At 65.5% G+C, this 461,373-nt stretch carries 396 protein-coding genes, 1 tRNA gene and 4 pseudogenes (2 of these 401 only partly in view); 171 read left to right on the top strand and 230 right to left on the bottom strand.

Going from position 1 to position 461,373, the window contains the following annotated elements; translation table 11 throughout:
• Window positions 1-13, top strand: partial view of a hypothetical protein gene (locus tag ABW18_RS22720; protein WP_152930059.1) — the 3' end only. It extends 170 nt beyond the left edge of the window; only the last 13 of its 183 coding nucleotides appear in the window; the start codon falls outside the window, past its left edge; the stop codon is at window positions 11-13.
• Between the two features lie 132 nt (window positions 14-145).
• Window positions 146-1,675: an HNH endonuclease signature motif containing protein gene (locus ABW18_RS11075; protein ID WP_049699079.1), complete on the top strand. Its 1,530-nt coding sequence runs from the start codon at window positions 146-148 to the stop codon at window positions 1,673-1,675.
• 92 nt (window positions 1,676-1,767) lie between these two features.
• On the opposite strand, the gene ABW18_RS11070 is transcribed toward ABW18_RS11075, so the two are convergent.
• The 3 genes from ABW18_RS11070 to ABW18_RS11060 all read right to left on the bottom strand — a co-directional run bounded on the left by ABW18_RS11070 (window position 1,768) and on the right by ABW18_RS11060 (window position 6,443).
• A tRNA-Met gene (locus tag ABW18_RS11070) sits at window positions 1,768-1,841 on the bottom strand.
• A gap of 132 nt (window positions 1,842-1,973) precedes the next feature.
• Window positions 1,974-3,224: an MCE family protein gene (locus ABW18_RS11065; protein ID WP_049698985.1), complete on the bottom strand. Its 1,251-nt coding sequence runs from the start codon at window positions 3,222-3,224 to the stop codon at window positions 1,974-1,976.
• Window positions 3,225-3,467: 243 nt separating this feature from the next.
• A complete protein-coding gene (locus tag ABW18_RS11060) occupies window positions 3,468-6,443 on the bottom strand; it encodes a UPF0182 family protein (RefSeq protein ID WP_049698984.1) in 2,976 nt (991 codons plus the stop codon).
• Window positions 6,444-6,656: 213 nt separating this feature from the next.
• Here ABW18_RS11060 and ABW18_RS11055 point away from each other — a divergent pair, with 213 nt between their 5' ends.
• Window positions 6,657-7,271: a PPA1309 family protein gene (locus ABW18_RS11055; RefSeq protein ID WP_049698983.1), complete on the top strand. Its 615-nt coding sequence runs from the start codon at window positions 6,657-6,659 to the stop codon at window positions 7,269-7,271.
• A gap of 26 nt (window positions 7,272-7,297) precedes the next feature.
• On the opposite strand, the gene ABW18_RS11050 is transcribed toward ABW18_RS11055, so the two are convergent.
• Entirely contained in the window at window positions 7,298-8,335 is a 1,038-nt protein-coding gene (locus ABW18_RS11050; RefSeq protein ID WP_049699078.1) for a YlbL family protein, read from the bottom strand.
• Window positions 8,336-8,515: 180 nt separating this feature from the next.
• Between ABW18_RS11050 and ABW18_RS11045 the strand changes: the two genes are divergently transcribed.
• The 4 genes from ABW18_RS11045 to ABW18_RS23160 all read left to right on the top strand — a co-directional run bounded on the left by ABW18_RS11045 (window position 8,516) and on the right by ABW18_RS23160 (window position 14,060).
• The gene (locus ABW18_RS11045) at window positions 8,516-9,982 is read left to right on the top strand and encodes a zinc-dependent metalloprotease (protein ID WP_049699077.1); all 1,467 of its coding nucleotides are present in this window, start codon (window positions 8,516-8,518) and stop codon (window positions 9,980-9,982) included.
• A 100-nt stretch (window positions 9,983-10,082) separates the two neighbouring features.
• Window positions 10,083-11,033, top strand: a complete 951-nt coding sequence (locus tag ABW18_RS11040; protein WP_049698982.1) for a hypothetical protein — start codon at window positions 10,083-10,085, stop codon at window positions 11,031-11,033.
• A 65-nt stretch (window positions 11,034-11,098) separates the two neighbouring features.
• On the top strand, window positions 11,099-12,415 hold the full coding sequence (locus ABW18_RS11035) for an ABC1 kinase family protein (protein ID WP_049698981.1): 1,317 nt from the start codon (window positions 11,099-11,101) through the stop codon (window positions 12,413-12,415).
• A 97-nt stretch (window positions 12,416-12,512) separates the two neighbouring features.
• Window positions 12,513-14,060 (top strand): HNH endonuclease signature motif containing protein, encoded by a 1,548-nt coding sequence (locus ABW18_RS23160; protein WP_235434347.1) that lies wholly within the window; start codon window positions 12,513-12,515, stop codon window positions 14,058-14,060.
• A gap of 388 nt (window positions 14,061-14,448) precedes the next feature.
• Here the strand turns inward: ABW18_RS23160 and ABW18_RS11025 are convergent, their stop codons facing one another.
• The 3 genes from ABW18_RS11025 to ABW18_RS11015 form a co-directional block, all read right to left on the bottom strand.
• Window positions 14,449-14,772 carry a WhiB family transcriptional regulator gene (locus ABW18_RS11025; RefSeq protein WP_049699075.1) on the bottom strand — a complete coding sequence of 108 codons (324 nt, stop codon included), beginning with the start codon at window positions 14,770-14,772 and terminating at the stop codon, window positions 14,449-14,451.
• 172 nt (window positions 14,773-14,944) lie between these two features.
• Window positions 14,945-15,232, bottom strand: a complete 288-nt coding sequence (locus ABW18_RS11020; protein ID WP_049698980.1) for a hypothetical protein — start codon at window positions 15,230-15,232, stop codon at window positions 14,945-14,947.
• A gap of 118 nt (window positions 15,233-15,350) precedes the next feature.
• A complete protein-coding gene (locus ABW18_RS11015) occupies window positions 15,351-17,471 on the bottom strand; it encodes an ATP-dependent DNA helicase UvrD2 (protein WP_049699074.1) in 2,121 nt (706 codons plus the stop codon).
• A gap of 266 nt (window positions 17,472-17,737) precedes the next feature.
• Between ABW18_RS11015 and ABW18_RS11010 the strand changes: the two genes are divergently transcribed.
• Complete coding sequence (locus ABW18_RS11010) at window positions 17,738-18,004, top strand: mycoredoxin (RefSeq protein WP_049698979.1); 267 nt, start codon at window positions 17,738-17,740, stop codon at window positions 18,002-18,004.
• Window positions 18,005-18,015: 11 nt separating this feature from the next.
• On the opposite strand, the gene nudC is transcribed toward ABW18_RS11010, so the two are convergent.
• The 4 genes from nudC to ABW18_RS10990 are packed head-to-tail and all read right to left on the bottom strand — an operon-like array spanning window position 18,016 to window position 26,973.
• On the bottom strand, window positions 18,016-18,954 hold the full coding sequence (gene nudC, locus ABW18_RS11005; RefSeq protein WP_049698978.1) for an NAD(+) diphosphatase: 939 nt from the start codon (window positions 18,952-18,954) through the stop codon (window positions 18,016-18,018).
• Window positions 18,955-18,988: 34 nt separating this feature from the next.
• A complete protein-coding gene (locus tag ABW18_RS11000) occupies window positions 18,989-20,059 on the bottom strand; it encodes a potassium channel family protein (protein WP_049698977.1) in 1,071 nt (356 codons plus the stop codon).
• Between the two features lie 55 nt (window positions 20,060-20,114).
• On the bottom strand, window positions 20,115-23,576 hold the full coding sequence (locus ABW18_RS10995) for an ATP-dependent DNA helicase (protein ID WP_049698976.1): 3,462 nt from the start codon (window positions 23,574-23,576) through the stop codon (window positions 20,115-20,117).
• Window positions 23,569-26,973, bottom strand: a complete 3,405-nt coding sequence (locus ABW18_RS10990) for an ATP-dependent helicase (protein ID WP_049698975.1) — start codon at window positions 26,971-26,973, stop codon at window positions 23,569-23,571. Before ABW18_RS10990 ends, ABW18_RS10995 begins: the two co-directional genes overlap by 8 nt.
• 197 nt (window positions 26,974-27,170) lie before the next feature.
• Here ABW18_RS10990 and ABW18_RS10985 point away from each other — a divergent pair, with 197 nt between their 5' ends.
• Both ABW18_RS10985 and ABW18_RS10980 read left to right on the top strand, forming a co-directional pair.
• On the top strand, window positions 27,171-27,950 hold the full coding sequence (locus tag ABW18_RS10985; RefSeq protein ID WP_049698974.1) for an alpha/beta fold hydrolase: 780 nt from the start codon (window positions 27,171-27,173) through the stop codon (window positions 27,948-27,950).
• A gap of 7 nt (window positions 27,951-27,957) precedes the next feature.
• Entirely contained in the window at window positions 27,958-28,263 is a 306-nt protein-coding gene (locus ABW18_RS10980) for an MGMT family protein (RefSeq protein WP_049698973.1), read from the top strand.
• 25 nt (window positions 28,264-28,288) lie between these two features.
• Here ABW18_RS10980 and ABW18_RS10975 read toward each other — a convergent pair whose 3' ends face one another.
• The 3 genes from ABW18_RS10975 to ABW18_RS10965 all read right to left on the bottom strand — a co-directional run bounded on the left by ABW18_RS10975 (window position 28,289) and on the right by ABW18_RS10965 (window position 31,529).
• Window positions 28,289-29,143, bottom strand: a complete 855-nt coding sequence (locus ABW18_RS10975; protein WP_049698972.1) for a TIGR02569 family protein — start codon at window positions 29,141-29,143, stop codon at window positions 28,289-28,291.
• Between the two features lie 78 nt (window positions 29,144-29,221).
• The gene (moeZ, locus tag ABW18_RS10970) at window positions 29,222-30,394 is read right to left on the bottom strand and encodes an adenylyltransferase/sulfurtransferase MoeZ (protein WP_049698971.1); all 1,173 of its coding nucleotides are present in this window, start codon (window positions 30,392-30,394) and stop codon (window positions 29,222-29,224) included.
• A 103-nt stretch (window positions 30,395-30,497) separates the two neighbouring features.
• Window positions 30,498-31,529, bottom strand: a complete 1,032-nt coding sequence (locus ABW18_RS10965; RefSeq protein WP_414651998.1) for a DUF3152 domain-containing protein — start codon at window positions 31,527-31,529, stop codon at window positions 30,498-30,500.
• Window positions 31,530-31,853: 324 nt separating this feature from the next.
• Between ABW18_RS10965 and ABW18_RS10960 the strand changes: the two genes are divergently transcribed.
• Window positions 31,854-32,549 carry an HTH-type transcriptional activator FasR gene (locus tag ABW18_RS10960; protein ID WP_049698969.1) on the top strand — a complete coding sequence of 232 codons (696 nt, stop codon included), beginning with the start codon at window positions 31,854-31,856 and terminating at the stop codon, window positions 32,547-32,549.
• Window positions 32,550-32,614: 65 nt separating this feature from the next.
• On the opposite strand, the gene ABW18_RS10955 is transcribed toward ABW18_RS10960, so the two are convergent.
• Together ABW18_RS10955 and ABW18_RS10950 are read right to left on the bottom strand one after the other, a co-directional pair.
• The gene (locus ABW18_RS10955; RefSeq protein ID WP_049698968.1) at window positions 32,615-32,845 is read right to left on the bottom strand and encodes a DUF3107 domain-containing protein; all 231 of its coding nucleotides are present in this window, start codon (window positions 32,843-32,845) and stop codon (window positions 32,615-32,617) included.
• A 236-nt stretch (window positions 32,846-33,081) separates the two neighbouring features.
• Entirely contained in the window at window positions 33,082-33,813 is a 732-nt protein-coding gene (locus ABW18_RS10950; protein ID WP_049699073.1) for a ferritin-like fold-containing protein, read from the bottom strand.
• Window positions 33,814-34,159: 346 nt separating this feature from the next.
• Between ABW18_RS10950 and ABW18_RS10945 the strand changes: the two genes are divergently transcribed.
• Together ABW18_RS10945 and ABW18_RS10940 are read left to right on the top strand one after the other, a co-directional pair.
• Window positions 34,160-35,779 carry a DEAD/DEAH box helicase gene (locus ABW18_RS10945; protein WP_049698967.1) on the top strand — a complete coding sequence of 540 codons (1,620 nt, stop codon included), beginning with the start codon at window positions 34,160-34,162 and terminating at the stop codon, window positions 35,777-35,779.
• A gap of 38 nt (window positions 35,780-35,817) precedes the next feature.
• A complete protein-coding gene (locus tag ABW18_RS10940) occupies window positions 35,818-37,119 on the top strand; it encodes an Rv3212 family protein (protein ID WP_049698966.1) in 1,302 nt (433 codons plus the stop codon).
• A gap of 21 nt (window positions 37,120-37,140) precedes the next feature.
• On the opposite strand, the gene ABW18_RS10935 is transcribed toward ABW18_RS10940, so the two are convergent.
• On the bottom strand, window positions 37,141-37,932 hold the full coding sequence (locus ABW18_RS10935) for a ParA family protein (RefSeq protein WP_049698965.1): 792 nt from the start codon (window positions 37,930-37,932) through the stop codon (window positions 37,141-37,143).
• Between the two features lie 139 nt (window positions 37,933-38,071).
• Window positions 38,072-38,554 carry a hypothetical protein gene (locus ABW18_RS10930; protein WP_053117445.1) on the bottom strand — a complete coding sequence of 161 codons (483 nt, stop codon included), beginning with the start codon at window positions 38,552-38,554 and terminating at the stop codon, window positions 38,072-38,074.
• Window positions 38,555-38,639: 85 nt separating this feature from the next.
• Here ABW18_RS10930 and ABW18_RS10925 point away from each other — a divergent pair, with 85 nt between their 5' ends.
• Both ABW18_RS10925 and ABW18_RS10920 read left to right on the top strand, forming a co-directional pair.
• A complete protein-coding gene (locus tag ABW18_RS10925) occupies window positions 38,640-39,563 on the top strand; it encodes a diacylglycerol/lipid kinase family protein (protein WP_049699072.1) in 924 nt (307 codons plus the stop codon).
• A 466-nt stretch (window positions 39,564-40,029) separates the two neighbouring features.
• A complete protein-coding gene (locus ABW18_RS10920) occupies window positions 40,030-40,284 on the top strand; it encodes a WhiB family transcriptional regulator (RefSeq protein ID WP_005170735.1) in 255 nt (84 codons plus the stop codon).
• 91 nt (window positions 40,285-40,375) lie between these two features.
• Here ABW18_RS10920 and ABW18_RS10915 read toward each other — a convergent pair whose 3' ends face one another.
• The 5 genes from ABW18_RS10915 to ABW18_RS10900 form a co-directional block, all read right to left on the bottom strand.
• Window positions 40,376-41,926, bottom strand: a complete 1,551-nt coding sequence (locus tag ABW18_RS10915) for a sensor histidine kinase (protein WP_049698963.1) — start codon at window positions 41,924-41,926, stop codon at window positions 40,376-40,378.
• Between the two features lie 16 nt (window positions 41,927-41,942).
• A complete protein-coding gene (locus tag ABW18_RS10910) occupies window positions 41,943-42,158 on the bottom strand; it encodes a biotin/lipoyl-binding carrier protein (protein WP_049698962.1) in 216 nt (71 codons plus the stop codon).
• A gap of 147 nt (window positions 42,159-42,305) precedes the next feature.
• On the bottom strand, window positions 42,306-42,380 hold the full coding sequence (locus tag ABW18_RS23475; protein WP_109239415.1) for a 50S ribosomal protein bL37: 75 nt from the start codon (window positions 42,378-42,380) through the stop codon (window positions 42,306-42,308).
• Window positions 42,381-42,485: 105 nt separating this feature from the next.
• Window positions 42,486-42,809 (bottom strand): mycothiol system anti-sigma-R factor, encoded by a 324-nt coding sequence (gene rsrA, locus ABW18_RS10905; protein WP_049698961.1) that lies wholly within the window; start codon window positions 42,807-42,809, stop codon window positions 42,486-42,488.
• Window positions 42,806-43,561: a sigma-70 family RNA polymerase sigma factor gene (locus tag ABW18_RS10900; RefSeq protein WP_231894367.1), complete on the bottom strand. Its 756-nt coding sequence runs from the start codon at window positions 43,559-43,561 to the stop codon at window positions 42,806-42,808. Before ABW18_RS10900 ends, rsrA begins: the two co-directional genes overlap by 4 nt.
• A 369-nt stretch (window positions 43,562-43,930) precedes the next feature.
• Between ABW18_RS10900 and ybaK the strand changes: the two genes are divergently transcribed.
• Together ybaK and ABW18_RS10890 are read left to right on the top strand one after the other, a co-directional pair.
• Entirely contained in the window at window positions 43,931-44,422 is a 492-nt protein-coding gene (gene ybaK / locus ABW18_RS10895) for a Cys-tRNA(Pro) deacylase (RefSeq protein WP_049698959.1), read from the top strand.
• 84 nt (window positions 44,423-44,506) lie between these two features.
• Window positions 44,507-45,274: an SOS response-associated peptidase gene (locus tag ABW18_RS10890; RefSeq protein ID WP_049699071.1), complete on the top strand. Its 768-nt coding sequence runs from the start codon at window positions 44,507-44,509 to the stop codon at window positions 45,272-45,274.
• 15 nt (window positions 45,275-45,289) lie between these two features.
• On the opposite strand, the gene ABW18_RS10885 is transcribed toward ABW18_RS10890, so the two are convergent.
• On the bottom strand, window positions 45,290-46,291 hold the full coding sequence (locus ABW18_RS10885; RefSeq protein ID WP_049698958.1) for a zinc-binding alcohol dehydrogenase family protein: 1,002 nt from the start codon (window positions 46,289-46,291) through the stop codon (window positions 45,290-45,292).
• A gap of 40 nt (window positions 46,292-46,331) precedes the next feature.
• On the opposite strand from ABW18_RS10885, the gene ABW18_RS10880 reads away from it, so the two are divergent.
• Window positions 46,332-47,003 (top strand): DUF1345 domain-containing protein, encoded by a 672-nt coding sequence (locus tag ABW18_RS10880; RefSeq protein WP_049698957.1) that lies wholly within the window; start codon window positions 46,332-46,334, stop codon window positions 47,001-47,003.
• A 33-nt stretch (window positions 47,004-47,036) separates the two neighbouring features.
• Here the strand turns inward: ABW18_RS10880 and ABW18_RS10875 are convergent, their stop codons facing one another.
• Window positions 47,037-48,518 carry a flavin-containing monooxygenase gene (locus tag ABW18_RS10875; protein WP_049699070.1) on the bottom strand — a complete coding sequence of 494 codons (1,482 nt, stop codon included), beginning with the start codon at window positions 48,516-48,518 and terminating at the stop codon, window positions 47,037-47,039.
• A gap of 99 nt (window positions 48,519-48,617) precedes the next feature.
• Entirely contained in the window at window positions 48,618-49,856 is a 1,239-nt protein-coding gene (locus tag ABW18_RS10870; protein WP_049699069.1) for an ATP-grasp domain-containing protein, read from the bottom strand.
• Between the two features lie 176 nt (window positions 49,857-50,032).
• Here ABW18_RS10870 and ABW18_RS10865 point away from each other — a divergent pair, with 176 nt between their 5' ends.
• On the top strand, window positions 50,033-51,328 hold the full coding sequence (locus ABW18_RS10865; RefSeq protein WP_082938136.1) for an MFS transporter: 1,296 nt from the start codon (window positions 50,033-50,035) through the stop codon (window positions 51,326-51,328).
• 45 nt (window positions 51,329-51,373) lie between these two features.
• Here ABW18_RS10865 and malQ read toward each other — a convergent pair whose 3' ends face one another.
• Entirely contained in the window at window positions 51,374-53,539 is a 2,166-nt protein-coding gene (malQ, locus tag ABW18_RS10860) for a 4-alpha-glucanotransferase (RefSeq protein WP_049698956.1), read from the bottom strand.
• A gap of 114 nt (window positions 53,540-53,653) precedes the next feature.
• Between malQ and ABW18_RS10855 the strand changes: the two genes are divergently transcribed.
• Window positions 53,654-54,271 (top strand): cysteine hydrolase family protein, encoded by a 618-nt coding sequence (locus tag ABW18_RS10855; RefSeq protein WP_049698955.1) that lies wholly within the window; start codon window positions 53,654-53,656, stop codon window positions 54,269-54,271.
• Window positions 54,272-54,306: 35 nt separating this feature from the next.
• On the opposite strand, the gene ABW18_RS10850 is transcribed toward ABW18_RS10855, so the two are convergent.
• The 4 genes from ABW18_RS10850 to ABW18_RS10835 all read right to left on the bottom strand — a co-directional run bounded on the left by ABW18_RS10850 (window position 54,307) and on the right by ABW18_RS10835 (window position 59,068).
• Window positions 54,307-55,671, bottom strand: a complete 1,365-nt coding sequence (locus ABW18_RS10850) for an MFS transporter (RefSeq protein WP_049698954.1) — start codon at window positions 55,669-55,671, stop codon at window positions 54,307-54,309.
• An 86-nt stretch (window positions 55,672-55,757) separates the two neighbouring features.
• Window positions 55,758-56,786 (bottom strand): esterase/lipase family protein, encoded by a 1,029-nt coding sequence (locus tag ABW18_RS10845; RefSeq protein WP_049699067.1) that lies wholly within the window; start codon window positions 56,784-56,786, stop codon window positions 55,758-55,760.
• 211 nt (window positions 56,787-56,997) lie between these two features.
• A complete protein-coding gene (locus ABW18_RS10840) occupies window positions 56,998-58,404 on the bottom strand; it encodes an FAD-binding oxidoreductase (RefSeq protein WP_049698953.1) in 1,407 nt (468 codons plus the stop codon).
• A gap of 7 nt (window positions 58,405-58,411) precedes the next feature.
• Entirely contained in the window at window positions 58,412-59,068 is a 657-nt protein-coding gene (locus tag ABW18_RS10835) for an SDR family oxidoreductase (RefSeq protein ID WP_049699066.1), read from the bottom strand.
• A 260-nt stretch (window positions 59,069-59,328) separates the two neighbouring features.
• Between ABW18_RS10835 and ABW18_RS10830 the strand changes: the two genes are divergently transcribed.
• Window positions 59,329-59,805: a MarR family winged helix-turn-helix transcriptional regulator gene (locus ABW18_RS10830; protein WP_152930056.1), complete on the top strand. Its 477-nt coding sequence runs from the start codon at window positions 59,329-59,331 to the stop codon at window positions 59,803-59,805.
• 77 nt (window positions 59,806-59,882) lie between these two features.
• A complete protein-coding gene (locus ABW18_RS10825) occupies window positions 59,883-61,718 on the top strand; it encodes an MFS transporter (RefSeq protein ID WP_049698952.1) in 1,836 nt (611 codons plus the stop codon).
• A gap of 510 nt (window positions 61,719-62,228) precedes the next feature.
• Here ABW18_RS10825 and ABW18_RS10815 read toward each other — a convergent pair.
• The 5 genes from ABW18_RS10815 to ABW18_RS10795 all read right to left on the bottom strand — a co-directional run bounded on the left by ABW18_RS10815 (window position 62,229) and on the right by ABW18_RS10795 (window position 64,836).
• Window positions 62,229-62,519 carry a hypothetical protein gene (locus ABW18_RS10815; protein WP_049698950.1) on the bottom strand — a complete coding sequence of 97 codons (291 nt, stop codon included), beginning with the start codon at window positions 62,517-62,519 and terminating at the stop codon, window positions 62,229-62,231.
• Window positions 62,520-62,599: 80 nt separating this feature from the next.
• Complete coding sequence (locus ABW18_RS10810; RefSeq protein WP_049698949.1) at window positions 62,600-63,496, bottom strand: hypothetical protein; 897 nt, start codon at window positions 63,494-63,496, stop codon at window positions 62,600-62,602.
• A gap of 134 nt (window positions 63,497-63,630) precedes the next feature.
• A complete protein-coding gene (locus ABW18_RS10805) occupies window positions 63,631-63,873 on the bottom strand; it encodes a hypothetical protein (protein WP_049698948.1) in 243 nt (80 codons plus the stop codon).
• Window positions 63,874-63,935: 62 nt separating this feature from the next.
• Entirely contained in the window at window positions 63,936-64,394 is a 459-nt protein-coding gene (locus ABW18_RS10800; protein WP_049698947.1) for a nitrogenase component 1 family protein, read from the bottom strand.
• Window positions 64,395-64,506: 112 nt separating this feature from the next.
• Window positions 64,507-64,836: a hypothetical protein gene (locus ABW18_RS10795; protein WP_049699064.1), complete on the bottom strand. Its 330-nt coding sequence runs from the start codon at window positions 64,834-64,836 to the stop codon at window positions 64,507-64,509.
• A 130-nt stretch (window positions 64,837-64,966) separates the two neighbouring features.
• On the opposite strand from ABW18_RS10795, the gene ABW18_RS10790 reads away from it, so the two are divergent.
• The 5 genes from ABW18_RS10790 (at window position 64,967) to ABW18_RS10770 (ending at window position 70,285) form a co-directional block, all read left to right on the top strand.
• Window positions 64,967-65,440, top strand: a complete 474-nt coding sequence (locus ABW18_RS10790) for an NUDIX hydrolase (protein WP_049698946.1) — start codon at window positions 64,967-64,969, stop codon at window positions 65,438-65,440.
• 183 nt (window positions 65,441-65,623) lie between these two features.
• Window positions 65,624-66,658: an NADP-dependent oxidoreductase gene (locus tag ABW18_RS10785; protein WP_049698945.1), complete on the top strand. Its 1,035-nt coding sequence runs from the start codon at window positions 65,624-65,626 to the stop codon at window positions 66,656-66,658.
• Between the two features lie 128 nt (window positions 66,659-66,786).
• Window positions 66,787-67,617, top strand: coding sequence for an aldo/keto reductase (locus tag ABW18_RS10780; protein WP_049698944.1), 831 nt, complete (start codon window positions 66,787-66,789; stop codon window positions 67,615-67,617).
• Window positions 67,618-67,907: 290 nt separating this feature from the next.
• Window positions 67,908-69,098: an aminotransferase class I/II-fold pyridoxal phosphate-dependent enzyme gene (locus ABW18_RS10775; protein ID WP_049698943.1), complete on the top strand. Its 1,191-nt coding sequence runs from the start codon at window positions 67,908-67,910 to the stop codon at window positions 69,096-69,098.
• The gene (locus ABW18_RS10770; RefSeq protein ID WP_049698942.1) at window positions 69,095-70,285 is read left to right on the top strand and encodes a serine hydrolase domain-containing protein; all 1,191 of its coding nucleotides are present in this window, start codon (window positions 69,095-69,097) and stop codon (window positions 70,283-70,285) included. Before ABW18_RS10775 ends, ABW18_RS10770 begins: the two co-directional genes overlap by 4 nt.
• Window positions 70,286-70,385: 100 nt before the next feature.
• On the opposite strand, the gene ABW18_RS10765 is transcribed toward ABW18_RS10770, so the two are convergent.
• On the bottom strand, window positions 70,386-71,456 hold the full coding sequence (locus ABW18_RS10765; protein WP_049698941.1) for a hypothetical protein: 1,071 nt from the start codon (window positions 71,454-71,456) through the stop codon (window positions 70,386-70,388).
• 566 nt (window positions 71,457-72,022) lie between these two features.
• Here ABW18_RS10765 and ABW18_RS10760 point away from each other — a divergent pair.
• The 9 genes from ABW18_RS10760 to ABW18_RS10720 all read left to right on the top strand — a co-directional run bounded on the left by ABW18_RS10760 (window position 72,023) and on the right by ABW18_RS10720 (window position 83,217).
• Window positions 72,023-73,660: an aromatic/alkene/methane monooxygenase hydroxylase/oxygenase subunit alpha gene (locus tag ABW18_RS10760; RefSeq protein ID WP_049698940.1), complete on the top strand. Its 1,638-nt coding sequence runs from the start codon at window positions 72,023-72,025 to the stop codon at window positions 73,658-73,660.
• Between the two features lie 185 nt (window positions 73,661-73,845).
• A complete protein-coding gene (locus tag ABW18_RS10755) occupies window positions 73,846-74,889 on the top strand; it encodes a 2Fe-2S iron-sulfur cluster-binding protein (protein ID WP_049698939.1) in 1,044 nt (347 codons plus the stop codon).
• Window positions 74,890-74,936: 47 nt separating this feature from the next.
• A complete protein-coding gene (locus tag ABW18_RS10750) occupies window positions 74,937-76,043 on the top strand; it encodes an aromatic/alkene monooxygenase hydroxylase subunit beta (protein ID WP_049698938.1) in 1,107 nt (368 codons plus the stop codon).
• A gap of 5 nt (window positions 76,044-76,048) precedes the next feature.
• Window positions 76,049-76,387 (top strand): propane 2-monooxygenase effector subunit MimD, encoded by a 339-nt coding sequence (gene mimD / locus ABW18_RS10745; RefSeq protein ID WP_200903249.1) that lies wholly within the window; start codon window positions 76,049-76,051, stop codon window positions 76,385-76,387.
• Between the two features lie 161 nt (window positions 76,388-76,548).
• Window positions 76,549-77,610, top strand: a complete 1,062-nt coding sequence (locus tag ABW18_RS10740) for an amidohydrolase family protein (RefSeq protein ID WP_049698936.1) — start codon at window positions 76,549-76,551, stop codon at window positions 77,608-77,610.
• Window positions 77,607-78,419, top strand: coding sequence for a metal-sulfur cluster assembly factor (locus ABW18_RS10735; RefSeq protein WP_049698935.1), 813 nt, complete (start codon window positions 77,607-77,609; stop codon window positions 78,417-78,419). The genes ABW18_RS10740 and ABW18_RS10735 overlap by 4 nt, the downstream gene beginning before the upstream one ends.
• Window positions 78,416-79,441 carry an NAD(P)-dependent alcohol dehydrogenase gene (locus tag ABW18_RS10730; protein WP_049698934.1) on the top strand — a complete coding sequence of 342 codons (1,026 nt, stop codon included), beginning with the start codon at window positions 78,416-78,418 and terminating at the stop codon, window positions 79,439-79,441. Before ABW18_RS10735 ends, ABW18_RS10730 begins: the two co-directional genes overlap by 4 nt.
• A 158-nt stretch (window positions 79,442-79,599) precedes the next feature.
• Window positions 79,600-81,249 carry a chaperonin GroEL gene (gene groL, locus ABW18_RS10725; RefSeq protein ID WP_049698933.1) on the top strand — a complete coding sequence of 550 codons (1,650 nt, stop codon included), beginning with the start codon at window positions 79,600-79,602 and terminating at the stop codon, window positions 81,247-81,249.
• Between the two features lie 186 nt (window positions 81,250-81,435).
• Window positions 81,436-83,217: a sigma-54-dependent Fis family transcriptional regulator gene (locus ABW18_RS10720; protein WP_049698932.1), complete on the top strand. Its 1,782-nt coding sequence runs from the start codon at window positions 81,436-81,438 to the stop codon at window positions 83,215-83,217.
• A gap of 12 nt (window positions 83,218-83,229) precedes the next feature.
• Here the strand turns inward: ABW18_RS10720 and ABW18_RS10715 are convergent, their stop codons facing one another.
• The 3 genes from ABW18_RS10715 to ABW18_RS10705 are packed head-to-tail and all read right to left on the bottom strand — an operon-like array spanning window position 83,230 to window position 84,583.
• Window positions 83,230-83,676, bottom strand: a complete 447-nt coding sequence (locus tag ABW18_RS10715) for an SRPBCC family protein (protein ID WP_049698931.1) — start codon at window positions 83,674-83,676, stop codon at window positions 83,230-83,232.
• Window positions 83,676-84,107, bottom strand: a complete 432-nt coding sequence (locus tag ABW18_RS22385) for an ArsR/SmtB family transcription factor (RefSeq protein ID WP_083444365.1) — start codon at window positions 84,105-84,107, stop codon at window positions 83,676-83,678. Before ABW18_RS22385 ends, ABW18_RS10715 begins: the two co-directional genes overlap by 1 nt.
• Entirely contained in the window at window positions 84,104-84,583 is a 480-nt protein-coding gene (locus ABW18_RS10705; protein ID WP_049698929.1) for an SRPBCC domain-containing protein, read from the bottom strand. The genes ABW18_RS22385 and ABW18_RS10705 overlap by 4 nt, the downstream gene beginning before the upstream one ends.
• Before the next feature lie 191 nt (window positions 84,584-84,774).
• Between ABW18_RS10705 and ABW18_RS10700 the strand changes: the two genes are divergently transcribed.
• The 6 genes from ABW18_RS10700 (at window position 84,775) to ABW18_RS10675 (ending at window position 90,779) form a co-directional block, all read left to right on the top strand.
• Window positions 84,775-85,431, top strand: a complete 657-nt coding sequence (locus tag ABW18_RS10700; protein WP_049698928.1) for a class II aldolase/adducin family protein — start codon at window positions 84,775-84,777, stop codon at window positions 85,429-85,431.
• A 123-nt stretch (window positions 85,432-85,554) separates the two neighbouring features.
• Entirely contained in the window at window positions 85,555-86,901 is a 1,347-nt protein-coding gene (locus ABW18_RS10695) for a flavin-containing monooxygenase (protein ID WP_049698927.1), read from the top strand.
• 63 nt (window positions 86,902-86,964) lie between these two features.
• Entirely contained in the window at window positions 86,965-87,417 is a 453-nt protein-coding gene (locus ABW18_RS10690) for a RidA family protein (RefSeq protein ID WP_049698926.1), read from the top strand.
• A complete protein-coding gene (locus tag ABW18_RS10685; RefSeq protein WP_049698925.1) occupies window positions 87,414-88,088 on the top strand; it encodes a DUF1028 domain-containing protein in 675 nt (224 codons plus the stop codon). The genes ABW18_RS10690 and ABW18_RS10685 overlap by 4 nt, the downstream gene beginning before the upstream one ends.
• A 50-nt stretch (window positions 88,089-88,138) precedes the next feature.
• Window positions 88,139-89,299 (top strand): M20 family metallopeptidase, encoded by a 1,161-nt coding sequence (locus ABW18_RS10680; protein ID WP_049699063.1) that lies wholly within the window; start codon window positions 88,139-88,141, stop codon window positions 89,297-89,299.
• Complete coding sequence (locus ABW18_RS10675; RefSeq protein ID WP_049698924.1) at window positions 89,289-90,779, top strand: aspartate ammonia-lyase; 1,491 nt, start codon at window positions 89,289-89,291, stop codon at window positions 90,777-90,779. Before ABW18_RS10680 ends, ABW18_RS10675 begins: the two co-directional genes overlap by 11 nt.
• On the opposite strand, the gene ABW18_RS10670 is transcribed toward ABW18_RS10675, so the two are convergent.
• Window positions 90,715-91,332: a TetR/AcrR family transcriptional regulator gene (locus ABW18_RS10670; protein ID WP_049698923.1), complete on the bottom strand. Its 618-nt coding sequence runs from the start codon at window positions 91,330-91,332 to the stop codon at window positions 90,715-90,717. The two genes, ABW18_RS10675 and ABW18_RS10670, sit on opposite strands and share 65 nt — an antisense overlap.
• 271 nt (window positions 91,333-91,603) lie before the next feature.
• Here ABW18_RS10670 and ABW18_RS10665 point away from each other — a divergent pair, with 271 nt between their 5' ends.
• Together ABW18_RS10665 and ABW18_RS10660 are read left to right on the top strand one after the other, a co-directional pair.
• Window positions 91,604-93,706 (top strand): oxidoreductase, encoded by a 2,103-nt coding sequence (locus tag ABW18_RS10665; protein ID WP_049698922.1) that lies wholly within the window; start codon window positions 91,604-91,606, stop codon window positions 93,704-93,706.
• 26 nt (window positions 93,707-93,732) lie between these two features.
• Entirely contained in the window at window positions 93,733-95,427 is a 1,695-nt protein-coding gene (locus ABW18_RS10660) for an amidohydrolase (protein ID WP_049698921.1), read from the top strand.
• On the opposite strand, the gene ABW18_RS10655 is transcribed toward ABW18_RS10660, so the two are convergent.
• Window positions 95,421-96,332: a LysR family transcriptional regulator gene (locus ABW18_RS10655; RefSeq protein WP_049698920.1), complete on the bottom strand. Its 912-nt coding sequence runs from the start codon at window positions 96,330-96,332 to the stop codon at window positions 95,421-95,423. The two genes, ABW18_RS10660 and ABW18_RS10655, sit on opposite strands and share 7 nt — an antisense overlap.
• Before the next feature lie 138 nt (window positions 96,333-96,470).
• Here ABW18_RS10655 and ABW18_RS10650 point away from each other — a divergent pair, with 138 nt between their 5' ends.
• The gene (locus ABW18_RS10650) at window positions 96,471-98,006 is read left to right on the top strand and encodes an APC family permease (RefSeq protein ID WP_083444364.1); all 1,536 of its coding nucleotides are present in this window, start codon (window positions 96,471-96,473) and stop codon (window positions 98,004-98,006) included.
• Here ABW18_RS10650 and ABW18_RS10645 read toward each other — a convergent pair.
• On the bottom strand, window positions 97,987-99,573 hold the full coding sequence (locus tag ABW18_RS10645; protein WP_049698919.1) for a GMC family oxidoreductase: 1,587 nt from the start codon (window positions 99,571-99,573) through the stop codon (window positions 97,987-97,989). The two genes, ABW18_RS10650 and ABW18_RS10645, sit on opposite strands and share 20 nt — an antisense overlap.
• Window positions 99,570-100,991 carry a purine-cytosine permease family protein gene (locus ABW18_RS10640; protein WP_049699061.1) on the bottom strand — a complete coding sequence of 474 codons (1,422 nt, stop codon included), beginning with the start codon at window positions 100,989-100,991 and terminating at the stop codon, window positions 99,570-99,572. The genes ABW18_RS10645 and ABW18_RS10640 overlap by 4 nt, the downstream gene beginning before the upstream one ends.
• A 325-nt stretch (window positions 100,992-101,316) precedes the next feature.
• On the opposite strand from ABW18_RS10640, the gene ABW18_RS10635 reads away from it, so the two are divergent.
• Window positions 101,317-102,813, top strand: coding sequence for an aldehyde dehydrogenase family protein (locus ABW18_RS10635; RefSeq protein WP_049698918.1), 1,497 nt, complete (start codon window positions 101,317-101,319; stop codon window positions 102,811-102,813).
• A 129-nt stretch (window positions 102,814-102,942) separates the two neighbouring features.
• On the opposite strand, the gene ABW18_RS10630 is transcribed toward ABW18_RS10635, so the two are convergent.
• Window positions 102,943-103,530 carry a TetR/AcrR family transcriptional regulator gene (locus ABW18_RS10630; protein ID WP_049698917.1) on the bottom strand — a complete coding sequence of 196 codons (588 nt, stop codon included), beginning with the start codon at window positions 103,528-103,530 and terminating at the stop codon, window positions 102,943-102,945.
• A gap of 187 nt (window positions 103,531-103,717) precedes the next feature.
• Here ABW18_RS10630 and ABW18_RS10625 point away from each other — a divergent pair, with 187 nt between their 5' ends.
• Both ABW18_RS10625 and ABW18_RS10620 read left to right on the top strand, forming a co-directional pair.
• Window positions 103,718-105,535 (top strand): acyl-CoA dehydrogenase, encoded by a 1,818-nt coding sequence (locus tag ABW18_RS10625; protein WP_049698916.1) that lies wholly within the window; start codon window positions 103,718-103,720, stop codon window positions 105,533-105,535.
• Between the two features lie 41 nt (window positions 105,536-105,576).
• On the top strand, window positions 105,577-106,338 hold the full coding sequence (locus tag ABW18_RS10620; protein ID WP_049698915.1) for an SDR family NAD(P)-dependent oxidoreductase: 762 nt from the start codon (window positions 105,577-105,579) through the stop codon (window positions 106,336-106,338).
• 81 nt (window positions 106,339-106,419) lie between these two features.
• Here the strand turns inward: ABW18_RS10620 and ABW18_RS10615 are convergent, their stop codons facing one another.
• Window positions 106,420-107,214 (bottom strand): class I SAM-dependent methyltransferase, encoded by a 795-nt coding sequence (locus ABW18_RS10615; RefSeq protein WP_049698914.1) that lies wholly within the window; start codon window positions 107,212-107,214, stop codon window positions 106,420-106,422.
• 84 nt (window positions 107,215-107,298) lie between these two features.
• Window positions 107,299-107,777 (bottom strand): annotated as a pseudogene (locus ABW18_RS10610) (NUDIX hydrolase).
• Between the two features lie 117 nt (window positions 107,778-107,894).
• Here ABW18_RS10610 and ABW18_RS10605 point away from each other — a divergent pair.
• Window positions 107,895-109,584: pseudogene (locus ABW18_RS10605) on the top strand (nucleobase:cation symporter-2 family protein).
• A 36-nt stretch (window positions 109,585-109,620) separates the two neighbouring features.
• Here the strand turns inward: ABW18_RS10605 and ABW18_RS10600 are convergent.
• Complete coding sequence (locus tag ABW18_RS10600) at window positions 109,621-109,959, bottom strand: DUF2200 domain-containing protein (RefSeq protein ID WP_049698913.1); 339 nt, start codon at window positions 109,957-109,959, stop codon at window positions 109,621-109,623.
• A gap of 68 nt (window positions 109,960-110,027) precedes the next feature.
• Between ABW18_RS10600 and ABW18_RS10595 the strand changes: the two genes are divergently transcribed.
• The 4 genes from ABW18_RS10595 to rsgA all read left to right on the top strand — a co-directional run bounded on the left by ABW18_RS10595 (window position 110,028) and on the right by rsgA (window position 113,164).
• Complete coding sequence (locus ABW18_RS10595) at window positions 110,028-110,264, top strand: hypothetical protein (RefSeq protein ID WP_049698912.1); 237 nt, start codon at window positions 110,028-110,030, stop codon at window positions 110,262-110,264.
• A 104-nt stretch (window positions 110,265-110,368) separates the two neighbouring features.
• Complete coding sequence (locus ABW18_RS10590; protein WP_049698911.1) at window positions 110,369-110,755, top strand: VOC family protein; 387 nt, start codon at window positions 110,369-110,371, stop codon at window positions 110,753-110,755.
• 44 nt (window positions 110,756-110,799) lie between these two features.
• Entirely contained in the window at window positions 110,800-112,065 is a 1,266-nt protein-coding gene (gene aroA, locus ABW18_RS10585; RefSeq protein WP_049698910.1) for a 3-phosphoshikimate 1-carboxyvinyltransferase, read from the top strand.
• A gap of 49 nt (window positions 112,066-112,114) precedes the next feature.
• Window positions 112,115-113,164: a ribosome small subunit-dependent GTPase A gene (rsgA, locus tag ABW18_RS10580; protein ID WP_049699060.1), complete on the top strand. Its 1,050-nt coding sequence runs from the start codon at window positions 112,115-112,117 to the stop codon at window positions 113,162-113,164.
• A 105-nt stretch (window positions 113,165-113,269) separates the two neighbouring features.
• Here rsgA and ABW18_RS10575 read toward each other — a convergent pair whose 3' ends face one another.
• Window positions 113,270-113,485 (bottom strand): TOBE domain-containing protein, encoded by a 216-nt coding sequence (locus ABW18_RS10575; RefSeq protein WP_005202233.1) that lies wholly within the window; start codon window positions 113,483-113,485, stop codon window positions 113,270-113,272.
• A 52-nt stretch (window positions 113,486-113,537) separates the two neighbouring features.
• Window positions 113,538-114,431 carry a LysR family transcriptional regulator gene (locus tag ABW18_RS10570; protein WP_049698909.1) on the bottom strand — a complete coding sequence of 298 codons (894 nt, stop codon included), beginning with the start codon at window positions 114,429-114,431 and terminating at the stop codon, window positions 113,538-113,540.
• Window positions 114,432-114,544: 113 nt separating this feature from the next.
• Between ABW18_RS10570 and ABW18_RS10565 the strand changes: the two genes are divergently transcribed.
• Window positions 114,545-115,888 carry an MFS transporter gene (locus ABW18_RS10565; RefSeq protein ID WP_231894358.1) on the top strand — a complete coding sequence of 448 codons (1,344 nt, stop codon included), beginning with the start codon at window positions 114,545-114,547 and terminating at the stop codon, window positions 115,886-115,888.
• On the opposite strand, the gene ABW18_RS10560 is transcribed toward ABW18_RS10565, so the two are convergent.
• The 10 genes from ABW18_RS10560 to hpf all read right to left on the bottom strand — a co-directional run bounded on the left by ABW18_RS10560 (window position 115,885) and on the right by hpf (window position 129,344).
• A complete protein-coding gene (locus ABW18_RS10560) occupies window positions 115,885-117,099 on the bottom strand; it encodes a fatty acid desaturase family protein (RefSeq protein ID WP_049698908.1) in 1,215 nt (404 codons plus the stop codon). The genes ABW18_RS10565 and ABW18_RS10560 overlap by 4 nt on opposite strands.
• A 90-nt stretch (window positions 117,100-117,189) precedes the next feature.
• Window positions 117,190-118,521, bottom strand: coding sequence for a fatty acid desaturase family protein (locus ABW18_RS10555; RefSeq protein ID WP_049698907.1), 1,332 nt, complete (start codon window positions 118,519-118,521; stop codon window positions 117,190-117,192).
• Window positions 118,522-118,680: 159 nt separating this feature from the next.
• The gene (locus ABW18_RS10550) at window positions 118,681-120,156 is read right to left on the bottom strand and encodes an NAD(P)-binding protein (protein WP_049698906.1); all 1,476 of its coding nucleotides are present in this window, start codon (window positions 120,154-120,156) and stop codon (window positions 118,681-118,683) included.
• A gap of 103 nt (window positions 120,157-120,259) precedes the next feature.
• Window positions 120,260-121,372, bottom strand: a complete 1,113-nt coding sequence (locus ABW18_RS10545) for a GNAT family N-acetyltransferase (protein WP_049698905.1) — start codon at window positions 121,370-121,372, stop codon at window positions 120,260-120,262.
• A gap of 134 nt (window positions 121,373-121,506) precedes the next feature.
• The gene (locus ABW18_RS10540) at window positions 121,507-122,631 is read right to left on the bottom strand and encodes a ferredoxin reductase (protein ID WP_049699058.1); all 1,125 of its coding nucleotides are present in this window, start codon (window positions 122,629-122,631) and stop codon (window positions 121,507-121,509) included.
• A gap of 133 nt (window positions 122,632-122,764) precedes the next feature.
• Entirely contained in the window at window positions 122,765-123,331 is a 567-nt protein-coding gene (locus ABW18_RS10535; protein WP_049698904.1) for a DUF6912 family protein, read from the bottom strand.
• 55 nt (window positions 123,332-123,386) lie between these two features.
• Window positions 123,387-124,856, bottom strand: a complete 1,470-nt coding sequence (locus tag ABW18_RS10530; protein ID WP_049698903.1) for a wax ester/triacylglycerol synthase family O-acyltransferase — start codon at window positions 124,854-124,856, stop codon at window positions 123,387-123,389.
• Between the two features lie 85 nt (window positions 124,857-124,941).
• On the bottom strand, window positions 124,942-125,427 hold the full coding sequence (locus ABW18_RS10525; protein WP_235434346.1) for an Rv3235 family protein: 486 nt from the start codon (window positions 125,425-125,427) through the stop codon (window positions 124,942-124,944).
• Between the two features lie 153 nt (window positions 125,428-125,580).
• Window positions 125,581-128,442, bottom strand: a complete 2,862-nt coding sequence (gene secA, locus ABW18_RS10520) for a preprotein translocase subunit SecA (protein WP_049698901.1) — start codon at window positions 128,440-128,442, stop codon at window positions 125,581-125,583.
• Between the two features lie 134 nt (window positions 128,443-128,576).
• Complete coding sequence (gene hpf / locus ABW18_RS10515; RefSeq protein WP_049698900.1) at window positions 128,577-129,344, bottom strand: ribosome hibernation-promoting factor, HPF/YfiA family; 768 nt, start codon at window positions 129,342-129,344, stop codon at window positions 128,577-128,579.
• A gap of 430 nt (window positions 129,345-129,774) precedes the next feature.
• Here hpf and ABW18_RS10510 point away from each other — a divergent pair, with 430 nt between their 5' ends.
• The gene (locus tag ABW18_RS10510) at window positions 129,775-130,470 is read left to right on the top strand and encodes a ComF family protein (RefSeq protein WP_049698899.1); all 696 of its coding nucleotides are present in this window, start codon (window positions 129,775-129,777) and stop codon (window positions 130,468-130,470) included.
• A gap of 13 nt (window positions 130,471-130,483) precedes the next feature.
• On the opposite strand, the gene lpqB is transcribed toward ABW18_RS10510, so the two are convergent.
• The 3 genes from lpqB to mtrA are packed head-to-tail and all read right to left on the bottom strand — an operon-like array spanning window position 130,484 to window position 134,693.
• Window positions 130,484-132,184, bottom strand: coding sequence for an MtrAB system accessory lipoprotein LpqB (gene lpqB / locus ABW18_RS10505; protein WP_053117440.1), 1,701 nt, complete (start codon window positions 132,182-132,184; stop codon window positions 130,484-130,486).
• A 59-nt stretch (window positions 132,185-132,243) separates the two neighbouring features.
• On the bottom strand, window positions 132,244-134,019 hold the full coding sequence (mtrB, locus tag ABW18_RS10500; RefSeq protein ID WP_049698898.1) for an MtrAB system histidine kinase MtrB: 1,776 nt from the start codon (window positions 134,017-134,019) through the stop codon (window positions 132,244-132,246).
• Window positions 134,016-134,693 carry an MtrAB system response regulator MtrA gene (gene mtrA / locus ABW18_RS10495; protein WP_005170551.1) on the bottom strand — a complete coding sequence of 226 codons (678 nt, stop codon included), beginning with the start codon at window positions 134,691-134,693 and terminating at the stop codon, window positions 134,016-134,018. Before mtrA ends, mtrB begins: the two co-directional genes overlap by 4 nt.
• A gap of 96 nt (window positions 134,694-134,789) precedes the next feature.
• Between mtrA and ABW18_RS10490 the strand changes: the two genes are divergently transcribed.
• Entirely contained in the window at window positions 134,790-135,440 is a 651-nt protein-coding gene (locus tag ABW18_RS10490) for a dTMP kinase (protein ID WP_049699055.1), read from the top strand.
• Between the two features lie 82 nt (window positions 135,441-135,522).
• Window positions 135,523-136,320, top strand: a complete 798-nt coding sequence (locus ABW18_RS10485) for a hypothetical protein (RefSeq protein WP_049698897.1) — start codon at window positions 135,523-135,525, stop codon at window positions 136,318-136,320.
• 120 nt (window positions 136,321-136,440) lie between these two features.
• On the opposite strand, the gene ahcY is transcribed toward ABW18_RS10485, so the two are convergent.
• The 13 genes from ahcY to ABW18_RS10420 form a co-directional block, all read right to left on the bottom strand.
• Window positions 136,441-137,913, bottom strand: a complete 1,473-nt coding sequence (gene ahcY, locus ABW18_RS10480; RefSeq protein WP_049698896.1) for an adenosylhomocysteinase — start codon at window positions 137,911-137,913, stop codon at window positions 136,441-136,443.
• A 227-nt stretch (window positions 137,914-138,140) separates the two neighbouring features.
• On the bottom strand, window positions 138,141-139,646 hold the full coding sequence (locus tag ABW18_RS10475; protein ID WP_049698895.1) for an APC family permease: 1,506 nt from the start codon (window positions 139,644-139,646) through the stop codon (window positions 138,141-138,143).
• A 185-nt stretch (window positions 139,647-139,831) separates the two neighbouring features.
• On the bottom strand, window positions 139,832-140,788 hold the full coding sequence (locus ABW18_RS10470; protein ID WP_049698894.1) for a cation diffusion facilitator family transporter: 957 nt from the start codon (window positions 140,786-140,788) through the stop codon (window positions 139,832-139,834).
• A 208-nt stretch (window positions 140,789-140,996) separates the two neighbouring features.
• Entirely contained in the window at window positions 140,997-141,293 is a 297-nt protein-coding gene (locus ABW18_RS10465; RefSeq protein ID WP_049698893.1) for a WXG100 family type VII secretion target, read from the bottom strand.
• Window positions 141,294-141,395: 102 nt separating this feature from the next.
• A complete protein-coding gene (locus tag ABW18_RS10460; protein WP_049698892.1) occupies window positions 141,396-141,725 on the bottom strand; it encodes a WXG100 family type VII secretion target in 330 nt (109 codons plus the stop codon).
• 125 nt (window positions 141,726-141,850) lie between these two features.
• Window positions 141,851-142,696 (bottom strand): ESX secretion-associated protein EspG, encoded by an 846-nt coding sequence (locus ABW18_RS10455; protein WP_049698891.1) that lies wholly within the window; start codon window positions 142,694-142,696, stop codon window positions 141,851-141,853.
• Window positions 142,693-143,754 carry a PPE domain-containing protein gene (locus ABW18_RS10450; RefSeq protein ID WP_049698890.1) on the bottom strand — a complete coding sequence of 354 codons (1,062 nt, stop codon included), beginning with the start codon at window positions 143,752-143,754 and terminating at the stop codon, window positions 142,693-142,695. The genes ABW18_RS10455 and ABW18_RS10450 overlap by 4 nt, the downstream gene beginning before the upstream one ends.
• 99 nt (window positions 143,755-143,853) lie before the next feature.
• Window positions 143,854-144,159 carry a PE family protein gene (locus tag ABW18_RS10445; RefSeq protein ID WP_049698889.1) on the bottom strand — a complete coding sequence of 102 codons (306 nt, stop codon included), beginning with the start codon at window positions 144,157-144,159 and terminating at the stop codon, window positions 143,854-143,856.
• A gap of 62 nt (window positions 144,160-144,221) precedes the next feature.
• Window positions 144,222-145,649 carry a hypothetical protein gene (locus tag ABW18_RS10440; protein WP_235434345.1) on the bottom strand — a complete coding sequence of 476 codons (1,428 nt, stop codon included), beginning with the start codon at window positions 145,647-145,649 and terminating at the stop codon, window positions 144,222-144,224.
• Window positions 145,646-145,954: a type VII secretion target gene (locus ABW18_RS10435; RefSeq protein ID WP_049698888.1), complete on the bottom strand. Its 309-nt coding sequence runs from the start codon at window positions 145,952-145,954 to the stop codon at window positions 145,646-145,648. The genes ABW18_RS10440 and ABW18_RS10435 overlap by 4 nt, the downstream gene beginning before the upstream one ends.
• A 132-nt stretch (window positions 145,955-146,086) precedes the next feature.
• Window positions 146,087-146,401, bottom strand: a complete 315-nt coding sequence (locus tag ABW18_RS10430) for a YbaB/EbfC family nucleoid-associated protein (protein WP_082938142.1) — start codon at window positions 146,399-146,401, stop codon at window positions 146,087-146,089.
• 10 nt (window positions 146,402-146,411) lie between these two features.
• Window positions 146,412-146,864, bottom strand: coding sequence for a hypothetical protein (locus tag ABW18_RS10425; RefSeq protein ID WP_197494628.1), 453 nt, complete (start codon window positions 146,862-146,864; stop codon window positions 146,412-146,414).
• A 303-nt stretch (window positions 146,865-147,167) separates the two neighbouring features.
• Window positions 147,168-147,998, bottom strand: coding sequence for a DedA family protein (locus ABW18_RS10420; RefSeq protein ID WP_414651976.1), 831 nt, complete (start codon window positions 147,996-147,998; stop codon window positions 147,168-147,170).
• Window positions 147,999-148,272: 274 nt separating this feature from the next.
• Here ABW18_RS10420 and ABW18_RS10415 point away from each other — a divergent pair, with 274 nt between their 5' ends.
• The 3 genes from ABW18_RS10415 (at window position 148,273) to ABW18_RS10405 (ending at window position 150,483) form a co-directional block, all read left to right on the top strand.
• Window positions 148,273-149,283: an alpha/beta fold hydrolase gene (locus ABW18_RS10415; protein ID WP_231894362.1), complete on the top strand. Its 1,011-nt coding sequence runs from the start codon at window positions 148,273-148,275 to the stop codon at window positions 149,281-149,283.
• An 82-nt stretch (window positions 149,284-149,365) separates the two neighbouring features.
• Entirely contained in the window at window positions 149,366-149,941 is a 576-nt protein-coding gene (locus ABW18_RS10410) for a TM2 domain-containing protein (protein WP_049698886.1), read from the top strand.
• A 41-nt stretch (window positions 149,942-149,982) separates the two neighbouring features.
• Window positions 149,983-150,483: a hypothetical protein gene (locus ABW18_RS10405; protein ID WP_049698885.1), complete on the top strand. Its 501-nt coding sequence runs from the start codon at window positions 149,983-149,985 to the stop codon at window positions 150,481-150,483.
• A 67-nt stretch (window positions 150,484-150,550) separates the two neighbouring features.
• Here the strand turns inward: ABW18_RS10405 and truA are convergent, their stop codons facing one another.
• The 8 genes from truA to infA all read right to left on the bottom strand — a co-directional run bounded on the left by truA (window position 150,551) and on the right by infA (window position 155,359).
• Window positions 150,551-151,435, bottom strand: coding sequence for a tRNA pseudouridine(38-40) synthase TruA (gene truA / locus ABW18_RS10400; RefSeq protein ID WP_049698884.1), 885 nt, complete (start codon window positions 151,433-151,435; stop codon window positions 150,551-150,553).
• A gap of 24 nt (window positions 151,436-151,459) precedes the next feature.
• The gene (gene rplQ / locus ABW18_RS10395; protein ID WP_005207983.1) at window positions 151,460-152,068 is read right to left on the bottom strand and encodes a 50S ribosomal protein L17; all 609 of its coding nucleotides are present in this window, start codon (window positions 152,066-152,068) and stop codon (window positions 151,460-151,462) included.
• A gap of 60 nt (window positions 152,069-152,128) precedes the next feature.
• The gene (locus ABW18_RS10390; protein WP_005207982.1) at window positions 152,129-153,181 is read right to left on the bottom strand and encodes a DNA-directed RNA polymerase subunit alpha; all 1,053 of its coding nucleotides are present in this window, start codon (window positions 153,179-153,181) and stop codon (window positions 152,129-152,131) included.
• A 75-nt stretch (window positions 153,182-153,256) separates the two neighbouring features.
• On the bottom strand, window positions 153,257-153,862 hold the full coding sequence (gene rpsD, locus ABW18_RS10385) for a 30S ribosomal protein S4 (protein WP_005207981.1): 606 nt from the start codon (window positions 153,860-153,862) through the stop codon (window positions 153,257-153,259).
• A gap of 24 nt (window positions 153,863-153,886) precedes the next feature.
• The gene (gene rpsK, locus ABW18_RS10380) at window positions 153,887-154,294 is read right to left on the bottom strand and encodes a 30S ribosomal protein S11 (protein WP_005207980.1); all 408 of its coding nucleotides are present in this window, start codon (window positions 154,292-154,294) and stop codon (window positions 153,887-153,889) included.
• A complete protein-coding gene (rpsM, locus tag ABW18_RS10375) occupies window positions 154,294-154,662 on the bottom strand; it encodes a 30S ribosomal protein S13 (RefSeq protein ID WP_005207979.1) in 369 nt (122 codons plus the stop codon). Before rpsM ends, rpsK begins: the two co-directional genes overlap by 1 nt.
• A 274-nt stretch (window positions 154,663-154,936) precedes the next feature.
• On the bottom strand, window positions 154,937-155,050 hold the full coding sequence (rpmJ, locus tag ABW18_RS22380; protein WP_005207978.1) for a 50S ribosomal protein L36: 114 nt from the start codon (window positions 155,048-155,050) through the stop codon (window positions 154,937-154,939).
• A gap of 87 nt (window positions 155,051-155,137) precedes the next feature.
• Window positions 155,138-155,359, bottom strand: a complete 222-nt coding sequence (gene infA / locus ABW18_RS10370) for a translation initiation factor IF-1 (protein WP_005170487.1) — start codon at window positions 155,357-155,359, stop codon at window positions 155,138-155,140.
• Window positions 155,360-155,738: 379 nt separating this feature from the next.
• Between infA and ABW18_RS10365 the strand changes: the two genes are divergently transcribed.
• From ABW18_RS10365 to ABW18_RS10355, 3 genes are all read left to right on the top strand, one after another.
• Window positions 155,739-157,070, top strand: coding sequence for an inorganic phosphate transporter (locus ABW18_RS10365; protein WP_049698883.1), 1,332 nt, complete (start codon window positions 155,739-155,741; stop codon window positions 157,068-157,070).
• Between the two features lie 37 nt (window positions 157,071-157,107).
• Window positions 157,108-157,452 (top strand): iron chaperone, encoded by a 345-nt coding sequence (locus ABW18_RS10360; RefSeq protein ID WP_049698882.1) that lies wholly within the window; start codon window positions 157,108-157,110, stop codon window positions 157,450-157,452.
• 87 nt (window positions 157,453-157,539) lie between these two features.
• Window positions 157,540-157,935: a phage holin family protein gene (locus ABW18_RS10355; RefSeq protein ID WP_049698881.1), complete on the top strand. Its 396-nt coding sequence runs from the start codon at window positions 157,540-157,542 to the stop codon at window positions 157,933-157,935.
• A 68-nt stretch (window positions 157,936-158,003) separates the two neighbouring features.
• Here the strand turns inward: ABW18_RS10355 and ABW18_RS10350 are convergent, their stop codons facing one another.
• On the bottom strand, window positions 158,004-158,861 hold the full coding sequence (locus tag ABW18_RS10350; RefSeq protein ID WP_049699050.1) for an LLM class F420-dependent oxidoreductase: 858 nt from the start codon (window positions 158,859-158,861) through the stop codon (window positions 158,004-158,006).
• A gap of 129 nt (window positions 158,862-158,990) precedes the next feature.
• Here ABW18_RS10350 and dtd point away from each other — a divergent pair, with 129 nt between their 5' ends.
• The 4 genes from dtd to ABW18_RS10335 are packed head-to-tail and all read left to right on the top strand — an operon-like array spanning window position 158,991 to window position 161,585.
• Entirely contained in the window at window positions 158,991-159,440 is a 450-nt protein-coding gene (gene dtd, locus ABW18_RS10345; RefSeq protein WP_049699049.1) for a D-aminoacyl-tRNA deacylase, read from the top strand.
• Window positions 159,441-159,493: 53 nt separating this feature from the next.
• On the top strand, window positions 159,494-160,378 hold the full coding sequence (fdhD, locus tag ABW18_RS10340; RefSeq protein ID WP_049698880.1) for a formate dehydrogenase accessory sulfurtransferase FdhD: 885 nt from the start codon (window positions 159,494-159,496) through the stop codon (window positions 160,376-160,378).
• A complete protein-coding gene (locus ABW18_RS22375; protein ID WP_064870713.1) occupies window positions 160,378-160,551 on the top strand; it encodes a DUF1059 domain-containing protein in 174 nt (57 codons plus the stop codon). Before fdhD ends, ABW18_RS22375 begins: the two co-directional genes overlap by 1 nt.
• Complete coding sequence (locus ABW18_RS10335; RefSeq protein ID WP_231894363.1) at window positions 160,548-161,585, top strand: EAL domain-containing protein; 1,038 nt, start codon at window positions 160,548-160,550, stop codon at window positions 161,583-161,585. The genes ABW18_RS22375 and ABW18_RS10335 overlap by 4 nt, the downstream gene beginning before the upstream one ends.
• A gap of 123 nt (window positions 161,586-161,708) precedes the next feature.
• Here ABW18_RS10335 and ABW18_RS10330 read toward each other — a convergent pair whose 3' ends face one another.
• From ABW18_RS10330 to ABW18_RS10265, 14 genes are all read right to left on the bottom strand, one after another.
• The gene (locus ABW18_RS10330) at window positions 161,709-162,776 is read right to left on the bottom strand and encodes an ABC transporter ATP-binding protein (protein WP_049698879.1); all 1,068 of its coding nucleotides are present in this window, start codon (window positions 162,774-162,776) and stop codon (window positions 161,709-161,711) included.
• Between the two features lie 69 nt (window positions 162,777-162,845).
• Window positions 162,846-164,162, bottom strand: a complete 1,317-nt coding sequence (locus ABW18_RS10325; RefSeq protein ID WP_049698878.1) for an ABC transporter substrate-binding protein — start codon at window positions 164,160-164,162, stop codon at window positions 162,846-162,848.
• Window positions 164,163-164,497: 335 nt separating this feature from the next.
• Entirely contained in the window at window positions 164,498-165,418 is a 921-nt protein-coding gene (locus ABW18_RS10320; RefSeq protein ID WP_152930055.1) for a carbohydrate ABC transporter permease, read from the bottom strand.
• Window positions 165,415-166,329, bottom strand: a complete 915-nt coding sequence (locus tag ABW18_RS10315) for a carbohydrate ABC transporter permease (protein WP_197494630.1) — start codon at window positions 166,327-166,329, stop codon at window positions 165,415-165,417. The genes ABW18_RS10320 and ABW18_RS10315 overlap by 4 nt, the downstream gene beginning before the upstream one ends.
• Before the next feature lie 223 nt (window positions 166,330-166,552).
• Entirely contained in the window at window positions 166,553-167,347 is a 795-nt protein-coding gene (gene map / locus ABW18_RS10310) for a type I methionyl aminopeptidase (protein WP_049698877.1), read from the bottom strand.
• A gap of 14 nt (window positions 167,348-167,361) precedes the next feature.
• A complete protein-coding gene (locus ABW18_RS10305; RefSeq protein ID WP_049698876.1) occupies window positions 167,362-167,916 on the bottom strand; it encodes an adenylate kinase in 555 nt (184 codons plus the stop codon).
• Complete coding sequence (gene secY / locus ABW18_RS10300; RefSeq protein ID WP_049698875.1) at window positions 167,913-169,232, bottom strand: preprotein translocase subunit SecY; 1,320 nt, start codon at window positions 169,230-169,232, stop codon at window positions 167,913-167,915. The genes ABW18_RS10305 and secY overlap by 4 nt, the downstream gene beginning before the upstream one ends.
• Before the next feature lie 300 nt (window positions 169,233-169,532).
• Window positions 169,533-169,973, bottom strand: a complete 441-nt coding sequence (gene rplO / locus ABW18_RS10295) for a 50S ribosomal protein L15 (protein ID WP_049698874.1) — start codon at window positions 169,971-169,973, stop codon at window positions 169,533-169,535.
• Between the two features lie 5 nt (window positions 169,974-169,978).
• On the bottom strand, window positions 169,979-170,158 hold the full coding sequence (gene rpmD, locus ABW18_RS10290; RefSeq protein WP_005208385.1) for a 50S ribosomal protein L30: 180 nt from the start codon (window positions 170,156-170,158) through the stop codon (window positions 169,979-169,981).
• Window positions 170,159-170,161: 3 nt separating this feature from the next.
• Window positions 170,162-170,803 carry a 30S ribosomal protein S5 gene (gene rpsE / locus ABW18_RS10285; protein WP_005170418.1) on the bottom strand — a complete coding sequence of 214 codons (642 nt, stop codon included), beginning with the start codon at window positions 170,801-170,803 and terminating at the stop codon, window positions 170,162-170,164.
• 49 nt (window positions 170,804-170,852) lie between these two features.
• Window positions 170,853-171,257 (bottom strand): 50S ribosomal protein L18, encoded by a 405-nt coding sequence (rplR, locus tag ABW18_RS10280; RefSeq protein ID WP_049698873.1) that lies wholly within the window; start codon window positions 171,255-171,257, stop codon window positions 170,853-170,855.
• Between the two features lie 3 nt (window positions 171,258-171,260).
• A complete protein-coding gene (rplF, locus tag ABW18_RS10275) occupies window positions 171,261-171,797 on the bottom strand; it encodes a 50S ribosomal protein L6 (RefSeq protein WP_005208387.1) in 537 nt (178 codons plus the stop codon).
• Window positions 171,798-171,812: 15 nt separating this feature from the next.
• Window positions 171,813-172,211, bottom strand: a complete 399-nt coding sequence (rpsH, locus tag ABW18_RS10270) for a 30S ribosomal protein S8 (protein ID WP_005170410.1) — start codon at window positions 172,209-172,211, stop codon at window positions 171,813-171,815.
• A gap of 260 nt (window positions 172,212-172,471) precedes the next feature.
• Entirely contained in the window at window positions 172,472-173,863 is a 1,392-nt protein-coding gene (locus tag ABW18_RS10265) for an MFS transporter (protein ID WP_160318049.1), read from the bottom strand.
• Window positions 173,864-173,984: 121 nt separating this feature from the next.
• Between ABW18_RS10265 and ABW18_RS22710 the strand changes: the two genes are divergently transcribed.
• The 6 genes from ABW18_RS22710 (at window position 173,985) to ABW18_RS10235 (ending at window position 181,172) form a co-directional block, all read left to right on the top strand.
• Entirely contained in the window at window positions 173,985-174,929 is a 945-nt protein-coding gene (locus ABW18_RS22710) for a LysR family transcriptional regulator (protein ID WP_049698871.1), read from the top strand.
• 31 nt (window positions 174,930-174,960) lie between these two features.
• A complete protein-coding gene (locus tag ABW18_RS10255) occupies window positions 174,961-175,710 on the top strand; it encodes a DUF2127 domain-containing protein (RefSeq protein WP_049698870.1) in 750 nt (249 codons plus the stop codon).
• Between the two features lie 80 nt (window positions 175,711-175,790).
• Entirely contained in the window at window positions 175,791-176,873 is a 1,083-nt protein-coding gene (locus ABW18_RS10250; RefSeq protein WP_049698869.1) for a DUF559 domain-containing protein, read from the top strand.
• Complete coding sequence (locus ABW18_RS10245) at window positions 176,855-177,508, top strand: MarR family transcriptional regulator (protein WP_049698868.1); 654 nt, start codon at window positions 176,855-176,857, stop codon at window positions 177,506-177,508. Before ABW18_RS10250 ends, ABW18_RS10245 begins: the two co-directional genes overlap by 19 nt.
• Window positions 177,508-180,759 (top strand): helicase HerA domain-containing protein, encoded by a 3,252-nt coding sequence (locus ABW18_RS10240; RefSeq protein WP_049698867.1) that lies wholly within the window; start codon window positions 177,508-177,510, stop codon window positions 180,757-180,759. Before ABW18_RS10245 ends, ABW18_RS10240 begins: the two co-directional genes overlap by 1 nt.
• 83 nt (window positions 180,760-180,842) lie before the next feature.
• Window positions 180,843-181,172 carry a cupin domain-containing protein gene (locus ABW18_RS10235; protein ID WP_049698866.1) on the top strand — a complete coding sequence of 110 codons (330 nt, stop codon included), beginning with the start codon at window positions 180,843-180,845 and terminating at the stop codon, window positions 181,170-181,172.
• On the opposite strand, the gene ABW18_RS10230 is transcribed toward ABW18_RS10235, so the two are convergent.
• Window positions 181,153-182,334, bottom strand: coding sequence for a tellurite resistance/C4-dicarboxylate transporter family protein (locus ABW18_RS10230; RefSeq protein WP_083444361.1), 1,182 nt, complete (start codon window positions 182,332-182,334; stop codon window positions 181,153-181,155). The two genes, ABW18_RS10235 and ABW18_RS10230, sit on opposite strands and share 20 nt — an antisense overlap.
• A 140-nt stretch (window positions 182,335-182,474) precedes the next feature.
• Between ABW18_RS10230 and ABW18_RS10225 the strand changes: the two genes are divergently transcribed.
• The 5 genes from ABW18_RS10225 to ABW18_RS10205 are packed head-to-tail and all read left to right on the top strand — an operon-like array spanning window position 182,475 to window position 190,432.
• On the top strand, window positions 182,475-186,182 hold the full coding sequence (locus ABW18_RS10225) for a nitrate reductase subunit alpha (protein ID WP_049698864.1): 3,708 nt from the start codon (window positions 182,475-182,477) through the stop codon (window positions 186,180-186,182).
• Window positions 186,182-187,873, top strand: a complete 1,692-nt coding sequence (gene narH / locus ABW18_RS10220; protein ID WP_049698863.1) for a nitrate reductase subunit beta — start codon at window positions 186,182-186,184, stop codon at window positions 187,871-187,873. Before ABW18_RS10225 ends, narH begins: the two co-directional genes overlap by 1 nt.
• On the top strand, window positions 187,870-188,532 hold the full coding sequence (narJ, locus tag ABW18_RS10215) for a nitrate reductase molybdenum cofactor assembly chaperone (protein ID WP_049698862.1): 663 nt from the start codon (window positions 187,870-187,872) through the stop codon (window positions 188,530-188,532). The genes narH and narJ overlap by 4 nt, the downstream gene beginning before the upstream one ends.
• On the top strand, window positions 188,532-189,281 hold the full coding sequence (gene narI / locus ABW18_RS10210; RefSeq protein WP_049698861.1) for a respiratory nitrate reductase subunit gamma: 750 nt from the start codon (window positions 188,532-188,534) through the stop codon (window positions 189,279-189,281). Before narJ ends, narI begins: the two co-directional genes overlap by 1 nt.
• A 56-nt stretch (window positions 189,282-189,337) precedes the next feature.
• Window positions 189,338-190,432: an esterase/lipase family protein gene (locus tag ABW18_RS10205; protein ID WP_049698860.1), complete on the top strand. Its 1,095-nt coding sequence runs from the start codon at window positions 189,338-189,340 to the stop codon at window positions 190,430-190,432.
• An 84-nt stretch (window positions 190,433-190,516) separates the two neighbouring features.
• Here ABW18_RS10205 and ABW18_RS10200 read toward each other — a convergent pair whose 3' ends face one another.
• Window positions 190,517-191,326 (bottom strand): DUF8020 domain-containing protein, encoded by an 810-nt coding sequence (locus ABW18_RS10200; RefSeq protein ID WP_152930053.1) that lies wholly within the window; start codon window positions 191,324-191,326, stop codon window positions 190,517-190,519.
• A gap of 525 nt (window positions 191,327-191,851) precedes the next feature.
• On the opposite strand from ABW18_RS10200, the gene ABW18_RS22250 reads away from it, so the two are divergent.
• The 5 genes from ABW18_RS22250 (at window position 191,852) to ABW18_RS10175 (ending at window position 196,172) form a co-directional block, all read left to right on the top strand.
• Entirely contained in the window at window positions 191,852-192,406 is a 555-nt protein-coding gene (locus ABW18_RS22250) for an alternate-type signal peptide domain-containing protein (RefSeq protein WP_053117434.1), read from the top strand.
• Window positions 192,407-192,567: 161 nt separating this feature from the next.
• Entirely contained in the window at window positions 192,568-193,215 is a 648-nt protein-coding gene (locus tag ABW18_RS10190; RefSeq protein WP_049698858.1) for a signal peptidase I, read from the top strand.
• Between the two features lie 17 nt (window positions 193,216-193,232).
• Window positions 193,233-193,793 carry a hypothetical protein gene (locus tag ABW18_RS10185; protein ID WP_152930052.1) on the top strand — a complete coding sequence of 187 codons (561 nt, stop codon included), beginning with the start codon at window positions 193,233-193,235 and terminating at the stop codon, window positions 193,791-193,793.
• The gene (locus ABW18_RS10180) at window positions 193,790-194,437 is read left to right on the top strand and encodes a SipW-dependent-type signal peptide-containing protein (protein ID WP_152930051.1); all 648 of its coding nucleotides are present in this window, start codon (window positions 193,790-193,792) and stop codon (window positions 194,435-194,437) included. The genes ABW18_RS10185 and ABW18_RS10180 overlap by 4 nt, the downstream gene beginning before the upstream one ends.
• A 1-nt stretch (window position 194,438) precedes the next feature.
• Window positions 194,439-196,172, top strand: a complete 1,734-nt coding sequence (locus ABW18_RS10175; RefSeq protein ID WP_049698855.1) for a signal peptidase I — start codon at window positions 194,439-194,441, stop codon at window positions 196,170-196,172.
• 98 nt (window positions 196,173-196,270) lie between these two features.
• On the opposite strand, the gene ABW18_RS10170 is transcribed toward ABW18_RS10175, so the two are convergent.
• The 6 genes from ABW18_RS10170 to ABW18_RS10145 all read right to left on the bottom strand — a co-directional run bounded on the left by ABW18_RS10170 (window position 196,271) and on the right by ABW18_RS10145 (window position 200,152).
• Complete coding sequence (locus ABW18_RS10170; protein WP_049698854.1) at window positions 196,271-197,935, bottom strand: alpha-keto acid decarboxylase family protein; 1,665 nt, start codon at window positions 197,933-197,935, stop codon at window positions 196,271-196,273.
• A 338-nt stretch (window positions 197,936-198,273) separates the two neighbouring features.
• Window positions 198,274-198,459 (bottom strand): type Z 30S ribosomal protein S14, encoded by a 186-nt coding sequence (locus ABW18_RS10165; protein WP_005170384.1) that lies wholly within the window; start codon window positions 198,457-198,459, stop codon window positions 198,274-198,276.
• Entirely contained in the window at window positions 198,459-199,037 is a 579-nt protein-coding gene (gene rplE, locus ABW18_RS10160; protein ID WP_005208408.1) for a 50S ribosomal protein L5, read from the bottom strand. The genes ABW18_RS10165 and rplE overlap by 1 nt, the downstream gene beginning before the upstream one ends.
• Before the next feature lies 1 nt (window position 199,038).
• The gene (gene rplX / locus ABW18_RS10155; RefSeq protein ID WP_005208409.1) at window positions 199,039-199,356 is read right to left on the bottom strand and encodes a 50S ribosomal protein L24; all 318 of its coding nucleotides are present in this window, start codon (window positions 199,354-199,356) and stop codon (window positions 199,039-199,041) included.
• Between the two features lies 1 nt (window position 199,357).
• On the bottom strand, window positions 199,358-199,726 hold the full coding sequence (gene rplN / locus ABW18_RS10150; protein ID WP_005208410.1) for a 50S ribosomal protein L14: 369 nt from the start codon (window positions 199,724-199,726) through the stop codon (window positions 199,358-199,360).
• A 147-nt stretch (window positions 199,727-199,873) separates the two neighbouring features.
• Window positions 199,874-200,152: a hypothetical protein gene (locus tag ABW18_RS10145; RefSeq protein ID WP_049698853.1), complete on the bottom strand. Its 279-nt coding sequence runs from the start codon at window positions 200,150-200,152 to the stop codon at window positions 199,874-199,876.
• A 16-nt stretch (window positions 200,153-200,168) separates the two neighbouring features.
• On the opposite strand from ABW18_RS10145, the gene ABW18_RS10140 reads away from it, so the two are divergent.
• From ABW18_RS10140 to ABW18_RS10110, 7 genes are all read left to right on the top strand, one after another.
• Complete coding sequence (locus ABW18_RS10140) at window positions 200,169-213,890, top strand: non-ribosomal peptide synthetase (RefSeq protein WP_049698852.1); 13,722 nt, start codon at window positions 200,169-200,171, stop codon at window positions 213,888-213,890.
• 13 nt (window positions 213,891-213,903) lie between these two features.
• Window positions 213,904-214,149 carry an MbtH family protein gene (locus tag ABW18_RS10135; protein ID WP_049698851.1) on the top strand — a complete coding sequence of 82 codons (246 nt, stop codon included), beginning with the start codon at window positions 213,904-213,906 and terminating at the stop codon, window positions 214,147-214,149.
• Window positions 214,142-215,239, top strand: coding sequence for an ATP-binding cassette domain-containing protein (locus ABW18_RS10130; RefSeq protein WP_049698850.1), 1,098 nt, complete (start codon window positions 214,142-214,144; stop codon window positions 215,237-215,239). The genes ABW18_RS10135 and ABW18_RS10130 overlap by 8 nt, the downstream gene beginning before the upstream one ends.
• Window positions 215,229-216,011, top strand: coding sequence for an ABC transporter permease (locus tag ABW18_RS10125; protein WP_049698849.1), 783 nt, complete (start codon window positions 215,229-215,231; stop codon window positions 216,009-216,011). The genes ABW18_RS10130 and ABW18_RS10125 overlap by 11 nt, the downstream gene beginning before the upstream one ends.
• A gap of 47 nt (window positions 216,012-216,058) precedes the next feature.
• Window positions 216,059-216,718 carry a sigma-70 family RNA polymerase sigma factor gene (locus ABW18_RS10120; RefSeq protein WP_197494632.1) on the top strand — a complete coding sequence of 220 codons (660 nt, stop codon included), beginning with the start codon at window positions 216,059-216,061 and terminating at the stop codon, window positions 216,716-216,718.
• Entirely contained in the window at window positions 216,711-217,553 is an 843-nt protein-coding gene (locus ABW18_RS10115; RefSeq protein ID WP_049699045.1) for an anti-sigma factor, read from the top strand. The genes ABW18_RS10120 and ABW18_RS10115 overlap by 8 nt, the downstream gene beginning before the upstream one ends.
• Window positions 217,554-217,627: 74 nt before the next feature.
• Window positions 217,628-218,620: an alpha/beta hydrolase gene (locus tag ABW18_RS10110; RefSeq protein ID WP_049699044.1), complete on the top strand. Its 993-nt coding sequence runs from the start codon at window positions 217,628-217,630 to the stop codon at window positions 218,618-218,620.
• Window positions 218,621-218,623: 3 nt separating this feature from the next.
• Here ABW18_RS10110 and ABW18_RS10105 read toward each other — a convergent pair whose 3' ends face one another.
• On the bottom strand, window positions 218,624-219,004 hold the full coding sequence (locus ABW18_RS10105) for a LuxR C-terminal-related transcriptional regulator (protein WP_231894365.1): 381 nt from the start codon (window positions 219,002-219,004) through the stop codon (window positions 218,624-218,626).
• A 291-nt stretch (window positions 219,005-219,295) separates the two neighbouring features.
• On the opposite strand from ABW18_RS10105, the gene ABW18_RS10100 reads away from it, so the two are divergent.
• Together ABW18_RS10100 and ABW18_RS10095 are read left to right on the top strand one after the other, a co-directional pair.
• Window positions 219,296-220,042, top strand: coding sequence for an acetoacetate decarboxylase family protein (locus ABW18_RS10100; protein ID WP_049698846.1), 747 nt, complete (start codon window positions 219,296-219,298; stop codon window positions 220,040-220,042).
• A 123-nt stretch (window positions 220,043-220,165) separates the two neighbouring features.
• Window positions 220,166-221,179: a pirin family protein gene (locus ABW18_RS10095; RefSeq protein WP_049698845.1), complete on the top strand. Its 1,014-nt coding sequence runs from the start codon at window positions 220,166-220,168 to the stop codon at window positions 221,177-221,179.
• Window positions 221,180-221,208: 29 nt separating this feature from the next.
• Here ABW18_RS10095 and ABW18_RS10090 read toward each other — a convergent pair whose 3' ends face one another.
• Together ABW18_RS10090 and ABW18_RS10085 are read right to left on the bottom strand one after the other, a co-directional pair.
• Window positions 221,209-221,874, bottom strand: coding sequence for an FMN reductase (locus ABW18_RS10090; protein ID WP_049698844.1), 666 nt, complete (start codon window positions 221,872-221,874; stop codon window positions 221,209-221,211).
• Window positions 221,871-222,980 carry an LLM class flavin-dependent oxidoreductase gene (locus ABW18_RS10085; RefSeq protein ID WP_049698843.1) on the bottom strand — a complete coding sequence of 370 codons (1,110 nt, stop codon included), beginning with the start codon at window positions 222,978-222,980 and terminating at the stop codon, window positions 221,871-221,873. Before ABW18_RS10085 ends, ABW18_RS10090 begins: the two co-directional genes overlap by 4 nt.
• A gap of 146 nt (window positions 222,981-223,126) precedes the next feature.
• Here ABW18_RS10085 and ABW18_RS10080 point away from each other — a divergent pair, with 146 nt between their 5' ends.
• Complete coding sequence (locus ABW18_RS10080; protein ID WP_049698842.1) at window positions 223,127-223,633, top strand: MTB12 C-terminal domain-containing protein; 507 nt, start codon at window positions 223,127-223,129, stop codon at window positions 223,631-223,633.
• 122 nt (window positions 223,634-223,755) lie between these two features.
• Window positions 223,756-224,388, top strand: coding sequence for a DUF4190 domain-containing protein (locus tag ABW18_RS10075; protein ID WP_049698841.1), 633 nt, complete (start codon window positions 223,756-223,758; stop codon window positions 224,386-224,388).
• 63 nt (window positions 224,389-224,451) lie between these two features.
• Here the strand turns inward: ABW18_RS10075 and ABW18_RS10070 are convergent, their stop codons facing one another.
• From ABW18_RS10070 to ABW18_RS10055, 4 genes are all read right to left on the bottom strand, one after another.
• On the bottom strand, window positions 224,452-224,805 hold the full coding sequence (locus tag ABW18_RS10070) for a hypothetical protein (RefSeq protein WP_231894366.1): 354 nt from the start codon (window positions 224,803-224,805) through the stop codon (window positions 224,452-224,454).
• 254 nt (window positions 224,806-225,059) lie between these two features.
• Window positions 225,060-225,272 carry an MbtH family protein gene (locus ABW18_RS10065; protein WP_049698840.1) on the bottom strand — a complete coding sequence of 71 codons (213 nt, stop codon included), beginning with the start codon at window positions 225,270-225,272 and terminating at the stop codon, window positions 225,060-225,062.
• Window positions 225,269-250,273, bottom strand: coding sequence for a non-ribosomal peptide synthase/polyketide synthase (locus ABW18_RS10060; RefSeq protein ID WP_053117430.1), 25,005 nt, complete (start codon window positions 250,271-250,273; stop codon window positions 225,269-225,271). Before ABW18_RS10060 ends, ABW18_RS10065 begins: the two co-directional genes overlap by 4 nt.
• Before the next feature lie 21 nt (window positions 250,274-250,294).
• Window positions 250,295-258,301, bottom strand: coding sequence for a non-ribosomal peptide synthetase (locus ABW18_RS10055; RefSeq protein ID WP_049698839.1), 8,007 nt, complete (start codon window positions 258,299-258,301; stop codon window positions 250,295-250,297).
• Window positions 258,302-258,735: 434 nt separating this feature from the next.
• Between ABW18_RS10055 and ABW18_RS10050 the strand changes: the two genes are divergently transcribed.
• The 4 genes from ABW18_RS10050 to ABW18_RS10035 all read left to right on the top strand — a co-directional run bounded on the left by ABW18_RS10050 (window position 258,736) and on the right by ABW18_RS10035 (window position 261,878).
• Window positions 258,736-259,821: a daunorubicin/doxorubicin resistance ABC transporter ATP-binding protein DrrA gene (locus ABW18_RS10050; RefSeq protein WP_049698838.1), complete on the top strand. Its 1,086-nt coding sequence runs from the start codon at window positions 258,736-258,738 to the stop codon at window positions 259,819-259,821.
• A complete protein-coding gene (locus ABW18_RS10045; protein ID WP_049698837.1) occupies window positions 259,818-260,645 on the top strand; it encodes an ABC transporter permease in 828 nt (275 codons plus the stop codon). The genes ABW18_RS10050 and ABW18_RS10045 overlap by 4 nt, the downstream gene beginning before the upstream one ends.
• Window positions 260,642-261,457, top strand: a complete 816-nt coding sequence (locus ABW18_RS10040; protein WP_049698836.1) for an ABC transporter permease — start codon at window positions 260,642-260,644, stop codon at window positions 261,455-261,457. Before ABW18_RS10045 ends, ABW18_RS10040 begins: the two co-directional genes overlap by 4 nt.
• A gap of 64 nt (window positions 261,458-261,521) precedes the next feature.
• Complete coding sequence (locus ABW18_RS10035; RefSeq protein WP_049698835.1) at window positions 261,522-261,878, top strand: GNAT family N-acetyltransferase; 357 nt, start codon at window positions 261,522-261,524, stop codon at window positions 261,876-261,878.
• Window positions 261,879-262,155: 277 nt separating this feature from the next.
• Here the strand turns inward: ABW18_RS10035 and rpsQ are convergent, their stop codons facing one another.
• The 11 genes from rpsQ to rpsJ are packed head-to-tail and all read right to left on the bottom strand — an operon-like array spanning window position 262,156 to window position 267,462.
• The gene (gene rpsQ / locus ABW18_RS10030; RefSeq protein WP_005203958.1) at window positions 262,156-262,446 is read right to left on the bottom strand and encodes a 30S ribosomal protein S17; all 291 of its coding nucleotides are present in this window, start codon (window positions 262,444-262,446) and stop codon (window positions 262,156-262,158) included.
• Complete coding sequence (gene rpmC / locus ABW18_RS10025; protein ID WP_005203954.1) at window positions 262,443-262,676, bottom strand: 50S ribosomal protein L29; 234 nt, start codon at window positions 262,674-262,676, stop codon at window positions 262,443-262,445. Before rpmC ends, rpsQ begins: the two co-directional genes overlap by 4 nt.
• Window positions 262,676-263,092 carry a 50S ribosomal protein L16 gene (gene rplP, locus ABW18_RS10020; protein ID WP_005203950.1) on the bottom strand — a complete coding sequence of 139 codons (417 nt, stop codon included), beginning with the start codon at window positions 263,090-263,092 and terminating at the stop codon, window positions 262,676-262,678. Before rplP ends, rpmC begins: the two co-directional genes overlap by 1 nt.
• 3 nt (window positions 263,093-263,095) lie before the next feature.
• The gene (gene rpsC, locus ABW18_RS10015) at window positions 263,096-263,908 is read right to left on the bottom strand and encodes a 30S ribosomal protein S3 (protein ID WP_005203947.1); all 813 of its coding nucleotides are present in this window, start codon (window positions 263,906-263,908) and stop codon (window positions 263,096-263,098) included.
• A 2-nt stretch (window positions 263,909-263,910) separates the two neighbouring features.
• Window positions 263,911-264,321 (bottom strand): 50S ribosomal protein L22, encoded by a 411-nt coding sequence (rplV, locus tag ABW18_RS10010; RefSeq protein ID WP_005170314.1) that lies wholly within the window; start codon window positions 264,319-264,321, stop codon window positions 263,911-263,913.
• A complete protein-coding gene (gene rpsS / locus ABW18_RS10005; RefSeq protein ID WP_005203946.1) occupies window positions 264,321-264,602 on the bottom strand; it encodes a 30S ribosomal protein S19 in 282 nt (93 codons plus the stop codon). The genes rplV and rpsS overlap by 1 nt, the downstream gene beginning before the upstream one ends.
• A gap of 20 nt (window positions 264,603-264,622) precedes the next feature.
• Window positions 264,623-265,459 carry a 50S ribosomal protein L2 gene (rplB, locus tag ABW18_RS10000; protein WP_049698834.1) on the bottom strand — a complete coding sequence of 279 codons (837 nt, stop codon included), beginning with the start codon at window positions 265,457-265,459 and terminating at the stop codon, window positions 264,623-264,625.
• A 29-nt stretch (window positions 265,460-265,488) separates the two neighbouring features.
• A complete protein-coding gene (gene rplW, locus ABW18_RS09995; protein WP_005203935.1) occupies window positions 265,489-265,794 on the bottom strand; it encodes a 50S ribosomal protein L23 in 306 nt (101 codons plus the stop codon).
• 2 nt (window positions 265,795-265,796) lie between these two features.
• Window positions 265,797-266,483, bottom strand: a complete 687-nt coding sequence (rplD, locus tag ABW18_RS09990; RefSeq protein WP_005203933.1) for a 50S ribosomal protein L4 — start codon at window positions 266,481-266,483, stop codon at window positions 265,797-265,799.
• Window positions 266,480-267,136, bottom strand: coding sequence for a 50S ribosomal protein L3 (gene rplC, locus ABW18_RS09985; protein WP_049698833.1), 657 nt, complete (start codon window positions 267,134-267,136; stop codon window positions 266,480-266,482). Before rplC ends, rplD begins: the two co-directional genes overlap by 4 nt.
• A 20-nt stretch (window positions 267,137-267,156) precedes the next feature.
• Window positions 267,157-267,462, bottom strand: coding sequence for a 30S ribosomal protein S10 (rpsJ, locus tag ABW18_RS09980; protein WP_003938093.1), 306 nt, complete (start codon window positions 267,460-267,462; stop codon window positions 267,157-267,159).
• A gap of 425 nt (window positions 267,463-267,887) precedes the next feature.
• Between rpsJ and ABW18_RS09975 the strand changes: the two genes are divergently transcribed.
• Window positions 267,888-268,352: a GNAT family N-acetyltransferase gene (locus ABW18_RS09975; protein ID WP_049698832.1), complete on the top strand. Its 465-nt coding sequence runs from the start codon at window positions 267,888-267,890 to the stop codon at window positions 268,350-268,352.
• A 54-nt stretch (window positions 268,353-268,406) separates the two neighbouring features.
• Here the strand turns inward: ABW18_RS09975 and ABW18_RS09970 are convergent, their stop codons facing one another.
• Genes ABW18_RS09970 through ABW18_RS09960 form a run of 3 tightly spaced genes read right to left on the bottom strand, consistent with a single transcriptional unit; the run spans window position 268,407 to window position 270,699 of the window.
• Window positions 268,407-268,835: a tautomerase family protein gene (locus tag ABW18_RS09970; protein WP_049698831.1), complete on the bottom strand. Its 429-nt coding sequence runs from the start codon at window positions 268,833-268,835 to the stop codon at window positions 268,407-268,409.
• A gap of 35 nt (window positions 268,836-268,870) precedes the next feature.
• On the bottom strand, window positions 268,871-269,947 hold the full coding sequence (locus ABW18_RS09965; protein ID WP_197494451.1) for an aldo/keto reductase: 1,077 nt from the start codon (window positions 269,945-269,947) through the stop codon (window positions 268,871-268,873).
• A gap of 44 nt (window positions 269,948-269,991) precedes the next feature.
• Window positions 269,992-270,699, bottom strand: coding sequence for an alpha/beta fold hydrolase (locus ABW18_RS09960; protein WP_049698830.1), 708 nt, complete (start codon window positions 270,697-270,699; stop codon window positions 269,992-269,994).
• A gap of 121 nt (window positions 270,700-270,820) precedes the next feature.
• Here ABW18_RS09960 and ABW18_RS09955 point away from each other — a divergent pair, with 121 nt between their 5' ends.
• From ABW18_RS09955 to ABW18_RS09940, 4 genes are all read left to right on the top strand, one after another.
• A complete protein-coding gene (locus tag ABW18_RS09955) occupies window positions 270,821-271,405 on the top strand; it encodes a TetR/AcrR family transcriptional regulator (protein WP_049699040.1) in 585 nt (194 codons plus the stop codon).
• A gap of 161 nt (window positions 271,406-271,566) precedes the next feature.
• Window positions 271,567-272,346, top strand: coding sequence for a succinate dehydrogenase cytochrome b subunit (locus ABW18_RS09950; protein WP_049698829.1), 780 nt, complete (start codon window positions 271,567-271,569; stop codon window positions 272,344-272,346).
• 2 nt (window positions 272,347-272,348) lie between these two features.
• On the top strand, window positions 272,349-274,334 hold the full coding sequence (locus ABW18_RS09945; protein ID WP_049698828.1) for a fumarate reductase/succinate dehydrogenase flavoprotein subunit: 1,986 nt from the start codon (window positions 272,349-272,351) through the stop codon (window positions 274,332-274,334).
• Window positions 274,335-274,358: 24 nt separating this feature from the next.
• Window positions 274,359-275,108, top strand: coding sequence for a succinate dehydrogenase/fumarate reductase iron-sulfur subunit (locus tag ABW18_RS09940; protein WP_049698827.1), 750 nt, complete (start codon window positions 274,359-274,361; stop codon window positions 275,106-275,108).
• 3 nt (window positions 275,109-275,111) lie between these two features.
• Here ABW18_RS09940 and ABW18_RS09935 read toward each other — a convergent pair whose 3' ends face one another.
• Entirely contained in the window at window positions 275,112-276,674 is a 1,563-nt protein-coding gene (locus ABW18_RS09935) for an anion permease (protein WP_049698826.1), read from the bottom strand.
• Between the two features lie 36 nt (window positions 276,675-276,710).
• On the opposite strand from ABW18_RS09935, the gene ABW18_RS09930 reads away from it, so the two are divergent.
• From ABW18_RS09930 to ABW18_RS09915, 4 genes are all read left to right on the top strand, one after another.
• On the top strand, window positions 276,711-277,232 hold the full coding sequence (locus tag ABW18_RS09930) for a hotdog fold domain-containing protein (RefSeq protein ID WP_049698825.1): 522 nt from the start codon (window positions 276,711-276,713) through the stop codon (window positions 277,230-277,232).
• A gap of 79 nt (window positions 277,233-277,311) precedes the next feature.
• Window positions 277,312-279,114, top strand: a complete 1,803-nt coding sequence (locus ABW18_RS09925) for an N-acetylglutaminylglutamine amidotransferase (protein WP_049698824.1) — start codon at window positions 277,312-277,314, stop codon at window positions 279,112-279,114.
• A complete protein-coding gene (locus ABW18_RS09920; protein ID WP_152930050.1) occupies window positions 279,111-281,159 on the top strand; it encodes a S9 family peptidase in 2,049 nt (682 codons plus the stop codon). The genes ABW18_RS09925 and ABW18_RS09920 overlap by 4 nt, the downstream gene beginning before the upstream one ends.
• Window positions 281,152-281,862 (top strand): GntR family transcriptional regulator, encoded by a 711-nt coding sequence (locus ABW18_RS09915; RefSeq protein WP_197494452.1) that lies wholly within the window; start codon window positions 281,152-281,154, stop codon window positions 281,860-281,862. Before ABW18_RS09920 ends, ABW18_RS09915 begins: the two co-directional genes overlap by 8 nt.
• On the opposite strand, the gene ABW18_RS09910 is transcribed toward ABW18_RS09915, so the two are convergent.
• Entirely contained in the window at window positions 281,833-282,465 is a 633-nt protein-coding gene (locus ABW18_RS09910; protein ID WP_049698823.1) for a DUF1097 domain-containing protein, read from the bottom strand. The genes ABW18_RS09915 and ABW18_RS09910 overlap by 30 nt on opposite strands.
• On the bottom strand, window positions 282,458-283,714 hold the full coding sequence (locus tag ABW18_RS09905; RefSeq protein WP_049698822.1) for an amidohydrolase family protein: 1,257 nt from the start codon (window positions 283,712-283,714) through the stop codon (window positions 282,458-282,460). Before ABW18_RS09905 ends, ABW18_RS09910 begins: the two co-directional genes overlap by 8 nt.
• A 155-nt stretch (window positions 283,715-283,869) precedes the next feature.
• Here ABW18_RS09905 and ABW18_RS09900 point away from each other — a divergent pair, with 155 nt between their 5' ends.
• The 10 genes from ABW18_RS09900 (at window position 283,870) to ABW18_RS09855 (ending at window position 295,244) form a co-directional block, all read left to right on the top strand.
• Window positions 283,870-284,541 carry a FadR/GntR family transcriptional regulator gene (locus ABW18_RS09900; RefSeq protein WP_049698821.1) on the top strand — a complete coding sequence of 224 codons (672 nt, stop codon included), beginning with the start codon at window positions 283,870-283,872 and terminating at the stop codon, window positions 284,539-284,541.
• Window positions 284,538-285,677, top strand: coding sequence for an acetamidase/formamidase family protein (locus ABW18_RS09895; RefSeq protein WP_231894072.1), 1,140 nt, complete (start codon window positions 284,538-284,540; stop codon window positions 285,675-285,677). Before ABW18_RS09900 ends, ABW18_RS09895 begins: the two co-directional genes overlap by 4 nt.
• Window positions 285,674-287,137, top strand: a complete 1,464-nt coding sequence (locus ABW18_RS09890; protein WP_049698820.1) for an amidase family protein — start codon at window positions 285,674-285,676, stop codon at window positions 287,135-287,137. The genes ABW18_RS09895 and ABW18_RS09890 overlap by 4 nt, the downstream gene beginning before the upstream one ends.
• A complete protein-coding gene (locus tag ABW18_RS09885) occupies window positions 287,131-287,859 on the top strand; it encodes a DUF1275 family protein (protein ID WP_049698819.1) in 729 nt (242 codons plus the stop codon). Before ABW18_RS09890 ends, ABW18_RS09885 begins: the two co-directional genes overlap by 7 nt.
• A 127-nt stretch (window positions 287,860-287,986) precedes the next feature.
• Window positions 287,987-289,645 carry an NCS1 family nucleobase:cation symporter-1 gene (locus tag ABW18_RS09880; RefSeq protein ID WP_049698818.1) on the top strand — a complete coding sequence of 553 codons (1,659 nt, stop codon included), beginning with the start codon at window positions 287,987-287,989 and terminating at the stop codon, window positions 289,643-289,645.
• A 120-nt stretch (window positions 289,646-289,765) separates the two neighbouring features.
• Window positions 289,766-290,494: an aspartate/glutamate racemase family protein gene (locus tag ABW18_RS09875; RefSeq protein ID WP_049698817.1), complete on the top strand. Its 729-nt coding sequence runs from the start codon at window positions 289,766-289,768 to the stop codon at window positions 290,492-290,494.
• Window positions 290,495-290,518: 24 nt separating this feature from the next.
• Window positions 290,519-291,103 (top strand): RNA polymerase sigma factor SigC, encoded by a 585-nt coding sequence (sigC, locus tag ABW18_RS09870; RefSeq protein ID WP_049698816.1) that lies wholly within the window; start codon window positions 290,519-290,521, stop codon window positions 291,101-291,103.
• Between the two features lie 169 nt (window positions 291,104-291,272).
• On the top strand, window positions 291,273-292,010 hold the full coding sequence (locus ABW18_RS09865) for a DsbA family protein (RefSeq protein ID WP_049698815.1): 738 nt from the start codon (window positions 291,273-291,275) through the stop codon (window positions 292,008-292,010).
• A 40-nt stretch (window positions 292,011-292,050) separates the two neighbouring features.
• Complete coding sequence (locus tag ABW18_RS09860) at window positions 292,051-292,758, top strand: vitamin K epoxide reductase family protein (RefSeq protein WP_049698814.1); 708 nt, start codon at window positions 292,051-292,053, stop codon at window positions 292,756-292,758.
• Between the two features lie 230 nt (window positions 292,759-292,988).
• On the top strand, window positions 292,989-295,244 hold the full coding sequence (locus ABW18_RS09855) for a heavy metal translocating P-type ATPase (protein WP_420841302.1): 2,256 nt from the start codon (window positions 292,989-292,991) through the stop codon (window positions 295,242-295,244).
• A 22-nt stretch (window positions 295,245-295,266) separates the two neighbouring features.
• Here the strand turns inward: ABW18_RS09855 and ABW18_RS09850 are convergent, their stop codons facing one another.
• From ABW18_RS09850 to mftE, 7 genes are all read right to left on the bottom strand, one after another.
• Window positions 295,267-295,839 carry a zf-HC2 domain-containing protein gene (locus ABW18_RS09850; protein ID WP_049698813.1) on the bottom strand — a complete coding sequence of 191 codons (573 nt, stop codon included), beginning with the start codon at window positions 295,837-295,839 and terminating at the stop codon, window positions 295,267-295,269.
• A 66-nt stretch (window positions 295,840-295,905) separates the two neighbouring features.
• Window positions 295,906-297,966: a cytochrome c oxidase assembly protein gene (locus tag ABW18_RS09845; RefSeq protein WP_049698812.1), complete on the bottom strand. Its 2,061-nt coding sequence runs from the start codon at window positions 297,964-297,966 to the stop codon at window positions 295,906-295,908.
• A gap of 166 nt (window positions 297,967-298,132) precedes the next feature.
• Window positions 298,133-299,380 (bottom strand): CynX/NimT family MFS transporter, encoded by a 1,248-nt coding sequence (locus tag ABW18_RS09840; protein ID WP_083444359.1) that lies wholly within the window; start codon window positions 299,378-299,380, stop codon window positions 298,133-298,135.
• Window positions 299,377-300,054, bottom strand: a complete 678-nt coding sequence (locus ABW18_RS09835) for a FadR/GntR family transcriptional regulator (RefSeq protein ID WP_049699034.1) — start codon at window positions 300,052-300,054, stop codon at window positions 299,377-299,379. Before ABW18_RS09835 ends, ABW18_RS09840 begins: the two co-directional genes overlap by 4 nt.
• A 30-nt stretch (window positions 300,055-300,084) precedes the next feature.
• Complete coding sequence (mftG, locus tag ABW18_RS09830; RefSeq protein WP_235434344.1) at window positions 300,085-301,392, bottom strand: mycofactocin system GMC family oxidoreductase MftG; 1,308 nt, start codon at window positions 301,390-301,392, stop codon at window positions 300,085-300,087.
• 22 nt (window positions 301,393-301,414) lie between these two features.
• Window positions 301,415-302,863, bottom strand: coding sequence for a mycofactocin biosynthesis glycosyltransferase MftF (mftF, locus tag ABW18_RS09825; protein WP_049699032.1), 1,449 nt, complete (start codon window positions 302,861-302,863; stop codon window positions 301,415-301,417).
• On the bottom strand, window positions 302,860-303,570 hold the full coding sequence (mftE, locus tag ABW18_RS09820; protein WP_049698811.1) for a mycofactocin biosynthesis peptidyl-dipeptidase MftE: 711 nt from the start codon (window positions 303,568-303,570) through the stop codon (window positions 302,860-302,862). The genes mftF and mftE overlap by 4 nt, the downstream gene beginning before the upstream one ends.
• 242 nt (window positions 303,571-303,812) lie before the next feature.
• Between mftE and ABW18_RS09815 the strand changes: the two genes are divergently transcribed.
• Both ABW18_RS09815 and ABW18_RS09810 read left to right on the top strand, forming a co-directional pair.
• Entirely contained in the window at window positions 303,813-304,988 is a 1,176-nt protein-coding gene (locus ABW18_RS09815) for a CaiB/BaiF CoA transferase family protein (RefSeq protein WP_049698810.1), read from the top strand.
• 52 nt (window positions 304,989-305,040) lie between these two features.
• Window positions 305,041-305,856: a mycofactocin-coupled SDR family oxidoreductase gene (locus tag ABW18_RS09810; protein WP_005203891.1), complete on the top strand. Its 816-nt coding sequence runs from the start codon at window positions 305,041-305,043 to the stop codon at window positions 305,854-305,856.
• Window positions 305,857-306,153: 297 nt separating this feature from the next.
• Here ABW18_RS09810 and mftD read toward each other — a convergent pair whose 3' ends face one another.
• The 4 genes and pseudogenes from mftD to mftA form a co-directional block, all read right to left on the bottom strand.
• Window positions 306,154-307,356, bottom strand: coding sequence for a pre-mycofactocin synthase MftD (mftD, locus tag ABW18_RS09805; RefSeq protein WP_005203889.1), 1,203 nt, complete (start codon window positions 307,354-307,356; stop codon window positions 306,154-306,156).
• A gap of 90 nt (window positions 307,357-307,446) precedes the next feature.
• Window positions 307,447-308,727 carry a mycofactocin radical SAM maturase gene (gene mftC / locus ABW18_RS09800; protein ID WP_049698809.1) on the bottom strand — a complete coding sequence of 427 codons (1,281 nt, stop codon included), beginning with the start codon at window positions 308,725-308,727 and terminating at the stop codon, window positions 307,447-307,449.
• Window positions 308,728-308,825: 98 nt separating this feature from the next.
• On the bottom strand, window positions 308,826-309,164 hold the full coding sequence (mftB, locus tag ABW18_RS09795; RefSeq protein ID WP_049698808.1) for a mycofactocin biosynthesis chaperone MftB: 339 nt from the start codon (window positions 309,162-309,164) through the stop codon (window positions 308,826-308,828).
• A pseudogene (gene mftA, locus ABW18_RS23155) lies at window positions 309,164-309,238 on the bottom strand (mycofactocin precursor MftA); the annotation flags it as partial. The pseudogene mftA and the gene mftB, both read right to left, overlap by 1 nt.
• Window positions 309,239-309,408: 170 nt before the next feature.
• Here mftA and mftR point away from each other — a divergent pair.
• The 5 genes from mftR (at window position 309,409) to ABW18_RS09770 (ending at window position 314,301) form a co-directional block, all read left to right on the top strand.
• Window positions 309,409-310,047, top strand: coding sequence for a mycofactocin system transcriptional regulator (mftR, locus tag ABW18_RS09790; protein WP_049698807.1), 639 nt, complete (start codon window positions 309,409-309,411; stop codon window positions 310,045-310,047).
• Window positions 310,048-310,197: 150 nt separating this feature from the next.
• Window positions 310,198-311,352: a lipase family protein gene (locus tag ABW18_RS09785; protein ID WP_049698806.1), complete on the top strand. Its 1,155-nt coding sequence runs from the start codon at window positions 310,198-310,200 to the stop codon at window positions 311,350-311,352.
• Window positions 311,353-311,499: 147 nt separating this feature from the next.
• Window positions 311,500-312,555 carry a ferredoxin--NADP reductase gene (locus tag ABW18_RS09780; RefSeq protein ID WP_049698805.1) on the top strand — a complete coding sequence of 352 codons (1,056 nt, stop codon included), beginning with the start codon at window positions 311,500-311,502 and terminating at the stop codon, window positions 312,553-312,555.
• A 1-nt stretch (window position 312,556) separates the two neighbouring features.
• Window positions 312,557-312,949 (top strand): DoxX family protein, encoded by a 393-nt coding sequence (locus tag ABW18_RS09775; RefSeq protein ID WP_049698804.1) that lies wholly within the window; start codon window positions 312,557-312,559, stop codon window positions 312,947-312,949.
• A complete protein-coding gene (locus ABW18_RS09770) occupies window positions 312,946-314,301 on the top strand; it encodes a chloride channel protein (RefSeq protein WP_049698803.1) in 1,356 nt (451 codons plus the stop codon). The genes ABW18_RS09775 and ABW18_RS09770 overlap by 4 nt, the downstream gene beginning before the upstream one ends.
• Window positions 314,302-314,404: 103 nt before the next feature.
• Here ABW18_RS09770 and ABW18_RS09765 read toward each other — a convergent pair whose 3' ends face one another.
• The 11 genes from ABW18_RS09765 to ABW18_RS09715 all read right to left on the bottom strand — a co-directional run bounded on the left by ABW18_RS09765 (window position 314,405) and on the right by ABW18_RS09715 (window position 326,836).
• Window positions 314,405-315,145: a DNA alkylation repair protein gene (locus ABW18_RS09765; RefSeq protein ID WP_049698802.1), complete on the bottom strand. Its 741-nt coding sequence runs from the start codon at window positions 315,143-315,145 to the stop codon at window positions 314,405-314,407.
• Window positions 315,142-316,353, bottom strand: coding sequence for an NAD(P)/FAD-dependent oxidoreductase (locus ABW18_RS09760; RefSeq protein ID WP_049698801.1), 1,212 nt, complete (start codon window positions 316,351-316,353; stop codon window positions 315,142-315,144). Before ABW18_RS09760 ends, ABW18_RS09765 begins: the two co-directional genes overlap by 4 nt.
• Window positions 316,354-316,437: 84 nt before the next feature.
• A complete protein-coding gene (locus ABW18_RS09755) occupies window positions 316,438-317,001 on the bottom strand; it encodes a hypothetical protein (RefSeq protein ID WP_083444358.1) in 564 nt (187 codons plus the stop codon).
• Window positions 316,998-317,648: a hypothetical protein gene (locus ABW18_RS09750; protein ID WP_053117427.1), complete on the bottom strand. Its 651-nt coding sequence runs from the start codon at window positions 317,646-317,648 to the stop codon at window positions 316,998-317,000. The genes ABW18_RS09755 and ABW18_RS09750 overlap by 4 nt, the downstream gene beginning before the upstream one ends.
• A complete protein-coding gene (locus tag ABW18_RS09745; protein WP_235434343.1) occupies window positions 317,645-318,031 on the bottom strand; it encodes a hypothetical protein in 387 nt (128 codons plus the stop codon). Before ABW18_RS09745 ends, ABW18_RS09750 begins: the two co-directional genes overlap by 4 nt.
• Before the next feature lie 230 nt (window positions 318,032-318,261).
• Window positions 318,262-318,894 (bottom strand): hypothetical protein, encoded by a 633-nt coding sequence (locus ABW18_RS09740; protein WP_083444357.1) that lies wholly within the window; start codon window positions 318,892-318,894, stop codon window positions 318,262-318,264.
• A gap of 119 nt (window positions 318,895-319,013) precedes the next feature.
• Window positions 319,014-319,682 carry a TetR/AcrR family transcriptional regulator gene (locus ABW18_RS09735; RefSeq protein ID WP_200903244.1) on the bottom strand — a complete coding sequence of 223 codons (669 nt, stop codon included), beginning with the start codon at window positions 319,680-319,682 and terminating at the stop codon, window positions 319,014-319,016.
• A complete protein-coding gene (locus tag ABW18_RS09730) occupies window positions 319,679-321,013 on the bottom strand; it encodes a cytochrome P450 (protein ID WP_049698798.1) in 1,335 nt (444 codons plus the stop codon). Before ABW18_RS09730 ends, ABW18_RS09735 begins: the two co-directional genes overlap by 4 nt.
• 141 nt (window positions 321,014-321,154) lie before the next feature.
• Window positions 321,155-322,171, bottom strand: coding sequence for an o-succinylbenzoate synthase (locus ABW18_RS09725; protein WP_049699028.1), 1,017 nt, complete (start codon window positions 322,169-322,171; stop codon window positions 321,155-321,157).
• A 26-nt stretch (window positions 322,172-322,197) separates the two neighbouring features.
• The gene (locus ABW18_RS09720) at window positions 322,198-323,001 is read right to left on the bottom strand and encodes an alpha/beta fold hydrolase (RefSeq protein WP_414652000.1); all 804 of its coding nucleotides are present in this window, start codon (window positions 322,999-323,001) and stop codon (window positions 322,198-322,200) included.
• A gap of 49 nt (window positions 323,002-323,050) precedes the next feature.
• On the bottom strand, window positions 323,051-326,836 hold the full coding sequence (locus ABW18_RS09715; protein ID WP_049698797.1) for an nSTAND1 domain-containing NTPase: 3,786 nt from the start codon (window positions 326,834-326,836) through the stop codon (window positions 323,051-323,053).
• Window positions 326,837-327,025: 189 nt separating this feature from the next.
• Here ABW18_RS09715 and ABW18_RS09710 point away from each other — a divergent pair, with 189 nt between their 5' ends.
• Window positions 327,026-327,331, top strand: a complete 306-nt coding sequence (locus ABW18_RS09710) for a LuxR C-terminal-related transcriptional regulator (protein ID WP_049698796.1) — start codon at window positions 327,026-327,028, stop codon at window positions 327,329-327,331.
• 320 nt (window positions 327,332-327,651) lie between these two features.
• Here ABW18_RS09710 and ABW18_RS09705 read toward each other — a convergent pair whose 3' ends face one another.
• Window positions 327,652-328,590, bottom strand: a complete 939-nt coding sequence (locus ABW18_RS09705) for an alpha/beta hydrolase (RefSeq protein ID WP_049698795.1) — start codon at window positions 328,588-328,590, stop codon at window positions 327,652-327,654.
• A 354-nt stretch (window positions 328,591-328,944) separates the two neighbouring features.
• On the opposite strand from ABW18_RS09705, the gene ABW18_RS09700 reads away from it, so the two are divergent.
• From ABW18_RS09700 to ABW18_RS09680, 4 genes are all read left to right on the top strand, one after another.
• Window positions 328,945-329,856 (top strand): CDP-diacylglycerol diphosphatase, encoded by a 912-nt coding sequence (locus ABW18_RS09700; protein ID WP_235434342.1) that lies wholly within the window; start codon window positions 328,945-328,947, stop codon window positions 329,854-329,856.
• Window positions 329,857-330,318: 462 nt separating this feature from the next.
• The gene (locus ABW18_RS09690) at window positions 330,319-331,212 is read left to right on the top strand and encodes a TIGR04222 domain-containing membrane protein (protein ID WP_160318047.1); all 894 of its coding nucleotides are present in this window, start codon (window positions 330,319-330,321) and stop codon (window positions 331,210-331,212) included.
• A gap of 66 nt (window positions 331,213-331,278) precedes the next feature.
• Window positions 331,279-332,130 (top strand): MbnB/TglH/ChrH family RiPP precursor modification enzyme, encoded by an 852-nt coding sequence (locus ABW18_RS09685; protein WP_049698792.1) that lies wholly within the window; start codon window positions 331,279-331,281, stop codon window positions 332,128-332,130.
• Complete coding sequence (locus ABW18_RS09680; RefSeq protein ID WP_235434341.1) at window positions 332,127-332,510, top strand: SCO6045 C-terminal-like domain-containing protein; 384 nt, start codon at window positions 332,127-332,129, stop codon at window positions 332,508-332,510. Before ABW18_RS09685 ends, ABW18_RS09680 begins: the two co-directional genes overlap by 4 nt.
• A 72-nt stretch (window positions 332,511-332,582) precedes the next feature.
• Here the strand turns inward: ABW18_RS09680 and tuf are convergent, their stop codons facing one another.
• From tuf to ABW18_RS09645, 7 genes are all read right to left on the bottom strand, one after another.
• Window positions 332,583-333,773, bottom strand: coding sequence for an elongation factor Tu (gene tuf, locus ABW18_RS09675; protein ID WP_049698791.1), 1,191 nt, complete (start codon window positions 333,771-333,773; stop codon window positions 332,583-332,585).
• Between the two features lie 196 nt (window positions 333,774-333,969).
• On the bottom strand, window positions 333,970-336,075 hold the full coding sequence (gene fusA, locus ABW18_RS09670) for an elongation factor G (RefSeq protein ID WP_049698790.1): 2,106 nt from the start codon (window positions 336,073-336,075) through the stop codon (window positions 333,970-333,972).
• 137 nt (window positions 336,076-336,212) lie between these two features.
• Entirely contained in the window at window positions 336,213-336,683 is a 471-nt protein-coding gene (gene rpsG, locus ABW18_RS09665) for a 30S ribosomal protein S7 (protein WP_005170081.1), read from the bottom strand.
• Window positions 336,684-336,689: 6 nt separating this feature from the next.
• The gene (gene rpsL, locus ABW18_RS09660; RefSeq protein ID WP_005170078.1) at window positions 336,690-337,061 is read right to left on the bottom strand and encodes a 30S ribosomal protein S12; all 372 of its coding nucleotides are present in this window, start codon (window positions 337,059-337,061) and stop codon (window positions 336,690-336,692) included.
• A 480-nt stretch (window positions 337,062-337,541) separates the two neighbouring features.
• Window positions 337,542-338,180 (bottom strand): hypothetical protein, encoded by a 639-nt coding sequence (locus tag ABW18_RS09655; protein WP_049698789.1) that lies wholly within the window; start codon window positions 338,178-338,180, stop codon window positions 337,542-337,544.
• A gap of 230 nt (window positions 338,181-338,410) precedes the next feature.
• Window positions 338,411-339,301, bottom strand: a complete 891-nt coding sequence (locus ABW18_RS09650) for an exodeoxyribonuclease III (RefSeq protein ID WP_049698788.1) — start codon at window positions 339,299-339,301, stop codon at window positions 338,411-338,413.
• 43 nt (window positions 339,302-339,344) lie between these two features.
• The gene (locus ABW18_RS09645; RefSeq protein WP_083444355.1) at window positions 339,345-340,766 is read right to left on the bottom strand and encodes a carboxylesterase family protein; all 1,422 of its coding nucleotides are present in this window, start codon (window positions 340,764-340,766) and stop codon (window positions 339,345-339,347) included.
• Between the two features lie 103 nt (window positions 340,767-340,869).
• Between ABW18_RS09645 and ABW18_RS09640 the strand changes: the two genes are divergently transcribed.
• The 7 genes from ABW18_RS09640 (at window position 340,870) to ABW18_RS09610 (ending at window position 348,970) form a co-directional block, all read left to right on the top strand.
• Window positions 340,870-342,525 (top strand): sigma-54-dependent Fis family transcriptional regulator, encoded by a 1,656-nt coding sequence (locus tag ABW18_RS09640; RefSeq protein WP_049698787.1) that lies wholly within the window; start codon window positions 340,870-340,872, stop codon window positions 342,523-342,525.
• A gap of 55 nt (window positions 342,526-342,580) precedes the next feature.
• Complete coding sequence (locus ABW18_RS09635) at window positions 342,581-343,228, top strand: TetR/AcrR family transcriptional regulator (protein WP_049698786.1); 648 nt, start codon at window positions 342,581-342,583, stop codon at window positions 343,226-343,228.
• 175 nt (window positions 343,229-343,403) lie between these two features.
• Window positions 343,404-344,900 (top strand): aldehyde dehydrogenase family protein, encoded by a 1,497-nt coding sequence (locus tag ABW18_RS09630; protein ID WP_049698785.1) that lies wholly within the window; start codon window positions 343,404-343,406, stop codon window positions 344,898-344,900.
• 43 nt (window positions 344,901-344,943) lie between these two features.
• Complete coding sequence (locus tag ABW18_RS09625) at window positions 344,944-346,056, top strand: NDMA-dependent alcohol dehydrogenase (RefSeq protein WP_049698784.1); 1,113 nt, start codon at window positions 344,944-344,946, stop codon at window positions 346,054-346,056.
• A gap of 134 nt (window positions 346,057-346,190) precedes the next feature.
• Complete coding sequence (locus tag ABW18_RS09620; protein ID WP_049698783.1) at window positions 346,191-347,333, top strand: AI-2E family transporter; 1,143 nt, start codon at window positions 346,191-346,193, stop codon at window positions 347,331-347,333.
• A gap of 44 nt (window positions 347,334-347,377) precedes the next feature.
• Window positions 347,378-348,175, top strand: a complete 798-nt coding sequence (locus ABW18_RS09615; RefSeq protein ID WP_049698782.1) for a hypothetical protein — start codon at window positions 347,378-347,380, stop codon at window positions 348,173-348,175.
• A gap of 18 nt (window positions 348,176-348,193) precedes the next feature.
• Window positions 348,194-348,970, top strand: coding sequence for an alpha/beta fold hydrolase (locus ABW18_RS09610; RefSeq protein WP_049698781.1), 777 nt, complete (start codon window positions 348,194-348,196; stop codon window positions 348,968-348,970).
• Between the two features lie 102 nt (window positions 348,971-349,072).
• On the opposite strand, the gene ABW18_RS09605 is transcribed toward ABW18_RS09610, so the two are convergent.
• Window positions 349,073-350,485, bottom strand: coding sequence for an MFS transporter (locus ABW18_RS09605; RefSeq protein ID WP_049698780.1), 1,413 nt, complete (start codon window positions 350,483-350,485; stop codon window positions 349,073-349,075).
• A 119-nt stretch (window positions 350,486-350,604) separates the two neighbouring features.
• Between ABW18_RS09605 and ABW18_RS09600 the strand changes: the two genes are divergently transcribed.
• A complete protein-coding gene (locus tag ABW18_RS09600; protein ID WP_049698779.1) occupies window positions 350,605-351,264 on the top strand; it encodes a TetR/AcrR family transcriptional regulator in 660 nt (219 codons plus the stop codon).
• On the opposite strand, the gene ABW18_RS09595 is transcribed toward ABW18_RS09600, so the two are convergent.
• Complete coding sequence (locus ABW18_RS09595; protein WP_049698778.1) at window positions 351,261-351,563, bottom strand: Dabb family protein; 303 nt, start codon at window positions 351,561-351,563, stop codon at window positions 351,261-351,263. The genes ABW18_RS09600 and ABW18_RS09595 overlap by 4 nt on opposite strands.
• Window positions 351,564-351,624: 61 nt before the next feature.
• On the opposite strand from ABW18_RS09595, the gene ABW18_RS09590 reads away from it, so the two are divergent.
• A complete protein-coding gene (locus tag ABW18_RS09590; protein ID WP_231894191.1) occupies window positions 351,625-352,251 on the top strand; it encodes a Pr6Pr family membrane protein in 627 nt (208 codons plus the stop codon).
• Between the two features lie 2 nt (window positions 352,252-352,253).
• Here the strand turns inward: ABW18_RS09590 and ABW18_RS09585 are convergent, their stop codons facing one another.
• The 8 genes from ABW18_RS09585 to ABW18_RS09550 all read right to left on the bottom strand — a co-directional run bounded on the left by ABW18_RS09585 (window position 352,254) and on the right by ABW18_RS09550 (window position 362,408).
• The gene (locus ABW18_RS09585) at window positions 352,254-352,883 is read right to left on the bottom strand and encodes a TetR/AcrR family transcriptional regulator (protein WP_049698776.1); all 630 of its coding nucleotides are present in this window, start codon (window positions 352,881-352,883) and stop codon (window positions 352,254-352,256) included.
• Window positions 352,880-353,710: an enoyl-CoA hydratase family protein gene (locus ABW18_RS09580; protein WP_049698775.1), complete on the bottom strand. Its 831-nt coding sequence runs from the start codon at window positions 353,708-353,710 to the stop codon at window positions 352,880-352,882. The genes ABW18_RS09585 and ABW18_RS09580 overlap by 4 nt, the downstream gene beginning before the upstream one ends.
• Before the next feature lie 71 nt (window positions 353,711-353,781).
• Entirely contained in the window at window positions 353,782-354,939 is a 1,158-nt protein-coding gene (locus ABW18_RS09575; RefSeq protein WP_005206603.1) for an acyl-CoA dehydrogenase family protein, read from the bottom strand.
• Entirely contained in the window at window positions 354,936-356,981 is a 2,046-nt protein-coding gene (locus ABW18_RS09570; RefSeq protein WP_049698774.1) for an acetyl/propionyl/methylcrotonyl-CoA carboxylase subunit alpha, read from the bottom strand. Before ABW18_RS09570 ends, ABW18_RS09575 begins: the two co-directional genes overlap by 4 nt.
• Window positions 356,982-356,989: 8 nt before the next feature.
• Window positions 356,990-358,588, bottom strand: coding sequence for an acyl-CoA carboxylase subunit beta (locus ABW18_RS09565; RefSeq protein ID WP_049698773.1), 1,599 nt, complete (start codon window positions 358,586-358,588; stop codon window positions 356,990-356,992).
• Entirely contained in the window at window positions 358,585-359,760 is a 1,176-nt protein-coding gene (locus ABW18_RS09560) for an acyl-CoA dehydrogenase family protein (RefSeq protein WP_049698772.1), read from the bottom strand. Before ABW18_RS09560 ends, ABW18_RS09565 begins: the two co-directional genes overlap by 4 nt.
• Before the next feature lie 3 nt (window positions 359,761-359,763).
• The gene (locus ABW18_RS09555) at window positions 359,764-361,548 is read right to left on the bottom strand and encodes an acyclic terpene utilization AtuA family protein (RefSeq protein ID WP_049698771.1); all 1,785 of its coding nucleotides are present in this window, start codon (window positions 361,546-361,548) and stop codon (window positions 359,764-359,766) included.
• A 53-nt stretch (window positions 361,549-361,601) separates the two neighbouring features.
• Window positions 361,602-362,408 carry a TIGR03084 family metal-binding protein gene (locus tag ABW18_RS09550; protein WP_049698770.1) on the bottom strand — a complete coding sequence of 269 codons (807 nt, stop codon included), beginning with the start codon at window positions 362,406-362,408 and terminating at the stop codon, window positions 361,602-361,604.
• A 107-nt stretch (window positions 362,409-362,515) separates the two neighbouring features.
• Here ABW18_RS09550 and ABW18_RS09545 point away from each other — a divergent pair, with 107 nt between their 5' ends.
• Window positions 362,516-363,163, top strand: a complete 648-nt coding sequence (locus ABW18_RS09545; RefSeq protein WP_049698769.1) for a pentapeptide repeat-containing protein — start codon at window positions 362,516-362,518, stop codon at window positions 363,161-363,163.
• Between the two features lie 7 nt (window positions 363,164-363,170).
• Here ABW18_RS09545 and ABW18_RS09540 read toward each other — a convergent pair whose 3' ends face one another.
• Both ABW18_RS09540 and car read right to left on the bottom strand, forming a co-directional pair.
• Window positions 363,171-364,100: a PaaI family thioesterase gene (locus ABW18_RS09540; protein WP_049698768.1), complete on the bottom strand. Its 930-nt coding sequence runs from the start codon at window positions 364,098-364,100 to the stop codon at window positions 363,171-363,173.
• Between the two features lie 69 nt (window positions 364,101-364,169).
• The gene (gene car, locus ABW18_RS09535; RefSeq protein WP_049698767.1) at window positions 364,170-367,616 is read right to left on the bottom strand and encodes a carboxylic acid reductase; all 3,447 of its coding nucleotides are present in this window, start codon (window positions 367,614-367,616) and stop codon (window positions 364,170-364,172) included.
• Window positions 367,617-368,019: 403 nt separating this feature from the next.
• Between car and ABW18_RS23150 the strand changes: the two genes are divergently transcribed.
• From ABW18_RS23150 to ABW18_RS09510, 5 genes are all read left to right on the top strand, one after another.
• On the top strand, window positions 368,020-368,505 hold the full coding sequence (locus ABW18_RS23150) for a hypothetical protein (RefSeq protein WP_235434340.1): 486 nt from the start codon (window positions 368,020-368,022) through the stop codon (window positions 368,503-368,505).
• A gap of 88 nt (window positions 368,506-368,593) precedes the next feature.
• A complete protein-coding gene (gene fadD1, locus ABW18_RS09525; RefSeq protein ID WP_049698765.1) occupies window positions 368,594-370,183 on the top strand; it encodes a fatty-acid--CoA ligase FadD1 in 1,590 nt (529 codons plus the stop codon).
• A 19-nt stretch (window positions 370,184-370,202) separates the two neighbouring features.
• A complete protein-coding gene (locus ABW18_RS09520) occupies window positions 370,203-371,309 on the top strand; it encodes a TIGR03857 family LLM class F420-dependent oxidoreductase (protein ID WP_049699023.1) in 1,107 nt (368 codons plus the stop codon).
• A complete protein-coding gene (locus tag ABW18_RS09515) occupies window positions 371,306-372,397 on the top strand; it encodes a phosphotransferase family protein (protein WP_049698764.1) in 1,092 nt (363 codons plus the stop codon). Before ABW18_RS09520 ends, ABW18_RS09515 begins: the two co-directional genes overlap by 4 nt.
• A complete protein-coding gene (locus tag ABW18_RS09510) occupies window positions 372,394-373,419 on the top strand; it encodes an NAD-dependent epimerase/dehydratase family protein (protein WP_049698763.1) in 1,026 nt (341 codons plus the stop codon). The genes ABW18_RS09515 and ABW18_RS09510 overlap by 4 nt, the downstream gene beginning before the upstream one ends.
• A gap of 24 nt (window positions 373,420-373,443) precedes the next feature.
• Here ABW18_RS09510 and ABW18_RS09505 read toward each other — a convergent pair whose 3' ends face one another.
• Entirely contained in the window at window positions 373,444-374,058 is a 615-nt protein-coding gene (locus tag ABW18_RS09505) for a TetR/AcrR family transcriptional regulator (RefSeq protein WP_049698762.1), read from the bottom strand.
• Between the two features lie 212 nt (window positions 374,059-374,270).
• On the opposite strand from ABW18_RS09505, the gene pgfA reads away from it, so the two are divergent.
• The gene (pgfA, locus tag ABW18_RS09500; protein WP_049698761.1) at window positions 374,271-375,341 is read left to right on the top strand and encodes a cell envelope lipid trafficking protein PgfA; all 1,071 of its coding nucleotides are present in this window, start codon (window positions 374,271-374,273) and stop codon (window positions 375,339-375,341) included.
• A gap of 75 nt (window positions 375,342-375,416) precedes the next feature.
• Here the strand turns inward: pgfA and ABW18_RS09495 are convergent, their stop codons facing one another.
• The 8 genes from ABW18_RS09495 to ABW18_RS09460 all read right to left on the bottom strand — a co-directional run bounded on the left by ABW18_RS09495 (window position 375,417) and on the right by ABW18_RS09460 (window position 382,547).
• Window positions 375,417-376,304: an SDR family NAD(P)-dependent oxidoreductase gene (locus ABW18_RS09495; RefSeq protein ID WP_049698760.1), complete on the bottom strand. Its 888-nt coding sequence runs from the start codon at window positions 376,302-376,304 to the stop codon at window positions 375,417-375,419.
• 28 nt (window positions 376,305-376,332) lie between these two features.
• The gene (locus ABW18_RS09490; protein ID WP_049699022.1) at window positions 376,333-377,598 is read right to left on the bottom strand and encodes a hypothetical protein; all 1,266 of its coding nucleotides are present in this window, start codon (window positions 377,596-377,598) and stop codon (window positions 376,333-376,335) included.
• Between the two features lie 8 nt (window positions 377,599-377,606).
• Complete coding sequence (locus ABW18_RS09485) at window positions 377,607-378,149, bottom strand: Cif family virulence factor (protein WP_049698759.1); 543 nt, start codon at window positions 378,147-378,149, stop codon at window positions 377,607-377,609.
• A 96-nt stretch (window positions 378,150-378,245) separates the two neighbouring features.
• The gene (locus tag ABW18_RS09480; protein WP_049698758.1) at window positions 378,246-378,446 is read right to left on the bottom strand and encodes a ferredoxin; all 201 of its coding nucleotides are present in this window, start codon (window positions 378,444-378,446) and stop codon (window positions 378,246-378,248) included.
• A 9-nt stretch (window positions 378,447-378,455) separates the two neighbouring features.
• Window positions 378,456-379,817, bottom strand: a complete 1,362-nt coding sequence (locus tag ABW18_RS09475) for a cytochrome P450 (protein ID WP_049698757.1) — start codon at window positions 379,815-379,817, stop codon at window positions 378,456-378,458.
• Complete coding sequence (locus tag ABW18_RS09470; RefSeq protein ID WP_049698756.1) at window positions 379,814-380,644, bottom strand: SDR family oxidoreductase; 831 nt, start codon at window positions 380,642-380,644, stop codon at window positions 379,814-379,816. The genes ABW18_RS09475 and ABW18_RS09470 overlap by 4 nt, the downstream gene beginning before the upstream one ends.
• Complete coding sequence (locus tag ABW18_RS09465) at window positions 380,644-381,882, bottom strand: cytochrome P450 (RefSeq protein WP_049698755.1); 1,239 nt, start codon at window positions 381,880-381,882, stop codon at window positions 380,644-380,646. The genes ABW18_RS09470 and ABW18_RS09465 overlap by 1 nt, the downstream gene beginning before the upstream one ends.
• Before the next feature lie 77 nt (window positions 381,883-381,959).
• Window positions 381,960-382,547 carry a TetR/AcrR family transcriptional regulator gene (locus ABW18_RS09460; RefSeq protein ID WP_049698754.1) on the bottom strand — a complete coding sequence of 196 codons (588 nt, stop codon included), beginning with the start codon at window positions 382,545-382,547 and terminating at the stop codon, window positions 381,960-381,962.
• Between the two features lie 81 nt (window positions 382,548-382,628).
• Here ABW18_RS09460 and ABW18_RS09455 point away from each other — a divergent pair, with 81 nt between their 5' ends.
• The 7 genes from ABW18_RS09455 (at window position 382,629) to ABW18_RS09425 (ending at window position 389,345) form a co-directional block, all read left to right on the top strand.
• Window positions 382,629-384,095, top strand: coding sequence for an aldehyde dehydrogenase (locus ABW18_RS09455; RefSeq protein ID WP_049698753.1), 1,467 nt, complete (start codon window positions 382,629-382,631; stop codon window positions 384,093-384,095).
• Window positions 384,096-384,306: 211 nt separating this feature from the next.
• Window positions 384,307-385,044: an SDR family oxidoreductase gene (locus ABW18_RS09450; protein ID WP_049698752.1), complete on the top strand. Its 738-nt coding sequence runs from the start codon at window positions 384,307-384,309 to the stop codon at window positions 385,042-385,044.
• Entirely contained in the window at window positions 385,041-385,910 is an 870-nt protein-coding gene (locus tag ABW18_RS09445; protein WP_049698751.1) for an NAD(P)-dependent oxidoreductase, read from the top strand. The genes ABW18_RS09450 and ABW18_RS09445 overlap by 4 nt, the downstream gene beginning before the upstream one ends.
• Window positions 385,907-386,311 carry a carboxymuconolactone decarboxylase family protein gene (locus ABW18_RS09440; RefSeq protein WP_049698750.1) on the top strand — a complete coding sequence of 135 codons (405 nt, stop codon included), beginning with the start codon at window positions 385,907-385,909 and terminating at the stop codon, window positions 386,309-386,311. The genes ABW18_RS09445 and ABW18_RS09440 overlap by 4 nt, the downstream gene beginning before the upstream one ends.
• A 9-nt stretch (window positions 386,312-386,320) precedes the next feature.
• Window positions 386,321-387,694 (top strand): alpha/beta hydrolase domain-containing protein, encoded by a 1,374-nt coding sequence (locus ABW18_RS09435; protein WP_049698749.1) that lies wholly within the window; start codon window positions 386,321-386,323, stop codon window positions 387,692-387,694.
• 46 nt (window positions 387,695-387,740) lie between these two features.
• Window positions 387,741-388,361: a PaaI family thioesterase gene (locus tag ABW18_RS09430; RefSeq protein ID WP_049698748.1), complete on the top strand. Its 621-nt coding sequence runs from the start codon at window positions 387,741-387,743 to the stop codon at window positions 388,359-388,361.
• 33 nt (window positions 388,362-388,394) lie between these two features.
• Window positions 388,395-389,345 (top strand): amidohydrolase family protein, encoded by a 951-nt coding sequence (locus tag ABW18_RS09425; RefSeq protein ID WP_049698747.1) that lies wholly within the window; start codon window positions 388,395-388,397, stop codon window positions 389,343-389,345.
• 14 nt (window positions 389,346-389,359) lie between these two features.
• On the opposite strand, the gene ABW18_RS09420 is transcribed toward ABW18_RS09425, so the two are convergent.
• Complete coding sequence (locus ABW18_RS09420; RefSeq protein WP_049698746.1) at window positions 389,360-389,635, bottom strand: DUF2277 domain-containing protein; 276 nt, start codon at window positions 389,633-389,635, stop codon at window positions 389,360-389,362.
• A 21-nt stretch (window positions 389,636-389,656) separates the two neighbouring features.
• Between ABW18_RS09420 and ABW18_RS22890 the strand changes: the two genes are divergently transcribed.
• Window positions 389,657-389,824, top strand: a complete 168-nt coding sequence (locus ABW18_RS22890; protein ID WP_160318044.1) for a hypothetical protein — start codon at window positions 389,657-389,659, stop codon at window positions 389,822-389,824.
• A gap of 103 nt (window positions 389,825-389,927) precedes the next feature.
• On the opposite strand, the gene ABW18_RS09415 is transcribed toward ABW18_RS22890, so the two are convergent.
• Complete coding sequence (locus ABW18_RS09415) at window positions 389,928-390,896, bottom strand: NADPH:quinone oxidoreductase family protein (protein WP_049698745.1); 969 nt, start codon at window positions 390,894-390,896, stop codon at window positions 389,928-389,930.
• 49 nt (window positions 390,897-390,945) lie between these two features.
• On the opposite strand from ABW18_RS09415, the gene ABW18_RS09410 reads away from it, so the two are divergent.
• Both ABW18_RS09410 and ABW18_RS09405 read left to right on the top strand, forming a co-directional pair.
• Window positions 390,946-391,641, top strand: a complete 696-nt coding sequence (locus ABW18_RS09410; protein ID WP_049698744.1) for a class I SAM-dependent methyltransferase — start codon at window positions 390,946-390,948, stop codon at window positions 391,639-391,641.
• On the top strand, window positions 391,641-393,167 hold the full coding sequence (locus ABW18_RS09405; RefSeq protein ID WP_049698743.1) for an acetyl-CoA acetyltransferase: 1,527 nt from the start codon (window positions 391,641-391,643) through the stop codon (window positions 393,165-393,167). Before ABW18_RS09410 ends, ABW18_RS09405 begins: the two co-directional genes overlap by 1 nt.
• Here ABW18_RS09405 and ABW18_RS09400 read toward each other — a convergent pair.
• Together ABW18_RS09400 and ABW18_RS09395 are read right to left on the bottom strand one after the other, a co-directional pair.
• Window positions 393,164-394,123 (bottom strand): alpha/beta hydrolase, encoded by a 960-nt coding sequence (locus tag ABW18_RS09400; protein WP_049698742.1) that lies wholly within the window; start codon window positions 394,121-394,123, stop codon window positions 393,164-393,166. The two genes, ABW18_RS09405 and ABW18_RS09400, sit on opposite strands and share 4 nt — an antisense overlap.
• Window positions 394,120-395,559 carry a flavin-containing monooxygenase gene (locus tag ABW18_RS09395; protein ID WP_049698741.1) on the bottom strand — a complete coding sequence of 480 codons (1,440 nt, stop codon included), beginning with the start codon at window positions 395,557-395,559 and terminating at the stop codon, window positions 394,120-394,122. The genes ABW18_RS09400 and ABW18_RS09395 overlap by 4 nt, the downstream gene beginning before the upstream one ends.
• A gap of 192 nt (window positions 395,560-395,751) precedes the next feature.
• On the opposite strand from ABW18_RS09395, the gene ABW18_RS09390 reads away from it, so the two are divergent.
• From ABW18_RS09390 to ABW18_RS09380, 3 genes are all read left to right on the top strand, one after another.
• Window positions 395,752-396,597 carry an SDR family oxidoreductase gene (locus ABW18_RS09390; protein ID WP_049698740.1) on the top strand — a complete coding sequence of 282 codons (846 nt, stop codon included), beginning with the start codon at window positions 395,752-395,754 and terminating at the stop codon, window positions 396,595-396,597.
• 90 nt (window positions 396,598-396,687) lie between these two features.
• Window positions 396,688-397,254 (top strand): TetR/AcrR family transcriptional regulator, encoded by a 567-nt coding sequence (locus ABW18_RS09385; RefSeq protein WP_049699021.1) that lies wholly within the window; start codon window positions 396,688-396,690, stop codon window positions 397,252-397,254.
• Window positions 397,255-397,311: 57 nt separating this feature from the next.
• Window positions 397,312-397,890 (top strand): peroxidase-related enzyme, encoded by a 579-nt coding sequence (locus ABW18_RS09380; protein ID WP_049698739.1) that lies wholly within the window; start codon window positions 397,312-397,314, stop codon window positions 397,888-397,890.
• 489 nt (window positions 397,891-398,379) lie between these two features.
• Here ABW18_RS09380 and ABW18_RS09375 read toward each other — a convergent pair whose 3' ends face one another.
• The 5 genes from ABW18_RS09375 to ABW18_RS09355 form a co-directional block, all read right to left on the bottom strand.
• Window positions 398,380-399,240, bottom strand: coding sequence for an LLM class F420-dependent oxidoreductase (locus ABW18_RS09375; protein WP_049698738.1), 861 nt, complete (start codon window positions 399,238-399,240; stop codon window positions 398,380-398,382).
• Window positions 399,241-399,314: 74 nt separating this feature from the next.
• Entirely contained in the window at window positions 399,315-400,352 is a 1,038-nt protein-coding gene (locus ABW18_RS09370) for a prenyltransferase (protein WP_049698737.1), read from the bottom strand.
• 37 nt (window positions 400,353-400,389) lie between these two features.
• Entirely contained in the window at window positions 400,390-401,115 is a 726-nt protein-coding gene (locus ABW18_RS09365; protein ID WP_049698736.1) for a class I SAM-dependent methyltransferase, read from the bottom strand.
• Window positions 401,102-402,412 (bottom strand): glycosyltransferase family 4 protein, encoded by a 1,311-nt coding sequence (locus ABW18_RS09360; protein ID WP_049699020.1) that lies wholly within the window; start codon window positions 402,410-402,412, stop codon window positions 401,102-401,104. The genes ABW18_RS09365 and ABW18_RS09360 overlap by 14 nt, the downstream gene beginning before the upstream one ends.
• Before the next feature lie 103 nt (window positions 402,413-402,515).
• Complete coding sequence (locus tag ABW18_RS09355) at window positions 402,516-404,201, bottom strand: FAD-dependent oxidoreductase (protein ID WP_049698735.1); 1,686 nt, start codon at window positions 404,199-404,201, stop codon at window positions 402,516-402,518.
• Window positions 404,202-404,336: 135 nt separating this feature from the next.
• Here ABW18_RS09355 and ABW18_RS09350 point away from each other — a divergent pair, with 135 nt between their 5' ends.
• Window positions 404,337-405,257, top strand: coding sequence for an acyl-[acyl-carrier-protein] thioesterase (locus tag ABW18_RS09350; protein WP_235434339.1), 921 nt, complete (start codon window positions 404,337-404,339; stop codon window positions 405,255-405,257).
• On the opposite strand, the gene ABW18_RS09345 is transcribed toward ABW18_RS09350, so the two are convergent.
• The 12 genes and pseudogenes from ABW18_RS09345 to ABW18_RS09290 form a co-directional block, all read right to left on the bottom strand.
• Window positions 405,243-405,599: a VOC family protein gene (locus ABW18_RS09345; protein WP_049698733.1), complete on the bottom strand. Its 357-nt coding sequence runs from the start codon at window positions 405,597-405,599 to the stop codon at window positions 405,243-405,245. The genes ABW18_RS09350 and ABW18_RS09345 overlap by 15 nt on opposite strands.
• Window positions 405,600-405,653: 54 nt before the next feature.
• Complete coding sequence (locus ABW18_RS09340; protein ID WP_200903243.1) at window positions 405,654-406,598, bottom strand: SMP-30/gluconolactonase/LRE family protein; 945 nt, start codon at window positions 406,596-406,598, stop codon at window positions 405,654-405,656.
• A gap of 64 nt (window positions 406,599-406,662) precedes the next feature.
• Complete coding sequence (locus ABW18_RS09335; protein WP_049698731.1) at window positions 406,663-407,217, bottom strand: DUF3558 domain-containing protein; 555 nt, start codon at window positions 407,215-407,217, stop codon at window positions 406,663-406,665.
• Window positions 407,214-408,110: a DUF3558 family protein gene (locus tag ABW18_RS09330; protein ID WP_049699019.1), complete on the bottom strand. Its 897-nt coding sequence runs from the start codon at window positions 408,108-408,110 to the stop codon at window positions 407,214-407,216. Before ABW18_RS09330 ends, ABW18_RS09335 begins: the two co-directional genes overlap by 4 nt.
• Window positions 408,111-408,180: 70 nt before the next feature.
• Window positions 408,181-408,375: a hypothetical protein gene (locus ABW18_RS09325; RefSeq protein WP_049698730.1), complete on the bottom strand. Its 195-nt coding sequence runs from the start codon at window positions 408,373-408,375 to the stop codon at window positions 408,181-408,183.
• A gap of 152 nt (window positions 408,376-408,527) precedes the next feature.
• Entirely contained in the window at window positions 408,528-408,755 is a 228-nt protein-coding gene (locus tag ABW18_RS09320; protein ID WP_049698729.1) for a hypothetical protein, read from the bottom strand.
• A gap of 66 nt (window positions 408,756-408,821) precedes the next feature.
• Window positions 408,822-410,429 (bottom strand): prolipoprotein diacylglyceryl transferase, encoded by a 1,608-nt coding sequence (locus ABW18_RS09315; RefSeq protein ID WP_053117424.1) that lies wholly within the window; start codon window positions 410,427-410,429, stop codon window positions 408,822-408,824.
• A gap of 103 nt (window positions 410,430-410,532) precedes the next feature.
• On the bottom strand, window positions 410,533-412,212 hold the full coding sequence (gene atzF / locus ABW18_RS09310; protein WP_049698728.1) for an allophanate hydrolase: 1,680 nt from the start codon (window positions 412,210-412,212) through the stop codon (window positions 410,533-410,535).
• Complete coding sequence (locus ABW18_RS09305; protein WP_049698727.1) at window positions 412,209-414,263, bottom strand: 5-oxoprolinase/urea amidolyase family protein; 2,055 nt, start codon at window positions 414,261-414,263, stop codon at window positions 412,209-412,211. The genes atzF and ABW18_RS09305 overlap by 4 nt, the downstream gene beginning before the upstream one ends.
• A gap of 26 nt (window positions 414,264-414,289) precedes the next feature.
• Window positions 414,290-414,958 (bottom strand): urea amidolyase associated protein UAAP2, encoded by a 669-nt coding sequence (locus ABW18_RS09300; RefSeq protein WP_049698726.1) that lies wholly within the window; start codon window positions 414,956-414,958, stop codon window positions 414,290-414,292.
• A gap of 231 nt (window positions 414,959-415,189) precedes the next feature.
• On the bottom strand, window positions 415,190-416,041 hold the full coding sequence (locus ABW18_RS09295) for an urea amidolyase associated protein UAAP1 (protein ID WP_049699017.1): 852 nt from the start codon (window positions 416,039-416,041) through the stop codon (window positions 415,190-415,192).
• Window positions 416,042-416,175: 134 nt separating this feature from the next.
• Window positions 416,176-417,740, bottom strand: a pseudogene (locus ABW18_RS09290) (amino acid permease).
• Between the two features lie 261 nt (window positions 417,741-418,001).
• Here ABW18_RS09290 and ABW18_RS09285 point away from each other — a divergent pair.
• Both ABW18_RS09285 and ABW18_RS09280 read left to right on the top strand, forming a co-directional pair.
• Window positions 418,002-418,649: a TetR/AcrR family transcriptional regulator gene (locus tag ABW18_RS09285; RefSeq protein WP_049698725.1), complete on the top strand. Its 648-nt coding sequence runs from the start codon at window positions 418,002-418,004 to the stop codon at window positions 418,647-418,649.
• Window positions 418,650-418,738: 89 nt separating this feature from the next.
• Entirely contained in the window at window positions 418,739-419,242 is a 504-nt protein-coding gene (locus ABW18_RS09280; protein ID WP_049698724.1) for a MarR family transcriptional regulator, read from the top strand.
• A gap of 89 nt (window positions 419,243-419,331) precedes the next feature.
• Here ABW18_RS09280 and ABW18_RS22700 read toward each other — a convergent pair whose 3' ends face one another.
• From ABW18_RS22700 to ABW18_RS09260, 4 genes are all read right to left on the bottom strand, one after another.
• On the bottom strand, window positions 419,332-419,664 hold the full coding sequence (locus ABW18_RS22700; RefSeq protein ID WP_372495492.1) for an endonuclease domain-containing protein: 333 nt from the start codon (window positions 419,662-419,664) through the stop codon (window positions 419,332-419,334).
• Between the two features lie 464 nt (window positions 419,665-420,128).
• Window positions 420,129-420,998: a 3-hydroxyisobutyrate dehydrogenase gene (mmsB, locus tag ABW18_RS09270; protein ID WP_049698723.1), complete on the bottom strand. Its 870-nt coding sequence runs from the start codon at window positions 420,996-420,998 to the stop codon at window positions 420,129-420,131.
• Between the two features lie 46 nt (window positions 420,999-421,044).
• Entirely contained in the window at window positions 421,045-422,223 is a 1,179-nt protein-coding gene (locus ABW18_RS09265; RefSeq protein WP_049698722.1) for an acyl-CoA dehydrogenase family protein, read from the bottom strand.
• A 5-nt stretch (window positions 422,224-422,228) separates the two neighbouring features.
• Window positions 422,229-423,764: a CoA-acylating methylmalonate-semialdehyde dehydrogenase gene (locus ABW18_RS09260; protein ID WP_049698721.1), complete on the bottom strand. Its 1,536-nt coding sequence runs from the start codon at window positions 423,762-423,764 to the stop codon at window positions 422,229-422,231.
• A 263-nt stretch (window positions 423,765-424,027) separates the two neighbouring features.
• Here ABW18_RS09260 and ABW18_RS09255 point away from each other — a divergent pair, with 263 nt between their 5' ends.
• Entirely contained in the window at window positions 424,028-424,486 is a 459-nt protein-coding gene (locus ABW18_RS09255) for a flavodoxin domain-containing protein (protein WP_049698720.1), read from the top strand.
• A gap of 33 nt (window positions 424,487-424,519) precedes the next feature.
• Here the strand turns inward: ABW18_RS09255 and ABW18_RS09250 are convergent, their stop codons facing one another.
• The gene (locus ABW18_RS09250) at window positions 424,520-425,389 is read right to left on the bottom strand and encodes a DMT family transporter (RefSeq protein ID WP_064866711.1); all 870 of its coding nucleotides are present in this window, start codon (window positions 425,387-425,389) and stop codon (window positions 424,520-424,522) included.
• Between the two features lie 61 nt (window positions 425,390-425,450).
• Between ABW18_RS09250 and ABW18_RS09245 the strand changes: the two genes are divergently transcribed.
• From ABW18_RS09245 to ABW18_RS09230, 4 genes are all read left to right on the top strand, one after another.
• Window positions 425,451-425,801, top strand: a complete 351-nt coding sequence (locus ABW18_RS09245) for a hypothetical protein (protein WP_049698718.1) — start codon at window positions 425,451-425,453, stop codon at window positions 425,799-425,801.
• Window positions 425,798-426,298 (top strand): SixA phosphatase family protein, encoded by a 501-nt coding sequence (locus tag ABW18_RS09240; RefSeq protein WP_049698717.1) that lies wholly within the window; start codon window positions 425,798-425,800, stop codon window positions 426,296-426,298. Before ABW18_RS09245 ends, ABW18_RS09240 begins: the two co-directional genes overlap by 4 nt.
• A gap of 108 nt (window positions 426,299-426,406) precedes the next feature.
• Window positions 426,407-426,769 carry an ArsR/SmtB family transcription factor gene (locus tag ABW18_RS09235; RefSeq protein WP_049698716.1) on the top strand — a complete coding sequence of 121 codons (363 nt, stop codon included), beginning with the start codon at window positions 426,407-426,409 and terminating at the stop codon, window positions 426,767-426,769.
• Between the two features lie 65 nt (window positions 426,770-426,834).
• The gene (locus ABW18_RS09230) at window positions 426,835-428,475 is read left to right on the top strand and encodes a SulP family inorganic anion transporter (protein ID WP_049698715.1); all 1,641 of its coding nucleotides are present in this window, start codon (window positions 426,835-426,837) and stop codon (window positions 428,473-428,475) included.
• Here the strand turns inward: ABW18_RS09230 and ABW18_RS09225 are convergent.
• The 5 genes from ABW18_RS09225 to ABW18_RS09205 all read right to left on the bottom strand — a co-directional run bounded on the left by ABW18_RS09225 (window position 428,472) and on the right by ABW18_RS09205 (window position 434,316).
• The gene (locus ABW18_RS09225) at window positions 428,472-429,440 is read right to left on the bottom strand and encodes an esterase/lipase family protein (RefSeq protein ID WP_049698714.1); all 969 of its coding nucleotides are present in this window, start codon (window positions 429,438-429,440) and stop codon (window positions 428,472-428,474) included. The genes ABW18_RS09230 and ABW18_RS09225 overlap by 4 nt on opposite strands.
• The gene (locus ABW18_RS09220) at window positions 429,440-430,630 is read right to left on the bottom strand and encodes a DNA polymerase IV (protein WP_049698713.1); all 1,191 of its coding nucleotides are present in this window, start codon (window positions 430,628-430,630) and stop codon (window positions 429,440-429,442) included. Before ABW18_RS09220 ends, ABW18_RS09225 begins: the two co-directional genes overlap by 1 nt.
• A gap of 54 nt (window positions 430,631-430,684) precedes the next feature.
• Window positions 430,685-431,452: a hypothetical protein gene (locus tag ABW18_RS09215; RefSeq protein WP_235434338.1), complete on the bottom strand. Its 768-nt coding sequence runs from the start codon at window positions 431,450-431,452 to the stop codon at window positions 430,685-430,687.
• Window positions 431,453-431,809: 357 nt separating this feature from the next.
• A complete protein-coding gene (locus ABW18_RS09210) occupies window positions 431,810-432,607 on the bottom strand; it encodes a carbon-nitrogen hydrolase family protein (RefSeq protein WP_049699015.1) in 798 nt (265 codons plus the stop codon).
• Between the two features lie 47 nt (window positions 432,608-432,654).
• Window positions 432,655-434,316 (bottom strand): flavin monoamine oxidase family protein, encoded by a 1,662-nt coding sequence (locus ABW18_RS09205; RefSeq protein WP_049698711.1) that lies wholly within the window; start codon window positions 434,314-434,316, stop codon window positions 432,655-432,657.
• A gap of 243 nt (window positions 434,317-434,559) precedes the next feature.
• Here ABW18_RS09205 and ABW18_RS09200 point away from each other — a divergent pair, with 243 nt between their 5' ends.
• Window positions 434,560-436,083, top strand: coding sequence for a PepSY-associated TM helix domain-containing protein (locus tag ABW18_RS09200; protein ID WP_049698710.1), 1,524 nt, complete (start codon window positions 434,560-434,562; stop codon window positions 436,081-436,083).
• A complete protein-coding gene (locus ABW18_RS09195) occupies window positions 436,080-436,826 on the top strand; it encodes a DUF5134 domain-containing protein (protein ID WP_049698709.1) in 747 nt (248 codons plus the stop codon). Before ABW18_RS09200 ends, ABW18_RS09195 begins: the two co-directional genes overlap by 4 nt.
• On the opposite strand, the gene ABW18_RS09190 is transcribed toward ABW18_RS09195, so the two are convergent.
• From ABW18_RS09190 to ABW18_RS09145, 10 genes are read right to left on the bottom strand one after another with little or no spacing between them, the layout of a single operon-like run.
• Window positions 436,804-437,388: a hypothetical protein gene (locus ABW18_RS09190; protein ID WP_152930049.1), complete on the bottom strand. Its 585-nt coding sequence runs from the start codon at window positions 437,386-437,388 to the stop codon at window positions 436,804-436,806. The two genes, ABW18_RS09195 and ABW18_RS09190, sit on opposite strands and share 23 nt — an antisense overlap.
• Window positions 437,385-438,275, bottom strand: coding sequence for a hypothetical protein (locus ABW18_RS09185; protein ID WP_049698708.1), 891 nt, complete (start codon window positions 438,273-438,275; stop codon window positions 437,385-437,387). Before ABW18_RS09185 ends, ABW18_RS09190 begins: the two co-directional genes overlap by 4 nt.
• Window positions 438,276-438,302: 27 nt before the next feature.
• On the bottom strand, window positions 438,303-439,262 hold the full coding sequence (locus ABW18_RS09180; RefSeq protein ID WP_049698707.1) for an MlaD family protein: 960 nt from the start codon (window positions 439,260-439,262) through the stop codon (window positions 438,303-438,305).
• Window positions 439,259-440,245 carry an MlaD family protein gene (locus ABW18_RS09175; RefSeq protein ID WP_235434337.1) on the bottom strand — a complete coding sequence of 329 codons (987 nt, stop codon included), beginning with the start codon at window positions 440,243-440,245 and terminating at the stop codon, window positions 439,259-439,261. The genes ABW18_RS09180 and ABW18_RS09175 overlap by 4 nt, the downstream gene beginning before the upstream one ends.
• Before the next feature lie 41 nt (window positions 440,246-440,286).
• Window positions 440,287-441,411 (bottom strand): MlaD family protein, encoded by a 1,125-nt coding sequence (locus ABW18_RS09170; protein WP_049698705.1) that lies wholly within the window; start codon window positions 441,409-441,411, stop codon window positions 440,287-440,289.
• Entirely contained in the window at window positions 441,405-442,421 is a 1,017-nt protein-coding gene (locus ABW18_RS09165) for an MlaD family protein (protein ID WP_049698704.1), read from the bottom strand. The genes ABW18_RS09170 and ABW18_RS09165 overlap by 7 nt, the downstream gene beginning before the upstream one ends.
• Entirely contained in the window at window positions 442,409-443,467 is a 1,059-nt protein-coding gene (locus tag ABW18_RS09160) for an MlaD family protein (protein ID WP_049698703.1), read from the bottom strand. Before ABW18_RS09160 ends, ABW18_RS09165 begins: the two co-directional genes overlap by 13 nt.
• Window positions 443,464-444,486, bottom strand: coding sequence for an MlaD family protein (locus ABW18_RS09155; protein ID WP_049698702.1), 1,023 nt, complete (start codon window positions 444,484-444,486; stop codon window positions 443,464-443,466). Before ABW18_RS09155 ends, ABW18_RS09160 begins: the two co-directional genes overlap by 4 nt.
• Window positions 444,483-445,346 carry an MlaE family ABC transporter permease gene (locus tag ABW18_RS09150; protein ID WP_049698701.1) on the bottom strand — a complete coding sequence of 288 codons (864 nt, stop codon included), beginning with the start codon at window positions 445,344-445,346 and terminating at the stop codon, window positions 444,483-444,485. The genes ABW18_RS09155 and ABW18_RS09150 overlap by 4 nt, the downstream gene beginning before the upstream one ends.
• A gap of 17 nt (window positions 445,347-445,363) precedes the next feature.
• A complete protein-coding gene (locus ABW18_RS09145; RefSeq protein WP_049698700.1) occupies window positions 445,364-446,143 on the bottom strand; it encodes an ABC transporter permease in 780 nt (259 codons plus the stop codon).
• 236 nt (window positions 446,144-446,379) lie between these two features.
• Here ABW18_RS09145 and ABW18_RS09140 point away from each other — a divergent pair, with 236 nt between their 5' ends.
• The 3 genes from ABW18_RS09140 to ABW18_RS09130 are packed head-to-tail and all read left to right on the top strand — an operon-like array spanning window position 446,380 to window position 447,724.
• The gene (locus ABW18_RS09140) at window positions 446,380-447,033 is read left to right on the top strand and encodes a TetR/AcrR family transcriptional regulator (protein WP_235434336.1); all 654 of its coding nucleotides are present in this window, start codon (window positions 446,380-446,382) and stop codon (window positions 447,031-447,033) included.
• 25 nt (window positions 447,034-447,058) lie between these two features.
• On the top strand, window positions 447,059-447,340 hold the full coding sequence (locus ABW18_RS09135) for a hypothetical protein (RefSeq protein ID WP_049698698.1): 282 nt from the start codon (window positions 447,059-447,061) through the stop codon (window positions 447,338-447,340).
• A gap of 12 nt (window positions 447,341-447,352) precedes the next feature.
• Entirely contained in the window at window positions 447,353-447,724 is a 372-nt protein-coding gene (locus ABW18_RS09130; protein ID WP_049698697.1) for a VOC family protein, read from the top strand.
• Between the two features lie 194 nt (window positions 447,725-447,918).
• Here ABW18_RS09130 and ABW18_RS09125 read toward each other — a convergent pair whose 3' ends face one another.
• The 7 genes from ABW18_RS09125 to ABW18_RS09095 all read right to left on the bottom strand — a co-directional run.
• The gene (locus ABW18_RS09125) at window positions 447,919-451,875 is read right to left on the bottom strand and encodes a DNA-directed RNA polymerase subunit beta' (RefSeq protein ID WP_049698696.1); all 3,957 of its coding nucleotides are present in this window, start codon (window positions 451,873-451,875) and stop codon (window positions 447,919-447,921) included.
• A 79-nt stretch (window positions 451,876-451,954) separates the two neighbouring features.
• The gene (gene rpoB / locus ABW18_RS09120; RefSeq protein WP_049699013.1) at window positions 451,955-455,452 is read right to left on the bottom strand and encodes a DNA-directed RNA polymerase subunit beta; all 3,498 of its coding nucleotides are present in this window, start codon (window positions 455,450-455,452) and stop codon (window positions 451,955-451,957) included.
• A gap of 459 nt (window positions 455,453-455,911) precedes the next feature.
• Complete coding sequence (locus tag ABW18_RS09115) at window positions 455,912-456,949, bottom strand: hypothetical protein (RefSeq protein WP_049698695.1); 1,038 nt, start codon at window positions 456,947-456,949, stop codon at window positions 455,912-455,914.
• A complete protein-coding gene (locus ABW18_RS09110) occupies window positions 456,949-457,581 on the bottom strand; it encodes a hypothetical protein (protein WP_049698694.1) in 633 nt (210 codons plus the stop codon). The genes ABW18_RS09115 and ABW18_RS09110 overlap by 1 nt, the downstream gene beginning before the upstream one ends.
• Before the next feature lie 81 nt (window positions 457,582-457,662).
• Complete coding sequence (locus ABW18_RS09105; protein ID WP_049698693.1) at window positions 457,663-458,940, bottom strand: MCE family protein; 1,278 nt, start codon at window positions 458,938-458,940, stop codon at window positions 457,663-457,665.
• Complete coding sequence (locus tag ABW18_RS09100) at window positions 458,941-460,275, bottom strand: MCE family protein (protein ID WP_049698692.1); 1,335 nt, start codon at window positions 460,273-460,275, stop codon at window positions 458,941-458,943. It abuts the gene before it with no gap.
• A protein-coding gene (locus ABW18_RS09095; protein ID WP_049698691.1) for an MCE family protein crosses the window boundary here: on the bottom strand, window positions 460,275-461,373 show its 3' portion. 218 nt of this gene lie beyond the right edge of the window; only the last 1,099 of its 1,317 coding nucleotides appear in the window; the start codon falls outside the window, past its right edge; it ends in the stop codon at window positions 460,275-460,277. The genes ABW18_RS09100 and ABW18_RS09095 overlap by 1 nt, the downstream gene beginning before the upstream one ends.

Here is a 461,373-nt window from a genome sequence, read left to right as displayed (position 1 = left end):
GGTGACCGGCTAGTGGGGCGCGAGGTGCGCCGAAAAAGTTGTCCACAGATCCCTCTTGCCCGACCGCCGCCGTGCCGGTTTTGTCGGTACCCCTTCGTACACTTGTGCCCATAAGTTCGATCGCCGCGGAGGGGAGGTGATTCAGATGTCCAGTGTGTTGACGTTCACCGATCCGGATGCCGACGTCGCCACGATCAGATCCATGTCGCGAGAGGAGCTCACCGAGACCGGCCGGGAGTTGTTGCGCGAGTCCCGCAAGCACGAGGCCCGGACGGTCCTGGCGGGCGCGGCACTGGCTGAGCGGGTGTATCGCGAGCACCTCGCCGGTCGGTCCGAGACCAGTGTGTGGGGTTCGGTGATCGAGCATGCCGAGAAACTCGGGCGAGCCGAAGTCTCTTTGCAATTCGGTGTCTCTCGAAGCAAGGCCGGGAGTTGGGTGGCGTTGGCGGATCTCCTCGAGAAATTCCCGCTCATCCGCGCCGCCTATCTGAACGGCGACTACTCCACCAACCGGATCTCGATCATGGCGCGCGCCGCCCAACGTGGTGGAGACATCGATCCCGACTACATCGAGGGTGATGACTCGGAGATGTCGTTCGAAGAGATCGTCTTGGACTACGGTTCCCGCGCCACCACCGACCCAGTGCTGTCCCAACAGCTCGACGCCGCGTTGATTTCGATGAGCCCCGACAGTGTCACCGAGGAACGCGACACCATTTCCGAGTTGGTGGGTGACGTCACCATCACCGCAGAGGTGGCGGGCCACTCCAACCTGGATGCGGTCATCCCCGCCCACTATGGGGTGTTCCTCAAATCGCAGATCGACACGCTGATCGATGAACGCACCTGCCGCAAAGATCCCCGTCGGCTCGGGCCACTGCGGGTGATCGCGCTCGGGGAGATCACCGGCGTACCGGGAGCGCACCTCACCTGCGACTGCGGCCTCGACACCTGCCCAGCACGGGTCGCCCTGCTGACCGAGCCCGCCGACGCCGAGGACGCGCAAGCATGCGAAGCCCTGCTGCCCGCACCCGCCGAAGCAGTGGAGCCGGTCGCCGAACCCGGGGTTCCCGACCCGACCAATCCAGCTACCCCGACCGAGGTGCCGGTCCCGTTCGGACGAGCCCTGGTGATGCCCGATGCACCCGTGTTGACAGTGCTCATAGACCCCGACGGTGTGCTTGTACCCCGGTTACAGGGATACGGGCCGATCGATCCCACTTATGCGACCACCCTCGCCGATGTGGCGAAGACCATTCACTACCCCGAATCCGCACGTGCCGCCGGACCACTCATCCCGCAGATCTCCGACCGACCCCAAGCACCACCCGCCGATCCGACCGGCCACGGTTCTCACACCGTGCCACCACCTGGGGCATTGACCTATGCACCCAGCGCCACGTTGCGCGCCGAGGTGCTCGCCAATGACGCCTGGTGCCGATACCCGCTCTGCGGCATGCCCTCCTACCTGTGCGACCTCGACCATTGGCGACCCTTCAACCACACCGACCCCGAGGCCGGCGGCTGGACGGCACTCGACGACCTCATCCCACTGTGCCGGGCCGATCACCAGCGGAAACATCTTGGAGAGTGGGTACCGACGCTCCACACCGACCGCAGGGTGGAATGGCGTAGTCGGCGCAGCGGCCAGGTGATCGTCACCTATCCGCGGTGACATGGTTTCGCGATGGGAGAGAACCCAAATGGCACAAATGAATCCGGCCCCACCGAGACGATTTGCGTCGTCCCGGCGGGGCCGGTTCCTAGTAGCGGGGACAGGATTTGAACCTGCGACCTCTGGGTTATGAGCCCAGCGAGCTACCGAGCTGCTCCACCCCGCGTTGGTGAACACCACGTTACAGGTGCGTTCGGCGCAGATGCAAATCCATTGCGCCACCCCTTCTGACCTGCGGCGATGCGTCCAAAAGTGGCTTCGGCGAGCGTCGTGGTGACCGACGACACATTTGCCCGCATCACCCCGCCGACCGCACGCCCATCAGACCCGCGAGTTGCTGCGCGAGCGGGTTCAGATTCAGCTTGTCGGGGTCCTTCTTCGGCGTCGAGTCCCACGGCTGCGGGGTGTCGGGGTTGGCGGTCGAGACTCGTTGTGCGCCACGGACGGCCGTCGGGTTACCGAAGGGCACGGTGCAGCGCGCCTCGGTGTTGAACGGGAACTCGTCGTAATTGATGTCGAAAGTCGGCTTCTCACGTCGAACACGCGCGAGCATCGCGTCGGTCGACTCGTAGCCCTGCGTGCACGCCGGCGGGTTATTGGTCTCCAGGACGACGCCGAAGTGGATCTGACCGTCGCCCGGCGCCGTCGTATGCCCCTGCGCCGACAGCAGACTGAGCATCGCGAAGGCGTTTCCGATGTTGTAGCCCGCGGGCTCGATGGTGCGCGCAACCTCGGAGAGTTGCCCGACCACCTTGCCGATGTCGCCACCGTTGCGCTGGATGAGTGTGGAGATCTGCGTGGCCGATGTCGTGCCCGTCGTCAGCAGCCTGCGCAGATCGGGATCCGACGACGCGAGCGTCGCGGTGATTAGATCAAGGCTGCGCGACCACGCCAGGATCTGATCCGACTGCGCCGCTTGCGTCGCGAGCACCGAGTCTGCCGAATTGATCAGCGAGATCACCTGCGGCAGTGAGTCAACCCCGGCGCGCGAGAGCTTCCCCAGCGAGTCGACGAGCCGTGTGAGGTTATCCGCCTGCCCGTTGAACGCCGCGCCGAGCTGGGTGATCACGGTGTGCAGATCGTCGATCGGAATCGACGAGGTGAAGTCGAGCGCCGACGACACGACGTCTTCGATCGGCGGCGGGACGGAAGTCTTGGTGATGACCGATCCGTCGTGCAGGAATGGTCCGGACCCCGACTGCGGTCGCAGATCGACATACTGCTCACCGATAGCCGACCGATTCGCCACCACGGCAACCGAATTCGCGGGAATGTCCGGCCCGGAGGATTCGAGGATCAGCGGCACGGTGACCCCGTCCGACCTGAGCGCCAGTGTGCCGACACGACCGACCGGCACGCCCATATAGGTGACCTCGGCGTTGGTGAAGATGCCGCCGGACTCCGGTAGATGAGCGTCGACCGTGTAGATCCCCACGCCGACAACACGATTGAGATGCACGTAGCGAATGCCCGCGTAGATCGACACCACAAGCCCGGCGATGATCAGCACAGCGATCTGGATTCGAGCGAGCCGACTCAGCGGTGGCATTTTCCCCGACCTCCCCAACGAACAATCGGCACCCGGCGAATCGAGCACTCGCGATTGTCACATTAGCCATCGGCATCGACGATGCTTGCATCGTGAAGGACCGATGTGATGGTCCCGTGAACCACGGCTTTCAGTGCGCCAGAGCACATTTGGGCGCACGATGAGACCGGCAAGACAGGACCCACAACGACTCTCGGCGTCGGACCGCTATGGTCCGACGCCGAGAATCATCGTTGCTCGAGGTCAGTTACCCGCGGGCAGTGACTCGTACTGCTGCACAGCCTTGTTCAGCCGGTCGAGTGCCTCGCCGTAGGCGGTGAAGTCGCCCTTGGTCTGCGCATCCTTGAGCTGGCCGAGTGCAGCACCGATCTCCTTCACCGCGGCCTCACGCTGAGGTGACGAAGGCCCCTGCTGGGTCGGTTGTGTCGGCTGCGCGATCGGCTGTTGGCCATCGTTGCCGACATCGACCGGCCCGTTCTCGGGTGTCGTCGCCTGGGCGGGCGAGATGCCCACCTGCTTGAGCGCCTCGGCCACCGTCGCCGCGTAGCCCACGCGGGCCTCGTCGCTGGCCGCGTTGAAGTAGACCAGCACGCGGTAGAGCTTCGGTATCGCGGAGTCGTCGGTCTTCGACTGCGTGTACATCGGCTCCATGTAGAGCACGCCGTTCTGTCCCACCGGAAGGGTGAGCAGATTGCCGTAGGTGACCTTGGTGGTGTCCTCGACCTGTTTTCGGTCGGATGCCACGGGTCCGGCGCTCTTCATGTTTTCTTGTGCCTGCTGCGGTCCGACGGTCTGCTTGGTCGTCGGCAGCGTCTTGACGGTGATCTTGCCGTAGTCGTCGGGGTCCGACGACGCCGTCATGTACGCCGAGAGGAATCGGCTGTTGAAGCCGTTCATCACGGTCGTCAACTGGAACTCGGCCTGCGGCCCACGCGGCGAGGCCGCGGTGAAGTAGTACGGCGGCTGGCTCAGGCCCTGCTGGGTCGCGTCATCCTTTGTCGGGTCGTTCGGGATCGACCAGAAGTCGTTGCTGCGGAAGAACGTTCCCGGGTCCGACACGTGGTAGCGCGACAACAGCGCACGCTGGATCTTGAACAGATCCTCGGGATAGCGCACGTGCTGCTTGAGGTCTTCCTGCTTGTCGAAGTCGCTGCGCGGCTTGACCGTTCCGGGGAAGACCTTCATCCAGGTCTTGAGTACCGGGTCATTCTGGTCGACCTCGTACAGGGTCACCTTGCCGGTGTACGCGTCGACGGTCGCTTTCACCGAGTTGCGCACGTACGACACCTGCTTGTTGACCTGCGTCCTGCCGGTCTGTCCGCGGTTGAGCTCCTGGGCGTCGGTCGTCGCATCCTGCAGCGACGTCTTCTGCGCGTACGGGTACGTCGCAAGGGTGGTGTAGCCGTCGACGATCCACTTGATCGACCCGTCGGCCATCACCGACGGATACGTCTTGGAATCCACGGTCAGCCACGGTGCGACCTTCTTGACGCGGTCGCGGGGGTCACGGTTGTAGATGATCTTCGAGTTGGAGTTGATCGCGTTCGACAGCAGGATGTTGCGTTCGGTGTACTTGACCGAATAGAGGATCCGGTTGAACCAGTTGCCAAGTGAGACACCCGAATCGGCACTGTAGGTGTAGTTCTTGCCGTCGAGGTCGTACTCGCGGTCGCCTTCTGTGGAGCCGACGATCGCGTAGTCGGGATCAACCTTGGCGATCAGCTCGCCGAAGTAGATGCGCGGCTGACTCACCTTGATCGGAGCATTGGCCTTGTAGTCTTCTGTCTGGTAATTCTCCAGGTCGCTCACCGCGAACACCGGCAGGCCACCACGGTCACTCTCGGCATCCGACGACGCTTCGTCGACGGTGTTCGCCTGCGCGGCAATGAATCCGTTGCCGTGTGTGAAGACGGTGTGCTTGTTGATCCAGTTCTGCTGGTTGGCGTCGAACTTGCTGGGATCGAGTTCGCGTGCGGCGACGATGAAATCGCGCTGCTGACCGTCGACGGTGTAGCGGTCGACGGCGAGCTGCGTCGGGAATCCGTAGAAGTTCTTGAGTTTTTGACGCTGGGTGAATGCGGGCTCGATCACGTTGGGATCGAGGACGCGGATGTTCGACAGCGTTGCGCTGTCATTGTTGACCGCGACAGGATCGGCCGGTTGTTGTGTCCAATTGCGTTGATATTCGACGTTGGTGCCGTCGACGAGGCCGTACGCCTGTTTCGTCGCATCCATATTGCGTTGGATGTATTCGAGTTCTTTCTGGGCCGCGTTCGGCTTGACCGAGAACTGCTCCATTGCCAGCGGCCAACCGACGCCCATGACGAGCGCGGTGAACAACATCAGCACGGTCGCGAGCGCAGGGACACGCAGATCGCGCATCACCGCACCCGCGAAGAATGCGACGGCACAGATGATCGCGACGACCATGAGGATCAGTTTCGACGGCAACACCGCGTTGATGTCGGTGTAGCTCGCGCCGGTGAAGATCTCCTGCTTGCGCTGACTCGACAACAGCGAATATCGATCGAACCAATACGACACCGCCTTGAGCACCAAGAAGGTTCCCGCGAGGACGGCCAACTGAATACGCGCGGCGTTGGTGATCGAGTTGCCTCCGCCACCGAGACGAATGCCGCCGAAGAGGTAGTGGGTGATCAGGCTGGCGAAGAAGGAGATCACCACGACCACGAACAGGATGTTGAGCACGAACCGATAGAACGGGAGGTCGAAGGCGTAGAACCCGACGTCGAGACCGAACTGTGCGTCGCGTTGCCCGAACTCGGTTCCGTGCAGGAAGGTCTGCACCGTGGCCCACGACCCCTGCGCGACGAGCGCGAAGATCAGTCCGATGAGGATCGGCGGGATGATCGCGTACCAGCGGATGTGGCCCATGATCGAGGCCCGGTACCGGGCCAGTGGGTCATTCGGACCGCTCGCGGGCACGAAAACCGGACGCGACCGATAAGCCAGCGCAACGGCTCCGAAGATCAGACCGCCGGCGAGGACGCCGACGATCAGGAAAAGCGCGATGCGTGTCCAGACGATCGTGGAGAACACCTCGGTGTATCCGACGTCGGACATCCACAGCCAGTCGGTGATGATGCTGACGAGCCGTGGCCCCACCAACAACACCACGAGGATGGCGACACCCACCCCGATGGCAATCTTGCTTCTGCGCGACAGTGTCGGCATGCCCGCCGGCCCGCGTACGCCCACTAACCCACTCTCCCAGTGCCATCGTTCTCGGTGCGATCGTTGTTCTCAGCGCGATCATTGCAGGGCGTACCCGGTTCGGTCATTTCGGACATCTCCGGGGCTGCCGCACCTCACAGCGCGATCGTGGCATTCACTGTACTGTCCTCGCGCGGGCGCCATCGGATCCCATGGTCCCGGTACGTCTTAGTGGCACACGAGGCAGTATTGACAGCCATGACCGACGAGCACACCGACCGCGGCCAGTTCTCCCCCGACGATCTCGGTCGCGCACTGCACGACATACTCGATCACGTCGAACTCGGCGGGTGGGGTCAACCGCCGCAGTTGTTCGCTCTGGTGCCGACGAGTCTGATCGCCGAGCAGAATCCCGGCCTGGTCGACGAGGACGACGATTCCGCGCTGAGTCCCGTAGCGCAGGAGCCACTCGAGGTCTCCGCGGGCGACGAACCGTACGCACAGCTCGAAGAGTTCTTGGCGACGGCGACGTGGAGCCCGCCGGTGGAAGGCGTGGCGCTGGTTCTGGAGATCGTCGTGTTGCCTCCGGATGCCGAAGGCGACCTCGACTCCGCATTCGAACCACTCCTCGCCGATCCCGCCGCGAGCGAGTCCGCAGCGCGCGCCGCGGCCCGCAAACATCCGTCGGCCCGCACGGCACGCCTGGCCGTTGGCGCTCTGCGCGGTGGAAAAACGCTGTCGCTGATGCGGTTACAGCCCGCCCCCGACGACGATCCCGATGCGCCGATGGAATTGCTCACGCATCCAGAATTGGCGTCGACGCTGCAGTCGGCGTTGGCTGCCACGCTCGACGACCGCGAGGCGCAGGGGTAGAACTCAGCAGCCTGGTCAGCGCCGGATCAGCAGTGGGGTGCGTCCTTGCCCGCGCGTACGTCGTCGAGTGCCGAGAGCGCGGAGTCGAGTGAGTTGACCTTGACCAGTTGCAAGCCGTCGGGAGCGTCGGACTTGGCTTCTTTGCAGTTGCGTTCCGGCACCAGGAATACGGTGGCTCCTGCTTCACGGGCGGCGAGGGTCTTGTGTGTGATCCCGCCGATGGGGCCAACTGTGCCGTCGTCGGTGATCGTCCCGGTGCCTGCGATGAACTTGCCGCCGGTCAGCTCGCCGGGCGAGAGGCGATCGATCACCGCGAGTGTCAGCATCAGACCCGCTGACGGTCCGCCGATGTCGCCGACGTTGTAGGAGATCTTCAGGTTGGGGTCAGCGTTGACCACATCCGGGGTGAGTCCGATGTAGGCGACGTCGTTGTCGTCGGGGCGAGCGGCGGCGGTGACCGTGACGGTTTGTTTGGTGCCTGCGCGATCGATCTCGATCGGGATCTGTGCACCCGGCTTCTGCTTACGTACGGCCGACTGCACGTCCTCCGAGGTCGAGACCGCTGCCCCGCCGACCGACAGGATCTGATCGCCCTGCCGCAGCACCTTCGACGACGGTCCGTCTGCGGCGACGGAGTCGACGATCAGCTTGGTCGGACGGTCGAGGTGGCGCAGCGCTGCTGCCGTCGCGGTGCTCTCCGACCCGGTCATCTGCTGCTGGTTCTGTTCCTGAACCTGCTGCGTGGTCTGGTCGGGCGGGAAGATCTGCTCACGGGGCTGCACGGTGTAGCGGCCCGAGACCCACAGACGGATCGAGTCGAACAGGGTGAGGCCGTCGCTGACCGACACCGTCGTGAGATTGAGGTTTCCGTCCGTCGGGTCGACGGGGGTACCGGTGATGTCGACGACGGGCTTGTCGTCGAGCTTGCCCAGCGTGTTGACGGTCGGACCTGGTCCGAGGGCGACGAAGGGCACCTGCACCGTTGTGCCGACGACGATGAGAATGAGTAGGAGCAGCGTCGTCACTGCGATGGTGGCGATTCGGCGGGAATGCTGCCGCACCATCGTTGCGGGACCTGTCATTCCGCCCACCATAATCGACGCCACGAGCGGGATATGCAGGCAGGCGTGAGCGGGCGCGCTTGAGTCGATGTCGCGCAGCGTCGAAGATCATTGAGCGAACTACGCTCAAGGCGAACGGCTCGCAGGTCACCCATGGTCGACTCGGACGGTACCGTGGAACCCATGAGTGATTTGCCCTTCGGTTTCTCCCCGTCCGGCGACGGTGACGACAACAACCGCGACAAGAACCGCGACGACAAGGGCAGTGGTGCGTCCGGCGGCGCCTCTGGTGGCGGCGAGTCCGCACAGAATCCGTTCGGCTTCGCGCTCGGCGGTGAGTCCCTCGACCCTGCGGCACTCGGCCAGGTGTTCAGCCAGCTCGGGAGCATGCTCAGCGGGATGGGTTCCGGGACCTTCGGATTCGGCGGTCAGGGCAAGGGGTCGGGGCCGGTCAACTACGACCTCGCGTCGAACCTCGCCCGCCAGCAGATCGGGAACTTCACCCCAGTCCTGGAGCGGGAGACGAACGCCGTCACCGACGCTGTGCGTCTCGCCGACGTCTGGCTCGACGACGCGACCACACTTCCCAGTGGCGTCAGCAAGTCTGTCGCGTGGACGCCGGTGCAGTGGCTCGAAGAGACCATGCCGACGTGGAAGCGCCTCTGCGATCCCGTCGCCCAACAGCTTTCGCGAACCTGGGAGCAGAATTTGCCTCCCGAGGCAGCGCAATTCGCTGGTCCGATGATGGGCATGCTGACCCAGATGAGCGGCATGGCCTTCGGCACCCAGCTCGGTCAGGGACTCGGCCAACTCGCCAAGGAGGTTCTCACCTCCACCGATATCGGTCTGCCCCTTGCACCCGAGGGTGAGGCCGTGCTGCTCCCCGAGGCGATCGCGGCGTTCGCCGAAGGACTCGAGCAGCCGGCACAGGAGATCGTCGTCTTTCTCGCCGCACGTGAGGCCGCACATCTGCGCCTCTTCACGCATGTGCCGTGGCTGCGCCAGCGTCTGTTCGCGACGGTCGAGGAGTACGCGCGTGGCATCACCGTCGATTTCAGCGGCATCACCGACCTCACCGCGAACATCGATCCGGCACAGCTGTTCTCCGATCCGTCGAAGCTCGAGGAGCTGATGAGTTCGTCGGCGTCGTTCGAGCCGACAACAACTCCCGAGCAGAAGGCTGCGCTGAGCAGGCTTGAGACTCTGCTCGCCCTCGTCGAGGGCTGGGTGGAACAGGTTGTGTCACAAGCACTTTCTGATCGAATCCCGAGCACGGCCGCGCTCACCGAGACCATGCGTCGACGTCGCGCGTCCGGCGGTCCCGCCGAGCAGACGTTCGCGACGCTCGTCGGACTCGAGCTGCGTCCCCGCAAGGTGCGCGAGGCGTCGGCCCTGTGGCGCCAACTCGCCGAGGCCAGCGACATCAACAATCGCGACGGCGTCTGGGCGCATCCCGATCTGATGCCCGACGCCGACGACCTCGACAATCCCGCGGGCTTCATCGACCGGGTCATCGGCGGCGACGTGGGCGGCATCGACGAGGCGATCGCCGAACTGGAACGCACGCTCGCCGAGGAGGCAGCGAAAGACTCCGGCGACGAGCCCGAGTCCGGGTCCGGCGATGACAAAAAGGACGACGGCAACGCCTGACGTGCTCGACATCTGTGCATGAAGGCCGGCGCGCTGCGTCGGCTGTGGATAACGTCGCGCTGCTCGGCACGCGCACGGATTCTGCTGGCAGAGTTGCCGCATGGCGCGACGTGCACGTGAACTGCTGACATCGACGGCGGCCGCCCCTCAGTCGATTGCAGCTGACTCGGATGAGTCTCTGCCGGTTGTCATTCCGGGCACCGTCGTGGTGATCCGACCGGGAAATCGGCTGCAGATCGGTAGTGGCCCCGACAGCGGCATCGTGGTCGAACTCGACCGCGAGGTGTCGGCGCGGCAGCTCGCCAACCTACTCGTGAAGCTCGAGAATCCACAGCGAATGTCCGACGTCGCGACCGATCTCGCCGCGACAGGCCTGACGCCCGACGACCTGTCCACCCTGCTCGAACATCTGGTCGCGGCGGGCCGTGCGTTGCAGGGACTCGCGGCGTCGCCTCGGCGTATCGACGACCGGCTGCGTTGTATCCGCGTCCACGGCTCGGGGCCGTTGGGCTCGCATCTCGCGACGTCCCTGGCCGACTCGGGTTTCTCCGTCACGCGGTCGAGCGGACGGCCGTCGCCCGAGCATCCGGTGTCGGGGTGGCCGACGGATCTAGTGGTGCTCACCGACTACCTCGTGCACGACACGATGCTCGTCTCCGGACTCATGGACGCGGGACGGCCCCATCTGCAGGTGCGGATGCGTGACGGGGTCGGGATCGTCGGACCGCTGGTGCTGCCGGGACTCACGAGCTGCCTGTCGTGCATCGACCTACATCGCGCTGACCGTGATCCCGAGTGGCCGATCGTCGCGGCGCAGTTGGTGCGGGTCGCCGGTCACGGCCGGCCCGCCACGGTTCGGGCGACCGCCGCCCTCGCCCATGAGCACATCGAGCAACTGTCCGTGGCGATCTGCGCACCCCTGGGCGCGCGACCACCCGAGCTGTTCGGGCGCACCGTCGAACTTCATTCCGAGCCGACGACGAGGATCGTCACCAAAACATGGGTTCCGCATCCGTTGTGCCGGTGCCAATACGACGTCGCCGCCGGGTGATGGGGCCTGATGGCTGAGGCCGATCCTCAGGTCGGTCCTCTATCCTGTGATGGGGAAAGGACACCATGACCGACATCACACGCGGGCAGCATCGTCGCAACGCACGGTTGGCGACGCTACCCATCGGTATGGCAGGTCGAGCGGCCGCTGGCTTCGGCAAACGGATGGTCGGAAAAGACAAGGACGAGGTCAACCAGGAGCTCCTGGAGAAGGCCGCCGATCAGTTGTTCTCGGTGCTCGGTGAGCTCAAGGGCGGCGCGATGAAGGTCGGCCAGGCCATGTCGATCATGGAGGCCGCGATCCCCGACGAGTTCGGCGAACCCTTCCGTGAAGCGCTCACCAAACTGCAGGCCGAGGCTCCCCCGCTACCCGCGACGAAGGTCCACAAGGTTCTCGACCAGCAACTCGGCACGAAGTGGCGTCAGCGTTTCCGCGAATTCTCCGACGAGCCCGCGGCGTCGGCGAGCATCGGTCAGGTCCACAAGGGCGTCTGGTCCGATGGCCGCGAAGTGGCCGTCAAGGTGCAGTATCCCGGCGCCGACCACGCGTTGAAGGCCGACCTCAAGACGCTGTCGAGGATGTCGGGACTGCTGCAGAAACTCTCGCCCGGGACCGACGTCAAAGCAATGATGGACGAACTCATCGACCGCACCGAGGCCGAACTCGACTATCTCGGCGAGGCCGACAACCAGCGAGCCTTCGCGAAGGCATTCGACGGCGACTCCGATTTCGTCATCCCGAAGGTCATCGCGAGCGCGCCCAAGGTGGTCGTGTCGGAGTGGCTCGACGGCACACCACTGTCGAAGATCATCACCTCCGGCGATCAGGCCACCCGCAACGAGGCCGCCGCACGCATGGCGACGTTCGAGGTGAGCTCACCGTTCCGCGTCGGACTCCTGCACGGCGACCCGCATCCGGGCAACTTCTTCATTACCGACGACGGTCGCTTCGGTGTTCTCGACTTCGGCGCCGTCGGCCACTACCCCAACGGGCTACCTCCCGAAACCGGCCCCATCCTGCGGCTCGCTCGTGACAAGCAGTACGACGAACTGACCGAAGAGATGATCAAGGCAGGCTTCATCCTGCGGTCCCGCGCCGACCGGGTGAGCCCCACCGACATCGAGGCATACCTGAAGCCTTACGTCGACCCGCTCTACACCGAGTCATTCCACTTCACCCGTAAGTGGCTCCAACGCGCCGCGGGCAAGGCAACCGACGTGCGCGGCGACGTGTACAAGACGTCGCGAAACCTCAACGTGCCCAAGCAGTATGTGATGGTGTTCCGTGTCCTCGCGGGCTGCGTCGGCATCGCCTCGCAACTCGACGCCGAGGCCCCCTACCGGGCGATCATGGAGAAGTGGGTGCCGGGGCTCGCCGACTGAGTTTTCCGCGTGTCCGAATTGTCGTACCCACCCTGTAGCGTTGTTGTCAGATCGAACACACAAGCGATCACCGACATACCGGCGCAAAGGGGGGGCCATGACCGACATCATCGACGACCACGCCCCGACCTCACCGTTCCCTCACTCGCCGCTCTCGTTCACTCCCGCCGACATCGACACCATCGGTCACCTGTCCGGCGTCGAACTCAACGAGGTCGCCCGCACCACCCAACGCCTCGCACGCCAGGCCGAAGCACGCACCGCGCTCCTGGCCTACCGCATCGGCGAATCGATTGCCGACGACATGCTCGTCGTCGCCGCCACCCGACCGCACACACATCACGCCGTCGACAAAGCCGCGATCGCCGAAATCTCGTTACAGCTCGGCATCTCCCGATCACTGGCGCGCCGCTACGCCATCCTCGGCGCCCACCTCACCGACCTCCCCAACACCGCCACCGCATTCCTCGACGGCCGCATCCGGTTGTCCCGCATCGAAATCGTCGCCGACCAACTGTCGGTGCTCGACTCGTCGCTGCGGGCGAATGCCGAACCCCTCGCCCTCGAACTCGCCCGACGCACCTCCGCCGACTCCACCCTGCGAGATCAACTCTCCGAACTCGTGATCGCCCTCGACCCCGACGCCGCCGCGGACGCCCGCCACGACTTCGCCGACCGCAACCAAAACATCCACATCCGACCCGACACACACGGACACGTCACCCTCGACGGCTGCCTACCCGCCGAACAAGGCCTCCACCTCGCCCAGCGCATCTCCACACTCATCGACGAACGACTCTGTTCTGACGACCCACGCCCACAAGGCCGACGCCGCGTCGCCGCCCTCGCCGAAATCCAAGGCCTCCCCGGCGCCCACCTCACCTGCCACTGCGGCAATCCCGACTGCCCCGCCACACCACGTAACCCCGAAACACCATGCGACACAGCACCGTTCGACGAGGCCGACGTCGAAGTGGCCGCTGACAGCGCGACGTGCGAAGAGCAACCTGCCGAAGAGCCGACAGCCGAGCCCGCACAGCAGACGGCATTGGAGGTGCTCATCGATCCCGCCGGTGTCGAGGTTCCACGGCTCGTCGGCTTCGGAACAATCGACCCCGCCCACGCCGCCGAACTCGCGGCAGGCGTCATCGCACGGACCGTCGTGTTTCCCGACCTCACAACACTCACCACCACAGGGCCGCCGAGTCTCCCAGCGAACCTCACCTCGCCAGGGCTCAACCTCGCCGCGATGGCATCCAACCTCGCCTCATGGGGGCTGCCCGACAATCCCGCACCTCCCGCCGACCCCACCGGACACGGCGGCTACCCAGCCCCACCACCATGGGCGCTGCGATACCGACCACCCGACTGGCTACGCAAACAAGTCATTGCCCTGCACGGAGTATGCCGATACCCCGAATGCGGCAAACCCGCAGAACACACCGAACTCGACCACCTGGTCAAGTTCAACCACACCGACCCCCACGCCGGTGGCTGGACCGTGCTGTTCAACCTCGTCCCCCTCTGCAGACCCGACCACCAACGCAAACACCTCGGCTTCTGGACACCCACCATGCACACCGACCTCTCCATCACCTGGACCAGCACCCGCACCGGCGAAACCATCACCACATACCCCCGCTGACCACCTAGCCGCAGTGCATCGTCTTGTCGCATGAGCCCGATCCGTATGCCAGCCCGATCCGTATGACAGTCTGGGCCCATTTCCGGGGTCAACGTCATACAGATCACCGGACGCTCGAGCAGCACCCCGACACTGCACGCCGGCGACGTCTGTGTGCCGGTCGATCCGGCGACGTTGGCCGAACGACTGAACGCAGCGGGCTTCACCGACGTCGAGGTCGAGACGAACGAGTGGGCGGTTCGCTTTCGCGCGCGTCCCTAACTGTGACGATCCCTGACGGTGACCCACGCACCAGGTCGCAGGTCGCCCAGAACGCAACGCGGCCCCCGCCATCTGCGACGTCGTCTGTCGCATGAGGCGGGGGCCGCGTGGGTCGTGTCCGTCCATGTCAGGCCGCGGTCTTGCGCGGGCGGCCGCGGGGGCGCTTGCGCGCGATCACGGCACCACGCTCGAAGATCTCGCCGCCCCAGACACCCCAGGGCTCGGCACGATCAAGCGCGGCCTGCAGGCACTGCGCCCGCAGGGGGCAGTCGGCGCACATCGCCTTGGCGCGCTCGAGGTCACGAGGGTCTTCGGCGAACCACAGGTCGGCGTCGGCTTCCTGACACGGAAGGGTCGATGCACTCACTGCCGGTGAGGCACTCAGCGCGTTCCCGGCAGCGACCTCGCAGTCCGCCGAGATACAGGACTCCAGAACACATTCGACGGTCATCTGGTACTCCACATCTGTTCGAGGTTGGTCATCGTCTGTGGCGATGGCCCTCGGCCTCGACGTGATGGGAGTCGCCGATCCACTGGTGTGGTGGTTCGGTGATCCGTCACGAGAAAGGCCACGGGTCGCCTTGTGCGATTCACCCGTGGCCGTTGTGGCTGTCGAAACCCTCCTACGTGGAGAGGTCCCGAGTCAGTACGGGGAACCGCTGCATCGCTCGCTTCGCTGCGGCAGTGCTCGCTACCGGTGCTGCCGGTAGGAAACCGGTGGCACCGAGACACGGTGCGGGCTGCAGGTCTGCAGCACGCCAGGCGTGGTCACTGACGGCACATGCGCGCGGCGCATCATGCGTGATGCGATGAGCATCGGGCATCGCTGCGATCGGTTCGAAGAACACAGCAGATGCCGCGTCGTCGACGATCGTGTTCGCAATCACGATTGCGTTGGCGATTCCGTTCACTGATCCACTCCTTTCGGTCTCGATGGTTTCGCGAGGGGTCGTGGCACACATGAGTGTGCCGGTGACCTTCCCGTGCTGACGCGAACCAGACTATGCGGTTCGCTGTAGAGCACACAACCTATTTTTGACCTGCGGTTTTGACGAGTTCGATGACCTCTTCGCCGTACTCGTTGAGCTTGGCGGCACCGATACCCGAGATCGACACCAGCGCAGCGGAATCCGTCGGCCGTTGCTCTGCGATCGCGAGCAATGTCTTGTCGGAGAAGACGACAAAGGCTGGAACCTTCTTCGAGTCCGCTCGCGTACGGCGCCACTCCTTGAGTGCCACGAGCAGACCTTCGTCCAGGTCCGACGGACAGTCGGCGCACCGGCCGAGCAGAGTTGCCGTCGAATCGAGCAGCCGTGAACCGCACACCCTGCACGTCGGTCCCTTGCGCGGTGCTCGCTTCGACGCCGGCGCGATACGCGATGCGGGCGAGTCGTCGGGCACGAGGTCGGCGAGGAACCGCGAACGACGCCGTGCACGACCACCCTCGTTTCGTGCTGTCGCCCACGAGATGTGCAGATGTTCACGGGCTCGGGTGACGCCGACGTAGAAGAGTCGACGCTCCTCCTCGACGTCGTCGAACGATCCCTTGATGGCCTGGCTGATCGGCAGCGATCCCTCGGTCAGTCCGACCAGGAACACAGCGTCCCATTCCAATCCCTTCGCCGCGTGCAGCGACGAGAGCGTGACGCCCTGGACAGTCGGTGGGTGCCGGGCCTGCGACCGTGCATCGAGTTCTGTGACCAGTTCGGTCAGCGTGAGGGCTGGATTGTCGGCAAGCATGTCGTCGGCAAGCCCGGACAGAGCACGCAACGACTGCCAGCGGGCCTTCGCCTGCGCACCCGTCGGCTCGTCGTCGGACATGCCGAGTTCGCCGAGGACTGAGCGCACGACAGTGACCAGTTCGACATCGTCGCGGATGCCCCGCTGCGCCACGAGCGAGAGCTGCCGCATGGCCTGGCGGACCTCGGCCCTGGTGAAGAACGCCTCGCCACCACGCACCTGGTACGGGATGCCCGCCTGGGTGAGCGCCTGCTCGTGATTCTCCGACTGCGCGTTGATCCGGTAGAGAATCGCGATCTCGGAGGCGGGTACGCCCGAGTTCATCAGACGCTTGATGGCCGACGCGACGGCCGACGCCTCGCTCGGCTCGTCGTCGTATTCGGCGAACTCGGGTTCTGGCCCGGCGTCGCGCTGTCCGATCAGTTGCAGTCTCGTCCCGGCGATCCGCCCGCGCGCAGCCCCGATCACCCGGTTGGCGAGGCTGACCACCTGCGGCGTCGACCGATAGTCACGTTCGAGGCGCACGAGCGCGGCGTCGGGAAACCGGCGACCGAAATCCAGGAGGTACTTCGGCGTGGCACCGGTGAACGTGTAGATGGTCTGGTTGGCGTCGCCGACGACGGTCAGGTCGTCGCGGGGGCCGAGCCAGGCGTCGAGCAGACCCTGCTGCACCGGCGTCACGTCCTGGTACTCGTCGACGACGAAACACCGGTAGCGCGAACGGAATTCGTCGGCGAGGCCAGCGTCGGACTCGATGATCGTCGTCATGTAGATGAGGAGGTCATCGAAGTCGAGGAGGCGGTCGCCGTCGGGTGAGACCTTGGCGTCCTCATAGGCCGCGAACGCTTTGGCCACCTGCGCAGCGGGCGCAGGCGTCTCCCTGGTGACGCGGGTGACGGCGGCGACGTAATCCTCGGGTCCGATGAGCGACGCCTTGGCCCACTCGATCTCCGACATCAGATCGCGCACGGTATCGGTGGAGCTGTCGAGTCCGGCTTTGCGTGCCGCACGTCCGACAAGTGGGAACTTGTTGTCGAGGAGTTCCCACGACGCGCTGCCGAACGCCCGTGGCCAGAAGTAGCGGAGTTGACGCATCGCTGCAGCGTGGAACGTCTGCGCCAACACGCTGGGCCCGTCGGCGCCGACGCCGAGCGACCTCAGTCGGCCGCGCATCTCCCCCGCAGCCCGAGCCGTAAACGTCACAGCGAGCACCTGACCGGGATTGACCTGCCCCTGATCGATCAAATACGCGATGCGCCGCGTGATGGTGCGCGTCTTGCCGGTCCCCGCACCCGCCAGTACACACACCGGACCGCGCGGCGCGAGGACTGCGGCCCGCTGCTCGGGGTCGAGTCCGTCGAGGATGCTGCGGTCACGTGCGGCGCGGGGCGGTGAGGGGCTGTCGGACACGGGTTCCACTATGGCACCCCGATACGACGCCGACGCGAGCCCGTTCGCCGCTGTCCACAAGCGCGTCGGGCTCACGTCCGACACCTCACCGTCGACTGTGCGCTGTATCCGGTCGACTGGGCGCTGCATCCGGTCGACTGGGCGCTGTGTCTGGCCCACTGTGCGCCCTCGCCGTCGACTGGGCGCCGTGTTGGGCCGAGCGTGCACTTCGTCGGCGTCGAGAGCCGGTCGGGAACACGCGCCGACGAGTTCGTGTTGTGGATGCCATGAGCGAGACATCTGAGAATCAGACCCCCGCCGCGCTGACCATGTACACCACATCGTGGTGCGGCTACTGCGCACGACTCAAGACGGCCCTGCGCAGCTCGGGCCTCGAGTGGACCGAGATCGACATCGAGCGCAACCCCGACGCCGCCGAGTTCGTCGGCAGCGTCAACGGTGGCAACCATGTTGTCCCGACGGTCCAGTACGCCGACGGCACGACCGCCACGAATCCGTCGATCACCGACGTCAAGAAGAAGCTCGGCGTCTGAGACAGGCCCGGTCAGGCGGGCGTGCGGGCCCAGGCCTCGACCAGCGCCCGCGCGATGGATATCGAGCCGGGCAGCAGTAGCCGAGGGGCGTCCTCGCCGTCGGCGACGTCGGGTTCGGGCATGCCCCGCAGCCATTCGTCGCCGCGGTCGAGTGCCTCGAGCACTTCGGCACGCGTGAACCATTGCGCGTCGCCGATCTCGCCGTCGAGAAACTGCAGCGGTTCGTCGGGGTCACCGATCGCGGAGAAGCCGAGCATGAGTGATCTGGGGAAAGGCCACGGCTGAGATCCCAGGTACCGCGGCTCGCGCACGGCGATTCCGACCTCTTCGTGAACCTCACGGATCACGCACTGCTCCAACGACTCTCCCGGTTCGACGAAGCCCGCGAGCGTCGAGTACCACCGGTCGGGCCAGACGGCTTGGCGTCCGAGCAGGATTCGGTCGGCGCCGTCGTGGACGACGGTGATGATCGCGGGGTCGGTGCGCGGGAACTCGTCGATGCCGGTCTCCGGATTGCGACGCACCCAACCGCCACGCGCCGGGACGGTTGGCGAGCCGTTGACGGGTGAAAAGCGCGCTGTCGCATGCCAGTTCAAGATGCCGAGCGCGGTGGCGAGCAGCCCTGCCTCGTCGGCGTCGAGTCGGGATGCCCCGCGTCGGGGATCGGCGGTCTTGCCGTCGAGTCCTTCGACCCTGATCGTCCACAGGTCGGTATCAGTGTGCGCGAGGAACACCGCGTCGACCGGCGGCTCGTCTCCGAACTCAGAACTGTCGATCCACCTCAGCGCCCCGTCGGGCTCCACGGGGTAGCGACCGCCCGTATCGATGCGAAGTACGCGCGCTGTCGGCCAGCCCGCAAGCATGCGGTCGGGCTCGTCACGGACCTCGTCGGCACGATCGAACGTGCCCCGGGACAGCAGCGGCGGTTGGTCGAAGACAAAGGCGCCCATGGTCTCTGTTCTACTCGCTCGCCGGTGGCGAACGTCAGTCGCCCGCGCCCTTGCGGACGTACAGCAGCCGGTCGCCCGCCTCGATCTGCTCGACCTCGCTGTCGTCGACGCGGTGCAGCACACCGTTACGCAGCACGCCCAGGACGATGTCGCGGGTGTGGGCCGGCGAGCCGCCCGTTTCGGTCGGATCGACTTCACGTTCGGCGATCGCATAGCCGGCGTCGGGGGTCAGTAGGTCCTCGATCACCTCGACGACCGACGGCGTCATGGTCGCGATACCGAGGAGCCTGCCCGCCGTCTCCGACGAGACGACCACCGAGTTGGCACCCGACTGCCGCATCAGGTGCGTGTTCTCCGACTCCCTGATCGACGCGACGATCTTCGCGCGCGGATTAAGTTCGCGTGCCGTCAGCGTGGCGAGGACGGCTGTGTCGTCGCGGTTGGCGGCCACGACGATGCTGGCAGCGTGCGCGACACCGGCCAGCCGCAGGACGTCGGACTTGGTGGCGTCGCCGCGGACGGTCACGAGACCGTCGGCCTCCGCATGCTCGAGGACACCCGGGTTGTTGTCGACGACGACGATCTCGGACGGCTTGATGCCGTCGCCGATCATCGCGTCGACCGCGGTACGACCCTTGGTGCCGTACCCGATGACGACGGTGTGGTTGCGCACGTTGTTCCTCCAGCGCTGGATCTTGAGAGCTTGGCGAGACCGCTCGGTGAGCACCTCGAGCGTCGTACCGATCAACACGATCAGGAACAGCACGCGTAGCGGAGTGATGATCAGCAGGTTGAGCAGGCGGGCCGACGGACTGAACGGAGTGATGTCGCCGTAGCCGGTGGTCGACAACGTCACAGCCGAGTAGTACATCGCGTCGAGAAATGAGAGCGGGTTGTCTTGAACGTCGCGGTATCCACTGCGGTCGACGTAGACGAGAATGGCCGTGAAGAAGAGCGCGACGACAGCGAAGATGACCCGACGCCCGATCGCCCGTGCGGGACTCTGCTTGAGCTCCGGAATACGGACGACGCCGACGAGTGCGTAGTCGGGGCCGTCGGACAGCTCCTCGCCCCGCCATCGACGTCGGAATCCGCGTCCGCGCATCAGCCGAACCACCTTTGCTTCACAGGGTGTGAATCTAATGCATCCGCGAGGTGTATCACTGATCCGACTCTCGCGCGAGCAGCGCGACGAGATCGTCATGGTCGGGCAACACCTCGGGCTCGAGGGTGTAGTTGTGCCGGACGTAGTGAAACGCCGCACTGACCCGCTCGACCGGCACACCCGCGAGCTGCGCCCACGCGATCCGATAGGCGGCGAGCTGGATGTCGACGGATTCTCGTTGCGCACCACCGACGGTCGAGTCGTTCGACGCCCCGTCGCGCCGACCACCGGGCACCGCACCCGTCTTCCAGTCGACGACGACCCACGAGCCGTCGGGTTCTGCGAACACCGCGTCGATCCGGCCGCGGATCACCGTGTCGCCGATGACCGTCTCGAACGGGACCTCGACCTCGCTGGGATTGCGCGACGCCCACTTCGACGCCAGGAACGCGTCGCGCAGTGCGTCGAGATCGGCGTCCGGCGAGGCCGAGGAGTCGGCGGCTCCCGGTAGCTCGTCGATATCGAGTAGCCGCGTCGCACCGAACCACCGCTCCACCCATGCGTGGAATGCGGTGCCGCGGCGTGCCGTCGGATTGGGCCGGAACGGTGTCGGACGGCGAAGTCGTCGTGCGAATTCCCTTTCGTCCGAGTCGAGTTCGACGAGTTGACTGACCGACAGGTGCGTCGGGAGCGCGACGTCGACGACGGCTTGGTTACCTCGGTGGTGCTCGGCGAGCAGGGCGTCGACCTCCGCTCTCCACTGCGCGATCTCAGGGTCTTCCGCGATCTCAGGATCTTCGGCCGTCGCGTCCGACCCGGCGGCATTGCCCGCGGGTGCGTCGAAGAGCGCGGGAGCGCTGCGCGCGGCGACCGCGTCGAGGACGAGTCGTGCCGCGGCGTCGACTCCCCCGCGGCGCGCGCCCAACCGATCCGCGGGCCAGGACTCGCGAATGATCCGCTCGGCCAACGGGTTTGCCGCACCATCGTCCGGTGGCGGGGCGAGCTCGTCGATGCTGAGGCCGTCGGAGTCGACGGCAGGGTCGGCGATGGCGTCGGAGACGATGGCGACGAGCTCGTCGAAGAACTCCGACCCACCGCGCGGTTTGTCGCCGGTCTCGCTCCAGTGGTGCGCCGAGACGAGCAGGTCGTGGCGTGCTCGCGTCAACGCGACGTAGAGGAGTCGACGATCCTCCTCCAGCCTGCGCTCGTCGATCGCCTCCTTGTGCAGAGTCAGCGCCTCGGCGAGTTCTTTGCGGTTGCTGATGCCGGCGGCTGCGAGGTCGAAGGTCGGGAAACCCTCCCCCGTCCCCGGTTCCGCGAGGTCGCCACGCAGCGGCCCCGGCAACTCCTTGGCGCTGCGCATCCACGTCGTGTCGGCCCTCCCACCGGGGAAGATCCGTGCCGCGACGTGCGGCAGCGCGACGACATCCCACTCAAGTCCCTTGGCCGCATGCACCGTGAGGATCTGGACACGCTGCTCGGCCACCTCGATCCGGCCGGGTTCGAGTCCCTTCTCGATGGTCTCGGCGGTGTCGAGAAAGGCCAGCAGGCCGGGCAGATTGGCGCCGGGACGGTCGGCGTACGCGGTGACGTACTCGGCAAAGGCGTCGAGATGTTCGCGGCCGGTGATCGCGCCACGCATGCGACGGGCCCTGATCTGAGCCTCGATGCCGACGCCGATCGTGTTCTCGACGTCGGCGACGAGCTCGGGCAGCGGCTGGCCGATGCGCCTACGCAGCGCCTCCAACTGCGCGCCGAACGCCCGGATACGGGCGTATCCCTGCGGTGTGTACGCCTCCGGGTCGCCCGGATCGACGACGGCGTCGGCGATTCCGGCACGGTCGACGACCTCGGTCGGCAGCACGGCGTCGAGCGCGGCATCGAGTTCTTCGCGGCTGGTGACCGCACCACCGGACGCAGCGATGGCGTCGGCGGCGAGATTGGTGGCCCTCCGCCACAGTGCGGCGATGTCGGCGGCACCCAACTGCCAACGCGCGCCGGTCAGGAGCCGCATCGCCGCGGTCCCGGCCATCGGATCTGCCATCAACCGCAGCGTCGCGACGACGTCCTCGATCTCCGGTACATGGAGCAACCCGCCGATACCGATCACCTCGGCCGGAATTCCCCGACTCTCGAGTTCTGCCGCCAACGGTGCCGAATCCTCGTTGCGACGCACCAGGATCGCGACGGTCGGCGGGTCGACGCCGTCACGCTCGGCGTCACGGTAATGACGTTCGATGGCCTCACCCACCCATGCCCGCTCGTCGACGACCGTCGAGGTGAGCGCCATCGAGACGGTCCCCGACGGCGCGTCGGGTCGCGGACGCAGCACACTGACCGGAATTCCTCTGCGCCGCAACTCTTCCGACGTCCGGTTCGCAAGCTCGAGAGTGTGTGAGGGGTTACGCCAGCTCGTCAGCAATTCGAGTCGTTCCGAGGGCCTGCCGTCGGAGCGCGGGAAATCGGCGGTGAAGCGAGGCAGATTCGCCGCGGACGCTCCGCGCCAGCCGTAGATGGACTGGATCGGATCGCCGACCGCCGTAACAGCGACCGTCGGAATGCGTTCGCCTCCAGAGGCTTTCGTAGCCGCACCGCCGAACAGCGTGGACAACAGGATGCGCTGTGAATGGCCCGTGTCCTGATACTCGTCGAGAAGCACGGCCCGGAACGAGCGCCGCTCGCCCGCCGCGACATCCGGATTGCGTTGCACCAGTTGGGCGGCCAGCGACATCTGACTGCCGAAGTCGAGAGCGGACTGTTCACGCATCGCATCGCGCAGCGCTGCCACCATCGGCAGCAGTTCGCGACGCTCGTCGATGACCTCCTGGATCTTGATGAGGTCTTTGCTCGGCGCCGCACGCTGCCGCGGACCGGGCGGCAACGTATCGACCATCGACCGCAGATCGTCGCCCCACGCGGTCAGCGTGTCGAGATCGACGAGGTGTTCTGCCATCTCGCCGTGCAACCGCAGCACGGCCTCGGTCACGCCGGAGGGCACCTTGGTGGTGTGCAGCGGCCCCGTCCAGTTCGACACGATCGAGAACGCGAGTTGCCAGAGCTCGGTCTCACTCAGCAGCGTCGAACTCGGTTCGACGGGCAGCAGTAGCCCGTAATCGGCGATGAGCCTGCCCGCGTACGCGTGATAGGTACTCACCTCGGGGTCGGCGGAACGCAGCCGTGCGGCCAGCATGCCGTCGGGGTCCCAGTTCACCAGGGCGGGCGACCCCGCGAGCATCGAGAGTCGACGCCGGATGCGGGCCCCGAGCTCGCTGGCCGCCTTGCGGGTGAAGGTGAGTCCGAGGATCTCGTCGGGTGACACCAGTCCGTTGGCGACGAGCCACACGACCCGCGACGCCATGGTCTCGGTCTTGCCCGCACCGGCACCGGCGACCACGAGCAGCGGTTCCAGCGGCGCCTCGATCACCGCGACCTGTTCGGTTGTCGGTAGGGGCAATCCGAGCGCGGCGGCCAACGAGGTCGCGGAGACACGCGCGCGCCTCACATCGACGTCAGTCATCGATCACCGCCTTGCCACGCAACTGGGCGGGACAACTCGTGTGCAATGCACAGTGTCCGCAGCCGGGGTTGGGCGTCGCGTCGAACACCGGCCCGACACTCGCTTTGGCCGCCGACCGCACCACGGTGATCCACTCGTCGAGCAGTTCGGGCGTGAGCGGAGGTTGGACACGCTCGGCCGCGCCCGTCGACGCATTATTCGCCGACACGAACACCAAGCGGCCACCCCCGGGTTCGAGCGTGCCGTCGGCGTCGGGCGGAAACTGCGCCGCACCGCCGTGCGCAAGCGCCACCTGGTAGGCGGCGAGCTGTGCGTGCTCCTCGGCATCGGCGCGCGACACCGCGGTCTTCGCGGTCTTCACATCGACGACGACAGGCCTGCCCGCCGAGTCGGCCTCGAGCCGGTCGACGCGACCGCGCAACCGAACCGGTGGATCGTCGTCGATGTCGGGCACCGTGGCGTCGATGGCCGATTCGACACCACGCTCGCGCAGGTCATCGCGCGAAATACGCAGCCAGTCACGGAAATTGGTGAGCATCTCCTCGGCCCGTTCCAACTCGTGCGCCGAATACCACGCGGCTCCGGTGTCGACGCGCTCCCAGATGTCGCGCAGCGCGCCGGTCACCTCGGCCGGGTCGATGTTGCCCGCAACCGCTTGCACGAGCGTGTGCACCAGACTGCCCGCGATCGCGGGCGTGGCATCGCCGTCGCGCCCACCGTTGCGTTCGAGCAGCCAACGCAGCGAGCACCTGCTCAGACTCTCGATGTTCGACGGCGACAGCGTGATCGGCCCGTCGTCGGCGCGCCACAGCGGCGCATCGGTGCTCACCTCTGCCAGACCGAACCAATCACGCGGGTGCGCACCCGGGATGTCGGAATCGGCAAGTGTGGCAAGGAGTTCGGCGGCCGCCCTGGTGCGATCGTCGAGTTCTGGCTCCTGCGCACCGGCGATCACCACGGACCGCAGGGTGGCCACCAGCGACGGGAGCGAGAGAACACGGTCGACGCCGGGATCGAGTGCGACACCCTCGATGACCTGCGGCTCATCTGTGTCGGTGTCGGACGCGCTGCCGAGCGCCGCGGCGATTTCGGCGACGAACCTCGATGGCGATGCGTCGCCGCTACCGTCCTCGACCGCTGTGACGAGAAGTCGACGCCGCGCCCGCGTGCACGCGACGAGCAACAGACGCCGCTCGTCGGCCAGCGCCCCGGCACCTCGCGTGACGACGTCGATCCCGTCGGGTGCGACGCCGTCGAGCAGGTCGACGAGTTCTGCGGTGGCGAGCACGCTGCCCCGACTCCGCAACGAGGGCCAGAGCCCGTCGAGGACACCCGCGACAGCGACGACCTCCCACTCGCGGCCCGCCGCGGCGTGCGCGGACAGCACCGTCACGGAATCGGCTGCCGCAGAGGCGGTTCGGGAATCACGCGGGATCTGCAGCTGGCTCAGGTAGTGCACGAATGCCGCGGGACCGGCAGACGGGAGGGTGTCGGCGAAGTCGCCTGCCGCCTCGAACATCGCCATCATCGCGTCGAGATCGCGGTCGGCCTGCTCACCCGCGGGCCCGCCCCGGATCGCACTGCCGACCCACCGACGCTCGAGCCCACTCGCCTGCCATGCGGCCCACAGTGTCTCCTCGACGCCGCGTCGGGCACGATGAGCACGCAACGCCGCAGCGATCACATCGAGCGCACGGCGCAACGGCGCGGCTTCGGCGTCGGACAGCGCGCGCAGGTAGCGCTGCGCAACCTCGTCGTCGAGCAGCGCCTCCCGCAACGATGTCAGCGAATCACGTTGCGCCGCAGTCACACCCGCGGCGTCTCCCGCCGACGACGCAGCCCGTTCCGCCTTCTCGTCGCACCTGCGCACACCACGACGCAGCCGGCGCATCGCGCCCGGATCGGCGGCCCCGATGGGGCCGGTCAGCAACGCGACGGTGTCGTCGATGGAGAACGTCTCGTCGGGAGAAGGAGCTTCCTCAGCTGCGTCCGAGCGCGCCGCGACCGCGCACAGCACCGTCATCAGCGCCGCGACGGAACGTTGCCGGTGGATCGGCAGATCGGAGGTGGGCGTTGTCAGCGGGACGCCCGCGGATCGGAACGCTCGCCGCAGCGCGGGCAATGCGAGATGGACCGATCGCACAATGACCGCCATGTCGGACCACGGGACACCCTCGAACAGATGGGCACGACGCAGCAGGTCGGCGATGGCTGTGGCCTCCTTGGCTGCCGACGAGAACACCCTGACCGCCGCGCCGGCCTCGCCGTCCGCGGTTGCCGACGCGCGTGGATAGGGATGCGGCCGGGCACCGGGGAGCCGCGATGCGAGCGCACGGCCGACCTCGCCGATGTCGGGATGCGAGCGGAAGTTCTCGCTCAACACGATGTCGCGTTCAGACCCCGGATCGGCCAGTCCGTCGGCGAAACGCGGGCTCGCACCGCGGAATCCGAAGATCGATTGGTCGGTGTCGGCGGCGATGATCGTCGATTCGGTTCCGGTGCCGACGAGTCGGACCAGTTCTGCTGCCTGCGGGTCGAGGTGCTGCGCGTCGTCGACGATCAGGTGCCGGATGCGACTGCGCTGCCCCGCGAGAAGCTCGGGATCTGTCGCGAACGCCGACAGTGCCGACCCGACGAGCTCTGCGGCGTCGACCGCGGGCGCCGACGCACCGGGAGTCGCGAGCCCCACGGCCCCGCGCAACAGCATGTTCTGCTCGTATTGTGCGTATGCCCGCGCGGCGGCGATCCATTCGGGGCGGCGGTGTGCGCGGCCGAGCGACGCGAGTTCTTCGGGGCCGACGCCGCGTTCAGCGGCCCGCATCATGAGGTCGCGCAGTGCCTGCGCGAAGCCGTCGGTGCCCAGCGCGGGACGCAGCAACTTGGGCCAGTAGCCCGCACCGTCTTCGATATCGCCCGCGAGCAGTTCCCGCAGCACGACGTCTTGCTCCGAACCGGTGATCAGACGAGGCGGCGGATTGCCGTGAGCGCTCGCCTGCAACCTCAGGATGGCGAAGGCGTACGAGTGGATCGTGCGGACGAGGGGTTCGCGCAACGCGCCGCCTGCACCTGTTCCGAAGCCACCCGACGCCGCCAACACCCTGCGGGTGATCCGTTCGCGCAGCGCGACCGCCGCGCGCCTACTCGACGCGAGCACGAGGATCGACTCCGGATCCGTGTCGGCAGACAGCAACCGCGCGACGGCGGCGTCGACGACGAGCGACGTCTTGCCTGTTCCGGGCCCGCCGTGCACCCGCCAGGGTTGCCAGCTCGAGCCGTCGCCAGGGGCCGGTGCCTCACCGTCGATGACAGCCTGCACCTGCGCGGGCCAGACCCTCGGCTGCGCGGCCCCCTGCGCACCGTTGGGCCCGGTGGTCGATGCGACGAGATGGGTGCGCATAGCCGTGCCGCCACCCTGCCCCTCACGAGGGCGTGTGCGGGGTGTCTGCGTCCGGGACGGTCCCAGTCCCCCTTGTCGTCGAGCCACGAGTCCATCGAATCACGCGCCTCCGACACCCGTTCCGACGACTTCCCCACCCGGACGAGCAGTCGGGGTGGCGCACACCGAACGCATACGCCGCGGGGCATGATGAGTTCATGGCTCCGCTGCACACCTACGTCTTCGGCCCTCCGGACGGCCCGGCGGTCGTCGCACTGCACGGTCTCACCGGCCACGGCCGACGATGGGAACACTTTGCGTCGAGCAGCATTCCCGAGCTCCGCGTGATCGCTCCCGATCTCCTCGGGCACGGCAGGTCGCCGTGGCGGCCGCCGTGGGGACTCGACGACCACGTCGACGCCGTCGCCACCGCTGTCGAGACACAGCTCGGCGCCACCGAACCGTTCGTGCTGGTCGGCCACTCCTTCGGTGGTGCCATCGCCGTACGCCTCGCCGCGCGCATGCCCGACCGGGTTCGTCGGCTCGTCCTCCTCGATCCCGCCCAGGGCCTCGACCCGGTGTTCGCGCTCGAAGTGTCCACCGACAGCCTCGACAACTGGGACTACGCCAACGCCGACGCCGCGCGCGCCGCGAAGCTGTCCGAGGGGTGGGCCGACGTTCCGACCGACGACCTCGATCGCGAACTCGACGAGCATCTCGTCGACCGTCCACACGGCCGGGTCGGGTGGCGGATCAGCGAGCCCGCCGCGGCGACAGCGTGGAGCGAGATGGCGCGACCGTTCGTCCTACCCCCGCGTGGCGTCGGTACCGACGTAGTCGTCGCCGACCGCGTCGACCCGCCGTTCGTCGGTCGCGCATTCCTCGACGCCTGCGCGGCGGAGCGACCAGACGTCACCGTCCACCACGCCGACTGCGCACACATGGTGCCGTTCCTCGAACCCGACCTGTGCGCCAAACTCGTCCGCGAAGGCAAGTGAAAAGCCGTTGGCCCGGATCAGCGAGGCCGACGTCGAAGTGGTGCGCGATCTCGTCGCGGCCATCCCGGTAGGCCAGGTGAGCACCTACGGCGACCTCGCGGCCGCAGCGGGGCTCTCGTCACCGCGGATCGTCGGCTGGATCATGCGCACCGACACCGCGGACCTGCCGTGGCATCGGGTTGTTCCGGCGTCGGGGCGCCCCGCGGCACACCTGGCAGCGCGTCAATTGGAACGACTGCGCGCCGAGGGCGTACCCGTCACCGACGACCGCGTCGCGCTGCGCGACTGCCGCTGGGAGATCCCGACGTCGTGATGTACCGATCCGGCCGAGAGCGCCGCTAGAGCATCATCCGCACGATGTCGACGACCCGCGCGAGTCCCGGCAGCGCGCCGGCAGTCGAGCGTGGATGCAGGGCGTGTACCGCGAGCCGGAACATGGTGGCGCGCAACATCATCTGCGCCCATTCGGGTTGGTCGGACCACCGCTGCACCAGTTCATCGTCGGCCCCGCCCCACGCAAGCGAGTCGACGACGACGACCGCCGACGCCCACGGAGCCGGACGCCAGTAGGGCACGATGTCGGTGATGCCGGGGGCGGCCGCACCCGCGAAGAGGACAGTGCCGAACAGATCGCCGTGCACCACCTGCGACGGCACGTCGACAGGCTTGCGCAGCGTTCCGAGGGTTTTCAGCATGTCGACGCTGCGCTTGCCGTCGTCGGACGTGGGTTCGCTCATTCCGGCGGCGCGCGCCGAACGCAACGGCACGTCTTCCCACGCGGCGCGGTCGGCCGCGGCGAACACGTCGACGTCGGTGTGCGGCGGTGCCGGCTGCTGCAACAGGAAGCGTGGACGTTCGAGATCGGCGAGCACCTCGTGGAGGCGATCACCGACGGCGAGTACCTCGTCGTGTCGAGGTTCGGGAGACCCGGCGATGTAGGTGTCCGCGCGCCACCCCGATACGACGTACCGCCCGTCGGTCGCGCGGAACGGTCGTGCGACGCGCAGTCCCTCGACGTAGAGGTTCTCGCGCACAGACGCCGACCACGCTGCCCGCGCGTGGTCGGGTACGAGGGACAACACCACCTCGCCGACCCGCCAGCCACCCACCCAGGTGTCGCCCATGGCGATGGGCGGGTGAGAGGTGAGCCCGAACGTGTTGAGCACGTGATCGGGCGGTTGCGGATTCTGCACGTCTGCAGAGATTACCGAGCACAACGCCGTATGTGCTGCAGCGACGCGGGGCGCGCCGGGACTTGCGACGAACGACGCCTAGTAGACCGGCAGTTCCTTGTCGACCTGATTGGCCCACGCGGTGACCCCACCCTGAAGGTGAGTGGCGTCGGCAAAACCCGCACGTTTCAACGCGGCAAGCGCCTCGGCGGACCGGATACCGGTCTTGCAGTAGAGCACCGTCGGACGGTCCTGCGGGATCTGCGCGAGCGCCGTACCGGAGAGGATGTCGCCCTTCGGGACCAGCGTGGCACCGTCGATGTGCACGATGTCCCATTCGACGGGCTCGCGGACGTCGATCAGCGCCAGCTTTTCGCCGGCATCGAGACGCTCCTTCAGTTCGCGCGGAGTGAGCGTCGAACCGTCGGCTGCCTGCGCGGCCTCGTCGGAGACCACACCGCAGAACTCCTCGTAGTCGATGAGTCCGGAGATGCGTTCGCCCTCAGGGTCTTTGCGGATCTTGATGGTTCGATAGGTCATGTCCAGCGCGTCGTAGACCATCAGACGACCGAGCAACGGCTCGCCGATACCGCAGATCAGTTTGATGGCCTCGGTACCCATGATCGAGCCGATCGACGCGCAGAGAATGCCGAGAACGCCACCCTCCGCGCAGGAGGGAACCATCCCGGGCGGCGGCGCCTGCGGATACAGATCGCGATAGTTGATGCCGCGTCCGTCGGGTGCGTCCTCCCAGAACACCGACGCCTGGCCCTCGAACCGATAGATCGATCCCCACACGTACGGCTTGTGCGCGAGCACCGCGGCGTCGTTGACCAGGTACCGGGTCGCGAAGTTGTCGGTGCCGTCGATGATGAGGTCGTACTTCGAGAACAGTTCGATCGCGCCTTCCGGCTCGAGCCGTTCATCGTGAATGTTGACGGTGACGTACGGATTGATCTCCTGGATCGAGTCACGAGCGCTCTCGGCCTTCGGCCGACCGATGTCTGACTGTCCGTGGATGACCTGTCGCTGCAGATTCGACTCGTCGACGACGTCGAATTCGACGATGCCGATTGTTCCCACACCCGCTGCCGCGAGGTAGAGCAGCGTCGGGGAACCGAGTCCACCGGCGCCGATGACGAGCACCCTGGCGTTCTTCAACCGTTTCTGACCGTCCATCCCCACATCGGGAATGATCAGGTGCCTGCTGTAGCGGGCTACTTCGTCATTGGAGAGTTCTGCCGCTGGTGCGACAAGCGGTGGCAGGGACACGTGGACGCCTCCGTCTAGAAATACCGTCTGGAAAGGAAAACCGACTCATCTAGGCAACGACTCGTCCCACACGGGCATTCCCGACAGCCTCGACGCGTGGCGCTCACCTGTCGGGGAACGGCCACGGATTCGGTTTGCACACGAACGCCTTGTCGGCCTGCATGTCGGGGTCGAGCGCCATGATCTGAGAATTCGCGACGCCGAAGGACTGCTGCATCATCACCGGCGCCAGCGCCCCGTTGTGCTTGCACGGCTCGTGGTGCTCGTAGCCGATGCCGTGGCCCACCTCGTGATTGATGAGGTACTGCCGATAGGCGACGTCGTCGCCCTCGTAGGACAGCGCACCCCGCACCCACCGGGCTTCATTGATGGTCACCCGCTTGTCGGGTGGGTAGAAGCACGACGTCTCGAGTTTGATCTGGTAGCCGCACAGCTCTCGCGCGGTGCCAGGTGAACTGAGCGAGACCCGCAGATCCGGCTCGCCGTCGGCGATGCGCCGAAACGCCACCTTGCCGTCGCCGATCCAACTGCGATTGTTGGCGAGCGTGGCGTCGACCATCTTGCCGAAGGTGCGATCACTGCCGTAATCCGACGGCGCGACCCCATCCTCGACCTCGACTGTGTAGGTGTAGACCTGCGGTCCGGTGCCGATCTGCTTTCCCGCACCCGGGACGACGTGGAAGGTCTTCTTACCCTGCTGCGTGTAGGGCCCGCCGTCGGGCAGGGTTCCCGCGGGTAGCGACACGTCCTTGATCGACGACGTAGGAGCACCGACCGGCTTGGTCTCCTTGGTGACGTCGGTGTTGCGCTGGGCTGCCGGCGTGACGTCGGAACTCTGCGCGTCCGAACTCGACCCGTCGTCGCTCACGGTGACCACGATCAGCACGATGGTGAGGATGATCAGGACCGGAATCGCGTACGCGCGCCACCCGTACGTGGAGACGAAGCGACCGAGCGCGCTCTGCTTCTTCCGCTCTGGTTGGGCGTCGCGGTCGACCCTGGCCCGCCCGTTGTCGTCGGTCGGGTCCCACCGCGCCCGTAGCGGCTGATCCGGCAGCGGACGCGACCGCGGGCGGTGGCCCGGGTTGGACGTCACTCCCGAAGGGGGCGTCGTGCCTGTCCGGACCTTTTCGATCCGGGTGGTGTCCTCAACCGACGACCGCGACGCCCGCTGCTGCGAACGTGCCTCACGCGCCGCGTCCCCTGCCCTGACCCGACGTGTCGATGCGCCGCCCCGGCGGGTCGATCCGTTGTCCCGACGGGATAGGTCGACGTCGTCCCCCGACTGTTCGGGCCCACTGTCTGTGTGGCTCACACGGACAACTTTCTCACAGGTGCCCACGCAATCCCGGGAGGCCGACGGCACCCGGCCACCCCTGGGCCACCGGCACGACACCCGACAGTCGACAAAGGGTGCGACCCCGGTCACGTTGCCGAGCGGCCCGAGTACCCTATATCCATGCCACCTACCGCCAACGCATCGTCATCGGGTACCAGAAACGGGACCCGGATGCCCCGCAGCGCACGGCGGCGACAACTCCTCGACGCCGCCAGCGAGATCTTCGTCGAACGCGGCTACCACTCGGCAGGCATGGACGAGATCGCTGTCCACGCAGGAGTGAGCAAACCCGTTCTGTACCAACACTTTCCGTCGAAGCTCGATCTCTACATCGCGGTCGTCGACTCGCACGCCGAGAAGCTCGTGACCGACGTGAACAACGCACTGCTCACCACCACCGACAACCGGCAGCGTGTCCGGGCGGCAGTAGAGGCGTTCTTCAATTTCATCGATGAGGACAATTCCGGTTACCGGCTGATCTTCTCCTCCGACGCTCTGGATCCCGCGGTGATCCGTCGCGTCGAGGGCGCGACCGAGGCATGCGTCGACGCCGTCTACGGGCTCGTCATGCACGATTCCGGGCTCGACCCCTACCGTTCACGGATGCTCGCGGCCGGGCTGGTCGGCGCGAGTCAGGTCAACGCCAGATACTGGCTCGAGGCCAAGCGCCCCATCGCCAAGAGCGAAGCGGTCGACACCACGGTCGCGCTGCTCTGGGGCGGGTTGTCGCGCGTGCCGAAGCATGGCGAATCCGGCACCCCCGAACAGGCCGGGCACGCGTTCGAGACCGACGCCGCACCCTCCGCTGCCGAGTAACCCACGAGATCGGCCCCCTCCGGTCGCAATGACCGTCGGGGGCCTGGACCAGCTCCTGGGTGCGATCAGCTCCCGAATCCGACGCGTCGCGTCTCCGAGCTGCCGACCTCGACGTAGGCGATCTTGGTGACCGGGATCAGGAATCGCGAACCCTTGTCGTCGGTCAGCGTCAGCAACGCCTCTTTGCCGGCGAGGGCGGACTCCACGGCGGCCAAGGCCTTGTCGCCGCTGAGCGTCGACTGGATGGACAGTTCTCGCGGGCTGTCGGTGATGCCGATCTTCACTTCGACGGACATGGCCACCCTTCCGTTGGCGACGTCGCGCGGAAGTCGCGCGACTGATGTGTGAGGCGAGTCGTCGCGCGCGACTTCTCGTCTTGCACGACTCCGGCGCCCGATCACTCGAGCGCCGCAAGCCTTCGGCACAGTGCTAATTCAATGCCTTCGGCATAAGGCTAGTGCAGGGTCGCGCCACACGGACACCCGCTCCGCTGACAGCGAACGAACCCGAACGCGCAGCGGATCGGAACGTCTCAGCCGAGCCCGAGGTCGGCCATGCGTGCGCTGTGCCGGTCGGCGACGACGTCGAAGAATCCCGCCATGCCCTGCAACGACGCCGCGCCTGCGAAGAGCAGGTCGGTGACCTCCTCCTCCGCCGCGAGCACCCATTGCGCGTGAGTGATGGCCTCGCCGAGCAGGCGACGTCCCCACAGCGTCAGCGGCGACCGCAGCGAGGGGTTGGCGTCGATGGCTTTGCGCACCTCCTCGCGCGCGAATGCCGAACTGCCCGTCGCCGACATCACCTCGGCGACCACCGCGCGAGGTCCTGCGGGCAGAGCACCGGAGACCTCCGCGTAGAAGTCGGCTGCCAGTCCGTCGGCGATGTATGCCTTCACCAGCGCCTCGTACCAGGTCTTGGGATTGGTGACGCGGTGGTACTCGTCGAACACCCCGCTGTAGCGCACCACGGCTTCCGCAGGGTCGATGCCGCGTCGGCTCACCTGCTCGGACAGCCTCTCGAAGTGCGCGATCTCCGAAGCGACCATGCGTGCGATGTTGATGCGCCCCTGCACATCGGGCGCCATTGCCGTCTCGTCGATCAGTCGGTGGAAGGCGGCGAACTCGCCCGCGAGCAGCACCGAGTAGAGCTTGCCGATCGCCGGATCCTCCTGATCGACCGAGGTGACGGAGGCCGACTCAGAGGACGAGGACGGCCCAGAGGGTGACTCAGCAGAAGACTCGGATGAAGGCGCGGCAGACGACATGAGGCGATGGTAGGTCGGCTGCGATCGCTTCACCAAGTACACTTGACAACGGTGCACTGACGCGACCGTGACATCTTGGTACGCCGAGGACTCCCATGCACAACAGAATGGGATCATCCGGGCGGGATCGAGATCGTCGCCGCGACACCGCGTGACCTGTAGGCAACGATCCACACCGACCGCGGGGCACCAGACATTGCGCGCGCACTCATCGAGCCCACGCCTTCGCAGTTCGGACTACTCCGGAAGCGAAGACCTGCATGTCACCGCCGACAAATCGCGGTGATCTTCTCAGTGGAGCCTTTTCGTGCGTGCTGGAACAGATGCGAAAGGCACACAAGAAAACATGACAGAACCCGGCGTGCAGACGACCATCGTCGACGACACCCACACCTCTCCCACCTTCGCCGAGCTCGGCGTCGACGAGCACATCGTCGACGCGCTGATCGCGGACGGTAAGACCCACACATTCGCGATCCAGGAGCTCACCCTCCCCCTCGCACTGGCAGGCAGCGACCTGATCGGCCAGGCCCGCACGGGTATGGGCAAGACCTTCGGATTCGGCATTCCGCTGCTGCACCGCCTGATGCACGCCGAGGAGAGCGGCCTGCGCCCGCTCGACAACACTCCCCGCGCGCTCGTGATCGTGCCGACCCGCGAACTCTGTGTGCAGGTCACCGGAGATCTGGAGGTCGCGGCAAAGAACCTCACCGTCACGCTCCCCACGGGCGAGCAGCGCCCCTTCACCATCGCCTCCATCTACGGCGGCCGTCCGTACGAGTCGCAGATCGCCGAGCTCAACAAGGGCGTCGACGTCGTCGTCGGCACGCCCGGCCGTCTCCTCGACCTCGCGCAGCAGGGCCACCTGATCCTCGGCAAGGTCGCCGTCCTGGTTCTCGACGAGGCCGACGAGATGCTCGACCTCGGCTTCCTCCCCGACATCGAGCGCATCATGTCGGCACTGCCCGAGCAGAAGCAGACGATGCTCTTCTCCGCGACCATGCCCGGCCCGATCGTCACCCTCGCCCGGACGTTCTTGCAGCGTCCGACGCACATCCGCGCAGAGCACGCCAACGACTCCGCGGTGCACGAGCGCACCACGCAGTACGTGTACCGCGCCCACGCGATGGACAAGGCCGAACTCGTCGCACGCATCCTCCAGGCCGACGGCCGCGGCGCGACCATGATCTTCACGCGCACCAAGCGCACCGCCCAGAAGGTCGCAGACGACCTCGCCGAGCGCGGCTTCTCCGTGGGCGCCGTCCACGGCGACCTCGGCCAGGTGGCGCGCGAGAAGGCACTCAAGAAGTTCCGTACCGGAGAGATCGACGTGCTCGTCGCCACCGATGTCGCGGCACGCGGTATCGACATCGACGACGTCACGCACGTCATCAACTACCAGTGCCCCGACGACGACAAGACCTACGTGCACCGCATCGGTCGCACGGGTCGCGCCGGCCGTACGGGTATCGCCATCACACTCGTCGATTGGGACGAGCTGCATCGCTGGGAGCTCATCGATTCGGCACTCAAGCTCGGCGTGCCCGAGCCCGCCGAGACCTACTCGACGTCGGATCACCTGCGCGAAGAGCTCGGTATCCCCGAGTCGGCCACGGGCCGTGTCGCCGCGCCCAAGCGCGAGCGCCCCGAAGGCGAACGCGTCGAGCGCACTCCCCGCGCCGAGCGCACCACGAGTTCGCGTACGCGACGTCGCACCCGAGGCGGCAAGTCCGGCTCCAACGCGGCCGCAGCGTCGAACGGCGACAAGAACTCCTCGTCCGAGGCAGACAACGCGTCCGATGCAGGCAAGGCGACGGCGTCCAACACTGACGACGCGGCGTCGGCCGGGACCGGCGAGAGCAAGCCGCGTCGGCGTCGTCGTCGACGCGGAGGCGCAGGCCGCGGGTCCGACGCGACCGCCGCTCACGCAGCAGACTCGGCACCGGCGACCGCCACGGCCGACTAGGACAGCGCCGAGGTGATCCAACCGCGCCCGGGGCGCCCGTGACACGCATCGCCCCCGAACGACGCACCCGCGTCGACCTGGCGGTTTCTGCTGTCATCGTCGTGATCGTCGTCGTGGTCGGCATCATCGTGTGGTCGGTCAGTCCCGTCCGCCATACCGATAGCGCGCAGGCATCGGCGCCCGCACCCGACGTCGCGCGCGCGACGGCGGTCCCGCAGGGATTGCGTGTCGCGTGGACAGCGTCGTCGGACGCTACGCGTGTTCCCGCAGTCTCTCGCTCTGTCGTGATCACCGCCGACAACGGGGGTGACGGAACCGGCACCGTCGTCGGACATGACCCGACGACGGGCCGTGAACTGTGGCGATACGCCCGAGACCTCCCGCTGTGTTCCACCGCCGCGGCGTGGCCGGCGAGCACCGACGAAGTGCTGGGCGTGTACCGCAACTCGCGTGGGTGCTCGGAGGTGACAGCCCTGGCCTCATCGACGGGTCAGCGCAAGGGCGCACGCACCTCCGACGCCGACGACGATCTGAAACTCGTCACCGACTCGGGATACGTACTCGCGCTCGGCAGCCACCGGCTGGAGACGTGGGGATCGAATCTGGTGCGCGGCATCGAATACGGCCGTGTCACCGCACCGGTCAAGCCGGGGACGCAACCCGGCCGGGTCGACTGCAGGTTTTACTCCGGCACCATCAGCGGCGACCGTGTCGCAGTCATCGAACGCTGCAAGAACGACCCCGGTTACCGGCTCACTGTGCTCGGTGCGGTGCTCGACAGCGACGAGAAGGTCAAGCAGTACGGATCGTCGGTGATCACCGACACCGCCTCCGGTCCACCACCGGTGTTGGTTGCCATGAGTAGTTCGGGGATCGCCGTGTACGACGGCGGAGCCAACCGAACTCAGACCCCCGGTCAGGTCGCGGTGCGTCCCGGCGAGGCCACGATTCGCGTCTTCGACTCCGATGGCGTCGAAGGACCGGTGAGCACCGTGCAGGGGCCGGTATCACCGCCCGCGGACAGCGTCGCGCTGACCAGCGATGGACTCGTCACCTACTTCACCGGCGCAGCAACCGTCGTACTCGACGGCCAGACCATGCGACCCACCTATCAGGTCCCGCAGACGCTGGGGCCCGGCGAGACGATGGCCGGTGCGCTCCTGCTCCCGACACGGAGCGGCATCAGCGTTCGCGACCCTGCCAACGGCCGTGAAACAGGCTCCATCGCGTTCCCTCGCGATGGAGCGACCGCCACCACGAGCCTGCGGGTCCTCGGCAGCAACGTCGTCGAACAAACAGGCACGACGGTTCGCGCGCTGGTTGCCACCGACGCGAGCTGACGCTCGACTCGAATCGAAAGCTCAGCTCGGATCGAAGGTCCGCACGTCCTCGCCGGCCTCCCAGTGCTTCCAGAGGTTCTCGGCGAGCTCGCGATATGCCGTGGCGCCCTTGTTCTTTCGACCCCGCATGACCGACGCGCCCGACGCCGACGCCTCCGCGAACCGCACCGTCCGCGGGATCGGCGGCTCGATCACGGGCAAATCGTACCGATCCGAGACATCGGAGAGGACGTCACGACTGTGAGTGGTCCGAGCGTCGAACAGTGTGGCGACGGCACCCAGCATCGTCAGGTTGGGGTTGGTGATCTGCTGGACCTCGTTGACGGTACGCAAGAGCTGTCCGACGCCGCGATGTGCGAGCGTCTCGCACTGCAGGGGCACGATCACCTCGTCGGCCGCGGTGAGCCCGTTGAGCGTGAGCACCCCGAGCGAGGGCGGGCAGTCGATCAGGATGACGTCGAAATCCTCGGCCACCTCCGCGAGCGCCCGCTTGAGCGCGTACTCGCGCCCGGGCCGCATCAACAGCAACGCTTCGGCGCCCGCGAGGTCGATCGTCGCGGGAAGCAGCGTGACGTTGTCGGCTGTGTCGAGGAGAACGTCGGCGATCTCCTCGTCGCCCAGCAGCACATCGTGGACCGATGCCTGGAGTTGATCGGGATCGTGACCCAACGAAAAGGTAAGGCACCCTTGCGGATCGAGGTCGACGACGAGCACCGACGCGTCGAGGTCGGCGAGCGCGGCGCCCAGGGACTCGACAGTGGTCGTCTTGGCGACGCCACCCTTCTGATTCGCTACCGCCAACATCCGCGTCATGCGAACACTCTACGACCCGTCAGATCACAACGTCTCGAGCGCACCGGCTTGTCACACACAATTTCCATCGTGTGATCGAAATCAACGTCCCGGTTCGAAAGCCCCGGTTCGATCCGACATCCGTCCCGAGGACTTTCACTCACTCAGAAGCGTCGAGGTCTCCCGAGATCCAGCGCACCGACGCAGGGTGGAACAACAGCACCAGCGTCACCACCGCCGCGATAGCCAACGGGATCGCGAAACCCACCTGATGACTGGTGAACAGGTAGTAGGCAACCGGGAGAAGCAGAATCTGGGCGACCAACGAGATGGCCCGACCCCACCGACGACCGAGCAGCAGCGCGATCCCGCCGACGAGAACCCCGCCGAAGATGATTCCGAACCAAGCCGCTGTGCCGTATCCGCTGATCGCCGCCTCGTGGTGCCCCGCAGCCGCACGGATCACCAGGACGACAGCGAAGATGACCGCAATCGCGCCCTCGAGCGCCGTGATGGCCCCTGCCACGCGTAACTGAACCGGGCATACCTCGCCCGTGTTCGACGCCGTCTCGGCCTTCTCCCGTCCGTCTCGCGGTGCCGACTTACGCGCACTACGACCGGCCGGGTCCTGCTTTTTACTCACACGACCAGAGTATTGGGTGCACGGAGTACGGGGGCGCAGGGTCGGCGTTCGCTGCGACCCCATATCCTCGGGAGTCGTGCGCGTCATGCTCATCGTCAATCCCTTCGCGACCGCGACCACTGCCGCGGGTCGTGACGCGCTCGTCAACACCATCAGCGCTCGCGTCCCCGTCGACGTCGAGCACACCACGCACCGTGGTCATGCGGGCGAACTCGGCGCGCTCGCCCGAGAGCAGGGATACGACATCGTCGCCGTGCACGGCGGCGACGGCTCGGTCAACGAGGTGGCCAACGGCATCCTCGGATCGCCCACCGATTTCGATCCGAATCTTCCCCGCCCGGCGCTCGCGATCATCCCCGGCGGCAGCGCCAACGTCTTCGCGCGCACCCTCGGGATCGATTCCGACCCGCTGCGCGCGACGCGCCAACTGATCGACCTCGTCGACGCCTCGTCGATTCATCGAATCGGATTGGGGCACACGGATACTCGCTGGTTCCTGTTCAACGCGGGAATGGGCATGGATGCCGTGGTGGTGCACGCGATGGAGGACAAACGCCACGCGGGCAAAGCGGCAACACCCGGCCGATACCTGTGGACGACGGTCAGTTGCTTCATTCGCGGGTCGTCGAGCCAGCCGCCTTTTCGCGTGCAATACGACGGCCACGAGCCGATCGACGGTGTGCGGTTCGCCTTCGTCAGCAACACCACGCCCTGGACGTTCCTGGGCAATCACGAGATCCGCACCAATCCCGGCACCGACCTCTCCGCACGTCTGGGGCTGTTCGCGGCGACGTCGACGGGCGTACTGCGCAACGTCGGACTCGCCACGCGGCTACTCACCCAGCGCAACCCCAAAGCGCCGCACCTCATTCGCGACGACGACGTCGAGTGGGTGCAGTTCGACGCCGACGAGCCGATCGACGTCCAGATGGACGGCGACTACGTCGGCGCGTTCACGTCAATCCACTTCGCCCACCGCGAGTCCGTACTCGGCGTCGTCGCTCCGTAATGGAGGGCCGCGGGCTCGTTGCGCCGCCCGATGGCAAGCACATCGCCCCCGAGCAGCGCAAACTCGACGCCGTATCCAGCCTCATCTGACTCATCGGTCAGATGAATTTCGGGTTACGCGCAGGCAGACGCCAATAGTCGAGTGACCACGATCACGTATCGGGGTGCCAGAATGCGATCTATGCCACTAGCTGCGGAAACATATCGGCAATAATCGAACAACCGGCGTAGCATAGAACATTGGCACGGACGCGAGTGCACCACCCCCCTCCCGCAAAGGGCCACGGAGAGTGATATTGCACACGTGTCAGCGGAACACCATTGACTTCGGCTGGATTCGTGAAAGTATTCACAAGCAACAGCACGGAAACATTTGGTGTGTCTACGTGAACTGATGGTTACAGCCACAAGAAGCAAGATTTCAATGACGAGTGGTGCGCGCAACACACGCACCTGAAGGAGAAGGAATGGACTGGCGTCACAAGGCAATCTGTCGCGACGAGGACCCCGAGCTGTTCTTCCCGGTGGGAACCAGTGGTCCGGCTATCGCACAGATCGCCGATGCGAAGCTCGTCTGCGCGCGGTGTCCCGTCACCGCCGAATGCCTGTCCTGGGCTCTCGAGTCCGGTCAGGACGCCGGTGTGTGGGGCGGCATGAGCGAGGACGAGCGCCGAGCACTGAAGCGTCGTACGGCACGCACGCGGACCCGCAGCAGCGTCTGATCGACTCACAAGCAGTCTGATCGACCCACGGCCCCGAGATATCGGGACCAACAAAAAGACCCGGCCAACGCGCCGGGTCTTTTTTATTGCCTCACGTCGGCGTGCGGGCGTGCAGAGGAACAGCGATACGCGCCTGCGCTCCCCGACCTTCCGGGTTCGGCCCGAGTTCCAGCTCGCCGCCGAGCTCAATCGCGACGAGGGTCTGCACGATCTGAAGCCCCAAGCGCTCCGAATCGTTGATGGAGAAATCGGCCGGCAGCCCGGAGCCGTTGTCGCGCACCGTCACGACCATGCGCCGCACGTCGCGGTCGGCGGAGATCTCGATCCTGGCGTCGTCATGCACCTGAGCTGTGTCATCGCCGCGGTCATCTCCACGCGGGCGCGCGAAACCATGCTCGACGGCGTTCTGGATCAGCTCGGTCAGCACCATCACGAGCGGCATGGCCAGCTCGGCGGGGAGTACTCCGAGTCGGTCACGGTGGCTCACCGAGACCGGCGTCTCCCCGGCGGCGACGTCGACCATCGTGGGAAGCAGCCGCGAGACGGCCTCGTCCATGTCGACCTCTTCGTCGACGCTGCCCGAGAGCAACTCGTGCACGGTGGCGATGGCTGCCACTCGTCGAACCGCCTCGACGAGTGCCGATCGCGCTTCCTCGTTGGACGTGCGACGTGCCTGTAGACGCAACAGCGCAGACACCGACTGCAGGTTGTTCTTGACCCGGTGATGAATCTCCCGGATGGTGGCGTCCTTGCTGATGAGCGCGAGATCTCGACGCTTGACCTCGGTCACGTCGCGGATCAGCACCACGGCACCCGAACTCACCCCGCGCGGACGCAACGGCACCGCCCGGAGCAGCACGGTCGCCCGCCGCGCGTCGGCTTCCATGCGCATCCCGATGTCGGGGTACGGCCCCTCCGGCGGCGCGACGACGCCCGCGGCGACGTCGATCATGGTCGCGGCGTCGTGGGACTCGAACGGGTCGGTCAGCAATGACGTCGTGACTTCTGACAGCCGTCTCCCCGAGAGCTCCGATGTCCACCCCATGCGATGGAACGCCGACAGCGCGTTGGGACTCGCATAGAGCACGACGCCGCGCTCGTCGATCCGCACGAAACCGTCGCCCGCGCGTGGGGTCGAAAGGCCTCGCGGGTTGACCTCGAGGCGCGCGAACGTTCCGTCGGCAACCATTTGGCACAGGTCGTTGGCCGAGTCCTGATATGCCAGTTCGAGCGGCGACGGCAATCGCGGATGGGTGAGGTCGACAGCCCTGGTGAGGACACCGATGACCTCGCCCGAGAATCCGACGGGGACGGCCTCGCGACGAATGGCGACCGGACCGATCCAGGTGGGGTCCTCCTCGCGGAGGATGTGCCCTTCGTCGAATGCCCGCAGCGCCTGCGGGTTGGCGTCCGCACCGACGACCATGCCGACCTGATCGCTCGGGAACACCGTCGACGCGGTGTTCGGGCGACACTGCGCGACCGTCACCACCTCGCCGTTCTCGGCGCGCACGGCGAGCAGGAAATCGGCGAAGGAAAGGTCGGCGAGCAATTGCCACTCGGCGACGACGCGCTGCAGGTATGCCGCTGCGCGGTCGGAGAGTGTTGTGTATTCGGCGAGGAGATCGGCCAGCGTCGACATCGGTGACGGTGTGCGGCTACTCGTAGGTGGCGATGATGTCGCCTGCCTGGATCACGTCGCCCACCTTGACCCTGACGTCTGCGAGCGTTCCTGATTCCTCGGCGAGTACCGGTATCTCCATCTTCATCGACTCGAGCAGGACCAACGTATCGCCGATCTCGATGGGCTGACCAGGGGTTGCGCGGACTTCCAGAACACTCGCCACGATCTCGGCGACAACGTCTTCTGCCATGTGAACAACCTAGTCCACCGCTGTGACAGGGAGGGCGCACACCGCGGTGACAGACTGCCGGCAGGAGATCGCGGCACGAAAAAGCCCGGGCGGACGCGGTCGGTATGACCGTCGATCACGCTCCGGGCGTTTTCTTTGGCACGCAGCTCAGGCGTTGGGGCGCTTGCCGTGGTTGGCTGCGCTCTTCTTGCGTGCGCGCTTCTTGCGTCCGCGCTTACCCATGACGGGCCTCCTTCGTCTCCGATGTGCTCAGTGATTGTCCCACGTCGCACCCCGAATCCTGGAATCGGTACCGGTCAGACCTGGGTCGCTTCGACGAAAGCGGGATCACTCTCCCGAGGAATACCGCGTTTCACGCACGACGACGGTCTTGCGGATCTCGATGCGCAGCCGGTCACGCAGGCTATCGGGTGCACGATCTCCCCCGCACTTGCGGTTGATCAGCGCCTTGAGCTGACTCTCGATGCCGTAGTGCGCCAGGCACGACGGGCACTCGTCGAGGTGTTGCTGCAGCCGGGCGCGAGCTGCGGAATCGCACTCGTTGTCCAGCACCAGCCAGACGTCGGCAATCACCGCGGAGCAATCGAGTGAGGTGAATTCGGGATCGTCGGCGGGCGGTACCGGCGCGACGTCGGGAGTCGAGTCGCTCATCGTGCCACCCCACTCTCGGATGCGGGCTCACGGATGAAGCCTCGGTCACGTGCGACGTCTGTCAGCAGTTCACGAAGTTGACGTCGGCCACGATGTAGACGTGACATGACCGTTCCGATGGGCGTGTCCATGATCTCGGCGATTTCCTTGTATGGGAGACCCTCGACGTCGGCGTAGTAGACGGCCATCCGGAAGTCCTCCGGAAGCGCCTGCAGCGCAGCCTTGATCTCGTCGTCGGGCAGTGCGTCGAGCGCCTCGATCTCGGCAGAGCGCAGACCGGTCGACGTGTGCTCGGCATTGGCCGCGAGCTGCCAGTCGGTGATCTCGTCGGTCGGGTACTGGGCGGGCTGACGCTGCTTCTTGCGGTACCCGTTGATGTAGGTGTTGGTCAGGATGCGATACAGCCAGGCCTTGAGGTTGGTTCCCTCGCGGAACGAGGCGAATGCCGAGAATGCCTTGACGTACGTCTCCTGGACCAGATCCTCTGCGTCGGCGGGATTGCGCGTCATGCGCAGCGCCGCGCCGTACATCTGATCGAGCAACGGGAGCGCGTCACGCTCGAACCGTTCTGTCAGATCGGCATCGGTCTCCGAAGGATCGGCGCGACGAGGTGCCGCCGAACCCGCTGCCGAGGTCGAATCATCAGTTGTCGACGCTTCGGTTTCCGGCGCTTTAGTTTTCGACGCTTGTGAGGCGGTGTCGCTTGTCCTGTCAGCACCGCCGGCAGAGTCGGGGGACTCGGGAGAAGCCACGTAATTCCCTTCGCTGATGACTCCGATGCCGCCGGACCCGGTGAGGGGTCGCGCGGGCGCACCGGTGATGTCGATCAAGCTTACCGACCCGGGTCCTTCTCGCAGCTCACCAGGTCGTGGTTGCCCCGGTCGTTCGAGCAACGTCGCTCCCATCGGCAATCCACCTCCTCGATCTGTTGAATACGCTCAATCTGTTGATGTCGCGGTGTTTTTGTCGCGGTGTCGATATGTGGTGATCGCCCGCTGAACAGGGGTTGCGAGCGCCCTGACATTGTTGGTCAACAGGGCTGCGCCGACAATTGTTCCGCACATGTCCGATTTGTTCCGGCGTCCGCGTCCGCGGCACCGCTGACACATCTGGAGGTTCCGATGGCGGCGACACCCGCGCTCGCGGCGCTCAGCAGGGCCGATGTGCCGCACGAGGTACACAGCTACACCCACGATCGGAAGTCGCAGGCGTACGGAGCGGAGGCGGTGGATGCGCTCTCGACAACACTCGGGGTTGCACCCGAGCAGATCTTCAAGACCCTCGTCGTGGCATTGACCGGAGGTCCCGGCGGCCTGGCCGTCGCCGTCATCCCGGTGCCTCGCAAGCTGTCGCTGAAGGCCGTCGCGGCGGCACTCGGAGCGTCGAAGGCGGTGATGGCCGAGGCAAAAGCCGTCACCCGATCCACCGGTTACGTTCTCGGCGGTGTGTCGCCGCTCGGCCAGCGAACTGCACTGCCGACGGTCATCGACGCTTCTGCACTCGAATGGGACCGCGTCCTGTGCAGCGCGGGCAAACGCGGCCTCGAGGTGGAACTGTCGCCCACCGATCTGATCGCCGCGACGTCGGCCGTCACCGCCGACATCGCGGCCTGAGCGTTCCCCCTCTGTGTCTGCAGGCGTCTCTGTCGGCTCCTCGTGTCAGCCCCCGTGTCAGCCCCTCGTGACAGCATGGACTGCATGTGTGGACGTTTCGCGGTGACGACCGACCCAGCCAAGCTCGCGGCCGAGATCGACGCGGTCAACGAGGTGCCCGCGTCGCCGCCCCCCGCAGACGATCAGCCGAGCGACGATCGGGAGCCGCGCACGCTTGGCACCAACTACAACGTTGCCCCGACGTCGACGATCCTGACCGTCGTCGAACGTCATTCCCACGACGACCCGCACGACGATCCGCGGCTGCGCGTGCGGGCGATGCGGTGGGGACTCGTACCGACATGGGCCAAAGAGGTCGGCAAGGGGCCGTTGCTGTTCAATGCACGTGCCGAGACCGCCGCGGAGAAGAGTTCGTTTCGCAGCTCGGTGAAGTCCAAGCGCTGCCTCGTGCCGATGGACGGGTGGTACGAGTGGAAGCCCGGCCCCGAGAACAGCAAGGGCAAGCCGACGAAGATCCCGTTCTTCATGTCGCCAGAAGACGGGACACGCCTGTTCATGGCGGGGTTGTGGTCGGCCTGGCACGACCGTTCGAATCCCGACGCGCCACCCCTGTTGAGCTGCACCATCCTGACCACCGACGCCGTCGGCGACCTGCGCGAGGTACACGACCGCATGCCGCGCATCATGCCCTACGACAGTTGGGATGCCTGGCTCGATCCCGACCACCCCGCGCCGTCGGAGCTCTTCGCCCCGCCGAGCGAGGCAATCGCCGACGCGATCGCGATCCGCGAGGTCTCGCCACTGGTCAACCGCGTGGCCAACAACGGACCGGAGCTGCTGGCACCGGTCTGACGCTGGTGGCACTCATCAGTCGGGAACGAGTACGGCGGCGCCGTCGAATCGGCCAGCCTTGAGGTCGGACAGCGCCTGGTCGGCCTTCGACAGCGGGTAGGTGTGTGTCGTCGCTGCGACACCGTAGCGGGCGGCGAGCTCGAGGAATTCGCGTCCGTCGTCGCGGGTGTTGGCGGTGACCGAGCGGATCTCCTTCTCGTAGAACAGCTCTCGCTCGTAGTTCAGTGCGGGAATGTCGGACAGGTGTATGCCGGCGATCGACAGCACCCCTCCCCGGTCGAGTGCGCGCATCGCGACCGGGACCAGGTCGCCGACGGGTGCGAAGGTGATCGCAGCGTCGAGAGGGACCGGCGGGGCGTCGTAGGCACCGTTGACCGAGGCCGCTCCCAACGACCTGGCCAGCGCTTGTGCTTGTGCACCACGGGTCATGACATGAACCTCGGCGCCCTGCGCGATCGCGAGCTGTGCGCACAGGTGTGCGCTGCCGCCGAAGCCGTACAAGCCGAGACGACCACCCTCCGGCAGCGAGGCACGCTTGAGTGCGCGATACCCGATGATCCCCGCACACAGCAGGGGCGCGAGGGTGACGTCGTCGACGTTGTCCGGCAGGTGATAGGCAAAGTCGGCGGGGACAGTTGTGTATTCGGCATAGCCGCCGTCGACGTCCCACCCGGTGTATAGCGAAGCGGGACAGAGGTTTTCGCTCCCCCGCTTACAGTAGGTACACGTGCCGTCGGTGTGGTGGAGCCATGCAACCCCGACCCGAGCGCCCCGCTCGAAGCCCAGCGCCCCCTCGCCGGCCTCGACGACTTCACCGACCACCTCATGTCCTGGCGTGACGCCTGGCCGGTGCACCGGAAGGTCGCCTTCGCTCACGTGGAGATCGGTACGGCAGACACCGCACGCACGAACCCTGACCAAGAGTTCGCCCGCACCCGGCGTCGGGACTGGTTTGTCCACCAGCTCGAGCGGATGTTCGTCGACCGGTCCTGGTCGGGTGACTGACCACGCACGCATGTCTCCACCCTATTCCGGCCGCGCGGTGTGTACTTGCTCCATGAACTCTCTCCCCGAGAAGTGGCGCCTGCATCGTGGCGACGCCCCGGTGCTGGTTCGTCTCCTCGTGAGCATTGTGGTGGGCGGGGCGGTCGCGGCTGGGATCTGGTCGGAACGCCCCACCGCCGCACCGCTGGCGGGCTGGGCTATCGGCGCAGGTCTGTTCGTGCTGTGGACATGGTTGGCGCTGTGGCCGATGGACAACGAGGCAACCGAGGCGCACGCCAGCCGCGAGGAGCCCACGCGCTTCGGCGCGTTCGTCATCGTGCTACTGGCAGCTTTCGTGAGCCTCATCGGGATCGTCGAGGTACTGACAAGGAAAGACGCGGTACTCCTCTTCATCGCACTGCTATCGGTGGTGGCATCGTGGGCCGCCATCCACACGATGTACGCAACCCACTACGCACGCATGTACTTCGGCGGCGACGGGGTCAGTGAAAATACCCAGAAGGGTGACGGGCCGCTGATCGACTTCCATCAGTCGGAGTCACCGCGCTACAGCGACTTCGTGTACGTCGCGATCACAGTCGGGATGAGCTATGCGATCTCCGACACCGACGTCGGCTCATCGCGGCTTCGTCGGACACTGGTCTTCCACGCCCTGCTGAGCTACTTCTTCGGCACCGTGATCGTCGCGCTGCTGATCAACCTCACAGCGAACGTCGGATCGTAACGAGGAACCAAACCCTCTCTCCCAGACTGCAACTCAACGATAGGAGTAGGACTCCAACGGGTAGCAGTCCATCTCGCGCAGTGTGGTCAGCGTCGAATTAGGACGCAGGAGCGTCGCCTCGCCGTGTGGGTCGAAGTAGTAGCTGCGCGACGTCGCACAGTTTCCGCGATAGAACACCGACGACTGCAGATGCTCGGTGACCTCGTCGAGGAACGCGTCGTTGGCGGCGTCGGTCACCTCGAAGACCTCGGACTTGCGTCGACGCATCTCGCCGAACAGGCGCGCGATGTGCTTCATCTGCGCCTCGATCGTCGTGAAGTACGAGAGCCCGCTGTAAGAGTACGGACTGTTGAGCGACAGGAAGTTCGGGAAACGCGGAACGGTGATGCCCTCGAACGCCTGGAAACGGTTGTCGCGCCACCACTTTCCGAGGTTGCGACCCTCTCGACCGATCACGGTCATCGCGGGAAAGTTGGTGTCCCACAGGTCGAATCCGGTGGCGAGTACGAGCGTGTCGATCTCGTGTCGCGTTCCGTCGGCACTCACGATCGCGTCGGGTTCGAAGTGTCCGATGCCTCCGGTCTCCAGCGTGACGTTCGGCCGCGCGTAAGCCCGAAAGTACTTGTTGGAGAATGTCGGTCGCTTACACCCGAAGTCATAGTCGGGTGTCAGCGCTCGCCTGGTCGCGCGGTCGGGAACCTGGGCGCGCAGATGCGCCCGGGCCAGCAGTGCCGCTGCCTTGTTGCCCGGTTTGAATTGCTTGAAGTGCAAAACGCCGAAGACCATCAGCATCTCGAGCAGCGAGGTGTTCACCAGACGAGCAGTGCGTTGTGTGAGCGGCACCGTGGCGAACAGATTCTGCAGCGCAGCGGGAATGGGGAAATCGACCTTGGGCACCACCCAGATCGGTGTGCGTTGAAAGACCGTCAGATGCGCCGCGTCGCGTGCGGCTTCGGGAATCAATTCCACGGCCGTCGCGCCGGTGCCGATGATTGCGACCCGACGCCCGGTGAAGTCGAATCCGTCCTCCCAGTCGGCGGTGTGCAGCACCTTCCCTTCGAACGAGTCGAGCCCGGGAAAATCGGGGACGTGCGGTTGCGACAGGAATCCCGTGGCGGTCACGTAGTAGCGACAGGTGCGACTCGAACCATCTGCGGTGTACACGGTCCACAGCCGCGACTGCTCATCCCACTCAGCCTTCTCGACGCTCGTGCCGAACTCCATGTGCCGCTTGAGGTCGTACTTGTCGGCAATGTGCTCGGCATAGCGTTTGAGCTCCGCGCCCGGAGCGAACAGCCGCGACCAGAACGGATTCGGCTCGAACGAATACGAGTACGTCACCGACGCGATATCGACTGCGAGGCCCGGATAGTGATTGACGTGCCACGTGCCACCGAGGTCGTCTTCGCGTTCGAGAATCGCAATCGATTCGACGCCCTGCCGCTTGAGTTCGATGGCGCCGCCCATTCCGCCGAAACCCGCGCCGACGATGACGACCTCATGATCTGGCTGCACCACGATCCGACCTCACTCCCCGAAGTATCTGTGACCTACAAACACAGTAACCCAGGTCACTTCGGAGGCAAAGAGTGGCGGCTTACGGTCGACGGGAGCTCAGCCGATCGATGAGCCGTCGTAGAGGACGTCGAAGAACTGCGTGGCGACGAGCTGCTCTCCCTTCTTGCGATCGACGCCGAGTTGCCTGCGGTACTTGGCGACGTGCTGCAGCGACAGCGCCGAGTACAGCAGCGGCAGGTGATCCTTGCGCTGGTCGTAGACACCCGCCGCACCCTTCGCCGCCGCGCGATTCGTTTTCCAATGCGACGGATGCATCAGTACATCGCGGATTACGGCAGCCTTGATCATCTTCTTGCGTCCCGGCGGGACCACGACCAGCTCGCCCGGATCGAACAGCGCGGCGTCGAATTCCTCGGGTGTGGCGATGGTGCACCCGGCGGTGGGACGCGGATTGCACTCCACCATGTGGTGCACGCCGTCGTCGGTCACCAAGAAGTCGAAGCTGATCTGGCCGTGCCAGTTCAATTCACGCGCGATGGTTTGTGCCGCGTGCAACGACTCGGGAGAATCGACCGACTCGAATACGATTCCGCCCCGATTGTCGATGGCCAACGGGTGCTCATAGCAGGAATGCAGCACCACCTCGCCGTGGTGCACCACGCTCCAACTGCACCGGTCGACACCCTTCAGGTATTCCTGCACCAACCACGGGTCGTCCGCGGTGGGATGTACGGCGTCGAGACTCGTCTCCGCGGCGAGTGGACCGGTATTCGTGACGACGTCGAGCCCGCCGCGGCCGTAGGCGGCGCGCGCGAACCAGTGCTCCCAGTGAGCGGTGGCCGCCCGCAGTTCGTCATCGTTCGTCGCCGTGATCGATTCGGCCACAGGAAGATTCAACGACCGACACAGCTCGGCGAAGGTCACCTTGTCATGCACGCGATGCAGCGTCGAGAAGTCCGGAAAGAACAGCTCGAGGTCGGGGTGCCCCGCCAGCAACCGGTCGCGATGGTAGGCGAGGTAGAACACCTCCTCGAACATCGGCAACAACCAGGTGACGTTCTCGGCGTCGATGATGTCGACGATCGCGGCGATGAACGCCTCGGTCTCCTGGGTCGGCGCGGGCACCGTGAAATGCTTGGAGGCTCCGCGTGAATGGCTCCCCGGTGCGGAACTGAACGTATCGGCGGCAATTACTCGCCGCCCGGTCACGCCGAGCTTGTGAATTTCATCGACGGCAAACGGCATGCGCGACGTGGTGGCAAGAATCGTGGGATCGATGGCTGGCACGGATATACCGTAACGGTCCGATGCGGCTTGTGCGGCGATAGAGGACATTCCCGGCATGAATCCGACGGTGCCTAGCGGCCCTCCCCGATCGATCGGTAGATGTGTGTCGAATCGAAAGATGTGGGTGCTGCAGCACCCACATCCTTACGTAAGACACACATTCACCAGAAACGCACCCGATCCCGCTACGGAATACCGTGGGGTGCTTCGACGCTAGGCCTCGTATGACGCAGACGCCCGGCCCGATGCACTCTCAGAAATCCGCTTCCACACGGCCTGATTCCGTCGAAACACCTTCTGATTCCGTCGAAACACACTCCCTCGAAACGCACTCCGGTGGGGCACGTTCATTCATAGCGGCCATCGCGGCTTTCGCGGTCGTGATGCTCGGCACCACGCTGCCGACTCCGCTGTACTCGATCTACGCGAAGGACCTCGGCTTCGGCGTCACCACGACGACGATCATCTTCGCCGTGTATGCGGCCGGCGTGATCGTTGCCCTGATCTGCTTCGGACGCTGGTCGGACATCCTCGGCAGGCGTCCGCTGCTGATCGCCGGCGCGATCCTCTCGGCGATCAGCGCCGTCGTCTTCCTGACCGCGGGCCCGGTCTGGCAGCTCATGATCGGACGTGTGCTCTCCGGTCTGTCGGCAGGTATCTACGCAGGTGCGGCGACCGCAGCGGTCATCGAACTCGCGCCTGCGAGCTGGCGTCACCGTGCGCCCGCACTCGCGACCGCGGCCAACATCGGCGGCCTCGGCCTCGGCCCACTCATCGCCGGACTGCTCGCGCAGTTCGCCCCGGCGCCGCTGCGCACCGCGTTCATCGTCGACCTCGTCCTGCTTGCGATCGTGTTCGTCGGCATCTGGTTCATGACCGAGCCGGTGACCCGCAAACCGGGAGTTCGTCTGTCGGTTCAGAAGCTGTCGGTGCCACCGGAGACACGCGCGGTCTTCGTGCGTGCCGCAATCGCGGCGTTCGCGGGATTCGCGGTGATGGGCACGTTCACCGGCGTGACCCCGTCGTTCGTGTCGCACGTGCTCGGCATCCACTCGCCCGCGCTCGCCGGGGGCCTGGTGTTCCTGCTGTTCGGTGCGTCTGCCGTCGCGCAGATCGCCGGTCGCGCGATCCCCACCGAACGCGCACTGATCGCGGGTTGTGCGCTCCTGGTCGTCGGCATGGCCGTTCTGGTTGGCGGACTACTCGCGGCCTCGTTCACATTGCTCGTCATCGGCGCGTTGATCGCCGGTGCGGGACAAGGCCTTTCGTTCAGCAAGGGACTCGCCGCGGTCGTCGCCGCCAGTCCTGCAGACCGTCGGGCCGAGGTGATGTCGACGTTCTTCGTCGTCGCCTACGTCGCCATCTCCATCCCGATCGTCGGCGAAGGTATCGCGGCATCTCACTGGGGCCTCAAAACGTCGGGGGTCGTGTTCAACGTGGCCGTCGGCGTGCTCGCGCTCATCGCGCTGGTGTCGACCGCCGTCGCTGTGCGGCGCGAGAACGCCCGCGCCTTCGCCTGATTCCCTTCAGGTCAACCGCCGCCGGGTAAGGCAGTCTGCGGTCGGTCAGTCCTGGAGCAGTGAGCGTCGATCCGCGCCGACGCCCTCCCCCACCAGGGCTGCGACGAGGTCGGCGAACCGACGGCTGCTTGCGAGATCCTCGACGAGCACGACGGTCCCGTCATCGTCTGCGAGCGGAATGCACCAGTTGGGGTACTGATCGCTGTCGGTGCCCGGTTGGTTCTGAATCCGACGCTCCCCGACGGCGTCGACGAGTGCCACTCCGAGCAGCACCGACGGGCTTGCCGCGATGAGCCGGTACAGCGCTTCCACCGTTTCCGCGCTCGTCAGATCGGTGTCCGGATCGAGCAGCCCGCGTGCGCGCGCCAGGTCGAGGATGGCGTCGCGGTCGCGTGCGTCACGGGCGCGTTCCTCGGACTCGGACGTCTCGAGCAGGCCGAGTTCGGCGCGCAGGTCTATGTGCTCGCCCGCCAGGTAGCCCAGCGTCGGTGGCAGGTCATGCGTGGTCACCGAGGTGAGACAGAGTTCTCGGTACTCCTCCGGCGGGATCGGCGCATACGGCCCGTGCTCGAACCACAGAATCGACGTCCCGAGGATTCCGCGCTGCGCCAGCGCGGTCTGCACCGTCGGCTCGAAGACTCCGAGATCCTCGCCGATCACCACCGCACCTGCCCGCTGCGCCTCGAGAGCCAGGATGCCGAGCAGCGCGTCGTGGTCGTAGCGGACATAAGTGCCGCCTGCGGGACCCATTCCGTCGGGAATCCACCACAGCCTGAAGAGCCCGAGGATGTGGTCGACACGGAGGCCGCCTGCATGCCGCAGAACCGTCCTCAGCATGTCGCGATAGGGCGCATACCCGGCGGCTGCGAGTCGGCCGGGATGCCACGGCGGCTGATTCCAGCCCTGCCCCTGCTGATTGAAGCCGTCGGGTGGCGCGCCGACGGTCGCACCGGAGGCCAGTACGCCACCGAGCATCCAGGCATCGGCTCCATGGCGGTCGACCCCGACGGCCAGGTCGGTGATGATCCCGATACTCATACCCGACGACGTGGCCGCATGCTGAGCCGCGGCCAACTGCTCGTCGCAGATCCACTGCAACCACATGTAGAAGTCGACGCGATCGCTGTAGCGTCGACGTACCCGCTTGAGATATCGCGGATCGGACGTCTTGGCGGGCCAATTCGTCTCGTCATTCCCGAAGCGTTCGACGAGTACACACCAGGTGGCGAAACCCTTGAGCCCTTTGCCTTCTCGCTTGCAGAACCGCAGAAACGCGTGCTCGCGACGCTTACTCCGCGGAACGTCGTGGATCAGTTCGAGCACGTCGAGTTTCGCCCGATATGACTTGTTGCGCTTGATTCTCGACGGATCGAGGTCGTCGCCGAAGAATTCCTTCTGCAGTCCCTTGATCCATTTACGTTGCGGTTTCGGCAGGGCGTCGGCCTCGGGGATGTCCTCGACCCTGATGTAGAGCGGATTGACGAAGCGACGTGTTGCGGGCAGGTATGGAGATGCCTCGACGGGTGGGCGTGGTGCCGCGGCGTGCATCGGGTTGACCTGGACGAAGTCGGCGCCGTAGACGCTGCCCGCGACCTCGCACACCTGGGCGAGGTCGGCAAAGTCGCCGACCCCCCACGACGCTGCCGAACGTACCGAGTACAGCTGTAGCGCCAGCCCCCACCGCTGGGCACCGAGGAGATCGTCTGCGGTCGATAGCCGACGTGGCGTGACGATCAAGGGTGCGGTCGCGTTGACGTCGCGCGCCGGATTGGCCCCGACGATCTCGTGATAGCCCTGCGGCAGATCCGACGGCAACGCGAACGTCGCCCGCCCGGTGAGCACACCGTCGACGTCCCGCGGCTGGGTCCACACGTCGAGCTGTGTCGGCGCGAGCGTGTCCCCCGATTCCGTTCGGATACAGACCGCGACCGGATCGCCGTGCGGAACGTGCACAGCGAACGTCGCGTCATCTCCCTCGGTGACAACGGTGACCGGAGGCAGGAACGACCGCCACGGAGCCACATCGAGTTCTGCGAGAGACTGCTCGATCTCCGTATCGGTGGCTGCCGCGACGTCGAGCGAGGCGAGCACCGCAACCAGCGTGTCCCGCGAAACCTCGTGATACTCCTGATCCCAACCGGTGTAGCCGATGCTCACTCCGCAGCGCTGTGCGAGCTCGGCCAGCCGGTCACTCACCTGATCGGTCGTCACGTCTGCATCGTCTCACCGATTCGGCGAGCACGCGCGCTCACCGACAACCTTGCGCGACGACGCAGCACGCAGTTCAATTCTTGTGACCCCGATCACTGCACACTGGGAGTACTCATGGCCGACGACACGCTCACCCTCGACCCCGCAACCACAGCATTGGTGCTCATCGAATACCAGAACGAGTTCACCAGCGACGGAGGCGTTTTGCACGACGCCGTCGCCGAGGTCATGGACTCGACGGACATGCTGGCCAACACTGTCACTCTCGTCGACAAGGCCCGTGCCGCCGGGGTGACGATCATGCACGCACCCATCACCTTCGCCCCGGGCTACGGCGAACTGACCCGGCACCCGTACGGAATCCTCAAGGGCGTCGTCGACGGCAACGCCTTCGTGAAGGGCACGTGGGGTGCCGCGATCGTCGACGACCTCGCCCCGACAGAGGGCGACATCCTCATCGAGGGCAAACGCGGACTCGATACCTTCGCGAGCACCAACATCGATTTCATCCTGCGCAGCAAGGGAATCGAGACGATCATCCTCGGCGGATTCCTCACCAACTGCTGCGTCGAGTCGACGATGCGGTCGGGTTACGAGAACGGCTACCGCGTCATCACGCTCACCGACTGCACCGCCGCGACGTCGCAGGCAGAACACGAGAACGCGATCTCGTTCGACTATCCGATGTTCTCGCTGCCCGTCGAGTCGTCGGAGGTTCTCGCGGCGCTGTGACCAGGTCGCACGCGTAGGCAGCACCGCCGCGGCGATCAGAAGAACTGGTCGCTGCGGCGGATCAGCGAGGTCGCGACGACGCTGATCAGTCCTGTCAGCACCAGGTAGCCAGCGGCCAGCCACGGCGTGCCACCCGCTGCGCCGAGCAGCGCGGTCAGGATGAGCGGCGTAAGACCCGACGCGTAGATCCCGGAGAACTGATAGACCACCGACAGCCCGGTGTAGCGGACCGGCGTCGGGTACAGGCTCGCGAACAACGTGCCCTGCGCGCCGTAGAACAGGGCGTGCACGACGCCGAACACCGCCACGAGTCCCACCGTGAACCAGACGAGGTCGGCGGTGCCGAAGAGCGCGAACACCGGGTACACCGCCACCGAGTAGGCGATCATGCCCGCCAGATACACACGCTTGGGCCCGAACCGATCGGTGAGTACTCCCGACACCGGCAACAGCACGGCCATCACCAGCGCGGCGATCGTCACCGAGATCAGAACCGAAACCTTGGGCAGGTCGAGTTGTGTTGTCGCATAAGCGATCGCGAAGACACCCCAGGTGTTGAACGCCGACCCCTCACCCCAGCGAGCGAGCAGCCCGAGCACCGTGTTGCGCGTATACGGTCGATGCACCACCTCTTTGAGCGGCGCGGACGACTTCTGGGAGAGTTCGTCGACCTCCTGGAAGGCGGGCGTCTCGTCGACCTTGAGGCGCACCACGAATCCGATGATCACCAACACGATGCTGCCGAGGAAGGCGATGCGCCAGCCGTAGGCGAGGAACGCATCGTCGTCGAAGACCACCTGCAGCAGGGCGAACACCGCCGTGCCCAGTGCGAGTCCGAGCGCCAGACCGATCTGCGGAATCGAACCGAAGAAACCTCGACGCCCCCGCGGACTGTGTTCGACGGCGAGCAGCACCGCACCCGCCCACTCCCCTCCGAGCGCGAACCCCTGTACGACGCGGAGCACCAGGAGCAGGATCGGCGCGACGATGCCGACCTGCGCGGCCGTCGGCAGCACGCCCATCAATGCGGTGGCGAGCCCCATCATCACCATCGTCAGCGCCAGCGTCTTCTTCCGGCCGATCCGGTCGCCGATGTGACCGAATACGACGCCGCCGATCGGGCGCACCACGAATCCGACAGCAAAGGTCGCGAACGTCAGCAAAGTGCCGACGAATCCACTCTGGTGCGGGAAGAACACCGTGTTGAAGACCAGACTCGCCGCGGTCGCGTACAGAAAGAAGTCGTACCACTCGACGGTCGTCCCGAGCAGGCTCGCCAGCGCGACCGTCCGCAGCCGCCGTCGCCGTTCGTCGTCTGTCTCGTCTATAGACGGCTCCGTGCTCGCGGCGTTCGTCGATCCGACGAGCCGATCAGATGAGGTCGTGGGAGTCGCAGTCACGGTTGTTCGACGCTACGCACCACTGCGCCGATGTGCCCAGACCAAAAATCACGATGATCCCAACTGGGCACGATCCCGACGAGCCGTCACCGCGCGACGCACACCACGGGTACGTCGGCGCCGAGGCCGCTCAGCGCCAGCGACTGTGCTCGCGGCGAGTAGGTGAAGTCGGTGTGCTCGGTATGGTCGCCGGCGCAGCCATTCTGGATGACGATGTTGTCGACGCGTGCACCGGGACCAGGTGTCAGAAACGACGCCGTGTACGGCGTGGAGACCTCGTCGTAGATCGTGGTGAGGACCGTGTAGTCGATTCCCGGCAGAGTGTCACCGCCGCGGTTGAGTCGAGTGATGAACGCCGACCCCACCTGCTGATCGGCACCACCGGGGCCCGATGCCGCGCCGACCTCGGAGCTTATGTCGATGCCCGCCGCCTGCAGATCGTTCTCGAGACCGACCAATCCGTCCATCGTCGTGCCATGATTCGTCGCGACCATCGTCACCACGTGAGATACCTTGTTGCGCTGCGGATTCGACGCATCAGCACCACCGTGGAATTTCAGGTACCCGCGCGCGATGACACCGCCCTGCGAGTGGCCGACGAGATCGACCTGGCGCGCACCGGTCGCCCGCAGCACCCGATCGACGAAACCAGCGAGCTGCGCCGACGACTCGTCGACGTGCCCTGCGCCGTACTCGCCGCCATGCTGCCGTGCAGGTATTCCGCCACCATCGCGCGCAGACAGAATTCCGAGTTCTGGTGCAAAGACACAGAATCCGTGCCCAGCAAGCATCGGCGCAAAGCCCGCCCACGTCTGATACGCCGATTCCCAGGTTCCATGTACCAGAACGACGGGACGCGGATGGGCAGCAGATGGCCGGCATGCCCAGTTGTTCGCGCCCGGTGGATTCGCTTCGGGATTCGAGAATCGCGCCGCCGCACGGAAGTCGGACTGCACGGGACCCGTACCAACGGGGTCTGCACCGACGCTCGTCGCCGCATCCGCTGTCGGTGCGAGTATCGCTGCGGCCACGAGCACCGCAAACGCTGCCGCGACGACAGTCGACCCGATACGACGTGAACGAATCGGATAAATACGAAATCTGTTGCGTAACATTGATTCCCCCCGGAATTGACTCTTCTCAATCGGAAATTCGGGATTGAGCATAAGGGCAATCGGAGGTCGCCGGACCAGTCATGTGGTGGGTCAGTAGTTGAATGCCCAGTGTGTCGACGCTCGCATTGCGTACCCAGATTGTGGCCGCCGATACCAGCGAGCCGAAATACCGGGCAATCCGGAAATACCAAGCGATTTGGCGTGCCGATCACTACTCGAAGAGAACTCCAGGGTTGAGCAGCCCCGCCGGGTCGAGCGCAGTCTTGATCGCCTTCATCGTGTCGAGGTCTACGGCCGATCGGCCGAGTCCGGTCCACGCAACCTTCGCGCGGCCGATCCCATGTTCGGCGCTGATGCTGCCGCCATGCGCGGAGACAACTCGAAACACCCTGTCAGTCAACGATTCCACCGATTCCTCAGCGACGTCGAGCAGGTTCACATGAATATTGCCGTCGCCCACGTGCCCGAAAAGGATTGGCCGACAATCGTCGTCATCGGCAATCGCGGCGAGCTCAGCGAAGGCTGCAGGCAATGCCCGCAGGGGAACCGAGACGTCGAGCTTGACGACCGGCGTCGTCGTCGACCGTGCTATGGATTCGGTATGGCTTTCACGCACGAGCCACAGATCGCGCGCAGGCCCCGGTTCCACCACCGCATCGACGACGCCCGGCTGACCGTCGAGCACTTGCAGCACAACGTCTTCCGCGTCATGCGGACCCGAGACCTCCAGGAGGACATAGAACTGGGCGGGGCTCGACACGGGCCGTCGGACTCCGTGGTCGTGCACGAGATCGACACCTGCCTGAGTCATGATCTCCGCAGCCTCTGTGGTCAGCCCGGCGTCGGAGACGGCGTCGATCAAGGCGAGCGCCACCGATACGTCGTCGATGGCAGCGACGAACACGACAGTCGCACCGGTCGTCGGAACCAGGCGGACGAGCACGCGCGTGATGACAGCCAACGTGCCCTCACTCCCCGCGAGCAGACCCGGAACATCGTATCCCACATTGTCTTTCACGAGACTGCGCCACCGGCGCAGGATCTGTCCGTCGGCGCGCACGGCCTCGATCCCGAGTAGCTGACTGCGGGTGTTGCCATGCCGGATCATTCGAGTGCCGCCCGCGTTGGTCGCCACCATTCCACCGAGCGTTGCCGATTCACGCGACGCGAGGTCGACGCCGAACCGGAGACCGGCGCTCGACGCCCGCGCGTCGAGCGCCGCGAGTGTCACCCCTGCCTGCACGCCGACACTGCGGCCCACGGTGTCGATCTCGTCGATGTCGGTCATACGTGCGGTGGAGAGCACGATCGCAGGAGTCGACGCATCGGCGGGCGGAATCGACCCGCCGACGAGTCCGGTATTGCCGCCCTGCGGGCAGATCGCGATACCTTCGTCGGCGCACAGCCCGACGACCGCGGCGACCTCGTCAGCGGTGAGGGGACGAACAACCGCGACGGCGGAGCCGGTCCAGCGACCGGTCCAGTCGGTGAGGTAACCCGCCATCGCGTCGGCGTCGGTGAGGACGTGCGACGACCCGACTATCTCGCCAAGTCTCTCGCTGAGACTGCGCGAGACGTCGGGTCTGCCGCTTGCGGAATCGACGGGATCAGGAGCCACCTCCCGATTATGCGGGCTTGATGGCCTCCGCGATCGGCGTGGAGCCGTCGTTGAATTCGATGAACGTGCCGATAGTCGACGGCTCGGCGATCACGGCGGCCGCAACCTGCGCGACGTTGTCGCGGCTGGTGTGACCCTTCTTCCAGTCACCCTTGTGCGTGACGTCGATGCGGCCGGTGCCGGGGTCGTTCGTGAGTCCACTCGGCCCGAGAATGGTCCACTCCAGGTCGGTCTTCTTCAGATACTCGTCGGCCTCAGCCTTCGATTCCGCGTATGCGTAGAACGAATCATCCTCCGGCACACCGTGATCAGGGCCGGCCCCGAAGTAGGAGACCATGATGTATCGGTCGACGCCTGCCGATTTTGCCGCGTCCATCGACCGAATGGCCGCGTCGCGATCGACGGCGTAGGTGCGCTCCGGACTTCCGCCACCAGCACCCGCCGACCACACCACGACGTCCTGGCCGGCCAGGACCGAAGCGAGGCCCGCCGTGTCGAGCTTCTCGACGTCTGCGAGCAGCGGTTCCGCGCCGGTTGCTGAGACGTCGTCGGACTGGGCGTCGTTACGAATGACGGAGGTGACCTTGTCTCCCCCGTCGCTCAGGATCTTGGCCAGTCGCAGTGCGATCTTGCCGTGTCCGCCGATGATGATCACCTGGGTCATGAGAGTCCTCGATTCGTCGGTGAATGTGTCGCCATATCCAACGTACCGACGCCGACGGGTCATCCCGGCCGGAGCGCCGACGCCCTCAGGCGAACACCGTTCGCCGAGTTTACGATTGATTACTTAGCATCAAGCAACTATATTGATCGTGTCTGGGTCCCTTGACCGACTTCCCGTCATCTGGACTTTCGTAGGCCCCAGAAATCGAGCCCAGTCATCTATTGACCAACCGTTATCGACAAACGAAACCAATCGAGAAGGTGATCACGCTGTCCGACTCCACTTCGCTCGTCTCCACGTCGCTCGACGGAGCGGGCACAAAAGATGTCGCAGTGCTTCATCACCACCTTGTTCGCGTCACCCGCGCACTCCGCACCAGCGGAACCGGCAACCTCAGCGTCGGCACGGCATCGGCCCTCTGGACGATCAACGCCCACGGCCCGCTGCGCATGTCGGCGCTCGCCGAGCGTGAGGCGGTCGCACTGCCGACGGTCTCGCGCCTCGTCGCGAACCTCGAACAACTCGGGTACGTGACCAGGACACCCGATCCCGAAGACGGTCGCGCGCGCCTCCTGGTGGCAACTCCAGAAGGCGCGGATGTGATCACGCACGCCCGTACCAAAAAGGCGCAGTTACTCGGAGCCGCGATGGAGCGACTCGATTCGCAGCAGCAGGAGCGCGTCCACGCGGCCATCGAAGATCTCGCCGACGCCCTGGCCGAAGAGATCTCGACCTGACGGGCCCTCACGTCCCTTCGACTTCTCCACTACCGAGAAATCTCGACTACCAGCCATGACTTTGCAGAAGGATTCACATGACCACTGCGGTTAACGACGCCGGGTCCGCGCAACCGGCGCAGTCTCCCACTCACGATCCCCACTACAAGTGGATCGCGCTGTCGAATACGACGCTCGGCATGCTGATCGCGACGATCAACTCGTCGATCGTGCTCATCGCGCTCCCCGACATCTTCAAGGGCATAAATCTCAATCCGCTTCTCCCCGAGAACACCAGCTATCTGCTGTGGATGATGATGGGATTCCTCGTCGTCACGGCCGTGCTGGTGGTGAGCTTCGGCCGCCTCGGTGACATGTTCGGCCGTGCGCGGATGTACAACATGGGCTTCGCCATCTTCACCGTCTCGTCGATCCTGTTGGCGATCACCTGGTTCGACGGAAGCGAGGCGGCCATCTGGCTGATCTTCTGGCGCATCATCCAGGGTGTCGGAGGCGCGTTCCTGATGGCCAACTCGTCGGCCATCCTCACCGACGCCTTCCCGCCGAACCAGCGAGGTCTGGCGATGGGCATCAACGGTGTCGCCGCCATCGCGGGCTCGTTCCTCGGCCTTCTGGTCGGTGGTCTGCTCGCGCCGATCCAGTGGCACTACATCTTCCTGGTCTCGGTGCCCTTCGGCGTCGTCGGAACCATCTGGGCGTACCTCAAGCTGCGCGACACCGGCGTTCGCAAGCACTCGAAGATGGACTGGTGGGGCAACGTGACCTTCGCCGTCGGTCTGGTCGCGATCCTCATCGCCATCACCTACGGCATCCAGCCTTATGGCGGCTCCAACATGGGATGGGGCAACCCCTGGGTCCTCACGGGGCTCATCGGTGGCGCGCTCGTCCTGGCGATCTTCGTACTGATCGAGACCAAGGTCGCGAGCCCGCTCTTCGAGCTTTCGCTGTTCAGGAATCGTTCCTTCGCCTTCGGTAACCTCGCCAACCTGATGGCGTCGATCGGTCGTGGCGGTCTGCAGTTCCTGCTCATCATCTGGCTGCAGGGAATCTGGTTGCCGCAGCACGGCTACGACTACAGCCGAACCCCCTTGTGGGCTGGTATCTACATGGTTCCGATGACCATCGGCTTCCTCCTCAGCGCACCGGTGTCGGGCGCCCTCAGCGACAAGCTGGGCACCAAGTGGTTCACCACGCTCGGCATGCTCATCACGGCAGGCACTTTCGCCGCACTGATCGCCATCCCGGTCGACTTCGACTACTGGGTATTCGCGTTGATCCTGCTGATCAACGGCGTCGGCATGGGCTTGTTCGCCTCGCCCAACCGCGCGGAGGTCATGAACAGCCTTCCGATCACGTCTCGTGGTTCCGGCGCGGGCATGATGACGACGTTCCAGAACGCCGCGATGGTGTTGTCGATCGGCCTGTTCTTCTCGCTGATGATCGCGGGCCTCAGCCAGCACCTGCCGTCGGCCATGTACAGCGGCCTCACGTCCAACGGCATGCCGTCCGACGCTGCCAACGGGATCGCACACCTACCGACCGTCGGCATTCTGTTCGCGGCATTCCTCGGCTACAACCCGATCAAGGAGGTGGGCGGACAGGCACTGCAGGGATTGCCGCAGGCCAGCGTCGACCACCTCACCGGGCTCGACTTCTTCCCGCACCTGATCAGCGATCCGTTCTCCGACGGCCTCACCGCGGCGTTCACGTTCGCCATGATCTGCTGCGTGATCGGCGCGATCGCGTCGCTGTTCACCGGCAGCAAGAAGATGAAGGTCGAGTCGGTCGACGGCACTGCCGCGGAGTCGCGTAAGCCTGCCGAATCACTTGGCGAGGAGCTCGCCGCGGTCGCGGCCGACGCGAGCGAGATGCCCGGCGAGCTGGTGACTCCCGACTCGTCGCGTCGTTCCTGACGGCGCGCCCCGCCCGCGGGTCGAGCCCGATCCGCTGGTCGAGTTTGCCCCGCTGGTCGAGCTTGTCGAGACCCCCCGGGGCGCCTGGCTCGGTAGATGTGTGTCGTTTGTGAAGATGTGGGTGCTGCAGCACCCACATCTTTACGTTCGACACATATTTGGGCCGGAGCGGCCCCACTCCGCTGGTCGAGCTTGCCCCGCCGGTCGAGCTTCCCCCGCTGGTCGAGCTTGTCGAGACCACCCACCCGCCGGTCGAGCCACACCCGCCGGGTCGAGCCTGTCGAGACCACCCGCCCGCCGGCCGAGCTCACGCCCGCTGGTCGAGCTTGCCCCGCCGGCCGAGTTTGCCCCGCTGGTCGAGCTTGTCGAGACCACCCGCCCGCCGGTCGAGCTTCCCCGCTGGTCGAGCTTGTCGAGACCACCCGCCCGCCGGTCGAGCCACACCCGCCGGGTCGAGCCCGATCCGCTGGTCGAGCTCACACCCGCTGGTCGAGCTTGTCGAGACCACCCTCAGTCGTGGAACTCGTTCCTCGGGAGGCGTGCACGGGCGTCGGCCGACCAACGTGCCGCGCGGACCCGCAGGTTCCAGCGAGCAGGGGGCACGGTGAACTCCATCCACCGACCGTCGCCGAGCCAGAGCGCCCAGAGGTCCTCGTCGGGAAAGTCGCCCATCCGCACGTAGATCCGTTCACCCGCTGCGGTCGCGGTCAGCCAGCCCTGGTCGGTCGGGTCGTCGATGAAGTCTGCCTCTGCGGCGAGTACCGATTCCAAGTCGACGACGCGGTCGGCGCGACTCACCATTGCTCTCCCCCTTTGTTGATTCACGCTCGGTTGATCCGCTCGGCGCCCCCGCGCCGCCTCGATTTCCGACTATCAGATCGTCAGTCGTCGAGCCCCACGCTGCTCACCGCGGCCACGACCTCACGGCAGAACTCACGGCCCTCGCGCAACGGGACGATGCCGGTCGTGTGGACCAGGTAGGCAACGTTCCCGCGGGCAAAGACCTCGTACCTCAGCGCGCAGAACCTACGCTCCCCGAGATCGAGGTACGTCCCGGTCTGCAGCGATGCCCCCTCCGTCCGAAAGCCTCGAGGAGTGGTGACGACGTCGTCTTCGTCCCAATCAGGCAGGGCGCGGGCTTCGACGGGCGCGTGGTCGAGCAACGCACCGAGGTCGGTGTGATGGTCGACGATGAACCGGGTGAGCACGATCGCGATGGTGCCTTCGCAGCCGTTCCCCGCGACGAAGAGCCGCAGACATCCCGGCGACTGAGCGGCTTCCCAGGCGTCGTCGAGGTCGATGGTGATCTCGCCGGGCACCGACATCGGATCGGTGACCCGCCGCGCGGAGACCGCCATGCGGGTGAGTCGATCGAGGATCGGGACCGGCGCATCAGCTGCCGACCGTGCGGACTCCGCTGACCGACGCCGCCGTGTCGCAGCAGTGCTGCGCGGCGCGTTCGCGGCGTGCCCACCCAGTCGAGTCGACGTCGCGCCGGGCCGATCGCGGCGAGTCATCCGGGTGAAGAACTCGCCCGTTCGCGTGTCGAATTCACCCGTGCAGGCGCCGAAGTCGACCGGGTCGGCAACCCCCGTCGAGTCGTCTGCGCGCTCGGCAGGGGCCCCAACCTCATACGGATCCGCGGCCTGCACGGCCTCCGGTGTGTGGATCGGTTCGGTGAGCGCGGCCTGCTCGCTCGACCCGGCGGGGTCGGGCGTATCCGGGTCGGTCTGCACGAGGAGCCGGGTCACCGGTACGGCATCGCTGTCAACGGACACCGGACAATGGTACGCACGTAACAATCCCGGTGACCATCTCACGCGAGAGTTGGACGCCCCACACTGGTATTGAATCCGCTGAAATGAATCCTACTGTCGCGCTGGCGAATTCACGGGTGGGTCGTTTGCCGTACTCAGAAGCCCGATGAGCCGCCATCCGACTTCGACGATCGCGATGCCCGGAAGAGCATGTAGCCGCCGTAGATGGCCAGCGCGAAGAGTCCGATCCAGAAGAGTCCCTTGAGTACCGGGCCGATGATCGCGAGCGCAATCAGCGCCACGACGACGATCCCGAGAATCTTCCAGAAGCCCATTCCCGAGCCGTTGTTGTTAGTGCCGTTCGACGATGTGCTGGTGCTGTCATATGAAGTGGTCATGACTCCACGATGCGTGAGATCTGCGGGGAAATCACCTGTTCGGAGCCGATCTGGGGGAAAGATCAGGGGCATCCCCGAGCCGGCTGCGGTGCGGTGTAACTCCACCCCAACGACCCCGGATGCCGCCACGCGCACCGGTCTCGGAACCAGCCGATACAGATGTCGGCGATCAATTCTGCAGAGGCGCTGACGAGATAGCCGTGGGTGCAGTCGTCGAAGCGGTCATCGAGGCGCCACCGGTTTCGCAACGACCGCGGCACCGAGTAGCCGGCAAGTCGTGGATGCTCCATCAGGTCCGTCGAGAGTCTCACCAGGTAGACGCCGCCATGTAAGACGTGCACTTGAGCGCATTCCACGTCGGATTCAGGCGTGAGGGTGGTGTCGAGACCCGCGGGTCCGAGATCGAGTACGGCCGCGTTCGGCATCGCGCGCAGCTCTTCGATCAGCCACGTTCTCGCCTCGGCCCAGGCATGCTCAGCGGACGGCCCGCGCGACACATTGTGCGAAGTAGGGGTGTTCATGCTGCCATGCCTCGTTTCGGCGATCGGATGCGTTCTTACACGCGCACATGACAGTGAAGCACCCACCACTGACAGATTCGCCGAACACGCGTTCGGCAGCGTCGTGTCGCGGCTACTTCTTCTCCGGCTCGTCGCGACCGAGGGCCGCGTCGGTCTGCGCGTCCGCATAGCCGGGCTTCACGACCCAGTTGGCCTCCACGCCGTCGGCGCGCTTCTGCGCCTCGTACTCCTCGGCGATGTTCTCGTTGTCGACGGTGACCAGCGGCGACCCGCCGAATTCCCGATACAACGCGAACACGACCAGCACCAACCCGAGCGCGGCGCACACCCAGGTGCTACCCGGGCCGCTCGACCAGCCACGATCGACGACGTCGACGATCGCCCACACAACGCCGACCAGTCCGATGCCCACCAGCACCGCGAAGACACCCTTACCACGCATCGATCGCACCTTTCGCCTGCATGTTTCTGCCTGCACACTCGACCCCGATCGGTCATAGCCGATCCTGCCACGGCACCACGAGACCGGATGTGCGACGGCACGACTCGGCCGGCCACGGCAAAATGGCCTCATGCCGATTCCCGGATTCATCACCGAACTGCGCTCCCACGTCGGGCATATGCCGCTGTGGCTCTCCGGTGTGAGTGGAGTGGTCCGTGACGATCACGGGCGGATTCTGCTCACTCAGCGCGCCGATACCGGCGAATGGGCGGTCGTGTCCGGCGTGCTCGAACCGGGAGAAGAGCCCGCGCGCGCGATCATCCGGGAGATCGCCGAGGAAACCGCCGTCGACGCGGAGGTAGTTCGATTGACCAGTATCGACGTCACTCCGATGGTCACCTACCCCAATGGCGATCAGACGCAATACCTCGACGTGTGTTTCCTGGTCCGCCACCTCGCAGGCACGCCACGCGCAGCCGACGACGAGAACACCGACGTCGCGTGGTTCGCGCCAGATTCGTTGCCCGCGAACCTGTCCGAGACATCGAAGCTGCGCATCGAGAAGGCGCTAGCAGACACCGCGGAGACGTGGTTTCGGCGCTGAGTCAACTCCGCCGACATCGCGAGATCGCCGAGTCGGCCGCCGACTCACGCGTGAGGTCGATCACGCGCATCGGCCCCGACGCGATGCGTTTGTGATGCGGCGTTGTCCGACTGCTCGTGATCGACACCGGACGGTGACCTTCGGATCGGAATAGCGCCACGGTTGCTGCGCCTTGAAGCAGTTATGGCCGATTCAACGAACTCAGACTCATCGACTACTGACTCAGCGAAGACACCGACCAACGAGAACACCCTCGACATCGAGTCGGCCGCCGTCACCGCGCGGCAGGCCGTGGCCAACGAGTACGGCGAACCGTCGACGGTCGTCGAGATCGTGAAGGCCGAATTGCCACTCCCCGACCCGGGACAAGTCGTCATCGATGTCACGGCGATCGGCGTCAATCCCGCCGACGCCAAGACGGTGCGCGGAGTGATGGGCACCGACGAATCGAAACTTCCCATCCCCATCGGCAACGAACTCGCAGGTGTCGTCCGTGCGGTCGGCGATCCACTCGACGGTCAGACACCCAGCTTCGCGGTCGGCGACGAGGTCGTCGCGTACCCGATCTCCGGCGCCTACGCCGACCACGTCGTCGTCAACGAGAAGTCGGTCCACATCAAACCGGCAGGACTCGACGACGAACATGCGGCAAGTCTCCTGCTGGCAGGTGTCACCGCAGCCGACGCGATTGCCACCGCAGGCGTGCAGGCCGACGACACCGTGCTCATCCACGGCGGCGCCGGAGCCGTCGGCGTGATCGCGGTGCAGTTGGCAGGCAAGATCGGGGCAACCGTCATCGCCACCGCCGCGCCCGCCAATCACGACCATCTGCGCGAACTCGGGGCCATCCCTGTCGCGTACGGCGACGGCCTTCTCGAGCGTGTGCAAGCGGCTGCAGAAAATCCGGTCACCGTGGCCATCGACACGGTCGGCACCGACGAGGCTGTCGACGTGTCGCTCGCTCTGGTCGACGACCGCGACCGCATCGTCAGCATCGCGGCGTTCGGGCGCGGCGACGACGGCATCGTGCTGATCGACGGTTCCACGCCGCAGAGCAAAGAGAACCGCAGTAACGCAATCGACGGCCTGATCGCCGACGCGGCATCGGGCGCTCTGGTGACAGATGTCGCCGGGACGTATCCGTTGGACCAAGCCGCCAAGGCGCTCGACGACATCTTGTCGTCGCATCCGCGCGGCAAGTTCGTGTTGCTGCCCTGACCCCTTCAGATCCATCTATCTCGCCAGGGGTAGGCCTCGGCCACGACGCCGCGCATGCAGACCGAGCGTGCGCGGAATCCCCCGGCGATCGTGTTTCCCATTAGTTCCGTAGACGCGAAAGGTGTTCCATGACAGTCCCACTCATCACTCTCAACAACGGCGTCGAGATCCCGCAGCTCGGTTTCGGCGTGTTCCAGATCGAGCCGGAGAAGACGGTCGACGCAGTGCGCACTGCCCTGGACGTCGGATACCGCCACATCGACACGGCCGAGATGTACGGCAACGAGAAGGAGGTCGGTGAGGGCGTCAACGGGTCCGACGTCCCACGCGACCAGGTGTTCATCACCAGCAAGCTCAACAACGGATTCCACGCGTACGACGACGCGCTCAAGGCCACCGACCAGACGCTCGCCGACCTCGGCGTCGACGCCGTCGACCTGTTTCTGATCCACTGGCCGCTGCCGGAGGTCGGAGATTTCGTCGAAACGTGGAAGGCGCTCGAGAAGATCTACGCCGACGGCAAGGCGCGGGCTATCGGAGTGTCGAATTTTCAGAAGCACCACCTCGAGCGGCTGTTCGCCGAGACCGAGATCGTCCCCGCGGTCAATCAGATCGAGGTGCACCCCTATCTGACGCAGGACGATCTGCGTGCGTTCAACGCCGACCACGGCATCGCGACCGAGGCATGGTCGCCGATCGCACAGGGCGACGTCCTCGACGATCCGGTCCTGAAGAAGATCGCCGAGGAGAAGGGCAAGTCGACCGCCCAGGTCACCCTGCGGTGGCACATCCAGCGCGGCGACATCATCTTCCCCAAGTCGGTCACCCGCTCGCGCGTCGAGGAGAACTTCGACCTCTTCGACTTCGAGCTGTCCGGCGACGACGTCGCAGCCATCGACGGCCTCAACAAGAACAAGCGCCGCGGCCCCGATCCGGACACCTTCAACTACGTGCCCTGACCTGCGGCGCACGCCGGTTTCGCTCCCGCTCGGCCCACCAGCCGAGCGGGAGCGTCGTATTCACCGACCGAGCCCCACCCGCTGATCGAGCTTGTCGAGATCCACCCGCCGACCGAGTCCCTCCTCGCTGATCGAGCCCCTACTCGCTGATCGAGCTTGTCGAGATCACCCACCCGCCAACCGAGCCCCCTTCCGCTGATCGAGCGGGCGCGAGCGCAGCGAGCACCCGAGTCGAGATCACTCCCCCACCCCGAAACATCCCGCGCGCGCCGTCGCGCACAATGAGACGAATGAAGATCTCGCAGCGCGCCCAAGAGGTCGCACCGTTCTACGCGATGGACTTCGCGGGCAGAGCGGCCGCCGTCGAGGCGCAGGGCAGCCCGGTGATCCGGTTGAATATCGGCGAACCCGATTTCGGCGCTCCGCCAGCATTTCTCGCCGCGGCTCGCGAGGTCTCCGACGGCCGTCCGCTGACGTACACGGGAGCACTAGGCCTCCCCGAACTACGCGAGGCGATCGCCGACTTCTATCGCCACCACTTCCGCGCCGACGGCGTGACAGCGGAGCAGGTCGCGGTCACCTCGGGTGCGTCGGCTGCGTTGCTTCTCGCATGCGCGGCGCTGATCGATCCCGGCGACGGTGTGTTGATCGGCGATCCGTCGTATCCGTGTAACCGACAGTTCGCGCAGGCATTCGGTGCGCAGGTCAGCCTGGTGCCGACCGGCATCTCCGATCGATTCCAGCTCACTCCCGACCTCGTCGACGCCGCCTGGTCGGAGAGCACGCGCGGGGTGATCGTGGCGTCGCCGTCGAACCCGACCGGCACGTCGCTCCCCTACGACGACCTCGTCGAACTGTGCCATCGCGTCGCCGAGCGCGGCGGGTGGAGCATCGTCGACGAGATCTACCTCGGACTCTCCGATCCCGGCCCCGACGGCCGGCCGCCCCGCAGCGTCCTCGCCGACCCATCCGTCGGCCCCGATGTTGTTGTGGTGAACAGCTTTTCGAAGTACTTCGGCATGACGGGGTGGCGGCTCGGCTGGTGCATCCTGCCACCCGACATGGTCGACGTCGTCGAGCGCCTCGCGCAGAACTTCTACGTGTGTCCACCCACTCCCGCCCAACTCGCGGCGCTGAGCTGCTTCACTCCGGAATCCCTTGCGGTATGCGAAGATCGACGCCGCGAATTCGTCGCTCGACGACAACTCGTGCTTGACGCACTCACTGCGATGGGCTTGCGCGTGCCGGTCTTCCCCGACGGCGCGTTCTACGTGTACATCGACGTCTCCGACACCGGGCTTGGCTCGTGGGAGTTCTGCGAGCGCGCGCTCACCGAAGCACACGTAGCACTCACTCCCGGAAAGGATTTCGGCGTCGAAACGGCCGATGATCACGTCCGACTGTCGTACGCGGCGTCGACAGCCGATCTCACAGAAGGTCTCCGACGCCTCGCCTCATTCGTCGAAAGTCTGGCGCGATGAAGGTCGACGCCGCAGACCTCGACACCGCCGCACTCGACCACATCATCGACGCCGCGCCCGCGGACGGCGCGCTACCCGGCATCGTCTCAGGTGTCACCACCGCCGAAGACACGATCTACCTCAAAGCAGCAGGTCCACGGGCCGCGGGCCGCGACGAGGCACTGGCCACGGACGCCGTTCTCGCCCTGTTCTCCATGACCAAACCACTGACCGCAACGCTGGCACTGCAACTCGTCGACGACGCCCTCCTCGACCTCGACGCCCCCGCGTCGGAGTACGCACCCGACCTCTCCGAAATCGGCGCCCTCACCGGGTTCGACGGAGACACACCGGTGGTGCGCGCGCCACGTACTCCTGTGACCACCCGCCAATTGCTCACTCACACAGCGGGATTCGCCTACGACTTCTTCGACGCCGACTGCGCGCGGGCAGTCGCGGGCCTCGGCCTGCCCGACGTCGCGACGGCGACGCAGGCATCGCTGCAGGCACCGCTGATGTTCGATCCCGGAACCCGGTGGGAATACGGGACGAACCTCGATTGGGTGGGCAGGGTCATCGAAGGCGCCACCGGACGCCGACTCGGCGACGTCATGACCGAACGCCTACTCACACCATTAGGCATGCGCGACACCACTTTTCGTCGCGGACCGCAGATGCTCGAGCGAAGCGCGAACCTGCACGTGCGCACCGCGGACGGCCACCTCAAGGCCTTGCGCTCGCCGACCTCGCCCGACGAACCCGAACTCGACATGGGCGGCCAGGGCCTGTACTCCACCGCCGGAGACTTCCTCAAATTCATCCGATTCTGGTTGCGCGGCGGCCGATCCGACTCAGGGCAACAACTACTGCGCCCGGAGACCGTCGGCGACGCAATGCGCAACCAGCTCGGAGCACTCGAGATCACACCACTCCCGGGCGTCAACCCTCGCAAAACCAACGATGTCGACTTCTTTCCCGGCGTCGGCAAAGGGTGGAATCTCGTCGCGATGACGAACAATTCGCAGGCCCCGACCGGACGCAGCGCGGGCTCGATGGGCTGGGCCGGGCGGGCCAACCTCTACTTCTGGGTCGATGCCCGAAGGGGCATCGGCGGACTCTGGGCCACCCAGCTCCTACCGTTCTTCGACCCTGCCGCCGTCGCCGCGTCGCAGCAGTTCGAGCAGGCGGTGTACGACTCCCTGCCCTGATCGCGCCTGGGGCATCGAACCGCTGCGGGGCGTCGTAAATGTGTGTCGTATCGAAGGATGCGGGTGCTGCAGCGCCCACATCCTGCGATAAGACACACATTCATGCGCTGGCAGGTTCGACGATCAGCGCCAACTTCACGAGCCAGCGTCGGATCAGTGCCGCGACCCTCCCACCCCGGAGATCGTCCCAGGTCCAGCGCACGACCATGACGCCCATCGCGCGCAGCTCGTCTTCCCGACGCTTCTCGCGCAGCACAACCTCGGTCGCGTCCTCTCCCGGTTTGGGCAGCTTCCCGTACTTCACCTTGCCGTCGAACTCTCCGACGAGGCGCCCGCCCCAGTCGAAATCAGTACGCGCCACGTGCTCGCCGTCGACGTCGCGGAACGTGTGCTGCAGCCGCGCGGCGGGCAAACCCGCCTCGATCATCTGCGCCCTACTCCACGACTCGCCCGGATTCTCCGACCGCCCATCAGCGTGGTGCAACGCTCGGCGCGCAAGGCCCACTCCGCGACGCTTGCCGGTGAGCATCTTCGTCATGAGCTCCCGATCGGCACCGAGCCGCAGAGCCGAATCAACAACCGCGAGCGCTTGAGCGAACGTCGCTGCCCCGCAGGCGATGTCGACAGCCGTTCGTTCGATCGAAGTGACCAGCACGCCGTCAACCTCGACGAGCTCGTCGTCAGACAGCGTCGCGACATGGCGGTGATGGGTCGCGGTTCGAAATCCCGCACCACCCACCGTCGTCGAATGGACGCGCGTCAGCGTCGGCGAGAGCATCTCGAGACCATGCACCGCCGCGGCACTCTGGTGACTCAGCGCTGCGCGAGGTTCAGCTGCCTCTTCCACCCCCGCTTCCGATTCCGATGCGCCCGACTCGGCGGCCTCCGACTCACCCGAGCCGCGATCCCCCGCGCCCTCACCCTTCGCGGCTTGCACGGACGCGAGCGCGACGAGACGGTGGTGTTCGAGCCGCGTCCGATCGCCGCAGACGACGAACACCCCGCGGTGGACACGCTCGATCTCCCGTCGACGCAGCGACGCCCGCAGGTCGTTGTCGGTGTACCCGGCGGCCAGCACCGCGTTCCGATGAATGAGCCCGAACCGGTCCGCTGGATAACAAGCAGCCGGATGACGGGCAGTGGAGTTGCGCGCGGCGGAGGGTGAGTGCATGACATATCCGACGCACCCCGAGCCCGCCCGGTTCCAATTCCGCCCACATCCACCCCGCGCCGCGCTAGATGTGTGTCGAACATAAAGATGTGGGCGCTGCAGCACCCACATCCTTCGATACGACACACATCCTCAACCCGGCTCGACGACGCACCGCCCGCACCCGGGCCGCGCACCCGCCGCCCGCGCCCCGAGCGCCCGCCCCGCTGCCCGCAGCGGCCCACGCCCCGCGACCTGCCGAGACCGCCCGGTTCCAATTCCGCCCACATCCACCCCGCGCCGCGCTAGATGTGTGTCGAACGTAAAGATGTGGGCGCTGCAGCACCCACATCCTTCGACACGACACACATTTACAACCCGGCTCGACGACGACGCGCCGCCCACACCCGAGCCACGCCCCACGCCCGCCAGCAGCCACCCCACCCCCATCGCATGCCCGCTGCGCGATCGTGAATATGTGCCGCGTCTCACAGTGAGACGGCTGTGATGCACCTCACGCGGTTGTATCGAAAGCGCTCCAGTCCAGCCAGGTCGGCACAGCGCCGGCCCATACGAGGAGGCGCACATTGAGCAGGCAGAGCTTGACCAAAGCCCATGCGAAGATCACCGAGTTGTCGTGGGAGCCCACCTTCGCCACCCCCGCCACTCGGTTCGGTACCGATTACACGTTCGAGAAGGCCCCCAAAAAGGATCCGCTCAAGCAGATCATGCGGTCGTACTTCCCGATGGAGGAGGAGAAGGACAACCGCGTCTACGGTGCCATGGACGGCGCCATCCGCGGCAACATGTTCCGGCAGGTCCAGGAACGTTGGCTCGAATGGCAGAAGCTGTTCTTGTCGATCATCCCCTTCCCTGAGATCTCTGCCGCACGCGCGATGCCGATGGCAATCGACGCCGTCCCGAACCCGGAGATCCACAACGGGCTCGCGGTGCAGATGATCGACGAGGTTCGTCATTCGACGATCCAGATGAACCTCAAGAAGCTGTACATGAACAACTACATCGATCCGGCCGGCTTCGACATCACCGAGAAGGCATTCGCGAACAACTACGCGGGCACCATCGGCAGGCAGTTCGGCGAGGGCTTCATCACCGGTGACGCGATCACCGCGGCAAACATCTATCTGACGGTCGTCGCCGAGACCGCGTTCACCAACACCCTGTTCGTGGCCATGCCCGACGAGGCGGCCGCCAACGGCGACTATCTGTTGCCGACGGTGTTCCACTCGGTGCAGTCCGACGAGTCGCGCCACATCTCCAACGGTTACTCGATTCTGTTGATGGCCCTGGCCGACGAACGCAATCGTCCACTGCTGGAACGGGATCTGCGCTACGCGTGGTGGAACAACCACTGCGTCGTCGACGCCGCGATCGGCACCTTCATCGAGTACGGGACCAAGGACCGCCGCAAGGACCGCGAGTCCTACGCCGAGATGTGGCGCCGCTGGATCTACGACGACTACTACCGCAGTTACCTTCTGCCACTGGAGAAGTACGGTCTGACGATTCCGCACGACCTGGTCGAGGAGGCGTGGAACCGCATCGTCGACAAGCACTACGTGCACGAGGTCGCCCGCTTCTTCGCCACCGGCTGGCCGGTCAACTACTGGCGCATCGACGCCATGACCGACACCGACTTCGAATGGTTCGAGGAGAAGTATCCCGGTTGGTACAACAAGTTCGGCAAGTGGTGGGAGAACTACAACCGCCTCGCCTACCCCGGCAAGAACAAGCCGATCGCCTTCGAGGACGTCGACTACGAGTACCCACACCGGTGCTGGACGTGCATGGTGCCGTGCCTGATTCGCGAGGACATGGTGACCGACAAGGTCGACGGCCAGTGGCGCACCTACTGCTCGGAGACCTGTGCATGGACCGACAAGGTGGCATTCCGTCCCGAGTACGAAGGTCGCCCGACCCCGAACATGGGGCGCCTCACCGGTTTCCGTGAATGGGAGACGCTGCACCACGGCAAGGATCTCGCCGACATCATCAAGGATCTCGGCTACGTCCGCGACGACGGCAAGACGCTCATCCCGCAACCGCATCTCGATCTCGATCCCAAGAAGATGTGGACGCTCGACGATGTGCGCGGCATTCCGTTCGGCAGCCCGAATGTTGCGCTGAACGAAATGAGCGACGAGGAACGCGAAGCTCATATCGCCGCCTACATGGCCAACAAGAACGGGGCCGTCACGGTCTGATCCGCGACGGACGCACTCGCCGCGCCGGTCGAGCAAGCCCGAGCTTCGCCCGGCTCGGCGAGTGACCCCGAGCCCCGGGGTAAGGGCGTATCGAGACCACCTCCGCAAGCGTGGTCTCGATACGCCCCCGGCTTCGCTCGCGGCCCCGACCAGCGCGGACATCCCCATAAAGCCCAGGAGACTTCATGGCCGACACGCATCACATCAGCTTCGAACCCGTCGATATCGAGATGGAGGTCGCCGAGGACGAGACCATCCTCGACGCCGCATTCCGGCAGGGAATCCACCTCATGCACGGCTGCCGAGAAGGCCGTTGTTCGGCCTGCAAGTCGTACATGCTCGACGGCGACGTCCAAATGGACGACTACTCCACCTTCGCCTGCAACGACGCGGAAGAAGCCGAAGGGTACGTACTTCTCTGTCGCACATACGCATACAGCGACTGCGAGATCGAGCTCCTCAACTTCGACGAGGACGAACTCCTCGGCGGTGCGCCCATCCAGGACGTCACCACGAAGGTCGCCGCCATCGAGCCGATGACCCGCGACATCGTGTCGCTGAAACTCGACGTCGTCGAGCCGGAAACCGTCGAATTCAAGTCGGGTCAGTATTTCGACCTGTTCATCCCGGGCACCGATGAGAAGCGGTCGTTCTCCATCGCCACCACCCCGGCGACTCCGGATCGGCTCGAGTTCTTGATCAAGAAGTATCCCGGTGGTCTGTTCGCCGGCATGCTCACCGATGGCCTGTCGGAGGGGCAAGAGATCAAGGTGAACGGCCCGTACGGGTCGTGCACGCTGCGCAACGGGCACGTCCTCCCGATCGTCGCGATCGGCGGGGGCGCCGGGATGGCGCCGCTGCTCTCACTGCTGCGACACATCAGTGAGACAGGGCTGCACCGGCCGGTCCGGTTCTACTACGGCGCACGCACCGCGTCGGATCTCTTCCTTCTCGACGAAATCGCCACTCTCGGTGAGAAAATCGAGGATTTCTCGTTCACCGCGTGCCTGTCGGAGAGCACCGACGACGCACCTGACGGCGTCACCGTCATCGGCGGGAACGTCACCGACATCGTCAACGACAACGAAGCGGACCTCGCACGAACGGAGGTGTATTTCTGCGGTCCCCCACCCATGGTCGATGCAGCTCTCGCGCTGGCCGAGCAGCATTCGGTTCCGCGCGACCAGATCTTCTACGACAAGTTCACCAGCCCGGCATTCGACTCCTGATCACGACCATCGCGGTCGAATCAGCCTGAACGACAGGAACGAAAGGTATGTCCGCACCAGCTCAACCGAGGGAACGCAGTTTCCCCTCCATCGAATTCACCGACGCCGAGGCCGGCGCAAGGGAATTCCCGAGCAGCCGCAGCCGAAAGTACAACTACTATCAGCCCTCCAAGAAGCGGGCCACGATCTATGAGGACGTCACCGTCGACGTCCAGCCCGACCCCGAGCGTCACCTCACCCAGGGATGGATCTACGGCTTCGGCGACGGCCCGGGCGGGTATCCGAAGGAGTGGACCGCCGCGCAATCGGACAACTGGCATCAATTCCTCGATCCCAACGAGGAATGGGAACAGTCGATCTACCGCAACAACTCCGCGGTCGTCCACCAGGTCGATCTGTGCCTGCAGAACGCCAAGCGCGCACGGGCATACGACGGGTGGAATTCGGCGTGGCTCAAGTTCATCGAGCGCAACCTCGGCGCCTGGATGCACGCCGAGAGCGGCATGGGTCTGCATGTGTTCACCTCGATTCAGCGGTCGGCACCGACGAACATGATCAACAACGCGGTCTGCGTCAACGCCGCGCACAAGCTGCGCTTCGCGCAGGACCTTGCCCTGTTCAACCTCGACCTTTCCGAAGCCGAGGAAGCGTTCGACGGCTCGGCGCACAAGGAGGTCTGGCAATCGGCCCCCGAGTGGCAGCCCACTCGCGAGGCGGTGGAGCGGCTGACGGCGATCGGTGATTGGGCCGAGCTGCTGTTCTGCTCCAACATCGTCTTCGAGCAACTGGTTGGCTCGCTGTTCCGGTCGGAGCTCGTCATGCAGGTTGCCGCCCGCAACGGCGACTACATCACCCCCACGATCGTCGGTACCGGAGAGTACGACTACGACCGGGACCTCAACTACTCGCGCGCGCTGTTCCAGATGCTCTCGCGCGACGAGAAGTACGGCATCGACAATCGAAAGCTCTTCTCGCGGTGGATGTCTGAATGGGTGCCGCGCAGCCTCGACGCCGCCCGCGCCCTGCAGCCGATCTGGTCGCAGCCGGCCGACAAGTCGGTCACCTTCTCATCCAGTCTCGAACACGCGAAGACCAAGTTCGCCGACGTTCTGACCGCCATGGACGTCGATATCCCAGAGGAGCTGAACAAGTGAGCACCATGCAATTCGGAGCCGATACCGAGTTCTCCAACATGTGCGGTGTCACGCTCATGAACACGCCGATCGGTCGCATCGTGGCCGACGTCATGGGAGCCAAGGACGACGTCGAACTCACCGAGTATCCGTCGATGATCCGTGTCGACGGCGTCAACCGCCTCATCTTCGACTACGACGAACTGACCGATGCCCTCGGCCAGGACTTCGACGGGTCGATCTTCGAGGAGATCAGCTCCACGCACTACGGACGGATGGTGCACCTCGACGACAAGACCATCCTGTTCGCCAGCCCGGAGGACGCCGCCGAGTTCATCGGATTCGACCTCACCGCGTCGTCGTAACGCTTCGCCGCAGGCGCCGAGCCCGTCCATCCGGCGCCTGCGGCGGATCCATAGCGGCGACTCACGTTGCCGCACCGTAGTTTCCGCTACACCTGACAGCCCCAATCTTTACGACAGCCAGATCATCACGACAGCCCAGATCTCAGAGAGCGAGTGAGAAGATGTACGAGAAGAATGGCGAGAAGTACTTCATCGTCGACGCCCACGTCCACCTGTGGGACGGCCGCGAATCCAACCAGCGCAACATTCACGGCAAACAGTTCATCGACTGCTTCTACGACTATCACCGCAACCTGAGTCCCGAAGAGCAGGTGTGGGATTACGACACCTACTGCTACTACGGCCCCGACCGCCTGATGCAGGACCTCTTCGTCGACGGGCCCGCCGATCACGCGATCTTCCAGGCCACGATCCTCAAGGACTTCTACGTCAACGGCTTCGCTCAGGTCGACGATTCGCTCAAGCTTGCGCAGGACAACCCCGACAAGCTCACCTACAACCACGCCTACGACCCGCGCGACGGCGAGGACGGTCTGGTCCAGCTCCGACGCGATGCCGAGGCGATGGACCTCAAGGGCGTCAAGCTGTATACCGCTGAGTGGCATGGTGATTCACGCGGATACAAGCTCGACGACCCGTGGTCGCGGCGCTATCTGGAGGAGTGCCTGAAACTGGGCATCAAGAACGTCCACGTACACAAGGGCCCGACGATCCGGCCGCTCGACCGAGACGCCTTCGACGTCGCGGATGTCGACAAGGTTGCCACCGACTACCTCGATCTGAACTTCATCATCGAGCACGTCGGTCTTCCTCGCCTCGAGGACTTCTGCTGGATCGCCACGCAGGAATCCAACGTGTACGGCGGTCTCGCCGTTGCCATTCCGTTCATCCACACGCGGCCGAGGTACTTCGCGCAGATCATCGGCGAACTCCTCTACTGGATCGGTGAGGACAAGATCCTGTTCTCCAGCGACTACGCGCTCTGGACACCGCAGTGGCTCGTCGAGCGCTTCGTCGACTTCCAGATTCCCGAGGACATGACGGAGTACGCACCGATCACCGTCGAGCAGAAGAAGAAGATCCTCGGACTCAACGCGGCGGCGCTGTATCCCCACATCTCGGTTCCCGAGGAACTGCGAATCCCCACCGATGCAGCCGATCCCGGCGTCGACGTCGCCGCTGGCGCCCAGGACACGCCGGCCGCGGAGGCGGTAACCGCATGACCGCGCTCGCACATCGCGGGCAGGCGCAGGCATCGGGCATGCCGTTGTCGGACATCGTCATCGAAGCTCTCGACACGGTTGCCGATCCCGAGTTGGATCTGCCCATCACCGAACTGGGGTTCGTGCGCTCGATCAGCCTCGACGACGAGGGTGTCACCGTGCATCTGCGCCTACCCACGTCGTTCTGTTCGCCGAACTTCGCCTACCTCATGGCATCTGACGCACTCGATGCACTTGAAGCGATCGACGACATCGGACGGGTCCGCGTGATGCTCGACGATCACCACGACTCGGACAAGATCAACGCGGGTCTGGCCGCTCACGCGGGTTACAAGGGCACCTTCGGTGTCGAGGCGGAGCAGGATCTCGAGGAACTCCGACTCACCTTCTTCCGCAAGGCGCACACCGCCGCCATGGAACGTGCCGTGACACCGCTGATCTCATCGGGCGTCGTCGACGTCGAGGGCTGCACGCACCTGCTGCTGCGCGACGTCCCCGACGGACCGGAGAAATACGCACTCTTGCGCAGACGAGTACAGATCGGGCTCGGTGTCTGCCCCAACTGTCGGGTCGTCGTCGACGAGGAGGGGCGAACCCTGAGCGCCGACGAGATTCCGATGCGTATGCGATTCGCACGATCGGTGCGAATTTCCATGGAGGGCAACGCACATTTCTGCCGCGGACTGCTCGCAACCCGCTACGCCGACGACGACGAGTGCGACGGAACCAGCGGGCCGGTCATCACCGACCTGCGCCACCACATGTTCGACGCATCACGAACAGCAACCATCACCGGGAGGTCATCATGAGAGCCGTACAGGTTGTCGGCTACCACGACAAGCTGCAACTCACCGAGGTGCCTGATCCTGTGGTGACGGGTCCACTCGACGTGATCGTCCGGATCGGTGGCGCAGGAGTGTGCCGCACCGACCTGCACATCCTCGAAGGGCAGTGGGCCGAGAAGAGCGGCGTCGACCTGCCGTACACGATCGGGCACGAGAACGCCGGATGGGTCGAGGCGATCGGCGATGCCGTCACCAATGTGTCGGTGGGCGACAAGGTGATCCTGCACCCGCTGATCACCTGCGGCCTGTGTCGCGCCTGCCGCGCAGGCGACGACGTGCACTGCGAGAACAACAAATTTCCCGGCATCGACACCGATGGCGGGTACGCCGACTACCTGAAGACAACTGCGCGCAGCGTCGTGAAGATCGACGATTCGCTCGAGCCCGCCGATATCGCGGCTCTCGCGGATGCCGGTTTGACGGCTTATCACGCGGCCGCCAAGGTCGCACGGATGACGCGGCCGGGTGACACCTGCGTCGTGATCGGCGCAGGCGGATTGGGACACATAGGGATTCAGGTTCTTGCCGCGATCTCCGGGGTCCGCATCGTGGTGGTCGACCGCAATCCCGATGCGGTGGCACTGGCCGTCGAAGTCGGCGCGCACGAGGGCATCGTCGCCGACGGCACGCAGGTCGAGAAGGTGCTCGCACTGACCGATGGCAAGGGCGCCGAAGCCGTCCTCGACTTCGTCGGCGAGGGCGGCGCGACGTCGGAGGGCATCGCGATGCTGCGCCAGGCGGGCAACTATTTCGTCGTCGGCTATGGGGAGAACATCAACATCCCGACCATCGACGTGATCTCGACCGAGATCAACTTCATCGGAAACCTCGTCGGCTCGTACAACGATCTGACCGAGCTCATGACGCTGGCGGCGGCGGGAAAGGTGAAGCTACACACCGTCACTTACCCATTGACCGAATACCAGCAGGCGCTCGACGACCTCGACGCCGGCCGGGTGCGCGGCCGCGCGATCCTCGTCCCCTGAGGTTTCGACAGCCCGAGCCGCTGATCGAGCTTGTCGAGATCACCCCACCCGCTGATCGTGGTTTCGACAAGCTCAACCAGCGGGGACAGCTCAACCAGCGGGACACAGCCCAACCAGGAAACCCCAACCCCCACAACCCAATCGAAAGAGGTGCCAACATGGCCAAGGAGTTGCGCTACAACGCCGAAGCGCGACTGCGGCTGGAGCGGGGCGTCAACGCCCTCGCCGACGCGGTCAAGGTGACATTGGGTCCGAAAGGACGCAATGCGGTGCTGGAGAAACTGACCGGACCGCCGACGATCACCAATGACGGAGTCACGATCGCACGCGAGATCCAGCTGCGGGATCCGTTCGCCAACATGGGTGCTCAGTTGGTCAAGGAAGTCGCAATGAAGACCAACGGCGTCGTGGGTGATGGCACCACGACGGCCACCGTGCTGGCGCAGGCCATGGTTCGTGAGGGACTGCGCGCCGTCGAGCAGGGTGCCAATCCGATGCGGGTGCGGCGCGGTATCGAGCGCGCGGTGACCGCGGTCGTCGGGTCGTTGAACGACCAGGCCGTCCAGATCGGCGGCCGCAGCGACCTGGAACGGATCGCATCTCTGGCCGCAAGCGACGATGAGGTGATCGGCGACGTGATCGCATCTGCCGTCGAGCATGTCGGCAAGACCGGAGTGATCACGACCGAGGAGAGCGACACTCTCGGCCTCGCGGTCGACATCGTCGACGGCATCGAATTCGACCACGGCTACATCTCCGGCTACATGGTCACCAATCCCGAACGCATGGAAGCCGTCCTCGACAATCCCGTTGTCTTGTTGACCAACAAGAAGATCACGTCGGTGCAGGAGATCATGCCCGCGATCGAGGTGGCCAAGCGAGCCGATCGGCCACTGCTCGTCCTCGCCGAGGATGTCGACGGTCCGGCGTTACAGCTGCTCGTCGGTGGCAACATGCACAAGACGATGCAATCGGTCGTTGTACGCGCTCCCGGTTTCGGGCATCGACGGATCGCCGAGCTCGAAGATCTCGCGGTCGCACTCGGCGGCCACGTCATCGCCAAGGACACCGGCATCGAGTTGTCGGAGGTGTCGATCGAGCACCTCGGGACCTGCGATCGGGTGACGGTCACCGAGAACGAGACGACGATCGTCGGTGCGCACGGCGACCAGGCGTCCGTCGACGCTCGCGTGTCGCACCTGGAAGCGCAACTGCAGCGAGCTCGAATCGATGCAGATCGCGACGGTCTCGAACTCCGCATCGCGCGTTTGACCGGACGCGTGGCCGTGATCAGGGTCGGCGGCGTGACGAGCGTCGAACTCAAGGAACGCATGCTTCGCGTCGAAGACGCGTTGGCGGCGACACGCGCGGCGGTCGAGGCGGGCATCGTCTCCGGCGGCGGTACAGCGTTGGCACAGGCGCATCGCGCGCTCGAACCGCTCGAGGCGACCGGCGACGACGCCGTCGGCATCGACGTCGTTCGACGGTCACTCGCCGAACCGGTGCGCTGGATCGCCACCAACGCGGGCTACGACGGCGACGAAGTGGTGACGGTCGTGACGGGGCTGCCCCTCGGGCACGGCTTCAACGCGCTCACCGGCGAGTACGCGGACATGTTCGACGAGGGCGTCATCGATCCGTGCAAGGTGACCCGCGCCGCGCTGGAGAGCGCGGCATCCATCGCCGCACTGCTGATCACCACAGAGACCGCAGTGGTCGAGGAGGTCATGGGCAATCCGGGCGCGATCCCCGCACCCGGATTCGGCGACCTCGCCGAAGGAATGGTGCGCCCGTCCAACATCTACTGACCGGTTGGTAGTCCCCCGAACTGGGCCGGTCGCGATCTGAACTAACCGTTCACGGCGTTGATCGCGGCCGGCCCTTCCCAACGCCGAACACACGCGCACACGACCGGCCGTCAACACATGTCCGTCAGACCATGTGTCGGCTACACTCGGAAGTGAGATATAGATCACAGAGGGGTTACCTACCACGTGATATCCCAGCCACCAGCCCAGGCTCCGACATCACGACACGTCGCCCGCGCCCGCGAGCGATTTCTGAGCGACGACGATGTCGATGTCGACGTCCGCGACGCGATCTTCACGTCGTGGCGACGTTCGCGCGCGCTCAATGTCGATGCCGACCGACTCGAACTCCCCTTCGTGCGTGAACCCAATCCCGAGACACCCCTGATCGCCGCGGCTCGGCCGGTTCTCGATCAGCTCGCCAACGACCTCGTCTCCGAACCGATCAGCATCATCCTCACCTCGCCCGACGGCGTCGTACTCTCACGTGCCACCGCCAATCGTGGCCTGCAACGGATGCTCGACGACGTCAGTCTCGCTCCCGGGTACAGCTACAGCGAAGAGCACGCGGGCACCAACGGCATCGGCACTGCCCTCGAGACTCGGCAACCGACCCTGGTGAGCGGCTCGGAACATTACGCGGGCTGTCTCGGCCGACTCTCCTGCGCGGGAGTTCCCATCCTCAACCCCATCTCCGGAGCCATCGTCGGCGCGCTCGACCTCACGTGTCTGACCGAGCAGGAGCATCCGTCTAGTCTGTTGCTCTCGCTCGCGAAATCGGCGACGTCGCAGATCGTGCAGCGCATGGTCTCGCAGGCCAGCGAGCGCGAATCCCGACTCCTCAACGCCTATCTCGCGACGTGTCGGCGGGCTCCGCAGGCGATGGTGATCGGGCTGTCCGGCGACGTCGTGTTGATGAATCGCAGGCTGCGCCACAGCATGAATCCGTCCGACCAAACCGCTCTCCTCGAGTTGGCCGTCGACCATTCCGTCGACGCCCATTCCCTCGACGCAGCGATCCCGCGGGTCAGTGCATTGCCCAGCGGGAGGGTGGCACGGCTGTCACCCGTCGACGAGCACTGCGACTCCGATATCGCGGTCTTCCGAGTTCACCTCGTCGACGGCAGCCCGACCCGACACGCACGCGTCACTCGAACCTCCGCCACCGCCCTTCCCGGCCTCGTCGGCCGAAGCTCGTCGTGGCGTCAGTGCTGCGACAACGTTGCCGGGCACGTGCGCGCCGGACGCTGGATCGCGGTCTCTGGGGAATCGGGCTCGGGCCGCACAGCCGTACTCCGGGCCGCGGCCGAGCGTTTCCTGCCCGGCACGACGAGAGTGTTCAACGCCGACGACTTCGAGTCGCCGGAGACGTTCGACGCCCTCGAAGCCGAACTCGACACCGACGGCTTCGGGGTCATCATCCGTGGCCTCGACCAACTCGACGACGACACCGTGAACGCGATCTCCGATCTGCTTCCGGGTCGCGAGCACGCAGGCTGGCTCGCGGTGACGACGCTGCCAGACGCCGGGAACGCGGCGTCGGTGCTGCTGCCCTTCTTCGGGCACACCGTCGAACTCCCTCCGCTGCGGCATCGCATCGAAGACCTCCACGATCTGGTGCCGACGCTGCTCAAGCAACTGACCCGCGGACGGGAGTTGGCAGTCGCACCGAACGCGATGAACCAGCTCAGCAAATACTCGTGGCCCGGAAATGTCACCGAGCTACGACAGATCCTGCGCGAGGTGGTCACTCATCAGCGCACCGGCACCATCGAAGCGGCTCAACTACCTCCGCGCTGCCGCTCGACCAGCAGGCACACCCTGACCAGGATCGAATCGCTCGAACGCGACGCGATCGTACGCAGCCTCGAGGAGAACAACCACAGCAAGGCAGAGGCGGCCGCGGCCCTCGGCATCTCGCGGGCGACGATCTATCGCAAGATCCGGGAGTTCGGGATCAACACCTGACCAACGGTGCACTCAGTGCCAGTCGCTGACCGCGACGTCGCGCGGTGCGGGTGTGCCCTTGCCCGACTCGATCAGCGCCTTGAGACTCATCAGGAACACCGCCCACTTGGTGCTGCAGTGATTCATGAACGGCACCTGCTCGCGCCAGCCGTCGTGACTGAACATCACGATGGCGTAGTCGCCCTCCTGGCGAAGCGACCACGTGATGGTCGTGCCAACCCACTCGTCGGGGCCTTCGATCACGCGCCATCGCACCGACTCCGCCGAGACGGTCTCAAGTACCTCCATGTCGAATCCGCCGACCGGCGGAAAGCGGAATTCGAGACGTCCACCGGCCGCACCGTCACCGCTTACGTCTTCTGTCCACCAGCCCGCCAAGCCGTCGATGGTGGTCAACGCGTCGTAGATGTCTGTGGTGGTGGCGCCCTCGACGCCGATTCTGTGCAGGATGCTGCTCATCAGTTACTCCCTTGATCGTTATGTTCTGGACGGTTCTCTTGTGGACCGTTCTGTTTTGGAGGTTGGTGTTCTGGTTTGCCCTGGTTGCGGGCCTGCTGCAGCGCCTCCGCGATGCCCTTGATGCGGTGGAGCCGGGCATCCCACGCGGCCCCGACGGATTCGAGCTGTGCGGCTGCCTTGGCAAGCTGAGCCCTGTCGACGTCGTAGCGTCGCTCACGTCCCGTGGGCGTCGCTTGCACGAGCCCTACTCGGTCGAGGACTCCGAGGTGCTTGGCAACTCCCTGACGGCTGACCGGAAGCTGCTCACTCAACGACGTCGCCGTACCCCCGTCGTCAGCGAGAAGAAGGTCGACGATGCGACGGCGCGTCGGATCTCCGATGGCCGACCACAGTGCGTCGTCGACGTCGCCTACTGATCCGAGACGCGTCACGATGCGGCCTCCACACCGGCAACGTAGGTCACCAGTCGAGGCAGGAAGAAGTTCCAGCCGTCGATGTGTTCACGGAATTGCCGTTCGAGTTCTGCTTCCTCCCAACCTCTTTCACGGAATCCCGTCTCGGTCATCGTCAGCGTCGTACCACTGCCCGACGCGGTGAGAGCGAAAGTGACAAGCAACGAGTTGCCCGCGACCGGGTCGTCGCCGGGCTGGTGAGTCCACCGGAACGAGAACGTGCGTGGCGGATTCGACTCGACGACGGTGAACTGCTGCACGATCTCGCCGCCATCGCCGGTATGGAACACCAACTCGCCGGGCGACCCCGGTTCGAGTCGGTATCGAGCCTCATCGGGCCACCACTGTGCGACATGCTCGGGCGAACTCACGACGTCGAACACGATGTCGGGCTCGGCGTCGATGTAGAGCTCTCGCACGAGGGTCCCCACCTCTGCGTCGGTCAGCTTGTCCATAGCATCTCCTGCAACCTTTGGTTGCGTATGAATCTACAACTCCCCGGCTCAACACGCAACCATTAGTTGCATTCAATGAGCTGCAATGAATCAGACTGGGACCGTCCGGGGAGCCGGCGGAATCAGATCGAGATGAGGAGCCACAGGCGTCTCACTGCGGCGAAGCCATTCGACCGACTACCGTCAAAGAGGTGGACATCGTCGATCAGCGCGTACCCCTGTGCGTCGCTGCGCATCAACTCGCGGCCGCGGGCACGTCGCTGAGCACCGGCGGCAACCTCTCCGTCCGCGTCGGCGATCGCGTGCTCGTCACACCGCAGGGTGCACGCCTCGGCTCCGTCCAACCGGATCAACTGGTAGTCGTCGACATGGACGGCTCGGTGATCGAAGAAACCCGCTACCGCCCGACGGCAGAACTCGGATTCCACCTCGACCTCTACCGGTCGACCTCCGCTTCGGCGATTGCCCACGCCCACCCGATCGCGTCGGTCGCGGTGTCGACGATCACCGAGCTTCTCCCACCGATCCACTACGACGCCGCCATGGTCGGCGGCTCGGTACGAGTTGCTCCCTACGCGGTCTTCGGCAGCCCGGAGCTGAGCGAGGGCGTGGTGGCTGCATTGTTCGAGCGCACCGCGGCATTGATGCGCAACCACGGGTCGGTCGCGATCGGCGGCAACATCGAGACCGCGTGTGAGCACCTCGGCGTCGTCGAATGGCTCAGTGAGGTGTATCTGAAGGCCGTCAGCGCCGGGGCGCCCGCGATACTCAGCGACGACCAGCTCACCGAGGTCGTGGCCACCGCGGCCCGCCGGGCCTACCAGCCCTATCCCGGTCGCGACCGCTGAGAACGCAGCCCAACCCTGCATCGACTGAACCGATGTAATACCCAGGATATCTCTGCTGTACAGATGCAGGCGGTCCGATGATCATTGAGTCAACGACAACGCATGCAACAGCGGAGGTACGAGATGGTGGAGTTGGCTACGCCGGGGACCCAGACACCCGCGGGTACCGCGGCCACACAGGTCGAGGTGCTCGTCGTGGGCGCGGGCCAGGCAGGTATCGCGATGAGTGAGCACCTCACCGCACAGGGAATCAACCATCTCGTACTCGAGCGCGATCGCGTCGCCGAACGCTGGCGTACGTGGCGCTGGGACTCTCTGGTCGCCAACGGTCCCGCGTGGCACGACCGCTTCCCCGGACTGGAGTTCGACGTCGACGCCGACGCGTTCGCGACCAAGGATCAGGTCGCCGACTACCTCGGCTCCTACGCCCAGCGCATCAACGCACCCATCCGCACCGGCGTGGAGGTGACATCGGTCCGTAAGAAGCAGGGCGAGAACGGCTTTCGCGTCGAGACCTCGGACGGACCGATCGAGGCGGACTTCGTGGTCGCCGCGACCGGCGCTTTCCAGACCCCGGTCATCCCCGCCGTCGTGCCGCGCGATGCACCCTTCCATCAGATCCACTCCAGTGACTATCACAACCCGCAGCAGCTCCCCGAGGGTGGCGTTCTCGTCGTCGGCGCGGGGTCGTCGGGCGTGCAGATAGCTGCGGAACTGCGCGCGTCAGGCCGCGAGACGTACCTCGCCGTCGGACCGCATGATCGCCCGCCACGTAGTTACCGTGGTCGCGACTTCTGTTGGTGGCTGGGCGTTCTCGGCAAATGGGATGCCGCGGCACCTCCGGCGGGTGCAGAGCACGTGACCATCGCCGTCAGCGGCGCGGGCGGAGGGCACACCGTCGACTTCCGGCAGCTCGCCGCCGACGGGATCACCCTTCTCGGGCGCGCGCAGGCATTCGACGCAGGCACCATGACGTTTGCCGCGGATCTGCGCACCAATATCGAGAACGGCGACGCAACGTACCTCGCGATGCTCCGAGAGGCCGACGACTACATCGAGCGCAATGGCCTCGACCTCCCCGCGGAGCCGCAGGCCCACGACCTTGGCCCACTCCCCGACTGCGTCATCGACCCGATTGCGCAACTCGACCTCGCCGCCGCCGGGATCACGTCCATCGTGTGGGCGACAGGCTTCGCCTACGACTACGGATGGCTGAGGGTCGACGCCTTCGACGAGACGGGCCGCCCGGCACACCAGCGCGGCGTATCGGGCGAACCGGGAATCTATTTCCTCGGACTGCCATGGCTCTCACGTCGCGGATCGAGTTTCATCTGGGGCGTATGGCACGACGCGAAGTATCTGGCCGACCAGATCGCCATCCAGCGTGGCTACCGGGCTTACCGACCGGAGCAGGCCGACGCCGCCGCACCGTCGGACTCCGATGCGCTTGCCGCGCAGGCAGTTTCCTGAACTCCCCGTAATCCGCCAACCCGCAATCCAGCCACTCCACACACTCAAGCACGGGAGCAACCCATGAGCGCAGCCGTCAGCCCTGACGTCACCCACACACGCATCCGTCCCTTCAACACCCGCGAGACCTACCCGGAGCAGAACCTCGACAACGACCTGTGCCAGGCCGTCGTCGCCGCGGGTGTCGTCTATCTGCGCGGGCAGATCGGCCAGGATCTGGACACTCGCGAATCGGTGGGCATCGGCGACGTCGAGGTACAGGCAGAGAAGGCCATGAGCAACATCGCGATGCTGCTCGACGAGGCGGGCAGTTCGCTGCGCGACATCGTCAAGGTGACCGTGTATCTCACCGACATCCGTTACCGCGAGACGGTTTACCGGGTGATGGGCCGCTGGCTCAAGGGTGTGTATCCGGTGTCGACCGGACTGGTGGTCGACGCACTCGCGCGGCCGGAATGGCTCGTCGAGATCGACGCGACCGCAGTGCTCAGCGAGCCGAGCGGAGCGGCACGATGACGATGTCGCTCGTCGCGCGCGACCCCGCGAGTGGCGCATTCGGCATCATCGTCTGTTCGTCGAGTCCCGCGGTGGCAGCGCGCTGCGCCCACCCGCGGGCAGGTGTCGGCGTGGTCGCGTCGCAGAACGTCACCAATCCCGCACTCGGCCCCGCGGTGCTCGACCGGCTTTCCGACGGCCTCGACGCCGAGAAAGCGCTCACCGCAGCACTTTCCACGGAGCAACACCCCGAGTACCGCCAGGTGAGCGTCGTCGACGCGCACGGGCACACCGCGCTGCATTCCGGCGCGCGCAGCCTGGGAACCTACGGTGGCGTCGAGGGCTACCAGTCCGTGGCCGCCGGCAATATGCTTGCCGACCTGTCTGTGCTCGAGTCGCTGCTGACCGGCTACGCCGACAGTGTGGCCGACGCATTCGAACAACGACTGCTCGACGGCCTCCGCGCAGCGCTCGACGCCGGAGGCGAAGAAGGACCGGTGCACTCTGCCGGCCTCCTGGTCGTCGACGACGTGCCGTGGCCCGTCACCGATCTGCGCGTGGATTTCGCCGACGATCCGCTCGACGACCTCGCTTCGCTCTGGCAGATCTGGCAGCCACAGAAAAACGACTATCGTGTCCGCGGCGTCGACCCGACGCGTGCGCCCTCCTACGGAGTTCCGGGAGACCTGTGACCACCATCGACGCCACCCCCGATAGGTTCGACGCCGAACTCGGCAGCCGCATCGCCTCGGCACACCCGAGTCTCATCGCGCTCGCGCACGACCTGTACGACAATCCCGAGACCGCCTGGGAGGAAATCTATTCGGCAGCTCGGGTGGCCGGCCCACTCTCCGACGGCGGCTTCACGATCGTCGAGCAATTCTGCGACCTCCCGACCGCGTTCACCGCGACAATCGGAACTGGCGACCTCCACGTCGCACTCTGCGCCGAATACGACGCACTGCCGGGACTCGGCCATGCCTGCGGGCACAACCTCATCTCCGCGATCACCGTCGGCGCGGCACTTGCGCTGGCACCGATCGTCGACGACCTCGGTCTGACACTGACGGTCATCGGTACTCCCGCGGAAGAAGGCGGCGGCGGCAAGATCGAACTGCTCGAGCGCGGCGGATTCGACGCTCAGCACGCCGCCGCGATGGTTCATCCCGGACCGGCAGATGTCGCACGCGCGCGGCCATTCGCCGTGTCGCACAGTCACATCGACTACCACGGCAAGTCGGCGCACGCTGCCGCCTATCCCGAACGTGGCGTGAACGCCGCAGATGCGTTCACCATCGCCCAGGTGGCCATCGGCCTTCTGCGCCAACAGCTTCCCGCGTCGGTGCGCGTACACGGCATGATCACACGCGGCGGCGAGGCACCCAACTCCATCGCCGAGCACACCGAGGGACGCTGGTATGTCCGCGCCGAAACACTCGCCGAACTCGCCGAGGTCGAACCCCGGGTAATGCGGTGCTTCGAGGCGGGCGCACTCGCCAGCGGCGCGTCGCTCACCGTGACCCCGGAGTCCAAGCCGTACGCCGAGTTCCGCACCGACGAAGAACTTCTCGGCCGCTACGAGCAGCGCGCCCTCGCGGCCGGACGCCGTTTCGGCTCCGGTCCCGACGCGACCATGGCGCGTGCGTCGACCGATATGGGCAACGTCTCGCAGGTACTGCCTGCGATTCACCCCTACATCGGCATCGATTCGCTACCCGCGGTCAACCATCAACCCGAATTTGCTGCTGCCACACTTACATCTGCAGCGGAGACGGCAATCGCTCAGGGTGCGCTCGCTCTGGCGGGAACCGTCGTCGACGCCGCCGTGCTCGACTCGATCCGCGACAGGCTTCTGGCCAACGGCACTCGCACGACACACACAGGGGCAACAGGTGACCACTGACGCCGCGGGTGCGGTTCGCATCGAACACGACCTCCTCGGCGATCACGCGGTATCCGCCGACGCCTACTACGGGGTGCACACGGCACGGGCGATGGAGAACTTCCCGATCTCCGGCGTCCCCATCTCCACTCACCCCGACCTCATCGTCGCCCTGGCGGCGGTGAAACAGGCTGCCGCAGAATCCAATCGCGAGCTCGGACTACTCGATCCCCCGATCGCCGACGCGATCATCGCGGCATGCAGCGAAATCCGCTCCGGGTCGCTTCACGAGCAGTTCGTCGTCGATCAGATCCAGGGCGGCGCGGGGACGTCGACCAACATGAACGCCAACGAGGTGATCGCGAACAGGGCGCTCGAACTGCTCGGGTACCGACGCGGCGACTATCACGTGCTTCACCCGCTCGAACACGTCAACCTCGGACAGAGCACCAACGACGTCTACCCCACGGCAGTGAAGGTGGCGCTGGGAATCGCTGCCCGTGGACTCTCGGATGCCCTGCGCGCACTGGCGGCCGAATGTGCCGACAAGGCAGTCGAATTCGGTGACATGCTCAAACTCGGACGTACGCAACTACAAGATGCTGTACCGATGACTCTCGGGCAGGAGTTCGGCGCGTTCGCGGTCACCATCGGCGAGGACGCCGACAGGATGGACGAGGCGATCTCGCTCATCGCCGAAATCAATCTCGGCGGCACCGCGATCGGCACCGGACTCAACGCCCACCCGTCCTATGCCGCGCAGGCATGCGAACGCCTGCGACAGCTCACCGGTCTACCGCTGACCACTGCGGGAGATCTGGTCGAGGCGACGTCGGACGTCGGCTCCTTCGTACAACTCTCCGGTGTCACCAAACGTGCCGCCGTGAAGCTCTCGAAGATCTGTAATGATCTGCGACTCTTGTCGTCCGGTCCTCGCGCGGGCTTCGGCGAGATCGTGCTTCCCGCCGTACAGGCCGGATCGAGCATCATGCCGGGCAAGGTCAACCCGGTCATCCCCGAGGTCGTGAACCAGGTGGCCTTCGAGGTGATCGGCAACGACCTCACGGTGACCCTCGCCGCCGAAGCAGGTCAGTTGCAGCTCAACGCTTTCGAGCCGATCATCGCGCGGGCACTCCTGTCGTCACTGACCCATCTGCGCGCCGCTGTGCATGTACTCGGCGAGCGCTGCATCCGAGGCATCACCGCGAGAGAAGATCGCATGCGCGCAGCGGTCTACGGCTCCGCCAGCATCGCCACCGCGCTCAATCCGGTCCTCGGCTACGAGGCGACCACCGCGTTGGTCGCGGAGGCGGTGGCAACCGGAGCGTCGATTCCCGATCTCGTTCGACGCTCCGCACTGCTCGACGACACCACGCTCGACACCGCACTACACCCCGACAACCTGTGCCGACCACACGATTCGGCGCGTCGAGACGTCAGCGGGAATGCTCGTCGACGACGAGATCAGGACACCGCAGCGCTGCCTGCAGATACTGCGTAACGGCGCTGCGGGCACTCGCGGCATCCAGCGCCCTGGTGCGCCCGACGAGATGGATGCCGCACCCGTCTTCGAGCGCCACCGCAGCCCTGGCGACCAGTTCGCTGTCGACGTCGGCGAAGACACCCGCCGCGATACCGCCGTCGATCGCCTCGCGGTAGAGCGAGGTCTCGAGGTCGAAGAGCGTCGACATCAGTTCGGCATGTGCGGGTGAGCGCGCACTGTAGAGATGTAACTCGTACAGCGCAGGTGACATCGGATCGTCGGGGTCGCAGATTCCGAGCTCGACGAGCCTTGTCAGGGCAGTCACCGGATCGTCGACGTCGGTGGCGGCGGTACGTCGACCCTCGTAGAACCGCGTGACCGCGGCCTCGTGCACCGCGAGCAACAACTCGTCGATCCCGGGAAAGTAGTAGGTGATCGACCCTGGCGACAGACCCGCCGCGTCGGCGACGTCTTTGATACGCAATCCCATGAGTCCGCGCGCAGCGATCGCACTCGTCGCGGCGTCGACGATCTCTGCGCGACGTGCGTGCTGATTGCGTGGACGTGCCATACGTCCCGATACTGCCGCCATGCACCGCGTCGGGGCAACTCCGCTGATTACATCGGTTCTCCCGATGAACCAATTCGGAAGTTCACACCGTGAGATGTCCGCAACAGGGCTGCCCGACGGGACAAACCGCGATACCGTCATTTCATTCTTTGCGATTGACCTCAAAGAATGACACGAGTCGCCGCCACTGCCCGACGCCGACTCCACAGCCAACAACTGACTCACTGCGCCAGGCGTTTTCACGCCGCAGCACCTCTCGACGGAGATCCACATGCGCGACCATCGCTACGACATCCTCTTCGAACCGGTCCGGATCGGACCGATCACCGCCCGCAACCGGTTCTTCCAGGTGCCGCACTGCAACGGCATGGGATACCGCGATCCGTCTGGCGAGGCGGCGATGCGGCGGACGAAGGCCGAGGGCGGGTGGGCCGTGGTCTGCACCGAGCAGGTCGAGATTCATCCGACGTCCGATATCGGACCGTTCATCGAGCTCCGCCTCTGGGACGACCAGGACATGCCCGCGATCGCGCGCATCGCCGAGCAGATTCACGAGGGTGGTGCGCTCGCGGGAATCGAGCTGGCGCACAACGGGCTCAACAGCCCCAATTTGATCAGTCGTGAAACTCCGCTGGCACCACAGCATCTCCCCGTCGTCTCGTGGAATCTCGATCCGGTGCAGGCCCGTGCGATGACAAAGGCTGACATCGTCGATCTGCGGAAGTGGCATGCGGATTCGGTGCATCGGTCACTGAAAGCCGGCTACGACATCGTCTACGTCTACGCGGGACACGCAATCGGCGGTCTGCACCACTTCCTGTCGCGCCGGTACAACAATCGCACCGACGAGTACGGCGGCAGCCTCGAGAACCGCGTTCGACTCATCCGCGAGATCCTCGAGGACACCCGGGAGATCGCCGACGGGAAAGCCGCTGTCGCATGCCGGATCTCGGTCGACGAACTGCTCGGCGACGACGGCATCACCCGCAGCGAGATGGAAGACGTCTTCGGACTGATCGGCGAGCACCCCGACCTCTGGGACCTCGTGCTCGGAAGCTGGGAGGACGACTCGGTCACCTCGCGCTTCGGCCCCGAGGCCGAGCAGGAACCGTACGTCACCGGACTCAAGCAACTCACCACCAAGCCTGTTGTCGGCGTAGGCCGCTTCACTTCTCCCGACACCATGGTCCGGCACGTGAAGTCAGGCATTCTCGACCTCATCGGCGCCGCACGGCCGTCTATCGCGGATCCCTTCATGCCCAACAAGATCGAACGCGGCGACCTCGCAGACATCCGCGAATGCATCGGCTGCAACATCTGCGTGTCCGGCGATTTCACGATGTCGCCGATCCGGTGCACGCAAAATCCCACAATGGGCGAGGAATTCCGACGCGGCTGGCACCCGGAGCGCATCTCGGTGAAGGGCTCCGACTCCTCGGTGCTCGTCGTCGGTGCGGGGCCTGCGGGCCTCGAAGCCGCACGTGCACTGGGTAATCGCGGGTATCCCGTGACGCTCACCGAGGCGAGCCGGGTGCTCGGTGGCCGTGTGGCCCGCGAGTCGAAGCTTCCCGGGCTGTCCGCATGGATTCGCGTCATCGACTATCGGCTGCAGCAACTCGACCGTCTCGACAACGTCGAGGTCTATCGCGAATCGCCGATGAGCACCGACGACATCCTCGAGTACGGCTTCGACCACGTCGTGATCGCGACCGGGGCGTCGTGGCGAGGTGACGGCGTCGGTCGCTGGCACACGCATCCCATCGAGATCGATTCCAGCACTTCGGTCTTCACTCCGGACGACATCATGGCCGGGGCGCGACCCGCCGGCAAGCGCGTCGTGCTGTTCGACGACGACCACTACTACCTCGGTGCCGTCGTCGCGGAGATGCTCGCCAAGGAGGGCTTCGCGGTCACGCTCGTCACCCCGGTCCCGCAGGTGTCGCAGTGGACCACCAACACCATGGAGGCTCACCGCATTCGCGCGCGGATCATGGAGGCGGGCGTCGACGTGCGCACCGACACCGCGGTGACCGCCGTCGACGCCACCGGCGTACAGACCGCGTGCCGATTCACCGGGCGGACAGGGCATCTCGACGCCGACGCCGTCGTCATGGTGACCGCGCGCCTCCCCCACGACGAGCTCTACACCCAACTGCACGAGCGCAGCGACGACTGGGCCGCGGCCGGAGTTCGCAGCGTCACCGGTGTCGGCGACGCCTGGGCGCCGTCGACCATCGCCGCAGCAGTCTGGTCGGGACACCGATTCGCCGAGGAACTCGACGTGCCACGCAACGACGACCCTGTTCCGTTCCGCCGGGAGGTCACCCAGTTGTCGATCGAGCCGGTGTTCAGTACGCCGGTCTCGGTGTCCTGACGGACCCACGGATCACAGGAGTGGTGATGTACGCAGATCACATTTTCACCAACGCAGCGGTGTGGCAACCACTCGGTATGCCACCGGCGACCACCGTCGCCGTGTCCGACGGCACCATCGTCGCGATCGGGTCCGACGTCGATCGCGACCTGGTGTCGGCGTCGACTGTCATCCACGACCTCGCGGGAGCAAGCCTGCTGCCGGGGTTCATCGACGCGCACGTGCATCCGGTGGCAGGCGGACTCGCAGCGCTGCGCTGTGATCTGTCCGAACTCGCACACGATCGGCGAGGCTATCTAAACGCCATCGCCGCTTACGTCGACTCACACCCCGACGCTCCGGTCATCACCGGAAGTGGTTGGTACGGCGATGCGTTTCCCGGCGGTCTACCCACGCGTGCCGACCTCGATGAGGTCGTCGCCGACCGGCCCGCTGTGCTCTCCAGCCACGACGGACACGGCGTGTGGGTCAACAGTGCAGCACTGGCGACCGCCGGAATCGACCGGCACACGCCCGATCCGACGGGTGGGCGCATCGAGCGCGACGCCGCAGGCGAACCCACCGGCGTCCTCTTCGAGCGCGCCGCCGACAGTGTGCAGGCGCTCGCGCCCGAGATCGACGACGCCGTACTGCGCGAGGCATTGTTGACGGCTCAGCGTCGGCTGCACTCCGTCGGCGTCACCGGCTGGCAGGACGCGGGCGTCGACATCCCGGCATTCGGACTCTCCGACACACTCGCGACCTACCTTGCCGCCGACGAGGCGGGAGAGCTGACCGCACGGGTCTGCGGAGCGCTGTGGTGGGCAGCCGAACAGGGACTCTCGCAGATCGACGTACTCCGCGAACGCCGGGCGGTCGCGCGACACGGCCACCGGTTTCACGTCGACACCGTCAAGGTGATGCAGGACGGGATTTGCGAGAACTGCACTGCCGCAATGCTCGCGCCCTACTCCGACCTACCGACGGGCGCTGATCCCACCGGACTGTCCTTCATCGACCCGGCAGAACTGAACGAGGTGTGTGCACTCCTGGCACGCGACGAGTTCCACATTCACATGCACGCCGTCGGCGACCGCGCGGTCCGCGAATGCCTCGATGCGCTCGGTGCCGCGCGCGCGGCCAATCCGCAGTTCGATGCGGCACACCAGATCGCACATCTGGATGTGGTTGACCCGCAGGATATTCCACGGTTCGCAGCGCTCGGCGTGATGGCGAACATCCAGGCACTGTGGGCTCGCCGCGACATCGAGATCGTCGAGCGCAAGCTCCCGCTACTGGGCACCGACCGCGAGCGATGGCACTTCCCCTTCGGTTCGATCACCACGGCTGGTGGGACGCTGGCGATGGGCAGCGACTGGCCCGTCACCGACCCCAATCCGCTGTGGGCCATACACACCGCAGTGAATCGGACCGGTTCTGATGCAGATCCGCACGCCATCGGCACCGACGCTCGCACCGTGCCCCTCATCGCCGAGGAGGCGCTCAGTCTGCGGACCGCCGTCGACGCCTACACGATCGGCGCGGCGCGCGCCGCACACTGCGCACAACACGCCGGTTCGATCGAGATCGGAAAGGACGCCGACCTGGTCGCACTCTCGGGTGACATCTCAACGGCCCGGGACATCGGTTGCCTCACAGCACAACTGACGATGGTCGGTGGCGATCTCGTTGGCGGTAGCGCACTCGGCGAGGTCGTCGGCGGCAAGGCGCCAGCTCAATGAACAGTGTTGTCACCGAACAGATCTCGGCACAGTTCAGCGACGACCGCGGCACGCCGGGTCGGTCGCGCGGCAATCGCGTTGAGCAGGACCATCGTGAGCGCGGGCGTCTCGTCGGCGATGGGTATCGCCGCAACCTGGTGTCCGTCCAGCGCCATCGGTACGGCGGCCTGCAGGTTGAGCACCGTGTACGCCAACCCGCGTCCCACGAGTGCGCGGCACGTCTCGACGGTCGTCGAGCGGTAGCGCACAACGGGTTCGACGCCTGCGTCTGCAAAGACCTGCCGAAAGTAGTCGCGGCTATGCGGCAGGTCGAGTAACGCCATGGGTTCGTCGGCCAGGTCGGCGAGCCTGACCTTCCGCCGTTTGGCGAGTCGGTGCGAGCCCTCGACCAGCACGTAGGGCGGCACGCGGCGTAGTGGCCATCGCTTGAGTCGCGGGTCGTCGACAAGGTCGTATCCGATGCCCATCTCGAACGTTCCGTCTGCGACGCCCTCGGCGAGGTCGGCCATATCGACCTCGGTGGTCAGCAACTCCAGATTCGGCAGCTTCTGGGCTGCCACGGACAACAACTCAGGAAGCAGGTACGGCGCCATGACCTCGAAGCAACCGATCGTGAGGGTTCCGGTCAACGATCCGCCCAATCCGTGTGCGACAGAACGAAGATCGGCCGCCGATGCCAACAACTGGCGACTGGCCACGAGCAATTGTCGACCTGCGGGAGTCAACGTGATGCCCTTGGCGTGATGACGGACCAGAAGCTGAATCCCCAGTGCCCCTTCGAGATCGGTCAGCGCAGTCGACATCGCTGACTGGGACAGATGCACGGCAGACGCCGCGCGGGTGATACTCCCCGCCTCGGCCACGGCGACGAAATACTCCAACTGACGCAACGTGTAATCAGCCACGACGACCTCACAGACGATCCGGACACGGCATCGGCTCCATCAATGCCGATGCATAAGAACCCCGACTCTACAGAACCTCGCTTCATCTCGACGGCCATCTGACGCCGCGCGATATCCACCTCTCCGAGGAGTACCTCCATGACACTCTCGCATTCCGACCCGGGACGGACACATTCCGGACAACTAGGCCCCGGTCCCGCTCACCCCGACATCGAACCAGCAGGCCCGCACCTGCGACATTCGTTGCGCCGCTTCGACGTTCCGATCATGATCCTGTCGGCGCTGATCAGCCTCGACATGGTCGGCGAGATCTCATCGTTCGGCGGCGAGACCTTCACGTGGCTCGTCGTGTTGGCGCTGCTGTGGATGGTCCCCTACGGCCTCGTCACCGCAGAGCTCGGTAGCGCATTTCCCGACGAGGGCGGATTGTTCGAGTGGGTCAAGCGCGCCTTCGGACGTCTACCCGCATCGATCGCCACGGTCATGTACTGGTCGATCAACCCGTTGTGGATCGGTGGGTCCCTCGCCTTCATCAGCACCGAAGCATGGAGCACGTTCATCCATCCGATCGATTCGGGCACCGCGGGCGACTTCGTCTTCAAAACGCTCTTCGTCGTGGGAGCTGTCGCAGTCACCCTGCTGTCGATGCGGCGGGCACGTGCCGTGCTGCAACTGGGTACCTACCTCAAGCTGATCCTGGCCGCCGTGTTCCTCGTGACCACGGTTATCTATGGAATTCAGCACGGATTCAACGGAATCGGCTCGGTCACCTGGTCGCCGACGCTCGGCGGCTTCCTCGGCCTCGTCCCACTGCTCCTGTTCTCCCTCGTCGGCTTCGAGGTTCCCAGCCAGGCAGGCGGCGAGATGCAGAATCCGCAGCGCGACGTTCCGCGCGGTATCGCGATGAGTGGATGCATCGGTCTGTTGGTCTACGCGCTCCCGGTCTTGGCTCTCCTGCTGGTGTTGCCGAGTGACAAGATCACCGGCATCGGCGGTTTCATGGCAGCCCTCGACACGGTCTTCGGTGTCTACGGCTCGGCAGCGTCGATCCTCGTGAAGGTTGCGGTGATCGCGTTCATCATCGCGCTCGCGATCACGGGCGCCACCTGGGCGATGGCCGCGAACCGCGCGTTGGCTGTCGCGGCAGGCGACGGTGGCTTCTTCCCCTGCTTCGCCAAGTTCGACGCGAAAACGGGGTCGCCGCTTCGGGTCGGCATCTTCACCGGAGTCATCGCCCTGGCGTTCATGATCGTCGGCGTCATCTTCTCCGGCGGCGACAGCGCAGCAACATTCACGGTGGTACTCACCATCACCATCTCGACATCACTGATCGCCTACCTCTTCGTCTTTCCCGCCGCATTCCGCCTGCGCATCAACCATTCCGAAACGCCGCGGCCCTACGCCGTGCCCGGCGGCACGATCGGCATGGGCATCGCGTCGGGACTCGCGACGTTCTGGGCAGCGCTCGGAGTCTGGGTAGCCGTGTTCCCCGGCACGCTGGAGAAGCTGTTCGGCCTCGACTACGAGTTCCTCGACACCTGGAATGTGTCCCGCGTCCGCTTCGAGGCGTTCACACTCGGAACGCTGGCGGTGCTCACCGTCATCGCCGTCGCCGGCTACCTCGCCGCGCGAAGGTCGCGCCGGAGCACGTCACTCACTGTCGAGCAGCGATGATCTCCGCGGCGCGTTCGGCAACACTCATGATGGTGCCGACGGGATTGACCGACGTGAGCGTGGGGAAGACAGAGGCATCGACGACGCGCAGACCGCTGACACCACGAACTCGCAGCGATGGGTCCAGCACGGCCATCGGGTCGTCGTCCGATCCCATCCTGCAGGTTCCGGATACGTGGTAGACCGTCTGATGTGTGGCCCGCAGTGCCGACGACAGTTCGTCGTCGGACTGCAGGGCCTCGCCCGGGAACACTTCGCGCACAACCCACTTCGACATCGGTGCGGTCGCGGCGATGCGTCGTGCGGCACGAATACCCGCCACGAGCATCGCCTCGTCCACGCCGTCGGGGTCGGTGAAGTAGCGATAATCGATCGACGGCGGAGTCGACGGATCGCCGTCGACGATCTGGACTCGGCCACGGCTGCGCGGCTTGGCGACGTTCGGCGCGATCGAGATGATCCGTTCGGGCATGTCGACGCCGTAGCTGACGGCATGGTCGGCGACGGCCTCGACCGGGAAGTGCATGAGCACGTCGGGACGTGCGGGCCTCGATTCGTCGACACGCATCGCAGCGCCCGCATCCCACCCGGTGGCGCAGGTCGACGGCACGTCGCGATCGGTTTCCCACACGATGAGACCTTCGGCGTGATCCATGAGGTTCTCGCCGACGCCGGATGCGACGACGCGCACCGGCACTCCCGCCCGGGTGAGCACGTCACTCGGACCGATCCCCGAGCGCTGCAGCAGGGCCGGTGAAGCGATCGCACCCGCGCACACGATCACTTCGCGCGTCGCGAAGTGATCGCTCTCGCTACCGTCGCTCGCAACGGTCCGCACTCCGACTGCGCGGTCTCCGTCGAAGAGGATCGAACTGGCCAGTTCATGGTGCAGCACAGTCAGATTGGGCCGCTCGGCGAGTACGGGGTGCAGATCGTGCACCGACGTCGACGATCGCAGGTTGGATTCGGGGGTGTACCCGATGTCGAAGAAACCGGACCCCTCACCCGTCTCGGCGAAGTCGGCGTCGTGGTTCCAGCCTGCTCGCGCCGGCAGATCGAGAGCCGAGCGAGCAGCGTCGACGACGTCGGCGACGTACGGATTGCGGTCGGCTTCTGCGACAGGCGCAATGGGCGTGACGAGCTTGTCGAAGTAACGGCCGAGCGTGTCGGCATCCCAGCCGTCGGCCCCCAGCGCGACCCACTCGTCCATGTCCGCGCGCAGCGGTCGCCACGTGATCATCGTGTTGGCCGTCGCGCAACCTCCGAGGATGTGCATGCGCGCCTGCCGGATTCCGGAGTTGCCGCGCTCTTGCGGCACGCTCCGGTAATCCTGGTCGTACTCACTCTCGAGCATCTCCGCCCAGCGTCGAATCGACCGGGCGCGGGGTTCGTGCTCGTCACTCGGACCGGCCTCGAGGACCGTGACCGTCACCGCGGGATCCTCACTGAGGCGGGCCGCTACGATGCAGCCTGCGGTGCCGCCTCCCACGACGAGATAGTCAGTGACACTGGGTATATAGGGGGCACTGGGTGTATCAGGGGCACCGGGGTTGTCAGGCTGGCTCATGCCGCCGGCTCTGACGCCAGGTTCGCGCTCGCCAACGCCTCGCTCTTACGGGTGGTCATCAGGACGTAGTAGAGGGGGCAGATGACCGCGAGTCCGACAATCCACGAGATATCAACGCCGCCAATCTCTTTCGCCAGCGGTCCGGTCCACAGTGTTGTCGACAGGAACGGAATCTGCACTCCGATACCGATTGCGTAGCACGCGATGGCGATCCAGTTGAATCGGCCGTACACGCCGCCATCGCGACGGAAGAGTGACTCGATGTCGTACTCGCCGTGGCGCAGGAGGTAGTAGTCGACGAGATTGACCGCGGTCCAAGGAATCAGGACGCACAGCAGCAGAGCCAAGAAGTTGGCGTAGTTGGCCAGGAAGTCGTCTGCACTGAGCAGTGCGGGCAACATCGCGAGGGCGAACAGCACGAGCGCGATGACCGCACGACTCTTCGCCTCAGCTCGCCATCGGGGAAAGATGTTCTGTCCCACGGTGATCGTCGAGAGCGCACCACAGTAGAGGTTCATGCCGTTGGTGACGCTGATACCGACGGCGAAGACGAGGAACAGCCCCGTCGAGATCCCATGGGTCAACGTGCCCATGCCTGTGAGGGTGTCGGAGTCGGGCAGTGCGGCGCCGATCAGCACACCGAGCAGCATCGGAAGTACCGACCCGAGAACACATCCCGCATACGTTGCCCAGAAGGCGGTCTTCACACCGGTGTCGCGCGGCAGGTAGCGCGTGTAGTCCGAGACGTAGGGCGCATAGGCGATCTGCCACAGGGCCGCCGCGGAGAACGTCGCCATGAAGCCTGCCCAGGTGAATCCGTCGCCGTGCCAGGTATCAGTCGGCAACCCGTTGACGCCGATCATCCAGATGAATGCGAGAAGAAGGGCCAGACCCGCGACAACTGACAGCACTGCCGCCATCGAATGAATCAGCTTGTAGCCGATCATGGTCACGACGACGCTGATGGCACCGATGATGAAGATCGCCCAGTTGTCCGGCAGCCCGGTCACTTCGGCAAAGGCCTTGCCGCCGAGCACCGCGTTCGACGCGAAGAAACCCAAGTACATGAAGACGACGAGGACCACGACGAGCAGGCTGCCGAGCGAGCCGAATTGCGCTCGGGTCTGGAGCATCTGGGGCACACCCATCTGCGGGCCCTGCGCCGCGTGCAGTGCCATGACCACACCGCCGACGAGGTTGCCCGCGACCACCGCGATCGCGCCCGCCCAGAACGGCAGCCCGAACACGGTGGTCGCCAGAGCGCCGGTGATGATCGTCAGCAACATGATGTTGGAGCCGAACCACACGGTGAAGATGTCGCGCGCCCTGCCGTGGCGCTCGTCGTGCGGAATGTGGTCGATGGTGCGGCGCTCCACCGACGGAGCTGAGCCCGTCGACGGCTGGGTTGACGTGTTCATCGGGAGATACCTCTGCTCTGTTGCTGTGTTGCCCAATGCGGGTGTCTGTTCGCGAGTCACGGGTGAGTGACTCGGATGGAATCGCGGCCACGGCGTCGGGGCTGTTCAGCAAGTATCGGGGTGACCGCTATCACCGGGAAAACAGAAACTTCCGGTCTTTTACATCTGGAGAACAGATGACCTTCGACGCCCCACCACTTCTCGGCGCGGACGGAGAGCGCAACCAGCCCAGCACACCTTGCATCGACCAGGCCGATGTAGAAAGTCAGATAAATCGGCGCCGCCTGATCTATCGCACATGCAGAAACACGGTCACGATGGAGTCATGACCGATCTACCCGACCTCACCTCCATCGACTGGTCCGCTCGCGCCGGAGAGATCACCTTCTGCTCGGAGGCGTTCATCGACGGCCAGTGGGTTGCCGCGCGGTCGGGCGCGACCTTCGACGTGGTGAATCCGGCGACGGACACCGTGCTCGCCTCCGTCGCCGCCTGCAACACCGAGGACGTCGACGCCGCTGTTGTCGCTGCGCGTCGCGCCTTCGATGACGGGCGCTGGTCGAAGCTGTCCGCCGGCGAGCGCGGGGCGATACTCATCCGCTTCGCCACCCTGATCGAACAGCATGCCGAGGAACTCGCGACGCTCGTGACGCTGGAGATGGGCAAGGCGATCCGCGATTCCTACGAGGTCGAGGTCCCCGGCGCCGCAGCTGTTTTCCGCTTCTACGGCGAGGTGGCCGACAAGATCCCGGGCGAGTTGCCCCCGACCGCAGACGGCAGCGTCGCCATGGTTCGCCGAGTGCCGCTCGGCGTCGTCGGCGCAGTTGTTCCTTGGAACTTTCCGCTCGACATCGCGGCGTGGAAGGTCGCACCCGCACTGGCCGCGGGCAACACCGTCGTTCTCAAACCTGCTGAGGAAAGCCCGCTTTCGGCTCTGCGCATGGCCGAGATCGCGGTCGAAGCCGGGATCCCACCCGGCGTCTTCAACGTCGTGCCGGGCCTGGGCGCCGACGCCGGTCGCGCGCTCGGGCTCCATCCCGACGTGCAGTGCCTGACATTCACCGGCTCCACGGAGGTCGGGAAGAAGTTCTTGGCCTACAGCGCGGAATCGAACATGAAGCAGGTCTGGCTCGAGTGCGGTGGCAAGAGTCCCAACCTGGTGTTCGCCGACTGCGCCGACCTCGACGCCGCCGCAGAAATGGCCTGTTTCGGCATCTTCGGCAATCAGGGTGAGGTCTGCTCCGCCAACAGCCGACTACTGGTGCAGCGCGAGATACTCGACGAATTCGTCGACAAGGTCGTCGAGAAAGCCGCGGCGTATCGGCCGGGCGACCCGCTCGACCCGGCTTCGACGACGGGCGCCATGGTGACGCGCAAGCAACTCGACCTCGTCCTCGGCTTCGTCGATCAGGCACGCGTGGACGGACGAATAGCACTCGGCGGCAACCGAATCGGCGACGTCGGATGCTTCATGGAACCCACCGTCGTCGTCGACCTTCCCGCCGATTCGACTGTGATGACCGACGAGATCTTCGGCCCGGTGCTGTCGGTGATCGCGTTCGATTCCGAGGAGGAGGCCGTCGCCCTGGCCAATGACACTCCGTACGGGCTCGCAGCATCGGCATGGACGTCGAATCTCGACCGCGCCCTACGGATGTCGGACACTCTGCACGCCGGGACCGTCTCGATCAACACCGTCGACGCCCTCTCCCCCGGAACACCTTTCGGCGGCTTCGGCGCGTCGGGGTTCGGTTCGGACCTGTCGGTCCATGCGATCGAGAAGTTCACCGGACTCAAGACGACGTGGATCGCGCGCGGTTGAGGTTCACGTCCGCGAGGTAACTGACACGGCTGATTCAACAGTGGTGCAGTCCCGCTCACCCGTTTCCTTCCGGCTTATTGAATTCAATAAGCGGGAAGGAAATGGGTGAGCGTGCGGTTGGGCGTCGAATCAGCGCTGGCGCGCCAGCACCATGCGCAGGGCCATACGCGCGTACGCCGTGCCCAAAGTGCCGGGATCGCGGCGATCACGGCTGGGGAACCAGCGGCACACATCGACGCACAGCGACGAGATGGCGAGCACGACATCGTCGGGGTCGTCGGCCGCGAACTCACCGGCGGCCACCCCTCCGGCGACGATGGTTGCCAGAATCGCGGTCGTCTTGCGTCGAACCGCGCTGATCGAGCGGTAATGGTCGGCGGTGAGCGCACCCAGTTCGTACTGGACCACCTTGGCCAGCTCGTGATGCTCCGCCTGCCACCGCGCGAAGGCGCTCACGACGTTCTCCAGACGAACGGCGTAGGGGTCCGACGGGTCGTCGACCTCGCGGAGCGCCTCGTAGACGCTGCGGTGTCCGTCGAGGGCAATCGAGTACAGCAGGTCCTCTTTCGACCGGAAGTGCGGGTACATCGCCGCGGCGCTCATCTTCAGCGACGCCGCGATCTGACGGGTCGACGTGCCGGCATAGCCGAGTTGAGCGAACGACACGATCGCCGCATCGCGGATGCGCTGCGCTGCTGCCGACTCCCTTGTCGTCACGTCGCCGTCACCCCATTTCGCTCGTCGAATTCCCGGCCGATGGTTGACCCCAACCGGCACACCAGGCAGTATAAGCGAGTGCTCATAAAATGAGCGACTGCTTAGGACGACGATTCCGTCACGTCTGATCGTGTGATCGGATCGTCGTGTCGAGCAGTCAGCAATCCGCTGCCCCAAGGAAAGTGTCATGGCCGAACCGATCTCCAAGCGCGACCTCGAATTCATGCTCTACGAGTGGCTCGACGTCGAGTCACTGACCGAGCGCGAACGCTTCGCCGAACACTCACGCGACACGTTCGACGCCGTGCTCGAACTCGCCGCCGACCTCGCGACCAAACGCTTCGCGCCGGTCAATCGCCTCGGCGACACCGAGGAGCCCTACGTCGGCGACGACGGTGCCGTCGTCTTGCCCGAGGAAATCCAGTCGGGCATCGCCGAGTTCATCAAGGCCGGCCTGGGTGCGGGCTCGTTCGACGAATCGCTCGGCGGAATGCAATTGCCCACCGTCGTCAGTCTCGCTGCGCAGTCATGGTTCCAGGCAGCCAACGCAGGCATGTCGTCGTACTCGTTCCTCACGATCGGCAACGCCAACCTCATCGCCGAGTACGGCACACCAGAGCAGATCGACACGTGGGTGCGCCCGATGGTCGAGGGGCGCTACTTCGGCACGATGTGCCTGTCCGAGCCGCAGGCCGGATCCTCCCTCGCCGACATCACGACCAAGGCGACACCGACTGACGACGGCACCTACCGCATCACCGGAACCAAGATGTGGATCTCGGGAGGCGACCACGAACTCGGAGAGAACATCGTGCATCTCGTGCTCGCCAAGGCCCCGGGCGGCAAGCCGGGAGTCAAGGGCATCTCGCTGTTCATCGTTCCCAAATACCTGCCGGACGGCACCCGCAACGACGTCGCACTCGTCGGCCTCAACCACAAGATGGGCCAGCGCGCGACCACCAACTGCCTCCTCAACTTCGGCGACGGCACCTACGGCACAGCAGACTCACCCGTTCCCGGCGCTGAATCAACTCCGCCCGCTCACTCCGTTCCCGGCGCGGTCGGCTACCTGGTCGGCGAGGAGCACAAGGGCCTCCAGTACATGTTCCACATGATGAACGAGGCGCGCATCGGCGTCGGATTCCTCGCAACATCACTGGGTTACGCGGGCTACCTCGCCTCCCTCGAGTACGCCAAGGTCCGCACTCAGGGACGGCCGGTCGACCAGAAGGACCCGACCTCCAAGCCCGTACCGATCATCGAGCACGCTGACGTCAAACGAATGTTGTTGGCGCAGAAGGCCTATGTCGAAGGAGCACTCGCGCTCGGCCTGTACTCCGGCAAGCTCGTCGATTTGCAGCAGACCGGAGACGCAAACGAGGCAGCCCGAGCGGGTCTGCTGCTCGATGTACTCACGCCGATCTCCAAGTCGTGGCCATCCCAATGGTGTTTGACCGCAAACGATCTCGCCATCCAGATTCACGGCGGCTACGGTTACACCCGCGAGTTCCCGGTCGAGCAGTTCTACCGCGACAACCGTCTCAACCCCATCCACGAGGGCGCGCACGGCATCCACGGACTCGATCTACTCGGCCGCAAGGTCGTCATGAACGGCGGCACGGGCCTGGAACTGCTCGCGAACACGATCACCCAGACCATCGACCGCGCGGCCTCGAACCCCGGCACCGCAGCGCTGGCCGACGAATTACGCAGGCGCGTCGAACGACTCGTGACCGTGACCATGCAGGTGTGGTCCGCAGGCGATGTAGCGGTCTCGCTCGCCAATGCCACCGCCTACCTCGAAGCCACCGGACACATCGTCATCGCCTGGATGTGGCTCGAGCAACTGCTCGCCGTCGCAGACAAGGCCGGAGATTTCTACGACGGCAAACGCGTCGCAGCGCAGTACTTCTTCACCTACGAACTACCGAAGGTCGACGCCCAGTTCGACCTCCTCGCGGCACTCGACCGCACGACGCTCGACGCGCGTCCCGAGATTTTCTGACCCACAACACATCCCCGCACGATCGACCCAGGAGAGACTTCATGTCAGTACTCGATCTGTTCAACGTCACCGACAAGGTCGTCGTCGTCACCGGCGCGTCGTCGGGACTCGGTGTCCGCTTCGCCACGGCTTTCGCGGAGGCGGGTGCCGACGTCGTACTCGCCGCCCGACGCGCCGACCGGCTGACCGAGACCGCTGCGCAAGTAGAGGCGCTCGGACGCAAAGCCCTGACCGTGGCCGCAGACGTCTCCGACCCCGCGGACTGCCAGCGCGTGATCGACAGCGCCGTCGAAACATTCGGCCGCGTCGACATCCTCATCAACAACGCGGGCATCGGTACCGCGGTACCTGCCACGCGTGAAACGCCGGAGCAGTTCCGTTCGGTCATCGACGTCAACCTCAACGGCTCGTACTGGATGGCTCAGGCCGCGGGCCGTGTCATGCAGCCGGGCAGCGCGATCGTCAACATCTCCAGCATCCTGGGCCTGACCACCGCAGGACTCCCCCAGGCCGCCTACGCGGCGAGCAAGGCCGCCATCGTCGGCCTCACCCGCGATCTTGCCCAACAGTGGGGAACCCGAAAGGGTATCCGCGTCAACGCGATTGCACCCGGGTTCTTCGAGAGCGAGATGACCGACACCTACGCACCCGGTTACATCGAGTCGCAGATGCCACGAGTCCTGTTGGGGCGCATGGGAGATCCCTCGGAACTCGCAGCCACCGCGATCTGGCTGAGCTCGGCAGCAGGCGGCTACGTCACCGGCCAGACGATCGCCGTCGACGGCGGGATCACCGTCACCTAGATCAGGTACCGCCTGCAACACCACTCATCGCGGTGGCGACCTCAGACCGTCGCCACCGCGATGAGTGTGTCGCAGTTGATCTCAGCGGGCCCCTCGGATGCCAGCCGTTCGAGGAACACCCGCCGCACCTGTGCGATCTGCTCGTCGTCGAGGCGTGAGTGCACCACGCATCCCCGTGCCCACGACCATCTTCCAGGCGAAGTCCGGCGTGCACTCGATGCGCAATCGGTACACCGACGTGTCGACCTTGTGTGCGCCCAACGTCGTGAACCATTGCGAGACAGACTCTTCGGTGTCGATATGACTGATCGGCATCCGACTTCCGCTGCGCGGCCCTTGATGTGAGGTTTCGCCCGCCACCTCCGCGACCGATGCGCGGTAGATCTCGCTGAACTCGCGAAGACTGTCGGCGTGCCAGATCGATGCCCCCATGCGTCCTCCCGGACGCAGCAGACTCAACACGTTACGCACGGCGTCGTCCATGTTCGGAAGGAAGAAGACTCCGAACGAGCACGCCACCACGTCGAAAGGTGTTGCGCAGGGCGGTGTTCCGGCCTTCAATCCCGTGACGTCGGCGACGACGCAGTCGATTTCCAGACCTTCGTCGGCGGCATTGGTACTCGCGATGTCGAGGAGCTCGGCCGCGAAGTCGACTGCGACGACGGTTCCCGCCGGTCCGGTAGCTCGAGCGGCGGGCAATGCACTCGCACCGGTTCCCGAACAGATGTCGAGAATCCGCTCCCCCGGCCGGATGTCGAGTTCATCGACGAGAGCCTGACCGGCAGGCCCCCACAGACTCGGGCGCAACGCGTCGAAATCGGTGCCGATCGAATTGAACAAGCCGACCAACCTGGAACCCGCAGCATGATCTGTCATGCATCCCACCGTAGTGACACCACACCCTTATCGACAATGGTTGTCAGCGAACGGCGAGGCTCGCTGATCGGCGAGCCACGATATTCACCGGTCGCCGAGCGCCGACTCGAGTCGGCCGACGAACTCCGCCTGCGCTGAGTTCAGTTTCACGCGCGCCTCGTCGAGGCCACACCACTGCGCCCGATCGACTTCTGGGAAGGTCTGCATACGCCCCGACCGCGGCGGCCACACCATCTCGAAGGTGTTGCTGACGACGGTCGACACGTCGAGGTCTCCCTCGACGGCGAAGGCGGTGACGACCTTGCCGCTCTTCTGGCGCACGTCGCCGAGCTCGATGACCTCGCCTGCAGGCGCAGCGTGCCGGTCTCCTCGGCGAATTCGCGCCGCGCCGTGTCGAGCGGCGACTCGTCGGGCTCCGGCAGCCCCTTGGGCACCGACCACGCACCCTCATCCTTGCGCGCCCACAGCGGACCACCCGGGTGCGCGATGAGTACCTCGACTCCCTCGAAAGAGCCGGCTTCACCGGCTTCGATTAACGCGACAACGTCGATGCGTCGAAACATCAGGAGCCCGAAACTCTGTCGGGGAGTGCGCTCGTCCACGCAATATATTCTGGCGGAAACAAGGACGTCACACGATCGCGTCGTGTCCGAAACGCCCGAAAAGTAGAACAATGATCCGTGACCGTTCTAGACACGATCAAACATGGCAAGAAGGCCGCCCGCGCGGTCGACGACATCCCACCGCTGGCGCGGCTGTTCCCACTAGGGCTTCAGCATGTGATGGCGATGTACGCGGGCGCGGTGGCCGTTCCGCTGATCGTCGGCGGCGCGATGGTCGGCGCAGGGCAGATGCGCTCGGACGAGATCGTGCACCTGATCACCGCCGACCTCTTCGTCGCAGGTATCGCCACGATCGTGCAGGCGGTGGGATTCTGGCGCTTCGGTGTGCGACTCCCATTGATGCAGGGCGTGACGTTCGCCGCTGTCGGCCCGATGATCACCATCGGCCTCAACCACGGCATCACCGCGATCTACGGCTCGGTCATCGCGTGCGGCCTGTTCATGATGCTCGTGGCGCCCATAGTCGGAAGGCTCATCAGATTCTTCCCACCACTGGTGACCGGCACCATCATTTTGATCATCGGCATCTCGCTGATGAGCGTCGCCGCGGGTTGGTTCGGCGGCGGCACGGCGAAGGGTGAGGACTTCGGTGCTCCCAAGTCCATCGCGTTCGGCTTCCTGACGCTGCTGATCATCATCCTGCTCGAACGATTCGGGCCACCCGCCGTCAAACGCGTCTCGATCCTCCTGGGCCTCGTCGCGGGAACACTCATCTCGATTCCGTTCGGGATGACCGACTGGAGCCACGTCGGCTCGAGTTCGTGGTTCGCAGTGCCCGAACCGTTCTACTTCGGCTTCCCCAGCTTCGACGTCAGCTCGATCATCGCGATGATCATCGTCGCGTTGGTCATCATGACCGAAACGACCGGCGACATTGTGGCCGTCGGAGAGATCGTCGACGAGAAGATCACCCCGCAGCGTCTGGCCGACGGCATGCGCGCCGACGGTGCGGGCACCGTGCTCGGCGGCATCTTCAACACGTTCCCGTACACGGCGTTCGCGCAGAACGTCGGGCTGGTGGCGATCACCAACGTCAAGTCGCGCCACGTTGCCACGTGCGCGGGTGATCCTGGGTCTGGTTCCCAAGATGGCCGCGATCATCGAGGGCATACCCCAACCCGTGCTCGGCGGTGCGGGTGTGGCGCTGTTCGGCATGGTCGCCGCCAGTGGCGTGCGAACCTTGACCAAGGTGAAGTTCAACAACTCCAACATCCTGGTCGTCGCGATCTCCATCGGCGTCGCAATGCTCACCGAGGCGAGCCTGTCGTACACCAACGACGACAAGATCCCCGTTGCGCTCGACCTCTACGGGAAGTTCCCCGACTGGTTCCAAACCATCTTCCACTCGGGAATCTCGGCGGGAGCCATCTGCGCCATCGTGCTGAATCTGGTCTTCAACTGGCGCAGCACATCTCCCGATCCCCTCGACTACCACAACACCGGTGAAATCGACGTCGCGGGCGACAACATCGGGATATCGGGGTCCGACGCACCGCGCGGAGCAGCATTCGACCCACGCGACGCGCTCGCCGCCGCAGACCCGAACACGAGTCCGCAGACGCTACGCATCCTGGCCGAGCACGACCCCGGGCTGCACCCGTTCATCGTCACCAACCCGTCGGCGCCGAAAGATCTGTGTGACGAGATCAAGGCTCTCGGCGACCCGAAGGTGACGAGCTTGTTCGACAAGTGGGACGACGTCACCGACGGCAAGTTCTCCAGCCGCGGACAGGACGCACCGGCCTGAGCTGCGGTAGGTCCAGCATCGGGGACGACGCTGGACCTACCGCAGTACTTTCTCGATGGCCTTGCCCCTGGCGAGTTCGTCGACCAGCTTGTCGAGGTAGCGGATCTTGCGCATGAGCGGGTCGTCGATCTCCTCGACGCGCTTACCGCAGACGACGCCTGTGATGAGTTCTGCCCGCGGGTTGAGCTGCGCGTCGTCGAAGAATTCCTCGAAGGTGGTGCCGTCCTCGATGTGACGGGTGAGCGCGGCGTCGTCGAATCCGGTGAGCCAGGTGATGACCTGATCCAGTTCGGCTTTGGTGCGGCCCTTGCGCTCCACCTTGGCGACGTAGAGCGGGTAGACGTCGGCGAAGCTCGTCGTGAAGATGCGATGCATTCCTAGACGGTAACGGGTCGCTGTGCCGTCTCCCCGCGCCACGAGCGGATCAGTCCTATCGTTGGTGCATGTCAGACAGCCCCGATCCCGACAGCCCCGAAGTCGACAGCACCGATCCCGACGTCCCCGACATCCCCCACGAGCAGCCTCACGAGTCGGCGTTCGCTTTCGGCGACGCCACACCGATCGGCGAGACCGATCGCATCGCCCGCGAGAAGGCGATCTACGAAGCAGGCCGCCACGGCAACGACCTCAATCGTGGCCACGCGCTCGGTGGCAGCAACGGGACAACCGAGGGGCAGTGACGCCGTCGGCCTGTCAGCGCAGGTGCACCGGTACCGTCGGCAAGTCCTGACGCGCCGCGATGGCTGGTGTCCGACTCGTCGGTAACCGTGTAGACACTGAAGACATGGAGATCCTGAGTAGTCGCATCCTGTTGCGGTCCCGCGATCCCGAAGCGCTGCAGCACTTCTACCGCCACAAGCTCCATCTCGCGATCGCGCGTGAGTACCCGGGCGGCCTGGTCTTCTACGCGGGCAATGGCCTGATCGAAGTACCCGGCCACATGAGCACCGACCTGCCCGACGGCCACGCGAACGGGGCCGCGCTGTGGATTCAGGTGCGCGACGTCGCCGCGACCCAGCGCGAACTGAGCGCAATGGGAGTCGACATCCGCAGGGAAGCACTGACCGAACCGTGGGGCCTCATCGAAATGCACATCGTCGACCCCGACGGTCGCACCCTCATCCTCGTCGAAGTACCTGCCGACCATCCGCTGCGATTGGACAACCGCTGAGTTGGGCATCCGACGGTGCAACCACGACATGCGAGACTGAACGCATGAGCATCTGGACTGCGCCCCTCGCCGACGGCCGAATTCAGGCCACCGTCGACCTGCCAGGCTCGAAGTCCGTCACCAATCGCGCCCTGGTGCTCGCCGCGCTGGCCGACGGACCGTCGACAATCACCGGAACCCTGCGCAGTCGCGACACCAACCTCATGCTGTCGGCGCTCACCGAACTCGGGATCGGGGTGCGCGTCGATCCCGCCGATCCGACGACCGTCTCCATCGAACCGCTGCCGATGCATGCGGGCGAGGTGTTCTGCGGCCTGGCCGGAACAGTCATGCGCTTCCTGCCGCCGGTGGCCGCGCTCGCCTCCGGCGACGTCGCATTCGACGGCGACCCACAGGCCCGACAGCGTCCACTCACCACCATCCTCGACGCTCTGCGTGACCTCGGGGTGGGCGTCGACGGCGACAGCCTGCCGTTCGTGGTCCACGGCACGGGATCGGCCGCCGGCGGCACGGTCACGATCGATGCGTCCGGGTCGTCGCAGTTCGTGTCGGGACTCCTGCTTGCCGCAGCACGATTCGACAACGGGATCACGGTGCGACACGTCGGCGCGCCGGTACCGTCGACGCCGCACATCGACATGACCGTCGAGATGCTCGCCACCGCGGGGGTCGTCGTCGACACGTCACAACCCGATACCTGGCGCGTACCCCCGAGTGTGATCAAAGCGGTCGACGTCGCCGTCGAACCCGACTTGTCCAATGCCGCAGCGTTTCTCGCGGCAGCCGCGGTCACCGGAGGTGAGGTCGGCATCCCGCGTTGGCCCGCGACAACAACGCAGCCGGGCGCACAGATCGCCGACATTCTCGCCGAGATGGGTTGCACCGTAGAGCTTTTCGACGGCGTGCTGACGGTGCGCGGGCCAGAAAGACTCACGGGGATCAGCCGCAATCTCCGCGACATCGGCGAGTTGACACCGACGATCGCCGCGGTGTGCGCGCTCGCCGATGGGGAATCCGTGCTGAGTGGCATCGCCCACCTTCGCGGCCACGAGACCGATAGGCTTGCCGCGCTCGCCACCGAGATCAACAAACTCGGCGGCGATGTGTCCGAGACCGACGACGGACTCATCATCCGACCAGCGCCACTACATGGCGGACAATGGGATTCGTACGCCGATCACCGCATGGCAACCGCGGGCGCGATCATCGGCCTGGTGGTCCCCGGCGTCACCGTCGACGACATCGAGACCACGTCGAAGACGTTGCCCGACTTCCCCGGGATGTGGCAGCAGATGGTCGGACATCCGTGATCTACCGCGCGGCAAAGGTTTTCACAGTGTGTCCTGACGGAGGATGCCGGTGAGCCGCCGCGCGAGCAGCTACGACGAATCCGATGTGCGGATTCGTCCCGGCAAGGGCAGCCGACCACGCACCAAGACCAGACCGACACACGACGACGCGCAACATGCGATGGTCGTCTCGGTCGACCGGGGCCGCTGGGGCTGCGTGATCGACGGAGACCCCGACCGACGTGTGGTCGCGATGCGCGCCCGCGAACTCGGCCGCACGCCTGTGGTGGTCGGCGACGACGTGTCTCTCGTCGGCGATCTCTCCGGGGATTCCGGGAGCCTCGCACGCATCGTGAAGGTGGCGGAGCGTCGAACTGTGTTGCGCCGCACCGCCGATGACACCGATCCGTACGAGCGCATCGTCGTCGCGAACGCCGATCAACTCCTCATCGTCACGGCGATGGCCGACCCTCCCCCACGCACCGGATTCGTCGAAAGAGCGCTCGCGGCAGCGTATGTCGGCGGACTGTCGCCGATCCTGTGTCTGACCAAGACCGACCTCGCCTCCTCGGACGAGTTCGCTGCCGCATTCGCGGATCTCGACCTACCCGTTGTGCGTGCGGGCCGCGACGATCCGCTCGACGACGTGCTGGCCTTGCTCACCGATCACCGCACGGCACTCATCGGACACTCGGGTGTCGGAAAGTCGACGTTGGTGAATCGCCTTGTCCCCGAAGCGGAACGGGCCACCGGGGTCGTCAGCGGCGTGGGCAAGGGGCGCCACACGTCGACGCAGTCGGTTGCCCTGCCACTACCGGGCGACGACGACAAGCCACGCGGCTGGGTGATCGACACACCGGGCATCCGCTCGTTCGGCCTGGCGCACGTCAGCGCCGACGACATCGTGAACGCCTTCGACGACCTCCACGAAGCGATCGAGAACTGCCCGCGCGGCTGCACCCACCTCGGACCGCCCGCCGACCCCGAGTGCGCACTGGACTCACTGACCGGGCACTCGTACCGGCGCGCCATGGCCGTGCGGCACCTGCTGCGCGCGGTGTCGGGGGGCGATGCGGGCGACGCGGAGGCCCAGGGCGACCCCCGGGGCGAGGCGGGCTGAGCCGGCGCGGGGTGGTCTCGACAAGCTCGACCAGCGGGCGGGCGGTGGTCTCGACAAGCTCGACCAGCGGTTTAAGGAGTTCGACCGGCGGCGTGCGGCGGGTGGCTAGTCGGGGACGCCGATGCTGACCTCGGAGGCCTTGACGAGCGCGAACACGCGCGATCCCTCGGCGAGACCCAGTTCCTCTGCCGCCTCTTTGGTGATCGACGACGTGACGATCTGGTCGCCTCCGTCGAGGCGAACCTTGATCGTGGCGTTGACGGCGCCGAGCGTCACCGACACCACCTCGCCTGCGAGCTGATTGCGGATCGAGAGTTTCATCGCGCACCTTCCCTGTCCTCGTACTGCCGTGTCGTCGTGCTGCTGCTGCCACTCACGCTGTCACATCGCCGGGCGGCCCGCACACCTCTCGGATGATGTCGAGGACCGCGCTCGCTGCGGTAGTGAGGCTCCTCGACGCCGAGTGCGCGACGTGTATCCCCCACGTCAGATCACGGTCGACGCAGCGGGCGAGTCCCGCACCGGACTCGGCGGCCGCAACGCTGGCGGGCACGGCGGTCACGCCGAAACCGCTGCGCGCCAACTGAATACCGAACACCTGGTCGGCAACCTCGATGACGGAGTGCCGATTCGGGATCTCGCGGTCGATGATGGATCGCGTACCCCAGCCGGGCGGGTAGTCGATGACGCGCTCGTCGGCGAGATCGGCCGCGACGAATCGACCAGCCAACGCGAGCGGGTGGTCGGGATGGGTGACGAGCACCAGCGGTTCCGCAGCCAAAGAATGGACAGTGATGCCCGAGAGGTCGTCGACGAGTCCGCCGATCAGTGTCAGATCGAGACTTCCGTCGCGCAACAGCCGGACATTGCCCGCACTGCCCTGCGGGCTCTGGCGCATCGCGATCGAGATTCCCGGGTGACGCCGATGCACAACTTCGAATGCCCCCGCGAGGTCGATCGTCGCGACGTTGACGAGCGCACCGAGCACCACCTCGCCCCGGATCTCGCCGCGCAGCCCTGCGAGCGCGTCGTGCACCTCGTCTCGCGCGCGTAGCGCCTCTCGGGCCGGAGCGATCGCCGCCCGACCGGCGTCGGTGAGCACGAGCACGGTGCGTGTGCGGTCGAAGAGTTTCACTCCCAATTCGCGCTCCAGCTTGGCCACGCCCGTCGACACCGCCGACTGCACCACATGCAACGATCGCGCAGCCGCGGTGAAAGTTCCCTGGTCACAACACGCGAGGAAGTACTCGAGCTGTCGCAGTTCCATAGCCGGCCTCCTACGCACCTCAGCGATTCAACGAGAACAGGTATCAACAAACGTGATGTCCGTATCGAAATCCATCGCTTTCCATCATGCCGGAGACAGCTCACCATTGACGTATGTCCTCTTCAGAGTGCGCGTCCTCCACCTCGGCCGGAACGTCCGCAGACGGCGATCGAGCGGCTGTGCCCACCACGCAATCGGGGCCCACCTCGCGATCCGGTGAAACCAAGCGCCTGAGCCGCCTCGTCGTATTGCTCTTCGCGATCACTGCCGGGTCGTCGGCAGGTTGCCTCTACTACCTGCAGCCGCTGCTGCACGAGGTCGGTAACGACTTCCACATCTCGACCGCCGCGGCGGGTCTCGTCGTGTCGATCACGCAGGTGGGATACCTCATCGGCCTGGCTCTCGTGGTTCCGCTCGGCGACTTCGTCAATCGACGACTCCTCGTCGGCGGACTTCTCGTGGTCTCATGCGCAGCGTTGGTGATTGCCGCGTTCTCACCGTCGTATGCGGTCCTGATGATCATGGTGTTCGCGGTCGGTATCTCGGCGTCGGCCGCACAGGTGGTGGTGCCGTGGGCCGCTGCGGTGGCCGCACCCGGCCAGCGCGGCGCCATCGTCGGCACGGTGATGAGCGGTCTGCTCGTCGGCATCCTCTTCTCGCGCGTGTTCAGTGGCCTGGTTGCGCAGCTCGGCGGCTGGCGCACGGTGCTGGCAGTCGCCGCGGTCGTGCAGATCGCGATGGCGGCAGCGGTCTGGTGGTTCGCACCGCGCACCCCGGTCAACGCGTCGTCGACCAGCTATCCCCGTGTGCTGTGGTCGATCGTCACCCTGATCCGCAGCGAGAACGTGCTGCGCCACCGCATGCTTCTCGGCGGTCTGAACATGGCCGCGTTCAGCGGAATGTGGACGGCCATCGCGTTTCTGCTCGCCGGCGCGCACGGCTCGGAGTATCACTTCTCCGACGCCGCGATCGGCCTCTTCGGTCTCGCGGGCGTGGCAGGTGCCCTGGCCGCGCCACGTGTCGGCAAGCTCGCCGACCGCGGGTACCTACGCCACACCCAGTACGGCGTCTGGGCCGTCGAACTCGTCGGTTGGGCGTTGCTCTACTGGGGAGCGCATCAGGTGATCGTGCTGATCATCGCGCTGCTGGTGTTCGATTTCGGTGTCCAGGGAGTGCAGATCGCCAACCAGGCCGCCGTCTACTCGCTCGACGACGAAGCACGATCACGCCTGACGACCGCGTACATGGTCGCCTACTTCGCAGGCGGAGTCCTCGGTTCGGCGTTCGGCGGCTGGGCGTACCAGACCGGCGGATGGGCACTGGTGTGCGCGGCGGGCGCTGGAACGGCAATAGCGGGGATGATCCTGTGGGCCGTCTTCGCCCGCGTCGAACGCGACCACCCGGTGCAGGGCGTCGCGGCACACAGCCGCCTGCGCGTGAAGGCTGCGACCAGCTAGGCCCGACCAGCCCGACGACGCAGCCGACGTCGTCGACGCACCTCGCCGATGGCGGTCTTGAGACCCATCGCCTTGTCGAGACCTGCGAAGCGTCGCTCCGACGCGGTCTCGGGTGCGTCGTCGGCCGTATCACGCAGGAAGCGGTCGGGCAGTGCGAGCTTGTTGATGGTCCGCAGCGTCTTGAGGTACTGGACCCACAACGATCCCGTCGTATAGGGCAGGTCGTATTTGTCGCAGAGTTCGCGGACGCGGACCGAGATGTCGGCGAGGCGGTTGCTCGGCAGATCCGGGTAGAGGTGATGCTCGATCTGGTAGCAGAGATTGCCCGACATGAATGCCATCGCCGGGCCGGCGTTGAAGTTCGCGGAGCCGAGCATCTGTCGCAGATACCACTGGCCGGGCGTCTCGTCGTCGAGGGTGTCGGCCGTGAATTTCTCTGCGCCGTCGGGGAAGTGCCCGCAGAAGATCACAACATACGCCCACACATTGCGGATCACGTTCGCGGTCACATTGGCGGTGAGCGTGTGCACGAAGTTCGGACCGGTCAACGCGGGGAAGAGCACGTAATCTTTCCCGACCTGCTTGCCGATCTTTCGCAGGAATTCCTTGATCTGCGGTATCGCAACCTCTTTGGACTTCTTGCCCGCGATGACGTCCGCAATCTCGAGATCGTGTAGTCCGATTCCCCACTCGAACCCGGCAGCCAATAGGAGGTTGGTGACCGGCTGGATCGCACGTTTGGCCTGCCACGGTTCGTCGCGCGTGACGCGCAGCGTCTTGTAGCCGACGTCGTGATCCATCCCGATGACGTTGGTGTACTTGTGATGGATGTAGTTGTGCGAGTGCTTCCAGTGCGGCGACGCGCACACCATGTCCCACTCCCACGTCGTGGAATGCACCTCGGGATCGTTCATCCAATCCCACTGGCCATGCATCACGTTGTGGCCGAGTTCCATGTTCTCGATGATCTTGGCCAGCGCCAGCGAACCGGTGCCGAGCAGCCACAGTGAACGACGGTGCGAACCGAACAACGCAAGCCGACCCGCGACCTCGAGGGCACGCTGAGCGAGAATCGTCCTGCGCAGATAACGCACATCGCGCTCGCCGCGATCGGCTTCGATCTCGCGCCGCAACGCATCGAGTTCGGCGCCCAAGGCCTCGACATCCGCGTCAGTCAGATGTGCGTATTCATTGATGTCGGTGATAGCCATTGCACTCCATTATGTCGCACGCCGCGTGTGTGCGACACCCATGCTACCCGCGAGTAACCACAGGTAGCGTGGGGTCGCCCGGATTCACGATCAGGCAGCGCGCGTTGAACGTTCCGTAATGAGCCTCGGCGCTGCCGGACGTCCTCGGCGCCGATCACGCAGCGACCGGATAGCGCTGCGCAAGCCGCGTCGACGTCCACTCACCGGGTCGACGACCGACTCGAGGCGAACTCCCTCGTCGAGCTCGGTCTTGAAACGACGCTCCGACGCCGTCTCGGGAGCGTCGTCGGCGGTCGCCTTGAGGTACTTGTCGGGCAACGACAGCTTGGCGATCGTCCGCCACGACTTCGCGTACTGCAGCGGGAACGACCCCGTCGTGTAGGGCAGGTCGTACTTGTCGCACAGAGCCTGGACGCGGACGGCAATCTCGGCGAGCCGGTTGCTTGGGAGGTCGGGGTAGATGTGGTGCTCGATCTGATACGAGAGATTTCCACTCATGAAAGCGAGCAGGAATCCGCAGCGAAAGTTGGCCGATCCCAACATCTGTCGCAGATACCACTCGGCTTGGGTCTCGCTGTCGATGTCCTGTTTGGTGAATTTCTCCGCACCGTCGGGGAAATGCCCACAGAAGATGACCGCATTACTCCACACGTTGCGGATGACATTGCCCAGCGCGTTGGCGGTGGCGGCCTTGCCGTAGGCGCGGGCCGACGCCCGGACGTCGCCCTTGGTCACCGCGGCGGTTGCCGCAGCCGCAAGACCCGGATAGATCACGTAATCCTTGCCGACCTGGCGACCGATCTTGTTGCCGACGTCGGCGAGGTCGCGGCGGAACTCCGCTTTGGCCTCCGGCGTACGACGCTTCTTGCCGATCTCGAGATGCTGCGCGGCAACACCCCACTGGAAGAAGAGCGCGAGCAGCGTGTTGTAGACGAGGTTGCCGTAGTTGAACGGACGCCACCGCTGGTCGCGCGTCACACGGAGCAAGCCGTAGCCCACGTCGTCATCCATGCCGAGCACGTTGGTGTACTTGTGATGGATGTAGTTGTGGGTGTGCTTCCAGTGAGCCGAGGGGCCGGTGTTGTCCCACTCCCACGTGGTCGAATGCACCTCGGGATCATTCATCCAATCCCACTGCCCGTGCATCACGTTGTGGCCGAGTTCCATGTTCTCGACGATCTTCGCGACGCCGAGCGCCGTCGCGCCCGCCCACCAGCACGAGCGACGCGTCGAACCGAAGATCAGTCCGCGGCCGACCAACTCGAGACCGCGCTGGAAGCGGATGGTGTTGCGCAGATACCGCGCGTCGCGCTCCCCTCGGTCGGCCTCGATGTCGGCGCGGATCTTGTCGAGCTCACGACCGAGCTCTTCGATGTCGGCCTTGCTCAGATGTGCGTACTCCGGGATGTCGGTGATCGCCACGGGCGTCCTCACTGGTCGCGGATGGTCAGGGTCGAACGTGCCGTTGCTGTGGCTACGTTCGCGTAACTTACGCAATCGTAGGTTACGGACGCCAGACTGTCCAGACGTGTTCAGTGTACGAGCGCAGTGACCTTGATCGCTGTGGTCACGCGGTGGTCACTACGCTGGGGCGCCGACGAGCGGCCCGCAATTGAACCCCAACCGCTGAGAGGCGATGTCCAGCGCGCGGCGATAGTTCTCGCGCTTGCGCCGATGGGTCAGCATGAATTGAGCCGACGACGCGAGCCGCAGCGGCATCCGAGCCCACCTGTCGAAGTCGACACCACAGTTGGTGAAGACCTTCAGCGGCACCTCGTCGGCAATCAGCCCGATGTTGTACATCGCAAGACAGCAACTGATCCCGATAGCCGCCTGCGGATGTCGGCGTAACACCGCACCGATGTCGATTTGGTACAGCGGCACCGAATCGAGCTTGCCAAGGAAGGCGAGGTGGGTGAGGAAATACGCGGCATACGTGGAGAACTGGACGATGGCCGATCCGGTGTTGATGGTGAGTACGCGACCACCCTTCGAGACGTACGGATCGTCGTCGGCCGATTTCTCACGAATGAGGTAGCCGGTGCAGTTGACCACCCAACTCCCCGGAACGACGGGAATCTCGTCACCACTACGGAACACCAACTGCGGCATGCCATCTCGGTCCACGACATCGGCTAGGTAGTCGGCGACAACACTCCTCAGCGCAGCTGAGATCGCGTCACATTCAGATCGTGAGAGGTTGCCGTTCAGGAACCGCTGCGACTCGGGCATCGGACTGATCACATACCTCGCGCGGTAGGCAGCGGTCACCTGCTCATCGTTTGTCCCGTCGTACATGTCGGCGACTGAGCCGAATATCTGGCTGACAGGTTTGGCCGCCCACCATCTCCGCATTCCCGCGGGGAAAGTCGCGTCGCGGTTGTTGAAGTACGTCCCGACACCAGCCACCAGATGTAATTCACGACCGGGATCTCTGGTCGTGATCAGGTAGGCGGTGTCCATGGCGGTCTTGCCGCTGCCAATGATCCAGACCGGGGTATCGGTGTCGGTGAAGTCAGCCTGGGAGAAGTCGAAGGAGTCGGGCGAGACCGACTTCACCTGCGCGCTACTCAGCGCGAGAGGTTGATTCGGAGTCACATTGAATCCGTAGGCATTGATCAGAATCGGTGTATCGACGACCAGCTCCCCACCGTCGGGGCCGCTGAGATGAACGCTCACCCCGTCGGCGCGTTCGTCGAATCGATCCATCGTCCATCCGTAGTACTCGTCGAGCGCGATACGTTCGGCGAGTACGTCGCGGCAGTACCGCAGATGGTCGAGGACCTCCGGCTTCGTCGCAAGGTAGTCGGGCGGGCGACGCAACCTCCAGGCGATATCGCCGGCGGTGAAGAACTCATACGGCTGATGAAGTCGGACATAGGAATACGTGTCGTTCCACATTCCACCCGCGTCCGGACGGCGGTCGACGAGGGCCACCCGAGCGCCTGCGTCGAGGTATTCGGTGGCCACGGCGAGCGCATTCAAGCCCGCTACTCCCGCGCCGACGATGCAGAGGTCGACGTTCACTACCGCTCCGGCACTGTTCTGTGAAGGCATGATTCACCTGAATTTCGGAGTGCGGCGGTGAATCCGTCGCGTTCATCCGATTTTCCCAGTGTTGCCACTCCACGGAAAGCCCCAGCTTGTGGGGACAGTGACGCTACTGATCGCCTGCTTCTGCGAGCAGTTCATACCCGAGCAGATCCTCGATCTTGCCGGCCGAGCTCGCGGCAAGCGGCTGGGTGCCGAACTCGTTGAAGCCCGCTCGCAGCGCAAGGCGTTTGCTGCCCTCGTTGGAGTCGGCCGCGAACATCGTCAGCCTGCGTAGACCGAGAACGTCGAAGCTGTGCCGCACCGACGCGGGGAACGCCTCGCCGAGCACTCCGGCACCACGCGCCTCGGGATGTGTGTAGAAGCCGATCTCGGCGCCGACCACCGGATCGATCTTGAACAGCGAGATATCGGCGAGGTAGTGGTCCGTCTCCTTGTCGGCGACGGCCCACGTGCAGGTCTCGCCGCGCGCGGCCGTCCACCATTTCCTGGTGCGCTCTGCCGCGGCATGTTCGACGGTCAGCGGGTCGGGCCGGCCGAACAGGTACTTGCGCGAGATCGGGTCGTCGAGCGTCTCTCGAATGCGCTCGTCGTCCTTGGCCTCCAAAGGCCGCAGCCGGAACCGCTCGGTTTCAAAAGTCGTTGCGTGCCAGACGGTCTTGGGTTCGAAACTCTCGCCGGCGTGCCACTTGCCGCACCAGGCGTCGACGACGCCGCTGTTCATCTCGAGCCAATCGGGCAGCCGACCGACCAGTGTGAATCCTGCGGCGTGTGCGGCCCGCAGACTGGTGAGGTTGCCCTCGGCGGCCTCCCAGCGCACGACCTCGACGTCGCGGTTGTCGACGGCGTACTGCATCGCCAACACCATCGCGCGCCGCGCGAGCCCCTCACCGCGCGCATCGGGATGCAACCCGAAACCGATGTCGACAATTCGGCCGGGCCCGCGGAGATCGATGCTGCCTGCAAACTGGCCGTGGTGCTCGATGGCCCAGATCATCGACGTCCCGTTGCGCCATCCCTGCAGTGCATTGATGATGAACCGCTCGGCGTCGGACCGACCATAGGGCGATGGCATCTTGGCCCATCGCATCGTCAACGAATCGGTGGCATACCCGACGATCCGATCGACGTCGTCGGTCTGATGTGCCCGCAGCGTGATGGTGCCATCGGTCAGCACCGGAACATCACTTGTCGCGGTCAGTTCAATCAGTTCAGCTCGCACGCGGATCCCCTCCGTGGTCGACAGCCTCGCCCACAGAGCCTAACGTGTCGGCTCCCCCTGCGGCGGGGAACACCGTCACCGGGCTTCCCGCAGCCCTTCTGACCTGCGCATTCGCCGAGAGTCCCGGCGGTTTGTCACACATCGAGTGTGCAGTCGCCCGCAGCAGCGCTCACACACGTCTGGATTCGTTCGCCCGCGACATGCTCGTCGCCGGACCGCAGATCGCGCACGCAACCCTTGTCGAGCATGACCACGCAGCTCTGACAGATGCCCATGCGGCATCCGAACGGCATCAACACACCTGCCTGCTCACCCGCTTCGAGCAGGGTCGTCGCGCCGTCTACCTCCGCGGTCTGCCCGGTTCGCCCAAAGGTCACCGTTCCGCCCTGCGCGCCGACCGCGCCACGCTCGAGTGCGAATCGCTCGATGTGCAGGCGCTCGGAGGCATCTGCGTCGACGAACGCGGCCTCGACCATTTCCAAGAAGCCGCCAGGACCACACGCCCACGTTTCGCGCGTCCGCCAGTCGGGGCTGAGCTCGTCGAGCGATTGTGCGCTGACCTTGCCGTCTGCCCTCGTGTACTGCACGTGCAGGTCGATGAGTCCGCTCTCGTCCATCTCGACGAGTTCGTCGGCGAACAGCAGATCGTCGGGCGTCGGCGCCGAATGCACCACGCGCACGTCTGTCGACTGGCCGCGATGCCGCATCATGCGCAGCATCGAGATGATCGGGGTCAGGCCACTGCCGGCGGTCAGGAAGAGCACTTTGTCCGGCAGTGGCTCGGGCAGGACGAACTCGCCCTTGGGTGCGGCCAATCGCACGACGGTTCCCGGCTCGAGCCCCTTGACCAGGTGCGTCGACAGGAAGCCCTCGGGCATTGCCTTGACCGTGATCGCGATGGTGCCCTCTGTGCGCGTCAGATCGGGTACCGACGTCAGCGAATACGAGCGCCACGTCCAACGTCCCTCGACGAGGACTCCGATCCCGATGTACTGCCCGGGTGCGTAGTCGAGCGTGAATCCCCATCCGGGCTTGATGCGAATGGTGGCGGAGTCGTCGGTTTCCGGAGTCACCGAGACCACCTGGCCGCGCAGTTCGCGCGCCGACCAGAGCGGATTGGCCAAATGGAGATAGTCGTCGGGCAACAGCGGCGTGGTGATCCGCGCGACCGCAGCACGCGCCCACCGTGCTCCGCGACTACGCGCGGCCACTCCAGACACCGGCTCTTCAAACCGCTCCCGCAGCTCCCGCAGATTCACCGTTCCCACTCCCTCGTCGTGCGACCGCGCGTTGGACGGGGAACCCGCTGTCGGGACCCCGTAAACCTCACGCCAACACTCTAACCTACGCAACCGTAGGTTACGGGGTGAGCGGACTCCGGGGACTACCGCGTCAGAGCAGTTCGAGGAGGAACGGCAGCTCCTGGGTCGCGTACCAACCCAGGTCGTGGTCTTCCACATCACCGACGGCGAGCTCGGCGTCCTGGTCGCCCAAGTCCGCGGCGTCGATGACCACGACCGCGGTACGGACAGCACTCTCGGCGTCGGCGCCGTCGACCAACACAGATGCGATCGCCGACTTCGCGATCGGACCGGCGACCTTCACGACGGCGTCGTCGAGATCGGGACGCAATGTGGCGTCATCGACGTCGGCGGCAACGACGGCCCGACGAGGCGGTAGGCGGGGTGTGTCGCCGGGCTTGGCGCTCGCCTCGTCGGCTTCGAGGTCGGCCTCGGCGTCGGGGTCGCCGGGCTCGGGGGCTTCTCCTGCCAACAGGCGCAGCGACGCACGCGCGGCCTCGCGGATGGCTGCCTCCGCCAACTCCTCGTCGTCACCGGCAACATACGACTCGCGCAACGCCGGGGTGAGTGCGAAGCCCGTTCCGCCGACGGGCCGGAACTCTCCGGTCTCGTCGAGTTCGAGCAGCATGGTCAACGTCGCCGGAAAGTAGACCCTCACCGCGTGTTTCCTCCTACGACATCCTCAGTGCACTACCTGGATTCCGCTGCCAACACTAATGGGCGTCGGCGAGTTCCTCGAACGACTCGCGGACGTAATCACCGATGAGCGCGGGGTCGTCGATCACACCACGATCGGCGGTGAACCCGAACTCGATCGACCCCGCGTACTCGCACACGCCGACCGACAACGCGCGCCCTGCGACGAGGCCGGGCACGACGAACAGGTCGGATACCTTGTGCCCCAAGACATATTGCGGGGGAATCGGCACCGTGTTCATCGCGACGGGCACGTTGTACCCGCGGCGGTCGAGTGACCGGAACGCGCGCGAACTGAGCTCCGCGAATGGCACGACGCCCAGTTCACTCAGCAACGGCTGCGTCGACGGTGAGACCCGTCGTGACGATTGCGCGTAGCGATTGGCCAGTCCCGCGACCTGCGCGAGTCGGACCAGCGGATTGGACTCGCCCACGGGGAGGTCGGTGACGAACCGGGGCTCGTCGGTGACGATCCACGTCTCGGGTGACTCCTCCTGCGCAAGGACCCCGGACTGTCGGGCGCCGAGCGGAAGCACCGCGCGCACGGTGTCGCCGAACTGTCCCTCCGCGTCGATGGACAGCAGCCAATGGCGCATTGCGCCCGTGATGATCGCCAGTTCGACGTCGTTGACGGTGCATTCGTTGCGCTCGGCGATCTTTGCGACGTCGCGGCGCGGGACCGACGCCGAGACAAACGTGCGGGTCGACGACCCTGGCGCGTTCAGCAGACTCGACGGCGCAGAATCCGTGAGCTGCTGCACCAGGCGTCCTGCGCGGCGGACCGTTCCCACAACCACAGACCTCGCCTCGCCGAGCAGTCCGTTGCCGCCGATGACCGAGTCGATCAGCTCCCCCGGACGCGCCAACGCCTCGGCCAGCGCACTGACCGCCAACGAGGCGGTGCCGGGCGGCGGGCCGGGCATCCAGACATCCACGGGCAAGGGGGCGACGTCGGGCTCGTCGTCGCAGATGAGTTCGCTCATCTCGGCGCCACCGCCGTCGATCAGACACCGATGCGACTTGGTCAGGATCGCAAACCCGCCGTCCTCGAGCCCCTCGATCAGATACATCTCCCACAGCGGTCGGCTGCGGTCGAGGGGCCGCGACATTACACGGGATACGAGGTCTTCGAGATCGGCGATCGTTCCCGGCGACGGCAAGCCCGATCGGCGGATGTGGAAGTTGATGTCGAAATCGGGATCGTCAGCCCAGACCGGGCGGGCCAGACCGAGGGTGACCTCCAGGACCACCTTGCGGTACCGCGGCACGAGTTGCAGTCGGTTCTCGACGAGCCGCACGAGCGCCGGGTAGTCGAGTACAGGCGGTTCCGACTTCTTCCGTGCGCGGTTGGTCGCGAGATCCTTTGTCGCGGAACGCTTCTTGACGTTGGTTCCAGGAAAGATGATGACTGCACCGAGATGGTTGGTTGCACCCGCACCGTCGAGGAAATAGGAGATAGCCTCGCGCGGAGACAGCCGGTTCGCCACGCGATGATCCTAGCGCTGCGACCACCGTCGCCGACATCGTGATGGCGATACCCGACACGTCTGCCGGCTGCGGGCGGGAGGGTACTCATCCAAGTGTCAACACGACCAACTGCCAGCGGTACTCGACGCGGGTCGCCACCGGACTGTAGCGACCACGAGGCTGGCCCGCGACGCGAACGCGGCACGGTACGCGTTCGATACGCCCGGCGAACGCGCGCGACCTGCCCTGCCGCGAGTATGTCCCGAAGATCTCCGCGGTGCCCGCGTCGCACATCTGGACGTGGACGCGTCGAACCGTGGGTATGCACATGTCGTCACCCGCTGCTCTGGCCCGCGCGAGGGCGTCGATCTGGTCGTCGACCTGCATTCCGACCCGATGCTGCAGGTGAGACGCGGGTCGGCGACGTGAGATGACCTCGAAGATCATCGTGAGGGTGCCAACCGAGAACTCCCGTGCCGCGATGGCCGCCGCGCGGGTCGCTCTGCGGGGAGGCGACTCCTGGCGCTGCATGTCCGCGCCACTGCGAGCGGGAATCGCGGCGGGCGACTCGTCACGTGTTGCGCGGGTCATAGGCCCGCACATCTCGTAGTCGGGGGCGGCCATTATCCGGATACGACTCGGCGCCGGACTCGCTTCGAGCGACGGGTGATCAGTGCAGGTGTTGGTCATGGAAACTCGGACGCACGCGAGGTACGCCCGGTTCCATGAACTTCAGAGAATTTTCTAGCGTCGACGTCGCTTGGACTTCGGAGGCTTCGCGCCCTCACGCTTTCCGCTGGCACGCGCGGCGGCTCGACGCTCGCGACGCGACGCGGACACGAGTGCCGGGTCTTCGAGTTCCTCTTCCTCCGAGTGCACGGACGTGCCGCCGTCCTCGTCTGGACCCGAGTACGTCATCGGAACGTCGGCCTCGGTGCCGACACCGACGGCACGCAGTGCGGCCGGTGCCTCGCTGTTACCCGACGCACCGTTGCCCGACGCACCATTGCCCGATGCCGATGCGCCTGCCATCGCAGGCTGACGGGCAGCGGCCGCAGCGGCAGTTGCTGCAGCGGATGCGGGTGTGACGGTGGGAGCGGGCTCGGCTTGCACCTGCACGTTGTACAGGTACTGGAGGGTCTCCTCCTTGAGTCCTTCGAGCATGCCGGTGAACATGTCGTAGCCCTCGCGCTGGTACTCGACGACCGGGTCGCGCTGCGCCATGGAGCGCAGGTGGATGCCCTCGCGGAGGTAATCCATCTCGTAGAGGTGATCGCGCCACTTGCGGTCGAGAACGCTCAGCAGGATGGTGCGTTCGAGCTGTCGCATGGCGTCCTCGCCACCGATCGCTGTGATCTCCTCCTCGCGCTTCTCGTACGCCTTCTGAGCGTCGTCGACGAGGATCTCTTTGAGCTCATCGGCCGAGATGTCGTCGCGCTCACCGAATTCGTTCTCGCCCATAACTTCTCGTGGGTCGAGCTCGATGGGATAGAGCGCGCGCAGGGCGGTCCACAGCTCGTCGATGTCCCAGTCCTCGGCGTAACCCTCCTCGGTCGCGCCGTCGACATACGCTCCGATGACCTCGGCGATCATCTGCATGATCTGCTCGCGGTGCTCGGTGCCCTCGAGGATGACGCGACGCTCGGCGTAGATGACCTTGCGCTGCTCGTTCATCACTTCGTCGTACTTGAGGACGTTCTTGCGGACCTCGAAGTTCTGCTGCTCAACCTGGGTCTGTGCGCTGCGGATGGCCTTGGTGACCATCTTCGCCTCGATCGGGACGTCGTCTGGCAGGTTGACGCGGTTCATGATGGTCTCGAGCGCCGCGCCGTTGAAGCGTCGCATGAGCTCATCACCGAGCGAGAGGTAAAACCGCGACTCGCCCGGATCGCCCTGACGACCCGAACGTCCGCGCAACTGGTTGTCGATTCGACGGGATTCGTGGCGCTCGGTACCGAGCACGTACAGACCGCCCGCGTCACGCACCGCTTCGGCTTCCTCAGCGGCTTCCCGACGCGCGACGGTGATCGCCTCTTCCCACGCCGTCTCGTACTCGTCGGGGGTGTTGACCGGATCGAGTCCGGCTTTGCGCAGGCGGGTGTCGGCGATGATGTCGGGGTTGCCGCCGAGCACGACGTCGGTACCACGACCGGCCATGTTGGTGGCGACCGTGACCGCTGCGGGTCGACCGGCCTCGGCGACGATCTGTGCTTCCTGCTCGTGGAACTTGGCGTTGAGCACGGTGTGCGGAATGTCGCGCTTGGCGAGCTGGCGGGACAGGTACTCCGACCGTTCGACGCTGGTCGTACCGATCAGGACCGGCTGACCCGCCTGGTGGCGTTCGGTGATGTCGTCGACGACCGCGGCGAACTTCGCCTCTTCGGTCTTGTAGATCAGATCGCCCTGATCCTTGCGGATCATCGGCTTGTTGGTCGGGATCGGGAGTACGCCGAGCTTGTAGATCTGGTCGAACTCCGCGGCCTCGGTCTCCGCGGTACCGGTCATTCCCGAGAGCTTGTCGTACAGGCGGAAGTAGTTCTGGAGCGTGATCGTGGCGAGCGTCTGGTTCTCCGCCTTGATCTCGACGCCCTCTTTGGCCTCGATGGCCTGGTGCAGGCCCTCGTTGAAGCGACGGCCGTCGAGCACGCGACCGGTGAACTCGTCGACGATGAGCACCTCACCGTTGCGGACGATGTAGTCCTTGTCGCGATGGAAGAGCTCTTTGACCTTGATCGCGTTGTTCAGGTAGCTGACCAGGGGCGAGTTCGCGGCGTCGTACAGGTTGTCGATGCCGAGCTGATCCTCGACGAACTCGACGCCCGCCTCGTGCACGCCGATCGTCTTCTTCTTGATGTCGACTTCGTAGTGGACGTCACGCTCGAGTAGCGGCGCAATGCGCGCGAACTCGGTGTACCACTTGCTCGATCCCTCGGCGGGACCCGAGATGATCAGCGGGGTCCTGGCCTCGTCGACCAGGATCGAGTCGACCTCGTCGACGACGGCGAAGTTGTGGCCGCGCTGCACGAGATCCTCGAGTGCATGCGCCATGTTGTCGCGCAGGTAATCGAACCCGAACTCGTTGTTGGTGCCGTAGGTGATGTCGGCGGCGTAAGCGACCTTGCGCTGCTGCGGAGTCATCCCGGTGAGGATCACGGCGGTCTCGAGACCGAGGAAGCGGTGGACGCGTCCCATCCACTCCGAGTCGCGCTTTGCGAGGTAGTCGTTGACGGTGACGACATGCACGCCGTCGCCCGACAGCGCGTTGAGGTAGGCGGGCAACACACAGGTCAGGGTCTTGCCCTCACCGGTCTTCATCTCGGCGATGTTGCCGTAATGCAGCGCCGCACCACCCATGATCTGCACGTGGAAGTGCTTCTGGTCGAGAACGCGCCATGCGGCTTCGCGGGCGACCGCGAATGCTTCGGGCAGCACTTCGTCGAGTGTCTCGCCCTTGGCGATGCGATCCTTGAACTCGTCGGTCTTCGCCTGCAGGTCGTCGTCGGAGAGCGACGCGATCTCGTCTTCCAACGCCTCGACGTGCGATGCGATGGCATCGAGTCGCTTGACCATGCGGCCTTCGCCGACGCGCAGCAGCTTGTTCAGCACCGTGGATCGAGTCCCTTACTCATGTCGACTACTCACGAAATACGGCCTGTGCATGCGAGTGCATGAACGCAGGCCGTATTCCATGGTACCGACGTCGCCTGAAGGGAGCCTGATCGGTGCCCCGTGGCCACCGATCAGACGAGCCGGATCAGTCCGTAATCGAAGGCGTGGCGGCGATAGACCACCGAAGCCTGATCGGTTTCCTTGTCGTGGAACAGGAAGAAGTCGTGCCCGACGAGTTCCATTTCGTAGAGCGCGTCGTCGACGGTCATCGGGACGGCCGGGTGTTCCTTCACGCGGACGATCTGTCCTGGTGTGTGGTCATCGACGCCGTCGTCCCAGGTTTGCGTGCCGTCGACGGATCCGGGGTCACCGGAAAGCTCGTCGACTGTGAGTTGGTCGACTCGCAGCGGCGGTGCTCCCACCTCGGTTGCCTCGGCGACCGAGATCGGCCGACGGTTCCCGTAGTGCACACGTCTGCGGTCCTTCACCCGACGCAATCGGGACTCGACCTTGTCGAGACTGGCCTCGAGCGCGGCGTAGAAGTTCTCCGCGCACGCCTGCGCGCGCACGACAGGCCCCTTGCCGGTGGCCGTGATCTCCACCTGCTGGCACGCCTTGGACTGTCGCGGATTGCGTTCGTGATTGAGTTCGACGTCGAATCGGTAGACGTTGAGGTCGAACCTCTCGAGTCGCGCGAGCTTGTCGCGGACGTAGATCTGGTAGTGCTCGGGTATCTCGACATTCCGCCCGGCGAAGACGACCGTGGCGTTCGGCTCGGCCGGCTCGTCGGACTCGACTGTTCCGGGGGGCCGTACAAAAGCGAATTCTGCGTCGTACTCGTCGGTGGTGGCACCGACCTTTGATTCACGCCGACCTTTGCGATGGACGACTTGCGACATTCGACTACCTCCTGGGTGTGCTACCACAACCCGACCCCGTCTCGAGAACCTCGAGAGAGATCTGAGAGTTCGAAAGCCGTTGTGCGCAAGGAGATCCCGCTGTGACTCGCGTGAAGCACCAGACGATTCGCGGCTACTGAGGTCAGGAAATGGCTACTCATTCATGCCAACCGGCGGTTGACAACCACTGTCAGGGGCTTCACCTCCCGTATCGGGACTCGGCTACCTTCTGCACCCTTGACCGTAGTCGGAAGTTTGCCTGTTAGCCATCGTTACCTCGGCTCGTCACCACGTTGATTCGAATAAGGGACCAACGGCCCATCGGTGCCCGCGCGACATGTCCTCCACAGGCTCGAGTGAATCCACAGTTGTGCGTCGGATCGCAGTCGCGCCACGCTTTCGGTCGCACCGGGCGTGCATGCTCGACGCCATGTCAGGACTCGCCCGACGGCACGTCTACGCGATCGCACGCGCGGGCGTCGACCTCATGATCCCGGTGACCTGTGGCGGTTGCGATGTTCCCGGGCCGCGCTGGTGTGCGCGCTGCGCGGCGCTTCTCGCCGACGACCCGGTCATGCTCTCCCCGAGGGTCCCGGTCGGAGTCGGGGTGTGGGCACTCGGGCGCTATCGCGGCCCTCATCGCAAGGCGGTGATCGAGCTCAAAGAACACGGCCGACGCGATCTCGCCGCCCCACTGGGGCACGCAGTGAGCGAGGCGCTACGTACGCTCGGCCGCTGGGGTGAGATCCCGCCCGCGTCGCGGCTATCCCTTGTTCCCGCGCCGACCCGGCCGCTCGCGGCTCGACGCCGCGGCGGAGACACCGTCACAGCGATCGCCGCGTGTGCGGCCACCGAGCTCGGGCGATACGTCTCGGTGCGTCCGCTGCTGACCATTCGGCCGGGCGGGCGCGACTCCGCGGGACTCGACGCCAGGGCGCGACGTCGAAACCTCGCGCAGCGCGTCGGCATCCGGTCGCCGCCGACTCGTACCGACCGGTCGTCTCACACGGCGACAGTAGTGGTCGACGACGTGATGACCACCGGGGCAACGGCAGCTGAATCGGTCCGCGTACTCGCCGAGCACGGCGTGCGCGTCGACCTCGTCGTCGTCATCGCAGGCGCATGAGGGCGTCTGAGGCTCAGGGCAGCACGGGGATCGCGGTCGGCGACATGGCGGGCTCGACCTCTGTCCAATACTGATCGGGCTGTCCGTTGGTGCTGCCGAGACGCAATATCCCGCGTTGGTCACCGATGTACACGTTGCTGGCATCTGCGGTGACCGCCCGGACGGGCGGTGCCACGTTTCCGCTGATCAAGCCGGACGCGGGAGCACCGTTGATCGGCAACTGCACCACCGGGGAGTCTGAGGCATCGCGGGCGACCATGAGAGTCGACGACGTGGCCCACGACAGCGACACGGCCTGATTGCCGACGTTGTACGCGGCGATCCGCGGGTTGGCCAGAGTGACCTGGCCGTCCTCGTTGGTCGCGATGACCGCCAGCAGCACCTGTCCGCCGACGATGAGTGCGACACGGACACCGTCGGGCGACACCTGTAATTCGGTGATCGGGCCACGGGCAATCGTCGCGATCGACGCCTCGTCGACCGTCGACACCACCTGACCGGAGTTCTGGGAATCGCGCACAACGCGAACAGGTTTGCCGTCGACGACCGCCCACACGGCGTCGTTCCCCTGGTTTCCCCCGAACGATGGACGCGTGATCGACGTACCCGAGGTGAGCGGCGAGACTTCACCGCCATACGTCCCCAACACCAGTTGCAGGCCGGGTCCGCCGCGGGAGGCGACGACCGCCGTCACCGCCTTGCCGTCGGAGGAAATCGACGCCGACCGGACGTCGCGGCTGGTACCCAGCGATCCGCCCGACGGCGTGGTCCCGGTGTCGGTGACCTTGAGCAGCGCTCCGTCGCGCACGATGTTGAGCCCGACATCGGTGGTTGGCGTCGCGAGCGGGTCGAACGCTTTGACGTCGGCGGGCTGCCATCCGGCGCTGCGCTCCGGGACGAGCGGCGCTCCGTCCGCGTTGATCACATACGGTCCACCGATGTCCGCGGCGTTGAGGGTCCAGATGATCTGCGCGGCAAGCGATGTTCGGTCGCGAACTCCGAGGGTTCCGAGGCCGGTCAGTTCGACGCGAACACCGCCGCCGGAGATCTGCGCGGCCTGCCCGCGCAGCGCCGACCCCGACGGAAAGCCGTTGTCGACGCCGGATGCGAGGTCCTCTGCCGGGCCTTCGATCAACCTGTTGAGCAGAACCGTCGGGTCGGCGTCCTGGTTGCCGTACAACCACCGCGGGTCCGACACCAGGTGCTGATGGGTGCGATCGGTGAAGTACAGCGACACCGAACGGTAGGTCGCGACGAACCGGCTCCTGTCGATCATCGCGCCGTTGGGCAGCGGGCCGTCGATCAGCCACTGCTCCCCCACGCGAACAAGACTGATCGTGGTCTCGACCCGCCCGCTGGCAGGCAGTAGTTGCCCGTTGGACTTGAGCACTCCGACGTTGTCGCCGACCAGACGCATACGCACCGAGTTCTGGCTTCGCTGATCGACGAACGTGTTGATCTCGTCGAGGATGATGGCGTCGCCGCGCTCGTCCCACTGCTGCGCCGACGGTGCCGTCAGGAATCGGCGGGCGGCCGCATGCCCGTCCGTCGGCGACGCCGTGGCTTCCAAAAACGCACGTACCAGTGCCTCGGGATCCATATCCGACTGCGGAACCGGAACCGCGTTCGTCGGTCCCTCGCGCTTAAAGGATTCGATGGGCTGAGGCGACGAATTGTCGGGCACGCCGCCACAGGCCGCGAGCACAATCGCCATCACCAGCAGCCCGACCAGTGTGGCGAGTCGTCGTGACGTAGCGGCGTGGACGCGCGCGTTCACCGTTGCTCCCTGTCGCTCGCGTCGGACCTGTCGGCGGTATCCGGCCCGGCGTCGGCGTCATGACTGTCGTCGGCGTCAAATGTCCCGGCGTCAGACGTCCCGGCGTCGTCGAGTCGCGTGGCACTCGTCCTCGTCGACGACTTCGCGGGCAGACTGCGGACCGGCTGGCCGACCGGTTTGAGCGGCAGCGGGCTGCCGAGAACCTTGTGTCCACGGATCAACGGGATGGTCAGTCGGAAGCACGCACCCTTACCGGGCTCGCCCCACGCGTCGAGACGCCCCTGGTGCAGGCGGGCATCCTCGATGCTGATCGCGAGACCGAGCCCGGTGCCACCCGACCGACGGAACCTCGACGGGTCGGACCGCCAGAAGCGGTTGAACACGAGTTTCTCCTCGCCGGGGCGCAGCCCGATGCCCTGGTCACGCACCGTGATGGCAACGGCGTCGCCGTCGGATCGCATGGTGAGCGTGATGGGTTTGCGTTCGCCGTGGTCGATGGCGTTGGCGAGCAGGTTGCGCAGAATGCGTTCCACACGGCGTGGGTCGATCTCGGCGATGACCGGTTCGGCCGCAAGGTCGAGGATGATCTCGGTTCCCGTGTCGGAGGCGAGGTGCGAGACCGTCGCAAGCGCTCCGTCGATCGGGATGGCCATGTCCATCCGTTCAGCGGCGAGTTCGGCCATTCCGGCGTCGTGTCGGGAGATCTCGAGGAGTTCGTTGAGCAACGTCTCGAAGCGGTCGAGTTCTTTGTCGAGTAGTTCGACGGATCGTTTACGCACGGGGTCGAGGTCGTCGCGGCCCTCGTAGAGCACGTCGCTGGCCATACGAACGGTGGTCAGCGGTGTACGCAGTTCGTGGCTGACGTCCGAGGTGAACTGTCGCTGGAGGCCACCGAATTCCTCGAGGTGGGTGATCTGCTTGGACAAGCTCTCGGCCATGTCGTTGAACGACATGGCCAAGCGGGCCATGTCGTCCTCGCCGCGCACCGGCATTCGTTCCTTGAGGCGCCCATCGGCGAAGCGGACGGCAATCCTCGACGCCGACCGCACAGGCATCACGGCCTGCCGCGAGACCAACCACGCGATGGCCGCGAGCAGGCCGAGCAGCACAACGCCGCCGGTGAGCAGCGTGCCACGCACCAGATCGACCGTGTTCTGCTCGGTGGTCAGCGGAAACACCAGGTAGAGCTCGAGCCCGGGAACCGACGAGTTGGTCGGTGTGCCGATGACCAGCGCGGGGATCGATCCGCCGGTACCGTCGGCGACGCGCGTGTACTGATAGGCGACCTGTCCGCCCTGAACCATGTCGCGCAGGTTGCGCGGAATTTCCGAAATAGGGCCGACGCCGAACTGCGAACCATCGCTGCCCGAGCGAGGCACGATGAGCACACTGTCGAAGGTGCCGACAGTTCCCGACGTCTGGCTGGTGTCGACGTCGCGGTCGGTCAGCAACGACCTCGTCTGCCGGAGCCGGTTCTGCACGGAGGTATTGCCGTCGCCGCTCGCGAGATCGCGTTCGACGGCGACACGCGCACGCTCAACCTCTTCGGTCGCGGCACCCAACTTGACCTCGAGAAGCCGGTCGGTGATCTGACTCATCAGCACGAACCCGAGGATGAGGAGCACGACGAACGACAACGCAAGCGTCGATACGACGACGCGCAACTGGAGCGAACGCCGCCACATGCGGCCGAATGTCCGGCCTACGCCGCCTGCCGCGCGGGTGAACCGACCGAGAGTGCTGTTGACGCGACGCCGAGAACGACCGATCACGGCGGGCCGGCCTTGTAGCCGACCCCCCTCACCGTCAGGACGACCTCGGGATTCTCCGGGTCGGTCTCGACCTTGGCGCGTAGACGCTGGACATGCACGTTGACGAGTCTAGTGTCCGCCGGATGCCGGTATCCCCACACCTGCTCGAGCAGCACATCACGGGTGAACACCTGGCGTGGTTTGCGGGCGAGCGCCACCAGGAGATCGAACTCGAGTGGCGTCAGCGAAATGGGCACACCGTCACGAGTGACCTTGTGTGCGGGCACATCGATCTCCACCGGGCCGATCGAGAGCAATTCGGCCGGCTCCTCGTCGTTGCGACGCAGGCGCGCACGCACCCGCGCGACGAGTTCCTTGGGCTTGAACGGCTTGACCATGTAGTCGTCGGCACCCGACTCGAGCCCGAGCACGACGTCGACGGTGTCGGACTTCGCTGTCAGCATCACGATCGGCACACCCGAATCAGCCCGCAACACACGACACACGTCGATCCCGTTCATCCCGGGGAGCATGAGGTCGAGGAGGACGAGGTCGGGACGAACCTCTCGAACCGCGGTCAACGCCTGTGTTCCGTCGGAGACGACGAAGGGTTCGAAACCTTCGCCCCGCAACACAATCGTCAGCATTTCGGCGAGCGCGGCGTCGTCGTCGACCACGAGGATGCGAGGCTTCATGACTTCAATGGTGACACTTCCGTGATCGAACCGTCGTGATTGACGCGCCGACGCGCGCTCGCGCGTTCTCACCGCCTCCCCGCCTACCATGCGATCGTGGGAGTACTCATCGCGGTGGAAGGGCTGGACGGCGCAGGAAAGAACACGCTGGTCACCGGCGTGGTCAACGAGTTGACACGACGAGGCGCCGCGGTGTCGACCTTCACCTTCCCGCGATACGGCTCGTCGGTTTTCGCCGACGTCGCATCGGAAGCATTGCACGGCGAGCATGGCGATCTACGCCAGAGCGTCAACGCCATGGCGCTGCTCTTCGCACTCGACCGCGCCGACGCCGCCGCACAGATCCGCACGGCACTCACCGAATCCGACGTCGTGATCCTCGACAGATACGTCGCGTCGAATGCCGCCTACAGCGCGGGCCGACTGCGACAGGACGCATCCGGAGACGTCGTGCGCTGGGTCGCCGACCTCGAGTTCGGCAGATTCGACGTTCCCCTCCCCGACCAGCACCTGCTGCTCGGAGTGCCCGCGACCGTCGCGATGCAACGCGCACGCTCGCGTGCGGCACTCGACCCGTCGCGAGCACGTGACGCATACGAACGCGACGACGACCTGCAGATGCGCGTCGACTCCGTGTATCGACAACTCGCCGAGCAGAGCTGGGCGTCGCCGTGGATCGAGGTCGGCACAGATTCTGCAGATTCGGTGGAACCAGCAGGCCTCGTTGCGCGTCTGATGCTCGAATGACTGCACCAGTGAATGACGGTTCTGGGGCGGCCGCTCACCTCTTCGATAACGTCGAAGACGACACCATCGGCCAAGGAGCCAGATGACCTACCCGCCCGGACCGGGACGCGGCACACCGCCGCCCCAGGGGCAGTACCCGACCTCGCAGCAACATCCATCGGCGCCGCAACCGTACCCGGGCGCCCAGCCATACCCGGGTGCCCAGCCATATGCGGGAGGACCCGCGTACCCGGCGGGCCCCACCTATCAGGGGCCGCATCCAGGCGCACAGCATCCGGGACTGCAGCAGGCGGTGCCGCCCGGGTGGGATTCACCGTTCGCGCAGATGCAGACCACCAAGTCCACTCTGAATCGGGGCCTGATCGCGGGAATCGTGGCGGGTGTCGTGGCGATCCTGGCCCTCGGCGTGGTGCTCGTCGTCGCTCTCACGTCGATCAGCAGCGGTTCGACATCGACGGTTGCGACCGCGTCGCCCGGACAGACTGCACCCGGCGATTCTGATCAGGGCGGTGCGGGCACTCAGGGCGGCCCGAACGACGACTCTGCCGACGCGCCCGCAAATGACAAGCAAGCCGTGGCGGTCCGTGCGGCGATGCAGCGCTACCTCGACGCATACAACTCGGGCAACCTGGATCAGATCAAGGCCGCGACATGCGCCGGGCTGCGCGACCAGGTTCGGACACCTCAGGGCAGGGGCACCGTGGTGCTCGACGGCATGTCGGCCGTACTCGTCAGCGGCGACGTCGCGCGGTCGCTCGTCGACACCCACGTGACCGACGGCGTCCGAGCCACCCAGACCAAGACCGCCAAGGCGACGTTCAGCAACGAGAAGGGCACCTGGTACTTCTGCCCCAACGCCGAGCCCTCGTTCAGCACATAAGGCACGCGAGCGCACCGCTCCCACAACGAGCCGGGGGCGTCGACAACTGGTGTCGACGCCCCCGGCTCGTATCGGTCGGTTCCGGCTCGCGTCACCCCTGGTGGGTCGCGAGCGGACCGATCAGTAGCGGTAGTGCTCGGGCTTGTACGGACCCTCGACGTCGACGTTGATGTACTCCGCCTGCTCCTTGGTGAGCTTGGTCAGAGTGCCACCGAGCGCCTCGACGTGGATCTTCGCGACCTTCTCGTCGAGATGCTTGGGCAGCCGGTAGACCTCGTTGTCGTACTCGTTGTTCTTGGTCCACAGCTCGATCTGCGCGATCACCTGGTTGGAGAAGCTGTTGCTCATCACGAACGACGGGTGGCCCGTCGCGTTGCCGAGGTTGAGCAGTCGGCCCTCGCTGAGAACGAGGATGGACTTGCCGTCGCCGAAGATCCACTGGTCGACCTGCGGCTTGATGTTGATGCGGGTCGCGCCCGAGTTCTCCAGGCCTGCCATGTCGATCTCGTTGTCGAAGTGACCGATGTTGCCGAGGATGGCCTGGTTCTTCATCTTCTTCATGTGCTCGAGCAGGATGATGTCCTTGTTGCCCGTCGACGTGACGACGATGTCGGCGTCGCCGATCGCCTGCTCGACGGTGACGACGTCGAATCCGTCCATGAGCGCCTGCAGTGCGTTGATCGGATCGATCTCGGTGACCTGCACGCGAGCGCCCTGCCCTGCGAGCGACTCAGCGCAACCCTTGCCGACGTCTCCGTAGCCGCAGATCAGCACCTTCTTGCCGCCGATGAGGACGTCGGTGCCGCGGTTGATTCCGTCGATCAGCGAGTGGCGTGTGCCGTACTTGTTGTCGAACTTGCTCTTGGTGACCGAGTCGTTGACGTTGATCGCGGGGAACGACAGTTCACCGGCAGCAGCGAACTGGTAGAGCCGCAGGACACCCGTGGTTGTCTCCTCGGTAACGCCCTTGACCGACTCGGCAATCTTCGTCCACTTGGTCTTGTCCTCGGCGAAAGTGGCACGCAGCAGTTCGAGGAACACCTTGTACTCGGCGGGATCGTCGTCGTCTGCGGGCGGGACCACACCCGCCTGCTCGAACTGCGCACCGCGCAAGACGAGCATGGTGGCGTCGCCGCCGTCGTCGAGGATCATGTTGGCGGGCTCGTCGGGCCAGGTGAGCATCTGCTCCGCAGCCCACCAGTACTCCTCGAGCGTCTCGCCCTTCCAGGCGAAGACCGGAACGCCCTTCGGCTCGTCGACGGTGCCGTGCGGCCCGACGACGATCGCGGCTGCGGCATGGTCCTGGGTGGAGAAGATGTTGCACGACGCCCACCGAACCTGCGCGCCGAGCGCGACGAGGGTCTCGATCAGCACTGCGGTCTGCACGGTCATGTGCAGCGAACCGGAGATGCGCGCACCCTTCAGCGGCGCGACGTCAGCGTATTCGCGACGCAGCGACATCAGGCCCGGCATCTCGTGCTCGGCGAGCCCGATCTCCTTGCGGCCGAACTCGGCAAGCGACAGGTCGGCGACCTTGTAGTCGATGCCGTTCTTGGTGTCCACCTGAGGTGCCTCGTTCTGCACCATGGTCATGTCATCCCCTTGTCCGTGAAATCGCATGTCACCGATGTGTGCCGCTGGGCACGCGCCTGTGTGAGGTGTCGCGCCGACTGTTCGCCGACGACCGATTGAGCGGGTACGCGAGATGCGCAACCGGGAGTCACTCCCCTACGAGGCTATCTAACACTTCAGACACTGCTGAGGCTGGCCACACCTCGGGAGCGAGCAACGCGGTGCCTGTGGTCCCGCGACGGCGAGGCTCACGCCTGCTTGTGGACGGCAACTCCTTCGACCTCGCCGCGCTCCCGCTTGCCGACCATCGAATGCCGCATTCCGTAGAGCAGGTAGATCGCCACGCCGATGGCCATCCAGATCACGAAGCGAATCCATGTCAGCGCCGACAGGTTCAGCATCAACCAGAGGCACGCCAGGATCGCGAGCACCGGAATGATCGGCCCTCCCGGCACGTTGAACCCACGTTCGAGGTCAGGCCTGGTCCGACGCAACACCAAGACACCCGCGGCAACGACGATGAACGCGAAGAGCGTTCCGACGTTGACCATCTCTTCGAGCTTGTTGATCGGGAAGAAGCCCGCAACCACGGCGACCACGACGCCGATGAGAACGGTCAAACGCACGGGGGTTCCGAACCGCGGACTTGTCTTGGCCAGACCGCGCGGCAACAGACCGTCGCGGCACATCGCGAACGCGACTCGTGACTGGCCGAGCATCAGGACCATGACGACGGTCGTCAAGCCTGCCAGCGCGCCGATCGCGATCACCTTCTCTGCCCAGGTGACCCCGTTCAACGCGAAGACGTCAGCGAGGTTCTTCGAGTCACCACCGCTGCTTGCGAGCTGCTTGTAGCTCGCCATACCGGTGACGACGATCGTGACGAGCACGTAGAGCACGGTGACGATCAGCAACGACCCGAGAATGCCCCGCGGAACGTCCTTGCGCGGATTGCGGGTTTCCTCCGCGGTGGTGGCGACGACGTCGAATCCGATGAACGCGAAGAACACGATCGACGCCGCGGCGAGCACGCCGTACCACCCGTAGGACGAGTCGCCGCCTCCTGTCATCAGAGAGAAGAGCGTCGAATCGACAGAAGCCTTCTCACCTGCCGCGTGTTCGGCAGGCGGCACGAAGGGTTGGTAGTTGGCAGTCTTGATGTAGAAGAAGCCGACGACGATGACGAGCAGCACGACGCCGACCTTGATCGCGGTGATCACCGCGCTGACACGCGACGACAGCTTGGTGCCGATGGCGAGTAGCGTCGTCACGCCCGCGACGATGAGGATCGCGCCCCAGTCGATGGTGTGTGAGCCGACTTCAACGGTTCCGCCGGAGAAGCCGAACACGCTGCCGAGGTAGCTCGACCACCCCTTCGACACCACAGCCGCACCGACCGCGAACTCCAGGATCAGATCCCAGCCGAGAATCCAGGCAAGGAACTCACCGAATGTGGCGTAGCCGAACGTATATGCAGACCCCGCAACGGGAACGGTCGACGCGAACTCGGCATAACACAGCGCCGCCAGCGCGCAGGTGATCGCCGCCATGATGAACGACAGCGAGATCGCGGGTCCCGCTTTGTCTCCGGCAGTCGACACGGTGATCGTGAAGATGCCTGCACCGATCACCACCGAGACGCCGAAGACGAGCAGGTCCTTCCACGTCAGGTCCTTGCGGAGTTTGTGGTCTGGCTCGTCGGTGTCGGCCATCGACTGCTCGACAGACTTGGTGCGTGTGAACGCATTGGCCATCAGTGGTTCTCCCCTGCATATCTGGTCAGCACTGTCAGGTCAGCATCGTCGACGCATCGTCCGCTTCTCGAGCGACGCAGGATCGGAGTGGACTGTCATCCCCCGACTCGACGGTGTTCTCACGCAACCGGCATTTCGGTTATCGCGGATTCACACGCTACCGACAATGCCGGGAATGTGAGGGCTTAACGCGAAGACGTGTCTGCTCGATCAGCACCGGGTTGAGCCGACCCGCGATCGATGTCGGGCTCGAGGTAGATGATCCTCGCTTGTGGTACGGCAGTACGGATTCTTGCCTCGGCGTCGTCAATGGTGTGCGCGACCGCCACGACATCTGTGCCCGCCGGGATCGCGATCTTGGCGGCGACGAGGAGTTCGTCTGGCCCGAGGTACTGGGTCTTCATGTGGATCACGCGGTCGACCCCACCGGATTCAAGCGCTTCGCGTAGGGCAGCCTCCTCCTCCACCGTCGCGCCCTCTCCGATCAGAAGGCTCTTCATCTCGATGATCAGCACGATCGCGATGACGCCGAGCAAGACGCCGATCGCCAGCGTTCCGATGCCGTCCCACACCGCATTACCCGTGATCATGGTCAAACCGACGCCGAGCAACGCCAACACGAGACCGATCAGCGCACCGGTGTCTTCGAGCAGAACCACCGGGAGTTCCGGGTTCCTCGAGTTGCGGATGAAACGCCACCACGACGCGCGTCCTTTGAGAGGTCGCGACTCGCGCATCGCCGTCGTGAAGCTGTAGCCCTCGAGGCAGATGGCGACAAGCAAGATGACGATCGCGACGATCGGCGATTCGAGGCCGTGATCGTTTGCGTGCGTGATCTTCTCGATGCCCTCGTAGATCGCGAACATCGAACCGAGCGTGAAGATCACCAACGCCACGACGAACGAATAGAAGTATCGAGCGCGCCCGTAACCAAAGGGATGAAGCTGGTCGGCTTCCTGGCTCGCGCGCTTCTGCCCGAGCAATAACAGCCCCTGGTTGCTGGTGTCTGCGACCGAGTGCACACCCTCGGCGAGCATCGACGACGATCCCGTGATCGCGAATCCGACGAACTTGGCCACAGCGATACCGGCGTTTGCAGCGAGCGCTGCGAGAATTGCCTTCTTCGAACCTTCAGCCGACACCGTGTTGTCCTTCCATCGGCGCCTCCTGCCATCGACGCCACTGCCCGTCCGTCGAACAGGCGTCGCCGGAGCCTCTTGTCGCCTGAGACTCTAACCGACTACGCCGCACCGAACATGCCGGAGTTTCACGCGGGTGGGTGTGGGACCACGCAGGCCCCACACCGCCCCGCCTCCCCCAGTCAGGACGCCCCTTCCAGGACGGCCGCATTCAGATGGAGCCGAAACCGCGCCCGATCGCCCCGTCCAGCTCCGACATCGTGTTCGACGCGTTCTGCACGCCGCGGTGGAGGCCGAACAGCTGATCGCGCGACTGGAGGAAGATGCGGTCCCAGTTCGCCTGCGCCTGTTCATACGACGCCTTGGCCGTGGTCGACGTCCAGCTCCCGTCGAGCGAGTGGACCTGCCGCTTGAGTTCGTCGGCGAGGTCGCTCAAGCGCGCGAACTCCGACTGGAGATTGCCGCTGAGGTCGCCGAGACCCGCGAAGTTGTATTCGATCTGTCCCATGTCTGGATTCCCTTCTTATCGCTCGAGGCCAGTGCTTTCGAGCATGGTTGTGTCGAACGTGAATATCGTTGTGTCCGAGATCGTTTGGTCGTGGCGGCTACGTCAGAGCCGCACACCTCCCGGCTGGAACCCACTCGCGACCTGAGCGTCGTTGTCCTCGTAGCCGGCGAAGCCGCTGCTGAGCTTGTTCCGGATGTCGTCGAGCGCGTTGTGCAACGCCAATGCCGACGAGTTCCAGTCGGCGTGGGTATCGGTGAAGGCCGCCGACGCCTTGCCCTGCCACGACGCCGCGCCGTTCGACGACGCCCGTGCGATGCGGCCGATGGTCTCCTGCATGTCCGCGACCACCCCCGCAACCGATTTCGTTGTGGCCATTGCCGATTCGACGTCGACCTTGACCGCCCCCCCGCTGTTGTCACCGAGATTGAGCATCCTGATCCTCCTGTGGTTGAGCACCGAATCACGGTGCCTCGCGGTATCCGCGACTCAGATACCGCTGGTGTGCACGACGATCGGAATCGGTTCCGATGTCGCTTCCCGCACGTATGGCCCGGAGTTCACCGGGACCACCAGCCGTCGGGAAGGGTCTCGATCAGCAGACCTACTGCCTGGCCGATGCGATGACCCGAACCCGGCGACAGCGTGGTCCACACCCTGCCGTCGGGAGATCTACTGGGACCGGCGATGATTCGACCGCGAGACGTGTCGATGACGCCGAGCGCTCCCGGGGACTGCGTGAGCAGGCCGTCGCGCCGGGAGACCGCGACGATCTCTGTACGACGCTCGATAGTCGCGAAAGCACGTGCCACAGTGCCGGAATCGCTCGGCGGCATACCCAATCGCGTCAGTGTTCGCGCAACCTCCCCGGTGGTCAGACAGCGCCCCAGGCGATCTGCGAGTTCGTCGCACGGACACGCGAGTGCACCGAATTCGAGCGGCTCCGCGGGCACTACGGACCGGTCAGCTCTTCCGTCGTCACCGCGATCCGTGCAATGCCGACGTACCAGCGCCGAGATTCCGGCACCGTCGTTGAGTTCCACGACCGTGATGTCGATGGTGTCGCCGCGCCTGACCGCAAAGACATGCTCGCCGTCGCGCCGCGCGAGACACCCACGGATGGTGTCGGATTCGGTGAATGTTCGTATCTCCAACTCTCGCTCAGGCCGGGCGAGTACTCGCAACGCCGCCACAAGCCACGGCGCTGGATCGCCGAGGTCGTCGATGAGTCGAAGCTCTGCGATACGGGAGTCGGCCACAATGTCCGCGGCGCGCGCACGCTCGGCGTCGTCGTCGATGGCGAACAGGTCGAGGACAACCGGCCAGGTGGTAACCCCGAGCCGCATACCGACTCTGCGCAGTGTCGCGACATCCACTCGTCCACCGCGAGTTGCTGTCCAGATCATCGCGTCGACACCTCCCCGAGGCGAAGAGTCTGCTCGAGATAGGCGGGATCTATTGTCGACGAGCCGGATTCGGCGTCGGAGTCGATCGTCACCTGCGAAGTGACCGCCACGCCCGCCTCAGCCCAGGTGGCCGGCGCCTCGTGGGCAATCCCGGCGCCGCCGATGGGCTCGCCGGAAACGGCGGCTACGGATACCGGGCGAGACACACGCTGCTCGTTCGTCGCGGCAACCGCGGGGGCGACGGGCGGTGGCATCGACTCTGGCGACACTGGCCGTTGCGTCGGTGTCGGCGCAGCGGCGGCCGCGGCCTGCGGAGCCGACGCGAGGGTCGTCGCCGCGTACCCGGTTGTGACCGGTGCTGGCGCCATGGTCGCGAACGGCATTCCGCCCCCGCCTACCTGCGTTGCCCCGGTCTGCGGTGTTCCTATCTGCGGCGTCCCCGTCTGGCGCTGCGCCTTTGCGGCGTCCGCTGCGCTGCGGGCCGCCGACTGCTCGGCAACCAGCGCAGCATCGGAGACCAGCAGCGGTGCGCGGCGATCGACATGCCACGGTTGCGCAGAGGGCATCGCAGCCTGCTCGTATGCCTCCATCACCCGAGCCGCGCGCATGCGCTGATCGTGTCGAGCACGCTCGGCATGGGCAGCAGCGCCCGTGATGACTGGCGCAACCGCACTCACCGACCTCGCAAGCTCGCTGAGTCCGTCGACCAGGTCGACCTCCCCCGCAGCGGGCATCGCCAGCCGGGCGACCGCTGCCGCCGCACCCTGCCCCTGCGCCAGAACAGCGTTCGACGCCGCAGTCGCAGCCGCATCGGCAAACCAGCCACCCAACGCGGCGAGCCGATCGAGCGCATCGCTCGCATGGGAGGATTGCCACGATCCGCCCAACCGCGCCAGGATGACGCTGTATTCGACTGCCGCGTCGCCCATCTCAGTCGCAACGACACCCCACGCGCACCCCGCCTCGATCAAGGGCGCAGGACCAACACCGGACGCGAGATCGGAGACGAGCCGATCAGTGGTACGTGCGTCCCAGACAACGCCGGTGAAACCGGTCACTGCACTTCTCCTTTCCCACCGAGAGGGTCACTGCTGCACCGTTGTTCGAGGGCAGCTCTGTCGTGCTGAATACTGTTGCGGGTGACGCGGTAGCGGCACTCAGATGCGCAGTCCTCGTGCGACTGCGTCGTCGGCGTCGACGACCCCCGTCGCCTGCGCTCGCAATGTGGCGGCGAGTTTGCGTAGTTCGAGGACTCCCGACGCGGCGTCGGCGTCGAATCCACCCGCGACGGCATCGAAGGAGTTCGCGACCGCGATCGACACCTCGTCGCGACCAGCCGGAGTAACCGTCCGCCGGTCGGTGGTACCGATCAACGACCGTTCGACTCGATCGGCCAGCAGGTCGAGGTCTTTTGCGGCAGTGATGAGTTCGTCAGGATCGACGCTCAGTTTCGGATCGGGCACGGCACACCTCCAGGTGTCTCGGACGTTGGTCGTGAATCATTGGTCGTTGGCGAGAAGGTTGATCAACTCCGTGGCTCGATCTCCAGGTCGGAGTCGTGCCACAGGAGGCGGAGTTCGATGTCAGGAGTCGGCGATGGCTCGGGTTGATCAGGTTGATCGCCGATCACCGAGGGGGCCACCTCGCGCGACTCGCCGACCACCTCTTGACCGTGCTCTTCGGTGACGAGGTAATCCGGAATCTCGTGGTGCTCAGCGGCATCCGCCGCCCCGCGCGCCGCGCCTGCAGCCATCATCGGGGCCATCGATGCAGGCAAAGGTGCGGCGGTCGTACCGGTCGCCCGTGTTGTCTGCGACGGAGTGAGCGATGCCGGCTCGGTGGTCCCGATCCCGGCTGACATTCCCGGCCGTGCTGCCCCGAGAGGAGCCGATCCCGCACCCATGCCCCCAACGCCCAGACCCCCGACTCCCAGTGCCCCCGCACCCATTCCGGCTGCGCCGACGGTTGCGTCACCTGATCCGCCGCCCGGTCCCGCGAGATCGGGACCGCCACCGGCGGAAAGGTGTTCGAGCCGGGCGGCGTCGACGCCGTCGCCCGAGGCGATGCTGAGCATCTCGCTGACGGGTGTCATCAACGTAGAGGGCAGTTGTGTCGCTGTGGACACGCGTGGCGAGACCGCCTCGAGGATCGAACTGGCCAGCGCGAACGGTGACTGCGCCGCCGACGTTGCGGCAGTCGGCGGGGCGGTCACGTTGACCGGCGCGCCGTTGACGACCATTTGCGTTGTGGGGCCGAGCAATTGGGCCCGAGTCACCGCAACCGCCGCAGTCGCCTCGGCCAGCCCCTCCGTAGCGAATCCGACCGCTACGCCCTGACCGACCGGCGTCACAAGACCAGGTCCGAGGACCGCGATCTTGCCGATCGTCGCCGCGATGATGCCCTGGACGGCCGCGAGGCCCGCCGCCACGATCCCCGCCGCGGCCTGGATGTCGATCGACATCACCCCGCCCTGTGTCGACAGCGCGGCGCTGTCGGCACTTGCCTGCGCCGTTTTCGTCGTCGCACCCAGCGACGCCTGACCTGCCCACAACGTATCGAGCACACCGAGAGCCTGTGTGGCGGTGGACATCGCGGTATCGAGCACCGTCGACAATCCATCGAAGATCATCGACGGATCGAGCGGCGCGCCGGACAGGTCGCCGGTTCCGAAACCGCCCAGGAGATCGGTGATCGGTTTGAGCAGCATGCCGATGTCGATCGTCGGCAGCGGCGGAAGTCCCGGCATGGGCGGCAACGCCGGGAGCTGAGGAATCGGCGGCAGCCCGAGCCCGGCGAGTACCTCACCAACTGGCCGATCGAGGATCGGTCCGAGTGGCGTGGCGTCGATCATGTCCTGGATCGACATGTCGTTGATGGCAGGAACATCTGGAAGCGATGTATCGATCGCGCCGGGCGGGTGCGGCCCACCCGAGGCGGGTTGCGGCGAGGTCACAGCACCGACCGAATTGCTGCTGCGCCGGCCGCGTCGTTTGCGTCGAATTCAGCGAGTGCGGCTACCGTGCTCGCTGCGGTCGATGCATGGACTGCCGCGAGGCTTCCGACAGCGGCCAGATGGTTGGCCTGGGCGGTGATGAAAGCTGCCAAGAACTCTTGGCCGATGAGTCCGAACACCCCGATCATCGCAGCGGTATTCGCAGCAGCGTTGATCGTGCCCGCCGCGCCAACCGCCGTGCCGATAGCCACGTTGGTTGCCGCAAAGCCTTCCAGCACTTCAGGTGTCACCGTCACGTTGTCCATGTGGTCCCCTCGTTGATGCACGATTGCAGGTTTACAGTTGTCGGAGTCTGGGCGGTCTCGAGGCGTCGGGGATCTGACGGGCACTCGACCCGAAAGGTTCCATCGAATTTGCCGACGTCGCGTCGGTGTCGGTCATCGACTCTCGAGTTGCTCGGTGAAGGCCGCGGTGAACTCTTCGGTGAGCGCCGCACGCGCGGCGAACGCACGTTGAGCGCCGAGAAGCGCTGTAGCGACAATCTGTTCGCCCAGCCGCGTCTCGCCGAGGTCGTTTGCGCCTTCTGCCAGCCACAGACCGGTGAGCGCCCCCTTGCCGTCGACCTCAGCGGTCACCAGCCCGTCTGGCGAACTCTCCCGCACGCTCAATGCGGCCAGCCGATCTCCGAAGTCGGCGAGGTGGCCCAGTTGGGCCCGTGCTCGCGCTTCGAGTTCATCCATTGCACCCGTCATCGCATACCCCTCACACTCGACGCATCCACGACGCCGGAACGTCGTCGCGCTCGTCGTCGAGTTGCTCGGCGTGGGAGAGGTCGTCGGCTGTCGGTAAGCCCATCGCATCGACGACGTCGCGCGAGGCCCCGGCTTCGAGAAGCTCGTCGCGCCAACGGATACCGGCAGCCATCGCCGATTGCCTGCAGAGCCGCAAGATCTCGTCGGCGAGTACGTCGGGTCTCTTCTCGAGTTGCGATCGGTCGATGCGGACACGCGTTGGCAGACCCTGTGGTGTGGTCACCACCGTGATTGCGCCCGATCGTGATCGCGCAGAAGACATTTGGAATGCTGCAGGAACCTTTGCTTGTGGATCGAGGTCGCTCGTCGAACCCGAATCCTTGTTGCGCCCGAAGTCGTTGTGTTTCCCGAAGTCGTTGTGCTGCCCGAAGTCGTTGTGCTGCACTGCCATCTGATCCCGCACTCCCCCTGTGCCTCCGTACGTGACTCAACCGACCGCGCCCCTGACCTCAGTCGTCCGTCGCGTTGTGCGTTGAGATATTGCCACCCCTCGGGCCTCCCGGCCATACCCCGACGCGTGCTTGTGGATAAGTCATTCTGTCGGATTTTTACGTTTCAGAACGAACAAACGTGTAAACAACTTCGAGGGGATCGGTTCCGCCACCACGCGGCGCTGGTCAGCGACTCTCCCCAACGGCCTACACCCCGGGCCACGTGCCGCCGAACGTCGACGTCGGAGCCGCTCTCCGAGCGATCGACCGCCGAGCTAGCGACCCTCTGCGCTATCCACTTCAGCGCTATCCACCTCAGCGCTATCCACCTCAGTGCTGTCAACCTCAGCGCGATGCATCGCCGAGTCGCCGACTTGCGCATCGTCACTCTCAGCGCGGCCACCCTGGGGGCTATCGGCCCCTGAGGCACCTACCCTCGAGCTGCCAACGTGCGCGCCGTCGACCTGCGCGCCGTCGGTCGCGGTCGCATCAGCCGCCTTCAGGCGACGCAGTGCGCGCCACCGTCGTGTTCCCTCGATGAGCGTCGGGACCACCACGGTCAGCACCGACGCCACGATGATCAGTTCGAGATGATCACGGATGATCGGGACGGAGCCGAGAAAATAGCCGAGCACGATGATGCCCGCCGCCCAGACGATGCTGCCCAGAACGCTGAAGAACGTGAACACCGAGTGGCGCATCCCGCTGAAGCCCGCGACAACCGGGGTCAACGTGCGCACGATCCCGATGAACCGACCGAAGAACACCGTCAGCGGGCCGAACCTGTCGAAGAAACGGTGCGTCCTCTCGACGTAGGTCGGTCCGATCGTGCGCATCAGACGCCCCTCGAGCACGCCGCGCCCAAGCCGTCGACCGATCAGGAACCCACACTGATCGCCGAGGATCGCAGCCAACGGAACCGCCACGCAGAGCAGCCAGAGCGGGGCGAAGGGTTCCGGCTGAGCAGCGAAGACACCCGCGGTGAAGAGTATCGAGTCGCCGGGGAACACGAAGCCGATGAGCAGGCCGGTTTCGACGAAGATCAGCACGCACAGCCCGACGAGCCCGCCCGTGGTCAGAAACGCGTCGATGTCGAACGGATTCATTGCCCGCAAGCCTATCGACACCTTGACGCCCGCGATGTGGTCGAGTCCACTCGTTTGCGCTCACGTTAACTCGCTGCAACATGGTGGGCAGACAGCGCCTATCGGGTGTTAACTCGAAGAGAAGGCGTTGTGGTCACATGCCGCCAGCCCAAACATCACGCCGTTGTGATCACGCGAGGAGTCAGTCGTGTCAGAAGCCCCGACCCGAGTCGGCGGAATCAAACGTTCCGGCGGCTCATCGTCTGCGAATCTACGCCCCGTCTCTGACACTGAAATGCGCATCGAATACAAGGTCATCCACGGCTACCGGCGGGCTTATCGGATCGCGGGCAGCGGGCCGGCACTTCTCCTCATCCACGGCATCGGCGACAACTCGTCCACCTGGAACGAAGTCATCCCGATGCTCGCCCAGCACTACACGGTCATCGCACCCGACCTGCTGGGACACGGGCGGTCGGACAAGCCGCGCGCCGACTACTCTGTGCCCGCGTTCGCGAATGGGATGCGCGATCTGCTCGTTGTGCTGGGAATCAGCAAGGTCACCGTCGTCGGGCACTCGCTCGGTGGTGGCGTCGCGATGCAGTTCTGCTATCAGTTCCCCCGGTTTGTCGAGCGACTCGTCCTCGTGGCGGCGGGCGGTGTCAGCCGGGAGGTCAACCCCGCTCTCCGGCTGGTGACGTTGCCGCTGGTCAACAGCGCGCTCACAGCATTACGGGTTCCGGGGGTGCTGCCGGCACTCCGATTTGGTGCCAGCGTGATCGCCGCGACGCCGACGCCGCCGGGAATCCCCGACCTCCCGCACGATCTGTCACCGAAGCGCATGCTCAACGACCACGAGGATCTGCTACGCGTCCTCGGCGACCTCGCGGCGCCCACCGCCTCTGCGGCGTTTCTCCGCACCCTGCGGGCAGTGGTCGACTGGCGAGGGCAATCGATCACGATGCTGGACCGATGTTATTTGACCGAGTACCTGCCCGTTTTGATCGTCTGGGGCGACGACGACACCGTCATCCCCTATGAACACGCCCTGCTCGCGCATTCCGCGATCGGCCACAGCGAGATGTCGACGTTCCATGGCTCGGGTCACTTCCCCTTCCACGACGACCCGGAGCGCTTCGTGCAGGTCGTCATGGAGTTCCTCGAACGCAACGAACCCATGGAGTTCGACTCCCAGGTCTGGCGCAGGCTGATGACCGAGGGCCGCAAGAGCGCCGACATCGTCGGCGACGAACAGACCGTCGAGGCAGTGTTCGACGCCATCGACGACGAGCGCAGCGCAACCTGAGGTCGGCCAACCGACCGACATACGCCAAGTCGTTTACACCGCGTAGCGACACCTGTCAGGGGTCCGTGCGAGGATTGGCGCCATGAGTTTTCCCGACAATTCGAACCAGGAGGCCCGCGGCAACGGGCAGCCTTTCGGTTCGTCGCCGTACGGCGCTCCCTCACCGTTCGGCCCCGCCGCCTCCGGCGACCAGTTCCTCCCCCTCCCGTACGAGAACGGAACCCCGGGTTCGCCCCAATACGGTCCCGCCTACGGCGCCCAGGGATACGGCGCCCATGGATATGGAAGTCAGGGATATGGCGCTCAGGGATACGCGGTCCCCGGTTACGGATTTCATGCCGGTTACCCCGGCGCCCCGGACCCGATGGCGCCCTTTGGCCGTGACCCCTACACGGGTGAGCGCCTCTCGAACAGGTCCAAGGTCGCGGCAGGTCTACTTCAACTGTTCTTGGGCAGTTTCGGCGCGGGACGGTTCTACCTCGGATACACCGGGATCGGCGCAGCGCAGCTCGTGCTGACGGTCGTCGGGTGGGTCACGATGTTCATGTTCATCGGCATATTCATTCTGCCCGCGGTCGGGATCTGGGCCTTCGTCGACGCCATCATGATTTTCACCGGCAGTGTCCGCGACTCGAACGGATACAAACTCCAACCTTGATGCCAAAGTGAAGGTGATCAAATAGTGAGGATGGTGACCCAGTGAGCTACCCGGACGCACCTCGACCCGATCTGTCGAAGTCTCGCGGTCAGGAATCGGGCGCCCCTGGATGGAGCGGCGTCGAGATGCCGCCGACACCGGACCCCGGAAACTACGCTGCCCCACCGATACCGCCACCGCCACCGGGCGATCCGATCCTCGTCTCGATCGGCGACATCCACTGCACGCGCAGCGAGGTCATCACGCCTGCGGGCAACGCACCCCTAGCCGGATCGCGGTGGAGCTTCGTCGACATGTCACGCACCACCAATGAGATTCCGCAGTGGGCTCTCATCGTGGCAATCGTGACAGCCGTCTTGTTCTGCGGACTCGGTCTGCTGTTCCTCCTCGTCAAGGAGGAGCGCACCGTCGGGTTCGTGCAGATCACCGTCTCTGCCGGACCGGTGGCCTACACCGCCGCGATCCCGGTCACCTCCCGCGCGGCCGTCGCCGATCTCGGGGCGCGCGTCAACTACGCGCAGACACTGGCATATTCGGCGTAGCGGCACTCAGTAGCGGCACTCGACTGCCGGGGCCGGTCACTCATCGACACACCGCCGCTCCCGCCAACTAGTCGCCGCAACATCCTTGTGCGCCTTCGGTTGTCGTGACCCGCACGTCGCGGGTGATCGCATTGCGCGCCGCCAGCTCGTCGGCTGCCGGGTAGTCGACGCCGACGAGACACAGGCCCCGCGCCTCGGCGACCGGCACCTTCGCGCTGCGTTCACGCTCGCCCAGAAGCGCCCGACACCAGTCGACGTCACGCCGACCATCCCCCACCGACGCCACCGCGCCGACGAGCGAGCGCACCATCGACCAGCAGAACGCATCCGCGCTGACCTCGCCGATCAGCACGCCTTCTGCGTCGCGCGACCAAGAGAACCGTTGTAGATCGCGGATCGTCGTCGCGCCCTCGCGGCGTCGACAGAATGCGGCAAAATCGTTGAGGCCCAACAACACCGACGACGCCGCGTTCATCGCCTCCACGTCGAGCGGCCGTCGCCATGCCGCGGTGGTGCGCGCGAGCACCGGTTCGGCACCGAACACCGCGTCGGAGAGTCGGTACCGGTAGTGACGCCGCAGCGCCGAGAACCGTGCGTCGAAGTGTTCACTGACCGGCGCGGCCTGCTTCACGCGCACATCGTCGGGAAGCATCTTGGCGAGTCGTCCGACGAGGCGCCCGGGGTCGCCGTCGATGGAACGCGTGTCGAGCGCGGACACGGGAATGTCGGCGTGCGCGACCTGCCCGGTGGCGTGGACCCCCGCGTCCGTCCGGCCGGCGACGGTCAGCCGGACCGGTACCCGCAGCACCGTCGACAATGCGGTCTCGACGACCTCACATACCGTTCGCTGGCTGATCTGTCGCGCCCACCCAGCGAAATCGGTTCCGTCGTAACCGATGTCGAAACGCAGACGAACGGACCCGCCACCTGGTGTGGTGGCGGGTCCGTTCATGTCTGGCGTGTTCAGCCGTCCGACCTACTTGTCGTCGGCCTTGTCACCGTCGACGTCGGCGTCAGCAGCTTCGGCCTCCGGTGCGGTGGCAGCCGTCGACTCATCGTCGACAGCCTCGGCCACGGCCTCGGCGTTCTCGACCTGTGCCGGGGTTGCCTCGTCGGCGACGGCCTCGACGACGTTGTCGGCCTCGGCTGCCGGAGCAGCGGCCTTCTCGTCAGCGGCCTTCTTCGACGCAGCAACACGCGTGGCGCGGGTGGCCTCGGTCGACGCGGTGTTCTCGCGCACCAGCTCGATCACAGCCATGGGGGCGTTGTCGCCCTTGCGGTTGATCGTCTTGATGATGCGTGTGTAGCCGCCCGGACGGTCCGCGAAGAACGGGCCGATCTCGGCGAACAGCGTGTGGACGACGTCCTTGTCGCGGATGTCCTTCATGACCTCACGACGGTTGGCCAGCTTGCCGGCCTTGGCGTGGGTGATGATCTTTTCCGCGTACGGGCGCAGGCGCTTGGCCTTTGCTTCGGTGGTGGTGATGCGGCCGTGCTCGAAGAGCGAGGTGGCAAGGTTCGCCAACATCGCCTTCTGGTGGCTGGCCGACCCGCCGAGGCGGGCACCCTTGGTGGGCTTGGGCATTGTCTTCTCCTAGGAGGACCCGGCGATCGCTCGACGAGTCAGGTTTGGCAGTCGCAGCGACTAGAGCTGCTCGGTCTCCGCGAAATCCTCACCGGAGTCAGCGTCGAAAGACGCGTCGTCCGACCACGTTCCGGTTGCCGGGTCGTAACCGGCGACCTGCGACGGATCGAAGCTGGCCGGGCTGTCCTTGAGCGACAGACCCAGGGTGTGCAGCTTGACCTTCACCTCGTCGATCGACTTCTGACCGAAGTTGCGGATGTCGAGCAGATCAGACTCGGTACGCGCAACCAGCTCGCCGACGGTGTGGACACCTTCGCGCTTGAGGCAGTTGTACGAACGGACGGTCAGATCCAGATCCTCGATCGGCAGGCTGAACGACGCGATGTGGTCAGCCTCCGCAGGCGACGGCCCGATCTCGATTCCCTCAGCCTCGACGTTGAGCTCCCGAGCCAGACCGAACAGCTCGACCAGGGTCTTGCCCGCGGACGCCAGGGCGTCACGAGCGCTGATCGAGTTCTTGGTCTCGACGTCGAGCACCAAACGGTCGAAGTCGGTGCGCTGCTCGACGCGGGTGGCCTCCACCTTGTAGGTGACCTTCAGCACCGGCGAGTAGATCGAGTCGACCGGAATACGGCCGATCTCGGCTCCCGACGCCTTGTTCTGCACGGCAGGCACGTAACCACGGCCCCGCTCGACGACGAGCTCGATCTCGAGCTTGCCCTTGTCGTTCAGGGTGGCGATGTGCAGATCCGGGTTGTGCACGGTGACGCCGGCGGGCGGCACGATGTCAGCACCGGTGACGGTGCCCGGACCCTGCTTACGCACATACATGGTGACCGGCTCGTCCTCTTCGGAGCTCACCACGAGGCCCTTGAGGTTCAGGATGATGTCGGTGACATCTTCCTTCACGCCGGGGACGGTGGTGAACTCGTGCAGAACTCCGTCGATGCGGATGCTGGTGATCGCAGCGCCCGGAATCGAGCTGAGCAGGGTACGACGCAGCGAGTTACCGAGGGTGTAGCCGAAGCCCGGCTCGAGCGGTTCGATAACGAACTTCGACCGGTCGTCGGCGATGATCTCCTCGGTGAGGGTTGGTCGCTGTGAGATGAGCATTTCTTGATTTCTCCTTGTGGCCGACCGCTATTTGACGGCCTAGAAGTGGACCGAAACAGCTTGTGCTGCTTGGTTTTACTTGCTGTAGAACTCGACGATGAGCTGCTCGGTGAGCGGAACCTCGATCTGAGCGCGCTCGGGCACGTTGTGCACGAGGATGCGCAGCGTCGAAGGAACCACCTGCAGCCAACCCGGAACCGGACGATCGCCGACGAGCTCCTTGGCGATCTGGAACGGGGTGGTCTGCAGCGACTTCGGACGAACGTCGATGATGTCGTACTGGCTGACGCGGTAGCTGGGGACGTCCACGCGAACACCGTTGACGGTGAAGTGGCCGTGGGTGACCAGCTGACGTGCCTGACGACGGGTACGTGCCAGACCGGCGCGGTACACGACGTTGTCGAGACGGGTCTCCAGGATGCGCAGCAGCTCGTCGCCGGTCTTGCCGTTACGACGGTTGGCTTCCTCGTAGTAGCGACGGAACTGCTTTTCCATCACTCCGTAGGTGAAGCGTGCCTTCTGCTTCTCCTGCAGCTGCTGCAGGTATTCGCTCTCCTTGATCCGCGAGCGGCCGTGCTGGCCGGGCGGGTAGGGGCGACGCTCGAACGCCTGGTCGCCTCCGATGAGGTCGACGCGCAGACGACGGGACTTCTTTGTTGCGGGGCCGGTATAACGAGCCATGTTTTTCTCTTCCTCCCTTTCCCGCTAGACCCGACGCCGCTTGGGCGGACGGCAACCGTTGTGCGGCTGCGGGGTGACATCGGAAATGGTGCCGACTTCGAGGCCGGCTGCCTGCAGCGACCGGATGGCGGTCTCGCGACCCGAACCCGGTCCCTTGACGAACACGTCGACCTTCTTGACGCCGTGCTCCTGGGCCTTGCGCGCAGCGTTCTCGGCCGCGAGCTGAGCCGCGAACGGGGTGCTCTTGCGCGAGCCCTTGAAGCCGACGTGACCCGACGATGCCCAGCTGATGACATTGCCGTTGGGGTCGGTGATCGACACGATGGTGTTGTTGAACGTCGACTTGATGTGTGCGTTGCCGTGCGGGACGTTCTTTTTATCGCGACGGCGTGCGCCCTTCTTGGGGCCTGCGCTACGTGACTTCGGAGGCATTACTTCTTCTTCCCGGCGATGGTCTTCTTCGGGCCCTTACGAGTACGGGCATTGGTCTTGGTGCGCTGTCCACGGACGGGCAGGCCACGACGGTGGCGCAGACCCTGGTAGCAGCCGATCTCGATCTTGCGACGGATATCGGCCTGCACCTCGCGGCGCAGGTCACCCTCGACCTTCACCGAGCCTTCGATGTACTCACGCAGCTTTGTGACGTCTGCGTCGGTGAGGTCCTTGGCGCGCAGGTCGGGGCTCAGCCCGGTGCCCGCAAGGATCTCCTTGGAGGTGGTACGCCCAACTCCGTAGATGTAGGTCAGTGCGATCTCGAGCCGCTTCTCGCGGGGAAGATCGACACCAGCAACACGTGCCATGTGGCGGATTTCCTTTACTTTTCAGAGGTCTTCTCCCGGTCCGTCCCCTACTCTGCGAGGGGCTCCGGCCTCTGCACGAAGCGAGTTGTACTCGCTGCGCGGTGTCTCGCGGTGGTCCGCGTGACACAGTCCGGAGGTAGGCGGTGACGCGTCTGTCGCCGCTGGTGCTGGGAGGGCTTCACAAGTTCTGCTCAGCTCTGGTGTGTGTATTCAGTTGTGTGTTTCACCAAGCGATCTGGTGGGGTGCTCCGCGGTCGTACGACCGTGGACGTGATCAGCCCTGACGCTGCTTGTGGCGCAGGTTCTCGCAGATCACCATGACCCGGCCGTTACGGCGGATCACTTTGCACTTTTCACAGATCGGCTTGACGCTCGGCTGAACCTTCACGTCAATCTCTCCTGTTGTCGCCCGTGGGCACGACCGAATGGCCGCACCACACGAGGGTTGTCCCGGACCGGTCTCGGCCGGGAAGTCTTACTTGTAGCGGTAAACGATGCGCCCGCGACCGAGGTCGTACGGCGAGAGTTCCACGACGACCCGGTCCTCGGGCAGGATGCGGATGTAGTGCTGCCGCATCTTGCCGCTGATGTGGGCGAGAACCTTGTGACCGTTCTCCAGCTCAATGCGAAACATCGCATTGGGCAGGGGTTCGATAACCCGTCCCTCGACCTCGATGGCCCCGTCTTTCTTCGCCATGTCCTCCGCGATCCTCGGCGGTGTCGCGATCCGCTCGCAGGGCAACAAGTGCCCGGACGAACGATTCACCCCACTGCCCGGTTGAATCAGTGTTTATCCGTTAGTGTGTTGACACCCGCTCCGAGAGCGAGAGCCTGGCAGCGATGTCTCCGGCCGCGCTCATCGGGTAGATGGCATGCGCATACCGGCACGACAAGCGCACCGACGTTCAATCGTACGCGAACTGGCCTAACAGTCCAAACCCACGACGACTGCCGCCCAGACGCGACTCCGACAAATCGTCCGCTGGGGTGACCGCGGGATGAATACCGTCCGAAGAGTCCCGGATCGGGCGGCCACAGACCCCATCCGGCATCGGTCGACGATCACTCTGGATTGAGTGGACCTCACAACACTCGCAGTGGTCGGCATCATCGCGCTCGCGGCGCTGTTCGATTTCACGAACGGATTCCACGATTCGGCGAACTCCATCGCCACCGTGGTCGCGACACACGTCCTCAAGCCCAAGGTCGCAGTCGTGTGGGCCGCCGGGTGGAACTTCCTCGCGTTCTTCGTGATCGGAACCGCGGTCGCCGACACCGTCGGAGAGACGGTCAAGTCGCAGTACTACAGCGTTGCCGTCGTGTTCGCCGCCCTGCTCGCCGCCGTCATCTGGAATTTCCTCTCGTGGCACCTCGGGATTCCGACGTCGTCGTCGCACGCACTCATCGGCGGTCTCATCGGCGCCGCTCTGGTCAAGGGCGGCATCGACGCGATCAAGGCGTCGAGCGTCGAGAAGACCGCGGCGTTCATCGTGATCTCGCCACTCGCGGGTCTGTTGCTCGGCGGTGCGCTCATGCTCATCCTGCGCGCAGTCCTTTTCCGCGCACCCGTCCTGCGCACCGAGAAGCTGTTCCGGTGGTTTCAGCTCGCATCGTCGGGAGCCATCTCGCTTGCCCACGGCGGCAACGACGCCCAGAAGACGATGGGCATCGTCGCGGGCCTTCTCGTGTCGACCGGCCACCTCACCCAGACCGGTTCGTCGCTTCCGGTGCCCGACTGGGTGGCGCTGGGCTGCTATCTGTTCATCGCACTCGGAACACTGTCGGGTGGATGGCGCATCGTCCGGACGATGGGCACCGGCATCACCCGACTGCGCCCGGTGAGCGGCTTCTGCGCCGAAACGGGTGCGGCGATCGCACTCTTCGGCTCGACGGCGCTCGGCGCGCCGGTCTCGACAACCCACACGGTCGCAGGCGCGGTCGCGGGAGTCGGCACCACCAACCGCAACAGCACCGTCGACTGGTCGGTGTTCCGCAAGATGGTGGTCGCGTGGGTCGTCACCATGCCTGCCGCGGCAATCGTTGCAGCCGCGGTCTACGGCCTCACCCAACTGCCGAGCCTCGCGGCGTCGACCATCGTCCTCGCGGTACTCATCGCTGGACTGCTCGTGCTGTTGTGGAAATCGCTGCGCGCCGCGCCCACGGCGAGCGACGTCGAAGCAGACCTCGACAAAGAAGCCGAGGAGGAATTCCCGATGCTCGCGGGAGCCGGTTCGATCATTCCGAGCGGCAAGCCACGACGCCCTCACGCCCACACGACGGAATCGGATGGTGACGCCGACGCACCAGGTAAGGACGACGCCAAGGCCGCGAAGGAAGCCGAGCAGCGGAAACAACTCGAGGAGCTGAACAAGGTGACGGCCGACCAGGTCCCCGAGTTGTCCTGGTAGTCACGCGATCGGGCAAGGCGACGTGTCACGCTGAGGCATGGGCACCATCGACGACTATCTGGCCGAACTCGACGACGACACCGACTGCGCAGTGATCGAGCACATCTACACGATCGCCCGCGAGGTCGTCCCCGACGCCGAGCAGGGCAAGGGCTACGGCATGCCGGCTCTGACCTACCACGGCAAACCATTGCTGTCGGTGATGCGGGCCAAGAAGCACATCGGCATCTATCCGTTCAGCCCGGAAGCGGTCTCGGCAGCGGCTCCGCAACTCGAGGGCTTCGACATGGACAAGGGCACCATACGGTTCCAACCGTCTGATCCCCCGTCCGACGACGCCATCCGCGCCCTCGTCACCGCACGCCGCGATCAGATCGGGTGAGCCGAAGGGACATCCACCACCAGGGGTGCACCACAGATCCGCTCTACACCGCGCGCCAACCTGTCCGAATTTGGCAAGATCTTGTACATGCGTGCATTTCTGCTCCAGTCGGCACTCTCGGGTGTCGCGCTCTGGGTCGCCACTCTGATCGTGCCCGGCCTGAGCTTCCAGTTCCCCGACAACGCGTCGGGCTGGGAAAAATTCGGGATCGTGGTGCTCGTCGCCCTGATCTTCGGTGTGGTGAACGCCTTCATCAAGCCGATTGTGCAGCTCTTCTCGATACCCCTCTACATCCTCACCCTCGGTCTGATCCACATCGTGATCAATGCGTTCATGCTCCAGATCACCTCGTGGATCACGCACAACACAACGCACTGGGGTCTGCAGGTCGACAGCTTCTTCTGGGCAGCGATCCTCGGCGCGCTGGTGATCTCGATCGTCAGCTGGCTGATTTCAATGGTGCTCAAGGAGCCTGTGCGGTAGCTGACCGCGTGCGCCCAGCGTGTCGTCGAGCCTCGCCGGCACCGCGCAGGTGATCGTCTTGGGTACTGCTACGCCGAGATAATCGCGGCCAGTTGTTCGACGGGCGTCTCCGAACCGAGCACCTGAATCGTCACGTGATTGGCGCCCGCAGCAAGGTGCTCGTCGAGTCGAGCCTTCACCTGCGCTGGGGTGCCATGCGCGACGAGGGCGTCGATCAACGCGTCACTGCCCCCGTCGGCAATGTCCTCATCGGTGTACCCGAGACGCTTGAGGTTCCTGGTGTAGTTGCTCAGATGCAGGTACGGCTGGTCGACGGGTGGGCGACCCACGGCACGTGCCTCGTCGGCGTCCTCGGTCAGCACCACCTTGTGCTCGGGAGCGAGCAAGGCGTCGGGTCCGAGGATCTTCCTGGCTTCGGCGGTGTGCTCGGGAGTGGTCAGGTAGGGATGGGCGCCCAGTGACCGCTCGGCCGACATCCGCAGCATGCGCGGTCCGAGTGCGGCCAGCAGTCGACGGTTGGGCGGAACCTGCTTGCCGTCGAGAGCGTCGAGGTAGCGTCCGACAGCCTTGAACGGCGTCGTGTACTCCGACGTCGCCTCCGGATGCCCGGCACCGACTCCGAGGTAGAAACGGCCGGGGAAGTCGCGTTCGAGTGCGTGGAACTCACCGGCGATCACGTACGGGACGGAGTTCCAGATATTCACGATTCCGGTGGCGACGGTGATGTGTTCGGTCGCCTCGAGGATCGTGCGGATGGGGTGCAGATTCTTGGGCGATCCACCGAGCCAGATGGTCCCGTATCCGAGCTCTTCGATCTGGCGTGCCTCGTCTGGCGAGAACTGCTTGAACCAACCCCACGCGCCGTAGGTGCCGAACTTGGCGATGTGTTCTGCCTTGGTCTGCGCTGCCCTGGATGAAGCGGTCATGTTCACAGCGAACCTCATCTCCGCTCGCCGGTATTCCGACGCGTCGAAGTCGTCACCAGATCTTCATCTGATGTCCGACGTACTCGCCCAGCAGCGGGTGGGTGCGGCCGATCTGTGATGCTGGTCGGCATGCGTGCAGTGATCCAACGAGCAAGTCAGGCGAAGGTGACCGTCGACGGCGAGACGGTCGGCGAACTCGACATCGCGCCCGGCGGCTTCGGTCTCGTCGCGCTCGTCGGGGTCACCCACGACGACACTCCGGCACACGCGACGAAGCTGGCCGACAAGATCTGGCGGCTACGCATCCTCGACGGTCCGGACGGACGCGAGAGCTCCGCGGCCGACCTCGACGCTCCGATCCTGGTGATCAGCCAGTTCACCTCGTACGCCAACACCGCCAAGGGTCGACGTCCCTCGTGGAACGCCGCGGCACCCGGCCCGGTCGCCGAACCGCTCGTCGACGCCGTGGTCGCGGAACTGCGTGCAGCCGGAGCGACCGTCGCGACGGGTCGTTTCGGCGCGCACATGGAGGTGTCGCTGGTCAACGACGGCCCGGTGACGCTCGTTCTCGACGTCTGAGGGAGCCGCTGATCGGGTGGGCGAGTCGCCGACCACCGGATACCGTGGTTTGCATGGGCCGGATCACAGCACGACGTCGCGTTACTCGCGTCCGTCGCGGTGCGCAGGCAACACCGCGCGTCGACGTGCTGGCCGTCGAGGAGCCGTTGGAGATGCGAGTCAACGGCGAACGGCTCGCGGTCACGATGCGGACCCCGGGACACGATGTCGAACTCGCGTCGGGATTCCTCGTCTCCGAGGGCGTGCTGGTTCGAGCGGAGGACCTGCTCACGGCCCGCTACTGCGCCGGCGCCGGGAGCGATGGGGTGAACCTGTACAACGTGCTTGATCTCGCGCTTGCGCCTGGCGTCGCGTCGCCCGATTCGTCTCTGTCGCGCGACTTCACCATTTCGAGTGCCTGCGGGGTCTGCGGCAAGGACAGCATCGAATCCGTCACGACGCGTTCGCGTTTCGACGTCTCCGACGATCCGCTGATCGTCGACGCCGACGCCGTGCTCGATCTACCCGGCCGCCTTCGCGAGCACCAGAAGGTCTTCGCGAAGACAGGCGGGTTGCATGCGGCGGCTCTGTTCGACGGTCGCACCGGTGAGCTGCGTGTGGTCCGCGAGGATGTCGGGCGCCACAATGCCGTCGACAAGGTCATCGGGTGGGCGTTGGCACGCGACCTGCTCCCCCTGCGCGGACAGATCCTCCAGGTGTCCGGGCGTGCAAGCTTCGAGCTGGTGCAGAAGGCGATCATGGCAGGCATTCCGATGTTGTCGGCGGTCTCGGCGCCGTCGTCGCTGGCCGCCGACCTCGCCGAGCAGCAGGGGCTGACCCTTGCCGGGTTTGTTCGGGGCGAGTCGATGGTCCTGTACAGCCGTGCCGATCGCGTCTCGTGTAACGACGCGGGCTCCCATGAAGAATTCTCAATTGCGACCAATCAGAAAGGGACGTGATGAAGAGCTTCTGGTGTGGTGCGGTCATTCCGAATTGCGAGGCAACGTTCGAGGCGGCAACCGAGGACGAAATTCTCGACCGTGTCGCCGCGCATGCCGCCGACGACCACGGGCTCGATGAGCTGTCCCCGACAACAGTCGCTCGTGTCCGTGAAGTGATTGTTGATCAATGAGTTCCTCCGACCGCGCCAACACACAGTCTTTGGGGGCGCGAGTCGAGTCGGAGCTAGAGCGTGAAGTGGATGCTCTGATCCATTCGGCTCAGGCCCCGACGGTCGTATTCCAGCCCATCGCCCATCTACCGCAGTTGAGGGTCGTCGGCTACGAAGCTCTGAGCAGGTTCTCGGCGCAACCGCGTGTCAGCCCCGATCAGTGGTTTGCGGCGGCTGCCCGCATCGGACGAGAGGCCGACCTCAGTGCACTCGTCCTCGAAAAGGCACTGTCGACAAGGGCCTCGCTGCCGCGTCGGACTTTTCTGACGGTGAACATCTCCCCCGAGGTGTTGCTCTCCAATGCCATACAGAAATTGTTGGAGGTCGGCCCGCTCGACCGGATGGTATTCGAGCTCACCGAGCACGCCATCGTCACCGACTACGACCAGGTTGCTGCTGCCATCGCGAGAGTGCGCGAGCTCGGCGGATTCGTCGCTGTCGACGACGCAGGCGCGGGATACGCGAGCATGCACCACATCCTGACGCTGCACCCCGATTTCGTGAAGCTCGACGGTTCGCTTGTGGCAGACCTGCACCGCGATCCGGCGAAGTCGGCGCTCGTCGAAATGTTCGGCGAATTCACCAGCAGAATCGACGCCTGGTTGATCGCCGAGGGCATCGAGTCATCTGATGACCTCCATCGGTTGCGCCAGCTCGGGGTGCCGCTCGGACAGGGATACCTGCTGGGAAGACCGGCCGAGGCGATGACTGGAATCGATCCGCTGCTCAAGACGCGGACGCGCGATCTGTGCGAATCGAGAGAGACCGTGGCACCCTTCATCGAAGCGGGCCAGACGGCATCCGCCGACTCCGACGATGCCGTGTTGCGGACGATCTTCGACGCCAACCCGGAGGTCGCGGCAATAGCTCTGCTCGACGCAAGCGAGGCCCGATCCACCTCGCGGCCAGGTGCGGTGAGCGAGATGTCGCTCGGCACAACACAATGCGCGTCAATCGTGCCGCCGATCGACGAGAAGTGTTGCGACGTGCCATGACCCGGCCGAGGCACACGCGGTTCGACCCGCTCGTGTGCTGCGACGAGAACGGTCAGTACATAGGCATGGTGCCCATCGACGCACTGATCTCGTCGCTCGCTGCCCGCTGAGGTGGTCGACCACTCAGAGACGAATACCCGAATCCCCTTCGAACCAGTGCAATTCGCCTGCATCCGGGATCAGGCCGAGCGATTCACCGACCTTGAACTCGTGCCTGTGGTCGGCACGGACGACGATCCGTCCGTCTCGAACGGCGACGTCGGCCGAGCAGTAGACGAACTGCTCGGACCCCAGTTCCTCGACCAATTCGATACGCGCCGTTAGTGAACCGAGCGTCCCCGGACCCGTGACCTGCCACGATTCAGCCCGCAGCCCGACCACCAACCGCTGTGGCGCTGAACGGGGAACGGCGATCTCGGCGTCGCCGAGATGCGCACGGCCGGCGTCGATGTCGACGTCGATCAGACACATCTGAGGTGAGCCCATGAACCCGGCGACGAAGGTGTTTGCCGGGCGCGCGTAGATTTCGCGCGGGCTACCCACCTGTTGCAGAACACCTTTGCGGAGCACCGCGACACGATCGCCCATCGTCATGGCCTCGACCTGATCATGCGTGACGTAGAGCGTCGTCGTACCCAATTCACGCTGTAGTGCGGCGATCTGCGCGCGGGTGCTCACACGCAGCTTGGCGTCGAGGTTCGACAGCGGCTCGTCCATGCAGAAGACCTTGGGACGCCGAACAATTGCTCGTCCCATCGCCACTCGCTGACGCTGGCCGCCGGAAAGTTTCGACGGTTTGCGGTCGAGCAGCTCCTCGAGTTCGAGCATCGCGGCGACCTCGGACACGCGGGTTGCCGTGTCGTTCTTCGACATTCCGGCGTTGCGTAGCGCGAATCCCATGTTCTGCGCGACCGTCATGTTGGGGTACAGCGCGTAGTTCTGGAACACCATCGCCACATCGCGGGATTTGGGTTCGAGACCGATGACGTCCTGTCCGTCGATGCTGATGGAACCCGCTTCCACCGACTCGAGGCCAGCCAGCATACGAAGCGTCGTCGACTTGCCGCATCCCGACGGCCCGACGAGCACCATGAACTCTCCGTCTGCCACCTCGAGGTCGAGATGGTCGACGGCGGGCGACGCGTCAGGACTGAACTGACGCGTCGCCCCGTCGAATGTCACTACCGCCACGTCACGCTCCCACTGCGTCGATAATGGCCGAGTCTCTGTTGACGTGGCCGATACCGATTGTGCTGCTCATCATTTCGGCAACTTCGGCTTGATCTGGGTGTCGTAGATCTGTTGGATCTGCTTGTTCACATCGGCCATGGTGTCGTTGACGTCAGCGTTCTGCAGGCCGATCTTCTCGTAGCCCGTACCGATGATCTTGTCGCCACCGGGCACAAAGACGCGAGCGTAGTTCTGCGGCTTGGTCTTCGGCAACTGGTCGATCGCCGTCTTGAAGTTGGGGTTCTTGTCGAGGAAGGCCACCATCGACGGGTCGTTCAGCGCCGACTTCCGGACCGGCATGTACCCGACGTTCTGCGAGAAGTACGCCGTGTTGTCAGTGTCGGTGATGAAGTTGATGAACTTCAGCGCGTTGACCTTTCGCGCGTCGGAGATTCGCGCCGGGATCGCAAGGCCCGCGCCTCCCGTCGGGCAACCAACCGTTCCGTCGGGCGCAGGCAGGAACGCTGTGCCGAAGTTGAACTTGGCATTCTTGGTGATTCCCGACAGGTCGCCGGTCGATGCCACCGTGGAGGCGATGATGCCGGCGCTGAAATCGCCTGCGATGTCGTTGGATATCTTCGCGTAGCGCTTGGTGTTGATCGACTCACTAAGGTAGTTGGCGGCGGCGATCGTCTTGGGATCGGTGAACTTCAGATCCCACTCGTCGGAGTAGGCACCACCGAAAGTCCACGTGGGACCCTGGAACGTCCAGCCAAGGTAGTCGACGGCATTGCCCCAGCCGTGCGCCTGCTTACCGCCACCGACGACACCCTGGATACGCGGACCCCACTCGTCGAACTCCTGCCAGCTCTGCGGCCCGCGGGCAGGCAGTCCCGCCTGCTTCCAGACGTCGGCGTTGTAGTAGAACAGCGGTGTCGACCTCGCGTATGGCAGTGCCCACGTCTTGTTGTTCCACTTGTAGTCGCCCACAAGCGAATCGACGTAGTCGGAGGTGTTGACGTCCGCCTTGCCGAACAGGTCGTCGAGCGGCGCGATAGCACCGATGAGTGCGAAGTTGAACCACCACACGTCGGACAGGATGATGATGTCCGGCAGCGACCCGCCCGAGAGCGCGGCGTTGAACTTCTGCGCCGCTTCCTCGTAGTTCTTTCCGGCGTCGACCAGTTGGACCTTGATACCCGGATTGGCCTTCTCGAAGCGCGAGATCAACTCCTTCTCGACCGCCGTCGACTTGCCCGGGTGGTTCGACCAGAAGGTCAGGTTGTTGGCGTCACCCCCGTCGTCGGACCCCTCTGAACTCCCCGACCCGGCGCAAGCCGATACCGCCAGGCCTGCCGCCAACGTGACACCAGCCGCGAGAAAACCGCGGCGAGACAACTCGTGCATTCGTGTGCTCCTGTTCCCCACTGTTTGTCGTTCTCTGTCTGTCGCGCAGGTGGTTTCGACACCCGCCGATCGAGCCCTATCCGTTGATCGAGCTCCCACCGCTGATCGAGCTCCCCACCGCTGATCGAGCCGACCCCGCTGATCGAGCCTGTCGAGATCACCCACCCCGTCGATCGAGCCCCCACCGCAGAAGTGCACAGTGGTTTCGACACGGCAGCTCGCTACGCTCGCGGCCTGCTCAACCAGCGGAAATGCGCCGCTGATCGAGCCGACCCCGCTGATCGAGCTCCCACCGCTGATCGAGCCGTCCCCACCGCTGATCGAGCCTGTCGAGATCACCCCTTCACCGCCCCGGAGGTCAGGCCCTTGATCATGTGGCGCTGCAGGAGCAGGAAGACGACGAGCATCGGCAGCATGGCGAGGACCGTCGCGGCCATCACGGGCCCCCAGTTGGTCAGGCCGTCGTTGTTCTGCAACTGCGTCAACCCGACGGGCAGCGTCGCGACGGTGTAGTCGTCGGCCATCAGGAACGGCCAGAGGTATTCGTTCCACTCGTTGACGAGCGTGATGAGCGCGAAGGCAACCATCGTCGGGATCGACAGCGGCAACACCACACGGGTCAGTAGCCGGAAGTGACCGGCGCCGTCCATGCGTGCGGCTTCGATGATCTCCTGGGGTATCGACAGAAAGTGGTTGCGCATCAAGAACGTTCCGAATGCGACGCCCGCAAGCGGCAGGATGATGCCGAGGAACGTATTGCGCAGCCCGAGCTGTGCAATGAATGCGTAGTTGGTGATCGACGTGATCTGATTCGGCACCATCAGCGCGGCGATGATCACGATGAACACCAGGTTCTTGAACGGAAACCGCAGGAACACAAGCCCGTACGCGCTCAGCACCCCGAGTGCGAACTTCACGACGCCCAGGATCGAGGTCACGATCACCGAGTTCCGCATGAAGTCCCAGAACGGAACCGACGTCGTCGCCTCGCTGTAGTTCTCCGGGTGCCACACGGACGGCCACCACACGGCGGGCTGCACGTAGATCTCGGATCGATCCTTGAACGACGCCAACAGGATCCACACGAGCGGTAGCGCCACCAGGAGCACGACGACGACCATCGCGAGGTAACCGAACACCGTGGCAACGCGTTTGCGCCGCGCGTACGCCTTTGCGCGTTGGTCGGGGCCGGCGGGACTCGTCGTCGACGCCGCGTCACCCGACGTCGTCGACTCCGTCATCACGATCTCGCTCATGCCTGCGACCGATCCATCACGCGTACCTGCACAACGGTGACGACGAGCAGCACGACGAACATGATCGTCGCAACCGTCGCTCCGTAGCCGGCGCGGAAATTGCGGAACGTCTCTTCATAGACCTGGTAGACCATCGTCGTGGTGCCGTTGCCGAGCGGGCCTCCGCGGGTCATCACGTTGATGATGTCGAAGACCTGTAATGAGTTGAGCAGCACGGTGATCGAGAGGAAGAACGTCGTCGGACGAAGCTGTGGCAGCAGAACCCGACGGAAGTAGGTGAAGCGGCTGGCCCCGTCGATTGCTGCCGCCTCGTCGAGGTCGATTCGCTTCCCCTGCAACGCTGCAAGGTAGATCACGAACGCATAGCCCAGGTTCTTCCACACGTAGGTCACCGTGACCATGAACAGAGCCCAGTGCGGTTGCTGGTAGAAGTCCGGTGCCGACCCGAGGTGCAGCCGGTGCATCAGGTCGTTGATCAAACCGAAGCTCGGATCGAATACGAACTGAAACGCGATACCCACCGCTGCGCCGGAGAGTACGAACGGCGCAAACACAATGGATCGCACCAGGTTTCGGCCACGCAGCTTCCGGTCGAGCAACAGCGCCAACGCGAGTCCCAGTGCCATACTGCCCGCCACCGCCACAACGGTGAAGACCACGGTGTTGACGACGATGGTCCAGGTATCGGCGCGCGTGAACCATTCCGTGTAGTTCGAGAACCCGATGAAGTCGGCGCCGGGCGACGAAATGTTCCAGTCGTAGAACGACATTCGGATGTTCTCGATGAGCGGTCGATACGTGAACACTCCGAGCAGCACCAGATTGGGCGCTACGAGCGCGATGAACAGCGCGTAGCTACGCCACGACCGGGCGCGCGACGACGGAAGCACCCGCTCGTTGACTGACGACACCCGGGCAGTATTCAGCCCCGATCTTACGGATTGCGAACGAGATGATTGCCCGCCGACGTCCGGAAGGTGTCGCGTGGACCACGTCACATGAATTGGCCGTGAACACGACCGAACCGGGAGCTACTTGCGGTTGCCCACAGGCGCGGAAACCGCGCGTCTGGGCAACCGGAAAGAATGGGCAACCGGAAAGAATGGGCGACGCAAGAACGGGCACCCGGAAAAGTCAAGCAGGGCGCTGCGTCAGAATGCGTGGACCGTCGGCAGTAACCGCGACGGTGTGCTCCCAGTGGGCGGCGCGCGAGCCGTCGTCGGTGACGACGGTCCAGCCGTCGGGAAGTTCGGTCGTCTCGGTGGTGCCGAGCGTGAGCATAGGCTCGATCGCCAACGTCGAGCCGATCACCAACAACGGACCGTGGCCGGGATCGCCCTCGTTCGGCAGGAACGGATCGAGGTGCATCTCGCGCCCGATGCCGTGGCCGCCGTAACCGTCGACGATCCCGAAGCCGCGTCCAAAGGTCTTCTCCGCCTTGCGTGTTCCGGTCTCGATGGCGTACGAGATGTCGGTGAGGCGTGCGCGGTCGACCATTGCGGCGATGCCTGCCTCCATCGACAGCCGTGTCGCGTCCGAGAGGTCCTGGTCGGCCTGCGAGAGTTCGCCCACCCCGAAGGTCCACGCGGAGTCGCCGTGCCAGCCGTCGAGAATGGCGCCGCAGTCGATCGAGACGAGATCTCCCTCGGCGAGCACGACGGTTGACGACGGGATTCCGTGCACCACAACGTCGTTCACGGAGCTGCAGATCGAGCCGGTGAACCCGTGATAGCCCTTGAACGACGGGACCGCACCCGCGCCCCGGATCACAGACTCGGCCACCTCGTCGAGTTCGAGGGTGCTCACCCCGACCTTCGCGGCGTCGCGTACCGCGACGAGTGCTTGCCCCACAACGGCTCCCGCCGCAGCCATGGCGTCTAGCTCGCCAGGGCTGCGGAACGGAACACGTTTGGTCTTACGGAGCCTCATCGCGGATCGATACTCTAGGAGACCTTGACGCCGAGCGCGCTCAGCACTCGCTGGTGGACTTCGTCGACCTCGCCGACTGCGTCGACGGTCTTGACCTGGTCGCCGTAGTACTCGAGCAGCGGCGCGGTCTCTTTGTCGTACACCGCCATGCGGTTACGGATCACGTCTTCGGTGTCGTCGGCGCGACCGCGCGCGAGCATGCGATCCACGACGACGTCGGGGTCGACGACGAACGAGACAACAGCGTCGAGCTCGGTGTCCAGGTCGGCGAGGATCGAGTTGAGCGCTTCGGCCTGCTCGATCGAGCGGGGGAAGCCGTCGAGGATGAAGCCCTTCGACGCGTCGGGCTCGCTGAGGCGTGCGCGGACCATGTCGACGGTGATCTCCGGCGGCACCAGGTCGCCGGCGTCGAGGTACTTCTTCGCCTCGATACCGATCGCGGTGCCCTCAGAGATGTTGGCGCGGAACAGGTCGCCGGTGGAGATGTGCGGAATGCCAAGAGCTTCCGACAGCAGTTCTGCCTGAGTCCCTTTGCCAGCGCCGGGGGGGCCGAGAAAAACAAGTCTCACTTCAAGAATCCTTCGTACTTGCGTTGCATCAATTGACTGTTGATCTGCTTCACCGTGTCCAGACCCACGCCGACCATGATCAACACGGCCGTGCCCCCAAATGGCAGGTTCTGCACTCCCCCGCTGTTGCCGATCTCGAGGAAGAGGTTGGGCAGTACAGCGATGATACCCAGATAGATCGAGCCCGGGAGCGTGATGCGGCTCAGTACGTAGCCTAGGTAATCAGCCGTCGGCTGGCCGGGACGGATACCGGGGATGAATCCTCCGTACTTCTTCATGTCGTCGGCACGCTCTTCGGGATTGAAGGTGACGGCGACGTAGAAGTACGTGAAGAAGATGATCATGGCGAAGTAGACGAGGATGTACACCCAGCTACTCGGGTCGGCGAGATAGCGCGAGACCCACGACTGCCAGCCCGACTCGGTGCCGTCGGCACTCTTGGTGAGCTGCACGATCAACTGCGGCAGATACAACAGCGACGACGCGAAGATCACCGGGATGACGCCGGCCTGGTTGACCTTGAGCGGCAGATAGGTCGACGACCCGCCGTACATCTTCCGGCCGACCATCCGCTTGGCGTACTGCACCGGGATTCGACGCTGGCCCTGCTCGATGAAGACCACGCCCGCGATGATGATCAGCGCCGCGAGACACACGAGACCGAAGACCAGGCCGCCACGGCTGGTGAGGATCGCCCGACCCTCGGCGGGGATGCGAGCAGCGATGCCCGCGAAGATCAGCAGCGACATACCGTTGCCGATACCGCGCTCGGTGATCAGCTCACCGAACCACATGACGAGGCAGGCGCCTGCGGTCATGACGAGCACGATGATCGACAGACCGAAGATCGACTGATCGGTGAGAACGTTGCCGCACTCCTGCGGGAGCAGTGTGCCGCGGTCGGCGAGGGCGACGATGCCGGTCGACTGGAGCAGTGCCAACGCCACGGTGAGGTAGCGGGTGTACTGCGTCATCTTGGCCTGACCGGACTGGCCCTCCTTACGGAGTTGCTCGAACCGCGGGATGACCACGGTGAGCAGCTGCACGATGATGCTCGCGGTGATGTAGGGCATGATGCCGATCGCGAACACCGAGAGCTGCAGAAGCGCTCCACCGGAGAACAGGTTGATCAGCGAGTAGACCTGGTTGCCGCCACCGCTGTTGATGCGATCGATGCACGCGTGCACGGTCTTGTAGTCGACGCCGGGCGACGGGACCGTCGCGCCGAGGCGATACAGCACGATGATGCCGATGACGAAGAGGATCTTCTTCCTCAGATCGGGCGTCCGAATGGCCGCGACGAGGGGGGAAAACACTAACTCCTCCTAGGAACGACCACGCTCGGGTTGTTCGGGGGCCAGACGGACCCCACCCCCACGTGCTCGGCAATCGACGTTGATCGGTGGTTGCGTTGTGCGGCAACCCCAGAAACTCTACCGGCAGCCACGGCCGGCACTTCTGCGGGACCGCACCACCTGAAGTTTTCGGAGCCCGCTCGCCCGACCCGGCGCGCGTTGTACGTGCATGCACACCCGATGAGCTCGACGAACCGGCCCGCTGGCACCACAGCGGACGGCAGAACAGTGCTGCCGTCCGCTGTGGTCAGAAACGAACTCTTACAGTTCAGTGGTGCTGCCACCGGCAGCGGCGATCTTTTCCTTGGCCGACGCCGTGAACTTGTTCGCGGTCACGTTGACCGCGACGCTCAGCTCACCGTCGCCGAGGACCTTCACCAGCTGGTTCTTGCGAACCGCACCGGCAGCGACGAGCTCGTCGACGCCGATGGTGCCGCCCTGCGGGAACAGCTTGGCGATGTCGCCGACGTTGACGACCTGGTACTCGACCCGGTTGGGGTTGGTGAAGCCCTTGAGCTTCGGCAACCGCATGTGGATCGGCATCTGGCCGCCCTCGAAGGCTGCAGGCACGTTCTTGCGTGCCTTGGTGCCCTTGGTGCCGCGACCGGCGGTCTTACCCTTGGACCCCTCACCGCGACCCACACGGGTCTTATCGGTCTTCGCGCCCGGAGCGGGGCGAAGGTGATGGAGTTTGATGGTCATTGCTCTTAAACCTCTTCGACTGTCACGAGGTGTGCAACCACGTTGATCAAACCGCGGTTGATCGGGGTGTCCTCGCGGGTGACGGTCTGGCGGATGCCCCTGAGTCCAAGGGTCCGCAGGCTGTCACGCTGGTTGCTCTTGGCACCGATGGTGCCCTTCACCTGGGTGATCTTCAGCTGTGCCATGTCTTACACTCCCTGGCCTGCGCGCGCCCGGAGCATACCGGCCGGCGCCACATCTTCGATCGGCAGACCGCGACGTGCGGCGACCTCTTCGGGACGCTGCAGCATCTTCAGTGCGGCCACGGTCGCGTGCACCACGTTGATCGCGTTGTCGGAGCCGAGGCTCTTGGCGAGGACGTCGTGCACGCCTGCGCACTCGAGCACGGCACGCACCGCGCCACCGGCGATGACACCGGTACCGGGGCTTGCCGGACGCAGCATCACGACACCGGCCGCAGCCTCACCCTGAACCGGGTGGGTCACGGTGCCTGCGATCAGCGGAACGCGGAAGAAGTTCTTGCGAGCCTCTTCGACGCCCTTCTGGATCGCGGCCGGAACTTCCTTGGCCTTGCCATAGCCGACACCGACCATGCCCTGGCCGTCGCCGACGACCACGAGAGCGGTGAAGGAGAACCGACGTCCACCCTTGACCACCTTGGAGACACGGTTGATGGTGACGACGCGCTCGAGCTGGTTGCGCTCCTGGTCACGATCGCGTCCGCGGTCGTTACGACGATCGCGGCCACCGCGGCGGTCGTTGCCGCCCTGGTTGTTGTTGTTGTCGTTACCGGCGGGTCCGTTTCCGCCGTCACGCTGACGTCCGGGCATCAGAGGTTCCCTCCGGTCATGTTGGTCTTGCTGTTGTTGCTGGTCATCATCAGAACTGCAGGCCTCCCTCACGGGCGGCGTCGGCGAGCGCGGCGATACGGCCGTGGTAGTTCTTGCCACCACGGTCGAACACGACGGCCTCGACACCTGCGGCCTTGGCGCGAGCGGCGATCAGTTCGCCGACGCGACGAGCCTGTGCCGACTTGTCGCCGCCGGCTGCACGCACGTCAGCCTCGATGGTCGACGCTGCTGCGAGGGTCTTGCCCGCGAGGTCGTCGATCAGCTGCACGTGGATGTGACGGCTGCTGCGCTTGACGGCCAGACGCGGACGCTGCGGCGTTCCGCTGACCTTCTTGCGAAGGCGGAAGTGACGATTTCCGGTCGCGGTGCGACGACGGGTCGACACGTCCTTGCCGATGGGCTTGCGGACAGTTTTGGTTGCTGTATCACTCATGGCTTACTTACCCGTCTTTCCGACCTTGCGACGGATCTGCTCACCCTCGTAGCGAATGCCCTTGCCCTTGTAGGGGTCGGGACGACGCAGGCGGCGGATGTTCGCCGAGATCTGGCCGACTTGCTGCTTGTCGATACCCGACACCGAGAACTTGGTGGGCGACTCGACGGCAAAGGTGATGCCCTCGGGAGCCTCGATCGGCACGGGATGGCTGTAACCGAGCGCGAACTCGAGGTCGCGACCCTTGGCTGCGACGCGGTAGCCGACACCGAAGATTTCCATCTTCGTGGTGTAGCCCTTGGTCACGCCGTCGACCAGGTTGGCAACCAGCGAGCGGTTCAGACCGTGCAGTGCACGGTTACGACGCTCGTCGTTGGGGCGGGTCACCACGATGGTGTTGTCTTCCTGCGCCACCTGGATGGGGCTGGTGACAACGTGGCTCAGCTCGCCCTTGGGTCCCTTCACGGTGACCGTCTGTCCGTCGATGGAGACGGTGACGCCCGCGGGGATCTCGATCGGATTCTTACCGATACGCGACATTGTGCTTACCTCCCCTTACCAGACGTAGGCGAGGACTTCGCCGCCCACGCCCTGGTTGGCTGCCTGGCGATCGGTGAGCAGACCGGACGACGTGGAGATGATGGCCACGCCGAGGCCGCCCAGGACCTTGGGCAGGTTGGTGGACTTTGCGTACACCCGCAGGCCCGGCTTGGACACGCGGCGCAGTCCTGCGATGGAGCGCTCACGGCTGGGGCCGTACTTGAGGGAGACGACGAGGTTCTTGCCGACCTCCGCATCTTCGGTGCGGTAATCGGTGATGTAGCCCTCGCGCTTCAAGATCTCGGCGATGTTCACCTTGAGCTTCGACGACGGGAGGGTCACCTCGTCATGGAACGCCGAATTGGCGTTACGCAGACGTGTCAAGAAGTCTGCGATCGGGTCAGTCATGGTCATGGTTGACCGTCAACCTTTCTCGTAGCGGTTCCCATGCAGCGCCGATCGTCAGGATTTCTCCTGTGACCTGCGGTGGGCCTTCCACGAAGTGGATAGTGAATAGGTTCTCGCCGCCGGTGCCCTTGGCATTTCGCCAGCACCGGAGACTATTCAGTTGTAGCCGTGACCCGAGTGCGGACACGCGAAGGTGCACAGGCAACCGTTCTAGTGTAGAGAATCGGCTGGCCAGACCCAAATCGATGGCCGCAGCGACCTTTGCGTCACCGCACGCGATGCGGACGTACGACCATACCGAGAAGGGCTATCGCCGCCACGACGGCCGCGGCCATCATCGCCCACGCTGCGCCGTCGGCACCACCAACCGACGCCAACACCGCCCCGAGTGCGGCGACACCGAACGCCCCGCCGAGTTGACGCGACGCACTGAACAGGCCGCCTGCCGTACCCGCAGAACCCGCAGGAGCACCCGCTACGACGAGCCCGGTTATCGGCACGATCACCAGCGGTAATGCCGCTCCGGCTATCAGCATCGTCGCAATCAACGCCCACAATGGTCCGCCGACGAACATCACCGCGGCGATCGCGACAGAACCCACCACAGCCGCGGACTGGCCCAGCAACGCCGGCAACTGCGGCCCACGCGCGGCGACCACGCGCCCCACAACCGGGCCGAGGACGCATGGCCCGAACGTGTAGGCGATGAGGACGAGGCCCGCTCCCAACGGCGACAACCCGCGTGCGTTGATCAGATACAGGCTCGCGACAAACAGCGTCGACGCCATCACCACCTGAATTGTGAAGCCGTACAACGTTCCTCGCAGGATCGGCGGGATGCGGAGCAGACGCACGGGAATCGCCGGGGCGGCGCTGCGTCGATCCGACCAGTAGAGCAATCCGGCCGCACACACCGTCGGGATCAGCGCCCACGCCGCGATTGGCGATCGCTCCCCCGTTTCGATGATGACGACGACCACGAGCGCGAAGAACACCACCGCGAGTACCTGTCCGCGCACGTCGAGTCGGGCACCGCGGTCGCGTGCCTTCGGGTCAGCCGGAAAGTATCGACTCCAGGCCAGCGCGAGAACTCCCACCGGAACGTTGATCAGGAAGATCCACCGCCACCCACCGGCGGCGATGAGGATTCCACCGACGGTCGGACCTGCCGCGAAACCGCACCCGGTGACCAGCGCGTAGAGGCCGATCGCGCGGTGCCTGTCGGCTGGTTCTGGATTCATCCTCCCGATGAGTGCCAGCGTCGTCCCCGGGATCAGCGCGGCCGCAGCGCCCTGGAATGCGCGCAGGACGATAAGGATCAGCAGCGTCGGAGCGAGAGCGCACAACACGGACGTGAGCACGAAGAGAAATACGCCGACCCGGTACGTGCGCAAGGCGCCATAGCGGTCGGCGATCGCCCCGGAACTCAGCAGCAGTGCACCGAAGGTGACCAGGTAGGCGCTGACGACCCACTGTTGTCCGGCGACACTCCCACCCAGCGACCTGGCTATATCCGGTAGCGCGACGTTGAGGACAGTCGAGTCGACCAGCACCAACAGGTAGCCGAGCGAGACCCCGACGTTGCTGATGGTGCGACCACGCATGACCTCGCCCGAGCGGCGTCGTGATCTGGAGGGTTCGCGAGTTGTCGTTGGCACGGCATCAGGATGCTGCTGACGCCCGACGTCGATCGACCGGAATAGACGCAGGGAGTGTGCGGTTTTTCCGAACACCATCCGATGCGTCATGCCTCCCGGCCCCAAGCGAGGAGTAGCACTCATGGAAATCCGACACGTACGGACCTTTCTGGCGGTCGCCGAGCATCGCACTGTCCTCGGTGCCGCGGCTGCCCTCGACCTGGCCCCATCGTCGGTGTCGCAGCAGATCAGGGTGCTCGAACGCGTCCTCGGAGTGCAGCTATATCACCGCTCGTCGAGCGGGATGCGCCTGACCGACGCCGGACTCGTGCTGGCCGCCCAGGGCCCCGAGTTCCTCGACCGCTGGGCCAGACTCGGCCGTTCCGTCACGGCCGCGGCCACGACCGCGCCCCTGCGTGTCGCGAGCACCGAACACATGGTCGCCACACAGATCCCCGGCATTCTGCGCGAGTTCGGCAACCGGGTTCCCGGCAGTACCGTCGCCGTGGACACACTCAGTGACCCCACGCGCGTCGTCGACGCGGTGGCGTCGGGCAGCGCCGACGTCGGACTCGTACTCGACATGCACGACGACGCGGCCGACCGCTGGCTCCTGCCGGCGACGCAGCGCACAGACGTCTGCTACGCCGACCTGGTCCCCGTCACCACCGCAATCGCGATGGCCTCGGGCCATTCGCTTGCTCGACACAAGCGCCTCACCATCGCCGACCTTGTCGGCGAGCACATCCTGAGCGGCCCCCGACGGTGCGCGACACACCTCGGCATCGAGGACATGCTGCCCGAACCGATGGAATCCATGCCGAGCCTCGTTGTCGCCTTCAGTTGGGCGGCAAACGGCCTCGGAGTGGTGATGGCCCCGAAGTTCGCCATCGGCCGTACGTCGGCCGCCGGGCAACTCGTCGCGGTAGATCTCGACATCGCGCCGCACACATCCTGGATTCGGATGGTGTGGTCGCCCGAGCGTCCGGTCGTCGGCGACTTCCGCGACCTGCTGTACGCGGCAAGCGTCGGAGTCAACGGCGGTGACGAGGTCACTCAACCAGGTGAGATCGCCGCGGCGTCGTGACCCGCCTGCCGTCGAGGGCTAGGCTGCTGCGGTGAATTGGGAACTGATCTCCTGCGGCCTACGCGGCCACGAGACCTATCGTCCCGACGAGTCCGACCTCGCCGATCACCTGCACACCGAGACCAGCGTCGGCGACGCGTGGCGGTGCTTGCGCTGCGGCGATTACGCCGTCGGCTCACCACGCAGCAGCGGTCCCGCCGACCAGGCGCCGGAGGTTCCGCGCGGTCGGTTGCTGCGCGACCTGATCATCATGCGACTGCTGGCCGTCGAGCGCCTGATCCGCGGAGTCTTTCTCGTCATCGCAGGCATATTCGTGATCGAGCTGCGCAACAGCCAACAGACTCTGCACGAGAAGTTCGACGCCGAGATGCCGCTCCTCAAACCGATCGCCGACCAGATCGGCTGGAACATCGACGACTCCAAGGTCGTGCAGTGGATCGAGAAGGCAACCACGTTGTCGACGGCGACCATCGTGCTCGTCGGCTGTGCGCTGCTCGCCTACGGAATCAGCCAGTTCGTCGAGGCGTACGGCTTGTGGTTCGCCAAACGCTGGGGCGAGTACTTCGCGGTGATCGTCACCAGCATCTTCATCCCGCTCGAGGTCTACGAACTCGTCGAGAAGGTGACCGTGTTCAAGGTGCTGCTGCTCGCGATCAACGTCGCCGCGGTGGTCTGGCTCATCTGGAGCAAGCGCCTGTTCGGAGTCCGCGGCGGCGAGGCGGCCTACCGCGCCGAACACAGCGCCGAGAGCCTCCTCACCGTCGAGCGGGCGGCTGGCTGAGCCAGGCCGCGTCGGCGGCGGTCACCGAGCGCACCGCCACATCGCACACCAGTCGGTGGTGGAGGCTATATTCACGTCCGATGACTCACGCCGACAGTGATACGCCGCCACCGTTCGGCCACGCGATCCGTCCCGGACGCGTAGTCCGCCTCGCGGACGTATACGGCCCGGCAATCGACGACTTCGCTGAAGCCGTAGCGCCCGAACTGCCGGTGATCTTGGATTACCGCGGCCCTGACGAACGAACTGCACGGCAGGTCGCCACCGAGATCCTCGAGGCACTCGAATCCGCGCTCATCACCTTGTTTCCCGCCTGGCTACCGGGCAGGTCAACCGGAGAGCAACTCGACGTCGACGACGCAGAGACGCTGGCCCGGCGGCTGTGTACCGACGTCGGCCTGTCGACCGCTGTGGTTGTACCGCTCGCGCGGGCGGGCGCCGCCAACGAACGCACGACGCCGTCGGCGATTCCTGAACAACGGGCTGCCGTGTTGGTCGCATTGCTACGCCACTTCTACGGTCGGCCCGAGGTGGTGCTTGCCGTTCGCGCAAGCAGCGCGCTCTCCCATGATGCGCAGCGAACCGCGGCATCGGCGTGTGCGTGGCTCGCGGAGCATGCCAACATGACCGTCTGGCTCACCGCCGACGCATTACCCGAGGTGCGCCGGGTACCTGTGCTGCGCCTCGGGATTGCCTCATCCACCGCGCCCGTCCCGACCGACCCGTTGCGACCGATATTGATCGTCTCCCGACCGACGGGCGCTCCCGCTCCACACAGCGCTGCGGAGCAGGCGCTCGAATACGCACTGGCCCAACATAGTTGGTCAGCGGGACGCCTCTGGAATCGCTGCCCCACCGATCTCACCGCATTGTCGGGAGTCGCAAGAGTCGACGTTCTGTGGCCGGATGCGCGAGTCATCGTCGAAGTCGATGGCCCGGACCATCGTCGAGCCGACAAGTACGCGCGTGACCGTCGCCGCGACAATATGCTGCAGCGGCACGGCTACGTAGTGCTCCGCTACACCAACGAACAGGTTCTTGGCGACACGTCGTCAGTCGTAGCGGAACTGCGCGAAGTTCTCACCCATCACCATCCGACACCCAGCTCGCCTACTGCACCTGGACCTCATCTGAAGGAGTCACAGTGGACCACCCGAAGCTGACACCGAGCCAAAGCGCGGTGCTCTTCGTCCTCATGGCGGAGTCCACGGAGGTGTCGACTCCTCGCCTACGCGAGCTGGGCCCCAACCTCGACAAGCCTGGACGACAGAAGTTGACCGAACACGGCCTGATCGAGTCGCGCAAAGGCGAGCGCAATGCGCTCTACCACTCGCTCACCGACCGCGGGTGGGCTTGGTGTGCAGACGAATTGCGTGCAGGGCCGCCGGACCGCTCGTTGCCCCCGATCCGCGCGCTGTATGCCGTCCTCAACGCAATCGGGCGTCATCTCGACGCCGAAGACTTCCGACTGTACGAAGTCTTCGGCCGTCCGCGCCCCGTCGTCGAGGCCGCGCCGCCCGCGTCGTCGAAGGCCGCGAACATCGGCGCCCGCATCGTCGCCACATACAAGTCGCTGGCTCATCAGCGCGGCGCGCTCGTCGACGTCGCAGCACTCCGTTCGGCGCTACCTGACGTCGGCCATTCCGAGTTCAACGCTGCGATCCTCGTCTTGCAGGACCGCCCGGGCGTCAGTCTGATCCCTCAGGACGACCGCGCCCGTCTCAGCGAGGCTGACCGAGCAGCCGCTGTGGTGGTCGGCACGCAACCGTGCCACCTGTTCGCAGTCGAGGAGGACTGATGGACAACGACATTCGCCAGGCACTCGAGTCGATCCGACTCGACTGGGCCGACACCCCCGACGACGTATGGGGCACGTCAGGCACCTATCACGTAGCCGGCTTGCACGAGCAGGTCGCCGACGAGACGATGCGTAGTTTCGCCGACGCTCAGCGGTCGGAGTCAGCCAGCCCCATCGGCGTGGTGATCCGCGGCGTAGCGGGCTCGGGCAAGACGCACCTTCTCGGGCAGATCCGTCAACGCGTACAGCAGCACGGCGGCTACTTCTTTTTGGTGAGATTGCTCGACGGCAGCGACTTCTGGAAGTCGGTCACGGTCGCTGTGCTCGAGAGTCTCAATCGCCCCAGCCCGACACATCCGACACAGCTCGCGCAACTCCTCGACCACCTCGCCCGAGAAGCCGACGTGTCGGAGTCAACACGGGCAGCAGTCGTCGGTGAAGCGACGCTCACAGTGCCGGCACTCGAAGAGTTCGTGGCGGGCGTGTATCGGCGTCACCCCCATCGGCGACGGTCGCAGCACATCTTGCGCGCGCTGGTACTGACCGCCTCACAGGACTACGACGCGAGGGACCTCGGTGAGGCTTTTCTGCACCTTGATGTCGACGACGTAGACGAGTTGGCCGAGTGGGGTATCCGCAACGCGACCCTCGGCTACCAAGAAATGGTCCAGAACATCTCCCGCATAGTCGCGTTCGACGCCGCGGCAGTTCTGGGCGTCGACCAGATCGACACGCTCATCGAAGCGGGATGGTCGACCTCCGCTGACGAGAATTCCGTCGTGAACCAGGTGGCTCACGGCTTGATGGCCTTGCGCGAGAATATGAGTCGGACGACCACTGTTGTCTCGAGCATCACGGCGGCTTGGGAACACCTCGAGAGCAGGGTGATGCGCTCCGCAGTCGAACGCTTCCGCAAACCACCGATGCTGCAACGGCCGTCATCGGCCGACTTCGCGCGTGAGCTCCTCGCCAAGCGTTTCGCACCGGGTTTCGCCCAGATCAACTTCACGCCACCCCAGCCACATTGGCCTGTCGACGATATCGCGCTCACCGATGCACAGCGATATACCCCGCGCGAACTGATGATGGCCGTCGACCGGCAGGTTGCGGCGATGCTGCGCAGCGGCACGTTCGCGTCGATCACAACATTGAACGACACCGATACGCCAACACGCGAAGCCAACGACACCGCTCGTGAGCAGTCGACCGACGTCCCTTCCGGGAGCGATACGCTCGTGGCGACAACAGATGTCGGCGCGATCGAGAAGCGCTATCGCGAGTTGGTCGAGCAAGCCGACCCTGCCGTCGCGCTTGACCACACCACAGAGGATGTCATCGTTCCTGACCTGCTGCAGGCCGGGCTCGGCGCATGGATCGAAGCGCTACCCGATGAAGCCGGGAAGTGGCATCAGGACCCCAAGCCGGGGGCAAAAGCTCTGCTGCATGGGCGAATCAGTCATGTCATCGATCCGGCGACGGAGTCCGGAGAGTCATGGAGCTTCCGCGCTCTTGCCGCCACACATCCCCGTGCGGTGCAATCCCGCCTCACCAATGCCAATATCGCCTCTGGGCTCAGCCTCGGCGAGGTCGAGCGCACCCTGGTGGTGCTCAGGCGCCAGCCGTGGCCGACGGGACCCAAGACCGCACAGTTGGTCGATGAACTGCATCGGCGCGGCGGCCGGGTGATCGCCTGGCCAGACGACGACATCCGACGCCTCATGGCATTGGCGCAGTTGCGTTCTGAGCGACCAGCGCAGTTGCACGACTGGATCGTCGATCGTGCTCCGGCAGCCGAGATCGGCTTCCTCTCAGAAATTCTCACACCCGGTTTGACCAAGGCTGTGGCCACAAGCGTCGAGACGCCGGAGGTCGAAACACCGAAAGCCGAGACACCGAAGGGTGCATCATCGGGAGCCCACGCAGCAAAAACCGACGCATTCTCTCCAGCAGCGATCACCCCTGACGAGGCGAGTCCTGTTGTCACAGAGTCGCGTTCGTCCGGTGATCAACGCGCTGTCGACGTGCTGCCGATTGGCGTTCGATCAGTCGACGGCCAACCTGTCGAGACGCCCTTGGAGTCACTCCGCAAGCACGCCGCTATCTTCGCTGGTTCCGGTTCCGGAAAGACCGTTCTCATTCGACGGATCGTCGAAGAGGCGGCCCTGCAAGGTGTTTCGTCAATCGTCCTCGACATCAACAATGACCTCGCACGACTCGGGATGCCCTGGCCAGAAGGTACGCGAGATTGGAGTCCAACCGACCGCGAGGCGGCCGACCGCTATTTCGCCGACACAGAGGTTGTTGTGTTCACCCCCGGGCGGCGCTCTGGTCGACCGTTGAGTTTTCGTCCGCTGCCCGAATTCGCCTCGCTGGAAACCGATTCCGATGAGTTTTTCGCGGCGGTCGACTCTGCCGTCGGCGCGCTCCTCCCGAAGGCGCGCCCCACCGAACGCGGCGCGCGCGCATCACGCTCTGAGGCGGTGTTGCGACAAGCGATGGTGTACTTCGGTCGCCGCGGCGGCGGAAGCCTGCTGTCCTTCGTCGCATTGCTGTCCGAACTACCCGACGGGGTGTCGAATCTCGCCGACGCTCCGCGCCTCGCGATCGATTTGGCGGAGAATCTGAAGGCGTCGATGGCCAACGATCCATTGCTGGACGAAGCCGCGACACCCGCCGACCCGGGTGTGCTGCTCACCCCATCGTCGGGCTATCGCGCCCGTGTGTCGGTCATCAACCTCGCGGGACTCGGAAGTGAGTCCCGGGTCGCGAACTTCGTCGGGCAACTGCAAATGTCGTTGTTCGCGTGGATCAAGAAGCACCCTGCCTCCGATCGCCCCCTTGGCGGCATCTTGGTGATGGACGAGGCGCAGAACTACGCACCGTCGCAGGGCGTCACGACGGCGACGCACAGCACGTTGGCGCTCGCTTCGCAGGCGCGCAAGTACGGATTGGGGTTGATCTTCGCGACACAGGCCCCGAAGGGAATCCACGGCCGCGTCAGCGGCAACGCGTCGACTCAGTTCTTCGGAAAGCTTAACCACCCAAACCAGATCGAAGCTGCCAAGGAGTTGGCAAACAGCAAGGGAAGTCCGATCCCCGACGTCGGCCGACTGTCGACCGGAACGTTCTACACCGCGGTCGACGGTGGCCGCTTCGTCAAAGTCGACACCCCGCTGTGCCTGAGTTACCACCCGCAGAGTCCGCCCACCGAGGACGAGGTGATCGCTATCGCGCGCGCGTCGCTGGACTAGAAGCGCATGGGGATCTGCTGAGTCCGCGGCGGCGCGGCCCTCCAATGCCACCCGCCGCCGGGCGGGGCGTGCAATCGTGAGACATGGACACCACGCGACTCCCAGCCCTCGTTGACGAACTCATCGCCACGGCGCGCGACGCGCACAGTCGCCGCGCTGGGCACACGCTGCACGGCAACTCGGCGCGGCACCTGCGCCAAACCGTGATCGCATTGGCGGCCTCCACCGAACTCGGCGAGCACCAGAGCCCCGGCGAAGCGACGCTTCAGGTGCTCCGCGGCGACGTGACGCTCACCGCGGGCGCCGACGAGTGGCACGGCGTGGCCGGCGACCTCATCACCATTCCCGACGCCCGACACAATCTCCGGGCCAACGAGGACTCGGCGGTACTGCTCACCGTGCTGGCGAACTAGTCTCCGAACGTCGCGCTCCGAGCCATCGCCACCACCATCGCGCCATCCCGACGAAGACGATCACCCAGATCAGCAGCGCCACCCACGCCTCCCAGGTACCCATGGTCTTGATCCACGAGACCTGCCAGGCGATCCCCAACTGTCTGCTGGCCACCCCCCACATGCCGATGGGGAACACGATCGACCACAACGCGGTGCGAAATCCCGAATTGGTACCCGGCCTGCGCGCGTGCCAGATCATCAGTGCGACGAGCAGCGGTATCAACCACGTCCCGAAGATCCAACCCAACAGACAGAGCGTTCCGACGACGTCGTGCGAGACCAGCCGCTGCATGGCGCCCACACCGAGAACCTCTGCACCGGCGAGCACCGAAATCGCGCCTGCACCCATGAACACCCAGTAGGGGGCGACCTCGTCGTCCGCCGACAGGCCGATGATGATCAGCCGCGCGGCGACCAGCACCGCCATCACGACCAGTATCAGCACACCGGTCCCCCACCACAGTGCGGCAACGACCGCATACCAGTCGACACGCTCTTTGGCCGCGAGCGCCCCGAATGCCACAGCAATCGACTGGGTTCCGACGACCATCAGAAACCAGGTGCCGTTGACGTGTGTCCAGGGCAGCGGGGTCGTCGGCGCCGGGGGATGCTCCCGCGACTGCGCGGCGCTGAAGAACGCGGCGATCACCGCGGTGTAGCCGAGTATCACCCACGACACGAGTGCGACCACAGCAAATGTGACTGCGGCCCAAGTACTTCCCGCCGCCAACGATCGCGCCGCAAGCACCCCGCTCGCCGCGGTGAAGGCCAACACGGTGAACCCGTCGGTCGCGATCTCGCGCCGCACCTCGTTGACCACGCCCGAACCGGTGAACCACCCGGCAATTGTGAACACGGTCAACGCGACATATCCGACCACAGCGAAAGCAAAGAGAATCGCCGAAATGAGATTGGCCAGAGTGGCGTAGGTGCCACTACCGAGCGACGCGGCATTGTGCATTGCCGTCGACACGATGCCGGTCGCCATGACGAAAGTGAACTGGCCAAGGCTCGCGTGCGGTACGCGTCGTCGGAGACGGGTGGGCGAATCGGGCGATACCGCACGCGAAACGTTCACACTGACCGACCTTTTCACGTTGAGACACAAGGACCTACACATTGCGAATGTCTATACCCAATCGAAACACGCGGAGCACTCGGCGATAACGTCCGGCCGCGTGTCGACGCCTCAGCCGAGCCGCTTCGGCTATGCGGCGACGAAACCACACACCCTCACCTTTTCATCCGTATGGTGAATTCATGGCCCGATCTACTGCAGTTCAGGGCGATGCAGCCACAGCCCTGCTCAATATCGGCAAATTCTTTACCCGTTGGGACGAAACTTCCGACGGGAGAGTCGTTTTCCGTGACGGCGGCCGATCCGGCGACGTCTTCTACCGCGATCGGTGGAACCACGACAAGATCGTGCGGTCGACCCACGGTGTCAACTGCACCGGATCGTGTTCATGGAAGGTTTACGTCAAAGACGGCATCATCACCTGGGAGACTCAGGAAACCGACTATCCGTCGGTCGGTCCGGATCGTCCGGAATACGAGCCCCGCGGCTGTCCACGTGGCGCAGCATTCTCCTGGTACACATACTCGCCGACGCGGGTTCGCTACCCATACGCGCGCGGAGTTCTGGTCGAGATGTACCGAGCCGCCAAGGAAAAGACCGGCGATCCCGTGCTGGCATGGGCCGACGTCGTCGGAGATCCGTTGCGCCGCAAGTCGTATCAGCAGGCTCGCGGTAAGGGCGGCCTCGTCCGCGTGAGTTGGGACGAGGCCATCGAGATGGCTGCGGCCGCCCACGTGCACACGATCAAGACCTACGGCCCCGACCGATGCTCCGGTTTCTCACCGATTCCGGCGATGTCGATGGTGTCGCATTGCGTGGGGACGCGCTTCATCCAGTTGATCGGCGGGGTGATGACGTCGTTCTACGACTGGTACGCCGACCTGCCCGTCGCGAGCCCACAGGTCTTCGGCGATCAGACCGACGTCCCGGAGTCCGGTGACTGGTGGGATGCGTCGTATCTGATGATGTGGGGCTCCAACGTCCCGGTCACCCGAACTCCTGACGCGCATTGGATGGCGGAGGTCCGCTATCGCGGCACCAAAGTCGTATCGGTCAGCCCCGACTACGCCGACAACACCAAATTCGCCGACGAATGGCTACCGGCACAAGCAGGTACCGACGCCGCCCTGGCCATGGCGATGGGGCACGTCATCCTGTCGGAGTTCTTCGTCGCGAACACCACCGAGTTCTTCGACGAGTACGTGCGCTCCTACTCCGACCTTCCCTTCCTGGTGCACGTCGAGCAACACGAACACGGCCTCGTCGCAGGCAAGTTCCTGACCGCAGATGAGTTGGCGGGAGCCGATGAGAACGACTCCGACGCCGTGTGGAAGACCGTGGTACTCGACGAGCAGACCGGAGCAGCCACGGTTCCCAACGGCTCGCTTGGCTTTCGCCGCTCTGCCGCGGGCGAGGGCAGATGGAACCTCGACCTCGAGGGAATCACACCGGCGTTGACCCTTGTCGGTCGCGACGACGCCCAACTCGTCGAGATCGCTTTGCCGGCTTTCGACGCCCCGGATGGCAGCGGTTCGGTGCTACGTCGAGGTGTGCCGACCACCGTCATCGATGGCCACCGAGTCACCACGGTCTTCGACCTCATGCTCGCGCAGTACGGGGTGCATCGTGACCGAATGCCCGGCGAGTGGCCGTCCGGCTACGACGACGCGTCGACCCCCTACACGCCTGCCTGGCAGGCGGAGATCACCAGCGTGCCTGCGGAGGCAGCGATCCGGGTTGCGCGCGAATTCGCCACCAATGCAGTCGATTCAGGCGGACGATCGATGATCATCATGGGAGCCGGGATCTGCCAGTGGTTCCACGGCGACGCCACCTATCGGGCCATTCTCTCGCTGTTGATCCTGACCGGCTGCATGGGGCGCAACGGCGGTGGCTGGGCGCATTACGTGGGACAGGAGAAATGCCGCCCGATCACGGGATGGATGTCATTGGCCAACGGACTCGACTGGAGCCGACCGCCTCGCACCATGACGGGTACGTCGTACTGGTACATGCACACCGACCAATGGCGCAACGACGGCTATTCAGCCGCGTCACTGGCATCTCCGCTGTCGCGCGGCACGCTCGACCACGAACACACCGCCGACGCCATCGCGCAATCGGCGCGGCTCGGCTGGATGCCGTTCTATCCGCAGTTCGATCGCAATCCGCTCGACGTCGCAGACGACGCACGCCAAGCCGTCGACAGCGGCGATGCCGACTCCGCGTCGAGCTATGTGGCACAACATCTTTCCGACGGCACACTGACGCCGTCGATCAGCGACGTCGACGCCCCGGAGAACTGGCCACGGACGCTGGTTCTGTGGCGGTCGAATCTCATGGGATCGTCGGCAAAGGGCAACGAGTACTTCCTACGAAACCTACTGGGAACACACAACAATGTGCTCGGTGTCGAATCAGCCGACACTCCCCGACCCAAAGACGTTCGGTGGCATGAGAAAGCGCCGGAGGGCAAGCTGGATCTGCTGCTATCGGCGGACTTTCGCATGACGTCGACGACGCTGCTGTCCGACATCATCCTGCCCGCAGCCACCTGGTACGAGAAGAACGATTTGTCGTCGACGGACATGCACCCCTTCGTGCACGCCTTCTCCCCCGCCATCGATCCTCCGTGGGAAGCGAAGACCGACTTCGATCTCTTCCACCGCCTCGCCGCCGCGTTCTCCGAGCAGGCGAAGACGCACCTCGGTGTGCGGCACGATCTCGTCAGCACCCCCATGCAGCACGACACTCCCGGTGAGACAGCGCAACCCAAGGGCACCGTCGACGACTGGCACCGGTCGACGACGGTCGGCCATCCGGGAAAGAACATGCCTGCGTTCGCAGTGGTGGAACGCGACTACACCGCGATCGCCGACAAGCTCGCGACTGTCGGCCCACTCGCCGATACACTCGGCTTCGCCACCAAATCAGTCGCCTACGATGTCGCCGAACAGACGAAGATTCTGGCAGACAGCAACGGGGTGATGCTCGGCGGTGCGGGCGACGGTCGGCCGGCGATCGATACCGATGCGAAACTCGCCGAGGCAATTCTGCGGTTCTCCGGGACCACGAACGGCACTCTCGCCGTCCAGGGCTTCGAGAAACTTCAGAAGCGGGTCGGAAAGACACTCGACGACCTCGCAGAAGGCAACGCCGACAAGCACATCAGCTTCGCCGACACCCAACAGGCCCCGGTTCCGGTGTTCACCTCGCCGGAGTGGTCCGGGTCGGAAACCGGCGGTAGGCGATACGCCCCGTTCACCGTGAACATCGAGCGCCTCAAGCCATTTCACACTCTCACCGGTCGCATGCACTTCTACCTCGACCACGATTGGATGATCGACGTCGGCGAATCGATGCCCATCTATCGACCGCCACTGGACATGCATCGGTTGTTCGGCGAGCCACGACTCGGCCCTGACGGCGCGCAGCAGATCACCGTGAGATACCTGACGCCCCACTCGAAGTGGTCCATTCATTCGGAGTACCAGGACAACCTCCTGATGCTGTCACTGTCCCGTGGCGGTCCGACGGCGTGGCTGAGTCCCGACGATGCCGCAGCAATCGACGTGCACGACAACGAGTGGATCGAATGCGTCAACGCCAACGGCGTCGTGGTGTGCAGGGCAATCGTCAGCCATCGCATGCCCGCCGGAGTCGTCTATGTTCACCACGCGCAGGAACGCACGATCGACGTCCCGAAATCGGAGGCAACCGGTCGTCGGGGTGGAATACACAACTCGGCAACCCGACTCCTCGTCAAACCTACTCACCTGATCGGCGGATACGCCCAATTGTCTTATGCGTTCAACTATCTCGGTCCCGCCGGGAACCAGCGCGACATGGTGTCGACGATCCGTAAGCGCAGCCAGGAGGTGACGTACTGATGCGGGTGATGGCTCAGGTCGGGATGGTGATGAACCTCGACAAATGCATCGGCTGCCACACTTGCTCGGTCACATGCAAACAGGCGTGGACCAACAGGGCAGGCACCGAGTACGTCTGGTTCAACAACGTCGAAACCCGCCCGGGACAAGGGTATCCACGACGCTATGAGGATCAGGAGAAATGGCGTGGCGGCTGGCATCTGAACGGCAAGGGCAAGTTGAGACTTCGCACCGGCGGTCGGATGCAGAAGTTGTTGACGCTGTTCGCAAGTCCCGTTCAACCGACCATCTACGACTATTACGAGCCGTGGACCTACGACTACCAGATGCTCGTCGACGCCCCACTCGGCGACGACTTCCCTGTCGCGCGCCCGAAATCGCTGCTCACCGGTGACGACACGAAGGTCACATGGTCGGCGAACTGGGACGACGACCTAGGTGGCGCACCGGAATTGGGCGGGCTCGATCCAATCGTCGAGAAGCTGCGTCGTGAATCAGAAGATGCCGTCAAGTTCAGCTTCGAGCAGACGTTCATGTTCTACCTGCCCCGCATCTGCGAGCATTGCCTGAATCCCTCATGCATGGCGTCGTGCCCGTCGGGCGCCATCTACAAGCGCAGCGAGGACGGTATCGTCCTCGTCGACCAGGACCGGTGTCGCGGGTGGCGCCAATGCATCACCGGCTGCCCGTACAAGAAGATCTACTTCAACCACCGCACGGGCAAGGCCGAGAAGTGCACTCTCTGCTACCCGCGGATCGAGGTCGGGCAACCGACCGTCTGCTCCGAGACGTGCGTCGGGAGACTCCGGTATCTCGGATTGTTCCTCTACGACGTCGACGCTGTCACCGAAGCCGCCTCCACACCAAACGACACCGACCTCTACGAGGCCCAACTCGACCTGCTCCTCGACCCCAACGATCCCGACGTGATCGCCGGGGCGCGTGCCGAAGGCATTCCCGAGGACTGGCTCGACGCGGCACGTCGATCGCCAATTTACGCGCTGGCCAAGGAGTTCCGCGTCGCTCTGCCGCTTCACCCGGAATACCGCACCATGCCAATGGTCTGGTACGTGCCGCCGTTGTCGCCGATCGTCGACCTGCTCAGCGGGCAGGGCCACGACGCCGAGGACGCGGGCACCCTGTTCGGTGCGATCGACGCATTGCGCATCCCCGTGGAGTACCTCGCCGAACTGTTCAGTGCGGGCGACACCGCAGTAATAGATGGCGTCCTGCGCAAACTCGCGGCGATGCGCGCGTACATGCGTGACATCACGCTCGGCCGCGAACCCGACCCCGACATCCCCGCCTCTGTCGGTATGTCCGAAGAGCAGGTCTACGAGATGTACCGCTTGATGGCGATCGCCAAATACGAAGAGCGGTATGTGATTCCGACGGCCCATCTCGAGCAGGCCGAACAGCTCGACGAGATGGCGTGCTCACTCGACTACGAGGACGGGCCCGGCATGTACGGCTCCGGCGCCTTCGGCGAAGCGAGCGGAACCCCCACTCCGGTGTCGGTGGAGACCTTTCACGCGCTCAAGCAGCGCCAGACGACCGACACCGCGACCAGCTCACATCGCCTCGCCAACCGCACGAACCTACTGAACTGGGACGGTAACGGGTCGCCCGAAGGGCTGTTCCCCGACCGCCCCGCATCCGGCGACAGCAGCAACTCGAAGGCGTCGTCGTGAGGTGGCCTCGCCGCACGACTGCCGCCGATCATCGCGTGACGCGGCAGGTCTCGTCGTGGTGTCTGAGTTATCCCGACGATCAGTTAATCGACCGAATCTCGCTGCTGCGCAGGGCATTGTGTGAGCAGCCTGATCACCCTTCCATTCGTGAGCTGCTGACCTTCGTCGATCATCTCGAGTCGACGCCGCTTCCCACCCTGGTCGACGACTACGTCGACACATTCGACCTGTCACGCAAGCACACGCTGTATCTCTCGTACTGGACCGATGGCGACACGCGACGGCGTGGAGCCGCGCTCGGCGAGTTCAAAGCGCTCTATCGGAGCAGCGGCTTTGTCGTCGACCTCCACGGCGAGTTGCCCGACCACCTGCCGATCGTCCTGGAGTTCGCGGCGCGTGTCGACGCCGACGCGGGACAAGCGGTTCTGGAGAAGTATCGCCCAGCGCTCGAGTTGATCCGATTCGCATTGCGAGACCGTCGATCTCCGTACACGGCTGTGCTCACGGCGATCTGCTCGACGCTGCCCGGCGAGTCACCGGTGGACCGACAGGCTGCGCGCGCGATGACGCCGGCGCTCGGCGTCGAGGCCGTTGGCCTCGAGCCCTACGATTCGCGCCTACTGCCGCTGACCGCGACACATGCGAGAGGTGAGGCGTGATGGACGTATTCCTCTGGGGCGTGTTGCCATACGTCGTCCTGCTCATACTCATCGGTGGCACCATCTGGCGCTACCGCTACGACAAGTTCGGTTGGACCACGCGGTCATCGGAGCTTTACGAGTCGCGGTTGCTGCGGATTGCCTCACCGATGTTCCACTACGGCATCCTCGTGGTCATCGCCGGGCACGCGGTCGGTCTGGTCATCCCACAGTCCTGGACCGAAGCACTCGGTGTCTCCGAGACGATGTACCACTGGGGCGCAGGCTTTTTCGGCCTGCTCGCGGCGGCGGCCACACTGCTGGGCATCGGCCTGCTCATCTATCGACGTCGCACCACCGGCCCGGTGTTCATGGCGACGACCCGCAACGACAAGCTGATGTATCTGGTCTTGGTGTGCGCGCTGATCGCGGGAACCTACATCACAGTTGTCGGCGCAGTGGACCCCACTGGACCCGGGGTCAACTATCGCCAGACCGTCTCGCCGTGGTTCCGATCGATCTTCGTGCTGCAACCCGACATTCGCGCAATGGACGCAGCGCCACTGCGCTTCCACGTGCACGTCCTGATCGGTCTGGCCCTGTTCGCACTCGTTCCGTTCACACGTCTCGTGCACATGTTCACCGCTCCGATCCACTACCTGTTCCGGCCGTACATCGTGTACCGCAGTCGCGATCGACTGCCCACCCCCGGTGACCGCACGTCACGTCGAGGCTGGGAACCGGTGGGAGTCAAGGACCGCGACCGGTGAGCTACGCTCCACTCACTTGCGCTATGACCGGCAACACCTAGCTGAGAGGTTCGCACGTGACCACATCGTCGAATCGACGTCGTTCCCGAACTCGCCTGCTGACGACGGCTGTCGCCGCGATCGCCGCATGTGTCTCGCTTGCCGCGAACTCCGCAGGAACCGCGTCGGCCGCCCCTCAGCAACAGCTCGCCGACTACATCTCCGACGCCTCGCCCACCCCGGCCCGCGCCGAGACCTTCCTGCTCAACGGCGAGAGTCGCTGGCTCATCCCCACCGGCAACGGACCGAAGCAGACTACGTTCCCCGCGGCTTTCGCGCACAGCCTGTCGAATCCCGACGTGGCGCCCGCCGGTGCGAATGACTGGTCGTGCAAACCCCGGGCCGGCCGCAACCCTGTCGTCCTGGTCCACGGAACGTGGGAGAACGCCTACAGCAACTGGTCGATGATCTCCCCCGCGCTCCAGCAGGCAGGCTTCTGCGTCTACGCACTCGACTACGGAATACAGCCGCCCTCTCAAGGCGGTGGCGTAGCAGCAGCATTCCCCGGCGTGTACGGGACCGGCGACATCGTGAAGTCGGCAACCCAGATCAAGACCTTCGTCGACAAGGTGCTCGCATCCACCGGCGCAGCCAAGGTCGACATGGTTGGCCATTCGATGGGCGGGATCTCGACTCGCCAGTACCTGCGATTCGACGGCGGCGCCGCAAAGGTCGCCAACGTCGTGACTCTCGGCGCGACCAACAACGGCACAACGCTCAACGGCATCGGCACACTCGGACGCACCATCAACGATCTCGGCGTCGACATCCTCGGACCACTCGCACTCGGCGTCGGAGTCTCGGGAACCCAGCAGATCTACAACTCGCCGTTCCTGAAGAACCTCAACAGCGGCGGCGTCTACGCACTCGGCGACATCCGATACACGATCGTCGGCACCCGCTACGACGAGGTGACAACCCCCTACTCCAGCACGTTCTTCCCCAAGGGCACCAAGAACACCCGCAACATCACGCTGCAGGACGGCTGCCCCCAGGACACGTCCGACCACTTCTCGCTGAGCTATTCGCCCCGCGCGACGTCGATCGTGTTGCGCGCCCTCGGCGCCGACGTTCCGCTCGTCTGCGCACCGAACGCCTGGCTCGTCGGCTAGCGCTCCGCCCGCGGGCTCTCGGTCCGTATGACCGTTGATCCGTATGACATTCGCGCCCAGAATTCGGGCAGCGCGTCATACGGATCAACGCGACGGCGTCGCTGTCGGCACCTGAGTGGTCGGCCGCTGCGGCTGCTGCGCCTTCGGCGTCGGCGTCGGCGCGCTCATCGTCATCCCGAAGACGATCATCGACACGACGATCGCGGCTCCACCGATCACCACCGATCCCGCGACGGCACCGGCTGTCGCACCCGCCATGAGCCCCGGCAAACACCCGACGATGCCCGCGGCCAGCCCGACAAGGCAGCCGAGAACACCACCGAGAATCGTGCCGACCGACGTTCCGATGGCCATTCCGAGTGACAGTTCCGTGCCCATTCGAGTGATCGCTTTATCGAGTCTGTCTGCGCGGGCATCCGCGTCCGACGTCGCCGAGGTCGGCGGCGTCGAGGTGACGACAACCGTCGTCGTCTCGGCTGCGCGGTGCGGTGCCAGCGACACCGCTCGACTGATCGACGACGGATCGACGTGCAGTCGTGCCGCACCGCCCTGAAGTTCGACGCCCAGCTTGTAAACCCTCTGCGCCACTTCATATTTCAGTGGCGCGCTGGCGGCGACCCTGCCGTGCGGGTCGACGATCTGTATCTGATCGCCGGCCACTCGCAGAGCACCGGAACCGACAGTCAGGACCACGTCGTCGCCCTTCACTGCCGTGTGGAAATCTATCCGATTCGACGCCGGAGGTGGCGACGCGTCACCCCGACCCCCGTCACCGACGAGCCCGGCAACCACGCAGACCACCGTCGCCAAAGCGACCGATAACAAGAACACGAACAGCTTTCCTGACCGCGCGGTCAGAAACTCCCCCGAGCTTCGTACACCATGCTTTTTCATTTTATTCTCCCCCGAAAGCGCTACTTGGTTTTTCTGGTCGGCAGCTTTCGGCAATGGATCGTACGCCAGAATCAATCGATTCGCGCATTTGTGTCCGCCATCACGCAGCACCCTTCAAGACGCTCCACCAATCCGCAGAGGCACGCCGTTGCGGTAAATGGCTTACGACTTTCATCAAGTAGTAAATCCGTTGCGGTAGCTGTTCACGTGCACTAATGGTTAAATCGGACACTCTGTTCGTGATCTCCATCACATGAATATGACAACATTCAATGGCGCATTCATTCGACATCATTAATCGCACACTTCGGAGAATGAAACCGATTTAATGCCGATGATCTGCGGAAACAAGCACATTCACCGCTCACCTTCGATCACCTACTGATCGGTCAGTGAACACCTGTAATCAAGTTGAGCTTGAGGCTCGATAGACAACTATTGGTTGTGCAACCGGCCCCGGCGGGCTAAAAATGCATCACCACACCACGGAATCCCCGAGGTGGCCAATCGATGCAGAGAGCAACAATGAAGAAACAGACCAAGGGTGCAGTTGCTGCGGGGGGCGCGGCAGTTCTTCTTCTCGGAGGGCTCGGATCACTCGCGTATTGGAACGACAGCACGGCAATCGGCGGCTCGACCATCAGCTCAGGTCAGCTCTCGATGAGCAAAGACACGGGAACATGGACCGATCAGAACGGCTCCATCAATCCGACGTCATTCAAGTTCGTTCCCGGCGACACGCTCACGTACACAACGACGGTGAATATCAATGCGACCGGCGACAACCTGAAGGCGAAACTCTACGCCGATACATCGGGATTCACCTCGTCGGGATCTCTCGCTTCAGAAACGACGAAGACCATTTCAGCCAAAAAGAGTGGCGACGCATCGGCGACCGATATCACCCAGGGTGGAACGTCGCTGGCAATCAGCCCGACCGGCGGGGCGTCGGCCTACACGGTGGTGGTGACCCTCAAGCTTCCGTTTGCCTCGGCGACCAACTCGAGCCAGACGGACACGCTCAACCTGAACAACATCAGTCTGCACCTTGATCAGGTTCAAGGACCCAACCAGTCCTAAAGACCAGCGGGTCCTGCCCTCGGCAGTATCCGCTCTCGCGGCGCGCGAACTGGGGAGGGATTGCGCTGCAGGACTGACCGGGCACGACGGCCATTCGCGTTGTGCCCGGTCAGTCCCCCATATCCGACCAAGCAGTATCCGATACACAAGCGGAGAGAACGATGTCCATCACCAGTGGAAGGCATTCGTCACGTGTCGAATCATCTTCGACGCTCCGCCACGCCGCCGACGAACCCGGCTCGGACCAGAAGGGCGACTCCGACTCTGGTCCGCTGGACATGATCAGACTGACGCTGAGCTGGCTCTTTCTGTTCGTAGCCGTGGGATTGTTGGCGGCAGTCGTCGTCGTCCCACGTCTCGCGGGGGCGACGCCGTACACCATCATGACGTCGTCGATGCGGCCACACATGCCGCCGGGAACACTCGTGGTGGCGCGGACGGCTGACCCCGCGCAGGTGCATACCGGCGACGTCATCACCTACCAGTTGCGCTCCGGTCAGGCCGACGTGGTGACCCACCGCGTCGTCGGCGTCGGCCAGGACGGCCGCGGCGAACGGTTGTTCACGACGAAGGGCGACAACAACCCGACCACCGATCCAGCCCCCGTTCGCGCCGTGCAGGTCAGGGGAAAAGTCTGGTACTCGGTCCCCTACATCGGGTACCTGAACCAGGTCATCACGGGTCGACAGCATGTGATCGCTGTGTACGTGGTGGCGGGGCTCCTCCTCGCCTACGCGGTGTTCATGGTGCTGTCGTCTGCGCGCGATCGCCGACGAGCTCGCCGCGAACGCAGACGTGAGACCGCCTGATGCACAGCGCAATACGCATGTCGAAGTCATCCGCGCACCGACGCCGACGCATCACCTCACAACAGAGGATCGTCTTCGGATGTCTTGTGGCACTGATCGTCTCGGCGTTGATGGCGATATCGGTCCGGCAGTCCGGCGCATACTGGACGTCGAATGTCGCGGCATCGGCGTCGACCATATCCTCGGGAGCGCTGGTCCTGACCGCGGGCGGTAGTCACAACCTGGCACTGACGTCGCTCGGTGGGACAGCGCTGAGTCCCGGCAGTAGGAAGACTGTGAGCGTCACTGTCGCCAACGGCGGCGACACCACGCTCGGATACAAACTCACCAACGTCGCGACGTCCGATGGTCATCTGACACTGACGGCCTCGGCGATGCCGGGAACCGATGCGACGAGCTGCGACGGCTCGACTGCGACAACACTGCCGGGTACTGCACTCACCACATCGGGAAACTACCTGACACTGTCGAGCGGGCAGACACAATTGCTCTGTCTGCGTGGCACTTTGGATATCACCGCGGTCGCGGGTGCCACCTACACGGGGTCATACACGTTCGGAGCGATCCAGCAGCAATGATCATCAGGACCCTCCTCTCCTCACGCCTGCGCGCACTGTGCTCACTGGGCATGGTGCTAGGGCTTTGCGCGATCTCGACGATGGCGTCGTGGAGCGATTCGGCAAGCGTGACCACAGCGGCGTTCACTGTGGGATCGGTCGACCTCAAACTCAACGGACAGGATTCGTTGATGTGGACCGCGATGAACCAGTCCGACATGCAGCCCGGTAGTTCACGGGCAGCCAGCCTCACCGTCAAGAACTCGGGGGGCTACAACGTCACCTACAGTGCCATCATTGCTCCCGTGACCACGGGTGTGATGTACGACCACGGGGTTTTCCGTGTGTACTCCGGGGCGACTCCTGTCAATGGCAACGGCGTCGGAAAGTGTTCAGGCGGAACAGCAATCGGCACTCTCGAACCAGGACTGAGCACCACCGAATCGAGCGCAATCCCCACACTGCCGACACATACGGGCTACGTGCCCTGGCCGTCTTGGGTAGCAGGCAAGACATATCCCTGGATCGGTACGCGTGCGCTTGCCGCAGGCCAGTCGGAGACGCTGTGCGTCTGGTTCGCCGTCGACCCAGACGTGCTCTACACCGTAGACGAGAACGACGGTGTAACTGCGGGATTCACGTTCACTGCGACGCAGGCCAACTGAGATGCGCAAGATAGCAAGAGAACTCGTTCTGACTGTCGGAGCAGCCCTCGGCCTTCTGTGCATCGGGTTCGCCATCGCAGTGCATGCGTTCGGAATAGCACCACTGGTGGTCCGCTCGGGGTCGATGGCGCCGACCATGCCGATCGGTTCACTGGCACTCGCCACTCCCGTGCACGGTACCGACGTGCGTCCGGGCGACATCGTATCGATCTCTCGACCAGACGGAAGCCGGATCACACACCGCGTGATCAGCACCGCCGCGGCGTCGCAGGTGGCGGTAACCGCCTACCTGAAAGGTGACGCCAACCAGTACCCGGACCCGGCGCCCTACGTCATCGGAGATGCACATCGGGTCGTCGTGACGATTCCTCTCGCCGGCTACGCGGCGTCGTGGATGCAGACACCCGCGGCCCGGATTCTGCTCGGCGTTGCCTCAATGACACTGGTGTACCTGAATTTTCGACGACGCCGGGGTCCGGCTACGGATGATCCCGGCTCTGCTGGACACACACCCGGGGCTGGGCGCACCAGCGAGGACCGGGTTTCGGAGCCGCGCACGCGAGCGGCACGTCATCGCGCACGACACACCACCGCCACGGCGGGTGTCGCGTCCGCGGTGGTGGTGGCGCTGGCTACGCAGCAGGTCGGAGCCGCGCGTGCCGCATCGCTCGTCGACGTTGCAGTGATGTCCAGTTCGATCAGCATGGGCACGTTCGGAAACTCGATCCCCAATGTCCGCGGCGCCGTCGCAATCGCCACCACGTCAGGTGCGGCAGGCTGCAAGATCAGCTGGACCGCACCGTCATCCGGGTTCTCGGTGCGGGTGTCGTTTCTTCCGAAGGGCGTGGCGGTGCCGGCCGATCACGACCCGACGCCAACCACCTACCAGTCGGAATACACGCTGACCGCAGGCACGCTCAGCTACGTCGCGACCGCGCCGACAGACGTTGTCGGCACCGACACGACGGCCGCCAACGGACAGATCTTCACCATCCGCACGGTGCGCACGTCCGATCAGATGGTCTCGGCGAACTTCGCGTACGGCTATGTGTATCGCGCATCGTCGTCGAGCAACTACGCCTGCGGAGTGCGCTCGGCCGACGGCAACGCGAACTACACCTGGCCCGCAACGTCGTCGGGTGTGCAAAGTCTCGCACTCAAAGCCGGCGTCGCGGCGTCGACCTCGGGTACGACCAGCAGTTCCGCAGCGAGTTCGACGCCCAGCGGTGCGGCATCGAGTTCGGCAGCGGCACAGTCGAGTTCGTCGACGGTCGCGAAGTCGAGCGGCAGCGAGACGTCGAGCACGATGTCGGCTGCAGGGTCTTCGACGCCACCGTCGAGTTCCTCCACGTCGACGTCATCCCCGTCGACCACCACGGTCACCTCGACAGCCGTCGCGGTGTCGGGCACCACGTCACCATCGAAGGCGGTGAGCGCGTCTCTCACCGGGACGACACTCACTCTGACCGATACAGCCTCGGGCGCAACGGTGTTCACCGACGCAGTGCAATCGGGGTCGACGCTCACCTGGGATGCCACCGACGACGTCCTGACCATCCATCAGCCGGACGGCAGCAGCGTACTCGTCAAGAAGGTCGGCTCGGCATGGCAGGCCTACGACGTGACGACGACGACCGTCGCTCCCGCGAGCACGACGACGGCCACCCCGAGCAGCCAGCCCGGTACGACCTCGTCGACCGGCGCCGCGGCTACCACTGGGACTCCCTCCGGCTGACCTCGGGTCATCAGAAGTGTTCGATCCCAACGCATATCACGCCAGACCGTCACGTGCGTGACGGTCTGGCGTGAGGGTCTCTCTGCGGATAGCGGAGGTCACCTGTTCGCGCTCGCGGCAGCAGCCGCGATTGCCTCGAGCACCGGCGGGACGTCCAGTTCACCGGTGACTGCCTCGATCAGCGTCAGCGATGTCGGGTGCGCGGCAGCGTCGACGAGCATGCCGGTCAACTCGGCCTGTGTCGTCGCCCGATGGGTCCGCACTGTCGAGACGTCGCCGCCCAATGCGTACGGCAGCAGCGTCCACCGCCAGGGAGCGATGTCGTTGTAGTTCATCTCCGGACCGTGAATCGCACGCTCGACGGTGTAGCCATTGTTGTTGACGACGATGATCACCGCGGGGATACGCTGCCGGATGAGCGTGCCGAGCTCGGCAACCGTGAGCTGTGCCGCGCCGTCACCGATCAGCAATACCGGTCGACGATGCGGTGCCGCGATCGCCGCCCCGATCATGGCGGGTAGCGTGTAGCCGATCGACGCCCACAAAGGCTGGCCGATGAACACCGCACCACTCGGAAGTCGTTGCGCCGCAATGCCACAGAAGCTGGTTCCCTGGTCGGCGAGGATCACGTCGTTGCCGGTCAGCGCCGCGGCGACAGCCTCCCATAGCTCCTTCTGGGTCAGCGGTGCATGCGGATCGGGCTCGACGTCGCCCATCGACGTTGTAAGTGACACCGGCAGGTCAGGTCGCGGGGGGACGATCTCGGCCAGTACGGCCAGTGCGTCGCGCATCTCGATGCCCGCGAAGGTCTCACCACCGACTACCGCGGTGTGCGGTTGCAGATCGATGCGGACCGCGTCGTCGAGGCGCTGTGTGAAGTATCCGGAGATCAGGTCGGTGAAACAGACCCCGGCGGTGATGAGACACTCGGCGTCCTCGACCGCGGCGCGCACGTCGGGCTGGGTCGCGTCACCGAGGTACAGCCCGAGGTATCCGGAGCCACGCTCGTCGACGACGCGCCGCCCCCACAGCAACGACGCGTAGCGCAGTCCACCGACCTTCAGGAGATGATGCAGTTGATCCACCGCACCGGATCGATGGACAAAGATGTCGGCGAGCACGACCGGCGATCGGTCGGCGATCAATTGTGTCGCGGCGTCGGCGAATCGGGCGAGCTGGTCGACGTCCGTGCGATTGGCAGGTACTTCGAGGACAGTGGTGGGCGGTTCACACGACTGCTCGGCGACGTCGGCGGGCAGCGAGAGGTATCCGGGACGCCCCTCGGCCACCATCGCGGCGAGCACCCGGTCGATCTGTGCGGTGGCCGTGCCGTGCTGCAACATCTCCTGTGCCACAGTCACTTCCGCGGACATGCGCAGCATGTGGGTGAAGTCGCCGTCACCGAGTGAGTGGTGCGTCGCCCGTCCGGCTGCCTGAACCGCCTCGGTGGGTGCACCCACCAGGTGCAGCACCGGGACGTGCTCGGCGTACGAACCTGCCACCGCGTTGATGGCGCTGAGCTCACCGACTCCGAAGGTCGAGCACACCACCCCGACGCCGTTCATCCTGGCATAGCCGTCGGCCGCATAGCCCGCGCCGAGCTCGTTCGCGGTGCCCACCCAACTGATCGACGGATGCTCGTCGACGTGGTCGAGGAGCCCGAGGGTGAAGTCGCCCGGGACACCGAAGATGGTGTCGACGCCGAGATCGGCGAGACGGTCGAGGAGGTAGTCGGAAACGGTGTAGGTACTCGTGACGTTCATGTCCGCGCCTTTCGTCATCGCCGGGGAGCCCCTTGTGGCTCGTTCAGGAAGCGATGAACTCAGTTTTCGCGATCACGGACGTCCCACCCACCCGCCATCTGGCCGATGTTCGGGTGGATTGCGCGCTCCCCCGATCGGGGGAGGCGGGCTGCGACGGCGTCGAATCGATCAGTATGACGCCGAGCCCCGAAAACCGGCACATCCGTCATACGGATCATGCTGCCCCAACACGACGACGACCCCGCGTCCCACAGTGGGGACACGGGGTCGAGGTTTCGACAAGCTCAACCAGCGGCCGCAGCGCGCGCCGCCCGTCGAGCTACGTCAGCGGAGCTGGGTCACCAGCTCGACTTCTGCACGCCCGGGAGCTCGCCGGCGTGTGCCATTTCGCGCAGGCACACACGGCACAGGCCGAACTTGCGGAACACCGAGTGCGGACGGCCGCAGCGGTTGCACCGGGTGTAGGCCCGCACGGCGAACTTGGGCTTCTTGTTGGCCTTGTTGACCAGAGCCTTCTTTGCCATCAGTTGTCCTTCACGGAGTTGTCTTTGAACGGGAAGCCCAGCTGGCGCAGCAGCGCGCGGCCTTCCTCGTCGGTGGTGGCCGAGGTGACGACGGTGATGTCCATACCGCGCGGCCGGTCGATGTTGTCGATGTTGATCTCGTGGAACATCGACTGCTCGTTCAGGCCGAAGGTGTAGTTACCGTTGCCGTCGAACTGGCGGTCCGAGAGTCCGCGGAAGTCGCGGATACGGGGAAGCGCGATGGACACGAGGCGGTCCAGGAACTCCCACATACGGTCGCCACGAAGCGTGACGCGTGCGCCGATCGGCATGCCCTCGCGCAGCTTGAACTGTGCGATCGACTTGCGTGCGCGACGGATTTCCGGCTTCTGGCCGGTGATCAGTGCGAGGTCGGTGACCGCGCCGTTGATCAGCTTCGAGTCGCGAGCGGCGTCGCCGACGCCCATGTTCACGACGACCTTGACGACGCCCGGGATCTGCATCACGTTGGCGTAGTCGAACTCGGTGTTCAGCGCATCCTTGATCTCGGCGCGGTAGCGCTGCTTGAGACGCGGCTGGGTCTTTTCGGTGGTGGTCATATCAGATGTCCTTCCCGGTCTTGCGGGAAATCCGGACCTTCTTGCCGGTCTCCTCGTCGACGCGGTAGCCGACGCGGGTGGGATTGCCCTCGGAATCGACGACCATCACGTTCGACACGTGGATCTTCGCTTCCTGGGTCACGATGCCGCCCGACGCCGCGCCACGCTCGTTGGCCGACGCAGCGGTGTGCTTCTTGATGCGGTTGACGCCCTCGACCAGAACACGCTCTTCCTTCGGGAAGGCCTGAATGACCTTGCCCTTGGCGCCCTTGTCCTTGCCCGAGACGACGATGACGGTGTCACCCTTGTGAACCTTCATGTCAGATCACCTCCGGTGCCAGCGACACGATCTTCATGAACTTCTTCTCACGCAGCTCGCGGCCGACCGGGCCGAAGATGCGGGTACCGCGGGGGTCGCTCTCACCCTTGAGGATGACGGCGGCGTTCTCGTCGAAACGGATGTAGCTTCCGTCCTGACGACGGCGCTCCTTGGTGGTGCGCACGATGACAGCCTTGACGACCTCTCCCCGCTTGACGTTGCCGCCGGGGATGGCGTCCTTGACAGTGGCGACGATGACGTCACCAATGCCTGCGTAGCGCCGAGACGAGCCGCCCAGCACGCGGATGCACAAGATTTCCTTGGCTCCGGTGTTGTCGGCGACCCGCAGGCGAGATTCCTGCTGAATCACTCGTTAGTCTCCTTGACCTGGATGTAGTCGACACGGCGGATCCACCGAGGTGGGCCACCGCATCTGTACGCCGAATTTCCGACCCGACGCACACGGTCTGCTACCACCGGACACACGCCTGCCTGGGGTTTTGTTCCGATCTTGCGATCACAACGCACCACCGGGTGGGTTCGCGAGCCGATTCGCGACGCTCAACGCGCCGCAGGCAACCCCACAAGTGTAGGCGAACGCGCAGGTCCGGGCCAAATCGCTGCCGACAGGCATGACCACGACGGCCCCTTCGCCATCCTCCACGCCCGCCCGCGCTTTCGATTTTTCTCCAAGCCGCACCCATCTGCGGCGCTTAGTCGCGCGAAGCACGGTCAGATCCACCGGGCACAGGGCCACCACCACCGACCGATCGCCGCGCTTGACCGCGACGGTCACCTCACGAGGAGGCACAGTGAGCACCGAGGTGAGCACGACTCATTTCACAAGCGGGCATTCCACGGGCGGGCAGCACCCGTCTGCCGACGCGCAGAGCCGACCGCTCCCTCTGACCGCGGCGCAGCGCGGCATCTTCTTCGCACAGCAGCTCGACCCCGACACCCCGATGTCGGTCGCGGCCTTCGCCGAGTTCTTCGACGACGTCGACGCCGAGGTGATGGACCGGGCGGTGCAACTGACCGCGAACGAAACCGAATCGGGCCTGTTGCGTGTCGTCGACGACGAGGACGGCGAACCTCGCATCGTCGTCGATCGTGGCAGGGACATCAGGCTCGGGCTCGTCGACTTCTCCGACGACGACGAGCCGCGTGCGCGGGCTCTCGAATGGATCGACAACCACCGGTCGCGCAACGTCGACGTCTACACCGATCCGCTGCTCGAAACGTATCTGCTGCGTCTGGGCCCGAACCGCGCGCTCTGGTACTGCTGGGGCCACCACATCGCGTTCGACGGCTACGCCGCGATGTACATGATGGTCCGGGTCGCCGCCCACTACACCGCGATCACCGAGGGTCACGCCGCGCCCGCACCGTCGAGCGCGACGATGGCGCAGATCGCCGAGATCGACCGCGAGTACCACGCCTCCGATGCGTTCACCCGCGCACGCGACCACTGGCAGCAGCGCCTGCGCCCCGATGGAGCCGACGCTCCCGAGCCGACGTCCCTGTCGCCTGCGAGTGCACCGGCAGCGCCGGTCGCCATCGTCGAGAGCATCGAACTCGACGCCGACCTCGTCGCGGACATCCGTTCGCGCGCCGCAGATCACGGGGTGCGGGCAGCGTCGGTGATCACCGCGGCGGTCGCCATCTACCTGGCACGCCTCAACGATCGCGACGACGCCCTGCTGAGCCTCCCGGTGGCATGCCGCGACACCGACCTCCTGCGCACCTCGGCGGGCCTCACGTCGAACGTCCTACCCGTCGGCATCGAATTCGACGCCACGACGACCGTCGCCGACGCGCTGCGGATCATGAACTCCGACATCAAAGGCGCTGTGCGACATCAGCGTTTCCGGCACGAAGAGATCACCTCCGAGATCCTCGACGACTCCGACGGCAGGCGCGGATTCTTCGGGCCGATGGTCAACGTCATGCTGTTCTTCGAGCACATCGACTTCGGCTCGCTGCGCGGCGAACTGAACGTATTGTCCACCGGCCCCGTCGAAGACGCGTCGATCAACGTCTACGACGGCTTCACCGGCGGCATGCGACTCGACCTCGAGGCAAACCCGAATGTGTACACCGCCGACGACGTCTCGGTGCATCACAACCGCATCGTGGACTTCCTACGACGATTCGTCTGCGCCCCAACCGACCTGCCCGTCGTCGACATCACACCCATGACGGCCTCGGAGTTGGCGGCCATCGACGACGTCGCCCACGGCCGTAGCGTTGCGGCAACCGACTCGACGCTCATCTCGCTGCTCGACGCCGCGCTCGAACAGGGCACCGCCACGCACACCGCACTGATCGAACCCGGCGTCGAGACGCTGGACACCGCGACGTTCACCGCACGCGCACGCAGTGCGGCGGCCGGACTCGCCGCGCGCGGAATCGGCCCGGAATCGGTTGTCGGCGTTGCTCTTCCACGAAGTGCCGACCAGGTGGTTGCGCTGCACGCGGTCATTCGCGCGGGAGCAGCATTCCTGCCCATCGATCCCGCAGAACCCACGCAGCGCCTCGCGCACATCCTCGACACCGCCAAGCCCGCGCTGATCATCGCCGCACCCGGCTGGGCCGGAGCCGACACTCCGGTGGTCACCGTCGATGAACTGACCGAGCCATCACCGTCAACAGCGCGGCCCCGCGCACCCCGCCCCGATAACCCCGCCTACGTGCTGTTCACCTCCGGCTCGACGGGCAGGCCCAAGGGCGTCGTGATCGACCACCGCGCCATCGTGAATCGCCTGCGATGGATGCAGGATCGCTATCGCCTCACCTCAGACGACCGGGTGCTGCAGAAGACACCGGCAACCTTCGACGTCTCGGTGTGGGAGTTCTTCCTGCCGTTCGTCGCGGGCGCCACGCTTGTCGTCGCACGGCCCGACGGCCACCGCGATCCGTGGTATCTGCGCGACGTCATCGCCGAAGAGTCCATCACGACACTGCATTTCGTGCCGTCGATGCTGTCGGCATTTGCCGACGCGCTCACCCTCGACGAGTCGTTCACACCGGACGCTCTGACGTCGCTGCGACGCATCTTCACCAGCGGTGAGGCACTCACGCCCGCGACCGTCGGCTCGATCGGCGAGCTCACGTCAGCGCCGGTGCACAATCTCTATGGCCCGACAGAGGCGGCCGTCGACGTCACCTATCACGACGAATGCCGCAGCGACGCGGGCGATATCCCGATCGGTCGGCCCGTCGACAACACGTCGACCCACGTGCTCGACCATCACCTGATGCCGCAACCCGTCGGCGCGATCGGTGAGCTCTACCTCGGCGGCGTCCAACTCGCTCGCGGCTACGCGAGCCGTTCCGACCTGACCGCCGCACGGTTCGTAGCCGATCCGCGTCAGCCCGGCGCACGTCTGTATCGCACCGGCGACCTCGTGCGCCGACGTGCCGACGGCGAGATCGAGTACCTCGGTCGCGCCGATTCACAGATCAAGATCCGCGGTCAGCGCGTCGAGTTGGGCGAGATCGAGTCGGCGCTGGCGGCAGTGCCCGGCGTCCGCAGCGCGGCGGTCATCACGTTCGACGACGCGGCCACAGGTGGCGTCGAACTGGCAGGCTACGTCGCGGGCGCAGATGACCTCGACTCCCGCGACCTACGCGCCGAGCTGACTGATCACCTTCTCCCCCATATGGTCCCGACGACGATCACCGTGCTCACGGATCTACCGACGACCAGCAACGGCAAGCTCGATCGCGCCGCACTGCCGGTGCCGACTCGCACGTCACCGCAGAGCGAACGGATCGAGCCGGTTACGGCACTCGACGTCGCCGTCGTCGAGACGGTGTCCGCGGTGCTCGGTGTGCCTGGCCGGGTCTCGTTGTCCGATAACCTTTTCGACCTCGGCGGCAACTCGCTGTCAGCCACGAGGGTGAGCGCACGCCTCGCGCGCCGCACCGGACACCGACTGCCGCTACGCACCGTGTTCGACGCCCCCGACCTCGCCGCGCTCTGTCACGCACTGCGCGCAGCAGGAGTCGACGACGAGCTCACAGCCACCCAGCCCGTCGACGAGATCGCAGCGTCGACCGACGGACAGGTCGCGCTGTCACCCGCACAGCAGCGACTCTGGTTGACCGCTCGCCTCGACCCGGATTCTGCTGTCGCCTACCACATTCCGTTCAGCGTGCGTCTTGTCGGCGCCCTCGACGTCGACACTCTGCGCGCCGCGGTGAACGACGTCGTCACACGGCACGAGCCGCTACGAAGCACGGTGTCGGAGCACGACGGGCATGCCTTCCTCGACATTCACGCCCCCGACGACGCCGCCATCGACATGACTATCGACGAGGTCGACGAGGTAGATCGACGCGCCGCCGAGGTCGCCTCACAGCCGTTCGACCTCACGCGCGACTTCCCCATCCGCACACGGCTCCTGCGCACGTCCGCCGACGACCACACGCTGATCGTCGTCATCCATCATCTCGCGGCGGACGGATGGTCACTCGCCCCGTTCGCGGCCGATCTCGCCACCGCCTACAGCGCACGCGTCGACGGTCACGCGCCCGACTGGGAACCCCTGCCCGTCGAGTACTCGACAGTCGCGGCCACCGAACGTGCCGCGCTGACCACCACCGACGGCACAGACCTCGACTTCTGGCGCAGTCGTCTCGCCGATGCTCCCGCCGAAACCGAACTGCCGCTTGATCGTCCGCGCTCGGACCGCGCAAGTGTCGTGGGCAATGTCGTGACGATGAGGGTGCCCAGCGAACGTCACAGCGCGTTGACGGCGCTGGCCGCCGACAGCGACGCGACCCTCTTCATGGTCGTGCACGCCGCGGTCGCCACGCTGCTGCGCGGCTATGCCCGTTCCGACCAGATCGTCGTCGGCACACCCGTGTCCGGTCGAGGCGACGCCGACCTCGACGCTCTCGTCGGAATGTTCGTGAACACCCTCGCACTGCCGACGCACGTCGACAAGAACGCATCCTTCCTGGCTGTACTCGGCCAGATCCGCGACGCCGACCTCGACGCCTTCGACCACGCAGCGATCCCCTTCGATCACCTTGTTACCGAACTGAATCCACAGCGATCGGCACAGGTCCATCCGTTCTTCCAGGTCTCGGTCGCAGTGGACAATCGCGATGACATCACCATCGACCTCCCCGGTCTGAGGGCAACGGGCTCGCCGATCGATATCGCGACCACCAAGTTCGACCTCTCGTTCACCTTTGTCGAACACACCGACGAGCACGGGCAACCGTCCGGCATCGACATCGAAATCGGCTATGCCACCAGACTGTTCGACGCCGCGACCGTGACCGGCCTCGGTTCGCGACTGGGCAGGATCATCACCACGGTGACCGACGACCCGACACTCGCCGTCGGCGACATCGCCGTTCTCGACCAGAGTGAGCGGCTCGGACTGGTACCTGCGGTCGGCGCGGGAACCCGCCCCGTCGAACACTTCTCGTCGATCCTCGCCGCTGCGGTTCGCTCGGAGCCCGACCGAATCGCCGTGACCGACGGCGAGACATCACTCACCTATCGCCAACTCGACTCCGACGCCGAACTTCTCGCACAGCGCCTCCGTGACAACGGAGTGGGTCCGGAAGACTTTGTCGCAATTGCACTTCCACGGGGCGCGGAGTGGGTGCGCGCAGTGTGGGCGGTGACCCGATGCGGAGCAGCATGGGTACCGATCGATCCCGCCTACCCGCACGCTCGCATCGAGTTCATGCTGACCGATTCCCGCGTGCGCCTGCTGCTGAGCGACGCAGACTCGCTCCACAAGCTCGGCGACGCGGCCAACGGCATCACGACCATCACGCTCGACGAGATCCACGGTCCGGGCGGCGACACCCCAACGCCACAGCGCGACGACGCACCAGACCTCTCCGTCGACCAACCCGCGTACATGATCTACACCTCGGGCACCACCGGCACGCCGAAGGGCGTCGTCGTCAGCCACCGTGGTTTGGCGGACTTTGCCGCACAACAGGTGTCACAGTTCGGGCTCACCGCCGACAGCCGCACGATGCACATGGCGTCGCCCAGCTTCGACGCCTCGGTCCTCGAACTCCTCATGGCGTTCGCAGGCGCGTCGACGATGCGGATCGTCGGGCCAGATCCCGTCGCCGGTGGCGAACTCACCGATCTGATGCGCTCCGCGGGCATCACCCACGCGTTTCTCACGCCGTCGCTGCTGACCACCATGAATCCCGAGGCCGTGCCGGAGCTCGAGGTGCTTGTGATCGGTGGCGAGCATCCGAATGCCGAAGCGGTCCGTCGATGGGCGCAGACCACGACGATCTTCAACGCCTACGGGCCGACGGAGACGACGGTCGTGGCGACAGTCTCGGACCCGATCGTCGAGCAACCCACGACGTCGCGCTCACCCCGCGTCACGATCGGCAGGCCCATTCGCGGCGTCTCGACGGTCGTTCTCGACGAGCGACTCGTCCCTGTCGCACCCGGCACGACGGGCGAACTCTACGTCTCGGGAACTCACCTGGCCCGCGGCTACCACGGCGTGCACGGACTGACCTCGAAGCGATTCGTGGCCAATCCCTTTGGCGATCCCGGCGAACGGATGTACCGCACCGGCGACCTGGTGCGCTGGACCGCCGATCATCGCCTCGAGTTCCGCGGCCGCGCCGACGACCAAGCCAAGGTACGCGGGCATCGCATCGAATTGGGAGAGGTCGACGCCGCGCTCACCGCGCTCGACGCCGTGCAGTCCTCGGTGAGCGTCGTCGACGGTGAAGGTGCGACGGCGCGCCTGATCTCGTTCGTCGCGTTCGACGGGGTCGATGCCGGCCAGCACACACGCGCGGCGCTGCTGACCGAACTGCGAGAACGTTTGCCGCGGCACATGATTCCCTCCGCGATCATCGCTGTTCCCGAGATCCCCAGGACTCCCGCGGGCAAGATCGACCTGCGCGCCCTACCCGCGCCCGGCGACGCCGACACCGCACGCGAGTCCGAGCCTGTCGCACCTCGTTCCGACGCCGAGCGCATGATCTGCTCCGTGTTCGCCCGGGTACTCGACCGACCGGTCGCCGACGTCGGTGTCGACGACGACTTCTTCGAACTCGGCGGCAACTCACTACTGGCGACGCAGCTGGTGGATGCGCTCGGACAACACAGCGGCTCACGCCTGGCCGTGCGCGACGTCTTCGATCATCCGACCGCTGCGGAGCTCGCACTTCTGTGCGCGGACGCGGCACCCGCGGAACACGATCTCCTGCAGCACGATCCGACAACCGAGATGTTCTGCGGACCTGCTCAGCGGCAGCTCTGGTTCCTCAACACGCTCGGCGCCGACGACGATGCGCCCGACGCGTCGTACTCCATCGCCTTCGCACTCGACATGCGAGGCGCACTCGACGTCGACGCGCTCACCGGCGCGCTCCGCTGGGTGATCGCCCGCCACGAGCCGCTGCGCACCGTATATCCCGAACGTGACGGACTGCCGGCAGCGGTGGTCGCCGCCGACAGCGACATCACGCTCGACGTCCAGGACGTCTCGGCGTCGGAATGGCGTGTAGCCGCGGAATCGCTGGCGCAGCGTCCATTCGACCTCACGCGCGATCTGCCCATCCGCGTCGCGCTGCACCGGCTCAGCGACTCCGCTGACCACCACAAGCTGACCGTCGTCGTGCACCACATCGCCGCCGACGGCGCGTCGATGGCGCCACTCGCGCATGACCTCGCGGGCGCCTACGCGGATCTGTCCGACGGTCGATCACCGTCGGCAGATCCGCTCCCCCTCGACTATCGCGATTACCTGCGGTGGCAGCGTGACCGGCTCGACGCGCGCCTGCCCGACCTGACCGCGTGGTGGCGCTCCGAACTCGACGGTCTCGATTCCGCCCCGGTACTGCTGCCCGACGTCGCGCCCGCGACAGACGCAGCAGGGCAACGCGGCGCCGACGTCGTCGAGGTGGCCCTCGGCCGCGATGTGCGTGCGCGCCTCACCGAACTCGGTAGCTCGACGACGACCGAGTTCATGGCGATGCACGCGGTGCTCGTCGCTCTGCTACGTCACCACAGCGCCGACCAGGCCGTGCACACCAGCGGCTCCGACGCCGACATCGTCATCGGGACACCCGTCGCTGGACGAGCCGATCCCCGTCTCGCGCAACTGGTCGGAATGTTCGTCAACTCGGTCGCACTGCGCACCCGCGTCGACGGAACGTGGTCGGCGGCCGAACTCGTCGACGAGGTGCGCCGATCCGACCTCGACGCCCTCTCACACGCGGACATGCCGTTCGACGCCGTCGTGGCAGACCTGCGTCCCCCTCGGACGGGCCGTCACCCGATCTTCACCATCTCACTGACGGTCGACGACGATCCGCTCGCGACAACGGACTCCGCGCTACGTGGAGTACGCACCGGGATCGAAGAAGTCGACACCGGCGCAGCGCGATTCGACCTCGAGGTGCAGTCGCGCGGCGACACCCTACGTCTGACGTACGCGACCGACCTGTTCAGTCGCGCCCGAATCGAGTCCCTGGCAGACGATTTCGTCGAACTCGCCCATGCACTGATCGCACACCCCGACCGCAGCGTCGACGACCATCTCGTCGCAACGCAGCCTGCGCGTGATGTCACGACGCCCGACCCGGTTCACCTCGGTGACCTGCTCGAGCTCACCGCCACCCGCCACCGTGATCTCATTGCCGTCGAGGACAGCGACGTCGCGCTGACGTACGCGCGCCTCGACGAGATCTCGGCACGATGGGCGAACGCTCTCCGGGCCGAGGGCGTCGGGCCGGAAGACGTAGTCGCCGTGGCACTCCCCCGGTCGTGGCGGTTCGTCGCCGCGCTCTGGGCAGTCCTGCGCGCGGGCGGCGTGGTGCTTCCCATCGATCCGCGGTATCCGACCGAACGCATCGAGCACATGCTCCGCGACTCCGACGTCGCAGTCGGAATCACCGACACCGACGGGGCACTCGGAACCGCACTGCTCGACGCGTCGTCCGACCTGCACTGGTTCGACACCGGAGCACTCGATCGCGGCAGCGCGGCACCACCGGCTCCCGCGCCTCGTCGACCCGACGCCGCCGCGTACGTGATCTACACCTCCGGCTCGACCGGCACACCCAAGGGCGTCACGGTGACGCATCGAGGCATCGGCGCGTTCAGCCAGAGTCAGCGCGACCGCTACGACGTTCATTCCGGCGATCGCACACTGCATTTCGCGTCACCCGGTTTCGATGCGACGTTCCTGGAGTTCCTCCTCGCCTTCGATGCGGGTGCGACGATGGTCATCGCGCCGCCGACCATCTTCGGCGGAGACGAGCTCGTCGAGTTCCTCGCCGAGCACGCGGTGTCGCACGCCTTCATCACACCCGCCGCGCTCATGGCAGCCACACCTGCGCCGCTGCCGCTGCTCCGGACGCTCGGCGTCGGGGGCGAGGCATCGCCAGCAGAACTCGTGGCGGCCTGGGCACCGGGAAGGCGTTACGTCAACTGCTACGGACCCACCGAGACCACGATCGTGGCGACGATGTCGCAGCCGTTGAGTCCCGGCGAGGCGATCACGATCGGCGAGCCGGTTATCGGTTGCACCGCACTGGTTCTCGACCATCGACTGAATCCCTTGCGCGACAACGTACCCGGTGAGCTGTACCTCGCAGGACCGGGGGTCGCACGCGGCTACCTCGGCCGTCCGGGTCTGACCGCTGCACGATTCATCGCCGATCCGCGAGCGCGCGGCGGGCTGATGTATCGCACCGGCGACGTGGTGCACCGCACCACCGATGGGTCGTTGGTCTTCGACGGCCGCAGCGACAATCAGGTCAAGGTGCGCGGTTTCCGCATCGAGCCGGACGAGGTGAGCCACGCGCTCACATCACATCGTGACGTCGACGCCGCGCTGACACTCGTGCACGGAGAAGGCGCCGAGGCACGCCTGGTCGCGTACGTCACGTCGACCCGGCCCGACTCCCCGTCCGACCATGACCTCATCGCGCATGTCGCGGCGAGTCTGCCCCGGCAGATGGTGCCGTCGAGCGTCGTCGTGCTGGATCGGTTCCCGTTGACTCCCAACGGAAAGATCGACCGTCGCTCGCTGCCCGCACCGACCGCACCGGCGGCGGCTGCTGTGCGAGAGCTCGGTTCGACGGCCGAGCAGCGGGTAGCCGACGCAATGGCCGACGTCCTCGGCGTCGAACGCGACAGCGTTGGCGCAGATACCGACTTCTTCGCCGCGGGCGGAACGTCGTTGCAGGCAACGGCTCTCGCGGCCAAGCTGCGCAGCGACGACGGAACCAGGCTTCGCGTGCGGGAGATCTTCGATCGCCCGACGGTTGCCGCGCTCGCGGAACTCGTCGGCCGCGACGAGCACGTCGAGCAAGGGAGTCATTCCGCCACGCTGATTCCTCTGCGCGGCAGCATCATTCCGATCGCGCCGATGCAGCGTCGACTACTGTCGCTGGCTCGCACGCAGCCGGCGTCGACCGACTACCTGATGCCCTTCACACTGCGCCTGACGGGACCCCTTGACCGTCAGACGCTCCGCGACACACTGGTCGATCTCGTGTCGCGGCACGCCGGCCTGCGTACCGTCTACCCCTCCGAAACAGGCGGTACGCAGGTCGGAGGTGTTCTCGTCGGGGCCGACCGCGCGATCGGGCATCTGCAACCGCTCGGCTACAGCGACGACAGCGACGCGTCGGCGTTGATCGAGCACCTGTGCGCCACCCCGATCGACATCTCGGCGCAGCCTGGGATGCGCGCGCATCTCCTGACGCGGATCTCGCAGGGCACCACCAGCGAGCACATCCTCGTCCTCGTCATCCACCACGCCGCGGCCGACGGCGCCTCGCTGCCGATTCTGATCGACGACCTCGCCACGGCCTACTCCGAAAGACTCAACGGCCGTGACACCTTCTGGGAGGCTTCGGCTTTCGACTATCGCGACTACGCCGCAATCGTCACCGCGGCCGACCGTCGAAGTGAAAAAGAGGACGATCTCGCCTACTGGACGAGCCTGCTCGCAGGCGCCCCGGCCGACTGCGCACCAAAGCCGACCCGCCCCGCGCAGACCCATGCCGACGCACACAAGAGTTCGCCGTCGGTTGCCGGTTCGGTATCGATTCCGCTCGACGACGGGCTGCGCAACGCCGTGATCGATTGTGCGCGAGCCTATTCGACCACCCCGTTCACTCTGCTCCACACCGCACTCGCCACCCTCCTGCACCGACTCGGAGTAGGCGATGACGTGGTGATCGGCACGCCGGTGGCGAATCGGGACATCGCTGAACTCGCAGATAGCCCGGACACCGACCTCAGCCGTGTGGTGGGAATGTTCGTCAACACGCTCGCCCTGCGCACTCGGCTCGACGGCACCGAACCCGTTCGCGACCTGCTCGCGCGGGTGCGAGACGACGACCTCGATGCGCTCGACCATCGCGACGTGCCCTTCGACGACGTCGTCGCAGCGGTCAATCCCGACAGGTCGGTCGGCGGACATCCGCTCTTCGAGGTCGCACTCTCGGTCCACGACTACGGGGCAGACGTCGCGCACGGACAGGTCGACCTGGCACCGGGGCTGCGCGGGGAAATCGGCGAGATCGGCTCCGCCCAGGCCAAATTCGGTCTTCAGTTCACGATCGCGCACCTACACTCACCCGACGCTTCCCTCGAGGTGACGTTCGCCGCCGATCGGTACCGCGACCACGATGCCCACGACCTCGCCATCCGGTTCCTGCGGGTGGTCCGTGCGTTCACCACCGACACCACGCGCGCGGTCGGCGACATCCGCATCACCGATCCGCTCGAGGTTGCCGATGTCGCACCCGCGCGCGGACCGGTCAGCGGCGAACCGATCACGTTCGGCGAGATTCTCGACGACTCCGTGTCACGCAACCCCTACGGCATCGCCGCCACCGACGGCGACACCAGCATCACCTACCGCGAGCTCGACGCCCGCGCGCACCGACTCGCACGTGTGCTGCTGGCCAGTGGCGTCTGGGAATCGGACGCGCAGGCGACGAGCGAACCTGTTGTGGCCATGGCCATTCCCCGGTCGATCGAGGCACTCGTTGCCATCTGGGCCATCGTGCGGACAGGAGCCGCCTACGTGCCCGTCGACCCGACGTACCCGCCGGAGCGGATCGCGCACATGCTCACCGACAGCGGTGCGCGACTCGTGGTGACCGACTCGGCGACCCGCGAGCGCATCCCCTCCTCGACGATGCCGATACTCGTCGTCGACGAGCAGTCGGTACTCGACCGGCTCGCCGGCGCGTCGACAGCTCCCCTCACAGAGACCGAGGCAGTACCCGCAGGCGTCGACCAGTTGGCCTACATCATCTACACCTCCGGCTCGACCGGGCGACCGAAGGGCGTTCTGGTGCCGCACTCCGGGTTACGTGCGGTCCGCGACGAGTTGCGGGCGAGGATGACACCGGACGAAGGATCGCGGGTGCTCCATTTCGCGTCACCGAGCTTCGACGCCTCGGTGCTCGAGTTCCTGCTCGCCGCAGCGGGCTCCGCATGCCTGGTCATCGCTCCGACCGACGTCTACGGTGGTAAACCGTTGGCGCGGTTCCTCACTCGGACCGGGGTGACCCACGCATTCATCACGCCCGCCGCGGTGGCGAGCATGTCGCCGACCGATGTCCCGACGTTGACGTGCCTCGCGATCGGCGGCGAGGCCTACGGAGCAGATCTCGCGCGGCGGTGGTCGGCGGGGCGTCGGATCATGAATGTCTACGGCCCCACCGAGACCACCGTGATCACCACCTCGAGCGATCCGCTGCGCGCACACGACGAACTGACCATGGGCACACCGAACAACGGCGTGAGCGCACTCGTACTCGATGCGCGCCTGCATCCGGTGCCCGCGGGTGTCGTGGGTGAGTTGTACCTGATCGGGTCGCAGGTGACCCGCGGCTACCACCGTCGTCCCGGGCTCACCGCGTCGCGGTATCTGCCCGCCCCGATGGTCGCCGGAGACGAGTTCGCCGGTTGCCGCATGTACCGCACCGGAGACCTCGTCCGGTGGACGCACGACGGCCGACTCTCCTACGTCGCCAGAAGCGATGGCCAGGTACAGGTTCGTGGCTTCCGCGTCGAACTCGGAGAGATCGACGACGCGCTCACGGCCGACCCTCGGATCGATTTCGCGGTCACAGTGCTGGCCGGAGCCGGCCAGTCCGGGGACGACTCCGCGTCGACGGAGGGCGGCACCACCTTGCACAGCTACGTGACGCTCGCCGAGCGAGCCGCCCACGCCGGCACCTCGCATCGAACCGCTCTGGGCGATGACCTGAGAAGTTCCCTGCGAGAACGCCTTCCGCGCCATATGGTGCCCGCGACGGTCACTGTTCTCGACGAGATCCCACTGACCCCCGTCGGCAAGCTCGACCGCACGGCGCTCCCGGCTCCGGAGATCACGCGACGTGGGCGCGCCCCGCGCCCCGGCACCGAGACGACCATCGCGGCGATCTTCATCGAGGTACTCGGACTGCCGGACGACGAGATCGCCGCAGACGCCAGCTTCTTCGATCTCGGCGGAAACTCGTTGCAGGCAACGACCCTGACCGATCGTCTGTCGAGCGCTCTCGGAGTCGAGATACGCGCGCACCAGGTGTTCGCGGCACCGACAGTCGCAGAACTCGCCTCACAGATCGACCCTGCGTCACACGAACCGGACAACAGCAGCGCGGGCTCTCGCTCCGCCTGGGAGGTACTCATCCCGCTGCGGTCGGCGCCGCGCGAGTCTGCGTCGACAAAGGCACCGCTATTCGTCGTGCATCCGGCGATCGGACTCTCCTGGGCATTCGCGTCGCTGCTACCCCACCTGGAACCCGACCGTCCCGTGTACGGCCTCCAGCACCCGACGCTGTCCGGGCAGCCTGCGCCGTCGTCGCTTGGTGAACTCGCCGCGTACTACGCCGAACAGATCCAGTCGGTCGCGCCGTCCGGTCCGTACCATCTGCTCGGCTGGTCGCTCGGCGGGATCATCGCCCAGGAGATCGCGGTGATCCTTCAGGGGAGCGGAGAAGTCATCGGCGATCTCACGATCCTCGACTCGTACGTCCTGTCCGACCGACCCGACCTCGTCACCGAGCCCTCCATTGGTGAGCTCATGAGCGAATTCGGCATCACCACAACCGATCCCACCGCGTCACCCGATGTCGACGACGCCTGGCACGCGGTGCGGTCGGCCGGCGGGATGCTCGCGGGGTTGTCGAGAGCCGAATTCGGCACGGTGCACCGCGTTTTCGAGCAGGCGGGCTCCCTCGCCAATCCGTGGCGTCCTCGAGTGTTCCACGGAGACATCACCTTCGTCTCCGCCACCAGGGCACCTCAGCGGGGTGCACGAGCCGTCGACGGATGGCGTCCCTACGTCGACGGGTACATCCACAATATCGATGTCGACTGCACTCACGCTCGAATGCTTCTGCCGCACAACGTCGTCGACTTCGCGCATGTCCTCTCCCCACAACCGCGTCGGACATCGAGGCATCGCATGGACGACGCGGCAACTGCGCGCCATCGGTGGCGCCACACCAGTGGCGTCACGTCAACCGAAGACATCAACTGAGGAGGAATCACTCATGACCAATCCGTTCGACGACGTCAACGGCGTGTTCCTGGTGCTGGTCAACCACGAGAACCAACACTCGCTGTGGCCCCAGTTCGCGCCTGTCCCCACCGGCTGGCGCAGCGTGCACGGGCCGTCGGGCCACGACGACTGCCTGCGCTACGTCGAAGAGAATTGGACCGACCTGCGCCCGAAGAGCCTGATCGAAGCAATGGAAGGGAGTAAGCGTGCCGACCACGGGACGACACAGGATGACTGAGCCCAGCACCACGGATACGCCCGATCGCGACAGGACAGATACCGGGTCGTCCGACACCGGGGCCACACAGAACGCACTCGAGATCCGCGGTGTACGAAAGGTCTTCACCTCCGGACTGCTGCGCCGAGGCCGCGCTGTCGTCGCCGTCGGGGATCTCGACCTCACGATTCCGGCGGGCACCGTCCACGCTCTCCTGGGTCCCAACGGTGCGGGCAAGACGACCACCGTTCGCATGGTGGCCACTCTGCTGCGCCCCGATGCCGGCACGGTCACCGTCTCGGGGATCGATGCACTGCGTGAGCCCGACCGGGCGCGCGAAATCATCGGCGTCTCAGGGCAATACGCCGCTGTGGACGGCACCCTCACCGGCTTCGAGAACCTACGCATGGTGGCGCAGCTCTACGGCCATCGTCGTCGCGACGCATCTGTCCTCGCGCGCGACATGATCGCCGAACTCGGCCTCGACGATGCCGCCGACCGACCGATGCGCACCTACTCGGGCGGCATGCGGCGACGACTCGACCTCGCTGGAGCGCTCATCAACCACCCGCGCCTCGTCATCCTCGACGAGCCGACCACAGGACTCGACCCACGGGGCCGACGTCAGATCTGGGACCTGATCGCCGCACAGGTGGATGCGGGAACCACCGTGTTGCTCACCACCCAGTACCTCGAGGAAGCCGACACACTCGCCGACGAGATCACCGTCATCGACCACGGAACGATCCGCGCGCAGGGCAGCGCAGACGAGCTCAAGAACTCCATCACCCCCGAAATCCTCACCGTCGAGTTCGACGGCGAGCCGACAGCTTCCGAATCCGCCGTCGTCGCAAGAACATTGGCGGCAATCGGCGTCGGAAACCCTCATCGATCCGAAACAGGGACGTGGACGGTGCCCGTCGCTGACGGTGCTGCCGACATACCGGACGCCATCCGTGCACTCGACGCCGGAGGCACGCCGGTGCGCAGCGTCTCCGTTGCCGGACCAACACTCGACGACGTCTTCCTTCAACTGACCGACCACACCATCAACGCCGATGGCGACACGGCGACGAACCGCGAGACAAGGGAGCCCGCCGATGTTCACTGACACAGCAGTCATCGTCGAGCGCAACCTGCTCACGGTGCGACGCATCCCCACCCTGCTCGTCAGCGCGACCATTCAGCCGCTGATGTTCGTGTTCCTCTTCGCCTACGCCTTCGGCGCGACGTTCGGAGGGCACTCCTACCGCGAGTACCTGATGGCCGGGATCTTCACGCAGACAGTCGTTTTCAACGCAGCGTTCACCACGGTGGGACTTGCCAACGACATGTCGGACGGGATCATCGACCGGCTGCGCTCGTTGCCCATGTCGCGATTGGCCGTCATCGCCGGGCGGGTGGGCTCCGACATGCTGCTCGGCCTCGTCGGACTCGCGGTCATGGTGATCAGCGGACTGGTCATCGGGTGGCGGGTCCACGGCTCGCTCGCCGACGCGGCAATCGCGTTCGGGGTGATCATCCTGTTCGCGCTCGCGATGGCATGGGTGGGCGCGGTCACCGGGCTGATAGCGCCCAATGTCGAAGTGGCGCAGAGCATCGGGTTCCTGTGGATGTTCCCGGTGACGTTCCTGTCGTCGGCATTCATCTCGGCGGCCAGCCTGCCGGGGCCGCTACGAACGATCGCCGAGTGGAATCCGGTGACGGCTGTCGCCACGACGAGTCGCGAGCACCTCGGCAACGGCGCGCCGTCGAACTTCGTGCCACCGTCCGGGTGGGTCGCCGACCACGCGCTCGGCTACTCGATCGGTGCGAGCCTCGTGATCCTCGCGGTGTGCATGCCGTTGTCGCTGATGCTCTACCGGCGTGCGGCAAGCAGATGAGTCGACGGCCCGATGGTCGTGCCGATCCCGACACGACACGACACCGTATGGGCGTAATCGCGACACCTGACGTCAGGCGTGGCTACGGTGGTGGAGTGACATCCGGCCACGCAGCGACGGGAGACGACGACCGCCCCGGAGGCTCGACGTCGGAAGCCGGAACCCTTCGTGATCTGCTGACCGCATCCGCAGGCGGCGACCGCGCGGCATTCAGTCACCTCTACGACCTCACCAGCGCACGCATCTACGGCCTCGCGCTCCGGGTGATCCGCGACGTGCACTACGCCGATGAGGTCGTACAGGAGTCCTACCTGCAATATTGGCAGAAGGCCGACCAGTATCAGCCGTCGCGGGGCTCGGTGATCACGTGGATGATGACGATCGCGCATCGGCGCGCCGTCGATCGCGTCCGCACGGAGGAACTCCAGCAACGCAAGGCCGCCGAGTACGGCGCAGGCAACGCGAGTACCCCGCACCCGATTCCACTCGAAGTGGTCGTCGACCGCGAGGAGACCCGCACCCTGCACACGTGCCTCGACCGGCTGACGGAACTCCAACGCGCGAGCATCGAGATGTCGTACTTCAACGGCATGACGTATCCCGAGGTCGCGGCCGTCATGTCCACTCCGCTCCCGACGATCAAATCCCGCATCCGCGACGGCCTCCGCCGGCTCAAGAAGTGTCTGCACGGTGAGTCCGATGGCTGACACCGAGTGGCTCGACGACCACATCGAGCTGTATGCGATCGACGCGCTGACGCCCGCCGAGACCGAACGCGTGCGCCGCGAACTCGACGACCTCAGCGCCGTCGAACTCCGGATCTACCTCGCACGCATCACCGACATCCAGTCGGCCATCACCGACCTCGCAAGCGGATTCGCACTCGCCGCACCCCCAGAGATGCGCACGACGGTCCTCGACCACGTGTTCAGCGCCGACGCCGAAGGGCCGAGGAGCACCGACACCTCACGGCCGGGCGTCTCCGACACCGAAGAGCCGAGCGACACCGACACCGACCACCCAGACGTCTCCGACGGTGACCCCGCGACCGTTGTTCCGATCGACCGCGCGCGCAGCAGGCGCGGGCGTGTCGCAGTCGCGGTCGGCGCTGCAGCGGTCGCGGTGGCCGTCGCGCTCGGTGCTGGTGTACTGATCGGACGATCCACCGCACCGGAGCAGACGACGACAACCACCGCCCAACAGGTCTCCGACATTCTTGCCGCACCTGATGCGCGGTCGACCGTCTCGTCGCTCGCCGATGATCGAGGCACCATCACCGTAGTGAGTTCGAAGTCGGCGAACCGCGCTGTCGCCGTAGTGCGCGACCAGCGCAACCCCATCCCCGCGGACCAGACTTTCCAGTTGTGGCTGATCGGCAAAGCGGCCACCCCGGTCTCAGCGGGCCTGGTCGCGGGTACCGGCTCCAGCGCCCCGCAGGTGATCGATTCCCTCGACTCCTCGACGGTGCTCGCGGTGACGATCGAGCCACAGGGTGGATCGGCTCAACCGACGACCGATATCCTGACGCAGGTCGCGCTGTAGCGCGACTCACGCCTGCGGGTCGACGTTTGGGAAACGCGGCCTCGCAGACGTCACGAGTGATCGCAGGAGCAATGATGCGTCGACAACACCTGATCTGGCTGACCCTTGGGCTCACGCTGGCCGCGTTCCTCGGGGCGACGGCACCCGCGCAGGCGGCGCCGACGTCGAGCATCGTCAGTTCGACCGACGATTCACCCCAGCAGGTGACGCTGATGGTGCATTCGGCGTCGATGGATCGCATCGTCCCGATCACGGTGTTGACGCCGAAGAACCGCACGCGTCCCGCGCCGACGCTGTACCTGCTCAACGGCGCAGGCGGTGGCGAGGATTCAGCCACGTGGGACGCCCGCACCGACTACAAGAAGTTCTTCGCCGACAAGAACGTCTACGTCGTGACCCCGATCGGCGGTGCGTTCTCGTACTACACCGATTGGCAACGCGACGACCCGGTCCTCGGACGCAACAAGTGGCAGACGTTCCTCACCAAAGAACTGCCACCCCTGATCGACAAGCGCTTCCCGACCACCGGAAAGGTTGCCGCAGCAGGCATCTCGATGGCCGGCACCACGGTGTTCAACCTCGCGCTGGCGGCTCCCGGGATGTACCGCTCGATTGCTGCGTTCAGCGGCTGTGCTCGCACCAGCGACCCCGTCGGCCAGCAGTACATCCGCTTCGTCGTCGAGAACCGCGGCGGCGGCAACATGGTCAACATGTGGGGGCCGCTGAATGGACCCGGTTGGCGGGCGAACGATCCCTATCTCAACGCGGCGAAGCTACGCGGCACCAAGGTCTACATGACCGCGGGCACCGGACTTCCCGGCAAGCACGAACAATTGTCCGACCCGTCGATCGACGGCGACGGGCTGGTGCTGGCGAACCAGGCGCTGCTCGGCGGAGCGATCGAGTTCGGCATCGATCAGTGCACACGCCAGATGGCCACGCGCCTCGCGCAGCTCGGCATTCCCGCCAAGGTCAATCTGCGCTCAGGCGGAACCCACTCGTGGGGCTACTGGCAGGACGACCTGCATCAGACCTGGCCGTCGATCGCCCGAGACATCGGGGCGTAGACCTCACCAGAGGTCGAGGCTGGTGTAACCGTCCTGGAGCGCGCGAGCCAGCAAATGGGTCTTCGTCGGGGCGGGACGGCCGGCGGCCGTGTACTTCGCGCGGATACGCGCGAGGTGGGTGCTCACGGTCGAGGCCGAAATGAACAGCGTCGCCGCAGCGTCTTCTTTCGACTCGGCACGCAGCCAGGTCAACAACACCTCGACCTCGCGGCGCGACAGCACCGGCCGGCGCATGGCGGCGACGTCGTGGCCGTGGCGGTAGTCGTCCATGCGGGCGATCTCGGTGCGAGCGGACGCGGTCGACGTCGCGACGCGATCGACTACGACGCCGGGCACAGGCGATGGCGCCGCGAGAGGCCCCCCGGTCTGAGAAACTACGGTCACCAGTACGTCCTTACACATCATGTCTTTACGACAGCGATCCCCAACTCACAGCAAATAGTAAGGATTGGGTCTGACATGTCGGTAGTCCCCTAAATGGGGCCTTTGTTGCATTCGCAACAATCGGCGCTGGATTGCTGCGCCCAAATGTGTGTCCGATCGAAAGATGTGGGTGCCGCAGCAGCCACATCTTTCGATAAGACACACATTCAGGCCGGGGAGCCATCGCTCAGCAGACGGTATGCCAAACTAGAACACGTTCTCGTTTGTCCGTCGCTGTCAGAAAGGGACCTCATGCCCTCCCCGTCGACCCACACCGTCGCAGGTACCACGCTCACGATGCCCGTCCAGGTCAGAGATGCGCGGTGCATCGTCGCGGGATTCACCGCCGACGCCGACGCGATGGCGCGAGCCATAGAATCGTCGGGCGCATCGCCCCTTCGTCCACTGCGGATGCGCCCGGGCCGCGGAATGGTGATGCTGGTATTCGTCGACTACGTCGACGGAGATCTCGGCCCATACAACGAGTTCGGTGTGTGTTTGCTCGTCGAGAATCCGGCGCAACGTCCATCGCCCATCAATGCGCTCGGCTCGGTGTTGCGCGGCGATGCGCACGCATTGATTCATCGGCTTCCGGTCGACGGCGAGTTCACCCGTCAGGCAGGGCGCGGGATTTGGGGCTTCCCCAAGTTTCTCGCCGACTTCGACGTCGACCATGACAGCTCGCGCAAGCGCGGCAGCGTCTCGCACGACGGAAGCCTCATCGCGGCGCTCGAGACCGCACCGGGCCTGCCGGTCCCCGCGGGCTCAGGGGATGCGGAACTCACCGCCTACTCGTGCCTCGACGGAACGCTGCGCTCCATACCGTGGCGGCTGGGATCACTGAGCGGTGTCCGCGCACGGATCGGCGGCGCCACCCTGACGCTCGGCGGTCACCCGATCGCAGAAGAACTACGTGACCTGAAGTTGGCCCGGCACGCCGCCATGACGATGTCGGTGGCACACCTGGCCATGACATTCGACGACGCCACCGATCTCTGAGATTCGGCTCGCCGATCGCACCGGGCACGCGTCGTCGACTCGACTGTTCCTAGACTGGCGTCATCAGCCCCACAGCCAAACGGTCCACAAGCCGAAAGGCGCCAGCCGAAAGGCACACGAGCCATGAGCAACCTCGAAGCACACCCGGCCGAGATCGACTGCCAGACCGAGGCCGAGAACGCCGATCCCGATCATGACGGATCGCTGCGCGTCGAGGTGCTCACCGCGCGCGACGTACCGCTCGGCGGGCCGCGTGCCATGACGGTGCATCGCACCCTGCCGCAACGGGAACGGTCGCTGATCGGAGCGTGGTGCTTCGCCGATCACTACGGCCCGGACGACGTCTCGGCCACCGGCGGCATGGACGTCCCACCGCATCCGCACATCGGATTGCAAACGGTCAGTTGGCTTTTCACCGGTGAGATCGAGCACCGGGACACGATGGGCAATCACGCGATGGTCCGGCCGGGCGAACTGAACCTGATGACCTCCGGGCACGGCATCGCCCATACCGAGGTCTCCACACCCGACACCACGGTCCTTCACGGCGTGCAGTTGTGGGTCGCACTCCCCGCCGAGTCCGCGAACACCGCACGCGACTTCGCCCACTACGCGCCACCGGCGATCACCGTCGGCGACGTGACGGCACTCATCTTTCTCGGCACACTGCTCGGCAGCACGTCGCCCGTCGAGACGTTCACGCCACTGCTGGGCGCTGAACTGCGCATCCCGCCGGGAGCCGACGTCACGCTCGACGTCGACCCCGGATTCGAACACGGATTCCTCATCGACTCCGGTCGCGTGGAGATCGTCGATTCGACGACAGGTCCGCTCGAGCGGACCGAACTCGGCTACGTCGGAGTCGGCGCCGAGACCATCGTCCTCGCCAACCGCGGCGACGACGACGCGCGGGTCATCGTGCTCGGGGGTGCACCGTTCGACGACGACATCATCATGTGGTGGAACTTCGTCGGGCGCAGCCACGAGGAGATCGTCCTCGCGCGCGAGGAGTGGATGGCGCACAGCGAACGCTTCGGCCAGGTGCAGGGCTACACCGGCGAGGTGCAACACCTGCCGGCGCCGACCCTTCCGGGCACACGACTGCGCGCCCGGGAGAACACTCCCGGGCGCGCATAGTCCAGTCCCGTTCGCCCAGTCTCTATCACTCAATCGCCTGCGAGCAGACGAGCGAAGTTGGCGATCCCCGCCTCCTCGCCCGCGTGTACCCGCTGCTCGCCGCGATCAGCGTCCGACGTCTGCGACGTAACGGCGTGCCGAACAGTTCCGGTGGGCATGAGCGCCACCAATTGTGTTGCGGCCCGGCGGATTCGGTCGGATAGCGTTGCCGTGTCGCCGGAGGTCGACGCCCAGTCCTCCGACGCCGCGTAGACGCCGGTCGGTACGACGACGGTGCGCAGGTAGCCGAACAACGGACGCAGCGCATGGTCGAGGACCATCGAGTGCCGGGGACTGCCTCCGGTCGCCGCGATGAGGACCGGCTTGCCCTCCATCGCGTCGACGTCGACGAGGTCGAAGAACGACTTGAACAAACCCGAGTACGACGCGTTGAACACCGGGGTCGCGACGATCAGCGCGTCGGCGTCCTCAACGGACCGGATGGCGTCGCCCGCAGCACCGGTCGCGAAACCGGTTGCCAGCGAACGCCCGATGTCGACCGCGAGGTCACGCAGATCGATGATTTGCACGTCGACGTCGCCGCCCTGCGACCGCACGAGCGACGCGGCGTCGTCGGTGAGCCGGTCGACGAGCATCCTCGTCGACGACGGTTCGCTAAGGCCTGCGTTCACTGCGACGAGTGTCAATGGCTTCATGCGTTCACCTGTGTTTCCTGCTCTGCAAGCTCCTCTGCGTCGCGTGCCGCGACGAGCGAGGCGTGCGTCGGCGCGTCGGGAACATCTGCCGGGCGGCCTTCTGCGAATCCCTTGCGGAGTTCGGGGAGCACCTCGCCGAGCTCGTCGAGCTGCTCGAGGACCGTCTTGAGCGGCAGGCCCGCGTGGTCGACGAGGAACAGCTGGCGCTGGTAGTCGCCGAAGGTGTCGCGGAACGAGAGCGTGCGGTCGATGAACTCCTGCGGGCTGCCGACCGTGAGCGGCGTCTCGCGACTGAAGTCCTCCAACGACGGTCCGTGCCCGTACACCGGCGCGTTGTCGAAGTAGGGACGGAACTCGTTGACGGCGTCCTGGGAGTTCTTCCTGATGAAGAACTGACCACCGAGCCCGACGATCGCCTGACTCGCCTTTCCGTGTCCGTAGTGCTCGTAGCGCTCCCGATAGAAGTCGATCAGTCGCTTCGAGTGCTCGGCGGGCCAGAAGATGTGGTTGGCGAAGAAGCCGTCACCGTAATAGGCGGCCTGCTCAGCGATCTCCGGACTGCGGATCGAGCCGTGCCAGACGAAGGGCGCGACGTCGTCGAGCGGACGCGGCGTCGAGGTGAACGACTGCAGCGGGGTGCGGAACTTGCCCTCCCAGTCGACGACGTCCTCGGTCCACAACCGATGCAGCAGGTGATAGTTCTCGATGGCCAGCGGGATGCCCTGCCGGATGTCCTTGCCGAACCACGGGTACACCGGGCCGGTGTTGCCACGTCCGAGCATCAGGTCGACGCGGCCGTCGGCGAGGTGTTGCAGCATGGCAAAGTCCTCGGCGATCTTGACCGGGTCGTTGGTGGTGATCAGGGTCGTCGCGGTGGAGAGGTGCAGCTTGCTCGTCTGAGCTGCGATGTAGGCGAGAGTCGTCGTCGGTGACGACGAGAAGAACGGTGGATTGTGGTGCTCGCCGAGGGCGTACACGTCGAGACCGATGTCCTCGGCCTTCTTCGCGATAGCCACCGATGCCTTGATGCGCTCGTGTTCTGTCGGCTCGACTCCCGTCGTAGGGTCGGCCGTGATGTCGCTGACGGAAAACAGTCCGAACTGCATGTCATGCCTCCTGGAATGACGGATACGAAACCTTTCACTCGCCATAACCGGACCACGGTCCGGTTAATTCCCACGTGTAGTGCCGCCCCTCGTCGACGTAAAGCGATCGGTTAGTGTGGCCTTACAATTCGTCGTCAGGAGTAGCAATGAAGCTTCGGAAGTCTCTCGCGGCAGCCATGATCGCGGGCGCCGCACTTGTCGCTGTAGCGGGCTGTTCAGGTTCGGACAGCGCCAGCGATACCGTCGCAAGCGCCACCAGCAATGTCACCGAGGCGACGAGCCAGGCCGCCGCGGCGATCGCCGGCCTGACCAATTCCGACGCCCAGGACATCCTCCGTAAGGCCGTCGACCCCAATACCTCGTCCGACGAGCTCGAGAAGGTCGTCGACACCAGCAATCCGGTCACCAAGACCGCGATCCAGGCGTACGCCAAGGGCGCGTCGGCAGCGGGCTACGGACCCGATGTGTACACCGTGACCGAGGTCAAGAAGACCGGCGACAACGCTGCGGATGCCAGCGTGGAGGTCAAGAGCCCGCACACGTCCAACCCCGCGAACATCACGCTCTCGTACGTGAAGGTCGATGGCGAGTGGAAGCTGTCCGGCAACGCCGTCACCCAGCTCACCTCGATGATGGGCCAGCACGGCGGCTGATTCGCCAGACGCCGCTGATTCGCCAGACGCCTCAGTACAGATCCACCCACTCCGCGCCGTTCCGGACTCTTCATTCCGGGGCGGCGCGGTGTGCATCGGTAGACTCACTACGAGGAGGGCCGATGCGAACCGAACACCACACAGCGCCGATCGAACCGGCAGCAACCGACCGTTACGAGCGCTGGCCGCAGTCGAACGTGCTGGAGTCGATGTCGCTGCCCTCCATACCGGATGCTTCGTCGACGCCGGATGCCTCGGAGGCGTACTCGGTACCGGACGCCGCGTCATCTGGCCGTGGCGACGACGCGCCGCGATCACGACGCAATCCCGTGCCCATCGAAGGCCTCCGCGTGCGGACACGAGATACATCTCGCGATACCCCACTACCGGAGGTAGGCGACTACTGGGACCTCGCCCACGCTGAACGCGTGATCCTCACGCCGACGGTGATACCGACGGTCCATCCGGTACCTCTCGCCAGTCAGGTGCCCGCGCGACCGCGGACATCGCCGCTGACCACAGCGTCGTTGGTGACCGCATTGGCCGCGTTCCCACTTATTCCGGTGTTGGGCATCGGCGGGGTCGTCGGGCTCTTGTCGATGGTGCTCGGTGCTGCGGGCGTTCGCCAGATTCACCGACACCCGACCCGCTATCGAGGCAGTGGCCGCGCGGTCACCGGAATAGTCCTCGGCACGATCGCCGCGGTGATCGGCATTCCGATCATGCTGCTGGTGCTGGTGATAGCAGGCTTGTGAGTTGGTGCCGCGGCCGGTGAGTTGGTGCCGCGGCCAGTGAGTTGGTGCCGCAGGGCGGGAGCGTCAGCCCACGGCCCGGAGCGAACCACCGGAGAACGGCAGATTGCGACCGAGCCAGGCGAGAACCTGATCGATCATCGCGCCCTGCTTGACGGGATCGCTGACCGTGGCAATCGACGGGAGCGAGTGAAGCAGTGCCGCGTAGATCGCGGCCTCCGACGACATACCGTTTCGCTTCATCACCTTTTCGTACGACGACATGCTCTCCGCAAGCTCGGCGTACGTCGCCGAATCGCCCCCCAAGCGAACAGCCGTCATCCACGGCGTCGCCTCAGCGCGCCGCTTCACGTCGTTACGCAATTCCGTCATCATTCGACCTCGAGCACCCCACGCGTCGACATCTCCGACCTCAGCCATCTTGCCTCCCAACGATGGCGTCGATCCTTTCGAACAGAATGCACCTAAGCGACTTGTTCGGAAGACGAACCACCGTACTATGTGACGAATTCCACTCGGATTTCGTGTTTCTACAAAACCCGATGCTACTGAGGCGTCAGCAGGTATCCAATGTTGCTGATGTGACTGGTGTGAAAGCGTTATATGCGTGTCACCGGTCGGCGATTACGTCGTCGTGTCGCAGCCTCTACAGGGGCGTCTGCCCTTCGCGCCGACTAATCGGCCTCCATCGCTTCGATGAGGCTCTTCGGGCGCAGGTCGGTCCAGTTCTGCTCGACGTACTCGAGGCACGCGGCCCGGCTGTCCTCTCCGAACACCTTGGTCCATCCGTCGGGGATGTCGGCGAATGTCGGCCACAGGGAGTGCTGGTTCTCGTGGTTGACCAGGACGAAGAATCGTCCGTTCTCGTCGTCAAAGGGATTCGTCATTGTCGCTTCCTTTCCTCACCATCGTCTTCGATGTTCGTTGTGTGTTGCTCGTGCGCGTTGCCCGCCAGTCGCAGAGCCAGGACCGGCCCGATGACTGCGAGTGCGTCCGCATTCGCCATGCCGAGGTGGTCGGCGTCGACGTCTACGTTGACAACGTCTCCGTCGACGTGTGGTTCCCACGACCGCGCGACAGCGGATGGGTCTTCCTTGTCGCGTGTCGCCGTGAACACCAGCAGCGAGCCGTCGAACCGGTCGGGGCGGAATTGCTCCACCAACTGCTCACCACCCGCGAAACTGTCCATCACCCACTGCACCTGCTCATCACGCAGCAGTCCCAGCGATGCGATCTTGTCCCGCACGATCGCTGCGACCTCATCGGCAGAGCTCGCCTCAATATCTTCCCCGAGATCGAATAGGTCGCGCCAGCCCCCCAGCAAATCGCCGACGAACTCGCCGCCGGGACGCACCCGCTCGGCCGATTCAGACCCGTTCACCTGGTCGACGGACACCGGCGCCGAGTCCATCACGCCGAGGAAGTCGACCTCCTCGCCTGCTTCCCGCAGCGCCGTGGCCATCGCGTAGGCGACGTATCCGCCGAGCGACCATCCGAGCAGGTTGTACGGCCCTTCCGGCTGCACACGTCGGATCTCGGCGAGGTACCTCTGCGCCAGCTCTTCGACAGACGAGGCAAACGGTTCTCCGGACACGGCGTGCGGATCCTGCAGGCCGTACACCGGCCGATCGGCCAGGTAGGGCACGAACCCGCCATAGAACCACGCGAGTCCGCCCGCCGGGTGCACACAGAACAGCGGAGGCTGTGAGCCGCGCGCGAGCTCGATGAGAACCTCTCCTGCCGGCGCGGTGGCGCCTTCGATTCGGGCCGCGATCCCGCGCGGCGTCGGATCGTTGAACAACCAGCCGAGTTCGAGATGGTCGCCGTGCACGCGCCGCAAGAGACCGAGAGCACGGGTCGCCGACAACGAATCGCCGCCGAGGTCGAAGAAGCTGTCGGTCGCGCCGACGTTCTCGACGCCGAGGATCTCGCCGAACACCTCGGCCACCGATTCCTCGATCGGCCCGACCGGGTCCACACGAACCCCGCTCGGGCGCTGCGGTTCGGGAAGCGCGCGCTTGTCGAGTTTGCCGACGGCCGTGAGCGGAAAGGCATCGAGCACGGTGATGCTCGACGGCACCATATGGGCGGGCAACCGTTGCGAGAGAAAGTGCCGCAGCGTCGTCGACACGGATTCCTCGGGATCACTGAGGGAATCATCGGGGCCCGGGGAATCGTCGAGCACGACGTACCCGGCGAGCGCTGTCGCCACCGCTCCCCCGACTCCGACGACGACGGCCGATTCGACCGTCGGATGAGCCGCCAGGGCCGCCTCGATCTCACCCAGTTCTATTCGTAGACCGCGAAGCTTGACCTGAGCGTCGCTTCGGCCCGCGTACTCGAGTGAGAGTTCACCGGTCTCGTCGCGCTGCCAACGGACGACGTCGCCTGTGCGGTACATGCGTTCGCCCGCGGTGCCGTTCGGGTGCGCGACAAACCGCTCCGACGTCAGTCCCGGCCGATCGAGATATCCGCGAGAGAGGGGTAGTCCGGTGATGTAGAGCTCTCCGGAGACTCCCTCGGGTACGGGATGCAGGCGGGCGTCGAGGACTTCGAACCCTGTGCCGTTGATGGGACCGCCGAGAAGCACTCTGGCACCCGGCCTCGTCGGCCGCGCGAACGTCACACTGATCGTCGTCTCGGTCGGACCATAGATGTTGTGCAGGCTGAGGTGGCTCGACCAACCGTCGACGATCGACGGCGGCACGGCTTCGCCGCCCACGGCGACCCCCGCCAGATCCGGCAGTGCAGCCGGATCCATGGTCGACAACACGGTCGGGGTGAGGAACGTATGAGTCACGGCACGTTCTCGCATGAATTGCTCCAGTGCCTCGCCACCGACCGCGTCCGCGGGGCGGTATGCGATCTCGCCGCCGAACGCTGCGGCGAGGAGGTACTCCAGCACCGAGGCGTCGAAGCTCGGCGACGCGAAGCCGAGCACAACCGGCTTCTCGACCTGCGGGAAGCGGGACGATTCCGCTGCGGCGTAGTTGGCCAGACCGGAGTGCGTGACGCTCACACCCTTCGGTCTTCCGGTCGATCCTGAGGTGTAGATCACGTAGGCCGTGTTGTCCGGTCGCACCGGCTTCAGTAGCTCGTTCGCGGCGAGCGAGGTGGTGTCCTGTGACGAGATTGCGCGCGAGACGGCAGGGTCGTCGAGGTCGACCCAGTCGAGTCCCGGCCGCGTCGGCAGCGAGCGCGAGCGGGTCAGGCCCAGTACGGCGCCGGAATCCTCGACCATCGTCGCGACTCGTTCCGCCGGATAGTCGGGATCGATCGGCACATACCCCGCGCCGGTCTTGGCGACCGCCCAGATCGCGGTGAGCAATTCCGTGGAGCGTCCGATCGCCAGACCGACGAGCGACTCGGTCCCGATCCCACGTGCGATCAGCCACCGCGCGAGGCGAGTGGACTCGGCGTCAAGTTCGGCGTAGGTCAGCGTCGAACCGGCAGCGTCGCTGACCGCTGTGCGCGGTCCGTATGCCGCCGCGGCTTCGGCGAAGAGGTCGGCGAGCAGCCGCGGTCGTTCCCCTTCACCACCGTCGACCGGCGTGAACTGTGCCCTCTGTTGTTCGGTGACGAGGGTGATGTCGGCGGTGAGGCGTGTCGGGTCAGCGGCCATCTGGCGCAGGATCTCGACCAGCGCGGTGCTGAACACCTCTACCTGGTGATCGTCGAATGCCGCAGGCAGATACTTGAGCGTGAGCGAGATCTGCCCGCCCGGCAACGGAGCCGTCGCCATGTTGAGCGGGTAGTGGGTCGCGTCGGTGCCATCGAAGTCGAGGATCTGCAGTCCCCCGGTCTGTGCGGGGTCGGCGGTCGCGAGCGAGTCGCCGTCCACCGGGTAGGACTCGTGCACGGTGAGGGTGTCGAACAGCAGCGGCACGTCGGCCAGCGCCATCAGCTCGGTCAGTCCGATGTGCTGGTGGTCGAGCACGGTCACCTTCGCCTGCTGCAGACGCGCGAGCACGTCCGCGACGGGTGCGTCCGGGTCGACGTCGACGACGGCGGGCACGGTGTTGATGAACAAGCCGACCATCGACGCCACGCCTTCGAGATCTGCGGGGCGGCCCGAGGTGGTCTCACCGAATGTGACGACCCGGTTCCCGGTCAGTCGAGACAACAACACAGCCCAGGCCAGTTGCAGCACCGTGGCCACGGTTGCGCCCTGCGCCCTGGCGAGCCGCTCGATTCCGTCGACGATCTGCTCGTCGAGCAGCGCGGAGTGATCGCGCGGAAGCATCTCGCGAGCACCGGACACGCCGGGAGCCACGAGGGTCGGACCGTCGACCGGTGCGAGCACGCCTCGCCACGCTGCCCGAGCGGCGTCGGGATCGGCGAGCGCGATGCGGCGCGCATGATCGCCGAAGTCGCCACCACCGGGTTGTGTCCCGGTGTAGGTCGACCCGGTCGCGTAGAGCGCGAGCAGGTCGGCGAGGACGAGCGGACCCGACCATCCGTCGATCAGAATGTGGTGATTGGTGACGATCAGGTGCGCGTCGTCGCCGTGGCGGAAGAGCGTGAAGCGCATCAGCGGGGCGGACTCGAGATCGAATCCACGACGTCGCTCCACGTCGGCGTAGCGCTCCACCGCCGACTTGTCATCAGCCGACATGTCATCACCGGCCGACGACGCCGGTACCTCGACGACCTCCCACGGCACGGAGACCGACTCCGGGATCACCGTGACCACGGCGCCGCTCCTGCAACGCACGAACGCCGAGCGCAGCGCCCTGTGATGATCGAAGAGTGCTTCTGTCGCACGACGAAGCCGCTCGACGTCGATGTCCCCGCCGAGGTGGAGGATTCCCTGCACCACGTAGACATCGACCGCGTCGTCGCCCGCGAGCTCTGATTGGACGTGCAGGCCCCTTTGGAGTGGCGTCATCGGCCAGACGTCGGCCGAGCCGAAACGATGCGCGAGCTCGTCGAGGTCGTCCTGGGTGACGCCGGTACCGGGCACGTCCGAGGGCGATAGTCCCGGTCCGCCCGGCTGTCGCGCCGCGACGGTGACCGCGGCGAGTTCGGCCGCCCATCGATCACCGAGGTCTTCGATGTCCGACCGAGAGAATGCGCCACTCGGGAACAGCAGGTCGGCCGACAATTCGCGGCCGCTGTCGGTCGTCGCGGTGCCGACGTTGACGGAGAGCGTGTTCATCGCAACCATGCGACCCGACACCGACGCGGGCAGCGCGGGTGCCGCGGGATCGGCGGTGAACGGCAACACCGCCGCGTCGTCGCTGCCGCGGACGCCGGCTCCGAGGTAGTTGAACGCGATACCGGGCAACGCGGTCTGCGCCAACCGTGCGTCACCGTTGCGCGAGAGGTTGTTGCGCAGCAGGCCGAATCCCAGACCGTGCTCGGGCTGACCGAGGCGTTCCTCCTTGGCAGCCTTCACGGCGTGCACGACGTCATCGCCCGGGTCGACCACGATCGGGGCGATCGACGTGAACCATCCGACGGTGCGGGAGAGGTCAGCGATGCTCGGCGACGAGCCGTGGGCGAGCACGTCCTCGTAGCGTCCGTGACCTTCGACCAGGATCGATACCGGAGCATCGTCGACGATTCCGCGAGCACGCTGCCACGACCTGATCGCGCGCGCCAACGCACCGAGCAGAGCGTCGTTGACATGCCCACCGAACTGTTCGGGGACGCTGGTGAGTAGCGCCTCCGTGTCCGCGGCGCCGACGGCGACGGTCACCGTGGAGAGCGTGGCGAATCGATCTCGGTCGCGGTCGACGGTGACGCCGAGATCGGTGGGCTCGCGGTCGACGCGCGCCAGCCAGTAGTCGACCTCGCCCACGTGATCGGGTGTGCGTTCGGCCAGCGCGGAGTGCCACGCCCGTGCCGAGGTGACCTCGGGACGCAACGTCGCATCGCCACCGCTTTCCGACGCCGCCCACGCCGTGATCAGATCCTCGATGAGGATCGGCCACGAGACCGCGTCCACGCCGAGGTGATTGATCGCGAGCACCACCCGCGCACCGTCGGCTCCCACGACGTGTGCGGCGGACACCAGGACCCCGTCGGCCGGTGACAGCTCACGCAGTGCGCGAGCATGTGCCGCCCGCACCGCGGCAGCGAATTCCGGGCTGCCGCCGGCTGCATCGACCCGCTCGCCGACGACGCTCGGTGTGGCGTCGGATCCTGCTGTGGCCACCCATTCACCGTCGACGCACCGCAGTGTCGACGACAGCATCGGGTGTGCCGAGACCACCGTCGTGAGCAGTCGCCGCAATGACTCGGTGTCGAGACCTTCGGGCGCGATGAGTGTCATCGACTGCGAGAAGTCGGCGAAATCGTCTGGCTCGTCGGACAATTCGATCATCCACGCAGCAATCGGCGAGACCGGAACGGCACCCGTCGGCCCGTCCGGCAACTCGGCGAGCATCGGGAGTCGTTGTGCATCGGCTGCTGCTGCCACGGCAAGAGCGCGCACCGACTTGTGCTCGAAGATGTCGCGCGGGGAGATCGGAAGGCCTGCTGCACGTGCGGCCGACGAGAGCGTGATGGCGAGGATCGAGTCACCGCCGAGCGCGAAGAAGGAGTCGGTCATGCCGACCTTTTCGACCCCGAGCACACCGGACACGAGGCCGGCCAGAGTCTCCTCGGCGGGCGTCGCCGGCACGACGTCGTCGCCGCCGACGCCGTCGATCGTGGGCTGCGGCAGTGCTTGTCGATCCAGTTTGCCGTTCGCGGTCAGCGGCAGACGATCGATCGGCATGATGATTCCGGGAATCATGTACGTCGGCACCGCGCGCGCAACCGAGTCGCGGACCTCGTCCACGTCTATCGAGTCGATCCGGTCTGCGACCACATAGCCGACGAGTTGCTCGCCACGTCCGGGGATGTCGACGACCGTTGCCGCGGCCGCGTTGATGCCGGGGGCAGCGGCCAATGCGGCCTCGACCTCGCCGTACTCGATGCGGAAGCCACGCAGCTGCACCTGCGCATCACCGCGCCCGAGATACTCGATGTCGTCGCCGATGCGGCGGGCGAGGTCGCCGGTGCGGTACATGCGTTCGCCGCCCGGATCGAAGGGGTCGGCGACGAACCGCGTGGCGGTGAGCTCCGACCGTCCCCGGTAACCCCGCGCCAATTGGCCACCCGTGACATAGATTTCGCCGACGACGCCCGGCGGGACCGGATGCAGTCGCGAGTCGAGGATGTGAATGCCCAACGAGCTCAACGGCCTACCGATCAGCGAGCTGTCGCCGTCGAGGACCGATGCTCGGTCCATGGGCCGGATGCTGACATGCACCGTGGTCTCGGTGATGCCGTACATGTTGACCAGTTGGGCTGTGTCCGAGGGGTTTTCAGTGAACCAGCGGTCGACCTGATCGAATGCGAGCGCCTCGCCGCCGAACACGATGTAGCGCAGGGCGAGATCAGGTCCGACGCGCCGTCGAGCGTCGATGAGTTGGTAGAAGGCGGACGGCGTCTGGCTCAGCACCGTCACCCCTTCGCGGCCGAGGAGTTCGACGAATGCGTCCGGGTCGCGTGCGACGTCGCGGTCGACGATGACCAGACGCGCACCCGACGCGAACGGGCCCCACAGTTCCCACACCGAGAAGTCGAACGCATAGGAGTGGAACATGGTCCAGACGTCGGTCGGGACGAACTCGAAGTCGGTCGCGGTGGTGTCGATCAGGGTGAGCACGTCGCGGTGAGTGATCTGCACGCCCTTGGGCTTGCCGGTGGATCCGGAGGTGTAGATGACGTACGCGCCGGAATCAGGTTTGATGACCGGCGTCGGCGTGGGCAGACCTGTCCCCTCGCCCACCAGGTCGTCGACGTCGACGGCCGCGACCGCGTCGGGCAACTGCCCGAACAGCTCGTGATCGACGGTCGCGGCGTCGGTGATGATCAGGTCGATGGCGGCGTCGGCGACGATGTAGGTCAGGCGTCGCACCGGGTTCGTCGTATCCAACGGGAGATAGCCCGCACCCGCTTTGAGGACACCCAGAATGGCGACGGCGAGGTCGACGGTGCGTGCCGTTGCGACACCGACGAGATCTCCCGCGACGACACCGCGCTCGACCAGTGCCGCGGCCACTGCCGTCGACCGGCGGTCGAGTTCGCCGTAGTCGAGCGACTGTCCGGCCGCGCTGACTGCTGGCCGGTCGTGGTGTGCGCGTACAGATTCGGCGAACAGGTCGACGAGGCTCAGGTCCGCGCGCGGCATGTTCGTTATCGGCGCCGGAAGTGCGGCGAGCGTCGCCTTCTCGTCATCCGACAGAAGCACGACGTCGCCGATCGGCAGGCTCGGATCGGCGGTGCAGCCGTCGAGCATCCGGACGAACCGGTCGGCGATCGTGTCAACCGTCGAGCCATCGAAAAGGTCTGTGGCATAGACGATCTGCGCCGTCCACGGCTGACCGTCGGGAGCGTCGGCGATACCGAAGGTGAGGTCGACCTTGGCCGGGGTGTGCTGCGGCGCGATGGGCGAGATCTGCACTCCGGCAACATGTGTGGCGTTCAGTTCCGCCGCGAACTCCGGCAGCACCGACTGATGGAACGTGAGCAGCACCTGGGTGAGGGGCGCGAACGCTTCCGAACGCACGGGGTCGAGACGATCGATCACCGCTTCGAACGGAACATCGGCGTGGGCGAACGCGTCGAGGTCGGTGGTCCGCACAGACTCGAGTAGATCGGCGAACGATGCGCCGGGGTCCACGTCGCTGCGGAGTACGAGGGTGTTGACGAACATGCCGACCAATGCGTCGAGATCACGTTGTCCGCGACCGGCAATCGGGGTTCCCACCGTGACATCGGTCGTGGCGGCCAGTCGGGACAGGAGCGCAGCGAGTGTCGCGTGCACGACCATGAACGGTGTCACACCGTGCTCGCGTGCCACCGCCGACACCCGGCCTGCGATGGCGGCCGGTATCGCAAACCCGACCTGCGCACCCCGCTCGGAGGCGACGAGGGGTCGCGGACGGTCGGTCGGCAGTTCCACCACATCCGGTACGCCTGCCAGCGCGTCCTCCCAGTAGGACAGTTGACGCGCGACCACCGACGCCGGGTCGTCCGGCCGCCCGAGCACCTCGTGCTGCCAGATGGCCACATCGGCGAACTGCACCGGCAGCGGCGCGAAGTGCGGTGCCGAGCCTGTCGCGCGCGCCGCATACGCCGCCATCATGTCGCTGACCAACGGGCCCATCGACTCGCCGTCGGCAGCGATGTGGTGGGCCACCAGCGCGAACACATACTCGTCCTGCGCGGACCGCCAGACGCAGCACCGCAGCGGCTCCTCGACACTGACGTCGAAGCCGTCGGTCACCGCGGCCTCGAGCTGTGCGGCGGAGTCGACGACGCCCCAATCGAGGCGGTCCGACACGGTGTCGACGCCGCCGATGATCTGCACCGGAACGCCGTCCACCGCGGGGAACACCGTCCGCAGCACCTCGTGACGCTCGACGACGTCGACGACGGCTGCCCGCAGCGCAGCCACGTCGACGTCGCCGCTGAGCCGAAGCAGCACCGGGACGTTGTAGGTGCTCAACGTGGGATCGAACTGGTTGATGACCCACATCCTGGCCTGCGCGAACGACAGCGGAATGCGAGCCGGTCGGGGCACGACCGGCACGACCGGGGCGAGGCCCGGCTCACGCTGCGCCGCAAGCGCGGCGAGACCGCGCACGGTTGGCTGCTCGAAGACGTCGCGCACGGTGATGTCGGCGTCGAAGAGTTCGGAGATGCGCGCAGCAACGCGAGTGGCCGACAACGAGTTGCCGCCGAGGTCGAAGTAGCTCTCCGTGACGCCGATGGTCTCGCTACCGAGCACCTCGGCGTAGACGGCGGCGACACGCTCCTCCGCGTCGGTCGCCGGTGCGACGCTGCTGTGCTGCTGTGCCCCTTCGGCGGGCTCGGGCAGCGCGGCGGTGTCGACCTTGCCTCCGGGCGTGTGCGGTAGAGCATCGAGCACGGTCAGACTCGCGGGAACCATGTGCGAGGGAAGCCGCGTGGCGATGTGGTCGCGGATGGCTGCGACATCGACGTCGGGTGATGCCACCACGTACCCTGCCAGCGCGCTCGCGACGGCACCGCCGACGCCGATCACCACCGCAGCGTCGACGTCGGGATGCGAGGTGAGTGCCGTCTCGATCTCGCCGAGTTCGATCCTCAGCCCGCGCAACTTGACCTGTGTGTCGATGCGGCCGGCATACTCCAATTCGCCTGTGGCAGTGACCCTGACGAGATCGCCCGTCGCGTACAGGCGCGCGCCCGGTGTCGAGCTGAACGGATTCGCGACGAACGCCTTCGCGGTCAGTCCGGGACGTCCGAGGTAGCCACGCGCGAGAGAGTCGTCGGCGCTGAGATACAGCGCCCCCGTCACGCCCTGCGGCACTTGGTGCAGTCGCGAATCGAGAACATACGCGGCGAACCCGCGAATCGGGCGTCCGATGGTCACCGGCTGCCCGCGCTCGATCACGGCCGCGGTTGCCCACACCGTCGTCTCCGACGGCCCGTAGAGGTTGAGCGTCCTGAGATCGGGATGAGCCGACGCCCACCTGTCCATGAGTTCGGGTGGGCACGCTTCTCCCGCCGATGCGAGATTTCGCAGGCTCGCACCGAAACGCGGGTCGACGGTGGCGAGCACCGTAGGCGTGATGATCGCGTCGGTGACACCGCCGCGCTCGAGGACCCGGCCGAGCGCGTCCGAGGCGTACTCGTCGGCGCCGGCGATCACCAGGGTGTGGCCGAGGCCTATGCCCCAGAGCATTTCGAGTACCGACGCGTCGAAGCTGGGCGATGCGACATGCAGCACCCGGACGTCGGATGCGGTTGCCGAGGTCCCGGAGATCTCCGCGAGTGCGTCGACGAGATTGGCGATGCCGCGCTCAGCGACGCCGACAGCCTTGGGGCGACCGGTCGATCCGGAGGTGTAGATGAGATATGCGAGGTCGTCGAGTCTCTTCGGCGCACGGCGCTCGTCGTTCGTGACGGGGCTGTCTTCGACCCCGGGTGCGATCAGGGTGTCGATGTCCATCCATGTGCACGGCGACTCCCCGAGGCCGGGGATGGTGTCGCGATCGCTGATCCCAAGGGTTGCGCCGCAATCGGCCAACATGAAGGCGATGCGGTCCTCGGGATACGACGGCGCGATGGGCACGTACGCGGCCCCGGTTCGGAACACACCGAATACGGCGACAACCGAGTTGATCGAGCGGTTCATACCGACGGCGATCACGTCGCCGGGTCCGACACCCGCGGCGATCAGCCTGCGGGCCACCCGATTGACCGCCTTCTCGAATTCGTCGTAGGTCAACTGGTGGTCACCACAGACCAGTGCCGGACGGTCCGGATCGATGACGCGGTCGTCGAGGATGTCGACGAGTACTCGCGGCATCGAGACACCGCCATCGGCTGCAACACCATTGGTGCCCAACGAGTTCCGACTCCGCACCCCGAGTGACACCACCGTGTCGTCGTCGACCGCGAGGTCGATGTCGCCGACGGCGACCCGGGGGTTTGCCACCATCGCTTCCAGCACCGTCAACCAGCGATCGGCGAAACCGCGTACCGTCGGTTCGTCGAACAGTGCGCTGGCATAGATGAATTCGGCCGTCATGGGAGAGTCGGCGCGTCGGTCTGCCACGCCGACCGTGAGGTCGAACTTGGCCGTCGGCGCAGCGATGTCCAGCGGTTCGGCGACCAGTCCAGCCGCCTCCATCTCGGCCCGCGGATCGACGTCGCCCGACACATGGGTGAAGGCGATCTGCACGAGCGGCTCGAATGCGGTGGAACGCGCGGGCGACAACTCGTCGATGAGATCTTCGAAGTTCACGTCGGCATGCGCGAAGGCATCGAGATCGGTGGTGCGCACCGACGCGAGGAAGTCCTCGACGGTCCGCCCCGGATCAACCTCGGTGCGCAGCACCAACGTATTGACGAACATGCCGACAAGATCGGCGAGGGCAGAGTCCGTGCGGCCCGTGATCGGGGTCCCGATGACGACGTCGCCGGTGGCGGCCTCGCGCGACACCATGATCGCCAGCGCCGCGTGCAGGACCATGAAGCCGGTGGTCTCGTGGTCTCGGGCGAAGGCCTCGATGCGAGTCGCCAACGCGTCGTCGACGGTCAGCCTGACCACACCTGCGTCGCTGTCGCGCACCGAGGGCCGCGGCCGATCCCTCGGCAGGTCGGTGACGATCGGGAGTGCCGCGAGTTGCGTTCGCCAGTAGTCCATTTGGCTACCGATCGGGCTCGACGGATCGTGCACGCTGCCGAGCGCCGCCTGCTGCCAGAGCGCATAGTCGGCGTACTGCACGGACAGCGGAGCCTGCGCGGGCACTGCCGGGCTGGTGCGGTGAAGGTAGGCGGCGAGAAGATCGCCGACGAGTACCGGAACCGATCCCCCGTCGAACGCGATGTGATGGACGGTGAGGGCCAGTTCGTGCTCGTCGTCGGCGACCCGCAGTACCCGACCCCGGATCGGGAGTTCACGCGTCACGTCGAATCCCGTTGTGGCAGAAGCAATCAGCCCATCGCGATGGAATGCGATGCCCCAATCAACCTCGTCGCGCGCCTGTGCGGCGTCGACGATGTGCTGCACTGGGCCGTCACCGTCATCCGGGTAGATCGTGCGCAGTACCTCGTGACGTTCCACGACGTCGCCGACTGCTGCGGCCAGAGCCTCGAGGTCGAGAGTTCCCCTGAGGCGCAACACAAGTGGAATGTTGTAGGACGCCGACGTCGGGTCGAATCGGTTGATGAACCACATCCGCGACTGCGCAGCGGACAGTGGTACCCGCGCCGGTCGCGCCACCGCTGTCACGCGGGGCAGCACCTGGTCACGGCCTTCGATCGCCTCGGCGAGTTCTTCGACGGTAGGCGCATCAAACACATCACGCACCGACACCGACACCCCGAACACATCCGCCACCCCAGCAGCCACCCGCATCGCCGACAACGAATTACCACCCAACAAGAAAAACGACTCCCCCAACCCCACCCGCGACACACCCAACACCCGCTCAAACACCTGCGCCACCAACACCTGCGACGACGACACCGGCGCCACAAACCCCACCTCCGCCACCACCACCGGCGGCAACGCCCGACGATCCAACTTCCCCGAACTGTTCAACACCAACTCATCAGTGACCACCCACACCGACGGACACATATAACCCGGCAACACCCCAGCCACGTACTCACCCACCACATCCACATCCACCGACCCCGGCGACACATACCCCACCAACTGCTGCCCACCACCACCATCAACCACCGCACACACCGCATGCACCACACCCGGCGCCGCAGCCACCACCGCCTCCACCTCACCCAACTCCACCCGCTGCCCACGCAACTTCACCTGAAAATCCGTACGCCCCAAATACTCGATCTCCCCACCAACACCCCACCGCACCAAATCACCCGTCCGATACAACCGCGAACCCCCACCACCAAACGGATCCGCCACAAACCGCTCAGCACTCAACCCCGCACGCGACGCATACCCACGCGCCACCTGCACACCACCCAAATACAACTCACCAGGCACACCAGGAGGCACCACACCCAACCGCGCATCCAACACATACGTGGTGGTGTTGCTGATGGGCTTGCCGATGGTGACGTGGTCGCTTCCCGTCACGTCGACGTCCGTGACGTCGACCGCAGCTTCGGTGGGACCGTACAGATTGTGAATCCTGGTGTCCGGCAACTGTGCGTGTGCTTCGAGTGCCACCGCGGTGGGCAGCGCCTCACCGGACGTCAGCAGCCATCGCAACGACCGGAGTTGTGTAAAGCTCTGTGCCGGAACCACATCGAGGAACACCGACAACATCGACGGCACGAAATGCACAGACGTCGCCCGCGTCGCCCCGATCAACTCCGCCAGATACAACGGATCGCCGTGACCACCCGGCCGCGCCACCACCACCTGCGCACCAGACATCAACGGCGCGAACAACTCCGGAACCGACACATCAAACGTCACCGGCGTCTTCAACACCACCCGATCGGCGTCGGTCAGTGAGAAACGGTCGATGCACCATCGCAGACGGTTGGCAGCGGCACGGTGCGAGACGGTGACACCCTTCGGCCGACCCGTCGACCCCGACGTGAACAACGTATACAACGCCGCATCACCCGACAACGACGACAACCGCTCACCATCAGACACCGCAGCCACCGACACATCCACCGACCCCGACGCATCCACCTCAACCACCCGCACACGATCACCCAACTCCACCACCGCCGCAGGCACCGCACCCGCAGCAACCACCACCACACCCACCCCAGCAGTACCCACCATGTACTCCACCCGCTCCACCGGCGCCTGCGTATCCAACGGCACATACTGACCACCCGCAGCAACCACCGCATGAATAGCCACCACAAACTCCACCGACCGCTCCAACGACACCCCCACCGCCACCTCAGGCCCCACACCCACACCAATCAACTCACGCGCCAACACCGCCACCCGCGCACCAAACTCCGCATACGACACCACCCGACCCTCACACCACAACGCAGGCGCACCCGGCGACCGAACCACCTGCGCCGCAACAGCATCAGCAACCGTCTCGACGATCGGCTCCGTAATCGGCCCGGTCGCGGCGGACAGGACGGCAGCCGTTTCGGCAGGCGAGATCAACGTCGTGTCGCCGACAGCGTCTGCCGGGGCCGCCGTCAGACCGGCCAACAACGCGAGGTAGCGGTCGGCGAACGTCGAGATGGTCCCGTCGTCGAACAGGTCGGTGGCATAGACGATCGAGCACTGCCAATCAACGCCCGAAGGCGCGGTTGTCACCGTGAGCGCGAGGTCGAGTTGCGCTGGGACACTTGGGACGTCGACCGGCTCGACCTCGAGCTCGTCGACACGCACGGTGGGATCTGCGACCGCGCCCACCTCCATCGAGAGCATGACCTGGGCCAGCGGCGCGAATGCCTCGGAGCGCACCGGGTCCAGCGCGTCGACGATGGTCTCGAACGGAACGTCCGCGTGGGTGAAGGCATCGAGGTCGGTCACCCGGATCCGGTCGAGCAGATCGACGAACGACTCGGCGAGGTCGACCTCGCTGCGCAGGATGAGAGTGTTGACGAACATCCCGACGAGCGGATCGAGCACTGCGTGTCCGCGCCCGGCAACCGGTGTCGCGACGGCGATGTCGGTGCTTCCCGACAGACGCGCGAGCAGTACCGACAGCGCGGCGTGGACAACCATGAACGAGGTGACGCCACGTTCGGCCGCTGTTGCGGCGATTCGATCCGCGATCTCCGCGGGAATGGCCACCTGCATGCGAGCACCGCGATGAGTGGCGACTCGCGGGCGTGGACGGTCCGTCGGCAGATCGATGACGTCGGGGAGGCCCGCGAGCTCCGCGACCCAGTGGGCGAGCTGTCGCCCGACCACCGATTCAGGATCTGCGGGATCGCCGAGGACCTGGTGCTGCCAGATCGAGTAGTCGGCGAATTGCACTGCCAGCGGGACGAATTCGGGCGTCGTGTCCGCCGAACGTGCGACATACGCCGTGACCAGATCGGCCACGAGCGGACGCATCGACTCACCGTCCGCCGCGATGTGATGGGCGACGAGGGCAACGATGTGCTCGTCGGGGCCAACCGGTGCCACCCGCACCCTCAGCGGCAACGATTCGGTGACATCGAACCCGGTGCTCACCGCGTCGGCGAGCGCCTGTTCGTCCGAGACGACGGCCCAGTCGAGTTCCGCCGCGACGCGGTGCGCCGGGTGGATAACCTGCACCGGGGTTCCGTCGACCGCGGGGAACGTCGTACGCAACACCTCGTGACGAGCGACCACATCTTCCACAGCGCGGCGCAGCGCGACGAGATCGAGCTTCCCGCGAAGTCGCAGTAGCGCCGGGATGTTGTAGGTGGCGGTCCCGGGTTCGAACTGGTTGATGAACCACATCCGCGACTGCGCGAACGACAACGGGATCGCAGACGGCCGTGGCGACACGGCCTCGATCGGCGCGAGACCGCGATCCCGAGTGGTCACGAGATCGGCGAGTTCTTCGACAGTAGGCGCATCAAACACATCACGCACCGACACCGACACCCCGAACACATCCGCCACCCCAGCAGCCACCCGCATCGCCGACAACGAATTACCACCCAACAAGAAAAACGACTCCCCCAACCCCACCCGCGACACACCCAACACCCGCTCAAACACCTGCGCCACCAACACCTGCGACGACGACACCGGCGCCACAAACCCCACCTCCGCCACCACCACCGGCGGCAACGCCCGACGATCCAACTTCCCCGAACTGTTCAACACCAACTCATCAGTGACCACCCACACCGACGGACACATATAACCCGGCAACACCCCAGACACATACTCCGACACCACATCCACATCCACCGACCCCGGCGACACATACCCCACCAACTGCTGACCACCACCACCATCAACCACCGCACACACCGCATGCACCACACCCGGCGCCGCAGCCACCACCGCCTCCACCTCACCCAACTCCACCCGCTGCCCACGCAACTTCACCTGAAAATCCGTACGCCCCAAATACTCGATCTCCCCACCAACACCCCACCGCACCAAATCACCCGTCCGATACAACCGCGAACCCCCACCACCAAACGGATCCGCCACAAACCGCTCAGCACTCAACCCCGCACGCGACGCATACCCACGCGCCACCTGCACACCACCCAAATACAACTCACCAGGCACACCAGGCGGCACCACACCCAACCGCGCATCCAACACATACATCGACGTGTTGGCCACCGGAATCCCGATGGGGATCAAGCGATCTCGCGTGGTGACATCGGCGTAGCCCACTTCGACGGCCGCTTCTGTCGGGCCGAACAGGTTGTGGATCGACACGTCCGGCAGTAGTCGATGGGCTGCGGCAACGGTGGCAGGCGGCAGCGCCTCGCCCGAACAGAAGAGCCACCGCAAGGAGTCGAGTTCGCGAATGCGTTGTTCGGGGACGACATCGAGGAACACCGACAACATCGACGGCACGAAATGCACCGACGTCGCCCGCGTCGCCCCGATCAACTCCGCCAGATACAACGGATCGCCGTGACCATCCGGCCGCGCCACCACCACCTGAGCACCAGACATCAACGGCGCGAACAACTCCGGCACCGACACATCAAACGTCACCGGCGTCTTCAACACCACACGATCGCCCGCCGCCCACGGATACTCGCCCAGTCCCCACCACAACCTGTTGAGTACGGCCCGGTGCGAGACGGTGACACCCTTCGGCCGACCCGTCGACCCCGACGTGAACAACGTATACAACGCCGCATCACCCGACAACGACGACAACCGCTCACCATCAGACACCGCAGCCACCGACACATCCACCGACCCCGACGCATCCACCTCAACCACCCGCACACGATCACCAAGCCCCACCACCGCAGCAGGCACCACACCAGCAGCAACCACCACCACACCCACCCCAGCAGTACCCACCATGTACTCCACCCGCTCGAGCGGCGCCTGCGTATCCAACGGCACATACTGACCACCCGCAGCAACCACCGCATGAACAGCCACCACAAACTCCACCGACCGCTCCAACGACACCCCCACCGCCACCTCCGGCCCCACACCCACACCAATCAACTCACGCGCCAACACCGCCACCCGCGCACCAAACTCCGCATACGACACCACCCGACCCCCACACCACAACGCAGGCGCACCCGGCGACCGAACCACCTGCGCCGCAACAGCATCAGCAACCGTCTCGACTGCCGGTACCTCGACCTGGGGTCCGACAGACCACCGTTCGATCGTCGCCCGCTCGGCAGCGTCGACCAACGAGATGTCGGCGACCAACGACTGCGGTCGCTCGACCACGGTGCGCAGGATGACGCCGAGCGCTTCGGCGAAGACGCGGATCTGCTCGTCGTCGAAGGCACTCGGCAGATACTTCAGGTTGATCGACAGTCCGCCGCCACTCAGAGGCGACGTGACCATGTTCAGCGGGAAGTGCGTGGAGTCACTGACCACGACCTCGGTGATGCTGAGACCTGTTGTCGACGTGTCGGTCGTCGAAATCGACTCGGTGTCAACGGGATAGGACTCGTGGACCGTCAGCGTATCGAACAGAGCACCGTCGACTCCGGCAAGTGCGATCAGCTCCGGTAGTCCGAGGTGCTGGTGATCGAGCACCGCGACCTTGGATTTCTGTAGTGCTGCCACCACGTCGGCGATCGGCATGGACGGGTCGACGTCGACGACCGCGGGCAACGTGTTGATGAACAGGCCGACCATCGACGCGGCGTCGTCGAGGTCAGCAGGTCGGCCGGACACGGTCTCGCCGAAGGTGACGACGCGTTCCCCCGTCACCCGTGACAACAACACCGCCCACGCGAACTGCAGAACTGTCGCCAGCGTCGAACCCTGCGCTCGTGCAACGGATTCGAGCCCGGCGACAAGTTGCGAGTCGACGACCATCATGTGGTTGCGCGGCAATGAGTGAGCGGTGGCCATCGCGCCGGGCGCGACGAGTGTCGGCCCGTCAACCGCTGCGAGCACGTCACCCCAGGCCGCCAGCCCGGCAGCGTGATCGGCGCCCGCGATGCGCCGCGCGAAGTCGCCGAAATCGCTCATCCCGGTGCGCTGTGCACCGGTGTACGTCGCCCCGGTGGCGTAGAGCGACAGCAGGTCTGCGAGGACGAGCGGACCCGACCAACCGTCGAACAGGATGTGATGGTTGGTGATCACGACCGTGACGCCACCCGAGTCACGAACCGCCACGACCCGTAGCAGCGGAGGCGCCGCGAGGTCGAATGGTGTGACGCGCTCGGCGGCGACGACCTCGTCGACCGCCGCCTGCCGCCGCGTGTCGTCTACCTCGCCCAGATCAATTGTGCGCCACGGAACGTCGACCGACGGTTGCACGACGGACACCACCGCACCGCCCCCGGTCTGCAGGTAACTCGTCCGCAGGGCGGAGTGGTGGGAGAACAGCCCTTCGACGGCGCGGCGGAGCCGAGTGTCATCGACGGGCGCGGCAAGGCGCAGAACGGCCTGTCCCACATACACATCCACGGCGTCGTCACCGCCGGCGTCGGCGAGCGCCGACTGCAGGAAGAAGCCGTGCTGGAGCGGCGTCAGCGGCCATATCGCAGCGCCGGGGTACGCCTTTGCCACGTCGTCGATATCGGCCTGCGTGATGCCGGTGCCGGGCAGGTCCGAGGGCGAGGGCCCCGGATCACCGAGCACGGCAACCTCGGTGACGATCCCCTCGAGTTCGCGGAGCCATGCGGCGGCGAGAGCTGCGACGTCGTGCTGGGTCAACACATCCTGCGCGTACAGGAAATCCGCGGACAGAACACGTTCATGCTCGCCTGGACGTACCGCGATGTTGACCGTGAGTACGTTCGTCGCAGGCATCATGCCGGACACGGTCGATGCCAGTGCTGGTGCGCGGGTGTCGACCGCGAACGGAACGGCGGTGTCGGCCTCGGTGACGCCCTGACCGACCGCACCGAGATAGTTGACGCCGATCGCCGGAAGTTCACAGCCCCACAACGGACTTCGCTGATCCGCGCGTAGTAGTCCGAACCCGATCCCGTTGCCGGGGCGGGTCAGCCGCTCCTCTTTCGCTGCCTTGACGGCGTGAATCCCGTCGGCACCGGGATCGACGGCGAATGGCGCGATGGTCGTGAACCATCCAACCGTTCGCGACAGATCGGCCCGGCGTGGCTCCTCGGCGTCGAGGAGCACATCCTCGTAGCGTCCGTGCCCCTCGGAGACCATCGCGACCGGACCATCTGCTGCCAGCCCACGATCGTTTTGCCACGAGCGCACAGCACGCGCGAGCGCGGCGATCAGCACGTCGGCGGTGGTCGCGCCGAAGGCCGTCGGCAGGTCTGCGAGTACGGCCTCGGTCAGTTCCGGATCGAGTTCGACGGTCACCGGTGCGGGCGCGGCCTGACCGAGCGGAGTCGGGACGTCGAAACCCGGTGTGCGGAGTCCGACGCGAGCCATCCAGTAGTCGAGCTCGTCGTCGGCACGCACCGTGGTTGCCAGCGCGTTGTGCCAGGCTCGGGCGGAGGTCACCTCTGACCGCAACGCCTTCTGTGCGTCGGAGTCCATCGCACCCCATGCGGTGATGACGTCTTCGACGACGACCGGCCACGACACGGCGTCGATCGAGAGATGGTGGATGGCGAGAATGACACGCGCGCCGTCGTTTCCGGACACGAGGACTGCCGCGATCACCCGTCCCGCAACGGGGTCGAGCTTGCCGAGGGCCGCCGCGTGCTCAGCACGGATCAGCGCCTCGAACTCTGTTGACCGAGTGCTGATGTCGGCATGTACGGCGCGCACCTCTGCGCGCGAGTCGGGTGATCCAGCGACCTGACTCCAACCGTCGTCGGTGTGTCGGAGCTGCAGTGCGAGCATCGGGTGGACCGCCACGACGGCGTCGAGGACGGCCGCGAGCATGGCCGGACTCAGATCTGGAGGAGCGATCATCACCACGGACTGCGAGAAGTCGCGCAACCGCGCGGGCTCCCCGGCGGTCTCGAGCAACCACGCGGCCACCGGACTCAGCGGCACCTCGCCGGAACCACCGCCGTCCGGCTCGGGCAGGAGGGGCACGCTCGCCCGGTCGTCACTGCCTGCGCGAGCCATTGCTCGAATCGTCTTGTGTTCGAAGATGTCTCGCGGCGACAGGGCCAAGCCCGCGTCACGGGCGGCCGACGCCAGTCGGATCGACATGATCGAGTCTCCGCCGAGCGCGAAGAACGAGTCGGTGACACTGACCCGGTCGATCCCCAGCATCCCTGCGACCACTGCGGCCAACTGACGTTCTGCGGTCGACGCCGGCTCGACGTAGTCGTCGCCGTCGGGGAGCTCCGGTGCCGGGAGTGCGCGTTTGTCGAGTTTGCCGACGGGTGTCAGCGGAAGCTCGTCGAGGACGGTGATGGTGGCAGGCACCATATGCGCGGGCAATTGCTGTTCGAGGTGTGCGCGCACCGCGGACAGATCGAGTCCGGCAACTGCCACCACGTATCCTGCGAGCGCCGTGGCCACGGCACCACCCACGCCGATCACGACCGCCTCCGAGACATCCGGATACGACGACAAGACGGCTTCGACCTCGCCCAATTCGATGCGCAGACCTCGCAGCTTCACCTGGTCATCGCTACGCCCGGAATACTCGAGCTCCAGCTCGCCGTCCTCGGTGCGGCGCCATCGCACCACATCTCCGGTGCGGTAGAGGCGGTCGCCGCCACCGCCGAAGGGATCGGCCACATAGCGCGCAGCAGTCAGGCCTGCTCGATCGAGATAGCCGCGGGCCAGCGCGACACCACGGACGTAGAGCTCGCCGGGAACATTCACGGGAACGGGCTGCAACGCGTCGTCGAGGACCACCAATCCCACACCCCCGATGGGTCCGCCGATGCGCACCGGGTCGCCGACGCGGCGTCGGCTGTTGGCGACGGCGACCGACGTCTCGGTCGGGCCGTAGGCATTGAAGAAGGCAACCTCGTCGGCCCACCGATCGACGAGTCGCTGCGGCAGCGCCTCACCCCCCGATGCCAGGAGCTGCAAACCCGGGACGGCTGCGGGATTGATCGTCGCGGCAACGGTCGGCGTCATGAACGCATGCGTTACCCCGGCCTCGCGCATGAACTCTTCGAGCAATTCCCCGCCGATCGCGCCCTCGGGCCGATATGCGAGCGTCGCTCCCCCGGTGGAGGCGATCAGCCACTCGAGGATCGACGCGTCGAAGCTCGGAGACGAATAGCCCATCACCACAGACCCTGCTTCCGCCCCGTAGCGGCTCAGGTCTGCTGCGTAGTTGTGGATACCTCGGTAGGTGACGGCAACACCTTTGGGCCGACCGGTCGACCCGGACGTGTAGATCACGTAGGCGAGGGCGTCGAGGTGACGTGGACGCACCAGCTCGTCCGACCTCAGAGGCGCCGAGGCGGGCTCAGCGGGACCCCGCCGAACGGTGACGACGTCTGAGACGAACGACCACGTCACCGAGGAGGGCAACTGCTCGCGCAACTCCGATGTCGTCAGACCGAGGGAGACGCCCGAATCGCTCAGCATGTAGGTGATGCGGTCGGCCGGGTAGTCAGGGTCGATGGGTACGTACCCCGCACCGACCTTTGTCACCGCCCACAACGCGGTGAGAAGGTCCACCGAGCGTCGAATAGCCAGTGCCACCAGCGATTCGGTGCCCACACCCTGCGAGATGAGCCACCGCGCGCAGGCATCCGACCGGGCGTCGAGTTCAGCGTAGGTCGCGACGGCGCCCGACCCGTCGGTGACCGCGGCGCAGTCGGCGTACCGTGTGGCCACATCGGCCAGGACATCCGCCAGCAACCGCGGTGTTGCCGCCTCACTGCCGAAGATCGACGACATCTCGTCGTACTCTTGATCGTCGAGCAGTCGTGAGCGGCCTACCGGCAGCGCCGGTTGTTCGGTCAGCTCGGTGAGCAGTCGAACGAATCGGTGGGCAATCGACTCTGCGGTATCGGCATCGAAAATGTCTGTGGCGTAGACGAGTTCGCCAGACCAACCGTTACCGGTGTCCCTCAACCCGAACGTCAGATCGACCTTGGCCGGAATCTCGTCGACGTCGACCGGCTCCACGGCAAGGGCCGGAAGCCGTGCCGCGGCGATACCGCGTGCGGCGAACTCGGGCATCGCGTTCTGATCGAATGTGAGCATGACCTGGCTCAGTGGCGCAAAGGATTCCGAACGTGGCGGGTCGAGCGCCTCGACGACGGACTCGAAGGGGAGGTCGGCATGCGCGAAGCCTTCGAGGTCGACGCCGCGCACGCGATCGAGGAGCTGGGTGAAGGTCAATGTGGGGTCGACGCCCACACGCAGGACGAGCGTGTTGACGAACATTCCGACCAGCGGATCGAGCACTGGCTGCCCGCGACCCGCGATCGGGGTCGAGATCGCGATGTCATCCGTCCCCGACAGTCGGGCGAGCAACGCGCTCAACGCCCCATGCACGACCATGAACGGAGTGACCCCGGACGCGCGTGCCAACTCGACCACACTCTCGGCCACGGTTGCCGGGACGTCGAATGACGCACGCGCACCACGCATCGACGCCACGGTCGGGCGCGGTCGGTCTGCGGGCAGGTCGAGCACGTCCGGCAGTCCGCGCAACTGTCGTGACCAGTAGCCGAGTTGGCGTCCGATGATCGAGTCCGTGTCGTCCGCGGAACCGAGAACGTCGTGCTGCCAGATGGCGTAGTCGGCGAACTGGATTTCCAGAGGCGCGAATTCCGGTGCGGCCCCGGCGGTTCTGGCAACGTAGGCCGTGATGAGATCCGTGACGAGCGGACGCAACGACTCGCCGTCCGAGGCGATATGGTGCATCACCAATGCGAACACCCACTGTCCGGGCGCCTGCGCCCACAGAGCGGCACGCACCGGCCAGCCCGTGGTCACGTCGAAACCCGTCATCGCGACGGTCTGCAGCTCCGACCACGAGTCGACGTCGCGCCACTCGAGTCGCTCATCGATCTCGTCGACACCGCCGATCACCTGAACCGGTTCGTCGTCGACGGCGGGGAACGTCGTCCGCAGCACCTCGTGGCGCTCGATCACGTCACTCAGTGCCGCGCGTAAGGCACGCACATCGAGATCGCCCTCCAGCCGCAGCAGCGCCGGAATGTTGTACGTCGGCAACGACGTGTCGAACTGATTGATGAACCACATGCGACTCTGCGCAAACGACAACGGAATTCGCCGCGGGCGCGGCAGTGCCACCACCGCGGGCAGACCGGCGGCACGCTGAGCCGACAGTTCGGCGAGACCGCGGACCGTCGGGGCGTCGAACACGTCGCGCACGGAGAGGTCTACCCCGAGGGCGTCGGAAGCGCGGCCGACGATGCGGGCAGCGGCAAGCGAATTGCCGCCGAGATCGAACAGCGAGTCGGCGACGCTGACCCGTTCGAGATCGAGTACGTTCGCGACGATCTCGGCGAGCATCTTCTCGGTCTCCGTACCGGGGGCGACGTACTCCGAGTCGACCACGATCTCGGGTTCTGGAAGCGCACGACGATCCAACTTGCCGTTCACCGTGAGCGGCAGACCGTCGAGCAGCATCACCACGTCGGGAACCATGTAGTCCGGCAGCAGCGCCGCGGCATTGGACCTGATCGCCGTCGGAGATACCTCGGCGCCCTCGCCGAGGACGGCGTAACCGACGAGTTGTTCGATTCCGTTCTCACGCGTCGTCACCGCAACGGCGACAGCATCCACCCCCGGGGTGGAGAGCAGCGCCGCTTCGACCTCGCCGAGTTCAATCCTGAAGCCACGCAACTTGATCTGGGCATCGGATCGACCGAGATATTCGAGAGTGTCGCCGTGACGGATCGCGACGTCGCCGCTGCGGTACATCCGTCGCCCGTCGCCGGCGAACGGGTCCGCGACGAAGCGCACGCCCGTCAATTCGGGGCGGCCGAGGTACCCCCGCGTCACCTGCGTGCCACTGACGTAGATCTCGCCGGGCGTTCCGTCTGGCACCGGCCGCAGGTGCTCGTCGAGCACGTGGATCTCGAGGCCCGGTAACCCGTCACCGACGTCCGATCCCTTTGCCGTCGCGACGAATTCGGGATCGAGCGCACGGAACGTCGAGTGCACCGTCGTCTCGGTGATGCCGTACATGTTCACCAGCACCGGCCCCGGGCGTCCAGCGCCGGCCATGCGATCGGCGTACCAACGTGTCACCTGCGCGAAGTCCAGCGCCTCACCGGCGAAAACCATGTACCGCACCGACGATGACAACTCGTCGGAAGCGACAGACGTCTCGCCACGCGGCCGCACGGCGGCGGCGAGCTGATAGAACGCCGACGGCGTCTGCGACACCACGGTCACCGAGTGCGCCGCGAGCAGCGCTGCGAACTCCGCCGGGCTGCGCGTTGTCAGGTAATCCACGACGAGCAGACGTCCGCCGAACAGCAGCGGTCCCCACATCTCGAACACCGAGACGTCGAACGCGTACGAGTGGAACATCGTCCACACGTCGTATTCGGTGAAGCCGTAATGCTGTTGGGCTGCAGCCAACAACGCCACCACCGACCGATGTTCGACGACGACGCCCTTCGGCCTACCGGTGGAACCGGAGGTGAAGATGGCGTAGGCAGCCAGCCGCGGGTCGAGTGCGGCAGGCAATTCCCCCGACGCGTGACGCGCACGGTCGGAGAGCTCGGCCGTCGTGGTCAGCGCGACACCGAGGAGGTCGAGCGTCGCGTGGCCGCCCTCGCCCGAGATCACCACGACCGGAGCCGCGTCGTCGACGACCATCTGCAGGCGATCTGCCGGGTGCGAGGTGTCAAGCGGGAGGTAGGTCGCGCCGACCTTCAGGATGCCGAGGATCGCCACCATGACGTCGACGCTGCGGGCGGTCGCGAGTCCGACGACCGAGCCCTGTTCCACACCTGAGGCGACCAGTCCCACGGCCACGGCGTCGGAGAGCTCGTCGAGCTCCCGATAGGTCAGCTCGGCACCGGAGGTGTCGGTGACGGCGAGCCGACCGGCGAAGCGCCGCACCGCGAGTCGAAAGAGACCGGGCAACGATTGCCAGTCGTCCACACCGAGTGTGTCGACGGCCGCCGCACGTATCTGCGCGAGATGCTGCTGCGTGAGGGCGGCCGAAGCGGCCGGGTCTGCGCCGGGCGTGGTCACCAATGGTGCGATGGTGGCTGCGACGGCGGCATCGGGGTCGATACCGCGTCCGGCGAACACCGTGGCCATCGGCGCAACGCGCGCTTCGAGCTCGCCGAACGTGAGCGTCGCCGGTGTGGACAGTGCGAGGGCATGCGGTTCGGTCCGTGCGGTTACCCCGATCAGATCACGTATACCGGGACGGCGACCCCACCCCGAGCATGTTTCTAGTGCGTTCGCGTCGATTCCCGTCACGGCTGTGTGGAGACCTTCCGGCTAGATGGGATCTATAGGGGTGGATTTGTCGCGCGCCGCGACCCTGTGTGCGCGGGCGTGCAACGAACTCAGGACGTCGTCGAGCTCGGCGGGCCCAGCGGTGGCCAGTCCGGGAACCAACGTCATGAGCGCCATCGTCAGTGCCGAATCAGCGTCGGGCACAACCGCGCTCAGCGCCGACACGTGCGTCGACAGATCACCGAAGCTGACCGCACAGACGTCGGGCAGGATCGCCGCATCCGGATCGCAGGTCACGGCATCTGCGATCAGATCGAACAGCGACGCCTGCTCATCACCCTCGGCGGGATCATCGGCCTGATCGGAGTCGATGGCCATGCTGGCGTCGCCGACGACGCGCTCGGGGTCGTCGACCAGTTCGGCGAGCAGCCGGACGTATCGGGCGGCCATCCGCTTCACCGTCTCCTCGTCGAAAAGATCTGTGGCGTAGGTGAACTGGGCACGCAGCGCCCCGCCGCGAGCCTCCCGTTCCGGATCGTTCGGGAAGAAGGTGAGCGCCAGGTCGACCTTCGCAGATGTCAGTTCCTCGCGCACGGGCTCGACGGTGAGTCCGTCGAGGCGGAGCACCGGGAATTCGACGTTCTGGAACGCCAGCATCACCTGGAAGATCGGGTTGTGCGCGGTCGGCGGCCGCGACATGATCCGCGCGACGATCTCGTCGAAAGGGATTGCGGCATGCGACATATCGGCGAGGTCGTCGCCGCGGACACGATCGAGCAACTCGAGGAACCGCTCGCCGCCGTCGACCCGGGTACGCAGCGCAAGGGTGTTGACGAACATTCCGACGACGTCTTCGAGCAACGGCTCACCGCGACCCGCGAACGGTGTGCCGATCACGATGTCATCTCGGCCCGAGAGCCGCGCGAGCAGCACCGCGAACACCGCGTGCGTGACCATGAACTGGGTGGTGTGGTGCTTGCGGGAGGTCTCCTCGAGCTTGGCGACCACGTCGGACGGGATCTCGAATTCGACTGCGGCGCCTTCGAAACTCGGTGTCTTCGGGCGCGGTTTACTCGCAGGAAGCTCGAGGATTTCCGGCACGCCCGACAAACGCTCCTGCCAATAGGAGAGTTGGCGCTCCTGCTCGGACACCCCGTCGTCGACCACCGCGAGTCGTTCGGAGAGCCACATGCTGAAGTCGGCATACTGCACGGCCAGGGGCTTCCATGCGGGTTCTGCCCCACCGTGCCGTGCGGCGTACGCCGCCATCAGATCACGCGCGAGAGGCATCATCGATGCACCGTCGGCGCTGATGTGATGGACCACGAAGACGAGGACGTGCTCGTCCGGGGAGACCCTGAGCAGCACCGCCCGGACCGGTGGCCGCACGGTGATGTCGAAGCCTGCACCGGTGATCTCGGCGATCTCAGCGCTCAGGGAGCCCTCGACGTCGCGTACCTCGAGCAGCACATCGTTGTCGAGCGCGTCGGCGGGCATGATCACCTGCACCGGTTCACCATTGATCATCGGATAGACGGTGCGCAGAGCCTCGTGACGCCTCCCGAGGTCGATCGTGGCACGGGTGAGCGCCGGGACGTCGAGGTCGCCGGATAGCCGCAAAGCCATCGCGACGTTGTACGCGGCGGACTCGGGTTCGGCTCGATTGATCAGCCAGAGGCCCCGCTGCATGCCGGACACGTGCACGAGTTCGGTGCGGCTGCGCGCGTGGAGCGCAGGCATGCCCTGCCCCGTCGGCCCCGACGTCAATGCCGCGGCGAGCGCGGAGACCGTCGGACGCTCGAAGAGCAGCTTCACCGGCACCTGGCGGTCGAGAAGCGCCGCCAGACGTGCCGTGACCTTGGTCGCCGAGAGTGAACTGCCGCCGAGATGGAAGAAGTCGGCATCGGCGGAGACGCGTTCGAGCCCGAGTACCTGGCCGAAAACACCTGCGACCACCATCTCCAACTGCGACCCCGGCTGGCGATATGGGGCCGCGGTCCCGAAGTCGACTGCAGGCAACGACTTTCGATCGATTTTCCCCGATGTGGTGAGCCGGAACTCGTCTACGACGACGAGCGTGTGCGGCACCATGTAGCCGGCCAGTCGCGTGGCCGCATGCTCGAGGATGTGCGCAGGATCTGCGGACGCACCTTCGGCCAGCGTCGCGTAAGCCACCAACACATCGTCCCCGTTGGGCGCCGGCACACCGAGGCACACCGCGTCGGTGACGAGAGGATGGTCGACGATTGCCGCCTCCACCTCCCCCGGTTCGATACGCAGTCCGCGGATCTTGAGTTGGAAGTCGGTGCGTCCGATGTAGCGCAGATCGCCACGCATTGTGCGGATCACGCGATCGCCCGTGCGATACATCCGCTCACCGGGAGCGAATGGGTCGGCGACGAACCTCGACGCCGTCAGGTCGCTGCGGCGATGGTAACCCCGGGCGAGTTGGACGCCACGCAGATACAGCTCGCCGGGAACGCCCGTGGGGACCGGCCGCAGCGCGCGGTCGAGCACGATCGCACCGACACCGGGGATGGACAAACCGATCGACACCTCGTCGTGCTCGGTCATCGGGCCGGCCGCGGTGGCCCAGATGCTGACTTCCGTTGGCCCGTAGAGGTTGTGGAATCGGCGCCCCGCCCTCGCCCAGCGTCGCATCAGGTCCGGCGGGCACGCCTCCCCGACACTGATCACCCGACGCAACTTCGGCACCGCCGCCGGCTCGATGGTGCCCAGCGCCGATGGGGTCATCACCGCGTGGGTCACGCTCTGATCCCTCATCAGGGTGGCGAGTTCGTCGCCCCCGAACACCCCCGCGGGACTGATGACCAGTCGGGCACCCTGGCCGAGCGCCATCAGGATCTCGAAGATCGACGCGTCGAAACTCGGTGACGCGACGTGCAATACGCGCGACTCGCTGCTCACTCTCAATATCGACTGCTGGTTGGCGACGACATTCGACAGTCCGCGGTGGCTCAGCGCCGCGGCTTTGGGACGTCCGGTCGACCCCGACGTGTAGATCAGATACGCGAGGTCGTCGAGATGCGGTGTGCGGGCCAATTCCGCGTCGCCCAGTGGCGCACCGCTGTGGCCGGCAAGTCGGAACTCGGTGTCCTCGTGACCGATGACGAGCCAGTCCACTGCGTCCGGGAGACGCGAGGCGCTCTCCTCGACGCTCAACCCGACCGCCGCTTCGCTGTCGGCGAGGATCTCGGCGATGCGCGCGGCGGGCAGCGCCGGGTCGATACTGACGAATGCCGCACCCGAGGCGGCGACCGCCATCATCGAGAGCACCGAATGATGCGAACGCGGAACGCAGATCGCGACGATGTCGCCGGGACCGACACCCATCGAGACGAGTTCGCGGGCGAGCTGATTGGATCGGGCCACGAGCATCGACCAGGTGATCTCCGACGTGCCGGCGATGGCGAGCGAGTGCGGGTCCGCCTGCTCGGCGCCCGCCCTGAAAAGGTCTCGCAGCAGCGCGGGCTCCGCGAGTGCCTCGACACCGGAAATCAGCTCGGCCCGGTCCTCGTCGGCGACGATGTCGATGGTCCCGACCGAGCGTGCGGGCGCGGCGACCATCGTTCGCAACACCAAATCGAGTTGTGCGGCAACGCGTTCCGCGGTTCGACGCTCGAAAATGTCAGCGGCGTAGGAGAGTTCGAGATCGTAACCACCCGAGTCAGCCTGATCGGTCACCGTGATCGACAGGTCGAACTTCGCGGCGGGCACCCGCGCGTCGATGAGTCGGGCTGATTCGTCGAAGTGATGCAGCGTGGTGGCGTGCCCTGGGTGCATCGTCAGTGCGACCTGGAAGAGCGGTGTGTGAGAGGCGGAGCGTTCCGGACTCACCGCGTCGACGATCCACTCGAACGGGATGTCGGCGTGCCGAACCGCGCGGGTTTTGGTCTCGTGGGCGCGCTCGAGGAGGTCGGCCACGGTGTCCACAGACGACACTGCGGTGCGCAGCACCACCGTATTGACGAACATTCCGACCAGTTCCGCTGTCGCCGGCTCGTCTCTGCCCGCCACAGCCGTGCCGATCGAGACCTCATCGACCTCCGCCCACCGCGACAGCACGATCGCCAGCGCCGCGTGCACCACAGTGAACGGTGTGACGCCGCGATCTCGCGCGAGGCCCCTGATGCTCGTCGCGAGCTCGGCATCGATGACTGCATCGATGTAGCCGCCCGCCCCGGTCGGCAGGTGCGGCCGAGGACGATCGGTGGGAAGCATCAGCAAATCGGCCATGTCCGCGAGCTCGGTTTGCCAGAACGACAGGCCCTCGGCGGCACGTTCGGTCGGCGACTCCAACTCGCCGAGGAGTGTGCGCTGCCAGATGGCGAAATCGGCGTACTGGACCTCCAAGGGTTCGAGGTCGGGCTTCGTGCCGTCACGAAGGTGCGTGTAGCCGACCACCAGGTCGCGGATCAACGGCTGTAGCGAGAACCCGTCGCCTGCGATGTGGTGCAACACGGTGACGACGACGTAGCCCTCGCGATCACGCAGGATGCGGATCCGGAACGGGATCTCACGTACGAGATCGAAACCCCGAGCCGCCTCGGCTGCGATCAACTCGTCGAGACGATCCACCGCGTCGAACACCTCGGTGTCGAGGAACTCCATCGCCTCGGCAGTCGTGAGGATCTCCTGCACGGGCTCGCCGAGGTGGGAGCCGAAACGTGTGCGCAGCGTCTCGTGACGCTCCACGAGAAACTCGATCGACGCGTGCAATGCGTCGACATCGACTTCGTGACCGAGTCGCACGGCGCCGGGCATGTTGTAGGTCGCGGCGCCCGGGTCCATGCGATTGACGAACCACAGCCGAGTCTGCGCGTGCGACAACGGAATGACCGCTTCCCGTTCGAAGCGGCGTAACACCACGTGTTCGGGCTCGCCACCGAATTCGGTCAGATCTGCGATCCCACCGATGTCGACAGCCGAGAACACGGTGGTCAGATCAACCTGGAGATCTCGTTCGCTACGCGCGCGCGAGACGAGACGCGCGGCCATCAGCGAGTCGCCACCCAGCGCGAAGATGTTGTCGCGCAATCCGATCCGCTCAACACCGAGGAGCTCGGTGATCAGTGAGGAGAGCGCGAGCTCGACTCGGGTTCGTGGCGCGACGTACTCGACGGAGCGGTTCAGTTCGGGTACGGGAAGCCGCTTCCGATCGAGCTTGCCCGAGGGGTTCAACGGGAACTCGTCGAGTCGCATCGCAGCAACCGGGACCATGTGCGATGGCAGATGCCCGCGGCACCATGCCAGTGCGGCACTCTCGGTGACGTCCGTGCTCTCGGAACGGACGTACGCGACGAGCACGGGTCCCGCAGCGAGGTCGGTACGAGGCACCACCGCACTCGCATCGACTCCGGGCATGGCGTCGAGGACGGCCTCGATCTCTCCCGGCTCGACGCGTTGTCCACGGATCTTGATCTGGAAGTCGGTCCGTCCGAGATAGTGCAGACTCCCATCGTCTGCCCACCTGACCAGATCGCCGGTTCGGTACATCCGAGTGCCATCGGGCCCGAACGGGTCGGCGACGAATCGTTCCGAGGTCAGCCCGGGACGACCGACATAACCGTCGGCCAGTTGGATACCGGCGAGGTAGAGCTCACCCGCGACACCGACCGGAACCTGAGCCAAGGCACCGTCGAGGACATGAACCCGAGTGTTGGCCACCGGCGTACCGATGGGCACCGGACCGTCGTCGCTGCCCACCGTGCACTCGGTGACATCGACCGCCGCCTCGGTGGGGCCGTAGAGATTGACCAGATCAGCGTGCGATCCGTCGATCACCCGCTCGGCGAGACTCCGCGGAAGAGCCTCACCTGAGGTGAACACGAACCTGACCGTCGCCGGCAGAAGCGTCGAGTGCCCCTCGTTCGCCAGCACCTCGGTGTACACGTCGAGCATCGACGGAACGAAGTGCAGGACGGTGATCCCGCGCGAGATGATCAACTCACGCAGATACGCGGGATCGCGGTGGCCACCCGGCTTGGCGATCACCAGCCGAGCACCCCGCCCGAGAGCCCAGAGCAACTCCCACACCGAGACGTCGAAGGTGAACGGAGTCTTGTAGAGCACGACGTCGTCGGTCGCGAGGCCGTAGTTGTCCTGCATCCAGGCGAGTCTGTTGATGACCGCCTCGTGGCTGACCTGCACGCCTTTGGGCACGCCGGTCGAGCCCGAGGTGAAGATGACGTAGGCGGCAGTTGCCCCGCCGCCCACAGTTTTCCTTGCGCCGTCGTAGATCCTGCCGTCGTCGAACCCACCAGGGCCGAACCCCACGTTGGCGAGGTACTCGTCGTCGATCACCACTCGCGCGCCGACGGCATCGGCGATGAGCGAACGGCGCTGGTCGGGTTGCGTGGGGTCGACGGGGACGTACGCCACGCCCAGGGTGAGTACCGCGTAGATCGCGACGACCTGGGCGGGCCCACGGTCGAGCGAGACGACAACGTGATCGCCCTGGCCGACTCCCGCCATACGCAAAGTGGCCGCGAAGCGCCACCGCAGTTCATCGAACTCCCCGTATGTCCACTGATGGTCGCCGAACTCGACCGCGGTGGCCGTCGGTGTCTCACCGACCGCGGCCTCGAAACCGTCGAGCAGGTGGGCAGACGGCGTCGGGAGCGGCCGGAGCGGGCCTACGCCGAGGTCGAGGAGATCCGCGCGTTCGCCGGGGAGCAGCAGATCGAGGTCGCCGATGGGAGTGTCCAGGTGCGCCAGGACGCGATCGAGGAACGCGAGGAAGCGCTCGAGGTGGCCGCGCAGTTCGGCCTCGTCGTAGAGATTGGGGTTGCCGTGCAGGTCGACGCCGATCCGTGCGGTGGGACTCGCTTGGTACAGGTTGAGCCGCAGATCCTCGAGGATGCCCGACGCCAGGATGTGGTAGTCCACGGTCGCACCCGCCATCTCGACGGGCTTGTCGAAGAACATGATGTTCACGATCGGACCGAACGACGCGGTGTTGGCGTCCTGCAGTCCCGCGTCGAGGCGGATGTCTTCGAACCGGTAGCGCTGGTGCCGGAGCACACCGGTGAACTCGAGCTGCGCCTGGTCGACGAGGCCGCGCATCGACAGACGCCTCACGTCGCGAAATCGCACGGGCAACATGTTGGAGACCATGCCGGCCGCACGCTTGATCTTTGCCGTGGCCCGGCCGGTCACCGGAAGGCTGAGAACGACATCGTCGGTTCCCGCCATCCGGGCGAGAAATGCCGAAAATCCGGCACTCAGTAGCACCGCAGGCGAACTGTTGAGCGACGCGGCAAGACGCTCGATGGTCTGCTGGCGCGCGGAATCCATCTCGGTGGCGGCAACGGCATTGCAGGGCGACAGTGGAGCCGCTGCGGATTGCTGAGCGAGGGTGACTCGTTCAGGAAGATCATGGACGCGATCTGCCCAATATTCGCGGTCAGCCTGGCGGCGGGTGCCACTGAGATACTTCTGATCGTCGGCAACCAATTCATCGAGCTTGGCGCCGGGTTTGGAGACGTATTCCGCACCCGTGACCGCCGCGTTGTAACGGTTGAGAATCTCGTATACCACGGTCAGCGCTGCGTATCCGTCGAGGGCTATGTGATGCGCACGCACGTACCAAAAAATGCGATCATCGGCGACGCGAAGAAGTGCACCGACGACGAGGGGGTCCGACAGCAGGTCCATATTGCCGCGATAATCGGAATTCATCCAGTCACGGGCGCGAGCGACCGGATCGGCTTCGCCGCGAAGGTCGACAACCTGCAAATGGTTGTCGATCGACTGGTCAACAACCTGCATCGGCACACCGTCGACCTCGACGATCCGTGTGAAGGCCATCTCGGTCTCACGACCTGCGTCGACGATCAACTGGCGAAGAAGTTCCTCATCGAGCGGCCGATCATCATCCCTGATGTCGATGTACTGCGCGACGGTTACCGAGTAATCAGGAGAGAGACTTTCCGCAAACCACATGCCGCGCTGCGCGGCCGTCAACTCGAGCAGCGGACCACCGAGGCCCGCTTCACGACGATCGTCCGCCGTGTGCTGTTGGCTCATATCCTCACTCCCGGGTTGTACCGACTCGCCCCGATCCCCGCTGGCTACGCCGGCTGGCTGCGGCCGGCCTGCCCTGGAAACCGATCCCGCCATTTACCCGACCTAGTCTCACCCAAGGTGTATTTCTACGGAAGGAAACGCTAGACAATTCAATCGAAGGAAGTAGTTCAGAATTGATTACCAGGGCGGATTAGGTGACAAAAATGCTTTCCCGACTTTGATCGCTCATCTCCACCTCGTCGTTACACATGTCCCCTGAACGGGGTAACTTTCTCGCGCATCGAAATCGATCTGCGGAAAAGTAGATCAGGTAGACATTCGACATGTAGTCTGCGCTCATTGCGGAATCCGGATCATTTTGGCGATCCGGAATGCGGTGGTGCGCAGGTCACGCCACCGGTACAGATGCTCATCACATGGGAGAGGAGTGCCGAATGGCACACCCGTTCCGCAGACACGTTGCCTCGCCGAGCACGAGCTCGCGCGCTCGGCATCGTGCGGCCCCCGAGGTCGCCATCACCGCGAATGGCCTGCGGAAACACTTCGGAGACCACACCGCCGTCGCAGAAGTCACGTTCGACGTCGAGAAGGGGTCGATCCTGGCGCTCCTCGGACCGAACGGGGCGGGAAAGACCACCACGGTCAACATGCTGTGCACCCTGCTCAAACCGGACGCCGGGTCGGCTATCGTCGCCGGTCACGACGTCGTGGCCGACGCCGCGGCGGTCAGACGATCCATCATGCTGACGGGGCAGTTCGCAGCGCTCGACGAGTCACTCAGCGGACGCGCCAACCTTGTCCTCTTCGGCAGGTTGATGGGGCTGACGAGGCGAGCTGCGCGCGAGCGAGCCGACGAACTGCTCACCGACTTCGGCCTGACCGACGCCGCGGAACGCCGCGTCGGAAAGTACTCGGGCGGTATGCGCCGTCGAATCGACATCGCTTGCGGCCTCGTCACCCGACCGGAGGTGGTCTTCCTCGACGAACCGACGACGGGCCTCGACCCGCGTAGCAGGCAGGACGTCTGGCGACTCGTCTCCGCACTTCGGGACCAGGGGGTCACGATCTTGTTGACCACCCAGTACCTCGAAGAAGCCGACTCGCTCTCCGACCGCATCGTGGTGATCGACAAGGGCCGTGTGATTGCGTCGGGAACCGCGGCAGAGCTCAAGGCGGCGACCGGTGCCTCGCACTATCGGGTGACGCCAAACGTTGCCGAGGAACTCGAACCGCTACTCGCCTGCCTCGGAGATCTCGGCGCGACGCACGCGAGCACTCAGTCCGACGATGCGACAGTGAACGAAGCCGACTCGATCTCCGTGTCCGTGCCGGCGCCAGAGGGTGCCGACACCTTGGTCGAGATCGTTCGTCGAACGACGCTCGCCGGAATTCGTCTGTCCGACATAACATTACGGCGCCCGAGCCTCGACGAGGTATTCCTCGCACTCACCGGTCCCGACGCCACGTCCGACAACGACCTCCACGAGGAGCACCCGTCCGACCGGAGCGCGAGCGCATGACCCAGGCAGCTCCGAAGAAGCTCACCGCTCTCGTCGCTGCACCCGAGTCGGGAACCGAGCCGCACGCTCGCGCACTGACACAACTCTGGGTGCTCGTCGGACGAGGAGTCGGCGGTATCGTCCGCAACGGCGAGTTCATCTTCGCGTTCGTCGCCCCGGTGCTGCTCGCGGTCTGCTTCTATCTGCCGCTGCGGTCCATCATGGACTCCGATCCGGGGATGGACTACGCACAGTTCCTGATGCCGATCATCGCGCTGCAGTCGGTGGGTTTCGTCGCGTCCGCCGCCGCCATGCGGGCCGCGAACGATGCAACGAAAGGCGTGCACACCCGCTTCCGTACCCTTCCCATGCGCTCATGGGTTCCGGTGTCCGCGCGACTGGGCACCAACGGACTCCTGCTGACTCTCTCGATCACGTGTGCCACCGCAACCAGCCTGGTCATGGGATGGCGCCCCCACGGCTCGGTGGCCGAGACAATCGGACTCTTCGCCGTTGCATTCGTGGTCGGGCTACTCATCGCAGCGGTCGCCGACGCCATCGGCCTGTTGTCCGACAGTCCGGAGGCGACGAGCCAGGCGCTCTCACTTCCGATACTGATCCTGGGCATGATGTCCACCGGCTTCGTTCCCGAGAGCCAGTTTCCCGAATGGATCGCCCCCTTCGTGCGCAATCAACCGATCTCGCAGTTCGCCACGTCGATGCGCGCACTCGGTGACGGAAGTGCCACCCGGGAGATACTCATGCCGACGGTCTGGTGGTGCATCGGCTTGGCCGCCGCAGCGGTGGTACTCGGCGTCTTCGGAGCCAGAAAGGCCGCTCGATGACCACTCAGATGCCGGTAGCGGCCCCTCGGTCCGAACGCTCGTTGCGCGCATGGGCATCGCAGAGCGGCGCGCTGACGTGGCGCCAGGTGTCGGTGATGGTCGGCGACAAGGGGATGCTCGTCCAACTCGTCGTGGTTCCCGTACTCACGCTGCTCATGTTCAAGGTGGTGCTCGGCGACGCGATCGGCGGTGCAACGGGACAGGACAGCTCGTACTCGACAGTGCCCCTGGTCATTCTCGTGAGCGCCATGTTCGGTTCCGTTGCCGCGGGCGTGCGTCTGAACTCCGAGCGCGGTACGGGATTGTTGACCAGGCTGTACGTCCTACCGATCCATCGCGCCGCAGATCTCACCTCACGGCTCGGCAGCGAGGTGGTCCGCATCGTCGTCGTGACCGGGCTCCTCCTCGCGCTCGGTACGGCCATCGGCTTTCGGATCACCGGCGGTGTCGCCTCGGTCATCGGGATCATCGCCGTCACGCTGATGTTCGGCATCGCTTACGCAACCCTGGTACTCGCACTCGCAGTGAGCGCAGGACCATCCGCTCCGCTTGTCCCCCTACTGTCGTTGATCTCGAGCGTGTTGATGTTCTTCAATTCGGGCTTCTCCCCCATCGACGCCTACCCGGGATGGCTGCAGCCGATCGTCGCGAACCAACCCATGACGCCGACGATCGAGGTGATGCGATCGCTGGCAAGTGGCGGACCGGTGGCGCACAACTTCGTCAAGGTGGCGATCTGGTCGGTCGCCATCATCGCCGTCTGCCTCATTCCGGCGCTGCGCGGCTATCGACGCGCAGCCACCGCGCACTGAACCCACTTGACCCACAGCACGCACTCGACCACGCAGCGTGCTGCCTCGCGCTACCGTCGGATTCATGACAACCGACAAAACCGGAGCCGAAACCAACGTCACCCACCTCGCGGACGAGAACCGCTATCAGATCAGCGTCGACGGCAGGGTCGCGGGCCTCACCGCCTACCGGGACCGCGATCATGGCGGGAGCGCCGAGCGCGTTTTCTACCACACCGAAGTGGGTCCCGATTTCGGCGGACGCGGCCTGGCCACAATCCTCGTCAAGGAGGCGCTCGACGACTCGATCGCCGCGGGCAAACTGATCGTCCCCGTGTGCCCGTTGGTCCGACACTTCTTGTCCGAGCATGCAGAGTATACGGACAAATCACGCAAGGTGACCACAGACGACATCAACTGGATTCAGTCGGTGACCACGTAGCAGCAATCGGGCCAAAAGTCCCTGGTCCGGCGTGCATCGTCGAACTTATTCTGAATGTGTGAGCGGGGGTGGACGACCGCTCACCGCGACGGTCGAGCTAGTCACCGGCCACCTCTCCGGGTGAATAGCAGCGCACCGATCACCGACCCGCCTGACCATGTCGTCAGGCGGGTCGAGTCGTTTCTGCCGTCGGCACACCGCCACATACCGACGACAATGGCCCGCCCCTGGAAAGGGACGGGCCATTGCCGACTGTGAAGTTGTATGGAGGCGGCTCTTACTTGGCCTTCTCCAGCACCTCGACGAGACGCCAGTGCTTGGTCGCGGACAGCGGGCGGGTCTCCATGATCCGCACGCGGTCGCCGACGCCGGCATCGCCCTTCTCGTCGTGGGCCTTGACCTTGCTCGTGGTCCGGATGATCTTGCCGTACAGCGCGTGACGCTTACGATCTTCCAGCTCGACCACGATGGTCTTCTGCATCTTGTCGCTGACGACGTAACCGATGCGCTCCTTGCGACGGTTCCGCTCAGCGGTGTTGGTTTCGGTCACCTTCTGGTCCTCACTCATGCGTCATCACCATCCGGTCCCGACGCCAAACCAAGCTCACGCTCGCGCATCACGGTGTAGATGCGTGCGATCTCGCGACGCACGGTCCGCAGACGACGATTGTTGTCGAGCTGGCCGGTGGCCATCTGGAACCGAAGGTTGAAGAGCTCTTCCTTCGACTCTTTGAGCCGGTCGACCAGATCGGTGTCGCTGAGATCACGAAGCTCAGCTGCTGCAACTCCGAGTGCCATCAGAACTGCTCCTCTCTGGTCACGATCCGGGTCTTGATGGGCAGCTTGTGCTGTGCGCGGCGCAGGGCCTCGCGAGCGGTCTGCTCATCGGGGTAGGTCATTTCGAACAGCACGCGACCCGGCTTGACCGGGGCAACCCACCACTCGGGCGAACCCTTACCGGAACCCATGCGGGTCTCGGCGGGCTTCTTGGTCAGCGGGCGGTCGGGGAAGATGTTGATCCACACCTTGCCGCCACGCTTGATGTGCCGGTTGATGGCGATACGAGCGGACTCGATCTGACGGTTGGTGATGTAGGCGCTCTCCAGAGCCTGGATGCCGAAGTCACCGAACGTCACCTTGGTGCCGCCCTTGGCCTGGCCCTTGAGGCTCGGGTGATGCTGCTTGCGGTGCTTGACCCGACGAGGGATCAACATGCCTCAGCCCTCCTGCTTTTCTGCTCCGGCGCCGGCGCCAGCAGTTGCCTCGGCAGGAGCCTCCGCTGCCCGACCTGCGTCGGTGCTGGTGGCCGTGGTGCCAGAGGCACCGCTGCGGCGAGGACGGCTGGGACGACGCGGACGACGATCTTCAGCTGCCGGCGCGGCTGCGGACAGCTCGCGCTTGCCACCGACGATGTCACCCTTGTAGATCCAGACCTTCACACCGATGCGGCCGAAGGTCGTCTTGGCTTCGTAGAGTCCGTAGTCGATGTCGGCGCGCAGCGTGTGAAGCGGCACGCGACCTTCGCGGTAGAACTCACTGCGGCTCATTTCTGCACCGCCGAGGCGACCCGAGCACTGGACCCGGATGCCCTTCACGTTCGGCTGACGCATCGCCGACTGGATCGCCTTGCGCATCGCACGACGGAACGCCACGCGGTTGCTCAGCTGCTCCGCGACGCCCTGCGCCACGAGCTGGGCCTCCGACTCCGGGTTCTTGACCTCGAGGATGTTCAGCTGGACCTGCTTACCGGTCAGCTTCTCCAGGTCGCCACGGATGCGGTCGGCCTCGGCGCCACGGCGGCCGATGACGATGCCGGGACGAGCGGTGTGGATGTCGACGCGAACGCGGTCACGCGTGCGCTCGATCTCCACCTTGGCGATGCCTGCACGCTCGAGCCCCTGCGAGAGGAGCTTGCGGATGGCGACATCTTCCTTCACGTACTCCGCGTACTGCTTGTCGGCGTACCACCGTGAACTCCAGTCGGTGGTGATGCCCAGACGGAAGCCGTGCGGGTTGATTTTCTGGCCCACTGTCAGGCTCCCTTCTTCTTCGGCTGACGCGACCGGCCGCGTGCGGACGATGCCTTCTCAGGAAGACTCTCGACCACAACAGTGATGTGGCTGGTGCGCTTGCGGATACGGAACGCGCGGCCCTGTGCGCGCGGCTGGAACCGCTTGAGCGTGGGGCCCTCGTCAGCAAAGGCGGTGGCGACAACGAGGGTCCGGCGATCCAGATCCAGGTTGTTCTCCGCGTTCGCGACAGCGCTTGCGAGAACCTTGTAGACGGGCTCCGACGCCGACTGCGGTGCGAACCGCAGGATGTCGAGCGCCTCGTCGACGTTCTTGCCGCGGACCAGGTCGAGTACACGACGGGCCTTCATCGGCGTCACGCGAACGAACTTGGCCGTGGCCTTCGCGGTGGGATTATCGGTCTGCGTAGTCATTACCGGCGCTTCGCTTTCCGGTCATCCTTGATGTGACCCTTGAAGGTACGGGTGGGGGCGAACTCGCCCAGCTTGTGCCCGACCATGTTGTCCGAGACGAACACCGGGACGTGCTTGCGACCGTCGTGGACGGCGAAGGTGTGACCGATGAAGTCGGGGATGATGGTCGAACGACGCGACCAGGTCTTGATGACCTGCTTGGTGCCTTTTTCGTTCTGCGTGTCCACCTTGGCAAGCAGGTGGTCGTCGACGAACGGGCCCTTCTTGAGGCTGCGTGGCATTCTCTAACTCCCTCCTGTGCTTATCGCTTGTTCTTGCCGGTGCGACGGCGCCGGACGATCAGCTTGTCGCTGGCCTTGTTCTTACGGGTACGGCCCTCAGGCTGACCCCACGGGCTGACCGGGTGGCGACCACCGGAGGTCTTGCCCTCGCCGCCACCATGCGGGTGGTCGACCGGGTTCATCACGACACCGCGGACGGTCGGGCGCTTGCCCTTCCAGCGCATACGGCCGGCCTTGCCCCAGTTGATGTTCGACTGCTCGGCGTTGCCGACCTCGCCGACGGTTGCGCGGCAGCGCACGTCGACGCGACGGATCTCGCCCGACGGCATACGGAGGGTCGCGTACGCGCCTTCCTTACCGAGGAGCTGGATCGAAGCGCCCGCGCTGCGAGCCATCTTCGCTCCGCCACCCGGACGCAGCTCTACAGCGTGCACCTGGGTACCGGTCGGGATGTTGCGCAGCGGCAGGTTGTTGCCGGGCTTGATGTCGGCGGCGGGACCGCTCTCCACCACGTCGCCCTGGGACAGACCCTTGGGCGCGATGATGTAGCGCTTCTCGCCGTCCACGTAGTGGAGCAGTGCGATGCGGGCGGTGCGGTTCGGGTCGTACTCGATGTGAGCGACCTTGGCGTTGACGCCGTCCTTGTCGTTGCGACGGAAGTCGATCAAGCGGTATGCGCGCTTGTGACCGCCGCCCTTGTGCCGGGTGGTGATCCGGCCGTGTGCGTTACGTCCACCGCGACCGTGCAGCGGACGAACCAGCGACTTCTCGGGGTAGTCGCGGGTGATCTCGGCGAAATCAGCGCCGGAGGATCCGCGACGACCCGGGGTCGTCGGCTTGTACTTACGAATAGCCATGAGTTCTCAGTCCTTCTCTGAAGTCCCGGTCAGCCGACCGGTCCTCCGAAGATCTCGATGGGCTTGCTGTCTGCGGTCAACGTGACGATCGCGCGCTTGGTGGACTTGCGCTGGCCGTAGCCTGCGCGGGTGCGCTTGCGCTTGCCCTGGCGGTTCGCGGTGTTGACGCTCGTGACGGTCACATCGAAGATCTGCTCGACGGCGATCTTGATCTGCGTCTTGTTCGAGTCCGGGTGAACCAGGAAGGTGTAGACGTTGTCCTCGATGAGTCCGTACGACTTCTCCGAGATCACCGGCGCCAGGATGATGTCACGCGGGTCAGCCTGCGTAGCCATGCTCAGGCCTCCTCTGTCTCATTGGCGACGGACTTGGCCGTCGACGTGTTCTGTGCGATGAACGCGTTGAGCGTCTCGACGCTGAACACCAGTTCGTCCGACTCGAGGACGTCGTAGGTGTTGAGCTGATCGGGAGCGATCGGCAGCACGTTCTTCAGGTTCGCAACGCTCTTCCACGCGGTCAGATCTTCGCGGCCGAGCACGACGAGGAACTTACGTCGGGTGCTCAGTGCCTCCAGGAACTGCCGAGCGCTCTTGGTCGACGGCGCCTGGCCTGCGACGAGCTCGGTGATGACGTGAATGCGCTCGTTACGAGCACGATCACTCAGCGCGCCGCGCAGTGCGGCTGCCTTCATCTTCTTGGGGGTGCGCTGGCTGTAGTCACGCGGCTGCGGGCCGTGGACGACGCCACCACCGGTGAACTGCGGTGCGCGGGTCGAACCCTGGCGGGCGCGACCGGTGCCCTTCTGGCGGTACGGCTTGGCGCCGCCACCGCTGACCTGTCCACGGGTCTTGGTTGCGTGTGTGCCCTGGCGAGCGGCGGCCTGCTGGGCCACCACGACCTGGTGCATCAGTGCGATGTTCGCGGGTGCGTCGAAGATCTCGGCGGGCAGATCAACGGTTCCGTTGGTCTTGCCGTCGGCGGTCTTGACGTCCAGCGTCAGCTTCGTTGTGGTTTCGGTGCTCACTTCGCACCACCCTTCACAGCGTCACGGACGACCACGATTCCGCCCTTACGGCCGGGGATGGCGCCCTTGATCAACAGCAGACCGGCCTCGGCGTCCACCTTGTGGACGGTGAGGTTCTGCGTGGTCACGGTGTCGTTACCCATGCGACCGGCCATCCGCATGCCCTTGAAGACACGACCCGGGGTGGCGCAGCCACCGATCGAGCCGGGGGCACGGTGCACGCGGTGCGCGCCGTGGCTGGCACCGAGGCCGGAGAAGCCGTGGCGCTTCATCGCGCCGGCAAATCCCTTGCCCTTGGAGGTGCCGGTGACGTCGACCAGCGCACCGTCGGCGAAGATCTCGGCGGTCAGTTCCTGACCGACCTCGAACTCGCTGGTGTCGGCGACGCGGATCTCGGCCAGGTGGCGACGCGGCGTAACGCCTGCCTTCGCGAACTGGCCCGCGACCGGCTTGGTCACCTTGCGGGGATCGATCGCGCCGTACGCAAGCTGCACGGCGGTGTAGCCGTCGCGGTCCTGGTTACGGAGCTGGGTGATGACGTTCGGGCCTGCCTGAATGACAGTGACCGGAACGACACGGTTGTTCTCGTCGAAGACCTGGGTCATGCCGAGCTTGGTGCCCAGAATTCCCTTGGTCGCGCTCTGATTACTCATGATTTCTCTTCGCCCCCGCCCTACTGGATGTTGACGTCGACACTGGCCGGAAGGTCGATGCGCATGAGCGCGTCGACGGTCTTCGGCGTCGGGTCGAGGATGTCGATGAGTCGCTTGTGAGTACGCATCTCGAAGTGCTCGCGGCTGTCCTTGTACTTATGCGGCGAGCGGATGACGCAGTACACGTTCTTTTCGGTGGGCAACGGCACCGGGCCGACGACGCGTGCACCCGTACGGGTCACGGTCTCCACGATCTTGCGCGCCGAAGCGTCGATCGCCTCGTGGTCGTAGGCCTTGAGCCTGATGCGGATCTTCTGTCCCGCCACGCTGTGTCCTCTTCCGTCAGTTGTTCTCGACAGACAAACACCGCGCACCTGGGGCCGACACCGGTCGGCGGGCACATAGATCTCCGCGTGAGTCGGGGATCGACGCTGTTCATCTGTCGTTGTACGTTGGCTCGTCGCTGGTACGAGCCGGTTTGCTCCGGCACCCGCGGTCGGGCGTGTCGTGACCGTGAACCGGATTCGGCGCACGCGTTACACGCCCTTGGTCCCGAACTCGGGGGCCTTGGGAGGTATTCACCCGATCGGGGCCGCAGTAAAACCACGTCCGCCGGTCAAGGCAACCCGACAAGTATGCACCAGGTCGGGGCCTCGATTCAAATCCAGGTCGGAGCCAGTGGATTCTCTCGCTAAGGGCATGCGACGATACCCACCTACTTCCCTACTTCTCACCGACCGATTGGGGAAACGTGGACATCAGGCTCGACGACCCGACCGCCCCCTACGTCGCCGACCTCCTCGAGCACCATCTCCGTGAGCTGCAGTCGGTGATGTCGGAGTACGCCTTCGCCCTCGACGCCTCCGGCCTGTCAGCTCCCGGCGTCAGCTTCTGGACAGCGTGGACCGTCGAACCGGACGACCAACAACTCGCAGGGTTCGTCGCCCTCAAAGAGCTGGACTCGACGCACGGCGAGGTGAAATCGATGCGCGCCGCTCCCGCTGCTCGGGGTACCGGCGTCGGCCGCGCGCTGCTGACGCACGTCGTCGACGAGGCCCGTCGACGCGGATATCAGCGAGTGAGCCTGGAAACCGGCACCGCGGAGCTGCACGTTCCGGCGATCTCGCTGTACCGCAGTGCCGGGTTCGTGTCGTGCCCGCCGTTCGCCGACTACCGGGCCAGCCCGCACAACCAGTTCATGACGCTGCCGCTGTAGCCGTTCATGACGCTGTAGCCGGTTGATGACGCTGCCGGCACAGGCAGTTCGTGCTCAGCCCGCCGACTTCGCGATCTCCGCGCGCGCCGCAGCCACCAACTCCTCATTGGTGTGTGCGTGTCCCCATAGCCCCCAGCCGCCAGGCACTGCCTCGGTGAGAAGCACCCAGGTGCGGTCTGCGAGCGAGTCGTCGCCCGCTGCCCGCACCACCAGATCTGTGAGCTGGGCGACGACGGCCACCTGCTGCTCGCGGGTGAGCGCGCCCGCATTGGTGAGCACCTGGACGCGGACATGATGCGCATTTCCGTTGACGTCGGAGAAGGAACCCGGCGGCAACTCGTGCACGAAGGCTGCGGTGTTGTCGCGGAACATCGAGAGGTCCGGAACTCCTTCGACGGCCATCACCGTCTTCGCGGCGTCGGCGGCCAGCTGCGCGGTGTCGGCGAAGGTTCCTGCTGGTGCGTAGATATCGATCATGGGCATGGCAATGCTCCTGTGCTCTCGGATGGGTTCTTGTCTCACGCGACGGGTACGGTCGGCCGGTCGAAGCGCGCGAGTTGGCCGCCGGTGATGCGTTGCTGGTTGTCGGGGTCGTCGAGCAGCGTGTACGGGAACACCTGCGCCGGCGCGCTGACCGCGTCGAGTCGAGAAAGCTGCTCGGGTGAGAGGTCGACGGCGAGTGCCGCGAGATTGCTCTGCAGTTGCTCCACCGACCGCGGCCCGATGATGGGCGTGACGCCCTGTGCGGCGACCCACGCGATGGCGACCTCCCCCGGTGTCGCGCCCACCTCTTTCGCCACGGCGATGACCTCGTCGAGGATCGCGGTGCGCTGCGTCGAGTTCTCCGGCTGGAAGACCTTGCCGCCGAAGCCTTGCGCGCGGCCGGTGGCACCGTCGCGGTATTTGCCGGTCAGCACGCCACCGCCGAGCGGCGACCACGCCGCGAGCCCGAGTCCAAGGGCCTTGCCCGCCTGCACCAGCTCGGCCTCTGCGGTGCGTTCGACGAGACTGTGCTCGAATTGCAGCGCCGCGATCGGCAGGGTTCCGCGGATCTCGGCGATGGTGGCAGCGCGTGCCACGCGCCAGGCCGGGAAATCCGAGAGCCCCGCGTACAGAATCTTGCCTGCGCGCGCGAGGTCGTCGAATCCGCGCAGCAGTTCCTCCACTGGTGTGACGCCGTCGGAGTAGTGAGCCCACAACAGGTCGATGTGGTCGGTATTCAGTCGTCGCAGACTCTGCTCCACCGAACTCACCATCGCCTTGCGACTGTTGCCGGTCACGAGGATTCCGGCCGACGGGTCGGCGCGCTGGGTGAACTTGGTGGCGAGCACGAACTCGTCGCGTCGACCCTGCAGCAGCCGGCCGAGGATCTCCTCGGACTCGCCGAACTGATAGCTGTCGGCGGTGTCGAGGAAGTTGCCGCCCGCGTCGGCATAGGCATCGAGAATCTTCGACGACGCGTCCGGCGTCGAACCATGACCCCAGCGGGTACCGAAGTTGCCGGTACCGAGGATGACCTCGGAGACGCGCAGCCCCGTGTGCTCACCGAAGACCCGGTAGCACAGGGATCGGTCGCGAATAGCGTTGTCACTCATTGTTTTTCCCGTCCTGTCGAGATCTGTGTGTCGAAGTGATCGGGTCAGGCAACCGCAGATGCGGCTGCCGTTGCCGCCCGCTCGATGACGTCGGCGACGACGTCGGGGTGCGAGATCATGACGACGTGGCTCGATCCGGGAACCTCGGTGACCTCGGCGCCCGCTCGCTCGTACATCCACCGTTCGAGGTCGGGGTTGATGGTGCGGTCGGCGCCCGCGACGATCCCGTACGACGGCCGGTCCCGCCATGCTGCGGCCGCGGCCGGAGCGTCGAGCGCCTCAGCACGGATGGGCACCTGCGCGTGCGCCATGAAGTCGGCGTCGCGGGCTGGCAGGTCGGCGGCGAAGTCGGCGCCGAACTGCTCGGGATCGATCCTCAAGAACCCCTCGGCTCCGGCGATCACCGCGGTGCTCGCAGCCGGAATGCGGGCGTGCAGCGAGTTGGTGGACTCCCCCACATCGGGAACCAGAGCCGCCACGTAGACCAGTGCTGCGACGCGCGGATGCGCACCTGCCTCGGTGATGACCTGCCCACCCCAGCTATGACCGACCAGAACAAGCGGCCCGTCGACGGTATCGATGGCACGCAGCGTGGCCGCGACGTCGTCGGCGAGGCCGGTTTCCGGTTCCTGCACCACGGTGACGAGAAAACCCTTGTCCACCAACCGTTGATAGACCGGCTGCCACCCCGATCCGTCAGCAAAGGCGCCGTGAACCAGAACGATGTTGCGTACCGCGGATGTCGTTGCCATGAGAGTCCCCTTCGCGTGATGACACAGATGTGAGCGTCAGAGTTTTGATTGTGGTCGCAATCTAAACACAGAAAGATTATGCTCGCAATCAATAGTTCGGACGACAAGTGAGGTGAAGGCGGTGCGGGTCTCGAAGGCCAAGGCCGAGCAGAATCGACGCGACCTACTCGACGCAGCGGGAAAGCTGTTTCGCGAGAAGGGGATTCCATCGACCGGAGTGGCCGAGGTGGCGGCCGAAGCGGGGCTCACCCACGGCGCCCTGTACAAACACTTCGACAACAAGGACGCACTGGCGGCCGCCGCGTTCACGCAGGCAGCCACCGATGTCAACCAGCGGATTCGCGAATGGAAAGACGTGCACGATCCGTCGTACGAGGACTACCTCGACGTCCTGATCTCCACCCGGGTGCGCGACAACATGGCCGACGGATGCCCGATGATCGCGTCGGCGAGCGAGATCGGCCGACAGCCCCCAGCCGTCGGCGACAGCTTCGCCTCCGCATTCACCGACCTCGTCTCGCTCATCGAATCGTCACTGCCGGACACCATGTCCGACGACGCGCGCCACACCCTGGCGACCGCGACCGCCGCCGCACAACTCGGCGCGGTCGCCGTGGCGCGGGCGGTGGCCAAGTCCGACGATGCGCTTTCGCAGGAGGTCCTCGACGCCACGCGCGCAACTCTTGCCGACGCGGTTCCGGACTGAACACGATCGAGCGACGTCGGCCACCAAATGTGTGACATTTGCGAACCAATCGAGTCGGAATGTCGCCACGGGCGGTCCGAATCCGCGACACGTGATTAGCGTGGACGCAGGGACATCCACATCCGGCCCGCCCAGCCCTCGGGTCGATGACAGGTCCGCACATGAGTACGGTCATCCCCCCGCGCGCCGACAAACCCCCACACGCTGACAAACCCGTCGGGACGCCACGCGCCGTCACGCCGATGCCGACGTCGAAACGTCCACGTCCGAGCAACGTCACACTCAAGGTGACCATGGCGCTGACCGGCACGGTGTTCGCACTGTTCGTGCTGGTTCACATGATCGGCAACCTGAAGGTCTACACCGGCCCCGGCCACTTCGACGACTACGCGCACTGGCTGCGCACCCTGCTCGAACCCCTCCTGCCCTACGAGGGCATGTTGTGGATCTTCCGCGCGGTCCTCGTGCTCTGCCTGGTACTGCACGTCGGAGCGTCGTTCATCTTGATCGGGCGCTCCCACAAGGCCAAGGGTCGCTTCCGGCGCAAGGGCATGAGCATCAAACGACTCCCCGCGACGCTGATGCCCTACACGGGCCTGGTCCTGCTGATCTTCATCGTCTTCCACATCCTCGACCTGACGACCGGGACCCGACCCGCGGCCAGCGACCACTTCGTGTCGACCACCGAGACCAGCTCGCACGCTTATCACAACCTCGTCGAGAGTCTGCAGCGCTGGCCGGTGGCCGCGTTCTACATCCTGGTGATGGTGCTCCTCGGCACGCATCTCGTGCACGGGCTGTGGAGCGTCGTCAACGACCTCGGCGCGACCGGGCACCGCACTCGACGCCTCGGCGCTCTCGTCGCGCTCGTCGTCGCGGCCGCGGTGATGATCGGCAACATCTCGATTCCCATCGCCGTTCTGGCGGGATTGGTGAGCTGACGATGACGCACACCGCACCCGACGCCGCGACGTCTGATCTCGAGGCCGACCTCGACGACCTCCGCCGCATCGGCACCGACCTGACCGGCGGAGTCCCCGACGGCGACCCGGCAACCGCGTGGCAGCGTCGACGCGACGCCTACAAGCTCGTCGGCCCGCTCAATCGGCGCAAGTTCACCGTGATCGTGGTGGGTACCGGCCTGGCCGGAGCCGGATGTGCCGCAGCTCTGGGCGAACTCGGCTACAACGTGTCGTCGTTCACCTTCCACGACGCCCCGCGGCGAGCCCACAGCGTCGCCGCGCAGGGCGGCATCAATGCCGCCCGCGCACGCAAGGTCGACAACGACTCGGTGCACCGATTTGTCGTCGACACCGTCAAGGGTGGCGATTTCCGTGGCCGCGAGGCCGACGCCTTCCGCCTCGCGGAGGAGTCGGTGCGGGTCATCGATCACCTCAACGCCATCGGCGCGCCCTTTGCCCGCGAGTACGGCGGATCGTTGGCCACCCGCAGCTTCGGCGGGGTGCAGGTGTCGCGCACCTACTACACGCGCGGCCAGACCGGCCAGCAGTTGCAGGTCGCGGCGTCGCAGGCGTTGCTCCGACAGGTCGCGGCGGGCACCGTCACCCTCCACACCCGCCAGGAGATGCTCGATCTGATCGTGGCGGACGGCCGCGCACAGGGCATCGTCGTCCGCGACCTGGTGACCGGCGAGATCACCGCGCAGACCGCGCACGCCGTCGTGCTCGCGACCGGCGGGTACGGCACCGTCTACTTCCAGTCGACGCTCGCGCGCAACTGCAACGCGACGGCGTCGTGGCGTGCCCATCGTCGTGGTGCGCTGCTGGCATCGCCGTCGTTCATCCAGTTCCACCCCACCGCGCTGCCGGTGAGCGCGGAGTGGCAGTCCAAGACGACGTTGATGAGCGAGTCGCTACGCAACGACGGCCGCATCTGGGTTCCGAAGAAGGAGCACGACGACCGCCCGCCCGGCGACATCCCCGACGCAGAGCGCGACTACTACCTCGAACGCCGCTACCCCGCCTACGGCAACCTCACCCCGCGCGACGTCGCATCGCGGGCGGCCGTGACCGAGATCAACGGCGGGCACGGAGTCGGGCCCCTGCACAACAGCGTCTACCTCGACTTCGCCGACGCCCTTGCGCGCCTTGGCAAATCGACCATCTCCGAGCGCTACGGCAATCTCTTCTCGATGTACCGCGACGCCACCGGCGAAGACCCCTACGAAGTCCCGATGCGTATCGCGCCTGCGGCTCACTTCACCATGGGCGGCCTCTGGTCGGACTTCGACCAGATGTCGTCGATCCCAGGTCTTTTCGTCGGCGGAGAGGTGGGGTGGGGCTATCACGGCGCCAACCGCCTCGGCGCCAACTCGCTGCTGTCGGCATGCGTCGACGGCTGGTTCACCCTGCCCTACTCGGTGCCGAATTACCTTGCGCCCCTGCTCGGAGACGAACCGCTGCCACTCGATCACGAGGCTGTGCAGCACGCGGTCACATCGGTGCGTGATCGGATATCCCGGCTGATCGCGGTCGACGGAACCACCGGCCCCGACCGCTTCCACCGCAGGCTCGGCGAGATCCTCTATCGCGGCTGCGGCGTCATGCGCAGCGCCGACTCGTTGACGACGGCCATCGCCGAGATCCGCGAGCTGCGCGACGAATTCTGGTCCGACGTACGGGTTGTCGGCAGCGGCGCGCAGTTCAATCAGGAACTCGAACGGGCGGGCCGCGTCGCCGATTTCATGGAACTCGCAGAACTGATGTGCCTCGACGCGCTCGATCGCGACGAGTCGTGCGGCGCGCACTTCCGCGTCGAACACCAGACCGCGCAGGGCGAGGCGCTGCGCGACGACGAGCATTGGACCTTCGCCTCCGCGTGGGAGACCACGCCGACCGGGGAGCAGATCCGCCACCGCGAACCACTCGAGTTCAGTGCGGTGCCGTTGCAGACACGAAACTACAAGTGAGACTTGATCAGTGAGGATGCCGGCATGAGAATCACCATCGAAGCCTGGCGGCAGGCCGACGCCGACGACGACGGGCGTTTCGAGACTTACGTGGTCGACGACGCGACAGCCGAGATGTCACTGCTCGACGTCCTCGACCGCCTCAACGATCATCTCGTCGACGCGGGCGAGCAACCCATCGCCTTCGACTCCGACTGTCGCGAAGGCGTGTGCGGCGCCTGCGGGATGATGGTGAACGGGCGCCCGCATGGTCCGACACCCAACACGCCGTCGTGTCGGCAACACCTCCGACACTTCGACGGCGCGACGCACCTGCGCCTGGAACCCTTGCGCGCGAGCAGTTTTCCGGTCATCCGCGACCTCGTCGTCGACCGGTCCGCACTCGACAGGGTGATCGAAGCCGGCGGGCACGTCGCGGTTGCGGCGGGTCAGGCCCCCGACGCCGACGCCGAACTCGTCGACCACAACACCAGCGAGAAGGCCCTCGACTACGCGGCCTGCATCGGCTGCGGCGCGTGTGTTGCCGCCTGCCCCAACGGTGCCGCGCACCTGTTCGCGGGCGCCAAACTACTCCATCTGGCCGCGCTGACCCAGAGCAAACAGGAGCGTGGCAGGCGGGCGCACGCGATCACCGGGCAGATGGAACAGGACTTCGGCCCGTGCTCCACCTACGGGGAGTGCGCAGACGTCTGCCCGGCCGGGATTCCGCTCGACGCCGTCGCCGGGGTCAACCGCGAGGCGTTGCGATTCGGATTGCGCCGCAAGGCGAATTGAGCGTCACCAGATCCCGATGAGCTTCATCCACGGCGCGCCGATCGCGGTCCAGATGATGATGTTGACCACCGACATCAGGAAGCCGACGCGGAACCACTCACTGGTCTTGATGTAGCCCGACCCGTACATGACACCGGCCGGACCGGACGAGTAGTGGGCCAATCCGCCGAACAGGCTGCCGATGAAACCGAAGACCAGCGCACTGAACAGCGGCGGCGCTCCGGTGGCGACCGCCGCACCGAGGAACACGGCATACATCGCGACGATCTGCGCGGTGTTCGACGCGAACAGATAGTGCACGTAGAAGTAGACGAGCGTGAGGACGGCGAACGCCACCAGCCACGGCAGGCCGTCGACGCTGGAGGCCACCTTGTCGCCGACCCAGTCGATCACCTTGAGCTTGCGGAGTTCGTCGGCCATCGCGACAAGCACACCGAAGAAGATCAGCGTCTGCCACGCTCCGGTGTCGGTGACGATGTCCTTCCACGTCAGCACGCCGGTGACGAGAAGAATCGCGATGCCCGCGAAGGCGGTGGTCGTGGCGTCGACGTTCAGTTGTTTGCCAAGACACCACAGGATGAGCAGCAGCACGAACGTGGCGGCGAGAATCCACTCGTTGCGCGACATCGAGCCACTCTTCTTCAGTTCGTCGCGCGCGAGGGCGGGGGCCTCCGGTGTCTTCTTGAGCGTCGGCGCGTAGATCTTCGACATCACCCACGGCGTCGCGATGAGGCTGACGAGACCGGGAACGATCGCGGCGAGTGCCCAGTTGCCCCAGGTGATCTCGATCTTCATCTTCTCCGCGGCCTCCTGGGCCAGCGGATTGCCCGCCATCGCGGTGAGGAACATGGCGGAGGTGACCACGTTGACCTGCAGCGCCGTCAGCATCAGGTAGGCGCCGAGCTTGCGCCGCGAGGCGTCGGTCTTCGGCGTCGAGTCGACGAGTTCGGCGAGCGATCGCACGATCGGGTAGATCACTCCGCCCGCGCGTGCGGTGTTCGACGGCGTCGCGGGAGCAAGGATGAGATCGGCGATCCCCATCCCGTACGCCAACCCGAGACTCGACTTGCCTATTGCGCGCACGAAGATCAGCGCAACCCGACGCCCGAGACCCGTGACGATGAACGCCTCGGCGATGAAGAACGACGCGACGATGAGCCAGATGGTCGTGTTCGAGAAGCCCGCGAGCGCCTCTTTGGGCGTCATCGTCTTGGTGACCATCGCCAGCGCGAGCCCGATGATCGCCACCGAACCCGTCGGCAGCGGCTGCAGGATCAGTCCCAGGATCGTCGCGACGAAGATCCCGAGCATGTGCATGCCGTTGGCGTCGACGCCGGCCGGAGCCGGGATGAAGTAGATGATCACGCCGACGATCAGTGGAATGCCACCGCGCCACCAGGTCGGGCTGAGATGGAAGTGGTGCGGGTGTTCGGCGTGGTCGGTCGAATCGGGCTGGTCGCTGGTACTGGGCTGGTCTGGGGAATCGGACTGGTCGGTCGAACTGGGCTTGTCGGTCGAATCCGGGTGGTCTGAGGGCGGTGGGTCCTTCTCGGAAGGAGGCGTCACCTCATCAAGGTTCCTCGCCCGAGTAGCATCCGGGCAATGTCCGACGCCAAATCGTCATCTACGCCAACGCCCGCGACGCGCCCTTCTCTTTCGCCCACCTACGCGCTGCGCCGAAAACTGCCCGACAACGGGCTCGGAAAGGCACTCTTCTCCCTCGGGATGTCGGTGCGGGTGCCGTACTTCGGCACGATCCTCCCCTACGTCGACGAGATGCGGCCCGGATACTGCAGGGTCACAGCACCCAAGTGGTTCGGCGTCTACAACCACATCCACACCTTCCATGCCATCGCGGCATGTAACCTCGCCGAGGTCGCGATGGGCATGCTGATGGAGGCGACGACACCGACGACGCATCGATGGATTCCGAAGGGGATGACCGCCGACTACCTGACGAAGGCGACCACCCGCCTGTCAGCCGTCGCCACACTCGCCGAACCCGTCGACTTCGCTGTCATCGACTCCGGACGCGATGTGGTGGTGTCCATCTCGATCACCGACACGCACGGCGTCGAGGTCGTTCACTGCGAGATCACCACCTGGGTGACGCCGACCGCGTGACCTGGCGCTCCACTTGCCCTGCCGGGCCATGACGAAACTCCTAGGCTGAACAAGTCAAGCAACCGAGAGGACTGACTATATGTGTGGCATCTGCGGTGAAATCCGGTTCGACGGCTCGGCGCCCGACGCCTCTGCCGTCGACACCATGACCTGCTCGATGACCCGTCGCGGTCCCGACGGTTCAGGACTGTTCGTGAAAGGGTCGGTGGCTCTCGGGCATCGACGACTCAAGATCATCGACCTGTCGGAGCGCGGCGCGCAGCCGATGGTCGACTCCGAACTCGGCCTCGCAATGGTGTTCAACGGCTGCATCTACAACTACAAGGAACTGCGCGCAGAACTCGAGGGCAAGGGCTACCGCTTCTTCTCCCACGCCGACAGTGAGGTGATCATCAAGGCGTTCCACGCCTGGGGCACCGACTGCGTCGATCACCTCATCGGGATGTTCGCCTTCGCCGTCGTCGACACCGATTCCGGTGTGGTGACCCTCGCGCGCGACCGGCTGGGGATCAAACCGCTCTATCTGTCGGAGACTCCTGGACGTCTACGCTTCGCGTCGTCGCTGCAGGCACTGCTGCGCGCCGGTGATGTCGACACGTCGCTCGATCGCGTTGCGCTGCATCACTATTTCAGCTTCCACGCGGTGGTTCCCGCACCCCACACCATCTACAATGGCGTGCGCAAATTGCCGCCCGCCACAGTGCGCGTCATTCAACCCGACGGACGCAGCACCGAACGTCGTTATTGGGAACCGGTTTTCGCGCCCGATCCCAGCCGTGCCGACTGGGACGCGGTGCGCTGGCAGGACGAACTGATGGATTCGCTGCGCACCTCGGTTCGACGTCGCATGGTCGCCGACGTTCCGGTCGGCGTGCTGCTCTCCGGCGGAATCGATTCGTCGTTGGTCGTGGCACTTCTCGCCGAGCAGGGGCAGAAGGATCTCGCGACGTTCAGCATCGGATTCGATTCCGCGGGAGGCGAATCGGGCGACGAGTACGCCTACTCCGACCTCGTCGCCGAGACGTTCGGCACCGACCACCACAAGATCCACATCGGCACCGATCGCCTCCTGCCCGCCGTCCCCGACACCATCGCGGCCATGAGCGAGCCCATGATCAGCCACGACTGCGTCGCGTTCTATCTCCTCTCGCAGGAGGTCAGCAAGTCGATCAAGGTCGTGCAGTCGGGGCAGGGCGCCGACGAGATCCTCGGCGGTTACTCGTGGTATCCCCCGCTGCAGGGGATCGCACGCGAAGAGACCACCAAGGCCTACCGCGAGGTCTTCTTCGACCGCTCGCATGCCGACGTCCTGGCGCTGCTCAACGATCAGTACCTGCTCGGCGACAGCAACTACGACCCCAGTTGGGAATTCGCCCTCGCACACCAGTCCGCTCCCGGTGCGGATTCGGCCGTCGACGCCGCGTTGCGTCTCGACACGACGGTGATGCTGGTCGACGACCCGGTGAAACGAGTCGACACCATGACGATGGCGTGGGGCCTCGAGGCGCGCGTGCCGTTCCTCGATCACCAATTCGTCGAGCTCGCCGCGACATGCCCGCCCGACCTCAAGCTGAATCCGAGCGGCAAGGGTGTCCTCAAGGAGGCATCTCGAAAGTTGTTGCCCGCAGCGGTGATCGACCGCACCAAGGGATACTTCCCCGTCCCCGGCATTCGCCACCTCGAGGGCGGAGTGCTCGATCTGGTCACCGATACCCTGCGCGCGCAGTCGGCGAAGGACCGCGCGCTGTATCGACCGGAGACCCTCGACCGGTTGTTTGCCGATCCCAACGGCACGCGCACCACGCTCGATTCCAACGAGCTGTGGCAGCTCGCCGTACTCGAAATGTGGCTGCAGGCCATGGAAGACATCACGCCACGGTGAGCGCGGACGACATCACCGACACCGGAATCGTCGACGAGCAGGCCGACGCGACGACTCTCGTCAACTTCGACGATCGTGGGTGGCACACCTACGGGCCGTCGGTCTCGCCGGACGGCAGGGCGTTCGCCTATATCGTCGACGACGGCGCGGGCTATCCGCGTGCGGCACAACGTGTGTTGTCGCCCGAGGGTGTCGGCGAGCTGCGCTGGGTGAGCGTCCCCGCAACCGGTCCCGTCCGCAAGCTCGTGCACTCGATGGACGGCGAATGGCTCGCCGTCGAGTTGGCGCCGAGTGGCGGTGAGCACCACCAGGTCTGGGTTGTCACCACCGATCCCGACGACAACAGGTCGCATCGCATCGGCAGCAACCGTCAGGAGACCGAATCCGATTGGTCGAACAGGGCGACGCTCGGTTCACGACGTTCGTTCGGCACGGTCTCACTCGTGGGTTGGGACACCGATTGGGTGTTGATCACCGCGACGACCCCCGACGGCACGGCGTATTCGGTTCGCGCACATCCCGGTACGGGCGCGACCGAGATACTCGACGTCCGCGTCGGCGGCGCGCTGATCGACTCGTGGAAGGGCGCGGCGCTCCTGCGTGTCGGCCCTCGCGGATTCCGCGACATGCTGCTGCTCCGCCGTAACGAGGCTGAGGACGCGGCCGATTCGGACGAGATGTCGATGTCGACCATCCTGCCCAACGATCCCGGCTCGGTGACCGACCAGGGTTATATCCTCGACCAGGGATTCGACCACCCTTCACTCGTCTTCGTCGGTCCCCCACAGGATTCCAGTCGCGATCTCGACAGCGTGCAGGCTTTGGTCACGAGCGATTTCGACGCCAAGTTCCCCCGCCTGCTCGGCGTCGAGGTCTCCAAGACCGGCAAACGTTTCCGCGTCCTCGCCCAGCGCGCGGGCGCAGGACTCGACGAGTTCGCGGTCAGCAACGACCAGTCGACAGTCGCGATGCTCTGGAACGTGGGTGGCCGAAGCGAGCTGCAGATTCTCACGCTGCCGGATCAGACCTTGCACGATCCGATCCCGCTACCCGGCGACGTCGCGTCGGATCTGTCGATCAGTGCTGCCGGAACCATTGTCGCGCTGACGATTTCGTGCCCACAGCACTCGCCGCTCGTACACCTCGTGCACACGCCGACATCGTCGGTGACGCCGATCCGCGACGACGTGATCACAGGCACCGGCCCGTCGTCGGCGTTGCGTCCGGAATACCGCGAGTTCTCCGCGCGTGACGGAATGCCGTTGTCCGGATGGCTGTATCGCGCGAAGAGTACCGATGCGGGCCCACCTCCATGCCTGCTGTACTTTCACGGAGGTCCCGAGGCCGAAACCCGCCCCGACTACCAGTTCTTGTTCGGGCCACTGGTCGACGCCGGAATATCGGTGTTCGCACCCAACGTGCGCGGGTCGTCGGGTTACGGTCGCCTTTTCTCTCACGCCGACGACCGGTACGGCCGTTATGCGGGCATCGACGACGCAGCCGATTGCGCGGCACACATGTGTTCGTCCGGCGTTGCCGACCCCGACCGCCTCTACGTCTCCGGCCGCTCGTATGGCGGTTACCTCACGTTGGCGGCGTTGACCTTTCATCCCGAGGTGTTCGCCGCGGGCATCGCAATCTGCGGCATGAGCGATCTCGAGTCGTTCTTCCGGAACACCGAACCGTGGATCGCCGTCGCGGCGTACACCAAGTACGGGCACCCCGAATCCGATCGCGAACTACTCCGCGATCTCTCACCGATCCACCGCATCGACGACATCACCGCGCCGCTGCTGGTGGTCCACGGCGCACACGACACCAACGTGCCGGTCAGCGAATCCCAGCAGATGGTCGACGAATTGCGTGCCCGTGGCGGGATCGCCGAGCTCCTGATGTTCGACGACGAGGGCCACGAGATCGTCAAGCGCCATAATCAGCAGCGGCTCACCGAGGCTGTGGCGCAATGGATCACGCGTCACCCGTCTGCGGCGGCGGCACATCACGAAGTTCGTGACCGCAAGCAGGGGCACGTGCACCATGAGTAGCAAGATGACCAACCGCCTACTCGTCCAGCTTGCTGAGACCCGGTCGGGTAACGACCGCGCAAACGTGCTCGAGGAGATGCGTCGACTCATTCTTTCCGGAGGGGCGCCTCCCGGCACTCAGATCATGCCCGCCGACATCGCCGACGCGTTCGGAGTCAGCGCGATCCCCGTCCGTGAAGCACTGAAAACCCTTGTCGGCGAGGGGCTTGTCGATCACCAGCGTAATTCTGGATACCACGTCAGCCAACTGTCCCTTGCCGAACTCAAGGAGATCTACTTCGTTCGCGGAGTTCTCGAACAGGCCGCTCTCGCCCGGTCCGTCTCGAACATCACCGACGCGCAGATCGCAGCGGCCACCGAGTTTCACCAGGAACTGCTGACTGCGACGAAGTTCAACGACGGCAAGGCATTTCACGACGTGTCACGGCGGTTCCACACCACGCTGACCGCCCCCTGCGAGATGCCGCGCCTGCTCAACATGTTCGACGCGACGTGGAACCTCACCGAACCGTTCCAGGTGATGCGCTCCGTCGACGCCCCGACCCAGGCGAAGCTGAACTCCGACCACGCCGACCTGCTCGCCGCCTTCACCGCCCGCGACACGTCGGCCGTCCTTGCCGCCGCGAGCGTTCATCACGCCAGGCTCGAGGAAGCGATCATCGAGACAAGCGAATCACTCGGCGTGCGACCGGACCTCGCCTGACGGAACATTCCGGGACGTCGGCTCGGCTTCGGTGTCCGCCTCATGACCGGATGCCGCGACGGAGATGTCGGAGGTTGCCGACGCGACGTGGCCGGAAGAGACCTCGCGCGGAAAGGCAAGGCGTACCGACAGATACGCGAACACCGGTCCCAAGAAGTTCATCGCGACGACCGATACCCATGCGGCCCAGGGATTTCCCGCGTCGAACCCGAATCCACCGAAGAAGGTCGCAAAGTACGAGGCGAAGCCGAGGAACATGCCCGGGATCAACGCGAGCGCCCCGATCCTCCCGGAGAACATCAACGCCGAGTTGACCACGAAGATGATCACCGCAAGCACGAGGTTCTGCGCAAACCGCCCCTCCCCGGCGATCGTGCCGATGTGCGTATCGATGAGCACGATGACGAGTGCGAACGTCGACCCAACCGGCATGGTCAGCCACAAGCGCCTGGCGTTCGCCCAGGACGGACCGCCGAGCAAAAACGTTCCGGCCCAACCGATGAAGATCGCCCACGGCGGTAGGTTGAGCGCGGTCCCGCCGATGAACGCGGTCAGGCCCGCGAGGATGGATGCAACGATCTCGTGGGGAATGCGGTCACGCATGGACAACCTCCAGCAGTTCGGTGGTACGGGTGGTACGGGCGACGATGCGCCCGTCTTTGATGACGAAGCAGCGGTCCGGCCGATCGAGCAGCGCGTCGGCGACGCTGTGGGTCGACAGCACAACGAGATCCGCCCTTCGGCCCGGCGCGATTCCGTACCTATCCGCGATACCGACGATGTCGGCGGCGGAGTAGGTGGCCATGGTCAGCACCCTGGCGAGGTCGTCGGGACCGGACAGATGCGAGACCTGCGCGAGAAACAGGCCGATGTCGAGTAGGTCAGCATTTCCGTAGGGCGTGAAGGCGTTACGCACGTTGTTCGACGAGAAGGCGCATTGCACACCCGCGTCCCACAGATCGCGCACCGGAACCACACCTCGTCGAATGTTGTGGGTGTCGGTGCGCCCGCCGAGGTGAATGTCGGTCGCGGGCAGGGGAACCACCGCGACTCCCGCCGCCGCGAGGTCGGCGAGCACGGCGCGACGTTCACCGGCGGGTAGGCCAGCCAACGATGTCATGTGCCCCACCGCGACTCGCCCCGCCATACCGCGTGCTGCGGTGACCTCGGCTATCCGTGCGGCCAGACCGAAACGCGGATCGGAAGCGTCGTCGGCGAAGTCGGCGTGCATGTCGACTCTCACCCCGAACTCCTCGGCGAGGTCGAAGACCATATCGATGTGGCGGTGACAGTCGACGACGTCGGCTTCGTTGTACGTACACCCACCCACCACGTCGGCACCGCGCCGCAGTGCCTCGCGCATCAGGTCGATGGTGCCCGGCGCCTTGAGAATTCCCTCTTGCGGGAAGGCGACGATCTGCAGATCGATGCGCCCGCGATACTCGTCGCGCAGTTCGAGCAGTACCTCGACGCCGAGCAACCCGATGATCGGGTCGACATCGGGATGCGCTCGAATCAGACTGGTGCCGTTGATGATCGCCTGATCGATCACCTGCCGCGCACGGGCGGCGACGGCGTCCGGGGTGAATCGACTCTTGAGCGCGCCGGTTACTGCAATCGCGCCCGCGAGCGTGCCGTCGCGGTTGGGTTCCTCCTTGTCGAGGAGCGCCTTGTCGAGGTGCATGTGCGACTCGATCAAGCCCGGAATCACCACGCGGCCCGCACATTCGATTGTCTCGTCCGCCTCAGCCGTGCTCTGCGAACAGATCTCGCGGATGTGCCCGTCGTCGATCTCGATGTCGACGAGTGGGGCATCGTCAGACAACCGTACGTCGCGCAGAACCAGGTCCATTGGTCGCTCCTTCGGTGTTCGACGCCGCGTCGATCGGCGTCAAGATCTGTCTCCACCTTCGATCGGAGTTGTTTCCTCGCACTGCACGAGTCGTAACGCATCGGTTAAAGTTGGTCATACCAAGAGACCAAGTTCGACTGAAAGAAGGAGAGCGCATGCTGCGTCGCGGACACACACTCAGTGCCAGCACTGCCGCCTACCTGGAGAAAATGGTGGTCGACGACCTCTCTCCCGGCGACAAGTTGCCGCCCGAGCGCGTACTCGCCGAGAACCTCGAGGTCTCCCGCACCACGATCCGCGAGGCACTCAGCGACCTCGAGCAGCGCAGGCTCGTCACCAGGACACCCGGTCGCGGAACAGTCGTCGCGCGACGCTCGGCCAACGCCACTGCGCTGTTGGAGACGATGAGCGACGACGCGGAGGAAGATCACGTCGCCGAACTGCGCATGCTGATCGAACCCCAGGTCGCGGGACTCGCCGCCGACCGGGCAACAGCGTCGGATCTCGTTGCGCTCGAATCCATCCTGGCGTCGACCCACACGGGCCTCAACCCCACCGAATCACTCGCCCAGGATGTCGCCTTCCACATGCAACTCGCTCGAGCAGCACGCAACCCGCTGCTGGTGTCGCTCTGCCAACTCAGTGCGGGGTGGGTCCAGACGGTCCGCGCGCGCTCGCACGCCACCCGCGAAGGTCGACGCAACTCCTACAACGGCCACCGCGACATCCTCGAGGCCGTACGCGCCAACGACCACCACCAGGCGGTCGCAGCCATGACCGCACACCTCGAAGAGGTCGTCCGACTCGTCGAACGGAGCAATCAGTGACGATTCAGAAAGCCGGGACTATGCAGAAAACCGGGACCGTGCACGCCGCGAGTGAGAACGTCATCCTCCCAGCGGGTTCAGGCCCGATCATCGGCGATGACTACCTCGACTGCCGACCCGACGACGTGTTCTGGGGCGATCTGCCCTGCGCGGCCGACACCGCCATCATGTCGATCGACCCGGGCACCAGCGTCACCATCGACACCCTCAGCCACGAAGGCATCCTTTCCGACCAGGGTCGTGATCCCCGCGCCTTCTTCGGTACGCACGGCGTCGACCCCGACATGGTGCTCGACGAGGCAGTCGCCCTGTGCGCCTCCGACCGCACGCATGTCCAGGGCGTCGACGGACCGCATGTCGTGACCGGGCCAATCGAGGTGCGTGGAGCGCAGCCGGGCGATCTTCTGGCGATGACCGTCGTGGAGACCAGGCGTCGAGTCCCCTACGGCGTCGTGTCGAATCGCCACGGTCGCGGTTCACTGCCTGGCGAGTACCCGCTCGGCGGTGCGACGTACAGCGCATTCGTGTCGGTCGAGGGCGAGGGCGACGATGCCCGCGGAGTTCTACCCCTGTCGACGTCGAATCCACAACTGGCCGCGCGCTTTCCGCTTGCGCCGTTCCTGGGCATCATGGGTGTGGCAGCCGCGGGCGACGTGCGACTCAACTCGATTCAGCCCGGTCCGCACGGCGGCAACCTCGACCTCACGCTCCTGACCGAGGGTGCGACCCTCTATCTGCCGGTGCAGGTTCCCGGCGCGCTGGCGTATGTCGGTGATCCGCACTTCGCGCAGGGCGACGGCGAGGTCGCGCTGACCGCGCTCGAGGCGTCACTACGGGCGACCATCCGATTCGACGTGATCCCTGCCTCCGACGTGACCGCGCGCTTCGGCGAACTCGTGGCACCGATCGCCGAAACCCGAGACTTCCTGATTCCGACGGGCCTCGACCCCGACCTCGACGTCGCCGTGCAGAATTGCGTGCGCTCCGCGATCTCGCTGCTGGGCGTGCGGTACGGCATGGAACCCGCGCAGGCCCTCGCCTATCTCAGCGCCGCAACGGATTTCAACATCTCTCAGGTCGTCGACCTGGTGAAGGGCGTGCACGCGCGGATTCGACGATCGGATTTCGCGCAGTGACCGCACCCGACGACCTCGACGCCGTCGTACGTCGATTCTGGGCAGCGGCAGCAGCAGACGACCACAGCGCCATGCACCGGTTTCTGTGCACCGACATCACCTGCGTCGCAGGCCCCGGGGTACTCCACGGTGTCGCCGACACCCTGCGTTCGGGCGCGCTCACACACGCCATCGGCAGCCTGATCGACGTCCATACCTGGAGTTGCGGAATCGATCTCGGTAGCGCACTCGTCGTCTACGACGTTCCCGAAGGAGGCAGGGCCGTGCAGTCGCAGGTGTGGCGACGTCACGACGCGACCTGGCGCCTCGTCACGGTCCACACGAGCACGCCGCGTCGCGGATTCGATTCGACGGTGTGGCGAGTCGTCGGCGATCCACTCATCGAGGCGGCAGCACCGGGACCGCTGACCGGAACGACGGTCGCTGTGAAAGATGTTTTCGCAGTTGCCGGTTTCCCCACCGGCGGCGGGGTACCCGCATACGAACGGTCGGTCCCGGCCGCAACCGAGCACTCCGCGGCCGTTGCGCGGCTGCTGAACTCGGGTGCACACATTCGCGGCATCGCCCGCACCGACCAGTTCGCCTACTCGATGGCGGGCGACAACCAGCATTACGGAACACCTCCCAACGCCGCGGTCCCGGCAGCGCTTCCCGGGGGCTCGTCGAGTGGCCCGGCAAGCGCGGTAGCCCACGGCGACGCCGACCTCGGGCTCGCGACCGACACCGCCGGGTCGATCCGCACTCCCGCGTCGTATCAGGGGCTGTGGGGCCTGCGTTCCACGCACGGGTCCATCTCCACGCGCGGGTTGTTGGCGCTGGCACCGGATTTCGACACCATCGGCCTGCTGAGTCGCGACCCCGACCTTCTCGCACTGGCGACCACGACACTGCTCGACGCCCGGTCGACGACCGACATCGGTTCCGGCATGCCGACACTCGACGATCTCGACATCGACGACGGTGAACTCGCCCGCCTTGCCGAGGCATTCCGCGTACACCAGGCATTCCAGGCATGGTCTGTCCACGGCGACTGGATCACCGCGCATCCAGGTGCACTCGAGGGATCAGCGGCCGCACGTTTCGCCGTGGCTGCGGCCATCGATGCCGACGACGACGCCCGGGCCCTTGACGAACTAGCGGCCCTCGCAGCGCAGTTCGACGAGCAACTCGGCGATGATGTCCTCGACATTCCCGCAGCGGCAACGGCCGCACCCCGCCGTTGGGCATCCGACGCAGAGGTCGAGAAGACCCGAACGGCCACACTGCAACTGACCGCGATCGCGGCGGCAACCGGTCGACCCGCGGTGACGTTCCCGGATCGCGAGACGTCGGATGGCCCCATCGGACGCAGCCTCGTCGGTCCGCGCGGCAGCGACACCGCGCTCATCGCTCGGGCGATCGAACTCGCGTCCGCCAGTCCCGCCGCCACCCCCGATCAAGGAGGATTCTCGCGTTGCTGACCCGCATTCACGCGATCCCCACCGAACGCATGCACCTGTCATTGATGCTGGCGCTCACGTTCACCACCGGCATCAACGACGCCGTCGGCTATCTCGGCCTCGACAAGGTCTTCACCGGCAACATGACCGGCAACGTGGTGATCCTCGGCATGGCGCTCGCGGGTGGTTCCGGCCTGCCCATCCTCGGACCCGCAATGGCCCTTGCGGGCTTCATGATTGGTGCAGCTATCGGTGGGCGCACACTGCGACACGCCGAGCGTCGATGGACGCTTGGCACCACGGTCCTGTTCGCAACGGTCTCCGCGACGATGGTCGCCTTGGCCATCACGCTGTTCATCTCCGGCGACCAGCCCGAACATGCGGTGATGATCACGGTGACGACAATCGCGGCCACCGCGATGGGCATTCAAGCCGCCGCGGCGCGCGCCGTCGCCGTCAAGGACGTGACGACCGTCGTCGTGACCTCGACCATCACCGGCCTCGCCGCCGACTCCTTCTTCGGGTCCGGCAAAGGCGGTGGAACAGGTCGACGCACCGCCGCGGTCATCTCGCTGATCGCGGGCGCGGCACTCGGCGTGGTGTTGATGCGCGTCCACATGGGCACAGCACTACTCGTCGCGGGTGTGGTGATCGCCGTGGTCGCCGTCGTCGGTGCCGTCCACGATTCGCCCACCGGCCGAAGGCACCGCTCCGCGACGCACTCCGCCGCCAATGCGGACTGACGTGCGAATATATTCGGTGTGACGCGGAATATATTTGTGTGTTAATTGTCGGGTAACAAAGGGTTCTTAGTTTCGACTCAGGCACTTCGGAGACCACTCCGATGTCACCAATGCCCCGAGGAGAATCATGAGCGCTTCATCCGACGCGCAGATCGCCACCGAGCACCATAGTGCGGCGGGCGAAAGCATCATCAAGGTCGGCTACGACCAGCAATTGACGAATGAGGATCTGGCTCCGCTGAAAGAGCAGAGCTGGACCTGGTACAACATCTTCGCGTTCTGGATGTCGGACGTGCACAGCGTCGGCGGGTACGTATTCGCCGGAAGCCTTTTCGCACTGGGCATCTCGTCGTGGCAGGTGCTCGTTTCACTGTTGGTGGGCATCGTCGCCGTCAACATACTCTGCAACCTGGTGGCCAAGCCGTCCCAGCAGGCCGGCGTGCCGTACCCGGTCACCACGCGAATCTGCTTCGGCGTCAAGGGCGCCAATATCCCGGCAATCATCCGCGGCTCCATTGCCGTTGTCTGGTACGGAATTCAGACATATCTGGCATCGACGGCATTCGGTTTGCTGGCGCTGAAATTCTGGCCGGCACTCGAGCCCTACGGCGAGAACGGTTCGCACGCGTTCCTCGGCCTGTCACTACTCGGCTGGGCCGGCTTCGTCGTGATGTGGGTGCTGCAGGCGCTCGTCTTCTGGAACGGCATGGACACCATCCGCAAGTTCATCGACTTCTGCGGACCTGCCGTCTACGTCGTGATGATCGCGCTCGCGGTGTACCTGATCGCCAAGGCGGGCTGGAGCAATGTGCACTTCGATCTGTCGGAGGGCTCCGGTATCAGCGGAACGTGGCCGACCATCACGATGATGATCAGCGCATTCGCCCTCGTGGTCTCCTACTTCTCGGGCCCGATGCTCAACTTCGGCGACTTCTCTCGCTACGGCAAGACCTTCGGCGAGGTCAAGAAGGGCAACTTCTGGGGTCTCCCGGTCAACTTCCTCTTCTTCTCGATCCTCGTCGTGTGCACCGTCTCGGCGGGCGCCACCGTGATCGGTCGCGACGCCGACGGCAAGATCGTCACCGACCCCGTGCACATCGTCGACCAAATCGACAACACCACGGCCGCCGTTCTCGGCGTACTGACCTTCGCGATCGCCACCATCGGCATCAACATCGTCGCCAACTTCGTCTCCCCAGCATTCGACTTCTCGAATGTCGCGCCCACCAAGATCTCCTGGCGCATGGGCGGCATGATCGCGGCGATCGGCTCGGTCATCATCACGCCGTGGAATCTGTTCAACAACCCGAGCGCAATTCACTACACGATGGACACCCTCGGGGCCGTGATCGGACCACTGTTCGGCATTCTCATCGCTGACTTCTACCTCGTGAAGAAGCAGAAGATCATCGTCGACGACCTGTTCACCATGAGCCCCGAGGGCGCCTACCACTACCGCGGTGGTTGGAACCCGGTTGCGGTCATCTCGGTGGTGCTCGCATCGATCATCCCGATCTGCTTCGTCATCTGGGGCACCTCGTACGAGGCCAGCTTCACCTGGTTCATGGGCGCCGCAGCAGGTTTCATCTTCTACTACGCCGGAATGAAGTTGGCCTCGCCGTACTTCCTCCACGGCATGCACGTCCCGGCAGCGACCATCACGACCGACATGGAGGTCGCCGCCGACGGCACCATGCTTCCCGGTTCGCCGACGGCAAGCCCTGCCGCCGAAGCAAAGGACACAGCGGATTCGACGTCGAGCGCCGAGGCCGAACCTGCATCCTGACACCCGCCTCGTGGCGACACCGCATCCGACGCAACTGCGCGGATCGCGATGTCGCCACGAGGCTCTGGTCAACACCTCAGAACGACGCCACATGAGAAGGCAAGGGAGACAACCACACCGATGAAGTTGTGCGTCATCAACCCCAACACGACCGCGGAGATGACCGCGGTGATCGCCGCCGCAGCACGGTCGGTGGCACGGCCGGACGCCGAAATCGTCGCGATCACCTCCGAAGCCGGCCCCTCGTCGATCGAGAGCCACGTCGACGAGGCACTCGCTGTCCCGGGACTACTTCGGGCCATCAGCGCCAACCCCGACGCCGACGGATATCTGGTTGCGTGCTTCGGCGACCCCGGCCTCGACGCCGCTCGTGAACTGGCTGTGGCACCGGTCCTCGGGATCGCCGAGGCCGCAATGCATCTCGCCGCGCCGCTCGGCCGAGGGTTCTCGGTGGTCACCACATTGCACCGGACGATCGGACGAGCCGCAGATCTCGTGGCGCACTACGGATTCAGCACGCAGTGTCGCGGCATCCATGCGTGTGAGATCGCCGTGCTCGACCTCGAGACCAACCCCGACACCGCCGAGATCCTCGCGAAGGCATGCCGTGAAGCGCTCGCGACGGACGGTTCCGACGCCATCGTGCTCGGATGCGCGGGCATGGCCGACCTCGCGGCCGAACTCTCCGCCGACCTCGGAGTCCCCGTCATCGACGGCGTCGCCGCCGGTGTCGGGATGCTCTCGGCGATGGCCGCGATGGGCCTGCACACGGGTACCGCGTCCGGCGAGTTCGCCGCACCACCGGTCAAGGAGTACCGCGGTCTGCCGCCCGAGCTCGATCCGCGATGACCCCGCAGGTTAGGGTTGATCCCCATGACCGTCCCCGCCGATCGATCGGCGTCCGACCACGACGCTGAAGTCACCGAACTGGCCTTCGCGGCAGCTCGTGGCGACCGTCGGGCGCTCGAGCAGTTCGTGCGGGAGACACAGCGTGACGTCTGGCGATTCGTCGCACATCTCGCCGACCCCCGCGTCGCCGACGACCTGACGCAGGAGACCTACCTCAGGGCGATCCGCTCGCTTCCACGCTTCGCGGGCAATTCGACGGCCCGCACCTGGCTCCTCGCCATCGCGCGACGCGTCTGCGCCGACGACGTACGCCGCGCAATGTCGCGTCCGCGCATCGCGGGCGGCGTGGACTGGATCGACGCCGCGGATACCCGGCAGCCGCGCTCGACGGGGTGGGAAGACGTCGTCGACGTCAATCTCCTGCTCGACGATCTACCTCCGGAACGACGTGAAGCTCTCGTGTTGACGCAGGTCCTCGGGCTGTCGTACCAGGAGGCTGCCGAGGTCACCGGCTGCCCGGTCGGTACGGTGCGTTCGCGCGTCGCCCGCGCACGCGAAGCGCTGATCGGCGCGGCCAACACTCCTCATCGGGGTGAACGCACCAGCTGACCTGCAGGCGACGCCGGTCAGGACCTAAGCCTTATGCCTTTTCTCAGGCAGGTTTGCGTACCCTTGAGAACGGCGACGGACCGTTATCCAGCCGTATCGGCGCATTCGTGTCGCGACGATGTGGTCGGTCCTCACCCCAGATGACGAGCGAAAGAGATGTGAGGGACCTGTGGCCGACAAGCGTCGCAAGCCGATCGTTGACCCGCGAGCGGCAGAGAAGCGCCGTTCCCTGCTGATGAAGATCGGTGCAGCCGTAGTGCTGGTCGCCCTGGCCGTCGGAATCGGCGTCTGGGTGCTCGTCTCGAACGAGTCGGCCACCGGATCGTCGAGCAATGTCACCGTCGCCACCGACAACGCCTACCGCGTCACCACAGCACCCAAGGGCACCACCCCGCCCGTCACGGTGACGGTTGTCGAGGACTTCCAGTGCCCCGCCTGCCGCTCCTTCGAGACCCAGTTCGCCGGTGCCATGGAGCAGATCCGCAGCAATCCGAAGGTTGCCGTCGACTACATGCCGATCGCCATCCTCGACCGGATGTCGACCACCAATTACTCGTCACGCGCAGCCAATGCCTCGGCGTGCGTCGCGCAATCGACCGCAGGTGACGGCAACTTCGACACCTGGATCAAGTTCCACAACGCGCTCTACGCCCAGCAGCCCGAAGAGGGTGGTCCCGGCCTGACCAACGATGAGCTCAACTCGATCGCCAAGCAGGTCGGAGCGACAAACCTCAAGCAGTGCATCGGCGACGAGCAGTTCAGCGGCTTCGTGAAGGACACCACCCAGAAGGCGCTCAACTCGGGAGTCAACTCGACGCCGACCATCAAGATCAACGGACAGCCGGTCCAGCTCAGCACCCCGGATGCCCTCATTGCAGCGGTCAACGAGGCAGCGAACAAGCAGTAGCCGACCGACACCATCGCACCCGATACGCGAGGCACCAACCATGAGCACGACACACGCCGACGACAACGCGCACGTCCCCGTCGACACCGACAAGGAGTCAATCGACGCAACGCGCGCCGACGCCGACTCGGAGGTCGCCCGGTCCGACACCGGCGAACAGTCGGGTTCACGAGGTCTGACCGGCCTCGTGCACGTGAGCCGACCCACCGGGTGGGTGCTACTCATCCTCGGGGTCCTCGGATTCGTCGCGGCGTCGACGCTCGCCATCGAGAAGATTCACCTTCTGCAGAACCCCGACTACGTGCCGAGTTGCTCGCTCAACCCGGTCATCTCGTGTGGCTCGGTCATGGAGAGTTGGCAGGCGGGTCTGTTCGGGTTCCCCAACCCGCTGATCGGCATCGCGGCGTTCGCGGTGGTCATCGTCACAGGCGTGCTCGCCGTAGCCGGGATCGCCCTCCCCCGCTGGTACTGGCTCGGCATGACACTCGGAAGCCTCGCGGGCTTCGTGTTCGTCAACTTCCTCGCATACTCCGCGCTGTACAAGATCCACGCGTTGTGCCCGTACTGCCTGGTCGTGTGGGTCGTCGTGCCGATCATTCTCGTGCTGAGCATCAACCGTGTCATCGGCGACAGCCCACGCGGCCGCGAGATTCGCGGTTGGCTGTGGGTCGCGCTGCCCGTCTGGTACGCCATCGTGATCGTCGCCATCCTCGTCGAATTCTGGGACTACTGGCAGACCCTGATCTGACGCGGTAGACGCCTTCGGGAAAATCCTCGGGAACTGTCCGGCACCCGCAGACGACATACTTGTAGGAGTACGTGCGCGGCCGGCGGATCGTCGTAGACGGGTGGTCGCAAACGGTCGGGTCATCCCCGACGCCGCGGCGCGCGTATACGGACGAAGAGATCGAGGACGATGTGACCACGCTGGAATCCCGCACGAGCTCGACCGGAGAACCCGAGTCGGCCCACGCAGGAATCGCCGACGCCGGGAACGCACTGCAACGAATCCAGCTCGACGTGACGGGTATGACCTGCGGCGCGTGCGCAGCGAGGGTCGAGCGCAAGCTCAACAAGGTCGACGGCGTCAAGGCGTCGGTGAACTACGCAACGCGCGTCGCGACGATCGACGCCGCCAACGACGTGAACGCCGACACGCTGTGCGAGGTCGTCGACGCGAGCGGTTACGGCGCAAGCGTCCGCAGCGACACTCCCACCCCCATTCCCGACACCGATGGCGACGAGGCCAAACGCCTGTTCCGTCGACTCGCCGTCGCGCTGATCCTCTTCATCCCTCTCGCAGACCTGTCGATCGTGTTCGCCGTCGTGCCGTCGACGAGATTCACGGGATGGCAGTGGCTGCTCCTGGCGCTGGCGCTACCGATCCTGACGTGGTGCGCGTGGCCCTTCTACCGCGTCGCGGCGAAGAATCTCCGCACCGGCAACGCGACCATGGAAACGCTTGTCACGCTGGGTGTTCTCGCCGCGGCCGGGTGGTCGCTCTACTCGATGTTCTTCGCGACAGACACCGAATCGGCGGCTTCGCAGGGTGTGTGGGCTGCCATCTGGAGCGCCGACTCGATCTATCTCGAGGTCGCGACCGGCGTCACCGTGCTCGTCCTTGCCGGCCGCTATTTCGAGGCGCGAGCACGCTCCCGTGCGGGCGGCGCACTGCGGGCATTGGCCGCGCTCGGCGCCAAGGACGTCTCGGTCCTGCTGCGCGACGGCACCGAGATGCGCATCCCCGCGGGTGAACTGTCGGAGGGCCAGCGTTTCGTCGTCCGTCCGGGCGAGACGATCGGCACCGACGGCCTGGTCATCGAGGGATCTGCCGCCGTCGACATGAGCGCGATGACGGGCGAATCGAAGCCGGTCGACGTCGAGCCGGGTGAACCGGTGATCGGCGGAACCACCGCACTCAACGGACGCCTGATCGTCGAGGCCGCAGCCGTCGGACCCGATACAGCGTTCGCAGGCATGATGCGTCTGGTCGAGGAGGCTCAAACCGGTAAGGCCAACGCCCAGCGCCTCGCCGACCGTGTCGCCGGTGTCTTCGTGCCGGTCGTCGTCGCGATCGCCGTGGTGACGGTCGGTGCGTGGCTGCTCGCAGGTGGTCCCGTCGAGCGTGCGGTCGCCGCGGGACTGGCAGTGCTGGTCATCGCATGTCCGTGCGCCCTGGGTCTCGCCACGCCGATCGCCGTCATGGTCGCGACCGGCCGCGGTGCCCAGTTGGGCATCTTCCTCAAGGGCTATCAGGCGCTCGATACCTCCCGCTACATCGACACCGTCGTCTTCGACAAGACCGGAACCGTCACCGAGGGCGCACTGTCGGTGACGCAGGTGTACAGCGACGACGAGGCGCAACTCTCCGATGAGCGCCTACTCGCGCTGGCGGGTGCCGTCGAATCCGCGTCCGAGCATGCCGTCGGTTCAGCGATCGTCGCCGCGGTCGACGAGACGGACCGCCTCGAGGTCACCGACTTCCGCGCCGAACCCGGACGTGGCGTTGTCGGAACGGTCGACGGGCATCGGGTCACCGTCGGGTCACCTCGCTGGGTGTCGCAGTCGGTGGACGACGCGGGTGGCGTGATTCCGGCGGCGACCGCTCGTCGTCGACGAGACGCAGAAGCCAAGGGCGAGACCGTGATCTACGTGGCCGTCGACGGCCGACTGAGCGGACTGATCGCCGTCGCCGACACCGTGAAGTCCAGTGCCGTACCCGCCATCGCCGCGCTGCAGGCCGCAGGCATGCGCACCGTCCTGCTGACCGGCGACAACTCCGGCGCCGCACACGCGGTCGCCGACGAGGTCGGTATCACCGACGTGGTCGCCGAGGTGCTTCCCGACGCCAAGGTCGACGCGATCCGCGAGCTGCAGGAGGCCGGGCACTCGGTGGCGATGGTCGGCGACGGCATCAACGACGGCCCCGCGCTGGCCACCGCAGATCTCGGCGTCGCGATCGGTCGCGGCACCGACGTCGCGATCGGCGCTGCCGACGTCGTGCTGGTGCGCGACGACCTGCGGGCCGCCCCCGCCGCGCTGAGCCTGGCGCGAGCCACCCAGCGCACGATCCGGACCAACCTCATCTGGGCGTTCGGCTACAACGTCGCGGCCATCCCGATCGCCGCGGCCGGTGTGCTCAACCCGCTGATCGCGGGCGCGGCGATGGCCCTGTCGTCGTTGTTCGTCGTCTCCAACAGCCTGCGACTACAGCACTTCGGCGCGCGGAAGTAGCGCCGGTCCACGGTGTCGGGTGCTATCCCGCGTTGCGCTTTGCGCGCAGCGCGGCAAGGTCGGTGACGTCCGACGCCGTGTCGCAGTCACGAGCGGCGTCGTCGATATTCGTTGCGGCACTGGGGATCTGACTTGCCGCCCGGCCACGACGTCGTGAACTGACCCGCGCGGCAACGGCGAGCACGATTGCCACGACCGCGAGCGCGATCTGCACCACGGGATACCACAGCGGCGCGGAGCCACTGAGATAGCCGACGCTCAAGACGACTGCGGCGACAGCACATGCGACGGACGCGGCGTGGAGGGCAACGACCACCCGGCTCATCTCGTCGGCGTTTCGACGACGCGTGATGCCGTCGGCGCTTCGACGACGCTGTGTGCCGTCGGGTTCGGATGTCTGCGACGCCTCGAGGATCGTCGTGCTGAGGTCCGGCGCCAGGTCGGCCGCCGCGAAGTTCATGCCCTGTGCGGTGCTGTACCAGCGCTGGCATGCGGGGCACTGAGCGAGGTGTTCATCGACGCGCGCAGCGGGTACCGACTCACGCTCGCCGTCGATTCGCGCCGACAGCGACTCCCGCGCCACCTCACATCGCATGGTGTCATTCTCCTCGCGCGGTCAAGCCGTCGAACTTCTCGACACGACAGACCAGATGAAGCCTGCTCATCGACGCGACTTCGACAACTCGTCGAGCATCGCGTTGTAGGAGTCGAGTTCGGTGTCCTCGTAGGTATCGGCATGACGATCGCCGCGGTTGGCCTCGCGCCGATCGACCTTGGCCCACTGCGCCACGATGGCCACGACGACCAGCACGACGGGCACCTCGCTCGCGCCCCATGCGATCGCGCCACCGAGCCACTGGTCGTGCAGTCGGTCGGTCACCCACGGCAACATCAGTTCGCTGTAGAACTTGTCGCCGACCACCGTCGACATCGTCATCAACGCGATGCCGAAGAACGCGTGAAATGGCATGACCGCGAACAACAATCCGATGCGGGCGAGGAACGGGATTCGACGCGGCCCCGGGTCGATGCCGATGATGACCCAGTAGAAGAGGTAGCCGACGATGATGAAGTGCACGGTCAGCAGCACGTGGCCCCAGTGATACCGGGTGAGTGTGCCGAAGATTCCGGTGAAGTAGACGACGTAGAGCGACAGTACGAACACCACAAGCGCCACGATCGGATTCGACAGCACCGCCGTCACCTTCGAGTGCAGCACGCGCAACAGCCATTCGCGCGGACCGGGAGGCTCGTCGCCGTGAGCGGCCGGGAGCGCACGCAACGCAAGGGTCGCGGGCGCGCCGAGCACCAGCAGTACCGGCGCGAACATGTTGAGCGCCATGTGTTCTGCCATGTGCAGGCTGAACATCGCCGAGCCGTAGGCGCGTACGCCCGACCCCGTGACCACGACGACGACCAGACAGCCGAGCACCCACGAGATGGTGCGGCCGACGGGCCACTCATCGCCACGTCGCCGCAGTCGGCGCACACCGGCCAGATACAGAACCGCTGCGGCAAGAGCGGCGACACCGATCAAGAGGTCGGGGCGCCAGAAGGTCGCCAACGTCCATGTCGTCGCCGGGCCGGGCAGTTCGTATCCGAGGAACACATCCCATCCGGTGAACTTGTGTGCCAGCAGCCCCGGCGCGACGCGGGTGTCCATGACGGTCCAGCACGCGACCGCCGCCAGCATGAGCACAGCGCCCGCGGTCACGATCCGACGCCCCGCGCTGTTCTCCGTATCGGCGTCGCCCTGTGCCGAGACGTCGTTCTGCTTGGATGCACGGTAGGCGGAGACGCTCGTCGCGAGTGCCACGGCCACCAGCACGATCATGACGATCGCGGCCACGCCGAAGGCGGTGTCGAATGCGTAGCGCACCGGCAGGAGGAAGAGGGTCAGCGCCAAGCCGTACACGAGCGCAACGGCGTCGCTGATGACGAGGATGAGCGCGCTGCGCCGGGATACCACAGCCCGCGCGACGTTGGAGGTGATGCGCGGCGCGTTCGCCCACGCCACTCGGAACCCGAGTGACACCCCGACGGCGAGCGCGAAGCCGATACCGAGACTGGTGTTGTAGTCGTGATTCGGCCCCTGCCCCGCGTTGCTCGCAAGCGGCAGGGCGACCATCGCGATCACCGCGGGGATGAGGAGAACGACGTGCATCATCCACCCGAGCGAGAACCTGATGAGCACCGCGATCACGGTGGCGCACACCGCCATCACGATCCACGCGACAGCGGCCTCGCTGACACCGATCCCCTGCCCGAGGAACCCCTCACCCACCAATCGCCACGGGGTCGTTCCCGAGGCGTCGGCGGCGGCAACGCTGACCATGAGCCACGACAGCACGGCCCAGCCGATGGAGAGCCTGCCGAGCATCAGATGCGCGCGGTATCCCGTCACATCGATGCTGCCGTGCTCATCCGGATTCGACGCGGTGATGATGAAGACAAGGCCACCGAGTGTCAGTGCGGCAGCGAGAAAGCCGAGGAAATAGCCGACGACGTCGGCTGTGGCGGTGAAGGTACCGGGGAACGGGTCGCCGCTTTCGAGATGACGGGCGTTTCCACTGATGAGCGCGTAGATCACGACGCCCACCAGGGCCACGGCGAACGCTGCGCCGAGAATCACGGTTGGCCGGATGCGTGCCGCGTCGACGCGCGTTGCGCTGTCGGCCCGCGTTGCACCTTCGGCCTGCGTTGCACTGTCGGCGGCGGTCATCTCTTCCTCCTAGCCCGCCGAGAACCAGCGAGTACGACGTTTCGCTGGCCTGACGTCTTGGCCAGTCTACGACCCCGCGTCGTGGGGCCCGCTGCCCGGGCGAGCGCGGGAGGTCCGGGTCACACGCAGGTCAGCGGAGAACTCCGGGCACTGGCGGGCCGTTCGATCAATCGAGATGAGAAGGCATTCGTACGTTCTTGGCGGCCAGAAGTGTCGCGAGCGCCTGCGGGATCACGGCGAGCGCGAGCACTCCGAAGGCGAGCGACCACGATCCCGTCACATCGTGAATCCATCCGATAGCGATCGGGCCGGCTGCCGCGAGGATGTAGCCGACGGACTGCGACATCCCCGACACCTGGCCGGTCTGCGTGGCAGACGAACTGCGCAGCACCATGAACAGCAGCGCGAGGCTGATGGCCGCGCCCGGTCCCGCCATCACCATGCAGACCCAGAGCACCGTCGCATGATCGGTGAAGACCAGCCCGACGAACCCCGCCGTACAGACCGCGAGAAATGCGAGGGTCACCAGACGTTGGTCGGCGAACCGCCCCGCGATGATCGGAGCCACCAGCGACATGATGAGCGCGACCACCTGACCGATCGCCAGCACATTGCCCGCGCTCGACGGCGTGCTCCCGTTGTCGATCAGGTACTGCGGCAGCCATGCGCTGAACGTATAGAAGATGAACGACTGCGCCGCCATGTACACCGTGATCGCCCATGCGATCGGATTGGCCCAGAGACCAGGCGCGCGCGGCCCCACCGCGACCGTATGTACCCGACGCAGCTGCGGCACCCACACCGCCATCGCGACGACGGCCAACAGCGCCCACATCGCCAACGACGCCCGCCAGTTCTCGTCAAGCGCTGTGTCCATCGGCACCATGACCGCCGCGGTCACTGCCGCCCCGCCCGACAGGGTCATCGAGTACAAGCCGGTCATCAGACCGGATCGATGCGCGAAATCGCGCTTGATGAGGGCGGGCAACACCACGTTGCACACACCTATTGCCGCGCCGAGAACGGCCGATCCCAGGAACAGCGTCGCCACAGAGGGTATGAGACGCAACAGGATTCCGACGATCAGCAACGCGAGCGACGCGAAGATGGTGCGTTCGATTCCGAATCGAGCTGCGATCCGTGGCGCGATGGGCGCGGTCAGTCCGAAGAACAGCACCGGCAGAGTGGTGAGCAGACCCGCTGTGGCACTGGAGAATCCGAGGTCGTCGCGGATCACGTCGATCAACGGCGCAACCGACACGACGGGCGGCCGCAGATTGGCCGCAACCAACATGATCGCCACGGCCGCGAGAATCGCTGCACCGCCTCGCAATTCACCCGGGTTGAGCCTGATCGAATGCTCCGAGGGCGTTTCGGACGTCGACCGGGTCGGCGATGTGGACGTCCGGCTCATCGACGCACGCTGCCCTCTGCCTCGGCCAGGTAATCAACGACTGCAGCACGCGCGGCCTGCTCGTCGCCGGCATCTATCGCGGCGACCACGTCACGATGGCCTGCCGGATGGGCGTTTGCCACGACCGACAATCCGGCGATGTCGGCGTGGGAGCGGTGCATCACTTCGAGAACACCCGAGTAGATCTCGATGAGCAGCGGATTGCCCGACGCCGCAACGAGTTCGGTGTGGAAGTCGATGTCGGCGCGCGCGTACGCGTCGATGTCGCCCGTCGCGAGGATGCCCTCCGCCGTGTCGAGCGCCTCGCGTAGTGTGCGTTTGGCGTCTGCGGTTGCGTCGCGTGCGGCGCCCGCGGCGGCCTCCGACTCCAGTGCACGACGAACCTGCAACACGTCGAGCATCTCCGACGTGGCAGTGCGGGTCATCGCAGCGGCAAATGTGTTAGCGCTGCGCACATACGTGCCATCGCCGCGGCGCGGCACGAGCATGCCCGAGTGCTCCAACGCACGCACAGCCTCGCGAATCGTGTTGCGCCCCACTCCGAAATCACGGACCAGCTCGGGCTCTGCCGGGATACACGCTCCCACGGGCCAGACGCCGTCGCGGATGAGCCGCTCCATCCGCTCCACCACCAGTTCGCTGGTGCGCTTGGGACGCTCGATGACCTCAGACATGAGCACATCCTAACATCCCATGTTTGCGCCTCAGTCAGCGGCGACCACGTCCCCGATCACCGCCGCGACCATCATCGTGGTGGCATGAGGTCCGCTACGGCCTGCGGCCGGGAGGATGGAACCGTCGACAACGCGAAGGTGCCCGACCCCTCGCACTGCGCCGAGCCAGTCGGTGCGCTCGCCCATCGGCATCGACCCCCAGGCATGTTGTGAGGTGCGCAGCACGGGGTCGATGCCGATCGAGTCGGCGACGACGAGCCCACCGAACTCCGACGACCTCAACATCTCGACCACCTCGTGCGCGGTTCGCGCCATATCGCGCAGTACCCGATCTTCCGGCCGGTCGAGCCGAACCCCGGCGTCCACGCCGTCGAGATACACCTCGCCCGGCGCACCCGGCGCCATCGCCGCCACTCCGACAGCTGGACCGGATAGCGTGAGACCTCCGACGTACCGCGCGAAATCGTCTCGGTAACAGCGGATCTCGAGCCCGTCGCCGGTGTGCACGACCGTCGGCAGCAACGGGCCCGGTTCGGGTTGCTCGCGGAGGCGATATCCGACGAGCACCTCGCGGTGCTCGTGTACGCGCATGTGCTCGCCTGCGACGCCCGACCTCAACAACACCGCGGCGCTGCCGAGGGTTCCGGCGCACAGGATCACCTCGCGTGCGCGGATGTCGCGACCGTCGCACACCACACCGACAGCCTTCGCATCGGCGAGCAACACCCTCTCGACCTTCACGCCCGTACGGACCCGCAGATTCGGCCGGTTCAGGTGGGGACGCAGGTAGGCGTCCGCGGCGGTCCGTCGAATCCCGACGACGCTGTTCGAGCGCACTCGATTGACCCCTACCAGCGGCCACGGGTCGTCGAGCTGTCGGGTCGAATATGTTTCTCCCCAATATTTCTCGAACGCGAGCGCGGTGGGCGCGAGATCAGCGTCGGGGAAGGGATGCACCCCCATCTTCTCGTCGACTTCGGCGTACGCCTTGTCGATGACATCGGGAGTCCACGGCCCCTGCCAGGCGTCGAAGTCGTCACGATGAAAGCGCATGAAGTAGGCGCCGTTGACGGCCGACGATCCGCCGAGTCCGCGCCCACGGACCACCGGCAATCCGGACGACTCACGATGCTGGGTGACATAGCGCTCGCCGTCGGAGATCGGCAACCTACGGAGGTCGAGGACACTGGCATCCGGCCACTCCGACGGGCCCTGCTCGAGCACGAGCACCGATCGCTTCTCGTGACGTGACAGTCGCTCGGCGAGCACGCACCCGGCGCTGCCCGCGCCGACTATCACGACGTCGACGCTGTCTCGGCTCGCAGTCGATGTGGGCACGGCACAGTCGAATTCGACGCCGCTACGGCGTCAGTACCGGACGCAACGCCGCGAGTTCACGATGCGTGACCACCCCTTGCCAGAGCCCGGTGCCGTACGCGAGATCGTCGAGACGTCGGCACAGCAGATAGCCGAACGGCCCCATGGTCGGCGCCACCGCCGGTTCCGCGGCGACGGAGCGAATCCACTCCACGACGCCTTCGGCGATCGCGATCTCGATGACGATCCGTCGGAATCTCGGTGAGATCAGCGCCAGCAGCAACGCGACGGGCCAATAGTGACGACACACCGCGCCCGCCGCCTGCAGCAGTCCGAAGAAGGTTGCCCGCGAGGTCATCTGTGCGGACACACGTGTGGCCTCCGGCAGTTCGCCCAGTCGTGTCCGGAGCCGATGCCCCACGCGGAGCAGGATCACCACCGCCACCGCGAGACCGATCCTGGTGTGCGTGAGCAACGCCGCCACCGCTGCGGCCATCGACATGGACATCACGACCGGAGCGACCGACTCGCCGTGACGCTCGGCGAGGAAGGCCGCGCCGGTGCCGTAAAACCGTCGTCGTCCGAGCACGGTGCGCATGCTGGTGCGATGATCGTGCGCGACCGTCGCGATCGGGTCGTAGCGAATACGCCAGCCGTTCTCATGCGTCCGCCAGCACAGGTCGACGTCCTCGGCGACGCGCAGCGATTCGTCGAATCCGTCAAAGGCGCTCGCACGCACCAACATTGCCGCACTCGGCACATACGCGATCGGAGTTCCCGGGACGACGCCCGCCTCGCTGGGCCCCATGTCGAGGGAAGAATGGCCGTTCTCGTAACGCTCGGCGAGTGATCGCTTGTGGTGGTCGCCGCCCTCGTCGTCGCGGTCGAGCCCGACGATGCGCGGCGCGGCGATCGCCACTGCCGGATCGGAGAAGTGACCGAGCAGCATCATCAGCCAGTCGCTGTGCGGGACCACGTCGGAGTCGACGAAGGCGATGAACTCGGTGTCGGCAGCAGCGGCGCCGGCATTTCGTGCGGCCGCCGGTCCGTGGTTCTCGTCGAAACGGAGCACGCGCACCTGCGGACCCTGCGCGACGATGGGAGTCCGCGAACCGTCGTCGACGACGATCACCTTGACGCCACCGACGGCGTTCAGGAGACGGTCGACGCCGGATTGGTTGTCGCGCACCGGAACAACGATCGTGACGTCGTCGGTCGACGGTCCGTGCATGGGGCGGGGGTTGGCCATTCCCGCGTCGAGGAGGCGTCGCGCCAGCGTTCGGGTCGGGCCGTCGCACACCTCGATGCGACCGTCGACAGATGTCATCCCGAGCGCGGCGTCGGACAGCCGCATCAAGCGAGTCGGCGAGCCGCCGACGAGGTAGCGCAGATCGCCGTGCCGGGCACATCGCAGGTCGATCTGGACCTGGAAGCCGTTCGGAAGGTCGCGGCTCGGTGCGGGCGCCGCGGGCGCATCGGTGGGTGCGTTCATCGCAGGCGCCCGTTCTCGGCGACGTCCCATTCTCGGATCGCGGCACCGAGTCGACTCACCAGTCCATCGACCAGCGCGGCACCCTCGTTCGCCGACGCCGTCGTCGGATCGCCCAGAACGCCGTTGGCACTCACCGAGGCCACACCCCCGTCACGCATCGCCGGTAGCAGCGTCGCAACGGGCTCACGATTGCCGACCACGACGCTGTCCCGACGCACGGAATCGGGCGAAAGGTGAAGCAGCACCGATGTTTCCGTCGTACCCGCGTGCGCGTCGGCTCCGTCGAAGGCGCACGGATACCACGCGACGTCGCGGCCCTCGTAGCGGAGCAGACCGATCGCGTCGACCAGAGTCGATGCGTTACCACCGTGGCCGTTGACGAACACGATGCGCTGCGCCCACCGGCAAGCGCTACGCCCGTACTCGACGAGCACACCGCGCAGCGCGTCGTGACCGAGAGAGATGGTGCCGGGAAAACCCTCATGCTCACCGCTCGCGCCGTAGCCCAGGGGCGGCGCGATGAGTGTCGACGGGTCGTCGAGGTTCGCGTGAACACGCGCCACCACCGCACTCGCGATACGGGTGTCGGTGTCGAGCGGTAGATGTGGCCCGTGTTGTTCGAGCGATCCGACCGCGACCAGGAGCGTCGTCGCAGAATTCTCCAGTTCCGGCCAAGTGCACGAACTCAAAGTCGCCGGACGCGTCATTGGGTCGACTTTACCGATGTGAAGCGCGCGAGGTAACCGCCGCCGAAAACTTTGTTGACCTATTTCTTCTGAGTGCGCATCGAGGCGTTCTGCGGACGTGCGCCCACGGTGATCGATCGCCCCCGGCCCTGCCTAGCGATCGCCCCCGGCTCTGCCGAACGATCGCTCGGTATGGCATTCTGAGGCCACGGCGTGACGCCCACCACACAGGTGGGCGCACCAATTCGAGTGGGAGGAATTCCATGAACGCACCGTCGACGCCCGACGCGGCAGGCCGGCCGGCATCCGCTTCGGCAGGCGCGCAGAACGCGGGCGCATCGTCGAAAAGCGTTGGTACAGGTGGTCCGCTGAACGGTGTACGGGTCGTCGAGTTCGCGGGCATCGGTCCCGGCCCGCACGCCGCGATGATGTTGGCCGACCTCGGAGCCGACGTGATCCGCATCCAGCGGCCAGGTCAGCTACCCGATCCGGCGCGCAACGCCGACGCACTCCTGCGGGGCAGGCGCGTCGTCGAGGCCAACCTCAAGGATCCGGCCGACCGGGAGGAGATCCTGCGACTCATCGGTAAAGCTGACGTTCTGCTCGAGGGTTTCCGTCCCGGCGTCATGGAACGACTGGGCTTTGGTCCGTCGGATCTGGAGTCGGTCAATGAGCGCCTCGTCTACGGACGCATGACCGGTTGGGGTCAGGAAGGCCCGCGCGCGACGCAGGCCGGTCACGACATCAACTACATCTCGCTCACCGGAATGCTGCACGCAATCGGTCGGGCAGGCGAGCGTCCGGTGCCGCCGATGAACCTCGTCGGCGACTTCGGCGGCGGTTCGATGTTCTTGGTGATGGGTGTCCTCGCGGCGCTCGTCGAGCGCGCGTCGTCGGGTCACGGGCAAGTTGTCGACGCCGCGATGGTCGACGGCGCTTCCGTTCTGGGACAGATGATCTGGGCGTTTCGAGGCACCGGTTTGTGGAGCGACGAGCAGGGCACGAACATGCTCGACACCGGCGCGCCGTACTACGAGGTCTACGAGACGTCGGACGGCAAGTACATGGCCGCCGGGGCTATCGAGCCGCAGTTCTACGCGGAGATGCTCCGCGGCCTCGGCCTGACCGATGCCGATCTTCCCGGGCAGAACGACGTCGCCAACTGGCCGAAGCTGAGGCAGATCTTCACCGAGACGTTCGCGTCGCGTACTCGCGACGAGTGGGCCAAGATCTTCGACGGAACGGATGCCTGCGTGTCACCGGTGCTCACGTTCGCCGAGGCGCCCGACGATCCGCATATGGCCGCCCGCGCCAACCTCGTGGAGATCGACGGAGTCCGCCAGGCACAGGTGGCTCCACGGTTCTCGCGGACCGCACCGTCGACCCCGCGTGGCCCCGATCGTGAGGCGGTCGACGCCGCCGCCGTCTGGACGGACTGAGCTCGACAGATCCGACCGCGCGCGATAACTAGAACGTGTTACAGTTCTGCCCATGGGACAGTTCGACGGCACAGTCGTCTACATCACGGGTATCGCGCGCGGTCAGGGTCGTAACCACGCCATCCGTTTTGCGCGCGAGGGCGCATCGATCATCGGTCTCGACATCGCCGACACCGTTGCCGACTACATCACCTACCCGCCGTCGACAGAGGCCGACCTCGCCGAGACCGTAAGGCTCGTCGAGGAAGTCGGCGGCAAAATCCTTGCCCGCCAGGGTGATACGCGCGACCTCGCCTTCCAGGAGCAACTGGTCGCCGACGGCGTCGAGCAGTTCGGCCGACTCGACCATGTCGTAGCCAACGCAGGCATCCTGTCGTGGGGCTTCACGTGGGAACTGCCGGAGCAACAGTTCGCCGACGTTCTCGACGTGAACGTCACCGGCACGTGGAAGACCTTGCGCGCCACCATCCCGGCACTGCTCGACAACGATGCCGACAACCGGTCGATCGTGGTCGTCTCGTCGGTGGCGGGACTCAAGGCCATGCCGATGCAAGCCGCATACAGCGCGTCGAAGTATGCGCTGACCGGCCTGGCCCAGACCACCGCGAAAGAGTTGGCGCCCAAGAACGTTCGCGTCAACTCGGTGCACCCGTACGCGGTCGACACCCCGATGGGCATCGCCGACACCTCCGCCATGCGAATCTTCGAAATGGGCGAGTACACACGCTATTTCATCTCGATGATGGACCACTTCCCCGTCGCCTCCACCGATGACATCAGCGACGCCGTGCTGTACCTGACCTCACCGTCGGCCCGCGCCGTCACCGGCGCCCAGTTCCAGATCGACATGGGCAACTCGAAGGTCTGAGCCGCGTCGGGCGTACGCTCCGCACTGCCGACTGGGCGCTCCAGACCGTCGACTGGGCGTCGCAGCGAGTGACGAACGTCGCTCCCCCACTTAGTTATTCAGCAAGCAGGTCACATCCGGCGCACAGTCGACACGACGCAGCGCACGGTCGACGGTCAGAGGCGCACAGTCGACTCAACGCAGCGCACGGTCGGCGAAATGCGGCGCACAGTCGGCAGTATTAAGCGCACAGTCGGCACGACGGAGCGCACAGTCGACGGGCAGAAGTGCGCGCTCGACCGTGCGCCCGCGTGCGGGTCAGGCGTCGCCGAAGGACCGCTCGAAGCCCGGCTGGATGATCAGGTCGTCGCGCGAGAGTTCGTGAACGCTCTTGTGGCCCAAGCCCATCACGACGCCGTCGAGTCCCATGCGGAGCAGGTCGAGCACATTCTCGACGCCCGCCTGGCCGTTGGCTGCCAGACCCCACAGGTAGGCGCGACCGACCATCACCGCGCGAGCGCCGAGGGCAACGGCCTTGGCGACGTCGCTGCCGCGTCGGATACCGCCGTCGAGCAGCACCTCGATCTGGTCTCCGACAGCGTCGGCGATACCCGGAAGAAGACGGATCGTGGCGGGAGTGCCGTCGAGGTTGTTACCACCGTGGTTGGAGACCGACAGCGCTGTGGCGCCGATGTCGACGGCGCGCTTGGCGTCGTCGAGCCTCGTGACGCCCTTGACCATGAACGGTCCGCCCCACTGCTCGCGCAGCCACTGCAGGTCGTCCCAGGTGGGCGGCGGGGTGTTCATCCACTCGCCGTAGGCGCCGAAGAACGTCGGTCCCGGCTGTCCCTTGCCCTTGGAGACGTTCGGCGCGGTCAGGTCCGGGATGATGATCTTGCCGTCCTGAATCCAGTCGAGTGCATAGCGTGGCTTGACCGCGATCTCCGGTGCCAGCCGCAGCAGCGCCTTGAAGTCGACCTTTTCCGGGATCTCCGGGCTTCCCCAGTCGCGACCGATGTTGAACACCCAGTCGGTGGTGACGATGAGTCCCTTGGCGCCTGCCTCCTTCGCGCGCATGGCGCGCGCGAGGATGTCGTCACGGCTGCCGAGCCAGTAGATCTGGAAGAAGATCTTGTCGTTGACTGCCGTGACCTCTTCGATCGGGTGAGATGCAAAGCTACTCAACCCCATTGCGGTTCCACGGGCCGCTGCTGCCCGGGCCACCGCGACCTCGCCGTCGGGATCGACGGCCTGCACGCCCGTCGGGGAGATCATCACCGGGAACGAGAGTTCCTGACCCATGACGGTGGTCGCCAACTCGCGATCGGGTTGGGCGCCGACAACATGTGGCGTGTACTCGATCTCGTCGAACGCAGCGACGTTGTCGTGGGTGGTGTGGCCACCCTGCGTTCCCGCTATCAACGACGAGTAGACCGACTTCGGCAAGCGCTTCTTTGCTCGACGCTGCGCCTCTTGGACCGTCTCGAACCAGGGGTTGCGCGCCCAGGGATTGCTGACCATGGTTGTGTTCCTACCTATTTCATCATGCCGCGGGCACGTTCGGATGAGCCCGGTGTCGGACCGAGCGGGGTGCGTGCTCGTGCTGGGTTGTTACAGCGAGAAACCCGCGAGCGGGTTCTCGTCGCAGTTCTTCGACGGCGGGCCGCCGACCGGCGCCAAGTCACCGTCGGGCCTGCGAGTCATCAGGGTCAGGGGCGTCCCACGCGAATGATCTTTGTTCGCAGTGGGTTTGGATCGCTCGCCGGCGAGCAGCTCCTCACCGAAACCCTGCACACATTCGGGATCGGGTCCCGCGAGCGGCAGACCCGTGAAGAACTTGGCCGCCATGCAGCCGCCGCGGCAGGCGTCGAAGTGCGCGCACTTCGTGCAGGCGCCGGCGTTCTGCGGCTCGCGTAGTTCGGTGAAGAGGTCGGAGTTCTGCCAGATCTCCTTGAACCCACCGTCAGAGACGATGTTGCCCGCGAGGAAGTTCTCGTGAATCGCGAAGGGACACGCGTAGACGTCGCCGACAGGATCGATCAGGCAGACCACGCGTCCGGCGCCGCACAGATTCAGGCCGGGTAGACCCCCGCCGCTCCCCGATCCGAATGCCGACAGATGGAAGAACGAGTCGCCGGTGAGCACGTTCTCACCATGTGCCACAAGCCATTCGTAGAGCTCGCGCTGCTGAGACGGCAGCGGGTGCAGGTCATCCCAGACGTCGGCGCCACGACCCGACGGACGCAGCCGCGTGATGCGTAGCGTGGCGCCATAGCGATCGGCGAGCGCCTTGAACTCGTCGAGTTGCGCGACGTTCTGCCGCGTCATCACGACGCTGATCTTGGCGTCGCGGAAGCCCGCATCGGACAGATTCTCGAGCGCCCGTACCGCCATGTCGAAGGAGCCCGGTCCGCGGACTGCGTCGTTGACCTCTGCAGTGGCACCGTCGAGCGAGATCTGCACGTCGACGTAGTCCGACGCCGCCAGCCGCTGTGCGACCGCCTTGTCGATACGTAAACCGTTGGTGGAGAACTTGACTCCCACCTGATGACTGGTGGCGTAGTCGACGAGCTCCCAGAAGTCCGGTCGCACAGTCGGTTCGCCGCCGCCGATGTTGACGTAGAACACCTGCATGCGCTGCAACTCGTCGATGATCGCTTTGCACTGCTCGGTGGAGAGTTCGCGGGGATCGCGTTTGCCCGACGACGAGAGGCAGTGCACGCACGCCAGATTGCAGGCGTAGGTGAGTTCCCAGGTGAGACAGATCGGGGCGTCGAGGCCCTTCTCGAACTGGTCGACGAGCCGACCGACCTTCGGCGGGCGGGCCGACGTCGCGATCGCGGTGGTCGCAGCGAGTTCAGTTGCGCTGGGCGGCAACTCGAGTGTGGTCATGGTGGCTCCTTGAAGCTTGCGTGGACGAGCAGGCACGAAGAGGGCTGGTCTTCTGCGGGCTGAAGTTCAGGCCACGCCAGAAAATCATTGTCGGAAGATCAGCGCCGACAGATCATCTCCGACGACGCGAGCGCGCCGAGGGCCTGGAGGTAGAGCGGTCGCGATGCGCTGTCGATGCCCGCGGCGTGCAGCGCGTCGTCGGCGCTGTCGTGATCGCGCAGGGACTCGACAATGCCGACCACCGCGAGATTCTTGAGGAACGAGAGCTTGCGGGTTCCGAAGTGATAGAGCAGCGCACCGAACGGCTCGGGCCGCAGCGCGACCTTCGGGTTGAGCTGCCACGCCTGCGTCGGGTCGAACGCGTGGGACGTCGGTACCGGATCACCGGTGGCCGCGTCGCGACCCCCGGTGACCGGAAGGGATGTCGGTGCGGACATCAGTAGACCCCGCACATCCCGTCGATCGACACCTCTTCGACGAGCGACTCGCCCACGAGTTCGGCGTCGACATCTGCCGGAACGCCGGTGGTTGCCGCAACATCCTGTGCAGACTTGGCTGACTGATCTGCCATGATCCAGACCTCCTTGTGTTGGTGAAGTGAAGTGGATCACGCCACACTATAATGGCACCGGGTGCAGGAAAACACCTGAAAGCGAAAACTATCCGGATGGACAGGTGAGGATGAACCCTTCGGACCCCACCCCGACCCGCGCTGTCGCTCCAGGCGGCAGAGCCGCAGGGTCACCGGGTCGCAGGCCGATCACGACGCGCGACGAGATCAGCACGATCGCGATCGACATGTTCACCGAGTCGGGCTTCGAGAACACCAGCGTCGACGACATCGCCGACGCCGCCGGCATCGCCAGGCGCACACTGTTCCGGTACTACCCGTCGAAGAACGCGATCTGCTGGGGCGACTTCGACGCACATCTCGACGAGATGCGCACCCTGCTCGCCGAGATCCCCGCGGACCTCCCCATCGCTGCGGCGTTGACCGACGCTCTGGTCTCGTTCAACGCCGTCGACGACGACTACCTCGAACACCACCGTCGTCGAATGTCACTCCTTCTGGGAGTACCCGCGCTGCAAGCACATTCGATGCTGATGTACGCGGAGTGGCGTCGTGTGGTTGCCGAATTCTGCGCCCGCAGACTGGGACTCGACGTCGACGACCACGTTCCGCAGACCATCGGCTGGATGTGCCTCGGCACCACCCTCGCCGCCTACGAGCAGTGGCTCGCACACCCCAACTCCGACCTCACCGCACTGATCGTGTCGGGCTGCGAGACCCTGGCCGACGGCGTGAGCGCTCTTCACTAAAGGCGCCCGCCGACTCCGTGTGCACATACACGTGTTTCAGACACACGCGAGCAAAGCTTTCCGCGCATCTGTCAGAAACACGTGTTTCTGCGTCACCGCCCACGTATTCTGCGCTGGCCTAACAACATCGTTCTTCCGGAGGTCGCAGTCGTGAGAGTCGCCGTATCCACCAGAGCGGCGCTCGCCGCGGCCGCCGCTGCACTGAGCCTGGCGGTGGCGGCACCGCTCGCCGACGCCGCTCCTCCCGCGCAAACGCCGGCCGCATCCCAATCCGGTTCCGCCGGAACGATTATCGGCACCCAGGCGCGTCCCGACGGTTGGCGTGGCGCCGCCCACGGCCTCGCGATCGACTACTGGACGCGCGGGGCAGACGGCAAGCCTGTGCCCGCCAGCGGCGGACTCCTACTGCCCGCGGGCAAGGCACCGGCCGGAGGCTGGCCCGTCGTCGCCTACACCCACGGCACGTCCGGCTACGGGCCGGGCTGCGGCGGTCAGAGCGGCCCGGACGCGAAGGCGGACAGGTTCACCTCCCGCCTGTTGGCGTCCGGCTACGCGGTCGTCGCGCCCGATTACGTCGGCCTCGGGCGCTTCGAAACCGGCGTGCACCCCTACCTGAACAACGACTCCGAGGGCGCGGCAACCATCGACCTCCTGCACGCGGCACGCGGCGTCGAACCGAGTCTCGCCAAGAAGTGGGTGGTAGCCGGTCCTTCACAGGGTGGGCAGGCCGCACTGGCCACCGCGCACATGCAGAGCAGGTACGGCGCGCCAACCGATTTCCGCGGCGCCATCGCCGTCGACCCCGAATCCGACGTCGAGAAGGTGATGGCCTTCCTCGGTCCGTACGTCCCGCCGGCGCCTGCCGTACTGGAGAAGGCCTACGGCTACCTGCTCGCCGTCCTCGCGGGCAATCGCGTCGCCGACCCGGCCGTCGACGTCAACAGCTACCTGTCGCCGTATGGACGCAGCCTCGTCGACAAGGTCGGCAACGGCTGCCCGGCCCCGACCGTTCCAGCGGGAACCGCGTTCGGCAGCCTGCTCGCCAAGCCGCTCGGTTCTCCGGAACTGCGTGCATCTCTCGACAGGTACATGGCGGTGCCGACATCGGGGTACACCAAACCGACGCTGCTCCTGTTCAACGCACTCGACCTCACCGTTCCCTCGCCGCTGCATGCCAAGCTCGAAGCCGACTTCGTCGCCAACGGCGTCGACCATCGGACCGTCCTGGGGACCGGTAGCCACACCGAGATGAACGCAGCCCAGTGGGCGGCGTGGGACGACTTCCTGCGGACGGCACTCGCCTAGTTCGCGCCAGACTCTCGCTCCCCGACGGTCCTGCCCCGACAAGCCGACGGTCCAGCCGATACCCTGGGCCGATCGGCTACGCTAGCCTGAACTAGAACGTGTTCTCGTTATGAGTCGAGAACGACAGCACGCAGGAGAGTCCGCGAGATGGCAGAACTGACCCCGCATGGATCACGCAGCGTGATCCTGACCGTGGCCGACGTGATCGACGAGACCGCCGATGCGCGTTCGATCGTGTTCGAGATCCCCGACGAACACAAAGACGCATTCACCGACTACAAGCCGGGCCAGTTCCTCACCCTTCGCATCCCCAGCGAGCAGACCGGCTCGGTGGCACGTTGCTACTCGCTGGCCTCCTCGCCCGCGACAGACGCGCTGCCCAAGGTGACGGTGAAGCGGACCGTCGACGGCTACGGCTCGAATTGGGTGTGCGACAACCTCGCCGCGGGCACCCAGATCGAGGTACTCCCACCGTCGGGGGTGTTCACTCCACGCACTCTCGACGACCCGCTGCTCCTCATCGCTGCCGGCAGCGGCGTCACTCCGGTGATGTCGATCCTCAAGACCGCCCTCGCGTCGTCGAGCGTCCCGGTGGTCTTCTTCTACGCGAACCGCAGCGTCGACGACGTCATCTTCTCGACGGAACTCGACGAACTCGTCGGCGCCAACGCGGATCGGCTGACCGTCGTCCACTGGCTCGAGACCGACAGGGGCCTCCCGACCGACGCCGCGCTCGCCGAGATCTTCTCGCCCTATGTCGGGCACACCGCATACATGTGTGGTCCCGGCCCGTTCATGGACGCGGTACACCGCGCTCTCGACACCGCCGGGTTCGCACACCACGACGTTCACACCGAGGTGTACAACTCACTGTCCGGCGATCCCTTCGCCGACCACGAGCTCGCCGAGGTCTCCGCCGACGAACAGGCCGCTGCGGCCACCGTCGAGGTCGAACTCGACGGCGAGACACACGAACTCACCTGGCCGCGGAGCCGATCGCTCATCGACATCATGCTCGACGCCGGGCTCGACGCCCCGTACTCCTGCCAGGAGGGCGAATGTGGTTCGTGCGCCTGCACATTGACCGAGGGTAGCGTCGAGATGGACAACGACGGCGCGCTCGACCCCGAAGACATCGAGGACGGCTACATCCTGGGTTGTCAGGCACACCCCACATCCGACCGACTGCGAATCGAGTTCTGACATGGCGCCAGACGTCTCCTCCAACCGTCTGGCACGCGTGCTCGGCGGCATGCTGCTCGGAATGGGTGCGTTGCACTTCGCCGCACCCAAACCCTTCGACGAGATCGTGCCACCCGAGATCGCCGGGGCACTCGGCACCGACGCCCGCACACTGACCTACGCGTCGGGTGTCGCCGAAGTCGGCATCGGCGCCGGATTGCTTGTGCCGCAGACCCGTCGACTTGCGGCGGGATCGGCTGCCGCACTGTTCGTCGCGGTCTACCCGGCCAACATCAACATGGTCCGCATGTGGTGGCACAAGCCTCCGGTGTACAAGGCGATCGCGATAGGCCGACTCCCCCTTCAGATTCCACTCATCGCAGCAGCCGTGAAAGTCTTCCGCCACTCGAAGTGACCACCGACGACCACAGCTTTCACCGCACCGACGACGACCGCCTCGACGCGCGGGCGCTGGTTCTGCTGACCCTTGTCGCGGCCGCGGCGGGCGTGGTCGCCGGCTTCGTGGGCGGCGCGTTCCGCTGGCTGCTCACCCGACTCGATGACTGGCGGGTCGACGTCGTCGACTGGTCTGATCATCACGGACCCGTGGGGTGGCTTGTCCCGCTGGCCATCTCGGCTGCGGCCGCGGCTGCCGCGACGTGGATTGCCATCAAGGTGCCACGCGCAGCGGGAAGCGGAATTCAACACGTCGAAGCCGTCGAACGTGGACAAGCCGAGCCACCCACGTTGATGGTCGTGCCTGCCCGCTTCGTCGGAGGGCTGCTGTCGATCGGCGTCGGTGGCCTCGTGCTCGGTCGCGAAGGCCCGACGGTGCACATGGCCGCAGCAATCGGCGCTGCGGCAGGACGTTTCGCACGCGCGACGAACGACGAGATCCGTGGCCTGCAGACAGTCCTGTCCGGCGCCGGTCTGGCCGTGGCGTTCAACGCACCGATCGGCGGCGCGATGTTCGTCTTCGAGGAGGTCGCCAAGAAGGTCCGCATCCGAGAGGTCGTGTGGACGCTTGCAGCGGTCGCGACAGCGGTCACGTGCTCACGCGTCGTCCTCGGTGACATGCCCGACTTCAAGGTCTCGAACGTAGCAGCTCCTGCTCTGGGTACGTTGCCGCTCTTCATCGTCTTCGGCGTCCTCGTCGGACTCCTCGGTGTCGGCTACAACTGGCTGATCAGAGCATGCCTGTCGTGGTTCGAAGCGCTGCACCGCATTCCGGCGGTTGTGAAGGCCGCGGCGATCGGCGCGACCATCGGCGCACTGCTGCTGGTCTCACCCGACCTGGCCGGTGGCGGCGACTCACTCACCCAACGCATCCTCGACGGCCACCGGATCGCGATCCTGTCACTTCTCGGATTTCTGGCCATCCGGTTCATCGCAGGCCCGCTCTCCTACTCGGCAGGCACACCGGGAGGACTCTTCGCACCGATGCTCGCGCTCGGCGCACTGTCCGGACTTCTCTTCGCCTGGTTGATCAACCTCTTCTCGTCCACCCTCGCCACCGAGCTCGCACTGCCCCTCGTACTGGTCGGCATGTCGAGCCTGTTCGCCTCCGTGGTCAGAGCCCCGTTCACCGGCATCATCCTGGTGATCGAGATGACGACGGTCACCAGCGCCGCCCTCCCGATGCTCGCTGCCGGTGCCGGCGCCGTCGTGATCGCCTCGCTCGTCCGCAGCCCACCGATCTACGACGACCTCCGCGAACGCATGCTACGAGCCGACAAAGCGGCCAAGCATCCACCCTCAACGCAGTAACAACCGGGGGCCCAGCGCTGCAGCAACCGTGGGCCCAGCGCTGCAGCAACCGTGGGCCCAGCGCTGCAGCAACCGTGCGCTCAGCGCAGCAGCAACCGTGCGCTCAGCGCAGTGACCGGTAGTGGGCCCGCGCCTCTGGATCGAGGTGTTCGACGGCGTATCCCAGTGCGGTACGGCCCATGTGGGCGGCGTGGTCGTCGAGGTAGGACGTGAGCGCCGTGGCGTCGACGCGCTTGCCCATCTCGCGCAGCATCCACCCGAACGCCTTCTGGATCAGCGGGCGGCGGTCGTCGATCACCAGCGGCGCAACCGCCGCAAGCGCCTGCGCATCGCCGTGTTTGATCCATGCGAAGGTCCCGATGATGCCGATCCGCTTCTCCCACAGATCATCTCGCGCAGCGAAATCCACCAGCACATCGACATCGCCGTGCTGCCACGACCATTCGCCGAGTATCGGATCGGCAGACGAGTCGACGAGGTCCCAGTTGTTCACCGCCCCCGCGGCCACCGCCGCCAGGTAGTCCGCGACCCACAGGTCGGCCTCCGCGGCATCGGCACGGTCGAATCCGTCACGCGCGCAGAACAATCCGGCCAGTCGCACCTCGTGGAAGCGCGAGGTGAGCAGAGTACGGACCTCGCCGCGACTGATCCCGCGGAACCGCTTGGCGATCGCCCGCAGTTGGGGCACGCGGACACCGAGAAACTCGTCATCGCCGCCGTAGCCGCCCGGATGCGCCTGGAAATACGACGCCATCGACGTGGCGCGCTCCGGATCGGCCAGTTCGTCGATCGCGGCGATCACGTCCTCGGCGGAACCTCCCGCGCCAGCTGTGCGAGGACTCACGCGTCGGTCACAAGCTCCGAAATCGGCGTCGGTGTCAGCAGTTTCGGACGTGTCTTCATCACGGCGCCCACCTTGCCCGCGCCGACGACCGCGGTGAGTATGCTGCCCCTGCTGTAGTAGGCGAGGAACTTCTTGCCGTCGTCGGAGACGATGTGGACGTCGTCGTCTGCGCGTGGTTCGCCGAGCACCTGGATCTTGACGTCGAACTGATCGCTCCAGAAGTACGGCACGGCGGCCGTCGCACCTTCTCCACCGGTGATGTCGGCGGCCACGACCGCAGCCTGCTCGACCGTGTGGTTCCAGTGCTCGACCCGTCGAGGATCGCCCGCATCGTCGAGCCAGTTGGCGACGTCGCCGACGGCATACACGCCCGGCACAGACGTGCGTCCCTGTGCGTCGCAAGCGATTCCGCCGCCGACCTCGCGGGGCGCGAGTTCGATGTCCGAACCGTCGAGGTAATCGGTCACCGGCGTCGATCCGATTCCGGCGACGACGAGGTCGGCGGGCAGGACCGACCCGTCGTCGAGCTTAATTTCGCGGACTGCGCCGCCCTCGCCCGCCACGATCTCGGCGACGCCGACTCCCGTACACACGGTGACCCCATTGGCCTCGTGCATCCGCGTGACGAGCGCTCCGATCCGCGGCCCCAGCGCGAGCGCGAGTGGTGTGGGCGCCGGTTCCACGATGGTGACGTCGATTCCCTGCGACGAGAGGCTTGAGGCCACCTCACAGCCGATGAATCCCGCGCCGATCACCACCGCGTTCTGCGCCGCATCGATGGCCGATCGCACCGCGAGCGCATCGGCGAAAGTGCGCAGGGTGTGCACACCCGACATCTCATCGGTGCCTGGGAACGTACGCGGCCGCAGTCCTGTCGCGAGCACCAATGTCTCGTATTCGACGACGCCGCGCTCGCCCTCCTCGTCGACCACCGTCACGGTCTTCGCGTCGGTGTCAACGGAACCGACGGTGGTACCGAGACGCAGCGTGATATCGGAATCGGTATAGAAGGCAGTCGGTTTGAGGTCGACCCGGTCGTCCTTGCCCAGCAGCACCGACTTCGACAGCGGCGGACGATCATACGGCGGGTGCGATTCGGCACCGATCAGCGTGATCGGCTTGTCGTACCCATCGGCGCGGAGGTTTTCGGCCACTCGGATCGCTCCGAGTCCCGCCCCGACGATCACGACACCCGATGTTGCGCTCATGAGATCCTCTCGTTCGGCACGGTCACACTCCCCGATAGACGGCCGTCGGCGAATGATGCCCCGCGTCCGAGCGATGCCTCTGCATCAGCGAGTGATGTCCCCGACGGGTGTGAGGTCGGCCAGTAACCAGTTCCCGTCGACATTACGCATGTGCGCCCACCGAGCAATAGGGGTTCTGGTCGGCGAATTCTCGTCGCTCGGCCCGGCAGAGTTCCCGAGCGTCTCGTCGACGAAGACCAGGACACGCGCGGCCGACGTGGTGTACGACGCAACACCCGCATCGACGACCTCGGCTCCGACGGTCAGCCCGCCCGCGACGGCGCCGGGCAGCACGGCGTCGGGACCGCGGACTGCGTACCGGGTTGCGAGTGGATCGGTCAGCCCGGCGGCCACCGTTTCTCGTTGCTTCTCCGACGCATTCGGTGCCACACGCAACGTCTGTTCGACGATCCGTTCGGTGGCCGTCAGCAGCGCCGTGCGCTCCGCGTCGTCCGGTGCTGGCCTGTCGGTGTACGCACGGGTCCACGACACCGCAGCGACAACCAACGCCACGACGACGATCAGCGACGCCGCGAGAAGCACTCTGCGCGCACGACGCGGCAGGCTGTGGTGGACGACGAGCGGTCTCATGCGGGCACCAGTGCTCATTTCACCACCACCTCGGCGGTCTTCCACGTCCCGCCGACGCGTTGCAGCGACAGGCGCACCGTGAGCACGTCGGTGTCCGGGTCGGCGCCGAGCAGAGCGGGATCGGAGGCCTGCGCGGTGACGAGCGCGTCGGCACGCGCCCCGTCCGACGTCGACGTCGGGTCGCTGATCAAGCCGGCCGCGATCACCCGCCCCGACATCCCGGTTTCGGTAGAGGACACCGCGGCGACGAGTGCATCTCGTGCCTTGCTGAGCCGATCATGCTCTGCGCCAGTACTGTTCGCGATGATCCGGTCGGCGTATCCGGCCGCGTCTTTCGGCGTTGCGGTCAGCATCGCCGTCACCGCTCCGCGTGCGGCGTTCAGCGCGTCACGCTGCCCGGCTGCGCGCTCGTCCTGCCGGTGATCGACCACTGCGAGGACGGCGATCGCCACCAGTCCGCAGACGATGAGCACTGCGGCACAGGCCAATCCGATACGCAGCGAGCGAGACCGGCGTCGGGCACGCGCGCGTAGCGCATCCGCCGCGGCGATCCGCGCGCGTCGCGCCGCCCGAGTTGCCTCGTCGACCCGAGAGGTAGCCGCCCGAACACGCTCGTTATCCGACGATCCCGGCTCGCCGTTCTCGGATTTCTTGATGTCGCTCACGCGAGCACCTCGACTCCGGTCACGAGCCAGCGACCGTCGATCTCGACGAATGATGCACTGACCGTTCGCTTCTCGGTGACCGGAGCGGCATCTGCACGAGTCGTGGTGACCATTGCGGTCATCAGCACCGTTCCGCTGTCTGCCTGCGCACTCGACACCGCGACGTCGCCGGGCCGCCATTCGACGGCCGTCACGCCGCCCTCGGGTGCGCGGCCGAGTTGCGCGGCAAAGCCTTCCGCGAAGTCGCCCGTGACGAGACTGCGGGCGCGGGCGCGGTCGGTCTGCCACGTCGCCGAGTGCACGGTGAAGACCGCGGCAACCGTCGACCCCGCCTGCTCGCGCAACTCGGTACGCGCCTGCTCGACGGCGCTGTCGTGTGCCACCGCGCGCGATGCCACAACGACGCCAGTCGCCACCGCGGCGAGCAGGATCGCAGCACACAGCACGAGGACGACGGCACGGCGTGTTCCAACAATCCGGGTTCCGATAATCCAGGTTCTGATAATCCGGGTTCCGATAATCCGTTGTCGGCGAGTCTCACTCGTTGGCTCCCGTGAATCCCCAGCGCTCATGTCCCCAGCGCTCGTCTCCCCGGCGCTCACGTTCCCAGCACTCATGGCAGGTACTTGACGGCGCTCACCTTGAGCGCCCCGTCGTCGGGCACGACCAACATCGTCAACCGGAACTCGCGCACCGGCGTCTGCTGCTGACCGCGATAGCTGACTGCGGCCGCGACGAGGACCGTCGCGTCGTCGCCGGAGCGCGCCGAGACCGCCGACGCGTCGACCGTCGCATCCCCGACAGTTCCGGTGCGTCGCACGTACTCGGTGTAACTGCTCGCAGACTGGGCGAATTCGTCGTGGAATCCACCGGTCGCGTGGTCGAGGATGCGCCGTGCGCGGGCGGGGTCGGCAGGATCGGCCGACAGCAGCAGCGACGCCACCTCGGTGGCGGTGTGCCGATAGTCGTCGTCGGTGTATGCATGCGCCGCCCGCACCCACGCGGCCACTCCGACGCCCGCCGCGACGACGGCACCGATCACCACCAGCCCGACGAGCACCCACCAGCTCCGACGCACACCGGGCCGCAGCCCCGCGTCGACCTCGGCGTCGAGCAGGTCGTCGAGCGCGCTTCGCAACTCGGCGCGCGCACCACGCTCGTTGTCGAGTAGCGTCCGATCGCTCACCACGGACTCGCCGACGGACACACCTCCCGACGCCGAACCCGAACCTGCGCGCCGCATCATGACGCACGCCCTCCCTGTCTCACACTGCGCGTATAGAGCCGCGCCGCTTGCTCACTGCCTCGTCCACTGAATCCGCAGACGCGGGCGTCGCATCCACCCTAGGGCGTCGGCACGGACTCTCACCAGATCATCGGCGCCAGGAACGTCGCCGCGAAGTGACGCACACTGGTCGGCTCGCGCCGCGAATCGTCCGACGATGGCATCTCCAGATACGAGATGACCAGTCGCACATGAATTTCCACAGCTTGAGCAAGATCGTCGGCGGGCATCTGCGCGCCCGCGTCACGCAGCACGGCAGCGATACGCGCCGTAGCGACCTCGACGAAGAGCGCACCGAGTTCGGCGGTGAGACGCTTCACGCCATGATCGGCGAGAATCAACCGGTTCAGGAGCGGATCGTCGGAGATCATCTGGGCGCCCCGATAGAACGCCTCGACGACGGCGTCGGACGGTCCGAGTCCGGCCACCGCGGCGTCGAGTGTGCGCATCCCGCGCTCGTACCGGTCGGCCGCGACCGCGTGCAGCAAAGCGTCCTTGTTCGGGAACCGGCGATACAGCGTGCTTCTGCTGACCCCGGCGCGCGCGGCCACCGCGTCGACGTTCGCCTGCGCGATCCCGGCAATCGTGAACTCGTCGGTCGCGGCGGCGAGGATCGCCTCCTCCTGATCCGCGGGACTGCGGGTGTTGCGACGCTTGCGCTGTCGGAGGTCGCGGGGCGGCTCTCCCGACCCGGCGGTCCCTCCCAGAGTCTCGGCAGCGTTCGACGCCGCCTCCCGCGGACCGGTCATCGCCGCCACAACGCAACTGGCAGCCGGTCCTTGGGAACCGGTAATGCGCTGTAGTCCATCGGCATCCGATAGTCGCCGGGCACCGACCACTCGTAGCCGCGCAGCAGTTGGTGCATGATCGTCTTGATCTCCATCTGTCCGAAGTACAGGCCGATGCACTTGTGCACGCCGCCACCGAAGGGCGCCCACGCCATGCGGTGCTGTTTGTCCTCGGCACGGTCGGGCCCGAACCGCTCGGGGTCGAATCGGTCTGGCTCCGAATAGATCTCAGGGTCGCGATGATTGGTCAGTTGCGAGATCGAGACCATCGTGCCCTCAGGGATGAAGAAGTCGCCGATGCGGGTGTCGGCGATCGCCGCCCGCGGCTGGGAGGGTACCGGCGGACACAGCCGCAACGACTCCTTCATCACGAGGTCGAGAGTGGTCAGCGAGCCGAGGTCGTCATAGCCGAGTTCGTTTGGCAGCTCGTCGGATTCGTCGCGTGCACGTTGTTGCCACTCGGGGTGTCGGGCCAGGTGGTACGCCATCTGGGTCATGGTGATCGTCGAGGTGTCGTGTGCGGCCATCAGCACAAAGATCATGTGGTTGACCACGTCATCGTCGGTGAAGCGTTGTCCCTCTTCGGTTTCGGCGTGGCACAGCACCGAGAACAGGTCGGGGGTCTCCCGCGCCCGTTTGTCGGCGATCGCGGACGAGAAGAATTCTTCGAGGACTCGACGCGATCGCAGGCCCTTCCACCAGCGGCCTCCGGGAACGGGTTTGCGCACCAGCGCGACTCCCGCGCGCACCGTCTCGATGAACGCCTTGTTGAGGCGGTCGGCCTCGTCACGGGGCAGTTCGACGCCGAGGAATACCTCGAGCGCGACGTCGAGCGTCAGTGCTTTGAACTCGTTGGCCAACAACACCTTTCCCGTGGGGAACCGCTGCATGCGATCGATGATCATGGGCGACATCTCCTGCATGTAGCCCTTGAGCGCCGTGTTGGAGAAGACCTGCTGCATGAGCAGCCTGTGGTGACGGTGCTCGTCGAAGTCGAGCAGCATCAGACCGCGATTGAAGAACGGGCCGATGAAGTAGCTCCATGCTGGTCCGTTGGCGAAGGCGCGGTCGCGGTTGCGCAGGATCTCGTCGGCGGCGTCGGCTCCGGACGCGACCACCACCCTCAGGCCCAGCGCGTTGATCCCGTAGATCGGACCGTACGTCGCGCGCCGCGCAGCCGAGTAGCCGAACGGGTCACGCCGCATCGACAGCACCTCGAGCATTCCGTTGCGGTCGGCACACGGCACCGCACGCAGTCCACTTCCCGCAGGCGCCGGAGCGATGATCGTCATGTCGCAGCCTTCCGTCCAGGTGGTCAGAGCAGGTGGATCTGAGCAGCTGGACCAGCTATACAACCGACCCGCACTCGAAGTGAGCGCACTGTCGATGTGATCCAGCTCTCACCTCATTGGAACAGATCGGCGCAAATGTCTCTATGGTTTCGCGAAGTCCGGCTCGACTCCGCGTCGACGCAGCACCTCGTGGCACCGGCGCACACGATCGTGCCACCACGCGACCCGCTCGGGATCGGCATCGGCGCCGGACAAGAGTTCGACGTCAGGGCCAAACCACCGCGGGGCGACGACGCCATGTTCCGGCAGGAACGGCTCGGCCACGTCGACGGTGAACAACGAGCCGGTGCCGAGTCCGCATGCGAGGTCGAGTCGGTCAAGCGCCGCCGCGGCAGCCACTCCCGCGGCCATCCCCGCCGCGGTGTCGAGTGCGCTGGACACCACGACGGGCAGTCCGATCTCGTCGGCCAACCGCAGTACCGCACGCATGCCGCCGAGGGGTGCCACTTTGAGCACCGCGACGTCGGCCGCATCCGCGGCGACAACACGCATCGGGTCGGCGGCCTTACGGATTGACTCGTCGGCGGCGATCGGTACGTCGACCGCCCGACGCACCTGGGCCAACTCATCGACGGTCGCACACGGCTGCTCCGCATACTCGACGTCGCCGATCGCACGGATCGACGAGATCGCTTGCGCCACAGACCACTTACCGTTGGCGTCAATCCGGACCCGAGGGATCACCGCACGCGCCGCCGCAACGCGGTCGACATCGTCGGACAGCGACTGACCGGGCTCGGCCACCTTCACCTTCGCCGTCGTCGCTCCCGGGTAACGCGCCAGGATGTCGGCAACCTGATCGGCCGCGACGGCAGGCACGGTCGCGTTCACCGGTACGGAATCCCGTTGTGCAGCAGGAGGTCCGAGGTAGGCGGCCTCGATACCGGCTGCCAACCACGCCGCCGACTCCTCATCGTCGTACTCGACGAACGGGCCGAACTCGCCCCATCCCGCCGGTCCGCGAAAGATCAGCGCCTCGCGGCGGGTGATACCTCGGAACCGTGTCCGCATCGGCAACGCGACGACCCGTGCGGTCTCGAGGATCTCGTCGACCGGGGGTAGCCGCGGCCCGCTCGTGGCGGCATCTGTGGCCGTCATGTCCCCGTCGTTCTTGTCCCTGCCGTTCATGTCCCCGCCGAGAGGAAGTCGCCTGCCAGACTCACGAACCGCGAGCTCTGATCGCGGTGCACCGAATGACCCGCGTCGATGATCTCGAACGAGCCGTCGGGAATTCGCTCGCTCAGCGACCGAAGATGCCGGGGCGGAAGGAAACTCCGTTCGCCGCCGGAGATCACCAGCGTGCGCGCACTCACGTCGTCGAGTGCCGCCCACCACTGTGGTGCGGCGACCGCAAACTCGGCATTGACCTGGTCGGTGACCGATCGGTCGTACCGCAGGAACGGCCGCGGATCGGCGAGCAACTGCCCCAGGCCGCGTATGCGTTCGCCGAGTGTCGCGTCGACCGCGATCTCCTCGGCGAGGTCGGCGTCGTCGCGGGGCATCGGCGGGACCTCTTCGAGCACGAGGCGTCGGACTCGCTCGGGCTGGTCCATCGCGACACGCAGCGCGGTGTGCGCACCGAGGGAGTGCCCGCCGAGGTCGACGGTGTCGAGACCGAGTTCGTCGAGGACGAACGCGACGTCGGACCGAAAGTCATTGAGCCCGTATGCCTGCTCGCGACTGCTCACGCCGTGCCCGCGCAGATCCATCGACACCACAGCGCGGCCGCGGCGTCGTAGTGACTTGGCGAACATCCGCCAGGTGGTGTGGTCGGAGGCCATGCCATGCACCAGGACCACCGGCACGCCGTCGTCGAGTGACCCCGACACCTCGACGGCGAGCGATTGCGCTCCGGATGTCGTGTGTCCGGACGTCGTAGCTCCGGACGTCGTATCGGTGTCGATGCGGGGCCGACGGAAAGTACGCACGTCTACCAAGAGTAGTCACGGGGCGTGCCACAGACCTGCGGGCGGCCGGTCACCGCCTACACGGCGAGGTGTAGTCGAGCCCGCGGATATAGGTCCGCCACTCCTCCGGGGTGATCGGGTCGGCGCCGTGAGCGCACTGTTCGTCGATGATCTGCGCCGGGCCCAGCGTCCAGGTCTCCATGAAGCCTCCCTGCCCTGCCGCGACGATGCGGTCACCGGGGAGGAAGCGGACGTCGTACACGCGTCCGGGATACGACCGCAGCACCACATCGGCCTGACCGTCGGCGAGGTTCCACACCCACACCTCCGAGTTGCTTCCGCCCGCGATCACCCGCTTGCCGTCCGCGGAGAATCCGGCACTGTAGAGCTGTCCCGCAGGTCCGGAAAGCTCGATCGTCCTGCGCGGATGGCGTCTGTCGGAGATGTCGGCCACCTCGACGTTGCGTTCCTCCGACGTCGCGACGATCGAGGTGCCCGCGGCGTCGAACCGTACCGAGAGCGCCGAGGCCTTGAACCTGATCGGATCGGGATATGCCTGCGGCGCAGCGGGATTGGAGAGATCGATGAGTCGCACCGGCCCCGTCACCGTTGCCACGGCAGCCGTACGCCCGTCGGGACTCAAAGACGCCCACGCGATCCCGCCTCCGGCATCGAACCTGGAGACGACACGCGGCGCCGACAACGTCGTGGCGTCGATGACCGTCAGACTGTTGCCATCGGTGGCGCCGGTGATCGCCAGGCCCGACTTCTCGCTGTAGTCGACGGTCTCGTTGAGCGTCGGTTGTGCTGCGACACTGCCGACGACGCGTGGCTGCCGGGGGTCGGAGTAGTCGGCGAACTGTACTGTCCCGGTGACCGTTCCGGTGGTGACCACGCGACCCGACGGAGACATCACCACCGCTCCCGAGTACACGAGTCCCTCGGCGGGGATCAGATCCGGCCCACCACGCACGATCGCGGATGGCTCGACGCGCCACTGCGTGATCCGACCGTCGGTGCCCGTGTCCGCCGCGACGATCGTCGTCGCATCGCGGTTCGCCGGTATCTGGTAGACGCTGTTGGAACCGACCGACGTCATGCCGAGGACCGGAGGCCAGTCCTGGACGCGCCCGTCCTCGCTCGACGAGACGATGTGATCGCCCGCGAAGACCACTGACACCGAGTTCGACGACCCGGTCAACACTCGAGGCGCCGCAGCCGGATTGGTGCGGTCGAACACCCGAATCGTGTTGTCGGCACCCGCGCCAATGACTTTCGTACCGTCACCGTTCAACGCCACCGCATTGACGTAGCTGTTGAAGCCGCCGAAACGCGCCACCGAGCGTGGTGCTGCGGGATTCGCGACGTCGAACTCCTGGATCACCCGACTCCGCAGCCCCGCGAGAAGTCGTGTCCCGTCGCGGGTGTAGACGAGTCCCTGCGCGAGTTCGTTGTCACGCCATTCGTCGAGTGGGATCTCGCCCGTCGGAACGATCGCGTCACCGTCGACCCGCCAGAGATCCACTCGACGATTCGCACTGCTGGTCGCGAGCGACTTCCCGTCCGCGCTGAACGCTGCCGCCCCCGCGACGCCCGCGACCTTCGGGGGCAACGGAAGCGACCGCCACGTCTGCCCCTGGGCCACCCACGCCTCGACGCCCCTGTCCGGAACCGACGCGACGACAAAACGGCCGTCCGGACTGACGGTGAGTCGGTTGATGTCTCCACCGACGTCGGGAAAGTCGTAGCGCCGCACCGGATGTGCGGGATCGGCGATGTCCCAGGCGGTGATCGTTCCGCGTCCGCCGAGTAGCAGCGTGCGGGCGTCGGGCATCAGTGCGACACCTGCCAACCGCCCGCCACCGCCGGGCGCACGGAACTCGGCGACCTTCGACTGCACCCCGTCGTCGTCGACTCTGAAGAGTCGGACCTGACCGCCCGCGCCGGCGGCCGCGATCAGTGAGCCGACGCGCGACATCAGTACCGAGCCCGGGTCACCGAGATATCGGGTCGGCACGCCGCGGCCCGTCGCATCGATCAGTCGCGATCGCGCCTCCAGTGTCGGTGATGCCTCGTAGGCGATCATCGCCAGTTGCGCCGCCATGAACGGATCGCGCTCGCCGAGTTCTGCCGACTGCACCGACAATTGGCGGCTCAGTGCCTCGTTTCTCGCATTCTCGGCAGCCTCACGCTGATGGACCGCATTCACACCCGCTGCTACGGCGGCGACGGCACCGATCACCGCGACGACCCCGAACACCGCGGCAAACAGTGCCACGCGCCGCAACTGAGAGGATCGACGCCTCTCGCGGTCGGCCTCTGCGGACCGTCGAGCAGTCGCGGCAGCCAGAAACTCGCTGCTGACCGGGTCGATCGGATCGCCGTCGGACTCCTGCGCCAGATGATCGAAGACCTCCAATCGCGGCCCACCGATCAGCATGTCGTCCGGCCTGCCGTCGGCGTCCCACGGCTCGGAGTACGCACGCAGTCTCCGACGCAACAGGAGTTGTTCCCGGTCGTCGTCGATCCACTCGCGCAACCGCGGCCACGCGGTCAGCAACGCCTCGTGGGTGACCTGCGCATGCGACGACGACACCGTCACGAGGCGAGACGCCGCATAGTTCTCCAGCACGTGCGCGGCGGGCGAATCCCCGTCCGCGGTCAGTTCGTCGAGCGGAACCCGACGTCGGGTCACCCCGTCCTCGTCGACGTTGACCATCGCGAGCAGCATGCGTCGCGCGATCTGTTGCTCGTCGGCGGACAGCTCTCCGTATACCTTCTCCGCCGCCTGCTCGACCGCGCCACCGATGCGCCCGGTCGCGAGGTAGTCGCGCACCGTCATCCGCCGACCGTCGGATTGGTCCCAGGTCGCGAGCAGCGCGTAGGAGAGCAGGGGCAGATCACCGGCTGCCGTCGACCCCGCCGCGGGTACGGCGTCGTCGAGGAGCATGTCGACGAGGTCGGGCTCGACCTCGACATCGGCGACGCGCGCTGGTCCGACGATGACCTCGCGCAACTGCTCACGCTGCATCGGCGGAACCACCAACTGGGAGTTCTCCAGCGTCTTGGGCACCCACGGCACGACGCGTCCGTAGAAATCGGCACGCAACACCCCGACGGGGACGATGTCGGAGCCCGGCGACTGCGCGGCGTCGAGGATCCGCGTGATCGCCTGCTTGCGCACGTCGTCGGAGTTCTGCGTCCACATCTCCTCGAACTGGTCGATCACGAGCAGCGCGGGCCGGTCGGTGTGCTCGTGCGCGGCCAGCTCGTCCATCGCGGCGTCGAGGGCCGCCAACGCGTCGTCGCCCGGCGTCATCACCGTGCACCGCCAACCGGCGAGCGGCCCCTCGTGGACGACCTGTGCAAGCAGACCCGCACGGACGAGCGACGACTTTCCGACACCCGACATTCCGACGACCATCACACCGCGCGCCATATCGCTGGCTTCGCGATCGGCGCTGCGCGTCGCGACGATGAGATCGACGAGTCTGGCCACGAGGACGTCGCGCCCGAAGAAGTAGCGATCGTCGGCAGCGTCGAACGTCGCGAATCCGCGGTACGGGGAGTCGGGCCGTGTGCGTCGACGGCCGGTCCTCCGCGCGCTGCGCTCGACGGCCTCCCACCAGGCGGCAACATCGTCGGGCTCCGTGACACCGCAGACGCCGAGAACCCTCTCGAACATCTGACGGCTCGCGCGGGTCGGGGCGTGCTGCCCGGCGAACCAACCGGCGACGGTCCCCAGTAATGCGTCGGCGTCGGCCGCGACATCACGCACACTCAGACCCGCTCGAACACGCAGTTCCGTGAGTGCGCGACCGAGTTCGTCGCGCGTCGTCACCGACTCCGGCCTCATCAAACCTCCTGCGCTTTTGTGCAGGTCAGCGTATCGACAGTCGTATCGACTTGGTGTACGGACGCGCCACAGACACCGCGCCGGAGGCACTGCGGTGAAGATAATTCAACCGTTGAGACGACACCTTGGTCGCACAATCACCGTCGGCCTCACGGCGCCCATTCGCACTCGGCGTGAACGAGGGAGTCCATGCACAAGACATCGTCAGTCCAGAATCGACCAGTACCTCTCCGTCAGATCGATGCCGATGCTGCCGCCCCGATACCGTTGCGCGCGCGCCTGTCCGCGCGCGAGGTCGAGGTGCTCGTGGCGTGGCTGCACTCGGAGTCCAAGGAGGAAGCCGCTCGACGGCTGTATCTGGGTGCGACGACCGTCAACACCCACATCTCCCGAATCCGGGCGAAGTACACCGCCGTCGGCAGGCCCGCCCCGTCGAAGGCCGCGCTGTTCGTCCGGGCCATCCAGGACGGCTACGTCGACCTCGCCGATTGGTGACGCCGGCTTCGGTGTCGGATCGCCGATCGTCGGTATGACGGATCGTCGGTGTTGCGGATTGTCGGTGTTGCAGATCGTCGGTATTGCGGATTGTCGGTATGACGGGTCGTCCACATTGCCGATCGTCCACATCGCCGATCGTCCACATCGCCGATCGTCCACATCGCAGAGCGTCGATGTCACGCCCGCGGCCGCGTTGGTGTGACGGGCAACCGCTCCCCATCCTCGGTCACGGGCGTGACATCGGCGTCGCACAGGACGTCCACGAGACTCTGACCGATCCGCGCGTCGCATCCCCTGAAAACGCGCGGAAGCATCGGTCACCTGTCGTGGAACCACCTGCTGTTCTTGGCCCGCCAGACCATGTCTTCCCAGTACGCCCACGTATGGGTGCCGGTACTCGGGAAGTCGGTTGTGACGGGGATCTTCTGTAGCGCAGCGGCGACCTCGAAGGCGCGCGTCTGTGCCAGCGCCGCGACCTCCAGCGGGGTTCCCTTGATCGACGACACCGCATCGGTGTTGTGGCGCCCCCACGTTGCCGAACCCGAGGCGATGCGGATCTTCATCCCTCGCATCCTGGGTAGCTGGACGAGCGGGTCGTTGCGCTCCCAGCGCGGATTCCACGGCGGACCCCACATTGCGTCCGCGCTCAGCGGTCCGACGCCCGCCTCGACACCAGCGTCGATGAGCGCGACGCGAATCGCCTCGCGCATGGTCGGCGCGGAAAGGTTGAGGTAGCCCGACATCGAGAAGATGTCGGAGACGCGGTTGCGGTGGTAGGCGCCGTAGATCATCGCGGCGTTGCCGCCCATCGAGATCCCCATCATGGCGTACTTCTGCTTCGGACCCACCGCGAGACCGCGTGCGTCGAGAGCGCGGATGATGCTGTCGAGGCGGCAGGTCCAGCGGTACCGGTAGGCGATCTTGCTTCCCGGGCTCTTGGCCTCCCAGTCGGAGTAGAAGCTCGCGAGGCCGCCGACCGGCTGGATGACATTCACTCCGGAATCCGCCATGCGCTGGATGTGCGTCTCGTGGCGCCATCCACTCATATCGCTCGTGGCGCGCAGTCCGTCGAGCGCGATGACCGTCTTGTAATTGCCCGAACGCGTCCACATGTCAACGGGGGTGGCAGGCATCCCGCAGCCGCCGACATAGAACCGTCCGAAGGATGCGGCATTAGCCGATCCAGCATTGACCAGTCCGACACACAGTGCCGTCGCCACGAGCACCACCAGAACGATCACACGTCGCACGGACATGACGGACCACCACGATCTCCTACGCACCGGTGAACCGTATTGCGACCGCCCACACCCGGGCCAGGCCAATCGGGCGTCGTGACCACAGGTCTCCGACATTGAGACCGGTCAGTTACCAAAGTGGCGGATGTGACTTGTGTTAACTAGAGTTACTCGTTTGGTTAGTTTCGATGACACCTCTGCAGTCGAGTCGACAACGCCGGAACACCGCTGATGTCCGCCGAACGCAGGACACGGATTCGCCCTTTTCCACCGCTGGACCGTGCCTGAACGTGGAAGATGATTCCCGCACGAGCCGCCGTAGGCCACCTGAACCCGGCGCCGTAGGCCACCTGAATTGGCGAGAGGCCAGACATGAAGTCTCGATTGCGGGAAACGTCGCTTCGGACGACGCCACGACCACGAACGAGCGGGAGTCGACGACTCGCCACACTCGCCATCGGTGCGGCGATCGCCATCAGCACGGCATTCGGAGGGGGTATCGCCACCGCCGCACCCAAGGTCGCGCCGCCACCGGCAGGGTGCGGACTCGACTCGGACTCCGGAAAGACCGACCCCCGATTCACGCTCTGGGACGACGTGAAGGGTGAGACGGGCGTCAAGCCGTTCAAGCCCGGCAACCTCGACGTCGTGACGCCCGCGGCGAAGTACCAACCCGACAAAAAGCACCCCAAGCGTTATGCGATACGCCTCGGCGGCGATCATCCCGGGCACGGCGACGACTACCTGCTGGTTCCGACCAATCGCATCAAGGGCATCGAATGCTCGTATCTGTGGGACGGTTCGCAGTTGAACCTCTGGTACTCCGCGTGGGCGGAGGCGCAGAAGTGGGTCGCCAAGGTACCCGCGAAACCCCTTGCCATTGGCGTGAATTCGGCGGAGGCGCGTGGCAAGGATCAGCTTCACATCCATCTCGCGGTGGCCAATCCCGCGACCGTGTCGGCGCTCAAGGCGATCAAGAACCCACAGCGGAACCTCGATAGGTGGACCACGACCAACGTGAACCTCCCGGTGAATGATCCGCATAAGACGAAGACGAGCGCGCAGTTCCGCATCGTGAAGTACACGGGCTCGCTGCCGAATCTGTTCCGAGTCCTGCACAAGCAACTTCCCAAGGGCGAGGCGATGTACACGCAGTCGATCGCCGTCATCGACGCCGGCACGCCCAACACGTACTACGTCCTCAACAGCACACCGAATCTGCCGGGCGTCTCACCAGCCCACGGAACCGGACTCGCCGACTATGTCTACGGGTGGGGCGTGTAGTCGTTCACGCGCTCGACAGCGTGTCGTCGAAACAGTTGGTCGACGGTCACGAATCGGTGACGAAGTGCGCCGAGAAGTGGCGATTTGCGACGCCACCCCGATACTGAGATGACCTGGCGCGGTGAACATTCCACGCCACGCAGCTCTTCGATACGAAGAAGAAGGAGGTGGTCATGAACAACGACACCGAGACAACAGATGACGTACACGATCACCTCCATGTGACCCAGTTCTGACATCCTGTCTGACCTTTCCTGGTCCACGGGTCATCCAGCGCGGCAACAACTCCCGACACGGCTGATAGCCACGCCCGGTACGCCGCACTCCTATCTGCCCGACCCCGCCACGGGGCCTGTCGGGCACCCCACATATCGACCTGCCAGCGCCGCGGATGTGCGCGATGGCGCGTTACCGCTCCGATGGCGACACATGGTCGACCCTTCACGAAAGGTGGTGGAACACATGCACAGTCACAACACCTGGGGAATCTCCGGCCCGGTCTTCCTCACCATTTTCGCCACAGCCTCCGTTGCATGCTTGGTCTGGGCGCTCTGCGACATCTACCGCGCACGACGCATCCGCCTCGACGATCCGATCGACCGACTGACACCCACCGAGATCGGCATGCTGGTGTCCGATCGCAACGCTTACCTCGCGGCGCTCACCCAATTGCTCACCCAGGGCTACATCGACTCCGACGGTCAGCCGAACCCGACGCCGTCACGCACGAAATCCCGACTCGATCAATTGTCCCGCACGACACTCGAGGCGCTCCGTAACCAGTCGGGAAAGCGCAAGGATGTGGCCAAAACAACCCGATCTGCCCGCGTCGACCTACGAAACGAATTGCGCGTACGCGGCTACCTCACGGAACCCTCGGCCCGAGGTGTCCGAATTGCGTTGGTGCTCTTCATGGTCATCGGGGTGATCAGGATGTTCGCAGGGCTGAGTAACGCAAAGCCGACCGGCCTGCTGGTCGCCGTCCTCGTCGTCGACATGGTGTCCCTGATGTTCGTGTCAGGGCTCCAGCAACGACGCACGATCCGCGGCGACAAAGCCCTGGACGCCGCGAGATCGAGGAACCGACACCTTCGACCTGAACTGCGGCCGGCCGTACGCACGTATGGTCCGACGGCCGCAGCGGTCGGCGTCGCGCTCTTCGGAATTCGCATCGTCGAGCTCATCGACCCCCTCTTTGCAGCGAACGCGACAGTGTCGAGGGGCCACATCGCAGCCTCGTGGGGCACGGGCGGCTATTTCGGAGGCGGTTTCGATTCGACGAGTAGCTGCAGTACGTCGAGCAGTTGCGGTTCGTCGAGCAGTTGCGGGGGCGGTGGCGGAGGCTGCGGCGGGTGAGCAAGTCACGCCCGCGTACCAGGCAGCACGATACGAGAAGGGCACGACACGAAAAGGAGCAGTCCCATGACAACTGAATTGCCTGCCGGAATCGGTATCGGTTGGCGTCCGGAGATCTCCGGGGTGATCGCACAACTGTCGGGCCTCGGATTCTGTGAGGTCATCGCGGAGTCGGTACCCGTACTCGACGACCCCCACTGCTGGCTTCCCGACCTCATGGCACTGAACGTCCCGATCATCCCGCACGGCGTGGGACTCTCACTCGGAGGTGCAGAACCCGTTACCGCACAGCAAATCTCAGTACTGACTCGCTGCGCCGAGACTCTCAACGCACCATTGGTCAGCGAACACATCGCCTTCGTCCGAGCAGGCGGTGTCGAGGCGGGACACCTCCTCCCGGTCCCACGTAGTCGCGAGGCCCTCGATGCGCTGACCGACAATATTCGACGCACCCAGGACTGCCTACCCGTGCCACTTGCGGTGGAGAACATCGCGTCGCTGTTCGAGTGGCCCGACGACGAGTACACCGACGCCGAGTTCCTTGCCGAACTCGTCGAGCGCACCGGCGTGTACCTCCTCATCGACGTCGCGAATGTCTATGCGTGCGCTGTCAATCGGGGTTCCGATCCCGCCTCGGACCTCGCAAGACTCCCCCTCGATCGGGTCGCATACTGCCATGTGGCAGGCGGCGAGCCCGACGGCCAGCTCTACCACGACACCCACACGGCCCCGGTGCCAGACGACGTGCTCGCCTTGGTCACACAACTCGCGGCAACAGGTCGTACCGGCGCGTTCCTGCTCGAGCGTGACGGGCACTATCCGCCGGCAACCGAACTCGTCGATGAGTTGAACGCCATCGCCGACGCCGCGGACGTCGACCGGCCGATGTGGAATCGCCCCTGGGAGAACGCATCATGAACGCGCGCGACACCATCGAATCGCACCCTGTCGAATCGCACCCAGACGGCATACCGACACTCGCCGAACGCCAGAGCGCTCTGGTGAGCGCGCTCGTCTCGGGCGGCTCGCCTCCGCCGGGATTCGACGTCGATCGTCTGAAAGCAACGGAGAATGCGTTGCTGCGCAAGCGATGTGGTGAAGTCGCGCGGCGGCTCCCGCAAGTTCGTGCACATCTCGGGACACAGTTCGACGACGCTTTCGTCGCCTGGGCACGCGGGCGGGCGCCGACCGGATCCTCGCGCGACGCAACCGGTTTCGTCGCACACCTGACCGACACCGGACTGTGGTCGCCACCCCGAGCGCGTCGTCGAATCCTCTGGCGGGGCCGAGGAAAATGAAAGGCGCCCGGCCACTTTCGTGACCGGGCGCCTTTCGTTGACTCAGTGAGTCAGATCATCGGTGAAACTAAATCACTTGATGATCTTGGTGACTCGACCCGCACCAACGGTGCGGCCACCCTCGCGGATGGCGAAGCGCAGGCCCTCGTCCATGGCGACAGGCTGGATGAGCTTGACGCTCATCTCGGTGTTGTCGCCCGGCATGACCATCTCGGTGCCCTCGGGGAGGGTAACGACGCCGGTCACGTCCGTGGTACGGAAGTAGAACTGCGGACGGTAGTTGTTGAAGAACGGGGTGTGACGGCCGCCCTCGTCCTTGGACAGGATGTATGCCTGGCCCTCGAACTCGGTGTGCGGGGTCGTGGTGCCCGGCTTCACGATGACCTGGCCACGCTCGACGTCCTCACGCTTGAGGCCGCGGAGCAGCAGACCGGCGTTGTCGCCTGCCTGAGCCGAATCGAGCAGCTTGTGGAACATCTCGATGCCGGTGACCGTGGTCTTGGTCGACTTCTCGCGGATGCCGACGATCTCGACTTCCTCGTTCACGTTGACCTCGCCGCGCTCCACACGACCGGTGACCACGGTGCCGCGGCCGGTGATCGTGAAGACGTCCTCGACGGGCATCAGGAACGGCTTGTCGGTCTCGCGAACCGGATCCGGGATCGACTCGTCGACAGCGTCCATCAGGTCCTCGACGGACTTGACCCACTCGGCGTCGCCCTCGAGAGCCTTGAGTGCCGACACCTTGACGACCGGAGCGTCCTCGTCGAAGTCCTGGGCGGCCAGCAGTTCGCGGACCTCCATCTCGACGAGCTCGATGATCTCTTCGTCGTCGACCATGTCGGCCTTGTTCAGGGCGACCAGGATGTAAGGAACACCGACCTGGCGGGCCAGCAGCACGTGCTCGCGGGTCTGCGGCATCGGGCCGTCAGTGGCGGCGACCACGAGGATCGCGCCGTCCATCTGAGCAGCACCGGTGATCATGTTCTTGATGTAGTCGGCGTGACCCGGGGCATCAACGTGCGCGTAGTGGCGCTTCTCGGTCTCGTACTCGACGTGGGAGATGTTGATCGTGATACCACGAGCCTTCTCCTCCGGAGCCTTGTCGATCTCGTCGAAGGCAGATGCCTTGTTGAGCTCCGGATACTTGTCGTGCAGGACCTTGGTGATGGCCGCGGTCAGGGTGGTCTTGCCGTGGTCGACGTGACCGATGGTGCCGATGTTCACGTGCGGCTTGGTCCGCTCGAACTTCGCCTTCGCCACTTGTTTGTCCTCCTGGACTGTGTTGCTCTACTGGGCGGATCCCAGCAGGGGTTTTCTCTTACGTTGTCCGCGTCGTACGAACACCCGTATTGCGTGCCCGCACGGGTCACATTGCGTGCCCGCGCGGAACACACTGCGTGCCCGCACGACGCGTGCGCCGTTGGCGCGCGGTCAAAGCCGGAGACCGGCCGGCGAATTACTCGCCGGTGGCCTTGGCGATGATCTCCTTCGACACGTTCGCCGGAACCTCGGCGTACGAGTCGAACACCATGGAGTAGTTAGCTCGGCCCTGGGTCCGCGACCGGAGGTCGCCGATGTAGCCGAACATCTCCGACAGCGGCACCTGTGCCTTGACGACACGTGCACCACTGCGCTCCTCCATGGCCTGGATCTGGCCACGGCGGGAGTTCAGGTCGCCGATCACGTCGCCCATGTAATCCTCAGGAGTCGTGACCTCAACGGCCATGATCGGCTCCAGGATGACCGGGCTCGCCATCTTCGCAGCTTCCTTGAGGGCCTGCGAACCGGCGATCTTGAAGGCCATTTCCGACGAGTCGACGTCGTGGTACTGACCGTCGAGCAGCGTGACCTTCAAGTTGACCAGCGGGTAGCCGGCGAGGACACCGTACTGCATGGCATCCTGCGCGCCGGCGTCGACCGACGGAATGTACTCGCGCGGGACGCGACCACCGGTGACGGCGTTCACGAACTCGTAGGTCGCACCATCCTCGGCATCCACGAGGGGCTCGAGCTTGATGATGACCTTCGCGAACTGGCCCGAACCGCCGGTCTGCTTCTTGTGCGTGTACTCGTGCTTGTCGACGGCCTTGCGGATCGTCTCGCGGTAGGCAACCTGGGGCTTACCCACGTTGGCCTCGACCTTGAACTCGCGCTTCATGCGGTCGACGAGGATGTCGAGGTGGAGCTCACCCATACCGCCGATGACGGTCTGGCCGGTCTCGTCGTCGAGCTGCACGGAGAACGTCGGGTCCTCTTCGGCGAGCTTCTGGATCGCGGTACCGAGCTTCTCCTGGTCGGACTTGGTCTTGGGCTCGATCGAGACGTTGATGACCGGGTCCGGGAAGCTCATCGACTCGAGGACGATGGGCGCGCTCGGGTCGCACAGGGTGTCGCCGGTGGTGGTGTCCTTGAGACCGATCATCGCGTAGATGTGGCCCGCGGTGGCGTCCTCGACCGGCATTTCCTTGTTGGCATGCATCTGGAAGAGCTTGCCGATGCGCTCCTTCTTGCCCTTTGTCGCGTTGAGCACCTGGGTGCCCGCCGTGATGTGGCCGGAGTACACACGAACGAAGGTCAGCTTGCCGAAGAACGGATGCGCGGCGATCTTGAACGCCAGTGCGGAGAACGGCTCGTCTGCGCTGGGCTTACGAGAGAGGATCTCCTCTTCGTTGCCAACGGCGTGACCCTCGACGCTCGGCACGTCCAGCGGGGACGGCAGGTAGTCGATGATCGCATCGAGCATCGGCTGAACGCCCTTGTTCTTGAAGGCCGAACCGCAGATGACCGGGTAGTACTCACGCGCGATCGTCAGCTTGCGGATGGCGCCCTTGATCTCCTCGACCGAGAGCTCCTCACCGCCGAAGTACTTCTCGAGCAGAGCCTCGTCGCTCTCGGCGACGATCTCGAGCAGCTTCTCGCGGTACTCCGCAGCCTGGTCGACGAGATCAGCGGGGATCTCCTCGATGGTCGGCTCTGCACCGATCTCGACGGTGCCGCGCCAGGTGATCGCCTTCTGCTCGATCAGGTCGACGACGCCGTCGAAGTTGTCCTCGGCGCCGATCGGAAGCTGAAGAACCAGCGGCTTCGCGCCGAGGCGCTCCTCGATGGTGCGCACGGTGAAGAAGAAGTCGGCGCCCAGCTTGTCCATCTTGTTGACGAAGCAGATACGCGGGACGTCGTACTTCTCGGCCTGCCGCCAGACCTGCTCGGACTGCGGCTCCACGCCTTCCTTGCCGTCGAAGACGGCAACGGCACCGTCGAGCACGCGCAGGCTGCGCTCGACCTCGACGGTGAAGTCGACGTGGCCGGGGGTGTCGATGATGTTGATCTGGTTGCCGTTCCAGAAGCACGTCACGGCGGCGGAGGTGATGGTGATCCCCCGCTCCTTCTCCTGCTCCATCCAGTCGGTGGTCGAAGCACCGTCGTGGGTTTCACCGATCTTGTAGTTGACACCGGTGTAGAAGAGGATTCGCTCGGTCGCGGTGGTCTTGCCGGCATCGATGTGGGCCATGATGCCGATGTTGCGGACCTTTTTCAGGTCGCTGAGCACTTCCTGTGCCATTCCGTTCCCTTCGGGAAATCTTGGGACTAAAGGCTGTCTTGTTTCTAGCCGCGGCTGCGCAGCCCACCCTCGCAAGCTCGGGTGGACTGGCCGCTCTTCGCTCCGCTCCGAGCGGCCAGTGCCCGTGGGCGGTTACGTCACCAGCGGTAGTGCGCGAACGCCCGGTTGGCTTCTGCCATCTTGTGGGTGTCCTCGCGACGCTTGACCGAAGCGCCGAGGCCGTTGGAGGCGTCGAGCAGCTCGTTGGCCAGGCGCTCGACCATGGTCTTCTCACGACGCTGGCGGCTGAAGGTCACCAGCCAACGCAGTGCGAGGGTGTTGGCGCGGTTCGGCTTGACCTCGACGGGCACCTGGTAGGTGGCACCGCCGACGCGGCGGCTCTTGACCTCGAGGGTCGGCTTGACGTTGTCGAGCGCGCGCTTGAGGGTGACGACCGGATCGGTGCCGGTCTTCTCACGAGCCTGCTCGAGGGCCTGGTAGACGATGCGCTCGGCAGTCGACTTCTTGCCGTCGAGGAGGATCTTGTTCACGAGCTGGGTAACCAGCGTCGAGCCGTAGACCGGGTCGTTGACGAGGGGGCGCTTGGGTGCGGGTCCTTTACGTGGCATCGCTTATCAGCTTCCCTTCTTGGCGCCGTAGCGGCTGCGAGCCTGCTTGCGGTCCTTGACACCCTGGGTGTCGAGCGAGCCGCGGATGATGCGGTAGCGAACACCGGGGAGGTCCTTCACACGACCGCCGCGCACGAGCACCATCGAGTGCTCCTGGAGGTTGTGGCCTTCACCCGGGATGTAAGCGGTGACCTCGACGGAGCTCGTCAGGCGCACGCGGGCGACCTTACGGAGCGCGGAGTTCGGCTTCTTGGGGGTGGTGGTGTAGACGCGGGTGCACACGCCGCGACGCTGCGGGCTTCCCTTGAGGGCCGCCGTCTTCTTCTTGGCGGTCTTGTCGTGACGGCCCTTGCGGACCAGTTGGTTAATCGTTGGCACTTGTGAGTTTCATTCCTCTGTTGTCGTCGTGTCGTGGTTTGTGCTCCGGGCAAGCGCTCAGAGTGGATAAATCCGATTCTGGTTGCTTCCACAACTCGCCCCACCGGCACTTCTGTGCTGGTCAGTACAGTTATTGCTACCCCGAGGTCGGGCGTGTCAAGCACCCGACAGCGGACTGGCTTGGTGTAGTCCGGCGCGCCTGGCGTGTGCCGAGGCCTTCTCTGGGAGAGAATGATCTCGATCCGATCGCCACCGGTAACCCGGCGAGGGCATGCGGACGTTGCCCGGGCAGCCGGGCACCGACGATCCACTCTACCGACCTGATTTCCACAGGTCAAAAAACGGATCCACAGTCCGACCTGCAGCTCTCCGGGAGCTGAACAGTCGGTGACGTATACGGGCTTCCAACGACCGTCAACGGTCTCTTGTTCCCGGCATCGTCGCTGGTAGGGACCCGATACGCGCGAGGGTACCGCTGCATCAGTGCGCGAGAAGAACCTTGAGCAGCACGACCACGGCGGCGAGCGCAGCCGTGAGGAGACCCGCGACGATCACCTTCATGCTGACCTCTTCTCCGCGCACACGCGCGACGACGATCGGCACGCTCGCAATGCGCAGCACCACGACCGCTCCCGCGATCCCGTGCGCCCACGCCGTCGGCAACACATCCGCCCAGCCGAGCGCCAAAGCGATAGCGGGAAGGATCGCCGACGAGATGATCGGCGTCGCATCACGCAGCTCGTGGCGCACGTGCCGACGGGCCGCGTCGCCCGGTCGCTCATGCGTGGGGGCCTGGGCGTCGGGGGCTGCCGAATCGTGGGCCTGAGCGTCCTGACCGTGTGCCTCCGGGATGCTGCTGCCCGCGACCAGGTCGGCGAAGACGTGGGCGACGTAGGTGGTGAGGCCGGTCCCGAGCACCAGCCAGGTCGCATCGCCGTTCTCGACCGCGTGAGCCGACGCCGTCACCAGCGCCGCCAGCACCATGATGTTGCCGTAGACGTACGCCGACAATCTCGACGCCGCGCGTCTGGGCGGAAGCGGGTCTCCGCGACGCCTGGTGAGAATTCCGCGCCACTCGGCGCGCGGGGTGCGTCGGGTCGGCCGGCTCTGCGAGGTCATGGCCCGATGCTGTCACGCCACGACAGACGCGGGCGCGAGTAGACGGATGCGGGGCATAACTGGCGTCAGCGTCGTTTCCCCTACTTTCTGCCCGCTGATCGAGCCCCATGCCGCTGATCGAGCCCCATCCCGGCCGGGCTGGATGTGTGTCGAATCGAAGGATCTGTGTGCTGGAGCACCCACATCTTTCGATACGACACACATTTAGCGTTATGGGCGGTTCCCCGCGCCTACTTCGCCTGCGGCAAACGGGCGGTGGCGCCCTTGCGGGCGGGGTTCGAAGGCGGGGGCACCATCGGCCCGATGTCGCCGTCGGGGGCGGTGTCGAGGTCGACCACGACCGGGGCGTGGTCGCTGGGTTTGGTGCCCTTGCGCGCGGCGCGGTCGACCCACGCGGCCTTCGCCCGGGCGGCCACATCGGCGCCGGCGAGGATCAGGTCGATACGCATGCCGAGGTCCTTGTGGAACATGCCCGCCCGATAGTCCCAGTAGCTGAACACCCGCTCGTCGGGCCAGCGATCGCGCACGACGTCGCGCAGCCCGAGTCCCTCGATGTCTTCGAGCGCCGACCTCTCGGCGACGGTCACGTGCGTGTGGCCGGCAAACGCGGCCGGGTCGTAGACGTCGGCGTTGGCGGGCGCGATGTTCACGTCGCCGCACAGCATCATGTTCGACGGAGCGTCGACGCCCGTGCCGGCCGCGACGACCTCGCGCAACCGCTCCAACCACGACAGCTTGTACTGGTAGTGATCCGAGTCGGGTTCGCGGCCGTTGGGTACGTACAGCGAGTAGATGCGCACTCCCCCGCACACCGCCGAGACAGCGCGGGCCTCCGGCGCCGACGCGGGGTCGGGGAAGCCGGGCGCGCCGTCGAAGTTGGCGACAACGTCGTCGAGTCCGACCTTCGACAAGATCGCGACCCCGTTCCACTGCCCCTGCCCCACGTGCGCGAATTGGTAACCGCGCTCAGTGAATTCGGGGCCGAGGACGGTGTCGAACACGTCGTCGGAGAGTTTGGTCTCCTGCAGGCAGACCACGTCGGGTGAGCGTTCGTCGAGCCACGGCAGCAGTCGCGGGATGCGTTGTTTGACTGAGTTCACGTTCCAGGTCGCCACGCGCATACACACCACGCTAGTCAGGTCGTGGTGCCCGGATGCCGCCGACCTACGCCGACACCCGCCGATACCGCAGCACCGATCGCGCGTCGTCGGGTTGGCGCTCGCCGAGATCCTCACCACGGACGAAGCGACCCCAGATGGCGCGCAGTATCCGGCCGGCCTCGTCGACCTGCGACCACGTCGCACCCTCGAGCAACTGCGCACCCGCCCACTGTTCCTCGACGCCGAAGAGCAGGGGCAAATCGACGCAGTGCGCGGCGCCGAGCGCGTTCCCCGGTGCGTGCCAGTGCAACCGATAGTCGACGACGCTGCCGCCCGCCGCCGCGTGTTTACGCGCGAAGTCGGCGGTCGGTGCGGTGTAGACCTTGCGGGTGATCAGTGAGGTGGCGAAGCGTCGAATCGGTCTGCCCAACACCGGGAAGTGCGACGCCGTCTCGGCGATCGGAACGCCGGGGACGAAGAACTCGATCTCGTCGCGGGTGCAGCCGACCAGCAGGTCGATGTCGGGAGCCGACGCCGCCCACGCATCCTCGACGTCGGGCTCCGCGGGAAGCGGCTCAATCCCGTACTGCACACCCAACGGCATCGCTCCCGTCAGCCCGTACCGCGGCCCGTCGACGATCAGCTTCTGCTGCGTCGCGAGAATCTCGCCGATAGGCGTCTCGGCGTCGAAATGGCTTGTGCGCGCGAATACCTCGCGGGCCATGTCACTGCGGTTCCAGCGGATACCGAAGGGTGCGCTCTGCAGGATCGCCCGTCGAAAACGCCGGGCAGCGCGCGGCACGGTCATCAGGTGCGCCACTGCGTCGGCGCCTGCGGATTGCCCGGCGCAGGTGACCTGATCGGGGTCGCCACCGAACGCCGCGATGTTCTCGTGCACCCAGTCCAGCGCCGCGATGAGGTCGAGCAGTCCCAGGTTCGCCGGACGCTCCTGCGAGCCGTCCCCGAGGAACCCGAGCACGCCGAGCCGGTAGGTGACGGCCACAACGATCACGTTGTGCTCAGACACCAGCGCGCTCGGGTCGTGGTGCGGCTCGTCGCCCGCGCCGAGCACATACGATCCGCCGTGCACCCACACCAGCACCGGTAGCGGGGCGTCGAACTCCCGAGTGGGCCGCGTGATGGTCAACCGCTGGCAGTCCTCGTCGGCGACGAGACTGGTCGCCGGACCGCCGAGCATCATCGTCACGAGCGGACTGGACACCTGCGGGCACGCGGCTGCGGGGTCATCGCTGCGGTGCGGAACCGTCCACGGCGCAACCGGCTCCGGCGCCGCAAACCGATCGGCACGGGCGTACGGGATGGCCCGCGCACGAATGACTGGACCGTCGACCGTGCCGACGACCCGACCACGGGGCGCATCGAAGGTTGCGATCTCGGTGGACTCGACGTCGTCAGTGGATTCGACGTCGGCAGTGGATTGGACGCCGTCAGTGGATTGGACGCCGTCAGGTGCCGGAGTTGCCATTCCCCCACCGTAGTGAACAGTTCGGCCATGAACGGGTCGGTGCGCGCATCCGGCGACGACCCTGGCACGCAACCTTTCATTCGCGACGATTCTGTGTCATGTTGTGACCATCGACACATCGTTCGCCTCATCGGAGAGTGCGCCGCAACGCGCTGTGATCGCGCAGTCGTGGCGCCGCTCCGCGCTGTCCGGCGTCCAACCCGACAGCCCGCTCCCCGAGCTCGTCGACGACGCCTCACGCTCGGATGTCCTACTCGACGCCGCTCGCCCAGTTCTCGACGACGCCGCCGCACGCCTCGCAGACACCGGCACGTCACTACTGCTCGTCGACCATGAGTGCCGGATGGTCTCCCGCGTCTGCCTCGGCACCACCGTCGACCGTGCACTCGACAGGGTCGGCGCAACACCCGGCGTCGACCTCGGCGAGGAGACCGTCGGCACCACGGCGCTGGGCACGCCCGCCGAGATACGTCGGGGATTGGCCGTCAACGGACGCGAGCATTACCTGGAGCAGTTCAAGTCGCTCAGCTGCTTTGGCGCGCCCATCATCCACCCGGCCACCCGTCGCCTCGCAGGCATCCTGTGCATGACGGAGATCGCCGACCGCATGAACCCTCTTGCCGTACCCCTCGTGACCGGCATCGTCGGCGATATCGCCGACCGCCTCCTCGACCGCTCACGCGCCCAGCAGCGTCGGGTTCTCGACGCATTCCAGCGCGCGGCACCCCGTCGCGACGTCGCCGTCGCTGCGATCAGCGAAGACCTGCAACTCACCAATTCACGTGCGGCAGAACTACTCTCGCCGACCGATATCGCGGCATTACGTGCGGTCGCCGCCGACCCCGCACTACGGGAGACCACCCTGCAACTGGTCCTTGCATCCGGCGTCGACGTCGAGGTGCTCGCCACACCCGTCGTGGGTGCCCGCGGGGCGGCGCTGTTCGGTCTGCGACCCAACGCGTCGACCGCACGGCCGATGGTCCGCACCGACCTGCCGTCGACGCGACAGGCCACCACCGCGATCACCGGCGAACCCGGAACCGGACGCAGCACCAGAGCTCGCTCGATGGCCGGACCCGACGCCATGACCGTCGACGTCGCCGAGCTGTTGATCACCGGCGACCAGCCGGACATCGGCGCCCTGATCGGCGATTCACGACGCCGCTCACGCGCGCTGATCGTCGACGGCGTCGACCTGCTCGACGACAGGTCGCTCACCATCCTGGCGGCCGCGTGCCGCACGGCGGACAAGACAGCGCCGCTCGTCCTCGTCGCCGGGCCGCCGGATCAGTCGCGAACCACCGTCGCGGCACTGACTGCCAGGTGCGCCACGCGCATCGACGTCCCCGCGCTGCGCAACCGCACCTCCGAACTGGCCGACATCGTCGACGAGATGCTCACCGACATCGCCCCGGGAACAGCACCAGGTTCACCCCCGGTGCACTCGGTCAGCGCGCCGACGCTGGAGGCCCTCGTCTGCCAGGAGTGGCCCGGGAACCTCGTCGAACTGTCCTCGGTGCTGCGGCGGGCCGTGCGCTCGTGCGAGGCTCGTGGCGCGCGGGCGATCGAACCCGCCGATCTGCCCGCCGACCATCGCACGACCAGCCGGGCAGCCCACCTCTCCGGACGCGAACAAGCCGAGCGCGCAGCCATTCTCGAGGCACTCGACCGGCACACCGGCAACAAGGTGCACGCGGCCCGCGACCTGGGCATCAGCCGCACCACCCTGTACGCGCGCATCCGCGCACTGGGGATCTGAGGGCCGCCTCGCGCTAGGATGAACCCGAACTTATCGAGCGATAGTTAGGGTCCTCATGACGGCGTCGACCGCGGGAGCGGATGCTGACACGACGCCGCCCGGTTGGCGTCGCGTCGACCCACCGGAGCTGTCACCGATCCTGCAGGCAGCGCTCGAGGCGTTCTACGACAACGGATTTCATGGCACCTCCGTGCGGCAGATCGCCGCGAAGGTCGGTGTCACGGTCCCTGCCCTCTACTACCACCACAAGAGCAAAGAGGGCATCCTGCTGGCCCTTCTGGAGTACTCGACCGGCGACGTGCTCGCGCGAGCCCACGCTGCCAGGGCTGCTGCAGCGGGAGACCCGGTCACCGAGTTGGCCAACGTCATCGAATCGATCGTCCTGGTCATGACGGGTCGAGTCCGGCTGGCGGCTGTCGAAGGCGAGATTCGATATGCGAGCTCCGAGAACCGGTTGCGATATCGCGTGTTTCGCAAGGGGATCGAAGATCTGGTCCTCGACATCGTGCAGACCGGAACAGCCACCGGCGTCATGCACGTCAGCGACGTCGCCGAAACCACCAGAGCGGTTCTCGCCATGTGCCAATCGATCCCGCGATGGTTTCACGACGACGGGCCGCTGACCCCGCAGTTGGTGGCGGAAAAGTACGTCGACATTGCACTCCACACGGTGGGCAGCCTGCCGCGGGCCGACTCCGATTAGACGGGTCGACGCGCCGGCCCCCTCTTCGCGGGTCACCCGTCGGCACGGTCCCGACGTGTGTTCATCGCAGTGTTCAGTTTCTGGACACTTCGTCCCGCGCGAGCAGTGGCAGAACTATAGAGAGATCCGCGTCTATGACGCAGATCACGATCTGCACGCTCGAGCAGGAGGACGCATGACCGCTGTCGCACCCGAACTGGCAACCAAGGTCCGGGATTTCATCTCGACCGATCGACCGATGCTGATCGGAGGTGAGTGGGTCACCGCCGCATCCGGTGCGACCTTCGAAACAATCGATCCCGCCAACGGACGCACGCTGACATCGGTCGCCCGCGGCGACGCCACCGACATCGACCGCGCTGTCCGCGCCGCGCGCAAGGCATTCGACGACGGCCCGTGGTCGCGCATGAAGCCCAACGAGCGTGAGCGTCTGCTCTGGCGCGTCGGCGACATCCTCAACGAGCGCGCCGAAGAGTTCGGCCAGCTCGAAGCCCTCGACAACGGCAAGGCCGCCACCATCGCGACCGCCGTCGACACCGCCTGGTCGGCAGACATCTTCCGCTACAACGCGGGTCTGGCAACCAAGATCACCGGCAGCACCGTCGACGTCTCGATGCCGTTCGTGCCGGGCGGCGAGTTCCACGCCTACACGCTGCGCGAGCCCGTCGGCGTCTGCGGCCTGATCGTTCCGTGGAACTTCCCACTCCTGATGGCGTCGTTCAAGCTGGCCCCGGCGCTCGCGGCGGGCAACACCGTCATCCTCAAGCCGGCCGAACAGACCCCGCTGACGGCGCTGTTGCTCGGCGAAGTGTTCACCGAAGCGGGCTTCCCGCCCGGCGTCGTCAACATCGTCACCGGCTTCGGCGACGCGGGCGCCGCACTCGCCGCGCACGACGACGTCGACAAGATCGCCTTCACCGGTTCCACCGAGGTCGGCAAAAAAATCGTCGACGCGTCGAAGGGCAACCTCAAGAAGGTCTCGCTCGAGCTCGGCGGCAAGAGCCCCAACATCGTCTTCGCCGACGCCGACTTCGAGCAGGCCGTCGCCGGTTCGGTCGCAGCGTGGATGTTCAACCACGGCCAGTGCTGCGTCGCCGGAACGCGACTCTTCGTCGAACGCCCCATCTTCGACGACTTCACCGCCGCCGTCGCAGAAGCGGCGTCGAAGGCCAAGATCGGGCCGGGCCTCGATCCGACGACCGAACTCGGACCGCTCGTCAGCCAGGAACAATTCGACCGCGTCTCGGGCTACCTCGCTGCGGGCCTGGCCGACGGCGCTCGCGCACTGACGGGCGGAAAGCGTTGGGGTGACGAGGGTTTCTTCATCGAGCCCACAGTGTTCGTCGACGTCGAGCCCGATTTCTCCATCGTCCGTGAGGAGATCTTCGGTCCCGTCGTCGCGGCACTGCCGTTCGACGCCGACACGGGAGTGGCTGCGGCAGCGAATGATTCGATCTACGGGCTCGCCGCAGGCATCTGGACCACCGATCTGTCGAAGGCGCACAAGACCGCTCGCCAGCTCAAGGCGGGTTCGGTGTGGGTCAACCAGTACAACGGCTTCGACACCGCAATGCCGTTCGGCGGCTACAAGCAATCGGGCTGGGGACGCGAGCTGGGCCAGTCGGCGATCGAGCTCTACACCCAGACCAAGGCCGTCAACGTCGCGCTCTGATTCGACACCCCGATCCACCACTGATTCACAAGGAGAAATAGCCGTGAAAACCAAAGCCGCCGTACTGCTCGACGCGGGCAAGCCATTCGAGATCATGGAACTCGACCTCGACGGCCCCAAGGAAGGCGAGGTACTGATCAAGTACACCGCCGCGGGCCTGTGCCACTCCGACCTCCACCTCACCGATGGCGACCTGCCGCCGCGCTATCCGATGGTCGGCGGCCACGAGGGGTCGGGCATCATCGAGGAGATCGGCCCCGGCGTCACCAAGGTCAAGCCGGGCGATCACGTGGTCTGCTCGTTCGTACCGAGTTGCGGCACATGCCGCTACTGCTCGACGGGCCGACAGTCGTTGTGCGACATGGGCGCCACCATCCTCGAAGGCATGCTGCCCGACGGCACGTTCCGCTTCCACGGCGGCGGCCAGGACTTCGGCGGCATGTGCATGCTGGGCACGTTCAGCGAGCGCGCGACGATCAGCGAGCACTCGGTGGTCAAGGTCGACGACTGGCTGCCGCTGGACAAGGCCGTCCTCGTCGGCTGCGGCGTGCCGACCGGGTGGGGTTCGGCGGTCTACGCGGGCAACGTCCGCGCGGGCGACATCGTGGTCATCTACGGCATCGGCGGCATCGGTATCAACGCGGTGCAGGGCGCTGTACACGCCGGAGCCAAGTACGTCGTCGTCGTCGACCCTGTCGCGTTCAAACGTGACACCGCCGTGAAGTTCGGCGCCACACACGCTTTCGCATCTGCGGCAGAGGCTCAGGAGAAGATCACCGAACTGTCCTGGGGTCAGGGTGCAGACGCCGCGATCGTCACCGTCGGCACCGTCGACGAAGACGTGGTGTCCGCGGCGATCGGCTCCATCGGCAAGGGTGGCCAGGTCGTGATCGTCGGACTCTCGAGTCCCGCGAAGTTCACGGTGCATTGGCCCGGCATCGACCTCACCCTCAACGAGAAGACCATCAAGGGCTCGTTGTTCGGTTCGGCCAATCCGCAGTACGACATCGTCCGCCTGCTCCGCCTCTACGACGCCGGCCAGCTCAAGCTCGACGAACTGGTCACCCAGACCTACACGCTCGAGCAGGTCAACGAGGGCTACCAGGATCTGCGCGACGGCAAGAACATTCGCGGTGTGATCATCCACGACGACTGATCACCCCCTGGTGTCACGGGCCCGCCCCGCCGTGACTCCACCCCCTACCCGGCCCGGCCGCGACGGACACCCCGACGCGGCCGGGCCGTTCCATTTGAGGCGCCGATTCGGCGCGCTGCCGATAGCCTGCTGGGGTGAAAGAGCCATCTGCCACGTCAGCTACTGCGAATCCCGGTCCGAAGGCGACGCTGAATCTGCGTCGTATCGGGGTGGCCAGTTGGTGCGTACTCGGCATCATTGCCCTCGTAGTCGTCGCTGCGCTTGCGCTGGGTGCGGTGAGTGGAATCCTGATCCCGCTCGTCGTCGCGGTGATCATCAGCGTGGTACTCGAACCGCTCGTCGCTCGACTGACCCGCATGGGCGTGCCATCCACAGTCGCGGTCTTCCTCGCGCTGCTCGTCGCGATCCTCGTCGGCGCCGGGACGATCACGATCGTGATCTGGGGCGTCGTCGACCAGTGGTCGGACATCTACGGTCAAGCGCTGCTCGGCTGGCGCTCGTTCACACGGTGGGTAGGCGAACTCGACATCGACCCGCGGTGGCTCGAGGACGCGCGCACCGCGCTCGAGAGTCACACCCGCGAGGTGGGGCTCGGTGCTCTCGCATCGCTCAGTAGTACGTTCTATGGCGCCATCACGCTGCTGATCGGCATCTTCTTCGCACTCTTCTTCCTCTTCTTCGCGCTGCGCGATGCCGACCGTTTTCCCGCATTCCTGGCACGCATGACCGGCGCGGATCCGGCCGAGATCAACGGGGTCGTCACCGTGACCCGACAATCGGTTCGCGGCTACTTCAGGGGCACAGCGCTCACGGCTGTGCTGACGGCACCGATCTTCATGGTCCCGCTGGTGATTCTTGGTGTGCCGCTGGCAATTCCGATCTTCGTGCTCTACTTCTTCCTATCCTTCATCCCGTTCGTCGGCGCCTGGATCACCGGGGCGTTCGTGGTGTTGATCGCACTGGGTTCCAACGGCCCCACTGCCGCACTGATTCTCGCCATCACCTTCGTCATCTCCAACGGCACCGTGCAGAGCGCCGTCAGTTCGTGGGCACTCGGCTCGTCGTTGCAGCTTCACCCGATGGCCGTATTGCTCGCGACGATGGTGGCAGGCACCGCCGCCGGGTTGCTCGGCATGGTCCTCGGAGCCCCACTTCTCGCGGCGACGGTCAAGTCGGTGGAAGTCATCCGCACTCATCGCAGCGCTGCTGGGGACGTCGATTCCGGTGAACCCGACGCCGACGGTGATGTGGGCATTCCCGCGGCCGACGGAACCTGAGACGGCCGCCGGAAATTCGCAGCTCGACCAACTATCCTCACCGCATGCAGGCGGTCACACCCACCACGCGTGCCGCGATCCGAGCCGAAGTCACGCATATCGTGCGGCATCCCGGCGATCTCCTGTTGTCCGTGGCGTCGAGCGCAGCGATCGTGCTGTTCCTCTGGTACGTCGTCCCCCGATCGTGGTTCTTCACCTTCACCGGTCCTGAGGGTCTGCCGTATGCGCTCGCGGGATGGATGTACACCGACGCGTTCGTCACCAACGTACTGACCAGCGACCCGGAACGAGCTCTCGCCGCGATCGACGATCCCGCCGAACTCACCGCACTGCTGCGCGCGAAGGTTCTGGCTGTCTGGTTGATCATCGGTCCGCTGTGCACCGTCATCGCGGTGGCAATCGCGCTGACGCAACACACGCACTGGCGGTTCGCCATCGAGGTCATACTCGCGGTCGCGGTGGTGCCTTTCGGTGCGCTCGCGGTGAGCGGCCTGGTCGGCGTCACGTTTCCCTACCATCAGCGCTCTCTCCGGTGGCGCTGGCAGAACAGGCGGCGTTTCCGTCAGGTGATCGTCCGCTGGGGGCTGTTGATCGCCATGCCGAACCTGATCTTCCCGCTCGCGTTCGCCCTGATCGTCGTCGCTCCGGTCGCCATCTGGAAGCTCACGAACCGCCAGGGATGGGACACCGCACAGACCGACACCGAGTTCGCGCTGTGCGCGATGCTGGCTGTCCTGGTCACCGCGGCGATCTGGTACGGCGCACATCGGTTCGGTGTCTGGTGGGTGAGCAGGCACCGCGATCGTCTCCGCGAGTATCTCCTCGACGTCGAGCGGGGCTGATTTTGGTTGAATGGTGATATGGCCCACGTCACATCTGAAGACGGCACACCCATCGCGTACGACACGATTGGCGCCGGCCCCGTGGTCGTCGTGGTCAACGGTGCGATGTCGAAAGCGTCCGACGCCGCGCCGCTGGCGCAGGCACTCGCCGACGCGGGCTTCACCGGCGTCGTCTTCGATCGACGCGCCCGTGGAGACAGTGGCGACACCCGGCCGTACTCGCCGGAGCGCGAGGCCGAGGATCTGGCCGCCGTCATCTCCGCAACCGGCGGCAGAGCCGCCGTACTCGGGCACTCGTCGGGCGCGATCCTCGCACTGTTCGCCGCGTCGCGGGGCGTACCGATCGACCACCTCTTCCTCTCCGAACCTCCGTTCCGCTTCGGCGAGGACGACCCCGCAAACGACCTCCCCGACAGACTCCAACAGATGGTCGACGACGGCCGGCGCGCCGACGCCGTGACGACGTTCCAACTCGAAGGCGTCGGCCTCCCACCCGCGATCGTCGAGCAGATCCGGGACAGTCCGATGTTCGACGGCCTGCTGGCGATCGCACAGTCGGTGGTCTACGACGCGACGCTCGCGCGCGACCTCTCGCAACCGACCCCGCAGATGCTCACCATCACCATGCCGGTCACGATCCTCCTCGGCTCCGACACCTTCCCGCTCCTCGAAGCGGCCGCGCCACGCCTGGCCGAAGCGATCAGCGGCGCCGAACTCGTACGCGTCCCCGAGTCCGTGGGACACCGCCCCGACCCCGCCGCCACCGCCCACGTCATCGCCGCGCGGAAGAACTGACACGGGATCGACTGGGCGCCTTATAGCTTCGACCGTGCGCTCCAAACCGTCGACTGGGCACTCCAAACCGTCGACCGTGCGCTCTAGAACGCCGACCGTGCGCTACGCCGACGCTCCCGCGGAATCGCGTCTCCGACGCCGCGGCAGGATGAGCCACGCCGCGAGGCTCCCGACCACCAGCAGGACCGCGCCGAGCAGGAAGCCCGCCTGAAAACCCTCGCGCGGCACCGCGTACCCGCTGGCCACGGCCACCAGGACTGCCAGTCCGATGGTGCCGCCGAGTTGCCGCGAACTGTTCACCACGCCCGAGGCCACGCCGACGTCGTCGGGTGACACCCCTTCGGTTGCGACCGCTCCGATCAGCACCATCGAGCCGCCGATCCCGACAGCCGTCACCGCGGACGGCAGCAGGATTCCGAGCCAGAAGTCGAATTGCGCAGGCATCGTCGCGAACAGCCCGAGGCCAATGGCGGCAACAATACCGAAAGCCACGATCGCCATCCGCGCTCCGATGCGCGCGGAAAGTCGTTGTGCCACCGAGATTCCCACGACGACGAAGACGCAGAACGGTAGGAAGAGCACTCCCGTCAGCGCACTCTCGACACCCCATACGGTTTGGATATAGAGCGAGCAGAAGTAGAAGGCGGCGAGTTGCCCCGCGGCGACCATGAATCCGAACACGTTGGCGCCCAGCACGCTTCGTTTTCGCATCAGGCCCGGAGGCATCAACGGATGCGACGCCGATCGCTCGATCGCCACGAAGATCGCCAATAGCACTGCAGCGGCGACGAATCCGCCGACTGCCTGCCACGATCCCCACCCGCGATCGCCACCAGCGCTCACGGCATAGACAAGGGCAGCAACGCCGAGGGTCACGGTGACCGCGCCGGGAACATCGAGCCGCGTGGTACGTCCGACGTCGCGACGCGAGATTCCGCGCAGCGCAGCGACCATCGCGATGACGATGATCGGGACGTTGACGAGGAGAACCGCTCGCCACGACCACCACTGCGTGAGCACCCCGCTGAGCACCACGCCCAGCGCACCTCCCGCTGCACCGGCACCACCCCACAGGCCCATCGCCCGTGCGCGAACGGCTGGGTCGTCGATGGTGGCCACCAGCGCCAACGACGCCGGAGCCAACAGCGCTCCCGCGACACCCTGCACCGCCCGCGCGGCGACGAGAACCCCTGCGCTCCCGGCACATCCGCCGACGATGCTCGCCACCGCGAAGACGGACAACCCGACGAGAACCGAGGTTCGACGCCCCCACAGATCGCCGATCCTCCCGCCGAGGAGCATGAACCCTGCGAAGGTCAACAGGTACGCGGTGACCACCCACTGCAAACCCGCGTCGGTGAATCCGAGATCGGCGCGCATGGCGGGCAGCGCGATGTTGACGAGCGAAATGTCCATCGCCACAAGGAATTGCAGCAGGAACACGGTGGCCATGAGTGCACCGCGACCCTGCGCAACACGACCATGTGCAACCCGAGCCGTCTCCTGATCTGCCATTGAATCGCCTCTTCCCGCGGCTCGGATCTGTTTACGTACGCGTACGTTTACGTACTAGTACGTGATCGTAGCGTCTCAGCGTCACCTCGCCAAGAGCACGGCGATGGGATGATGGGACGATGCCTGCAGCCCGGTCCCTCCAACTCGACGAGATTGTCGAGGCAGCCATCCGCATCCTCGAGCAGGACGGTCCGCAGTCGTTGAGCATGCGACGCCTTGCCTCCGACATGGGCACCAAGCCGATGACGCTCTACAACTACGTTCCGAACAAGGCAGCACTGCTCGGTCTGGCACTCAACGACGTCGCGGCGCGCATCCCGTGGGCCGAACCGACGGGCGCTCCTCGTGACCGCATGATCGCCGTTGCGGTCGACATGTACGAGAAGATGCGCAGCATAGGGTGGGTCGTGTCGATCCTGCGCGAGGGCATCATCGTCGGCACGCCTGCACTTGCCCTCGCCGACGCCTTCCTCTCGGCCGCATCCGAACTCGGGCTCGACGACGGCGCAGCGCTGGACACCTGGCGAGCCGTCTGGTACCTCGTCGCCTCGGAATTGCAGTGGCAGGACACGCTTTCCAGGCGGTCCCCCGACGAGGTGTCATGGCACCAATCCATCGACGACAGCGACCTCACCGAGTTTCCGACGGTCAGCCGACTACTACCCGACTGGGCCGGCCACTCCGCCGACTTCGACATCCGCGACGCGATCACAGCACAGGTCGACGGCGCGCTCGCACAACGCAGCACGCGGCGTCGCGCATCGACACCGAGCGACTAGATCTCGAACTGCACTCGGGCGACCTGCTCGCAGACCTCCACGATCATCGCGCGGTAGCGGTTGTGTTCGGGATCAGCGTCGTAGCGCCGATAGGCATCGGTGTCGACCCAGTCGTTGGTGATCGCGAAACTCCAACCGCCAGCACGTAATCCCACATCCAAGCCGACACGGTTCGCCAGCAGGCCCGGTAATTGCAGCGCACCGATTCCGGCCAGCCCCTCGTCGAGTTGCCTGCGATCACTCTCGGCCGCATCGCCGTCCGCTGACCGCAGCCGACCCACCACCACGTTGCGAATCATGTAACGAATCTAGCCGCATCTCCCGTCCGATACAGAAAGCCCGACTGGCACAATGCGAGGTGTGAGCAGAGGTGACCGTCAGGTGTGGATCCGCATCCTTCGCTTCGTGGCCGCTGCCGTTGGCATCGCTGCGATCGCGTACGTCCCGGTCACCGCGTCCGACGGTTTCGGCTTCGCCAACTACTTCAGCTACTTCACAATCCTGAGCAACGTGGCCGCGGCGATCGTGCTCCTCGGCGGTGCACTGTTGGCACCAACCGGGTTGTGGTGGCAGTGGTTTCGCGGCGGCGTCACCACCGCGATGCTGATCACCGCGATCGTCTACGCACTTCTGTTGTCGGACATCGACGTCAATCTCTCCGGCGAGTGGACCAACACCGTGCTGCACCGCCTGATCCCGCTCGTTCTACTCCTCGACTGGGCACTCTTCCGACCCAGGTCGCTGCCCGCCCTGTCCTGGTTGACGTGGTTGGCTTTTCCACTCTTCTATGGCATCTACACCTTGACGCGAGGTCCCATCGTCGACTGGTACCCGTACCCGTTCATCGATCCACGAAGCCAGGGGTACCTGTCGATGACGCTCGGCGTGGTCGTCGTGTTCATCGGGATGACCGCGCTCTCAGCGGGCGTGTACTGGCTCGGCACACGCGGCACGAGCAACCGACTGCACGACGAGCCGGTCCGCTGATCTCACCTGTCCTGAGAGTCGACGTCGAGCGCATCGGTGACCATCTCCACCCAGGTGTCGACCACCTGCGCGCGGCGTCGTGAATCGTCCGACAGCGTGTCCGCGAGTCCGAGACCGCGAGCGAGGTCGAGCGTCACCTGTGCAGCACGGTGCGCCCGGGGATTCGTGCCATCGGGGTCGAGCGCGGCAACAGTCACCCGATGCGCCGCTCGGGCGAACTTGGCCTCCATCGGCAGAATCAGTTCGCGCAGCGCGGGATCCGACGCGGCCGCCGCCCAGATCTGCAACGAAGCCTTGAATTCGGTCCCGGTGTAAATACTCACGGCCTGTTCGACCGCGATCCGCACGCGCCGTGACTCGTCCGCGTCGGGCCGGATCAACGTGTCGGCGTTGAGGGTGAGGTCGTCGAAGATCTGCTCGAGCGTCGCCGAGATCAATGCCTCGCGTGTGGGAAAGTGGTGCTGCGCAGCACCCCTGGACACCCCCGCGCGCTGGGCGACCGCGGCCACCGTGGCCGACGCCCATCCCTCGTGAGCCAGAACCTGTATGGCCGAGCGCAGCAGCCGTTCCCGCGTTTGGCGCGAGCGCTCCTGCCGGGGTTCACGGTTTGCCGTCGTACGCGGAGACGTCATGTTCTCGTTGCCCCGGTGTCGGCTTGCGTGACGGTCAGATCCCACGGCGGCCGACGCTTCGACAGAAACGCTTCCATCCCCGCCCGTGCGTCGTCACCCGAGAACAATGCCGCCGATTCCTGCGCACGACGCTGCGCCAACCGCGCGAACTCGTCGCGCACCGTCGCGGTGGTGAGTTCCTTCGACGCGGCGAGTCCGACCGGCGACGCACGTCGGATACCGTCGAGGATCTCCCCCAGTGACTGCGCGAGAGCCTCTGTGCTGTCACAGGCTTGAGTGACGACTCCGATCGACGCCGCGATCGAGGCGTCGAACTTCTCCCCGGTCAGGAAGTATCGACTAGCACCTCGAGCCGTCATCTTCGGCACCAGCACGAGCGAGATCACCGATGGTGCAAGGCCGAGCCGTGTCTCGGTCAGCGCGAAGGTGCTCTTCGGTCCGGCGAGTGCGATGTCGGTGGCACCGAGCAGACCGAAACCTCCTGCCCTGACATGCCCGTCCACGTGTCCGATCACCGGTTTCGGCAGCTCGAGGATCGTGCTCATCAACTCGACCATCGACGACGTCGCCTCGGCAGACGCCTCCTCGGCAGAGGCGCCACGCTTGAGCGCCTCGCCGAGATCAGCGCCCGCACAGAAGGTTCCGCCCGCATGTGTCAGCACGACGGCCCGCACGTCCTCGTCGGTCGCCGCCCTCGTCAGCCCCGACGACAGTTGGGTCACGAGCGCGCGACTCAACGCATTGCGGTTGCCCGGCGAGTCGAGTGTGAGCGTCATGACGCCGGCGTCGATCCCGATGTGTACGACTTCGCTGTCTGTGGCGGTCATCGACCTGCGCCTTCCTGTGGTCCTCGGGCAGAGTTTGGTCTGATGTGAATGGCGGATCGGAAATAGAGGTGTCAGTACGACTTCGGCAGTCCGAGGCTGGTCTGCGCAACGAAGTTCAGCACCATCTCGCGACTGACCGGTGCCACACGCGCAATCCGTGCGAGCGAAAGCAGCGGCGCCACACCGTATTCGGTTGTCAGACCGTTGCCACCCATTGACTGAACAGCTTGGTCGACGATCTTGACGCACGCCTCGGCGGCCGCATACTTCGCCATGTTGGCCGGCTCGGCAGCACCCCAGTCGTCACCCGCGTCGTAGAGTGTGGCGGCCTTCTGCATCATGAGCTTGGCCATCTCGAGTTCAATCTTCCCCTGCGCCAGCGGATGTGCAATTGCCTGGTGCGCGCCGATCGGGGTCTTCCAGACCGTGCGCTCTTTCACGTAGTCGACGGCTTTGCCCAGCGCGAAACGTCCCATCCCCACCGCGGACGCCGCAGCCATGATGCGTTCTGGGTTCAGACCGGCGAAGAGTTGGCTCAGTGCCGCGTCCGGGGAGCCGACGAGTGCGTCAGCAGGCAGGCGCACATCGTCGAGGTAGAGCCCGAACTGCTTTTCCGGGTTCACCAGTTCCATGTCGATCATCTTGTATTCGAACCCCGGTGCGTCCGTGGGCACGATGAACAGCGCGGGCCGCAACTTGCCGGTCTTCGCATCCTCGCTCCGACCGACGATGAGCACAGCATCTGCCTGATCGACTCCGGAGATGTACACCTTGCGCCCGTTGAGAACCCAGTCCGACCCGTCGCGCGACGCCGTGGTGGTGATCTGGTGCGAGTTCGACCCCGCGTCGGGCTCGGTGATACCGAAGGCCATGGTGATCGATCCGTCGGCAAGCCCCGGCAGCCACCGGTCGCGCTGCTCGTCGGTGCCGAACCGCGCAATGATGTTGCCGCAGATAGCCGGTGAGACAACCAGCATCAGCAGGCCGGTGCCCGCCGCTGCGATCTCCTCCATCACGATCGACAACTCGTACATGCCTGCGCCGCCACCGCCGTACTCCTCGGGAAGATTCACCCCGATGAAGCCCAGCTTGCCTGCCTCCGACCACAACTCGTCGGTCTTTCGGCCCTCGCGGGCGCACTCGCGGAAGTAGTCCTGCCCGTACTTGGTGGCCAGTGCGGCCACCGAGGCACGCAGATCGGCCCGTTCGGCCGTTTCGACGAAGCTCATGCGGATGTCTCCTGAGGTGTGAGTGTGCTGGAATGCTCTGTGGCGCTGTCGCTGTCGGCCTCATCGGTGATGATCGCGAGCACGTCACCGACGGCGAGCTGGCGTCCCGGTTCGACGGCGAGCGTGCTGACAACACCGTCGGCGGGCGCCGCGACGGTGTGCTCCATCTTCATCGCCTCGAGCCAGATCAACGGCTGACCGGCTGTAACGCGGTCGCCCTCGGAAACCGCAACGCGGATCACCGAACCCGGCATCGGCGCGAGGAGCGAACCCGGTCGCGCGACTGCGCTGGGATCGACGAAGCGCGGTGGCCGCCGGAAGTGCACCGACGCCCCGGCTGTGTCGACGTAGACGTCGTCGCCGTATCGCGCGACGTCGAAGGTCCGTCGAATCCCGTTGTGGGAGAGAACGACCTGCCCTGTGCTCGCCGACACCACCTCGGTGTCGGCGAGGTCGGGAAGCTCGACGCCACCACTACGCGTGCACCGGTATCGGACCTCGTGCTCGACGTCGTCGTCGGTGCGGAAGATCTTGCGCGAGTACTGCGACGGCATGTTCCGCCAGCCTGCTGGCAGACTTCGTTGAACGCGGGCGCGTTCCCGGTTGACGGCCACCTCCGCCAGCGTCGCGGCTACAGCGGCCAGCGTCACCGTCGACTCGTCGGCCAGCGGCGTCGACAAGACGTCGAGGCCGATCTGCTCGAGATATCCGGTGTCGGTGTCGCCACTGACGAATGTCGACTCCCGCAGGGTGTTCACCAGCATGTCGCGGTTGGTCGTCGGGCCGTGGAGCGCCGCGTCGGACAGCGTTCTGGCGAGAATCGCAGCGGCACGACCACGTGTCGGCGCCCAACTGATGACCTTGGCCAGCATCGGGTCGTAGAACGTCGAGATCTCCGAGCCTGATTCGATACCCGCGTCCACACGCACGCCCGGACGGTCGAGTGGTCCGAAATGCGATTGTGCGTCGAGCTCGATGCGGTGCATGGTTCCCGACTGCGGTTGCCATCCCGCAGAAGGGTCCTCGGCGTAGAGGCGCACCTCGATCGCGTGTCCGCGAGTTCCGGGCTCCTCGACGTCGAGGTGCTCACCCATCGCGACGCGCAGTTGCCAGGCCACGAGGTCGGTCCCGGTCGTCAACTCCGTGACCGGGTGTTCCACCTGCAGACGCGTATTGGTCTCCAGGAAGTAGAAGCGACCGGTCTCGTCGGCGAGGAACTCGACGGTTCCCGCACCCGTGTAGCCGATCGCCGACACGGCCTTCCTCGCGGCGTCGTAGAGGCGTTCGCGGAGATCTCCGCCGATCCGTTCGACGAGAGGCGCGGGCGCCTCCTCGATCACCTTCTGGTGACGGCGCTGGATCGAGCATTCCCGCTCTCCGACAGCCCAGACCGCGCCGTGCTCGTCTGCGAGCACCTGCACCTCGATGTGATGTCCCCGTTCGACATACGGCTCACAGAAGACTGTCGGATCACCGAACGCCGACGCCGCTTCGCGTTCGGCGGCGGCAACCTGCTCGGCCAACTCGTCGACCGACCGTACGATCCGCATACCGCGTCCACCGCCGCCCGCAGACGCCTTGATCAGCAGTGGCAGGTCGCTCTCGGTGACGGCGGCAGGGTCGATGTCGCCGAGGACCGGCACGCCGGCGTCGGCCATCAACTTCTTGGCGTTGACCTTTGATCCCATCGCGTCGATCGCGCCGGGCGGCGGCCCGATCCAGGTCAGTCCCGCGTCGATCACCGATTGCGCGAACTCGGCGTTCTCCGAGAGGAATCCGTAGCCGGGATGAATCGCATCCGCGCCCGCGAGCTTGGCGGCCTCGATAATCTTGTCGCCACGCAGATAGGTCTCTGCCGACGTCGATCCCGGAAGCGCCACAGCGACATCGGCTGCGGCAACGTGCGGCGCATCGGCGTCCGGATCGGAGTAGACCGCGACGGTCCCGATGCCCATCTGACGACAGGTCGCGAACACGCGTCGCGCGATCTCGCCGCGATTGGCGACGAGTACCGAGGTGATCGTTGAATGTTGTTCTGTCATCTCACACCTCACATCCGGAAGACGCCGAAATTCGACGTCCCCTCGACCGGACCGTTATGGATCGCCGACAAGCACAGCCCCAGAACAGTTCTCGTGTCACGCGGATCGATCACGCCGTCGTCGTAGAGCATGCCCGACAAGAACGCAGGCACCGACTCGGCTTCGATCTGCGCCTCGATCATCTGCCGCATCCCCGCGTCCGCGGCCTCGTCGACCGTGCCGCCACGCGCCTCGGTCGCCGCGCGCGAGACGATCGAGATGACGCCTGCCAGTTGCGCGGCTCCCATCACCGCCGACTTCGCGCTCGGCCAGGCGAACAGGAACCGCGGATCGTATGCGCGCCCACACATTCCGTAGTGACCCGCCCCGTAACTGGCGCCCATCAGCACCGACAAATGCGGCACCTTCGAATTCGACACCGCGTTGATCATCATCGCCCCGTGCTTGATGATGCCGTTCTGCTCGTACTCCTTACCGACCATGTAGCCGGTTGTGTTGTGCAGGAACAGCAGTGGCGTATTCGAGCGATTGGCGAGTTCGATGAACTGCGTGGCCTTCTGCGCCTCCTGGCTGAACAGCACGCCTTGCGCGTTGGCCAGGATGCCGACGGGATAACCGTGGATGTCGGCCCACCCCGTACACAACGAGTTGCCGTATTCGGGCTTGAACTCGTCGAAATCACTGTCGTCGACGACCCGCGCGATCACGTCGCGCGGGTTGAACGGGATCTTGAGATCGGGTGGGACGATACCGAGGAGTTCTTCGGGGTCGTAGCGCGGTTCCCGCACCTGTGCGCGCGGTTGCCCACCGGCCTTGGTCCAGTTGAGCCGCGACACGATCCGACGCCCGATCCGGATCGCATCCTGTTCGTCTGCGGCGTAGTAGTCGGCCAGACCCGAAGTACGCGCATGCATCTGAGCGCCACCGAGGGACTCGTCGTCGCTTTCCTCGCCGGTGGCCATCTTCACCAGCGGCGGTCCGCCGAGGAACACCTTGGAACGGCCGTCGATCATCACGACGTGATCGCTCATGCCCGGGACGTATGCCCCGCCGGCCGTGGAGTTTCCGAAGACCAACGCGATCGTCGGAATCCCCGCTGCCGACAGCCGTGTCAGGTCACGGAACATCCGACCGCCGGGAACGAACACCTCTTTCTGCGTCGGTAGATCGGCACCACCCGACTCGACGAGCGAGATCACCGGGAGTCTGTTCTGCATGGCGATATCGTTGGCGCGCAACGTCTTACGCAGCGTCCACGGATTCGATGTCCCGCCCTTGACCGTAGGGTCACTGGCGACGACGAGACATTCGACCCCTTCGACGACGCCGATACCCACGACGACCGACGCTCCGACGTGGAAGTTCGACCCGTATGCCGCGAGCGGACACAGTTCGAGGAAGTCCGAGTCTTCATCGAGCAGCATCTCGATGCGTTCCCGGGCAGTCATCTTGCCGCGCTTGCGATGCCGCTCGACGTATTTTTCACCGCCGCCCGCGAGCGCCTTGTCGAGTTCACCGTGTATCTGGTCGAGCTTCTCCATCATCGAGTCGCGCGCGGCGGTGAAGTCGTCACTCGTCGGGTCGATCGTCGAACGCAATGCGGTCATCGTGTGCTCCCCTGTGCGATGTAGCCGAGTCGTTTTGCCGCGAGTCCGGTCAGAATCTCGGTGGTTCCCCCACCGATCCCCAGGATGCGCATGTCGCGATATTGACGCTCGACTTCGGTGCCCGTCATATAGCCGAGGCCGCCGAAGAGCTGAACAGCCTTGTCGGCAACCCACTCCCCGGTCTCCACAGCCGTGTTCTTCGCAAAGCACACCTCGGCAATGAGGTCGTCGTCGGAGGCAACCTTCCGGTTGACGACTCCCCGCGAGTAGGTCCGCGCGACGTCGATGCGGCGTGCCATCTCGGTCAGCGTGTCCTGCACCGACTGTCGGGCAGCGAGCGGCTTGCCGAAGGTCTCACGTTCGCGCGTCCAGTCGAGGGTGAGGTCGAGGCAGCGTTGCGCACTCGCGTACGCCTGCACGGCGAGTGCCGATCGTTCGGTCACGAAAGCCGCTGCGATCTGGGCGAAGCCGCTGTTCTCGGCGCCGACGAGGTTGGCCACCGGAACGCGTACGTCGACGAAGGCCAACTCCGCGGTATCCGAACTGCGCCAACCCATCTTGTCGAGCTTGCGCGTCACGGTGAAACCCGGTGTGTCCTTCTCGATCACGAGAAGCGAGACCCCCGAGGCGCCTGGTCCGCCCGTGCGTACCGCGGTGACCACGAAGTCGGCTCGCACCGCGGAGGTGATGTAGGTCTTGGCGCCGTTGACGACGAACTCGTCGCCATCGCGCTGTGCCCGCGTCGTCAGATGTGCGACGTCGCTTCCGCCGCCCGGCTCGGTGATCGCAAGGCTGCCGATCTTCTCGCCGGCGAGCGTCGGCCGCACCCATCGGTCGATCTGGTCGGGATCGCCGGCGGCGATCAGGTGAGGCAACGCGATTCCGTGCGTGAACAAGGAGGCGAAGACGCCCGCGGCACCACCCGCATAGTGGAACTCTTCGCCCAGGATCGACGCATCGATGAGATCGCCACCACTACCACCGAACGATTCGTCGATCCCCAGTCCGAAGAGGCCGAGTTTGGCTGCTTCGGAGTGTAGTTCGCGGGGAAGCAAGCCCTCGCGTTCCCACTCATCCTGGTAAGGCAGCACGTGCCTTTCGACGAATCCGTTGACCGCGTCACGCAGAGCGCGTCGTTCCGACGTCTCCCACTGCGGATCTATTAGTGGCACAGGTCAGTTCCTTTCCGATGACTCGGATGATGGCGCGGTAGAGGATGTCTCGGCGACGAAGCTCAGCGGAATGGGCACGGGTCGCGAACGCAGCCATTCGCCCATTCCCTTGGCTTGCGGATCGAAACGCACATTGTCGGCGACACCGCGTCCGAGCACACCCTCGATGACGAAGTTCAGCGCTGACAGGTTCGGCAGCCGGAAGCGCTTGACCTCGAGGTCGGCGATCTCCGGGAGAAGCTTCTTGATCAGGTCGACGTCGAGTGTCGCGTCGAGCCAGTCGAAGTGTTCCGGGTTGCGCACCCACACACCGATGTTGGCGCTGCCGCCCTTGTCGCCGCTGCGCGCTCCGGCCACCAGACCGAGTGGCGACGCCGCGGTGGGCCCGGGATCGTCGACGTCGACGACGCTGCGCGGTTCGGGTTCGTCTGCGGGCACCTGGGTACGCAGTGGACTCGGTTCGATGCTCTCGCTCACGCCGTCGGCGAAGGACACGCGATGGTCGACGAGCTTCGCGTCGACGTAACCCGGCTCGAAAACGCCGAACGGAGAACCCTTTCCGGGTGGTGCGAGCATCGTGAACCCGGGGAAGGTCGCCAGCGCCAGTTCGACTGCGGTGTTGCTGAACGCTCTGCCGACCTTCTCGGGATCGGTGTCGCGGGCAACGCAGCGCAGCAGCGCCGTCGCCTGTTCCTCGCTCTGCGCGTCGGGTCGGTCGAGTCGTGCCAACTCCCACGACATCTGCTCGGGCACCGACGCGAGCTCTGCGCGGAACTGATCGCGGAACAGTTCGGCCTTGTCCTCGATGTCGAGTCCGGTGATCGCGACGGTGATCTCGTTGCGGATGCCTGCGAGATGGTTGAGCGAGACCTTGACGGTCTCGGGCGGCGCCTCGCCCTTGACACCACTGATGGCGACTCGATCCTCACCGTCGGAACGCAGCGTGATGGTGTCGAGCCGGGTGGTCACGTCCGGTCCGAGGTAGCGAGGACCACCGACCTCGTACAGCAATTGTGCTGTCACGGTTCCCACCGTCACGGCACCGCCGGTGTTCGGATGTTTGGTGATCACCGACGTACCGTCGGACGCGACCTCCGCAATCGGAAATCCGAGGCGACCCATCCGGGGCAGCTCCGTGAAGAACGAGTAGTTGCCGCCCGTCGCCTGCGCGCCGCATTCGATCACGTGACCGGCGACCACGGCACCAGCGAGGGCGTCGAGATCGCCGTACTCCCAGTCGAATGCGCTCGCTGCGGGTCCGACGGTCAGCGAGGCATCGGTGATGCGCCCGGTGACGACGACGTCGGCGCCCGAGTCGAGCGCCGACTTGATGCCGAACGCACCGAGGTATGCGTTTGCCGTGAGCGGTGTGCCGAGTCCGAGATCGTCTGCGCGGTCGAGGATGTCGTCACCGTCGACGAAGGCGATCGATGCGTCGACTCCGAGCTTGTCCGCCAGTTCGCGCAGCGCAACCGCGAGGCCGTGCGGGTTGAGGCCACCCGCATTGCTCACGATCCGCACGCCCTTGTCGACGGCGAGCCCGAGGCACTCCTCCATTTGACGCAGAAATGTCTTGGCGTAACCCGTTTTCGGGTCCTTCAAGCGATCGCGGCCGAGGATGAGCATGGTCAGCTCGGCGAGATAATCGCCTGTCAGATAGTCGAGTTCACCACCCTCGAGCATCTCGCGCATTGCGCTGAAGCGATCGCCATAGAAGCCCGAGGCGTTGCCGATTCGGACGGGGCGGTTCGATCGGCTGGTGCTGGTGCGACTTGTGGTTGAAGTCATCGCTACTCCGATTCGGATGGTCGACGGTGCTGACAGTTCTTGTGCTCGGGCGTTCAGAAGGTTGCGGCGTTGCGCGGGGCACGGCCCGCTCCGGGAGGACCTGCGAAACACTGTGCGATTGCGGCCCATTCGCGGGCGCGCTCGCCGTCGAGTTGCAGGTCGAGGTCTGCGAGTGCACGTCGCTGGGTGACGAGCTGACAGAAGTCGACGGCGGGCCCGCGCACGGTGCCGTCGACGGCGTCGGGATCATCGGGTCCCCACGTCCACAGCTCGCCCGACGGAGCGACCAGTTCGATCCGGAAGGGCTGCTGCGGCGGTGTCATCCCGTTGACCGCATACGCGAAATCACGCGTGCGGACACCGATGTGAGCGACGTGCCGGATGCTGTCGGCCGGTTCGAGTTCGACGCCGAGCGCGTCGGCGATGTCGAGTCCGTGCGCCCAGGTCTCCATCATCCGTGCGGTGGCCATCGACGCCGCAGACATCGGCGGCCCGAACCACGGGATCTTCGCGCCGTCCGGGACGTCGACGAGTGCCTGCCCCAGTGCGGCCCGCGCGGCGCGCCAGTCGTCGAGCAACTCGGCCCTGGGGCGTGCGGCGCCTTCTTCGGCGGTCACATCGGTGAAGCCGTCGATGTTGCGCATCGCCTCTGCGATTACCTCGGCGAAGGCTTCGGGGTCGGTGGCCGCGAGGAGCGCCACCTTGTCCGTCCAGTAGAGATGCGCAATCTGGTGCGCGACCGTCCACCCCGGCGCCGGAGTATCGGTGTGCCACGCAGCGTCGTCGAGCGACGACACCAGCGCGTCCAGTTCATCTCCTGCGGCGGCGAGGTCAGCCACGAGATCACCCACGATCGACATGTAAGCAGCGTCACACAGTCGACGGTAAAAAGCAATCACGCTTGCTTGTTTTTGTCATCCGGCCAGTTCGGAGGCCCTGTCATGTCCCCGACGTAGGCTTGTCGACGATGAGTATTCGACCGCCCCGCATCAGTCGGCTACCAACTCCCCACCTCGAACCGTTGAACGCGCAGGATGTCGCCGTCGGCGACGCGATCGAGGCTTCTCTGATCGCCGACACCGACCTCGCTGGCGTCGACTTCGGCGACGTCTCGCTCACGACGTGCTCCGTGGTGCGCACGTCGCTCGACGACGCCGACCTCACCGGCGTCCGCATCGTCGACAGCAGATTCGACGAGGTGAGCAGCGCACGCGTGTTCGCGCCGCGCTCGATGCTGCACAACGTGCGCATCGAGAACAGCCGAATCGGCGCGCTCGACCTCTTCGGCGGAAAGATGCGTTCGGTGATCATCTCCGACTGCAAGCTCGGCCTGGTCAACCTCAGCGGCAACGAGGCCCGCGACGTGATCTTCCGGTCGTGCGTCATCGACGAACTGGACGTCTCGGAGGCCACGTTGACGCGTGTCGCCTTCGACGACACCACCGTCGCCTCACTCGACGTCCATCGCGCCACGCTGACCGACGTCGATCTCCGCGACCTGCGCGTGAACAACGTGCGCAATCTGGGAGGGCTTGCGGGCGCGACGATCACCGCCCATCAGGCCGTCGGGCTTGCCGAGCAGTTCGCCGCCCACCTCGGTATCGCCGTCGAATAGCGCTTTCTCAGCGGAAGTGGATGTCCGCGGCGCCGACGGCGAGCAGCGTGCCGTCGGGGCCCGTCATGCGCGTCGAGAACGTCGCGATTCGACGCCCCACCTTCAACGGCTCGACGTCGACGATCACGCGACTGCCGTCGACCGGCGGTGAGCGGAAGTACGCCACCGAGAGATCGCCGACGCGATACTCCTGACCGGCACGAGCCTTCTGCTGCCCCGCGAGCGAGCACGCCGCACCGACGATGGTGCCGATCACGCCACCGTGCATGGTGCCGAACATGTTTCCCATCCATGCCTCCGTGTCGACGACGAGTCGCAGGGCGTTCGACGGCGCGCCGTCGACATCGATGGTGGCGTTGAGCAACTCGGCGAGCGGACCACGGTCACGCTCTCCGCGAGCGATCTGCGCGACGATGGTCTCGCCGTCGAGATCATCCGGAATCGGTTGTGCAAGAACAGCATCGAGCGACGCGGCGTCCGGGATATCGTGCGCCAGCTCGGCGTTGTCGAAATCGTCCGGAACGGCTCGGCCCACGGCGACGTTGCGCGCGGTGCCGACACAGAAGTCCTCGGTGCCGTCGCCGACGCGGATCTCGGTGACACCGACCTTGGCGTCGTGCATCAGCAGTTGCGCGGTGCCGGTGAGGTGGTCGGTGAGTCCTGCCCGGCCGACCGTCGACAACACCAGGCGAGCCTGCATGCACGGCGAGTCTGTGGCGCGGTGATACGGGATGCCACCGATGTGGTCGAAAAGGACCGCATACGCGGGGAGGTCGATGAGTCCGCGATGGTCGGCGAATCGTGGGCCGAGTTGCTGCTCCGCAACGACCACGCCGTCGTCGATTCGCATCGCCCCGACGCCGAACGCCGCGACCGGATCGCGCACCACACCTGTCGTCGGCACGGCTACAGCATCGTCGTGCTTGTTGTCGTTCATGCGTTCACTTCATCACCCCGCATCCCGGGGCCGGATTTCGGCCCCGGGCCGCAGGGAGTCCGATCACACTCAGATGACCCCGAGTGTTCGCAGCCCGCGCGCGTAGTTGGCGACAACTTGCGACGTGATGTGCGGGATGTCGGCGTATTCGGCCGTCGCTGTGGTCACCTGTCCCGAACGAACCGCCGCGGCGAAAAGCGGCGCGTTCACCACACCGGCGTCGACAGGTTCGACCGGCTGTGCGTAGTTGTGCAGCAGCGGGATCAATGAGTGTCGACGTTGCTTCTCCGGCAGATCGGCAAGGGCGTCGGAGAAGAGTCGGTACCAGTGGTCGTAGTCGTCGACGAGTGCGATCTCTTCGCCGGACTCGGTGAGCCAGCCGACAAACGTGTCGAGGTCGATCCCGTCGGAGTGCGGATTGACGGCGTTGTACGTGACATGACCGTCGCCGACCGCGAGAGCCGAGATAGCCGCGGCCAGGAAGTCGACGGGCAGTGCGTCGTAATGCGCTGCTCCCCGACCGCCGTCGGCGTCGAGCCGGTAGAACGACCGTGGTGCGAGGCCTGTTGCCATGACGCTCATCAGCAGGCGCGTGAACATGTCCGGGAGGTTGAGCTGGCCGAGGTCGCTGTCGTCGGCCACGATCATGTCGCATCGGAACACGCTGACGGGCAGCCCGAAACGGTCGTGCGCGTCTGCCAGCAGCACCTCCCCCGCCCACTTGCTGTTGCCGTAGCCGTTCGCGTAGCCGTCGTGTACCACGCGCGTCGCGCTGAGTTCACGAATGTCTGTGTCCTCCAACAACTCCGCGGAGCCGACCTGGTCAGCTACCCCGACGGTCGAGATGTAGACGTAAGGCTTGCGAGTCGTCGTCAACGCGAGGCGGATGAGCTCTGCTGTTCCAGAAACGTTCGGGCCGAACAACTCCCGGTAGGACAGCAGATGATTGACCAGTGCGGCCGGGTCGACGATCAGGTCGACATCGGCGGCAAGCCGGTTCCACACCTGGTCGTCGAGTCCGAGATTCGGTGAATCCTTGTCACCCGCGAGAACTGTCAGGTGGTCTGGCGCCAACCGCAAGTAGTCGGCGCGCAGCGGGCCGTCGCCGACATCGAAGACCGCGTCGAGGCGTCGCCGGGCGGTCTCGTCGTCGGAGGCACGGACCAGACAGGTCACGTGGCCGTCGACGCGTGCAACGCGCCGCAACCACTCGACGGCGAGGTATCGACCGAGGAATCCGGTTGCTCCGGTGAGTAATACCTCGCACACGGTCTCGTCGGCGGCCGGCACGCTCGACGCTCCTACCAGTGTCGCCTCGTCGAGAAAGGCGTCGACGGTGAGCTCGTCGGCACGCAGGTGCCGCTGGTCGGCGTGCACGGTGTCTGCCGTGGGGCGCGCATCGCCCTCCCGTCCGTCGATGTAGTCGGCGATGGCCGCGAGGTCGGAGGACGGACTGGTCAGCACACCGACCGAGACCTGCGCGTCGAAGATGTCGCGAAGTGTGTTCCCGAGGGTGACGGCGGTCAGCGAGTCACCACCGAGATCGGTGAACTTCGAGTGCGCAGTCACCTCATTCTCGGCGAGATCGAGTGTGGCCGAGACGATGTCGATCAGCACATCGAGCGTCGGCCTGCCCGCCGCAGATGCCCGCGCATCGCGGAGCCGATCGGCGCGAGCATGTGCGAGATGCAGGTACAGGTCTTCGAGAGCGGGACCGTACGCCTCCTTGAGGCGAGGCCGCGCGAGCTTGCGAATCCCGGTCAACAGGCCGTTGGCCTCAGAGAACGCGGTACGTTCGACGATGATGTCGCGCGGGATCTCCACCGGCGCAAGGCCGTTGCGCTCCCCGATGTCTCGGACAGCCCGCAACAGCGTCGCGTGTAGTTCCCCGTCGTCGGAAGCGGCGTCGACGGCGTCATCGGTTGGCACGACGACGGCCAGCAGGTACGGGCGTGAACTATTGCCGTACACGTAGATCTGACGGATCGGCGGTGAGGTCAGCGCGCTTTCGACGCGCGCAACCGTCACGAACTCGCCCTGCGACAACTTCAACACGTTGTTCCGACGGTCGAGGTAGACGAGCTGATCGGGTCCGGTTTCTGCCATGACGTCGCCGGTTCGATAGAAGCCCTCGTCGTCGAACATTTCCGCGGTGAGTTCCGGTCGACGATAGTAGCCGGCGAAGATGTCGGTGGTCTTGACGAGCAGTTCGCCGCGCGGGTGCGGGGTATCGGTTGTGCGATAACCGAGTTCGGGAACGTCGACGAGCATGTAGTCGAGAACCGGCGGCCGGATCACCGCCCCGTTGCGGATGACGCCACCCGCCTCGGTCGATCCATAGCCCTCGACAAGCGGAGCGTCGAGCATGCTTTCGACGAAGTCGACGACCTCGGGCGAGATCGGCGCCGAGCCGGTCACGGCGAGTTGTGCGCGTTCGAAGTAGCTGCGCCGCATCGCGGTCAGGACGTCGGCGTGCGAATCCGTCTCGGCGCCCTCGATTTCGGACAGATACTGCTGGTGCAGCATCTCCCAGATACGCGGCACGAAATGCAGTTCGGTCGGCGCGACGGCCGCGAGGTCGTCGAGGAGCTCGGACAGGTCGGGCCGCGCGGTGAAATAGGCTGTTCCGCCGTTGCCGAGCGTTCGCATGAGCGTCGCTCTGCCCATCACGTGACTCATCGGCAGAAAGTTCAGGGTGACCCAGGCGTGGTCTTCGCTCGCGGCGTATTCGTCTGTGGCACGGTCTGTTTCGAGGCCGAATCCCTGTCGGATCAACCGAAGCACTGCGTCCTGCGTGTACATTGCACCCTTCGGGGCGCCGGTGCTGCCGGAGGTGTAGATCAGCAGGGCAAGGTCGTCGGGTTGTGCCTCGACGCTCGATTGCGGCGCCGCCTGGGCGTCGTACGCCGCCGACGGCTCGTCGTCGAATTGCACGAGGTGCACTGAGATTCCGAGCGGCTCCGCTACAGCGCGCGCACTCTCGACGGCATCGAGTGCGGCTTCGGAGACGTCGAAGACGACGAGATGCGTGAGGTCGGCGCGCAAGCCCTTCTCGATCAGTGCGGTGATTCTGGACAGCGAGTTCGTCGACACCGCAAGGACTTTGGCCTCGGTCTCGTCGAGGATGTCGGCGAACACGGAATCTGCGGCCCCTGATTGCAACGGCACCTCGACAGCGTGGAGTGGACCGAGAATTGCCAGACTCACCGCCGTGTAGTCGGCGCTGGTGAACCCCAGCGTGGCGACCCGATCACCGGACTCGACACCGGCCGCGTCACACAGGAGCGATGCGACAACCGAAACCCGACTACCGAGCTCACGGAAACTTACTGTGGACCAGCGTGATTCGCGATCCGCGTCGTGGAATCCGAGCGCGGGACGGTCGGCGTACCCCTCATAGAGAACTCGAAGCGCACCCTCGACCGACATCGCCTCCAGGAGGCGGGCAGCGACGTCGGAGTCGGGGCTCTGCGCCGACACCGCGGCAGCAGGATCGGTGGATAGCTGGGTGGACATCAACAACCTCCGAACAATGGACGATAATTAGACATGCGAAGTAATACATCTCCACTGTTCTCCCCTGAATCGACGTTCTGCCACGATCGGTGAGCCATCTCACCCGCAGATGCCGCGAATCCGACACTTCTGCGCCGTATGCGCGTATCGCGTCGACCCGGGGCGCGCGGCCGCAAGTCAGTCAGAAAGTAGGGGAAGGACTCTTTCCCCGACCCCCCGACGTTTCCCCGCGCAACGTCTCGAGAAAAGGTACGAGACCCGCGGAAGGATTCCTTCCCCTACTTTCTGCACGCAGGCACCGCGGGCGGCCAGGCCCTCGCCCCACCCCAAGCGCCCCCTGCCGCCGCGGGCCGCGCGCTGGTACCGTAGATCCCAACTGTGACAGAAGGGGCTGGTGATACCAGTGGGACGAACAATTCATCGCGCTGCGCTCGCAACCGCCGTCGGACTAGCGGCAGCGTCGACGCTCCTGGCCACGGCCGGATCCGCGCACGCGGCGCCGGCGGCCGATCCGCAGATCCCGGCGTCGTCGATCTCGCAGACCCCGAACGCTGGCATCGCGACCAGCGGCGACGTCCCGTTTGCGGCGTTCGTCGCCCCGATCGCGGCGGCGTCGCCCGACCCGGACACCCTGCGCGTATGGCTCGAGCCGATGCCGGGCAACGCCTGCACCGCCGGCCTGCGCTCAGCTGTCGTCGGGTTCGAGTGGCACAACACGGCCACCAAGAAGTCCGGGACCACCACATTCCCGGCGTGCAAGGAGGGCAAGCCTGCGCTCAGCCCCGCACTACGGACCGGGCCGGGACCGATCTCGTTCACCACGAGCGTCGTCGGACGCGGCGGCGCGACCTTCACCCTGAGTCCCGGAAGCGGCACCATCTCGCGCTGACCACCACGTCGCGAGGCGTCGCCACGCGTTGGTAGACAATTTCTCGAATCTGTATACCTCGTCGTAGAACAGGTTCTAGATTTGGCGCATGGCGCAGACCGTGACTGAACTCCTGATCGACCGTGACAACGACGACTCCCTCGCGATCCTGTACGACGACAGTCGCTGGACGTGGCGCGAATACCTCGACGACGCGCGGCGCACCGCGGCCACCGTCCTCGGCCGCGCCGACACCGAGCGCCCGATGCACATCGGCGTCCTGCTCGACAACAGTCCCGCGATGCTCATCGCGCTCGCCGCAGGCGCACTCGGCGGGTACGTGACGGTCGGGATCAACAACACTCGACGCGGCGAGGCTCTCGCCAACGACATCGTGCGCGGCGACTGCCAGATCCTGCTCACCGACGCCGAGCACCTTCCACTCCTCGACGGCCTCGACCTCCCCGGAGTCGAGGTCATCAACACATCATCCGCCGAGTGGCCCCGACTTCTCGCCGACGCGGGAGAGCTGACCCCGCACTCGGTACCGACCGCGACCGACCCCTTCATGCTGATCTTCACCTCGGGCACGAGCGGCAACCCGAAGCCGGTTCAGTTGGCGCACATGCTCGTTCCCTTCGCCGGGCCGCCCCTGGCCGAGCGCTTCGGCATCACGTCCGACGACATCTGCTACCTGTCGATGCCGCTCTTCCACTCCGCAGCGCTCCTCGGAGGCTATTGCGTCGCAGCCGTTTCCGGCGCGGCGATGGTGCCCGCCAGATTCTCTGCGTCACGATTCCTCGACGACGTCCGGCGCTACGGCGTCACCTACATGAACTACGTCGGCAAACCTCTCGCCTACATCCTCGCGACTCCCGAGCAACCCGACGACGCAGACAACACACTGCGCGCCGCGTTCGGCAACGAAGCCACCGACCGCGACATCGACGACTTCGCAAGACGCTTCGACTGCCAGGTCTGGGACGGGTTCGGCTCCACCGAGTTGGCGATCATCATCACCCGCGAACCCGGAACTCCGCGCGGCTCCGTCGGCAAGGGTTTCCCAGGCGTCGCCGTCTACAACCCCGCAACCGGAACCGAATGCCCACCAGCGCAATTCGACGACACCGGTGCACTCGTCAACGCCGACGACGCGATCGGCGAGATCGTGAACACCTACGGCGCAGGCATGTTCACCGGCTACTACAACGACCCCGCGACCACGTCGGAGCGACTCCGCGACGGCATGTACTGGTCAGGCGACCTCGCCTACAAGGACGGCGACGGATGGCTCTACCTCGCGGGCCGAACCGGCGACTGGATGCGTGTCGACGGCGAGAACATGACGGCGGGCCCCATCGAGCGAATCCTTCTCCGCCTGCCTGACATCAGTCAGGTCGCCGTCTACGCGGTTCCCGACGATCAGGTTGGCGATGCGGTCATGGCTGCCGTCATTCTCACCGACGGCAGTTCCCTGGCCCCCGACGAGTTCGCGCAATTCCTTGCAGCACAGCCTGATCTGTCACCCAAAGCATGGCCTCGGTACGTCCGGATCGCCGATGACCTGCCGACGACGGCAACCAACAAGATCGTCAAACGCCAGCTCAAACACGAAGGCTTGAGCGCGGGCGACGACACCCTGTGGGTACGCGAACCGCGCGGCACGGAATACCGTGCGGCGTCGCCCGCGAGCGTGTGACATCTCGGCGGTGACACCGATGCTTGCGGAGAAGTCCATGCTCTCCGAACTCGGCTACTACGCACTCTCGAAGCATCCGGTCAGCCCTGCCAACCTCGTCGATGAGGCGAGGTTGGCGGAGCGCATCGGGCTCGGCACCGCGTTCGTGTCCGAAAGATTCAACATCAAGGATGCCGCCGTCCTCAGCGGAGCACTCGGTGCAGCGACGACCCGCATGGGAATCGCTACTGCCGCAACCAATCACAACACCAGGCATCCCATCATCACCGCCACGATGGCCGCAACCCTCACCGAGCTGACCAACAACCGGTTCGCACTCGGCCTGGGGAGGGGTATCGCCGCGCAATGGCAGATCCTCGGAATCGACGACGTGACCGGTGCACAGTTGGCCGATATCGCCGACGTGCTGCGTCGACTCTGGCGCGGCGAGATGATCGTCGGCCACGACGGCCCCGCAGGCTCCTATCCACTGCTGAATCTCGGTGTCACCGTGGCGTCCGTGCCCATTCTGCTGGTGACCATGAGCCAGCGGACTCTCGAGTTGGCAGGACGTATCGCCGACGGCGTAGTCCTGCACACCTTTCTCGACGACGCCGCGACGTCGAACGCAGTTGCCACCGTGCGCGATTCGGCCAGACGTGCGGGCCGCGATCCGGACACGATTCGGATCTGGTCGGTGTTGGCAACCGTCGGCGACGAGCTCGCGGACGAGGACCGGCTACGCAGGCTCTACGGCCGTCTCGCCACCTACCTGCAGGGCTACCCCGATGCACTGATGCGCACAAACCGCTGGAGCACAGCGGATCTCGATCGTGTTCGCGCGACGTCGGCATTCTCTGACGCCACCGGACCCATCGACGCCACCGCGACGGCCGAACAGCTCGACGAACTCGCGCAGGCGATTCCGCAACATTGGGTCGCCGACAGCGCCGTCGGGTCGTCGTCCGACCGCGCCACAGCGATAGCCAAGCAGTTCGACCTCGGCGTCGACTCTGTCATCCTGCACGGTGCGACCCCGACCGAGCTGGCGCCGGTGATCGACGCTTACCGCGCGAAGCGCCCGCCTGCCATGCGTGAGCTGCCCGCGAATCCAGGACGGATGACACCGCGGGGAGCAGGCCAGTGACCACTCACCTACCCGCCGAAATACCCACGGACATCAGCAACGTCACCCCCGACTGGCTGACCGCTCTGCTCCGCGCACGCGGCTACGACGACGCACAGGTTGTCGAAGTCGACGCAACGCCCGTCGGAACCGGACAGATGGCGAGTTCGTTTCGCCTCGCGCTGCGCTATGCAACGCCGTGCCGCCTTCCCGACACAATGGTGGCCAAGCTGGCAACGGGACCGGCCGCCCAGCGCGAGTTCGGCTCCGGCGCTTTCCGAAACGAGGTCCGCTTCTATCGCGAACTCGTCTCGACCTTCCGGGTGCCGACGCCCGCGGTATTCGCAACGATCTGTTCCGATTCGGGAAGTGAGTTCGTCTTGCTCCTCGAAGACATCGCCGACGGTCGCCAAGGCGATCAGATCGCCGGGTGCAGTGCAGACGAGGTCCGATCTGTCGCGGTTGCGGCCGCCGGGTTGCACGGTCCGCGCTGGGACGACACAACACTGCTCGACGACTTTCCCCTCCCGACGCCGGACGATTGCGACGTGATGGAGTCACTCCTCGACCCGATGACCGACGTGTTCCGTTCACGTTTCACCTTGAACGCTGCGCAGTCGTCGGTCGTCGACTGGCTCGTCCGCGACGCAGGTCCGTGGATACGAACACCTGCTGAGCACTTCGCGCTCATCCACGGCGACCTGCGCGCCGACAACGTCATGCTCCGTGGTGACGGGTCGCTGTCAATACTCGACTGGCAGACGATCACCACAGGCAATCCGCTGCGCGACATCGCTTTTCTTCTCGCGACGAGTCTCACCCCGGACGACCGCAGAGTGCATGAGCGACGCATCGTCACCGACTACCACCACGCGTTGCGCGCATGGGGCGCTGCGCTGTCGACACCCGGCAACCAGTCGAGCGTCCTCGACTACACATTCGACGACTGCTGGCGCGACTACGTCGACAACCTCATCCAGGCTCCGCTGATCATCGTCTTCGGCGCCGCAGCGGCACAACCAACCGACAGAGGTGACACGATGTTCAGTGTGATGCTCGAACGCACGGCGGCAGCCGTCGCCGATCTCGACCCGGAGCGTCTGAGATGACCAGCCTGGTAATCGGGGCGAGCGGATTCCTCGGTTCGACGCTGACGCGTCGGTTGGTCGAATCGGGCGAAGACGTACGAATCCTGGTGCGCCCCAGCAGCGACACACGCACGATCGACGACCTCGACGTCGACCGACATGTCGGGGAATTGAATCACGCAGACTCAGTCGCCGATGCGATGTCGGGGTGTACCGACGTCTATCACTGTGCCGTGGACACCCGGGCATGGCTCCTTGACCCCGCACCGCTGTACGAGACCAACGTCGAGCTCCTCCGCTCCGTACTGGAGGTTGCTGCACGTATTTCACTGCGCCGCTTTGTCTTCACCAGCACGATGGCGACGATCGGAATACCCGAGTCCGGTCTTGCGGACGAGGCCACTGAGTTCAACTGGGACCGCAGGGCAACAGACTATGTGCGGTCGCGGGTCGCCGCTGAGCGACTCGCACTCAGCTATGCGCGTGAGCACGACGTACCGCTCGTCGCGATGTGCGTCTCGAACACCTACGGCGCAGGCGATGTCGTACCCACCCCCCACGGGTCGTTCGTCGCGGGCGCCGCACTCGGGAAGCTGCCCTTCGGCATACGTGGAATGCGTTGTGAGTCGGTCGGTATCGACGATGCAGCGGACGCGCTCGTCCTCGCTGCGGAGCATGGACGCAATGGCGAACGCTACATCGTTTCGGAGCGGTCGATCGATCTCGGCGAGGTCATCCGTGTTGCAGCGACAACCGCTGGACGTGCCGCGCCCAGACCTGTGCTGGGCCGCGCCGCGCTCTATGCCGCCGGCGCGGTCGGGTCGGCGAAGTCGACACTTACCCGTACCCCGGGCAAGTTGCGCATCGGTACGGTGCGTCTGATGCACTGCATTCCAGAGATGAGCCACGACAAAGCGGTTCGCGAACTCGGATGGCAACCGCGACCGGTCACCGAGGCGATAGCCGACGGCGCACGGTACTGGATCGAGCGTGCAGAGCAGCGTCGACGCCGCGCCGGCGAGCCCACCGAGCGACCGGCATGAGCGCCGCTCCGCGGAATTCGGGCATCAGCACAGGTACGCGACGATCGCCTCGACAAGTCCACGACGCCCCGCCTCGACGTCGGTGTAGGTCGACAGATTCGATTCCGACCACAACCCTCGCAGGGCACCTGGCAGAAATGACTGCACCCGTTGCGATTTGGTCGCGTCGACGTCGAGTCCGTCGAAGAAGCGCGCATACGCCGCCGCCCACCGCTGCTCCCATGCCGCCATAGCCGCCGCCGTTGCGGGATAAGATTTTTCGAGAGCCGAGGGGTCGCCCGGAAGCATCTGCCGCAGGTTTTCCACCGCGCGTCCCTCCCTGGCCGCGAGTGCGCGCCAGAATCGCTCGACCATGATCTCGATCCGCTCGGGCGCCGACATCGTGGCGTCGAGCGGATCGGGTGCAGGCTGCCAGACGTCGACGATGTGGTCGAGCACCGCGGCCCACAGTCCGTCGACGTCTCCGAACTGGTGCTGCATGGTCCCCCAGGTGACACCCGCCTGTCTCGCAACGAGATTCGCGCTCACCGGGTCTCCGCCACGGGCTGCGGCGAGCGCGTCGATCGCGGCGTCGATCACCTGTCTGCGGGTCTCGATACCCCGCTTGTTCAGCCGCGTCCCTTTGGCACTGACAACCATCTTTCGAATACTAGCGAATTCGACGGCCTCACCTCGGCCACGAAATCACGATCACATAGATCTATCTATGTCTTTCCCGGATCGCCACACCTCATAGAGCCCTGTATGACACTATTCGCTCAATGTGACCCCGGCCACATTGCACTTCGTTAGTCACCTGAGCCTTCTGCGGTGATCCGCCGGCTCAGCCCACCTCGAGATGAGGAAATCACATGAGTAAGAAGCGGACTCTCCTGACCGCGATCCTCGGCCTGCTCGGCGTCGTCTGTCTCGTCGTCGCGGCACTTCTGCCGACCGTCATCCGCAGCAACACCGCGCTGTTCCCCACCAATCTCGACCGCACCGCGGTACTGGCTGGTCAGGGCACACTCATCGACAGGGCATCGTTCACCACGGCAACGCCGGTCGCCACCACCGCCGACGTGCCCATCGAGATCATCACGCGTAACCAAAGCTCACCCGGTGCAACCGACGACACGGCGGCCACCACGACCACGGTGACCAGTCGCCGGTCCGACGTGGCAGGCCAGGCGGGAGTGTTCGGACTCGATACGTTGGCGGGCACGATCGATCGCACGACATACAAGGTCGCGTCGAGTCCCGAACCGACCCTGATCACCGCGCCTGCGACAACACCGTCGAACGAGTCCAGTTATGCCGGAACACTGTTCACCTTCCCCATCGGCACGGACAAGTCGGACCACACGCTCTATGAGCTCCGCGGGCACACCCCGATCACCATGAAGTACGTCAACGACACACGAGAGATCAACGGCGTCAAGACCTATCACTTCCGTGGCGAGGTCACAGGGGTGGACACCACACAGACGCACGGCGTCAACCAGCAGACTCAGATCACCATGCCCGCATTCAAGTGGGGCATCCCCGGCGGAGCCACGGAGCCGGTCACCATGAAGCTCTTCTACAGCAACACCCGCGACATGTGGGTCGAGCCGACGAGCGGCACCACCGTCGACACACACACCACCCCGCACGCGTATTACGCACGGTCAGCCGATGATTCGTTCAAGGTCGACGCGATCAACGCCGACCTACGATTCGACGACGCCACACTGACGGCGCTCGCCAACGACGCCAGGGACGCGCGTCAGACTCTGCGCACGACGTTCTTCTGGACGCCGATCGCACTGGGGATCGTCGGACTCCTTCTTCTCGTCCTCGCGGCCGTGGTCTATCTGCGTCGCCCGCGCAGGACTTACGACGATCCGCAATCGCACGGTCCCACCGCAACCGAACCGCCGCTCGTCGGTTCCGCGAACTGATCTCGTAGATGCCGAGTTGGTATGGGGTTTGTGCCGCAATCGGGCGCAAACCCCATACCGATCTTCTCGACACACTCACTCGGAGAGCAGACCGGCCAACTCCGCCAAACTGTATGGCTCCGTGTCTTTATGGTCGCGGTAGGCGACAAACGTCGGCTGGTGCGGATCGTATCGACCGATGAAACCCCCCGACGCCGTGAAGATCTGGCCGGTGATCTTGGCGGCGGCATCGCTCGCGAGGAATGTGTAGAGCTGGGCAACGTATTCCGGCGGTGCCGGATCGAGCGCCGCGTCGCGGGTGAAGTCGTCCAGTATGCCTCTCGCATGCAGGCTTTCGATGTGTCTGACGTAGTCCGGTCCCGACGACAGTCTCGACTTCGCTCCGGGCATCACGACATTGACGCGCACTCCGGAACTCATCAGATCGCCCGACGCGGCGAGCGCGAGAGCGTTCACGCCGCCTTTCGCCGCGGGATAGCCACTTCCGCCGAACGTTCCCAACGACGCGGCCGAGCCGGTCAACACGATCGATCCCGACCGCTGTCCGACGAAAACCCGTGCAGCAGACTGAGTCAGGAAGAAGGCGCTCATCAGATGCGCGTCGACCTGCTCGCGGAACTCGGCGGGCGTGATGGTCAGAATCGTCGACCCCGCGGGTTCGGCTATGCCGGCACAGTTGACGGCGATGTCGAGTGCGCCGAACGCATCGAGTGCCGCCGTAACCATGCGCTCGGCGACGCCCTCGTCGCCCGCTGACCCGCAGACACCCACCGCGTAGCCACCGCCACCCGTGATCTCGGCGACCGTGTCGTCGACGGCTCTCGCGTCGCGGCCATTCACCACCAGCGAGACCCCGCGCCCTGCAAGGGCATACGCGACGTTCAGACCGATCCCCCGCGTCGAGCCCGCGATGATCGCGACGCGCCCGGACAGGTGCGCGTCGATCGGGACGTCGGCCGCCATCAGATCTCGATAGCGCAGTGCGCGACCATCAGACCGGACTGCCGATCGGAGTGATAGGTAGTGACCGACCCCTATCGACGAACTCCCATGCGGCACCGGAACTGAATCGTGCGATGGCCACCTCGCCGGACTCCGACCGTTCGTCGTCGGTGAGCGCGAACGTGACCTCAAGGGCGTGGCCGGTGTCGGTGACGGCCTCGACGTTCCAGTGCGCGTCGACACCCGTGGCGATCGCCTGCAGTGGTTCGAGGTGCTCGGCGTCGAACAGTGTGAGCCAACCGCCATCGGATCGTGCGTCGGACTCATGCGGAATGGCCAGTACGACACCATCTCCGACGACCCGCGCCGTCACGCCGGTGTACTGCACGGGTCCGAGCACGGGGATCAGCGAGATCACGGTGGCCAAACCCTGCGCGTCGGGGGCGAGCGCCAATGCGCTGCGCAGTCGATCTGCCGCCAGGCCGGCGATACCGGTCAGCTGTTTGCGATAGATCTCGTCAACCTGTTCGGGGCTGTCGGCATAGCGACGCAATGACACGAGGAAGCCAAGGGCGAGCAACTGATGCTGCAGCGCAACCTCTTCCGCGATCCGGACGAGCGCGGTATGCGACCATTCGCGGAACTGGAGGTCGTCACACAGGTCTCCGCGATAGTCGACGCGCCCGTCCGTCGCGGTCGTGTCGATCGCGCTCAACTCGACGGATGCCGCTCGTCTGGTGAACATCTCCTCGGCGTCGGGTGGCAGTGGAAGCTCGTCGCGTTCTGGTTCGATTGTCACGGTCCATGCGCAGTGCGGGTGTTGGTCGGCCGGCCTGCGAGGCGGCCGGTGAATGGGCCTGATCCGCGCCCGACGATTCGTCGCGATGGCGGTGGCGTCGAAGGTCGGGTCCTCGATGTCGTGACACATCGCGGTCACGTAGTCGTCGCCGAGCGGCTCGACATCCATCAGTGCCCCACAGTGATTGAGCACGAAGGAGCCGTGGTACTCGTCGTCGATCTCGTAGCGGAAGTCCATGAACTGCGGCGGCGCACCGATGTCGAGTTGCAGGCATTTGAACATGTCGGCAACACCGTCGCCATCGACGCAGAGCGCGTCCCGCATGCGATGGGTGTAGACGGGGCTCGCGGCCATCCACTCCTCAATGGCGATCTGCGCCATTGTCTCCCGACCGAAAGCACTGATGAGATGGGCCATTCCGCTGCGGTCGATCAACTGACCGGACAGCAGGAGTTCAGGCACGATCGTCGCGAGTTGCGGAGCGGTGAGATCCGAGTACGTGCGGGCTGTTGACATCTCGTGAATCACCAGAACTCGACGGGCGCCTTGCCGAACGGATACCAGCCGGGCTGGTCGCCGGTGGCCTTTTCGATCCGCTTGAGCATCCCGTCGCTCATCGCGTTCTCCTTCAGCAGTTCGATGAACAGCGCCGACACATTGCCGTAGTCGAAGAAGTCACGCTGCCAACGGAATTGGAAGTTTCCGCCGTATTTGAACCAGCTTCCCTGAATGCCTTCGAGTGCGTACGGGGTCCCGTCCTCACGCTTACGGTCGTAGACCTGCTTCCACAGGCCGATCATCGAACCGGTGCGGTCGTCGATCACCCATTCCTGATACGGATAGGTCCACCCTTCGAGACCCTCCATCTCCTGACCGAGCGCGATCTCGCGGATCTCATCGCGGCCGACGGCCATGAAGTCCTTGTCCGGACCATAGTTCCAACCGTAGGTGGCGTCCTCGGTATAGAAGTCGGCCAGCGGTTTCCAGTCACCGGCCTGCTCGGCGACGATGTTCGCCTCGAGCCACCGTTCCTTCATCTCTTCGAGCTCTGCACGGTCGAATGCCATGACGTCACCTCTCGTTCGCTGTTCTTCAGGCACTGCTGTGTTCTCAAGTCGCTGTGTTCTCGGGTCGCGCTGTGTTCTCACGCTGTGCTGCGCTTCTCACGCCCTGCTGTCTTCGACGATCCGCAGGGCCTGGGTGGGGCAGTACTGCACGGCGGCTTCCACCTCGGCGCGTTTGCTCTCGTCGGGCTGTGGTTCGAGGATGTCGACGTGATCGACCTCGGCCTCGAACACGTCCGGTGCCTCCATCTGACACATGCCGTGCCCCTGGCAGATGTCGAGGTCGACCTCGATGCGCATGTCGCCCTCCTACTTCTGCCGTCTGCGGTAGCGCACCCGGCACGGCTGTGCGAGTTGCACCACCATCTTCGAGTGGTCGTTGCGGTAGGAATCCGACGGCTGGGACATCTCGAACTCGTAGTTCTGAAACAGCACCGAGAAGATCGCCTTGAGTTGCATGATCGCGAATTGTGCGCCCACGCAACGGTGTCGGCCGGCGCCGAAGGGAATCCACGTCCAGCGGTTGGCGAGATCTTCCTGACGCGGCTTCACATAACGGTCGGGGTCGAAGGCGTCGGGCTCGGGAAAATCGTCGGGCAATCGATTCGATACCGCGGGCGATACCGCAATCGTCTGCCCCGCACGAACTTCGAAGTCGTCGACCTGAAAGTCCTGCTGCACCAGGCGCATCAGGATGATCAGCGGCGGGTGCAGGCGCAGCGACTCCTTGAGCGCGTTCTCGAGCTGCGGCATCTGCCTGGTGTGAGCGAAGGTGTACTCCGGTCGCTCGCCCGCCGGTGTGTCGCGGTAGATCTCGTCGAGTTCGTCGTAGACGCGCTGCATGTAGTCGGGGTTGCGCAACAGTTCGATCAGGGTCCATGCGGCGGTGCCCTGTGTGGTGTGGTGACCCGCGAACATCATCGAAATAAACATCCCGGTGATGGTGTCGGCGTCGAAGCCCACCTGGATGAGCACGTCCATGAGGTCGCGATCATCCTTGTCCTCATCGGAGCTGTCATCGCGGCGCGCAATGCGCTCGTTCATGATGCTCTGGATGAAGTCGACGAGCTCCGCCCGCGCGGAGTCGCGCTTGCGGAAGCTCTCGATGTCGGCGTGCATGTCGACGTAGGCGATCGGGTCGGTGCCCTTCTCGAGGTCGTGGAACAACTCCGAGACCCGCTTGTCGAGTTGTTCACGGAACTTGCGGCCGATCAGACACGCCGACGAGGTGTAGAGCGTCAGTTCACCGAAGAACTCCAGCAGATCGATCTCGCCTTCGTCACCCCACCGGGCGATGATGCGTTCGACCTCGTTGGGAATCGTCACCGCGTGCTGCTTCATGTGCGGGCCCTTGAGCGCCGCGTTGTGGATCGCTTTGGATCGCTCCTCCGGACTCGCGTCGAAGACGACTCCCTCACCGAAAACCGGTGTCATGAAGGGATATGCCGCCGCTTGGTCGAGGTCCTCCTCGGGTGCGCGGAAGAAGTCCTCGTTGGCCGCGGCACCTGACACCAGCACCACCTCGCGGTCGGCGAGCTGGAACTGCCCGACGTCTCCGCACTCGTCGCGCACGCGCCAGAACAGTCCGATCGGGTCGGCTGCCAGTTCGTCGAGGTGTCCGTGCTCTCCGTCGCCACCGGACACTCGTTTCGGTGTCGTCAGTGTGCTCATTTCGTGCCTCCGGTCGTCTGGTCTCCGGTCATGTCTGCTCCCCCACCGCTCTTGTTGCGGGGGATGGCGCCCTCGGCCTCGACCTCGACGACGCGCATGTGCGCACCGCGCGGCATGCCGACGATCGCCGAGATCGCCTGGGCAATATGTTCTGGTGCAAGGAAATTGCCGTGTCTGGCAAGTCCGTGGGTGATCCACGAGTTGAGCATCTTCTCCATCACCTCGGGCGCGAGATTGAAACCCATGCCGGTGATGGTCTGGCCCGGACGGACGATGCTGGCGCGGACGCCCGTGCCCTCGAGTTCGAGTTGCGCTGTGGCAACCAAACCGTCGACGCCCGTCTTCGCCGCGACATAGGCCGACGACCATGGCCGTGGACGCACCGCGACGTCGGATCCGATGAAGACGAAATCGCCACGGCCGCGGTCGATCATCCCGGGGACGATGTTCCGATAGAGCCGATGTGCACCCACGAGGTGAATGTCGACCTGAGACGCGAAATCCGTTTCGCTCATCTCATAGGAGAGCCCGACGTCGAGGTCGCCGGCTCCGGCAACCGCGATCTCGATCGGACCTAGCGCTGCTTGGGCTTTCGCGACGCAGTCACGCACCGACGCGTCGTCGGTGACGTCGAGTGGGACGGCGACCGCCTCGCCACCGGCACCCGAGATCATGTCGGCGAGCTCCTGCAGCTTGTCGACACGTCGAGCAGCCAAGGCGACGGGATAGCCTGCGGCGGCGAGGTATTCGGCCGTCGCGGCCCCGATTCCCGACGACGCCCCCGCAATCAGTACGGGCCGACGCTCCGGATGAGGTATGTGTGCCATCAGCGCACCGTCACCTTCACCGGGAGTGACGCGAACCCGCGCACGTTCACCGAGTGCACACGTTCGGCATTGGAGATGTCGATGTCGACCGAGCGAATCGACCGAACAACCTCGGCGAGACCGATATTCGCCTCGAGCCGCGCGAGATGCGCGCCGAGGCAGAAGTGTGCTCCCATACCGAAACTCATCAATGCCGGGCTGCAGTCACGGCCGATGCGGTACGACGACGCGTCGTCGAATACATTCTCGTCGCGGTTCGCCGAGCCGACGAGGAGTAGTACCCGCTGCCCTTCTGGAATGACCTGCCCACCGTAGGTGACGTCTCCAGCGACTCTGCGCAGCACCATCTGGGTCGAATTGTCGTAGCGCAGTGTCTCTTCGGTCCACTGCGGCACCGCTTCGGGATCTGCGAGCACCTTGGCGAGCTCATCAGGATTGCGCCAGCCCCAGTACAGCGCGTTGGCAAGCAGTTTGGTGGTCGTCTCGTTGCCGGCGACCACCATGAGGACCATGAATCCGACGATCTCGTCCTCGGTCAGTGTGGTCTTCTCGCCGGTCTCGTCGTCGTCGATCTCGGCGGTGATGAGCGCGGAGACGAGGTCGTCGCCGAGGTTGCTGCGCCGCTCGGCGATGAGCGCGGAGTAGTACTTGTGCAACTCGAGGTAGGCGTAGACGGCCGCCTCGGGGATGTCGAGGACACCCTCCTCGCGGTGGAGCAACAGGTCGGACTGCTTCCGCAGGTACGCGCGGTCGGATTCGGGAACACCGAGCATTTCCGATACGACGTCCATCGGGAGCAGTCCGGCGAAGTCGGCGACGTAATCGAACTCGCCCTTGTCGAGGCACGAACTCCAATGATGGTGTGTCAGTGCGGTGATCCGGCCGGCGAGATCGTTGACCCGGCGCGGGGTGAAGCCCTTCGATACGAGTTTGCGGATTCGCATGTGCTTGGGATCGTCCATGGCGAGAAACGACATCGACTTGTGTGCGTCCGGTCCGTACGACGAGGGGTCCATCGACACGCCCCACGCGTTGGACAGATTTGTGCTGTCGCGGAATGCGTTTCGCACATCGTCGTGACCGGCAAGCGCCCAGAAATCCAGGTCCGAGTTGTAGTACACCGGCGCCTGCTCGCGCAGTCGTGCGTACGTCGGGTACGGATCCTCGTGGAAGTCGTAGGCATAGGGATCGAAAGGAATCTGCTGCTGCATCCCCGCGACCATTGCGGTCTCGGTCATCGATGAACCTCCATTGACGGTATGTGCATGTCGAGGGCGTGCCTTCAGGGCAGAGCCGCGCACCTGGCGCGACCCGCCTAGGGCTGCGCCGACAGGATCAGGCGTGCCGCGGCGACGAGCCGCTCGGATGTCTGTTCGTAGGTCAGATGTCCCATGCCTGCGTGGACGAGACCGCCCGCGTAGAGCATCTCCAGTGCGTCGACAACCGGACCGGGATGTTCGACGTCGACCTCGAGCGCCTGCGCGAGTCGTGTCCGGATGAAGCCACCGATCCGCAGTCTCAGGTGTTCGACGTCGGGGTCGGTACCGAGTAGTGCGACCGTGACCGCACCGCCGAGTTGCCCCTCGCCCGCGACCACGAGTGACACGTTGCGCAGGATTTCGGCGACCCGATCCTCTCGCGACAACGAGGCGTCGGCCTCCGGTACTCCTTCGGCCAGTCGGCGCCAAAAGACCTCTGACACAAGGTGGCTCTTCGACGAGAAGTAGGTGTACGCGGTCGCGGGTGCGACCCCTGCACGCTTGGCAACCACCCTTACCGTGAGGCCGTCGAAACCGTCTGCATTGAGCACGTCGACCGCGGCGTCCGTCAGCCGCGCAACCGTCTCGGCCTGCTGTGCGGTCAGTCGGCGACGCGTGGATTCCTGCGACACGGGGCTGGACATGTGACCGACGCTACACTAGGTTTGAACTCGAGTCCAGACACCTGTCCAGATAGTCTTCCAGTCAGCGTTGGAGCCCAGTTCATGTCTCTTCGTCCAGCATCAGCGTCGGATCTCCTGATCGACGGCAAGCTCATTCCCGGCAGCGGCGGCGTTTTCGACGTCATCAATCCGGCGACCGAGGAGGTCATCGGCCAGGCGGCCGACGCGACCGTCGACGATATGGACGCGGCCATCGCCGCCGCCCGCCACGCCTTCGACACCACCAACTGGTCGCGCGACGCCACCTTCCGCGCACACTGCCTGCGGCAACTGCGCGACGCATTGCTCGCCCACACAGACGAACTGCGCGAGCTCACCGTCGCCGAGGTCGGTTGCCCGGTGTTCCTCACTCACGGACCGCAGTTGGAGGGGCCCATCCGCGACCTCGGATACTTCGCCGATCTGGCGGAGAGCTACAAGTGGACCCGCGACCTCGGCGAGGCAAAGCCCATGGGAATCAAGAACACTCGCGAGATCCGCAAAGAGGCAGTCGGCGTCGTCGGAGCAATCACACCGTGGAACTTCCCGCATCAGATCAACTTCGCCAAGATCGGACCGGCGCTGGCAGCGGGCTGCACCGTCGTGCTGAAGCCGGCACCCGATACACCGTGGTGCGCCGCTCTGGTCGGCAAGGTGATCGCAGAAGAGACAGACTTTCCGCCGGGCGTCGTGAACATCGTGACGTCGAGTGATCACGCCCTCGGTGCGCAGTTGTCGACCGATCCGCGCGTCGACATCGTCTCGTTCACCGGCTCGACCGCCACCGGCAAGAAGGTGATGGCCTCGGCGGCCGAGACACTCAAGAAGGTCTTCCTCGAACTCGGCGGCAAATCGGCATTTATCGTGCTCGACGACGCCGACCTTGCGTCCGCGGTCTCGATGGCCGCGTTTGCCGTCGTGACGCATGCGGGCCAGGGCTGCGCGATCACCACTCGACTCGTCGTCCCGCGTGAGAAGCTCGCGGAGGCAACGGCATTGGCGCGCGACTCGCTTGCCGGCTTCGCAGCGGCCGACCCCACCGATCCCGGCACCATCTGCGGTCCCGTCATCTCGGCGACGCAGCGTGAGCGTGTGGAGTCCTACATCGAGCTCGCGCAGACCGAAGGCGGCACGATCGAGATCGGCGGCGCACGACCCGCCGACAAGGACAAGGGCTTCTTCGTATCGCCGACCCTGATCTCCGGCCTCGACAACTCGTCCCGCACGGCGCAGGAGGAGATATTCGGCCCGGTGCTCGTCATTCTCGGCCACGACGGCGACGACGACGCCATCCGCATCGCCAACGACTCCCCCTACGGCCTCTCGGGGGCCGTCTGGGGAACCGATCGCGACCGCATCAACAGGGTCGTCGACGGCGTCCGCACCGGAACGATGTCGATCAACGGCGGCATCTGGTACTCCGCCGACGTCCCGTTCGGCGGCTACAAACAATCGGGTATCGGCCGCGAGATGGGCGTCGCGGGCTTCGAGGAGTACCTCGAGACCAAGGCCATCGCGGAGCCTGCGTGATCTCGACAAGCTCGATCAGCGGGAAACAGCTCGATCAGCGGCTCCCACCGCTGGTCGAGCGGGCGCGAGCGCAGCGAGCACCCCGGTCGAGACCACCCACCCCAGCGCGAGCAGGCACGCCACCACCGCTGGTCGAGCGGGCGCGAGCGCAGCGAGCACCCGAGTCGAGACCACCCACCCCACCCCCAACCTCGAAGGAGACAGCAGCGCAATGACTTCCGCACGATTCACTGATCGCACCTACATCGTCACCGGAGCCGCGGGCGGCATCGGCGAGGCGTACGCCCGCGGCCTCGCCGCCGAGGGCGCGAACGTCGTGATCGCCGACCTCAACGACGACGCAGGCGAGAAGGTCGCCGCCGACATCGGCGGACGGTACGTCCACACCGACGTCTCCGACCCCGACTCCGCGCAATCCCTCGCTGCCGCAACGGTCGACGCGTACGGCTCCATCGACGGCCTGGTCAACAACGCGGCGATCTACGGCGGCATGAAGCTCGACTTCCTCATCACCGTGCCGTGGGACTATTACAAGAAGTTCATGAGCGTCAACCTCGATGGCGCACTCAACGTCACCCGCGCGGTGTACGGACACATGCGCAACGGCGGGGCCATCGTCAACCAATCCTCCACCGCCGCATGGCTCTACAGCGGCTTCTACGGCCTCGCCAAGGTCGGGATCAACGGGCTGACGCAGCAGTTGGCGACCGAACTCGGTGGCCAGAACATCCGTGTCAACGCCATCGCTCCCGGCCCGATCGACACCGAGGCGACACGCGAGACGACGCCCAAGGAGATGGTCGCCGACATCGTCAACCGTCTGCCGCTCAAGCGATTCGGCCAGCCCGAGGACCTGGTCGGGATGTGCCTGTTCCTGCTCTCCGACGAGGCCAGTTGGGTCACCGGACAGATCTTCAATGTCGACGGCGGGCAGGTCATCCGCTCATGACCACCGACTCCGCGTCCCGTCTTGGCTATGTCGGGCTCGGCAACATCGGGGGCCCGATGGCCGGCCGATTGGCGAAATGGCAAGGCGGACTGACAGTTTTCGACCTTTCCCCCGATGCTGTCGTCAAGGTCGTCGACCAGGGTGCACGCGCGGCGTCGTCGTTGTCGGAGCTCGCGGCGTCGTCGGACATCATCGGCATCTGTGTGCGCGACGACGCGCAGGTCCGCACGGTAGTGACTGACCTGCTCGAAAGCGCAGCGCGCGGAACGATCCTCACGGTCCACTCGACGATCAGCCCCGAGACCGCCGTCGACCTCGCTGCCGTCTGCGCCGAACGTGGAGTGACGCTGCTCGACGCCCCGATCTCCGGTGGCGCACCCGGCGCGGAGCAGGGCCGTCTCGCCGTGATGGTCGGCGGGCCGCGAGATGCCTACGTACGCCTGAAGGAACCCTTCGCGCTGACCTCCGACATGCTCGTCCACGCGGGAGACGACGTGGGTGCGGGCACCAAGATGAAGCTCGCTCGCAACCTGCTGCACTTCATCTCGTTCGCGGCAACCGCGGAGGCTTCACGGTTGGCGCAGGCAGCGGGCATCGACGTCGCCAAACTGGGCAAGGTGGTCCGCCACACCGACGCCATCACCGGCGGCGCGGGCGCGATCATGCTGCGCGACACCACGGCACCGATCGAACCCGACGACTTCTGGTACGGCATCTTCACGCACGTACGCGAGCTGGGCGAGAAGGATCTCTCGCTCGCGCTGAGCCTCGGCGACACTCTCGACGTCGAACTGCCCTTGGGGACAGAGGCACTCGCCGATCTCGCCACAGGTCTCGGCGTGCCACACAGCGAAGGAGAGAAATGACCGACGACGCAATCTCGACCCCGGACGCCCAGACCGAGCAACGCAAACGCGGGCTGGATCTGATGTCGCAGGTCTACGGGTGGGAAATGTCAGACGGCCCCGGCCTGCACTTCGCGCACACTGCCGATCAACTCTTCGCCGAAGTCTGGTCGCGGCCGGCGCTGAGTATCCGCGATCGACGGCTCATCCTGCTCGGCGCTCTCGCCGCGAGCGGACAGGTCGACGTCGCCGAGATCCAGGCGGGCGCCGCGCTCGGCAACGAAGAACTGACGCCCGAGCAGCTCGAAGAGATCGCGCTGTTCCTCTGCTACTACGTCGGTTGGCCGCTGGGCACCAAGATGAACATGATGTTCGGCCAGGTGATCAGCAAGTACCGCAAGTCGCAGAGTAGGCCGGGCTAGCCTCGAGGGATGACTGCGACGATCGCTTTCCGTGAGTTGACCGGCGGAGCGGGACAGACCAGCGTGATGTCTGCGTCCCCCGGCCCAGACCTCGCCGGCCATGGATATTCCGAACTCGAGTACGCCGCCAGCGGGATTGCCCGACGCTTCGTCGAAAGACCAGACGGTGAACTCGACGGTGTCGAACCTGCACCGTTCACCACACGCATCCTCGTACGTCGACCCGACGCCGCGCAGTTCAACGGTCACGTCGTCGTCGAATGGTTCAACGTCAGCAGCGGCGCCGACTCCGCACCCGAATACACCTACGTCGCACAGGAATTGGTGCGGTCAGGGACAGCGTATGTCGGCATCTCGGCGCAGTACACGGGCATCGCGGGTGGCCGAGATTCCGTCGACCTCGAAACGACGGGCGCGGGAACCGCAGGAGTCCAGGGCGATTCGCTGGAGGCGAAGGACCCGGAGCGCTATGCGGGGCTGCATCATCCGGGCGACGGGTACAGCTACGACATGTTCGGGGCGATCGCACAAGCCCTGCGCGACAACGATTCCGATCGGCACCCCCTCGTCGGCCTCGACGTGCGTTGGGTGACCGCGGCAGGCGAATCGCAATCTGCGATGGCGTTGACAACCTACGTGAATCGGATCGCACAGAAACACGATGCGATTGATGGGGCGCTGATCCACTCGCGCCCACTCGGACAACTGCCCCTCGGCGAGCCGGGCAGACCGATCGACATCTCCCCCGCCTACGCGGGGCCACCGCAACCGATCCGCTCCGACGCCACAACCCCGGTGTTCGTCGTACAGACGGAGACCGATGTACTCACCGACTTTCGCTATATCGAAGCGCGACAACCGGATACGGACGTCTTCCGCGCGTGGGAGGTCGCCGGGACATCGCACGCCGATCTCGTACAGATCGGCGAGTACGAAGATCTTCTCGGATGCCCGCAGCCGGTCAACCGCGGCCAGCAGGTGTTTGTGCTGCGCGCAGCGGTGGCGCATCTGCGCGAGTGGATCGAGAACGGAACGCCGCCACCGACTTCCGCACCGCTCGACGTCGACGTCACCGCCGCATCGCCGCACTACGTGCGCGACGACGTCGGGAATGTGCTCGGGGGCGTTCGCACACCATGCGTCGATGCACCGACCGAGGTGCTCAGCGGCGTCGTCACCGGCGACGTACCGCGCATCTGCGTGCTCTTCGGCTCCACCACACCGCTATCCGACGACGAACTCGCAACGCGCTATCCGACTCGCGACGACTATCTGCGTGCGTATGAGGCATCGACAGACGACGCCATCGCGCGCGGAGTGATCAGTCCTGCCGACCGGGACGAAGTTCTGGCCGACGCCCGTCCGGGACCGCTGACGCGCTGACAGGACTGTGCATGTCTGTGTCGTTTCCGATCGAAGAGAGCCACCCGTGGACTTCACGCTAGAAGACATCTCCGACGATGAGATCGCCCGACGCCGAGCGGTTTTCGAGCCGCTGGTCGCATCGGTGCGCGACCTCGTCGACGCCGTCATCCGCACCGAGGTCGACGACGAGGTGGTCGTCGACGCCCAGCGCACGGTGTCGGGCGTCGTCGACGCGCTGCGCGCCCAGCAGATGGACGGCGCCTACGGCGTGCGCTACACCAGCAACCTGGTCGGCATGGCCTGGGGCAACGCTGTGATGGGGATGCGCAACGCGATCGCACCGCCCGTGCATTCGACGCCCGACGGCGGCGGCGTACGTGCCGAGTTCACCCTCGGTGCCGCCTACGAGGGCCCACCGGGGCATGTTCATGGCGGAGTCTGCGCTCTGGTCCTCGATCAGGTCCTGGGTGAAGCCGCTGCCGCCGACAACAAGGCGAGTTACACCGGCACGATCGAGTTCCGCTACCTACGGCCGACTCCGTTGGGACAGTTGGTCGCTCGCGCCGAGATCGTCGAACGAGCGGGTCGCAAGAAGACAGTGCGCGGCACATTGTCGGATGCCCGCGGGATCACCGTCGAAGCCGAGGGACTCTTCATCGTTCCGAAGGACGTGCCCGAGTTGTAGTTCGCGACGGCGCTCGCGGCGTACGGTGATTTTGTGACCGACCCAGAAACCGGAACAGCAGACACGGCCGCCCACGACCACGACAGCCCGCCTGCACCGTTCACGGCTGCGGAAGCCGCGCAGGTACGGCAGTTCTGGCGCGACCTGGGGCTACCCGGGATCATCGATGTACACACGCACTTCATGCCTCGTCGGGTGATGGACAAGGTGTGGGCCTATTTCGATTCGGTGGGGCCGATGATCGGTCGGGAATGGCCGATTACCTATCGCGCCGACGAGGACGTGCGTGTCTCGGCGTTGCAGGCCTTCGGAGTTCGCGTTTACACGTCGATGATCTACCCACACAAAGCCGACATGGCCGAGTGGCTCAACGGCTGGGGCGCCGATTTCGCCTCGCACCACCCCGACTGTCTGCACACGTCGACGTTCTATCCGGAGCCCGACGCAGCGTCGTACGTCTCGAAGGCGATCGAGCGCGGAACGCGAGTCTTCAAGTCGCACATCCAGGTCGGCGACTACTCACCGCTCGACCCGAGCCTCACGAGTGTCTGGGCGCAGATCGCCGACGTCGGGGTGCCAGTCGTGATCCATTGCGGTTCGGGGCCGACGCCCGGCCGTTTCACCGGACCCGAACCGATCGCTGCGCTGCTGCGGCAGTTCCCGTCGCTTCCGCTGATCGTCGCGCACATGGGTACGCCGGAGTACGAGGCATTTCTCGATTTGGCCAACACCTACGAGAACGTTCGGCTCGATACGACGATGTCGTTCACCGATTTTTCCGAGGAGGGTGCGCCCTTCCCGGTCGAGCTCCGGCCACGCCTACTCGAACTCGGCGACAAGATCCTGTTCGGCAGCGACTACCCGAACATCCCGTATCGCTACACCGAGGCGCTCGACGCACTGGTGCGACTCGACCTCGGCGACGACTGGTTGCGCGGGGTGTTCTACGACAACGCGGCGTCACTCTTCGGCGTCGGCGCGTGAGGTGACCGGCTCGCTCAGCGCGATTGCGACGCCGCGATGCGGGCCTGCACCTCGGGTCGCCGTAGCGGCGGCACCGTCTTGGGTGGTTGACGACGCTCCGGGAGCGCGTCGAGCAGTGTTTCGGTTGCTGCCGTTACCGCCGCGACCGCAGCCTCGAACGCCTCGGCATTCGCGGCCGACGGGTGCCGGACTCCGCTGACCTTGCGGACGTACTGCCGGGCCGCGGCCTCGACCTCGTCGTCGGTCGCGGGCGGCTCGAGCCCGCGCAGCTCGGTGATGTTGCGACACATGGTGGCTCCTCTTCTCGGTTGGTGGTCTCGACAAGCTCGACCAGCGGGCCGGCGCTCGACCAGCTTCCCGCTGGTTGGTGGTCTCGACCAGCTTCCCGCTGGCTGGTGGTCTCGACCAGCTTCCCGCTGGCTGGTGGTCTCGACAAGCTCGACCAGCGGGCTGCGCTCGACCAGCTTCCCGCTGGTTGAGCGAGCGCGAGCGCAGCGAGCACCCGAGTCGAAACCACTCCCGCGGGCTCAGCGCGACACCCGCAAGCGGGTGGTCTCGACAAGCTCGACCAGCGAGGTGACCTCAGTCCGCGACGTGCACGACCGCTTTGCCCAGGATCCGCCCCTGGGCGAGATCCGTCAACGCCTGTGGGAGGTCGGCGAGTGGGTAGCGGACGTTCACCGGCGGCCGGAGCCCCGCCTCGATCATCTCCGTCAGCTCGTCGTGCAGCAGCGCGGGGACGTCTGGATGGGTGCGGACGTACTCGCCCCAGGCGGCGCCGACCACGGCGATGTTGCGGAACAGCACGCGGTTGAGCTTGACGGTCGGGATGCCACCCGCGGCGAAGCCGATCACCACGTACCGACCGTCGGGCGCCACCTGGCGCAGCGCCTCGTCGAAGACATCGCCGCCGACGGGATCGATCATGACGTCGACGCCCTCCGGCGCAACCTCCTTGAGCCGATCTCCCCAGCCGTCGGACAACTGCACCACGTGGTCGGCGCCCAGATCGCGCAGCATCTGCTCGGCGCCGGTGCGATGCACGATCGCGACGACCATCGCGCCCATCGCCTTGGCGACCAGAATCGACGCCACGCCAACACCACCGGCGGCACCGAGGACGCCGACGATCTCACCCGGCGCGGTCTGTGCGCGCAGTTTCAATGCGAACAGCGCGGTCTGGAAGTTGATACCCATGGCGGCGCCCTCGTCGAATGAGAGCTCGTCGGGCAGTCGAAGCAACTGTTCGGGTGCCGCAGTGACCTGTTCGGCGAACCCGCCGACGATCGACGCGACCAGGACACGGTCGCCCGCGCTGAATCCGGAGTCTGCGGGTGCCTCGCGCACCACGCCCGCGACCTCGGTCCCCGGGGTGTACGGCACGGGAGTTCTCAACTGGTACTTGCCCTGGCTCATCAGGAGGTCGGGGAAACACACGCCACACGACTTGATGTCGACGAGTACCTGGCCCGCACCGGGCGTCGGATCGTCGACCTCGGTCAACTGCAAACCGTCTGGTCCGGACTCTGCGGTGAGCACCTGTGCTTTCATGCTGCCAACCCTACGCGGAGCGAACGCTCGCACGGTTAGGATCTGGGACATGAGTGCACTCTCGGCGTCTCAGCCGACGTCAGCCCCCTCGGCCATTCGACTCAAGGTCGCAGACGACGCGCCCGGTTTCATGCCGCTCGACGAGGCGCAAACACTCTTCGAGATCGCCGGAGAGTATCTCTCCCAACCTGATTCGACGAAGCTCGGTATCGAGATCGGCACCTACTGCGGAAAGTCGACGGTGTTCCTCGGCGCCGCGGCCGAACGTGTCGGCGCGACCATCGTCACCGTCGACCATCACCGCGGTTCCGAAGAACACCAACCCGGCTGGGAGTACCACGACCCGACGCTGGTCGACCCGCACACCGGCACACTCGACACCTCGGCACGCTTCCGCCGCACGATGTTCGACGCCGATCTGGAGAAGACGGTGATCGGAGTGCTCGCACCGTCGACCGTCGCGTCGCGGATCTGGGGTTCACCCGCCGACTTCGTGTTCATCGATGGCGGGCACTCAATGGAGGCCGCGCAGAACGACTTCGACGGTTGGGCGCCCTGGGTACGGATCGGTGGCGCGCTGCTGATCCACGACGTATTCCCCGACCCCGCCGACGGCGGGAGGCCGCCGTACGAGATCTACTGTCAGGCACTCGCCACGGGCCAGTTCACCGAGGTGCGCGCAGAGGGTTCTCTGCGCGTGCTGCGTCGCGACACCGGCATCGTCGGGAAAAAGCTGCAGCGCTGATGCGCATCGACCCCACCACGCCGGTCATCATCGGCGTCGGGCAGTCCGGCGATCGCATCGATACGCCCGACTACCAGGCGTGGTCGAGCATCGATCTCGGCGCCTCCGCGACGCGAAATGCTCTGGCCGACACCGGTGTTGCCTCTGCCGTCGCCGACGCGATCGACGTGATCGCCGCTGTTCGCGAGATGGAGAACATGCCGCACGTGCCCAGTCCGTTGGGGCGCTCGAACAATTATCCGCGGTCGGTCGCGCGGCGTGTGGGCCTGACGCCCGAGCGAGTACTCGTCGAGGTCGTCGGCGGACAGTCGCCGCAGTCCCTGGTAACCGACCATGCCGAGACAATCGCGAGGGGCGGCGCCGAGTGCGTGCTCGTCGTCGGCGCCGAGGCCACATCGACGGCGCGGCACTTCGCCGACCGTGACGACCGACCCGACTTCAGCGAGGAGATCGACGGTCAACTCGACGATCGCGGACCGCATTTCGAAGACTTCATCGACATGACGATGGTCCGGCACCGGCTGACGTCGATGCCGGTCGCGTATGCGCTCGCCGAGAATGCACGACGCAACAGGCTCGGTGTGGGCGTCGACGATTATCGACGCGCGATGGGCAGCCTGTTCGCTCCGTTCACCGAGGTGGCAGCGGCCAATCCCTTTGCGGCATCGCCCGTGATCCGCAGCGCTGACGAGTTGGCAACGGTCACCGACGCCAATCGCGTTATCGCACAGCCGTATCCGCGCTTGGTTGTGGCACGCGATCTTGTGAATGTCGGCTCTGCCATCATTCTCACCTCGGCGGCCAACGCCACGAAGATGGGTGTACCACGCGAGAATTGGGTGTTCCTCCATGGACATACCGATCTTCGCGAACACGCACTGCTCGCCAGAGCCGACCTCGGCACGAGCCCTGCGGCCGCCATCGCGACGTCCGGAGCGCTCGAGATGGCGGGGATCGGCGTCGCCGATCTTGCGACCGTCGACCTCTACAGTTGCTTTGCCATCCCTGTCTTCAACATCTGCGACGCACTGGGATTCGACGTCGATACCCCGACCGGCCTGACGGTGACCGGCGGACTGCCCTTCTTCGGCGGACCGGGACACAACTACTCGAGCCACGCGATCGTCGAGACCGTCGAGCGACTGCGACGCCAACCCGACGCGTTCGGTCTCGTTGTCGCCAACGGCGGCATCATGAGCAAGACGTCTGTCGGCGTCTATTCGACGACGCCGACCACCTGGACACCTCGGTCAGATCGCCCGTTGCAGGCCCGCGTCGACAATGCCGACCCGCTACCCGTCGCCGAGTTCTTCACGGGCTCAGCAACTCTCGATACCTACACCGTCGACCATGGCAAGCGTGGGCCAATCGGTGTGGTCGTCGCGACAACGCACGACGACCACACCCGCGTGGCCGCACTCACCTCCGACGACGCACTGCTCGCGCTCCTCGAGGTGGGCAACCCGTTCGGCGTCGAGCTGACGATCGAGGCGACCGAGGGTGCCAACAGCGCCCGCCTGGCCTAGCTCACCGCGGCGTCGAGCTCGCGGAGATCGACCGGAGTAGCCAAATGCCTTGTCAGAAAGGCAATCTGGTGGTCGACGACCCTCTCGAAGGTCACCGGGTCGACCTCGGCGAAGATGCCGAAGTGATCGCACGGGTAATGCCGTACCTCCGCACGCGCCTTGAACGCGGCCTTCGCGGCGGCGTGCGGAGGTGCCCCCCGATCGAAGTCGGCGATCTGCACGAGCTTCGGCGCGTCGATCCGATCGACGTACTTGTCCGCCCGGTAGGACCCGAGTTCAAGCGACACCGATGCGTCGACCTCGTTGAGCCACGACGGGCCGGCAATGGCTTTGTAGCTCTCGTAGAAGCCGGAGCTGGTGAGAGCCGCTTGCTGACCCGGCCGACCAACGATCGGCAACATATGTGGCGCGCCACCGACTTTCGACGACGCCGCGCTCGCGATACCGTCGATACTCTGTCGCAGCATCGAGAAGACACCGACGTGTGGAAGGTGGTGACGTCCCGCGGCCAGGCCGCTGACCATGGGTACAGCGGAGATCACCGCGGCCACGTCGGTCCGGTCTGCAGCGGCCAACAGCACGTGACCACCCGACTGCGACAGCCCCCACAGCACCACGCGACCTGCGTCCACACCGGGTTGACCTGCTGCGGCGTCGGCCGCAGCGTGATAGTCGGCGATCTGACCCGCCATCGACACCCGTTGGCGGGGTGAGCCTTCAGACAGACCGAAGCCCCGGTAGTCGAAGGCGAACACCGCGAGACCTGCGTCGGCGAGGCGTCGAGCGAAGGGTTCGAGTCCCGAATCCTTGGTGCCCCCGAAGCCGTGTGCCATCACCACGACGGGAACACCGTCGGCCGTCGCGAACGGTGACGGTGCCGCAGGCGGGAAGAACCAGGCATGACAGTCGGTTCCATCGCTATTGAAGGTGACGTCTTCTCTGATCTGCTGGCTCATCGTGATCCCCCGTCGCTTATGGACACCAATTCTGTTGCGGTTTCGGCTGATTCCGTCGAAGGATCACCATTGTGCGGCGAACGCTCTGCGACACCCGCCCAACTCGGTGCACCGATTTCGGCGGCGCGTCGTCGACCTGCCGGTAGCTCTTTGGTGCGCATGTCGTGCTCGTACAGGAAGTAGTCGAGCTGCTGGGTGTGCCGCGCGCTGTGCACCATGTGGCCGGTGTAGAACTCCTGATCCTCGGCGATGACCCTGCGCATCTCGTCGACGGGCGGTGGCTGATACTGACCGACCGCGTACGCGCCGACGAGCCGCGCCTGACATTCGACGAACGGGAACAGCGTCGGTGTCGCCTGTGCGAAGCCAACGAACAACGCGTCGTCGACGCCCGGGTAGATCATCCGCTTGTAGAGATCGATCTGATTGCCTGGGGCACTGATGAAGTCGGGATCGAAGAAGGGGAACGTGATGTTGTAGCCGGTCGCGTAGATGATCACGTCGAAGTCGGCCGACGACCCGTCGACAAAATGCACGGTGTCGCCGTCGAGACGCGAGATATCACCCTTCGCCGTGACGTCGCCCGCGCCGAGACGGAACGGCAGCTCGACCGATTGCGTCGGATGCGCCTCGAAGAACTTGTGATTGGGTTTGGGGAGCCCGTAGTTCTCGGGACGGCCCGCGGTGAGGGGCTGGAAGACCTGGGCGATCTTGCGTTGCCAAGCGAACGGGATGTGCGGCGAGGTGCGATAGTACTTGTCGGCAGGCTTGCCACCCAGGTACTTCGGGACGATCCACGCACTCGAACGAGTGGAGATGGTGACCGAGTTTTCCAGTGTGCGCGAAGACAATTCGACCGCGATATCGGCAGCGCTGTTGCCCAGCCCGACGACCAGGATGCGCTTGCCGTAGAGATCGAGCGGCGTACGCGGATCAATGTACGAGTGCGCATGCATCTCGACACCCGCGAATTCGCCAGGGAAGTCGGGCAATCGAGGATCCCAGTGGTGCCCGTTGGCGACGACGAGAAGGTCGGCGTAGCGCGTCTCACCCCGCTGCGTCGAGAGTTCCCAACCGCCCCCGTCGAGGCGATGCGCGTGGGTGATTCCGTTGCCGAACTCGATCTTCTCTCGGAGTCCGAAGGCGTCGGTGTAGTCGTCGAGGTACTGCTTGATCAGGGTGTGGTGTGGGAAGTCGGGATAGTCATCGGGCATAGGAAAATCACGAAAAGACAACTGGTGCTTGGACGTGTCGATATGCAGTGACCGATACGCGCTGCTGTGGCCGTTCGGGTTGCCGAAGGCCCAGTTGCCCCCGACTCGATCCGATGACTCGAACGTGGCGAATGGCACGCCGTAGTCGGCCAGCATCTTGCTCGCGGTCAGTCCGCTGATGCCCGCGCCGATCACAGCCGTCTGCGGTGGACGTGCGCTCATATTGCCCTCTCGATAGTGGTGACGACGCGAGGAAGTCGCGACGACATTGCGGTCTAGTTGACAGATTCACAATTGTGTCTACTCCCCACCGTCTTGCTCGGTGAACACTTTGGCAAAAATGTCTACTTTCGTTGATAGAGTTCGCCGCAGATCCCCGCGCGACAGCGCGTCCGACAATCGAGCGGAGAAGACATGCCACCAGTGTTGACTGTCATCGGCGTCGGCGGAATGGGCGAGGCCATTGCGCGTCGCCTCGGATCGGGTCGGCCGCTGCTGATCGCCGACTACGACGCCGAGCACCTCGCCGACGTCGAGTCCGCGTTGCGTCGCGGCGGCTTCGACGTCACAGCGCAGGCGATCGATGTCGCCGACCGCGACCAGGTCGCCGCACTCGCCGACCGTGCGGCTTCGCTCGGCGAGGTCATGTCTCTGGTACACACCGCAGGCGTGTCACCGGCGCAGGCGACTCCCGAGCGGATCGTCGAGGTCAATCTGGTGGGCGCCGCATACGTCATAGAGGAGTTCGGCAGGGTGATCGCCGACGGCGGCGCCGGCGTGATCATCGCCAGCGTCGCGGCACATATCTTCGCCGACGCGGTCACCCCCGAACAGGGCACAGCACTCGCGACGCTTCCGGCCAGCGAACTGGCCGGGTTGCCGATGTTCGCCTTTCCCGACATGCAACCCGAGTTCGCCAGCGGTCTCGCCTACGGATACAGCAAGCGCGGAAACGTTATTCGGGTTCAGTCCGCTGCGCCGCTCTGGGGTGACCGTGGGGCGCGCATCAACTCGGTGTGCCCCGGCGTCACCGCGACGGAAATGGGATGGCGCGAGTTCAACGCCGAGTTCGCGCATTCGAGTTACGAGGCCATGATCGACAAGTGCGCAGCGGGCCGGTTCGGCACGGCCGAAGACATCGCGTCGGCCGCCGAGTTTCTCCTCGATCCGGTGCGCTCCGGTTTCATCACCGGGACCGATATCCTGGTCGACGGCGGTGTCGTCGCCGGCGTACGCAGCGGCCGCATCCAGTTGACGTGAACCGGGATTGACGTGAAGTAGGGAGGCATCGTGCAAGCAGACACCACCGGAACACCCCGCGCGGTCGAGGTTGCGTCTGCAACCGACCGGATGCTCGACGCCGCGGAAAGCCTGTTGGCAGACAAGGGAATCCGCGCCACCACAATGCAACAGGTCGCCGACGTCGCAGGCGTGTCCCGCGCCTGGCTGTACCGACATTTCCCCGATAAGCAGACCATGGTCGGCGCGACCATCGTCCGACTCAACGAGACCTTCTGGACCAACGCCCGCAGCGAGCTCGACACGATCGACGGTTTCGCCGAACAACTCATCGCGGGTGTGCGAATCGGACGTGGAGCTTACGACGACCCGGGCGCGTTGCTCCTGCGCCTACGCACCGCGGAGCCCGACGAGTTCGCTGCCTGTGCCGGGGCAGGCGTCGCGGGCCTCGTCCCCGACCTCGCCGACTTCTGGCGGCCCTACGTTGAGGCCGCGATCCGCGCGGGAGAGGTCGACTCGGGGCACGACGTCGACACCACATCGGAGTGGATCGCGCGAATCCTCATCAGCCTCGGGACCGTCCCCGGCGCGACGATCGACCCCGACGACCCACGATCCGTCGCGGTATACATCCACAATTTTGTGATGCCGGGGCTTCGCGCCCAGCCACGTGCGTGATTGGGTGACCATGCGGTCGATAGTCGGCCGTCACTACCCCCTTCAGGAGCGTGTCCCGTGAGCAGCGGATCATATTTCCCCGACGCCGAGGTCGACGAACTGTCGCCGCAGCTACAGAAACTCTTCGGCAAGGCATCCGAGCAACTCGGCTTCGTACCCAACGTCTTCACGGCGTATGCACACCGCCCCGAGCGATTCTCCGCCTGGTTCAACCACTTTCGGCAGGTCACCGAGCCGTCGGAGACGCTCTCGGGCGCAGATCGGGAGATGATCGCGGTGGTGGCGTCGGGGATCAACCGATGCACGTACTGCCTGGTGTCGCACGGTCAGGCGCTACGGCATGAGCTGCACGACGAAGCCAATGCCGACCGGATCACGTTCAACTGGCGTCACGCCGAACTCAGCGAACGGCAGCGCGCCATCTGTGCCTTCGTCGAGAAGCTGACGAGCGCGCCCGCGACCGTCGAGCGTTCCGACGTCGACGCTCTCGCCGCCGCAGGTTTGGGTCCCGACGACATCTGGGACGTCGTCGAGCTGACCGCGATGTACAACTTCACCAATCGGATCTCCTCGGCCCTCGGCATCGTGCCGAACGTCGAGTACCACTCGCTCGACCGAGGGCCGGCCGCCGGCTGAGGTGATCTCGACACCCACCGCTGGTCGAGCGGGCGCGACACCCACCGCTGGTCGAGCGGGCGCGGCACCCACCGCTGGTCGAGCGGGCGCGAGCGCAGCGAGCACCCGAGTCGAGACCACCCCACCGCGGGGCGAGTGATCTCGACAAGCTCGATCAGCGGAAGGCAGCTCGATCAGCGGGGGTCTCACCGCTGGTCGAGCGGGCGCGACACCTACCGCTGGTCGAGCGGGCGCGAGCGCAGCGAGCACCCGAGTCGAGACCACCCACTGCGGGGCGAGTGATCTCGACAAGCTCGATCAGCGGAGGGCAGCCCGATCAGCGGGCCTCACGACGAGCGGGCGCGACACCTACCGCTGGTCGAGCGGGCGCGAGCGCAGCGAGCACCCGAGTCGAGACCACCCACCACGGGGCGAGTGATCTCGACAAGCTCGATCAGCGGAGGACAGCTCGATCAGCGGAGGGCAGCCCGATCAGCGGGGGCAGCCCGATCAACGGGCCGCGGCGGGGGTGAGGCCCACCTTGCCCGCGAGCTTGGCCAGGTAGGCGGTGGCTCGTTCGACGCTGTCGTCGGGAAGTCCGTAGAGCACCGTGGTGACGCCGAGGTCGCGGAACTCCTCGAGACGTTCGGGGATCGGCTTGAAGTCCAGGACGACGATCTGCGGTTCGCCGGAGCGTCCGGCGTCGGCCCAGATCCGTCTCAGCAGCGCGACGGAACCGGCGATGTCGTCCTCGCCGGGCGTCGTGATCCAGCCGTCGGCGCTGCGAGCGATCCACGTGAAGTTCTTCTCGTTGCCTGCGGCGCCGACGAGCGTCGGGATCGCCCCCTGCGGCGGCTTGGGCCACGCCCAGCTCGTGCCGAAATCGACGAACTCGCCGTGATACTCGGCCTCGTCGACCGTCCACAGCTCGCGCATTGACTCGAGATACTCCCGCAGCATCGTTCGACGACGCTTCGACGGAACGCCGTGATCGGCGAGTTCGTCGAGGTTCCACCCGAATCCGACGCCGAGCATCAGCCGGCCGTCGGAGATGTGGTCAAGGGTGGCAAGCGTTTTCGCGAGCGTGATCGGATCGGACTGCACGGGCAGCGCGACGGCCGTCGCGAGCTTGATTCGCGAGGTGACCGCTGCTGCCGCAGCGAGCGTCGTCCACGGATCGAGGGTGCGCATGTAGCGGTCGTCGGGCAGTGACGAATCGCCGGTCTGCGGGTGCGCGGCGTCGCGGCGGGTGGGGATGTGACCGTGCTCGGGAACGAAGTAAGACGCGAACCCCGCCTCCTCGATGAGCGGTGCGACCACCTGCGGCTTGAGCCCACGATCACTGGTGAACTGAACGATCCCGAAATCCATACCGCAAGAATAGGCAGACCACTGGACACCTGTCTAGAACATGTTCTAATTTCTGCGGCGCCGGGAATCGACGCTCAGAGCACTCCTGCTTCGCGGAAGATCCCGTTGGCCTCACTGCTTCTCGTGACCGCATCGACAGCCAGGACAACCGCCGCCGACGTCCAGCAACTCTTCTCGACCGGCCAGCGCTTGCCGTCGTCGAAGACGAGTCCGGTCCAGTACGAGCCGTCGGGGTCGCGGAGATGCTGAATGGATGCGATGAGCTTCACGGCGTCCGCGGTGTCGCCCAGCGCATCGAGTGCGATTGCGAGTTCGCAGGTTTCGGCACCGGTCACCCACGGTCGGTGGTCGACGCACCGCGCACCGAGACCTGGTACGACGAACTCATCCCAGCGTCGAGCAATCATCTCCTGACCGGCACGACCGCGCACAGCGCCACCGAGCACCGGGTAGTACCAGTCCATCGAGTGCTCGGACGGCTTCTCGAAAACCTCTGGCCTGCACTGGAATGCGTCGCGCAACGCCTCGCGGGCGCGTACCCACTCGTCGTCGGGTTGCTCCACCTCCACCGCGATGCGCACCGCGCAGTCGAGCGCCTGAAAGATGCTGGCATTCCCCGTGATCAGCGCCTCGTCGAACATGGTGCCGGTCGCGTGATCGCCCGCCCAACGGAAGGCGCCGTCGGGCCGCTGGAAACGCAGGACGAGGTTGATCGCCGACCACACGACCGGCCACATGCGTTCCAAGAACACGACGTCACCGGTGATCTGGTAGTGATGCCACACGCCGACGGCGATGTAGGCGCAGAAATTGGAGTCGGTGCCGTGGTCGGTCACGACACCCGAGTCGAAGCGCAGCGGCCACGACCCGTCGTCGCGTTGCGTGTGCAGACTCCAGCCGTACGCGGCCTCCGCTTCCGCGTGAAAACCGGTGACACTCAACGCCATTGCCGATTCGATATGATCCCAGGGGTCGGTGCGTCCGCCGGGGAACCACGGCAGCGCGCCGGAATTCTCTTGCATGGCGGCGATGGCGGCGCCGGTGGCACGCATCTGCTCACCGGTCACAACACCGGCAATGGCGAGCGCACCGACGTGCGCCTGTGCGGTCATCGACCGGGAGATGGGTCGACGACGCTCGACGGCGGGGTCACGACGCCGCGCTCTCCGGCTTCCGCAGATACAACGCGACCGACTTGCCGATCACAGGGTTGAGAACCTGCTCGCCCACGCGGGTGAGAGCCGGTGCCGACATCATGTCCCACACCAACAGCTTGTGGTACGCCTGTACCAGCGGGTTCTTGTTATTGTCCACGCCCACAGCACATTTGAGCCACCAGTAGGGCGCGTGCAGGGCATGTGCGTGATCGGTTCCGGTCACCTCGAGGCCCGCCGCCCGCAGTTTGTCTGCAAGCTCGGAGGCCTTGTAGATACGGACGTGGCCGCCCTCCACCTCGTGGTACGCGTCCGACAGCGCCCAGCACACCTTCTCGGGCCAGTACCGCGGCACGGTCACAGCGCCGATGCCGCCGGGCTTGAGGATGCGCGCCATCTCAGCAATGGCAGCCTCATCGGACGGGATGTGCTCCAGGATCTCCGACATCAGCACGACGTCGAAGCTGTTGTCTGCGTACGGAAGTCGCAGAGCATCGCCGACCTCTGCGCGCGCCTTGGCGTCGGTGGGAACCTGACCTTCAGCCATCATCGCGTCGAACATCTCGGCCACATCGGCCATATCGCTCTCGGACTGGTCGAATGCGATGACATCTGCACCGCGACGGAACATCTCGAAAGAGTGCCTGCCCTGGCCCGCACCGATGTCGATCACCTTGGTGTGTGACCCGACGCCCAACCGGTCGAAATCAACTGTGAGCATGACTCCCCTTCTCCGAATCCATCGTTACCCCTTGCGAGTTCGCGTCCTCATTACGCACCCGCGCGAGAACCGTCTCGTAATGTGCCGCCGTCTTCGCTGCGACAGCAGCCCAGCTATAGCGATCTTCTACCCGCTCGCGCGCGGCCACACCCATTGCGGCGCGGGCGGATTCGTCGTCGAGCAGCGTTCCGATCGCCTGCGCGAGTCGCTCGGAATCGCGCGGAGGCACCAGCGTAGCCGACCTGCCATCGGTACCGACAACCTCGGGGATCGCGCCCGCGTGCGTGGCAACGAGCGGCGTGCCGCAGCTCATGGCCTCCACTGCCGGCAGGGAGAACCCCTCGTACAGCGATGGCACGCAGGCGACCTCGGCGGACGCGAGTAGCTCTGCCATCTCCGAATCCTCGAGCCCGGACACCACGCGCACCCGCGACGAGATGGCGAGGTCGTCGATCATCTTCGCCGACGGTCCGTCGGGGTCGAGCTTGGAAACCAGCGTGAGTTCGACGTCGCGCTCGGCGCTCAGCTTGGCGATCGCCTCCAGCAGATACGACACTCCCTTGAGAGGAGCGTCGGCGCTGGCGACGCAGACCACGCGGCCGGGCACACGCGCCGCAGCGGCCTCGGGCCGGAAGATTGCGGTGTCGACGCCGAGCGGGATGGTCGTGATCCGACCGGCCTCGATGTCGAAGGCCTTGCGGATGTCGACCTCGCTGCTCCGCGAGACCGTCAACAACTCCGGAATCCGACGCGAGACCCGACCCTGCATCCGCAGGAACGAATGCCACCGCCACGCACTGACCTTGCGCCACCCCTTGGCCGCCTTGACCGCCAACGAACGATCACGCGTGATCGGATGGTGGATCGTCGCGATCAGCGGATAGCCCTGCTTCTGGATCTGCAGCAGGCCGTAGCCGAGGCACTGGTTGTCGTGCACGATGTCGAAGTCGTCGCGACGGTCGGCGAGCAGCCGGGCGACACGAAGGCTGAACGTCAGCGGCTCGCCGAAGCTCGCCGTCCACATCGCGCCCACTTCGAGAGCGTCGATCCAATCACGGAACTCACTGGGCCGCGGGGTACGGAACGGGTCGGGTTCGTCGTAGAGACCCAGGCTCGGGACCTTGGTGAGTGTGACGCCCGCGTCGATCGCCGACTGGTCGAGCTCGGGATACGGCTGTCCCGAGAAGATCTCGACCTGATGCCCCAGCAGCGCCAATTCTCTGCTGAGGTGGCGTACGTAGACGCCTTGCCCACCGCAATGCGGCTTGCTGCGATACGACAGAAATGCCACGCGCACCTTGTGTTTCCACCTCTCCATTCACGGACCGACGACGGCCCGATGCTGCTACGGCTCGCCGCCCCATTCGACAACCGATCCGGCCGACTCGACGACGCCGCTGTCACGATCTCGATTCGGCTGCCTCTCGGGACGCCGATTCGAGTTCATCGATATGCACCAGTTTCACACGACGCCGCCCCGCCGACTTGCCAGCACTGCGTTCAGTGGCGTCGATGTTCTTCCAACCAGGGAGGTCGATGCGATGGGCGCCGCGGTCGGCCACCAGATCCGCGACGTCGTCTGCCGAGGTAGATGCCTGCGGCAGGACGCCCTCGACAAAGTCGGCGATCACCGATTCGGCAGTCTCCTGCCCGCACAGCCGGTTGCGCCCGATACCGCCTGTCGCGCCACGCTTGATCCATCCGGTCACGTACAGGCCGCGGACGATCTCGCCGTCGACACTCGACTGCACCCTGCCCTCGACGTTGGGTACCACGCAGCGCACCTCGTCGAACGGGACGTCGTTGATGGGCACTCCGCGATAACCGATCGCGCGCAACACGAGTCCGGTCTCGAGGTCGACGCCGTTGTCGGTCGGAACGATCGCGACGTTCTCGCCTGCCTCGGTGTAGACATTGCGCACGGCGTGCAGTTCTTCGACCTTCCCGTCGCCGGTCAGCTCCGTCGGCGACGTCAGGAAGCGGAAGACGATGCGCTTGTTGCCCTCGGTGGTGGGGCGCTGCGCGAACTCCTGCGCGAGCCGCAGTTTGGTCGCGATCGTCGAATCCAATTCGTCGTCGGAGTGCGCGGCCTCCGACACCGGGTCGAGTGTGAGCTCGTCCGGATCGATGATCACGTCGACGCCGTCGACCTCACCCAGCGCGAGGAACTCACTGTTGGTGTAGGCCGCCTGCGCGATCCCGCGTCGCCCGAGGAGCACCACCTCGCGAATGTTCGACTCGCGGAGCGCTGCGAGGGCGTGATCGGCGATGTCGGTCTTGGCGAGGTCGTCGGGATCGGTCACCAGAATGCGGGCGACGTCGAGCGCGACGTTGCCGTTGCCGACGACGACCGCGCGCTCGCCGGACAGATCGAAGCTGAGGTCGGCGAAGTCGGGATGACCGTTGTACCAGGCGACGAACTCGGTCGCCGACACCGAACCCGACAGGTCCTCGCCGGCGATACCGAGCCGCTTGTCCGTTGGGGCTCCGACCGCATAGATGACGGCGTTGTAGCGGGCGGTGAGTTCGTCGTGGCTGATGTGTTTACCGACCTCGACGTTGAGGAAGTAGCGGAAATTGCGCTTGGCCGAGGTCGCCGCGAAGGTCGACTCGACGCCCTTGGTGGCAGCGTGGTCGGGGGCGACTCCCGCGCGCACCAGCCCGTACGGCGTGGGTAGACGGTCGAACATGTCGACAGAGATCTGCGGTTTACGGACCAGTTCCTCCGCGGCATAGAACGCGGCAGGCCCGGCGCCGACGATGGCGACGCGGACATCTCCCGCGGGGAGCTTGGGGGCCTTCTTCGGGGGAACCAAGCCACCGTCGACGTCGTGATCCTTGTAGTAGTCAGCGTTGATCTGCAGGTAGGGCTCGTCACGCTCGTCGAGCTGGTCGTCGGGAATGATCGCCTCGACGGGGCACTCGTCGATACATGCCCCGCAGTCGATGCAGGTGTCCGGATCGATGTAGAGGCTCTCCGCGGTGAAGAATGTGGGCTCATCCGGCGTCGGGTGGATACAGTTGACCGGGCACACCGCGACGCAGCTCGCATCGTTACAACAGGGGCGTGTGATCACATGGGCCATCTGTGCTGTCCTCGAAGTCAACACGTAGAACGTGTTCTAGTTTTGTGGTGACTGTATCTTAACGACCACACCGTGAGCTACCCGATCGTAACCGTGGCGTGTGAGCCAGCCGACACAGCCGACAGAGGACATCTATTGACCCGCGACAACAGCCAGGCCACCGGCGCAGCACTCCCCGACCGCAAGGACGGCGCGCGCTTCTTCGAGGCGACGTACCGCGTACGGACCGGCGACGTCGACCAAGACATGCGCGTACGACTCGACGCCGTCGCCAGGTATCTGCAGGACGTCGCCAACGACAACATCGAGGCAACCGAACTCGGCGACTCGGATCCGTTCTGGATCGTGCGGCGGACCGTCGTCGACGTCATCAAGCCCATCTCGTGGCCTGCGACCGTCACCGCACAGCGGTGGTGCGGGTCGCTCTCGACACGGTGGACCAACATGCGCGTCCGGCTGACAGCCGAGCACCAGACCAATCGGTTCAACCCGGAACCACGCGAGTCCGGATTGATCGAGACAGAGGCGTTCTGGATCAACGTCAACGACCAGGGCATGCCGTCGCGAATCTCCGACGACGCGTTCGAGCTGCTCTCGTCGATGACCGACGAGCACCGCCTGCGCTGGAAGTCGCTGAATCCGGAGAAGGCTCCCGACGCCGAGGGCGCGTCGGCCGACGACCGCGAACACGTGTTGCGCAGCACCGACTTCGACCCGTTCAAGCACCTCAACAACGCCGCGTACCTCGAGGCGGTCGAGGACGAACTCGTCGATCATCTCGATCTGATCGACGGACCGCACCGCCTGGTGATCGAGTACCTGCGTCCGATCGTCCCCGGCACGCCGATCACGTTGCGGCGCGTCCGGGAACCCGAACGACTCCTCCTGTGGATGCTCATTCCCGACGACGACGGCGAGGACCAGGTCGCAGCCACCGTGTCGGTGACGAAGCGCTCAGCCGACCAGGCGGCCGGCGATCAGGAGACCGTTGATCAAGCGGTTGTCGATCGGGAGGCCGGCGATCGGGCCGCGGCGGATCGGTCAGTGACCGCCTGACACGCAGAACTCGTTGCCGGCGGGATCGGTCAGCGTGGTCCATCCGAAGCCACCACCAGGGATCTCCCGGTCGCCGAGCTTGGTGGCCCCGTTCGCGACGAGAGTGTCGACGATGGCCGGATAGTCGGGCGACGCGAGGTCGAGGTGGATGCGGCTCTTCCCGGGCGTCGGGTCGTCGACTTTCTGGAAGCCGATCGCGGGGCCGCCGTCACGGAGCGCGACGACGACGAAGAATCCGTCGTTCTCCGCGACGATCGTGCCACCGAGATTGGTGGCCCACCAGGTGGCGAGCGATATCGGCTCGAGCGTGTCGACAGTGATCATGGCAACCGAGAGAGTCATGGACTCACCTTAATCACGATCGGCGTATTAGTCGAACATATGTTTGCTTCTTGTTCATTTGGCGAGCCGTACGTCGAGCAGGTCACCGCTCTCCGACGCGACCACCAGGGCGCGCGAATCCGTGGGTTGCACGGCGATGGCCGTCGCCGGTCGGCCGAGTGCAATGCTGCAGTGTGCGCCCGTGCGTACGTAGACGAGGATGAGCGAGCCGAGCGTCGACGTGACAGCGATGGTGTGCGGGTCCAGCGCGGTGAGGTCGTCGAGCAGGCCGGGCAGCGGAGCCGTGAGGTCGGCGACGACACGCATCGAGCCGGGATCGTCGAGCGGTACCGCGACGACCCGTCCCGTTCGACTTGCCGTGAAGGTCAGGTAGAGGTCGTTGCCGATGACCACCGCGCCATTGGGGCTGATCCCGTTGACGGCCGGCGAGGTGGCCAACGCCGCGCGGGCCCTATCCGTCCAGCGTCGGTCGATGGCACCACCGGGCGCGACCCGGACAACTCCGAGCGAACTGTCGACGACGTATCCGAACCCGTCCGCGTCGAACGCCAGCCCGTTGGGCATCGCGAACCCGCGCGCGTAGACCGTCGGATTAGGTTGAGCTGCAAGCGGATCAAGCTTTACGACGACGCCGTTGCGCTCCGTGCCGAACGACAACTGGTCACCCGAGTTCACGTACAGATCACCGCCTGGACCGACGCGCAACGCGCCGGGCGCCCACACCGGGACGGTTGCGGTGCGCCGTCCGGAGCGGTCATAGCGTTCCACCGAATTCTCGTAGAGACGTGAGACCCAGAGGTTGCCCGAGGGATCGAACGTGAGATTCTCTGCCCAACCCGTCGGAGACGGCGAGGCAGTCCTGGTGGTGACCGTCGCGCCGGCACACCGGGTGCCCGGGGCCGCGTCGGCGACCGATCCGACACTCACGATCGCAAGTGCCGCCAGCGCCGGTACGAGCAGCGCACGCAAGAATCGAAACCCGGAGTCTCCCATGGGCATAGATCATGCCTCGGCGAGCGCGGCGGCGCCGGTCGGTCATTGCTGGCTGCCGTCGCGGCAGCGACTATTGACCACCGTTGAGGAGTAGTTCCATCAGCTTCGTCGGGGCGGCGCACGGGTCGGCAGCTGCCGCTCCGCCGATCGGTTCGACCCAGAACGTGTAGACGCCACGTGTGGGCGCGCGACTGGTCACGCCGCACACCCCTGGGCGCTTGGGGTCGCGTTGCGTGAACGCAGCCTGACTCACGATCCGGACGTTCTCGGTTGTGTAGCCGAGCCGCTTGGCGGTGTCTTTCTCGACGTTGAAGTCGCCCCATTCGAACCAGTTGAAGGTGACGTTCGCGGCGACCGGCCCGTCGACGATCCATCGGCAGATCGCGCCGTTGAAGGTGCCCCGAGCCGACGTTCCGCCGACCGCTTTGGCGATCTGAGCTGTCGAGAGCACCTGGCATTCGAGGGTCAACTTGTCGAATCGGTCGGTGTCGACGTTGCCGGGCTGATCGGCGTTGGCCTGTTCGGACGAGACTGCCTGGCCGTCGACGGTGCAGCCCGAAAGCGCACCGACAAGCACGGCCAGAGCGACAAGCAACGGCACGACGACGCGTCTCACGCGCCTCATGACGCACGCTCGATCGACATCGCGGAGAGCTCACGCGTGGCGTCGCAGATCTGTTGGGTGTCGGGGGCCTGCGCGCTCAGTGATGAGGTACCGGCGCTCACCGACCACTCGAAGAAGTCGGCACCGAAGGCGATTCCGATCTCGCAGATGCCTGTGTCGGATGCGATGAATCCCTTGTGTCCGTTGATCTCTATGTCTTTGGTCGACTCGCGGGAGAGTTGCTCGGTGGCGCGCTCACGTCCGATAGGTGAGCCGCGATACCAGTTGAACGATGCCACCGGTCCGGTGCGATCAGCGCTCGACGACCACTCACACACCGACGAATTGTTCACCGTGTTGGTCAGCGTGCCGAGTTTTGTGAGGTTGTTGACCTCCTCTGTGGTGACGCCTCCGCATTCACCGAAGAACGGACCCGACCCCGCCTTCGCCGGCGGCGCCGCAGCGTTGCCGTTGCTGTTGCCTCCCGAATCGTCGGAGTCCGACGAGCAGGCACTGCCGATCAGCGCGATCACTACCGCCAACGACACGAGGAAGCCACCGCGCATCAGCTTGTCGATCTCGCGTCGCTCGCGTTTCGTCGGCCGGCCGGCACCGCGATCGCGTCGTGGCTGACTCGCCAGGATCTCCTTGGCAGGCGGGGGTGGGCTCTTGTCGATGTAGCAGGCCGACGCCGCCGCGGGCGACACTCGCTTGGTGATCACCTGGGTCACCTCGACGATGCGCTCACGACCACCCAGCCGGAGGCGCACCTCGTCGCCGATGCTGACGTGCTGCGCGGGCTTCGCGGTCGCCCCGTTGACACGAACATGACCACCTCGGCATGCGTCCCCTGCAGCCGAACGTGTTTTTGTGAGCCGGATGGCCCAGATGTAGGCGTCGACGCGTGCGCTCACCGTCGGGGCCTCGTTGCCCACGAGTGAGCGTCACCCGTCCGCAGTCGTCCTCGCACCGGTTATGCCCTGCTCACTTCTGTCGCGTCAGCACGTAGTACCCGCCTGCGACCATTGCGACGCCGAGCACGATCGCCAGGAACCAATTCGCGAAGATTCCTACCAGGAGAAAGACCACGATGCCGGGTGACATTGCCACAAGGCTCATTCCGGGATGCTCGCGCACCACTTGCGAGACTGCCTTGCTCTTTGCGGGATCGATCGCCATGACTTCCTCCTAGCGTGCGCCACCGTCGACCGCTTGACTCCGGTGAGCGAGCGGTCGGCGACACATCGGGCCTAACCTGCTTCGATGGCTCCACTGTAGCCAACGGGGTTCTCGAGTCTGCCGACGTTTCAGGGTCAAATGGGGTTTTGCGGTCAGTCGTCGCGCCGGGGTGGTTCCACCTCGTCGACGTCGAGGTGTTGTTCGACGTAATCCGCGCTCGGAACGTCGTCGGCTTGTGGCGGTTCGACTCCCGCAAGGGGGTCGACGAACTCGTCGAGCGGCGCATCGTCGGCAAGCGATTCGCCGGGCTCGTCGTCGAGTGGCGCTTCGGGGTCGACGACGCCTTCGGGCAGGTCTTCGCCTGAGATCGGTCCGCTCATCGTCGTCTCCTCGTGTCGAGTGATCGGCCTCTTCCGTTGTAACAAACAGTCAGATCGCGTGGAAGGCTACTGTCCGCCCGCGGCGCTAACGGTCGACTGCGCTGACCCCGATGCGGCTTCCGAGGCATTCGCGTCGGGGGCTTGGGTGTCGGGGGCTTGGGTGTCGGGGGCTTGGAGGTCGGAGGCCTTGGTGTCAGAAGAGTCGGTCGTGGCTTCGGCACTCGGGGAGCTGTTCGACGCCGCGTCGGCCCGGTCGCCTGTGCCGTCGCTCGAACGGTGCTTGCCCACGTAGTCGCCGAGCGAGCGATGCTTGCCCACGTACCCCGAGGCGCCGAGACTCGACGAATTCCCCTGCGCGGCATCAGCTGTCGATTCCGGTACCGAAGGAGCGTCGAATTGCTTTGTTGCCGTGCTGCTTTCGTTGGCGACGATCGGTGCGCTCGACGCCGCCGGGGTCTCGGTGTCGGTCTCTGTGGGAGCAGTGGCCTCGCTTGTGCTGCTCGCACGCAGGGCGGTGATCTTCGACGTGCCGGCGGCGCTGCTCGACCCGCCGAACGGGCCCACCGACGGCACCCCGAACGGGAACGCGATCTCGGGGATGTCGACTGTCGGCAACAACTGTGCCGTGTCGACGTAGCCGAGGGTGATCACGGGAAGTCCCAGATGATTCGGCTTGACCTTGCCGTTGACCGTCACCGTCGGATTGAACGTCACCGACGAGCCGAGCCAGTGCACCACGATGGGCGCCTGCGTGCCGTAATCGCTTGTGAGGGTGAGCAAGACGGGCAGACCGTAAGCATCCGTCCGATCACCTCCGACGGTGAGCCTGGTGAAGTCCTTGCTGAGAGTAGGAGTTCTACCCTGCAGCAGGTCGCTGATCACGTCCGCGAAAACGCCCGCCGGATCCGAGAGCACCGCGGTCGGGTCGGTCAGTGCGAACTGAACCTCGGGAATCGTCAGGTTGTGCTTGGTCTCGTCGAGCTCGGAGTAGCGAAAATCGAATGTCCCCAGGACATTGCTGCATGCGCCGACGCCTTCGGCATAACCTGCGGTCAATCCTCCGTAGCAGCCAACCGACGCCACGCCCGGCACGCTGGTCAAGCGCGGTCCGTCGTGCCAGGCCGTGACATCTGTAGCATCCGTCGTCCATGCGTTCGCCATTCCGAGCACGGCGAACGACCAGGCAGTACGTCCATCTGTCGCCCCCGCGGTCGCGAGACTCACCGGCAGGTAAGCGATCGCCGTCGCCGTGCCCTCGCGACCCGCCAAAGCGAACTCGTAACCCGACCCCTTGACGACGGCCGATCCATGCGCCGTGTTGTTGCCGCTCGGGATGACGGAGATCTCGTCCGGCAGGACCACCGCGACCCCGAGCTTTGTCGCGGCGTCGCAGTTGGCGTTTCCTTTCGTCTCGCCGGTGGCGCAGACGTCGATGTTCCACACGCCCGCGACCGTCCCGGCCCCATCGACAATCGAATTGACGATGTCGTCGGCGACCCCGGCCTCAGCGTGCCCCGCCCCGACCGTCTGCCCGAAGCTCAGCGTGGTTGCGGCGGCCACCGCCACGGCGCCGGCGGCGGCTCGCTGACCGGCCTTGCGCTTGCGGCGTCGATCCTGCTTCTCCGCTCGACGAACTCCACCGCGCCCCGCACCGTTCACCGCCGATTGAGCCATGTGGCTTGCCCCCTCCGAGACATCGGCTCGAGTACCGTCCCCGAGCTAGGGAGGATTCAATCACCACGATTCGGCGAGAACGGACGGTTTCAAGAAAAGTGCCTCACCACCGCGTGCGGTCGAGCGGACGCCCCGACTCGCCGGCCTGCGCGTCGCATCCGAATCCGACCACCCAGCTACCATCGGCGAGCTCGACCTTGCCCAGCATCATCGGTTGCGGCAGCGCGGCGAGGAACTCGCCCAGCGCCGCGGGCGACAGGACCCAGCTCTCCCCTTCGATGACACGACCCGCATCGAGGTCGCGGATCAAACCCGGCTTGGGTGGCGTCGTATCCAGTGCCACAAGACGATACGACGGCGCTGTGCGTACTTCCCTACCCCAGCGCGCGCCGCGGTCGCTGAGCTCGTGCGTCAGCGGGCCACCAGCCATGTGCGCGCCGAACACGGCGAGCTCGACCGATGGCGCTACCCGCTCGGGCCACGTCGGTGCCGACGCGCCGTGCTGGGAGTCGGCTGCCGAAACCCGCAGTCGCCGAGCAAGATCGATGAGAACCGCGTCCTCGTGAGCACCCGCGAGGAGCGTGATACCGAACTCGGATCGGGTTCCGTCGGCTTCGTCGACGACGCCTGCCGGGACCGCCAATCCGCAGAGGTCGAACAGATTGCAGAAGTTCGTGTACGTGCCCATCCGGCTGTTGACGCCGATCGGGTCGGCGACGACCTCGTCGATCCGTGGGTGGAACGGCGCGGTCGGCACCATCAGTGCCGTCGCGTCACCCCATTGCTCCATCGCCAACGCCCTGAGCTCGGCGAGTCGACGTCGCGCACGGAGCAGATCGACGGCGGTGTAGCCGGATGCCTTCGACACGATTTGCGCCACAACGGGATCGAGTCCGATATCGTCGGAGTCCGCTGCGCTGTCGATGAACTCACCGACGGCGTCGTAACGCTGGGACACGAGGGCGTCGTCGTAGAGCAGTCGTGCTGCGGCGAGGAAGGGCGTCAGGTCGACGGTCTTGATCGTGAAGCCCGCAGCCTCGGCCGCGGCCACAGCCTCACGGAAGGCGTCGCGCCAGCGGTCGTCGAGCTCGGGGAGGTCGGCGGGCACCGCAATGATCGGAGCCTCGGGCGCTGCAAACCGACTCTCGCTGTCGAATGGCCGCTCGCCGGTTGCCTGCGCCATCACTGCGGTGGCCAGGTTCGCAAGCTCGAGGTCGGCGGCAAAGATCGTCGGGACGTCGTAGTCGGCACACGCGGGCACAATCCCGTCGGTGGAGATCGCGCCAACGGTCGGCTTCACGCCGACGATCCCCTGCAGACCTGCCGGAACACGGCCCGACCCTGCGGTGTCGGTACCGATCGCGATGTCGGCGAAACCGAGTGCGACGGCAACCGCAGAACCGGAACTCGACCCGCCGGAGATTCGATCGGTACGCCGTGAATCACGCACGGCGCCATAGGGACTACGGGTTCCGACGAGACCGGTGGCGAACTGGTCGAGATTGGTCTTTCCGATGACGACCGCGCCGGCCTTGCGCAGCGCGGCAACCGTGGGCGCATCTGCGTCGGGCACGTAGGCATACCCGGGACACGCTGCGGTCGTGGGCAATCCCGCGACGTCGACGTTGTCTTTTACGGCGAGAATCGCTCCGGCCAGCGGTCCATCGCTCGCCACGGATTGCTGGTAGTCGCTTGCGACGTCGGCCTCCGGGCGAAGGGTGATGAACACCTCGGGCCGGTCGGTGTCGCGGATCGCGGTGTAGATGTCGTCGATCTTGGTCATGCAACCTTCCCCTTCGGATCGGAGCTGTCGGTCTCATTCTGCTCGGTCGTCGTGAACTCTCCGGCCAAGGACCATCGTTCACGCTCTTCGGCGCGCGCGTACTCCATCGTCGTGCGGGACGCGGCAATGGCGTCGGCGTTGTCGGCGAGGAAGCGCTCGTGTTCTGCCAGTGAGAAGGTGCCCTCGGTGATGCGCACGCTGTCGCCGCGGCCCGCCGCGACGTCGGCCCGCATGTCCAGCAGTTCGTCGGCGCCGACCGGGTACCACTTGATGCGGTCGAAGAAGCGGAGCAGCCAAGGATGTTCGGGATCGAAGCCTGGAGCCTGCTGCGGATAGCGATGGTTCCAGACCTGCGTGGTGCGGCCGACGAACTGATAGCCGCCAGGCCCCTCCATCCCGTAAATACACAGGTAGGCGCCGCCGATGCCGACGGCGTTCTCGGGAGTCCAGGTACGTGCAGGGTTGTACTTTGTCGTGACCAGTCGATGCCGCGGATCGAGCGGAACTGCCACGGGCGCACCGAGATACACGTCGCCGAGACCGAGGACGAGATAGTCGGCGTCGAACACGATCCGATGCACGTCGTCGACCGAGTCGAGTCCGTTCATGCGCCGGATGAACTCGATGTTCCACGGACACCAGGGTGCGTCGGAGCGTACACCGAGCATGTATCGCTCGATCGCCTCGCGCGTGGCCGGGTCGTCCCACGACAGCGGCAGATGCACTGTGCGACTGGGCACTACGAGTTCCGACGCTGCCGGCAACTGGCTCTCACACTCGATGAGCCAGTCCCGCATGGCGAGCTGCGACCACTTCGTCGGATCTGCTTTCACCTGAAGCGATCTGATCCCAGGCGTCAGGTCGACGAGGCCCGCGGGATTCTCCGCTTCGATCCGCTCGGCGAGCGCGTGCACGCGGGCGCGAAGAGCGAGATCGAGGCGCATGTCGCCGTATTCGACGAGGATGTTGTCGTCGCCGCTGCGGCGGTAGGTCACCGACGTGGTGCCGTCGGCCGTCGTCGTGGTTCCCAGGATTCCGCTGTCGGAATCGCCTCCGCGAGAGAGCACGTCGACGAAGCACGCTCTGCGTGCGAGACCCAGTTCTGCCGGCGACGCCGCCTCCGCCGCCTTGACCGCGACGAACCGCACCGTGTCACCGGGCTTCAGCTGCCCGAGTTTCCAGCGCTCCGACGCCGTCACCGTAACCGGGCAGACGAACCCGCCGAGGCTCGGTCCGTCCGGACCGAGCAGGATCGGGGTGTCGCCGGTGAAGTCCAGCGCTCCAACCGAATACGCGTTGTCGTGAATGTTCGAGGGATGCAGTCCCGCCTCGCCGCCGTCGGTCCGCGCCCACTGCGGTTTGGGACCGACCAGGCGAATACCGGTGCGGTCGGAGTTGAAGTGCACCTGATAGTCGGTGCCCATGATCTCGGCGATGTCGGTGGGAGTGAAGAACTCCGGGGCCGAGTGCGGTCCGACCGTCACACCGAGCTGCCATGCATTCGTGAACGCGGGCTGCTCCTCGGTGAGAATCCGCGTCGGGTTCCCTGTCGGGAGACCCGCGCGCGCCAGAATGTCGCCGTCGGCGAGGACGCGACCGTCGAGTCCGCCGAACTTGCCCATCGTGAACGTGGAACGGCTGCCGAGGTACTCCTCAGCCTCGACACCCCCGGAGATCGCGATGTACACACGAAGCCCCAGGGAGCCCACGGCTCCGATGTCGAGCACACCGCCCGCCGGCACTGTGAGCGGGACCCATTGGGGCACAACGACTCCGTCGAGGGTCAACGCGACCGGAGCGCCGGTCACGGCAACCGTTGCCGACGTCGAGAAGCGCAGGCGCGGTCCGAGCATCGTCACTTCGAGCCCCGCGGCGTCGACCGGATTACCGACGGCCATGTTGGCGAGCCGGAAGGAAAGGTCGTCCATCGGACCCGACGGCGGGACCCCGACCTTCCAGTAACCGACGCGGCCGGGCCAATCCTGGATGGTGGTCATGGGTCCGGCGCGTAGCACGTCGACGCCGTCGAACTGTGTTGTCTGACTGTTCATCTCGTCTCCTGGCGGTCGGTACTCGGTCAGCCCCGCGGCCGCGTGACGATCACGCGGACGGCAGTCGGGTCGAATCCGTTGCAGGGGTTGTTGATCTGGGGGCAGTTGGACACGAGCACGAGGGTGTCGACCTCGGCACGGAGTGCGAGGCGCTTGCCCGGTGCGGACAGTCCGTCGACGATTCCGAGTGCACCGTCGGGGTCGACGGGCACGTTCATGAAGAAGTTGACGTTGCCGACGAGATCTCGCTTGCCGAGGCCGTGACGTGAGCCGCCGATGAGGAAGTTCTCGACGCAAGCGTGCTGATGCTTGGTGTGGTGGCCGTAGCGCAGCGTGTTGGACTCCTGCGAGCACGCACCGCCGAGGGTGTCGTGATTGCCGACCTCGTCGGCGACGATCGTCATCATCGGCTGCGACTCCTGGTCACGGATGACCGTGCCGGTCGTGAGGAAGATATTCCCCTGCGCGGCAATGGTTGTCTGCGCCGAGTAGCGGATCGAGTGGTCGTGACCGCCGTAGAACAGCGTGTCGACGGCCTGGTTGCCGTGGAGGTCGACGATGGTCGCAACGTCGCCCGCGGCAACGACTTCCGACCAGGGAGCGCGCTCTGCGACGATGCCGTCGTAGATGACGTCGCCAGGCACGAGCGCGAGGTCGGCCGCCGGGGCGGTGGTGGGATTGATCGTGGTGGTCATGATTGGTCCTTGCGTTCGGATGTGTTGAGTTCGGGGGTGGGGGTGGTGGTTTCGACACGGCATTTCGGCGGTCGAGCCGGGCGCCAGCCTCCCGCTGGTTGAGCCGGGCGCGAGCTTCCCGCTGGTTGAGCCGGGCGCGAGCGCAGCGAGCACCCGAGTCGAAACCACTGGCATTCCGCTGGTTGAGCCGGGCGCGAGCGCAGCGAGCACCCGAGTCGAAACCACTCGGCGTCAGAAGCGCGTCGCGCCGTACACGTCTTCGCTGTTGGCGACGGCGCGCTGGTATTCGGGGTCGCGGTCGGCGACGCCGGCGAGCAGCGCGTCGAGGTCGTCGGTGGCACGCCATGCGAGCACTTCGAGGGGTCCCGAGCGGAAATCCGCGCTTGGGTCGAGCGGGTGCGCGGTGTTGGCGATCGCCACGATGCACGGCAGGTGCAGAAGCAGGTCGACGCTCTTGCCTGCGCCCGCGCTCCCCTGGAACTCGAACGATCCCTCGTCGTCGACCTTCACTCCCTCGAAGAGCGAGAGCGATGGCGCCACATCGGTGGGCGTCAATCCGTTCTTGGCCGCAGCCAGCTTGAGGAGCTCACGCCCCGCGGGAGTCGTCGAATATGCCTCTCCGTGGCCGTATTTGGCGGCGTTGTCGGCGAGTGTGGTTGTGCCCGTGAGCGCGTCGTGGTGCGCGCTGGTGTCGTCGACGATGGTGGCGAGCACCCTGCCCTGATCGCTCAGCAGTGGGTGGCCGGTGGTGAGGTAGGCCTGCCAGGGCACCTTGACGGTGTCGGCGACGTTCAGGCGCTCCCACGGGGCGTCGACGCGCCACAGGAGCAGGTGTGCACACGCGTCACCGGTGATGTCGCGCAATCGGATTCGCGTTCCGCGGGCGAGCACCTTGGTGGTGTACCTGCCGCCGGGAACGGTCTCGGCCCAGGTGAGCGTCGACGAGTCGACGTCGGTGATCGTCGTCGGCCAGTCGGTGGCAGGCACCACGGGCATGGAGTCGGTGATGGCTCCGGCCTGTGCACGAGCATGCGCGCGGGCACCGGCGGTGGAGGATGTGGAGGTGGTGGTCGAGGTGGTCATGTCGACGTCCTTCGAGAATGAGCTGGCGAGGTTCCGGGCCGTCCCGGTGGTCGGCTGCACGGACTCGATACGGTCCGGCAGGGCGTCGTCGCTCGGTTGACAAATCTATCAGTTGATCGATATTGCGGCAATCGCTACGAGCGCTTCCGTCCGACGAGTGCGTCTTCGGGTTCCGGCGCTCCCGGCTGGCCCTTGACCTTGAGGTACGCGAGGAATCCGACGATCAGCGTCGCCGCGACGAAGAGGATCGCGAAGTACTGCAGTACCCAGTTGCCGCCGTCGGGGTCGTAGACCTCCGCGCGAGGCCAGGCGATGTTCACCATCAGCAGACCACCCATGACGACGGCGATGATGTTGACCGGGATGCCCCACTTACCGAGGCCGAAAACCGGTCGGCCGTGGCTCAATTCGGTTCCGCGCAGGCGATGGATGAGTGCGGGCACCGTGACCATCAGGTAGGCGAGGTACACGATGACCACCGACACGCTGGTGATCGCAGCGAAGACGCCCGCCTGCCCGAGGTTGACGAGCAAGATCAGAATCGCCAACGCCGAGACGACGATGCCGGTGATGACGGGAGTTCCGGTGCGCGGGTTGACCTTTGCCAGTGCTGAACCGAAGGGAAGACGGTTGTCGCGCGCCATCGAGAACATCACTCGGGAGGCCGACGCCTGAATGGCGAGAGTCGCGGAGAAGATCGAGATCGCGACGATGATCAGCAGCGCCTTACCGAGGACGGTGTTGAGTTGCGAGGTGATGACCCAGGCGATTCCCTGAGCCGAGAGTTCCGGCGCACCGAGTGACGGAGCGGCCATGAGCGCACCGATGATCATCAGACCTCCGCCGACGAACGAAACGAGCAGCGCGTTGATGATCGCCTTCGGCGCGGTGCGTCGAGGATCTTTGGTCTCTTCGGAAAGCTCTGCAGCGCTGTCGAATCCGTACATCACGTAGCAGGCCATGAGCATCGAAGCGAGGAAAGCCGGGAAGTAGCCGAGTCCCTGTCCGTGTTCTCCGGTGTTCGCGATCGCCGCCGCCGGGGAGCGTTCCGCCTTGATGAACATCGCGACGACGAGCGCCACGACGCCGATGATCTCGATGGTCACGCCCGTGACGGTGATCTTGCCCATGAAGCTCACGCCGACACCGCTGATGATCGTGCAGCCGATGATCGTGATGGTGCCCAGGATGATCGCATTCGTAGCACCCGAGACGGACGTGAGACTTGTGTCGTCGCCGACGAATTGGAAGCCCGACCAGATCTCGGGAAGCACGCTCTGCATCGCGATGGCCAGTGCCGCCACACTGACGATGTAACCGACGAGCATGAACCAGCCGGCAAACCAGCCGACTCCGTCACCGGCGAGTCGTCGAGACCATTGATAGACGGCACCGGCGACGGGGAACTTCCCGGAGAGCTCCGCGAAGACGAGGCACACGCAGAATTGGCACACGAAGACGATCGGCCAGGTCCAGAAGAACGCGGGACCGCCCAGACCGAAGCCGAGCGCGAACAGCGCGAACACGGTGGTGAGGATCGAGACGAACGAGAGCCGGAGGCGAACGCGGCATATCCTCCGATGCCGCGGTGCAACTCCTGCTTGTAGCCGAGTTGGGCGAGTGAGTCGGCGTCGTCGACGTCGCTCGAGGGCGAGGTGCCGGCGGGAGCCTTGGAGTCGGGTTGTGCGGTGGAGGTCATCGTGAGTTCCTTCGAGGTGAGGCTCCACATTGAGCGGGTTTATCTGCCAGTTGATAGATAACGCTCGAGCTTTTTCTATCGGGTGACAGATATGTTGCGGGGATGGAAACTCACGCTACGAGCGTGTTACGAGGTCCAGGTCGCTTCGACCCCACGCATTGCGGCCGGCTCAGATCGCGAAATCGCCGCGAATTGGTCGGACTAGACTCGATGACGCTATCGCCGCAACCCACGCCTCGGCACGAATGAAAGAGCTTCCAGATGAGTACTGCGTCCCGGCAAGGCCGAGTGGCGCCAGGCCCCGGCCGACCGCGCCTCGTCGAACAGCGCAGGCGAGGCGCCACCGCGCGTGAGGAAATCCTCGACGCCGCAGCCGAACTCTTCTGCCGCCACGGATACACCGGGACGTCGACTCGCATGATCGCCGAGGCCGTCGGCATCCGCCAGGCGTCGATGTACCACTACTTCAAGAACAAGGACGACATCCTCGCCGCACTGCTCGACGCCACCGTCGTCGGATCTCTCGAGCGCGCAAGAGAACTGCTCGACGACGACCGCGCACCCCTCGACCGACTCCTCGACCTCGCACGATTCGACGCCACACAACTCGTCGACGAACGCTGGAACCTCGGCTCGCTGTACCTGCTTCCTGAGGTGGGCGACGACCGTTACGCCCAATTCCGCACAGCGCGAAGCGAACTCGCCGCCGCCTACGAAACCCTCGCCGCCGCTGTACTCGACGACCCCACAGACACCCGCAGCCTGCTCCCCTTCCGCCTCGTCGAATCGATGATCATGCTCCGCTCCGACGAGCAACGCGACGAACTCGACGGCCGCACCGCCGCCGACCTCGTCGACACGATTGTGGGCGCGATCGAGATGCTGCTCACGCACAGCAGCCGCGCCTGACGCTCGGGAGGGTCGGCGCGATCGGCAGTGCAGACGCGCGGAGCCCCGGGCGGCATCCGGCGGCGTCGACGGCAGATAGGCTGACAGCCATGGCAGGGCACAGCATGGAGTTCGACCCGATCGCCGAGGCGAAGGCAAATTGGACGTCGGCCGGCTGGGGCGACGTCGCAGACGGGATGGTCGCGGTGACCTCCGTGATGCGGGCCCACCAGATCCTGCTGGCCCGCGTCGAATCGTCGCTCCGCCCTTACGATCTGACCTTCTCGCGCTACGAATTGCTTCGGCTGCTTGCCTTTTCGCGCAACGGTGCACTGCCGATCACCAAGGCCAGCGACCGCCTGCAGGTGCACGTCACCAGCGTCACCCATGCGATTCGACGCCTCGAGGAGGCGCAACTCGTTCGACGCCTCCCCCACCCCACCGACGGCCGCACCACGCTCGTCGAGATCACCGACTTGGGCCGCTCGACTGTCGAAGACGCCACCGCGACGCTCAACCGCGAGGTGTTCGCCGACGTCGGAATGACCTCGGACCAGATCAGCGGCCTCGTCGACGCGATCCACGAACTGCGCCACAACGCAGGCGACTTCTGAGCCTGGATCGCGCCGGACCTGCATCGCGCCCGAACGTCGTCGATCAGTATGACAATCTCGCCGGATTTCTGGCCTTCTCGTCATACTGATCAGGCTGCTGCCGCTTCGAGGGCCGCCTCTATCGAACTGATCACGTAGTCGGGCCGCTCTACTAGGTCAGACCACGTGAAGTTCAGTACCGTCCAGCCCTTGGCGATCAGGGCGTTGCGTCGAGTGCGGTCATGCTGAAGAGTCTTCGCGTCCCGGTGGTATGCGAAGCCGTCGATCTCGACGGCGAGCATCGCGGCGGGAAACGCGACGTCGATCAGGTAGTCGCCCTCCGCCGCGAAGCCGTTCGGCCGCCGATCGAGCCCACCCCGCCGATCGAGCCCACCCGCTGATCGAGCCCCACCCCGCCGATCGAGCCTGTCGAGATCACCCACCGGGCCCAGTGCTCTCGACCCGGATGCGCCGCTGGTCGGGGCCCGCGCCACCTTGCCCAACGCCCACCAAACACCACACCCGCACAGCGCGTACACAACTCGGTCGTCAGCGCGACGCCAAGACAATAATCTCCTCGGCGCCCCGCTCACGTCACGATTGTGTACGCACCCCGGCTCCAACTAGACCTTGCGACCCGTTGCACGCCAGCAGCCCGGCCGGGCTAGACGTGTGTCGAACCGAAGGATCTGTGTGCTGCAGCACCCACATCTTCCGATACGACACACATTTCGGGCTGCGCGTCATACTGATCCGCGGCCGTAGCGGGTTGCGCCGCCGACGGCGTGGTCTCGACAGGCTCGACCAGCGAGTCGGGCTCGACCAGCGAGTTCAGCTCGGGCGGCGGGTGGTCTCGACAGGCTCGACCAGCGGGATCGGCTCGACCAGCGAGGTCGGCTCGGCGAGTTCAGCGCAGGGTCGTGATGATCGCAGAGAAGTCCAGGTCGGAGTGCTGTTCGGCGAAGGAGCGGTACAGCGCGGCGGCGTGCTCGCCGAGGGGGGCGCGCGAACCGGTGTCGGCGATGGCGTCGAGTGCGAGGCCGAGGTCCTTGTTCATCAGCGCGGTGGCGAAGCCCGGCTTGAAGTCGTTGTTCGCGGGCGAGGTCGGCTGCGGGCCGGGGACCGGGCAGTTCGTCTCGATGGCCCAGCAGTTTCCGGTCGCGCCGGTGACCACGTCGTAGAGCGCATCGTCGGACAGGCCTAGCTTCTCGGCCAGCACGAACGCCTCGCCGACCGCGATCTGCTGAACCGCGAGCAGCATGTTGTTGCACACCTTCGCGGCTTGGCCGGCGCCGGACTCACCGCAGTGAATGATCTTGCCCGCCATCGGTTCCAGCGTCGGTCGTGCGGCGACGAACGCTTCCTCGGTGCCGCCGACCATGAACGCCAGCGTGCCGGCGACCGCGCCCTTCACGCCGCCCGAGACCGGGGCGTCGACCTGGGCGAAGCCATGATCGGCTGCGCGCGAATTGATTTCGCGTGCGTCGGCGACGGAGATCGTCGAGCTGTCGATGAGTAGCGCGCCCGTTGCCGTGGCGGGGAGGATCTCGTCGTAGAGCTTCTTGACGATGGCTCCGCTCGGGAGCATCGTGATCACGACCTCGGCGATGGCGACCGCCTCGACCGCCGTGGGAAAGGTCTGCACGCCCGCGGCTTCGGCGGTCTTGACCGCTTCGGGAACCGGGTCGTACCCGTGCACTGTGTGTCCGGCCTTGACGAGGTTGGCGGCCATGGGGCCGCCCATGTTGCCGAGTCCGAGAAAGGCGATCGTCGTCATTGTCGATTCTCCCTGTGTTGAAGTATGTGTGGTCAGGTGGAGTTGGTCAGGACTCGCGGAACCGTGCTGCCACCGACCTACCCACGACGACGCGCATGATCTCGTTGGTCCCCTCGAGTATGCGGTGCACGCGCAGGTCGCGGACGATTTTCTCGATGCCGTACTCGGTGAGGTAGCCGTATCCGCCGTGAAGCTGCAGGGCCTGGTCGGCGACCGTGTAACAGGCGTCGGTGACATAGCGCTTCGCCATTGCGCACTGCTCCACCTTGTCGTGCGCATTCGCGTCGAGAGACGACGCCGCGTGCCACAGCATCAGGCGCGAGGTCTGCAGCGAGGTGGCCATGTCGGCAAGGGTGAAGCGGATCGTCGGCTCGTCGATCAGGTTGTTCCCGAATGCCTTTCGCGACGCGACGTACGACGCCGCTTTGTCGAAGGCAGCCTGTGCCCCACCGAGAGACGACGCTGCGATGTTGAGCCTTCCCCCGTTGAGCCCGTTCATCGCGATGCCGAAGCCGATGCCCTCCTGCTCGCCGAGCAAGTTGGTGGCGGGCACGCGCACCTCGTCGAGGATGACCTGCGCCGTCGGCTGGGCGTGCCACCCCATCTTGTGCTCCTGCGCGCCGAAACTCAGCCCGTCGGAGCCTTTTTCGACGAGGAACGTCGAGATTCCCTTCGGGCCGTCGCCACCCGTGCGCGCCATGACGACATACAGATCCGACGACCCGGCTCCGGAGATGAACTGCTTGACGCCGGACAACACATAGTGGTCGCCGACCTTCTCCGCGCGCGTCGACAGCGCCGCGGCATCGGAGCCGGCGCCCGGCTCGGTCAGACAGTAGCTCGCGATGGTCTCCATACTCGCCAGGCGTGGAATCCAGTGCGCACGTTGCTCATCGGTGCCGTAACTGTCGACCATCCACGTGCACATGTTGTGGATGGAGAGGAAGGCGGCGACCGCGGGATCTGCGTAGGCGAGTTGCTCGAAGATCCGCACGCCGTCGAGTCGACGCAGTCCGCTTCCGCCGGCGTCCTCGTTGCAGTAGATGGCGCCCATCCCGAGTTGGGCCGCCTCGCGCAACTCCTCGACCGGGAAGTGATCGGTCGAGTCCCACTCGAGAGCATGTGGCGCAAGCCTTTTGGCCGCGAATGCCGCAGCGGTCTCGACGATGACGCGCTCGTCGTCGTCGAGACCGACCGCGGTTCCGGCCGGAGCGGTGGTGGTCATCGCCCTCAGTCCATCGTCGGGATGACGAACTCGGCCCCGTCCTTGACGCCCGACGGCCAGCGCGACGTGACCGTCTTGGTCTTGGTGTAGAACTGGATCGAACTCGGTCCGTGCTGGTTGAGATCGCCGAATCCGGAACGCTTCCAACCACCAAAGGTGTAGTAGGCCACCGGAACCGGGATCGGCACGTTGACGCCGACCATGCCGACGTCGACACGCGCGGTGAAGTCACGGGCGGCGTCGCCGTCCTGGGTGAAGATCGCGACACCGTTGCCGTACTGGTGATCCGACGCCAGAGCGAGCGCCTCCTCGTAGTCGCCGGCGCGCACGATCGAGAGCACCGGCCCGAAGATCTCGTCGGTGTAGATCGACATGTCCTTGGTCACGTGGTCGAAGAGCGTCGGGCCGATGAAGAAGCCGTTCGACAGATCGTCGTCGCCATAGGTCTGTTCGTCGCTGCTGCGGTCGCGGCCGTCGATGACGAGTTCTGCACCCTCCTCGACCCCCTTGCCGATGTAGCCCTTGACGCGCTCGAGTGCCGCTGCCGTGACCAGCGGGCCGTAGTCGGCCTTGGGGTCGAGGCTGTGGCCGACGCGCAGTGCGTTGACCTTGTCGATCAGCTTGGCGCGCAACCGTTCTGCTGTCTGCTCCCCGACCGGGACGGCGACACTGATCGCCATACAGCGCTCGCCTGCACTGCCGTAGCCTGCGCCGATCAACGCGTCTGCGGCCTGGTCGAGATTGGCGTCGGGCATGATGATCATGTGGTTCTTGGCGCCGCCGAAGCACTGTGAGCGCTTGCCGTTCGCGGCAGCGGTTGAGTAGATGTACTGCGCGATGTCGGAGCTGCCGACAAAGCCGAGCGCCTTGACCTCCGGGTGGTTCAGCAGTGCGTCGACGGCCTCCTTGTCGCCGTGCACCACCTGGAACACGCCGTCGGGAAGACCTGCCTGCGTGAACAATTCGGCGAGACGCACCGGGACCGACGGGTCACGCTCACTCGGCTTGAGGATGAAGGCGTTGCCGCATGCGAGTGCCGGCCCGGCCTTCCACAACGGGATCATGGCCGGGAAGTTGAACGGGGTGATGCCCGCGACCACGCCGAGGGGCTGGCGGATCGAGTGCACGTCGATGCCCGAGCCGGCACCCTCGGTGAACTCACCCTTGATCAAATGCGGTATGCCGATGGCGAATTCGATGACCTCGACGCCGCGCTGGATGTCACCGAGGGCGTCGGCGTGCGTCTTGCCGTGTTCGAGCGAGAGCGTCGTCGCGATCTCGTCGGCGTTCTGATTGACAAGGTCGACGAAGCGCATCAACACGCGGGCGCGGCGCTGCGGGTTCCACGCGGCCCACTCCTTCTGCGCTTCGACGGCGGTTGCGACAGCGGCGGCGACGTCGTCGGTGCTCGCGAGGGGAACGGAGGCCTGGACCGCGCCGGTGCTGGGGTTGAAGACGTCGGCGTGGCGTCCGTCTGTCACCTCGACGCGCGCACCGTCGAGGTAGTGCGGAATGGACGGTACGGATACATCAGCGGTCACCGGTGATCACCTGTTCTGGGTTGTGGAGGTTCGGATTGTGGACGTCGAGTGTCGTGACGCTTATGGGGCCGGGAGATGTGAGCCATCAGACCCTGTACTCACACATACTAGGACATCCAAGTAATTTCGTAAACGCCTTCCGACAAAGGAGCCGAAGAAGGCTCCGGTGCGCCCAAGTGGACAGTTAGGGTAGCCTTCGTTTGGTTGCGATCGCCCGTCGATCGCGCCCACATCCATCACGCGAAGAATCAAGGGAGTAGATCGTGTCCGTCGTCATCCTCTACGGCACCGAGACCGGCAACGGAGAGCTCGTGGCCGACGCCATCGCCGATGTCCTGGCTGCCGAGCACGATCCGTCGATCTACGACATGAGCGAGTTCGCCGTCGAGGATCTCGACCCCGACGACTTCCTCGTCGTCGTCTGCTCGACCTACGGCGAGGGCGAACTGCCGACGGGTGCCGAGCCCTTCGCCGAGGAGATCACCGAAACCACCCCGGACCTGTCCGGCGTGCGGTTCGGCGTGTTCGGACTCGGCGACACCATCTACGGCGAGACCTTCAACCGCGGCGGCGAGCTCATGGCCGAGCTCCTCACCCGCCACGGAGCGACCCAGGTCGGAGAACATCACCGCCACGACAACTCGTCGTCGATCAAGCCGGCGAAGGCCGCAGCCGAATGGGCGCAGAGCATCGCGAAAGTGATCGAGTCCGTCGACGCCTGAACGCCCCCGGACGCGCGGCGGCGTCGACTCCCGTCAGGCGACCCTGCGGATCGGCGAGGGTGCCGAGTCACGCAGTTGCGCTTCGCGTTCTTCGCCTCGCACCGCCGACGATTTCGCGAGCTCGACGACGGATCGGACCATCGCGGCGAGCACGATCCCGAGGAACAGCGCGGTGGGCACCGACACCTTGAGGTTCTCACCGAGGAGCACCACGCCGAGGGCCATCGCCACCGCGGGTTCCATCACGTTCATGGCCGGGAACGACGTCTGCAGGTCGCCCGCGCCAAACCCCTTCTGCTGGGCCACCACGGCTCCCGTTGCCACCAGAACCAGCAGGTAGATCTCAGGCTTGGCGAAGGTGTGGATGCCGTGGTGTATCGCCTGGTACACCACCGTCTTGACCAGGAGCGCCGACACTCCGAACAGTGTCCCCGCGGCCAGTCCGTAGAACAGCGCCCGGTAGTGCGGGGTGGATCGCTCGGCAAGGACGACACATCCGACGACGACCGCCGCGACCGCCGCGACGGCCCCCCACACCACCATGTCGTTGGGTCGTCGAAGCGACGGCTCGGGGCGCGAGATGAGCAGGAAGGTCGCGACACAGCCGACGAGAATCGCACCCCAGGCCCACTCCTTGGCCTGCGGATGCCGATGGTCGGCCCACGCTTCGAGCGGCAACGCGAACAACACCGCCAGCACGACGAGCGGCTGGACCAGCAGTATCGAACCCAATCCGAGAGCCGACGCCTGGAGCGCGAACCCGGCGATCGCGATCGCCGCTCCGAGCCACCAGCCCGGCGTGATGGCCCCCGACGCCCGAGAGGCACGCTGCCGGAGCACCGTACCCCCGGCGATGAGGAGTGCTGCGGCAGTAGCCAGCAGCGCGGGAAGCCAGGAATGCACGAAATCCAGGCTAACGGTGTCGTAGCGGCTTTGCGTCGGTGTCCCCCACTAATCTGAAGAGATGCGGGGCACACATCACGGCACTTCCGGGCACGACGACGCACGCGCGATCGCGTGGTTCCGGACCGAACTCGAGCAACTCGCAACCCTCGACGCCGAGACGATCACGAAGGTCCTCGACGCCGCGCACACCGACCACACGACCGTCCTGTCGATCATCGCCGACTGCCTCGACGAGGCCTACGAGTTCGACGCCCAGGCCGATGAGGCGTCGACAACGGGCGACGACGACCACGCGCAGTTCTGTCGGCAAGAGTCCGCGGCGTGGCGAGCCACGGTCACGGTGCTGCGTATCGCCGACGCCCGCCAGCGCGGCGATCACGACGCAGTCCGCTCGCGGAACATCGCATGAGCGCAGCACCCCGCACGCTGGTACTGATGCGTCACGGCAAGTCGGGTTACCCGCCGGGTGTCGCCGACCACGACCGCCCGCTCGCCGACCGCGGCCGTCGAGAAGCAGCGCTCGCAGGCGAGTGGATTCGCTCAGAGGATCTCCGAGTCGACGCCGTGCTCTGCTCGACCGCGACACGCACACGCGAGACGCTCGAGCGCACCGGCATCAGCGCGCCGACGACCTTCCTCGACGAAATCTACGGCGGATCACCCGTCGACATCCTGGAGGTCTTGCGGGTGTACGCGCCGGCCGATGCGTCGACCGTTCTCGTCGTCGGACACGAACCGGGCATGCCGAAGACGGCACTCACCCTCGACCCGGATGGATACATCGAACGGTTCCCGACCTCGGCATACGCCGTGGTAGCGGTGACCCTCGACTGGGATCGCCTCGGCCTGGACGCCGATCCCGATGCCGAACTCCTCGGCGTCCGGGTACCGCGCGCCGAGGCGTAGTACGTCACATCTGACTCGACCCGAGATGCCAGAAGTGCTATCAATGGATTGCGCAATTTATCAATCCATCATTTCATCGCCCACATCAATCACCGAGGAGGTCGGCAGATGACGACCAACTGGCCGCAACCGCTCTACGAAATCAAGGCAAATCTGTTCAAGGGACTCGCGCACCCGGTTCGGATCCGCGTGCTCGAGGTGCTCAGCTCCAACGGTGCTCCGACGCCCGTCAGCGAACTGCTCACGATCACGGGGCTCGAACCGACGACGATGTCGCAGCATCTTGCCGTTTTGAAGCGGCATCGCGTTGTGCACAGCGAACGCGTCGGCAACGCTGTCTTCTATAGCCTGGCGAACCCCAAGGTCGCGGACCTTCTCGTGACCGCGCGCGGCTTTCTCGCCGACACGCTCGGTGCTGAACGCGACCAACTCGATTCGATGGCTGCGCTCCCGCCCGTCGTCGCACAGTGAGCGCGACGGCCACAGGGCCGAGGCGCCGAAGCTCTGCGTGGCTGCATGCGATCGCCCCGCGCCGCATGCTGCGACTCATCCCCACCACCGGCGACTACGCCGGGCTACGTCGTTCGTGGAAGTCCGACGTCGTCGCCGGTGTCACGGTCGGCGTTGTCGCACTCCCGCTTGCCCTTGCCTTCGGTATCAGTTCGGGCGTCGGAGCGGCCGCCGGCCTGATCACCGCTGTCGTTGCAGGCCTCGTCGCCGCGATCTTCGGGGGGTCTCACGTGCAGGTCTCCGGCCCAACGGGTGCGATGGCCGTGATCCTCGCGCCGATCGTTGCGGCGCACGGGATCTCGTCGATCGCATTGGTGACGGTGATGGCTGGACTCATCGTGCTGATCGCGGGGGCCGTCGGTCTCGGGCGGGCTGTCACGTTCATTCCGTGGCCGGTGATCGAGGGGTTCACACTCGGCATCGCCGTGATCATCTTCTTGCAGCAGGTTCCCGCCGCGTTCGGCGCCGACGCACCGAAAGGCGAACGCACGCTCCCGGCAGCCATTCACGTTGTCACACATGCCGACTGGAGCGTCGCGCTCCAAACCCTCGGCATCGTCGCCGTGATCGCTGTGCTGATGGTCGGGTTGCCGCGCATCCATCGGAGCATTCCCGAGTCGTTGACCGCCGTCATCCTAGTGACCGTGATCGTCGGGTTCATGCACCTGGGGGTGCGGCGAATCGGCGAACTCCCCTCACATCTGCCTGCACCCGCGCTACCCCACCTCGACGTCTCGACCATGAAATCCCTTGCGGGAGCTGCTGTTGCCATCGCAGCACTCGCGGCGATCGAGTCGCTGCTGTCAGCGCGGGTCGCCGCAACGATGTCGCCGACCGGCCCATACGATCCCGACCGCGAACTCACCGGCCAGGGACTCGCGTCCGTGGCGTCGGGGATGTTCGGCGGCATGCCCGCCACCGGGGCGATCGCGCGGACCGCGGTCAACGTACGTTCGGGAGCACGCACACGTGTGTCGGCCATCGTGCACTCCGTGTTCCTCCTCGGAGTGGTGTACCTGGCAACGGGCCCCGTCTCACAGATCCCGCTGGCTGCGCTGTCGGGTGTGCTCATGGTGACGTGCTTTCGGATGATCTCGTCGTCGACGGTCCGAAAGATCATGCGTTCCACACGATCCGACGCGCTGATCTTCGCGATGACGGCAGTCATCACCGTGTGCTTCGACCTCATCGAGGCGGTACAGATCGGCATTGTCGTCGCAGCGTTCTTCGCACTGCGGCAGGTCGCGAAGCGGTCGAGCGTGACGCGCGAAGAGCTACCGGGACCAGCACAACCGGGCGATGAGGCCATCGCACTGCTCCGACTCGACGGAGCGATGTTCTTCGGTGCGGCAGAACGCATCTCGACGGCCATCTCGTCCGGCGCCCACTCCGACGCCACGGTACGGGTGGTGATCATCCGGATGTCGCATCTCGGGATGCTCGACGCGACAGGGGCCCACACGCTCGCAGAGATCGTCTCCGACCTCGAGGGTCGCGGAATCACCGTCATCATCAAGGGCGTGCAGGACGACCATCTCAAGCTACTCGAAGGCGTCGGGGTGATCGACGAACTCCGTCACGAGAATCATCTGATGACCAACCTCGACGACGCGATCACCCATGCCCGCGAACATGTCGCGAACGATCGGGTCTCTCCTGCGGGCTAGCCACCTGTGATGGGTGGCACGAACACGCACGGCACCGGACGCGGATGTGCGGGGTCGAGCGCGTTGAGGACGTGCGCGACCGCTCGACGGTCGGACACGATCGACAGATGGTCGGCGAAGTCGAGGTCGCACCCGTCCTGTAACTCGATGTTGCGTACCGACGTCCCGGGACCGCCCGGCAGAATTCCCACCCAGTAGGGCGTGACGATGTCGTCGAATCTGGTGACGATGTTCGTGTAGCGCACTCCGGGAAGGTAGGGAGTCGGCTGCCGAACGGCGTGGTTGAAGTCCAGATCGCGGGGCGGCGCAACGCAGTCGGGGCAGTTCGGGCGTTTCGGTGTCGGAACACCGAGCGCGCGTCGGAACTCGGCCACCGCCTCACCGCGAGCATCGTCGTCGTCGGGTCCCTGGCGCCAGTACGGCGCGAGTGAGATGTAGTGCGCCACATGGCCGCGTCCGCCGAGGTACTTCATCCAATAGGTGGGGATCTCGGTACCGAGTGAATGCCCGACGACGTCGACCTGGTCGCTGTGCGTCGCAGCCATGACCTTCGACATGAACGACGCGAGTTGCCATGCGCTGTCTTCTTTCGGGCCGAGGCCACCGAGCGCCGATGCGGGCCATTGCGTCGACAGGGCTCCGTATGTCATGGCGAAGACGCAGTAGCCCTCGGTGGCCAACACGGGTGCGAGCGTCGCCCAATTCGTCTGCTGTCCACCACCACTGCCGTGTACGAGGACGACGGGTCGGGGATGGCGCGGCGTCGGACGGCACGAGAAGTCGTTGGTGCCCGGCAGTGAGCCACCCGGGTGCGCGAGCTCTGCCCGTGCGCCGTCGAGAAAGTTGTAGGTGACAGGGGGCCGGGGCGCGGCGTCGGCCGATGCCGGGCCGAGCACGAGTGCGAGCACGGCTGTCAACGTCACCGTGATGGTCGGCCACACTGAGCGAATTCTGTTCTGCTGCATCAGGTCACCTCGAGGTCGAGATCGGTGTCGACAGTGGGCTGAGCGTCGAGGGGTACGAGATCCATGCGTACTCCGAGCAGTCGCACGGGGCGGTCGGCGTCGAAGCGGTCGAGGAGGTCGAGAACGACCGGCGTGAGTTCTGCGATGTCGAGGGTGGGTGCGGCGAGTTTGCGCGACTTGGTCCTGGTGTAGAAGGTCGACGTCCGCACGGTGACCGCGATCCGGAACGGTACGCGGTCTTCGTCGATCACCTGGTCGAGCAGTTCTCGTGTCAATTGTCGCGCCGCAGAGTGTTTCTCGGCCACCGATGTCAGATCGGCCGGGAAGGTCCGCGACTTGGAGTGCGAGCGCGCCTCCCACGGTTCTGCGGTGATCGTCGAGTCGCCATGGCCCCGGCACAGCACGTAGAGCCAATTGCCCTGGTGCGGACCGAATGTGGAGATGAGGTCGTCGCGCGGCGTCGCGATCAAGTCGTCGACGGTGTCGATGTCGTTGGCGCTGAGCTTCTGCGCGGTTTTGGGTCCGACACTCCATAGATCCCTGGTGGGACGCTGCCCCATCAGTTCGATCCAGTTGCGGTCGTCGAGCAGAAAGACCTTGTCGGGCAACGGTTGCACCGGCAGGAAGGTCGAGACGCCTGCGGGGTCTCGCGGAGGCAGACGGTCGGGCTTCTTCGCGAACTCGGTGGCCATCTTCGCCCGCTGTTTGTTGTCGCTGATCCCCACAGAAGAGTCGAGGCCGGTTGCGCCGAGAACCGCGGTGCGCATGCGGGTGGCGATCTCGGTGATCGCGGCGTCGTCGACGCCCTCTCTCTCGACGCCCTCTCTTTCGATGCCCACGTATGCCTCGTCCCAGCCCCACACTTCGACCGGATACCCGAGTCCGCGGATCGTGTCCATGACCTCCGCCGACGCGGCGTCGTATGCCTGCGTGTCGAGGGGAATGAACACGGCGTCGGGTAGCTTGCGGTGCGCGGTGCGCAGGGGCATGCCCGCGCGGACGCCGTGCGCGCGAGCCTCGTACGACGCACATGTCACGACCTTGCGCGGTTCCGACGGGTCGCCGTTACCACCGACGATGAGCGCGACATCGGCGAGCTCGGGACTCCGCAGACGCTCGACCGAGACCTGGAACTGGTCGAGATCGAAGTGCAGGAGCCACCGGAAGCGTTGCGGCCGGTCGGTGCTCACACGTCAAAGCCTACGGTCGCGCTGCGCACCGCGCCGCGAAACGTTCGCTGCTGGTCAGCCCAAGCCGGCGACGCGGACAGCGTTGCCGCCCAGCCCGACGTGCTGGCAACTGGTGCGCAGGGCGTGGGCGTTGTAGCGGACGATCGCGAGGTCGGTGGCACCGTCGTCCTCGGACGTCGGCGATGCCGGAGCCGGGACGGCGAAGAACGCGCTCGCCTTGCTGACGTACACGGCGAACAGGTCGCGGTCGCGTGCTGTGAAGGTGGGCAGGGCGTGGGCCATGACCCGCCCGAGCACAGCGCGGTCGCGGTGCAGTGGCGGCGGCACGAGGTTGAGGTTGCGGGAGGCCGTCGCACAGTTCGTCGGGTCGGTGAGTGCATGCACCGCAACAAAGAGGAAGGCCAGCCGCACCATGTCGACCTTCGCGACGTCGTTGCTGTCCCGGTAGTCGTCGACGATGCTCTGCAATGCCCGAACCGGCAGCACCACGGGAGCATTGTTGAGTTGGTCTGCGGCACTCTCGTCGTCGCCGATCGAATCGATGAGCATGCCGATCAGCACGTCGACCGCGGTCTCGTGCCGATCGACCGCCTGACGCAACGCTGCCGACGTCTCGTTGATCAGTCCGAAGCGTTCCGGCTCAGCGAGCAGAACGTCGAGTCCGGGTATGACGATGAGCTTTTCGACCTCGATCGCCTCGATCAACACCGCAGGCCGCAGGAAGGCGCGCGCGCGTTGCTGTCGTCGCGCACCTCGCCCCTGCCGCTGCGCTTCGGACGAGCGCGAACCCCTCGAACGCACCTGTCCTGTATGTGTGGACACTCCGATATCCGTAGCCGTCTCGGTCATGAACCCGCCCCCTTCGTCGACACTCGATCGGATGACAGATCAGCATGAAAAAGGGGCCACCACCGCCGAGCAGAGCGCACGCTTTAGCGAACACCGTCGTGGTGAAAGTGACCCCAAAAGCATCGCTACCAGCCGGTAGCTTACTGACCCGTAGGTAACGGTAGAACACGGCCGTAGGTCATGTCCACATCCCGACGTGACTGTCGACACATTCGTCCAAGCGTCTCACAGAGGGCCTTCGACCTGCGCAGATGCGAGGACTAAATAATTGCTGAACCAAACTTCATATTGAAATCAACGGATGATGTGCCGCGCCCGAGACGCCTCGCGTTACGACAACAAATCCGAGCGTCTGTCGTCCAGGTAGGTGAATCGCTCGCGCGCGTCGTCGAGCACTTTTCGCTCGACGTCGACGACCAGCAGTTCTGGTTCGCGCTCGGCACGCGCGAGCACCCGACCGTCCGGGCCAATGCCCTCGCTGAGGCCACCGTATGCGAGGTCGCCCTCGACGCCGCAGTAGTTCGCGTATGCCACATAGACGGTGTTCTCCAGCGCGCGGGCCGGGAGCAGCACCGTCTGGACGGCGTCGAACTCGGGCATGTTCGCGGTGGGAACGCAGATCACCTCGGCGCCACGGACCGCGAGGTCGCGCACCAGTTCTGGGAACTCGACCTCGTAGCAGATGAGCAGACCGAGACTCCAGCCGCCGATGTCGATCACCGGGGGCGGGGCGATACCCGCGGTCACGGCGTCGCGGTCGACGTCGCCGAACAGATGCGTCTTCCGGTGCGAGGCAAGGGAAATGCCGTTCGCGTCGACGAGTCTCACGGTGTTGTAGACGGCCGAGTCGTCGAGTTCTGCGCATCCGTACAGGATCGCGATCCGGGTGCGACGCGCGACGTCACCGACGGCGTTGCCGAGCCTGCCGTCGACGGGGTCGGCGAGGCGTCGCGCGGTGCTCGGCGCGATGTTGTAGCCGGTCAGGTACATCTCGGGCGTGATCAACAGGTCGGCGTCGAGTGCAGCGGCCTCCGTGGCAGCTTGCTCAAGTCGGTCGAGATTGCCCTCGACGTCGTCGGCGACAGAGTGGCACTGCCACAACGCAATTCGTAGTCGATCGGTGGTCATCCAAGTCTCTTTCTGCGATGGGACGCACTTCTGTGGCGGGACGGCGGTCACGGCCCTATGTCGATGGGTCCGAGTTCTGCGAACAGATCACCCGGCCCGGGATTGGACGGGTGCGAGGCGCCGCCGAAATGAGTGATCACTCCCCAGACCGCGTTGAGGCCTGTCTGCACCGCGCCCTCGACCCATGCGGGCGTGAACGAGACGTCGTCGCCCGCGATGAAGATGCCCCGCTCGGCGTCGGGCAGATTCTCTTGACCGTGAAAGTGGTTGTACATCCGGGTGTTATAGCGATAGTGGCCGGGCAGTGCGCCCTTGAACGCGCCGAGGAAGTTGGGGTCGTCCTCCCACGAGACGGTGATCGGGCGGCCGACGATGTGCGACGCGATGTCGAGGTCGGGGTAGATCTTCTTCAGTGCCGCAAGCGAGAGTTCGACGCGGCGGTCGACCGGATGCGGCAGCACTTTCAGTGCGTCGCTCATCCACGTGTACGAGAGGCAGATGACGCCGGGACGGTCGGGGCCGTTGTCGAACAGGTAGGTGCCGCGGGTGAGGCGATCGGTGAGCGTCATGCTCAAGACGTCACGGCCGGTCGCAGGGTCGGTGTCGGTCCAGAAGGGACGGTCGACCATGACGAACGTCTTCGACGACTGCATGTAGCGGGTGCGGTCGAGCGCCATCCAGAGGTCCTGGCTGAACAACGATTCGTCGCACTCGATCTCGGTCGACAACAGCCATGCCTGGCAGGTGGCGACCACGGCGGAGAACTCCCGCGAGTCGCCCCAGCGGTCGGTGACCTCGATGCGGTCGGGGCCGAGTCGTCGGATCGCGGCAACGCCCGCGCGTGGCGCGCCACTGTGCAGCGACGACAGGCTTGTCCCGACCGGCCAGTGCGCGATGCGATGGGGCGTGGCCGACCAGAGGCGACGCGGAACCTGTTCTGCCCCACCGACAATCAACCGCTGGTCGGTGTCACAGTTCGTCACGACGACGCGCAGGATCTCCAGCATCGAGTTGCCGAAGTCCGAATCCCACCCGCCTGTCCCGAATCCGACCTGCCCGAACAACTCTCGATGCCGAAACGTCGCGTTACCGAACTCTTTCGACGTCGCGAGGAAGTCGTAAAAGCTGCGGTCGTCCCACTCTCGGACGAGTTCGTTCCACATCGATTTGAGCGTGGCGGTGTCGCGAGCGCGGATCGCATCCTGCAGCGCAGAGAATCCCGCGATACGTTCGAGCGCCGAATCCCAGGCGTCGGAGATCTCGCGGTAGATCGGCGGTAGGTCGTCGAGCGTCTCGGCATAGAACGTCTCGCCACCGAGATCGATGACGGTGCTGCCCGCGGCCTCTGTCAACGGGTTGGGAAACGGGCGCGAGCGCAGACCGAGTGCGTCGACATAGTGGAAGAACGCGCTCGACGAGACGGGGAACCGCATGCCGCCGAGCTCGGCGACCTCGGGCTCTCCCGGCACGAACTGCTCGGAGCGCAGCCGGCCGCCGATGCGATCGGGCTCGTACACGACGGGCCGCAGACCGACCCTCATCAACTCGTACGCGGCGACCATGCCCGCCATACCGGCGCCGATGATCGCGACCTCCGCGCCCAGCGCGTCGTCGGGCACGCGACCGAGACCCGCGGGATTGCTGATCCAGTCGTCGTATGCGAACGGGAAGTCGGGGCCGAAGATGGTGACAGGTGCGTCTGGCTGCACGTATCAACCCTATGGTCTGGCGCGCTGACGTGCGGGACTTCTGCCTCGTGCGCACGGTCGGCGTGATGGAGCGCACGGTCGACGGTCTCGAGCGCACAGTCGACAGTGACCCAGGTCATCCAAGATCTGCGGGAACCGCAAGCGGGGCCGAGGCGACTACTCCTCACAGTGCCGTCGGAAAACCGGCGGCAGTGCAGCCATCCCGAGAAGGAAGTCACCGAAGCCGTGGTCAGCCCTCCACCCGTGGATTCCGCGCCAGACAAGCCAGCCGAGTCCGAGACCGTCGAACCCCAGACCGGCGAATCAGAAGCCGTCGAACCAGATCGTGATGCGCGAGGCGCGCGGCCGGCCCCGTCGGCGGCACAGCGGTGGCGTCCGCTCCTGCTGCGCTGGCATTTCTACGCTGGCATCCTGATCGGCCCGTTCCTGCTGGTCGCGGCCGTGACGGGCACGCTGTACGCACTCATCCCGCAGGTCGACCGGGCCGTCTACAGTCATGAGCTCACCGTCGACAATGTCGGCACACAGCGGCTTCCGCTCGGCGATCAGGTCGCTGCGGCGCGTCGAGCTCATCCGGAGGGAAGCATCGCGTCGGTGACGCCTGCACCGAAGGCCGACTCGACGACGCGGGTGACACTGAGCGTCGACGACCTGCCGTCTGACCGAACACGCACCGTCTTCGTCGATCCGTACACCGGTGATGTGCGCGGATCGCTGACCACGATGGGCGAATGGCTGCCCGTACGCACGTGGTTCGACGACCTGCACCGCAACCTGCACCTGGGTGTCGTCGGCCGCAATTACAGCGAGATCGCCGCGAGCTGGCTCTGGGTGACGGCGCTGGGTGGGCTGGTCCTCTGGATCGGCTATCGACGACGGACCCACAAGCTCAACCGTGTGCTCACCCCTGACCGCGATGCCCCGAAGCGTCGTCGAACATTGACCTGGCACGGGGCCGTCGGCACGTGGATCATCATCGGACTCGTCGCGCTGTCGGCGTCGGGGCTGAGTTGGTCGCGGTATGCGGGTGCGAGCATTTCTGAGTTGCGCACCGAACTGTCGTGGACGACGCCCGCGGTCTCGACGTCGCCCGCGTCGTCGAGCGAAGGTCATCACCACGGGGGTGATGCGACAGCCGAAGCCCCGCCGACGATCACGCCGTCGGACTTCACCGCCGTCGACAACACCGCCACGCAAGCGGGTCTGCGCGCACCGATGGTCATCACGCCGCCGTCCGCGGAGGGCGCGGCGTGGTCGGTGAACGAGAACAACCGCGGATTCCCCACCCGGTACGACGCGATCGCGGTGGACCCCAAGACATTTGCTGTCGCCGATCGGGTGAACTTCGCGCAGTGGCCGTTCATGGCGAAAATGACCGACTGGGCCATCAGCGCACATATGGGCCTTTTCGGCATCATCAATCAGATCATCCTGGTGCTCTTGGGAATCGGACTGATCAGCGTGATCGTCCGCGGCTACCTGATGTGGTGGCGGCGGCGTCCCACGAGAGGTGGACTGCCCAAAGCGCCGGGGCGAGGGTCGCTGAGTTCGCTCCTGCCCGGTGAGGCGGTTGCGCTCATCGTCGTGGTCGCAGTACTCGGGTGGTTTGCGCCGTGGTTCGGAATTCCGTTGGCGCTGTTCGTGATCGTCGACGCCGTGTGGGGCATCGTTGCTTCGCGCCGCGGTTCGGGGACCCCTCCGCACGGAAGCGAGCACGGCCCCTCCGATGAGCAACCGGCTACGGCAGCAACCGAGAGTGCCCGATGATCGACAATCTCGCACTCCGCTGGGTCGTCACGATCCTGTTCGCGATCTCCGCGGCGTTGACCGTGTACGCAATGGTGCGCCAACCGCTTCGCTGGCCCGCCTACGTCGGACACGTGCTGCACCTGATCATGGCCGTCGCGATGATCGTGATGGCGTGGCCGTTCTCGATGAGCTGGCCGACCACAGGCCCGACGGTCTTCTTCATCGTCGCTGCCATCTGGTTTCTGGCGACTCTCGCATTCCCGAGTTCTGTTCTCGCCGAACCGGAATGCGGGTGTGGCGATGTGTGCACCTGCGGGGCGAACTGTGGTTGCGTCCCCGCGACCGACTCGGTGTTCGGACGATCTGTCGCCGTCTACCACGCGGTCATGATGGGCGCGATGGCGTGGATGTACGCCGTGATGAACGGCAGCCTGCTCCCTGGGAGTACCTCGGCAAGTGCTTCGGGCGCAGTCGAATACACGTCGGCGCTCGGCGAGCTCGTGCTCGCCCACGACCACGGTTCCGGCGGCATGGACATGCCGGGAATGGACATGACCGGCACCAGCCAACCGGCGTACATCACTCCCATCAATTGGATTCTCACGATCGGTTTCGCCATCGCCGCCGTGGTGTGGTTGTACCGCTATCTCGATCGACGACGCCGCGCGGGCACGACGTCGGATGTACTCGCCTTCGCGGGCGACATCTCGCAGATCTGCATGGCCGCGGGGATGTCGATCATGTTCGGCGTGATGCTCTGAGCGTTGGGGGACGCGGCGTCGTAAAGGGTTCTGCGGGAACGTCGTTGGCTGGTGTGCGATCGTCTCGACCCGCTCGCGGCACCAGCATCACACCCACGAGACAGGCGATCACGAAGCAGCACAGCGTGATCGGCGGCCATGCGGACACCTCGACGGTGTCGGTCTGGACGTCGACTGCCCCGCCGAAGACCGACGAATACACCGCCGCATCCATGAGGAACCACACCACCGCCGCGATGCCGACCGCCGACACCCCGATCACGGCGTACCCGGCGCGAGCGTGCCGATAGCCCGGGCTGACTGCCCACAGCGCCAGCGCGACGAGGAGGCAGGCTGCCACCAGCGCGATGGCTCCGCCAAGACTCACGACGCCGCGCGCGGCAAGCTCTTCGGGTGCTCCCGAACGTGTGACGGCCTGGTCGGTCAGATCGGTCGACGCCGGAATGACCGACCCCTGCGCCCGAACCCACGTCATCGTCGTGGCAACGCCTCCCACCGTTGCCACGACGAGCAGCACGACCGACCAGCGGCGTCCGCTTGGTGGGGTTGGGGACGAGGTCACGGTGTCGGCTGCGCGGGGACGGCCGGAGCCTGACCGCCCGTGCCGTCACTCCCCTGGTTGCCGTCGCTCTGGTTGCTGTTTCCCTGAGTACTGCTGCCCTGGCTTCCGGAGCCCGCGTCGCTCTGCGTGAGATTCGGGGTGCCGCTGCCCGACGAGCCGTCCTGTGCCGCGCCTGCGATCCCGGCGACGTCGGTGATCAGCCACTTGCTGTCACGGTCGAGCGTGATGGTGTAGGGGGTGACGGTGTTGAGTCCCTTCGGATTCTGTGTGCTCGTCATGTGCGTGGAGACGAAGACCTGCACGATGAACTGTCGATCAGCCCTGATGTCAACGGTTTTCGCTGCTATCAGCTTCGCGGTCTGCACCCACTGGACCTCTTGGATGAGTGGTGTCAGCGTGTTCACCGCGACGTCGAAGCGCGAATTGAGTTCCGGCGCAGTGCCATTCTTGAGTGCTGCCGACCACGGTTGCAGGTTGTTGAAGTCGAATGTCGCCGCGCCGACCGCGTACCTACCGGCGACGGTCTCGGCTGTCTGTTTGTCGGCGGTCAGTTGGCGCTCGGCGGCGAGGTCGTCGGATCGCTGCACGAGGAGGTAGGCGAGCACGCCGACCGCGACTAGCGCGGCGACGCACAGCATGCTGACCGCCGCGACAACCGGGGGGCGACGCACCGTCAGGTACTCGGTCAACTGAGCTCGCGCGGATGGCTTTTCGACAGGAGACTCTTCGGGAGAAGGCTTTGCGGCGGGAGTCTTCTCGGCAGCAGCCTTCCCTGCGGAGGGCTTCTCGGCAGTAGCTTTCTCGGCGGGCGTAGCGGTGGTGTCATTCGCGCCCTCGTCGTTCTCCGGCTCGGCGTCGTTGGTCGTGGTGTGCAGGTCGGTTGTCATGGGCTGACTCCTTGTCGGCTCGGGCTGTCATCTCGGCGGGGTCACGGTTAGTTGCAGGCTGTCGCCGGGCAGGACCTTCATTGCCTGCTCCAGCAGCGTCGCGATGTTGATCTGGGCCAGCACCGAACCCGACTGCCGTGCGGCGGGGAGCAGTGTGTCGGCGATGCTGCCCAATGGGGGTGCGATGGTGTTCACGAACTCAGCGGACCGATTCAATGACGGTTTCCAGCGATCTCGGATCTTCTTTCCGCCGTCGGTGGAGACCGCGAATGGCTTGACCGCGGTCACGACGTCGCGGACGCTGGTGCCCGCGTACACGAGTTGGGGAGCAGTCGGACGCAGCGACGGGCCGATCCAGGCGCCGTCCTGCAGCATCGTCGTCGAGTTTCCGATGATCTTCTCGATGGCCGGCTGTGAGTAGATCATCGTCGCCGCGAGTACCTGCGCGGCTGGTGTGAGGCGTTCGACGTCGGACTCGGTTCCGGCGAGTGCTGCCGCGAGAGTGTCGACGAGATCGTTGACGAGTGTCGGGTCGACCTGATCGAGCAGCGTCTGTGTCGAGCCGAGGAGTTCCGGTACCGATGCCGGGACGTCGACCACGGTTGCGGTCAGGGTCTGACCACTACGAATCGTTTGGGCCGCATCGTCTTTCGGGGGGATGAGGAAGAGTCCCGACTCCCCGATCATCGATTGGTTCTCGATGACGAGTTTGCTGTTCGACGGTATCTGATGCGTGGCGTCGTAGGAGATCTCGATGTCGATGTCGTTGCCGCCGGTGTAGGTCACCGACGACACACTCCCGATCGACACTCCGCGGAGCAGGACAGCCGAACCGGCGTGCAGGCCATTGGATTTGGGTGCGGTGATGGTGACCGTCGTCTGGTCGGAGATGACCCGCATCTTCAGTACGCCCACCGAGAGGTAGGCGACCGCGAGGATGAGCACCGCAATGGTCGCCATGATGGAGAACATGTAGCGCGCCTTCATCGGACCGCTCCGATCATGCGCAACACCGCCGTCACCGACCGAGTTGCTTCCCGACGATCCCCACCCACGGTGATCTTGTCGACGGAGACCCCACCGTTCTTGGCGAACGGGAGGAGCTTTGTCTGCGTCACGTCGACGACCTTGCCGATGTTGCCGTTGAATTCGGTCGAGGACGCGGAGTAGCTGCGCAGCAGGGGCGTGATCTTCTCCAGGAACGGGTTGAGCTCGGCGAGCCTCGGCGTGAGCCAGCTCAGACCGATCGCGAGAGCGCTGGAACCCGCGACGAGTTTGAATCCCTCACTGATCGCGTCCATGACAGATCCCAGGGTGAACTGGCCCTGCGGACCCATCGACATCGCGAGAAGAGCTGGGTCAGAAGCTATCTGGCGGCTGGTTTCATCGAGTGTGTCGATCATCGAGTTCAGCTCGTCGGTGCCGCGTGCGAGATCCTGGATATCGTGGGCGCCGACGCGTGATGCTGCGGGGAGGTCGCCGTTCTCGATGTCGACGGACTCGTTGACCTTGCGGATCGAATCCTGCACTCGCATCACCGAACCGCCCGCCATGAAGTCGGCGAGATTGGTGATGATGTCTTCGATCTGGGGGCCGGGGTCTGTGTCGTGTAGACCGATGACGTCGCCGTCGTGCAGGAGGGGCGCGCTCGAGGATGCGGGCGGTATCAACGCGACGTAGATGTCGCCGAGCATCGTCGACTGTCGCAGTTCGGCTTTCGAGCCGCGCAACACCTGGGCTTGTGGCGTGATGCCGAGGGTCAGCCGCGCGGCGTTGGGGACGAGCTCGATGGATTCAAGCGTCCCGATCTGGGTGCCGCGTGAGAGCACCCGCGCACCCAGCGGGAGGTTGACGACCGAGGAGAAGTCGACGTAGAGCGTCGTCGAATTCGACGACGACGAGGTCAGTCTCGGCAACAGATTCGCGGGATTGGTCCCACGTCCGACCGCGACGACGACAACTGCTGCCACCACGGCCAGTACACACAGGACAAATGAGACTCCACGACGCATCATCGGCCGAGACCTCCCTGGATCGCAGCGCCCACGAGGCCGGTGAGATCGACGACCGCCGTCTGTCCGGTGCGGACGTCGCAGCTCCCGGCACCGCTGCGGTCGAGGAGTCCGCACAGCGCCGCGCTACTCGGGGTCCTGGTGAGCACCTTCGGCCCCGACACAGACACCGGAACCCCTCGCGCGGACCGGCTCATCATGGCCAACGCCGACGTCGCGATTCCCGGGATCTCACGCAGAAGCACAAGCAGGTCAGGGGTTTTGGCGACACCGAGATCGATCAGCGGTTTCGCGACGTCGGCGGTGTCGAGCAGCGGCGGTAGGAGGTCGCCGAGAAGATCGTCGATCGCGGGCGCGGCCTCAGACAATCCATTGAAGATATAGACGAAGTCTTCGATCAGCCTGCCCATCATGAACGTCAACGACGCCGAGTTGGTCCCGATATCGCGCAGATCATCCCAGTTCTGGGTGGTGACATCGGTGAGCGTCGCCAGATTGTCGAAGATCGAGCGCATCTGCGCGAGGAACTCGTCGGGTGCTGCCATCAGGCTCGACATGTTCTTGATGGACTTGTTGATGTCGCCGCCGGTCCCGTTGATCTCCCGCGAGGTGACCGAGATGAGCTCTCCCACCGGCTTTTTCGTATCTGTACCCACTCCCCCGACCTCGTTGAACATCGTCGTGAACGACTGGAACGCATCGCTGACCGAGATGGGCGTAAACGTCCGAGAGAGCGGAACACATGTCTGCGCGGCTAGTTCGGGGCCGCCGTGTGCGTCGGTGCCAACGAGTTCGAGACGACGGTCGGCGAGCACCGAGTTGTTGATCGCGACCACTTTGAGATCGGAAGCCAGCGGCCGGTCGTCGACCTTCATGTGCACTGTCACGTAACCGTTTTCGGGGTTCAGCGAGGTCACTGTTCCGACCTTGACGCCCCGGATGTTGACCGCATTTCCCGCATAGAGGCCGGCCGAGTCGGGTAGCTGGGCGCAGAGTGCACGCGCGTTGTTCGACGTCGACCTCAGGTAGACGACCACCGCACCGACAAGCAGCGCGACGACGAGGATCGCGGCGACCAGTGCGATCGCCCTGCTGTCGATTCGGCGCGCTCGTGCGGTCAACATGTGCGGCCCGCGATGGGTATGCAGATCGACGAGTCGTCGATCACCTGATCACCGAAGTCGAGTGTCACGCCATTGGGATGCATTGTGCGACTGAGCTTGTCGGCGATGCCGCGCAGCTGTGTGATCGCGACACTCATCTTTGCCGCGATGTCTTTGGTCTCGCCCGCGGAGGCGATGATCTTGCGCAGGGGCGGCTTGATGCGCGCCTGATACGGCTCGCCGAGGACGTCGCCGACGTAGAGCACGAGCGACGCGAGGGCGTCGTAGGTGATGATGCCACGATCCTTGTAGCCGATGATGAGCGGCAGTACGGCGTGAATGCGTTTGATCATCTCGACGAGCGTGGCTCGTTGTGCCGCCATGGCTGTGCTGTATTCGCCGCCGATGTCGGCGACGCTCTTGATCTGATCCTGCTGCTTGTCGAGCAAGCCCGTGAGGGTGTCGACGTCGGACATGATGCCGCGGATGGCGCCGGGCGCGGCGTCGAGGCTGTTGGTCAGCGCCATCGCCGTGCCGCGCATCGTCGGCGCGTCGATGCCCGAGGTGGTCTTGGCGGCGGAGTCGAGCACCTCGGAGATCGAGTAGGGCACGGAGGTACGCGAGACGGGAATCACTGAGTCGCCCAACGGTTTATCTCCTGCGGGCAGCAGTGCGACGTATGCTCCGCCGACCACCGTCAGCATCCGGACGTCGAGGGAGGTCTGGTCGCCGAGGAATACGGTGCGGTCGACGGAGAGCGAGACGTCGACTTTGTCGTCGGACAATGCGACATCGGTGACCTTGCCGACGGTCACGCCTGCGATGCGTACCTCGGTGCCGCCCTTGATGCCGCCGCTCTCCGACATCACCGCGTGCACGATCGCGCGCCCGGGAGGCGAGATATAGAGGACGCCGACGACGACCACCAGCACGGCCACGACGGCGACAACCCCGACGGCCCAGGAGATCTCGGCCCTGCGGGAGACCTGGTCGCGGACAGCGAAGTCGGATAGTCGACTCAGGCCTTGCACAACGTCACCTTCCCTCCGCCGAGCAGGACCTGCCCCATCTCCGGCAGCGCCACCTCGCCGCGCGAACACGTCGCGTCGAAGCCCAGGTGGCTCATCGACGCGTTCACGGTCGCCAGGAAGGTCGGCAACGCGCCGAGCACCTCGGCGAACTGGTTGGTGTCGGGGACGAGTTGCATGATGCGCGCAGAGACGTTGTCGTGGCCACCGAGAGTGAGGTCGAACAGGTTCGAGAGCAGGTCGACGATCGGCGGAAACACTCTGGCGCCGTTGCCGAATGCGGACTTCAGCAGATCGAGCTTGGTCTCGAGAGTGTCGAAGAGTACGCCGAGGCCTTTCATCAGCACCCCGATGATCTCGGACTTGCCCTGCAGCGCAGCGGAGACGATGCCGAGGTTGTTGACGACCGTGGAGATCAGGGCCTTCTTGTCGGTAGCGAAACGGGTGAGACGTTCGACGTCGGCGAGGACGTCGCCGAGTCCGACGCCGTCCTCGCCCTGGAGCAGATGGAGCATGTTGGTGGCGAAGGTGTTGAACACCTCGGGGTCGGCGCCCTGCAGCAGCGGTCGTAATCCGTTGAACAGCTTGGTGATGTCGAAGGAGCCACTCGTCTTGGCAACGGGGATCACCTGACCGGGGTCGAGTGGCGCCGCATCCGTTGGCGTGGTCGTGCTGACGGTCCCGTTGACCTCCGCTTTCTGTGCAACTTCTGCTTTGGTGACCGCGAGGTAGCGTTGGCCGACGAGGTTCTGGAATCGAATCGCGAGCTGATCGCGACTGGTGAGCCGATTCTCTTGGCGCACGGTGAAAGTCACCATTGCCACGCCGGTGGACTGGAGATCGATGTCGGTCACCTTGCCCACCTGGACGCCGCGCACGCGGACGTCGGCGTTCTTGTGCAGCCCGAACACGTCGGAGAACTCGGCGCGGTAGGTCTCGACGTCGCCGCCGACCGGCCGATTGATCGCCTGCACGATCGCATAGAGGGCGAGGATCACGACGGCCGCCACGAGCAGCAGTCGTTTCGTCGCCGACGACGCGTTTCTCACGAACCTCCACCCACTCTCGACAGCAGTTGGTTCAACGGTGCCGATGCTCCGGGCACGACGTCGAGGTGCGCGGTTACCGACAGGGTGGTTCGCCCCGTCGTCGGATCGGTGTGGAACGCATTGCCGAAGTGATCGATCAGCGTGCCGACCTGCGCGGGGGTGACACCCGAAAGTCCTTGCCCGAGCGGCGTCGTGAATGCGTTGGTGAGGTCCATGAACGCGCCGAACGGCGCGAGGCCGTTGAACAGTGATCCCATGCCGCCGAACAGATCTCCGATGTCGCCGATCATCTGCGCGACCTGCAGCACGTAACCGTGGTCGAGGAGGAGGGGGTTGGAGTTGAAGATGTTGAGTCCCTTGATTGCGCCCGCTGCCGCAGCACCGACGCCGCTGAACGCGTCTGCGGCAGTGGGTAAGAGCGCATTCAGACGTGTGCGCTGCCCTTGCTGCACCGTTTGCAGAGTGACGGTTGCCGCGGTCAGAAACGGTGACAGGCGAATCGTCGTGTCGCTCACCTGCTTGAGTAGGTCGCTGAGTTGTGGGGACAGCACGGGCAGGGTGAAGGAGCCCGCACTGCGCACGGTGGCCGTCACGGTGTAGTCCGACGGCGCCTGTGCGAGCGTGATGGTGCTGCCACTGGTGACCGACGAGCCCGAACCCGTCGGGTTCAGACGCACGGCGTCGGAGCCGAAGAGGTTGCGCGACACGAAGCTCACCGCCGTGTTCTCGGTCAGTTCGCCTATGGCGTCCCGGTTGACGCAGACCTCCATGCGCGTGACGTCGCGGCGTGAAATGTCGAGGCCGCAGACCTCTCCGACGGTCTCGCCGCGGATATCGACCGGGACGCCCTCCTGCACGCCGTCGGGAAGCGATGGGGCGTCGATGGCGAAGCGCACGGAGTCGTCGCCTCCGCTGAAGGGCTTGATGGCGACGAGAGCGACGACGGCTACAGCCACGAGCACGGCGAGCATGCCTCGCTTGCGCAGCGCGGCCGGGGAGAGTTCGCGTGCCCTGCTCATGCGAAGTTCAGCCCCGAGTTCAGACCCCAGAACATCAGCGACATCACCATGTCGGCCGCGACGATCAGCACGAGACTGGCGCGGATCGCCCGGCCGGACGCGATGCCGACTCCCTCGGGACCGCCGCTCGCGAAGAAGCCGTAATAGGTGTGCGCGATGATCACCAGGACCGCGAAGACGACGACCTTGATCGTCGAATAGACGACGTCGACCGGACTCACGAACGCCTCGACGTAGCGGTCGTAGGCGCCCGCGGAATTGCCGTAGACGACGCTGACGACCAGCCGCGAAGACAGATAGGCCAGGCAGAGCGAGATCAGATAGAACGGCACGATGGCGAGGACGCCCGCGATGACGCGTGTGCCCACCACGAACGGAATCGGCCGGATCGCTTGCGCCTCAAGGGCATCGATCTCCTCCGAGATGCGCATGGAGCCGATCTCGGCGGTCATCCGGCATCCCGCCTGCGCGGCGAACCCCACTGCCGCGACGATCGGGGCCATCTCACGCGTGGCGGCGTACCCGGTGATGAGGCCTGCCATCGGAGAGAGGTTGAGCGATGAGAGCGAGGTGACACCGAGGATGCCGATCATGCCGCCGACCGAAACACCAAGGATTGCAAGCACACTCGCGATCCCGCCGCCGACGAGGATCGAGCCGTTGCCCCAGGTGGTCTCGGCGAACGCCGCGAGGGTCTGGTTGCGATACGCGCGCACCGTGTGCGGCAGACCCGCGATGGTGTCGAGCACGAATGTCACCTGGCGGCCGATGTGCTCGAACGGGCGGCCCGCGTCGTCGGCGACTCTCTCCAAGCGCGGGAACTTGGTACTCGGGATGTAACTCCCGGCGCGTTGCGCCATGTCAGATCACCGCCATCTCAGATCACCTGCGGCGGGATGAAGAGCGTCGTGACCTGGGTGATGATCACGTTGATCACCATCGACGCGACGATGCCGAGCACGACGGCCGCGTTGACAGCGTCAGCGACGCCGCGGGCGCCCCCGGCGGCCTCGAGCCCCCGCCTGCTCGCGATGACCACCACGACGAAACCGAAGATGACCGACTTACCCAGGCAGATCCACAGGTCCGTGGTCGACGCGTAGCTGCCGAACGACTGCCAATACGAGCCCGCGATGACCCCCTGTCCGACGATCGCCACGATGAAGCTCGCGGCCACCGCGATCACGATGATGAGGATCGAGAGAACCGGGGCGACCAGCACCATCGCGACCATCCGCGGTGCGACGAGCCGGCGCGTGGGATCGATGCCGAGGACTCGCATGGCGTCGATCTCCTCGCGGACCGTGCGAGCTCCGAGATCCGCCGTGATCGCCGACGCCCCTGCACCACCGAGCAGAAGGGCGGCGGCCATCGGCGCGCCCTGCTGGATGACACCCATGCCGCCGACGGCTCCGGCCATCGAGGTGGCGCCGAGGTTGCTGGTGAGGCCGCCGATCTGCACCGCGATGATCACTCCGAACGGTACGGCCATCAGCAGGGCGGGCAGGACCGTGATGCTGAGCAGGAACCACGCCTGAACGGTCGCCTCGCGGACCGGAAACCTGCCGCCGACGATGTCTGTCGTCGCGATGACAGAGGTGCGCACGCCCAGCCTGACCGTGCGGACGAAGCCCTGCACACTCTGCGCCATCGGCACGCGCAACCCCCATAAACTCAATCAAGCACTTGTTTGGTTTTGGGACGTATTAGACATCCCGGTTTCATTCTTCGCGCCGAGGCGAGTATCACATATCCATGTGTCCGCTGTCACACCCCCATTCGTGGTTGCGCTGTCAACTGCAGAAACACAAGCTCGTCGCACGCTCGATGCTCGATACCGTCGATGTCGAGTGTTTGAGATCGTGAAACGTTGGAGTGAGTTATGGTTCACGAGTGTCAGAAGTAGGCTCAGCCTCGACCGCGGCGTCGACCCACGCGGGTTCGGCGATGACGATGCTGGGTGCGTCGCGTCGTCGACGCGCCGAGGAACAGGAGCGTCGGATCATCGACGCGGCGTCGTCGGAGTTCGTGCGCTCCGGGGTCCGTCGAGCCAACATCGACTGCATCGCCCGCGACGCAGGCGTCAGCCGCAGCACGCTGTATCGCCGTTTCCCCAGCAAGGATGCGCTCCTGGCCGAGGTCGTGCTGCAACTGCGCAGGGACTTCTTCTCCGAGATGCAACAGGCTGTTCGCGACCTCGACCCGCGCGAAGCGGTGATCGAGGGGTTCCAGGTGTCCATCACGCGGGCTCGCAGCAATGAACTCGTCACCCGCATACTCGCCGACGAGCCGGGCGCCGCCGACCTGATCATCGGATTCGACGGCCCGTACGTGGTGGAAATGGTCGGGCAGTTCAGTCAGAGCATCGTCGACTCCCTGCGTGCCGCGGGCGCCAACATGCCTGACGCCGACCTGCGGCTCGCGTCGGAGACGCTGTTTCGGCTGATCATGTCGTTCGCGCTCACCGACTCGCACACCGTCGACATCGACGACGCCGACGCGCTGCGCGACTACGCGTCGAAGTTCCTCGCCCCGATGTTCTGGTGATCTCGACAAGCTCGATCAGCGGGGGTTGCGCGCGATCAGCGGGGGCGTCGACTGGGCGCTCGAGACGGCCGAGTGGGCGTCTCGTCGCGTCGACTGGGCGTCTCGTCGCGTCGACTGGGCGCTCGCGCCGGCCGAGTGGGCGTCTCGTGGCGTCGAGTGGGCGCTCGAGCCCGTCGAGTGTGCGTCTCGTCGCGTCGACTGGGCGGCGCCGGGTTTCTATTGCGGACCCGATATGACCGCATTGGCTGCGATGCTCGGTTCGTCGAGTGATTGGCACTCGGCTCGAACCTCGAAGCGTCCCACCTGAAAGGCCACAATCATGGATTGGACACTGGAAGTCGCGTTTCTGCCCGTCACCGACGTCGATCGAGCAAAGGACTTCTACACCAGGATCGGGTTCAACCCCGACCACGACTCGTCCCCCACCGACGAGATCAGGTTTGTGCAGATGACACCGCCCGGCTCGCGCTGCTCGATCGCTTTCGGCCGGGGCATCGTCGACGCCGCGCCACCCAACGCCGGAACACTGATGCTCTGCGTGTCCGACATCCAGGCTGCGCGGAAGGAGCTACTCGACGCCGGCGTCGACGCCAGTGAGGTCGACGTCCAGTCGTGGGGCCACTTCGTCTACTTCGACGATCCTGATGGCAACCACTGGAACGTGCAGTACTTGCCCTACCGGTACGAGTGAGCGCCCGACGCATCGTCACGCAAAACGGCCCCGCACCTTGTGAGGTGCGGGGCCGTTTCGGTGATCTCGACAGGCTCGATCAGCGGGTTACCGCCGATCAGCGAGAGCGAGCTCGATCAGCGGGTTACCGCCGATCAGCGATGATCTCGACAAGCTCGATCAGCGAGAACTACAGCTCGATCAGCGGGTTACCGTCAGCGGTAGTCGCTGCCGAAACCGTAGTCGTCCAGCGGAACCGCAGCGCCGGCGGGAGCACCGAAGGTGCCGTCCGGGCTGTAGTAGGTGTCGTCGTAGGACGGCACCGCGTAGGCGGCCGCGCGGGCCTCCTCGGTCGGCTGGACCTCGATGTTGCGGTACCGGTTGATGCCCGTACCAGCCGGGATCAACTTACCGATGATCACGTTCTCCTTCAGACCGATCAGCTTGTCGCTGCGGCTGTTGATGGCCGCATCGGTCAGGACACGCGTGGTCTCCTGGAACGACGCCGCCGACAGCCAGGACTCGGTCGCCAGCGAGGCCTTGGTGATACCCATGAGGACCGGACGTCCGGCGGCGGGCTCGCCACCCTCGGACACGACCTGACGGTTCGCGGCCTCGAACTCGGCACGCTCGGTGAGCGAGCCGGGCAGGAACTCCGTCGAACCCGAGTCGATGATCGTCACACGACGCAGCATCTGACGCACGATGGTCTCGATGTGCTTGTCGTGGATCGACACACCCTGGCTCCGGTAGACCTCCTGGACCTCGTTGACCAGGTGCACCTGCACCTGACGCGGACCCATGACGCGCAGCACCTCGTGCGGGTTCGCCGAACCCTCCATGAGCTGCTGGCCCACCTCGACGTGGTCGCCGTCGGCGAGAAGACGCTCGGAGCCGTCGTCGTGCTTGAAGACACGCAGACGCTGACGCTTCGAGATCTTGTCGTAGACAACCTCTTCCGATCCGTCATCGGGGATGATCGTGATCTTGTAGAAGCGGTCGTCGTCCTCCAGGCGAATCCGTCCGGAGACCTCCGCGATCGGTGCGACACCCTTGGGCACGCGCGCCTCGAAGAGCTCCTGGACACGCGGCAGACCACCGGTGATGTCGTCACCGACGCCACCCTGGTGGAACGTACGCATCGTCAGCTGGGTACCGGGCTCACCGATCGACTGTGCGGCGATGATACCGACGGCCTCGCCGATGTCGACGAGCTTGCCGGTCGCCATCGAACGGCCGTAGCACATGGCGCAGACGCCGGTGCCGGTCGCGCAGGTCAGGACCGAACGGACCTTGACCTGGTTGATGCCTGCTGCGAGCAGAGCCTCGATGGCCGGATCGCCGAGGTCGTGACCACGTTCGACGATGACGTTGCCGTTCTCGTCGACCGCGTCGGCGGCCAGGGTGCGGGCGTACGCCGAGGTCTCGACGTGCGCGTCGCGGATGATCGAACCATCCGGCTGCTTCTCGCCGAGCAACACGTTGATGCCGCGCTCGGTGCCACAGTCGGTCTCGCGGACGATGACGTCCTGGCTGACGTCGACCAGACGACGGGTCAGGTAACCCGAGTCGGCCGTACGAAGTGCGGTGTCGGCCAGACCCTTACGAGCACCGTGCGTGTTGATGAAGTACTCGGCGACGGTCAGACCCTCGCGGAACGAGGACTTGATCGGACGCGGGATGAACTCACCCTTCGGGTTCGTCACCAGACCCTTCATGCCCGACAGGTTTCGCACCTGGGTCATGTTTCCGGTCGCGCCGGACTTCGGGATCATGGTGATCGGGTTGTCGTCCGGGTAGTAGTCCTCCATGGCCTTACCGACTTCCTCGGTGGCCTGCTTCCAGATCTCGACCAGAGCATCACGACGCTCGTCCGGGGTGAGGGCACCACGCTGGAACTTGCGCTCCAGTCCGTCGGCCCGCTCCTCGTAACGCTCGAGGATCTCAGCCTTGGCCGGCGGCACGAGCACGTCGGCCATCGACACGGTGACACCCGAACGGGTGGCCCAGTAGAAGCCGACGTCCTTGAGCTTGTCGACGGTCTGCGCGACGACGATCATCGGGTAGCGCTCGGCGAGATCGTTGATGATCGCGGCCTGACGCTTCTTCGGCATCTGCTCGTCGACATACGCGTATTCGACGGGGAGCAGCTCGTTGAAGAGCACGCGACCCAGCGTCGTCACGACGTCCCACGGCTGACCGAACTTCCAGCCATCCGGGAACTGCTCGGCCTCGATGTCGGCAGGCGGACGCTGATCGGTCAGACGCACCTTGATGCGCGACTGCACGGTGAGCGCACCGCGGTCGACGGCCATGATGGCCTCAGCCGGGCTCGAGTAGACGCCACGCTCGATGTCGTCGTCGGTTGCCGGGGTGTACTCGCCTGCCGCGCCCTCCTTGAGGGTGGTCAGGTAGTACAGACCGGTCACCATGTCCAGACGCGGCATGGCCAGCGGGCGACCCGACGCGGGCGACAGGATGTTGTTCGACGACAGCATCAGGATGCGTGCCTCGGCCTGCGCCTCCGCACTCAGCGGGAGGTGCACGGCCATCTGGTCACCGTCGAAGTCGGCGTTGAACGCCTCACACACGAGCGGGTGCAGCTGGATGGCCTTGCCCTCGACGAGCTGCGGCTCGAACGCCTGGATACCCAGGCGGTGCAGCGTCGGAGCACGGTTGAGCAGCACGGGGTGCTCGGCGATGACCTCTTCGAGGACGTCCCACACGGCCGGGCGCTGACGCTCGACCATGCGCTTGGCGCTCTTGATGTTCTGCGCCTGGTTCAGGTCGACGAGACGCTTCATCACGAACGGCTTGAACAGCTCGAGAGCCATCAGCTTGGGCAGACCACACTGATGCAGCTTGAGCTGCGGGCCGACGACGATGACCGAACGGCCCGAGTAGTCGACGCGCTTACCGAGCAGGTTCTGACGGAAACGACCCTGCTTGCCCTTGAGCAGATCGGACAGCGACTTGAGCGGACGGTTGCCCGGTCCGGTGACCGGACGGCCGCGGCGGCCGTTGTCGAACAGGGCGTCGACAGACTCCTGCAACATCCGCTTCTCGTTGTTGACGATGATCTCGGGAGCACCGAGGTCGATCAGTCGCTTGAGGCGGTTGTTGCGGTTGATCACACGACGGTAGAGGTCGTTGAGGTCGGAGGTCGCGAAACGGCCACCGTCGAGCTGCACCATCGGACGCAGCTCCGGCGGGATCACCGGCACAGCGTCGAGGACCATGCCCAGCGGCGAGTTGCCCGACTGCTGGAACGCCGCGACGACCTTGAGTCGCTTGAGCGCGCGCAGCTTCTTCTGACCCTTACCGCTGCGGATGGTCTCGCGCAGCGACTCGGCCTCGGCGTCGATGTCGAAGGTCTCGAGGAGCTTCTTGATCGCCTCGGCGCCCATCGCACCGGTGAAGTACTCGCCGTAGCGGTCCTGCAGCTGGTGGTAGAGCTTCTCATCGATGATCAGATCGCCCGGGGAGAGCTTCACGAACTTGTCCCACAGCTCTTCGAGAGCGTCGAGCTCACGCTGTGCTGCGTCGCGCATCCGCTTCATCTCGCGGTCGCCACCGTCGCGCACCTTGCGGCGCACGTCGGCCTTGGCACCCTCGGCCTCGAGCTCGGCGAGGTCGGCCTCGAGCTTCTGCTGACGCTCGTTGAGGTCGGCGTCGCGCTGATCGGCGACAGCCTTCTTCTCGACCTCCATCTCAGCCTCGAGCGTCGAGAGCTCGTTGTGGCGGAGCTCGTCGTCGACCGAGGTGATGACGTATGCGGCGAAGTAGATGATCTTCTCGAGATCCTTCGGCGCGAGGTCGAGCAGGTAGCCCAGGCGGCTCGGGACACCCTTGAAGTACCAGATGTGGGTGACCGGTGCGGCCAGCTCGATGTGGCCCATCCGCTCACGACGCACCTTGGCCTTGGTGACCTCGACGCCGCAGCGCTCGCAGATGATGCCCTTGAAGCGCACGCGCTTGTACTTGCCGCAGTAGCACTCCCAGTCGCGAGTAGGTCCGAAGATCTTCTCGCAGAACAGGCCGTCCTTCTCAGGCTTGAGCGTGCGGTAGTTGATGGTCTCCGGCTTCTTGACCTCGCCGTACGACCAGTTGTGGATATCGTCGGCCGTTGCAAGACCGATTTTCAGTTCGTCGAAAAAGTTGACGTCGAGCACTTGTTACCTTTCCAGAGCTCTGTCAATAAAGGGCCGTTGGCCGCCGGTCACGGAAACTCCGTGACCGGCGGCAGCGAGATCAGTTCGCGAGGTCGTCGACAGTGGCCGACTCGTTGCGCGACAGGTTGATGCCGAGGTTGGCGGCTGCGCGCTCGAGATCCTCGTCATCGGTGTCGTGCATCTGAATCGCCGCACCGTCGGAGCTCAGCACCTCGACGTTCAAGCAGAGTGACTGCAGCTCCTTGAGGAGCACCTTGAACGACTCGGGGATGCCCGGCTCGGGGATGTTCTCGCCCTTGACGATGGCCTCGTAGACCTTGACGCGGCCGACCACGTCGTCGGACTTGATCGTCAGCAGCTCCTGCAGGGTGTAGGCAGCGCCGTACGCCTGCATGGCCCAGCACTCCATCTCACCGAAGCGCTGGCCACCGAACTGGGCCTTACCGCCGAGCGGCTGCTGGGTGATCATCGAGTACGGACCGGTGGAGCGAGCGTGGATCTTGTCGTCGACCAGGTGGTGCAGCTTGATGATGTACATGTAGCCGACAGACACCGGGTACGGGAACGGCTCGCCGGAACGACCGTCGAACAGCATCGCCTTGCCGTCGCCGTTGACCATGACCTCACCGTCGCGGTTCGGAAGCGTCGAGGACAGCAGTCCGGTCAGCTCCTCCTCGCGGGCGCCGTCGAACACCGGGGTTGCGGTGTTGGTGTCGGGCTCGGCCGAGTACATGTCCTCGGGCAGCTTCGACGCCCAGTCGGGCACACCATTCGCGACGTTGATGTTCCAGCCGGTCTTGGCGATCCACCCGAGGTGGGTCTCCAAGATCTGACCGATGTTCATACGACGCGGAACACCGTGGGTGTTCAGGATGATGTCGACAGGGGTGCCGTCGGGCAGGAACGGCATGTCCTCCTGCGGGAGGATCTTGCCGATGACGCCCTTGTTGCCGTGGCGGCCTGCGAGCTTGTCGCCGTCCTGGATCTTGCGCTTCTGAGCCACGTACACGCGGACCAGCTCATTGACACCGGGTGCGAGATCGTCGTCGTCGTCGCGGCTGAAGACGCGGACGCCGATGACCTTGCCGGTCTCACCGTGAGGCACCTTGAGCGACGTGTCGCGAACCTCGCGAGCCTTCTCACCGAAGATCGCGCGGAGCAGACGCTCTTCCGGGGTCAGCTCGGTCTCGCCCTTCGGGGTGACCTTGCCGACCAGGATGTCGCCGTCGCGGACCTCGGCACCGATACGCACGATGCCGCGCTCGTCGAGGTCGGCGAGGACCTCGTCGGAGACGTTCGGGATGTCACGCGTGATCTCCTCGGCACCGAGCTTGGTGTCGCGGGCGTCGATCTCGTGCTCCTCGATGTGGATCGAGGTGAGCACGTCCTCCTCCACGAGCCGCTGGCTCAGGATGATGGCGTCCTCGTAGTTGTGACCCTCCCACGGCATGATCGCCACGAGCAGGTTCTTGCCCAGTGCCATCTCGCCGTTCTCGGTGCACGGACCGTCGGCCAGGACCTGACCTGCCTCGACACGCTGTCCCTCGTCGACGATCGGGCGCTGGTTGGCGCACGTGCCGTGGTTGGAACGGGCGAACTTGCGCATCCGGTAGGTGTCGCGGGTGCCGTCGTCTGCCATCACGGTGATGTAGTCGGCGGAAACCTCTTCGATCACACCGGTCTTGCCCGAGACGATGACGTCGCCGGCGTCGACCGCCGCACGCAGCTCCATACCGGTGCCGACCAGCGGCGACTCGTTACGGACCAGCGGCACGGCCTGACGCTGCATGTTCGCACCCATCAGGGCGCGGTTCGCGTCGTCGTGCTCGAGGAACGGGATCATCGCGGTCGCGACCGACACCATCTGTCGCGGCGAGACGTCGAGATATTCGACGTCGCTCGCGCCGACGAACTCGACCTCCGAACCCTTCTTACGGACCAGCACGCGATCGTCGGTGATGGTTCCGTTGAGGTCGAAGTTGGTGTTCGCCTGGCCGATGAGGAAACGATCTTCCTCGTCGGCGGTCAGGTACTGGATGTCGTCGCTGACGACGCCATCGACGACCTTGCGGTACGGCGTCTCGATGAAGCCGAACGGGTTGACCCGTGCGTACACCGACAGCGAACCGATCAGACCAATGTTCGGACCTTCAGGGGTCTCGATCGGACACATGCGGCCGTAGTGCGACGGGTGGACGTCGCGGACCTCGAGGCCCGCACGCTCACGGCTCAGACCACCCGGGCCGAGTGCCGAGAGACGACGCTTGTGCGTCAGACCCGACAGCGGGTTGTTCTGGTCCATGAACTGCGAGAGCTGCGACGTTCCGAAGAACTCCTTGATCGCCGCCACGACGGGACGGATGTTGATCAGGGTCTGCGGGGTGATCGCCTCGACGTCCTGGGTCGTCATGCGCTCACGCACGACGCGCTCCATACGCGAGAGTCCGACGCGGATCTGGTTCTGGATGAGCTCGCCGACGGTGCGCAGACGACGGTTGCCGAAGTGGTCGATGTCGTCGACCTCGATCGGAACCTCGAGGCTGTCGGGTCCGGCGACCTGCGAGAACGACACGGTGTGCGGGTCGGCATCGTGCAGGCGCACGAGGTACTCGACGGTCGCGGCGATGTCTTCGCGGGTGAGGACCGACTCGCCCGTCATCGGGTTGTCGGTGAGGCCCAGCTTCTTGTTGACCTTGTAGCGGCCGACGCGGGCGAGGTCGTAGCGCTTCTCCTTGAAGAACAGGTTCTCGAGGAGGTTCTCGGCCGACTCGCGGGTCGGGGGCTCGCCCGGACGCAGCTTGCGGTAGACCTCGAGCAGCGCCTCGTCCTGGTTGGCGGTGTTGTCCTTCTCCAGGGTCGACATCATGATCTCGGAGAACCCGAAACGCTCGCTGATCTCTTCGTTCGTCCAGCCGAGAGCCTTCAGGAGCACGGTGACCGGCTGACGACGCTTGCGGTCGATGCGCACGCCGACGGTGTCGCGCTTGTCGACGTCGAATTCCAACCACGCGCCACGGCCCGGGATGACCTTCACGGTGTGGAGGGTCTTCTCGGTGGCCTTGTCGATGGAGGCGTCGAAGTAGACGCCCGGGCTACGGACGAGCTGCGAGACGACGACACGCTCGGTGCCGTTGATGATGAAGCTGCCCTTGTCGGTCATGATCGGGAAGTCGCCCATGAAGACGGTCTGCGACTTGATCTCACCGGTGTTGTTGTTGATGAACTCCGCGGTGACGAACAGGGGCGCCGCGTAGGTCATGTCCTTGTCTTTGCACTCCTCGACGGAGGCCTTGACCTCGTCGAAGTGAGGGTCGGAGAAGGAAAGCGACATCGAGCCCGAGAAGTCCTCGATCGGCGACAGTTCGTGGAGGATGTCCTCCAGACCGCCGACGGGGTTCTCTTCGCCACGGGCGATGGCCTTGGCGCGCCACTCGGGGGAGCCGACGAGCCACTCGAAGGAATCGAGCTGTAGATCAAGGAGGCCCGGTACCTCCAGAGGCTCGCTGATTTTCGCGAACGATGCGCGGTGCGGCGCATTCGGGATGGTGGTTGAGGTGGACTGGCGATCGACTGCCAAGGTGCGTCCTTCCAACACGAGGGTTCTGCCTAGCGGTGTGTGCAACAAGCGCTAAGTGGCTTGGTGGGCCGTTCGCTGGTGACAACCTTCGATCGCGATCACCATGCACACACCAGAGGAGAATGTGGCCAGAAGGAGAATCGACAGATGGACAGGAGGCAGCCAGCGCAACGTCCAACTGTAGCAGAAAATAGACGCACTTTGTCAAGTAGCGTCTGGAAACGATTTCGCACTGGTGGCTGCCCGCGCTGCAATCGCTGGTCACAGATTGGCCCGCCAACGCCGCCACGTCAAGCGGTACGCGCCAATTTGTGTAAGAAAATTAGCGCCTCACCTGCGTGATGCCGCGTTGAGGGGTCAAAGCGCCGACTGTTCAGCATCACGACGCGCGTAGAACACGCGCTGGCCACATGGCCGCGCTGGGCAGTTTTGCACGACGAGGAGCCGCGCTCGGGCAACTCAGATATCTGCGACCTTGGCGATGAGCCACGAGTCGCCGTGCTTCTCCATGTTCACCTGGTAGCGCGGGGTGAGGCTCTGTGTCGGTACGCCGTTCTGGGTGCCGGACAGGATCATGTTGACCACGATGACAGCGCGGGAACCGTCGCCGCTGCCGGTGAGGTCGCGCACGCCGATCGCGTCGATCTGGCAGTCGGTGGTGGCTTTGGCCAGCTCCATGACCTGTTTGAGGGGCGCGACCTGCTTGTTGAACTGTGCGAGGGCCTCCCCTGTCAGTCCCGACCTCGCGTTGTTCGACCACTCGTCGAACTTCGTTCCGTTGGCGGAATTGGCGGTGCAGACCTTGGTCTGGGCCTGTGACACCAGTTCGCTGGTTGCTGCCTGGTCGATGAATGCCTTGTTCGAACCGATTGTCGCGCCCGGGTGGACTGCCAGCACGATCGCGGCGATCGCGAGCACGCCCGTGATGATGCCGAGAACCGTCAGCGTGCGGCGGCTCAGCTTCACAAACGACGACGGTGAAGCGCCCCTGCGTGGTTTCGAGCCCTGATGCGTCGACACCGGCGTCGTCGAACTCTGCGACGCTGCGGTGTTGGGTTTGATTGTCGAGACGCGGGCGACACGTCGGGTCTTCGCGGTCGGCCGTGCCTCCGCGACGTCGGAGTCGGACTTCTCGAGCGACGGGCCGGTGCCCGCGGTGGTTTCGGCGGCTTCCGTGGTTTCGGCGGCATCCGTTGTGTCAGCGGCCTCTGCCTTTTCGGCTGCGTCGGCGCTCTCTGCGCTGTTGTCAGCGACGTCGGTGCTCTCAGCAGCCTCGGTCGTCTCGACGACTTCGGCATCTGCGCTCTCGGCGGCCTGGGCGTCGACCGGCGAAGTCTCCGCGCCCTCGGGAGTCCCCGTAGTCTCCGGGGTCTCCGTGGGTTCGGGCGTCTGCGGGTCGCCGGCGGCCGAGGAGCGGCCGCGGCCGGCGACTCGTGGCCGGTATGCGGAGGGTCGACGGGACGGGCCGTTGCCCGGCTTACGCGGTGGGCGTGCCATCAGTTCCCCCCTCCCTGTTGCTGATTACCGGAGCCCGACTGTCCCGGCTCCTCTACGTTGATCCCGTCCAGCGGAGAGATGTTCGACGCCTTCCAGGTGCCGTCCACGTCCGTCATGGTGACCGAGAAGCCCATCGTCTGGGTCACGCCGGCCTCGTTGGCCCGCTTGGCCGTGGCGTCGACGTAGATCAGCACCTTGGCCGTGCCGGCGTCGGCGTTGACCTCGGTCGGAGCCGACCGCTTGAGCCGGGACGTCAGCGTCGCGGCTTGCGGCCCCGCCTGCGTGATCTGCTGATTGAGCGTCGTCACGTCCTGAGCGGTGATCTGCTCCTTGGCTTTGCCGGTCAACGAGCTGTCGACGCGACGCTTCCAGTCAGCGGTGTTCTTCGGGTCGACGGTCGTGACGTTGATGATCGCCTGCTCGGCACCCGACACCGCCTCGTCGCGCGCGGTCTGGATCGGCTTCTCTACGAAGTACACCTCGTACGCGCGGTAGCCGAAGAAAGCGACACACGCAGCGGCCACAAGCACCGCGACGATGGCGAGCACGCCGACGAGCGGGTGACTGCGCCACGTGCTGTCGTTCGCGTTCGTCGGCTCCGACGCCTGTGTCGGGTCAGTCATGGTGGTCATCGGGCGTCACTGTAGCGAGCACACCTGAGAGAGAGCCAATTCGATCGACACACATCGTCGACGACGCGGCGCTCCCGCCGGTCAGCCACCGAATCCGTCGGTGCCGAACCCACCCGGCTTCACCGGACGGACGCCCATCATCGCCGCCAACTGCGTGGCCAACGGCGTCAGGTTGAGCTTGTCCGGATCCTTCTTCGGGGTCGAATCCCAGGGCTGAGGTGTGTTCGGGTTCGCGTACTCCACGCGTTTGGCGCTGCGCACACCGGTCGGATTTCCGAACGGTACGTTGCAGGACGCCTGCGTGTTGAACGGGAACTCGTCGTAGCGGATGTCGAATGTCGGGTCCTTCTTACGGATGTTGTCGATCATGGCGTCGGTCGACTCGTAACCACGGGTACATGCCGGCGGGTTATTGGTCTCGAGCACGACGCCGAAGTGGATCTGCCCGTCGCCGGGTGCCGGTGAATGGCTGCCTGCCGACAGCGCCGACAGCATCGCGAACGTTCCGTTGGTCATGTAGCCGGCAGGTTCGATCGTGCGTGCAACCTCGGAGAGCTGTCCGACGACCTTGGCGATATCGCCGCCGTTCTTCTGGATCAGATTCGAGATCTGCGTCGCCGACGTCGTTCCGGTGGTGAGCAGTCGTCTCAGGTCAGGATCGGACGCCGCGAGCGTCGCCGTGACCAGGTCGAGACTGCGCGACCACGCGAGGATCTGATCGGACTGGTCGGCCTGCGTGGCCAGCACGACGTTGGCGTTGTTGATCAGCGAGATCGTCTGGTCGAGGTTGTCGACACCTGCGCGCGAGAGCTTGCCGAGCGAGTCGACGAGCCGCGTCAGGTTCTCGGACTGCCCGTTGAACGCCTTGCCCAGCTCGGTGATGACCGTGTGCAGGTCGTCGATCGGGATCGACTGCGTGAAGTCGATCGCCGACGACACGACGTCTTCGAGTGGTGGTGGAACCGACGACCGCGTGATCGTCGAGTTGTCGGCCAGGTAGGGCGAGCCCGTCGACTGCGGTTGCAGGTCGACATACTGCTCACCGATCGCCGAACGGTTCGCGATCACCGCCACCGAATCCGCCGGGATCTGCGGCGAGTTCGAGTCGATGACGAGTGCGACGTTCACTCCGGTCTTTGTCAGCTCGAGCTTGCCGACACGACCGACCGGGATGCCCATGTAGGTCACCTCGGCATTGGTGAAGATGCCGCCCGAATCCTTCAGCGACGCCGTCACCGTGTACGTGCCGATGCCGACCGTCTTGTCGAGTCGTGCGTACTTGGCGCCGACAAAGGCGATCGCGACCAGGCCGACGACCACGAACAAGATGAGCTGGATCTTCGCGAGTCTGCTGATCATCTATCCGACCCCCAGGAGTTTCAGCGGACCATCGATGAACCTCTGGTCACTCGACGCCGGCGCCGGGAAGTTGGCGGGTTTGGCCGCCGACGCCCCACTGCCGCGCGGGACCGTCGCCGATGCCGGATAGCGGCCACCCGACGGTGGTGTGTTCGGACCCGGTGTCGCATTGGGAGCGGGCGGCAACAACGTGATGGTCGGCCAGCCGTAGCGCGGGCCGTTCCCGTTGATGTACGGGTTGCTCTGATTCACCGGAACGCTGTGACGCTGCGACGGCTGGTACTTCGGCGTGCCCTGTCCGACTCCCAACGCCTCGAGCTGGTTCAACAGCCGCAGGTCGAGCGTCATGAACAGGTTCGTCGAGTCGCCCTGAACAGCAGGCAGCAACGAATCCGGGAACGGGTGCGTCAGCATCAGCGGTGCCGCGGTGATGAGATCCGGGGCAGCCTTCGCGAGCTCTGTGAGCACGGGACGCAGCGCCTTCAGATCGGTGATCAACGCATCGTGCGATCGTCCGAGAACGTCGGTGCCGACCTGTCCGAGCTTGTCGAGCTTGGTCAGCAGGTCGACGAACTGCGGACGCTGCTCCTCGAGCACCGCCACACCTGCAGGCAGTTCCTTGAGGATGCGGTCGATCTGCGTCGTCTGCGCCGCGGCCCTGTCCGACAACCTGTCGAGGCCGTCGATCGCCGCGAGAATCGAGTCGCGCTGGCGATTGAGACCTGCCACGAGCGAACTGGCGTTGCCGATCAGGTCGTGCACCTTGTCGGCGCGACCGTCGAGCGCCTTGTTGAGCTCGGTCACGATCGGTTCGAGCTGGTTGATCCCACCACCGTTGAGCAGCATCGACAGCGCACCGAGCACCTGCTCTATATCGGTTGCGGTACGAGTGCGATCCAGCGGGATCGCCGTCGACTGGTCCTGGCGTGGCAACGACGCACTGTTCGCAGGCTCTGTCAGAGCGACGAACTTCTCGCCGAGCAGTGACGTCTGCTGCACCGCCGCGCCGGCCTGATCGGACAGGTCGATGTCGTTCTTCACCTTGACGGTGACCAGCGCGAACCATTCGTTCTTCGGGATCTCGACGCTGGTCACACGCCCGACGGGGATACCGTCACGCTTGACCACCGACTGCGGAACCAGGTCGAGGATGTTCGAGAACTGGATCTTGTAGGTGCGCGGGTTGTCGCCGACGTCGACGCCGCCGGGCAGCGGGATCGACTGGATACCATTCGACCCGCAGCCCGCGACCGTCAGCACCGCTGTCAGCACCACCACCGCGGCGATGACCCCACGCCACGCGCGCGGAACGAACTCACCGAGACGCCGAGTCATCAGTTACCTCCCGACCGTGGTGTGGCCGACGGCTTCGCCGATGCCGGCGTTTTGGTCGCCGGTCCCGGGTTCGCCTGCGGGTCGGGTGTCCCGGGAACGGTTCCCGGCACCGGGTACTTCTGCAGCTTGTTGTTGCTCATGATGCCGAACGGCAACACCGGCAGGATCGGGGTGAGCACGTTGTTGGTGATCTGCTTGCCGATCGTCTTGCACTGGTTGATGAACGGCTTGAGCGTGTCGCTGAACTGATCTGCCGCGGGATTGCCCGGTAGCAGCGCACCGAGGTCGAGGAACTGACAGGTCGACTGTGTCGGGTCCTGCAGGTCCGGCAGCGTGAGACGCATGGCGATCGTGCCCGACTCCGCGTCGTACGCGTTGATCAGGTTGTTGATCGTCAGCGGCAGCACGGTCAGCGTCTCCTTGAGACTCTGTTGAGTGTTGACGAGCGCCTGGGTCGTCGGCTTGAGATCGTTGACGGTCTGGCCGATCTGCTCGCGGTTGTCGGCGACGAACGTCGCGACGTCGCCGAGCGCGATCGACAGCTTGTTCAGCGCGGCCGACAGTTGCTGCCGCTCCCCCGCGAGGAACGTGTTGAACGACGCCATCTGGTTGTTGAATTGGCGTACCTGGGAGTCGTTCTCTTTCAACGCTCCGACGAACACGTCGAGGTTGTTGACGGTGTCGACGATGTTGCCGCGCGAGTCCGACAGCGTCGTCGTCGCCTTGGACAGATTCTCGATGGCATCGCCGAGCTTGGCGCCGTTGCCCTCGAGGTTCTGCGCGCCGACCGCGACGAGGTCGCTGACCGCGCCGTCTTTGTTGGCTCCGTTGGGACCCAACGCCTTCGACAGCTTTTCGACGCTCTCGTAGATCTTGTCGACCTCGACGGGAACCATCGTCTGCTTCTCGGTCAGCGTGATGTTTCGCGGCGCCTTCGGGCCACCCGAATAGGCGGGCGTCAGCTGCACGTAACGGTCGGCGACCACTGACGGGATCACCTGAACCGCACGCACGTCGGCGGGGAGGTCGACGCCGCGGTTCACGGTCATCGTCACCTTGACGGTCTGGCCGTCGGGGGTGACCGAGTCGACCTTGCCG

The organism is Gordonia jacobaea (genome assembly GCF_001186365.1).
GTDB lineage: Bacteria > Actinomycetota > Actinomycetes > Mycobacteriales > Mycobacteriaceae > Gordonia > Gordonia jacobaea.
The sequence above is the reverse complement of the archived record's forward strand: the minus strand, read 5'-3'. Positions and strand labels throughout refer to the sequence as shown.

Bases quoted from the DNA above. Each gene is read 5' to 3' on its own strand.
- ABW18_RS10180 (WP_152930051.1), top strand. From the start codon at position 193,790: ATGATCATCAGGACCCTCCTCTCCTCACGCCTGCGCGCACTGTGCTCA.
- ABW18_RS23160 (WP_235434347.1), top strand. From the start codon at position 12,513: ATGACCGACATCATCGACGACCACGCCCCGACCTCACCGTTCCCTCAC.
- ABW18_RS09875 (WP_049698817.1), top strand. From the start codon at position 289,766: ATGAAGTTGTGCGTCATCAACCCCAACACGACCGCGGAGATGACCGCG.
- ABW18_RS10660 (WP_049698921.1), top strand. From the start codon at position 93,733: ATGTACGCAGATCACATTTTCACCAACGCAGCGGTGTGGCAACCACTC.
- ABW18_RS09950 (WP_049698829.1), top strand. From the start codon at position 271,567: ATGAGTACGGTCATCCCCCCGCGCGCCGACAAACCCCCACACGCTGAC.
- ABW18_RS10695 (WP_049698927.1), top strand. From the start codon at position 85,555: ATGGTGGAGTTGGCTACGCCGGGGACCCAGACACCCGCGGGTACCGCG.
- narH (WP_049698863.1), top strand. From the start codon at position 186,182: ATGCGGGTGATGGCTCAGGTCGGGATGGTGATGAACCTCGACAAATGC.
- ABW18_RS10855 (WP_049698955.1), top strand. From the start codon at position 53,654: ATGGCCGACGACACGCTCACCCTCGACCCCGCAACCACAGCATTGGTG.
- narI (WP_049698861.1), top strand. From the start codon at position 188,532: ATGGACGTATTCCTCTGGGGCGTGTTGCCATACGTCGTCCTGCTCATA.
- ABW18_RS09510 (WP_049698763.1), top strand. From the start codon at position 372,394: ATGACCAGCCTGGTAATCGGGGCGAGCGGATTCCTCGGTTCGACGCTG.
- ABW18_RS09245 (WP_049698718.1), top strand. From the start codon at position 425,451: ATGCGGGGCACACATCACGGCACTTCCGGGCACGACGACGCACGCGCG.
- ABW18_RS09585 (WP_049698776.1), bottom strand. From the start codon at position 352,883: ATGACGTCTCCGCGTACGACGGCAAACCGTGAACCCCGGCAGGAGCGC.
- ABW18_RS10455 (WP_049698891.1), bottom strand. From the start codon at position 142,696: ATGATCTGGACAGCAACTCGCGGTGGACGAGTGGATGTCGCGACACTG.
- ABW18_RS09650 (WP_049698788.1), bottom strand. From the start codon at position 339,301: ATGCGCGTGGCGACCTGGAACGTGAACTCAGTCAAACAACGCATCCCG.
- ABW18_RS10045 (WP_049698837.1), top strand. From the start codon at position 259,818: ATGACCCAGGCAGCTCCGAAGAAGCTCACCGCTCTCGTCGCTGCACCC.
- ABW18_RS09335 (WP_049698731.1), bottom strand. From the start codon at position 407,217: ATGAGGCGCGTGAGACGCGTCGTCGTGCCGTTGCTTGTCGCTCTGGCC.
- ABW18_RS10115 (WP_049699045.1), top strand. From the start codon at position 216,711: ATGGCTGACACCGAGTGGCTCGACGACCACATCGAGCTGTATGCGATC.
- rpsG (WP_005170081.1), bottom strand. From the start codon at position 336,683: ATGCCACGTAAAGGACCCGCACCCAAGCGCCCCCTCGTCAACGACCCG.
- sigC (WP_049698816.1), top strand. From the start codon at position 290,519: ATGACCGTCCCCGCCGATCGATCGGCGTCCGACCACGACGCTGAAGTC.
- ABW18_RS09170 (WP_049698705.1), bottom strand. From the start codon at position 441,411: ATGTTGACCGCACGAGCGCGCCGAATCGACAGCAGGGCGATCGCACTG.
- ABW18_RS10035 (WP_049698835.1), top strand. From the start codon at position 261,522: ATGACAACCGACAAAACCGGAGCCGAAACCAACGTCACCCACCTCGCG.
- ABW18_RS09470 (WP_049698756.1), bottom strand. From the start codon at position 380,644: ATGGCACACATACCTCATCCGGAGCGTCGGCCCGTACTGATTGCGGGG.
- mftE (WP_049698811.1), bottom strand. From the start codon at position 303,570: ATGACGCGTCCGGCGACTTTGAGTTCGTGCACTTGGCCGGAACTGGAG.
- mftD (WP_005203889.1), bottom strand. From the start codon at position 307,356: ATGGTCAGCAATCCCTGGGCGCGCAACCCCTGGTTCGAGACGGTCCAA.
- ABW18_RS10175 (WP_049698855.1), top strand. From the start codon at position 194,439: ATGCGCAAGATAGCAAGAGAACTCGTTCTGACTGTCGGAGCAGCCCTC.
- ABW18_RS10670 (WP_049698923.1), bottom strand. From the start codon at position 91,332: ATGGCACGTCCACGCAATCAGCACGCACGTCGCGCAGAGATCGTCGAC.
- ABW18_RS10420 (WP_414651976.1), bottom strand. From the start codon at position 147,998: ATGAATCCGTTCGACATCGACGCGTTTCTGACCACGGGCGGGCTCGTC.
- fadD1 (WP_049698765.1), top strand. From the start codon at position 368,594: ATGGCGCAGACCGTGACTGAACTCCTGATCGACCGTGACAACGACGAC.
- ABW18_RS10785 (WP_049698945.1), top strand. From the start codon at position 65,624: ATGGCCGATTCAACGAACTCAGACTCATCGACTACTGACTCAGCGAAG.
- ABW18_RS09925 (WP_049698824.1), top strand. From the start codon at position 277,312: ATGTGTGGCATCTGCGGTGAAATCCGGTTCGACGGCTCGGCGCCCGAC.
- ABW18_RS09580 (WP_049698775.1), bottom strand. From the start codon at position 353,710: ATGACCGCCACAGACAGCGAAGTCGTACACATCGGGATCGACGCCGGC.
- rplR (WP_049698873.1), bottom strand. From the start codon at position 171,257: ATGAGTGATACAGCAACCAAAACTGTCCGCAAGCCCATCGGCAAGGAC.
- ABW18_RS10985 (WP_049698974.1), top strand. From the start codon at position 27,171: ATGGCTCCGCTGCACACCTACGTCTTCGGCCCTCCGGACGGCCCGGCG.
- ABW18_RS09900 (WP_049698821.1), top strand. From the start codon at position 283,870: ATGCTGCGTCGCGGACACACACTCAGTGCCAGCACTGCCGCCTACCTG.
- nudC (WP_049698978.1), bottom strand. From the start codon at position 18,954: ATGGGCGCCTTTGTCTTCGACCAACCGCCGCTGCTGTCCCGGGGCACG.
- ABW18_RS09850 (WP_049698813.1), bottom strand. From the start codon at position 295,839: ATGCGATGTGAGGTGGCGCGGGAGTCGCTGTCGGCGCGAATCGACGGC.
- ABW18_RS10685 (WP_049698925.1), top strand. From the start codon at position 87,414: ATGACGATGTCGCTCGTCGCGCGCGACCCCGCGAGTGGCGCATTCGGC.
- groL (WP_049698933.1), top strand. From the start codon at position 79,600: ATGGCCAAGGAGTTGCGCTACAACGCCGAAGCGCGACTGCGGCTGGAG.
- truA (WP_049698884.1), bottom strand. From the start codon at position 151,435: ATGAACGGACCCGCCACCACACCAGGTGGCGGGTCCGTTCGTCTGCGT.
- mtrA (WP_005170551.1), bottom strand. From the start codon at position 134,693: ATGAAGCCTCGCATCCTCGTGGTCGACGACGACGCCGCGCTCGCCGAA.
- ABW18_RS10780 (WP_049698944.1), top strand. From the start codon at position 66,787: ATGACAGTCCCACTCATCACTCTCAACAACGGCGTCGAGATCCCGCAG.
- ABW18_RS10065 (WP_049698840.1), bottom strand. From the start codon at position 225,272: ATGACGAATCCCTTTGACGACGAGAACGGACGATTCTTCGTCCTGGTC.
- ABW18_RS09520 (WP_049699023.1), top strand. From the start codon at position 370,203: ATGCTTGCGGAGAAGTCCATGCTCTCCGAACTCGGCTACTACGCACTC.
- ABW18_RS10235 (WP_049698866.1), top strand. From the start codon at position 180,843: ATGGACACCACGCGACTCCCAGCCCTCGTTGACGAACTCATCGCCACG.
- ABW18_RS10355 (WP_049698881.1), top strand. From the start codon at position 157,540: ATGCGTGCATTTCTGCTCCAGTCGGCACTCTCGGGTGTCGCGCTCTGG.
- ABW18_RS09195 (WP_049698709.1), top strand. From the start codon at position 436,080: ATGATCGACAATCTCGCACTCCGCTGGGTCGTCACGATCCTGTTCGCG.
- ABW18_RS10775 (WP_049698943.1), top strand. From the start codon at position 67,908: ATGAAGATCTCGCAGCGCGCCCAAGAGGTCGCACCGTTCTACGCGATG.
- ABW18_RS10075 (WP_049698841.1), top strand. From the start codon at position 223,756: ATGCGAACCGAACACCACACAGCGCCGATCGAACCGGCAGCAACCGAC.
- ABW18_RS09265 (WP_049698722.1), bottom strand. From the start codon at position 422,223: ATGACCACCACCGCTCCGGCCGGAACCGCGGTCGGTCTCGACGACGAC.
- ABW18_RS09400 (WP_049698742.1), bottom strand. From the start codon at position 394,123: ATGAGCCAGCAGATCAGAGAAGACGTCACCTTCAATAGCGATGGAACC.
- ABW18_RS10870 (WP_049699069.1), bottom strand. From the start codon at position 49,856: ATGTCCTCTATCGCCGCACAAGCCGCATCGGACCGTTACGGTATATCC.
- ABW18_RS09595 (WP_049698778.1), bottom strand. From the start codon at position 351,563: ATGATTCGCAACGTGGTGGTGGGTCGGCTGCGGTCAGCGGACGGCGAT.
- ABW18_RS09305 (WP_049698727.1), bottom strand. From the start codon at position 414,263: ATGAACAGTCAGACAACACAGTTCGACGGCGTCGACGTGCTACGCGCC.
- ABW18_RS09880 (WP_049698818.1), top strand. From the start codon at position 287,987: ATGAGCGCTTCATCCGACGCGCAGATCGCCACCGAGCACCATAGTGCG.
- ABW18_RS10740 (WP_049698936.1), top strand. From the start codon at position 76,549: ATGTACGAGAAGAATGGCGAGAAGTACTTCATCGTCGACGCCCACGTC.
- ABW18_RS10750 (WP_049698938.1), top strand. From the start codon at position 74,937: ATGTCCGCACCAGCTCAACCGAGGGAACGCAGTTTCCCCTCCATCGAA.
- ABW18_RS09610 (WP_049698781.1), top strand. From the start codon at position 348,194: ATGGCCCACGTCACATCTGAAGACGGCACACCCATCGCGTACGACACG.
- ABW18_RS09930 (WP_049698825.1), top strand. From the start codon at position 276,711: ATGTCCGACGCCAAATCGTCATCTACGCCAACGCCCGCGACGCGCCCT.
- ABW18_RS10600 (WP_049698913.1), bottom strand. From the start codon at position 109,959: ATGCATCGCATCTTCACGACGAGCTTCGCCGACGTCTACCCGCTCTAC.
- ABW18_RS11055 (WP_049698983.1), top strand. From the start codon at position 6,657: ATGACCGACGAGCACACCGACCGCGGCCAGTTCTCCCCCGACGATCTC.
- ABW18_RS09810 (WP_005203891.1), top strand. From the start codon at position 305,041: ATGGGACAGTTCGACGGCACAGTCGTCTACATCACGGGTATCGCGCGC.
- ABW18_RS09340 (WP_200903243.1), bottom strand. From the start codon at position 406,598: ATGCCCATGGGAGACTCCGGGTTTCGATTCTTGCGTGCGCTGCTCGTA.
- rplC (WP_049698833.1), bottom strand. From the start codon at position 267,136: ATGAGTAATCAGAGCGCGACCAAGGGAATTCTGGGCACCAAGCTCGGC.
- ahcY (WP_049698896.1), bottom strand. From the start codon at position 137,913: ATGACCATGGTGCAGAACGAGGCACCTCAGGTGGACACCAAGAACGGC.
- rplB (WP_049698834.1), bottom strand. From the start codon at position 265,459: ATGGCTATTCGTAAGTACAAGCCGACGACCCCGGGTCGTCGCGGATCC.
- ybaK (WP_049698959.1), top strand. From the start codon at position 43,931: ATGGCGGCGACACCCGCGCTCGCGGCGCTCAGCAGGGCCGATGTGCCG.
- ABW18_RS10835 (WP_049699066.1), bottom strand. From the start codon at position 59,068: ATGACCCAGGTGATCATCATCGGCGGACACGGCAAGATCGCACTGCGA.
- ABW18_RS09715 (WP_049698797.1), bottom strand. From the start codon at position 326,836: ATGAGGCCGGAGTCGGTGACGACGCGCGACGAACTCGGTCGCGCACTC.
- ABW18_RS09635 (WP_049698786.1), top strand. From the start codon at position 342,581: ATGACGGCGTCGACCGCGGGAGCGGATGCTGACACGACGCCGCCCGGT.
- ABW18_RS09970 (WP_049698831.1), bottom strand. From the start codon at position 268,835: ATGCCCATGATCGATATCTACGCACCAGCAGGAACCTTCGCCGACACC.
- ABW18_RS10170 (WP_049698854.1), bottom strand. From the start codon at position 197,935: ATGAACGTCACGAGTACCTACACCGTTTCCGACTACCTCCTCGACCGT.
- rplP (WP_005203950.1), bottom strand. From the start codon at position 263,092: ATGTTGATCCCTCGTCGGGTCAAGCACCGCAAGCAGCATCACCCGAGC.
- ABW18_RS10705 (WP_049698929.1), bottom strand. From the start codon at position 84,583: ATGGACAAGCTGACCGACGCAGAGGTGGGGACCCTCGTGCGAGAGCTC.
- ABW18_RS09815 (WP_049698810.1), top strand. From the start codon at position 303,813: ATGAACGCACCGTCGACGCCCGACGCGGCAGGCCGGCCGGCATCCGCT.
- rpsQ (WP_005203958.1), bottom strand. From the start codon at position 262,446: ATGAGTGAGGACCAGAAGGTGACCGAAACCAACACCGCTGAGCGGAAC.
- ABW18_RS10825 (WP_049698952.1), top strand. From the start codon at position 59,883: ATGACCACTGCGGTTAACGACGCCGGGTCCGCGCAACCGGCGCAGTCT.
- rplO (WP_049698874.1), bottom strand. From the start codon at position 169,973: ATGACCATCAAACTCCATCACCTTCGCCCCGCTCCGGGCGCGAAGACC.
- rplX (WP_005208409.1), bottom strand. From the start codon at position 199,356: ATGAAGGTTCACAAGGGTGACACCGTCATCGTCGTCTCGGGCAAGGAC.
- ABW18_RS10615 (WP_049698914.1), bottom strand. From the start codon at position 107,214: ATGACAGATCATGCTGCGGGTTCCAGGTTGGTCGGCTTGTTCAATTCG.
- ABW18_RS10055 (WP_049698839.1), bottom strand. From the start codon at position 258,301: ATGAGCCAACAGCACACGGCGGACGATCGTCGTGAAGCGGGCCTCGGT.
- ABW18_RS09945 (WP_049698828.1), top strand. From the start codon at position 272,349: ATGACGCACACCGCACCCGACGCCGCGACGTCTGATCTCGAGGCCGAC.
- ABW18_RS10665 (WP_049698922.1), top strand. From the start codon at position 91,604: ATGCGCGACCATCGCTACGACATCCTCTTCGAACCGGTCCGGATCGGA.
- ABW18_RS10185 (WP_152930052.1), top strand. From the start codon at position 193,233: ATGTCGAAGTCATCCGCGCACCGACGCCGACGCATCACCTCACAACAG.
- ABW18_RS09485 (WP_049698759.1), bottom strand. From the start codon at position 378,149: ATGGCATTCGACCGTGCAGAGCTCGAAGAGATGAAGGAACGGTGGCTC.
- ABW18_RS09460 (WP_049698754.1), bottom strand. From the start codon at position 382,547: ATGTCCAGCCCCGTGTCGCAGGAATCCACGCGTCGCCGACTGACCGCA.
- ABW18_RS11075 (WP_049699079.1), top strand. From the start codon at position 146: ATGTCCAGTGTGTTGACGTTCACCGATCCGGATGCCGACGTCGCCACG.
- ABW18_RS09495 (WP_049698760.1), bottom strand. From the start codon at position 376,304: ATGGCGGCCGACGTCCCGATCGACGCGCACCTGTCCGGGCGCGTCGCG.
- ABW18_RS10230 (WP_083444361.1), bottom strand. From the start codon at position 182,334: ATGTGTAGGTCCTTGTGTCTCAACGTGAAAAGGTCGGTCAGTGTGAAC.
- ABW18_RS09755 (WP_083444358.1), bottom strand. From the start codon at position 317,001: ATGAGCACTGGTGCCCGCATGAGACCGCTCGTCGTCCACCACAGCCTG.
- ABW18_RS10130 (WP_049698850.1), top strand. From the start codon at position 214,142: ATGACTGAGCCCAGCACCACGGATACGCCCGATCGCGACAGGACAGAT.
- ABW18_RS09285 (WP_049698725.1), top strand. From the start codon at position 418,002: ATGAGTACTGCGTCCCGGCAAGGCCGAGTGGCGCCAGGCCCCGGCCGA.
- ABW18_RS09685 (WP_049698792.1), top strand. From the start codon at position 331,279: ATGACAACTGAATTGCCTGCCGGAATCGGTATCGGTTGGCGTCCGGAG.
- ABW18_RS10550 (WP_049698906.1), bottom strand. From the start codon at position 120,156: ATGCCTTCACAGAACAGTGCCGGAGCGGTAGTGAACGTCGACCTCTGC.
- ABW18_RS10620 (WP_049698915.1), top strand. From the start codon at position 105,577: ATGTCAGTACTCGATCTGTTCAACGTCACCGACAAGGTCGTCGTCGTC.
- mftF (WP_049699032.1), bottom strand. From the start codon at position 302,863: ATGAACGCACCCACCGATGCGCCCGCGGCGCCCGCACCGAGCCGCGAC.
- ABW18_RS09300 (WP_049698726.1), bottom strand. From the start codon at position 414,958: ATGACCACCACGATCAATCCCACCACCGCCCCGGCGGCCGACCTCGCG.
- ABW18_RS09960 (WP_049698830.1), bottom strand. From the start codon at position 270,699: ATGGCAACGACATCCGCGGTACGCAACATCGTTCTGGTTCACGGCGCC.
- ABW18_RS09345 (WP_049698733.1), bottom strand. From the start codon at position 405,599: ATGACTCTCTCGGTTGCCATGATCACTGTCGACACGCTCGAGCCGATA.
- ABW18_RS10165 (WP_005170384.1), bottom strand. From the start codon at position 198,459: ATGGCAAAGAAGGCTCTGGTCAACAAGGCCAACAAGAAGCCCAAGTTC.
- ABW18_RS09395 (WP_049698741.1), bottom strand. From the start codon at position 395,559: ATGAGCGCACGTCCACCGCAGACGGCTGTGATCGGCGCGGGCATCAGC.
- ABW18_RS09320 (WP_049698729.1), bottom strand. From the start codon at position 408,755: ATGAGCGGACCGATCTCAGGCGAAGACCTGCCCGAAGGCGTCGTCGAC.
- ABW18_RS10890 (WP_049699071.1), top strand. From the start codon at position 44,507: ATGTGTGGACGTTTCGCGGTGACGACCGACCCAGCCAAGCTCGCGGCC.
- ABW18_RS09225 (WP_049698714.1), bottom strand. From the start codon at position 429,440: ATGCAGCAGAACAGAATTCGCTCAGTGTGGCCGACCATCACGGTGACG.
- ABW18_RS10250 (WP_049698869.1), top strand. From the start codon at position 175,791: ATGACTCACGCCGACAGTGATACGCCGCCACCGTTCGGCCACGCGATC.
- ABW18_RS09115 (WP_049698695.1), bottom strand. From the start codon at position 456,949: ATGGCACGCCCACCGCGTAAGCCGGGCAACGGCCCGTCCCGTCGACCC.
- ABW18_RS09605 (WP_049698780.1), bottom strand. From the start codon at position 350,485: ATGGCAGATCAGGAGACGGCTCGGGTTGCACATGGTCGTGTTGCGCAG.
- ABW18_RS10390 (WP_005207982.1), bottom strand. From the start codon at position 153,181: ATGCTCATCTCACAGCGACCAACCCTCACCGAGGAGATCATCGCCGAC.
- ABW18_RS10865 (WP_082938136.1), top strand. From the start codon at position 50,033: ATGACGCAGACGCCCGGCCCGATGCACTCTCAGAAATCCGCTTCCACA.
- ABW18_RS10320 (WP_152930055.1), bottom strand. From the start codon at position 165,418: ATGAGCGAGATCGTGATGACGGAGTCGACGACGTCGGGTGACGCGGCG.
- pgfA (WP_049698761.1), top strand. From the start codon at position 374,271: ATGAGTAAGAAGCGGACTCTCCTGACCGCGATCCTCGGCCTGCTCGGC.
- ABW18_RS09540 (WP_049698768.1), bottom strand. From the start codon at position 364,100: ATGAACGACAACAAGCACGACGATGCTGTAGCCGTGCCGACGACAGGT.
- ABW18_RS10240 (WP_049698867.1), top strand. From the start codon at position 177,508: ATGGACAACGACATTCGCCAGGCACTCGAGTCGATCCGACTCGACTGG.
- ABW18_RS10525 (WP_235434346.1), bottom strand. From the start codon at position 125,427: ATGACCCGCGCAACACGTGACGAGTCGCCCGCCGCGATTCCCGCTCGC.
- ABW18_RS10935 (WP_049698965.1), bottom strand. From the start codon at position 37,932: ATGACGCGGATGTTGGCGGTAGCGAATCAGAAGGGTGGCGTCGCCAAG.
- ABW18_RS11010 (WP_049698979.1), top strand. From the start codon at position 17,738: ATGAGCGAGACATCTGAGAATCAGACCCCCGCCGCGCTGACCATGTAC.
- ABW18_RS10645 (WP_049698919.1), bottom strand. From the start codon at position 99,573: ATGAGCCAGCCTGACAACCCCGGTGCCCCTGATACACCCAGTGCCCCC.
- ABW18_RS09915 (WP_197494452.1), top strand. From the start codon at position 281,152: ATGAGTAGCAAGATGACCAACCGCCTACTCGTCCAGCTTGCTGAGACC.
- ABW18_RS09295 (WP_049699017.1), bottom strand. From the start codon at position 416,041: ATGACCACCTCGACCACCACCTCCACATCCTCCACCGCCGGTGCCCGC.
- ABW18_RS10770 (WP_049698942.1), top strand. From the start codon at position 69,095: ATGAAGGTCGACGCCGCAGACCTCGACACCGCCGCACTCGACCACATC.
- ABW18_RS09600 (WP_049698779.1), top strand. From the start codon at position 350,605: ATGCCTGCAGCCCGGTCCCTCCAACTCGACGAGATTGTCGAGGCAGCC.
- ABW18_RS22250 (WP_053117434.1), top strand. From the start codon at position 191,852: ATGAAGAAACAGACCAAGGGTGCAGTTGCTGCGGGGGGCGCGGCAGTT.
- rpsD (WP_005207981.1), bottom strand. From the start codon at position 153,862: ATGGCTCGTTATACCGGCCCCGCAACAAAGAAGTCCCGTCGTCTGCGC.
- fdhD (WP_049698880.1), top strand. From the start codon at position 159,494: ATGGGCCGGATCACAGCACGACGTCGCGTTACTCGCGTCCGTCGCGGT.
- infA (WP_005170487.1), bottom strand. From the start codon at position 155,359: ATGGCGAAGAAAGACGGGGCCATCGAGGTCGAGGGACGGGTTATCGAA.
- ABW18_RS09375 (WP_049698738.1), bottom strand. From the start codon at position 399,240: ATGGATTTCGGGATCGTTCAGTTCACCAGTGATCGTGGGCTCAAGCCG.
- ABW18_RS09185 (WP_049698708.1), bottom strand. From the start codon at position 438,275: ATGACAACCGACCTGCACACCACGACCAACGACGCCGAGCCGGAGAAC.
- ABW18_RS10995 (WP_049698976.1), bottom strand. From the start codon at position 23,576: ATGACTGACGTCGATGTGAGGCGCGCGCGTGTCTCCGCGACCTCGTTG.
- rpmC (WP_005203954.1), bottom strand. From the start codon at position 262,676: ATGGCACTCGGAGTTGCAGCAGCTGAGCTTCGTGATCTCAGCGACACC.
- ABW18_RS11035 (WP_049698981.1), top strand. From the start codon at position 11,099: ATGACCGACATCACACGCGGGCAGCATCGTCGCAACGCACGGTTGGCG.
- ABW18_RS09705 (WP_049698795.1), bottom strand. From the start codon at position 328,590: ATGTCCGTGCGACGTGTGATCGTTCTGGTGGTGCTCGTGGCGACGGCA.
- ABW18_RS09410 (WP_049698744.1), top strand. From the start codon at position 390,946: ATGAGTGCACTCTCGGCGTCTCAGCCGACGTCAGCCCCCTCGGCCATT.
- ABW18_RS10795 (WP_049699064.1), bottom strand. From the start codon at position 64,836: ATGCGTGGTAAGGGTGTCTTCGCGGTGCTGGTGGGCATCGGACTGGTC.
- map (WP_049698877.1), bottom strand. From the start codon at position 167,347: ATGAGGCTCCGTAAGACCAAACGTGTTCCGTTCCGCAGCCCTGGCGAG.
- ABW18_RS10430 (WP_082938142.1), bottom strand. From the start codon at position 146,401: ATGACGGGTGCAATGGATGAACTCGAAGCGCGAGCACGGGCCCAACTG.
- ABW18_RS09240 (WP_049698717.1), top strand. From the start codon at position 425,798: ATGAGCGCAGCACCCCGCACGCTGGTACTGATGCGTCACGGCAAGTCG.
- ABW18_RS09480 (WP_049698758.1), bottom strand. From the start codon at position 378,446: ATGCGCATCGAGGTCGACCTCGACATCTGCCAGGGGCACGGCATGTGT.
- ABW18_RS09355 (WP_049698735.1), bottom strand. From the start codon at position 404,201: ATGGCCCATGTGATCACACGCCCCTGTTGTAACGATGCGAGCTGCGTC.
- ABW18_RS09475 (WP_049698757.1), bottom strand. From the start codon at position 379,817: ATGAGCACACTGACGACACCGAAACGAGTGTCCGGTGGCGACGGAGAG.
- ABW18_RS09155 (WP_049698702.1), bottom strand. From the start codon at position 444,486: ATGAGCAGGGCACGCGAACTCTCCCCGGCCGCGCTGCGCAAGCGAGGC.
- ABW18_RS09615 (WP_049698782.1), top strand. From the start codon at position 347,378: ATGCAGGCGGTCACACCCACCACGCGTGCCGCGATCCGAGCCGAAGTC.
- ABW18_RS09845 (WP_049698812.1), bottom strand. From the start codon at position 297,966: ATGACCGCCGCCGACAGTGCAACGCAGGCCGAAGGTGCAACGCGGGCC.
- aroA (WP_049698910.1), top strand. From the start codon at position 110,800: ATGAGCATCTGGACTGCGCCCCTCGCCGACGGCCGAATTCAGGCCACC.
- ABW18_RS10090 (WP_049698844.1), bottom strand. From the start codon at position 221,874: ATGAAGCCATTGACACTCGTCGCAGTGAACGCAGGCCTTAGCGAACCG.
- ABW18_RS10460 (WP_049698892.1), bottom strand. From the start codon at position 141,725: ATGCTCAATCTCGGTGACAACAGCGGGGGGGCGGTCAAGGTCGACGTC.
- ABW18_RS09365 (WP_049698736.1), bottom strand. From the start codon at position 401,115: ATGCTCACAGTTGATTTCGACCGGTTGGGCGTCGGGTCACACACCAAG.
- ABW18_RS10325 (WP_049698878.1), bottom strand. From the start codon at position 164,162: ATGCACGAGTTGTCTCGCCGCGGTTTTCTCGCGGCTGGTGTCACGTTG.
- ABW18_RS09455 (WP_049698753.1), top strand. From the start codon at position 382,629: ATGTCTCTTCGTCCAGCATCAGCGTCGGATCTCCTGATCGACGGCAAG.
- ABW18_RS10990 (WP_049698975.1), bottom strand. From the start codon at position 26,973: ATGCGCACCCATCTCGTCGCATCGACCACCGGGCCCAACGGTGCGCAG.
- ABW18_RS10565 (WP_231894358.1), top strand. From the start codon at position 114,545: ATGTCCTCTTCAGAGTGCGCGTCCTCCACCTCGGCCGGAACGTCCGCA.
- rpsK (WP_005207980.1), bottom strand. From the start codon at position 154,294: ATGCCTCCGAAGTCACGTAGCGCAGGCCCCAAGAAGGGCGCACGCCGT.
- ABW18_RS09775 (WP_049698804.1), top strand. From the start codon at position 312,557: ATGGCGCCAGACGTCTCCTCCAACCGTCTGGCACGCGTGCTCGGCGGC.
- ABW18_RS10635 (WP_049698918.1), top strand. From the start codon at position 101,317: ATGACCGATCTACCCGACCTCACCTCCATCGACTGGTCCGCTCGCGCC.
- ABW18_RS09230 (WP_049698715.1), top strand. From the start codon at position 426,835: ATGCTGCGACTCATCCCCACCACCGGCGACTACGCCGGGCTACGTCGT.
- ABW18_RS10560 (WP_049698908.1), bottom strand. From the start codon at position 117,099: ATGGCTATCACCGACATCAATGAATACGCACATCTGACTGACGCGGAT.
- ABW18_RS09150 (WP_049698701.1), bottom strand. From the start codon at position 445,346: ATGGCGCAACGCGCCGGGAGTTACATCCCGAGTACCAAGTTCCCGCGC.
- ABW18_RS09130 (WP_049698697.1), top strand. From the start codon at position 447,353: ATGGATTGGACACTGGAAGTCGCGTTTCTGCCCGTCACCGACGTCGAT.
- atzF (WP_049698728.1), bottom strand. From the start codon at position 412,212: ATGACCAAGATCGACGACATCTACACCGCGATCCGCGACACCGACCGG.
- ABW18_RS11045 (WP_049699077.1), top strand. From the start codon at position 8,516: ATGAGTGATTTGCCCTTCGGTTTCTCCCCGTCCGGCGACGGTGACGAC.
- ABW18_RS10815 (WP_049698950.1), bottom strand. From the start codon at position 62,519: ATGGTGAGTCGCGCCGACCGCGTCGTCGACTTGGAATCGGTACTCGCC.
- ABW18_RS09505 (WP_049698762.1), bottom strand. From the start codon at position 374,058: ATGGTTGTCAGTGCCAAAGGGACGCGGCTGAACAAGCGGGGTATCGAG.
- ABW18_RS09730 (WP_049698798.1), bottom strand. From the start codon at position 321,013: ATGACGATCATCGCTCCGGCGCCTGCGGGAAGTGGACTGCGTGCGGTG.
- ABW18_RS22375 (WP_064870713.1), top strand. From the start codon at position 160,378: ATGAAGAGCTTCTGGTGTGGTGCGGTCATTCCGAATTGCGAGGCAACG.
- ABW18_RS10755 (WP_049698939.1), top strand. From the start codon at position 73,846: ATGGCCGACACGCATCACATCAGCTTCGAACCCGTCGATATCGAGATG.
- ABW18_RS09570 (WP_049698774.1), bottom strand. From the start codon at position 356,981: ATGACAGAACAACATTCAACGATCACCTCGGTACTCGTCGCCAATCGC.
- ABW18_RS10590 (WP_049698911.1), top strand. From the start codon at position 110,369: ATGGAGATCCTGAGTAGTCGCATCCTGTTGCGGTCCCGCGATCCCGAA.
- rpsS (WP_005203946.1), bottom strand. From the start codon at position 264,602: ATGCCACGCAGCCTCAAGAAGGGCCCGTTCGTCGACGACCACCTGCTT.
- ABW18_RS09465 (WP_049698755.1), bottom strand. From the start codon at position 381,882: ATGACCGAGACCGCAATGGTCGCGGGGATGCAGCAGCAGATTCCTTTC.
- ABW18_RS10360 (WP_049698882.1), top strand. From the start codon at position 157,108: ATGGGCACCATCGACGACTATCTGGCCGAACTCGACGACGACACCGAC.
- ABW18_RS10095 (WP_049698845.1), top strand. From the start codon at position 220,166: ATGAGCAACCTCGAAGCACACCCGGCCGAGATCGACTGCCAGACCGAG.
- ABW18_RS10570 (WP_049698909.1), bottom strand. From the start codon at position 114,431: ATGGAACTGCGACAGCTCGAGTACTTCCTCGCGTGTTGTGACCAGGGA.
- ABW18_RS09630 (WP_049698785.1), top strand. From the start codon at position 343,404: ATGACCGCTGTCGCACCCGAACTGGCAACCAAGGTCCGGGATTTCATC.
- ABW18_RS10595 (WP_049698912.1), top strand. From the start codon at position 110,028: ATGTCAGACAGCCCCGATCCCGACAGCCCCGAAGTCGACAGCACCGAT.
- ABW18_RS10225 (WP_049698864.1), top strand. From the start codon at position 182,475: ATGGCCCGATCTACTGCAGTTCAGGGCGATGCAGCCACAGCCCTGCTC.
- ABW18_RS10190 (WP_049698858.1), top strand. From the start codon at position 192,568: ATGTCCATCACCAGTGGAAGGCATTCGTCACGTGTCGAATCATCTTCG.
- ABW18_RS10915 (WP_049698963.1), bottom strand. From the start codon at position 41,926: ATGTCGACGCTGGCCGATCTCCTCGCCGAATACACAACACTCTCCGAC.
- ABW18_RS09315 (WP_053117424.1), bottom strand. From the start codon at position 410,429: ATGGCTCAATCGGCGGTGAACGGTGCGGGGCGCGGTGGAGTTCGTCGA.
- ABW18_RS11050 (WP_049699078.1), bottom strand. From the start codon at position 8,335: ATGGTGCGGCAGCATTCCCGCCGAATCGCCACCATCGCAGTGACGACG.
- ABW18_RS10120 (WP_197494632.1), top strand. From the start codon at position 216,059: ATGGGCGTAATCGCGACACCTGACGTCAGGCGTGGCTACGGTGGTGGA.
- ABW18_RS11000 (WP_049698977.1), bottom strand. From the start codon at position 20,059: ATGCGCGGACGCGGATTCCGACGTCGATGGCGGGGCGAGGAGCTGTCC.
- ABW18_RS09390 (WP_049698740.1), top strand. From the start codon at position 395,752: ATGCCACCAGTGTTGACTGTCATCGGCGTCGGCGGAATGGGCGAGGCC.
- ABW18_RS09760 (WP_049698801.1), bottom strand. From the start codon at position 316,353: ATGAGCGCAACATCGGGTGTCGTGATCGTCGGGGCGGGACTCGGAGCG.
- ABW18_RS10465 (WP_049698893.1), bottom strand. From the start codon at position 141,293: ATGGGACAGATCGAATACAACTTCGCGGGTCTCGGCGACCTCAGCGGC.
- ABW18_RS10950 (WP_049699073.1), bottom strand. From the start codon at position 33,813: ATGTCGTCTGCCGCGCCTTCATCCGAGTCTTCTGCTGAGTCACCCTCT.
- rplQ (WP_005207983.1), bottom strand. From the start codon at position 152,068: ATGCCCAAGCCCACCAAGGGTGCCCGCCTCGGCGGGTCGGCCAGCCAC.
- ABW18_RS09370 (WP_049698737.1), bottom strand. From the start codon at position 400,352: ATGACCGCACAGGCGCACGTCGGTGCGCTCGCCATTGCCGGTGTTGTG.
- ABW18_RS09940 (WP_049698827.1), top strand. From the start codon at position 274,359: ATGAGAATCACCATCGAAGCCTGGCGGCAGGCCGACGCCGACGACGAC.
- ABW18_RS09655 (WP_049698789.1), bottom strand. From the start codon at position 338,180: ATGACCTCGCAGAGCCGGCCGACCCGACGCACCCCGCGCGCCGAGTGG.
- ABW18_RS10880 (WP_049698957.1), top strand. From the start codon at position 46,332: ATGAACTCTCTCCCCGAGAAGTGGCGCCTGCATCGTGGCGACGCCCCG.
- ABW18_RS10765 (WP_049698941.1), bottom strand. From the start codon at position 71,456: ATGCACTCACCCTCCGCCGCGCGCAACTCCACTGCCCGTCATCCGGCT.
- ABW18_RS09780 (WP_049698805.1), top strand. From the start codon at position 311,500: ATGGCAGAACTGACCCCGCATGGATCACGCAGCGTGATCCTGACCGTG.
- ABW18_RS09545 (WP_049698769.1), top strand. From the start codon at position 362,516: ATGAGTATTCGACCGCCCCGCATCAGTCGGCTACCAACTCCCCACCTC.
- ABW18_RS10910 (WP_049698962.1), bottom strand. From the start codon at position 42,158: ATGGCAGAAGACGTTGTCGCCGAGATCGTGGCGAGTGTTCTGGAAGTC.
- car (WP_049698767.1), bottom strand. From the start codon at position 367,616: ATGTCCACCCAGCTATCCACCGATCCTGCTGCCGCGGTGTCGGCGCAG.
- ABW18_RS10945 (WP_049698967.1), top strand. From the start codon at position 34,160: ATGACAGAACCCGGCGTGCAGACGACCATCGTCGACGACACCCACACC.
- ABW18_RS09100 (WP_049698692.1), bottom strand. From the start codon at position 460,275: ATGACTCGGCGTCTCGGTGAGTTCGTTCCGCGCGCGTGGCGTGGGGTC.
- ABW18_RS10805 (WP_049698948.1), bottom strand. From the start codon at position 63,873: ATGACCACTTCATATGACAGCACCAGCACATCGTCGAACGGCACTAAC.
- lpqB (WP_053117440.1), bottom strand. From the start codon at position 132,184: ATGGCGATTGTGCTCGCGGCCTGTGGCGGCGTGCCCGACAATTCGTCG.
- ABW18_RS10730 (WP_049698934.1), top strand. From the start codon at position 78,416: ATGAGAGCCGTACAGGTTGTCGGCTACCACGACAAGCTGCAACTCACC.
- ABW18_RS09180 (WP_049698707.1), bottom strand. From the start codon at position 439,262: ATGAAGGCGCGCTACATGTTCTCCATCATGGCGACCATTGCGGTGCTC.
- ABW18_RS09575 (WP_005206603.1), bottom strand. From the start codon at position 354,939: ATGAGCTTCGTCGAAACGGCCGAACGGGCCGATCTGCGTGCCTCGGTG.
- ABW18_RS11040 (WP_049698982.1), top strand. From the start codon at position 10,083: ATGGCGCGACGTGCACGTGAACTGCTGACATCGACGGCGGCCGCCCCT.
- ABW18_RS10800 (WP_049698947.1), bottom strand. From the start codon at position 64,394: ATGAACACCCCTACTTCGCACAATGTGTCGCGCGGGCCGTCCGCTGAG.
- ABW18_RS10200 (WP_152930053.1), bottom strand. From the start codon at position 191,326: ATGAAAAAGCATGGTGTACGAAGCTCGGGGGAGTTTCTGACCGCGCGG.
- ABW18_RS10625 (WP_049698916.1), top strand. From the start codon at position 103,718: ATGGCCGAACCGATCTCCAAGCGCGACCTCGAATTCATGCTCTACGAG.
- ABW18_RS11025 (WP_049699075.1), bottom strand. From the start codon at position 14,772: ATGACCGTCGAATGTGTTCTGGAGTCCTGTATCTCGGCGGACTGCGAG.
- ABW18_RS09565 (WP_049698773.1), bottom strand. From the start codon at position 358,588: ATGACCGCATTGCGTTCGACGATCGACCCGACGAGTGACGACTTCACC.
- ABW18_RS09235 (WP_049698716.1), top strand. From the start codon at position 426,407: ATGACGACCAACTGGCCGCAACCGCTCTACGAAATCAAGGCAAATCTG.
- ABW18_RS09385 (WP_049699021.1), top strand. From the start codon at position 396,688: ATGCTCGACGCCGCGGAAAGCCTGTTGGCAGACAAGGGAATCCGCGCC.
- ABW18_RS10885 (WP_049698958.1), bottom strand. From the start codon at position 46,291: ATGCGTGCGTGGTCAGTCACCCGACCAGGACCGGTCGACGAACATCCG.
- ABW18_RS09725 (WP_049699028.1), bottom strand. From the start codon at position 322,171: ATGACGGCCACAGATGCCGCCACGAGCGGGCCGCGGCTACCCCCGGTC.
- ABW18_RS09700 (WP_235434342.1), top strand. From the start codon at position 328,945: ATGAAGTCTCGATTGCGGGAAACGTCGCTTCGGACGACGCCACGACCA.
- ABW18_RS09710 (WP_049698796.1), top strand. From the start codon at position 327,026: ATGCACAAGACATCGTCAGTCCAGAATCGACCAGTACCTCTCCGTCAG.
- ABW18_RS09860 (WP_049698814.1), top strand. From the start codon at position 292,051: ATGAGCACGACACACGCCGACGACAACGCGCACGTCCCCGTCGACACC.
- ABW18_RS10125 (WP_049698849.1), top strand. From the start codon at position 215,229: ATGTTCACTGACACAGCAGTCATCGTCGAGCGCAACCTGCTCACGGTG.
- ABW18_RS10410 (WP_049698886.1), top strand. From the start codon at position 149,366: ATGAGTTTTCCCGACAATTCGAACCAGGAGGCCCGCGGCAACGGGCAG.
- ABW18_RS09415 (WP_049698745.1), bottom strand. From the start codon at position 390,896: ATGAAAGCACAGGTGCTCACCGCAGAGTCCGGACCAGACGGTTTGCAG.
- ABW18_RS10475 (WP_049698895.1), bottom strand. From the start codon at position 139,646: ATGGCCAATGCGTTCACACGCACCAAGTCTGTCGAGCAGTCGATGGCC.
- mmsB (WP_049698723.1), bottom strand. From the start codon at position 420,998: ATGACGACGATCGCCTTTCTCGGACTCGGCAACATGGGCGGCCCCATG.
- ABW18_RS10920 (WP_005170735.1), top strand. From the start codon at position 40,030: ATGGACTGGCGTCACAAGGCAATCTGTCGCGACGAGGACCCCGAGCTG.
- rplV (WP_005170314.1), bottom strand. From the start codon at position 264,321: ATGACTACGCAGACCGATAATCCCACCGCGAAGGCCACGGCCAAGTTC.
- ABW18_RS09325 (WP_049698730.1), bottom strand. From the start codon at position 408,375: ATGGCGATCGATCCCGCAAAGAGCAAGGCAGTCTCGCAAGTGGTGCGC.
- ABW18_RS09645 (WP_083444355.1), bottom strand. From the start codon at position 340,766: ATGGCAACTCCGGCACCTGACGGCGTCCAATCCACTGACGGCGTCCAA.
- rpsE (WP_005170418.1), bottom strand. From the start codon at position 170,803: ATGCCCGGACGTCAGCGTGACGGCGGAAACGGACCCGCCGGTAACGAC.
- ABW18_RS10080 (WP_049698842.1), top strand. From the start codon at position 223,127: ATGAAGCTTCGGAAGTCTCTCGCGGCAGCCATGATCGCGGGCGCCGCA.
- ABW18_RS09690 (WP_160318047.1), top strand. From the start codon at position 330,319: ATGCACAGTCACAACACCTGGGGAATCTCCGGCCCGGTCTTCCTCACC.
- rplW (WP_005203935.1), bottom strand. From the start codon at position 265,794: ATGGCTACGCAGGCTGACCCGCGTGACATCATCCTGGCGCCGGTGATC.
- ABW18_RS09910 (WP_049698823.1), bottom strand. From the start codon at position 282,465: ATGCGTGACCGCATTCCCCACGAGATCGTTGCATCCATCCTCGCGGGC.
- ABW18_RS10960 (WP_049698969.1), top strand. From the start codon at position 31,854: ATGCCACCTACCGCCAACGCATCGTCATCGGGTACCAGAAACGGGACC.
- rpsH (WP_005170410.1), bottom strand. From the start codon at position 172,211: ATGACCATGACTGACCCGATCGCAGACTTCTTGACACGTCTGCGTAAC.
- ABW18_RS10085 (WP_049698843.1), bottom strand. From the start codon at position 222,980: ATGCAGTTCGGACTGTTTTCCGTCAGCGACATCACGGCCGACCCTACG.
- dtd (WP_049699049.1), top strand. From the start codon at position 158,991: ATGCGTGCAGTGATCCAACGAGCAAGTCAGGCGAAGGTGACCGTCGAC.
- ABW18_RS09405 (WP_049698743.1), top strand. From the start codon at position 391,641: ATGCGCATCGACCCCACCACGCCGGTCATCATCGGCGTCGGGCAGTCC.
- ABW18_RS10415 (WP_231894362.1), top strand. From the start codon at position 148,273: ATGCGCATCGAATACAAGGTCATCCACGGCTACCGGCGGGCTTATCGG.
- ABW18_RS10640 (WP_049699061.1), bottom strand. From the start codon at position 100,991: ATGAACACGTCAACCCAGCCGTCGACGGGCTCAGCTCCGTCGGTGGAG.
- ABW18_RS09110 (WP_049698694.1), bottom strand. From the start codon at position 457,581: ATGACCACCATGACTGACCCGACACAGGCGTCGGAGCCGACGAACGCG.
- ABW18_RS10435 (WP_049698888.1), bottom strand. From the start codon at position 145,954: ATGGACAACGTGACGGTGACACCTGAAGTGCTGGAAGGCTTTGCGGCA.
- ABW18_RS09105 (WP_049698693.1), bottom strand. From the start codon at position 458,940: ATGATCAGCAGACTCGCGAAGATCCAGCTCATCTTGTTCGTGGTCGTC.
- ABW18_RS09435 (WP_049698749.1), top strand. From the start codon at position 386,321: ATGACTGCGACGATCGCTTTCCGTGAGTTGACCGGCGGAGCGGGACAG.
- ABW18_RS09280 (WP_049698724.1), top strand. From the start codon at position 418,739: ATGGCAGGGCACAGCATGGAGTTCGACCCGATCGCCGAGGCGAAGGCA.
- ABW18_RS10715 (WP_049698931.1), bottom strand. From the start codon at position 83,676: ATGAGCAGCATCCTGCACAGAATCGGCGTCGAGGGCGCCACCACCACA.
- mimD (WP_200903249.1), top strand. From the start codon at position 76,049: ATGCAATTCGGAGCCGATACCGAGTTCTCCAACATGTGCGGTGTCACG.
- ABW18_RS10050 (WP_049698838.1), top strand. From the start codon at position 258,736: ATGGCACACCCGTTCCGCAGACACGTTGCCTCGCCGAGCACGAGCTCG.
- mftB (WP_049698808.1), bottom strand. From the start codon at position 309,164: ATGTCCGCACCGACATCCCTTCCGGTCACCGGGGGTCGCGACGCGGCC.
- ABW18_RS09965 (WP_197494451.1), bottom strand. From the start codon at position 269,947: ATGAGTGACAACGCTATTCGCGACCGATCCCTGTGCTACCGGGTCTTC.
- ABW18_RS09735 (WP_200903244.1), bottom strand. From the start codon at position 319,682: ATGACCGGTCCGCGGGAGGCGGCGTCGAACGCTGCCGAGACTCTGGGA.
- ABW18_RS10510 (WP_049698899.1), top strand. From the start codon at position 129,775: ATGTCAGGACTCGCCCGACGGCACGTCTACGCGATCGCACGCGCGGGC.
- ABW18_RS10350 (WP_049699050.1), bottom strand. From the start codon at position 158,861: ATGACCGCTTCATCCAGGGCAGCGCAGACCAAGGCAGAACACATCGCC.
- hpf (WP_049698900.1), bottom strand. From the start codon at position 129,344: ATGTCGCAAGTCGTCCATCGCAAAGGTCGGCGTGAATCAAAGGTCGGT.
- ABW18_RS10070 (WP_231894366.1), bottom strand. From the start codon at position 224,805: ATGGCTGAGGTCGGAGATGTCGACGCGTGGGGTGCTCGAGGTCGAATG.
- ABW18_RS10040 (WP_049698836.1), top strand. From the start codon at position 260,642: ATGACCACTCAGATGCCGGTAGCGGCCCCTCGGTCCGAACGCTCGTTG.
- rplE (WP_005208408.1), bottom strand. From the start codon at position 199,037: ATGACCACCACCGAAAAGACCCAGCCGCGTCTCAAGCAGCGCTACCGC.
- ABW18_RS10955 (WP_049698968.1), bottom strand. From the start codon at position 32,845: ATGTCCGTCGAAGTGAAGATCGGCATCACCGACAGCCCGCGAGAACTG.
- ABW18_RS09680 (WP_235434341.1), top strand. From the start codon at position 332,127: ATGAACGCGCGCGACACCATCGAATCGCACCCTGTCGAATCGCACCCA.
- ABW18_RS09490 (WP_049699022.1), bottom strand. From the start codon at position 377,598: ATGTCAACAGCCCGCACGTACTCGGATCTCACCGCTCCGCAACTCGCG.
- ABW18_RS10735 (WP_049698935.1), top strand. From the start codon at position 77,607: ATGACCGCGCTCGCACATCGCGGGCAGGCGCAGGCATCGGGCATGCCG.
- fusA (WP_049698790.1), bottom strand. From the start codon at position 336,075: ATGGCACAGGAAGTGCTCAGCGACCTGAAAAAGGTCCGCAACATCGGC.
- ABW18_RS09420 (WP_049698746.1), bottom strand. From the start codon at position 389,635: ATGTGTCGCAACATCACCGAGCTGCGCGGGCTCGAGCCGCCCGCGACC.
- ABW18_RS09740 (WP_083444357.1), bottom strand. From the start codon at position 318,894: ATGATGCGGCGCGCAGGTTCGGGTTCGGCGTCGGGAGGTGTGTCCGTC.
- ABW18_RS10575 (WP_005202233.1), bottom strand. From the start codon at position 113,485: ATGAAACTCTCGATCCGCAATCAGCTCGCAGGCGAGGTGGTGTCGGTG.
- ABW18_RS09450 (WP_049698752.1), top strand. From the start codon at position 384,307: ATGACTTCCGCACGATTCACTGATCGCACCTACATCGTCACCGGAGCC.
- ABW18_RS09210 (WP_049699015.1), bottom strand. From the start codon at position 432,607: ATGACCACCGATCGACTACGAATTGCGTTGTGGCAGTGCCACTCTGTC.
- mftC (WP_049698809.1), bottom strand. From the start codon at position 308,727: ATGACCACACTCGAGTTGCCGCCCAGCGCAACTGAACTCGCTGCGACC.
- ABW18_RS09440 (WP_049698750.1), top strand. From the start codon at position 385,907: ATGACCGACGACGCAATCTCGACCCCGGACGCCCAGACCGAGCAACGC.
- rplF (WP_005208387.1), bottom strand. From the start codon at position 171,797: ATGTCGCGTATCGGTAAGAATCCGATCGAGATCCCCGCGGGCGTCACC.
- rpmD (WP_005208385.1), bottom strand. From the start codon at position 170,158: ATGGCACAGCTGAAGATCACCCAGGTGAAGGGCACCATCGGTGCCAAG.
- ABW18_RS09550 (WP_049698770.1), bottom strand. From the start codon at position 362,408: ATGTCGATCGTGGGTGATCTCGTGGCTGACCTCGCCGCCGCAGGAGAT.
- ABW18_RS09840 (WP_083444359.1), bottom strand. From the start codon at position 299,380: ATGAGCCGGACGTCCACATCGCCGACCCGGTCGACGTCCGAAACGCCC.
- rpsM (WP_005207979.1), bottom strand. From the start codon at position 154,662: ATGGCACGTGTTGCTGGTGTCGATCTTCCCCGCGAGAAGCGGCTCGAG.
- ABW18_RS10925 (WP_049699072.1), top strand. From the start codon at position 38,640: ATGCTCATCGTCAATCCCTTCGCGACCGCGACCACTGCCGCGGGTCGT.
- ABW18_RS10690 (WP_049698926.1), top strand. From the start codon at position 86,965: ATGAGCGCAGCCGTCAGCCCTGACGTCACCCACACACGCATCCGTCCC.
- ABW18_RS09445 (WP_049698751.1), top strand. From the start codon at position 385,041: ATGACCACCGACTCCGCGTCCCGTCTTGGCTATGTCGGGCTCGGCAAC.
- ABW18_RS10485 (WP_049698897.1), top strand. From the start codon at position 135,523: ATGACCTACCCGCCCGGACCGGGACGCGGCACACCGCCGCCCCAGGGG.
- mftR (WP_049698807.1), top strand. From the start codon at position 309,409: ATGAACCCTTCGGACCCCACCCCGACCCGCGCTGTCGCTCCAGGCGGC.
- ABW18_RS10790 (WP_049698946.1), top strand. From the start codon at position 64,967: ATGCCGATTCCCGGATTCATCACCGAACTGCGCTCCCACGTCGGGCAT.
- ABW18_RS09835 (WP_049699034.1), bottom strand. From the start codon at position 300,054: ATGTCTGAGGTCATCGAGCGTCCCAAGCGCACCAGCGAACTGGTGGTG.
- ABW18_RS22710 (WP_049698871.1), top strand. From the start codon at position 173,985: ATGGAAATCCGACACGTACGGACCTTTCTGGCGGTCGCCGAGCATCGC.
- ABW18_RS11065 (WP_049698985.1), bottom strand. From the start codon at position 3,224: ATGCCACCGCTGAGTCGGCTCGCTCGAATCCAGATCGCTGTGCTGATC.
- ABW18_RS10335 (WP_231894363.1), top strand. From the start codon at position 160,548: ATGAGTTCCTCCGACCGCGCCAACACACAGTCTTTGGGGGCGCGAGTC.
- ABW18_RS09905 (WP_049698822.1), bottom strand. From the start codon at position 283,714: ATGGACCTGGTTCTGCGCGACGTACGGTTGTCTGACGATGCCCCACTC.
- ABW18_RS10100 (WP_049698846.1), top strand. From the start codon at position 219,296: ATGCCCTCCCCGTCGACCCACACCGTCGCAGGTACCACGCTCACGATG.
- ABW18_RS10650 (WP_083444364.1), top strand. From the start codon at position 96,471: ATGACACTCTCGCATTCCGACCCGGGACGGACACATTCCGGACAACTA.
- rsrA (WP_049698961.1), bottom strand. From the start codon at position 42,809: ATGAGCGACTCGACTCCCGACGTCGCGCCGGTACCGCCCGCCGACGAT.
- ABW18_RS09555 (WP_049698771.1), bottom strand. From the start codon at position 361,548: ATGACTTCAACCACAAGTCGCACCAGCACCAGCCGATCGAACCGCCCC.
- ABW18_RS10135 (WP_049698851.1), top strand. From the start codon at position 213,904: ATGACCAATCCGTTCGACGACGTCAACGGCGTGTTCCTGGTGCTGGTC.
- ABW18_RS10110 (WP_049699044.1), top strand. From the start codon at position 217,628: ATGCGTCGACAACACCTGATCTGGCTGACCCTTGGGCTCACGCTGGCC.
- ABW18_RS10845 (WP_049699067.1), bottom strand. From the start codon at position 56,786: ATGTTACGCAACAGATTTCGTATTTATCCGATTCGTTCACGTCGTATC.